The organism is Pseudomonas sp. TH32 (assembly GCF_016650855.1).
Taxonomy (GTDB): domain Bacteria; phylum Pseudomonadota; class Gammaproteobacteria; order Pseudomonadales; family Pseudomonadaceae; genus Aquipseudomonas.
The window spans coordinates 628,244-1,088,401 of record NZ_JAEKFA010000002.1 but is presented as its reverse complement, the minus strand read 5'-3'; the positions used below and the strand labels follow the sequence as shown (position 1 = coordinate 1,088,401).

General features: G+C 61.7%; 398 protein-coding genes, 9 tRNA genes and 28 pseudogenes (2 of these 435 only partly in view). 192 read left to right on the top strand and 243 right to left on the bottom strand.

Translation table 11 applies throughout. The features are described from left to right. Together JFV30_RS08725 and JFV30_RS08720 are read left to right on the top strand one after the other, a co-directional pair. On the top strand, positions 1-792 hold the 3' portion of the coding sequence (locus JFV30_RS08725; RefSeq protein ID WP_237150971.1) for a citrate-proton symporter. Its footprint begins 561 nt before the window's first position; only the last 792 of its 1,353 coding nucleotides appear in the window; its start codon lies off the left edge, out of view; the stop codon is at positions 790-792. 102 nt (positions 793-894) lie between these two features. After that, on the top strand, positions 895-2,241 hold the full coding sequence (locus JFV30_RS08720; protein ID WP_201123085.1) for an OprD family outer membrane porin: 1,347 nt from the start codon (positions 895-897) through the stop codon (positions 2,239-2,241). A gap of 3 nt (positions 2,242-2,244) precedes the next feature. Here JFV30_RS08720 and JFV30_RS08715 read toward each other — a convergent pair whose 3' ends face one another. Together JFV30_RS08715 and JFV30_RS08710 are read right to left on the bottom strand one after the other, a co-directional pair. Continuing rightward, positions 2,245-3,147, bottom strand: a complete 903-nt coding sequence (locus JFV30_RS08715; RefSeq protein WP_017475444.1) for a LysR family transcriptional regulator — start codon at positions 3,145-3,147, stop codon at positions 2,245-2,247. A 762-nt stretch (positions 3,148-3,909) separates the two neighbouring features. After that, positions 3,910-4,851, bottom strand: a complete 942-nt coding sequence (locus JFV30_RS08710; protein ID WP_201121537.1) for an IS110 family transposase — start codon at positions 4,849-4,851, stop codon at positions 3,910-3,912. A gap of 398 nt (positions 4,852-5,249) precedes the next feature. On the opposite strand from JFV30_RS08710, the gene JFV30_RS08705 reads away from it, so the two are divergent. From JFV30_RS08705 to JFV30_RS08660, 10 genes are all read left to right on the top strand, one after another. Then, on the top strand, positions 5,250-6,020 hold the full coding sequence (locus tag JFV30_RS08705; RefSeq protein WP_003215747.1) for a FadR/GntR family transcriptional regulator: 771 nt from the start codon (positions 5,250-5,252) through the stop codon (positions 6,018-6,020). A 96-nt stretch (positions 6,021-6,116) separates the two neighbouring features. Next, on the top strand, positions 6,117-7,319 hold the full coding sequence (locus JFV30_RS08700; protein ID WP_010175096.1) for an ABC transporter substrate-binding protein: 1,203 nt from the start codon (positions 6,117-6,119) through the stop codon (positions 7,317-7,319). A 67-nt stretch (positions 7,320-7,386) separates the two neighbouring features. After that, positions 7,387-8,247 carry a branched-chain amino acid ABC transporter permease gene (locus tag JFV30_RS08695; RefSeq protein ID WP_003215751.1) on the top strand — a complete coding sequence of 287 codons (861 nt, stop codon included), beginning with the start codon at positions 7,387-7,389 and terminating at the stop codon, positions 8,245-8,247. Between the two features lies 1 nt (position 8,248). Further along, positions 8,249-9,259, top strand: a complete 1,011-nt coding sequence (locus JFV30_RS08690) for a branched-chain amino acid ABC transporter permease (RefSeq protein ID WP_177045853.1) — start codon at positions 8,249-8,251, stop codon at positions 9,257-9,259. Next, complete coding sequence (locus JFV30_RS08685) at positions 9,256-10,005, top strand: ABC transporter ATP-binding protein (protein ID WP_010175101.1); 750 nt, start codon at positions 9,256-9,258, stop codon at positions 10,003-10,005. Before JFV30_RS08690 ends, JFV30_RS08685 begins: the two co-directional genes overlap by 4 nt. After that, entirely contained in the window at positions 10,005-10,700 is a 696-nt protein-coding gene (locus JFV30_RS08680; protein WP_201123083.1) for an ABC transporter ATP-binding protein, read from the top strand. The genes JFV30_RS08685 and JFV30_RS08680 overlap by 1 nt, the downstream gene beginning before the upstream one ends. A 13-nt stretch (positions 10,701-10,713) precedes the next feature. After that, complete coding sequence (locus tag JFV30_RS08675; protein WP_201123081.1) at positions 10,714-11,985, top strand: Zn-dependent hydrolase; 1,272 nt, start codon at positions 10,714-10,716, stop codon at positions 11,983-11,985. Further along, a complete protein-coding gene (locus JFV30_RS08670) occupies positions 11,982-13,385 on the top strand; it encodes an amidase (protein WP_201123079.1) in 1,404 nt (467 codons plus the stop codon). The genes JFV30_RS08675 and JFV30_RS08670 overlap by 4 nt, the downstream gene beginning before the upstream one ends. 155 nt (positions 13,386-13,540) lie before the next feature. Beyond that, positions 13,541-14,404: a LysR family transcriptional regulator gene (locus JFV30_RS08665; RefSeq protein WP_010175108.1), complete on the top strand. Its 864-nt coding sequence runs from the start codon at positions 13,541-13,543 to the stop codon at positions 14,402-14,404. A 51-nt stretch (positions 14,405-14,455) separates the two neighbouring features. Next, positions 14,456-15,460 carry a LacI family DNA-binding transcriptional regulator gene (locus tag JFV30_RS08660; RefSeq protein WP_010175110.1) on the top strand — a complete coding sequence of 335 codons (1,005 nt, stop codon included), beginning with the start codon at positions 14,456-14,458 and terminating at the stop codon, positions 15,458-15,460. On the opposite strand, the gene JFV30_RS08655 is transcribed toward JFV30_RS08660, so the two are convergent. From JFV30_RS08655 to JFV30_RS08630, 6 genes are all read right to left on the bottom strand, one after another. Further along, positions 15,457-16,182 (bottom strand): SDR family oxidoreductase, encoded by a 726-nt coding sequence (locus JFV30_RS08655; RefSeq protein ID WP_201123077.1) that lies wholly within the window; start codon positions 16,180-16,182, stop codon positions 15,457-15,459. The two genes, JFV30_RS08660 and JFV30_RS08655, sit on opposite strands and share 4 nt — an antisense overlap. Positions 16,183-16,408: 226 nt before the next feature. Continuing rightward, positions 16,409-17,941, bottom strand: a complete 1,533-nt coding sequence (locus tag JFV30_RS08650; protein ID WP_201123075.1) for an FGGY-family carbohydrate kinase — start codon at positions 17,939-17,941, stop codon at positions 16,409-16,411. A 1-nt stretch (position 17,942) separates the two neighbouring features. Continuing rightward, positions 17,943-19,022: an alcohol dehydrogenase catalytic domain-containing protein gene (locus tag JFV30_RS08645; RefSeq protein WP_177045839.1), complete on the bottom strand. Its 1,080-nt coding sequence runs from the start codon at positions 19,020-19,022 to the stop codon at positions 17,943-17,945. Positions 19,023-19,091: 69 nt separating this feature from the next. Next, positions 19,092-20,084, bottom strand: coding sequence for an ABC transporter permease (locus tag JFV30_RS08640; protein ID WP_201123074.1), 993 nt, complete (start codon positions 20,082-20,084; stop codon positions 19,092-19,094). Continuing rightward, positions 20,050-21,558: a sugar ABC transporter ATP-binding protein gene (locus tag JFV30_RS08635; protein WP_201123071.1), complete on the bottom strand. Its 1,509-nt coding sequence runs from the start codon at positions 21,556-21,558 to the stop codon at positions 20,050-20,052. Before JFV30_RS08635 ends, JFV30_RS08640 begins: the two co-directional genes overlap by 35 nt. Positions 21,559-21,621: 63 nt before the next feature. Continuing rightward, positions 21,622-22,548 carry a substrate-binding domain-containing protein gene (locus JFV30_RS08630; protein WP_201123069.1) on the bottom strand — a complete coding sequence of 309 codons (927 nt, stop codon included), beginning with the start codon at positions 22,546-22,548 and terminating at the stop codon, positions 21,622-21,624. 181 nt (positions 22,549-22,729) lie between these two features. Here JFV30_RS08630 and JFV30_RS08625 point away from each other — a divergent pair, with 181 nt between their 5' ends. Further along, the gene (locus tag JFV30_RS08625; RefSeq protein WP_201123068.1) at positions 22,730-23,050 is read left to right on the top strand and encodes a hypothetical protein; all 321 of its coding nucleotides are present in this window, start codon (positions 22,730-22,732) and stop codon (positions 23,048-23,050) included. A gap of 2 nt (positions 23,051-23,052) precedes the next feature. Here the strand turns inward: JFV30_RS08625 and tagF are convergent, their stop codons facing one another. From tagF to JFV30_RS08540, 17 genes and pseudogenes are all read right to left on the bottom strand, one after another. Next, a complete protein-coding gene (tagF, locus tag JFV30_RS08620) occupies positions 23,053-23,637 on the bottom strand; it encodes a type VI secretion system-associated protein TagF (RefSeq protein WP_201123066.1) in 585 nt (194 codons plus the stop codon). Positions 23,638-23,646: 9 nt separating this feature from the next. Beyond that, positions 23,647-27,201 carry a type VI secretion system membrane subunit TssM gene (gene tssM, locus JFV30_RS08615; protein ID WP_201123064.1) on the bottom strand — a complete coding sequence of 1,185 codons (3,555 nt, stop codon included), beginning with the start codon at positions 27,199-27,201 and terminating at the stop codon, positions 23,647-23,649. 3 nt (positions 27,202-27,204) lie between these two features. Then, on the bottom strand, positions 27,205-28,491 hold the full coding sequence (gene icmH, locus JFV30_RS08610; protein WP_201123062.1) for a type IVB secretion system protein IcmH/DotU: 1,287 nt from the start codon (positions 28,489-28,491) through the stop codon (positions 27,205-27,207). A gap of 15 nt (positions 28,492-28,506) precedes the next feature. Beyond that, positions 28,507-29,838, bottom strand: a complete 1,332-nt coding sequence (gene tssK / locus JFV30_RS08605; protein WP_201123059.1) for a type VI secretion system baseplate subunit TssK — start codon at positions 29,836-29,838, stop codon at positions 28,507-28,509. 9 nt (positions 29,839-29,847) lie between these two features. Further along, positions 29,848-31,290 carry a type VI secretion system-associated FHA domain protein TagH gene (gene tagH / locus JFV30_RS08600; protein ID WP_201123057.1) on the bottom strand — a complete coding sequence of 481 codons (1,443 nt, stop codon included), beginning with the start codon at positions 31,288-31,290 and terminating at the stop codon, positions 29,848-29,850. Continuing rightward, complete coding sequence (locus tag JFV30_RS08595; protein ID WP_201123055.1) at positions 31,280-33,241, bottom strand: type VI secretion system Vgr family protein; 1,962 nt, start codon at positions 33,239-33,241, stop codon at positions 31,280-31,282. The genes tagH and JFV30_RS08595 overlap by 11 nt, the downstream gene beginning before the upstream one ends. 13 nt (positions 33,242-33,254) lie before the next feature. Next, positions 33,255-33,752 carry a GNAT family N-acetyltransferase gene (locus JFV30_RS08590; RefSeq protein WP_010175146.1) on the bottom strand — a complete coding sequence of 166 codons (498 nt, stop codon included), beginning with the start codon at positions 33,750-33,752 and terminating at the stop codon, positions 33,255-33,257. Positions 33,753-33,991: 239 nt separating this feature from the next. Further along, positions 33,992-36,628, bottom strand: a pseudogene (gene tssH / locus JFV30_RS08585) (type VI secretion system ATPase TssH). Next, the gene (tssG, locus tag JFV30_RS08580) at positions 36,621-37,640 is read right to left on the bottom strand and encodes a type VI secretion system baseplate subunit TssG (protein ID WP_207201854.1); all 1,020 of its coding nucleotides are present in this window, start codon (positions 37,638-37,640) and stop codon (positions 36,621-36,623) included. The pseudogene tssH and the gene tssG overlap by 8 nt, the downstream one beginning before the upstream one ends. Further along, positions 37,625-39,502, bottom strand: coding sequence for a type VI secretion system baseplate subunit TssF (tssF, locus tag JFV30_RS08575; protein ID WP_201123050.1), 1,878 nt, complete (start codon positions 39,500-39,502; stop codon positions 37,625-37,627). Before tssF ends, tssG begins: the two co-directional genes overlap by 16 nt. Continuing rightward, complete coding sequence (gene tssE / locus JFV30_RS08570) at positions 39,499-40,008, bottom strand: type VI secretion system baseplate subunit TssE (RefSeq protein WP_201123048.1); 510 nt, start codon at positions 40,006-40,008, stop codon at positions 39,499-39,501. Before tssE ends, tssF begins: the two co-directional genes overlap by 4 nt. Positions 40,009-40,163: 155 nt before the next feature. After that, positions 40,164-40,646 (bottom strand): type VI secretion system tube protein Hcp, encoded by a 483-nt coding sequence (locus JFV30_RS08565; RefSeq protein ID WP_010175157.1) that lies wholly within the window; start codon positions 40,644-40,646, stop codon positions 40,164-40,166. 33 nt (positions 40,647-40,679) lie between these two features. Then, positions 40,680-42,179 (bottom strand): type VI secretion system contractile sheath large subunit, encoded by a 1,500-nt coding sequence (tssC, locus tag JFV30_RS08560; RefSeq protein ID WP_242487044.1) that lies wholly within the window; start codon positions 42,177-42,179, stop codon positions 40,680-40,682. A 79-nt stretch (positions 42,180-42,258) separates the two neighbouring features. Next, on the bottom strand, positions 42,259-42,759 hold the full coding sequence (tssB, locus tag JFV30_RS08555) for a type VI secretion system contractile sheath small subunit (RefSeq protein ID WP_201123046.1): 501 nt from the start codon (positions 42,757-42,759) through the stop codon (positions 42,259-42,261). A 35-nt stretch (positions 42,760-42,794) separates the two neighbouring features. Further along, on the bottom strand, positions 42,795-43,817 hold the full coding sequence (gene tssA / locus JFV30_RS08550) for a type VI secretion system protein TssA (protein ID WP_201123044.1): 1,023 nt from the start codon (positions 43,815-43,817) through the stop codon (positions 42,795-42,797). Between the two features lie 839 nt (positions 43,818-44,656). After that, a pseudogene (locus JFV30_RS08545) lies at positions 44,657-46,098 on the bottom strand (mechanosensitive ion channel domain-containing protein). Positions 46,099-46,161: 63 nt separating this feature from the next. Continuing rightward, complete coding sequence (locus tag JFV30_RS08540) at positions 46,162-47,028, bottom strand: pirin family protein (protein ID WP_010175174.1); 867 nt, start codon at positions 47,026-47,028, stop codon at positions 46,162-46,164. A 197-nt stretch (positions 47,029-47,225) separates the two neighbouring features. Between JFV30_RS08540 and JFV30_RS08535 the strand changes: the two genes are divergently transcribed. Further along, positions 47,226-48,332, top strand: a complete 1,107-nt coding sequence (locus tag JFV30_RS08535) for an efflux RND transporter periplasmic adaptor subunit (protein ID WP_201123042.1) — start codon at positions 47,226-47,228, stop codon at positions 48,330-48,332. 2 nt (positions 48,333-48,334) lie between these two features. After that, on the top strand, positions 48,335-51,406 hold the full coding sequence (locus tag JFV30_RS08530; RefSeq protein WP_201123040.1) for an efflux RND transporter permease subunit: 3,072 nt from the start codon (positions 48,335-48,337) through the stop codon (positions 51,404-51,406). 151 nt (positions 51,407-51,557) lie between these two features. Here the strand turns inward: JFV30_RS08530 and JFV30_RS08525 are convergent, their stop codons facing one another. From JFV30_RS08525 to JFV30_RS08515, 3 genes are all read right to left on the bottom strand, one after another. Beyond that, positions 51,558-52,787, bottom strand: a complete 1,230-nt coding sequence (locus JFV30_RS08525) for a M20/M25/M40 family metallo-hydrolase (protein WP_201123038.1) — start codon at positions 52,785-52,787, stop codon at positions 51,558-51,560. A gap of 68 nt (positions 52,788-52,855) precedes the next feature. Beyond that, on the bottom strand, positions 52,856-53,914 hold the full coding sequence (locus JFV30_RS08520) for a diguanylate cyclase (protein WP_169387788.1): 1,059 nt from the start codon (positions 53,912-53,914) through the stop codon (positions 52,856-52,858). Positions 53,915-53,993: 79 nt separating this feature from the next. Next, complete coding sequence (locus tag JFV30_RS08515; protein ID WP_201126153.1) at positions 53,994-54,629, bottom strand: LysE family translocator; 636 nt, start codon at positions 54,627-54,629, stop codon at positions 53,994-53,996. Between the two features lie 130 nt (positions 54,630-54,759). Between JFV30_RS08515 and JFV30_RS08510 the strand changes: the two are divergent. Beyond that, positions 54,760-56,161, top strand: a pseudogene (locus JFV30_RS08510) (aminotransferase-like domain-containing protein). Between the two features lie 949 nt (positions 56,162-57,110). Continuing rightward, positions 57,111-57,788: a fatty acid hydroxylase family protein gene (locus JFV30_RS08505; RefSeq protein WP_201123036.1), complete on the top strand. Its 678-nt coding sequence runs from the start codon at positions 57,111-57,113 to the stop codon at positions 57,786-57,788. A 54-nt stretch (positions 57,789-57,842) separates the two neighbouring features. Here JFV30_RS08505 and JFV30_RS08500 read toward each other — a convergent pair whose 3' ends face one another. From JFV30_RS08500 to JFV30_RS08485, 4 genes are all read right to left on the bottom strand, one after another. After that, on the bottom strand, positions 57,843-59,312 hold the full coding sequence (locus JFV30_RS08500; RefSeq protein WP_201123034.1) for a PPC domain-containing protein: 1,470 nt from the start codon (positions 59,310-59,312) through the stop codon (positions 57,843-57,845). 121 nt (positions 59,313-59,433) lie between these two features. Continuing rightward, on the bottom strand, positions 59,434-60,498 hold the full coding sequence (locus tag JFV30_RS08495; RefSeq protein ID WP_201123032.1) for a lipocalin-like domain-containing protein: 1,065 nt from the start codon (positions 60,496-60,498) through the stop codon (positions 59,434-59,436). Then, positions 60,488-62,962 carry an FtsX-like permease family protein gene (locus tag JFV30_RS08490; RefSeq protein WP_201126152.1) on the bottom strand — a complete coding sequence of 825 codons (2,475 nt, stop codon included), beginning with the start codon at positions 62,960-62,962 and terminating at the stop codon, positions 60,488-60,490. The genes JFV30_RS08495 and JFV30_RS08490 overlap by 11 nt, the downstream gene beginning before the upstream one ends. A 1-nt stretch (position 62,963) precedes the next feature. Further along, positions 62,964-63,632, bottom strand: coding sequence for an ABC transporter ATP-binding protein (locus JFV30_RS08485; protein WP_201123030.1), 669 nt, complete (start codon positions 63,630-63,632; stop codon positions 62,964-62,966). 347 nt (positions 63,633-63,979) lie between these two features. Here JFV30_RS08485 and pmrG point away from each other — a divergent pair, with 347 nt between their 5' ends. The 3 genes from pmrG to JFV30_RS08470 all read left to right on the top strand — a co-directional run bounded on the left by pmrG (position 63,980) and on the right by JFV30_RS08470 (position 68,244). Beyond that, entirely contained in the window at positions 63,980-64,663 is a 684-nt protein-coding gene (gene pmrG, locus JFV30_RS08480; RefSeq protein WP_010175200.1) for a lipopolysaccharide core heptose(II)-phosphate phosphatase PmrG, read from the top strand. A gap of 348 nt (positions 64,664-65,011) precedes the next feature. After that, positions 65,012-66,667: a lipid IV(A) 4-amino-4-deoxy-L-arabinosyltransferase gene (gene arnT / locus JFV30_RS08475; RefSeq protein ID WP_201123028.1), complete on the top strand. Its 1,656-nt coding sequence runs from the start codon at positions 65,012-65,014 to the stop codon at positions 66,665-66,667. A 59-nt stretch (positions 66,668-66,726) separates the two neighbouring features. Then, the gene (locus tag JFV30_RS08470) at positions 66,727-68,244 is read left to right on the top strand and encodes an ArnT family glycosyltransferase (protein WP_201123026.1); all 1,518 of its coding nucleotides are present in this window, start codon (positions 66,727-66,729) and stop codon (positions 68,242-68,244) included. Here the strand turns inward: JFV30_RS08470 and JFV30_RS08465 are convergent. The 6 genes and pseudogenes from JFV30_RS08465 to JFV30_RS08445 form a co-directional block, all read right to left on the bottom strand. After that, positions 68,225-69,079, bottom strand: coding sequence for an alpha/beta fold hydrolase (locus tag JFV30_RS08465; RefSeq protein ID WP_201123024.1), 855 nt, complete (start codon positions 69,077-69,079; stop codon positions 68,225-68,227). The genes JFV30_RS08470 and JFV30_RS08465 overlap by 20 nt on opposite strands. An 864-nt stretch (positions 69,080-69,943) precedes the next feature. Further along, a complete protein-coding gene (locus JFV30_RS33045) occupies positions 69,944-70,204 on the bottom strand; it encodes an ABC transporter ATP-binding protein (protein WP_242487043.1) in 261 nt (86 codons plus the stop codon). 36 nt (positions 70,205-70,240) lie between these two features. Then, a pseudogene (locus JFV30_RS08460) lies at positions 70,241-71,522 on the bottom strand (ATP-binding cassette domain-containing protein); the annotation flags it as partial. Next, the gene (locus JFV30_RS08455) at positions 71,519-72,346 is read right to left on the bottom strand and encodes an ABC transporter permease (protein WP_201123022.1); all 828 of its coding nucleotides are present in this window, start codon (positions 72,344-72,346) and stop codon (positions 71,519-71,521) included. The pseudogene JFV30_RS08460 and the gene JFV30_RS08455, both read right to left, overlap by 4 nt. Then, the gene (locus tag JFV30_RS08450) at positions 72,346-73,323 is read right to left on the bottom strand and encodes an ABC transporter permease (protein ID WP_169387776.1); all 978 of its coding nucleotides are present in this window, start codon (positions 73,321-73,323) and stop codon (positions 72,346-72,348) included. The genes JFV30_RS08455 and JFV30_RS08450 overlap by 1 nt, the downstream gene beginning before the upstream one ends. Next, positions 73,320-74,903, bottom strand: coding sequence for an ABC transporter substrate-binding protein (locus JFV30_RS08445; RefSeq protein ID WP_010175207.1), 1,584 nt, complete (start codon positions 74,901-74,903; stop codon positions 73,320-73,322). The genes JFV30_RS08450 and JFV30_RS08445 overlap by 4 nt, the downstream gene beginning before the upstream one ends. Before the next feature lie 234 nt (positions 74,904-75,137). Here JFV30_RS08445 and JFV30_RS08440 point away from each other — a divergent pair, with 234 nt between their 5' ends. Next, on the top strand, positions 75,138-76,490 hold the full coding sequence (locus JFV30_RS08440) for a tetratricopeptide repeat protein (RefSeq protein WP_201123020.1): 1,353 nt from the start codon (positions 75,138-75,140) through the stop codon (positions 76,488-76,490). A 781-nt stretch (positions 76,491-77,271) separates the two neighbouring features. On the opposite strand, the gene JFV30_RS08435 is transcribed toward JFV30_RS08440, so the two are convergent. After that, positions 77,272-78,303, bottom strand: a complete 1,032-nt coding sequence (locus tag JFV30_RS08435; protein ID WP_201123018.1) for a P1 family peptidase — start codon at positions 78,301-78,303, stop codon at positions 77,272-77,274. Between the two features lie 306 nt (positions 78,304-78,609). Between JFV30_RS08435 and JFV30_RS33575 the strand changes: the two are divergent. From JFV30_RS33575 to JFV30_RS08400, 7 genes and pseudogenes are all read left to right on the top strand, one after another. Beyond that, a pseudogene (locus JFV30_RS33575) lies at positions 78,610-81,047 on the top strand (TonB-dependent receptor plug domain-containing protein). 58 nt (positions 81,048-81,105) lie between these two features. Next, positions 81,106-82,444: pseudogene (locus tag JFV30_RS08425) on the top strand (LLM class flavin-dependent oxidoreductase). Next, positions 82,441-83,357, top strand: a pseudogene (locus JFV30_RS33570) (5'/3'-nucleotidase SurE). Before JFV30_RS08425 ends, JFV30_RS33570 begins: the two co-directional pseudogenes overlap by 4 nt. Then, on the top strand, positions 83,354-84,343 hold the full coding sequence (locus tag JFV30_RS08415; protein WP_201123016.1) for an LLM class flavin-dependent oxidoreductase: 990 nt from the start codon (positions 83,354-83,356) through the stop codon (positions 84,341-84,343). Before JFV30_RS33570 ends, JFV30_RS08415 begins: the two are co-directional and overlap by 4 nt. After that, positions 84,340-85,326, top strand: coding sequence for an LLM class flavin-dependent oxidoreductase (locus JFV30_RS08410; protein ID WP_010175214.1), 987 nt, complete (start codon positions 84,340-84,342; stop codon positions 85,324-85,326). The genes JFV30_RS08415 and JFV30_RS08410 overlap by 4 nt, the downstream gene beginning before the upstream one ends. Positions 85,327-85,358: 32 nt before the next feature. Then, positions 85,359-86,351 carry an LLM class flavin-dependent oxidoreductase gene (locus tag JFV30_RS08405; RefSeq protein WP_201123014.1) on the top strand — a complete coding sequence of 331 codons (993 nt, stop codon included), beginning with the start codon at positions 85,359-85,361 and terminating at the stop codon, positions 86,349-86,351. Beyond that, positions 86,341-87,315, top strand: coding sequence for an LLM class flavin-dependent oxidoreductase (locus JFV30_RS08400; RefSeq protein ID WP_242487040.1), 975 nt, complete (start codon positions 86,341-86,343; stop codon positions 87,313-87,315). The genes JFV30_RS08405 and JFV30_RS08400 overlap by 11 nt, the downstream gene beginning before the upstream one ends. Positions 87,316-88,321: 1,006 nt before the next feature. Here JFV30_RS08400 and JFV30_RS08395 read toward each other — a convergent pair. The 8 genes and pseudogenes from JFV30_RS08395 to JFV30_RS08360 form a co-directional block, all read right to left on the bottom strand. After that, positions 88,322-89,401 carry a sigma-54 interaction domain-containing protein gene (locus JFV30_RS08395; protein WP_201123012.1) on the bottom strand — a complete coding sequence of 360 codons (1,080 nt, stop codon included), beginning with the start codon at positions 89,399-89,401 and terminating at the stop codon, positions 88,322-88,324. 99 nt (positions 89,402-89,500) lie between these two features. After that, positions 89,501-90,166, bottom strand: coding sequence for a methionine ABC transporter permease (locus JFV30_RS08390; RefSeq protein ID WP_010175224.1), 666 nt, complete (start codon positions 90,164-90,166; stop codon positions 89,501-89,503). Further along, positions 90,163-90,909 carry a methionine ABC transporter ATP-binding protein gene (locus tag JFV30_RS08385; protein WP_169387767.1) on the bottom strand — a complete coding sequence of 249 codons (747 nt, stop codon included), beginning with the start codon at positions 90,907-90,909 and terminating at the stop codon, positions 90,163-90,165. The genes JFV30_RS08390 and JFV30_RS08385 overlap by 4 nt, the downstream gene beginning before the upstream one ends. Next, positions 90,906-91,700: a MetQ/NlpA family ABC transporter substrate-binding protein gene (locus JFV30_RS08380; RefSeq protein WP_169387766.1), complete on the bottom strand. Its 795-nt coding sequence runs from the start codon at positions 91,698-91,700 to the stop codon at positions 90,906-90,908. Before JFV30_RS08380 ends, JFV30_RS08385 begins: the two co-directional genes overlap by 4 nt. 14 nt (positions 91,701-91,714) lie before the next feature. Then, on the bottom strand, positions 91,715-92,752 hold the full coding sequence (locus JFV30_RS08375) for an isopenicillin N synthase family dioxygenase (RefSeq protein ID WP_201123010.1): 1,038 nt from the start codon (positions 92,750-92,752) through the stop codon (positions 91,715-91,717). Between the two features lie 86 nt (positions 92,753-92,838). Continuing rightward, a pseudogene (locus tag JFV30_RS08370) lies at positions 92,839-93,357 on the bottom strand (thioredoxin family protein); the annotation flags it as partial. Positions 93,358-93,434: 77 nt separating this feature from the next. Continuing rightward, positions 93,435-93,614 carry a hypothetical protein gene (locus JFV30_RS08365; RefSeq protein ID WP_029616083.1) on the bottom strand — a complete coding sequence of 60 codons (180 nt, stop codon included), beginning with the start codon at positions 93,612-93,614 and terminating at the stop codon, positions 93,435-93,437. Positions 93,615-93,625: 11 nt separating this feature from the next. Further along, a complete protein-coding gene (locus JFV30_RS08360; protein WP_201123006.1) occupies positions 93,626-93,868 on the bottom strand; it encodes a DUF2790 domain-containing protein in 243 nt (80 codons plus the stop codon). Between the two features lie 216 nt (positions 93,869-94,084). Here JFV30_RS08360 and JFV30_RS08355 point away from each other — a divergent pair. Further along, positions 94,085-94,826: pseudogene (locus JFV30_RS08355) on the top strand (response regulator). Further along, positions 94,823-96,127 (top strand): ATP-binding protein, encoded by a 1,305-nt coding sequence (locus JFV30_RS08350; protein ID WP_201123004.1) that lies wholly within the window; start codon positions 94,823-94,825, stop codon positions 96,125-96,127. The pseudogene JFV30_RS08355 and the gene JFV30_RS08350 overlap by 4 nt, the downstream one beginning before the upstream one ends. Positions 96,128-96,972: 845 nt before the next feature. Here the strand turns inward: JFV30_RS08350 and urtE are convergent. From urtE to urtA, 5 genes are all read right to left on the bottom strand, one after another. Further along, positions 96,973-97,662 carry an urea ABC transporter ATP-binding subunit UrtE gene (gene urtE, locus JFV30_RS08345; RefSeq protein WP_010175249.1) on the bottom strand — a complete coding sequence of 230 codons (690 nt, stop codon included), beginning with the start codon at positions 97,660-97,662 and terminating at the stop codon, positions 96,973-96,975. Positions 97,663-97,672: 10 nt separating this feature from the next. Continuing rightward, a complete protein-coding gene (gene urtD, locus JFV30_RS08340; protein WP_003218258.1) occupies positions 97,673-98,431 on the bottom strand; it encodes an urea ABC transporter ATP-binding protein UrtD in 759 nt (252 codons plus the stop codon). After that, positions 98,428-99,588 (bottom strand): urea ABC transporter permease subunit UrtC, encoded by a 1,161-nt coding sequence (gene urtC / locus JFV30_RS08335; RefSeq protein ID WP_201123002.1) that lies wholly within the window; start codon positions 99,586-99,588, stop codon positions 98,428-98,430. Before urtC ends, urtD begins: the two co-directional genes overlap by 4 nt. 10 nt (positions 99,589-99,598) lie before the next feature. Further along, positions 99,599-100,516 carry an urea ABC transporter permease subunit UrtB gene (gene urtB, locus JFV30_RS08330; protein ID WP_169387756.1) on the bottom strand — a complete coding sequence of 306 codons (918 nt, stop codon included), beginning with the start codon at positions 100,514-100,516 and terminating at the stop codon, positions 99,599-99,601. Positions 100,517-100,701: 185 nt separating this feature from the next. After that, positions 100,702-101,910: an urea ABC transporter substrate-binding protein gene (urtA, locus tag JFV30_RS08325; protein ID WP_010175253.1), complete on the bottom strand. Its 1,209-nt coding sequence runs from the start codon at positions 101,908-101,910 to the stop codon at positions 100,702-100,704. A gap of 301 nt (positions 101,911-102,211) precedes the next feature. On the opposite strand from urtA, the pseudogene JFV30_RS08320 reads away from it, so the two are divergent. Both JFV30_RS08320 and JFV30_RS08315 read left to right on the top strand, forming a co-directional pair. Then, positions 102,212-105,597 (top strand): annotated as a pseudogene (locus JFV30_RS08320) (ATP-binding protein). Beyond that, positions 105,572-106,270 carry a response regulator gene (locus JFV30_RS08315; RefSeq protein ID WP_010175255.1) on the top strand — a complete coding sequence of 233 codons (699 nt, stop codon included), beginning with the start codon at positions 105,572-105,574 and terminating at the stop codon, positions 106,268-106,270. The pseudogene JFV30_RS08320 and the gene JFV30_RS08315 overlap by 26 nt, the downstream one beginning before the upstream one ends. Positions 106,271-107,175: 905 nt before the next feature. Here JFV30_RS08315 and JFV30_RS08310 read toward each other — a convergent pair. After that, positions 107,176-108,006: an IclR family transcriptional regulator gene (locus tag JFV30_RS08310; RefSeq protein WP_010175261.1), complete on the bottom strand. Its 831-nt coding sequence runs from the start codon at positions 108,004-108,006 to the stop codon at positions 107,176-107,178. A gap of 240 nt (positions 108,007-108,246) precedes the next feature. Between JFV30_RS08310 and JFV30_RS08305 the strand changes: the two genes are divergently transcribed. From JFV30_RS08305 to JFV30_RS08275, 7 genes are read left to right on the top strand one after another with little or no spacing between them, the layout of a single operon-like run. Continuing rightward, positions 108,247-109,275: an ABC transporter ATP-binding protein gene (locus JFV30_RS08305; RefSeq protein ID WP_201123001.1), complete on the top strand. Its 1,029-nt coding sequence runs from the start codon at positions 108,247-108,249 to the stop codon at positions 109,273-109,275. Next, positions 109,272-110,117, top strand: a complete 846-nt coding sequence (locus JFV30_RS08300; protein WP_010175264.1) for an ABC transporter permease — start codon at positions 109,272-109,274, stop codon at positions 110,115-110,117. Before JFV30_RS08305 ends, JFV30_RS08300 begins: the two co-directional genes overlap by 4 nt. 4 nt (positions 110,118-110,121) lie before the next feature. Continuing rightward, on the top strand, positions 110,122-110,916 hold the full coding sequence (locus tag JFV30_RS08295) for an ABC transporter permease (RefSeq protein WP_010175265.1): 795 nt from the start codon (positions 110,122-110,124) through the stop codon (positions 110,914-110,916). Further along, on the top strand, positions 110,916-111,206 hold the full coding sequence (locus JFV30_RS08290; RefSeq protein ID WP_010175266.1) for a (2Fe-2S)-binding protein: 291 nt from the start codon (positions 110,916-110,918) through the stop codon (positions 111,204-111,206). The genes JFV30_RS08295 and JFV30_RS08290 overlap by 1 nt, the downstream gene beginning before the upstream one ends. Continuing rightward, positions 111,203-112,546, top strand: a complete 1,344-nt coding sequence (locus JFV30_RS08285; RefSeq protein ID WP_201122999.1) for an FAD/NAD(P)-dependent oxidoreductase — start codon at positions 111,203-111,205, stop codon at positions 112,544-112,546. The genes JFV30_RS08290 and JFV30_RS08285 overlap by 4 nt, the downstream gene beginning before the upstream one ends. Continuing rightward, positions 112,543-113,646: an NAD(P)/FAD-dependent oxidoreductase gene (locus JFV30_RS08280; protein ID WP_201122997.1), complete on the top strand. Its 1,104-nt coding sequence runs from the start codon at positions 112,543-112,545 to the stop codon at positions 113,644-113,646. The genes JFV30_RS08285 and JFV30_RS08280 overlap by 4 nt, the downstream gene beginning before the upstream one ends. A 17-nt stretch (positions 113,647-113,663) precedes the next feature. After that, on the top strand, positions 113,664-114,695 hold the full coding sequence (locus tag JFV30_RS08275) for an ABC transporter substrate-binding protein (RefSeq protein WP_010175270.1): 1,032 nt from the start codon (positions 113,664-113,666) through the stop codon (positions 114,693-114,695). 858 nt (positions 114,696-115,553) lie between these two features. Here the strand turns inward: JFV30_RS08275 and JFV30_RS08270 are convergent. The 3 genes and pseudogenes from JFV30_RS08270 to JFV30_RS08260 form a co-directional block, all read right to left on the bottom strand. Then, positions 115,554-116,917: pseudogene (locus tag JFV30_RS08270) on the bottom strand (NAD(P)/FAD-dependent oxidoreductase); the annotation flags it as partial. After that, positions 116,848-117,936, bottom strand: a complete 1,089-nt coding sequence (locus JFV30_RS08265) for a polyamine ABC transporter substrate-binding protein (RefSeq protein WP_003219153.1) — start codon at positions 117,934-117,936, stop codon at positions 116,848-116,850. The gene JFV30_RS08265 and the pseudogene JFV30_RS08270, both read right to left, overlap by 70 nt. 34 nt (positions 117,937-117,970) lie before the next feature. Further along, a complete protein-coding gene (locus JFV30_RS08260) occupies positions 117,971-119,329 on the bottom strand; it encodes a glutamine synthetase family protein (protein ID WP_003219154.1) in 1,359 nt (452 codons plus the stop codon). Between the two features lie 141 nt (positions 119,330-119,470). On the opposite strand from JFV30_RS08260, the gene JFV30_RS08255 reads away from it, so the two are divergent. Then, complete coding sequence (locus JFV30_RS08255) at positions 119,471-120,382, top strand: helix-turn-helix domain-containing protein (protein WP_201122995.1); 912 nt, start codon at positions 119,471-119,473, stop codon at positions 120,380-120,382. 134 nt (positions 120,383-120,516) lie between these two features. Here JFV30_RS08255 and JFV30_RS08250 read toward each other — a convergent pair whose 3' ends face one another. Genes JFV30_RS08250 through JFV30_RS08240 form a run of 3 tightly spaced genes read right to left on the bottom strand, consistent with a single transcriptional unit; the run spans position 120,517 to position 123,653 of the window. Continuing rightward, positions 120,517-121,620, bottom strand: coding sequence for an acetoin dehydrogenase dihydrolipoyllysine-residue acetyltransferase subunit (locus JFV30_RS08250; RefSeq protein WP_201122993.1), 1,104 nt, complete (start codon positions 121,618-121,620; stop codon positions 120,517-120,519). Then, positions 121,617-122,636, bottom strand: coding sequence for an alpha-ketoacid dehydrogenase subunit beta (locus tag JFV30_RS08245; RefSeq protein WP_201122991.1), 1,020 nt, complete (start codon positions 122,634-122,636; stop codon positions 121,617-121,619). The genes JFV30_RS08250 and JFV30_RS08245 overlap by 4 nt, the downstream gene beginning before the upstream one ends. A gap of 39 nt (positions 122,637-122,675) precedes the next feature. Then, on the bottom strand, positions 122,676-123,653 hold the full coding sequence (locus JFV30_RS08240; protein WP_201122989.1) for a thiamine pyrophosphate-dependent dehydrogenase E1 component subunit alpha: 978 nt from the start codon (positions 123,651-123,653) through the stop codon (positions 122,676-122,678). Between the two features lie 310 nt (positions 123,654-123,963). On the opposite strand from JFV30_RS08240, the gene JFV30_RS08235 reads away from it, so the two are divergent. After that, complete coding sequence (locus JFV30_RS08235) at positions 123,964-125,829, top strand: sigma-54-dependent Fis family transcriptional regulator (RefSeq protein ID WP_201122987.1); 1,866 nt, start codon at positions 123,964-123,966, stop codon at positions 125,827-125,829. Between the two features lie 69 nt (positions 125,830-125,898). Here JFV30_RS08235 and JFV30_RS08230 read toward each other — a convergent pair whose 3' ends face one another. Then, a complete protein-coding gene (locus tag JFV30_RS08230) occupies positions 125,899-126,678 on the bottom strand; it encodes an acetoin reductase (RefSeq protein ID WP_201122985.1) in 780 nt (259 codons plus the stop codon). A 190-nt stretch (positions 126,679-126,868) separates the two neighbouring features. On the opposite strand from JFV30_RS08230, the gene JFV30_RS08225 reads away from it, so the two are divergent. Continuing rightward, positions 126,869-129,031 carry a TonB-dependent siderophore receptor gene (locus JFV30_RS08225; RefSeq protein ID WP_201122983.1) on the top strand — a complete coding sequence of 721 codons (2,163 nt, stop codon included), beginning with the start codon at positions 126,869-126,871 and terminating at the stop codon, positions 129,029-129,031. On the opposite strand, the gene JFV30_RS08220 is transcribed toward JFV30_RS08225, so the two are convergent. After that, the gene (locus JFV30_RS08220; protein ID WP_201122981.1) at positions 129,021-130,151 is read right to left on the bottom strand and encodes an MFS transporter; all 1,131 of its coding nucleotides are present in this window, start codon (positions 130,149-130,151) and stop codon (positions 129,021-129,023) included. The two genes, JFV30_RS08225 and JFV30_RS08220, sit on opposite strands and share 11 nt — an antisense overlap. A 99-nt stretch (positions 130,152-130,250) precedes the next feature. Here JFV30_RS08220 and JFV30_RS08215 point away from each other — a divergent pair, with 99 nt between their 5' ends. Then, the gene (locus JFV30_RS08215) at positions 130,251-131,015 is read left to right on the top strand and encodes a helix-turn-helix domain-containing protein (protein WP_201122979.1); all 765 of its coding nucleotides are present in this window, start codon (positions 130,251-130,253) and stop codon (positions 131,013-131,015) included. Positions 131,016-131,059: 44 nt separating this feature from the next. Here the strand turns inward: JFV30_RS08215 and JFV30_RS08210 are convergent, their stop codons facing one another. From JFV30_RS08210 to JFV30_RS08200, 3 genes are all read right to left on the bottom strand, one after another. Further along, entirely contained in the window at positions 131,060-131,497 is a 438-nt protein-coding gene (locus tag JFV30_RS08210) for a carboxymuconolactone decarboxylase family protein (protein WP_201122977.1), read from the bottom strand. 95 nt (positions 131,498-131,592) lie between these two features. Next, positions 131,593-132,624, bottom strand: coding sequence for a catalase family peroxidase (locus JFV30_RS08205; protein ID WP_201122975.1), 1,032 nt, complete (start codon positions 132,622-132,624; stop codon positions 131,593-131,595). Between the two features lie 51 nt (positions 132,625-132,675). Beyond that, positions 132,676-133,593, bottom strand: coding sequence for an anti-sigma factor family protein (locus JFV30_RS08200; RefSeq protein ID WP_242487039.1), 918 nt, complete (start codon positions 133,591-133,593; stop codon positions 132,676-132,678). Between the two features lie 437 nt (positions 133,594-134,030). On the opposite strand from JFV30_RS08200, the gene JFV30_RS08195 reads away from it, so the two are divergent. Continuing rightward, complete coding sequence (locus JFV30_RS08195; protein ID WP_010175305.1) at positions 134,031-134,570, top strand: RNA polymerase sigma factor; 540 nt, start codon at positions 134,031-134,033, stop codon at positions 134,568-134,570. Here JFV30_RS08195 and JFV30_RS08190 read toward each other — a convergent pair whose 3' ends face one another. Next, entirely contained in the window at positions 134,571-135,647 is a 1,077-nt protein-coding gene (locus tag JFV30_RS08190) for an AraC family transcriptional regulator (RefSeq protein WP_201122972.1), read from the bottom strand. Between the two features lie 203 nt (positions 135,648-135,850). Here JFV30_RS08190 and JFV30_RS08185 point away from each other — a divergent pair, with 203 nt between their 5' ends. Beyond that, positions 135,851-136,792: a SphA family protein gene (locus JFV30_RS08185; RefSeq protein ID WP_201122971.1), complete on the top strand. Its 942-nt coding sequence runs from the start codon at positions 135,851-135,853 to the stop codon at positions 136,790-136,792. Positions 136,793-136,907: 115 nt separating this feature from the next. Here the strand turns inward: JFV30_RS08185 and JFV30_RS08180 are convergent, their stop codons facing one another. From JFV30_RS08180 to JFV30_RS08160, 5 genes are all read right to left on the bottom strand, one after another. Beyond that, positions 136,908-138,122, bottom strand: coding sequence for a DSD1 family PLP-dependent enzyme (locus JFV30_RS08180; RefSeq protein ID WP_201126150.1), 1,215 nt, complete (start codon positions 138,120-138,122; stop codon positions 136,908-136,910). Between the two features lie 53 nt (positions 138,123-138,175). Then, on the bottom strand, positions 138,176-139,504 hold the full coding sequence (locus tag JFV30_RS08175; RefSeq protein WP_201126149.1) for a D-arabinono-1,4-lactone oxidase: 1,329 nt from the start codon (positions 139,502-139,504) through the stop codon (positions 138,176-138,178). A 77-nt stretch (positions 139,505-139,581) separates the two neighbouring features. Beyond that, complete coding sequence (locus tag JFV30_RS08170; protein WP_201122968.1) at positions 139,582-139,950, bottom strand: c-type cytochrome; 369 nt, start codon at positions 139,948-139,950, stop codon at positions 139,582-139,584. 140 nt (positions 139,951-140,090) lie between these two features. Further along, positions 140,091-140,843, bottom strand: coding sequence for an outer membrane beta-barrel protein (locus JFV30_RS08165; protein ID WP_201122966.1), 753 nt, complete (start codon positions 140,841-140,843; stop codon positions 140,091-140,093). A gap of 124 nt (positions 140,844-140,967) precedes the next feature. Beyond that, the gene (locus JFV30_RS08160) at positions 140,968-141,798 is read right to left on the bottom strand and encodes an arylamine N-acetyltransferase family protein (RefSeq protein ID WP_201122964.1); all 831 of its coding nucleotides are present in this window, start codon (positions 141,796-141,798) and stop codon (positions 140,968-140,970) included. Positions 141,799-141,956: 158 nt separating this feature from the next. On the opposite strand from JFV30_RS08160, the gene JFV30_RS08155 reads away from it, so the two are divergent. Then, the gene (locus JFV30_RS08155; protein WP_010175320.1) at positions 141,957-142,202 is read left to right on the top strand and encodes a DUF6555 family protein; all 246 of its coding nucleotides are present in this window, start codon (positions 141,957-141,959) and stop codon (positions 142,200-142,202) included. Between the two features lie 31 nt (positions 142,203-142,233). Here the strand turns inward: JFV30_RS08155 and JFV30_RS08150 are convergent, their stop codons facing one another. Together JFV30_RS08150 and JFV30_RS08145 are read right to left on the bottom strand one after the other, a co-directional pair. After that, positions 142,234-142,428, bottom strand: a complete 195-nt coding sequence (locus JFV30_RS08150; RefSeq protein WP_010175321.1) for a DUF6021 family protein — start codon at positions 142,426-142,428, stop codon at positions 142,234-142,236. A 22-nt stretch (positions 142,429-142,450) separates the two neighbouring features. Beyond that, positions 142,451-142,624 carry a hypothetical protein gene (locus tag JFV30_RS08145; protein ID WP_010175322.1) on the bottom strand — a complete coding sequence of 58 codons (174 nt, stop codon included), beginning with the start codon at positions 142,622-142,624 and terminating at the stop codon, positions 142,451-142,453. Positions 142,625-142,776: 152 nt separating this feature from the next. Between JFV30_RS08145 and JFV30_RS08140 the strand changes: the two genes are divergently transcribed. Continuing rightward, entirely contained in the window at positions 142,777-143,298 is a 522-nt protein-coding gene (locus tag JFV30_RS08140) for a DUF3087 family protein (protein ID WP_010175324.1), read from the top strand. A gap of 827 nt (positions 143,299-144,125) precedes the next feature. On the opposite strand, the pseudogene JFV30_RS08135 reads toward JFV30_RS08140, so the two are convergent. The 10 genes and pseudogenes from JFV30_RS08135 to JFV30_RS08090 all read right to left on the bottom strand — a co-directional run bounded on the left by JFV30_RS08135 (position 144,126) and on the right by JFV30_RS08090 (position 151,312). Continuing rightward, a pseudogene (locus tag JFV30_RS08135) lies at positions 144,126-144,538 on the bottom strand (MEKHLA domain-containing protein). A gap of 43 nt (positions 144,539-144,581) precedes the next feature. Then, positions 144,582-145,713 (bottom strand): annotated as a pseudogene (locus JFV30_RS08130) (MFS transporter). A gap of 75 nt (positions 145,714-145,788) precedes the next feature. Beyond that, the gene (locus tag JFV30_RS08125) at positions 145,789-147,153 is read right to left on the bottom strand and encodes an MFS transporter (RefSeq protein ID WP_169387739.1); all 1,365 of its coding nucleotides are present in this window, start codon (positions 147,151-147,153) and stop codon (positions 145,789-145,791) included. Positions 147,154-147,243: 90 nt separating this feature from the next. Beyond that, a complete protein-coding gene (locus JFV30_RS08120; protein WP_010175340.1) occupies positions 147,244-147,780 on the bottom strand; it encodes an alpha/beta fold hydrolase in 537 nt (178 codons plus the stop codon). 4 nt (positions 147,781-147,784) lie between these two features. After that, positions 147,785-148,561, bottom strand: a complete 777-nt coding sequence (locus tag JFV30_RS08115; RefSeq protein WP_169387737.1) for an HvfC/BufC N-terminal domain-containing protein — start codon at positions 148,559-148,561, stop codon at positions 147,785-147,787. Continuing rightward, a pseudogene (gene bufB, locus JFV30_RS08110) lies at positions 148,558-149,408 on the bottom strand (MNIO family bufferin maturase). Before bufB ends, JFV30_RS08115 begins: the two are co-directional and overlap by 4 nt. Before the next feature lie 96 nt (positions 149,409-149,504). After that, positions 149,505-149,777 carry a BufA2 family periplasmic bufferin-type metallophore gene (gene bufA2, locus JFV30_RS08105; RefSeq protein WP_003211275.1) on the bottom strand — a complete coding sequence of 91 codons (273 nt, stop codon included), beginning with the start codon at positions 149,775-149,777 and terminating at the stop codon, positions 149,505-149,507. Between the two features lie 24 nt (positions 149,778-149,801). Continuing rightward, the gene (locus tag JFV30_RS08100; protein ID WP_201122962.1) at positions 149,802-150,569 is read right to left on the bottom strand and encodes an alpha/beta fold hydrolase; all 768 of its coding nucleotides are present in this window, start codon (positions 150,567-150,569) and stop codon (positions 149,802-149,804) included. A 45-nt stretch (positions 150,570-150,614) separates the two neighbouring features. Next, positions 150,615-151,043: a DoxX family protein gene (locus tag JFV30_RS08095; protein WP_177130986.1), complete on the bottom strand. Its 429-nt coding sequence runs from the start codon at positions 151,041-151,043 to the stop codon at positions 150,615-150,617. Continuing rightward, positions 151,040-151,312 (bottom strand): BufA1 family periplasmic bufferin-type metallophore, encoded by a 273-nt coding sequence (locus JFV30_RS08090; RefSeq protein WP_169387734.1) that lies wholly within the window; start codon positions 151,310-151,312, stop codon positions 151,040-151,042. Before JFV30_RS08090 ends, JFV30_RS08095 begins: the two co-directional genes overlap by 4 nt. An 811-nt stretch (positions 151,313-152,123) precedes the next feature. Here JFV30_RS08090 and JFV30_RS08085 point away from each other — a divergent pair. The 3 genes from JFV30_RS08085 to JFV30_RS08075 all read left to right on the top strand — a co-directional run bounded on the left by JFV30_RS08085 (position 152,124) and on the right by JFV30_RS08075 (position 159,085). Next, on the top strand, positions 152,124-154,952 hold the full coding sequence (locus JFV30_RS08085) for an ATP-binding protein (protein WP_201122960.1): 2,829 nt from the start codon (positions 152,124-152,126) through the stop codon (positions 154,950-154,952). Between the two features lie 275 nt (positions 154,953-155,227). Continuing rightward, positions 155,228-157,501 carry a TonB-dependent receptor gene (locus JFV30_RS08080; protein WP_201122958.1) on the top strand — a complete coding sequence of 758 codons (2,274 nt, stop codon included), beginning with the start codon at positions 155,228-155,230 and terminating at the stop codon, positions 157,499-157,501. Between the two features lie 9 nt (positions 157,502-157,510). Further along, positions 157,511-159,085, top strand: coding sequence for an alkaline phosphatase D family protein (locus tag JFV30_RS08075; RefSeq protein WP_201122956.1), 1,575 nt, complete (start codon positions 157,511-157,513; stop codon positions 159,083-159,085). A 20-nt stretch (positions 159,086-159,105) separates the two neighbouring features. On the opposite strand, the gene JFV30_RS08070 is transcribed toward JFV30_RS08075, so the two are convergent. The 3 genes and pseudogenes from JFV30_RS08070 to JFV30_RS08060 form a co-directional block, all read right to left on the bottom strand. After that, positions 159,106-159,540 (bottom strand): hypothetical protein, encoded by a 435-nt coding sequence (locus JFV30_RS08070; protein ID WP_029616091.1) that lies wholly within the window; start codon positions 159,538-159,540, stop codon positions 159,106-159,108. Positions 159,541-159,620: 80 nt separating this feature from the next. Next, entirely contained in the window at positions 159,621-160,901 is a 1,281-nt protein-coding gene (locus JFV30_RS08065) for a HAMP domain-containing sensor histidine kinase (RefSeq protein WP_201122954.1), read from the bottom strand. Further along, positions 160,898-161,580: pseudogene (locus JFV30_RS08060) on the bottom strand (response regulator). Before JFV30_RS08060 ends, JFV30_RS08065 begins: the two are co-directional and overlap by 4 nt. 213 nt (positions 161,581-161,793) lie before the next feature. Between JFV30_RS08060 and bamA the strand changes: the two are divergent. Together bamA and JFV30_RS08050 are read left to right on the top strand one after the other, a co-directional pair. Further along, positions 161,794-164,166 (top strand): outer membrane protein assembly factor BamA, encoded by a 2,373-nt coding sequence (bamA, locus tag JFV30_RS08055; protein WP_169387729.1) that lies wholly within the window; start codon positions 161,794-161,796, stop codon positions 164,164-164,166. 297 nt (positions 164,167-164,463) lie between these two features. Continuing rightward, positions 164,464-165,405 (top strand): IS110 family transposase, encoded by a 942-nt coding sequence (locus tag JFV30_RS08050; protein WP_201121602.1) that lies wholly within the window; start codon positions 164,464-164,466, stop codon positions 165,403-165,405. A 714-nt stretch (positions 165,406-166,119) separates the two neighbouring features. Here the strand turns inward: JFV30_RS08050 and dctA are convergent. From dctA to JFV30_RS08025, 5 genes and pseudogenes are all read right to left on the bottom strand, one after another. After that, positions 166,120-167,417 (bottom strand): annotated as a pseudogene (gene dctA / locus JFV30_RS08045) (C4-dicarboxylate transporter DctA). A gap of 49 nt (positions 167,418-167,466) precedes the next feature. Beyond that, positions 167,467-168,408 carry a D-2-hydroxyacid dehydrogenase gene (locus tag JFV30_RS08040; protein ID WP_201122952.1) on the bottom strand — a complete coding sequence of 314 codons (942 nt, stop codon included), beginning with the start codon at positions 168,406-168,408 and terminating at the stop codon, positions 167,467-167,469. After that, positions 168,405-168,788, bottom strand: coding sequence for a VOC family protein (locus JFV30_RS08035; protein WP_169387727.1), 384 nt, complete (start codon positions 168,786-168,788; stop codon positions 168,405-168,407). The genes JFV30_RS08040 and JFV30_RS08035 overlap by 4 nt, the downstream gene beginning before the upstream one ends. Further along, a complete protein-coding gene (locus JFV30_RS08030) occupies positions 168,785-169,750 on the bottom strand; it encodes a hydroxymethylglutaryl-CoA lyase (RefSeq protein WP_201122950.1) in 966 nt (321 codons plus the stop codon). The genes JFV30_RS08035 and JFV30_RS08030 overlap by 4 nt, the downstream gene beginning before the upstream one ends. Positions 169,751-169,765: 15 nt before the next feature. Beyond that, positions 169,766-170,956, bottom strand: a complete 1,191-nt coding sequence (locus JFV30_RS08025) for a CaiB/BaiF CoA transferase family protein (RefSeq protein ID WP_201122948.1) — start codon at positions 170,954-170,956, stop codon at positions 169,766-169,768. A 117-nt stretch (positions 170,957-171,073) separates the two neighbouring features. Between JFV30_RS08025 and JFV30_RS08020 the strand changes: the two genes are divergently transcribed. Next, positions 171,074-171,976, top strand: a complete 903-nt coding sequence (locus JFV30_RS08020) for a LysR family transcriptional regulator (RefSeq protein WP_201122947.1) — start codon at positions 171,074-171,076, stop codon at positions 171,974-171,976. Here JFV30_RS08020 and JFV30_RS08015 read toward each other — a convergent pair. Continuing rightward, entirely contained in the window at positions 171,973-172,857 is an 885-nt protein-coding gene (locus tag JFV30_RS08015; RefSeq protein ID WP_201122945.1) for a LysR family transcriptional regulator, read from the bottom strand. The genes JFV30_RS08020 and JFV30_RS08015 overlap by 4 nt on opposite strands. Positions 172,858-172,961: 104 nt before the next feature. On the opposite strand from JFV30_RS08015, the gene JFV30_RS08010 reads away from it, so the two are divergent. The 6 genes from JFV30_RS08010 to JFV30_RS07985 all read left to right on the top strand — a co-directional run bounded on the left by JFV30_RS08010 (position 172,962) and on the right by JFV30_RS07985 (position 178,289). Further along, positions 172,962-173,618 carry an RraA family protein gene (locus JFV30_RS08010; RefSeq protein WP_201122944.1) on the top strand — a complete coding sequence of 219 codons (657 nt, stop codon included), beginning with the start codon at positions 172,962-172,964 and terminating at the stop codon, positions 173,616-173,618. Then, complete coding sequence (locus JFV30_RS08005) at positions 173,615-174,844, top strand: pyridoxal phosphate-dependent aminotransferase (RefSeq protein WP_201122942.1); 1,230 nt, start codon at positions 173,615-173,617, stop codon at positions 174,842-174,844. Before JFV30_RS08010 ends, JFV30_RS08005 begins: the two co-directional genes overlap by 4 nt. 96 nt (positions 174,845-174,940) lie before the next feature. Further along, the gene (locus tag JFV30_RS08000) at positions 174,941-176,278 is read left to right on the top strand and encodes an MFS transporter (RefSeq protein ID WP_242487038.1); all 1,338 of its coding nucleotides are present in this window, start codon (positions 174,941-174,943) and stop codon (positions 176,276-176,278) included. Positions 176,279-176,304: 26 nt separating this feature from the next. Further along, positions 176,305-176,967 (top strand): RraA family protein, encoded by a 663-nt coding sequence (locus JFV30_RS07995; protein ID WP_010175397.1) that lies wholly within the window; start codon positions 176,305-176,307, stop codon positions 176,965-176,967. Between the two features lie 95 nt (positions 176,968-177,062). Next, positions 177,063-177,620: a helix-turn-helix domain-containing protein gene (locus tag JFV30_RS07990; RefSeq protein ID WP_201122940.1), complete on the top strand. Its 558-nt coding sequence runs from the start codon at positions 177,063-177,065 to the stop codon at positions 177,618-177,620. An 87-nt stretch (positions 177,621-177,707) separates the two neighbouring features. Beyond that, positions 177,708-178,289, top strand: coding sequence for an HD domain-containing protein (locus JFV30_RS07985; protein WP_201122938.1), 582 nt, complete (start codon positions 177,708-177,710; stop codon positions 178,287-178,289). On the opposite strand, the gene gspD is transcribed toward JFV30_RS07985, so the two are convergent. The 12 genes from gspD to JFV30_RS07925 form a co-directional block, all read right to left on the bottom strand. After that, positions 178,286-180,493 carry a type II secretion system secretin GspD gene (gspD, locus tag JFV30_RS07980; protein ID WP_201122936.1) on the bottom strand — a complete coding sequence of 736 codons (2,208 nt, stop codon included), beginning with the start codon at positions 180,491-180,493 and terminating at the stop codon, positions 178,286-178,288. The genes JFV30_RS07985 and gspD overlap by 4 nt on opposite strands. Further along, the gene (locus JFV30_RS07975; RefSeq protein ID WP_201122934.1) at positions 180,490-181,014 is read right to left on the bottom strand and encodes a general secretion pathway protein GspN; all 525 of its coding nucleotides are present in this window, start codon (positions 181,012-181,014) and stop codon (positions 180,490-180,492) included. Before JFV30_RS07975 ends, gspD begins: the two co-directional genes overlap by 4 nt. Next, positions 181,011-181,622: a type II secretion system protein GspM gene (gspM, locus tag JFV30_RS07970; protein ID WP_201122932.1), complete on the bottom strand. Its 612-nt coding sequence runs from the start codon at positions 181,620-181,622 to the stop codon at positions 181,011-181,013. The genes JFV30_RS07975 and gspM overlap by 4 nt, the downstream gene beginning before the upstream one ends. After that, positions 181,597-182,634 (bottom strand): PilN domain-containing protein, encoded by a 1,038-nt coding sequence (locus JFV30_RS07965; protein ID WP_201122930.1) that lies wholly within the window; start codon positions 182,632-182,634, stop codon positions 181,597-181,599. Before JFV30_RS07965 ends, gspM begins: the two co-directional genes overlap by 26 nt. Beyond that, positions 182,631-183,353 carry a general secretion pathway protein GspK gene (locus JFV30_RS07960; RefSeq protein WP_201122928.1) on the bottom strand — a complete coding sequence of 241 codons (723 nt, stop codon included), beginning with the start codon at positions 183,351-183,353 and terminating at the stop codon, positions 182,631-182,633. The genes JFV30_RS07965 and JFV30_RS07960 overlap by 4 nt, the downstream gene beginning before the upstream one ends. Next, on the bottom strand, positions 183,350-183,970 hold the full coding sequence (locus JFV30_RS07955; RefSeq protein ID WP_201122926.1) for a prepilin-type N-terminal cleavage/methylation domain-containing protein: 621 nt from the start codon (positions 183,968-183,970) through the stop codon (positions 183,350-183,352). The genes JFV30_RS07960 and JFV30_RS07955 overlap by 4 nt, the downstream gene beginning before the upstream one ends. Then, positions 183,967-184,338 (bottom strand): type II secretion system protein, encoded by a 372-nt coding sequence (locus JFV30_RS07950; RefSeq protein WP_201122924.1) that lies wholly within the window; start codon positions 184,336-184,338, stop codon positions 183,967-183,969. Before JFV30_RS07950 ends, JFV30_RS07955 begins: the two co-directional genes overlap by 4 nt. Continuing rightward, positions 184,335-184,766 carry a GspH/FimT family pseudopilin gene (locus tag JFV30_RS07945; RefSeq protein WP_169387714.1) on the bottom strand — a complete coding sequence of 144 codons (432 nt, stop codon included), beginning with the start codon at positions 184,764-184,766 and terminating at the stop codon, positions 184,335-184,337. Before JFV30_RS07945 ends, JFV30_RS07950 begins: the two co-directional genes overlap by 4 nt. Then, positions 184,766-185,191 carry a type II secretion system major pseudopilin GspG gene (gene gspG / locus JFV30_RS07940; protein ID WP_201122922.1) on the bottom strand — a complete coding sequence of 142 codons (426 nt, stop codon included), beginning with the start codon at positions 185,189-185,191 and terminating at the stop codon, positions 184,766-184,768. The genes JFV30_RS07945 and gspG overlap by 1 nt, the downstream gene beginning before the upstream one ends. 20 nt (positions 185,192-185,211) lie before the next feature. After that, positions 185,212-186,414 (bottom strand): type II secretion system inner membrane protein GspF, encoded by a 1,203-nt coding sequence (gene gspF / locus JFV30_RS07935; RefSeq protein ID WP_201122920.1) that lies wholly within the window; start codon positions 186,412-186,414, stop codon positions 185,212-185,214. After that, on the bottom strand, positions 186,411-188,147 hold the full coding sequence (gene gspE, locus JFV30_RS07930; RefSeq protein WP_201122917.1) for a type II secretion system ATPase GspE: 1,737 nt from the start codon (positions 188,145-188,147) through the stop codon (positions 186,411-186,413). Before gspE ends, gspF begins: the two co-directional genes overlap by 4 nt. A gap of 591 nt (positions 188,148-188,738) precedes the next feature. Continuing rightward, positions 188,739-189,779 carry a LacI family DNA-binding transcriptional regulator gene (locus tag JFV30_RS07925; protein WP_201122915.1) on the bottom strand — a complete coding sequence of 347 codons (1,041 nt, stop codon included), beginning with the start codon at positions 189,777-189,779 and terminating at the stop codon, positions 188,739-188,741. Between the two features lie 205 nt (positions 189,780-189,984). Between JFV30_RS07925 and JFV30_RS07920 the strand changes: the two genes are divergently transcribed. The 3 genes from JFV30_RS07920 to JFV30_RS07910 are packed head-to-tail and all read left to right on the top strand — an operon-like array spanning position 189,985 to position 194,521. Continuing rightward, entirely contained in the window at positions 189,985-192,225 is a 2,241-nt protein-coding gene (locus tag JFV30_RS07920) for a TonB-dependent receptor (RefSeq protein ID WP_201122913.1), read from the top strand. 2 nt (positions 192,226-192,227) lie between these two features. Continuing rightward, positions 192,228-193,559 (top strand): LLM class flavin-dependent oxidoreductase, encoded by a 1,332-nt coding sequence (locus JFV30_RS07915; protein WP_201122911.1) that lies wholly within the window; start codon positions 192,228-192,230, stop codon positions 193,557-193,559. Continuing rightward, positions 193,556-194,521 (top strand): sulfonate ABC transporter substrate-binding protein, encoded by a 966-nt coding sequence (locus tag JFV30_RS07910; RefSeq protein WP_201122909.1) that lies wholly within the window; start codon positions 193,556-193,558, stop codon positions 194,519-194,521. The genes JFV30_RS07915 and JFV30_RS07910 overlap by 4 nt, the downstream gene beginning before the upstream one ends. Here JFV30_RS07910 and JFV30_RS07905 read toward each other — a convergent pair. Then, positions 194,491-196,881, bottom strand: a complete 2,391-nt coding sequence (locus JFV30_RS07905; protein WP_201122907.1) for a TonB-dependent receptor — start codon at positions 196,879-196,881, stop codon at positions 194,491-194,493. The genes JFV30_RS07910 and JFV30_RS07905 overlap by 31 nt on opposite strands. A gap of 87 nt (positions 196,882-196,968) precedes the next feature. After that, the gene (gene hpaR, locus JFV30_RS07900; protein ID WP_010175430.1) at positions 196,969-197,391 is read right to left on the bottom strand and encodes a homoprotocatechuate degradation operon regulator HpaR; all 423 of its coding nucleotides are present in this window, start codon (positions 197,389-197,391) and stop codon (positions 196,969-196,971) included. Positions 197,392-197,603: 212 nt separating this feature from the next. On the opposite strand from hpaR (JFV30_RS07900), the gene JFV30_RS07895 reads away from it, so the two are divergent. After that, positions 197,604-198,860: an OprD family porin gene (locus JFV30_RS07895; protein WP_201122905.1), complete on the top strand. Its 1,257-nt coding sequence runs from the start codon at positions 197,604-197,606 to the stop codon at positions 198,858-198,860. Between the two features lie 11 nt (positions 198,861-198,871). Here the strand turns inward: JFV30_RS07895 and hpaA are convergent, their stop codons facing one another. Further along, complete coding sequence (gene hpaA, locus JFV30_RS07890; protein WP_201122903.1) at positions 198,872-199,774, bottom strand: 4-hydroxyphenylacetate catabolism regulatory protein HpaA; 903 nt, start codon at positions 199,772-199,774, stop codon at positions 198,872-198,874. Between the two features lie 143 nt (positions 199,775-199,917). Here hpaA and JFV30_RS07885 point away from each other — a divergent pair, with 143 nt between their 5' ends. From JFV30_RS07885 to hpaI, 8 genes are all read left to right on the top strand, one after another. Further along, positions 199,918-200,583: a fumarylacetoacetate hydrolase family protein gene (locus JFV30_RS07885; RefSeq protein ID WP_169387706.1), complete on the top strand. Its 666-nt coding sequence runs from the start codon at positions 199,918-199,920 to the stop codon at positions 200,581-200,583. Further along, on the top strand, positions 200,580-201,350 hold the full coding sequence (locus JFV30_RS07880) for a fumarylacetoacetate hydrolase family protein (protein ID WP_010175437.1): 771 nt from the start codon (positions 200,580-200,582) through the stop codon (positions 201,348-201,350). The genes JFV30_RS07885 and JFV30_RS07880 overlap by 4 nt, the downstream gene beginning before the upstream one ends. A 5-nt stretch (positions 201,351-201,355) precedes the next feature. Continuing rightward, positions 201,356-202,816: a 5-carboxymethyl-2-hydroxymuconate semialdehyde dehydrogenase gene (gene hpaE, locus JFV30_RS07875; protein WP_201126147.1), complete on the top strand. Its 1,461-nt coding sequence runs from the start codon at positions 201,356-201,358 to the stop codon at positions 202,814-202,816. A gap of 170 nt (positions 202,817-202,986) precedes the next feature. Continuing rightward, entirely contained in the window at positions 202,987-203,844 is an 858-nt protein-coding gene (gene hpaD / locus JFV30_RS07870; protein ID WP_169387705.1) for a 3,4-dihydroxyphenylacetate 2,3-dioxygenase, read from the top strand. Positions 203,845-203,985: 141 nt separating this feature from the next. Then, positions 203,986-204,378: a 5-carboxymethyl-2-hydroxymuconate Delta-isomerase gene (locus JFV30_RS07865; protein ID WP_201122901.1), complete on the top strand. Its 393-nt coding sequence runs from the start codon at positions 203,986-203,988 to the stop codon at positions 204,376-204,378. Between the two features lie 49 nt (positions 204,379-204,427). After that, positions 204,428-205,732, top strand: a complete 1,305-nt coding sequence (locus JFV30_RS07860; protein WP_169387704.1) for an MFS transporter — start codon at positions 204,428-204,430, stop codon at positions 205,730-205,732. Positions 205,733-205,742: 10 nt separating this feature from the next. Then, positions 205,743-206,546 (top strand): 2-oxo-hept-4-ene-1,7-dioate hydratase, encoded by an 804-nt coding sequence (gene hpaH, locus JFV30_RS07855; RefSeq protein ID WP_201122899.1) that lies wholly within the window; start codon positions 205,743-205,745, stop codon positions 206,544-206,546. A 16-nt stretch (positions 206,547-206,562) separates the two neighbouring features. Next, a complete protein-coding gene (gene hpaI, locus JFV30_RS07850; RefSeq protein WP_201122888.1) occupies positions 206,563-207,363 on the top strand; it encodes a 4-hydroxy-2-oxoheptanedioate aldolase in 801 nt (266 codons plus the stop codon). Positions 207,364-207,505: 142 nt separating this feature from the next. On the opposite strand, the gene hpaR (JFV30_RS07845) is transcribed toward hpaI, so the two are convergent. Next, positions 207,506-207,928: a homoprotocatechuate degradation operon regulator HpaR gene (gene hpaR, locus JFV30_RS07845; RefSeq protein ID WP_010175444.1), complete on the bottom strand. Its 423-nt coding sequence runs from the start codon at positions 207,926-207,928 to the stop codon at positions 207,506-207,508. 195 nt (positions 207,929-208,123) lie between these two features. Between hpaR (JFV30_RS07845) and JFV30_RS07840 the strand changes: the two genes are divergently transcribed. From JFV30_RS07840 to JFV30_RS07805, 8 genes are all read left to right on the top strand, one after another. Then, on the top strand, positions 208,124-209,422 hold the full coding sequence (locus JFV30_RS07840; protein WP_201122886.1) for an NAD(P)/FAD-dependent oxidoreductase: 1,299 nt from the start codon (positions 208,124-208,126) through the stop codon (positions 209,420-209,422). 25 nt (positions 209,423-209,447) lie between these two features. Beyond that, a complete protein-coding gene (locus JFV30_RS07835; protein WP_201122884.1) occupies positions 209,448-209,813 on the top strand; it encodes a cupin domain-containing protein in 366 nt (121 codons plus the stop codon). A 50-nt stretch (positions 209,814-209,863) separates the two neighbouring features. Then, positions 209,864-210,523: a helix-turn-helix transcriptional regulator gene (locus JFV30_RS07830; protein ID WP_201122882.1), complete on the top strand. Its 660-nt coding sequence runs from the start codon at positions 209,864-209,866 to the stop codon at positions 210,521-210,523. A gap of 85 nt (positions 210,524-210,608) precedes the next feature. Then, on the top strand, positions 210,609-211,430 hold the full coding sequence (locus JFV30_RS07825) for a molybdenum cofactor biosynthesis F family protein (protein WP_201122880.1): 822 nt from the start codon (positions 210,609-210,611) through the stop codon (positions 211,428-211,430). Then, positions 211,423-212,223 carry an SDR family NAD(P)-dependent oxidoreductase gene (locus tag JFV30_RS07820; RefSeq protein ID WP_201122877.1) on the top strand — a complete coding sequence of 267 codons (801 nt, stop codon included), beginning with the start codon at positions 211,423-211,425 and terminating at the stop codon, positions 212,221-212,223. The genes JFV30_RS07825 and JFV30_RS07820 overlap by 8 nt, the downstream gene beginning before the upstream one ends. After that, positions 212,216-212,977 (top strand): SDR family oxidoreductase, encoded by a 762-nt coding sequence (locus tag JFV30_RS07815; protein ID WP_201122875.1) that lies wholly within the window; start codon positions 212,216-212,218, stop codon positions 212,975-212,977. The genes JFV30_RS07820 and JFV30_RS07815 overlap by 8 nt, the downstream gene beginning before the upstream one ends. Before the next feature lie 174 nt (positions 212,978-213,151). After that, the gene (locus tag JFV30_RS07810; protein WP_242487143.1) at positions 213,152-217,882 is read left to right on the top strand and encodes an RHS repeat-associated core domain-containing protein; all 4,731 of its coding nucleotides are present in this window, start codon (positions 213,152-213,154) and stop codon (positions 217,880-217,882) included. After that, positions 217,879-218,292 carry a hypothetical protein gene (locus JFV30_RS07805; RefSeq protein ID WP_201122871.1) on the top strand — a complete coding sequence of 138 codons (414 nt, stop codon included), beginning with the start codon at positions 217,879-217,881 and terminating at the stop codon, positions 218,290-218,292. The genes JFV30_RS07810 and JFV30_RS07805 overlap by 4 nt, the downstream gene beginning before the upstream one ends. 164 nt (positions 218,293-218,456) lie before the next feature. Here the strand turns inward: JFV30_RS07805 and feaR are convergent, their stop codons facing one another. The 3 genes and pseudogenes from feaR to JFV30_RS07790 form a co-directional block, all read right to left on the bottom strand. After that, on the bottom strand, positions 218,457-219,410 hold the full coding sequence (gene feaR, locus JFV30_RS07800) for a transcriptional regulator FeaR (RefSeq protein WP_201122869.1): 954 nt from the start codon (positions 219,408-219,410) through the stop codon (positions 218,457-218,459). Between the two features lie 117 nt (positions 219,411-219,527). Further along, the gene (locus tag JFV30_RS07795; RefSeq protein ID WP_201126146.1) at positions 219,528-220,112 is read right to left on the bottom strand and encodes a DUF3156 family protein; all 585 of its coding nucleotides are present in this window, start codon (positions 220,110-220,112) and stop codon (positions 219,528-219,530) included. Beyond that, positions 220,093-221,591: pseudogene (locus tag JFV30_RS07790) on the bottom strand (APC family permease). The gene JFV30_RS07795 and the pseudogene JFV30_RS07790 overlap by 20 nt, the downstream one beginning before the upstream one ends. 217 nt (positions 221,592-221,808) lie before the next feature. Between JFV30_RS07790 and JFV30_RS07785 the strand changes: the two are divergent. Then, positions 221,809-223,137 carry a hypothetical protein gene (locus JFV30_RS07785; RefSeq protein ID WP_201122867.1) on the top strand — a complete coding sequence of 443 codons (1,329 nt, stop codon included), beginning with the start codon at positions 221,809-221,811 and terminating at the stop codon, positions 223,135-223,137. Positions 223,138-223,225: 88 nt separating this feature from the next. Here the strand turns inward: JFV30_RS07785 and JFV30_RS07780 are convergent. Further along, a pseudogene (locus tag JFV30_RS07780) lies at positions 223,226-223,702 on the bottom strand (flavin reductase family protein); the annotation flags it as partial. Positions 223,703-223,761: 59 nt separating this feature from the next. Further along, the gene (locus JFV30_RS07775; RefSeq protein WP_201122866.1) at positions 223,762-224,931 is read right to left on the bottom strand and encodes a p-hydroxyphenylacetate 3-hydroxylase oxygenase component; all 1,170 of its coding nucleotides are present in this window, start codon (positions 224,929-224,931) and stop codon (positions 223,762-223,764) included. Positions 224,932-225,159: 228 nt separating this feature from the next. On the opposite strand from JFV30_RS07775, the gene JFV30_RS07770 reads away from it, so the two are divergent. From JFV30_RS07770 to JFV30_RS07760, 3 genes are all read left to right on the top strand, one after another. After that, positions 225,160-226,647 (top strand): aldehyde dehydrogenase family protein, encoded by a 1,488-nt coding sequence (locus JFV30_RS07770; protein ID WP_201122864.1) that lies wholly within the window; start codon positions 225,160-225,162, stop codon positions 226,645-226,647. Positions 226,648-226,787: 140 nt separating this feature from the next. Next, positions 226,788-227,330, top strand: a complete 543-nt coding sequence (locus tag JFV30_RS07765; RefSeq protein WP_201122862.1) for a DUF3833 domain-containing protein — start codon at positions 226,788-226,790, stop codon at positions 227,328-227,330. A 4-nt stretch (positions 227,331-227,334) separates the two neighbouring features. Then, the gene (locus JFV30_RS07760) at positions 227,335-228,873 is read left to right on the top strand and encodes a cryptochrome/photolyase family protein (RefSeq protein ID WP_201122861.1); all 1,539 of its coding nucleotides are present in this window, start codon (positions 227,335-227,337) and stop codon (positions 228,871-228,873) included. Here JFV30_RS07760 and JFV30_RS07755 read toward each other — a convergent pair. Then, on the bottom strand, positions 228,865-230,151 hold the full coding sequence (locus JFV30_RS07755) for an MFS transporter (RefSeq protein WP_201122859.1): 1,287 nt from the start codon (positions 230,149-230,151) through the stop codon (positions 228,865-228,867). The genes JFV30_RS07760 and JFV30_RS07755 overlap by 9 nt on opposite strands. A 133-nt stretch (positions 230,152-230,284) precedes the next feature. On the opposite strand from JFV30_RS07755, the gene JFV30_RS07750 reads away from it, so the two are divergent. Beyond that, a complete protein-coding gene (locus tag JFV30_RS07750) occupies positions 230,285-230,749 on the top strand; it encodes a hypothetical protein (protein WP_029616095.1) in 465 nt (154 codons plus the stop codon). Positions 230,750-230,918: 169 nt separating this feature from the next. On the opposite strand, the gene JFV30_RS07745 is transcribed toward JFV30_RS07750, so the two are convergent. Continuing rightward, the gene (locus JFV30_RS07745; protein ID WP_201122857.1) at positions 230,919-233,024 is read right to left on the bottom strand and encodes a TonB-dependent receptor family protein; all 2,106 of its coding nucleotides are present in this window, start codon (positions 233,022-233,024) and stop codon (positions 230,919-230,921) included. Between the two features lie 427 nt (positions 233,025-233,451). Here JFV30_RS07745 and JFV30_RS07740 point away from each other — a divergent pair, with 427 nt between their 5' ends. After that, complete coding sequence (locus JFV30_RS07740; RefSeq protein ID WP_010175491.1) at positions 233,452-234,639, top strand: acyl-CoA dehydrogenase family protein; 1,188 nt, start codon at positions 233,452-233,454, stop codon at positions 234,637-234,639. Positions 234,640-234,661: 22 nt separating this feature from the next. Continuing rightward, on the top strand, positions 234,662-235,750 hold the full coding sequence (locus JFV30_RS07735; protein ID WP_201122855.1) for a sigma-54 interaction domain-containing protein: 1,089 nt from the start codon (positions 234,662-234,664) through the stop codon (positions 235,748-235,750). A gap of 35 nt (positions 235,751-235,785) precedes the next feature. Here the strand turns inward: JFV30_RS07735 and JFV30_RS07730 are convergent, their stop codons facing one another. The 17 genes and pseudogenes from JFV30_RS07730 to JFV30_RS07650 all read right to left on the bottom strand — a co-directional run bounded on the left by JFV30_RS07730 (position 235,786) and on the right by JFV30_RS07650 (position 257,863). Next, entirely contained in the window at positions 235,786-237,591 is a 1,806-nt protein-coding gene (locus tag JFV30_RS07730) for an ABC transporter ATP-binding protein (protein ID WP_201122853.1), read from the bottom strand. 260 nt (positions 237,592-237,851) lie between these two features. Beyond that, positions 237,852-238,364 (bottom strand): GNAT family N-acetyltransferase, encoded by a 513-nt coding sequence (locus JFV30_RS07725; RefSeq protein ID WP_201122851.1) that lies wholly within the window; start codon positions 238,362-238,364, stop codon positions 237,852-237,854. Continuing rightward, positions 238,364-239,802, bottom strand: a pseudogene (locus JFV30_RS07720) (MFS transporter). The gene JFV30_RS07725 and the pseudogene JFV30_RS07720 overlap by 1 nt, the downstream one beginning before the upstream one ends. Then, positions 239,799-241,007 (bottom strand): acyl-CoA dehydrogenase family protein, encoded by a 1,209-nt coding sequence (locus JFV30_RS07715; RefSeq protein ID WP_010175501.1) that lies wholly within the window; start codon positions 241,005-241,007, stop codon positions 239,799-239,801. The pseudogene JFV30_RS07720 and the gene JFV30_RS07715 overlap by 4 nt, the downstream one beginning before the upstream one ends. 20 nt (positions 241,008-241,027) lie before the next feature. Beyond that, the gene (locus tag JFV30_RS07710; RefSeq protein WP_201122849.1) at positions 241,028-242,743 is read right to left on the bottom strand and encodes a dipeptide ABC transporter ATP-binding protein; all 1,716 of its coding nucleotides are present in this window, start codon (positions 242,741-242,743) and stop codon (positions 241,028-241,030) included. Continuing rightward, positions 242,740-243,603, bottom strand: coding sequence for an ABC transporter permease (locus JFV30_RS07705; RefSeq protein ID WP_201122846.1), 864 nt, complete (start codon positions 243,601-243,603; stop codon positions 242,740-242,742). Before JFV30_RS07705 ends, JFV30_RS07710 begins: the two co-directional genes overlap by 4 nt. After that, positions 243,600-244,580, bottom strand: coding sequence for an ABC transporter permease (locus tag JFV30_RS07700; protein ID WP_201122844.1), 981 nt, complete (start codon positions 244,578-244,580; stop codon positions 243,600-243,602). The genes JFV30_RS07705 and JFV30_RS07700 overlap by 4 nt, the downstream gene beginning before the upstream one ends. Beyond that, positions 244,577-246,238, bottom strand: coding sequence for an ABC transporter substrate-binding protein (locus JFV30_RS07695; protein ID WP_201122842.1), 1,662 nt, complete (start codon positions 246,236-246,238; stop codon positions 244,577-244,579). Before JFV30_RS07695 ends, JFV30_RS07700 begins: the two co-directional genes overlap by 4 nt. Before the next feature lie 878 nt (positions 246,239-247,116). After that, positions 247,117-248,058: an IS110 family transposase gene (locus tag JFV30_RS07690; protein ID WP_201121537.1), complete on the bottom strand. Its 942-nt coding sequence runs from the start codon at positions 248,056-248,058 to the stop codon at positions 247,117-247,119. 285 nt (positions 248,059-248,343) lie between these two features. Then, positions 248,344-248,901, bottom strand: a complete 558-nt coding sequence (locus JFV30_RS33030) for a GNAT family N-acetyltransferase (protein WP_201122840.1) — start codon at positions 248,899-248,901, stop codon at positions 248,344-248,346. After that, positions 248,898-250,298, bottom strand: coding sequence for an NtaA/DmoA family FMN-dependent monooxygenase (locus JFV30_RS07680; protein ID WP_201122838.1), 1,401 nt, complete (start codon positions 250,296-250,298; stop codon positions 248,898-248,900). The genes JFV30_RS33030 and JFV30_RS07680 overlap by 4 nt, the downstream gene beginning before the upstream one ends. A gap of 36 nt (positions 250,299-250,334) precedes the next feature. Further along, positions 250,335-251,993, bottom strand: a complete 1,659-nt coding sequence (locus JFV30_RS07675) for a dipeptide ABC transporter ATP-binding protein (RefSeq protein WP_201122837.1) — start codon at positions 251,991-251,993, stop codon at positions 250,335-250,337. Beyond that, positions 251,990-252,853, bottom strand: coding sequence for an ABC transporter permease (locus tag JFV30_RS07670; RefSeq protein WP_201122835.1), 864 nt, complete (start codon positions 252,851-252,853; stop codon positions 251,990-251,992). The genes JFV30_RS07675 and JFV30_RS07670 overlap by 4 nt, the downstream gene beginning before the upstream one ends. Before the next feature lie 15 nt (positions 252,854-252,868). Continuing rightward, positions 252,869-253,921, bottom strand: coding sequence for an NADP(H)-dependent aldo-keto reductase (locus JFV30_RS07665; RefSeq protein WP_201122833.1), 1,053 nt, complete (start codon positions 253,919-253,921; stop codon positions 252,869-252,871). 32 nt (positions 253,922-253,953) lie between these two features. Then, positions 253,954-255,207, bottom strand: coding sequence for an acyl-CoA dehydrogenase family protein (locus JFV30_RS07660; protein WP_201122831.1), 1,254 nt, complete (start codon positions 255,205-255,207; stop codon positions 253,954-253,956). A 23-nt stretch (positions 255,208-255,230) separates the two neighbouring features. Next, positions 255,231-256,163, bottom strand: coding sequence for an ABC transporter permease (locus JFV30_RS07655; protein WP_169387676.1), 933 nt, complete (start codon positions 256,161-256,163; stop codon positions 255,231-255,233). Continuing rightward, positions 256,160-257,863, bottom strand: coding sequence for an ABC transporter substrate-binding protein (locus JFV30_RS07650; RefSeq protein ID WP_201122829.1), 1,704 nt, complete (start codon positions 257,861-257,863; stop codon positions 256,160-256,162). The genes JFV30_RS07655 and JFV30_RS07650 overlap by 4 nt, the downstream gene beginning before the upstream one ends. 433 nt (positions 257,864-258,296) lie before the next feature. On the opposite strand from JFV30_RS07650, the gene JFV30_RS07645 reads away from it, so the two are divergent. From JFV30_RS07645 to JFV30_RS07630, 4 genes and pseudogenes are all read left to right on the top strand, one after another. After that, entirely contained in the window at positions 258,297-260,447 is a 2,151-nt protein-coding gene (locus JFV30_RS07645; protein ID WP_201122827.1) for a TonB-dependent receptor family protein, read from the top strand. 92 nt (positions 260,448-260,539) lie between these two features. Beyond that, positions 260,540-261,280 (top strand): SDR family NAD(P)-dependent oxidoreductase, encoded by a 741-nt coding sequence (locus JFV30_RS07640; RefSeq protein ID WP_201122825.1) that lies wholly within the window; start codon positions 260,540-260,542, stop codon positions 261,278-261,280. Positions 261,281-261,308: 28 nt separating this feature from the next. Next, positions 261,309-262,151, top strand: a complete 843-nt coding sequence (locus tag JFV30_RS07635; protein WP_201122823.1) for a CmcJ/NvfI family oxidoreductase — start codon at positions 261,309-261,311, stop codon at positions 262,149-262,151. A gap of 113 nt (positions 262,152-262,264) precedes the next feature. Further along, positions 262,265-262,585 (top strand): annotated as a pseudogene (locus JFV30_RS07630) (VOC family protein); the annotation flags it as partial. A 283-nt stretch (positions 262,586-262,868) separates the two neighbouring features. Here the strand turns inward: JFV30_RS07630 and JFV30_RS07625 are convergent. Beyond that, positions 262,869-264,092 carry a LysR family transcriptional regulator gene (locus JFV30_RS07625; protein WP_201122821.1) on the bottom strand — a complete coding sequence of 408 codons (1,224 nt, stop codon included), beginning with the start codon at positions 264,090-264,092 and terminating at the stop codon, positions 262,869-262,871. A gap of 157 nt (positions 264,093-264,249) precedes the next feature. Between JFV30_RS07625 and galB the strand changes: the two genes are divergently transcribed. The 8 genes and pseudogenes from galB to JFV30_RS07585 all read left to right on the top strand — a co-directional run bounded on the left by galB (position 264,250) and on the right by JFV30_RS07585 (position 272,289). After that, positions 264,250-264,984 (top strand): 4-oxalmesaconate hydratase, encoded by a 735-nt coding sequence (gene galB / locus JFV30_RS07620; RefSeq protein ID WP_201122819.1) that lies wholly within the window; start codon positions 264,250-264,252, stop codon positions 264,982-264,984. Next, positions 264,981-265,697 (top strand): 4-carboxy-4-hydroxy-2-oxoadipate aldolase/oxaloacetate decarboxylase, encoded by a 717-nt coding sequence (locus JFV30_RS07615; RefSeq protein WP_201122817.1) that lies wholly within the window; start codon positions 264,981-264,983, stop codon positions 265,695-265,697. The genes galB and JFV30_RS07615 overlap by 4 nt, the downstream gene beginning before the upstream one ends. Before the next feature lie 5 nt (positions 265,698-265,702). Next, positions 265,703-266,790, top strand: a pseudogene (locus JFV30_RS07610) (4-oxalomesaconate tautomerase). Beyond that, positions 266,790-267,713 (top strand): NAD(P)-dependent oxidoreductase, encoded by a 924-nt coding sequence (locus JFV30_RS07605; protein ID WP_201122815.1) that lies wholly within the window; start codon positions 266,790-266,792, stop codon positions 267,711-267,713. Before JFV30_RS07610 ends, JFV30_RS07605 begins: the two are co-directional and overlap by 1 nt. A 27-nt stretch (positions 267,714-267,740) precedes the next feature. Beyond that, the gene (locus JFV30_RS07600; protein ID WP_201122813.1) at positions 267,741-268,625 is read left to right on the top strand and encodes a LysR family transcriptional regulator; all 885 of its coding nucleotides are present in this window, start codon (positions 267,741-267,743) and stop codon (positions 268,623-268,625) included. A 113-nt stretch (positions 268,626-268,738) separates the two neighbouring features. Continuing rightward, on the top strand, positions 268,739-269,602 hold the full coding sequence (locus JFV30_RS07595) for an amidohydrolase family protein (protein ID WP_201122811.1): 864 nt from the start codon (positions 268,739-268,741) through the stop codon (positions 269,600-269,602). A gap of 134 nt (positions 269,603-269,736) precedes the next feature. Then, positions 269,737-270,968: pseudogene (locus tag JFV30_RS07590) on the top strand (dicarboxylate/amino acid:cation symporter). Between the two features lie 91 nt (positions 270,969-271,059). Continuing rightward, on the top strand, positions 271,060-272,289 hold the full coding sequence (locus JFV30_RS07585) for an OprD family porin (RefSeq protein ID WP_201122809.1): 1,230 nt from the start codon (positions 271,060-271,062) through the stop codon (positions 272,287-272,289). Between the two features lie 293 nt (positions 272,290-272,582). Here the strand turns inward: JFV30_RS07585 and JFV30_RS07580 are convergent. From JFV30_RS07580 to thrS, 9 genes are all read right to left on the bottom strand, one after another. Then, positions 272,583-272,659 (bottom strand) — tRNA-Pro (locus JFV30_RS07580). 90 nt (positions 272,660-272,749) lie between these two features. Then, positions 272,750-273,106 carry a MerR family transcriptional regulator gene (locus JFV30_RS07575; RefSeq protein WP_003219935.1) on the bottom strand — a complete coding sequence of 119 codons (357 nt, stop codon included), beginning with the start codon at positions 273,104-273,106 and terminating at the stop codon, positions 272,750-272,752. Beyond that, positions 273,087-273,389, bottom strand: coding sequence for an integration host factor subunit alpha (gene ihfA / locus JFV30_RS07570; protein WP_002553164.1), 303 nt, complete (start codon positions 273,387-273,389; stop codon positions 273,087-273,089). Before ihfA ends, JFV30_RS07575 begins: the two co-directional genes overlap by 20 nt. Positions 273,390-273,392: 3 nt before the next feature. Next, positions 273,393-275,771 carry a phenylalanine--tRNA ligase subunit beta gene (pheT, locus tag JFV30_RS07565; protein WP_201122807.1) on the bottom strand — a complete coding sequence of 793 codons (2,379 nt, stop codon included), beginning with the start codon at positions 275,769-275,771 and terminating at the stop codon, positions 273,393-273,395. A 26-nt stretch (positions 275,772-275,797) separates the two neighbouring features. Further along, entirely contained in the window at positions 275,798-276,814 is a 1,017-nt protein-coding gene (gene pheS / locus JFV30_RS07560) for a phenylalanine--tRNA ligase subunit alpha (protein WP_003219939.1), read from the bottom strand. Positions 276,815-276,923: 109 nt separating this feature from the next. Beyond that, the gene (gene rplT / locus JFV30_RS07555) at positions 276,924-277,280 is read right to left on the bottom strand and encodes a 50S ribosomal protein L20 (RefSeq protein ID WP_003219940.1); all 357 of its coding nucleotides are present in this window, start codon (positions 277,278-277,280) and stop codon (positions 276,924-276,926) included. Between the two features lie 28 nt (positions 277,281-277,308). Next, on the bottom strand, positions 277,309-277,503 hold the full coding sequence (gene rpmI, locus JFV30_RS07550; protein ID WP_002553160.1) for a 50S ribosomal protein L35: 195 nt from the start codon (positions 277,501-277,503) through the stop codon (positions 277,309-277,311). Positions 277,504-277,562: 59 nt separating this feature from the next. Continuing rightward, positions 277,563-278,114 carry a translation initiation factor IF-3 gene (infC, locus tag JFV30_RS07545; protein ID WP_169875357.1) on the bottom strand — a complete coding sequence of 184 codons (552 nt, stop codon included), beginning with the start codon at positions 278,112-278,114 and terminating at the stop codon, positions 277,563-277,565. After that, complete coding sequence (gene thrS, locus JFV30_RS07540; protein WP_201122804.1) at positions 278,114-280,036, bottom strand: threonine--tRNA ligase; 1,923 nt, start codon at positions 280,034-280,036, stop codon at positions 278,114-278,116. The genes infC and thrS overlap by 1 nt, the downstream gene beginning before the upstream one ends. Positions 280,037-280,400: 364 nt before the next feature. Here thrS and JFV30_RS07535 point away from each other — a divergent pair, with 364 nt between their 5' ends. Both JFV30_RS07535 and JFV30_RS07530 read left to right on the top strand, forming a co-directional pair. Then, positions 280,401-280,715, top strand: coding sequence for a hypothetical protein (locus JFV30_RS07535; RefSeq protein ID WP_201126144.1), 315 nt, complete (start codon positions 280,401-280,403; stop codon positions 280,713-280,715). A 288-nt stretch (positions 280,716-281,003) separates the two neighbouring features. Further along, positions 281,004-281,216, top strand: a complete 213-nt coding sequence (locus JFV30_RS07530; RefSeq protein WP_003179963.1) for a cold-shock protein — start codon at positions 281,004-281,006, stop codon at positions 281,214-281,216. A 73-nt stretch (positions 281,217-281,289) separates the two neighbouring features. On the opposite strand, the gene JFV30_RS07525 is transcribed toward JFV30_RS07530, so the two are convergent. Then, the gene (locus JFV30_RS07525) at positions 281,290-281,610 is read right to left on the bottom strand and encodes an I78 family peptidase inhibitor (RefSeq protein ID WP_010175633.1); all 321 of its coding nucleotides are present in this window, start codon (positions 281,608-281,610) and stop codon (positions 281,290-281,292) included. A gap of 147 nt (positions 281,611-281,757) precedes the next feature. After that, entirely contained in the window at positions 281,758-282,063 is a 306-nt protein-coding gene (locus tag JFV30_RS07520) for a hypothetical protein (protein WP_201122802.1), read from the bottom strand. Between the two features lie 146 nt (positions 282,064-282,209). Here JFV30_RS07520 and JFV30_RS07515 point away from each other — a divergent pair, with 146 nt between their 5' ends. Beyond that, on the top strand, positions 282,210-282,422 hold the full coding sequence (locus JFV30_RS07515; protein ID WP_010175634.1) for a hypothetical protein: 213 nt from the start codon (positions 282,210-282,212) through the stop codon (positions 282,420-282,422). A gap of 33 nt (positions 282,423-282,455) precedes the next feature. Here JFV30_RS07515 and JFV30_RS07510 read toward each other — a convergent pair whose 3' ends face one another. The 7 genes from JFV30_RS07510 to JFV30_RS07480 are packed head-to-tail and all read right to left on the bottom strand — an operon-like array spanning position 282,456 to position 289,424. Next, positions 282,456-283,484 (bottom strand): nucleoside hydrolase, encoded by a 1,029-nt coding sequence (locus tag JFV30_RS07510; protein ID WP_201122800.1) that lies wholly within the window; start codon positions 283,482-283,484, stop codon positions 282,456-282,458. A gap of 26 nt (positions 283,485-283,510) precedes the next feature. Further along, positions 283,511-283,915 (bottom strand): D-ribose pyranase, encoded by a 405-nt coding sequence (gene rbsD / locus JFV30_RS07505; protein ID WP_010175637.1) that lies wholly within the window; start codon positions 283,913-283,915, stop codon positions 283,511-283,513. Continuing rightward, entirely contained in the window at positions 283,912-284,829 is a 918-nt protein-coding gene (gene rbsK, locus JFV30_RS07500) for a ribokinase (RefSeq protein ID WP_201122798.1), read from the bottom strand. Before rbsK ends, rbsD begins: the two co-directional genes overlap by 4 nt. Positions 284,830-284,852: 23 nt before the next feature. Further along, positions 284,853-285,875, bottom strand: coding sequence for a LacI family DNA-binding transcriptional regulator (locus tag JFV30_RS07495; protein WP_201122796.1), 1,023 nt, complete (start codon positions 285,873-285,875; stop codon positions 284,853-284,855). 3 nt (positions 285,876-285,878) lie between these two features. Further along, positions 285,879-286,856 carry an ABC transporter permease gene (locus tag JFV30_RS07490; protein ID WP_003219960.1) on the bottom strand — a complete coding sequence of 326 codons (978 nt, stop codon included), beginning with the start codon at positions 286,854-286,856 and terminating at the stop codon, positions 285,879-285,881. Then, positions 286,853-288,406 (bottom strand): sugar ABC transporter ATP-binding protein, encoded by a 1,554-nt coding sequence (locus JFV30_RS07485; RefSeq protein ID WP_010175644.1) that lies wholly within the window; start codon positions 288,404-288,406, stop codon positions 286,853-286,855. Before JFV30_RS07485 ends, JFV30_RS07490 begins: the two co-directional genes overlap by 4 nt. A gap of 58 nt (positions 288,407-288,464) precedes the next feature. Further along, positions 288,465-289,424, bottom strand: a complete 960-nt coding sequence (locus tag JFV30_RS07480; RefSeq protein ID WP_201122794.1) for a sugar ABC transporter substrate-binding protein — start codon at positions 289,422-289,424, stop codon at positions 288,465-288,467. 568 nt (positions 289,425-289,992) lie between these two features. Here JFV30_RS07480 and JFV30_RS07475 point away from each other — a divergent pair. The 3 genes from JFV30_RS07475 to JFV30_RS07465 all read left to right on the top strand — a co-directional run bounded on the left by JFV30_RS07475 (position 289,993) and on the right by JFV30_RS07465 (position 292,257). Then, positions 289,993-291,081: an asparaginase gene (locus JFV30_RS07475; protein WP_003219965.1), complete on the top strand. Its 1,089-nt coding sequence runs from the start codon at positions 289,993-289,995 to the stop codon at positions 291,079-291,081. 230 nt (positions 291,082-291,311) lie between these two features. After that, positions 291,312-291,563 (top strand): DUF1654 domain-containing protein, encoded by a 252-nt coding sequence (locus tag JFV30_RS07470; protein WP_010175649.1) that lies wholly within the window; start codon positions 291,312-291,314, stop codon positions 291,561-291,563. 4 nt (positions 291,564-291,567) lie between these two features. After that, positions 291,568-292,257: an endonuclease gene (locus tag JFV30_RS07465; protein ID WP_201122792.1), complete on the top strand. Its 690-nt coding sequence runs from the start codon at positions 291,568-291,570 to the stop codon at positions 292,255-292,257. A gap of 42 nt (positions 292,258-292,299) precedes the next feature. Here the strand turns inward: JFV30_RS07465 and JFV30_RS07460 are convergent, their stop codons facing one another. Further along, a complete protein-coding gene (locus JFV30_RS07460) occupies positions 292,300-292,692 on the bottom strand; it encodes a hypothetical protein (protein WP_010175653.1) in 393 nt (130 codons plus the stop codon). Between the two features lie 247 nt (positions 292,693-292,939). Between JFV30_RS07460 and csrA the strand changes: the two genes are divergently transcribed. Further along, positions 292,940-293,134: a carbon storage regulator CsrA gene (gene csrA / locus JFV30_RS07455; RefSeq protein ID WP_003192511.1), complete on the top strand. Its 195-nt coding sequence runs from the start codon at positions 292,940-292,942 to the stop codon at positions 293,132-293,134. A 119-nt stretch (positions 293,135-293,253) separates the two neighbouring features. On the opposite strand, the gene JFV30_RS07450 is transcribed toward csrA, so the two are convergent. Beyond that, positions 293,254-293,712, bottom strand: coding sequence for a DUF2214 family protein (locus JFV30_RS07450; protein WP_201122790.1), 459 nt, complete (start codon positions 293,710-293,712; stop codon positions 293,254-293,256). 170 nt (positions 293,713-293,882) lie between these two features. On the opposite strand from JFV30_RS07450, the gene JFV30_RS07445 reads away from it, so the two are divergent. Both JFV30_RS07445 and JFV30_RS07440 read left to right on the top strand, forming a co-directional pair. Next, positions 293,883-294,140: a hypothetical protein gene (locus tag JFV30_RS07445; RefSeq protein ID WP_201122788.1), complete on the top strand. Its 258-nt coding sequence runs from the start codon at positions 293,883-293,885 to the stop codon at positions 294,138-294,140. Positions 294,141-294,256: 116 nt separating this feature from the next. Then, on the top strand, positions 294,257-294,571 hold the full coding sequence (locus JFV30_RS07440) for a hypothetical protein (RefSeq protein WP_201122786.1): 315 nt from the start codon (positions 294,257-294,259) through the stop codon (positions 294,569-294,571). A gap of 15 nt (positions 294,572-294,586) precedes the next feature. Here JFV30_RS07440 and JFV30_RS07435 read toward each other — a convergent pair whose 3' ends face one another. Further along, a complete protein-coding gene (locus tag JFV30_RS07435) occupies positions 294,587-295,261 on the bottom strand; it encodes an HAD-IA family hydrolase (protein ID WP_201122784.1) in 675 nt (224 codons plus the stop codon). A gap of 244 nt (positions 295,262-295,505) precedes the next feature. Between JFV30_RS07435 and JFV30_RS07430 the strand changes: the two genes are divergently transcribed. From JFV30_RS07430 to JFV30_RS07400, 7 genes and pseudogenes are all read left to right on the top strand, one after another. Next, positions 295,506-295,757, top strand: coding sequence for a phage infection protein (locus tag JFV30_RS07430; RefSeq protein WP_201122782.1), 252 nt, complete (start codon positions 295,506-295,508; stop codon positions 295,755-295,757). A 169-nt stretch (positions 295,758-295,926) separates the two neighbouring features. Beyond that, positions 295,927-296,697 carry an alpha/beta fold hydrolase gene (locus tag JFV30_RS07425; protein ID WP_010175667.1) on the top strand — a complete coding sequence of 257 codons (771 nt, stop codon included), beginning with the start codon at positions 295,927-295,929 and terminating at the stop codon, positions 296,695-296,697. A 111-nt stretch (positions 296,698-296,808) separates the two neighbouring features. Further along, complete coding sequence (locus tag JFV30_RS07420) at positions 296,809-297,066, top strand: DUF2790 domain-containing protein (RefSeq protein ID WP_201122780.1); 258 nt, start codon at positions 296,809-296,811, stop codon at positions 297,064-297,066. A 51-nt stretch (positions 297,067-297,117) separates the two neighbouring features. Next, the gene (locus JFV30_RS07415) at positions 297,118-297,789 is read left to right on the top strand and encodes a heavy metal response regulator transcription factor (protein ID WP_010175671.1); all 672 of its coding nucleotides are present in this window, start codon (positions 297,118-297,120) and stop codon (positions 297,787-297,789) included. Beyond that, a pseudogene (locus JFV30_RS07410) lies at positions 297,786-299,184 on the top strand (heavy metal sensor histidine kinase). The gene JFV30_RS07415 and the pseudogene JFV30_RS07410 overlap by 4 nt, the downstream one beginning before the upstream one ends. 94 nt (positions 299,185-299,278) lie before the next feature. Then, a complete protein-coding gene (locus JFV30_RS07405; protein WP_201122778.1) occupies positions 299,279-299,824 on the top strand; it encodes a DUF4410 domain-containing protein in 546 nt (181 codons plus the stop codon). 103 nt (positions 299,825-299,927) lie between these two features. Further along, positions 299,928-300,431, top strand: coding sequence for an SPOR domain-containing protein (locus tag JFV30_RS07400; protein ID WP_201122776.1), 504 nt, complete (start codon positions 299,928-299,930; stop codon positions 300,429-300,431). A gap of 3 nt (positions 300,432-300,434) precedes the next feature. On the opposite strand, the gene JFV30_RS07395 is transcribed toward JFV30_RS07400, so the two are convergent. The 5 genes from JFV30_RS07395 to JFV30_RS07375 all read right to left on the bottom strand — a co-directional run bounded on the left by JFV30_RS07395 (position 300,435) and on the right by JFV30_RS07375 (position 305,298). Further along, positions 300,435-300,860, bottom strand: coding sequence for a GNAT family N-acetyltransferase (locus JFV30_RS07395; RefSeq protein WP_201122774.1), 426 nt, complete (start codon positions 300,858-300,860; stop codon positions 300,435-300,437). Between the two features lie 51 nt (positions 300,861-300,911). Beyond that, positions 300,912-301,676 (bottom strand): IclR family transcriptional regulator, encoded by a 765-nt coding sequence (locus JFV30_RS07390; RefSeq protein ID WP_201122772.1) that lies wholly within the window; start codon positions 301,674-301,676, stop codon positions 300,912-300,914. A 117-nt stretch (positions 301,677-301,793) separates the two neighbouring features. Beyond that, on the bottom strand, positions 301,794-303,113 hold the full coding sequence (locus tag JFV30_RS07385) for an MFS transporter (protein ID WP_242487035.1): 1,320 nt from the start codon (positions 303,111-303,113) through the stop codon (positions 301,794-301,796). A 47-nt stretch (positions 303,114-303,160) separates the two neighbouring features. Next, positions 303,161-304,360 (bottom strand): CaiB/BaiF CoA transferase family protein, encoded by a 1,200-nt coding sequence (locus tag JFV30_RS07380; protein WP_201122770.1) that lies wholly within the window; start codon positions 304,358-304,360, stop codon positions 303,161-303,163. Continuing rightward, positions 304,357-305,298, bottom strand: coding sequence for a hydroxymethylglutaryl-CoA lyase (locus tag JFV30_RS07375; RefSeq protein WP_201122768.1), 942 nt, complete (start codon positions 305,296-305,298; stop codon positions 304,357-304,359). The genes JFV30_RS07380 and JFV30_RS07375 overlap by 4 nt, the downstream gene beginning before the upstream one ends. Before the next feature lie 320 nt (positions 305,299-305,618). Between JFV30_RS07375 and JFV30_RS07370 the strand changes: the two genes are divergently transcribed. The 3 genes from JFV30_RS07370 to JFV30_RS07360 all read left to right on the top strand — a co-directional run bounded on the left by JFV30_RS07370 (position 305,619) and on the right by JFV30_RS07360 (position 308,980). Next, entirely contained in the window at positions 305,619-306,545 is a 927-nt protein-coding gene (locus tag JFV30_RS07370) for an SMP-30/gluconolactonase/LRE family protein (RefSeq protein WP_201122766.1), read from the top strand. A 110-nt stretch (positions 306,546-306,655) separates the two neighbouring features. Continuing rightward, complete coding sequence (locus JFV30_RS07365) at positions 306,656-307,942, top strand: CitMHS family transporter (protein WP_201122764.1); 1,287 nt, start codon at positions 306,656-306,658, stop codon at positions 307,940-307,942. A gap of 117 nt (positions 307,943-308,059) precedes the next feature. After that, entirely contained in the window at positions 308,060-308,980 is a 921-nt protein-coding gene (locus JFV30_RS07360; protein ID WP_201122762.1) for an SGNH/GDSL hydrolase family protein, read from the top strand. A gap of 24 nt (positions 308,981-309,004) precedes the next feature. Here JFV30_RS07360 and JFV30_RS07355 read toward each other — a convergent pair whose 3' ends face one another. Further along, positions 309,005-309,481, bottom strand: coding sequence for a hypothetical protein (locus JFV30_RS07355; protein WP_242487034.1), 477 nt, complete (start codon positions 309,479-309,481; stop codon positions 309,005-309,007). Positions 309,482-309,555: 74 nt separating this feature from the next. Next, a complete protein-coding gene (locus tag JFV30_RS07350) occupies positions 309,556-310,332 on the bottom strand; it encodes a helix-turn-helix transcriptional regulator (protein ID WP_201122758.1) in 777 nt (258 codons plus the stop codon). 210 nt (positions 310,333-310,542) lie between these two features. Between JFV30_RS07350 and JFV30_RS07345 the strand changes: the two are divergent. The 5 genes and pseudogenes from JFV30_RS07345 to JFV30_RS07325 all read left to right on the top strand — a co-directional run bounded on the left by JFV30_RS07345 (position 310,543) and on the right by JFV30_RS07325 (position 317,114). After that, positions 310,543-312,158 (top strand): annotated as a pseudogene (locus JFV30_RS07345) (APC family permease). A gap of 30 nt (positions 312,159-312,188) precedes the next feature. After that, on the top strand, positions 312,189-313,115 hold the full coding sequence (locus JFV30_RS07340) for a 4-hydroxyproline epimerase (protein WP_201122756.1): 927 nt from the start codon (positions 312,189-312,191) through the stop codon (positions 313,113-313,115). 38 nt (positions 313,116-313,153) lie between these two features. Next, on the top strand, positions 313,154-314,101 hold the full coding sequence (locus JFV30_RS07335; RefSeq protein ID WP_010175691.1) for a dihydrodipicolinate synthase family protein: 948 nt from the start codon (positions 313,154-313,156) through the stop codon (positions 314,099-314,101). A 178-nt stretch (positions 314,102-314,279) separates the two neighbouring features. After that, positions 314,280-315,851, top strand: coding sequence for an aldehyde dehydrogenase (NADP(+)) (locus JFV30_RS07330; RefSeq protein ID WP_201122754.1), 1,572 nt, complete (start codon positions 314,280-314,282; stop codon positions 315,849-315,851). Between the two features lie 3 nt (positions 315,852-315,854). Beyond that, complete coding sequence (locus tag JFV30_RS07325) at positions 315,855-317,114, top strand: NAD(P)/FAD-dependent oxidoreductase (protein ID WP_201122752.1); 1,260 nt, start codon at positions 315,855-315,857, stop codon at positions 317,112-317,114. A gap of 45 nt (positions 317,115-317,159) precedes the next feature. Here the strand turns inward: JFV30_RS07325 and JFV30_RS07320 are convergent, their stop codons facing one another. Next, a complete protein-coding gene (locus JFV30_RS07320; RefSeq protein WP_010175698.1) occupies positions 317,160-318,251 on the bottom strand; it encodes an NADH:flavin oxidoreductase/NADH oxidase in 1,092 nt (363 codons plus the stop codon). Positions 318,252-318,309: 58 nt separating this feature from the next. On the opposite strand from JFV30_RS07320, the gene JFV30_RS07315 reads away from it, so the two are divergent. Together JFV30_RS07315 and JFV30_RS07310 are read left to right on the top strand one after the other, a co-directional pair. Continuing rightward, positions 318,310-318,645, top strand: coding sequence for an ArsR/SmtB family transcription factor (locus tag JFV30_RS07315; RefSeq protein ID WP_201126142.1), 336 nt, complete (start codon positions 318,310-318,312; stop codon positions 318,643-318,645). 175 nt (positions 318,646-318,820) lie between these two features. Next, positions 318,821-319,993: an alpha/beta fold hydrolase gene (locus JFV30_RS07310; protein ID WP_201126141.1), complete on the top strand. Its 1,173-nt coding sequence runs from the start codon at positions 318,821-318,823 to the stop codon at positions 319,991-319,993. A 413-nt stretch (positions 319,994-320,406) separates the two neighbouring features. Here the strand turns inward: JFV30_RS07310 and JFV30_RS07305 are convergent, their stop codons facing one another. Continuing rightward, the gene (locus JFV30_RS07305; protein WP_201126140.1) at positions 320,407-320,868 is read right to left on the bottom strand and encodes an anti-virulence regulator CigR family protein; all 462 of its coding nucleotides are present in this window, start codon (positions 320,866-320,868) and stop codon (positions 320,407-320,409) included. 333 nt (positions 320,869-321,201) lie between these two features. On the opposite strand from JFV30_RS07305, the gene JFV30_RS07300 reads away from it, so the two are divergent. The 8 genes from JFV30_RS07300 to JFV30_RS07265 all read left to right on the top strand — a co-directional run bounded on the left by JFV30_RS07300 (position 321,202) and on the right by JFV30_RS07265 (position 328,078). Then, positions 321,202-322,158 (top strand): tyrosine-type recombinase/integrase, encoded by a 957-nt coding sequence (locus JFV30_RS07300; protein WP_201122750.1) that lies wholly within the window; start codon positions 321,202-321,204, stop codon positions 322,156-322,158. 457 nt (positions 322,159-322,615) lie between these two features. Further along, on the top strand, positions 322,616-322,900 hold the full coding sequence (locus JFV30_RS07295) for a hypothetical protein (protein WP_201122748.1): 285 nt from the start codon (positions 322,616-322,618) through the stop codon (positions 322,898-322,900). Beyond that, a complete protein-coding gene (locus tag JFV30_RS07290) occupies positions 322,897-323,436 on the top strand; it encodes a hypothetical protein (RefSeq protein WP_201122746.1) in 540 nt (179 codons plus the stop codon). Before JFV30_RS07295 ends, JFV30_RS07290 begins: the two co-directional genes overlap by 4 nt. Before the next feature lie 271 nt (positions 323,437-323,707). Continuing rightward, on the top strand, positions 323,708-324,091 hold the full coding sequence (locus JFV30_RS07285) for a hypothetical protein (protein WP_201122743.1): 384 nt from the start codon (positions 323,708-323,710) through the stop codon (positions 324,089-324,091). Next, on the top strand, positions 324,088-326,340 hold the full coding sequence (locus JFV30_RS07280; protein ID WP_201122742.1) for a hypothetical protein: 2,253 nt from the start codon (positions 324,088-324,090) through the stop codon (positions 326,338-326,340). Before JFV30_RS07285 ends, JFV30_RS07280 begins: the two co-directional genes overlap by 4 nt. A gap of 60 nt (positions 326,341-326,400) precedes the next feature. Then, the gene (locus JFV30_RS07275) at positions 326,401-326,616 is read left to right on the top strand and encodes a hypothetical protein (RefSeq protein ID WP_102606029.1); all 216 of its coding nucleotides are present in this window, start codon (positions 326,401-326,403) and stop codon (positions 326,614-326,616) included. 644 nt (positions 326,617-327,260) lie between these two features. After that, entirely contained in the window at positions 327,261-327,428 is a 168-nt protein-coding gene (locus JFV30_RS07270; RefSeq protein ID WP_201122740.1) for a hypothetical protein, read from the top strand. A gap of 20 nt (positions 327,429-327,448) precedes the next feature. Continuing rightward, a complete protein-coding gene (locus JFV30_RS07265; RefSeq protein ID WP_201122738.1) occupies positions 327,449-328,078 on the top strand; it encodes a DUF6945 domain-containing protein in 630 nt (209 codons plus the stop codon). A 2-nt stretch (positions 328,079-328,080) separates the two neighbouring features. Here the strand turns inward: JFV30_RS07265 and JFV30_RS07260 are convergent, their stop codons facing one another. Then, entirely contained in the window at positions 328,081-328,944 is an 864-nt protein-coding gene (locus JFV30_RS07260) for an AbiJ-NTD4 domain-containing protein (protein ID WP_177035794.1), read from the bottom strand. A 362-nt stretch (positions 328,945-329,306) separates the two neighbouring features. Here JFV30_RS07260 and JFV30_RS07255 point away from each other — a divergent pair, with 362 nt between their 5' ends. The 3 genes from JFV30_RS07255 (at position 329,307) to JFV30_RS07245 (ending at position 330,455) form a co-directional block, all read left to right on the top strand. Next, the gene (locus JFV30_RS07255; protein WP_201122736.1) at positions 329,307-329,513 is read left to right on the top strand and encodes a hypothetical protein; all 207 of its coding nucleotides are present in this window, start codon (positions 329,307-329,309) and stop codon (positions 329,511-329,513) included. A 98-nt stretch (positions 329,514-329,611) separates the two neighbouring features. Then, the gene (locus tag JFV30_RS07250) at positions 329,612-329,746 is read left to right on the top strand and encodes a multidrug transporter (RefSeq protein ID WP_201122735.1); all 135 of its coding nucleotides are present in this window, start codon (positions 329,612-329,614) and stop codon (positions 329,744-329,746) included. A gap of 154 nt (positions 329,747-329,900) precedes the next feature. Beyond that, positions 329,901-330,455: a tyrosine-type recombinase/integrase gene (locus tag JFV30_RS07245; RefSeq protein WP_201122733.1), complete on the top strand. Its 555-nt coding sequence runs from the start codon at positions 329,901-329,903 to the stop codon at positions 330,453-330,455. Between the two features lie 348 nt (positions 330,456-330,803). Here the strand turns inward: JFV30_RS07245 and JFV30_RS07240 are convergent, their stop codons facing one another. After that, a complete protein-coding gene (locus tag JFV30_RS07240; RefSeq protein WP_177035791.1) occupies positions 330,804-331,172 on the bottom strand; it encodes a Rap1a/Tai family immunity protein in 369 nt (122 codons plus the stop codon). Between the two features lie 112 nt (positions 331,173-331,284). Here JFV30_RS07240 and JFV30_RS07235 point away from each other — a divergent pair, with 112 nt between their 5' ends. After that, positions 331,285-332,040, top strand: a complete 756-nt coding sequence (locus JFV30_RS07235; protein WP_201122731.1) for a hypothetical protein — start codon at positions 331,285-331,287, stop codon at positions 332,038-332,040. Positions 332,041-332,287: 247 nt separating this feature from the next. On the opposite strand, the gene JFV30_RS07230 is transcribed toward JFV30_RS07235, so the two are convergent. Together JFV30_RS07230 and JFV30_RS07225 are read right to left on the bottom strand one after the other, a co-directional pair. Next, on the bottom strand, positions 332,288-332,716 hold the full coding sequence (locus JFV30_RS07230) for a hypothetical protein (RefSeq protein ID WP_102606516.1): 429 nt from the start codon (positions 332,714-332,716) through the stop codon (positions 332,288-332,290). Positions 332,717-332,959: 243 nt separating this feature from the next. Next, a tRNA-Val gene (locus JFV30_RS07225) sits at positions 332,960-333,036 on the bottom strand. A gap of 184 nt (positions 333,037-333,220) precedes the next feature. On the opposite strand from JFV30_RS07225, the gene JFV30_RS07220 reads away from it, so the two are divergent. After that, on the top strand, positions 333,221-334,504 hold the full coding sequence (locus JFV30_RS07220; RefSeq protein ID WP_010175729.1) for an NAD(P)/FAD-dependent oxidoreductase: 1,284 nt from the start codon (positions 333,221-333,223) through the stop codon (positions 334,502-334,504). A 165-nt stretch (positions 334,505-334,669) separates the two neighbouring features. Here JFV30_RS07220 and JFV30_RS07215 read toward each other — a convergent pair. The 19 genes from JFV30_RS07215 to leuC form a co-directional block, all read right to left on the bottom strand. After that, a tRNA-Asp gene (locus JFV30_RS07215) sits at positions 334,670-334,746 on the bottom strand. A 105-nt stretch (positions 334,747-334,851) separates the two neighbouring features. After that, positions 334,852-334,928, bottom strand: a tRNA-Asp gene (locus tag JFV30_RS07210). 55 nt (positions 334,929-334,983) lie between these two features. Beyond that, a tRNA-Val gene (locus tag JFV30_RS07205) sits at positions 334,984-335,059 on the bottom strand. A gap of 107 nt (positions 335,060-335,166) precedes the next feature. Then, the gene (locus JFV30_RS07200) at positions 335,167-335,931 is read right to left on the bottom strand and encodes an SDR family oxidoreductase (RefSeq protein ID WP_201122729.1); all 765 of its coding nucleotides are present in this window, start codon (positions 335,929-335,931) and stop codon (positions 335,167-335,169) included. An 11-nt stretch (positions 335,932-335,942) separates the two neighbouring features. Next, positions 335,943-337,154, bottom strand: coding sequence for an O-succinylhomoserine sulfhydrylase (locus JFV30_RS07195; RefSeq protein ID WP_169387647.1), 1,212 nt, complete (start codon positions 337,152-337,154; stop codon positions 335,943-335,945). A gap of 66 nt (positions 337,155-337,220) precedes the next feature. Further along, complete coding sequence (gene purF / locus JFV30_RS07190; RefSeq protein ID WP_201122727.1) at positions 337,221-338,726, bottom strand: amidophosphoribosyltransferase; 1,506 nt, start codon at positions 338,724-338,726, stop codon at positions 337,221-337,223. A gap of 41 nt (positions 338,727-338,767) precedes the next feature. Beyond that, positions 338,768-339,325, bottom strand: a complete 558-nt coding sequence (locus JFV30_RS07185; protein WP_003212681.1) for a CvpA family protein — start codon at positions 339,323-339,325, stop codon at positions 338,768-338,770. Between the two features lie 175 nt (positions 339,326-339,500). Then, positions 339,501-340,163 carry an SPOR domain-containing protein gene (locus tag JFV30_RS07180; protein ID WP_010175738.1) on the bottom strand — a complete coding sequence of 221 codons (663 nt, stop codon included), beginning with the start codon at positions 340,161-340,163 and terminating at the stop codon, positions 339,501-339,503. Further along, positions 340,147-341,454: a bifunctional tetrahydrofolate synthase/dihydrofolate synthase gene (gene folC, locus JFV30_RS07175; protein WP_201122725.1), complete on the bottom strand. Its 1,308-nt coding sequence runs from the start codon at positions 341,452-341,454 to the stop codon at positions 340,147-340,149. Before folC ends, JFV30_RS07180 begins: the two co-directional genes overlap by 17 nt. After that, positions 341,451-342,371: an acetyl-CoA carboxylase, carboxyltransferase subunit beta gene (gene accD, locus JFV30_RS07170; RefSeq protein ID WP_010175741.1), complete on the bottom strand. Its 921-nt coding sequence runs from the start codon at positions 342,369-342,371 to the stop codon at positions 341,451-341,453. The genes folC and accD overlap by 4 nt, the downstream gene beginning before the upstream one ends. 243 nt (positions 342,372-342,614) lie before the next feature. After that, positions 342,615-343,247, bottom strand: coding sequence for a phosphoribosylanthranilate isomerase (locus JFV30_RS07165; protein ID WP_201122723.1), 633 nt, complete (start codon positions 343,245-343,247; stop codon positions 342,615-342,617). Positions 343,248-343,310: 63 nt separating this feature from the next. Beyond that, positions 343,311-344,135, bottom strand: coding sequence for a tRNA pseudouridine(38-40) synthase TruA (gene truA / locus JFV30_RS07160; RefSeq protein WP_201126139.1), 825 nt, complete (start codon positions 344,133-344,135; stop codon positions 343,311-343,313). 156 nt (positions 344,136-344,291) lie between these two features. Next, complete coding sequence (locus JFV30_RS07155) at positions 344,292-346,853, bottom strand: FimV family protein (RefSeq protein WP_201122721.1); 2,562 nt, start codon at positions 346,851-346,853, stop codon at positions 344,292-344,294. Between the two features lie 160 nt (positions 346,854-347,013). Further along, positions 347,014-348,024: an aspartate-semialdehyde dehydrogenase gene (locus tag JFV30_RS07150; RefSeq protein ID WP_201122719.1), complete on the bottom strand. Its 1,011-nt coding sequence runs from the start codon at positions 348,022-348,024 to the stop codon at positions 347,014-347,016. A gap of 185 nt (positions 348,025-348,209) precedes the next feature. Further along, a complete protein-coding gene (gene asd / locus JFV30_RS07145; protein WP_010175747.1) occupies positions 348,210-349,322 on the bottom strand; it encodes an aspartate-semialdehyde dehydrogenase in 1,113 nt (370 codons plus the stop codon). Between the two features lie 64 nt (positions 349,323-349,386). Beyond that, on the bottom strand, positions 349,387-350,469 hold the full coding sequence (gene leuB, locus JFV30_RS07140) for a 3-isopropylmalate dehydrogenase (RefSeq protein WP_201122717.1): 1,083 nt from the start codon (positions 350,467-350,469) through the stop codon (positions 349,387-349,389). A gap of 53 nt (positions 350,470-350,522) precedes the next feature. After that, positions 350,523-351,287 carry a class I SAM-dependent methyltransferase gene (locus JFV30_RS07135; RefSeq protein ID WP_201122715.1) on the bottom strand — a complete coding sequence of 255 codons (765 nt, stop codon included), beginning with the start codon at positions 351,285-351,287 and terminating at the stop codon, positions 350,523-350,525. Positions 351,288-351,421: 134 nt separating this feature from the next. Then, entirely contained in the window at positions 351,422-352,066 is a 645-nt protein-coding gene (leuD, locus tag JFV30_RS07130; RefSeq protein WP_010175750.1) for a 3-isopropylmalate dehydratase small subunit, read from the bottom strand. A 10-nt stretch (positions 352,067-352,076) separates the two neighbouring features. After that, complete coding sequence (gene leuC, locus JFV30_RS07125) at positions 352,077-353,495, bottom strand: 3-isopropylmalate dehydratase large subunit (protein ID WP_201122712.1); 1,419 nt, start codon at positions 353,493-353,495, stop codon at positions 352,077-352,079. A gap of 145 nt (positions 353,496-353,640) precedes the next feature. Here leuC and JFV30_RS07120 point away from each other — a divergent pair, with 145 nt between their 5' ends. Continuing rightward, a complete protein-coding gene (locus JFV30_RS07120) occupies positions 353,641-354,531 on the top strand; it encodes a LysR family transcriptional regulator (protein WP_003212656.1) in 891 nt (296 codons plus the stop codon). Positions 354,532-354,594: 63 nt separating this feature from the next. Then, the gene (locus JFV30_RS07115) at positions 354,595-357,873 is read left to right on the top strand and encodes an EAL domain-containing protein (protein WP_201122710.1); all 3,279 of its coding nucleotides are present in this window, start codon (positions 354,595-354,597) and stop codon (positions 357,871-357,873) included. Between the two features lie 3 nt (positions 357,874-357,876). Here the strand turns inward: JFV30_RS07115 and JFV30_RS07110 are convergent, their stop codons facing one another. The 14 genes from JFV30_RS07110 to gltX all read right to left on the bottom strand — a co-directional run bounded on the left by JFV30_RS07110 (position 357,877) and on the right by gltX (position 367,516). Beyond that, entirely contained in the window at positions 357,877-359,010 is a 1,134-nt protein-coding gene (locus JFV30_RS07110; protein WP_201122708.1) for a hypothetical protein, read from the bottom strand. Further along, a complete protein-coding gene (locus JFV30_RS07105; protein WP_201122705.1) occupies positions 359,010-359,477 on the bottom strand; it encodes a hypothetical protein in 468 nt (155 codons plus the stop codon). The genes JFV30_RS07110 and JFV30_RS07105 overlap by 1 nt, the downstream gene beginning before the upstream one ends. Positions 359,478-359,657: 180 nt before the next feature. Continuing rightward, a complete protein-coding gene (locus tag JFV30_RS33485) occupies positions 359,658-360,068 on the bottom strand; it encodes a hypothetical protein (protein ID WP_342215063.1) in 411 nt (136 codons plus the stop codon). Then, positions 360,061-360,597 (bottom strand): hypothetical protein, encoded by a 537-nt coding sequence (locus JFV30_RS33480; RefSeq protein WP_342215062.1) that lies wholly within the window; start codon positions 360,595-360,597, stop codon positions 360,061-360,063. Before JFV30_RS33480 ends, JFV30_RS33485 begins: the two co-directional genes overlap by 8 nt. A gap of 786 nt (positions 360,598-361,383) precedes the next feature. Beyond that, positions 361,384-361,707 carry a hypothetical protein gene (locus JFV30_RS07095; RefSeq protein WP_201122703.1) on the bottom strand — a complete coding sequence of 108 codons (324 nt, stop codon included), beginning with the start codon at positions 361,705-361,707 and terminating at the stop codon, positions 361,384-361,386. Positions 361,708-362,270: 563 nt separating this feature from the next. Continuing rightward, positions 362,271-363,248, bottom strand: a complete 978-nt coding sequence (locus JFV30_RS07090; protein ID WP_169387637.1) for a tRNA dihydrouridine synthase — start codon at positions 363,246-363,248, stop codon at positions 362,271-362,273. Between the two features lie 40 nt (positions 363,249-363,288). Continuing rightward, a complete protein-coding gene (locus JFV30_RS07085) occupies positions 363,289-363,738 on the bottom strand; it encodes an acyl-CoA thioesterase (RefSeq protein ID WP_169387636.1) in 450 nt (149 codons plus the stop codon). 50 nt (positions 363,739-363,788) lie between these two features. Continuing rightward, positions 363,789-364,622 carry an alpha/beta hydrolase gene (locus JFV30_RS07080; RefSeq protein WP_201122701.1) on the bottom strand — a complete coding sequence of 278 codons (834 nt, stop codon included), beginning with the start codon at positions 364,620-364,622 and terminating at the stop codon, positions 363,789-363,791. A 28-nt stretch (positions 364,623-364,650) separates the two neighbouring features. Beyond that, entirely contained in the window at positions 364,651-365,190 is a 540-nt protein-coding gene (locus JFV30_RS07075) for a TetR/AcrR family transcriptional regulator (protein WP_010175770.1), read from the bottom strand. Positions 365,191-365,374: 184 nt separating this feature from the next. Then, positions 365,375-365,450 (bottom strand) — tRNA-Glu (locus JFV30_RS07070). Positions 365,451-365,529: 79 nt separating this feature from the next. After that, a tRNA-Ala gene (locus JFV30_RS07065) sits at positions 365,530-365,605 on the bottom strand. 50 nt (positions 365,606-365,655) lie between these two features. After that, a tRNA-Glu gene (locus tag JFV30_RS07060) sits at positions 365,656-365,731 on the bottom strand. An 80-nt stretch (positions 365,732-365,811) separates the two neighbouring features. Beyond that, a tRNA-Ala gene (locus JFV30_RS07055) sits at positions 365,812-365,887 on the bottom strand. Positions 365,888-366,034: 147 nt separating this feature from the next. Beyond that, the gene (gene gltX / locus JFV30_RS07050; RefSeq protein WP_025856465.1) at positions 366,035-367,516 is read right to left on the bottom strand and encodes a glutamate--tRNA ligase; all 1,482 of its coding nucleotides are present in this window, start codon (positions 367,514-367,516) and stop codon (positions 366,035-366,037) included. Positions 367,517-367,712: 196 nt separating this feature from the next. Here gltX and JFV30_RS07045 point away from each other — a divergent pair, with 196 nt between their 5' ends. Then, positions 367,713-368,759, top strand: coding sequence for an HlyD family secretion protein (locus tag JFV30_RS07045; RefSeq protein ID WP_169387634.1), 1,047 nt, complete (start codon positions 367,713-367,715; stop codon positions 368,757-368,759). A gap of 49 nt (positions 368,760-368,808) precedes the next feature. Beyond that, a complete protein-coding gene (locus JFV30_RS07040; RefSeq protein WP_201126138.1) occupies positions 368,809-370,299 on the top strand; it encodes an MDR family MFS transporter in 1,491 nt (496 codons plus the stop codon). A gap of 174 nt (positions 370,300-370,473) precedes the next feature. On the opposite strand, the gene uvrB is transcribed toward JFV30_RS07040, so the two are convergent. Continuing rightward, positions 370,474-372,489, bottom strand: a complete 2,016-nt coding sequence (gene uvrB, locus JFV30_RS07035; protein WP_201122699.1) for an excinuclease ABC subunit UvrB — start codon at positions 372,487-372,489, stop codon at positions 370,474-370,476. 343 nt (positions 372,490-372,832) lie between these two features. Here uvrB and JFV30_RS07030 point away from each other — a divergent pair, with 343 nt between their 5' ends. Both JFV30_RS07030 and JFV30_RS07025 read left to right on the top strand, forming a co-directional pair. Further along, positions 372,833-374,029, top strand: coding sequence for an amino acid aminotransferase (locus JFV30_RS07030; RefSeq protein WP_017478783.1), 1,197 nt, complete (start codon positions 372,833-372,835; stop codon positions 374,027-374,029). Positions 374,030-374,350: 321 nt separating this feature from the next. After that, positions 374,351-374,560, top strand: a complete 210-nt coding sequence (locus JFV30_RS07025; RefSeq protein WP_169387631.1) for a hypothetical protein — start codon at positions 374,351-374,353, stop codon at positions 374,558-374,560. Positions 374,561-374,845: 285 nt separating this feature from the next. Here the strand turns inward: JFV30_RS07025 and ptrR are convergent. Next, a pseudogene (gene ptrR / locus JFV30_RS07020) lies at positions 374,846-375,714 on the bottom strand (putrescine utilization regulator PtrR). 104 nt (positions 375,715-375,818) lie between these two features. Between ptrR and JFV30_RS07015 the strand changes: the two are divergent. Both JFV30_RS07015 and JFV30_RS07010 read left to right on the top strand, forming a co-directional pair. Then, the gene (locus tag JFV30_RS07015) at positions 375,819-377,210 is read left to right on the top strand and encodes an aldehyde dehydrogenase family protein (RefSeq protein ID WP_201122696.1); all 1,392 of its coding nucleotides are present in this window, start codon (positions 375,819-375,821) and stop codon (positions 377,208-377,210) included. Between the two features lie 124 nt (positions 377,211-377,334). Continuing rightward, complete coding sequence (locus tag JFV30_RS07010) at positions 377,335-377,967, top strand: hypothetical protein (RefSeq protein ID WP_201122694.1); 633 nt, start codon at positions 377,335-377,337, stop codon at positions 377,965-377,967. Here JFV30_RS07010 and JFV30_RS07005 read toward each other — a convergent pair. Continuing rightward, positions 377,964-378,602 carry a TetR family transcriptional regulator gene (locus JFV30_RS07005; protein WP_201122692.1) on the bottom strand — a complete coding sequence of 213 codons (639 nt, stop codon included), beginning with the start codon at positions 378,600-378,602 and terminating at the stop codon, positions 377,964-377,966. The genes JFV30_RS07010 and JFV30_RS07005 overlap by 4 nt on opposite strands. Before the next feature lie 129 nt (positions 378,603-378,731). Here JFV30_RS07005 and JFV30_RS07000 point away from each other — a divergent pair, with 129 nt between their 5' ends. The 4 genes from JFV30_RS07000 to JFV30_RS06985 all read left to right on the top strand — a co-directional run bounded on the left by JFV30_RS07000 (position 378,732) and on the right by JFV30_RS06985 (position 381,691). Continuing rightward, the gene (locus JFV30_RS07000; protein WP_201122690.1) at positions 378,732-379,388 is read left to right on the top strand and encodes an O-methyltransferase; all 657 of its coding nucleotides are present in this window, start codon (positions 378,732-378,734) and stop codon (positions 379,386-379,388) included. Positions 379,389-379,486: 98 nt separating this feature from the next. Then, entirely contained in the window at positions 379,487-380,698 is a 1,212-nt protein-coding gene (locus JFV30_RS06995; protein WP_201122688.1) for a YeeE/YedE family protein, read from the top strand. Between the two features lie 27 nt (positions 380,699-380,725). After that, a complete protein-coding gene (locus JFV30_RS06990; RefSeq protein ID WP_201122686.1) occupies positions 380,726-381,337 on the top strand; it encodes a hypothetical protein in 612 nt (203 codons plus the stop codon). A 15-nt stretch (positions 381,338-381,352) separates the two neighbouring features. Then, a complete protein-coding gene (locus JFV30_RS06985) occupies positions 381,353-381,691 on the top strand; it encodes a hypothetical protein (RefSeq protein WP_201122684.1) in 339 nt (112 codons plus the stop codon). Positions 381,692-381,700: 9 nt separating this feature from the next. Here JFV30_RS06985 and JFV30_RS06980 read toward each other — a convergent pair whose 3' ends face one another. Then, positions 381,701-382,048 carry a c-type cytochrome gene (locus JFV30_RS06980; RefSeq protein ID WP_207201941.1) on the bottom strand — a complete coding sequence of 116 codons (348 nt, stop codon included), beginning with the start codon at positions 382,046-382,048 and terminating at the stop codon, positions 381,701-381,703. A gap of 117 nt (positions 382,049-382,165) precedes the next feature. On the opposite strand from JFV30_RS06980, the gene JFV30_RS06975 reads away from it, so the two are divergent. Next, complete coding sequence (locus tag JFV30_RS06975; protein WP_201122682.1) at positions 382,166-382,729, top strand: hypothetical protein; 564 nt, start codon at positions 382,166-382,168, stop codon at positions 382,727-382,729. On the opposite strand, the gene JFV30_RS06970 is transcribed toward JFV30_RS06975, so the two are convergent. The 4 genes from JFV30_RS06970 to JFV30_RS06955 all read right to left on the bottom strand — a co-directional run bounded on the left by JFV30_RS06970 (position 382,726) and on the right by JFV30_RS06955 (position 385,299). Next, positions 382,726-383,631 carry an alpha/beta hydrolase fold domain-containing protein gene (locus JFV30_RS06970; RefSeq protein WP_201126136.1) on the bottom strand — a complete coding sequence of 302 codons (906 nt, stop codon included), beginning with the start codon at positions 383,629-383,631 and terminating at the stop codon, positions 382,726-382,728. The two genes, JFV30_RS06975 and JFV30_RS06970, sit on opposite strands and share 4 nt — an antisense overlap. Positions 383,632-383,693: 62 nt before the next feature. Further along, positions 383,694-384,134: a tryptophan-rich sensory protein TspO gene (gene tspO / locus JFV30_RS06965; protein ID WP_201126135.1), complete on the bottom strand. Its 441-nt coding sequence runs from the start codon at positions 384,132-384,134 to the stop codon at positions 383,694-383,696. Between the two features lie 124 nt (positions 384,135-384,258). Continuing rightward, the gene (locus JFV30_RS06960) at positions 384,259-384,651 is read right to left on the bottom strand and encodes a hypothetical protein (protein ID WP_201122680.1); all 393 of its coding nucleotides are present in this window, start codon (positions 384,649-384,651) and stop codon (positions 384,259-384,261) included. A gap of 48 nt (positions 384,652-384,699) precedes the next feature. After that, positions 384,700-385,299 (bottom strand): hypothetical protein, encoded by a 600-nt coding sequence (locus JFV30_RS06955; protein ID WP_201122678.1) that lies wholly within the window; start codon positions 385,297-385,299, stop codon positions 384,700-384,702. Between the two features lie 457 nt (positions 385,300-385,756). Between JFV30_RS06955 and JFV30_RS06950 the strand changes: the two genes are divergently transcribed. Then, complete coding sequence (locus JFV30_RS06950) at positions 385,757-386,083, top strand: DUF6124 family protein (protein WP_201122676.1); 327 nt, start codon at positions 385,757-385,759, stop codon at positions 386,081-386,083. 171 nt (positions 386,084-386,254) lie between these two features. Then, positions 386,255-386,491 (top strand): hypothetical protein, encoded by a 237-nt coding sequence (locus JFV30_RS06945; protein ID WP_201122674.1) that lies wholly within the window; start codon positions 386,255-386,257, stop codon positions 386,489-386,491. A 123-nt stretch (positions 386,492-386,614) separates the two neighbouring features. Here the strand turns inward: JFV30_RS06945 and JFV30_RS06940 are convergent, their stop codons facing one another. Beyond that, positions 386,615-386,848, bottom strand: a complete 234-nt coding sequence (locus JFV30_RS06940) for a hypothetical protein (protein ID WP_003214497.1) — start codon at positions 386,846-386,848, stop codon at positions 386,615-386,617. Between the two features lie 674 nt (positions 386,849-387,522). Between JFV30_RS06940 and JFV30_RS06935 the strand changes: the two genes are divergently transcribed. After that, entirely contained in the window at positions 387,523-388,128 is a 606-nt protein-coding gene (locus JFV30_RS06935) for a hypothetical protein (RefSeq protein WP_201122672.1), read from the top strand. 144 nt (positions 388,129-388,272) lie between these two features. On the opposite strand, the gene JFV30_RS06930 is transcribed toward JFV30_RS06935, so the two are convergent. The 3 genes from JFV30_RS06930 to JFV30_RS06920 all read right to left on the bottom strand — a co-directional run bounded on the left by JFV30_RS06930 (position 388,273) and on the right by JFV30_RS06920 (position 390,225). Further along, positions 388,273-388,785, bottom strand: a complete 513-nt coding sequence (locus JFV30_RS06930; RefSeq protein WP_201122669.1) for a hypothetical protein — start codon at positions 388,783-388,785, stop codon at positions 388,273-388,275. A 262-nt stretch (positions 388,786-389,047) separates the two neighbouring features. Further along, a complete protein-coding gene (locus JFV30_RS06925) occupies positions 389,048-389,947 on the bottom strand; it encodes a TIR domain-containing protein (RefSeq protein WP_201122667.1) in 900 nt (299 codons plus the stop codon). Beyond that, positions 389,944-390,225 (bottom strand): hypothetical protein, encoded by a 282-nt coding sequence (locus JFV30_RS06920; protein WP_242487033.1) that lies wholly within the window; start codon positions 390,223-390,225, stop codon positions 389,944-389,946. The genes JFV30_RS06925 and JFV30_RS06920 overlap by 4 nt, the downstream gene beginning before the upstream one ends. A gap of 524 nt (positions 390,226-390,749) precedes the next feature. Between JFV30_RS06920 and JFV30_RS06915 the strand changes: the two genes are divergently transcribed. Genes JFV30_RS06915 through JFV30_RS06905 form a run of 3 tightly spaced genes read left to right on the top strand, consistent with a single transcriptional unit; the run spans position 390,750 to position 394,815 of the window. Further along, entirely contained in the window at positions 390,750-391,202 is a 453-nt protein-coding gene (locus JFV30_RS06915; protein ID WP_169387611.1) for a (2Fe-2S)-binding protein, read from the top strand. Continuing rightward, a complete protein-coding gene (locus JFV30_RS06910; protein ID WP_201122665.1) occupies positions 391,202-393,454 on the top strand; it encodes a xanthine dehydrogenase family protein molybdopterin-binding subunit in 2,253 nt (750 codons plus the stop codon). The genes JFV30_RS06915 and JFV30_RS06910 overlap by 1 nt, the downstream gene beginning before the upstream one ends. 17 nt (positions 393,455-393,471) lie before the next feature. Continuing rightward, positions 393,472-394,815 (top strand): c-type cytochrome, encoded by a 1,344-nt coding sequence (locus tag JFV30_RS06905; protein WP_010175837.1) that lies wholly within the window; start codon positions 393,472-393,474, stop codon positions 394,813-394,815. Between the two features lie 283 nt (positions 394,816-395,098). Here JFV30_RS06905 and msrA read toward each other — a convergent pair whose 3' ends face one another. After that, positions 395,099-395,605 carry a peptide-methionine (S)-S-oxide reductase MsrA gene (gene msrA, locus JFV30_RS06900; protein ID WP_169387608.1) on the bottom strand — a complete coding sequence of 169 codons (507 nt, stop codon included), beginning with the start codon at positions 395,603-395,605 and terminating at the stop codon, positions 395,099-395,101. Between the two features lie 241 nt (positions 395,606-395,846). On the opposite strand from msrA, the gene JFV30_RS06895 reads away from it, so the two are divergent. Then, positions 395,847-397,184 (top strand): MFS transporter, encoded by a 1,338-nt coding sequence (locus JFV30_RS06895; RefSeq protein WP_201122663.1) that lies wholly within the window; start codon positions 395,847-395,849, stop codon positions 397,182-397,184. Positions 397,185-397,427: 243 nt separating this feature from the next. Next, the gene (locus JFV30_RS06890; RefSeq protein ID WP_201122661.1) at positions 397,428-397,883 is read left to right on the top strand and encodes a thiol-disulfide oxidoreductase DCC family protein; all 456 of its coding nucleotides are present in this window, start codon (positions 397,428-397,430) and stop codon (positions 397,881-397,883) included. Positions 397,884-397,889: 6 nt separating this feature from the next. Here the strand turns inward: JFV30_RS06890 and JFV30_RS06885 are convergent, their stop codons facing one another. Then, positions 397,890-398,453, bottom strand: coding sequence for a recombinase family protein (locus JFV30_RS06885; protein ID WP_201122659.1), 564 nt, complete (start codon positions 398,451-398,453; stop codon positions 397,890-397,892). Between the two features lie 271 nt (positions 398,454-398,724). Here JFV30_RS06885 and JFV30_RS06880 point away from each other — a divergent pair, with 271 nt between their 5' ends. Next, positions 398,725-399,792 carry a fatty acid desaturase gene (locus JFV30_RS06880; RefSeq protein ID WP_010175849.1) on the top strand — a complete coding sequence of 356 codons (1,068 nt, stop codon included), beginning with the start codon at positions 398,725-398,727 and terminating at the stop codon, positions 399,790-399,792. A gap of 4 nt (positions 399,793-399,796) precedes the next feature. Further along, the gene (locus JFV30_RS06875) at positions 399,797-400,942 is read left to right on the top strand and encodes a serine hydrolase domain-containing protein (protein ID WP_201122656.1); all 1,146 of its coding nucleotides are present in this window, start codon (positions 399,797-399,799) and stop codon (positions 400,940-400,942) included. A 96-nt stretch (positions 400,943-401,038) separates the two neighbouring features. On the opposite strand, the gene JFV30_RS06870 is transcribed toward JFV30_RS06875, so the two are convergent. The 3 genes from JFV30_RS06870 to JFV30_RS06860 all read right to left on the bottom strand — a co-directional run bounded on the left by JFV30_RS06870 (position 401,039) and on the right by JFV30_RS06860 (position 403,777). Then, on the bottom strand, positions 401,039-402,073 hold the full coding sequence (locus tag JFV30_RS06870) for a methionine synthase (RefSeq protein ID WP_201122654.1): 1,035 nt from the start codon (positions 402,071-402,073) through the stop codon (positions 401,039-401,041). A 27-nt stretch (positions 402,074-402,100) separates the two neighbouring features. Next, the gene (locus JFV30_RS06865) at positions 402,101-403,084 is read right to left on the bottom strand and encodes a DUF1852 domain-containing protein (protein WP_201122652.1); all 984 of its coding nucleotides are present in this window, start codon (positions 403,082-403,084) and stop codon (positions 402,101-402,103) included. 240 nt (positions 403,085-403,324) lie between these two features. Next, entirely contained in the window at positions 403,325-403,777 is a 453-nt protein-coding gene (locus JFV30_RS06860) for an Lrp/AsnC family transcriptional regulator (protein WP_169387601.1), read from the bottom strand. 189 nt (positions 403,778-403,966) lie between these two features. Between JFV30_RS06860 and JFV30_RS06855 the strand changes: the two genes are divergently transcribed. The 3 genes from JFV30_RS06855 to JFV30_RS06845 are packed head-to-tail and all read left to right on the top strand — an operon-like array spanning position 403,967 to position 405,964. Further along, positions 403,967-404,584: a LysE family translocator gene (locus tag JFV30_RS06855; protein ID WP_201122651.1), complete on the top strand. Its 618-nt coding sequence runs from the start codon at positions 403,967-403,969 to the stop codon at positions 404,582-404,584. Positions 404,585-404,608: 24 nt separating this feature from the next. Beyond that, positions 404,609-405,448 carry a 3-methyl-2-oxobutanoate hydroxymethyltransferase gene (panB, locus tag JFV30_RS06850; RefSeq protein WP_201122649.1) on the top strand — a complete coding sequence of 280 codons (840 nt, stop codon included), beginning with the start codon at positions 404,609-404,611 and terminating at the stop codon, positions 405,446-405,448. A gap of 30 nt (positions 405,449-405,478) precedes the next feature. Further along, the gene (locus JFV30_RS06845; RefSeq protein WP_201122648.1) at positions 405,479-405,964 is read left to right on the top strand and encodes a MaoC family dehydratase; all 486 of its coding nucleotides are present in this window, start codon (positions 405,479-405,481) and stop codon (positions 405,962-405,964) included. A gap of 72 nt (positions 405,965-406,036) precedes the next feature. On the opposite strand, the pseudogene JFV30_RS06840 reads toward JFV30_RS06845, so the two are convergent. After that, positions 406,037-407,268, bottom strand: a pseudogene (locus tag JFV30_RS06840) (MFS transporter). A gap of 65 nt (positions 407,269-407,333) precedes the next feature. On the opposite strand from JFV30_RS06840, the gene JFV30_RS06835 reads away from it, so the two are divergent. Next, positions 407,334-408,323 (top strand): AraC family transcriptional regulator, encoded by a 990-nt coding sequence (locus JFV30_RS06835; RefSeq protein WP_201126133.1) that lies wholly within the window; start codon positions 407,334-407,336, stop codon positions 408,321-408,323. Positions 408,324-408,327: 4 nt separating this feature from the next. Here the strand turns inward: JFV30_RS06835 and JFV30_RS06830 are convergent, their stop codons facing one another. Next, positions 408,328-409,191, bottom strand: coding sequence for a LysR family transcriptional regulator (locus JFV30_RS06830; RefSeq protein WP_169387598.1), 864 nt, complete (start codon positions 409,189-409,191; stop codon positions 408,328-408,330). 107 nt (positions 409,192-409,298) lie between these two features. On the opposite strand from JFV30_RS06830, the gene JFV30_RS06825 reads away from it, so the two are divergent. Further along, positions 409,299-409,691 carry a tautomerase family protein gene (locus tag JFV30_RS06825; protein ID WP_010175872.1) on the top strand — a complete coding sequence of 131 codons (393 nt, stop codon included), beginning with the start codon at positions 409,299-409,301 and terminating at the stop codon, positions 409,689-409,691. Between the two features lie 54 nt (positions 409,692-409,745). On the opposite strand, the gene JFV30_RS06820 is transcribed toward JFV30_RS06825, so the two are convergent. The 3 genes from JFV30_RS06820 to JFV30_RS06810 form a co-directional block, all read right to left on the bottom strand. Beyond that, the gene (locus JFV30_RS06820) at positions 409,746-410,855 is read right to left on the bottom strand and encodes a beta-eliminating lyase-related protein (protein ID WP_201122646.1); all 1,110 of its coding nucleotides are present in this window, start codon (positions 410,853-410,855) and stop codon (positions 409,746-409,748) included. 133 nt (positions 410,856-410,988) lie between these two features. Continuing rightward, the gene (locus JFV30_RS06815) at positions 410,989-411,669 is read right to left on the bottom strand and encodes a DUF695 domain-containing protein (protein ID WP_201122644.1); all 681 of its coding nucleotides are present in this window, start codon (positions 411,667-411,669) and stop codon (positions 410,989-410,991) included. Between the two features lie 43 nt (positions 411,670-411,712). Continuing rightward, a complete protein-coding gene (locus JFV30_RS06810) occupies positions 411,713-412,633 on the bottom strand; it encodes an EamA family transporter (protein ID WP_201122642.1) in 921 nt (306 codons plus the stop codon). A gap of 124 nt (positions 412,634-412,757) precedes the next feature. On the opposite strand from JFV30_RS06810, the gene JFV30_RS06805 reads away from it, so the two are divergent. The 7 genes from JFV30_RS06805 (at position 412,758) to JFV30_RS06775 (ending at position 416,990) form a co-directional block, all read left to right on the top strand. Beyond that, positions 412,758-413,564: an AraC family transcriptional regulator gene (locus tag JFV30_RS06805; RefSeq protein ID WP_169387594.1), complete on the top strand. Its 807-nt coding sequence runs from the start codon at positions 412,758-412,760 to the stop codon at positions 413,562-413,564. A gap of 73 nt (positions 413,565-413,637) precedes the next feature. Further along, on the top strand, positions 413,638-414,090 hold the full coding sequence (locus JFV30_RS06800) for a MarR family winged helix-turn-helix transcriptional regulator (protein ID WP_201122640.1): 453 nt from the start codon (positions 413,638-413,640) through the stop codon (positions 414,088-414,090). 28 nt (positions 414,091-414,118) lie between these two features. Further along, positions 414,119-414,682, top strand: a complete 564-nt coding sequence (locus JFV30_RS06795) for an isochorismatase family protein (protein WP_201122638.1) — start codon at positions 414,119-414,121, stop codon at positions 414,680-414,682. A 174-nt stretch (positions 414,683-414,856) separates the two neighbouring features. Then, on the top strand, positions 414,857-415,015 hold the full coding sequence (locus JFV30_RS33025) for a hypothetical protein (RefSeq protein WP_242487032.1): 159 nt from the start codon (positions 414,857-414,859) through the stop codon (positions 415,013-415,015). A gap of 5 nt (positions 415,016-415,020) precedes the next feature. Then, positions 415,021-416,235, top strand: coding sequence for an MFS transporter (locus tag JFV30_RS06785; protein ID WP_010175886.1), 1,215 nt, complete (start codon positions 415,021-415,023; stop codon positions 416,233-416,235). Positions 416,236-416,434: 199 nt separating this feature from the next. Continuing rightward, the gene (locus tag JFV30_RS06780) at positions 416,435-416,806 is read left to right on the top strand and encodes a hypothetical protein (RefSeq protein WP_201122636.1); all 372 of its coding nucleotides are present in this window, start codon (positions 416,435-416,437) and stop codon (positions 416,804-416,806) included. Positions 416,807-416,810: 4 nt separating this feature from the next. Continuing rightward, a complete protein-coding gene (locus tag JFV30_RS06775; protein ID WP_169387589.1) occupies positions 416,811-416,990 on the top strand; it encodes a DUF1289 domain-containing protein in 180 nt (59 codons plus the stop codon). Positions 416,991-417,009: 19 nt separating this feature from the next. Here JFV30_RS06775 and JFV30_RS06770 read toward each other — a convergent pair whose 3' ends face one another. From JFV30_RS06770 to JFV30_RS06755, 4 genes are all read right to left on the bottom strand, one after another. After that, the gene (locus tag JFV30_RS06770; protein WP_169387588.1) at positions 417,010-417,873 is read right to left on the bottom strand and encodes a DNA/RNA non-specific endonuclease; all 864 of its coding nucleotides are present in this window, start codon (positions 417,871-417,873) and stop codon (positions 417,010-417,012) included. 157 nt (positions 417,874-418,030) lie between these two features. Next, positions 418,031-418,423 (bottom strand): DUF2846 domain-containing protein, encoded by a 393-nt coding sequence (locus JFV30_RS06765; protein ID WP_207201850.1) that lies wholly within the window; start codon positions 418,421-418,423, stop codon positions 418,031-418,033. 35 nt (positions 418,424-418,458) lie between these two features. Then, a complete protein-coding gene (locus tag JFV30_RS06760) occupies positions 418,459-418,887 on the bottom strand; it encodes an Sbal_3080 family lipoprotein (RefSeq protein ID WP_201122635.1) in 429 nt (142 codons plus the stop codon). Positions 418,888-418,932: 45 nt separating this feature from the next. Beyond that, positions 418,933-419,589 (bottom strand): TetR/AcrR family transcriptional regulator, encoded by a 657-nt coding sequence (locus JFV30_RS06755; protein WP_242487030.1) that lies wholly within the window; start codon positions 419,587-419,589, stop codon positions 418,933-418,935. A gap of 71 nt (positions 419,590-419,660) precedes the next feature. Between JFV30_RS06755 and JFV30_RS06750 the strand changes: the two genes are divergently transcribed. Further along, entirely contained in the window at positions 419,661-420,527 is an 867-nt protein-coding gene (locus tag JFV30_RS06750) for an aldo/keto reductase family oxidoreductase (protein WP_201122633.1), read from the top strand. Between the two features lie 3 nt (positions 420,528-420,530). Here JFV30_RS06750 and JFV30_RS06745 read toward each other — a convergent pair whose 3' ends face one another. Beyond that, positions 420,531-421,226 carry a tRNA (adenine(22)-N(1))-methyltransferase gene (locus tag JFV30_RS06745; protein ID WP_201122631.1) on the bottom strand — a complete coding sequence of 232 codons (696 nt, stop codon included), beginning with the start codon at positions 421,224-421,226 and terminating at the stop codon, positions 420,531-420,533. Between the two features lie 95 nt (positions 421,227-421,321). Between JFV30_RS06745 and JFV30_RS06740 the strand changes: the two genes are divergently transcribed. From JFV30_RS06740 to JFV30_RS06715, 6 genes and pseudogenes are all read left to right on the top strand, one after another. Next, positions 421,322-421,828, top strand: coding sequence for a GNAT family N-acetyltransferase (locus JFV30_RS06740; protein WP_201122629.1), 507 nt, complete (start codon positions 421,322-421,324; stop codon positions 421,826-421,828). Between the two features lie 75 nt (positions 421,829-421,903). Further along, positions 421,904-422,793, top strand: a pseudogene (locus tag JFV30_RS06735) (bestrophin family protein). A gap of 128 nt (positions 422,794-422,921) precedes the next feature. After that, positions 422,922-424,424 carry a glycine betaine/L-proline transporter ProP gene (gene proP / locus JFV30_RS06730; protein WP_201122627.1) on the top strand — a complete coding sequence of 501 codons (1,503 nt, stop codon included), beginning with the start codon at positions 422,922-422,924 and terminating at the stop codon, positions 424,422-424,424. Positions 424,425-424,547: 123 nt separating this feature from the next. Then, complete coding sequence (locus tag JFV30_RS06725) at positions 424,548-424,976, top strand: DUF2231 domain-containing protein (RefSeq protein WP_201122625.1); 429 nt, start codon at positions 424,548-424,550, stop codon at positions 424,974-424,976. Then, positions 424,973-426,265 (top strand): PQQ-dependent sugar dehydrogenase, encoded by a 1,293-nt coding sequence (locus tag JFV30_RS06720; RefSeq protein ID WP_201122623.1) that lies wholly within the window; start codon positions 424,973-424,975, stop codon positions 426,263-426,265. The genes JFV30_RS06725 and JFV30_RS06720 overlap by 4 nt, the downstream gene beginning before the upstream one ends. 82 nt (positions 426,266-426,347) lie before the next feature. Beyond that, on the top strand, positions 426,348-426,647 hold the full coding sequence (locus JFV30_RS06715) for a DUF3144 domain-containing protein (protein ID WP_010175907.1): 300 nt from the start codon (positions 426,348-426,350) through the stop codon (positions 426,645-426,647). A 15-nt stretch (positions 426,648-426,662) separates the two neighbouring features. On the opposite strand, the gene JFV30_RS06710 is transcribed toward JFV30_RS06715, so the two are convergent. Then, entirely contained in the window at positions 426,663-427,043 is a 381-nt protein-coding gene (locus JFV30_RS06710; protein WP_201122621.1) for a type 1 fimbrial protein, read from the bottom strand. Positions 427,044-427,154: 111 nt separating this feature from the next. Continuing rightward, complete coding sequence (locus JFV30_RS06705) at positions 427,155-428,378, bottom strand: MFS transporter (protein WP_201122619.1); 1,224 nt, start codon at positions 428,376-428,378, stop codon at positions 427,155-427,157. Positions 428,379-428,502: 124 nt separating this feature from the next. Between JFV30_RS06705 and JFV30_RS06700 the strand changes: the two genes are divergently transcribed. Continuing rightward, positions 428,503-429,207, top strand: coding sequence for a TetR/AcrR family transcriptional regulator (locus tag JFV30_RS06700; RefSeq protein WP_201122617.1), 705 nt, complete (start codon positions 428,503-428,505; stop codon positions 429,205-429,207). Here JFV30_RS06700 and JFV30_RS06695 read toward each other — a convergent pair. Next, positions 429,110-430,033, bottom strand: a complete 924-nt coding sequence (locus JFV30_RS06695; RefSeq protein ID WP_201122615.1) for a LysR family transcriptional regulator — start codon at positions 430,031-430,033, stop codon at positions 429,110-429,112. The genes JFV30_RS06700 and JFV30_RS06695 overlap by 98 nt on opposite strands. Positions 430,034-430,186: 153 nt before the next feature. On the opposite strand from JFV30_RS06695, the gene JFV30_RS06690 reads away from it, so the two are divergent. From JFV30_RS06690 to JFV30_RS06680, 3 genes are all read left to right on the top strand, one after another. Further along, entirely contained in the window at positions 430,187-430,708 is a 522-nt protein-coding gene (locus tag JFV30_RS06690; protein ID WP_201122613.1) for a sigma-70 family RNA polymerase sigma factor, read from the top strand. Positions 430,709-430,712: 4 nt separating this feature from the next. Then, entirely contained in the window at positions 430,713-431,672 is a 960-nt protein-coding gene (locus JFV30_RS06685; RefSeq protein ID WP_201122611.1) for a FecR family protein, read from the top strand. Between the two features lie 74 nt (positions 431,673-431,746). Next, positions 431,747-434,182 (top strand): TonB-dependent siderophore receptor, encoded by a 2,436-nt coding sequence (locus JFV30_RS06680; protein WP_201122609.1) that lies wholly within the window; start codon positions 431,747-431,749, stop codon positions 434,180-434,182. On the opposite strand, the gene JFV30_RS06675 is transcribed toward JFV30_RS06680, so the two are convergent. Then, a complete protein-coding gene (locus JFV30_RS06675; protein ID WP_201122607.1) occupies positions 434,157-434,732 on the bottom strand; it encodes a flavodoxin family protein in 576 nt (191 codons plus the stop codon). The two genes, JFV30_RS06680 and JFV30_RS06675, sit on opposite strands and share 26 nt — an antisense overlap. Positions 434,733-434,846: 114 nt before the next feature. On the opposite strand from JFV30_RS06675, the gene JFV30_RS06670 reads away from it, so the two are divergent. Next, positions 434,847-435,431 carry a TetR/AcrR family transcriptional regulator gene (locus JFV30_RS06670; protein WP_201122604.1) on the top strand — a complete coding sequence of 195 codons (585 nt, stop codon included), beginning with the start codon at positions 434,847-434,849 and terminating at the stop codon, positions 435,429-435,431. A 14-nt stretch (positions 435,432-435,445) separates the two neighbouring features. On the opposite strand, the gene JFV30_RS06665 is transcribed toward JFV30_RS06670, so the two are convergent. The 3 genes from JFV30_RS06665 to JFV30_RS06655 all read right to left on the bottom strand — a co-directional run bounded on the left by JFV30_RS06665 (position 435,446) and on the right by JFV30_RS06655 (position 438,578). Continuing rightward, positions 435,446-436,048, bottom strand: coding sequence for a hypothetical protein (locus tag JFV30_RS06665; protein ID WP_242487029.1), 603 nt, complete (start codon positions 436,046-436,048; stop codon positions 435,446-435,448). Between the two features lie 96 nt (positions 436,049-436,144). Then, positions 436,145-437,185: a hydroxyacid dehydrogenase gene (locus JFV30_RS06660; RefSeq protein WP_201122602.1), complete on the bottom strand. Its 1,041-nt coding sequence runs from the start codon at positions 437,183-437,185 to the stop codon at positions 436,145-436,147. 28 nt (positions 437,186-437,213) lie between these two features. Continuing rightward, the gene (locus tag JFV30_RS06655) at positions 437,214-438,578 is read right to left on the bottom strand and encodes an MFS transporter (protein ID WP_201122600.1); all 1,365 of its coding nucleotides are present in this window, start codon (positions 438,576-438,578) and stop codon (positions 437,214-437,216) included. 154 nt (positions 438,579-438,732) lie between these two features. Between JFV30_RS06655 and JFV30_RS06650 the strand changes: the two genes are divergently transcribed. Beyond that, positions 438,733-439,650 (top strand): LysR family transcriptional regulator, encoded by a 918-nt coding sequence (locus JFV30_RS06650; protein WP_201122598.1) that lies wholly within the window; start codon positions 438,733-438,735, stop codon positions 439,648-439,650. Then, positions 439,643-440,536 carry a LysR family transcriptional regulator gene (locus tag JFV30_RS06645; RefSeq protein ID WP_201122596.1) on the top strand — a complete coding sequence of 298 codons (894 nt, stop codon included), beginning with the start codon at positions 439,643-439,645 and terminating at the stop codon, positions 440,534-440,536. The genes JFV30_RS06650 and JFV30_RS06645 overlap by 8 nt, the downstream gene beginning before the upstream one ends. On the opposite strand, the gene JFV30_RS06640 is transcribed toward JFV30_RS06645, so the two are convergent. Further along, positions 440,521-441,429 (bottom strand): LysR family transcriptional regulator, encoded by a 909-nt coding sequence (locus JFV30_RS06640; RefSeq protein ID WP_010175927.1) that lies wholly within the window; start codon positions 441,427-441,429, stop codon positions 440,521-440,523. The genes JFV30_RS06645 and JFV30_RS06640 overlap by 16 nt on opposite strands. Before the next feature lie 116 nt (positions 441,430-441,545). Between JFV30_RS06640 and JFV30_RS06635 the strand changes: the two genes are divergently transcribed. From JFV30_RS06635 to JFV30_RS06625, 3 genes are all read left to right on the top strand, one after another. After that, positions 441,546-442,211, top strand: coding sequence for an RraA family protein (locus JFV30_RS06635; protein WP_010175929.1), 666 nt, complete (start codon positions 441,546-441,548; stop codon positions 442,209-442,211). Positions 442,212-442,222: 11 nt separating this feature from the next. Further along, positions 442,223-443,431, top strand: a complete 1,209-nt coding sequence (locus JFV30_RS06630; RefSeq protein ID WP_201122594.1) for a pyridoxal phosphate-dependent aminotransferase — start codon at positions 442,223-442,225, stop codon at positions 443,429-443,431. 91 nt (positions 443,432-443,522) lie between these two features. After that, positions 443,523-444,881 carry a cation:dicarboxylate symporter family transporter gene (locus JFV30_RS06625; protein WP_201122591.1) on the top strand — a complete coding sequence of 453 codons (1,359 nt, stop codon included), beginning with the start codon at positions 443,523-443,525 and terminating at the stop codon, positions 444,879-444,881. Here JFV30_RS06625 and yghU read toward each other — a convergent pair. The 4 genes from yghU to JFV30_RS06605 are packed head-to-tail and all read right to left on the bottom strand — an operon-like array spanning position 444,814 to position 451,459. Beyond that, a complete protein-coding gene (gene yghU / locus JFV30_RS06620; protein WP_201122590.1) occupies positions 444,814-445,647 on the bottom strand; it encodes a glutathione-dependent disulfide-bond oxidoreductase in 834 nt (277 codons plus the stop codon). The two genes, JFV30_RS06625 and yghU, sit on opposite strands and share 68 nt — an antisense overlap. A gap of 5 nt (positions 445,648-445,652) precedes the next feature. After that, complete coding sequence (locus JFV30_RS06615; protein ID WP_201122588.1) at positions 445,653-447,095, bottom strand: efflux transporter outer membrane subunit; 1,443 nt, start codon at positions 447,093-447,095, stop codon at positions 445,653-445,655. Continuing rightward, the gene (locus tag JFV30_RS06610) at positions 447,088-448,269 is read right to left on the bottom strand and encodes an efflux RND transporter periplasmic adaptor subunit (RefSeq protein WP_169387568.1); all 1,182 of its coding nucleotides are present in this window, start codon (positions 448,267-448,269) and stop codon (positions 447,088-447,090) included. The genes JFV30_RS06615 and JFV30_RS06610 overlap by 8 nt, the downstream gene beginning before the upstream one ends. Before the next feature lies 1 nt (position 448,270). Next, positions 448,271-451,459: an efflux RND transporter permease subunit gene (locus tag JFV30_RS06605; protein ID WP_201122587.1), complete on the bottom strand. Its 3,189-nt coding sequence runs from the start codon at positions 451,457-451,459 to the stop codon at positions 448,271-448,273. A gap of 288 nt (positions 451,460-451,747) precedes the next feature. Between JFV30_RS06605 and JFV30_RS06600 the strand changes: the two genes are divergently transcribed. Beyond that, positions 451,748-452,164: a MarR family winged helix-turn-helix transcriptional regulator gene (locus JFV30_RS06600; RefSeq protein WP_275963772.1), complete on the top strand. Its 417-nt coding sequence runs from the start codon at positions 451,748-451,750 to the stop codon at positions 452,162-452,164. 869 nt (positions 452,165-453,033) lie between these two features. On the opposite strand, the gene JFV30_RS06595 is transcribed toward JFV30_RS06600, so the two are convergent. From JFV30_RS06595 to JFV30_RS06580, 4 genes and pseudogenes are all read right to left on the bottom strand, one after another. Then, positions 453,034-453,978, bottom strand: coding sequence for an aldo/keto reductase (locus JFV30_RS06595; RefSeq protein WP_201122585.1), 945 nt, complete (start codon positions 453,976-453,978; stop codon positions 453,034-453,036). 12 nt (positions 453,979-453,990) lie between these two features. Next, positions 453,991-455,337, bottom strand: a complete 1,347-nt coding sequence (locus JFV30_RS06590; protein WP_242487028.1) for an efflux transporter outer membrane subunit — start codon at positions 455,335-455,337, stop codon at positions 453,991-453,993. 51 nt (positions 455,338-455,388) lie between these two features. Next, positions 455,389-456,842, bottom strand: a pseudogene (locus JFV30_RS06585) (MFS transporter). Next, the gene (locus JFV30_RS06580) at positions 456,839-457,870 is read right to left on the bottom strand and encodes an HlyD family secretion protein (protein WP_201122581.1); all 1,032 of its coding nucleotides are present in this window, start codon (positions 457,868-457,870) and stop codon (positions 456,839-456,841) included. The pseudogene JFV30_RS06585 and the gene JFV30_RS06580 overlap by 4 nt, the downstream one beginning before the upstream one ends. 104 nt (positions 457,871-457,974) lie before the next feature. On the opposite strand from JFV30_RS06580, the gene JFV30_RS06575 reads away from it, so the two are divergent. Continuing rightward, complete coding sequence (locus JFV30_RS06575; protein WP_201122579.1) at positions 457,975-458,598, top strand: TetR/AcrR family transcriptional regulator; 624 nt, start codon at positions 457,975-457,977, stop codon at positions 458,596-458,598. Further along, a complete protein-coding gene (mug, locus tag JFV30_RS06570; protein ID WP_201122577.1) occupies positions 458,595-459,110 on the top strand; it encodes a G/U mismatch-specific DNA glycosylase in 516 nt (171 codons plus the stop codon). The genes JFV30_RS06575 and mug overlap by 4 nt, the downstream gene beginning before the upstream one ends. Here the strand turns inward: mug and JFV30_RS06565 are convergent. Beyond that, positions 459,107-460,158, bottom strand: partial view of an agmatine deiminase family protein gene (locus JFV30_RS06565; protein ID WP_201122575.1) — the 3' portion only. It continues 67 nt past the right edge of the window; only the last 1,052 of its 1,119 coding nucleotides appear in the window; its start codon lies beyond the right edge, outside the window; the stop codon is at positions 459,107-459,109. The genes mug and JFV30_RS06565 overlap by 4 nt on opposite strands.

Sequence of the window (460,158 nt, the reverse complement as noted above, 5' to 3'; positions counted from 1 at the left end):
AAAGTCATGTCCCCGGAAGACCTCAACAGCTGGGGCTGGCGCGTACCGTTCGTGTTCGGCCTGCTGGTGTTGCCGATCGGTATCTACATCCGTCGCAACCTTGCCGAAACCTTCCACGGCCATGGCGAGCAGACCAGCACCGGCGACCTGGTGCGGGAAGTCTGCGGCAAACACCGGCGCGCACTGGTGCTGGGGCTGCTGATCCTTTCCGGCAGCACCATCACCCAATACTTCCTCAACTACATGACCACCTTCGCCCTCACCGAGCTGAAGCTGCCCACCAGCATCTCCATGCTCTCGACCCTGGTGGCGGGCGCTGCCATGGCCGTGTGCGCAGTGGCCGGCGGCATGCTCTGCGACCGCTTCGGGCGCCGGACGATCCTGATGACACCCCGGGTGGTGTTGCTGTTGATCCTGTTCCCGGCCCTGCAACTGATGACCGAGCACCCCAGCCCGGCGACCTTCCTACTGACCCTGGCCGTACTCTCGGGCCTGCACGGCATGAGTGGCGCGGCGCTGATCGTGCTGCTGGTGGAAAGCTTCCCGAAATCCGTGCGCTCCACCGGCTTCTCCATCGTCTACGCCTTCGGTGTGGCGGCGTTTGGCGGCACTGCGCAGATCATCATCACCTGGCTGATCGGCACCACCGGTGACCCGATGTCGCCGGTCTGGTACCTGCTGGTCGCCAACCTGGTGTGCCTCACCGCCGCCTGGTTCGCCAAGGAAACCCGCCCGCCGCTGCCCGGCAGCCCGGCCCGCGAAACCCGGCTCACAGAAGCCCCGGTTCGCTGAACACCTTTTTCCCACTGTCCCGCGTCTTTTCGCCACCGACCGGCAACGCCCAAGGGCCTGCCGGGACGGTCGCCTTACGTCTGATTTGTATGGGGATTTACCATGTATCCACGTCTTTTGCTGGCCGTCACTCTGGCGTCCAGCACCCAGGTTTTCGCTCAGGACAACGCTCAAGCCAGCGCACCGGGCTTCCTCGAAGGCAGCACCCTGGACCTGAACCTGCGTCACTACTACTCCAACCAGCACACTAAGCGCACCACTCACCTGAGCATCAAGAAAGCCGGCGGTATCGAACCCACCCGCGTGCGCGAAACCTGGGTCCAGACCAGCATGCTCAAGTACAGCTCCGGCTACACCCAGGGCCTGATTGGCGTGGGCGTGGACGCGGGAATCTTCAGCGCGGTCAACCTGGAGCGTGGCCACGGCAAGGTCGCCAATGGCGGCGACCGGGTGCTGGTGGACGGCGACGGCGATGCGATTCCCACCTGGAGCCGCCTGGGGGTGGGCGACGTGCGTTTTCGCCTGTCGAGCACCGAAATCAAGGCCGGCCGGCTGATGACCGACAACCCGATCCTGCGCTACAAGGACAACCGCGCCCTGCCCTCCAGCTTCCAGGGTGTGGGCCTGTTCAGCAACGAATTCGACTGGCTGTCGGTGCAGGGCGGCAGCTTCGAACGGGCGATCCCACGCACCGGCACCGGCGCCGAAAAACTCACCACCACCTTCGGCAACCGCGCCTACACCGGCTCACGCATCAGCTACCTGGGGGCCACGGTCAAGCCGGGTTACGGACTGGAAGCCAGCGTCTACGCGTCGCGCTTCGAAGACATGTGGGACCAGACCTACGTCGGCCTGACCCACCGCATCGGCGACAAAAGCGACATCGCCTTGAAGACCGCCTTCAACTACTACCACACCAGCGACTCGGGGGACAAAAACCTCGGCTACATCGACAACAACGCCGCCAGCCTGGCCTTCACCGCCACGCACCTGGCCCATAGCCTGACCCTGGCCTGGCAGCAGGTGTTCGGCAACGAATACTTCGACTACGTGTGGGAGTCCACCGGCAACTACATGGCCAACTCGCTGTACTCGGACTACAACGGCCCCAACGAAAAGTCCTGGCAACTGCGCTACGACCTGGACTTCGCCGCCTACGGCGTGCCCGGCCTCACCGCCAGCGTGTGGCACGCCAAGGGCTGGGACATCGACGGCACCCACTACGACGGCGACCGCAACGGCCACAACACCGGCTACAACGTGCGCAGCCTGGACGGCGCCAAGCACAACGAAAACGGCTTGATGCTGGCCTACGTGATCCAGTCCGGAACCCTCAAGAACAGCGTACTGCGCACCATCGTCTACAACCACCGCGCCAGCGGCGGGCAGATCGACGGCAGCTACGACGAGTTCCGCCTCGTCGCCAATGTACCGATCAATATCTTCTGAGGCTCAGTTCAACGAACAGCGCTGCATCGCCCCCGCCAGCATCTCCTGGCACTTGAGCACCGCCACCGAGCGGGGGCGGTTGCGGTACACACACAGGTCGATGCGGATGCGCCCGAGGTCTTCATCGGCGATCGGCACGGCTACCAGGCCGTCACCCAAGTCACGCACGTCTGCCTCTACCTGGGGCAAAATCAACACGGCTGCCCGTTGCCGGGCCAGGCTCTTCTGCACTTCCAGGGAGCTGGTGGTGAACACCGGTTCGAGGGTCACACCGCGTTTTTTCGCGGCCACTTCCAGGGCTTGGCGCACGCCGTAGGCCGAGTCGGGGATCGCCAGGGGCTGGCCTTCCAGTTCGCTCAATTCGATGCTTTCACGCTGGGCGAAGGGGTGTTCGGCGCTGACCAGCACCCGGTGCCATAACTGGCAGTGGGCGGTGACTTCGACGTCGGCGCGCTCTTGCAGGTAGAACGCCAGGCCCAGGTCGGCTTCGCCGCTGCACAATGCGTCGAGGGTGGCGGAGGCGCTGGCGATCACGATGTTGAAGGTGACCTTGGGGTGGGCGCGATAGAACGTGGCGAGTACCGGGGCGAGCACGGTGGAAACGATACTTTCTGACACATGGATGCTGATGTTACCGGCCACCTGGCTTTGGCGGCTGGCGATGACTTCGCGTACCTGGTCGAGGCCGCGCAGGGTTGAGGTGACTTGTTCGGCGAGGCATTCGCCCTCGGCGGTGAGGCGGATGCCGCGGGGGCCGCGCTCAATCAGGGCGGCGCCGAAGAAGTGTTCGAGGTGTTCGATCTGGCGGCTGACGGCGGTGGGGGTGACGTATAGACGCTCCGCCGCTTTACGCAACGAAGCGCAGCGGGCGACCTCGTGGAAATAGCGCAAGGCGCGTAGTTGCATGGCGGGGTGCTCCTTTTTTGGGGCTCGGGGTGGGGGAGGCAATTACTGCGCCAGCTGTTCTGTTTTGGGTACATATCCATTTCTTCGGTAACGGCGGCTTAGGGTTTCGCTCTTACAGCGACTCACTTTGGAAGAGCCCCAAAGTAAGCAAAGGGCTCTGCCCCGCCTGTCGGCACCTCGCCTAGGCTCGGTGTTCCCTCACTCCGGCATTGCTCCGCGGGCCGCCGCGACGGGGCGTCCCTGCCCCGTCGCGGCTAAACCGGCGTCCTGCCGGTTTACCCGCTCCTCAATCCCTACGTTCGGCCTCGGGCTTATTGGGGCAGTCAGATCAAGATCAAAAGCAAGAGCACAGCGGCCTACAGGCCGGCTTGAGTGGTAGAAGCCAGATCAAAAGCCAAAGCAGAGCCGCTTTTCTGTAGGAGCCGGCTTGCCGGCGAAAAACCTGAGGTCGCCGCGTTGAATCAGGACGTCATCGTTAACGACCATCGCCGGCAAGCCAGCTCCTACAGGGGGACTGTGCCCGCTGTAGATTTTGATTTTGATTTTGCCTTTGCTTCACACCACTCAAGCCGGCCTGTAGGCCGCTGTGCTCTTGATCTGCTTTTGATCTTGATCTTAGGCGCCCCGTTAAACCACGCTGGCCGAACGCAGGCTTTGGAGCGTGGGTAACCCGGCAGGACGCCGGGTTAGCCGCGCTGGGCCAAGGATGGCCCATCGCGGCGGCCCACGGTCCAAAGCCGGAGTGAGCAACCGTGTCGAAATTCAAGCCATTTCAGCGAAATGCTTTTGATCGCGCACCATCGCATTCAGGATCGTCAGCAACTTTCTCATGCATGCCACCAGCGCTACTTTCTTCGTCTTCCCTGCAGCAAGCAGGTGGTTGTAAAACCTCTCGATCACCGGGTTATGGCTCTTCGAGGATAAGACAGCCATGTAAAGGACACTTCGCACCTCAGCTCGACCACCCCATATCCGTCTACGTCCTTTGTAGAGGCCGCTATCGCAGTTAAAAGGGGCCACGCCAACCAATGCAGCCACTTGTTTGCGATTAACCTTGCCCAGCTCCGGAACCATTGCCAGCAGCGAAAGTGCGAGCACATTGCCAACGCCCGATACCTCGCGCAGCAAATCATAATTGGCCTTCCAAGCCGGCGAAGCTTTGATCGCTTCGTGCAAGTCATCGTCTGTGCTTTTAAGGCGCTTTTGAAGCCAGACGATATGTGCCTTGATGTCCCGTCGAAGTGCCTTGAATACCGCCTGTTTCAGTCGAGACTCTTCCGCCACGATCATATCGATGAGCTGGCGGCGTCGAGTCAGTAGATCCGCCAGTTCACGAGCGTGTTCATCTGGCATCTCCCGAATCTCGGGTTTGACCGCCTGGGCAAACTCCGCAATCACCTGGGCATCCAGAGCGTCGGTTTTCGCCAGCCTACCGGTCGCCTTGGCGAAATCACGAACCTGACGGGGATTGACAACAACAACGGGTAATCCAGCAGCACAAAGCTCGGCAGCGGCAAGCCGCTCATATCCACCAGTTGCTTCCAGCACCACCAAAACCGGCTCCTGAGCCTTGAGATGTTTAGCTAAACGCTGGATATCTTCTTGAGTATTGAAAAACTGTTCGACTTGGCCAGTAGTGCTGACGAATGAGTCGAGCTTGTTTTTGGAAACATCAATTCCGACGAACGCAGAGTCATGGTCCATAGCGTTTTCCTCACGTCCAACCTTGCAGAATCGGGCTTTGCGCCCAGGCAACCGTTCGGACTAGTTTAGGAAGGAACCTGCTCCGACCCATGCTCACTCACGATCTCGAAATCAGAGGGCACTACGGTCTGAAGCAGGTGAAAACAATCTTACAAGGGCACACCGAGCCTAGGCGAGGTGCCGAGTGGTGGGGCAAGAGCGTTTTGCTTACTTTTGCGCTTTTCAAAAGTGAGCCGCTGTAAGAGCGGAACCCATAGCAGCCCTGACCGCAGCAACGGATATACACACCCACCCCATTTACGACCCATCCAAACCAAAAGCGACCCCCTCCGTTGACGCCCCACCCCAAACCCCTATTAAGTACTATTAATCCGCATTAATAGGATCAATCAACCACCATGCTAAGCCGCCCGTTGCGCCGCAAACGCCAGAAGCTCTCCGACGTGATCGTCGAGTCGGTCAAGCGCTCCATCGTCACCGATGCCCTCAAGCCCGGCGACCGCTTGCCCACCGAACGCGAGTTGATGGAAAGCTTCCAGTGCTCCAAAGGCTCCGCCCGCGAAGCCCTCAAGGCGCTGGAAGTCGAAGGCCTGGTCAACACCCGCACCGGCCCCAGCGGCGGGGCCTACCTCAACCAGGCCGGCACCGAACCCGCCAGCCGCGCCCTGCGCAACTACCTGCACTTCCAGCACCTGGACGGCGAACAGGTCTACCAACTGCGCAAAGTCATCGAAGTCGAACTCGCCGTCTCCGTGCTGGGCCGCCTGAGCGAAGACGACTACCGCGCCCTCCAGGACAATGTCGATTTTTGCAGCGCACCCGAAGACAGCGAAGCCGGCCAACGCGAACAACGCATCGCCGAACTGGAATTCCACAACCTGCTGGCCAAGGCCTGCCCCAACCCTCTACTGAGTTTCATGGCGCAGTTCCTCAACGACTTATTGCGCGACCTGGTGGTGCTGAAAAAAGCCTACAAGCCCAAGCGCAAGCAATTCGACGCCGCCAACCTCGACTACCACAAGCAACTGCTGATCGCGTTCCGGGCCGAAGATGAAGCCACCGTACGCAGCCTGATGCACGAACACATGTGCGACGCCGAACACCACATGACCGCACTGGAAGGTGAAGTCAGCCCGCACTTTCTGCTGGAGTTCGACCACAACCACTGACACCCCCAAAAACCAAATAGAAGGCCTGCCCACAGGCCGTGCTCCACCGTATCGCCATTGCCACTCCTGCCAATAACTAATCCAGGGAGTCACCCCATGCAGCGTCGTACGTTGTTGAAAGCCAGTCTCACCGCCGCAGCCGCTCTCAGCCTCCCGCTGGGTGTGCGCTCGGCATTCGCCGCCGAGCCCTTTACCTTTTACGGCCTCAAGTCCATGTCTGGCGCCTTTGCCAGTTATGGCAAATTTGCCGACATGGGTTCACGCCTCGCGGTAGAACAACACCCCGAGTTGCTCGGTCGCCCGCTGAACTACAAGGTGATCGACACCGAAGGCAACGCCGGCAAGGCCGTGCGCAAGGTCCAGGAAGCGATCCAGCAGGACGGTGCACGCTTCTTCCAGGGCTGCACCCTGTCGTCTTCGGCACTCGCCGTCGCCAAGGAAGTGAGCAAGGCCGGCGGCGTGTTCATGACCCCGGTGGGCGCCGACGAGGTCACCGGCAAGGACTGCAACAGCGCCACCTTCCGCTGGTCAGTCCCCACCTATGGCGCGATCCGCGAAACTCTCGTGCCGCTGATCAAGCTGCTGCCGGACGCCAAGCGCTGGTACACCATCACCCCACAATATGTGTTCGGCGAAGCCCTGCTCGAAGGTGCCAAATCGGTCCTGGCCGAACATGGCCTGGAACACGCCGGCAACAGCTACCACTCGCTGCAGGAACAGGAATTCTCCGGCTACCTGACCAATGCCATCGCCGCCAAACCCGACGTACTGGTGCTGCTGAACTTCGGCAGCCAGTCGTCCAACACCCTGCGCCAGGCGGTGAACTTCGGTATCAAGGAACGCATGAAAGTGCTGCTGGTGTGGTCCGCCGGCCTCGACCAGTTCCAGGAGCTGGGCAGCGACGTACTGGAAGGCGTGTACCTCGGCGCGCAGTACTGGCATCAGGTCGACACCCCGCTCAACCGCGACCTGGTGAAACTGACCAAGGCCAAATACGGCATCAACCCCACCTACCCGCTGGCCGCCGACTACATCAGCACCAAGGTCATGCTGGAAACCATCATCTCCACCGGCAGTTTCGACGGGCCGACCGTGGCCAAGGCCATGCAGGGCCTGAGCTACGAAGGCCCCACCGGCAAGGAATCGATCCGCGCCGGCGACCATCAGGTGATCAAGGATTACTACCTGCTGGTGGGCAAGGCGGCAGGCGACATGGCCGACAAGGACGACCTGGCCAAGGTGCTCAGCGCCGGCCAGTCGTTCCCGCCGGTGGAAGCCACGGGCTGCGTGCTCGGCTGATCTGCTGAAAATCTACTGGTGACACAGCGCAGGGCCGCTCACGCGGCCGCCTGCCGAGGGTTCCTGCATGCTTAATCTTTACCTGTTCCAGATTCTCAACGGCCTGGGCCTTGGGATGATTTACTTCCTGATCGCGGTCGGCTTGACGATCATTTTCGGCCTGCTGAACTTCGTCAACTTCGCCCACGGTGCATTCTTTTTACTGGGCGCCTACATCTGCTACACCGCCGTCAGTCTCACCGGCAGCTTCTGGCTGGCGCTGCTGATCGCGCCGCTGGTGGTGGCCGCGCTGGCCTGGGTGATCGAGCGATTATTGATCCAGCGGATTTATCACTTGCCGCACATGTTCCAGATTCTGGTGACCCTGGGGATAGCCCTGATCATCCAGGAAGCCAGCGTGATGATCTGGGGCCCGGTGGGCAAAAGCGTCGCGGTGCCGGAGTTGCTGCGCGGGGTGCTGGTGGTGGGCGATTTCGTCTATCCCTACTATCGCCTGTTCCTGATCGTGTTCTCCGGCCTCGTCGGCCTTGGCCTGTGGCTGCTGCTGGAACGCACGCGCTTCGGTGCCCTGGTGCGGGCCGGCAGTGAAAGCACGGAGACCGTGTCTCTGCTGGGCACCAACATCTTTCGCCTGTTCTCCATGACGTTTGCCCTCGGCGTGGCCCTGGCCGGCGTCGCCGGTGTGCTGTTTGCCCCGTTGCGCGGTGCCCAGCCCTTTGTCGGCCCGGAAATCCTCGGCGTGGCCTTCGTGGTGGTGGTGATCGGCGGCATGGGTTCCTTCAGCGGTGCACTGGTCGGCGGCCTGCTGGTCGGCGTGGTGCAAAGCCTGATGACCACACTCTGGCCCCAGGGCGCGAGCCTGATGATCTACGGCGCAATGGCCGTGGTGATCCTGGTGCGTCCTTACGGCCTGTTCGGGAGAGCCTGACATGAGCGAGAAAAATCCCCTGCCGTTTGCCAAGACCCAGTCGCGCTACATGCTGCTGTTGGTGCTGGCGGTATTGATCGGCCTACCGTTGATTTTGCCCTCGGCGACCCTGGCCACCGAGATTCTGATATTTGCCATGGCCGCCCTCGCCTGCAACCTGTTGCTGGGTTACACCGGGCTGTTGTCGTTCGGCCAAGGCATCTTCTTCGGGGCCGGCGCCTATTGCGCGGCGCTGTTGATGATTCACCTGCAGCTCGGCCTGTTCAGCGCACTGTTGGGCGCCGCCGTCGCCGGTGGTTTCCTGGCGTTTCTGGTGGGTGCCCTGGCGATCCGCCGCACCGGCATTTACTTCGTGATGCTGACCCTGGCCTTCAGCCAGATGGCCTACTTCGTCGCCTATACCCTGAGCGACTGGACCGGCGGCGACAACGGCTTGCTCAGCGTGCCACGTCCGGAAATCCGTATCGGTGACACGGTGCTGTTGTCTCTCACCGATGCCCGCGCGTTCTACGGATTTGTCGCAGTGCTGTTCCTGCTGATCTTCATCGGGGCACGCAGGGTGATCGCCTCGCCGTTCGGCAGCACGCTGATGGCGATTCGCGAAAACGAAACCCGCGCTTCGGCCATCGGCTACGACACCCGCCACTTCAAGATCCTGGTGTTCGTGTTGTCCGGCGCCGTCACCGGGATCGCCGGGGCGCTGTACGCGATGCTGCTGCACTTTGTGCCGCTGTCGAATATCGACCTGGCGATGTCCGAAAACATCCTGATCATGACCATCGTCGGTGGTACCGGCTCACTGTTCGGCTCCTTGCTGGGCGCCGGTTCCATCGTGCTGCTGGGGGACTTCCTCTCCGACCTGTGGCCGCGCTGGCTGATGCTGCTGGGGGTGATTCTGATCCTGGTGGTGATCTTCATGCGCGGCGGTTTGTGGGGCGGGTTGTCGACGCTGTTCGAACGTGTGCGTGGCAGCCGCAAGGCCGACGTTGTGACCAAGGAGAAGCTGTCATGAGCATCCTGTTGGAAACCAAGAATCTGGAACTGGCCTACGGTGCGTTCCACGCGGTGAACGGCGTCAACCTTAAGGTGCAAGCCGGTACCATCCACACCATCATCGGCCCCAACGGCGCCGGTAAGACGAGCCTGTTCCACTGCCTGACCGGCGAACGCCAGGCCACCGCCGGGGCGATTCATTTCGACGGCAAGAACCTGATGCGCAAACCGGCCCACGGTCGCGTCGGCCTGGGCATGGCCCGTTCGTTCCAGCTCACCAGCCTGTTCCAGAACCTCAGCGTGCGCGAGAACCTGCGCCTCGCCGCCCAGGGCCGCGACGGCGCCCGCGCCCTGAACTTCTGGCGCCGGGTCGACAGCAAGCGCGAGCACCTGGAGATGGCCGACCAGGTGCTGGAACGCCTGCAACTCACCGCCCGCGCCGACACCCTGGCTGGCGAGTTGTCCCACGGCCAGCAGCGGGTGCTGGAGGTCGGTATGTCGATTTGCTCCAAACCCAAGCTGCTGATGCTCGACGAGCCCACCTCGGGCATGGGCATCGACGACATTCCGATCATGACCCAACTGATCAGCGACCTCGGCCGCGACCACACCGTGCTGCTGATCGAGCACAACATGAGCATCGTCATGTCCATCAGCCAACGCATCACCGTGATGAGCCACGGCCAGATCCTGGTGGAAGGCACACCGGAATTCGTGCGCGCCGACGAGCGCGTGCGCACCGCCTACCTGGGAGAAGCCGCCTGATGCTGACCGTCGACAATATCCATTCCTACTACGACAAGAGCCACGTCCTTGAAGGCGTGTCCCTGACCGTCAACCCCGGCGAACTGGTGACCCTGCTGGGGCGCAACGGCGCCGGCAAGACCACCACCTTGCGCAGCATCCTCGGGATTATCTGCCCGCGCCAGGGCCAGATCCACTTCAACGGCCAGCCGCTGGTGGGACAGAAAATCTTCGAAATCGCCCGTCAGGGCCTGGCGCTGGTGCCAGAGAACCGCGGGATCTTCCGCCTGCTCACGGTCGAGGAAAACCTGCGCATCGCGGTGCGCAAGACCAGCCGCTGGCAGATGGAAGACGTGTACGGCATGTTCCCGCGCCTCAAGGAACGCCGCAAAAACGCCGGCCATGCGCTGTCTGGCGGTGAGCAACAGATGCTCGCCATCGCCCGTGCACTGCTCAACGATCCCAAGCTGCTGATCCTCGACGAACCCACCGAAGGCCTTGCGCCGGTGATCGTCGACGAGTTGGTGAAGATCCTGCGCAAGGTCAAGGACGACGGGCTGCCGGTGCTGCTGGTGGAACAGAACCTGATGGTCTGCGACAAGCTCGCCGACCGCCATTACGTCCTCGAACAGGGCCGTGTGGTGTACGAAGGCAGTGCCGAAGCCTTCCGCGCCGACCCGACGATCAAGAACCGTTACCTGGCCCTGAGTGCCTGACCGGAGACTGCTGATGAATAGTTTTGCGCAACCGCTCCAGAGCAATGCCCCGCTGATCAACCGCGAACGCCTGTGGCAATCGCTGATGGACCTCGCCCGCCTGGGCGCCACACCCAAGGGCGGGGTGTGCCGCCTGGCCCTCACCGACCTCGACCGCCAGGCCCGCGACCTGTTTGTGCAATGGTGCGAGGCCGCCGGGTGCAGCGTCAGTGTCGACGCCATCGGCAATATCTTTGCCCGCCGTGCCGGGCGCAATCCGGCACTGGCGCCCGTGATGACCGGCAGCCATATCGACACCCAGCCTACCGGCGGCAAGTTCGACGGCTGCTATGGCGTGATGGCCGGCCTGGAGGTGATCCGCACCCTCAACGATTTGAATATGGAGACTGAAGCGCCCATCGAAGTGGTGGTGTGGACCAACGAAGAAGGCTCGCGTTTTCCACCGTGCATGATGGGCTCCGGGGTGTTCGCCGGTAAGTTCGACTTGCAGGAAACCCTCGACAAGCAGGACGAGCATGGCCTGTCGGTGGGCGCCGAATTGCAGCGCATCGGCTACGCCGGTTCCCGCGCCGTGCTGGGCCACCCGGTCGGGGCCTATTTCGAGGCGCATATCGAACAAGGCCCGATACTGGAAGACCAGGCCACCACCATTGGCGTGGTCATGGGCTGCCTGGGGCAGAAGTGGTTCGACCTGACCCTCACCGGCGTCGAAGCCCACGCGGGCCCGACGCCGATGCGCCTGCGCAAGGACGCCCTGGTGGGCGCCGCGCAAGTGGTCAGTGCGGTGAACCGCATCGCCCACGCGCAACAACCCCACGCCTGCGGCACCGTCGGTTGCCTGAGCTTGCACCCCGGCTCGCGCAACGTGATTCCCGGCCAGGTGCACATGACCATCGACTTGCGCCACCTGCACGCCGACAAGCTGCAAGCCATGGTCGATGAAGTGCGCCAGGTGATCGAAGCCACCGCCGAGCAACACGGCCTGAGTTTTGAGCTGACGCCCACCGCCGACTTCCCGCCGCTGGACTTCCACCCCGCCTGCGTCAACGCCGTACGCGACGGCGCAAGCAGCCTGGGCCTGAGCCACATGGACATCGTCAGCGGCGCCGGGCACGACGCGATCTTCGTCGCCGAACTCGGCCCGGCCGGGATGATTTTTGTGCCATGCGAAGGCGGCATCAGCCACAACGAAATCGAAAACGCCGCGCCGGATGACCTGGCGGCGGGCTGCGCAGTGCTGCTGCGGGCCATGGTCAACGCGGCACAAGGAGGTAAAGCAGCATGACGGATATTGCCAACCTGACCGCCGTTGAACTGCTGGCGCACTACCGGGATAAACGCCTGTCGCCGGTAGAAGTCACCGAAGACGCCCTGCTGCGAATCGAACGCTACAACCCGGCGGTCAACGCCTACTGCCATGTCGACCCGGAAGGCGCCTTGAAGGCTGCCCGTGATTCGGAGCAGCGCTGGCTCAAGGGCCAGCCGTGCGGGGCACTGGACGGTGTACCGTCATCCATCAAGGACCTGACGCAGACCATTGGCATGCCGACGCGCAAGGGCTCGCGCACGACCTCAGCCGAGGGCCGGTGGGACGTGGATGCGCCCTTCTCGGCTTTCATGCGCAAGGCCGGCGCGGTGCTGCTGGGCAAGACCACCACACCGGAATTCGGCTGGAAAGGCGTCACCGATAACCCGCTGTATGGCATTACCCGCAACCCGTGGGACACGCGCATGACGGCGGGCGGCTCGTCCGGCGGTGCCGGTGCGGCCGCGGCCTTGAACCTGGGTGTGTTGCACCAGGGCAGCGATGCCGGTGGCTCCATCCGGATTCCCTGCGCCTTCACCGGCACCTTTGGCATCAAGCCGACCTTCGGTTATGTGCCGCAATGGCCGGCCAGTTCGATGACCATTCTGTCGCACCTGGGGCCGATGACCCGCACCGTGGAAGACTCGGTGCTGATGCTGCAAACCATCGCGCAGCCGGACGCGCGGGACGGCTTGGTCGGCGCGCCCCGGACCACGCCGTGGTTGCAGGCCGGGGCTGACTTGAAAGGCCTGCGGGTGGCCTATAGTCCGAACTTTGGCTACGTGAAGGTGGACCCGCAAGTGGCCAGGGTCGTCGCCCAGGCGGTCGAAGGCCTGGTGCAGCTGGGTGCCCAGGTTGAACAGATTGACCCGGGGTTCAGTGATCCGCTGGAGGTGTTCAATACCCTGTGGTTTGCCGGTGCTGCGCGCCTCGCCGGGCCGTTGAGCGAGGCTCAGCGACAACTGATGGACCCGGGCCTGCTGCGCATTGCGCAACTGGGCGAACAGATCAGCCTCAGCGACTACAGCGCCGCGCTGGAAGCGCGGGCGGCCTTGGTGGCGCGTATGGCGGCATTCCATGAGCATTACGATGTGCTGGTGTCGCCGATGATGCCGATCACCGCGTTCGAGGCCGGGCACAACGTGCCGCCGGGTTCGGGCCTTGGGGAATGGATGGAGTGGACGCCGTTTACCTATCCCTTCAACTTGACCCAGCAACCGGCGGCGTCGGTGCCGTGCGGGTTGGCGGCGAACGGGTTGCCGGTGGGGTTGCATGTGGTGGGCGCGCGGTTTGCGGATGAGCAGGTGCTGCGGGTTTGCCAGGCGTATGCCAAGGCGTTCCCGACCGAGCATCTGCAAGCCCCAAAAACCCCAACCTGAAGTGCAAGCAATGTTCAGAGACTGACCAATAACCCTGTGAGCGGTCTTGCCCCGCGCGGGGCAAGCCCGCTCACCACAAAAGCCAGGCACCTGCGCTGATCGCATTCCAATCGCGCATCGCTCTACAATGTCCCCCATTCACTCCCGGGGGTTTCATGGACATCGAACTGGCACGCACCTTCCTCGAAATCACCCGCTGCGGCAGCCTCGCCGCGGCGGCCGAGAAGCTGCACGTCACCCAGACGGCAATCACCGCCCGGGTCAAAAATCTCGAAAGCCAGCTCAACAGCACGCTGTTCGTGCGCAACCGCGCCGGCGCCCGCCTGACCCCGGACGGCGAGGCCTTCGTGGTCTTCGCCAACCAGCTGGTACAAACCTGGGAAGCCGCCCGCCGCGACCTGCCGTTGCCCGACGGCTACCGCAACGTGTTGCACATCGGGGGCGAAGTCAGCCTGTGCAACCCGTTGATGCTCGGTTGGGCCCAGGCCCTGCGCGAGCACATTCCGGGCTACGCCCTGCGCACGGAGATTCGCGAAGGCGAGTACCTGTTGCGCCAACTGGAGCTGGGCGTGCTGGATGCCGCGCTGGTGTTCCAGCCGCAGTACTGGCCGGGGCTGCAGGTGGAGCAGGTGCTGGAAGAGAAATTGATCCTGGTGCAACTGGCGGCCCGGCCCGAGCCCTACGTGTACATCGACTGGGGCCAGGGCTTTCGCCAGCAGCACGACGCGGCCCTGCCGGACAAGGCCCGCGCCGCCCTGAGCTTCAACCTGGGGCCGCTGGCGTTGCAGTACATCCTGGAAAACGGCGGCGCCGGGTATTTCCGCACGCGGGTAGTGCAGAGCTACCTGGACAGCGGCGTGATGGAACGGGTGCCCAAGGCACCGGAGTTCAGCTTCCCGACGTACCTGGTGTATTCCCGCGAGCGCGATTCGGCGGTTTTGCAGCAGGCGCTGGGCTTGCTGCGGGCGGTGGTGGAGGCGGAAAAGGATTGGTCGCAGCGCTGGGATCCGGTGATTTGAAGCCGTGCCCATGGTAGCCTCAGGTTGTTTTCTCCTGGTTTCCCCCTGCCGATGAACAAGAAAAAGTCCGTCACCATCAGCGACATCGCCAAACGGGTCAACATGACCACCATCACGGTGTCCCGGGCGCTGAGCAAGCCTGACCTGGTCAAGCCCGCCACCCTGGCGCGGATTCTCGAAGTGGCGCGGGAGCTGGACTATGTGCCCAACGCGTTTGCCCGCGGGCTCAAGCGCAGCGAAAGCCTGATCATCGGCGTGATCACCGCCTCGGTGGACAACCCCTTCTACAGCGAGATGATCAAGGCGATTTCCCGCGAGGCGAAAAAGCACGGCTACACCATCATGCTGGTGGACACCGACGAGCTGGAAGAGCTGGAAAGCAAGGCGGTCGACACCCTGCTGGGCTACCGCGTGGCGGGTATCATCCTGTCGCCGGTCTCCGATGAGCCGAGCTACCAGCCGGATTATCTGGAGCGCCTGGGCAACGGCAAGACGCCGGTGGTGCTGCTCGACCGCACGATCCACGACAGCCCGTTCAGCCGCGTGGTGCTGGACAACTACCACAGCGGCATCGAGGCCGCGCAGTACCTGCTGCGGCAAACCCCGAACCTCAAGCGCCTGCTGGTGCTGACCGGGCCCGAGCATTCGCGCATCACCATGGAACGCCTCAAAGGCCTGAAAGAAGTGTTGGCCGATCACCCGCAAGTGCACGTCGAGGTGTGCGCCGGCGACTACACGCTGATGCCCTCCTACCTGCACACCCTCGACTACCTGGCCGAACACACGGCGCCGGACGCGATCATGGGCTTCAACCAGCTGATCACCCTCGGCGCCTTGCGCGCGTTGCGCATGCACAACATTCCCCACGACAGCCTGACCATCTGCGGCATCGACCGCCTCCCCTTCGCCGATATCTTCGGCGTGCCGATTGCCTGTGTGGCCCACGACGCGTCGCTGGCCGGCAGCAGCGCGGTGCGACTGCTGCTGGACCGCCTCGAAGACCCGCACAAACCGCGGGACAAGGTGGTGATCGCCGGCAAGCTGGAGAACGGCTAGCGGCTGGTGTAGCCCCCATCGATCGGCAGGCTGACGCCGCTGATCATGCTGGCGGCGTCGCTCAACAGGAACAGCACCGGGAATGCCACTTCCGCCGTTTCGGCAAACCGCCCCAACGGAATCGCCGCCAATGCCGGATCGCGCTTGGCGGGCGCCGACCAGGCCATTTGCGCCATGGGCGTGAGGGTGACGGTGGGGTTGACGCTGTTGACGCGAATCCCGAAACGGCCCCATTCGGCGCATTGCACGCGGGTGATGGCGTCCAGCGCGGCCTTGGAGGCGCAGTAGCCGAGGTGATCGTCCAGCGCCACCAGTGAGGCCTGGCTGGAGACGTTGACGATGCTGCCGGCGATATTTGCTTCAATCATCCCTGCGGCGATTCGGCTGGCGACCTGGGCGGCAGCGCGGGCGTTGACGTTCATCACCTGGTCGAAGGCTTCGGCGCTGATGGCAGCGGCGGGTTCCAGGCGAGAGATGCCGGCGCAGTTGACCAGGCCGTGCATCGGCGGCAAGCCTTGCAGGGCCAGGTCCAGGGCGGCGCTGTCGGCGATGTCCAGGCACAGGGTTTCGCAGCCGAGTCGGGCCAGGGCCTGGGCGTCGCGGCCCAGGGCAAACACCTGGGCACCGCTGGCGATCAGTTGCAGGGCTATTTCCCGGCCGATGCCGCTGCTGGCGCCGGTGACGAGGATGCGCTGGTGGGTGAAGTCAAAGGTAGCGTTCATGGTTCACGTTCTCTAAAACGATGGAGATCCCATGTGGGAGCGGGCTTGCTGTGGTGAGGGGGCTTGTCCCCCGTCGGGTTCACCACAGATTGATGGGGCTGCTTCGCAGCCCAGCGCGGGGCAAGCCCGCTCACCACAGCAAGCCCGCTCACCACAACAAGCCCGCTCACCACAGTAAGCCCGCTCGCCACAGCAAGCCCGCTCCCACATTTGGATCAGTGTTCGCTTAATTCAATTGCAGGCTGTGCATCACCGGTTTCAACGCCGGGTACACTTTCAAATACTCGGCAAACGCCCGGTCATACACCCCGACATTCCCCGCCTCCGGCTCTGCCCGCAGCTCCAGCTGTACCCAGCCCTTCTGCATCTCCCGGTCATCCACCAACCCCACCGCATGGGCCGCCAACAACGCCGCGCCCAACGCCGCTTCCACCTCTTGCACGATGGTGTAGACCGGGTAATGGGTGATGTCCGCGATAATCTGCATCCACAAATCCGAATGGCTGGCCCCGCCCACCACAATCAATCGCGGGTCAAGGGAGTGCGCGCCACGGGTGCCCGCTTCGATGTTGTGCCGCAGGGCAAAACTCACCCCTTCGAGCACCGCGCGGTACAGGTGGATACGGCTGTGATACAGGTTCAGCCCGACAAAGCTGCCGCTGGCCCGGTCATCCCACACCGGGCTGCGTTCGCCCATGAGATAGGGCAGGAACAGCAGCCCTTCACTGCCCGCCGGGATCTTCGCGGCGCTCTGCTCCAGCAGCCACAAACTGTCCTGGCCCGTGTCCTTCGCCTGTTGCTCTTCGGCCTGGCAGAACTGTTCGCGGAACCAGCTCACCGACGCCCCGGCCGTGATCGCGCCGCCGAAGATGTACAGGTCCTGATGGCCGTTATAGACATGGGGCATGCTCACCAGGCCATGCCGCGCGTCCACCTGCTGGTTTAGATAACCCCAGCACATGCTGGTGCCGATCATCGCCACATGATTGCCCGGCCGGGTCACCCCGGCGGCCAGGGTCGCCATGGCCGCATCCACGCCCCCCGCGAGGATCGGCGTACCGGCCTGCAAGCCCAGGCGCGGTGCCCACGCCTCCAGCAAACCGCCGACCACTTCACCGGAATACAGCAAGCGCTCCGGCATCATCGCCAGCGGGATATCCAGCGCCGCCAGCATCTCGGCCGACCAGCCTCGCCGGGCCACATCGTAGACGCCGCCGATATTGCCGGCACTGCTGTGATCCACCGCCACCTCACCGGTCAGGCACGCGTTGATGTAGCTGTTGGGCGGCAGCAGGTAGCGGGTATTGGCCCACACCTGCGGCTGGTGCTGCTTGAGCCAGAGCATCTTGGTGAAGCCGTAGTAGCTGTCCACCGAGTTGCCGGTGACCGCGAACAGCCGCTCCAGGTCCACGTGCTCGCGCACCCACTCCACCTGTTCGCCCGCGCGCCGGTCCATCCAGATCAGGCACGGGTGCAGCGGGGTCATCTGCGCGTCCACGGCAATCCCCGAACCGCCGTACAGGCTACTGATGCACAGCGCCTTGACCTGCTCTTTCGCCACGCCGGCCTTGACCATGCACTGGGCAACACACGCCTCCACCGCGTCCAGCCACACCTGCGGCCACTGCTCGGCCCAGCGCACTTTAGGGGTGTCCACGCGATACCCCTGGCTGTGCTGGGCGATGATCGTACCGTCACCGTCCACCAGCAGCGCCTTGGTGCTTTGCGTGCCGATGTCCACACCCATCACGTAGTTCATCTCAGACCACCGGCTTCAGCAGCACCTTGATCGACTTGGTCGAGTTGGCCAACTCAAAGGCCTCGGCCCAGCTATCCAGCCCGAAGTCATGGGTCACGATGCCCTTGGACGTCAGCAGGCCGCGTTCGAACAGGTCGATGGCCACCGGGTAGCAATACGGCCCGAGGTGCGCGCCGCGTACGTCGAGTTCCTTGCGGTCACCGATGATCGACCAGTCGGCGCTGGTCTCGGCGCCAAACACGCTGAACTCGACAAACCGCCCGAGCTTGCGGATCAATTCCAGGCCCTGGGTGACGCCCGCCGGCACGCCGGTGGTTTCGATGTACACGTCGCAACCGTAGTTGTCGGTCAGGCCGTTGATGATCTCCCGGGCGTTGTCCCGGGACGGGTTGATCACCACATCGGCACCGAACTTCTTCGCCAGTTCCAGGCGCTCATCGACCATGTCGATCACCACCAGTTTCTTCGGGGTTTTCAGCGCCGCCACCTGCACCATGCACAGGCCCAGAGTGCCTGCACCGGCGATCACCAGCACGTCATCCAGCTGGATCTCACCCCGGTTGACGGTGTGAATCGCGCAGGACATCGGCTCGATCAGTGCCGAATCTTCGAGAGACACCGACTCCGGAATCTTGTGCACGATGGCCGTCTTGGGGATGCGCATGTACTGGGCCATGCCGCCTTCGGCCACTTCACGCTGGAAGCCGAAGATGTTGTGCACCTCGCACATCCAGTACTTGCCGGATTTGCAGAAGCGGCACTTGCCGCACGGCACGATCTGCTCGGCGATCACCTTGTCGCCGACCTTCACGTCAAAGTGCTCTTCGGCGCCCTCGCCGGCTTCCACCACGTAGCCGAAAAACTCGTGCCCCGGCACCACCGGTGCCTTGACCCACGGGTTGTCGCCGCCCCAGAACATCGCGGCGCCCGAGTGGCATTTGCAGTCGCTGGCGCAGATGCCGCAGGCGGCGATGCGGATCACCAGTTCATTGACCCGCGCCTGGGGTTTGCTGATGCGTTCCAGGCGGTAGTCTTTAGGGCCGTGGCAGACGACGGCTTGCATTTCGTTGTGCTTTTCCATGATGTGCGGACCTTTCTTGAGCATGAGAGAACCCATCGCGGCCGCCATGGCCGCGTGGAGATAACCGGTTTACTTGTGGCGCTGACGGCTGATAAAGATCGCCAGCAAAATGATCCCGCCCTTGATCACGCTCTGGACGTAGGGCGAGACCCCGAGCATGTTCAAGCCGTTGTTCAACACCCCCAGCAGCATGGCGCCGAGCAAGGTGCCGACAATCACCCCGCGCCCGCCGGCAATCGAGGCGCCACCCAGGACCACGGCGGCAATCGCGTCGAGTTCGAACGACACGCCGGCATTCGGCTGGCCACTCATCAAGCGCGAGGTCAGCACCAGCCCGGCAATCGCGGCGGTGAAACCGCTGATGCCGTACACCAGCAACTTGAAGCGTGCCGCCCGCACACCGGACAGGCGCACCGCTTCCTCGTTGCCGCCAATCGCGTAGATATAGCGGCCGATGCGGGTGTGTTGCAGCAGCACATACGCCGCCAGGTACGTCACCACCATGATCAGGATCGGCACCGAAATGCCGAACAGGCTTTCGCGGCCAAAGAAACCAAACCATTCCGGCAGGCCGGAAATCGGATAGCCGTCGGTGTACATCAGGCCGAACCCGCGGGCGATGCCCATGGTCGCGAGGGTGACGATGATCGGCGGCATGTGTAGGTAGGCGACGAACAGCCCGTTGCCGATGCCGAAGGCCACGCCAATCAGCATCCCGGCGCCAATCGCCAGGCCCGGCGGCAAGCCCGCGACCATCAGGCCGGCGGTCAGGGTGCCGGACAAGGCCATCACCGGCCCCACCGACAAATCGATGCCACCGGTGAGAATCACGCAGGTCATGCCCACCGCGATAATCGCGTTGATCGACACCTGGCGCGCAATGTTCGACAGGTTGTTGGCAGTGAGGAAATTGTCGCTGGCGAAGATCATCACCAACGTCACCACCAGCAGCCCCACAAACGGATAAAACGCCGGCGAGCGAATCAACCGCGCCAGGTTCAGGCGCAGCCGACCCGGCCCCACGGCATTAATGGACGTATTCACTTGAGCCCCCTGTTGCATGGCGCATGACCTCTTGAGGATTGACGGCAGACGCTTCCAGTACCTTGACGATCGCGCCCTTGTGGAACACGGCGACGCGGTCGCACATGCCGATGACTTCCGGCAGTTCCGAGGAAATCATGATGATTGCGTAGCCTTGTTCGGTGAGGCTGCGCATCAGTGCGTAGATCTGCGCCTTGGCGCCGACGTCGATGCCACGGGTGGGTTCGTCGAACACCAGCACGTCACAGTGATGGTTGATCCAGCGGGCAATCACGACTTTCTGCTGGTTGCCGCCGCTGAGGTTGAACACCCGGCTCTCGCCGCTGGGCGCCTTGATCGACAGCTGGCGCATCAGGGCTTCGACGCTGGCGCACTCCTTGTCCTTGTCGATCAGGCCGCTGGCGTTCTGGTATTTGGGCAGGTTGTTGAGGGAGATGTTTTCGCGAATGCTGAAATCGGTGATCAGCCCTTCGCTCTTGCGGCTTTCCGGCAGCAGGCCGATGCCGTGGGCCAAGGCCTGGGCCGGGTCGTCAAGGGTGATTTTTTTACCCCGCAGCCACACGTCTTTGCTCACCGACGGCAGCGCGCCCATCATGCCCAAGGCCAATTCGGTACGCCCGGAACCCACCAGGCCGGCAAAGCCGAGAATCTCGCCCTTGTGCAATTCAAAGTGGTTGTGGGGGCCGTTGCGCACCAGCTGGATGTCCTTGACCTCCAGCAACAGCGGCCCGCGCTCGGCGTTGGGCTTGGGCGGAAAGCTGCATTCCAGGCGGCGCCCCACCATCATTTCCACCAGGCGGTCGATATCGCTGTCGGCTACGTCAGTGACGCCCACGTTGCCGCCGTCGCGCAGCACGCTGATGCGGTCGCACACCTGGAAAATTTCCTCCAGGTGGTGGGAGATGAAAATCACCGCCACGCCCTGGCGCTTGAGTTCGCGCATGATCTCGAACAGCAGCTCGGCCTCACTCGGCGTAAGGGTGGCGGTGGGTTCGTCGAGCACCAGCAGCCGCGCATCCAGGGCCAGGGCCTTGGCGATCTCGACGAACTGCTGCTCGGCCACGCTCAGGTGCTTGACCGCGCATTGCAGGTCAATGCTGACGCCGAGGCGCTTGAACAACGCCTCGCTCGTCTCGACCATTACGCGCTTGCGCAACAGGCCAAAACGGTTGCTCAGCTCATGGCCGAGGAAGATATTTTCCACCGCCGTGAGGTAGGGAATCAGGCTGAACTCCTGGAACACAATGCCGATACCGGCGGCAATCGCATCACGATAGGTCGCGAACTGCCGGGCCTGGCCGTCAATCAGGATCTGCCCTTCGTCCTGATGCTCGACCCCGCCAAGGATCTTCATCAGGGTCGATTTGCCCGCGCCGTTTTCCCCGAGCAAGGCATGAATCTCGCCGCGCTGTACTTCCAGGTTGATCGCCTTGAGGGCTTGCACCCCCGGGTAACGCTTACAGATATTTTCCAGCTTCAGAAGACTGCTCATACCGCCGACCTCGCATTCAGATGGATGACCTGTGCCCCACGCCAGGCGTGGGGCCTGGGCGGTTTACCAGCTGAAATCCTTGGCCTTGGCCTGGTCGATCAGGGTGATGTCCACCGGGATCGTGGCGGGCACTTGGGAGCCCCACTTCTTGGCCAGGGCGATGCCCAGTGCCAGGCGGATCTGGTCACGCGGGTATTGCGCGGAGGTGGCGATGAACTTGCTGCCGGGTTTCTGGATCGCCTTGATGGCTTCCGGCGCGCCGTCGACGCTCACCAGCTTGACGTCCAGGCCGCTGGCTTCGATGGCCGAAAGCGCACCGAGGGAGCCGTTGTCGTTGACGCTGAAAATACCTTTGAGGGTGGGCTGGGCCTGCAGCATGTTTTCGGTGACGGTCAGCGCCTGGTCACGTTCCTGCTTGCCGTTCTGGATGCTCACGATCTTGATGTCCGGGTGCTTGGCCACGGCCTCTTTGCAACCGCGCACGCGTTCCAGGATCGGCACCACGGCGATGCCGTCGAGGATGGCGATGTTGCCTTTGTCGCCGATGTTCTTGGCCAGGTATTCACAGGCCTGGAAGCCGGCGTCGAAGTTTTTCGAACCGACGAAGGAGTCCAGCGGGCCTTCGGCCTGGGCATCGACCGCGACCACCACCACGCCGGCGGCGTGGGCAGACTTGACGGCGGACTGAACGCCAACGGAATCGGTGGGGTTGATCAGCAGGATGTCGATGCCCTTTTGCAGCATGTCCTCGACGTCGCTGACCTGCTTGGACACGTCGTGGCGGGCGTCGGTGATGATCAACTGCGCACCGATGGTCGCCCCGGCTTCCTGCAAGGCGTCTTTCATGGTGACGAAGTAAGGGTTGTTGATTTCCTGGAAGGACGCACCGATGCGGATGGGCGCGGGTTTGGTGTCGGCCCAGGCCAGGCCGGCGGTACCGAGATTGATGCTTAAAGCCAACAAACACAGGGTTTTCGGAAGCATTTTCATGGCGAGATTCTCTGTTTTGTTTTTATTTTTAGAGCAAATGTTATCGTTAACATTTTGCGAGAAGCTAGCAAGGAAATTGAATCGGCGCAAGAGGGCCTGGAACCGGTGGCGCTGTTTTTGACACAGAAGGACGAGCGGCTATCAAGGCCGCCAGACAAAACCAGATGAGAGGAAAAGACCCATGGGCGCCCTATTGAATATTTTGAAAGCTCTGGCCATGCCGATTCTGAAAGCGGTGGGCTTGGGCGCTATCAGCGGCGGTGCGGCCTTTGGGGCCGACAAGCTGCTCAAATCAGCAACCAAAGACAAACCTGCGGTGGCCACCCCGGAGGAATCCGTTCCAAAAAGCGCCGAGGTTTTCGTCCCTGCCGTTCAGCAAACATTCGCAGACCGTGCCGAGTTCCCGGCCAACGCGAAGCCTGCAATAGCTTCGAATGCCACACCTGCGCTCGAAACCCCGACACTCCCCAAGAGCGCTGTCGCCTCGCTGGCCCAGGTGTAGCCTCACACCTGGCTGCGCCCCGCCAGCATATCGACGAATGTCGAGGCGCCAGGCAAGCCCGCAACGTCCACCGTCGAGGGCGCCAACAACGGCGAGCCTTCAGTCCAGAACAACGAATGCCCCGCCGCCGCACCCTCTTCCCCCCGGATAAGGGGTGACGGCGGCGGCAATGCCCTGAGCGCCGAATCAAACGCAGTCATCGTGAACCCCTCAACCAGGGTCGACAGCGCCAACCGCTCGACCTGCGCGTACCATTCGCCATCCTGCTCAAGCCGCGCGAACAGCGGTACGTCTTCGCTCGCCACCGCCACCGTCAACGGAAAATAGCGCCCTACCCGATCCACACTGGGCAACATGACCCCGGCCCAACCCTGCTTGCCACACACTCCCGCCGCCAGGGCGAAGCGCCAGACCGGACTGCACAAATAAACCTCCAGCCAGCGCTCACCCAGCCGCTCGCGACTGTGCTGCAAACCGTTCTGCAGCCACGTATCCCAAGGTCGCAAAAAAGCCTCTGGCAAACGTCGGCTGACAAAGTCCCCATGGCTGGGAACCTTGCCGAAAAAACCCGTCAACTGCTGATCCATGCCCAATCCCTATAACGTCGTCGGGCAGTGAAACGCCTCGAGCGCATCACGCCGGAACGGGTTGATCACACTGCTGGCCCGCAGTTGATACACCACCCGATGCCCTTCCACAGTGAACGTCAATTGCAGCAACTCACCCTGGGCACTCACCGCCGCCTTGTCCATCATCCGCAGCCAACCCCACGGGCCATCGGCTCGCAGCGGGCTGACCAGCGCGGGGGTCGCTTCAAGCCGCACCAGACCGCCGGCCTTGCCGCTCGGCAGGCTGATGCTGGTGAAGTCCGCCACGTTGCCCGTGTCGTACACCACCGGCTGGCCGTCGATGTCCAGGGTGACCTTGGTCAACGCCGGGTCGGCGCTGAGGGCTTTCAGGTCAAAGCGCAATGACGGCTGGCGTGCCCCGGCCACGAAGAACATGTCCCGCAGGCGCGCCCCGCGCTGGAACTGGTTGAGCACGTCCTGGGAAATGTTCAACGGCGTCACACCGCTGGAGCGCCAGCGCCATTGGCTGCCGCTCATGTCGACATAGGCCGCGAGGTTCTTGCTGAAAAAATCATCCATCAGCCCGCCCGGGCCAAAGAATTTGCCGAAGTCATCGGCGGTGGCATCGCGGCTGGAGCTACGCACCAATGGATAACGATCGGCAATCGCCGCCCGGCAGAACGGTGCCCCGGAGGCTTCCCACAAGGCATTCAGCCGGGCCTTTTCGTTGCCCAGGGTCAGCGCGGCACCGCCGGATTGCACATCCCGCAGCAACGTCGACAACGGTGCCGGCTGGGTGTCGCTGGCACGTTTCAAACGCTCCAGCACTTCACCGGTGGGTGCCGGCGCGGCGCTGCGGCGGGCGGCATCGGCGCTGTCGAAGTACTGGCCGGCGTCTTTCAGCGCAGCCAGCGCCTCATCCACCGGTTGCGGGCGGGTGCCGTTGCCCACCAGGCGATGGAGCGCGGCGAAGTGCTGGTCCACCGGGTTTGCGCCGGCATCCGTCGCCGGGGCCGGGGCGTCGTTGCCGAGGGCCGCCTGGAGCTTTTGCGTGGCGGCGGCGATTTTGTCGCGCACGCGCTGGTCGGTGTCTTTGCTGGCGGCCGAGGTCAATGCGCCTTCCAGGGTGGTTTCCTTCGCCACCGCCAGCAGCAACGCGCGCAGTGGTGAATCGTTTGCCGCCAGCACGTTGGTCACCAGGGACGCCTGGCCGAGGCTGGTCAACGGCACCAGGTGCACGTCAGCGAGGAAGGTGTCCCATTGGCGGATGTAATCGGCGTAGTACAGCTCCAGCACCGCGGCTTGCATGGCAGCGCTGCCGCCGGCGATCTGCGCCGACTCCTGGCGGTCCAGCACCCAGCTGTCCTTGGCCATGTCAGCCACGGCTTGCGGGGTCTTGTCGGTCAGCTCGCGGTAGCCGGCGATGCGGTACACGCCGCTGACCCCACGGGACAACGGCTCGCCACTGCCCCGGGTGAACAGCGACGACACATCCCGGCCCACCGCGCCATTCACGCTGAGTTCGGGCAAATGCTCCTGATCCACCTGGCGCTTGACCCGGTTATAGATGCGCTGGGACAGCGGCATACTCGCCAGGGCCAGGCGCACCTTGGCAATCAGGGCGCTGTCGAGTGGCACCGGTTCAGCTTCATCGTCGGCTTCCAGCAGCGCCGAGACGTGACCGGACAATTGCTGCAATTGCGCCGGGGTGGCCTGGGGCAGCTCGCGACGCCAATCGACATCGACCCACGCCTGCACAGACGCGGCATCAAAGAACTGCCGCTCACCCAGCATCAGGTAGGCGCGCAGGGTTTCGTAGAGGAACTCCTGGTTGCTGGCATCGCCCCGACGCAGGGCGTTTCCCATGTTCGCCACGATGTGCGGCAGCAAGGTGCTGCGCAACAGGCGGCGGTACAAAGTCACCGCGCCCGCGCCCAGCTTGTTGCCCTGATACAGGCCCATGCGGCTGAGCAGCGGCACGCTGGTGTCGCCCTCGCTGTAGCCACCGGGCAGCGCGCGGGCGGCATTGAGCAAGGGCAAGGTCACCAGCACGTCGCCGTCGGCCGGCAGTTCCTTGGCCAGTTGCGCGACGTTGGTCGCGGCGGTGGCCGAGTCGGCGATCAATTGCAGGTTGCGGTTGTAGCTGATGGTCATGCCCAGCAACAGCAGGACAAACGCCGCCCCGGCGACGATCCGCCCGCCCCGCGCCCGCAAGCGGCGGCGACGCTCTTCCTGATGGTTGACGCCGGCCAGCCCGGCCTCCTTGAAGATCACTTCCCGCAGCAAACGGGTGATGAAGTAACTGCGGCCACTGGCGACGTTCGGCGCCAGCACCTTGCGGCCCAGGCCAAAGGACGCCGCCAGGGCGGTGAGTACCCGGTCAATCGGGCTGCCTTCCTGGGTGCCGCTGGTGAAGTACACGCCCCGCAGCAGCGCCGGTTCCTGATAACGGTTGGCCTCGAAGACGCTGTTGAGAAACCGCGTGAGCCCCTCGCCCAGGCTGGCGAACTGTTGCGGGAAGCTGTAGAGCAAGGCCCGGCGCGACAGGTCCCGCTCCTGTTGCACCCGCTCCAGCACCCGGCCCTGGAGTTGGCGTTCGAGGGCATCGAATTCGGCGGGGAACGACGCCAGGCTGCTGTCGGCTTTCGGGTCTTGTTGCAGCGGGAAGGTCACACCCCACACCTGCGCCCGCTCCTCCCGGCCAAAGGTCTCGAAAAACTCCGAAAAACCCGCCAGCAAATCGCACTTGGTGATGATCACGTACACCGGAAACCGCAGGCCCAGACGTTCATACAGCTCATTGATCCGCGCCCGAATCGCCAAGGCCTGGGCCTGGCGCTGGGCTTCGGTTTGCTGCAACAGGTCGCTGACGCTGAGGGCCACGATCACCCCATTGACCGGGCGCTGGCGACGGTGTTTTTTCAGCAGGTCGAGGAAACCGCCCCAGGCCGCCTTGTCCACTTCGGTGTAGCTGTCCTGGGTGGTGTAGCGCCCCGCCGTGTCGAGCAACACCGCTTCATCGGTAAACCACCAGTCACAATGCCGGGTGCCGCCCACCCCGCCGATGGCCCCGGAACCCATGGCTTCGCGCAGGGGAAATTGCAGGCCGGAATGGGTCAGCGCGGTGGTCTTGCCGCTGCCCGGCGCGCCGACAAACATGTACCACGGCAACTGATACAGGTACTGCCCGCTCATCTTCCAGCCGGGGTTGGCCTTGCGCAGCACCGCCATGGCCGAACGCATGCGCTCGCCCAGTTCATTCACTTCGGCCTGGGACTCGCGTACCCCCGCCGGCGCTTCGGCAACCCCCGCCATCAACCCGCGATTCGCCCGCCAGGCACGCCACAACCGCCAGGCAAAATAGCCCGCCCACACCAGCACAAACACGCTGATCAAGCCCCAGCGCCGGGCTTCCGGGGCCAACGGCTCACTGCCGTTGAACGCCAGCAGCGGGCCTTCGTACCACACCAGCAGCGACAACAGCGCCACGCCGATCAGCGACAGCAACCAAGGCTTGAGCAACCACAGGATGAAGCGCTCCACCGGGGACCATAACAACGAACAAAACGAGGACAGGTTCATGGTCTATTGCGCCTGGGAAGGGATCAGCACGGTGATGTCGACACGGCGGTTGCGTGCACGATTGGCCGCTGAATCATTGGGTACCAGGGGTTCGGTTTCACCCCGGCCTTCGCTGCGGTAACGCTCGGCCGGCCCCGCCCGTTGCGCGAGCAAGCGTGCAACGGTCTTGGCCCGGGCCTGGGACAGATCAAAGTTGGAACCCAGCCGCGAAGTCGCCGAAGGCCGCACATTGTCGGTATGCCCGACCACCACCACATCCCCCGGCACCGTTGCCAGCGCATCACCAATGCGGGCCAGCAAACCGTCGAAATTGCTCGCCACTTCGGCACTGCCGGAAGCGAATACACCGTCGCCGCGCAGGGTAATCACCGAGCGGTCGGCGCTGTCTTTCACCGTGACCAGGCCCTGGGCGACTTCCGGCGCGAGGAACCCCGACAGGCGCACCGGCGCAGGCGTGGCGGGCGCCGCCACTTTGAGCGGCGACACCACACGGATCGCCCCCAGTTGCGCGAACACCGGATCGGAAGCGCGGTTAAGCAGCCAGTTGTAGGTCAACTGCGCACTCAGCAGCAGCACCGACGCCACCGCCGCCAGCACCCACACCGGCACCTGGCGCAACATCGACGCCTGGGGCGCTTCGGCGCCGCGCCAGCGTGGCGACAAGTCCTGCTCACGGTTGCCGCGTTGCTGGTTGATCAGTTGCAGCAAGCGTTCCCGCAACAGGCCCAGCTGATCCAGGCCGCGGTCCAACACTCGGTAACGCCCTTCCAGCCCCAGGGCCATGCACAAATACATCAGCTCCAGCACGTCGATGTGAGTGCGCGAGTCCTGGCTGAGGCGCTGCAAAATCATGAAGAATTTTTCGCCGCCCCAGGCTTCATTGTGAAAGGTCACCAACAGGCTGCGGCTGCCCCACACTCCCGCGCCCCACGGCGTACTGGAAATGGTTTCGTCCACCAGGGTGCACAGCGCGTAACGCGCCGCCGCCACGGTTTCGACGTCCACCTGGCTGGCCCGGGCCTGGGCCTCGAACGCCTGCATCGCCTGGATCAGCCGCTGGCGCAGGCTTTCCATGTCGGGCATGGCGGTCAGCATGCGCAGTGGCACCACCAGGTCGAGCAACAGGTTGGCGGCCCTCACCAGCGGGTTGAGGCCCAGGCCCTTGAGCACCACGGCGGCGCTCTGCACGTCGGCCACGGGCGCCACCGCAGGCGCAACCCGCCGCCCGCCCGGCGTCGGGATCAGCAGGGTGCGGTCCGGGTCCTGGGTGCTATCGAAAGTGTCATTCACGTCAGTCACCTTGCCTTAGCGCCGAATGGCCCAGAACTGCATGTCCAGCCCCGGGAAGACCCCGGCGATGTGCATGGCAAACCCCGCCGAATTGCTCAGCTGTTGCCAGTAGTCGCTGCTGCGGTCGAGTTCGAAATAGGTGAAGCCGGCGTGGAACGGCAGTTGCCGTGGCGCCACCGGCAGCGGGCGCAGGCCGATGCCCGGCAGTTGCAGGTTGACCAGGTCGCGGATCTTCTCCACCGAGCCGATCTTGACCTGCGGCGGGAAGCCGTTGCGCACGCTCTCGGCGGACATTTGCGCCTGCACCGCGAGGATGAACGTGGCCGAGCGCAGCAACTCCTGGTCGGGCAATACCGCCACGCGAATCCCGTATTGGCGCTCTTCCAGGGGAATCGCGATGGCGCGGGCGTCCATCACCGTCGACAGCGAGCGGCGCAGGTCGAGCATCACCGGAGCGAAGGTCTCGGCCAGCGCGTCATGGCGATACACCGGGTAGGCCGAAGCGCGCTTGTCAGCCTGGGTAAAGGTCGCCAGTTCGCCGGCCAGGGCCGTCAGGTCGCGGTACAACTGTTCCGGGTGCAGGCCGCGCATGGCCGCCAGGTGGCGCACCAACGGCTGGCTGCGGTTGAGCACTTGCAGCAGCAGGAAGTCGGCAATCTCCGCCGCGCCGCTGCCGTCCGGCCGGTTCAGGCGGGCCGCCAGGGCTTCACCGCGCTGCTGCAACAGGCCGAGCAATTCGTCGACAAATGCGCCCAGGTGCTCGGCGGCACGGATGTCCAGGCAGGGCGGGTAATAATCGCGGTCGAGCACCACCGTTTTGTCGGCGCGTTTTTCCACCACATGGGCGATGCCGAGGGTGGTGTAGGCATCGGCCACGTCCCCTTCAAACGCCAGGCGCAGGCGCAGTTTGCCGATGCTCATCAGGGCGCTGCTGTCCAGGCCGTTGCTGTCCCAGGCTTCGTACTCACTGCTGCGGTGACGGGCGAAATTTTCGAAGCCGGGGTTGTCGTCGACCTCGGCCACACCGGGGCGCAGGCTCGGCAGCGCCAGCACCACCTTCAGGTCACGGGCGTCTGCGGGGATCTCCAGGGGCAGCGGCATTTCATCGTCGAACGGCTGGCCGACCGGCGTGCCATCGGGCAACACGCCGCTGTAGGACAGCAACGACAACTTCCCGAGGGCCAATTGCTGCGGGTCGATGTGCAGCGTTGAAAAACCATGGGCGTAGGCCCGCAAGGCGCCGACCCGGGCTTCAAGCTGGGCCTGCAAAAAACGGTCGTGTTGTTGCAGGTGCTGGGGTTGCAGCAACATGCCTTCGGACCAGACTACTTTGTTATTCCAGGACATAAATTCTTCTCATTGGCCGGTGCGCAACCGCGCGACCTGCTCTTCATAAGCCACCGAAAACAACTCACCGAACAGGCGCTGCAAGTCCTCATCGGCATCCCGCGCGAGGTCCTCGTAGCGCTCCACCAGGCGGTCCCACAAGCGCGCCTTGCGCCGGGCCGGCATCCATTTGTCGAGGGCGCCGTGGGTGGTGCGGCGTTGCTCGACCCGGGCCGGGTCAAAACGCTGCACCACCGCGCCCAGCGCCGCTTTCATGCCGGCGATCACCGCCAGTTCGTGGGCCTTGAGGTCGTCGAATGCCGCGCCCATGGCCTTGACCGGGCGCATATAGGCCGGGGAATCGGCGGTGAGCATCTGGGTCAGGGCGCTGTGGGGGTCGGGGAAAAACTTCAGCGGGTTGTTGGAGTGGGCGCCGATCATGGTCATGTCGATATGACTTTCGCGCTTGGTCAGGGCCCGGGCCATCAGCACCGCCATGGTGCCGCCGGTGGCAGTGCGGAGCATTTCGCCGACCAGGTGGGCGAGTTCGACGGGGGTGCGGGTGGTGTGCAGGTTTTCCAGGCCGAGGCCTTGGAGCAGGGCCTGGAAGACGGCGTCGTCACTGGCGGGCTCGGTCAATGTGGGAGCGGGCTTGTGTGGGAGCGGGCTTGCTCGCGAATGCGATGATTCAGTCAACAGATCCAGCGACTGATACACCGCTTTCGCGAGCAAGCCCGCTCCCACATTTGGATCGTGGGCAGCCACAGGTTCCGGGGTTAGCCCAAAGAGCGGGTCGTAGTCCTCCGGGATCACCTGCGCTTCCACCTGCATCACCGGCATCACAAACGCCTGCATCTGCGGCGCCACGTGGTCGCTTTCGGTGCCGCGAAACAGTGGTTCCACCCGTCCTGCCAGGTTCAACCCGAGCGGGTCAGACAGCGGCACGGCCCCATCAAACAACGACTCGCCCTCCAGAATCCTCGCCCCGGCCAGGGCGTCATGCAGCACCACCGGCGCCACCACCTCAGGCTCGCGATACACCTCCAGCGGTGGCAACGGTGCGGCCACGGGCGCAGGCGGCGGCACGAACAACGGCGGCAAAATGCGTGTGGCCAGGGCGTCGTCCTGCACCTCGGCCAACGGTTGCTCCAGACGCACTTCCAGCCCGTAATCTCCGATCACCAGGCGGTCGCCCTCCTCCAGCGCCCGCTCACGGCCATTGCCCAGCGGGCGTTCGTTGACCAGGCTGGGGTTGCTGCCGGTGTCGGTCAGGTAGAACTGCTCGCCGCGCCATTCGAGGCGTGCGTGGATGCGGGAGATGTATTTGCCCGGGTCGTCCAGGGTCAGGTCGTTGTCCGGGCCACGGCCAATCGAACCACCGGCGTCGGTAAACCGGCAGATCACGTCACCGGGCATGGGTTGGTCGCGGTAGCTGCGGACCAGCAGAATCAAATTCACGGGGTTACTTGCCATCGTCGGCCTCCTTCGGTGGTAGCGGCACCCCGGCAGGGCCGGTGGCAGCGGTGAGCGCCAGCGCAGTCGCCGCAGAGGCGGCCTCGGGCAGCGGGATCGGAATGGTCGAGGCGATGATCATGGCCGGCGTGAGGGTCAGGAAGGTGCTGCCGACTTTCAGGGTGATGGTCGCCCCCGCCTCGATTACCACGTTCATGCCGCCCTTCATGTACATGTCCATGCCGGCCGTGACGCCGGTTTTCAGGCCGCCGTTGATGATCATGTTGGTGCCGGCCGACATCGAGACATCGCCGGTGGCTTTCTCATTGCGATGCCCGCCCACCGAAGAGTGCCGGTCGCCGCCGACCTTCTCCCGCAGGTCCTGGTCGACCTTGGAATGGCGGTCGCCACCGACCCAGTCCAGGGAGTCCTTGAGCACGCGCTGGTCGAGGTTTTTCTGGGCGTGCAGGAACACCTGCTCCGAACCTTTCTTGTCTTCAAAACGCAGCTCGTTGTAGCCACCGCCGCCCTTGGACGAGTTGCTCTTGAGCGTCGAGCGGGTAGCATTTTCCGGCAGGGTGTACGGCGGCATCGTCTCGGCGTTGTAGACGCTGCCGGTGACCAGCGGCTGATCCGGGTCGCCCTCCAGAAAGCTCACGATGACTTCCTGGCCGATGCGCGGGGTGAACAGGCTGCCCCAGCGTTTGCCGGCCCAGCCCTGGGCTACGCGAATCCAGCACGAGCTGTTCTCGTCCTGTTTGCCCTCGCGGTCCCAGTGGAACTGCACCTTGATCCGCCCGTATTTGTCGGTCCAGATTTCCTCGCCCTGCTTGCCCACCACCCTGGCGGTCTGCGGGCCCTGCATCAGCGGTTTGCGACTGCTGCACGGCGCGCGAAACTGCTGCTGCCTGGACAAGGCGGTGAACTCGCAGGTCAGCACCGGCGCGGGATGGGCCGGCGGTGTCGGCTCGTAGGTGTCCGAGGACAACGCATAACGCGCCTCCAGCAACAGGAACTGGGCGTTCTGCTCACTGCGCGGGTGTTCGGTCAGGGTCATCAGTGCCCCGGGAAACAAGCCCCGGGCACGGGTGGCCCCGGTGACCCGCTGGGTGCCGGTGTGCAGGGACTCGATCAGCGTGCGCGCATAGGTTTCGCCCTGCTTGCGCTCGGTGTACTTGCCCGGGTAGTCGTAGCGTTCGTGGCGCGCCTGCGGGTAGCTGCCGGCCAGCGTGGACTTGGCCAAGAGGTTGGCCGACGGCTTTTCAAAGTCGAAATCCTGCAAGGTGTAGCCACCCGGTTCCACGTCACCGCTCATGCGCCAGTCGTAGATCACTTCACTCTCGCGCATGGTGTGGTCTTCGGCGGGCATGAAGCGCACCTGGGCATACCCCGGTGCCGGTGAATGGGCGCCATAAGAGTCGGCCAGTACCAGGGTGTGGCGCCCGGCCGCGCTCTTGAAGAAGTAGTAGATGCCCTCCTGCTCCATCAGGCGGCTGACGAAATTGAAGTCGCTTTCGCGGTACTGCACGCAGTAGGTCAGCGCCTTGTAGCTGCCGCTCAGGCCCGAGGTATCGACATCAGCGATGGTGTACGGGGCGAACACCTGCCTGAGGATGTCCGGCACGCTCAGTTCCTGGAATATCCGGCAGTCAGTGGCCAGGGTCAAAAACCAGAGCCACGGACGCAACACCGCCGTGTACGTGGCAAAACGGCCCTGGCGTCCGGTAAACGAAAAGTGGCTGACGTGACCGCTGAAATAGCGGCTGCCGCCCTTGGGCAGGTCCACCGCCACGCTCATCTGGGTTGCCAGCAGGTCGTCGATATTCAGGTCGGCGCGTTCGCTGTACAGCTCAAGCGTGTATTCGCTGAGCTGCGCCAGGCCTTCCCGGGCCTGCATGCGCCGGAACAGCAGCACATCGGCGCCGAGCACGCTGGTGACCTGGATTTCGCGCCGGGTTTGGGTGGTTGCCATGGTGGTTTTCTACCTAGAGCGGTGTGGTCGGGCGGGAGTTGGGCACGCGGTAAATCATGCCGCCGTGCCCGCTCGCGACCCCAGGCAGCATCACAAAGCCCATCTTTTTCCAGAACGCACACGAGGCCGCATCCAGGGAGGTCAGGCGAATCTCGCAATTGGGTTTGTTGCCGTAGTCACTGATCGCGTAGTCCATGCCAAACGCCGCCAGGGTCGAGCCCAGCCCGCTGCCCGCGACTCCGGCAAACACGTCTTCGATCTTCCAGGTGGGGCCTTCCTTGAACATCACCATCAACCCCACCGCATCCTCGCCCTCATAGGCGGCGAAATACGCAACCTTGGCTTGCTCTTGCGGGGTGTCGTTGGAGCGTGCAGTGCTGATGGTGTTCATGGTCGCAATGACTTCCTGCGCGGCGGGCGACTCCGCCAGCATGCCGGCCTCGCCAAGGGCTTCGCGGAATGCTTGAAAGTCCACTTTGCGGCAGCTGAATGCACTATTGATCCGGGGCATCGTGTGTCTCCCTGAGAGTTGAGGAACGTAGACACAACAGCCGGGCGCACGGGTTTATTCCGTGGCGCCGCTGAGTGCTGTCTGCTTTATCTCTGTGGCGAGGGGGTGTCCCCGCTGGGTTGCGTAGCGGCCCTAAAAAAGCGGGAGCGCTGCGCACTCCAACGGGGGACAAGCCCCTCACCACAGGACAAGCCCCCTCGCCACAGGACAAGCCCCCTCGCCACAGTTTTTTCTTTAGCTCACTGCTCCTCGAACACGTAGGCAAATTCACCGGCGTCTACGCTCACCTGCACCCGCGTCGCCGGCGTACCCGCCAGCAGGCGGTTGAGGAATTCAGTGCTGATGGCCGGCAACATCGAGTTGGTCAGGATCGCGTCGATCATTCGCCCGCCGCTTTCCAGTTCGGTGCAGCGGCTGGCGATCAGGTGCACCACTTCGTCGCTGAAGGTGAACGGGATCTTGTGGCCTTCACTGATGCGTTTTGCGATACGGCCCAATTGCAGGCGGATGATGCTGCCGAGCATGGCGTCGCTCAGCGGGTAATACGGGATCACCACCAGGCGCCCGAGCAAGGCAGGCGGGAACACTTCCAGCAGCGGCTCGCGCAACGCCCTGGCGATGTCATCGGGCGCGGGCATGGCCTGCGGGTCGCGGCACAGGCGGCTGATCAACGCGGTACCGGCGTTGGTGGTGAGCAGGATCAGGGTGTTCTTGAAGTCGATGATCCGGCCTTCGCCGTCTTCCATCCAGCCCTTGTCGAACACCTGGAAAAACAGCTCGTGCACATCCGGATGAGCCTTCTCCACTTCGTCCAGCAGCACCACACTGTAGGGCTTGCGCCGCACCGCTTCGGTCAGCACGCCGCCTTCGCCGTACCCCACGTAACCCGGTGGCGCGCCCTTGAGGGTGGCGACGGTGTGGGCTTCCTAGTACTCGCTCATATTGATGGTGATGACGTTCTGTTCACCGCCATACAACGACTCGGCCAATGCCAGCGCGGTTTCGGTCTTGCCCACGCCGGAGGTGCCGGCAAGCATGAACACGCCCACCGGTTTGCCGGGGTTGTCGAGGCCGGCGCGGGAGGTCTGGATGCGCCGGGCGATCATTTCCAGGGCATGGTTTTGTCCGATGATGCGCTGGGACAAGCGATCCGCCAGGCGCAGCACGTTTTCGATTTCGTTCTTGACCATGCGGCCTACCGGAATGCCGGTCCAGTCCTGCACCACCGAGGCCACCGCCTGTTCGTCGACGCTGATCAGCACCAGTGGGTTTTCGCCCTGCTGCGCCGCCAGTTCGTCCTGCAGTTGACGCAACTCCGCCAGGCCGCCTTCGCCCTCGGTGGCGTCTGCCAGTTGGCTGCGCAGGCGCAGAATCTGTTCCACCAGTGCCAGTTCGTTGTCCCAGCGGCTTTCCAGGCCATCCAGGCGTTCGCGCTCAGTCACCAACAACGCCTCGACGGACGCGCGACGACTGACGGTATCGACGCCAATCGCGGTTTCGCGCTCGATGATCGCCAGTTCGGTTTCCAGGGATTCAATCCGGCGGCGGCTGTCATCCACCTCGGCTGGCGTGGCGTGCAGGCTGATGGCGACGCGGGCACAGGCGGTGTCGATCAGGCTGACAGCCTTGTCTGGCAATTGGCGCGCCGGGATGTAGCGGTTGGACAAACGCACCGCCGCTTCCAGGGCCGAGTCGAGAATCTGCACCTGATGGTGCTGCTGCATGGTCTGGGCGATGCCCCGCAACATCAACAACGCGCGGGCTTCGTCCGGCTCATCGACCTGCACGGTCTGGAAACGCCGGGTCAGGGCCGGGTCCTTTTCGATGTGCTTTTTGTACTCGGCAAAGGTGGTGGCGCCGATGGTACGCAAGGCGCCACGGGCCAGCGCAGGCTTGAGCAGGTTGGCCGCATCGCCCGTCCCGGCGGCACCGCCGGCGCCCACCAGGGTGTGGGTTTCGTCGATAAACAACACCACCGGTTTGACGCTGGCCTGCACCTCGTCGATCACTGAGCGCAGGCGCTGTTCGAACTCACCTTTCATGCTCGCCCCGGCCTGCAGCAAGCCCACGTCGAGGGCCAGCAATTGCACGTCCCTGAGGCTCGGCGGCACGTCGCCCCGGGCGATGCGCTGGGCAAAGCCTTCGACCACAGCGGTTTTGCCCACGCCGGCCTCGCCCACCAGGATCGGGTTGTTCTGGCGCCGGCGCATCAGGATGTCGATCACCTGGCGAATCTCTTCGTCGCGGCCGACGATCGGGTCCATCTTCGAATCTCGCGCCTGCGCGGTGAGGTCGACGGTAAAGCGCTTCAACGCTTCCTGCTTGCCCATGGCCGCCGGGGCCAGGGCGCCGGCGTCTTCACCGGGCACCTGGAAGCCATCGCTGGCGGTCATCTGCGCCTCGGGCGAGTCCTTGAGCAGTGCAGTGAATTGTTCGCTCAGGTCTTCGATGCCGATCTTGTTGAACTCCCGGGACACGCCATACAGGCCATTGCGCAAGCCCGGGGTTTTCAGCAGCGCCAGCAGCAAATGCCCGGAGCGCACCTGGGACTCGCCGAACATCAGGGTCGCGTAGACCCATGCGCGCTCCACCGCTTCCTCCACCTGGGACGACAGGTCAGTGACCGAGGTCGAGCCACGGGGCAAGCGGTCCAGGGCCGCCGTCAGGTCTCGCGCCAGCACGGCCGGGTCGAGCGAGTAATGCTGGATCAGACGCTGCAGGTCGGAGTCGGTCAGTTGCAGGATCTGCTGCAACCAGTGCACCAGTTCCACGTAGGGGTTGCCGCGCATCTTGCAGAACACAGTACTGCTTTCAATCGCCCGGTAGCACAGGCTGTTGAGTTTGCCGAAAAGCGCGACGCGACTGATATCAGCCATGGGCAGGTCCTTGAGAAGTGTGAGAAATGCGCGGGTTGATCAGCAATTGCCGGTCATCCGCCAGGGGCGCCTTGCTGCTCAGCCAACTGGTCCAGCCCAACGGCGCAGACCCCAGGCGCAAGCCAGGCAGTTGTTCTTTCTTGACGATCAGGTTCACGTCCCAGTCCATGGCCAGGCCGACGTACTGGCGCACCCAGTCCTGCACGCGCTTGAGGCTGTCGCCCCCCGGCAGCAGGCGGCGGGTCTGTTCCAGGTCCAGCGGGCCGATCAACAGGCGGAATTTGTGTTGGGTGTTCCAGACTTTCTTGCCCATCACCGTGGTCTGGCCCAACACCGGCGCGTCGGGCCCGCTGCGCAGGGCGCACAGGCCATCGGCGGGCAAGGTCATCCAGTGGCCGACGAATTGCTCGACCTGCACCGGCACTTGCAGGTAGTCCGTCAGCAATGCCGCCAGGCCGCCGGCATTGCGGGTCTGCGGGCCCAGGCGCCCGGCGAAGTGCAGCTTGGCCACGTCCGGCACGGTGTCGCGGCCCAGCAGCGACGGCATGCCGATGCCGATCAGTGAACCCAGGTACTGCGCAAAACGGTCTGCCTGCGGACGGTCCAGGCTCACGGCCGGCTGGGCGCTGGCCCAGGCGCGGTAGAACAGGCTGATCAGCCGGTGATGGAACACATCGCAGAACGCCGCCAGGGTCGGGTCATTGAGGTTGCGCTGGCGGTCGCGAATGTATTCGCTCAGGTGAATCGGCAACGGCCCGTTCGCCCCCAGCAAACCGAAAAAATTCAGCAGCAATTTCGGCGTGGCGCCCGGCGTGAGGCTGGCGATCATTGCCGGTTCGAATGCCAGCGACGGTTGCTGGCCGAAACGCACCGCTTCATCCGCCGGGCGCGCCGCCTGGCCGATGCGTGGCAGGTGCGGGAAGGCACACTCCAGCTGACGCAGGGCCCCGTGAAAATCGAACCGCGCCGGGTGCGCTTCCAGGGCGCTGAGCAGGCTCAGAGGATCTCGCATCGCCCCACCCTCGCCGGCCACTGCATGATCACCCCACGGGCGGTGCCTTTGATCACCGTCTCAGTGAAGGAATTAAGCGACACGTATTTGGCAAAAAACTGCTCCAGCACCGAACCGAGGATAAACACGCCGCTGCCTTCAAACGCTGATTCGTCGAGGGTCACGCTGATCTGCAAGCCACGGCCATAGGTGATTGGCCCCGGCAACGGCAGACGGCGCACGATGCTTTCGGCACTGACCGAACGCAGGCCTTCGATCTGCTTGTGGGCGGCTTCGTCGTCAATCCGGCAATACAGGCGCAGCAGGTCACGCAAGGCGCTGGCGCCCTGCTCCTTGTCCTGGTCGAGCAACGACAAGTAGTTGAGGGATAAGTGGCTGACCAGCCGCCAGGCCGTTTCACCTTCGGCAAACGACGGCGCCGGCACCGTGGGCCCGGCCACGCACCGCACGGCCTGCACCGGCGCGCCAGACTCCACGCTGAAGTCGGTCTTGCCGCTGCCCACCGGCATGCTGAGCACCAGGTCACGGTTGCTGCACAGGGTGTCGATGCCCAATTGGCGCAGGCTGCTGCGGTGCGGCGCCTCCTGAGCGTCCACCAGGGACAGGAACAATTCGCTGCCGATGTAGCTGGAGCGCGGGCCCTGGCGGCGTTGTTGTTCCGAGAGCAGCCGCGTGTCCCGGCGCACCTGGTAAAACGCCTTGGGTGGCGTGCGCGCATGCAGGTCGTTGGCCCGGTAGAACGACTCGAACGTCTGGCTCGCCTCGGCGCCGCTGCCATAACCGGTGACGCCTTCGACCTGGTAAATCTCGTAGTCCATCGGCCGGGTGCGGTCGGGGATCACGTGGTATTCCGACTGCTGGTCCGACAGGTGCACACGCTCGGTGCGCATCGGGAACAGGTTGATCGCCGGGGTGCAATACAGCCCGAAGTTGGCGGCGTTGAGGCTCTGTTCCAGCAGCGGGTCGAGCTTCTTGAACAACACAATCACGTCCAGTTGTTCCGCGGTGCAGCGGCTCACGCTGTTGGCCAGCCCGCCCAGCTCGGCAAACAGGAAGCGCTGGGGCATGGCGAAGTACTCCTGCAACAACCGATAGCCCTGGAACGACCGGGCGCCGGTGGGCAGCAAGGCTTCTTCGTCGCTGTAGCCGAGGCCGCGAATCGCGGTCCTGGGCAGAAACTGGTGCCAGTCCACATGCTCCTGCACCGGCATCACCAGCACCCCGGCGGCCTGGGCCAGCAGTTGTTCGAGGATGCGCGAAGGCAAGGCTTCGCCGCCACGGATGTGCAGCGCCAGCGTGTCCAGGGCCAGGTCGCTGAAGGTCATCCCGGCGCCTGCGCGCAACCGCAGGCGCAGCGCGGCCTTCACCCCGCCGAGGCGCGCCAGGTCGATGCCCGCGACCTGGCTGCCACAGGCAAAGTACCGCGCCTCGGCCAGCTCCACCGGCCACAGGGTCACGTCATGGGCGGTGCGAAACTCGCACGCAGTCTGGTCGCCCTTGCCCAACTGGCTGTGCAGGGCCGTGCCACGCGGCACCTTGAAGCCGGCGGCCAGGCTGCCCTCGCTCATGTCCGGCTGCAATTGCACCACCGCCATCGACGGCGTGGGCGCGAGGTATTGCGGGTACACCAGCTCCAGCAGGTGATTGGTAAAGCGCGGGAACTCGGCGTCAATCTTCAGTTGCACCCGCGCGGCCAGGAAGCTGAAACCCTCCAGCAGGCGCTCGACGTAAGGGTCGGCGCAGGCGTAGGTCTCCAGCCCCAGGCGGCCGGCCACCTTGGGGTAGTCACGGGCGAATTCACCGCCGACTTCCCGCAGGTGGGCCAGTTCACGTTCGTAATAGCGCAGCAGTTTGGCGTTCACCGCACGTCCCTTGTCTCGATATCAAAGACCCTGGCTTCACCGGCTTCCAGGTCCAGTTCAGTCTTCAGGTACAGGCGCTCGGGCAGCGGTTGGCCCCAGAGTTCACCGTGGATTTCAAAGGCCATCTGGTTGGGGATGGCGCTGGTGCCCAGCGGCACCACACGCAGGCTGTCGCGCAGGATCCGGGGTTCGAAATCCCAGATGGCCTGGCGGATTCGCCGGGCCAGTTCTTCACGGTCGAGGCCGGCGGCGGTCTTGCCGGACAAATCCGGCAAGCCAAAATTGATGACCGATTGCGCGGCCAGGGGGTGACCACCGAGTTCACGAAAGCTGCCCAGGCTGGTGCTGTTGAGCAGCCAGCCCAGATCGCGCAGCACCGCCTTGCGCAGGCCGGTCATGGACAAGATGCGCTTGTCACGGGGCTCCACGGTGTGCTCGGTGTCGTCATCGCTCAGGCGATCGAGCAAGGACGGCTGCAGGCGTTCGCGGCTGGTGAGTTCAGCCATGGGGTTGGCCTTGAATCGGGGTCATGTGAATCTCCATCACTTGAACGCGCCACCTTGCGGGAGCCGGATTGCCGGCGATGGCCATCTCGAGAACACCGAACGGTTCAACGGCCTCATCGCCGGCAAGCCGGCTCCTACAGGGGGCGGCAGCGGGGTCAGATTTTGGCGTTGGCTTCCAGGTCCCACTTCTTCGGTGTGCCGGTGATCACGGTGTCGCCGGTGAAGGAGTCGTACTCGTAGCTGATGGTGGTGAAGTTGATGGAGATGGTTTCGCTCGGGCGTTCGCCGTTACTGCTGGCGGAGTAGGAGCTGATGATGGCTTTGCCCAGGATGATCTTGAGGAACACCTGTTGCTTCTTGTCCGGGCCGCCGGTCTGGATGAAGTGGATCTCGGCATCCCCCAGGCTCTTGCCGCACACCGCTTCCATGAACAGGTCGGCCGAGGCCAGGTCGGTGGCCTTGGTCAGGGAGATTTCCGAGAACGACGGGTTGCTGGTGTCACGGTCGGCACCGCCGCCGCTGGTGGAAATCGCCCGACCGACGCCCATCTGGATCGCGTCGATGGTGATCCAGTCCTTGTGCGCCTCGACAGTGGAAGTGCCTTTGATTTGTTTGCCTTTGAAATTGAGCAGGATCATGGTCAGTACCTTGGTTGGGGTAGGAAGGTGTTATCAGGAAGCCTTGGTCGACGGCAGTTTGGAGACCAGGCGCAGGGACACGGTCAAGCCTTCGAGCTGGTAGTGCGGGCGCAGGAAGAACTTGGCGCCGTAGTAACCCGGGTTGCCTTCGATCTCTTCCACCACCACTTCCGCGCCGGCCAGGGGTTTGCGGGCCTTGTCGGCGTCGGTGGCAGTGGCCGGGTTGTGCTCCACGTAGCGGCCGATCCAGTTGTTGAGCCACACCTGCATGTCGTTGCGCTCTTTGAACGAGCCGATCTTGTCGCGCACGATGCACTTCAAGTAGTGGGCGAAACGGCAGGTGGCAAACAGGTACGGCAGGCGCGCGGCCAGGTTGGCGTTGGCAGTGGCGTCCGGGTCGTCGTACTCGGCGGGTTTGTGCATCGACTGGGCGCCAATGAACGCCGCCAGGTCGCTGTTTTTCTTGTGCACCAGGGGCATGAAACCGTTCTTCGCCAGCTCCGCTTCACGGCGGTCGCTGATGGCGATTTCGGTGGGGCAGGTCATGTCGACGCCACCGTCATCCGTGGGGAAGGTGTGCACCGGCAAGCCTTCCACCGCGCCCCCGGACTCGATGCCGCGAATCTGCGAGCACCAGCCGTAATGCTTGAACGAGCGGTTGATGTTCACGGCCATGGCGTAGGCCGCGTTGGCCCAGGTGAAATCCCGGGAGCCGGTGCTGTCGGTGGTTTCTTCGAAGTCGAAATCTTCCACCGGGTTGGTCTTGGCGCCATAGGGTGCGCGGGACAGGAAGCGCGGCATCGCCAGGCCCACATAACGCGAGTCTTCACTGGCACGGAAGCTGCGCCAGGCGGCGTGTTCCGGGGTCTGGAAGATCTTGGTCAGGTCCCGCGGGTTGGCCAGCTCCTGCCAGGACTCCATCAACATCACACTGGGGTCGGCGGCGGTGATCAACGGGCAGTGGGCGGCGGCGCTGACCCGAGCCATCTGGGTCAGCAGCTCCACATCCGGCGCGCTGTTGTTGAAGTAGTAGTCGGCCACGAACGCACCGTAGGGTTCGCCGCCGAACTGGCCGTATTCCTCTTCGTAGAGCTTCTTGAAAATCGGGCTCTGGTCCCAGGCCACGCCCTTGAACTTGCGCAGGGTCTTGTGCACTTCGTTCTTGGAAATATTCATCACCCGAATCTTCAGCGACTCGTCGGTCTCGGTGTTGTTGACCAGGTAATGCAGGCCGCGCCAGGCACTTTCCACGCCCTGGAATTCCTCATGGTGGAGGATGTGATTGACTTGTTCGGTGAGCTTCTGGTCGAGGGCGGCGATCAACCCTTCGATGGTGCCCAGCACGTCATTGGACAGCAGGTGCGTGCCTTGCAGTGCCTGCTCGGCCAGGGTGCGCACGGCGGTTTCCACCGCTTCCTTGGCCTTGTCGGTCTTGGGCTTGAACTCTTTTTGCAGGAGGCTGGCGAAGTCGCCGGCATCAAAGGCGGCGGCGCCTTGTGGCAGTCCTGACTGTTCCGATTGCGTAGTGGACATGACGGTATCCTTGAAATTTGGGCAAAAGCGTCCCCGTACCGGGGCAAACGAGGCGCCGGCAGAGTCAGCGAAAAATCAGTTACTCGGGTTGTTGGGGCGCGCTGCTCAGCGCTTGCATCACCGCAGGATCGCTCAGCAGCTTGGCGATCAATTCTTCAGCGCCGACCTTGCCGTCCATGTACGTCAGCAGGTTCGACAACTGGCTGCGGGCGGTCAGCAACTGGTTGAGGCTCGGCACCTTGCGGGCGATGGCGGCCGGGGTGAAGTCGTCCAGGCTTTCGAAGGTGATCTCCACCGGCAGGTTGCCTTCGCCGGTCAGGGTGTTGGGCACCTGGAACGCCACCCGTGGCCTCATCGACTTGAGGCGGTCGTCGAAATTGTCGATATCGACTTCCAGGAACTTGCGCTCGGCCACCGGCGGCAACGGCTCGGCGGGTTTGCCCGAGAGGTCGGAAAACACGCCCATGACGAAGGGCAACTGCACGGTCTTTTCCGCGCCGTAGATTTCCACGTCGTATTCGATCTGGACGCGTGGTGCGCGGTTGCGAGCGATGAACTTTTGACTGCTTTCTTTGGCCACGGGATAGCTCCAGTGTGAGGGTTGATAGGGGAAGGTCAGTCGTTGCCGGGGCGGATACCGCTGACCAGCGCCAGTTGTGCAAGGCCGTCGGGGGCGAGGTCTTGCAGCAATTCCATGAAGTTCTTGTCGATCAGTTTCTTCGCCCGCTGCAGCAGGAACGGCACGGGGCTGGCGGGTTCGTGGGTGTTGAAATAGGTGCACAGGCGGTCGATGGCCTGGCGCGCGTCTTCGCGGCTGTTGATCTCGCCTCTGGCCGGCTGTGGGGCTGCGGCGGTTGCCGGGTGAGCGTCGACGCCGGTTGCCGGGTTTTCGCTTGCAGGCAAGCGGCGGCGCACGGCTTCGGCGGCGCGGCGCAGTACGTTGGCCAGGCCGCTGAGGTCAATGGCGCGCCCCACGCCGACGTTTTCCGTGAGGCGTTGTTCGATGTGCTGGCTGCGTTGCAGGGCTTCGGTAAGGGCGGCTTCGATGCCACGCAGGGTGTCGGGATCGGCTTCGGCGAATGCGCCATCGATAAGGGCCAGGGTGTCGCTGCTGCCCTGCTCGCCGCTGGCCTGGTCGAGGTCCCGCAGGCTGAATTGGCCGAGGCTGCGGGTGCTGACCAGTGGGGTGTCGAGGAGGTCGCGCAGCAAACCGGTGGGTTCGCACAGGGAGGCCAGGATATTGATGCGCAGCAGGGGGTCGTGGTCGTCGTCCGGGTCGAGCTGTGGGTGCAGGCCGTCCCAGCAGTGGATCAGCAGGGCTTCGATCAGGCCCAGGCCGGCGTTGAGGCCGTGGATGCCGTGCAGGTTGAGCTCGGCGCGGGTGAGCCACATGGCCAGGCGCAGGTCCCGGCTGCGTTGCATCAGGGGCAAGGCCAGGGACGCGACGAGTTTCCAGTTGGGTTCGATGGCCTGGGTGATGGTGTCGCCGTATTGGACCTCGGGTTTGCCCAGGGCTTCTTCTTCCAGCAGGAGGAAGTCGGGGTCGTATTCGACGTTCTCGCCACAGGGGGCGGTGTCGCCCATCGGGTGGGCCAGCGCTGTGAAATCAAGGGGTTGCGCTTGGGTGGAGAGGTCCATCGTACTGCCCTCGTTGAAGATGTTCTGGGGATAGAACGGGCGAGGGTTTGGGTTTATTCCCCTTGGGTTGAAAAAATCTTGGGCGGGGTGGTTTTGGGGGTTGGGTGTATATCCGTTATTTGGGTGATGGCGGCTATTGGTTCCGCTCTTACAGCGGGTCACTTTTGAAAAGAGCCCAAAAGTAACCAAAAGGCTCTTGCCCCACCACTCGGCACCTCGCTCAGGCTCGGTGTGCTCTCACTCCGGCCAGCGTGGTTTAACGGGGCGCCTAAGATCAAGATCAAAAGCAGATCAAGAGCACAGCGGCCTACAGGCCGGCTTGAGTGGTGTGAAGCAAAGGCAAAATCAAAATCAAAATCTAAAGCGGGCACGGTCCAACTGTAGGAGCTGGCTTGCCTGCGATGGCATCGCCTCGGTGTACCTGAAAAACCGAGGTGTCTGCATCGCAGGCAAGCCAGCTCCCACAGAAAAGCAGAGCCGCAGCAGTTTCAGATTTGGCTTTCGCTTTTGATTTGGCTTCTACCACTCAAGCCGGCCTGTAGGCCGCTGTGCTCTTGCTTTTGATCTTGATCTGACTGCCCCAATAAGCCCGAGGCCGAACGCAGGGATTGAGGAGCGGGTAAACCGGCAGGACGCCGGTTTAGCCGCGACGGGGCAGGGACGCCCCGTCGCGGCGGCCCGCGGAGCAATGCCGGAGTGAGGGAACACCGAGCCTAGGCGAGGTGCCGACAGGCGGGGCAGAGCGTTTTGGTTACTTTTGCGCTTTTCAAAAGTGACCCGCTGTAAGAGCGGAACCCTAAGCAGCCGTTACCGCAGCAACGGATATGTACACCAAAAAATCAGGCCCGACTCCTGAGCCACTGCATAAACCCTTTCTTCACAGGCACCACAGGCGCCTCCTGCGTCAAACTCTGAGCCGCATGCAACCGGAAATCCAACAAACTCTTCATCGCCTCACTGATGTCATGCCGAGCATCCAGACAAGGCTTCAGATACTCCTTCTCAATCCGGTACAACGTACAAAACGTCTTCGCCGAAAAGTCCGCAGGCACGCCCTGCTCCGAGAGAATCCCCGCCTCGCCAATGACCTCCCCGGCCCCATCCGCCCGGCTTCGAACTTGTGCCCGGCCTTGGTCAACATCACCGAAATCACCCCCGATTCGATGATAAACAGATGATCACTCACCTCCCCGGCCGGCAAAATCATCTCCCCGGCGCGGAAGGTTTGCAGCGTCATGTTCTGGCTGAACGTCTCCTTCTCCTCCTGACGCAACGTCGAGAAAATCGAAGAACTCTCCAACAACGCCCGCGCCCGCGAAACCGCCACCGGCGTATTACTCTCGGCCGCCGACAACAAACTCACCCCCGCCGCCTGCAAATGCCGGAACGCCAAATCATAAAGTTGATTACGCACCTCACGCTTGAGCGTCATCGCCGGCACAAACCCGCTGATCTCATATTCGACGCCACCACTGGCCGACGTCTTGAATGCGACGCTGGGCGCTGGCTTGGCCAACAACGGCCGGCACCCCTGCATCGCCCGCTCCAGCGCATCCAGCACGGTTTGCGGCCGCGCATGCGGGCTGACTTGCAGGCTGACCGACAGCCCAAACATATCCGCCGGGCGCGAAAAGTTGATGATCTTGGCCTTGGCCGCCAACGAATTGGGCACCACCGCCAGACTGCCCTGGGAGGTTTGCAACTGGGTGGCACGCCAGTCGATATCAATCACCCGGCCTTCAGTGCCGTCGATGGAGATCCAGTCATCCAGTTGGTAGGGCTTGGTGGTGTTGAGGACGATCCCGGAAAACACGTCGCTCAAGGTGCTTTGCAACGCCAGGCCGACGATGATTGCCACCGCGCCGGAGGTGGCCAGCACGCCCTTGACCGGCAGGTCGAGCACGTAGGCCATGGCCGCGATGATCGCGATCAGGAAGATCACCGCCCCCACCAGGTCCTGCAACAACCGCCCGGTGTGCCCGACCCGCTGCATCATCACCGCGCCGAGCAATACCGTGAGGGTGCGCGCCGCAAATAACCACCAGCCAATCTGGAACGCCGTGGCCGCCAGGTGCAGCGCCACGTTGTCGCCATACGGCGCGACCTGCATCGGGTTCATGCCTTCGTTGAACAGCACGGCGCTGAACACGGCGAAGATCACCACGCGCGCCACCAGCTTCCAGTTGCCGAAATTGGCAGAGATCAGGCGCCACACGGCGATGTCGATCAGCACCAGCGCCAGCGCGCAGAACATCGGGTGATCGGAGATAAATGAGGGCATCCAGGCGACTCCAGGGCGAATGCCATGAAGATCGCATGAAATGCCTCTGGAGGGTATAGCGCCCTAGCGCTGCATCTGCCCGAATTGCCCGGACTGATAGTCGGCAAACGCCTGGTGGATTTCCTGCTCGGTGTTCATCACGAACGGACCGTGGCCGACGATGGGTTCGTCGATCGGCTCGCCGCTGAGCAGCAACACCATGGCGTCGTCGCTGGCCTCCAGGCGCAGTTGCGTGCCATCGCGTTCAAACAACGCCAACTGGCCTTCCCGTGCCACTTCGGTTGCGTTGATCCGCACCGTGCCGCGCAAGACCACCAACGCGGTGTTGCGCCCGGCGTGCAGGTCCAGCGTCACCGAACGGCCGGCGTTGAGGCGCATGTCCCACACGTCGATAGCCGTGAAGGTACGGGCCGGGCCCTTGACCCCGTCGAACTCGCCGGCGATCAAGCGCAGGCTGCCGGCGTTGTCGGCCAGGGGCAGCGTCGGGATATCGCTGTCGAGGATCGTCTGGTAACCGGCGTCGGCCATTTTGTCCTTGGCCGGCAGGTTGACCCACAACTGGACCATTTCCAGGGCGCCGCCGCTGCGGGCGAAGGCCTCGGAGTGAAATTCCTCGTGAATGATGCCCTTCGCCGCCGTCATCCATTGCACATCGCCAGGGCCAATGGTGCCGCCGGCGCCGGTGGAATCGCGGTGCTCGACTTCGCCCTTGTAGACGATGGTCACGGTTTCAAAGCCGCGATGGGGATGTTGCCCCACGCCACGGCGTTGTTCGGTCGGGGTGAATGCCGCAGGACCGGCGTGGTCCAGCAGCAGGAACGGGCTGATCTGCTTGCCCATGGTGTCGTAGGAAAACAGCGTGCGAACCGGGAAGCCGTCGCCAACCCAGTGCCCGCGCGGGCTGGTGTAGAGGCCGATGATCTTTTTCATATGTGTCTCCAGTAATGAATACACCTTAAATCCGTTATCAATCCGGCGCTAGACGGCAAAATCGGCCTTGATCGTCCCACCCATGGAACGCTCACGCGGGGCTGGATTATTTTATATTTCGATCATAATATGGCGCTAAATATTACGTGCGTAATTTTTACCTTCTCCACACGTACACCCGCCCCACGGAGCCCGCCATGAACCCTCTTCCCCTGCGCCTTCTCACGCCCCTTGCCCTGTTGGCGATACTCGCCGGCTGCAACAACAAGGCCGACCCCGTCGCCGAGGCGCCCCTGCCCCGCCCCGTTTTGGCCGCCAAGGTTGAAGCCGCCGGCAGCCAGCAAAGCGCCTACACCGGCGTGGTGGCCGCCCGTACTGAAAGCGATCTGGGGTTTCGCGTCAGCGGCAAGGTGATCGAGCGCAAGGTGGATCCCGGCCAGCATGTCAGCCGTGGCGACACCTTGCTGGTGCTGGACATCGGCGACTTCGAACTGGCCCTGCGCTCGGCGAAGAACCGCGTCAATGCGGCCCAGGCCCAACTGCGCCAACGCCGGGACGATGAATCCCGCTACCAGCGCCTAGCCAATACCGGCGCGGTGTCGCGGCAGATTTTCGACCAGTCCGCCACCAACCTGCGGGTGGCCGAAGCCGAGCTGGCCTCGGCGCAGTCCGACGCCAGCCAGATCGAAAACCGCCGCACCTACTCGGTGCTCAGGGCCGACAGCGACGGCATCATCACCGACGTGCGGGTGGACCGCGGCCAAGTGGTCGCCGAGGGGCAAGTCGTCGCGCGCCTGGCCCACGACGGCGCCCGGGAAGCCATCGTCAACCTGCCGGAAAACCAGCGCGACCAGGCTTCGCAAAGAGCCCTGGCGTTTCCCTTCGGCGCCCCCGAACAGGCGGTGACCGCTACGTTGCGTGAACTGTCCGCCAGCGCTGACCCGACCACCCGCACCTACCGTGCCCGCTATGTATTGCATGGCCCCGTCGACCGCTTCGCCCTCGGCTCGACCATCACCGTGCGCCTGCAAGGTGACGGCCAGGCGCAGCAAACCCGCGTGCCCATCGGCGCACTGCAGGATGCCGGCAAGGGCACGGGGGTGTGGGTGATCGGCAGCGATGACAAAGTCAGCTTTGCCCCGGTGAACGTTGTTCGCCTCGGCCAGGAAGACGCCTTGCTCGACAGCGGCGTGAGCCCGGGCCAGGTGGTGGTCGCCCTCGGTGCGCACCTGCTGCACAGCGGCGACGCGGTACGCCTGTTGCCGGCCCAGGTAGTGGCCCTCAACCGTCAGCAGGAACACTGATAATGCGCGGTATCAACCTCTCCGAACTGGCGGTCAAGCATCGCGCGGTCACGCTGTTCCTGATCATCGCGATCCTCGCCGCCGGGGTCTTTGCCTTTGGCAAGCTGGGCCGCGCCGAAGACCCTTCGTTCACCGTCAAGGTCATGACCATCACCGCCGCCTGGCCCGGCGCCACAGCCCGGGAGATGCAGGAACAAGTCGCCGACCGCCTGGAAAAACGCCTGCAAGAGCTGGACTACTACGACCGCGTCGAGACCATCGCGCAGCCGGGTTTTGTGTCGATGCGCATGACGTACCTGGAGTCCACGCGCCCCAGCGAGATTCAGGACCTGTTCTACCAGACCCGCAAAAAACTCAGCGACGAAGCCGCGAAGTTGCCCAAGGGCGTGATCGGGCCGTTTTTCAACGATGAATACTCCGACGTGTACTTCTCCCTGTACGCGCTGGAGGCCGAACACCTGCCCCACCGGCAACTGGTGCAAATGGCCGAGGACATGCGCCAGGGCCTGCTCAACCTGCCGGGCGTAAAGAAGGTGAACATCCTCGGCGAACAGGCGCAGCGCATCTTCGTCGAGTTCTCCTATGAACGCCTCGCCACCCTGGGCATCAAGCCCGAGCAGATTTTCGCCGCCCTCGCCGCCCAGAACGCCGTGGCGCCTTCAGGCTTTGTCGAAACCGCTGGCGCCCGGGCGTATATCCGTATCGACGGGGCGTTCGACAGCCTGGCGCTGATCGAAAACGTCCCGCTGGAAGCCAATGGCAAACTGCTGCGCATCGCTGATGTGGCCACCGTCAGCCGCGGTTATGAAGACCCGACCAGCTACCGCATCCGCCATCAGGGCGACCCCTCCCTGATGCTCGGGGTGATCATGGAGAAGCACTGGAACGGCCTGGAACTGGACAAGGCCCTCAAGGCCCAGGAGGCGAAAATCCAGGCCGACCTGCCGTTGGGAGTCAACTTCGCGAAGGTCTCCGACCAGGCGAAAAACATCAGCCTGGCGGTCAACGAGTTCATGCTGAAGTTCTTCGTCGCCCTCGCCGTGGTGATGGTCATCAGCCTGCTGGCGCTGGGGTTCCGGGTCGGGCTGGTAGTCGCCGCTGCCGTGCCGCTGACCTTGTCGATCGTGTTTGTGATCATGCTGATGACCGGCCGCGAATTCGACCGGGTGACCCTGGGCGCGCTGATCATTTCCCTGGGCCTGCTGGTGGACGACGCGATCATTGCGATCGAGATGATGGTGGTCAAACTCGAGGAAGGTTTTGACCGGATTCACGCAGCCACTTTCGCCTGGAGCTCCACTGCCGCACCGATGCTCACCGGCACGCTGGTGACGATTATCGGCTTTCTGCCCGTGGGTTTTGCCCGCTCGGGTGCCGGGGAATACGCGGGGAATATCTTCTGGATTGTCGGCTTTGCGCTGATCGCGTCGTGGCTGGTGGCGGTGGTGTTCACCCCGTACCTGGGGGTCAAGCTGCTGCCGCAGATCAAGCCGGTTGCCGGCGGCCACGATGCGATTTATGCCGGCCGTTATTACCAGAAACTGCGCCGCCTGGTGGACACCTGCGTACGCAACCGCTGGTGGGTGACCGGGCTGGTGGTGGCCGCCTTTGTGTTGTGTGGCCTGGGCATGGGCGTGGTGAAGAAGCAGTTCTTCCCCAACTCCGACCGGTCCGAGCTGATCCTTGAGGTGTATATGCCGCCGGGCAGCGCCTTCAAAAGCACCGAGGCGGTGGCGGCGCAGGTGGAAAAAGCGCTGATGGAGGAACCGCAGACCGTGATGGTCGACACCTACGTCGGCGGCGGTGCGCCACGGTTTTTCCTGTCGCTGAACCCGGAGTTGCCCGACCCGGCTTTCGCCAAGCTGATCGTGCAGACCGCTGACGCCCATGCGCGGGACGCGCTGAAAAAGCGCATGGGTGAACGCATCGCCGCGGGTGAGTTTCCATCGGCACGGGTGCGGGTTACCCAATTGGTGTTCGGCCCGCCCGTGCCCTTCCCGGTGGTGTTTCGCGTGTCCGGTCCCGACCTGAACGTGCTGCGCGGCCTGTCTGAAGACGTGCGCCAGGTAGTCGCCGCCAACAAACTCACCCGCGACAGCTTCCTCGACTGGGGCGAGCGTGCCAGCAGTTATCGGCTGGTGCTGGACCAGGACCGTCTGCGACTGCTTGGCTTTACCCCCGACGGGGTGAAATCCCAGCTCAATGCGCTGCTCAGCGGCAACCCGATCACCGAAGTGCGCGAAGGCAATCGCACCGTGTCAGTGGTCGCCCGCTCCCAGGGCAGCCAGCGCGAAGACCTCGGCAACCTGGACAACATGACCCTGACCAACAGCGCCGGCGTGTCGGTGCCACTGGCCCAGGTCGGGCATTTCCAGGCGGTGATGGAAGAGCCGATCCTCAAGCGCCGCAATCGGGCGCTGACCGTGGAAGTGCGTGCCGATATTGTCGACGGCACCCAGCCGCCAGACGTGGAAATGGCGGTGTACAAAGACCTGCAGCCACTGATCGCCAAGCTGCCGGCCGGTTATCAAATCGTCATCGGCGGCCCGGTGGAAGAAAGCGCCAAGGCCAACGTCGCGCTGGCGGCGCTGTTCCCGATCATGATCCTGCTGACATTGACCGTGATCATGTTCCAGGTGCGCTCATTCGGGGTGATGTTCATGGTGTTCGCCACCGCACCGCTGGGGCTGATCGGAGCGGTGCCGACGTTGCTGCTGTTCAACCAGCCGTTCGGGTTCAACGCAATATTGGGGCTGATCGGGATTGGCGGGATCTTGATGCGCAACACGCTGATCTTTACCGACCAGATTCGTCAGAACCAGGACCATGGCATGGTGATTCGCGAGGCGATCATCGAGGCCACGGTGCGCCGGGCACGGCCGGTGATCCTGACCGCGCTGGCGGCGGCATTGGCGTTTATTCCGCTGACACTGTCAGTGTTCTGGTCGTCGCTGGCGTATGTGCTGATTGGCGGGGTGTTGGTGGGGACGGTGTTGACGTTGCTGTTCTTGCCGGCGTTGTGCAGCTTGGTGTTGGGGCGGGAGAAGACGCGGGAAGTGGTGACCGCAAGCTGATCCAACCAACACCACAGGACAGTGTGGGAGCTGGCTTGCCTGCGATGGCGGTGTATCAGTCAAAGAATTCATGACTGACAATCCGCTATCGCAGGCAAGCCAGCTCCCACATTTTGATCTGCTTCCACAGACGATCAGTGATGGTTTCGGATCAGCGCTTTGACAGTTCCATAATCATCCGGCTCAGCAGGTAAATCCGCGGCGCCACGCTCTCCACCTCGGCATATTCCTCCGGCGTATGGATATTGCCCCCGACAATCCCGAACCCGTCCAGGGTCGGCGTGCCCACGCCAGCCGACAAGCTGGCATCCGCCGCCCCGCCGCTGCCTTCAATGGTCAACGTGCGACCCAACTCGCCATAAATCCCCTGGGCAATCGCGACCAACTTGTCCGACTCCGGCGTCTGCGGCATCGGCGGCAGGCCGCGGTGCAGGCTGGTGGTCACTTCAGTCTCGGGGATCAGCTTGTTGGCCGACACCCGCGCCAGGTCTTTCTCGATCCGGTCAAACTCTTCCGGCAATGCGGCCCGTACGTCAGCCTTGGCAGTGGCCTGGTCCGGGATCACGTTGACCCGGTCGCCCGAGTTGATCACGGTGAAATTGATGGTGGTTTTCTTCTCCGCATCCCCCAGCTTGCCCAGTTGCAGGATCTGGTGCGCCGCTTCCATCGCCGCATTGCGCCCCAACTCCGGCGCCACACCCGCGTGGGCGGCCTTGCCCTTGACCTCGACCACGGCGGTGGCGCTGCCTTTGCGCCACACCACCAGGCCGTCCGCCGGGCGACCCGGTTCCAGGTTGAGGGTCACGTCGTGGCCCTTGGCAGTGTTGCGGATCAGCTCGGAGGCGCCGTCGGTGCCGGTTTCTTCGCTGGCATCCAGCAGGAAGGTGATTTGCGCATAGTCCTTGAAGCCCTGGTTTTTCAGGACTTTCAAGGCATAAATGCCGGCGACGATGCCGCCCTTGTCATCCATCACGCCCGGGCCATAGGCACGGCCGTCCTTGATATGGAACGGCCGGGCGGCGGCCGAGCCTTCCTTGAACACGGTGTCCATGTGGGCCATCAGCAGGATCCTGGCCTTGCCGGTGCCTTTAAGGGTGGCGATGACATGACTGTTATGGGCGGCTGCATCAGGCACCAGCTGGATACTGAACCCCAGTTGCTTGAGCTCGTCGACCGCGATGTCACGCACTTGGGTCAGGCCCGGCTCGTAGCCGGAGCCCGAATCGATATTCACCAGGCGCTCCAGAAGTTTCAAGGCATCGGCCTTGTACTGCTCGGAATCGGCCTGGATCTGTTTGTGGGGTTCGGCGCTGAAGGCCGGCATGGCGAACGACAGCGCCAGGGTGGCGGCCAGTAACGTGCGTGGGAAGTTGAAGAGCATGAACCGATCCTTGTTTTTGTTGGAAGGTAGCCCTCCACCCTACCTGACAATAAACAATTTGTTGATCCTCAGATCGACCTCAACCAACTTCCCTGCACCGAACTGACCCGGTTGCGCCCGCTGCTCTTGGCTTCGTACAGCGCCTGGTCGGCATCATTCAGCCAACTGGTGGCGTCACCGTGTGCCGGCCGGTACGGTGCCAGGCCGATACTCAGGCTGGCGCGCAAGGTCGGGTCCTGGGCGTAGGCCAGCGAGTTGAAGCGGTCACGCAGGGCGTCCATCACTTCGGTGGCGCGGTTCAGGGGCATGTCCGGCAGGATCACGCAGAATTCGTCGCCGCCATAACGCCCGGCCAGGTCAGTGGCCCGCAGGTTCTGGCGCAGGACTTTGCTCAACTGGCGCAGCACGATGTCGCCGGTGACGTGGCCGTAGGTGTCGTTGATGGTCTTGAAGTGGTCGATGTCGATCAGCGCGATGGCAGCGCCCTGCTGGTCGCGGCGGCAGCGCTGGAACTCGATTTCCAGGTGGTCTTTCCAGGCACCGTGGTTGAGCAGGCCGGACAGGCTGTCGGTGCGGCTCAGGGCCAGCAACTCGCGTTTGTGCCGCGCCAGGGTGATCGCTTGCCGGTAGCAGATCCAGCCCAGGGCCAGGGGATACAGCATCAGGATCGGCAGGCAGGCGTAGAGCTGCACTTCGCTGGTGAGGGCCGTCACCGCCGGGGTGAACACCAGCATCGACGCGCCGATCCCCAGCGCCTGGGCCACCCAGCCAGCGAACATGAAGCGCGGGCCGCCGATGGCGACGTTGTTCATGGTCATCATCGACAAGGTGGTCACGCTGGGCAGCGGGTTGAACTGCATGGCGCCCACCCAGAACCCGCCGCAGAACGAGTCGAACAGCAGGTTGCGGTGTTCCGAACGCAGGGAGTTCTTTGAGCGTCGCGACCATTGGTACGCCACATGCGGCCAGACAAAGGCGTTGGCGACCATCACCACCCAGACCCAGGCGGGCTTATCCAGCGGATAGATGGCGGCGGCCACACAGATAAACCCGAGGGTCAATCCCAGGGCGCGCGACTTGTATAAGCGTGTGGCGAGCGAAAGTCCCTTTCCTCCTGCGGCTGGCATGGTCTGGCTTGATCCTGGATGAATGCCCGAAGTCTATCAGGGCAACGGCAGATCGCCACTACCGCTCATAAGCTGGCCTTCAGCTGGAAAAGCCCCGGGCCAGCATCAACGCAACCCCCAGCAGCAACACCGCCGTGGCCCTTTGCAGCAACACCCGACGCTTGGGGTTTTCCAGCACGTGCTTGATGCGCTGGCCGAAATAGCAATACAGGCAGCCGCTGGCAAATTGCAGCAACAGGAAGGTCAGGCCGAGGATGGCGATATCGGCGGCGGCGCTGCCCTGGCCGATTGCGGCGAACTGCGGGAATACCGCGCTGAACAGAATGATTGCCTTGGGATTGGACAGCCCGGTGAGCAGGCCCTTGCCGAACAGGCTGCGGGCATTTTCCGGGGTCGGGTCGGTGGTCTTGATCGTCACCCCGCTGCTGGTCCATTGCTTGTAGGCCAGGTAAAGGATATAGGCGACGCCCACCACCTGGATGATTCGGGTGATCAGCGGGTAGTCCTTGATCAGCTCGGAAAAACCCACGGCAAAGATCAGGATCGAGACCAGGTAGGAAACACTCGCCCCGAACTGCGCCGGCAGGGAGCGGCGCAGGCCGTCTTTCAGGCCAAGGCTGAGCAATAGCAAGGTCATGGGGCCGGGGCTGAACGCCAGGGTGGTGCACAGCAGCAGGAAATACAAAAAAGAAGACAGCGTCAGCGCAGTGGCCATGGCGTGGGGTTTCACAGCAGGAAGTCAGGCGTGCAGTCTAGGGCGCGCACCGCGCCAGAGGCAGGTAAACTCTACGGATATATGCGCAGACTTTACCGGTAAAGTTGGCGGCAAACTTAAGGACAGTGTGATGCCCATTCCCGCGATTCACTTTCATGATCGAGCGCCAAAAGTGCAGCAGATCGTCGATGCCCTGGCCCATGCGATTGAGCAAGGCGAGTTGGCGGCGGGCAGTAAACTGCCTTCGGTGCGTGAGTTGGGCGTACAACTGAGCGTCGGAAAATTTACCGTGAATGAAGCGCTGGATCGGCTGCGCGGGCGTCACCTGCTGACCTCCAGCCAGGGCCGCGGGCACTTCGTTGCGAGCAGCCTGGCGCAGCCTTCGTCCAGCAACTGGGTCGACTTGCTGCCCCAGGACTTGCTCAGCGTACTGCGCCGCCCCCTGGCCATGGCCCAGGGCGACCTGCGCCCCGGCGGCGGCCACCTGCCGGAAGACTGGCTGGACTCCGACGTATTGCGCCAGGCCATGCGCAGCGCAGTGCGCGCCCCCACCTTGCGCATCGCCGGGCTGGGCACTCCGGCGGGCCTGCTGCCATTGCGCCAGGCATTGCAACAGAAACTGCACGGTGAAGGGTTGTCGGTGCCGGTGGAGCAGATCATCACCACGCCCAACACGGTGCAAGGCCTGGACATGCTCATGCGCCTGCTGGCACGGCCCGGGGACACGGTGTTGCTGGATGCGCCGTGTTATTTCAACTTCCACGCCAACCTGGCATTGCATGGGGTCAAGGTGGTGACCATCGCCCGGCGGCCTGACGGTTTTGATTTTGCGGCGCTTGAGCAGTTGCTCGCCGAGCATCGTCCCAGCCTGTACCTGACCACCAGCGTGTTGCATAACCCGACCGGGCATTCGTTCAGTCCGAGCCAGGCGTTTCGCCTGTTGCAACTGACCAGGGAGTATCACTGCCATATCGTCGAGGATGATCTTTACGGGGACTTGCACCCTAACCCCCGCCGCGTCTGGCGACGTTGGCGGGATTGGAGCAGGTGACGTACCTGTCGGGGTTTTCGAAGGTGCTGACGGCGAATGCGCGGGTGAGCTATGTGGTGGCGGCGCCGCAGTTGGCGGCGAACCTGACCAACATGAAGTTGATGAGCGGCGGGATTACGTCGGAGTTGTTCGAGCAGATTGTGTATCGGCTGCTGAGCGAGGGCGGGTATGCGAGGCATCGCAAGCGCATGGTTCAGCGGCTGCTCGAGGCCGGGGGCGGGTTGAGCAGTGGCTGCGGCGTTGTGGGTGTGAGTTGCCGATGGGGTTTGAGGGTGGGATGTTTATTTGGGCGCGGTTGCCGGCTGGGGTTAATGGTGAGCGGTTGGCTGAAGCCGGTTTGAAACGCGCGATGGTGTTGGCGCCGGGGGCGTTGTTTGGGTATGAGCCGGGGTTGCGGGATTTTATGCGGTTTAATGTGGCGCATTGTGATGAGGCGCGGGTTCAGGGGGTGTTTGAGGGGTTGTTGCTGTCGCAGTTGTAGGTTGGGGTTGGGGTTGGGGTGTATATCCGTTATTTAGGTAACGGCTGCCTATGGTTCCGCTCTTACAGCGGCTCACTTTTGAACAGCGCAAAAGTAAGCAAAACGCTCTTGCCCCACCACTCGGCACCTCGCTCAGGCTCGGTGTGCCCTCACTCCGGCAGCACGAAGCGGGCCGCCGCGACGGGGCGTCCCTGCCCCGTCGCGGCTAAACCGGCGTCCTGCCGGTTTACCCGCTCCGTACTACCTGCGTTCGGCCAGCGTGGTTTAACGGGGCGCCTAAGATCAAGATCAAAAGCAGATCAACAGCACAGCGGCCTACAGGCCGGCTTGAGTGGTGTGAAGCAAAGGCAACATCAAGATCAACATCTACAGCGGGCACGGTCAAATGTGGGAGCTGGCTTGCCTGCGATCGCATCAACTGGGTGCATCTGAAAAACCGAGTTGTCTGCATCGCAGGCAAGCCAGCTCCCACAGAAAAGCAGAGCTGCATCAGTTTCAGTTTCAGATTTGGTTTTCGCTTTGGCTTTTGATCTGGCTTCTACCACTCAAGCCGGCCTGTAGGCCGCTGTGCTCTTGCTTTTGATCTTGATCTGGCTCTGACTGCCCCAATAAGCCCGAGGCCGAACGCAGGGATTGAGGAGCGGGTAAACCGGCAGGACGCCGGTTTAGCCGCGACGGGGCAGGGACGCCCCGTCGCGGCGGCCCGCGGAGCAATGCCGGAGTGAGGGAACACCGAGCCTAGGCGAGGTGCCGACAGGCGGGGCAGAGCCCTTTGCTTACTTTGGGGCTTTTCCAAAGTGAGTCGCTGTAAGAGCGAAACCCTAAGTGGCCATAACAAAAATAACGGATATGTACACAGAAATACGCCCCACCCCCCACACGAAACCAGGCAAAACCCCCAATCCCAACTAAGCTCACCCCCCAACAAAAACAACACCGAGCGCCCCCAATGACCCACCCCACCGAGGCCTTCCGCGCCACCTACCGCGCCAACATCAGCCCCCGCTACAACCCGTGGCTCCACGCAGGTTTCGTCCTCGGCTACGGCCTGCTCTGCATCACCTTGTTCTGGTCCACCACCCAGCACATCCAACCCCTGGAATGGCTGACCATCCCCCTCACCCTGATCTTCTTCAACCTGTGCATCTACCTCGTCCACCGCCACCTGGGCCATCACAAACACCCAGCCGCCCGGCTGTTCTACGCCCGCCACACCGGCGACCACCACAGCTTCTTCACCCCCGGTCACATGACCTACGACAGCCCGCGAGACTGGCGCGTCATCCTGTTCCCCGCCTGGCTCATCCTGATCCACAGCCTGGCCATCACCCTCCCCGCCTGGTGGCTGCTCAAACACCTCAACCCCAACGTCGCCGGCCTGTTCGCCGCCTGCATGATCCTCGGCTACCTGCTCTATGAGTGCTTCCACGCCTGCGAACACCTGCACCCCGACCACCCCGTAGCCCGCTTGCCGTGGATCCGCCAGATGCACCACCTGCACGCCCTGCATCACCGCCGCGAATTGATGCAGGGGCGCAATTTCAATATCGTCCTGCCGCTGATGGACTACCTGTTCGGCACCCTGCATTGGGAACCACAAGCCCGCGAATCAAAAAAAAACCCATAAAAAAACGCCCCACCTAAGTGGGGCGTCTCCAGGTCAAAAAGGGTTTATGCGCCCTTAGCGGCCAATGATGTCCTGGCTGCAGATATGCCCCAGGCTCACGTAGGGAACGTTATCGCCACCGACGCCGACATTCGGCAGTTCCTTGAGGTCGATGCGCCAGCCGCCGACGTTGTACCAGGTGTCCCAGAGGTATTTCACACCGGTGCTGCTGTCGTAGTACTGGGCACGGTAGTCACCGACGCAACCGCCCAACTCTGCATTCCCCGAGGTGCTGCCCGCACTGTCGGTGATGGCCGGGAATACGGTCCAGTGGAAGTCCGGACCCGGAACAAAGCGCTTGTCCACCTTGAGCAGTGAAGTGACCCCCACCAACGGTACGCCAGTGCTGTCTTTCCATTCGGTAGACCAGCTCATGTTACGTCCGGCCTGGGTCGCCAGAGGCTCGATACCCACCGGGATTCGGGTCACCGTGCCGCCCTTCACATTGAAGGCGGCCAGGTGCGGGCTTGAACCGAACGTCAGCTTGTACTCGGACTTGGCGTCCCACGCCTCGGCCGGGTTGGCCCGCACACGCGCCTTGTAGACAAAGCCCGGCGCCCGGCTGGGGAAGGTCGCCGTCGAACCACCCGGAATGGTGACCCAGGTGCTGCCATTGAAGTACTCGAAAATCCACTGGTTGCGCACGCCCTTGTCGTCATCGCCGAGGAACAGGCTGACACCCTGCCCACGTGCGGCGGTAAAGTCGAAGTAGTCAAGGTCGTCCGGGCTGTCGAGGTTGCCCGTCAGGTAATTCAAACCGTCTGGCAAGGCGAAGGCTGTTTCCGGGGTGTCGTTGGGCTCGTAGGAGTCGATCGCGGTGTTGACGATCGCGCCGAAGTCGAAGGCCGAGCCGTCAGCCACCTTGGCATCCAGGAACCAGTAGTAATCTCCGGCGTCCAGGATGCCGCTGATGATTTCGTCACTGTTGCCCGGGTTATCAGAGGTGATCAGTGCCGTCAGGTTGTTCTGCCCGTCGTCCTGGAACAGCGTCAGGGCCATTTCGGTACCCGGCTGCTGACCGGCGAGGTAAATCTGCACCTTGGCCTTGGCTGGCACATTGAAGTGGAAGCACTTGGACTCGCCGCTCAGCAAGCCGTCGTAGCTGTAACCGACATTGATATCGAGGCTGTCACACAGCGGCACAAACGCAGCCTGGGCAGCAGGCGCCTTCGCCGGTTTTACCAGCCGGGCCACCGGCGAAACCTGCACACTTTCAGCAGGCTGCACCGCGCTGGCAACCTTCCTGGACACACCGAGGGGCTTGGCTTTCTGCGCGGCCTTGAGCTTATCCACTACCTGCGCCGAAGAGCCCGTGGCTTGCACCTTGCCCCCGGATTTCAGTGCACTCTTGACCGCTGCACTCAAGCTTTTTTCGCTCAGGTGCACGCTGCTCTGCGAAGGGTATTGCTCGGCGAGGGCAAAGGCCGAAACGAAGCTGGCAGCCATCATGGCCGCGCCCAGTACAAAGGCTTTTTTAGATTTCATTTTTTATCCATCCATAGTTAAAAAATTGAAGCTCAGGTAACCGGTGACATCCGGTCACCTGGGATGGAATCTAATTAATAACTGTATATATGTCCAGTACTTTGTAAGCCGATTCTTACAATCAGTACCCGGTCATCTCCAGATACCCCACCCCGCCCTGAAATTTCACCGGCCCTTCCCAGTAAGGAATGCTCAGGTTCATCCAGGCTTCGGGATTGAGCGCTTGGGCAGTGATGTCCAGATGCTTGCCCGGGATTTTCAGCGACCATTGGGTGGGAATGCTGCGCCCATCAATCGTGGTGGTGGCCAGTGGTGTCAGCTGGATGTCCTGGTTGTGCAACGTCTGTGTCTGGCCCTGCTGGTCGATCCAGGTGCCGGTCAGGTACGACGGCCCGTCTTTCTGCCGCACCCTGAACAACATCAACTGCTCGCCGCTGTCCAGGTGCAGGGAGAACCAGTCCCAGCCGGTCTGGCTGGCGGTCAGGGGCTGGCTGCTCCATTCGCGGTCGAGCCAGGCGGTGCCTGTGACCTGGTAGGGTTTGCCGTCGATGGTCACACGGCCATCGGCCTGGAAAAACGGCTGGCTGTAGTAGTACGACGCCTGGCCCTGGTCGGATTTTCGGCTGTAGCCGTTCTCGCCCTGGAGCACCAGCGGGCGGCTGGAGGTCAGGTGCAGGTCGTAGCTGAAATGCTCACCGGCAGCCGCCAGTTGCATGTCCGCCAGGGAGCTGGTGGCACCGGGGCGGGTGGCGAAATTCCAGTCGTCGATCCAGGCGTTGAACGGTTCGGCCTGGGCCCCCGCCTGCCCCACGCCGCCACGGGCATAGCGTTCGGCGGCGTAATGGCGGGTGGCCGAGGTGACGGCGGCGTGGCCCAGCCAGAGGGTCGAGTCGTGCCAGCCCGGTTGCGTCGGCCCGGCCTTGAGCGCGTTGCGAAACAGCGTCCATTGCACGCCATAGGCATTGCCCTCGGCGTCCTTGAGGTTGGCGGTGAGGTACCACCATTCGATGCGATAGCCGTCATGGGGGCCGTGGTCCTCGGGGAAGCTGAAGACTTTGCCGGGCTCCACTTGGGCGAAGTCCGCAGCCTGGCTGCCCAGCCCGGCGAAGCTTTCTTCAGGTGCCGGCGGTTTATCGCAGGCGCCCAGCAGCAGGAACGTCGCCCACAGCAGGTACTTAATCTTCATTGGCAAAGGTCCTCAGCAAATCCGCCGGGCGACTGCGGTACAGCTGCCACAACGGCCAGGCCGACGCCAGCAAGGTGGCCAACATCCCCAGCCCCAGCAGTTGCGCCAGTTGCGACGGAAAAATCTGCAACGGCAGGCGCCAGCCAAAGGCCTGGACATTGATCACCACGTCCAGGCACCAGGCCAGCAGCAAGCCCAAGGGCAGCGCCAGCACCAGGGTCAGCACCGCCAGCAGCCAGGTCTGGCCGAGGTTGAGCAGCATCAATTGCCGTCGTGTCACGCCCAGCGCCCACAACGGCGCCAACTGGCCAAGCCGGCTTTGACTCTGGGTCAGCAGGCTGATGAACAGCGCCACGCCGGCCACGCCCAGAGTCAGGCTGTTGAGGGCGGCGGTGGCGGCGAAGGTGCGTTCGAAGACCTGGCTCGACCAGCCCTTGAGTTGCTGCTGATCGACGATGCGGCTGTCTTCCAGGGCGAACCGGTCCTGCACTTCACGCACCAGGGTGGGCACGTTGCCCGGCAATACCCGCAGGTTGAAACGCGCCGGCGACAATCCCGGCCAGTGCTGCAACAGGTGCCGCGAGTTCACCAGCAAGTGGCCCTTGGGGTTGCCATAGTCGGCGTAAATCCCCACCACCTTCGGCGACCATTGACCCTGGGGCGCAGGGATGTGGATCACATCGCCCAGCCGCACCTTGAGCCGGCGCGCCATCTGCTCGCTGAGCATCAGGGTGTCGTCTTGCAGCAACTGTCCCCAGGGATCCGCCGCTGCTTCGAGCAACGGCCAATGCTGGCGATAGGTTGAGTCGTCGACCACGCCGAACAGGTCCGCCGGCCAACCTTGCAACTGCACCGCGACCTGCCAGGTGGGCAGAACGGTCTGTACCAGAGGCTGTTGTACCAGCCAGGTGTGCAACTGCTCGGCCTGCGCCGGGTTTTGCGGGTTGAGGTACAGCTCGGCGGTCAGGCGTTGCTCCAGCCAGTTGTTGAAGGTCTGGCGAAAGCCCGAGGTCATCGAGCCCGCGCCGATATTGGCGGCCAACGCCAGCAGCAAGGCCATCAGCGCCAGGCTCAGGGCCGGCAACTGCTGGCGGCAATCGGCGAGAAACCATTGGCCCAGTACCGAGCGGCTGCGCCCCAATACGGCCTTGAGCACCCCATTGAGCACCACCGGCAAACCCAGCGCAGCGCCCAGCAACAACGCAGCCATCAATACAAAACCGCTGGCCAGGCTATCGCCGAACACCAGCGCCAGCAGCGCGATCAATAAGGCAGCGCCCGCCACCCAGCCCTGGCGCCGCAGCCAGCGCCCATGGGCGTGGTGCCAGGCTTGGGCATTGGCCAGCGCCAATAACGGCAAGCGCGCCGCCCGCCACAGGCTGCTGGCCCCGGCGAGCAACGCGCCGAGCAAGCCCAGGCCCAGGCCACTGAGCCACCACAGTGGGCTGAGGCTTAATTGGCCGGGCACCTCGGCGCCATACAGGCCGCGCAAGCTGGCGGCGACGTCGGGCAGTAACAGGCTGGCCAGCACGTACCCACTGGCCACGCCCATCAGGCCGCCGAGCACGGCCATGCCACCGAGTTCGACCGCCAGGCTGAGGATCAACATCCGCGCACTCACCCCGCACGCACGCAAGGTTCGCAGCAGGCCGCGCCGCTGCTCCAGCGCCAGGCCGATGGCGGCGTGCACGATAAACAGCCCCACCACAAAGGACAAAAACCCCAGCGCGTCGAGGTTCAGGTGGAAGCTTTCGGTGAGGCGCGCGAGGTTGTTTTCCTCGGCCTGTTTGAGCTGGAGCAGCCCATTCAATTCAGCCGGCAAGGCGGGATGAGCGGCGGCAAAGGCCTTGTCCAGCAGCAATCGAGACAGGCGCTGGGGCATGTCGAGCAGCGGTTGGGCGAAGCCGATGTCGGTCAGTAGCAGTCCGGGCGCCATGTCCGGTTGAACGTGCAGTGGCGGCAGCGCCAGCCCGGCGGACGTCTGCGGCTGGTCGCCCTCTTTCAGGCCCAGCGCCTGCAAGGTCTGCGGCGCGATCCAGGTGCGTCCTGGCGGGTTGAAGAACGCGACCATCTGCGCCCGGTCCAGGCTCTGCCCGGCCACCGCACCGCCGCCGGGCAACGACACCGGGTCGATGCCCATCACTTGCAGGCGCTGGTCTTCATGCCCCTTGAGCAGCACCCGGCCCTGCACCACCGGCGACACCGGCCACCCGGCGCGGCGCAGTTCGGCAAACAGCGCCTGGGGGAAGCTGGCACCGTCCGGCGTGCTGAGGCTGGCCTGGGGTTCACCGCCGATCAGTTGGCTGGCCCGGGCGTAGCTGTCCCGCGCCTGGCTGTTGAGGGCTTGCACGCCGGTCAACAGCGCGGTGGCCAGCCACAGGCCGGTAAGCACGCTGAAGAACTGCACGGGGTGGCGGCGCCAATGGCTGAGCAGCGCGCGCAGTGTCCAGTAGAAGACGCGCACCTCAGCGGGCGTCCGCTGCGAGTACCCGGCCACGCTGCAGCACCACTTGCTGGTCCAGGCGCGCAGCGATTCGCGGGCTGTGGGTGACCATCAACAGGCTGGTGGGACTGTCCCGCAGCAGGTCCAGCAGCAGTTGCAGCACTTCGTCGCTGGTGGCTTCGTCGAGGTTGCCCGTAGGCTCGTCCGCCAGCAGCAAGCCGGGCCGCGATGCCAGGGCCCGCCCCACGGCCACCCGCTGCTGCTGGCCGCCGGACAGTTGTTCGGGATAACGCTTGAGCAAGTCCCCCAGGCCCAGGCGCTCCACCAATTGCGCTTGCCACGCCGGATCGAAGCGCCCGGCCAGGCGCGCCTGGAACGCCAGGTTGTCTTCGACCCGCAGGCTGCCGATCAGGTTGAACTGCTGGAACACCAGGCCGATCTCGGTGCGGCGCCAGTGGGCCAGTTGCGCTTCGTTCATCTGGTCCAGGCGCTGATCGCCCACCTGGAGGCTGCCACGGTCTGCCCGGTCGAGCCCGGCCACCAGGTGCAGCAGCGTGCTTTTGCCACTGCCGGACTCGCCCATCAGCGCCAGGCTGCTGCGCGCGCCCAGGTAAAGGTCGACACCCGCCAGCACGGCCAACGGCCCCTGCGGCGTGCCGTAGCTCTTGTATACCCCTTGTACCTGCAGCATCACCCTTCCCCACCGGTTCCTGGATTGAGGCCGAGAATAACGGTTGTCACATTTTTATGTCACAACCATGGGCAAAAGGAGCGCCCTATGACCCGCTGCAAATTTTTCACATTGATTTCACTCGGCGGCCACCCGCCGCACTCTAAATTGCCGCCCATGAGCAGATAACAGGTTGGTTATTTTCAAACACCCGTTAGTGCACATGAATAATTTTTTATATCGGTATGTTCAGCAAAAAGACAGCGCCCCTGTGACACGCTTTTGCACATTCCTGCATAAGCGCTCTTCACTTGGCGCCCTGCCTAACTTGCTGCCGCCAGTTACCGGATTACGCCTGGAAGTTACCTATGGTGAATAGTGTGGTTGACCTGACTCTGAGCAAGTCTCGCTCGCGCTGGGCATTTATAAAACAGCTGAACAAGCTCTGGCTTGGCGTGGCGGCTATCGTGATGGTCAGCCTGGCGGTGACTGCGTTTATCTGGTGGCCACGCTCGCCCCTGGACCTGGGCGTGGGCCATCGCCTGCTCACTTCCGGCGCCCTGGAAGCCTGGCGCAACGGCGACCTGGTGGTGCTGGTGCGCCATGAAGAACGTTGCGACCGCTCCACCAACCCCTGCCTGGGCCCGGCAGACGGCCTGACCACGCTCGGCTCGTTGTCTGCCACGGCCGTAGGCAAGGCCTTTCAGACCCTGGGCATGGAAAACACCGACGTCCTGAGCAGCCCCACCACCCGCACCGCCCAAACCTCGCTGTTCATGTTCGGCAAGGCTGAGTTGTCACCCGGCCCGCTGGCCATCTGCGGCCCTGCCATCGGTGAGGAACTGCGCCCCCACAAGCTGCCTGATCGCAACTTGCTGCTGGTCACCCACAGCGCCTGCATCAGCGACTTTGAGGAGGCGCTGGGCTTCGAACACGCTGCGCACGCTGAATACGGCAGTGCGTTGTTTGTAAAGCTTCTGCCCAACGGCAAGTTCAAGGCACTGGGCATTATGAACAGCAAGGACTGGGCCGCCGCACTCAAACAACTTTAGAACACTTCTTTACATTTAATCATTCAAGTTCGTTCAGCAAAAAGACAGCCGAACCATGGCATCTTTTACGGTTTTAACTGGGCTTTTATTCAAGAAATTCTTAGCTCGCTAACTTTTCACAAGTTAACAACATGATGATGACTTTCGATGACTCATTGGACGCCGCCCGTTTAACGAGCTTGACTAGGGCGCATGGATATTCAATTCCGCGCCCACTAACAGACTGTTTAAGGAATAACGTTCTGTGCCGCATTTTTACCCGACCCTGACCACCCTCCACCCCTCGCGCATGGCTGATCCAGCGCTCGCGCTGATCCACCGTCAATACCGCCTGAGAGTGCAATAGCCATGACCCGCCTTAAACCTTTGCCCGTATTGCTACTGGCATTCGTGATGTTCTATTTGTTGCCGTTGGGCCTGCACGGCCTGTGGATTCCCGACGAATCCCGCTACGCCCAGATCAGCCAGGAAATGATCATGAGCGGCAACTGGGTGGCGCCACATTTCATGGGCGTGCGCTATTTCGAAAAGCCCGCCGCCGGTTATTGGCTGATCGCGCTGGGCCAGGCGATCTTTGGTGAAAACCTGTTCGGCGTGCGCATCGCCTCTGCCCTGACCACCGGCCTGAGCGTCATGCTCGCCTACCTGATCGCCCGCCGGTTGTGGAACGACCCGCGCAAGAGTTTTGCCTGCGCCCTGCTCTATATGAGTTTCGGCCTGGTGGCCGGGCAAGCCGGTTACTCCAACCTGGACCCGCAATTTACCTTTTGGGTCAACCTGAGCCTGGCGGCGCTGTGGTTTGCCCTCGACAGTTCCACTTCCCGCGCCCGACTTGCCAGCTGGGCATTATTGGGCGTGGCCTGCGGCATGGGCTTCATGACCAAGGGCTTCCTGGCGTGGTTGCTGCCGGTGCTGATCGCGTTGCCTTACATGCTCTGGCAGCGTCGCCTCGGGGAGCTGCTGCGCTATGGCCCGCTGGCGATTCTGGTGGCGGCCGTGGTGTGCCTGCCCTGGGCCCTGACGATCCACCTGCAGGAGCCGGACTACTGGCGGTTCTTTTTCTGGCACGAGCACATCCGCCGATTTGCCTCCGACAACGCCCAGCATGCGCGGCCCTGGTGGTTTTACCTGCCGCTGATGGTGGTGTCCTGCCTGCCGTGGGCGGCACTGCTGCCGGCGACGCTGTGCAAGACCTGGAAGGAAAAGCGCCAACCCGCCATCGTCTTCCTCGCGCTGTGGATGCTGTTGCCCCTGGGCTTTTTCAGCCTGAGCAACGGCAAGTTGCCGACCTACATCATGCCGTGCCTGCTGCCGCTGGCGTTGCTGATGGGCCATGCGTTGATCGACCTGCTGGCCAATGCCCGCACCCGTACGCTGCGCTTCAATGGCCTGCTCAACCTGGGCATCGGCCTGGCGGCGATGATCACGCTGATCTACCTGCAAATCGCCAGGCCGCTGTACGGCAACAGCCACAGTGAGATGTTCAACCTGTCCCTGACGTTCATCGTGCTGATGGGCTGGATGCTCGCCAACCTGCTGCAATCGTTTCGCCCGCTGACGCTGTGGGCAATGCCGGCGCTGGGTATCGGCCTGCTGGTGGCGTTGTTGCCGGCCGGCATGCCGGCGCTGATCGAAGACAACGAGATGCCTGACCAGTTTGTGCTCCAGCACCTGGACGAACTGCAACAGACCCACGCACTGCTGAGCAACGAACTGGGCTCTGCGTCTGCCTTGTCATGGCGCCTGCGCCGGCCCGAGGTCGCGTTCTACGACACCGAAGGCGAGTTGCGCTACGGCCTGCAATACGCCGACTCGATGCACCGCAAGGTCGACCTGGACAGCGTTCAGGCCTGGCTCAAGCAGGCGCGCCAGCAAGGTTCGGTGGGCGTGCTGATGCGGGTCAGGAGCACCAGCGAAATGCGCGAAGCCGGGCAATTGCCGCTGGGGGGCAAGCGTTATTACAAGGGTGACCTGGAGATCATCATCTACCCCCAATTGCCGTAACACAGCCGCACTAATGTGGGGTGACCCATTCAACACTCATCCCACATCGGAACCGCTGCATGAACTTCTGGAAAACCGAACGCGGCGCCCTGCTGCTGCTCCTGAGCGTATCCGCCGTGATTCTGCTGCTGGGCCTGGGCGCCCGCGACCTGTGGGGCCCGGAAACCCGCTGGGCAAACATCACCCTGCAAATGCTGCAAAGTGGCGACTACTTCGACCCGTACCTCAAGGGCACGCCGTATTACGACAAACCCCTGCCGTCGTACTGGCTGATCACCGGCCTGGCCAACCTGATGGGCGGCCTGGGGCCGTGGTCGCTGCGCCTGTCATCGGTGATCGCCGCGTGGCTGAGCATCTGGCTGGTCTACCTGATCGGCGAGCGCCTGTTCCGCAAGGGCACCGGCCTGATTGCCGGCTGGATGCTCGCGACCACCTTCTACTTCATCTTCTGGGCCCGGGTGGCCACGGCAGACGTGCTGACCGTGTGCGGCGTGCTGGCGGCCGTCTGGTGGTACTGGCGCGGCCCGGACGACACGCGGCTGGGGCGCTACACGGTGTTCTTCCTGTTGCTGGCGGTGACGTCGCTGTTCAAGGGCTTGATCGGCTTCGTGCTGCCGGGCCTGGTACTGCTGCCGCACCTGCTCAGCGAACAGCGCTACAAGCGCCACCTCAACCTGCGCCTGGTGCTGGCGGTGATCATCGCCGGGGCGTTCTACGCGATCCCGTTTGTGCTGTCCCATCTCTACGGCGCGCCCACCTACGGTGAAAGCGGCCTGGAACTGGTATTCCGGGAAAACGTGGTGCGCTTCTTCGACCCGTTCGACCACATGGGGCCGATCTACACCTACCTGATCTACCTGCCGGCCTACACCCTGCCCTGGGCCCCGTGCTGGATCCTCGGCCTGTGGCTCGCCGTACGGCACTGGCGCGACACCCCGCCCCATACGCGCTGGCTGGTGTGGGGCCTGGGCCTGCTGTTTGTGTTCTTCACCGCCAGTGGCAGCCGGCGCAGTTACTACGTGCTGCCGCTGGTACCGTTCGCGCAATTACTGGCGGCCTGGTGGGTCAGTGAGCGTATCGCCCGCAAAGGCACGGTCGGGCGCGGCTGGTACCGTGGGTTCGGCATTGCCGCCGGGGTGATGCTGATGGTGCTCGGGTTGGTGTATCCGTGGACCAATGGCAACGGCGGCGTGACCCGTTTTGCCGACGACGTGCAGGCCGAGGCGGTGAAAAGCGCGCCGTGGAATGAGTGGCAGATGGTGATGGTGGAAGTCGACAACAAGGTGCCGATGTACCTGCAAAACCACGGTGCGCCGTTCTACTACGTGGCTGAAACCCAGGACTTCCCGCGCGAGGGTGACAGTGCAGCGTTCATGGCGTGGCTGGACAAAACCAGCGGCCGGCACTTCGACCCGCAGCGCACGATTATTGTCGCGCAGTACACCAAGGACGCGCCGGCGCCGCTGGCCTACCTGGGCAGCGATCATCAGGTGATCAGTACCCAGCCGGACAATGGCGAGCGGTTGTTTCACAAGCGCGACGGTGGCAGCGTGGCGTTTATTCCGACAGCGCCGTGATCGGGGTCTTGGCGTTTAATCGGTGAAACGCGGCCAGTACGTCGTCGGGTTTTTCCAGCATCAGTTGGTGGCCGCAGTCGGGCAGCAAATGGAACGTGGCATGGGGTAGATGCCGGGCCAATGCTTCACCGCCGCTGGCCGGGGTCAGGCCGTCACTGTCACCGGCCTGTACGCTCACCGGCAAAGTCAGGGTAAGCAGTGCGTTGGCGTCTGGCCATTGGGCGTTTTTCATCAGGGCCTTGAACATGTAGAGCGGGTTGCGCTGGGTGAGCTTTTCTTCGTAGGCGACCAGGGCGGGGTCGGCCTTGGCGCTCCATGCGGCCTGGCGGAAACCTTTGGCCAGCAGTGGGCGCAGCCATTCCAGGATCCAGGCGGGCAGGCGCATCAGGCCACCGCTTCTGCCGGGGCGGTTCAGTTGGGTGCCCAACAATAATGCGGATTCGATGGGGATCACGGGTTTGGCCAGCAAGGTGCTGAGGGTCAGGCCGGTGCCGAAGGAATGGGCGATGATCAGGTTGCGGGAGCCGGCGTAGCGTTTGAGGATTTCCAGATAGTCGGCGACCAGCTCAGGCCAGGCGTAGGCCTCGGGGTTGCGGGGTTTTGCGCTGGTGCCGTGGCCTAGCAGGTCCCAGGCGACCAGGCTGTAGCCCTCTGTTTTCAGGGCTTGCCATTGATGGCGCCATTGGTCCTTGTTGCCGCCGGCGCCGTGGCAGAAGAACACCACCGTGTCGGGTTGGGTGGTGCCTACGTGATGGGTGAGACTCAGGTGGCGGTTGGGGCGGATTTCCAGTTGTTGGCCACGGATCAGTGGCAGGTCATCGAACGTGGTGGTCATGGGGTTTATGATTCCTCGGTGGCTTGGATTGGGGGCATATCCGTTTCTTCGGTTATGGCCGCTATGGGTTCCGCTCTTACAGCGGCTCACTTTTGAACAGCGCAAAAGTAAGCAAAACGCTCTTGCCCCACCACTCGGCACCTCGCCTAGGCTCGGTGTGCCCTCACTCCGGCATTACTACGCGGGCCGCCGCGACGGGGCGTCCCTGCCCCGTCGCGGCTAAACCGGCGTCCTGCCGGTTTACCCGCTCCGTACTACCTGCGTTCGGCCAGCGTGGTTTAACGGGGCGCCTAAGATCAAGATCAAAAGCAGATCAACAGCACAGCGGCCTACCGGCCGGCTTGAGTGGTGTGAAGCAAAATCAAAATCTAAAGCGGACACAGTCCCCCTGTAGGAGCTGGCTTGCCTGCGATGGCATCAACTGGGTGCATCTGAAAAACCGAGTTGTCTGCATCGCAGGCAAGCCAGCTCCCACAGAAAAGCAGAGCCGCAGCAGTTTCAGATTTGGTTTTCGCTTTGGCTTTTGATCTGGCTTCTACCACTCAAGCCGGCCTGTAGGCCGCTGTGCTTTGGCTTTTGATCTTGATCTGACTGCCCCAATAAGCCCGAGGCCGAACGCAGGGGGTGCGGAGCGGGTAAACCGGCAGGACGCCGGTTTAGCCGCGCTGGGCCAAGGATGGCCCATCGCGGCGGCCCGCGGAGCAGCGCCGGAGTGAGGGAACACCGAGCCTTAGCGAGGTGCCGACAGGCGGGGCAGAGCCCTTTGCTTACTTTGGGGCTTTTCCAAAGTGAGTCGCTGTAAGAGCGAAACCCTAAGTAGCCGTTACCTAAATAACGGATATGCCCCCATCCCAGCAACCCAAGTCAGATCGCCTCAGCCATCAACAACTCCCGCGTATAAGGATGCCGCGCATCCGCAAACAGCGCCCCCGTCTCCCCCTGCTCCACCACCCTCCCCCGGTGCATCACCGCAATCCGGTCACACAACCGCGCAGCCACCCGCAGATCATGGGTAATAAACACAATGCTCAACTTCAACCGCCGCTGCAACGACTCCAGCAACTCCAGAATCTGCACCTGAACCAGCGCATCCAGCGCCGACACACACTCATCGGCAATCAACACCTTGGGCTCCACCGCCAACGCCCGGGCAATCCCGATCCGCTGGCGCTGCCCCCGAAAACTCATGGGGAAACCGCTCAAACGCCGCTGCCGGCAACCCCACTAATTCCAGTAACTCACGCGCTCGCCGTTCAGCATCAACCCGGGAAACCCCTTGCACCAAAGGCCCGGTCATAACGATCTGCCCCACCGTCTGCCGCGGATTGAGCGACGCAAACGGGTCCTGGAAAATCATCTGCACCTCACGGCGCAATGGCCGCAGCCGCCCTTCAGACAGCCCCGCCACCTCGCGCCCCAACCACTCGATCCGCCCGCTGTCGGCGCGCAACAAACGCACCAGGCACCGGCCCAGGGTCGACTTGCCCGAGCCCGACTCCCCCACAATCCCCAACGTCTCGCCTTCACGCAATTGCAGCTGAACCGCGTCCAGCGCCTGGGTGGTACGCCGCCCCCACCAACCGCTACGACTGCTGAAAACCTTGCCCAATGCCTCGGCCTTCAACACCACCGGACCGGCGACCGGCGCACGCGGCACCAGCGGTTGCGCCGACACCGCCGCCAACAATTGCCGGGTGTAGTTTTCCCGGGGCACACGCAATACCGCCGGCGCCGTGCCCTGCTCCACCACCCGGCCTTTTTCCAGCACCAGCACCCGGTCGGCAATCGCTTCGACCACGGCAAAGTCGTGGGTGATAAACAACAGCGCCATGCCCTTGTCCTGCTGGATCTTGCGCAGCAGGTCGAGGATTTGCGCCTGAGTGGTCACGTCCAGCGCCGAGGTGGGCTCATCGGCAATCAACAATGCCGGATCAAACGCCAGCGCCATGGCGATCACCACCCGCTGACGCTGCCCGCCGGACAGTTCAAACGGATACGCCAGGCGCAGCCGCTCAGGGTCGGGCAAGCCGACATAACCGAGCAAATCCACCACCCGCTGACGCCGCACGCGTGCCGCTGCCACGCCATGGGCGCGCAGGGTTTCATCGATCTGTTCGCCCACCCGCAACAGTGGGTTGAGGGCGCTCATGGGCTCCTGGAACACCATGCTGATATCCCGACCGCGCAGTTGACGCATGGCCTCTTCACTGCGTTCAGCCAGGTCTTGATCCCGGAACACCAGGCGTCCGCTTTCCACCGTCAGCGGGTCCGGCAACTGGCGCAACAACGCCTTGGCCAGCATCGACTTGCCCGAGCCGGATTCACCCACCACACACAGGCATTCACCACGGTCCAATTGCAGCGACAGGTCGTACAGCGCATGGCTGCGGTCTGCACCGGCCGGCAAGGCGATACGCAGATGCTCAACACTCAATAACGTCATAGCGACCTCCCTGGCTCAAAGGCCACACGCAAGCCTTCACCCACCCGATTGACCGCCAGCACACACAGCACAATCGCCAGCCCCGGCAGGAAACTCATCCACCAGGCATCCCGCAGCAAGCCACGGGAGGCATTGATCATGTAACCCCAGCTCATGGCTTCCGGGTCGCTCAAGCCGAGAAACGCCAGGGCCGCTTCGGTGAGGATCGCCGTGGCCATGACAAACGTCATGGTCACCAACAACGGTGCCAGGGCGTTGGGCAAAATCTGCTGGGCGATGATCCCCAGCGGTGACTGCCCCAGCACCCGCGCGGCCTGCACGAATTCGCGCTGGCGCAGGGTCAGGAACTCGCTGCGGACCAAACGCGCCACTGCGGGCCAGGCCACCAGGGCGATTGCCAGCACAATGGAGAACAAGGACGGCTCAAGAATCGCCACCAGGATCACCGCCAGTACCAGTTGCGGAATGATCTGGAAGAACTCGGCAACACGCATCAGCACGCCGTCGACCCAACCACCAAAATAACCGGCAACGGCGCCCACCAGCAGGCCGACCACCAGGGTAGCCAGGCTGGCCAGGGCACCCACCGCCAGGGACACTCGCGCGCCGTACAGCAGGCCACTGGCGAGGTCGCGACCGAGCAGGTCACTGCCCAGCCAATGGGCAGCGTCGTGGAATGGCGTGAGCATCGGCTGGCTGTTCATCTCCCACGGCGAGCTGCTGGTAAGCCAGGGTGCAGCGATCGCCAACACCGTCAACAACAGCAAAAACAGCGCGCCAATCAGCGCTGACGGCTGGCGTACAAAACGTCGAAGAACCAGCATCAGCCTTGCACTCCTGCACCGATACGCGGGTCGAGAAAACGACAGATCACATCGGTCAACACGTTAAAACCCACCACCAGGATCGAGATCACCAGAAAACCGCCCATCAATACGCCGTAGTCACGCTGGGCCAATGAGTCATACATCAAGCGGCCAATCCCCGGCCAGGAATACACCACCTCCACCAGCAACGCGCCGCTGGCCAGTTGGCCCAATTGCAAACCGGCAAAAGTCACCACCGGCAACAGCGCATTGCGCAATACGTGCACGTAGAGAATCCGCCGTGGATGCAGGCCCTTGGCATGGGCGGTGCGCACGTATTCCTGGCCGAGCGCGTCGAGCACGGCGGCGCGGGTCAGGTGGATGTACAAGGCGAGAAACAGCACGCTCAACGACACGCACGGCAGCAGCAGGTGCTTGAGCCGGTCCACCAGGGAGAAATCCTGCGCCACCGTTTCCATGCCGAACGCCGGCAGCCAATCCAGGCTGACGGAAAACAGCAGGATCAACAGCATCGCCAGCCAGAATGGCGGCATCGCATACAGCAGCAACGCGCCGTGGGAGATCACACCGTCCAGCCAGTGACGCTTCTGCCGGGCCCGCGCGGCCAAGGTGCCGAGGGTGACGCCGAGCACCGACGACAGCAAGAATGCCGACCCCATCAGGGCCAAGGTCGCCGGCAAACGCTCGGCAATCAGCGACCACACCGAGGTCTGGTTGCGATAGGAATAGCCCAGGTCCAGATGGGCGATGTTGCCCAGGTAGATCAGCAACTGCTGGAGCAACGGCTTGTCCAGGCCCATGGTCTGGCGCAGGTGTTCGATGAACTGCACATCATCCACCCCCGCCTCGCCGGCCAACAGCAGCGCCGGGTCACCCGGCGCCAGGCGGATCAGCAGAAAGCCCAGCACCAGCACCGCCACAATCATCAACAGTGCCTTGAGCAGGCGGCCGCTGACATACAGCAGCCCGTTCATGGCGCGGGCGCGTCGAGGTAGACGCTTTCGTAGTCTTCGTTAAGGCTGGTGGCGGTCTGCAGCAGGTTCTTCACCTCTTTGTGGAACAGGGTCGGGTAGCGCATTTCGAAGATCGGCGCGATCGGCAGGTCGGTGTTCAGCACGTTCTCCAGCTGGCTATAGAGCTGGGTGCGCTCCGGGCCTTCCGGGGTGTTGGCCACCTTGGTCCACAGCGCATCGGCCTCGGGGCTGTTGTAGCCGCTGACGTTGGCAAACGGCGAAGTCTTGAGGATGTAGTCGGAGCGGTACAGGTAGGCGTTGGTCAGGTACGGGTCGCCGATCTGGAAGATGAAGTTGTAGGTCAGGTCGAAATCCCAGTCGCTGACGCGCTGGAACCAGGTGGCCGCATCAGACGTCACCACTTGCACCTTGAAACCCAGGGGTTGCAGGGCTTGCTTGGTGTATTCGGCCAGGCGCTCCCAGGCGCCGCCCTTCTCGCCGTTCAGCAGGCGAATGCGCACCGCGCCCACGTCCACACCGGACTCGGCAATCAGCGCCTTGGCCTTTTTCACGTCATAGGTGTACTGCGGCAATTGCGGGTCGTGGTACGGCGAAGTGGACACGAACTGGCCGGGGGCAACCTTGCCCGAGCCGAAGAAGATGTTGTCGACGATGAACTGGCGGTTCAGTGCGTACAGAATCGCCTGGCGCACCTTGGGGTTGTTCAGCGGCGGCTTGCGCGTGTTGATCTGCAGGAAGGCCAGGCCGGAGTACAGCTCCCAGCCTTTTTCCGAGGACTGCACGTCCGGCAAGGCGGTCAGGCGCTTGAGGTCGGAATAATCGGCATCACCGCTGCGCAGCACTTGCACGTCGTTGCGCTCGAAGGCGGCCGCGCGGGACGAGCCGTCCGGGATCACGTGGAAGATGATGCCGTCCAGGTGGGGCAGGCCCTTTTTCCAGTAGTCGGGGTTCTTGGCCAGCTTGATATAGGCGCCGCGCTTCCATTCCACAAACACGAACGGGCCAGTGCCGACGGGCTTGAGGTTGTAGGGGTTGTTGCGAAAGTCGGTGTTCTCGTAGAGGTGCTTGGGCACCACAGGCCGCAGCCCGCTGCCCAGGGCCGAGAGCAGCGGCGCAAAGGGTTTCTTGAGCTGGAAGACCACTTGCAGCGGGCCCTTGGCGGTGATGCTGTCGACGTACTCGGTGAAGACGCCGCCCAGGCGCTTGTCCACTTCGGGGTAGAAGGTCTGGAAGCTGAACACCACGTCATCGGCGGTGAAGGCATGGCCGTCATGCCAGCGCACGTTGTCCTGCAAATCGAAGGTGTAGGTCAGGCCATCGGGGGAAACAGTCCAGGCCTTGGCCAATACCGGCTTGGGCTTAAGGTCAGTGTCAAAAGTCAGCAGGCCCTGGAGGATCTTGCCGCTGACGTACTGGGTGGACACGTGGCTGACCACACCGTGCATCAGCGACGGCGGTTCGGGTTGGGCCACCAGGTTCAGCACGCCGCCGTCATGGGGTTGCGCCTGAGCGGTGCCGGCCAGCAGCACGGCGCCAAGTCCCAGGTATGAGAGGACGCGGCGAAAAGATAAAGGGCGCATGGAGACTCCTTGACTAAGGTTTTGTCAGGGATTTAGCAAGGGCTGTGCCATGGCACGACGGGCCGCGTTTGCGGGCGTCATGGGCCATGGCAGTGATGAAAAAACCACAGTGGCAGGGGCGAGTGTGGAAAAAGCAACAGCGGCTTGTGGCCCATTTGCAGCAAACACGAGGCTATGCCGGCTGGCACAAGGTTTGCCCTTGTTACGGCATCTGAACCACTGAGTTTGAAGCGCATGTCACTGGATTACCTGGGCAACCCCATCGACACCCTCAACCCCGCCACCCGCCAGGGCCTGGATGATTTCATCGGCGGCTTCCTCGGCTATCAGCCCCGCGCCGAGGGCATTCTGGCAGCGGCCGATGCCGACCCTGATTCAGCCCTGGCCAACGGGTTTGCCGGATTGCTGCTGATGTTTATCGAGTCGCCCGAAGGCCCTGCGCTGGCCGAGAAATACCGCCAGCGGGCGGCGGCGGTGAATGCTCGGCATCCCCGGGCGCAGCTGTATCTGAAGCTGTTGCAGGCCTGGATCAACGATGAGCTGGACGAGGTGCTACGCCTCAGTGAACACCTGCTGGACCTTTATCCCCGGGACCTGTTTGCCGCCAAGCTCAACCAGTACCTGGAGTTCAACCGGGGCAATTGGCCGGCGCTGCTGCGGATCGGGGTGAAGGCCACGGCGGGTGCGCCGGACATCGCCCACAGTCACGGGTTGCTGGCGTTTGCTTATGAGCAGTGTCATTTGCTGGAAGAAGCCGAAGCCAGCACACGGGAGGCCTTGCGTTTGCAGGCGTCCGAGCCGTGGGCTCATCACGCGCTGGCCCATGTGATGCTGACCCAGGGGCGCATCGAGGAAGGCATCGGGTTTCTGGAGCAGGTGAAACACCACTGGGACGGGTTGAACTCGTTTATGTACACCCACAATTGGTGGCACCTGGCGTTGTTTTATCTGGCGCGTGGCAAGGATCAGCGGGTGCTGGAGATTTATGACCGGCATGTGTGGGGGATCTTGCCGGAGTACTCCCAGGACCAGGTGGGCGCGGTGTCGTTGCTGGCGCGGCTGGAGTTGGCCGGGATTGATGTAGGTGAGCGCTGGCAGGCGTTGGCGCCTTACCTGCAGCGCCGGGTCGGGGATGCGGTGCAGCCGTTTTTGAGTGTGCAATATCTGTATGGGCTGGCCCGGGCCGGCAAGCCAGAGGCGGATCAGTTGTTGGCAGCGTTGCGGCGGCACAGCCTTGATGGGCGGCCGGTGTGGGGGGAAGTGACGTTGCCGCTGGCTGAGGGGTTGTTGGCCCATGCGCGGGGGGATGCTCAGCGAGCGCTGGAGCAGTTGGGGATTGCGCTGCCGCGCTTGAACGAGATTGGCGGGAGTCATGCCCAGCGGGATTTGTTTGCGCAGGTGGAGCTGGATGCGCGGTTGCGGGTTGGGGATTGGCTCGGGGCGCAGCAGACGCTGGAATTGCGCCGGCGGTATGACGGGCTGGATGTGCCGACGAATCGGGCTTTGGTGGGGGTGTATGAGGCTTTGGGGTTGCCTGAGCAGGCGCTGCGGGCGCGGGCGCGGATTGGGGGGATATCCGTTATTTAGGTAACGGCCGCGTATGGTTCCGCTCTTACAGCGGGTCACTTTTGAAAAGAGCCCAAAAGTAACCAAAAGGCTCTTGCCCCACCACTCGGCACCTCGCTAATGCTCGGTGTGCCCTCTCTCCGGTACTACTCCGCGGGCCGCCGCGACGGGGCGTCCCTGCCCCGTCGCGGCTAAACCGGCGTCCTGCCGGTTTACCCGCTCCGTACTACCTGCGTTCGGCCAGCGTGGTTTAACGGGGCGCCTAAGATCAAGATCAAAAGCAGATCAACAGCACAGCGGCCTACAGGCCGGCTTGAGTGGTGTGAAGCAAAGGCAAAATCAAAATCTAAAGCCAGAGCGGGCACGGTCCAAATGTGGGAGCTGGCTTGCCTGCGATGGCATCGCCTCGGTGTACCTGAGAGACCGAGTTGTCTGCATCGCAGGCAAGCCAGCTCCCACAGAAAAGCAGAGCTGCATCCGTTTCAGATTTGGTTTTCGCTTTGGCTTTTGCTCTGGCTTCTACCACTCAAGCCGGCCTGTAGGCCGCTGTGCTGTAGATTTTGATTTTGATCCGGCTCTGACTGCCCCAATAAGCCCGAGGCCGAACGCAGGTGGTGCGGAGCGGGTAAACCGGCAGGACGCCGGTTTAGCCGCGCTGGGCCAAGGATGGCCCATCGCGGCGGCCCGCGGAGCAGCGCCGGAGTGAGGGAACACCGAGCCTAGGCGAGGTGCCGACAGGCGGGGCAGAGCCCTTTGCTTACTTTGGGGCTTTTCCAAAGTGAGTCGCTGTAAGAGCGAAACCCTAAGCGGCCATAACAAAAACAACGGATATACACCCCAACCTAAGCCCGCGCAGCAAACACCCCCGGGCAATCGACCGGGCCACGCAGTCAGCCGCCGCCGACCCAATCCGCCCAATCTCCACCTGCCGCCGCGGCCCATCCGTCAACTCCACCGCCCCGGAGGCCAACGCAAACACCGTATCCCCATCAAACGGCAAATGCGCCGGCCGCACCGCCCGGGCAATCCCGTCCTGAGCCATGATCGCCACCCGCTTGCACTCCGCCACCGTCAACCGCGCCGTACTCGCCACCACCACCAACGTCGTGTTGGCCCCCGCTTGCAAACGCCCCATGGAATCCAGCCGCGACAACTCCGGCATCGGGTCACTGCAGTCCATCGGTGTCACCGGCCGCGCCCCGCCAAACTCCCCCGCCACCTCCCACGGCCAGGCCCAGAACGTCTCGCCATCGGGCATGTACACCGACCCAATCGGGTTCGCCACCACCAAGGCGGCAACCACCAGGCCATCCCCCAACTCCAGGGACGCCGTACCCAGCCCACCTTTCAACACCCCGGCCATGGCCCCACGCCCGGCCCCGACCGAGCCCAGTTCAAAGTCCGGCCCGGCATTGGCCAACGCTTCAAACCCCAACCGCCGATACGGCGGCTCCAGGCCCCAATCCTTGTTGCCACCGTTGGCCAGGTCATGCAACACCGCCGCCGGCACGATAGGAATCGCCGGTGCACCCGGCTTCAAATGCAACCCCACCTGGTCCTGGGACAGTTTCGCCGCCACCGCGTCGGCGGCCCCCAGGCCAAACACCGAGCCACCGGCAAACACCAGGGCGTGAAGCTGGCCGACCATGTTCTCGGGCTCCAGCGCCGCCGTTTCGCGACCGCCAGGGCCGCCACCGCGAATGTCGATACTGGCAGTCCAGAAACCATCCGGGCGGATCACCGTGACGCCGGTGTCGGCGTGCAGGTCCGTGGCGTGGCCAACCTCCAGGCCGGGAATATCAGTGAGGGCGTTGCGCGGGCCGGGTCTAGGCATACAGAAAAGCTTCCTTGGGTTTAGGTATGGCGTGGGGAGAGCAAGGGGTGTGCCAAGGAGGCGTTTCCCCGCCCCAGCGTACGCGGGCAGCTTCGCAGAAAAATCCCCTGCACAAAAACCAACACCCTGCCCTCCCGCCTGTTAGAAAAACACCACCCGCCGCCCCATCCCGCCAACAACCCCTTGTAATCCAAGACTTTTCAGCGATGGCACAGCCTTTGCTCTCCTGCCTCCACCAGAGCTTGAACTCAACAAGCCGCCCTCGAACAAGGCTCGTCGCCTAACCACACTGGAGTGTTGCACATCATGAATCCATCACGCGTCGCAGGCCGCCGCCAACCCGGCAAGGCCTTCGCCCATACCCTGTTGTTCCTCGCCGTGTGCGAGGCCGCCAGCTACAGCAGCCTGACCCTCGCCGCCGATGCCCCGGCCAGCGATAACCCGCTGGACACCGTCGTGGTGATCGGCAACCGTGGCCAGGCGCGCACCCTGGCCGAGAGCCCGGCGCCGGTGGATGTGATTTCCTCCAAGCAGTTGCTCGCCACCGGCCAGGGCGACCTGACCCGCGCCCTGAGCAAGGTGCTGCCGTCGCTCAACCAGCCGGCCTCGTCGGGCTTCGGTTCGACCTCGATCGTGCGCCCCATCAGCCTGCGCGGCCTGAACGGTGACCAGGTGCTGGTGTTGGTCAACGGCAAGCGCCGCCACAACAGCGCGCTGTTGAACAACGCCACCTCCCTCAACTCCGGCTCACAACCGGTGGACCTGGACATGATCCCCACCGCCCTGGTGGATCACATCGAAGTCCTGCGTGACGGGGCCTCGGCGCAATATGGCTCGGACGCCATCGGCGGCGTGATCAACATCGTGCTCAAGCAGACCGACCATGGCGGCAGCTTGTCCACCACCTACGGCCAGAACTATGAAAACGGCGACGGCGAAACCGTGCGCCAGACCGGCAACGTCGGCCTGGCCCTGCCCAACGACGGTTTCATCAACCTCGCCCTGGACGTGAAAAAACAGAACGTCTCGGACCGTTCCGACGCTGCGCCCTACACCGACAGTGCCGGCAACACCAGCCAACGCCACACCTACTACGGCACCGGCCTGCCCGAGGCGAAGAACTTCAGCCTGGGCTACAACGCCGAACTGCCGGTCGCTGACGCGCTGACCCTGTACTCGTTCTCGACCTACACACACCGCAACTCGGAAAAACCCCTGGCCTTCCACCAGCCGGGCAGTTTCAACGGCATCCAGACGCCGTACCCGGAAGGTATCGAAGACAACCTGCGTTTCATCGAAGACGACTTCCAGGTGGCGTTCGGCGGCAAGGGCCAGGCGGCTGGCTGGGACTACGACCTGTCGAGCACCTATGGCCAGGACCATGCCCGGGCCACCCTCACCGACACCTATAACCTGAGCTACGGCCCGACCTCGCCGACCTCGGTAGACACCGGCGTGAAAACCTTCAGCCAGTGGACCAACAACCTCGACCTGACCCGCGCCTTCGACCTCGGCCTGTACAAGCCGACGCAGATTTCCTGGGGCCTGGAACAGCGCTACGAAGACTACAAGATCGGCAAGGGTGACCTCGCCTCCTACGCCAGCGGGCCGTTCGACACCGGCGCCAACGGCGCGATTATTCCACCCGGGACCATTTCCGGTGCGGGCACCACCCCGGCCGACGCGGCCGAAAAAGCCGCATCAGCCTCGCGGGCTACGGCGAAGTCGGCCAGGACTTCACGGACAAATGGCACGTGGACCTGGCCGGACGCTACGAGCACTACAACGATGGCTCGGGCACCACCACCAACGGCAAGATCTCCACCCGCTACCAGCTGACGCCGATCCTGGCCGTGCGCGGTACCTTCAGTACCGGGTTCCGTGCGCCGTCCCTGGCCCAGCAGATCTACAGCTCCACCTCGCAAACCAGCGTCAACGGCCAACTGTTCGACTACCGCAACGTGGCGGTGAATTCCGACGTGGCCAAGGCGTTGGGTGCGACCACCCTCAAGCCGGAAAAGTCGACCAACTACAGTGTCGGGCTGACCCTGCAACCCACCGATAACACCAACATCACCCTGGATGCCTACCAGATCGTGATCAAGGACCGCATCGCCCAGACCGGCTACCTCGGCGGCACCCCGCAGATCAGCGCGATCCTCGCGGCCGCCGGCCTCAACCCGAACCAGGCAGTCACCTACTTCACCAACGCCCTCGACACCACCACCCGTGGCGTCGACCTGGTGGGCGACTACCGCCAGGACATCGGTGCCTATGGCAGCCTGAAATACAGCGCCGGGTTCAACTGGAACACCACCCAGATCGACTCGATCCACGCCTCCGCCGTGGCCGCCCAGGCCCTCGGCCCGGACGGTGGCTATGACCGTCAGCGCCAAGGCAACCTCAAGTACGGCCTGCCGCAATCCAAACTGCTGCTGGGCACCACCTGGACCTACGACAAAGTTGAAACCAGCCTCAACCTGACCCGCTACGGCTCGTACACCGAGTACGGCACCGCCGAGATTTACGACCGCAACTTCGCACCGACCTGGATCACCGACCTGAACATCGACTACCACCTGACCAAGGCGGTGACCCTGAATGCCGGCGCCAACAACCTGTTCAACAAGTACCCGAAACGCACCGACCTGGTGAGCAGCTCCGGCGGCTTCCCGTACGGCACCTTTTCGCCTTACGGCACCACCGGTGGCTACTGGTACACCGGCGTGACGTACGCCTTCTGACCCAGCCCGCGGGGCCGGTTCGCCGGTCCCGCGCCTGACCTTTTCCGGGAGCCTGTCCATGACCCGACGTACCGATCAACTCAAGCTGGGGGCCTTCCTGGCCAACAGCGGCCACCACGTATCGGCCTGGCGCCACCCGCTGGCACAAGCGGATGCCAGCCTGGATTTCGAGCTGTTCAAGCACATCGCGCAAACCGCCGAACGTGGCAAATTCGACGCCTTGTTCGTCGCAGACGTGGTCGCACTGTGGGGCCATCATCACGATGCACTCAGCCGAACGGCACGGGCCGAACACTTCGAACCCCTCACACTGATGGCCGCTCTCGCCGCCGTCACCACCCACATCGGCCTGATCGCCACCGCCACCACCAGCTACAACGAGCCGTACCACATCGCCCGAAAATTCGCCTCCCTGGATCACTTGTCCAAGGGCCGCGCCGCCTGGAACCTGGTGGACCTCAGTGGTCTCGGATGAAGCCTGGAACTTCGGCCGCGAAATCCATATCGACCACGGCGACCGCTACCAGCGCGCCGAAGAATTCCACGATGTGGTCAAGGGCCTGTGGGACAGCTGGGACGACGACGCCTTCACCCGCGACAAGGCCAGCGGCGAGTACTTCGACCCGGCCAAGCTGCACACCCTGAACCATCGCGGCGAACACTTTTCCGTGCGCGGCCCGCTCAATGTCGCCCGTCCGCCACAGGGCCACCCGGTGCTGGTACAAGCGGGTGCGTCGGAGCCGGGCAAGGCCCTCGCCGCCCGCGTCGCCGAGCTGATTTTTGCGGTCAACCATGACCTGGCCGGCGCCCAGGCGTTCTATCAAGACATCAAGCAACGCGCCGCCGCCTTTGGCCGCGACCCCGACCACGTCAAGATCCTGCCCGGTATCACCCCGTTTATCGGCGAAACCCGCGAACAGGCCCAGGCGCTGTTCGAAGAATTCCAGGCCCTGGTCGACCCGGTGCTGGGCCTGCGTTTCCTGGCCGATACCCTGGGCGATGACATCGACCTGTCGGGCTACGACCTCGACGGCCCGCTGCCGGAAACCCCGGTAGGCCAGCGCGGTAGCCGTCGCGACAAATTGCTGGAACTGGCCCGCAGCCAGAACCTGAGCATCCGCCAGCTGTACCTGCACCTGACCGCCGGCAACCCGGTGATCGGCACCGCCGAAGACATCGCGGACTTCTTCGAGCAGTGGTTCGAAGCCCGTGCCTGTGACGGCTTTAACGTGTTCTTCCCGTACTTCCCGGGCGGAATCGACCTGTTCGTCGAGAAGGTGATTCCGCTGCTGCAACAACGCGGGCTGTTCCGCACCGAATACGAAGGCACCACCCTGCGGGAAAACCTCGGCCTGCCGCGCCCGGCCAACCGCTTTACCCAAGGAGTCAAACCATGAAGCACAGCGCATGGATGCTGGCGCTCGGCAGCCTGGTCGCCTCGAAGGCCTTCGCCCTGAACATCTTGCTGAGCAACGACGACGGCTATCAGCACCCCAACATTCGCGCCCTGTACACCGAGCTCAAGGCCCAGGGGCATACGGTGCGGATTGCCGCGCCGCAAGCCGACCAGAGCGCCCGGGGCGGCGCATTTTTCTTTGGCCGCGAAGTCAGCGTTGGCCATGACGACGACCCGGCCTACCCCGACAGTTACTACATCAGCACCACCGAAAACGGCGTGTGCCAAAGCCCCGAGTGCGCGGGTAAAGACGTGCAGATCGAGATCAGCGGCACGCCGGTGATGGCCTTGCTGATGGGCCTGAAAAAGTCATGCCCCATCCCGACCTGGTGATCGTCGGCCCCAACCCCGGGAATAACCTGAGGGCGATCAACAGCGCCTCCGGCACGTTCAACGTCGCGAGTGTCGCGGTGCAGGCGGGCATTCCGGCGCTGGCGGTCAGCACCGATTTGAAAGAGGCCGACCCACAGCGCGCGGCGCTGCTGGTGGCGAAGCTGGTCAACGCCCTGGACCAGCATCGCCAACCCGACGGCGCGCTCTTGCCCAAGGGCCTGGGCCTGAACATCAACCTGCCAAAAGACCCGCAGATCAAGGGCGTGAAACTCACCCGCATCGGCAGCTACGTGGGCTTTGAAGCGGTGTACACCGACGACCTCAAGCAATTCAAGCTGCCGGGCAAACCCGGCATTGGCTTCCAGTACAGCCCCGCCGCCACCGCCGAGCAACAGAAGCAGGATGAAGCGGTATGGCTGAACAAGGGTTACCTGACCATCAGCCCCTTCAGCGGCCTGCCGGAGTCAATCAATGCCGGGCCCGCGCTGCAAAAACAACTGGCCCGCGAGGTGCAGCCATGAGTTCCCGTTTTTCCCTGGGGTTTCTCAGCCGGGTCTACAGCCCGGGCTTCGATCCCAAGGTCTACCGCGACACGCTGGAATTGTTCAAGGTCGCTGAAGAACTGGGCTTCGACAGTGGCTGGGTGGCGCAACACCACTTCGCCAGCGAGAACGGCCGCCTGCCCTCGCCCCTGGTTCTGCTTGCCGCCATCGCCCAGCGCACCCGCCGGATCAGCCTGGGCACCGGGATTATCGTGCTGCCCCAGGAAGCGCCGCTGCGCCTGGCGGAAGACGCCTCGGTGCTGGACTTGTTGAGCAATGGCCGGCTGGAGCTGGGCCTGGGCGCGGGCTTCGATCCCGAGACCTTTACGGCGTTCGGCCGCGAGCCGCAAGCGCGCCATCGCGACTATGAGCAGCACCTGCAACAGTTGCTCCACGCCCTGGGCAACGCGCCACTGACCGACAGCGGCTCGCGCTTGCTGCCACGGGCCGCCGGCCTCGGGCACCGCCTCTGGGAAGCCACGTCACGGGTGGAACTGGTGGCCGAGCGTGGCCACGGCCTGATCATGGCGCCCAACCCGCACCTGCCGCCCGAAGCCTCGGTGGAGCTGGTCAACCGCTATCGCAACGCCTGGACCGGCGACAACGGCACTGCGCCCCGCGTCGCCCGGGTCCAGGCGCTGATCCCGAACCCGGACGCCGCCACACGCCAGGACATCCAGGCCTACGTGCAGCGCCAGCAAAGCATCGGCGTGTACAAGGCGCCGGTCGACGATGACTTCGACGCCACCCTCAAGCGCCTCGGGATCCTGCACGGCCCCGTCGAACAGATTATCGAGCAGTTGCAGCAAGGCCCGACCCTGACCGCCAACGACCATCTGGTGCTGCAAGTACAGACCGCCAGCACCCCGCTGCGTGATGCGATTCGTGCGCTGGAAATCATCCGCGAACAGATCGCCCCGGCCCTGGGCTGGCAACCCATCCTGCCTCAAGGAACCCTGTCATGAGCTTCAAACTGGGCTTTCTCAGCCACGCCTTTGGCGATGATCCACAGCAGGTCTATCGCGACCTGATCGAACAATTCGAAGTCGCCGAAGCCCTGGGTTTTGACGGTGGCTGGATTGCCCAGCACCACCTGAGCAACGGCTTTGGCCGGCTGCCGTCGCCGCTGGTATTGCTGGCAGCGGTGGCCGAGCGCACCCGGCATATCGAGCTGGGCACCGGGGTGATCGTGCTGCCCTTCGAAGACCCCATCCGCCTGGCGGAAGACGCCAGTGTGCTCGACGCACTGAGCGGCGGCCGAGTGCAATTGGGCCTGGGCAGCGGCGGCGCCAACCTCGACAACTTCAGCGCCTTTGGCCGTGACGCCCTGCAACGCCAGGTCGACTTCAGCGACCACCAGCAGCAGGTCCAGCAGCTACTCGACGGCGAGCCGCTGACGCCCCACACCCCGTTGACCCTGCAACCGCCAGCGACCGGCTTGAGCAGCCGCTTATGGCACTCCCATGGCAGTCTCGAAGGCGCAGCCTACACCGCGAGCCAAGGCAACGGCCTGCTGCTGGGCACCGCCACCCACGACCCGCTGACGGTGCAGAAACCCTTGGCCGATGCCTACCTGAACGCCTGGACCCGCACCGACCGGCCACCGCGTATCGGCGTGGTGCGCGCAATTTTCCCGGCACCCGACCGTGCCAGCGCCCAAGCGGAACTGGCGGTGGATATCGAGCGGCACATCCCGCGCCTGCAACGGGAAGGCTTGATTGACCAAGCCGTGGACCTGCAGGAACACCTGCGCCTGATGAACGTGCACCACGGCCATCCCGACGAAGTGATCGAAAGCCTGCAACGGGACCCGTCGCTGCTGCCCTATGCTGACTACGTGATCGCCGTGGTCCAGGCCGAAAGCTCGACCCAGGCGCAGATCCTCAAGCGCCTGGAAATCATCGCCCGGGACATCGCCCCGGCACTCGGATGGCGAGGACGAGAGTAGGATGATCAAGTCCTTCGAAATGGAGCCCGTACATGCCCCTTGAATTCAGTTGGTTGATGCCCCTCTGCACCCCCGACTGGGCGGCGCGGCCGGGGCAATGGATCCAGCTGGCCCAGGCGGTGGAGTACGCCGGTATCGACGGCCTGTGGATCCCCGGCGGCGCCCTGTGCGCCGACAGCCTCGGTGTGGCGGCGGCACTGTGCGCCCATACCCGGCGGGTACAGTTGTCGGTCAGCGTGCCGCCGGAAGTCATGCTGCCGGCCGCCCTGGCCACCACCCTGCAAAGCCTGCAATCCATCAGCAGCCACCGGGTGCGCCTGCACTTGCCCGACGGAGAACAAGGCAGCCTGCGCAGCGCTTTTGGCGAATGGCTGAACCGCGACCAGCGCAGCGAGCGCATCGGCGAATACCTGGAAATCCTCCAGCAACTGCTGGCCCCGAATGACGGCGGCCTGGATTATCAAGGCCGCTACTTCCAACTGGAAAACGCCGGCGTCGCCCGCCGTGAACTGCCCGCCCCGCCACTGGTGCTGGACGACAGCCAAAGCCACGCGCTGGTGGCCGGGCACGCCCAAGTCTGCCTGTTACGGCCCGGGCATCCGCAGTGGCTGGCCCAGGAAATACAGCGCTGGCGCCAGCTTCAACCGAGCCTGGCCTTTGCCTGTACCTTTGGCCTGATCATCGGCGACAGCGAAGACCTGGCATGGGAAACCGCCGCCGCGCTGCTGCCAACCCAGGACCTGCCCAAACACGGCATCGCCACCGTGCCCCGGGACCGTCACCCGTTGCGCCAGTGGGAGATCCACCCGAACCTGCTGCAACTGCACCCCGGCCAACCGTTGATCCTGGTGGGCACGCCCCGTCAAATCGCCACGCGCCTGCAGGAACTGCACGGCCTGGGCCTGGGCCACATCATCCTGCAAGGCGGCCCGGCGGTCAGCGAAGTGCTGCGTTTCGGGGAACAGATCCTGCCGTTGCTTTTTCAACACGGTTTGCGCAAGGAGCGCCTGCACCATGAACACTGAGGTTCGCCCACCGATCCAGCTCGACTGGTTCCTGCCCACCAACGGCGACGGTCGCCACCTCACCAGCAGTGGCCTGCCCAAGGTCGGGCTGTTCCAGCAAGGCGAACGCGCGCCGACCCTCGACTACCTGCGCCAGATCGTACGGGCCACCGAACAGGCCGGGTTCGACGGGATCATGGTGCCCACCGCCAGTGGCTTCGAAGACCCGTGGCTGATCACCGCCGTGCTGGCCCAGGAAGTGCGGCGGCTGAAATTCCTCCTGACCTTGCGGCCCGGCATGGAACTGCCCGCCTACACGGCTCACCGTGCGGCGACCTTGCAATTGCTCAGCGAGAACCGGCTGGCGCTGCATGTGGTGACCGGGTCCAGCCGCTTTGAGCAGCGTTCGCTGGGGGATTTTCTTGAGCATGATGAGCGTTATGCGCGGACTGCCGAATTCTTGCAGGTGTTCCAGGCGGTGTGGGCTGGCAAGCAGCCGACGCATCCGGGGCGGTATTACCGCAGCGGCATCAACACGCCGGTGGCATCGGGGGCCGAGGTGCCGGCGATCTATTTTGGCGGGGCCTCCGAGGCGGCCGAGCAGGTGGGAGCGGCCCATGGGCAGACGTACCTGATGTGGTGTGAGCCGCCGGCGATGATTGCCGAGCGGGTGGTGCGGATGCGCGAGTTGGCCGCGTTGCAGGGGCGGACCTTGCGCTTTGGGTTGCGCTTGCACATCTTTGCTGATCGCACCGACGAGGCGGCCTGGGCGCATGTGGAGCGGCTGTTGGAGGAGATACCCAAGGACGCCATTGACCAGGCGCAACGGCAAATGGCCAAGTACGAATCGGTGGGGCAGAGTCGCCAGACCGAGTTGATGAAAGGCCGTGGGCGTGGGGCGCGGGAGTTGGAGGTTTCGGCCAACCTCTGGGCCGGGGTGGGCCTGGTACGTGGGGGCTGGTACCGCGCTGGTGGGGAGTTATGAGCGGGTGGCGGAGCGGATCGAGGAGTATCACCAGCTGGGGGTGGACAGCTTTATTTTGTCCGGGTTTCCGCATTTGGAAGAGTCGATACACGTGGGGGCCGAGGTGTTGCCCCTGTTGCGCAGGATAGGTACTTCGGCGCGGGGTGTTGAGGTGGGCCGGGGTGAGTACATATCCGTTTCTTCGGTAACGGCTGCTATGGGTTCCGCTCTTACAGCGGCTCACTTTTGAAAAGCGCAAAAGTAAGCAAAACGCTCTTGCCCCACCACTCGGCACCTCGCTAATGCTCGGTGTGCCCTCACTCCGGTACTACTCCGCGGGCCGCCGCGACGGGGCGTCCCTGCCCCGTCGCGGCTAAACCGGCGTCCTGCCGGTTTACCCGCTCCGTACTACCTGCGTTCGGCCAGCGTGGTTTAACGGGGCGCCTAAGATCAAGATCAAAAGCAGATCAACAGCACAGCGGCCTACAGGCCGGCTTGAGTGGTGTGAAGCAAAGGCAAAATCAAAATCTAAAGCGGCCACGATCCCCTGTAGGAGCTGGCTTGCCGGCGATGGTCGCTAACGATGACGCGGGCATACTGATTCAACGCGGCGCTCTCAGGTTTTTCGCCGGCAAGCCGGCTCCTACAGAAAAGCAGAGCTGCATCCGTTTCAGATTTGGTTTTCGCTTTTGATCTGGCTTCTACCACTCAAGCCGGCCTGTAGGCCGCTGTGCTTTGGCTTTTGATCTTGATCTGGCTCTGACTGCCCCAATAAGCCCGAGGCCGAACGCAGGGATTGAGGAGCGGGTAAACCGGCAGGACGCCGGTTTAGCCGCGACGGGGCAGGGACGCCCCGTCGCGGCGGCCCGCGGAGCAATGCCGGAGTGAGGGAACACCGAGCCTAGGCGAGGTGCCGACAGGCGGGGCAGAGCCCTTTGGTTACTTTGGGGCTTTTCCAAAGTGACTCGCTGTAAGAGCGAAACCATAGGCAGCCGTTACCTAAACAACGGATATGTACACCAAAAAATCAGGGCTTCCCCCGCCCCTTGAGCATCCCGTGATTCACCAAAAGCGTCCGCATGGCATTACGCGTAACCCCCAACAACTCCGCCGTACGCAACTGATTAAACCCACAAAACCCAAACGCCTCCCGCACGATCAAATCCTCAATATCGTGCAACAACGAATCCCCAGGCACCTCGAACAACCGCAGCAACTGCTCACGCACCACCTCCTGGGGAATCCTCGGCGCCCCGCTGTTAACGCTGGCATGCATCGCACTCAACCCCGCAGAAAACTTCAGGTGCGAGGGCATGATCGGCTTATCCCCAGCCACCAAAAGCGCCAGGTGCACCACATTCTCCAGCTCACGAATATTCCCCGGCCACGGATAATCCAGCAGCGCCTGAGTCGCCGACTCCGACAACATCGGCTCGGCGATTTTCAACTTGGCACTGTAGAGCCGACGAAAGTGCTCAACCAGTGGCAGAATATCCAGCGGCCGCTCACGCAACGGCAACACCTGCACCGGCGCAACGTTGATGCGATAGAACAAATCGAGACGGAAGTTACCCGCCTCCACCGCCTGCTCCAGGTCGATGTTGGTGGCGGTTACCAGGCGGATATTGATCTTGATCGGCTTGCGCGACCCCACCCGCACCACTTCCTGCTCCTGCAACACCCGCAGCAGTTTCACCTGCAAGGGCAGCGGCAAGTCACCGATTTCGTCGAGAAATAACGTGCCCCCGTCGGCCTCTTCAAACCAGCCGATCCGCCGCCCCGAGGCCCCGGAAAACGAACCGGCCTCATGCCCGAAAAACTCGCTCTCGGCGAGGTTCTCACTGATGGCCCCGCAGTTCACCGGCACAAACGCACCCGTGCGACCGCTGGCACTGTGGATGTAGCGCGCCACCAGTTCCTTGCCGGTGCCGGTCTCGCCATTGATCAACACCGGCGCTTCGCTGGGGCCGACACGCTGCAAATACTCAAGCAGTTGCAGCGAACGCGGGTCGGCAAAGACCAACGCCTTGGCGCGAATCGACAGCGGGTCTTTTTCGCCTTGGGGCAAAGTCAGGATCGGCGTGGGATGCCCGTGGGGACGGTTCATGAAGAGTATTTCCCGGCGACGAGGTGAAGGTACGAAGGGGAACTTTACTCAGTCGCACATATAACTAGAAATATTAAAAATTCATTAGTACATAACCGTTTAGCGACGATGCGCCAGCGACCTCACGCAACGATCCCCCAGGCTTTGCACGCCCTGAACCAGCACCACCAACACGATCACCGTCACCACCATGATCTGGTTGTTGAAACGCTGGTACCCATAACGAATCGCCAGGTCGCCCAGGCCACCGCCACCAATCACGCCGGCCATGGAGGAAAAACCGATCAGCATCACCAGGGTCAGGGTCAACCCGGCGAGCAACGCGGGCAGTGCTTCCGGCAACAGCACCTTGAGGATCACGTGCCGAATATCCCCGCCCATGGCGACGATGGCTTCGATGCGCCCCTTGTCCACTTCATCCAACGCGTTTTCGACGATGCGCGCAAAGAACGGAAAAGCGCCAATCGTGATCGGCACCACGGCGGCAGTGCTGCCCAGGGTGGTGCCAACGATCAGTCGGGTCAGCGGAATCAAGGCAATCAGCATCACCACAAAAGGCAATGAGCGCCCCAGGTTAACCACCGCCCCCAGCACGCGATTCAGACGCGGCAGCGGGAACAACCCACCGCGACGGCTGATAAACAGCAGCACGCCGAGAGGTAAGCCGATCAGCAAGGTGAATACCGCCGCCAGCAGCACCATGTACAGGGTTTCAGCCGTGGCCGTGAGCAGCAATTGCAGGATGTCGTTCCAGTCGGTTTTCATACCGCCCTCACCGCTGGCAGGTTGGGGGCCAGTGAGCGGCCCAGGCTTGAGGCGGGATCGGCCTGCAATTGAATCAGGCTGCCGCTTTCCACCACGCGCCCATTGGCCAGGGACACCGCGCTGTCGCAGATGGCCTTGACCACTTCCAGCTCGTGGGTGATCAACACGATGGTCACCCCCAGTTGCCGATTGATGCTGCGCAGCAGTTCCAGGATCGACGCGGTGGTTTCCGGGTCGAGGGCGCTGGTGGCTTCGTCCGACAGCAAATAATCCGGGCGCGCCGCCAGTGCCCGGGCGATGCCCACGCGCTGCTTCTGCCCGCCGGACAGTTGCGAAGGAAACGCCTGGGCCTTGTCACTCAGGCCCACCAGTTCCAGCAGCTCCTTGACCCGGGCGATGCGTTCAGCCTTGGGCTGGCCGGCAATTTCCAGGGGCACCGCCACGTTGTCGGCGACGTTGCGTGAATGCAGCAGGTTGAACCCCTGGAAGATCATGCCGATGCGCTGGCGTTGCTGGCGCAGCTGCTTGTCGCTGAGCAGCGTCAGGTCCTGGCCGTCCATGAGGATGCGCCCGGAGGTCGGGCGCTCCAGCAGGTTCAGGCAGCGCAGCAAGGTACTTTTGCCCGCCCCGCTACGTCCCACGATCCCGAAGATCGAACCGTCGGCAATCTGCAACGACACCTTGTCCAGCGCCGCCGGCTGCCCGTCGGCGTAGGTCTTGCTGACCTGCTCGACGACGATCATTCGACCGCTACCGGAATCACCGAGCCTGAATATTTCTCGGTGATGAACGCGGCCACCTCCGGCGAATTCAGGTCCTTGGCCAGTTGTTTGATCCGTGGGTCGTCCTGCAATTTCGGTGTGGTCACGAGGATATTGGCGTAGGGATTGCCCTGGGCTTTTTCCAGGCCAAGGGCATCCTTGGCCGGCGACAAACCGGCTTCCAGCGCGTAGTTGCCGTTGATCACGGCGAGGTCGACGTCATCCAGGGCGCGAGGGATCTGTGGCGATTCGATTTCGAGGATCTTCAGGTGCTTGGGGTTCTCGGCGATGTCCTTGGGCGTTGCCTGGTCCTTGGCCGGGTCGTTGAAGCCGGGCTTGAGCGTGATCAGGCCGTTGGCTTGCAGCAGGTACAGCGCACGGCTAAGGTTGGTGACGTTGTTGGGCACGGCCACGGTGCCTTTGTCCGGCACCTGGGCAAAGCTGGTATGGCGATGGGAATAAATGCCGAGCGGCTCGATGTGCACGGTGGCCGCCACTGCAAATTTCTGGCCGAGGGCCTGTTCCTGGGAGTGCAGGTACGGCAGGTGCTGGAAGTAGTTGGCGTCGACATCCCCGTGAGCCAACAGCTCGTTGGAGTTCACGCCGTTGGGGATCTCGATGATTTTCAGCTGCAACTGCGGGTCAAGTTTCTGCACGTATTCGAGGATTTGCGCGTGGGGAATCGGGTCGGCCGCCACACGCAGGGCCTCGGCGGCCTGGGCGTCGAACGACGCAATCAGTACGGCCAGGGCCAGGGCTGTTTTCTTGAGCATGGTGATGTTCCTTATCAGGCGGACAGGGCTTGGGGAATCGTGGCGTCGGCGTAAAAACGCTGGGCGACATCCGGGTGGGAACGCAGGCGGCCCTTGAGGTAGTTCCAGCCGACGTCCCGCAGCAGCGGGTTACGCGGGTCGCTGGTGGGGCCGTGGGCATCGCGCAGCAACTCGGGCGGCAACTGATACACCGGCACCACCGCGTCCAGTTGCGCACCGAGGAAAAACGCCAGGGACAGGCGCTCGCTGCCCAACGGCGGCGATTCGACCCGGTGCACCGTGGCGCGCAGGTAGCCGTTGGTGGCCAGTTCCAGCAATTCGCCGATGTTCACCACCAGGGTGTCGGGGCGCGGCGAGGCGTCGATCCAGCGTCCCTCCTCCACTTCCACTTGCAGGCCGGCTTGCTGGTCCTGCAGCAGGAAGCTGAGAAACCCCGAATCCTTGTGGGCACCCACGCCCTGGCGACTTTGCCGGGCATGCCGGCCGGGGTAGCGGATCAGCTTGATGTGCTCGTTGGGCTTGTCGCCGTACAGCGGGTCGAAGGCGTTTTCCGGCAGCGACAAGGCCTGGGCAAAGGCCCGTAGCAGGCGCAACGACATCTGCGTCATCGCCTGCTGCCAGGCCAGCAACAAGGGCTTGAGCTCGGGCAACGCAGCGGGCCATTGGTTGGGGCCTTGCAGGCGCGACCAGGCCGGTGAGTTCGGGCCTTGTTGCAACGGCTCGCGCTCGGCGCCGAGGTCGAACTGTTCACGCAGGTCCGGCTGCCCACGGGTGATCTCCGAGGCGGCGCGGTTATAGCCGCGAAAGTGCGGGGAATTGATCATGCCGACGGCGAGTTTTTCGGCCTCCGGCAAGGCGAAGAACTGCCGCGCCTGCTGCTGCACCCGAGTGAGCAAATCGGCGTCAATGCCATGGCCGGTGAGGTAGAAAAAACCGATATGCCGCGCCGCGTGGCGCAGGTCATCGAGAAACTGCCCGCGCTGGGCCGGCGTGCCGTCGAGCAGCGCCAGGTCCAGCAAGGGCAAGGTATGGATTGCCAGCGGGTGCGACATCGGTAGCTCACTCCATGAACATAGTGGTGGAGTGGCGAAGCTAAACGATCTAAAAACCCGACAATAAATACCTTTTTGGCATTAGCTTAGGTGGGTGCGTTCGCCGCCCTGGCTTCTTCCAGCAACGCCTGGATGACTTTCTCCTGGTTGTCGTAGCGGCCCTCGCCGAAATGGCTGTAGCGCACTTTGCCGGTAGCGTCGAAGAAGTAATGGGCCGGCCAGTACTGGTTATCGAAGGCGCGCCAGATCCGGTAATCGTTGTCGATGGCCACCGGGTACTGGATGCCCAGTTTCCTGACCTGGGTACGCACGTTATCCAGGACTTTCTCGTAGGCGTTTTCGGGGGTGTGCACACCGATCACCACCAGCCCGTCCTTGGCGTACTTCTTCGCCCACTGATTGACATACGGCAGGCTGCGCTGGCAGTTGACGCAGTCGTAGGTCCAGAAATCCACCAGCACCACCTTGCCCTTCAAGCCCTCGGCCGTCAGCGGTGGCGAGTTGAGCCACGCCACGGCGCCGTCCAGGGACGGCATGCGCTCTTCGGATTGGCTGAAGCTTTCGGCGTCGACGTTGTTGATCAGGTAGTTGACCGCCTTGGGCACGCCGACCAGGGCAACCACCAGTGCCAACAGGAGCAGGCCTTTTGAGCGGCGCAGGTATCGGATGAAGTTCATGGGTGTCACCTCGTGGCCGGGGGTGTTTCGTCGCGTTTGCGACCCGCGCCGTTTTGCGCCAGCGGCGTATTCTGGAAGCAGGTTTCACTGCCGGTGAGTTTTTTGGCGGTGGCGGCATTCACATCCGCCGCCACACCCGCCATGGAAAACGCCAGGGCGCTGAGAAAGCTGTTGAGTGGGTTCATGGCCGGTCTCCTCAGCTGCCTTCAAGGCAGTTGCTGGCAAATTTTCGGTAGTCGAGTACGTGGCGCTGGCCCTCGGAATCGAGGTAGGTCAGGTGCGAGTTGACGATGCCGCACAGGGCGCCGCCGGCCTCTTCGGAGATCGACACCACCTGGTGGATGTCCGGCTGGCTGGCGGTGGTTTCGGCATGGGCGGCAACGCTCAGGCCAGTGAGTGCGGCAAACAGGCAGGCGGCATAGGTAGCTTTGAGATTCATGGGCGGTTCCCCGGGGGTTCAAGTGAGCCGAGGCGGATTACCTCGATGGGCTCATTTGAACCTTGCGAGGTATCCGGATTGTGTCGGCCAAGCCCGGATTTTTGCGTCGACGTGTATCTCGTCACCGCCAGATACACTGCAATACAAAGGGCACAAGGCAAGCCCGCCGGCAGTGGCTAGACTGCGCATCAATGACTATTCAACGAGGAAGGCAGCATGGATCACGTCGATCACATTCTGATTGTCGATGACGATCGGGAGATCCGCGAACTGGTGGGCAACTACCTGAAAAAGAACGGCCTGCGTACCACCGTGGTGGCTGACGGCCGGCAGATGCGCAGCTTCCTGGACACCACGCCCGTGGACCTGATCGTGCTGGACATCATGATGCCCGGCGACGACGGCTTGCAGCTGTGCCGCGAACTGCGGGTGGGCAAGCACAAGGCCACGCCGATCCTGATGCTCACCGCGCGCAACGACGAAACCGACCGCATCATCGGCCTCGAAATGGGCGCCGACGACTACTCTGGTCAAGCCCTTCGCTGCCCGTGAACTGCTGGCCCGCATCAACGCCGTGCTGCGGCGCACCCGGATGCTGCCGCCGAACCTGGTGGTGACGGAAAGCGGCCGGCTGATCCGCTTTGGCCGTTGGCGCCTGGACACCACCGCCCGCCATCTGCTGGACGAAGACGACACCCTGGTGGCCTTGAGCGGCGCCGAATACCGCCTGCTGCGAGTGTTTCTCGACCACCCGCAACGGGTGCTCAACCGCGACCAGTTGCTGAACCTGACCCAGGGCCGGGACGCGGACCTGTTCGACCGTTCCATCGACCTGCTGGTCAGCCGTTTGCGCCAGCGCCTGCTGGATGACGCCCGCGAGCCGGCCTACATCAAGACCGTGCGCAGCGAAGGCTATGTGTTCTCCCTGGCGGTGGAAATCCTCGGGGACTCGGCATGACCCTTTCGTTTCGCTGGCCGCGCACCCTGGCGGCGCAACTGTCGGTGATTTTCATCGTCAGCCTGCTGTGCGCCAACGCCCTGTCGTTCAGCGCGCAGTTCTATGAGCGCTACATGAGCGCCCGCAGCGTGATGCTGGGCAACCTGGAGAACGACGTATCCACGTCCATCGCGATCCTCGACCGCCTGCCCGCCGCCGAGCGCGCCAGTTGGCTGCCGCGCCTCGACCGCAACGCCTACCGCTACCTGCTGAATGCCGGCGAACCCGGCGAGCCGATGGCCAGCGACGACGTGCCCATGGCCGCGACCTCGATTTCCGATGCGTTGGGCGAGCATTACCCGCTGACCTTTCGCGACATCCCGGGCCTGCAAAAACACTTCCAGGCGCACCTGACCCTGGCCGATGGCAGCCCGGTCACCATTGACGTCTACCCCAAGCCGATCCCGTTTGCCTTCTGGTTGCCGGTGGTGCTGGTGCTGCAGTTGCTGGTGCTGTTGGTCTGCACCTGGATCGCCGTGCGCATCGCCATCCGCCCGCTGACACGCCTGGCACGGGCGGTGGAAACCCTTGACCCGAATGCGCACCCTACGCCACTGGACGAAACCGGCCCCACCGAAGTGGCGCATGCGGCGGCGGCGTTCAACGAAATGCAAAAACGGATTGCCGAGTACCTCAAGGAGCGCATGCAGATTCTGGCGGCGATCTCCCACGACTTGCAGACGCCGATCACCCGCATGAAATTGCGTGCCGAGTTCATGGAAGACTCGGTAGACCGGGAAAAGCTCTGGAGCGACCTGGGGGAAATGGAGCACCTGGTGCGCGAAGGCGTGGCCTATGCCCGCAGCGTGCATGGCGCGACCGAAGCCAGCCACCGGATCAACCTCGACGCGTTTCTCGACAGCCTGGTGTTTGATTACCAGGACATGAACAAGCAAGTCAGCCTGACCGGCAAAAGCGCAGTGGTGCTGGATACCCGGCCCCATGCGTTGCGCCGGGTGTTGGTGAACCTGGTGGACAACGCACTGAAATTTGCCGGGGCGGCGCAGATGGAGGTGGGTTCGACGTCGTCCGGGGAGCTGTCGATCAAAGTACTGGATCGGGGCCCGGGGATTGCCGAGGATGAACTGGTGCAGGTGATGCAGCCGTTTTACCGGGTGGAGAGCTCGCGCAATCGCGGCACGGGGGGCACCGGGCTGGGGCTGGCGATCGCCCAGCAACTGGCTGTGGCGATTGGCGGGGAGTTGACCCTGAGCAATCGGGATGGCGGAGGGTTGTGTGCCGAGGTTCGGCTGGTGCTGTGACGGGCTGTGTGTGTATCCGTTATTTGGGTGATGGCTGATATCGGTTCCGCTCTTACAGCGGGTCACTTTTGAAAGGAGCCCAAAAGTAACCAAAAGGCTCTTGCCCCACCACTCGGCACCTCGCTCAGGCTCGGTGTGCCCGCACTCCGGCATTACTCCGCGGGCCGCCGCGACGGGGCGTCCCTGCCCCGTCGCGGCTAAACCGGCGTCCTGCCGGTTTACCCGCTCCGTACCACCTGCGTTCGGCCAGCGTGGTTTAACGGGGCGCCTAAGATCAAGATCAAAAGCAGATCAACAGCACAGCGGCCTACAGGCCGGCTTGAGTGGTGTGAAGCAAAGGCAAAATCAAAATCAAAATCTAAAGCGGGCACGGTCCCCTGTAGGAGCTGGCTTGCCGGCGATGGTCGCTAACGATGACGCGGGCATACTGATTCAACGCGGCGCTCTCAGGTTTTTCGCCGGCAAGCCGGCTCCTACAGAAAAGCAGCTCTGCTTTCGCCTTGGCTTTTGCTCTGGCTTCTACCACTCAAGCCGGCCTGTAGGCCGCTGTGCTCTTGCTTTTGATTTTGATCTGGCTCTGACTGCCCCAATAAGCCCGAGGCCGAACGCAGGTGGTGCGGAGCGGGTAAACCGGCAGGACGCCGGTTTAGCCGCGCTGGGCCAAGGATGGCCCATCGCGGCGGCCCGCGGAGCAGCGCCGGAGTGAGGGAACGCCGAGCCACAGCGAGGCGCCGACAGGCGGGGCAGAGCCCTTTGCTTACTTTGGGGCTTTTCCAAAGTGAGTCGCTGTAAGAGCGAAACCATAAGCAGCCGTTACCCAAATAACGGATATGCACCCCGCCAAATCACACCGACAAATACCGACTGATAGTCGCCTCATCCACCCGATCCCGGGTTTCCTCAATCACAAACCTCCCCTTCTCAATCACCAAAAACCGATCAGCAATTTCCAACGTAAACGACAACACCTGCTCAGAAACAACAATCGTCAAATCCCGCAAATTGCGAATCTCCTTAAGCGTACGAGCAATGTCCTTGATGATCGAAGGCTGGATCCCCTCAGTCGGCTCATCCAGCAACAACACCTTCGGATTGGTCGCCAACGCCCGGGCAATCGCCAACTGCTGTTGCTGCCCCCCAGACAAATTCCCACCCTTGCGCGAACGCATGTCATACAGCACCGGAAACAACGCATACAAATCCTCAGGCACCCTGCCCCGAGCCGAAGCCGGCAACCCGGTCTGAATATTCTCCAACACACTCATGCTGGGAAAAATCATCCGCCCCTGGGGCACATAGGCAATCCCCCGCTCCACCCGCTCATGGGTTTCAAGCTTCGACACATCATGCCCATCCACACTCACCTGCCCCTGCCACTGCGGCAGAATACCCATCAGGCTCTTGAACAACGTGGTCTTGCCCATCCCGTTACGCCCCATCACCGCGACGATCTCACGCTTGGCCACGTTCAGCTCCAGGTCGTGAAGAATCTGGCTCTGCCCGTACCCGCACGACAGTTTGTCGATCTTGAACATGCCCGACTCCTCAGTGGCCCAAATACACTTCAATGACTTTCGGATTGCTCTGCACCGACTCCATGCTGCCCTCGGCCAGCACTTTGCCCTGGTGCAGCACCGTGACCTTGTGGGCGATGCTTTTGACGAACTCCATGTCGTGCTCGATCACCAGCACAGAGCGGCCCTGGCTGATGCGCTTGAGCAACTCGGCGGTTTGCGCCCGCTCGTTGACGCTCATGCCGGCCACCGGCTCGTCGAGCATCAACAATTCGGGGTCTTGCATCAGCAGCATGCCGATCTCCAGCCACTGTTTTTGCCCGTGGGACAGCAGGTCGGCCTGCTGTTGCAACAAGTCGCCGAGGAAGATTTCCCGGGCCACTTCCTCGACCCGCGCGATCACCTGGGCGTTGCGCTTGAAAAACAGCGCGCCCCACACCTTGCGCCCGGCCGGATACGACATTTCAAGGTTTTCAAACACCGTCAGGTTTTCGTAGATCGACGGGTTCTGGAACTTGCGCCCCACGCCCGCACGCACAATGTTGTATTCGCGCATTTTGGTCAGTTCCTGGCCGTCGAACTGGATGCTGCCGCTGGTGGCGCGGGTCTTGCCGCAGATCAGGTCCAGTACCGTGGTTTTGCCGGCGCCGTTGGGGCCGATCACCACCCGCACTTCATTGCGGTCGATATACAGGTTGAGGTTGTCGACGGCCTTGAAGCCGTCGAATGACACAGTGAGGCCTTCGATGGCCAACACCGGTTTTTTCATTTCAAAACCGACGGCGGTCATGGCTGTGTCTCCAGGATCTTGGCTTCAGCCTTGGGCTTGATCTTCGCCGGTTCGACGTTTACCACCGGTGGGCGGCGCAGCAGTCTGGCCAAGGCCTGGCGACCATGGCTGTCCCACAGCCCGGCCAGGCCGTTGGGGAAGTACATGACCACGGCGATAAACAGCCCGCCCATCAGGTACAGCCACAGTTCGGGGAAGGATTCGGAAAAGTAGGTCTTGCCGTAGTTCACCAGCAACGCGCCGTACACCGCCCCCAGCAGCGACATGCGCCCGCCGACCGCGGCAAAAATCACCATTTCGATCGACGGCACGATGCCCACGAACGACGGCGACATAAAGCCCACCTGCAAGGCAAACATCGCGCCGCCAATCGCCGAGAACGCCGCCGCCACGCAGAACACGAAAATCTTGAAGCTGGCCACGTCATACCCGGAAAACCGCACGCGCTCTTCCTTGTCGCGCATGGCCATCAACAGCCGGCCAAGCTTCGAGGCGAGGATGAAGCGGCCGATGAAAATGCAGCCAAACAGCAGGCCGGCGTTGATGAAGTACAGGATCATCTTCGCCCCGTCACCGCGCAGGTCCCAGCCCAGCAGGGTCTTGAGGTCGGTGATGCCGTTGACGCCACCGGTGAGGCCTTGCTGGCCGACGATCAGCACCGTGAGGATCAGTGCAATCGCCTGGGTGACGATGGAGAAATACACATCGCCCACCCGCCGCTTGAACAGCGCCATGCCGATGATGAATGCCAGCAGCACCGGCACGGCGATCACCGCAAACAGGGTGAACGAGAAACTGTGGAACGGTTGCCAGAGCCACGGCAGCTGGGTGATCTGGTTCCAGTCCATGAAGTCCGGTATGCCCGGGGTGGACTGGATCTTGGTGCTCTCGGGGTCCGAGGCCTCAAGCTTCAGGAACATCGCCATGCAATAGCCGCCGACGCCGAAAAACACGCCCTGCCCAAGGCTGAGAATCCCGCCATAACCCCAGCACAGCACCAGGCCCACCGCGACGAACGCGTAGGTCAGGTACTTGCCGACCATGTTCAGCCGGAACGCGTCCAGGGTCAGCGGGAACACCACGAGGATCAACACCGCCAGCAGCACGATGCCGATCAGGTTTTGCTGGCCGCCCAGCAGCTTGTCTAAAGCCTTCATCGGTTCGCCTCTACTTGCGCACTTTGATGGAGAACAACCCTTGCGGGCGCAGCATCAGGATCAGAATCACCGACGACAGCGTCAGCACCTTGGCCATCGAGCCACTGAGGAAAAACTCCGACAGCGATTGGGTCTGGGCAATCACGAACGCCGAGGCGATGGTGCCGAACAGGCTTTGCGCGCCGCCAAACACCACCACGAGGAAGGTGTCGACGATGTACTGCGAACCGGCGGTCGGCCCGGTGGAGCCGATGGTGGTGAACGCCGCACCGGCCACGCCCGCCACGCCGCAACCGAGGGCGAAGGTCATGCGGTCGACCTTGCGCGTATTGATGCCCACCGCGCGGCTCATCAAGCGGTTCTGCACGGTGGCGCGTACCTGCAGGCCCCAGCGCGAGCGGTAGAGCATGACGAATATCGCCCCGGTCAGCAGCAGGGTCAGGCCCATCATGAACAGGCCGTTGCGCGGGATTTCGATGGCGTCGGTGAGGTTCACCGACCCCATCAGCCAGGCCGGCGGTTCGGCACTCACTTCACGGGCGCCGAATACCGAGCGGAAGGTTTGCTGCATCACCAGGGACAGGCCCCAGGTGGCGAGTAAGGTGTCCAGCGGCCGTTTGTACAAACGGCTGATCATCGCCCATTCCACCAGCCAGCCCACGGCGCCGGCGACGAGGAATGACAGGGCAATGGCAAAGAAAAAGTAATACGGCTGGAAGCTCGGCGCGAAGTGCGCGGTGAGGCTGGAACAGACGTACGTGGTGTAGGCGCCAATGGTCAGGAACTCGCCGTGGGCCATGTTGATCACGCCCATCTGGCCGAAGATGATTGCCAGTCCCAATGCCATCAGCAACAGCACGCAGAACACGGACAAGCCGTTGAACCCCTGCATCGCCGCGATGGCTCCAAATTCCGATAGCCATTCCATGATGATGGTCTCCTGAGCGGGAGGTTGAAATGCGGACTGCTTTTGCCTGTGTTTTTATGTGGGAGCTGGCTTGCCTGCGATGCAGGCGACTCGGTCATTCAGTTGCACCGAGGGGATGCCATCGCAGGCAAGCCAGCTCCCACACAAACCCGGTTCCAACCGTTAGATCAATGCCTGATCCAGGGCTATTGGTAGCCTTTCGGGAACGGGTTCGGCTCGATCAGATCCGACTCGTAGATCACCTTGAACTGGCCATTGGGCTGCACTTCGCCGATGCGCGACTTGCTCCACAGGTGATGGTTTTCGTGGATCTTCACGTAGCCTTCCGGCGCGTTTTTCAGCTCGATGCCTGGGGACGCGGCGACGACTTTATCCACGTCGAAGCTGCCGGCCTTTTCCACCGCCGCTTTCCACAACCATGGGCCGAGGTAGGCCGCCTGGGTCACGTCGCCGATGACTGCGTCCTTGCCGTACTTGGCCTTGAACGCTTCCACGAAGGCTTTGTTGTTCGGGTTGTCGAGGCTCTGGAAGTACTTCATCGAGGCATAGAAGCCGGCCATGTTTTCGCCGCCGATGCCCAGCAGTTCGTCTTCGGTCACCGACAGGGTCAACAGGGTTTGCTTGGACGCGTTCACACCCGCCGCGTTGAGTTGTTTGTAGAAGGCCACGTTGGAGCCGCCCACCACGGCGGCGAACACCACGTCAGGCTTTTTCAGCTTGACCTTGTTGATCAGCGAACCGAACTGGGTGTTGCCCAGCGGGTAGTAGTCTTCGCCGACCACGGTACCGTGCAGGACGTTTTCAATGTGCTTGCGCGCGATCTTCATCGAGGTTCGCGGCCAGATGTAGTCCGAGCCCACCAGGTAGAAGGTTTTGGCGCCCTTGGTCTTGGCGATCCAGTCGAGGCTGGCGAGGATCTGCTGGGTGGCTTCCTGGCCGGTGTAGATCACGTTTTTCGACTGTTCCAGGCCTTCGTAGAAGGTCGGGTAGTAGAGCAGGCCGTTTTCTTTCTCGAAGATCGGCAACACGGCTTTGCGCGACGCTGAAGTCCAGCAGCCGAACACGGCGGCCACCTTGTCGTTGACCAGCAGTTTCTTGGCCTTTTCGGCGAAGGTCGGCCAGTCGGACGCGCCGTCTTCCTGGATCACCTTGATCTGCCGCCCGAGAATCCCGCCCGAAGCGTTGATCTGCTCGATGGCCAGGCGTTCGGCCTGGATCGAACCGGTTTCGGAAATCGCCATGGTGCCGGTGGCCGAGTGCAACTGGCCGACGGTGACTTCGGTAGGCGTCACCGCCAGGCCATCGTTATCGGCCATGACGCCATGGCTGAACAGACTCGCCGCCAGCAGTGATAAGGCTAACAACGGTTTGGAGCGGATTAATCGTGATTCCATGGGGCGACTCCTCTGCAATGAGGGGTTCAGCATGGCGGCAGGTGGCCACGGCGGGTATACGCAGCCTGACGTAACGGGGTACGTCATTTGACGTATGCCGTTGCGCACCATTTTCGAGCAGGATCCCGCCCGCCCAAACACCACCGATCAATGTGGGAGCTGGCTTGCCTGCGATAGCGGTGTATCAGTCGACGCCCCTATGCCTGACCCAGCGCTATCGCAGGCAAGCCAGCTCCCACATTTTGAATCGGGGCATGGAACTTGCTCATCCAACCTTGCCCACTTCCTGGAGCCACCCACCGTGCACCCCCTCCCCGGCACCCAGCGCATCGTCAAGATCCGCCGCGACTACAATTCCTGGGTCGCCGACGAGACCATGGAAGACTACGCCCTGCGCTACACCCCGAAATCCTTCCGCAAATGGTCGGAACTGCGCATTGCCAACACCGCCCTCGGCGCGGTGTCGTTCCTGGCACTGGAGGCCATCGGCGGCGTGTTGGCCTTGAGCTACGGGTTCACCAACACTTTCTGGGCGATCCTCGCCATCAGCCTGGTGATCTTCCTCACTGGCCTGCCCATCAGCTATTACGCCGCCCGCTATGGCGTGGACATGGACCTGCTGACTCGCGGCGCGGGCTTCGGCTATATCGGTTCCACCATCACCTCGCTGATCTACGCCAGCTTCACCTTCCTGTTCTTCGCCCTCGAAGCGGCGATCATGGCCCTGGCCCTGGAGTTGTATTTCCATATCCCGCTGGCCATCGCCTATGTGATCTGCTCGCTGCTGGTGATCCCGCTGGTGGCGTACGGCGTGACCCTGATCAGCCGCCTGCAACTGTGGACCCAACCGCTGTGGCTGGTGCTGTTGGTGCTGCCTTACGGCTTCGTACTGTGGAAAAACCCCGAGGCCTTCAGTGACTGGACCAGCTTCGTCGGCCGCAGCAGCGACGGCGGCGACTTCAATCTGCTGTCGTTTTGCGCCGCCTGCACCGTGGCGCTGTCGCTGGTCACGCAAATTGGAGAACAGGTGGACTACCTGCGCTTCCTCCCGGAAAAAACCGCTGCCAACCGCAAACGCTGGTGGGCCGCGCTCTTATGCGCCGGGCCCGGCTGGATCGTGCCGGGCGCCCTGAAGATGTTCGCGGGGGCGTTCCTGGCCTTCCTTGCCCTGCAACATGAAATCCCCATGGAGCGCGCCGCTGAGCCGACCCAGATGTACCTCGTCGCGTTCGGCTACGTGTTCTCCTCCCCGAATGGGCCTTGGGGGCGATGGTGCTGTTCGTGTTCATCTCGCAGATGAAGATCAACCTGACCAACGCCTACGCCGGCTCCCTGGCCTGGTCGAACTTCTTCGCCCGCGTGACCCACAGCCACCCCGGCCGCGTGGTGTGGCTGGTGTTCAACGTCGCCATCGCGCTGATGCTGATGGAGCTGGGGGTGTTCGATGTGATCGAGCAGGTGCTGGGGCTCTACGCCAACATCGCCATCGCGTGGATCGGCACCTTGGTGGCGGACCTGGTGATCAACAAACCCTTGGGCCTGTCGCCCAAACACATCGAGTTCAAGCGTGCGCACCTCTACGACATCAACCCGGTGGGCGTCGGGTCGATGCTGATTGCCTCGCTGCTGTCGATCCTCGCCCACTTCGGCCTGTTCGGCGCCCTGTCCCAGGCGGCGCCGCCGTTTGTCGCGCTGGGCACCGCGCTGGTCATGGCGCCGCTGCTGGCGTGGCTGACCAAGGGCCGCTACTACATTGCGCGCAGCAGCGAGGCACAATTGATTCACCCGCAACCCGGCACCGGCCTGGTGATCTGCGGGCTGTGCAGCAACCCGTTTGAAACCGCCGACATGGCGTTCTGCCCGGCCTACAGCACGCCAATCTGCTCGCTGTGTTGCTCCCTGGATGCGCGCTGCGGCGACCGCTGCAAACCCCACGCCCGCCTCGCCAGCCAGTTCGAAGGCGTATTGCGCTGGTTGCTGCCGACCACGTTGGTGCCGCGCCTGCATACCCGGCTGGCGCACTACCTCGGCTTGTTACTGGCGCTGGTGCTGATGCTGGCCGGGGCACTGGCCCTGATCTACATGCAGGCGGCCCAGGGCTTGCCCCATTCGCAAACCTTGTACCAGGCGTTTTTCAAGGCGTTCCTCACGCTCTCGGTGTTGGCTGCCGTGCTCGCCTGGTGGGTGGTGCTGACCCGCGAAAGCCGGCGCGTCGCCCAGGAAGAGTCCGACCGGCAAACCTCGCTGCTGATGCAGGAGATCGCCGCCCACAGCCTCACCGACCAGGCCCTGCAACAGGCCAAGGAAGCCTCGGAAGCGGCGAACGCAGCCAAGAGCCGCTACGTCACCGGGCTGTCCCACGAGCTGCGCACACCGCTCAACAGCATCCTTGGCTTCACCCAGATCCTGCAGCGCGACAGCGCCATGCCCGAGCAGCATCAGGACGCCCTGGCGACCATCCTGCGCAGCGGCTCGCACCTGTTGTCGCTGATCGACGGCCTGCTGGACGTGGCCAAGATCGAGGCCGGCAAGTTGCGCCTGGAACTCACCGAAATCCCCTTCCCGGAGCTGATCCACGACCTGGAGCAAATGTTCACCCCCCAGGCCGAAGACAAGGGCCTGCGCTTTCGCCTGGACTGCGTGGGCAAGATCCCGGCCGTGGTGCGCGGCGATGAAAAACGCGTGCGGCAGATCCTGATCAACCTGCTGGGCAACGCGATCAACTTCACCGACAGCGGCGAGGTGCGCCTGCGGGTCAGCTACATGCGCGAGACCGCCAACTTCGAAATTATCGACACCGGCATCGGCATTGACCCCGAGCAGATCGAGCGGATTTTCCAGCCGTTCGAACGCGGCGACCTGATGCGCCAGGACAAGGGCGTGGGCCTCGGCCTGACCATCACCCGCATGCTCACCTCGCTGATGGGCGGCGAATTGCGGGTGGTCAGCGAACTGGACAAGGGCACCTGCTTCCAGGTGCGGCTGTTCCTGTCCCAGGTCCGGGTGCCGCAGGCGGTGGTGCATGTGGAGCACGACATCATCGGCTACCACGGCGAACGGCGGCGCATCCTTGTGGTGGATGACCATGTGGACCATCGCAAGGTGCTCAGCGGCATGCTCACGCCTTTGGGCTTTGAGGTGTCACAGGCGAGTAACGGCCAGGAGGCGATCCGCCAGGTAGCGCTGCTGTCGCCGGACCTGATCCTGATGGACCTGTCGATGCCGACCATGGACGGCTGGGCCACCAGCCGGATGATCCGGCGTAACGCGCTGTCTACCGCGCCGATCATCGTGATCTCGGCCAACGCGTTTACCGACGACCGTGAACGCAGCATCGCGAGCGCCTGCAACGACTACCTGGCCAAGCCGGTGCGCACCCCGGAATTGCTCGGGCGCCTGCAACTGCATCTGGATTTGCAGTGGCTGCGGCGCAGAACACCGATCGTCGCGCCGGTCGCCACACCGGGCGTGCTGCCGAGTGCCGAAGACCTCGCCGTGCTCGCCGAACTGAGCGCCATCGGCTACGTGCGTGGCCTGCATGAAAAGCTCGACGCGATCGTGCTGGAAAGCCCAGGCACCACGCCGTTCATCAACAAGCTTCGGGCACTGCTGAAAAGCTTTCGCCTGGAAGAACTCAACCGAATCCTGAAGGAGGCCGAAGATGAATGCCTTGACCCGCAGCGCTGAGCCCGGCGTGGTGCTGATTGTCGACGACACCCCGGACAACCTGGCGATGCTCTCCGACGCGCTGGACGACGCCGGCTACATGGTGCTGGTGGCGCTGGACGGCCTCAGCGCGCTGAACCGCGTGCAACGCCGGCGCCCGGACCTGATCCTGCTGGACGCGGTGATGCCTGGCCTGGACGGCTTTGAAACCTGCCGCCGGCTCAAGGCGCAACCGGCCAGCGCGGACATTCCGGTGGTGTTCATGACCGGGCTGACCGACAGCAAGCACGTGGTGCAGGGGTTTGAGGTGGGTGGCAGTGATTACGTGACCAAGCCGATCCAGACTGATGAGGTGCTGGCGCGGGTGGCGGCGCATTTGCGTACCTCGCGGATTCTGTTGTCGGCGCGGGCGGCGACGCAGCCGAGCGTGATCACCCTGGACGATGAGCCGGCGCACAAGCTGCTCTCGGCGCGGTTTCAATTGACGGAACGCGAGGTGGAAGTGCTGCGCTGGGTGGCGTGTGGCAAGACCAATCGGGACATTGGCGACATTCTCGGGTTGAGCCCGAGGACGGTGAACAAGCATCTGGAGCATGTGTATGTGAAGTTGGGGGTAGAGACGCGCACGGCGGCGACTTCGGTGGCGATGGCGGCGATGAGTCCGGTGCGTTCTCAAACGATGGCGACTGTCTAATGTGGGAGCTGAGGGTTCTGTTGGTGTGTGCTGGGCTGAGTACATATCCATTATTTAGGTAACGGCTGCTATAGGTTCCGCTCTTACAGCGGCTCACTTTTGAAAAGCGCAAAAGTAAGCAAAACGCTCTTGCCCCACCACTCGGCACCTCGCCTAGGCTCGGTGTGCCCTCACTCCGGTACTACTCTGCGGGCCGCCGCGACGGGGCGTCCCTGCCCCGTCGCGGCTAAACCGGCGTCCTGCCGGTTTACCCGCTCCGTACTACCTGCGTTCGGCCAGCGTGGTTTAACGGGGCGCCTAAGATCAAGATCAAAAGCAGATCAACAGCACAGCGGCCTACAGGCCGGCTTGAGTGGTGTGAAGCAAAGGCAAAATCAAAATCTAAAGCCAGAGCGGGCACGGTCCAGATGTGGGAGCTGGCTTGCCTGCGATGGCATCGCCTCAGTGCATCTGAAAAACCGAGTTGTCTGCATCGCAGGCAAGCCAGCTCCCACAGAAAAGCAGACCTGCAGCAGTTTCAGATTTGGCTTTCGCTTTGGCTTTTGCTCTGGCTTCTACCACTCAAGCCGGCCTGTAGGCCGCTGTGCTTTTGCTTTTGATCTTGATCTGGCTCTGACTGCCCCAATAAGCCCGAGGCCGAACGCAGGGATTGAGGAGCGGGTAAACCGGCAGGACGCCGGTTTAGCCGCGACGGGGCAGGGACGCCCCGTCGCGGCGGCCCGCGGAGCAATGCCGGAGTGAGGGAACACCGAGCTTTAGCGAGGTGCCGACAGGCGGGGCAGAGCCCTTTGCTTACTTTGGGGCTTTTCCAAAGTGAGTCGCTGTAAGAGCGAAACCATAAGCCGCCGTTACCGAAGAAACGGATATGTACTCCCCCCGTTGATCTCGATTGCGGCCAACACCCGCTACCCACCAAAGATCTGCGAAGGCCGACGCAACGTCGGGTCAAACGGATTGATCTTCGGCCCGATCGCCGCCGCCTCGCGCTTCAGCAATTCCACCACCGTCGGCAACCGCCCCGGCCCCAGCCGGTCGCTGATGGTCGCCACACTCAGCGCCGCCACCGCATGCCCATTGCGGTCGAGGATCGGCACCGCCAACCCGGCCATGCCCTCCAGCACCCCCGTATTGCGCGCCGCATACCCCAACCGCCGCACACTCTCCACCTCCGAACGCAAAAACACCTCGTCGTACAGGTGAAAATCCTTGAGCCGCGGCAGGTTGTAGCGAATCACCGTCTCGCGCTCTTCCTCCGGCAGGAACGCCAGGATCGCCAAACTGCCCTGCCCCACGCCCAGCGCCACACGCCCGCCGATGTCACCGGTAAACGTACGGATCGGGTACGGCCCTTCACTGCGGTCCAGGCAGATCGCATCAAACCCGCTGCGCGCCAGCAGGAACAACGAATCCCCCAGCGAAGCACTGAGGCGCAACATGCTCGGCCGCACTAGGTCCCGCAGGTTGCCGGTGTTGCCCGCGTTCGCCGCCAGCGCAAAGAACTCCAGGCTCAAGCGGTATCGCTTGCTGCGCCCATCCTGCTCCACCATGCCCTCGTCCATCAGGCTGCGCAGCAGCCGGTGGGTGGTGGGTTGCGACAACCCCACCTGCTGCGCCAGTTGCGTCACCCGTTCACCCCCGTCCGGCGCCGCACCCAGAATGCGCAGCAACGCAAACAGCCGTGAGACGCCACCGGCGCCGACTTCTTTGACACTTTCATTCCGCTCAGTGGAATCCATAAGCCGATATCTCACACTAAATTCTGATCAGTGAATGAAACTGAAAAAAGTACTCTGTTCAGTGAAATTCCATCTTCCGCCATCCTAGTCTTCGCCCTAATCTGCGTCCACAGGGGCGAAATGAACAACTAACGGCAGCCGACTCAAGATCGAGCGCCACCGCACCCGCACTACCCTTTTCGCATCTGCCCAAAACAAAAAAGCGCGTTTCGACGCGACTCAAAAAGGTGGAACGCAGACATGGCTTTTCTCCAACTCAACGCCTTGAGCAAACGCTACGGCGCCGTCGACGCGGTGGTCGCCACTGATCTTGCGGTGGAAAAAGGCGAGTTCGTTTCCCTGCTCGGCCCCTCGGGCTGCGGCAAGACCACCACCTTGCAAATGATCGCCGGCTTCGTCGACGTCACGGGTGGGCAGATCCTCCTCGATGGCCGCGACATCACCCACGCCAAACCCGCCAGCCGCGGCCTGGGCGTGGTGTTCCAGAGCTACGCCCTCTTCCCCCACATGACCGTGGCCGACAACGTCGCCTTCGGCCTGAAGATGCGCAAGGTGCCCGCCGGCGAGATCGCCAGCCGCGTCAAGACCGTGCTGGAGCTGGTGCGCCTGGCGCCCCACGCCGAGCGCTACCCCCGGGAGCTTTCCGGCGGCCAGCGCCAGCGCGTGGCCCTGGCCCGCGCCCTGGTGATCGAGCCGCCGGTGTTGCTGCTGGACGAGCCGCTGTCGAACCTCGACGCCAACCTGCGCGAGGAGATGCAGTTCGAAATCCGCCGTATCCAGTGCGAAGTCGGGATCACCACCTTGATGGTCACCCACGACCAGGCCGAAGCGTTGTCCATCAGCGACCGCGTGGTGGTGATGCAGGCCGGACGCGTCACCCAGATCGACGCCCCCTACAAACTCTATGAGCACCCGCGCACGCGCTTTATCTCGGACTTTGTCGGCAAGGCCAACCTGCTGGCGGGCGACTTCGATCAACTCGGCGCCCCGCAAGTACGTTTCGAGCCCGGCCAGGGCGAACTGACCCTGAGCCTGCGCCCGGAAAAAATCGACCTGGTGGCCGCAGGCAGCGGTCGCCTGCAAGGCAAGATCCTCGACAGTTACTTCTTTGGCAGCCAATGGCTGTACCGCATCAAGACCGAGATCGGCGAGCTGACCGTGGTGCGCCGCAACGACGGCAGCGCACCTTTGGGTTGCGGTGCAGTGGTGGGCCTGGACTGGGAGTCGAGCCTGCTGCGGGTGCTGGCCGCCGATGAGGTGCACGCATGAGCCGTGGCTACCTGTTGTCGCTGCCCGCTCTGGTGCTGTTTTTCGGGCTGCTGATTCTGCCCCTGGGCCTGACACTGGTGCTGTCGTTCAACGTGTTCGACTATCAGGTGGGGGTGAAGGCTGATGAGTGGACCTTCGCCCATTACCTGTCGCTGTTCAGCGATTCGTACTTCTACGAAATCTTCTGGCGCACCTTCTGGATCAGCGCCCTGGTGACCCTGCTGTGCGTGGTGATCGGGGTGCCCGAGGCCTACATCCTCAGCCGCATGGGCACGCCGTGGCGCTCGATTTTCCTGATCCTGATCCTCACCCCGCTGCTGATTTCAGTGGTGGTGCGGGCGTTTGGCTGGAGCCTGCTGCTGGGGGCCGATGGCCTGGTGAACCAGATGATCCAGGCCCTCGGCGGCAAGCCGGTGAAGCTGCTGTACACATCGTTCGCGGTGATCATCGCACTGGTGCACGTGATGCTGCCGTTCATGATCATCCCGGTGTGGACCTCCCTGCAAAAGCTCGACCCGTCGGCGGAACAGGCGGCGTTGTCCCTCGGTGCCAGCCAGGCCACGGTGATGCGCAAGATCGTGCTGCCCCAGGTAATGCCCGGTGTGCTCTCCGGCACGCTGATCGTGTTCGGCCTGGCCGCCAGCTCCTTCGCGATCCCCGGCCTGTTGGGCGGACGCCGGCTGAAGATGGTCGCCACGGTGGTCTATGACCAATACCTCTCCGAACTCAACTGGCCCATGGGCGCGACCATCGCGGTGGTGCTGCTGTTGGTCAATCTGCTGATCATGCTGAGCTGGAACCGCATGGTCGAAGGCCGCTACAAAAAGTCCCTGGGAGTATAAGACGATGTCCAGAAACGGTCCTTTGGCCCTGGGCTTTCACGGCCTGGTGGTGCTGTTCATGATGGCGCCGCTGGTAGTGGTCTGCCTGGTGGCCTTCACCCCGGAAAACACCTTGAGCCTGCCCACGTCGGGCTTCTCCCTGCGCTGGTTTCATGCGGTGTTCGAACGCGCGGATTTTATCCAGGCGTTCTATAACAGCCTGGTCCTGGCGTTCGTTGCCGCCACCCTGGCGACATTGATTGCAGTGCCGGCGGCGCTGGCGATCAGTCGCTACCAGTTCCCCGGCCGCAACTTCTTCAGCGCACTGTTTTTGTCACCCATCATCATCCCGCACCTTGTGCTGGGGGTGGCGATGCTGCGCCTGTTCGCCATGATGGGCGTCAACGGCAGCTTCACCTGGTTGATGCTGGCCCACGTGGTGATCATCACCCCGTACGTGCTGCGCCTGGTATTGGCCGCCGCCATCGGCATTGACCGCAGCGCCGAGCAGGCCGCCGAATCCCTGGGAGCCAGCCGCTTCACGCTGTTTCGCCAGATCACCTTGCCGATGATTTTGCCCGGCGTGGCCGGTGGCTGGCTGCTGGCGTTCATCAACAGCTTCGATGAAGTCACCCTGTCGATTTTTGTCAGCTCGCCGGCCACCCAAACCTTGCCGGTGCGCATGTACGTGTACGCCACCGAATCCATCGACCCGATGATGGCGGCCGTGTCAGCCCTGGTGATTGCGTTGACGGCGGCGGCGATGATTTTGCTGGACCGGGTCTACGGCCTGGATCGCGTGTTGGTAGGGAAGCATTGATGGCTCTGTTCAAACGATTGGCCGAAACCGAGCGGCCCACCCTGGCGTTCACCCTCGACGGGCAGCCTGCCACGGGCTTGCTCGGGGACACTTTGCTGACCGCCGTTCTGACCTGTGCCGAGCACCTGCGGGGCAGTGATTTCAGCGCCGAGCGCCGCGCCGGCTTCTGCCTGATGGGCGCCTGCCAGGATTGCTGGGTGCGGCTGGAAGATGGGCGGCGGGTACGCGCCTGCTCAACGTTGCTCGAAGACGGCCAGGCGATTCGTCGTGATCCGGGGCGCCAGGCATGAATCCAGTGGTGATAGTGGGCGCCGGCCCGGCGGGCATTACCGCAGCACGGACCTTGCTCGATCATGGTGTAACCCCGGTTTTGGTGGACGAAAGCCTGCGCGGTGGCGGGCAGATTTACCGGCGCCAACCGGCGAATTTCCAGCGCTCGGCCAAGCAGTTGTATGGCTTTGAAGCGGACAAGGCGACAGCGCTGCATCGCACCATGGACGCGCTGGCCACGCAGATCGATTACCGGCCGGAAACCCTGGTGTGGAACGCCGAAAACGGTCGCCTGGACATGCTCAATCACGGCCACGCCGAAAGCCTCGAGTATTCGCAGATCATCGTCGCCACCGGCGCCACCGACCGTATCCTGCCGGTGCCGGGTTGGACCTTGCCCGGGGTGTACAGCCTGGGCGCTGCGCAAATTGCCCTGAAGTACCAAGGCTGCGCCATCGGTGAGCGCGTGGCGTTTTGCGGCAGCGGACCGTTGCTGTACCTGGTGGCGTATCAATACGCGAAGGCCGGGGCGAAGGTGGTGGCGGTGCTCGACAGTGCACCGTTCAGCGCCCAATGCCTGGCCTTGCCGGCGCTGCTCGGCCAACCGGTGACGCTGGCAAAGGGTCTGTATTACCGCGCCTGGCTCACGGCCCATGGCATCCCGGTGCATCAGGGCGCGACGCTGTCGCGGGTTGAGGGCGAGCAGCGAGTGACAGGCATCCACTGGGATCAACAGCACGTCGCCTGCGATGCCGTGGCCTTCGCCCATGCCCTGCGCAGCGAGACCCAACTGGCGGATTTGCTCGGCTGTGAGTTTGCCTGGAATGCATTGAACCGCGCCTGGTTGCCCGAGCGGGATGCGGCCGGGCGCAGCAGTGTCGCGGGCGTGTATTTGGCTGGCGACGGTGCCGGAATCATGGGCGCCGATGCAGCGCAGATGGCCGGCGAGCGAGCGGCATTGGCGCTGCTGGAAGACACCGGCATTGCCATCGACCACCGTCGCGGGCCTGTGTTGGAGCAGCAACTGGCAGGCATCCAGCGCTTTCGGCATGGCCTGGAAACCGCCTTTCCGTTCCCGCAAAACTGGGCCGCTGAAGCCCCGGATCACCTGATCCTGTGCCGCTGTGAAGAAGTCAGCGTCGGTGAAGTGCGCGCGGTGGTGGATGAAGGCCACTGGGAAGTGAACCGGGTCAAGGCCCATTGCCGGGTAGGCATGGGGCGTTGCCAGGGCCGGATGTGTGGTTTGGCGGCAGCAGAGATCATTGCCCAGCGCAGTGGGCGCGAGATTGAGAACGTTGGCCGCCTGCGGGGCCAGGCACCGATCAAACCCTTGCCGTTTGGTGTGGAGGTGCAGCCATGATCGACAGCGAAGTGATCGTGCTGGGCGGCGGGATTGTCGGCGCTTCGGCGGCCTTGATGCTGGCGCAAAAAGGCCGGCGCGTGGTGCTGCTGGAGCGGGATTTCTGCGGCTCCCATTCCAGCGGCGTGAACTATGGCGGCGTGCGGCGCCAGGGTCGGCCCTTGCATCAATTGCCATTGTCGCAACGCGCCCATGAACTGTGGTCCGACCTGCCGGGATTGATCGGCATCGACGGCGAGTACGTGCGCTCCGGGCATTTGAAACTGGCCCGCAGCCACGAAGACCTGGCTGCCCTGCACGCTTACGCCGACGCCACCCGGGGCTTTGGCCTGGGCCTGCAGATGCTCGATCACGCTCAACTGCGCGCGCGGTTCCCGTGGGTGGGTGATGTGGCGGTCGGCGCTTCGCTATGCCCTGAAGACGGGCATGCCAATCCGCGCCTGGTCTCCCCCGCCTTTGCCCGCGCCGCACAACGGCACGGCGCCCGGGTGATGGAGCAAACCGAAGTCACCCATCTTGAACATGACGGCCAGCGGTTTCAGTTGCGCTGTGCCAATGGGCTGCAGCTGCAAGCCCCCTGGCTGCTGAACTGCGCCGGCGCCTGGGCCGGCACCGTGGCCGCGCAGTTTGGCGAGCCGGTGCCGATGACCTCGGCGCACCCGGCCATGCTGGTGACCGAACCGTTGCCGGTGGTGATGGACGTGAGCACCGGCGTCGAAGGCGGCGGGATTTATGCGCGGCAAGTCGCCCGGGGCAATTGCATCCTCGGTGGCGGTCGCGGCTTTGCCCTCGGCCCGCAACAGGCCCGCCCGGGCCAGGCGGCGGTGCTGGAGATCCTGCGCAATGCCGGCGAGCTGTACCCGTTCCTCAAAGGTGCCCAGGCGATCCGCACCTGGAGCGGCACCGAAGGTTACCTGCCCGACCACGAACCGGTGATCGGCGACAGCAGCACCCAACCCGGCCTGCTCCACGGATTCGGCTTTGCCGGCGCCGGGTTCCAGCTCGGCCCTGCGGTCGGTGAAGCCCTGGCAGAGATCGTCTGCGCGGGAGCCAGCCGGCAACCAATCGAAGCGTTTTCCATCCGTCGTTTCCAAGTCTGAGAGGAAGATTTATGCACATGATCAAACGTACTGCGCTGTCTTGCCTGTGCCTCACCCTGTTGAGCACAGCGGCCCACGCCGCACCGACGCTGTACCTGGGCATGAACGGCGGCACCATGGAACGGGTCTACGCCGACAAGGTGCTGCCCGCGTTCGAGAAGGCCAACAACGTCAAGGTAGTGATCGTGCCCGGCACCTCGTCGGACATCCTCGCCAAGGTGCAAGCCAACAAAGACAACCCGCAAATGCACGTGATGTTCCTCGATGACGGCATCATGTACCGCGCGATCTCCATGGGGCTGTGCGAGAAGCTCACGCCCAACCCGACCCTGGACCAGATCCCGGCCAAGGCCAAAATCAAGGAAGAGGCGGTTGCGGTGACGCTCGGGGTGACCGGGTTGGGTTACAACGCCAAGATGTTCAAGGAAAAAGGCTGGGCGGCGCCGACGTCGTGGATGGATTTGGCAGACCCGCGCTTCAAGGACAAGGTGGTGTTCCAGTCCCTGGCCTCCTCCACCTTTGGGCTGCACGGGTTCCTGATGTTCAACCGGATTCAGGGCGGCAGCGAGACCAACGTGGAGCCGGGGTTCAAGGCCTGGCCGAAAACGGTTGGGCCTAACGTGCTGGAATACATCGCCAGTTCGGCGAAGATTTCCGAGATGGTGCAGACGGATGAGGCGGCGATTTTTCCGCTGACGCCGACGCAGGTGACCACCCAGCAGTTGTTGGGTGTGCCGATGGAGTATGCGCAGCCGAAGGAAGGCGCGGTGGTGTTGAACGTGGCGGAGTGCGTGATTGCGCGGAATGACCAGCCGGAGTTGGCGCAGAAACTGGCGCAGTTTTTGTTGACGGCTGAAGCTCAGGCACCGGCGCTGGAGTTGGGTGATCAGATTCCGTCCAACCCGACGACGCCGACCACCGACAAAACCCGGGCGCGGGTGGAGGCCATGAACCGTTATTTGCAGACGGCGATTTCGATTGACTGGGACCAGGTGAACCAGGCGCGGCCGGAGTGGAATGCGCGGTGGAGTCGGTCGATTGAGCGGTAGGCTTTGGGGGTGAATATCCGTTATTTGGGTGATGGCTTAAATTGGTTCCGCTCTTACAGCGGGTCACTTTTGAAAAGAGCCCAAAAGTAACCAAAAGGCTCTTGCCCCACCACTCGGCACCTCGCCTAGGCTCGGTGTGCCCTCTCTCCGGCATTACTCCGCGGGCCGCCGCGACGGGGCGTCCCTGCCCCGTCGCGGCTAAACCGGCGTCCTGCCGGTTTACCCGCTCCGTACTACCTGCGTTCGGCCAGCGTGGTTTAACGGGGTGCCTAAGATCAAGATCAAAAGCAAGATCAAGAACACAGCGGCCTACAGGCCGGCTTGAGTGGTGTGAAGCAAAGGCAAGATCAAAATCTAAAGCCAGAGCGGGCACGGTCAAAAATGTGGGAGCTGGCTTGCCTGCGATGGCATCGCCTCGGTGTACCTGAAAAACCGAGGTGTCTGCATCGCAGGCAAGCCAGCTCCCACAGAAAAGCAGAGCTGCATCAGTTTCAGATTTGGATTTGGCTTTGGCTTTGGCTTTTGATCCGGCTTCTACCACTCAAGCCGGCCTGTAGGCCGCTGTGCTTTTGCTTTTGATCTTGATCTGGCTCTGACTGCCCCAATAAGCCCGAGGCCGAACGCAGGGATTGAGGAGCGGGTAAACCGGCAGGACGCCGGTTTAGCCGCGACGGGGCAGGGACGCCCCGTCGCGGCGGCCCGCGGAGCAATGCCGGAGTGAGGGAACACCGAGCCTAGGCGAGGTGCCGACAGGCGGGGCAGAGCCCTTTGCTTACTTTGGGGCTTTTCCAAAGTGAGTCGCTGTAAGAGCGAAACCATCGGTGGCCGTTACCGAAGAAACGGATAAGTACACAACAATCACCCCACCATCTCCCGCACCCGATACCACAACATCCCCAACGCCAGCAGCGGCGAACGCAACACCTTCCCCCCGGGAAAGTCATATGCGGCACCTGGCTGAAAATATCCAGCCCACGGCTCTGCCCCACCTGAATCCCCTCCGCCAACAACCGCGCACACCAATGCGTCACGTTAAGCCCATGCCCCGAATACCCCTGGGCATAAAACACATTCGGATGCTGCTTCAACCGCCCCACCTGCGGAAACCGGTTAGCCGTAATCCCAATCTTCCCCCCCCACTGAAACTCAATCGCCGTATCCACCAGTTGCGGAAAAACCTTGAGCATCTTCGGTCGCATATACCCCGCGATATCCACCGGATCACGCCCCGAATAATGACAAGCCCCGCCAAACAACAACCGCCGATCCGCCGAAAGCCGGTAGTAATCCAGCCCCACTTTCTGATCACACAAAGCAAGATTTTGCGGGATCAACTGGTTGGCCACCTCCACCGGCAGCGGCTCAGTCGCAATGATGTAGCTCCCCGCCGGCAACACCTTGCCACTCAACTTCGGCTCCAGCTCCTCCAGATGCGCATTACACGCCAGCACCAGGCTCCCGGCCCGCACGGTGCCAGACGCGCAACGCACCTGCACCGTGTCACCATGGATCAACTCCAGCACCGGGCTGTCTTCAAAGATCCGCACACCGAGTGATTCGGCTACCGCCGCCTCCCCCAATACCAGGTTCAGCGGGTGCAAATGCCCGGAGCCCATGTCCACCAGGCCACCGGCATACACACTTGAGCCCACGACCTGCGCCATATCCTGCGGTGCCACCAACCGCGTTTCAGGCGCATACCCCAAGGCAGCCAGGCTCTCCAGCTCCCCCTGAAACGCCGCGAACTGCGCCGGCGTATTTGCCAACTCACAAAACCCCCAGCGCAGGTCGCAGTCAATCCCGTGCTCGCGGATCCGCTCGCCCACCAGCACCACCGAATCAATCCCGGCCTGTTGCAGGTAACGCACACCCTCCTCGCCCACGTATTTGGCAAAGCCCGACACGTCATGCCCGATCCCGCGAATCAACTGCCCGCCATTGCGCCCGCTGGCGCCCCAGCCGATGCGACGGGCCTCCAGCAGGACCACCGACAGCCCGCGCTGGGCCAATTCAATGGCGGTGTTGACCCCGGTGAATCCACCGCCGATCACACACACATCGGCCGTCAGGTCAGCCCCCAGCGCTGGGCGCCGGGGCATGGCGTTGGCCGAAGCCAGGTAATAGGAACGGGCGTGGTCGGACGGGGAACGGTTCATTTGTTGGTCTTCACTTTGCTCCAGGACCGCGTCATCAAGCGCATGACGGCAGGCGTCGGGGTGGTGGAAATGTAGAGTTTGTCGAGCACTTCCTGGGACGGGTAGATCTCGGGGTTGTTCACCAGTTCCGGCGCCATGAAGGCCTTGGCCGCCGGGTTCGGATTGGCGTAGCCGACGCTGGCGCTGACCTTGGCGATCACTTCAGGGTCCAGCAAGTAGTTGATAAAGGCGTGGGCCGCTTTCGGGTTGGCGGCATCCGCCGGGATGGCCAGCAGGTCGAACCACAGGTTGCTGCCTTCCTTGGGGATCGAGTAGGCGATGTTCACGCCGTTCTTGGCTTCCTTGGCGCGGTTGGCGGCCTGGAACACATCGCCGGAATAACCGAAGGCCACGCAGATGTCACCGTTGGCCAGGTCCGAGATGTACTTGGAGGAATGGAAGTAGGTGATGTACGGCCGCAAGGTCAGCAGCTTGGCTTCAGCCTGCTTGTAGTCTTCGGGATTCTCGCTGCGCGGGTCCTTGCCCATGTAGTTGAGGATCGCCGGGAACAGTTCGTCCGCCGAGTCGAGGAACGCTACACCGCACTCGTGCAGCTTCTTGATGTTCTCCGGTTCAAACAGCACTGCCCAGGAGTCGATATGGTCGATGCCCAGCACCTGCTTGACCTTGTCGACGTTGTAGCCGATGCCGTTGGTGCCCCACAGGTACGGCACCGAGTGCTCGTTGCCCGGGTCGTTTTTCTCCAGCAGCTTGAGCAGTTTGGGGTCGAGGTTCTTGAAGTTGGGCAACTGCGAGCGGTCCAGTTTCAGGAATGCCCCGGCCTTGACCTGGCGTGCCAGGAAGTGGTTGGACGGCACTACCACGTCGTAGCCGGTGCGGCCGGCCAGCAGCTTGCCCTCCAGGGTTTCGTTGGAGTCGAACACGTCATAGATCACCTTGATCCCGGTCTTGGCCTGGAAATCGGCCAAGGTGGTCTCACCGATGTAGTCGGTCCAGTTGTACACACTGACCGTCTGCGCGGCGTGGCCCGCGCTGCTGAACAACGCCGCCAAGGCCAGCGGGAGAAGCTTTTTCACCAGACGCATATCGACACCCCTTTGGTTTTTTTAGTGTGGTTTCTCAGACGCTCAGCAACAGGAACTCACGCTCCCAGGAACTGATCACCCGCTTGAAATTCTCGTGTTCGGCCCGCTTGACCGCGACGTAGCCGCGTACAAACTTGTCCCCCAGGTACTGCTTGACGGTGTCGCACTCTTCCATGCGCGCCAGGGCGTCTTCGATGGTGATCGGCAGGCGCAGGTTGCGGCGCTCATAGGCACGGCCTTCCACCGGCGCACTGGGCTCGACCTTTTCGATCATGCCGAGGTAGCCGCACAGCAGGCTCGCGGCAATGGCCAGGTACGGGTTGGCGTCGGCGCCCGGCAGGCGGTTTTCCACGCGCATGGCGTCGGGGCTGGAACTCGGCACCCGCAGGCCGACGGTGCGGTTTTCTTCGCCCCACTCGACGTTGACCGGTGCCGAGGTGTCCGGCAGGAAGCGGCGGAATGAGTTCACGTTGGGCGCAAACATCGGCAACAGCTTGGGGATGTACTTCTGCAAGCCGCCGATGTGGTTCAGGAACAGTTGGCTCTTGTTGCCGTGCTCATCGACAAACACCTGCTTGCCGGTGGCGATCTCCACCACGCTCTGGTGCAGGTGCATGGCGCTGCCGGGCTCGTCGGCCACGGGCTTGGCCATGAAGGTGGCCGCCACGTTGTGCTTGAGCGCCGCCTCGCGCAGGGTGCGTTTGAACACGGTGATCTGGTCGGCGAGGTCCAGGGCATCGCCGTGGCGGAAGTTGATTTCCATCTGCGCCGGGCCGTCTTCGTGGATCAGCGTGTCGAGGTCCAGGCCCTGGGCTTCGCACCAGTCGTAGACGTCTTCGAACAGCGGGTCGAATTCGTTGGCGGCGTCGATGGAGAACGACTGGCGTCCACTTTCGGCACGGCCGGAACGGCCCAGCGGGGTCTTCAGCGGCAGGTCCGGGTCTTCGCAGCGCTGGGTCAGGTAGAACTCCATTTCCGGCGCGACAATCGGCTGCCAACCCTGGTCGGTGTAGAGCTGCAGGACCTTTTTCAGCACGTTGCGCGGCGACAATTCGATGGGGTTGCCCTGCTTGTCGAAGGTGTCGTGGATCACGATGGCGGTGGGCTCGATGGCCCACGGCACCACGTAGGTGGCGTTGGATACCGGGCGGCAGATCATGTCGATGTCGGCCGGGTCCAGCAGGTCGTAGTAGATGTCATCGTCGACAAAGTCCCCGGTTACCGTTTGCAGCAACACACTTTCCGGCAGGCGCATGCCTCGCTCATGCAGGAACTTGTTGGTGGGCGAAATCTTGCCGCGTGCGATGCCAGTCAAATCACTGATCACGCATTCGACTTCGGTAATCTTGTGTTCTTTCAGCCAGGCGGACAGCTGATCGAAGGGGGCGTTCATAAGGACCTCGTCATGGGTTGGATGATGCGCCGACGGGCTTCCCTCGCGGCGCATTGAGGTCTATCTTGGGCCAGCCGTCCAACGGCATCTATCCACTTTGTACCAACCACAACGCACCAATAGAGTGCGCCCAGGTTACCCATGACACAGGCAACAGCTTTGCGCGTACAGGCCTTCACCACCGGTGATGTGGTCGCTCAATGCAGTGCGACACCCGGTTGGGTGCAGCAGTACCAGCAGATGTCCCCGGGGCATTTTGCCGGGCAGATTCGCTACCTCGACCTGCAGGGTGTCGAGGTGTATGAAGAGCGGATGAACACCCGGGTGGAGCAGAATTTCAACGCGCCGCCGGGCTCCCTGGCGTTCTGTTTCGATGGCAGCGACAACGCGCTGTATGTGCTCAATGGCGAGAGCCGCAACACCTGGATCACCCCGGAGAACTACCGCGAAGTGGCCGTGGTATTCGGGCCGCAGTTTGTCCAGCGCCATGGCCTGGACGTGGCAAAGCTGGAGGGGTTGTTCATGGCCCCGCTCAACTCCCTGCAAAACCCGTTGTTCAGCCGCTGGCTCAGCGGCACGCTGACGCGACTGTCGGCGACGCTTGACCCACCGAGCCGCGATGCCCTCACTCAACAGTTGCTGGACGATTGCCTGTTCATCCTCGACAACGCCTGCGTGTGCCTGGACCAGGGCTCATTGCAGCGGCGTACCGAGGAGCGAACCCTCATGGCGCGCATTGGCGAATGGGCGGCGGATGTGCCGGATGAAACGGTCAACCTGCTGGAACTGGCGCGCATCGCCGGGGTGCCGTTGCGCCAGTTGCAGCATGGGTTCAAGACGTATACCGGGATGAGTCCGGCGCAGTGGTTGAGGTTGCGCCGGCTGAACAGTGCACGGCGGGAGTTGCTGAACCCACCGTCAGTGGACACCACCGTGGCCGAGGTGGCGATGAACTGGTCGTTCTGGCATTTGGGGCGGTTTTCCAACAGTTACCGGGCGTTGTTTCAGGAGTTGCCGAGCGAGACCCTGAAGCGCCACCAAAAACACCGCTGACCTTCTGATGATGGGATTTCTGTGGCGAGGGGGCTTGTCCCCCGTTGAGCTGCGAAGCGGCCCCAAAAAAAAGCGGGAGCGCTTCGCACTCCAACGGGGGACAAGCCCCCTCGCCACAAAAGCGCCCTTATTTTTCAGGAATATTTTTTGAGAAACGCCAGCATCAACTGATTCACCCGCTCCGCCGCCTCCAACTGCACCATATGCCCCTGCCCCGGCAGTATCTCCACTTGAGCCTCCAACCCTTGGGCATGGCCCGCCGGGATGATTGCATCCTCACTGCCCCAGATCACCAGGCTCGGCTGCTGCCCCACCACACTGCGCAGATCCACCAACTGCCGACCACCGCCGAACAACGTCCCGGTGATCTGGCGCAGTGCCTGATCCACACCCTCCAGCCGCTTGAACTTGAGCATGTCCTCCAGCATCTGCCGGGTGACCAGCGCCGGGTCGCTGAACAGTTGGACCAGCTGAGGCTTGAGCGCATTGCGGTTGCTCGCCTCGATAAAGCCTTGCAGGTAATCAGCGTTGATTTCCGTACCCAACCCGGCGCTGGCGATCAAGGTCAAGGAAGCCACACGCTGCGGTGCCACGCGGGCGACGTTCAGGGAGATCAACCCACCCATGGAATGCCCGGCGAGGTGCACGCGGTCAATCTTCAGGTGATCCAGCAGCGCCAATACCGCCTGGCTCAGCTCATCAAGATCACCGGTTTGCAGGGACTTACCCGACTCGCCATGCCCCGGCAAATCCAGGGCAACCACCCGCCGTTCAGCCGCGAGCGCCGGGTGGTTGAACAGCCAGTTATTCAGGTCGCCACCAAAACCATGCACCAGCACCAGCGGTGTGCCGCCCTCCCCCAACTCCAGATAGCGCAGCAGGCGCCCGCCCACTTCGAGCTTTTGCGCCGACGGGCCGCTGGCTTGCGCCTCGGCGGCACTGGAAACGAACCCGGCCTGGAACGTCTCGATCACCGCATCAATCTCGGCCTCGCTGGCCTCGCCCTCCACCACGATTGCCAGCAATGCCCCTATCGGAAAGGTCTCATCGCTGTGGGCCAACACCCGCCGCAGCACCCCGCTGAACGGCGCCTCGACGCTGCTGGAGATCTTGTCAGTCTCGACATCCAGCACTTCTTCGCCCTTCTCCACCCGGTCGCCCGGCTGCTTGAGCCAGACATCAACCCGGCCCTCGGTCATCGACAGGCCCCACTTGGGCATGGTCAGTGTGTGGATCATGCGGCGTTCCTCTTGTCGGCGATCTTCAGCACGGCCGCTTCGATCTTCGCTGCGTTGGGGATGTACAGGTCTTCCAGGGCATCAGAGAACGGCACCGGCGTGTGGGGCGCGGTGACCATTTCGATCGGTGCGCGCAGGAAGCGGAACCCCCGTTGCGCCACCAACGCACTGATATCCGTGGCGATGGAGCAGCGCGGGTTGGACTCGTCGATCACCACCAGGCGCCCGGTTTTTTCCACGCTTTCGAGGATGCTGTCTTCGTCCAGCGGGCTGGTGGTGCGCAGGTCCAACACTTCGCAGTCGATGCCTTGGCGCGCCAGGCTGGCCGCCGCTTCCAGGGCGACATGCACCATGCGCCCGTAGGTCACCAGGGTCACGTCGTTGCCTTCGCGCACGAAATTGGCCTCGCCGAACGGCACGGTGTACAGCTCTTCCGGCACGTCGCCCTGGTGGCTGTAGAGCATTTTGTGTTCGAGGAAAATCACCGGGTCGTTGTCGCGGATCGCCTGGATCAGCATGCCCTTGGCGTCATAGGGCGTGGCCGGGCACACCACCTTGAGCCCGGGGATATGGGTCCACATCGAGGTGAGCATCTGCGAATGCTGGGCCGCCGCACGCAGGCCGGCGCCGTACATGGCGCGCACCACCAACGGCGTGGTGGTCTTGCCGCCGAACATGTAACGAAACTTCGCCGCCTGGTTGAGCAACTGGTCGAGGCAGCAGCCGATAAAGTCGACGAACATCAACTCGCACACCGGGCGCATGCCTCGGGTGGCCGCGCCGACGGCCATGCCCACGTAGCCGACTTCGGAAAGTGGCGCGTCCAGCACGCGGTCGGGGAATTCCGGGTACAGGCCTTTGGTGACACCCAGCACGCCGCCCCAGGCGTCCTGCTCACCCGGCGAGCCGGTGCCGCCGGACACGTCCTGGCCGATGATGAACACGCTCTGGTCGCGGCGCATTTCCTGGGCCAGGGCTTCGTTGATTGCCTGCTGATAGCTGATTTTTCGAGCCATGATGACTTCTCCACGGATTGTTTTTGTAGTGGGTGGCGATTAGCGGTAGGCGACGTAGACGTCGCTGAGCAGGTCGGCGGCCTGGGGTTTGGGATCGGACTTGGCCAGGCGCACGGCGTCTTCGATCAATTGCGCGACTTCGGCGTCGATGCGCTCGAACTGCGCCGCGTCCAGCCAGCCTTCTGCGGTGCAGCGCTGGCGAAACAGGCTCAGGCAGTCGCCGGTTTCCCGCAGGTTTTTCACTTCATCCGGGCCGCGATAGGTTTGCGCATCACCTTCGAAGTGGCCATAGAAGCGGCTCAGTTTGACTTCCACCAAGGTCGGCCCTCTGCCGCTGCGGGCCCGCTCTACGGCGACGCCAAGGGCTTGGTGCACGGCGAAGAAATCGTTGCCATCGACGATCACCCCCGGCATCCCAAAGCCCACGGCGCGCTCGGCAATGTCCTTGCAGGCCACCGACCAGCCTGACCCGGTGGCTTCGGCATAGCCGTTGTTTTCGGCCACGAACAGGCACGGCAGGTTCATGATCGACGCCAGGTTCATCGCTTCAAACACCGCGCCCTCGTTGGAGCCGCCGTCGCCAAAAAATGCGACCGCCACGCCCGCGCTGCCCTTGAGCTTGGCCGCCAGGGCCGCGCCGGCTGCCAACGGTGCACCGGCGCCGACAATGCCGTTGGCGCCGAGCATGCCCTTCTCCTGGTCGGCGATGTGCATGGAGCCGCCCTTGCCGCCGCACACCCCGGTTTTCTTGCCGTAGATCTCGGCCATCATGCCGAACACATCCACGCCCTTGGCGATGCAATGCCCGTGGCCACGGTGGTTGGAGGCGATGCAATCTTCATCGTTGAGGTGGGCCATGACCCCGGCGGCACTGGCTTCCTGGCCGGCATACAAATGCACGAAACCAGGGATCTCGCCGGTAGCGAATTCCACGTGCAGGCGTTCTTCGAAATCACGGATGGTGCGCATCACGGTGTAGGCATGAAGCAGTTGATCGGTGGACAGGTGAGTGGACATCTTGTTGTTCTCCAGGTTGTCTCGACACACAAAAGGCTGGATCAGGCCAGCTGCAAGGCTCTCAGCACGGCCTGTGCCAATCTGTCGAAAAACCCGGCAAAGCGTTGATCCAGAGCAGCTGCCCGCAGTCGCGGCCAGGCCACCATGGCCCGTTCAATGAGACGCGCCGTTGCAACCTGCCCGCAGCGTCTCAGGCACGATGAGACGCTGCGTCTCACCCCGGGCAGTTGGTCAGGCCGCCCTTGTCCGTCCCGGCCCATGGGCGCTTAATGGCGGGCATAACAACAAGGATCGAGAACCGGAGGCTTCAATGCTCGCCGTGAACTCCAAGGACCATGTCGACTGTGTCAGCCGCGTGGTACGCAATGCCGACCGCCTGCCCCAGGCCCCGGTGCCGTCGCTGATATTTGATTCCTGGCGCCGCTCCATGGAGCAGCACCACCTCGACCCCGGTTCCCTGCAAGGGCCGCGCATCCTCACCAGCACCCTGCTCAAGGAATGCCGCGAACGCGCCGAGCTGTTCATGCGCATCGCCAGCGAGGAAGTCGGGCAGATTCACAACCGGGTACGGCACGCCGATTACTGCGTGATGCTCACCGACGCCCAGGGCCAGACCATCGACCACCGTGTGGACGCCGGCATTCGCAATGATTGCCGCAAAGCCGGCCTGTACCTCGGCACCTGCTGGTCGGAAGCAGAGGAAGGCACCTGCGGCGTGGCCACGGTGCTGACCAGCAAGGCGGCGGTCACCGTGCACAAGCGCGACCACTTTCGCGCGGCGTTTATCGGCCTGACCTGCTCCGCCGCCCCGATTTTCGATCCCCAGGGCAACCTGCTCGGCGTGATGGACGCGTCGGCCCTCAAGTCCCCGGATGACCGGCGCAGCCAGCACCTGGTACGGCAGATGGTGGCGCAGAGCGCGCGGGCCATCGAGAACGCGTTTTTCATGCACAGCGCCCGGCAACATTGGGTGTTGCAGGCTCACAGCACACCGGGTTACGTCGATAGCCAGCCAGACATGCTGCTGGCGTGGGATCAGGACGGGCGGCTGCAAGCCTTGAACAGCAAGGCCCGGCAGGCGCTGCGATTGCGCTTCGGGCAATTGCCGGAGCATATCGGTGAAGTGTTTGACCTGGACGCGTTGCGCGCCGTGACCGACCAATCGACGCAACAGCTGCACTGGCTCGGCGAGCCCGGCGCGTTGCAGGTGCGGGTCAGTGCGCCACGGCGCAAAGCGGCGCCTGCAGCGGCTTCTTTGAGTCAACAGACAGACCCGCGTGTGGAAGAGCACCTGCGCCTGGCCGTGCGGGTCAAGGACCGCAACCTGCCGGTGCTGGTGCAGGGCGAAACCGGCGCTGGCAAAGAGGTTTTTGCCCGTCAGTTGCATGAACGCAGCGCCCGCCGTGACGGGCCCTTTGTGGCAGTGAACTGCGCGGCAATTCCGGAGAACCTGATTGAAAGCGAGCTGTTCGGCTACGTGGCCGGGGCGTTTACCGGCGCCTCCAGCAAGGGCATGACCGGGTTGCTGCTGCAGGCCGATGGCGGCACGTTGTTTCTCGACGAGATCGGCGACATGCCCCTGGCCTTGCAGACGCGGCTGCTGCGGGTGATGGCCGAAGGTGAAGTGGCACCGCTGGGCGGGGCAAAAACCCGCGCGGTGGACATCCAGGTGATCTGCGCCAGCCATCGGGATTTGGCGGCGCTGGTGAGTACCGGAAGCTTTCGTGAGGACCTGTATTTCCGACTGGGTTGTGCGCGGTTCTGCGTACCGCCATTGCGGGAACGGACGGACAAGCTGGCGTTGATCAACCGGCTGCTGGCGCAGGAAGCGCGGCATAGCGGTACTTCGGTAGGGATCGCATCGGCGGCGCTGGAGTTGCTGCTGGGTTACGCCTGGCCGGGGAATGTGCGGCAGCTGCGGCATGTGCTGGCGTATGCGTGTGCGGTGTGTGACGGAGGGACGGTGCAGTTGGCGGATTTGCCGGTGGAGGTTCGCGGTGAGGCGGTAGTGGCTGAAACATCGGAAAGCGCCAGCCCGGAGCGGCAGTGGGTGCTGGATGCACTGATTCGGCATCGCTGGAAGCCGCTGGCGGCGGCGCAGGCGCTGGGGATTTCCAGGGCGACGTTGTATCGGCGGGTTAACCAGCTGGGGATCGATATGCCCGGGAAGCACTGACACAGCGCGGTAAAAAATGTGGGAGCGGGCTTGCTCGCTCCCACATTTTGACCGAGTGATTCAGGCCGTTCAGCGGTACAGAATCCCGCCATCAATCAACGGCGCTTGCCCGGTCATGTAATCCGAATCCGGCCCGGCCAGGTACGACACCAACCCCGCCACGTCCTCCGGCGTTTCCGCCCGGCCCAAGGCAATCCCGTCCACATACTTCTTGTACGTCGCCCCCACCTCGGCGCCGGTAATCTCGGCCATGCGCTTGTCGATCTCGACCCACATGTCCGTGCCCACCACGCCCGGGCAATAGGCGTTGACGGTAATCCCGTCACTGGCCAATTCCCTGGCCGCCGCCTGGGTCAGTGCGCGCACGGCAAACTTGGTGGCCGAGTACACCCCCAGCAAGGCAAAGCCTTCATGGCCGGCAATCGAGCAGGCATTGATGATCTTGCCCTTCTGGTTAAGGGCCTTGAATTTCTTGCCGGCGGCCTGGATGCCCCAGAGGGTGCCCTGCACATTGATACGCAACGTGCGGTCGACCTGTTCCGGGGTCACGTCCAGCAGCGCGTCGATTTGCGCGACGCCGGCGTTGTTGATGATGATGTCGAAGCCGCCCAGGGTCTGGTGGGCGTGTTCGACCGCCGCGACCACCTGCTCCAGCTGCGAGACATCGGCGACAAACACCGAGGCCTTTCGCCCCAGTGCCACGACCTCGGCCGCCACCGCTTCGATCTTGGCGCTGTTGATGTCCACCAACGCGATGTCGGCGCCGTCCCGTGCCAGGCGCAGGGCGATGGCCCGGCCGATGCCCTGCCCGGCGCCGGTCACCAGCGCAACTTTTCCAGCGATACTCATGACAATCTCCTTCAACGGTGAGAGAAGCCTTGTCTATCGCAGGTGCCAGGCACGGCTGTCGAGCGGCAGCAGGATGGGTGTGCGGGCTGAGACGGGATGTCTCAAAGCGAATCATTCTCGAAAACTTGTAAAACGTCGCCGTTATGCCTAGCTTATGCGCCCTCCGCTCTGCGCTCTCAGGCCTTCCCCCATGGTTTTGCGTCTTCGCCCCGCTGTCCCTTCACGTTTCGCCCTAGGCCTGCTGCTCAGCGCAGGTATCGGTAGCAGCCAGGCGGCTGACATTGAACTGCCGGAGGTGAAGGTTCAGGGCCAGGATGAGTCCGGCTATAACACCGCCACCGCGTCGGTGGGCGGTTTCAACGAGGCGCCGTTGCTCGACACGCCCGCCTCGATCGCGGTGTTCAACGAGTCGCTGATCAAGGATCAACAGGCGCGCTTGCTCAGCGAAGTGCTGCGCAACGACGCCTCGGTGGGCGACAGCTACGCGCCCATCGGCTACTACGAAAACTTCGTGGTGCGCGGCTTCTCGCTGAATGCCGCCAGCAGCTACAAGATCAACGGCCGCACCATCACCGGCGAGCAGAACGTTGCCCTGGAAAACAAGCAGCGCGTGGAGCTGCTCAAGGGATTGTCGGGTCTGCAAAGCGGGATTTCCGAGCCCAGTGGCGTGATCAATTACGTGACCAAGCGCCCGGAGGATGTGCGCTCGGTGACGGTGTCCACCGATGACCGTGGCAGTGGTTACCTGGCCACCGACGTGGGCGGCTGGTTTGGCAGCGAGCAGCAGTTCGGCCTGCGCGCCAACGTGGCCCATGAAGACCTCAATTCCTATGTCGAACATGCCAATGGCCACCGGGATTTCCTGTCCCTGGCGTTCGACTGGAACATCAGTCCCGACGCGGTATTGCAGCTGGATGCGGAGTATCAGAACAAGCAGCAGCGCTCGGTGCCGGGATATCAGTTACTGGGCGGGACCGAGGTGCCGCACAACGCATCGCCGAAGAAACTGCTGGGGCATCAGAGCGGCGCGAACCAGGTGGGGATCGATTCACTGAACCTCAATGGCAAGTTTGAGTACCGCTTCAATGACCAATGGAAAGGCAGCGTGAGCGCGGCGCGCAGCAAGGTGGTGATTGATGATTACAGTTCGTTTGCGTGGGGCTGCTATGGGTCCACGAGCTGTGCCGGCGCCACGGTGCCGAACTACTTCAGCCCGGAAGGCAATTACGACATCTATGACTTCCGCAGCCCAGATGACACTCGGCGCGATGATGAAATTCAGGCGGCGATGACGGGGTTGTTCAACACCGGTGGATGGGGGCATGAGTTGACGTTTGGCAGCAGCGCGTTTCGGCGGGTGGTGGACAAGCGCGAATCGGTCAACGAGATGATTGGCTCCGGCAATATCAATCAGGACCCGGAGAACTTTGCGCCCACCGATAAACCCTTGAACGATAGCCACCGCAACCTCGACAGCCGCCAGTACGGCCTGTTCGTCACCGACCGTATCAGCTTCAACGAGCAATGGCAGACCATCGTGGGCGGCCGCGAAGTACGCCTCGACGAAAAGGCTTTCGACGATCAGGGCAACGAGTCCCGCCACACCCAACAGTATGTGTTCCTGCCCCAGGCGGCGCTGATCTACAAACCGATCGAAAACCTGTCGCTCTACACCAGCTACAGCAAAGGCCTGTCCCTGGGCGGCACCGCGCCGTGGTTTGCACTGAATAAAGACGAAACCCTCGCCCCAACGGTTTCCCGCCAGATCGAAGCCGGTGTGAAATACGACTGGCGCCGCATCAGCTTCGCCGCCGCCCTCTTCCAGACCCGCCAGGCCTATCAATACGCCAGGCCCGACGACGCGGGAACGTTCACCTACGTGCAACAAGGCGAACAGAAAAACACCGGCCTGGAATTATCGGCCAACGGCTGGGCCACCGAGCGCTTGCAGATCGCCGCCAGCGTCGCGGCCATCCGTGCACGAGTGTCGGGCAGCGGCACACCGGAATACGAAGGCCATCAGGCGATCAACGTGCCGAAACTGCGCGCCAGCCTGTATGCCGACTACGCCCTGCCCTGGGTCGACGGCCTGGCGTTGCTCGGCGGCGTGCAATACAGCGCCAACAAGTACGCCAATCGCACCGGTGATGTGGAAGTGGGCGACTACGCCATCGTCAACGTGGGCAGCCGCTACACCACAAAGCTCGATGGCTATGAAACGGTGTTTCGCCTGAGCGTCGACAACCTGTTCGACAAGCGTTACTGGCGTGATGCCGGTGAATACATGGGCGATGACTACCTGTTCCAGGGCGCGCCGTTGACCGCACGCTTGAGTGCAACGGTCAACTTCTGACGGTACGCGGGATCGCCAGGCATAGCGCCGCCACGGCGCACACCAATAGGGTCCAGCCCAACTGCTGGGCCCAGGCCGCCACGGTCAACCCCGCACCGATCACCAGGTAATACAGCAAACCGAACAAGGCACCGGCGGTGCCAAGGCGGTCGCGATAAGCCGTCAGCGCTGCCCCCAGCACATTGGGAATCGCCACGCCGAAGGCCATGACCACCAACAGCATCGGCAACACGAACAGCCAACGCTCCTGCAACAGCACCACCATCACGCTGCCCACTAACATCACGCCACCGGCTGCCAGCACCAGCTGTTCGCTGCCGGCCCCGCGCTTGAGCAACCCCTTGTTGAGCCAGGCCCCAAGCGCCGACCCCAGCGCCAGCAGCACGCCGCTGTAGCCGAACTGCTCGGCAGACAACCCCAGGCGTTGGAAAACAAACGGCCCCAGGCTGTAATAACTGAACAGCGCGATATTGAAGGCAGCGACCAGCCCAACCGAACGCCACAGGGACGCATCCTTGAGCATCAGGCCCAGGGTGCCACGCAACGAGGCCGTGGGCAGCGAAGCCGGGCGGGTTTCCGGCAAGGACCACAGGCACCAGGCACATAAGGTCAGCGCCAGCAGCAACAAACCGGCGAGCACCCCGCGATAGCCGAAGTGCTGCACCAGGCCCGCGCCGCTGAACAGGCCGATCGCGGGGCTGGCCGCCAGGGCAATGCCCACTACTGAAAACACTTGCGCCAGTTCGGCGCCGCTGAAGCGGTCGCGCAGCACAGTTTGCGTCACCACCGACCCCACCGCCGCACCAAACGCCGCCAGCGCCTGGGCCATCAACAGACCGTTGAACGAACCTACGCCCAACGCCAGCGCCGTGGCCACACCGTAAAGGGTCAACCCGGCCAGCATCACCGGGCGCCGACCAAAGCGGTCACACAACCGGCCCCATACCACTACCCCGAAAGCGAAGGCGAGAAAATACACCGACAAGGTCTGCCCCGCAGCCTCGGGCCCTACCCCAAACGCCTGGCCGATATCCGCCAGCGCGGGGCTGTACAGGGTTTGTGCGATCTGCGGGAACATCAGCAACGCCACCGCCAGCACCAGCAAATTTTTCAAGATCATCCAAAGGTTCTTCCCAGGTAGACAGGCCAGGAAGTCTAAACAGCGGTGTCTGGCGTATTATCCAGACTTCGACACGTTATCAATTAAATCGGACATTCCATGGCATGGCTTGCGGCGCAGACACCTTTCGATCCCGACCGCTTCGACGCGCCCGTGGTGGGCATCGCCGCCCTGTTGGGTGATCACGACTCCGGCGTGCATCAGCATCAGCGCGGGCAATTGCTGTTTACCCAACAGGGCTGCACGCGCATTACCCTGGCCAACCAGCTGTGCCTGTTGCCGCCCACACGGGCAGCGTGGATTCCCGGCGGCGTGCCGCACCGGGCAGTGATGCAACAGACCGTGGATTACCGTTCGGTGTATGTCAGCTTGGCATTGGCCGGGCAGTTGCCGGCACAGGTGCGGGTGATTGAGGTGAGTGCGCTGCTGCGGGCGGTGCTGGAGCCAATGGCAATGGCGGCGTTCGACACCGATTGGCAACACGGTAAATACGCGCATTTGCTGGCGCTATGCCTGAGTGAAATCCGCGAGGCCGTCGAGCAACCGCTGCTGCTGCCCCTGCCCACGGACAAACGCCTGGCGCCGTTATTGGAGAACCTCGACGCGCTGCCGCCGGAGCTGCAAGCCTTGCAACAGCAAGTGGCTGCCAGCGGCAAAACCATCGGCCGGATCTTTCTGCGGGAAACCGGCATGGGCTATCAACAATGGCGTCAACAGTGGCGCCTGATGCGCGCTATCGAGTTGCTCGCCACCGGGCGCAGTCTCGGGTACTGCGCCTTTGAGTTGGGCTTTGCCAGTGACAGTGCGCTGATCGCGTTCTTCAAGGCCATGACCGGCACCACGCCGAGGGGTTACTTCAAGTGAATGCCGACTGCCTGTAACCCTGTGGGAGCTGCCTCGTGTGTTGATTACTTGGGCATCTTGCGAAAGCCCACCGCCAGGCGGTTCCAGCTGTTGATGGTCGCAATCGCCACGCTCAGGTCGACTTGCTCCTGGGCGCTGAAATGGGCAGCCAGTTCGGTGAAGTCTTCATCCGGCGCGTGGGTGTGGCTGATCAGGGTCAGGCTTTCAGCCCAGCCCAGCGCGGCGCGTTCGCGGGGGGTGAAGAACGGCGTTTCACGCCAGGCCGAGACGGTGTACAGGCGACGCTCGGTTTCACCCCCCTTGCGGGCGTCGGCGGTGTGCATGTCGAGGCAGAAGGCGCAGCCGTTGATCTGTGAGACGCGCAGGCGCACCAGCTCCAGCAGCGGCAGTTCGATGGACAGTTTGCCGACGGCGCCTTCCAGGGCGAGCATGGCTTTCATGGCGTCCGGGGAGGCGGTGTAGAAGTCGGTGCGAGTTTGCATGGTGGTGCTCCAGAGCAGTGGGGATTGGTGTCTAGAGTAGTGAGCCGGGTGCGTTGGACAAATAGCCAATCCGGGGGAAGATCAGGTAGCCAATCTCAGTGCCCGGCCTGCTCCGCGACCCGCCGCTTGTGGGACTCGGCATACGCGGCCTCGCGGGCCAGCAGCAAAGGGTCGTCGGAGGGTTCGATCCCTGCCGGCAATTCCAGCGGGTTGAAGTCGATATCGCGGCAGGCGCCGTCGATCTGCGGTTGTTGGCGGTCGATCACCAGCACGCCGGCGTCGATCTGCCGACGCTGCTCTTCGGGCCAGCGCAGGGTGGCGTCAGTGGTGGGGTCGCCGGGTTCCGCCAGGGTGATCATCAGGTGCCAGCGCGCCGGCGACTGCGCGACCCGATGGGCAAAACCAAACGCCAGGAAGTCCGGGTCGCTGCCCTCGGCGGCGGTCATCGGTGTGTAGGCCGTCTCGGGCACCATGCTCCAGCGCACAAACCGCACCTGGCCGTGGGCGTTGGTCATGCGGAACGCATTCACGCTATAGAACGCGGTGTTGTCAAAACCGGACGACGCAGGATGGTCTGCCAGCCAGGCTTCGAACGGTTGAATCTCCGGATGCGCCTGTTTGAAGGCGTTCATCTTCTGCGGGTCGGGGCCGCTGCCGCCGTACTCCGGCATCGAGGCCCGCAACTGCTCGTAGAGGCCTTCGGGCGTGTTGACCGGGAACACCGGCACCGAATTCATCGCGGTGTACCAGGTTTGGCCGTCGGCGCCGGTGATGCTCAGGGCCATGCTGCGGATCATGCCGTGCGCGTCGGCCTGGGCCGGGTCGCCCCCGGCGGCAGACAGCCGACCGAGCACCGGTACGCTGCCGCGCTGTAACACCTGGGCGCTGGAGATCTCTACCGCCTTACCACTGCCGTCAAACCTGCCGGTGATGCACAAGCCCTTGGCGTGGTTGCGCCGAAACCCGGGGTGGGCCCGGCCGGCCGCCGCTTCCATCTCATCGACGATTTGTGCCGCAGTGGGCGACGGGGAAAACGTGGAGACCAGCCACCCCGCGTGATAGCCCCAGGTACCGAGGGCAAGGGTGACAGCTGCGAGGGGGAACATCAGACGATGGCGCTTTTTCATCAAACTACCTGGAACCGCAGCATTGGGATCCAATGCTCGATCCCGGTACTGTCATTTCTGGATATCAGCGACCCACAGCGGTGCGCGGGAAACCGCGAACAACTGGCCGGCCGTGCGGTCTGCGACAAGCCGCGCCACAGCCTTGAGGTCCACGCCTTCTGGCTCGCCGATCAGCGCGTAGCCCAGCTCAGACTGGCGCCAGGTAACAACGTTCATTTGTGCCACGCTTTGCTGCGTCAGGGACTGGTCCGGCTTGGGTTCCTTCATCACGCAGAGGGCAACCGGTGCACCGTTCTCGGGCAGGTAGACCAGCTGGATCAGCGCCTTGTTGTTGAAGCGCAGGCGTTGCACACGTTTGAAGGTCAGCCCGGCGGAACTCAGGTCCGGCACGCGCAGCGCAAGGCCGTCGACCTCGCGAATATCGGCCAGGGTCTTGGTCACCACATCGGTCGGCTGGGCGCCGTAGTCCACGGTCTCACGGGTATAAAGATGCTGATAGGCAGCCGCCTGCTGAACCCATGGCAAGGTCTGGGCAACGGCCGGCGCGGTGGCGTCAAAACCGGGCTTGAGCACGCCATTGAGCACACCCACTTGCAGCACCAGCGCATAGCAGGCGGCACCGGCGGCGAAGGTCAGGGCCATCCATGCAAATTTAGGTCGGGACTGGCCGAACAAGCGGGCAAAAACGCTGTCTTTTCTAGCAGCCACGGGGGCAGACGCCGGCGCGGTGGTCTGGGCAGCCGAATGCTGAGCCGCCAGGGCCGCAATATTGAGCTTCAGGCTCTCGGGTACCGGCGGCAGTTTCTGCCGGGCAAACGCTTCCTCATAAGGCAGGCAGGAAGCCATCAACCGGGAGACGCGCTGGGCCAAATCCGGCGAAGCGTCCATAAGCCGCTCAAGCTCCTGGTTCTGTTGCGGCGTCAGTTCGCCGTCAACATAGGCCATAAGCAGGGCATCGTCCGCTACCATTGGGTCATCACTCCATTTATTCATCATGACTACGTTACGTGATCTCGGCCTTGTGGGCCAATGCGGCTGGTCAGCGGGTAGCTAGAAGCCATCATATTGATATCAATCATCGCGTTGCAACAACTGGAAACACTAAAAGGCAAACCGAAAATACTTTAAAACAGGAGCAAATACTCTAAGACAACACTTGGAATTCGAAAATATTCCCTCGGTCGTTTAAATATTATATGTTTCATCTTGTGTCTGTATCTTTCCCGTGACAATGGCACAATAATTTGTTGGCCCGCTTTGTGCTAATGCTCCAAATATCGCTATCCCGCACGCGCTTTCCAGGATCCTCAGCAACGCAAAGGACGCCCAGACATTGGCATCCGCTACGGCATGACCTCGTAGCCTGACCGCTCCATTTTAGGCATCACGAAATAATAAGAGGAAATATGTCGATCACCGGTGCAGATTTACCCGCACTGCTGCCAGAACTGCTGCCGCGCCTGTGGGCGTTCGCATTGCGGATTTCGGGCGACAAACACGATGCCGAGGATCTGGTCCAGCTTGCCTGTGTGCGTGCCTTGGAACGCTCCCATCAATTGCAGCCCGACACCTCGGTGTTGAGCTGGATGTTTTCGATTGTCCACTCCACCTGGATCAATGAACTGCGTTCACGCAAGGTGCGCAGCCGCTCGCGCATGGACTGGAACGACGAGTTCCTCGAAACCGTCAGCGACCCCGAGGCGCCCAACCCGGAGTCCGACCTGATGCACCGGCAGATTCTCGAGGCCGTGCACAAGCTGCCCGAAGGCCAGCGCGAGGTGATGTTGCTGGTGGGCGTGGAACGCTTCAGCTACAAGGAAGCCGCCGAAATGCTCGAATTGCCGATCGGCACCGTAATGAGCCGGTTGTCGCGGGCGCGTCAGGCGATCGGCGCGCTTTTTGATTCGCCGAAAAGCAAACCTTTGCGCGCTCGCTCAGACGCGTAATCAACACCTCCACGGCGTCCTGAAGGGACCACCCCAGGGATCACGCCAGCCCGCCTCCCTCCCCCGAAACGCACTGGGGCTCAGCCCGGTCCAGCGCTTGAACGCCCGCCGAAAACTGCGCACATCGCTATAGCCCACTTCCTCGGTAATACGCTCGATGGACAACCCCGGATTGCTCAGCAACCCCATGGTTCGTGCCCGCCGTACCTGCTCCAGCAAACCTTCAAACGTCAACCCATGCTCGGTCAGCCGCCGCCGCAAGGTGCGCCCGCTCATGTTCAAGTCACCGGCGACCTTTTCCAGCTGGCTGCCTTGCAGATCGCGGGAAATCGCGCGCTCCACCGCCTGGATCAAATCCATTTTCTGGTGCAGTTGGGCGCTTTCCAGCTCGAGTAATTCCAGGGCCTGGCGCAAGGCCAGGGCATGGTGATTGGGCAAGCGCACGTCCAGCCAGTGGCTGGCCAGGACCATACGATTATGCAGGCAGCCAAAGCGCACATCCGCGCCAAACAGCTGGTGATAGTCGGCGACATAGGTGGGCGCAGCGTGGATAAATTCGACGCGCAGCGGCATGAAGCCCTCGCCCACCAAGGCCCGGCCATACACCATCAGGCTGGCGAAGAATTCCTCTGCGGCAAACACCTGTACTTCGGCGTAGGGCAGCAGGCATTCGATATCGACGAAAACTTCCTGGGCGCCCTCATGGGTGCGTGAGGTGGCGATGCCGCCGGAGGTGTGCTGATGGCGTTCGCCAATGGCAAAGGCATCGCGCAGGGTCTTGCACAGTGAAATCACATGCCCGAGCAGGCCCAGGGTGCCGAGTACGTTCTGATGGCCCACCCACAGGCCCAGCCCCTGATCGGGCAACACCTTGAGGGCACGCTGGATCATCGCGACCGCCTGGCGATAGGAAATCCGCTGGGCCGGGTCGTCCAGGTCAGCCAGGGTAAACCCCAGGCCACGGCACAGGTGCTCGGCACTCGCGCCCTTTTGCGCGACCACTTGTCCGAGGGTTTGCAGCAAAAATGGCGAGACCAGGGCCAGGTCATAGTGCGGATCAACGGCTTTCCTTTGCATGGATCTTCGATTCCCGACTGAGTGCTTCAGTTCTTGTTTTTGAAACATCCTGACAATCATAGGCGCTTGCAAGAGGCGCTGCACTCTGGATGAAAGCTGTCCGCCAAAGTCCCCCTATATGGCCGCCAATACCCTGCCCCGCCGGGCGCTCAGGGCTTATTTCTATAGGCAGCGTCGTCCTGATAATAATAATGAGCCCAGACATGAACACGACCCGTGCGTTTTACCCCGTGCAACTCGCCCTGTTGACCCTCATCAGCCTGCCGGCCCTGGCCACCGAAGGCGGTGTCGACAACATCGGCCCGGGTACCGACGGCTTCTATATCCTGCCGCTGGACGTGAACAACCTGCCGGACCATATGTTCGCCTTCAACATTTACTACAACCATTACGAAGCCAAAAAGCTCGATATCAGCTCCCTGGGCGGCAAGGTGCCGGATGTGAAGATCAAGTCCGACGCGATCATCCCGCGCCTGGACTACCTCAGCCCGCTGCGGGTATTCGGCGGGCGCCTGGGGGGTTACATCGCCCAGCCGTACCTGAAGCAACAGGTGTCGCTGTTCGGCATGTCCGACACCCGCGAGAGCATGGGCGACACCACGGTGGCGCCGATCATTCTCTGGGACCTGGGCACGAACCTGACCGTGGGTACCGCCCTGGAAATCACCCTGCCCACCGGCGAATACGACGCCTCGCGCCTGGCCAATACCAGCAACAATTTCTACACCTACAAGCCGCTGGTGTCGGCGACCTGGATGCCCAACGAACGCACCGAGCTGTCGATCAAGACCACCTACAGCTTCAACAAGGAAAACCCCGACACCCATTACCGTTCGGGGCAGATTTTCCACTTCGATTATTCCGCCAGCTACAAGGTCACCGACAACCTCAGCCTGGGGGTCAACGGCTACTACCTCAAGCAGACCACCGACGATAAGCAGTACGGGCACACGGTGGTGAATATCTACGGCGAAGACGTCGACGACGGGGTCAAGGGCCAGGTGTTTGCGATAGGTCCTGCGGTGTATTTCACCTTCCTCAAGTACGCCAGTGCGGAAGTGCGCTGGGCCAAGGAATTTGATGTGCAGAACCGCCCGGAAGGCGACATGTTGTGGGCGAAGTTGACGATTCCGTTTGCCCTGTAAACCCGATTAAAGATGTGGGAGCTGGCTTGCCTGCGATGCAGGCAACTCGGTTTTCAGTGATACCCAGGTGATGCTATCGCAGGCAAGCCAGCTCCCACATGTTGATCGGGTTTCTTCAGCTGTAGACCGGCCAGGTATCGACGATTTTTCCGCCGCGCACCGCCAGCAAATCCCCGAACTGCAACAGCACAAACTCGCTCTGGGTCGGGCGCAAAAACACCTGATCCTCCACGTTCAGCCCCACCTTGGGCGAGCCGTTGACCATCTCCTGATTGGAGCTGCGCCCGTACAGGTCATTACTCTGCAATCCCTTGGGCGATTCAAATTCAGCCATCCAGTTGCCCCCGTAGATAAAGAACGTGGCGCGCTGGTTTGCATCCCACCACGAGAACAACCGCGACTTGCCATCCAGCGCCGGAATATCCACCGGCCCGGTGCTTTTCAACACGGGCGTGGCGATATAAGCCGCCGGCAGGTGTTCACTCAGCGACGGCAAGTCATAGTGGGTCGGCTTGAGCAGCGCCGTGCCCACCGACACCTCGCTGCTGAGTTTTTCCTGCTCGTGAATGCGATAACTCGGGCTGCCCGCCGTGTTCAATGTGAGCCCGTCACGCCACAGCGGCGCAAAGTGCTGACGGGTGTAGTCCACATAGCCGTTGTAGCGCTGCATGACCTTCTCGAACAGATCCTGGGGCGAACCCAGAATGCCCGGTACTCCCATGCCCACAAACGGGTCGTACCCCATGAAGCCGCTGAATTCCAGCTGCTGCGGATGCGCGCTGATCAGCGTCAGCATCTGCCCCAGCACCGCGTTGTCGCTGATGCCGCCGCGATGCAGGCCCACATCCAGCTCGATATTGACCCGCAGTTTCGTGCCCCGCCCCTGGGCCAGCGCCAGGTATTGCTGCAAGCGTTCGGGGGTGTCCAGCAGCCATTGCAACTGCCGGGACGGGTCGAACGGGCCTTTGTGGGTTTGGTAAAACAGCTCGGCCGAACGCACCGGCAACGGCTTGCCCAGCAGGATATCGGCGTCGGGAAAGACCTGGGCATCGTGGTTCAGAAACGGCTGGTGAAACGACATCAGGCGTTGGGTGCCGGCACGCTTGGCGATGTAGGCCAGCAGCCCTGGCGAGGGCAGGGATTTCTCCACCAGCCGCAGGTGTTTGCCGCCACGTTGTACTGACTGCATCACCACATCGATGTTGTGGTCCAGCCGGTCGAGGTCAATCAGCATCACCGGGCGCATCGGGCCATGGGCCTTGAGTTCCTGATTCAGGCTGCGAAAGTACTCGGTGTACGGGCTGCCCCGGTCGCCCGGTCTTAGCAGCATGGCACCGCCTACCAGCAACACACCGGTGCCGAGCATGAAATGTCTGCGGTTCATCAGGCCACTCCCAGAATCGATGACAGGTGCGCATTAAGGAATTTGCCGCTGGGGTCCAGCTCGCGGCGCACCCGGGTGAACTCTTCCCAGCGCGGGTACAACGGCTGCAGGATGCGCGCATTGAGGGTGTGCAACTTGCCCCAGTGCGGGCGGCCGGCGTATTTCCAGAAGATCGGTTCCACGGCGGCGAAGAAGTTGTGGTGGTCCATGGTGTAGTGCTGGTGCACGGAGATCGAACAGCTGTCGCGGCCCTCGAACATGCTCAGCGGAATGTCGTCGGCCTTGACGTAGCGGTACTCGATGGGAAACCAGGTACGCAGGTCCTTGTCGTTGATCAACTTGAGGATTTCCCGCAGGCAGGCCGGACCGTGTTCGGCGGGCACCGAATACTCCATCTCGTTGAAGCGCACATTGCGCACGTTGGCGTACACCTGGTACGACTCGGCGACGCGGTCTTCGAAGCTGGCGAAAAACCGCAGGCTGTTGAGCAAGGTGCGCCGGGCGTCGGGGAAATCACTGCCGTACTTGTCGAGCTTTTCGATGATCGACACAAACTCGTTGCCGCCCGCCTCGGCCGGGTCGATGGGCGGGGTTTCGGGGTCGGTGGTTTCATTCAGGGCGATGGACAGCGCGTAGTCGGAATGGGTCACCACGAGCATTTCCCAGTGCTGGTTTTCCCGGGTGTTTTTCCCTACGTCCTCCAGCAATTCTTCGGTCTTGGCGATCCACTGGCGCTCCCGCAGGCGGTACGGCGTGCGGTTTTGCAAACGCACCCGGGTGGCCACGCCGAGGGCGCCGAGGGATACCCGGGCGGCGCTGAACACTTCAGGTTGATGGTGGGCGTCACAGTCCAGAACCTCGCCCTGGGCCGTCACCAGTTGCAGGCCGGTGACACAACCGGAATAAGAGGTGAAGCCCACGCCGGTGCCATGGGTAGAGGTGGAGATCGCCCCGGCCAAGGTCTGGTAATCGATATCCGCCATGTTCGGCAGCGCCTGGCCGACGTCTTTCAAGGCCTGGCCCATGCGCGACATCGGTGTGCCGGCGGAGAAGGTCGCCTGCAAGGTGTGCGGGTCATGCTCCAGCAGGCCGTTGAAATAGCTCAGGGACAGCAGCGTGCCGTCGGTGGGCACCAGGGCACTGAACGAATGGCCCGAGCCCACCGGCCGCACTTTTCCCGGAGCCTGGCCGATGACCTGCACCAGTTCGTCGAGGGTCTTGGGTGCCAGCCGCGCCAGGGGCAGGCAGGTTTGCGCCCCCGACCAGTTGCGCCAGGGAATCAGCCTAGGTGCCCGGGCCAGTTGGGCCAGCACCGGGTTACTGGTCAATGCCATGAACGCGCCGGCTACCGCGCCACGTTGCAATAATTCTCGCCGTGAAAGCCCCATCGCCTACCCCGTTATGCTTATTGGATGTGTTGACCCGACATGAAGCTGATCAGCCCCAGGAATTGCTCTTCGGAGCACTGCACGCACAGGCCCATGGGTGGCATGCCGTTGTAACCGTTGATGGTGTGGTCCAGCAGGGTGTCCGGGCCCTGGGCGATGCGCGGGTTCCAGGCCGGGCCGTCACCGGTCAGCGGCGCGCCGGAGGCCGGGTTGGCGTGGCACAGCTTGCAACTGGTGTCGTAGACCTGGGCCAGGGCTGCGTCGCCGGGCATGGCATTGGCCGCCGTGGCGCGTTCGGGGGGATGTTTCGGTTTGTCGCCGCAGGCTGTCAGCAGGCAGGTCACGGCCAGCAGCAGACTGATGCGACGGGGGTTGATTGCCCGCATAGCCACCCTCTCTCTTATTGTGTGAAAGCGTGATCCACACTAAGGCAGCCAGGGCGCGGCGTTGAGGGTATTGGGGGACAGAAAGGGGGCTTGGGCGGACAGTCAAAGGTGGGGGTTGGCCCCCACCCGCGCAACAGGTGTTAGAACGCTATACCGACCTTGAACCCATACTCGTCACGCTTGAGCTTGGTGTTGTCGGCCACGTAGGAGTCGCCGTCGAGCTTGTACTCGGTGCGGGTGTAGTACAGGCCCGCCATCACCGGCAGGTCGCCTTTCTGGTTCATCAGCAGGCTGACTTCGGCGTACGGGTTGGTGCGGTCCTTGAGGTCCACGGTGTCGCTGCCGATGCCGTCGACCTTGAGCTTGGCGCGGCCATCAATGGTCCGGCGGGCGCCCAGCTCAACGCGCATGGTCATGTCATCGAACTGGTGGTTGTAACCCAGTGCAGCCTTGGCGAACGGCGATTTGTTGGTGAGCTTCATGTCGTAGTCGCCCGAGTCCGGCTCGTAGCGGGTCCAGCTGTAGCCGCCGCCCACCAGCACGTCGACGAAGTTGCGCGCATCCAGCGCGGCACGCCAGCCGAGGTCGAGGTCGGCCTGGCCTTCCTTGAGCTTGTTGTCGCTCTTTTCGCCATACTTGGCTTCGATACCGGCCTGATAGATAAAGCCCGACTCGGCCGTCAGCTTGTTGCCGAAGTTGTAGAACAGACCGGCTTCAGGCATGTGGTCCTTGTCGCTTTTGCTACCGCCTTCCAGCTTGAAGTCGTTGTAGCTGCCAAGGATCCCGAAGGTGGAAATCGGGTCAGTCGGCGCCGCCGCGAACACCACACCCGGTGCAGCGATCAGGGCCAGGACCGAGGAATTCTTGAGGATTTTTCCGAATAGTTTGGACATCGTTTTACGTCTCCATTGTAGGTGGCAAATTATTCAGGAACCGGTTCGAACCCTCGCTTTGGCGAAAGGTTCGAATTAATTTGCACCTTTTTTCGAGGTAAAACGGTTCAGCGAAGGCTCTATATCAAGCCTCTTGGACGGGAGCCAGCAAACGCTCGAGAATCGGCCGCAACTGTGGATGCTCCGGCAGCCGAATGCCAAAGCTGGCTTGCAACAGGCCCAGCAACTCATCCACGTCTGCGATTGCACGCTTTTCACTGGCCCGGTCCAGGTAATGAATCGCGTACTGGCCATTGTTCAGCGTGCGGCGAAATCCCGGGCCAATCAGTGCGACTTTCAACTGGCCGAGGAATGGCGAATCGGGGTGGGTGGAGACGTACCAGTTACCGATTTCGTAGTCGAAACGTGACTGCACCTGCAGGTCGAACACGTACAAGCCGCGCCACTCACCGGCGACCTGCGCCCACAGGGTGTAACTGCCTTCGTTCAGGCTCAGGCGATAGGGCTCATGGGCGGTGGCCTGGGTGGCGTCGGTGTCCAGTTGCAGCGGGCTGGTGGGCACCATGCCACCAAAGCCGACATCGCTGATGTAACGCACACCGTCCAGCGTCACCAGGCTCAGGCGATGGGTGCGCGCCGTCAGTGCATCCGGCGGGCCGCCCATTACCACGCGGCCGGTAATGCCCCGCGCGTCGAAGCCCAACTCCTGCAGCAAGGCCAGGAACATCTGGTTTAGCTCGTAGCAATAACCACCCCGCCCGTCGAACAGGACTTTCTGCTCGACGCTCGGCAAGTCGATCGGCACCGGGGCATGCAGCAGGGTCGACAGGCTTTCGAACGCGAAGGTGCTGACGTGGCGCAACTGCAAATCCTGCAGGGTTTGCAGGGTCGGCGGTGGCGGCGTGTCGTAGCCCAAACGTTGCAGGTACAAAAGGCTGTGGGTCAGCTCTGGCATGACGCAATCCTGGCGTGGGTGGCAAAGACATCACTAATACCCCGAAGGCGGTTGTTTGCCAATTGTGATTTGAATCAAACACAAGCCCTGTGATGCAGAAACTTTCTGAACCTTTCTGAACGGTTTCATATCCATTCACTACAAGACAGGGAGGCATCATGAGTACCGCGACGATCTACACCATCCACTACTTGCTACACGGCGAACCGAAAACCTTTGTGGTGCGTGCCGAGATCATGAACAACGCCGAAGCCTGGCATTGGGCGGCCGTTGACGCCGACATTGCCCATGTGGGGCGCATTGGCCGACCGGGTCATGAGCGGGTGAAAAAGACCACTCGGCCCTGGGCGGAGAAATTTGGCATCACTGAGGTGACATGGACTGCCCCGAAACGGCTTGGCTGAAAAAAAGCCCCGCACAACGGCGGGGCTTGTTTCACTGCTTCAGATCCCCCAGGGGATCATAGGCCGGCTTCTTGCCGGTTTTTTCCGGCTTGTCCAACGGGGCAATCGCAGGGCCTACCGGGTCGACCTGCGGGTCTGAAACATCGGGGGAATCGGGGTCGAAACCCAATTCGTCCTTGCCGCTGGAATGCTCCGATGAATGCGGGCCACTCTTACTGTTACTCATCACTGCCTCCTTCGCGCGCCGGTTACAGCGGGCGGGCCTTGTCGTGCAGGTTTTCCAGGTCTTCCTCGACCCGCTCCTCGTTGTGCTCGCGCTCGGCAGGGTCGTTGGGGCGCAAGGCGTCGTTGTCGCGCTCCTCTTCGCCGGGCGTGCGGTCGGGGTTGGGTGTGCCGGGCGGCTGTTGCTGGTACCGGGTCATGGTTCACCTCACTTGGGGTCGATTGCCTACGAGGTTTAGAGAAAACGCGGTGGGCCATCGTTCAACCGGATTACCGTCACTCCGACGGGGGAACCATGAGAAGATGCCGGCCGGCGTTATACCCCTACTCAGCCCATGGAGACTGCACCCGGATGTTTGAGCTTAAACCGTGCGACCCGATTGTTTTTCGCCAGCAGACGCGACGCAGCACGCTGATAGTCGCGGTGCTGTTCGTGGCGCTGGCGATGGGGCTGTCCAGCCTGGCGGTGATGGTGTTTGGTACGCCTGGGGGCGATAACTTTCGCTTCAATGTGGGCGGGGTGTTTGCCGGGGTATTGATCACACTGGCGCTGGTGCGGGGGCCGTTCTGGAACCAGGCCTGGCTGGCGCCGGCGGTGTATGGCTGGCAGCTCAAGCGCAGTTTGATGAGTGTGACGAATGTGATGCACAAGGTGACTGACCGGGTGAAAGCGAATGATCCGGTGGCGATCAAATTGCTGCGGTTTTATCACCTTGGGTTGATGCAGATGCACGAACTGGACGCCAACTCGAGCGCTCAGGCGCAGTTGGTGCGCGAGGTTGATGAGCACCTGGAGAGGATGCGGGGGTTGGGGATTGAACCTGACCAGACGCGGTTGGATCCGGGGTGGGTTGAGGCGGTGAAGGCTCGCTGATTGGGGGGATATCCGTTATTTGGGTGATGGCTTCGATGGGTTCCGCTCTTACAGCGGGTCACTTTTGAAAAGAGCCCAAAAGTAACCAAAAGGCTCTTGCCCCACCACTCGGCACCTCGCTCAGGCTCGGTGTGCCCTCACTCCGGCTTTGGACCGTGGGCCGCCGCGATGGGCCATCCTTGGCCCAGCGCGGCTAACCCGGCGTCCTGCCGGGTTACCCACGCTCCAAAGCCTGCGTTCGGCCAGCGTGGTTTAACGGGGCGCCTAAGATCAAGATCAACAGCAGATCAAGAGCACAGCGGCCTACAGGCCGGCTTGAGTGGTGTGAAGCAAAGGCAACATCAAGATCAAAATCTACAGCGGGCACGGTCCAAATGTGGGAGCTGGCTTGCCTGCGATGGTCGTTAACGATGACGTTGGCGTCCTGATTCAACGCGGCGACCTCAGGTTTTTCGCCGGCAAGCCGGCTCCTACAGAAAAGCGGCTCTGCTTTGGCTTTTGATCTGGCTTCTACCACTCAAGCCGGCCTGTAGGCCGCTGTGCTCTTGCTTTTGATCTTGATCTTGCTCTGACTGCCCCAATAAGCCCGAGGCCGAACGCAGGTGGTGCGGAGCGGCTAAACCGGCAGGACGCCGGTTTAGCCGCGCTGGGCCAAGGATGGCCCATCGCGGCGGCCCGCGGAGCAGCGCCGGAGTGAGGGAACACCGAGCCTAGGCGAGGTGCCGACAGGCGGGGCAGAGCCTTTTGCTTACTTTGGGGCTTTTCCAAAGTGAGTCGCTGTAAGAGCGAAACCATAAGCCGCCGTTACCGAAGAAACGGATATGTACTCAGCCCCCCTCATCCAACCAAAACAAAGCCGCCTGCCCCACCCCGCCCAACAAATTCCAAACCACCCCGTCATGAATCATGAACGCCTGATTCTGCGCATCCACCCGCCACCCGCTGTAGCCATGAGCAATCCCCTTGGCCCCAACCTGCTCCATCAACACCTGCCGCGCCGGCCGATCCAGCTCCGAGGCACTGAACCGCGAAGGCATCCCGATAAAACCCTCACGCGGATACTTAAAGCAGCGCAAGGCACACTCATTCACATAGGTAAAACGCGGATCACCCGCCCCGTCATGGGCCAGCAAGCTGTAGGGCGCCTGCTCATGCAACCACGTCAGCCGCTGCTCACCCCCAACCCCTCGGGCGCCGGCAACCCCTGCCCGGTCCAATGCCGGTAAGCCTCATCCAGCAAACGCACAAAATGTTCGTCAAAAGACACAACCGGCCTCACATCATCAAGTCGAAATCTTCGCCCGCCAGCAGAACACCGCACTGACCGCAATCGCCGCCCCGGCCACACCAAACACCCAGGGCGCCGACGCCACCGGCAGCAGCAACCCCGCCAACAACGGCCCAAGCCCCGCCCCCACATCACGCCATACCGCATTCGAGGCCAACGCCGAGACCCGCATCGCCCCCGGGTTGCGCTCCGCCACCAGCGTCGTCACCAACGGCAATTGCAACGCCCGCAACACCAGCACCGCCGCGGCGCCCGCAATCACCCAGTGGCTGCCAAACGCCCCCAGCGCCAACGCACTGAGAAAGGAAAACAGCAACAACATCGACGTGGCACCAAACTGCTGCGCCGCGCGGCCACCCAGCGGGCTCAGGAGCAGTTCCGAGACATACCGCAGGGCCATCAAGCCGCCCGCAATCAGTACCGCGTTGCCACCGAGGATCTTCTGCGCCTGAATCGACAGGCCGAAGATAAACAGCCCGTCCAGCGCCACACCTTCGATAAACGACCAAGGTCGCCACACTGTCGGGCAACCGGAAGCGTCGCCCCGGCGTGCCGTGCAAATTATGACCGGCAGTGGGCAGCCCCCGCGCCATCCATAATCCCACCAGGCAACACCCCGCCAGAATCAGGAAAATCGGACGCGGACCGACATGCAATGTCAGCCATCCCCCCAGCGGTAACGCCAGCATCGGCCCCAGGGCGATCAACGCCCGTGAGCGCCCCGCCCGCCGCGCCGCACCCAGCGGTTCGGAGGTGGCCAACACTTGAGTGGAAAGGTTCAACGCGGCAAAACACAGGCCCCAAATCAGCCGCAGCCCGAGCAAGGCGGCAAAGCCGGACAACATCGAGTTGCCCAGGGCACACACCGCCGCCGCACCGGCGGCGATGGAGCAGGTCAGGCGATCGCCGTTACGGGCGTAGAAATTCAGAACATGCTTGTAGCCAAAGATCCGCACCAGGCGGTTGGCCGCCAGCAGCACCCCGGCCTGGGCCAGGGTGATACCGAATGCCTGGGACTCCATTGGCAGCACCAGGTACAGCAACACGTCACTGGGCAGGCACAGGCCGAGGGTCAGCGCAGCACGGCGGGAGTGGGCATCAGCACTGCGTTGGGCCAGATCAGACATAAAAGCTGAAACATTCAGAATTATTTAGACGGCCACGGTAGCCGTCTACCGCCCTGTTTTACAAGGCCCGAATGATTAAACCTTGGCGCCGTCCTGCATCAGGCGCAAACCGCTGGCCACCGCGCCCACCAGGGCAAACCCGCACCCCAGCCACAACGCGTACTGCGGGCCGCTGCTCAGGGACAGGTGGAAACACAGCGCCACCAGCGAAGCCCCCAGCGTCTGCCCCATCAACCGCGACGTGGCCACAATCCCGCTGGCCCCGCCACTGCGGGCGATGGGCGCGCTGGTCATGATTGCCTTGAGGTTGGGCGACTGGAAGAAACCGAACCCGGCGCCACACAAGGCCATGCGCCAACCGATATCAAAGGTCGACGCGTCATTGCCGAGAGTCGCCAGCGACGCCATGCCTGCGCTCAACATCACCAGGCCGATGCCACACAGCAACGCCAGCGAGATGCGATCCGCCAGGCGCCCGGCAATCAACGCCATCACCGCGACCACCGCCGGCCATGGCGTCATCAGGAAACCGGTGGCCACCTGGCTGTGGCCCAGCACGGTTTGCAACAGGAAGGGCAGCGACACAAACGCCAGGCCCTGGGCGCTGAACGCGCAAATCGCGGTGAGCGCCGACAGGGTGAAGAGCGGGCGCTTGAACAGATCCACCGCCAGCATCGGCGCCGGGTGCCCGGCCTGACGCCGGATCAGCAACACGCCACACAGCAGCGCCACGGCGATCAGCCCCAGGGTCAACACCGCCTGCGCACCGTGCACCGCCGACCCCAGCCCCAGTACCAGCAGGGCGAACAACCCGGCGCAAAGAATTGCTGCCAGCCGGTCGAAGGCATGCCCGGTAATCGGGATCACCGGAATCGCACGCACCCCCAGCCACAAGGCCAAAGCGCCCAGGGGCAGGTTGATCAGGTACAACCAGTGCCAGGTGGCCACCGACAGAATCGCCGACGCGGCGGTGGGCCCCAGCGTAAAGGCCAGCCCCACCACCAGCGAGTTATACCCCAACCCCCGGCCGAGTATTTTTGCCGGGTAGATATGCCGCAACAGCGCAATGTTGACGCTCATGATCGCCGCTGCGCCCAAACCCTGAACCACCCGGGCGGCGGTCAGGGTCGGCAGCGACCAGGCCAGGCCGCAAAACAGTGACGCCACCACGAACACCAGCAAGCCACCGAGGAACACCCGGCGGTGGCCGACCACATCACTCAGGGAGGCAAAGGGCAGCACGGCGGCAATGGTCGCCAACTGGTAGGCGTTGACCACCCAGATCACCGAAGCCGAATCGGTGCCGATGCCTTCAGCCAGGGTTGGCAACGCCGTGTTGACGATGGCCGTGTCGAGGGTCGCCATGCCGATCCCCAGGGAAATCGCGACCACCGCCGCTAAACGTTTATCACTGGGCAACCCATCAGCTACAGAAGACATGGACAATCCGCACACGTGGCAAAGGCCTTAAGAGTAAGGGCTGCGGCCTTTTTTCAGCGGACAAATGCGCGGCTGTCCAAATATTCATGTTCAGGTACGCCAGGTGCCCATCCGCGCCATTTGCACCAGCACCTCGGCCAGGGCGGGCTGCGGCGCACTGTTGACGGTGACCAGCGCCACACAACGGGTGGGCCGCAGGGTTGCGGCTGCCGTGACGGCGCGGCCACCGAGGTCGAACCCGGCGAGCACCGCCTCGGGGATGTGCAAGGCGTTCATCAGGTCCAGCACGTCCTGGCCGAGCACCACTTCCTGAGTGCTGGCGGGTGCAGCCTTGTCCAGTTGCGTGGTGGTGCCATGGCCCCGCAGGTACGGCGCGACCACCCGAAAGCCCTGGGACACCAGCTGCGACGTGACCCCGGCGAAGCGTTCCAGATCACCGTCCGCGCCATGCAGCAAAATGATCGGCCGGCCCTCCTCCGGGCCGGCTTCGTAGTAGCCGATGTCCAGCAGGTCGGTGCTGACCTGGCGGATCTGCCGGCTCGCGGGCGCCGCCATTACCGGAAGGGACAGCGCGACGGAAGCAATGGCAGTGGAAATCAAAAAACGACGGCGATTGAAATAAGACATGCGGTTATAGCTCCGAAAAATGTGACACAGGCAGGTCGTCAACGACCCCCACAATCAACTCACTGCCGATCCAGCCGGCCAGCCATTCACCGGCCTTTTCCACGCCCTCCTCTACCCCCAGGCGCTCAACCAGAAAGTCGCACAGCCCGACAAAACTGCCGTCGCCTTGCAGGTGCACCAGCGCCTGGTACTCCAAGGCATCGACTTGGCGCAAACGCGAAGTAAATTGCCGACGCCACACCAGCAGCCCGCCGGCCTCGGCCAGCATCACCGCCTCGGGTGCCGGGGTTTGCTGCCACAACGCCGACCAGATCGCCTCGGCATTGGTGGTCAGCCCATGGCATCGCAACGACGGCGTGAGCTGCAGGTGTGCGGTGTCCCAATCCACCGCCGCCAATACGTCCATGGGCAACGGGCTCGCATCGGCAGCCACAAATGCCTCATTGAGCGACGACTCAATCCACGCCAGCTCATGCACGTCGGGGTTGTTGGGGAACAGTTCACCCAAGGTCAGGTGAAAGCCTTCGGGATAGACGTCCAGCGTCCAGGCATGGGGCGGATGCCGGTCGATATGGCTGATGGCTGCGGCCAGAAACGCCTCATCCCCAACCCAACGCCGCAGGTTGGGAAAGGCCTGCTCCAGGCAACCCACCAGTTGTGCGCGGTAGTTGTTCTGGTAAACCGCCAGCCCGGCGGTGTTGTTGCCGAGCACTTGGGCGGATTCGTCCGATGCACTCACCAGCCAGGTGTGAAAGGCCTGCTGCCATTGCGCGAGGTTCATGGGCGCGCCTGCGCACGCTTGAACGCCTCGGAAGCGCCCAGCATCCGGGCGATCGACAGTTCCTCCAGCAGCTCAGCCAAGGGGGAATCTCGTCGTCGCGCTCGATCATCGTGGCGACCGGGCCGAGCAACGCAATGGCCTTGGCATACACATCCCAGACCCCGTCACACACCGGGCTGTCATGGCTGTCGATCAGCAATTCGCGGCCCTGGCTGTGGCCGGCCAGGTGAATCTGCCGGACCTGCTCGGCGGGAATTCCGTCAAGAAACGCCAGGGCGTCAAAGCCGTGGTTGCTGGCGCTGACAAACACATTATTGACGTCCAGCAACAGCTCGCAGCCGGTGCGCCGGGACATGGCGGCGATAAATTCCCACTCGCTCATGGACGCGCCTTCAAAGGCCAGGTAGCTGGACGGGTTCTCAAACAGCATCATGCGGCCCAACACCTCTTGAGCCATGTCGATATTGGCGCAGACCCGGTCCAGTGCCTCGTCGGTATATGGCACCGGCAGCAGGTCATGGGAGTTGAACCCACCACTGCGGGACCAGCTCAGGTGGTCGGACACAAACAGCGGTTCGATCTCGTCCACCAGCGACTTGAGGCGCTTCAGGTAATCGCGATCGAGGCCCTCGGCCGTGCCGATCGACATCGACACCCCGTGCAGCGCCACCGGATACCGCTCACGAATCTGGCGCAGGATATGCCGGGGCTGGCCGCCCGCGACCATGAAGTTCTCGGAGATCACTTCAACGAAATCCACCGCCACCGGGGCCTCCAGGAACTCGCTGTAGTGCTCCTTGCGCAGCCCCAGGCCATAGCCCGGGAAACGCGGGTTGGATGTCGGCATCTTGGGGTCTCCGTTATAAAACTGTGGGGGCGAGCTTGCTCGCGAAAAACCTGAGAACAACGCGGGGCGCAGGCACCCCGCGTGTTCATTACGACCTTACTTCGGCTCAGTGGTGGTGCCGCCCAGCTTCAGGCACTCGGACGGGGTCTTCACGACCACGCCCTGGCCCTTGCAGCTGTTGAGGCCCTTGCAATCGTTCTTGGCCGTGGCGCACAGGCTTTCGCCCTTGCAGTTGTTCACGCCGTAGCAGCGGCCTGGCTGCTCCGGCTGGTCGGCGGCACTCGCGGCAGCGGCGAAAGAGGCCGACGCCATGGCGATCAGGGCGGCAGCAGTGGCAAGGCTCAAGCGGGATTTGATGGACGTACTCATGGGTGTTACTCCTCGGGGTGGGGTTTATTTGATGACGGATGCAGCGTCTTCGATGACCTTCGCCACAGCCTCAGGCTGGGAGATGTACACCGAATGGCTGGCCTTGATTTCGGTGACCTTGGAGCCGGCGCGCTTGTACATCCAGCGCTGCAGATCCGGGCTCAGGGCACGGTCTTCGGTGGACACCACGGCGTAGGTCGGTTTCTTGTGCCAGGCCGCAGCCCACACCGTGCCGCCGAACAGCGCGGTGGTGGCCGGCACTTGGGAGGCGGCCATGAAGTCAGTGCGGTTGGTGGTCAGGTCGGCGGCGAAATCGGCGTTGAACTTGGTGCGGTCAAAAAACAGATGCCCGTCGCGGGTCTGCTTGACGTCATTGCTCGGCGCCGGCATCGACGACAGCAACTGGCTCATGTTCTCGCCGACTTCCGGTTGCAGGGCCGAGACATAGACCATCGACTTGACCTTGTCGCGGTCACCGGCAATCGAGATCACCCCACCGCCGGAGCTGTGACCCACCAGCACCACCGGGCCGACCTGCTGCTCCAGCACTTCGCGGGCCTCGGCCACGTCGGCGGCGAGGCTTTCATGGCCCTGATGCACCACGGTGACCTTGTAGCCCTTGTGAATCAGGATGTCGTGCACCACTCGCCAGCCGGAGCCGTCGACGAAGGAACCGGGCACGATCACCACGCTTTTACCGGTGCCCGGCTGAGGCTTGGCTGCATCGGCGGCCGAGGCCACTAACGGTGTAGCGAGTGCCATGGCGATCGCCAGGGAAGAAAGAATACGCATGCGACTCTCCACAGGCCTTGGGGCCTGATCATTGTTGTGAAAGGGTTAACGGCGTTGGCCGGACAACACGCGGTCCAGTGACCAGGCCCCGCCGCCATACGCCAGCAGCGGCAGCAGCAGCCCCGCCCAGGTCAGGTGGGTTGGCCAGGCGTCGGGGTACACAAACACCTCGATCACCAGGGTCATGCCCAACAGCGCAGCGGCCGCAGGACGGGTCAGCAAGCCCAGCACCAGCAACAGCGGGAACAGATGCTCGGCGTAGGTCGCCAGGTGCGCCGCCCATTCGGGCGGCACCAGCGGCAAGGCGTACTCCGAGCGAAACAAGGTGTAGGTCGACGGCTTGAGCTGCAGGAAACCGGTCACCTTGGTGCGGCCCGAGAGGAAAAACACCGAAGCGATACCCACGCGAGCCACCAGCAACAGCAGCGCCTCAGGCAGCACACGCTTGAGCACCGCAGGGGCCAGGGCAATCATGGTTGTTCCGTCAGGCTGCCGAAGCCTTTGGGGGTTTTGATCTGGGTGCAGGTGCCTTTGTCCACCAGCACCCAGGCGTTGCCCTGGTAATCCGCCTTGGCGGTACCGGCGCAGGAAGTCCCGGCACCGGCGGCGCAGTCGTTGGCACCGGCGAGGGACACGCCGAAGCATTTTTCCTGGGGCTTGGCCTCATCGGCATGGGCGGTGGCGGCGAAGGCACCGAGGGACAGTGCGAGGGTGGCGGCAAGGGCAGCGTAGTGGCGCTTCATGGTGTGGAACTCCTGGCTTGACTGAATGTGGCCAGGGCGCTTGTGCGGTGAGTGACCACCTGCGCCATCTGGTAGACAGATTTAAAGCCAGGCGTGTATCCCGTCTGTGTCGCGTTCCCGCCTTCTATTCATGCCGGTGTATCAGGTGGGTGCTGAGACACAGTCTGATACACAGCCCCAATCGTGGTGAGCCGGGCTGTTGTGGTGAACCGGACTGTTGTGGTGAGCCGGGCTGTTATGGTGAGCCGGGCTGTTGTGGTGAGCGGGCTTGCCCCGCGCTGGGCTGCGAAGCAGCCCCCAATAGAGAACCACCGCATATCAACAGGCAACACGCGACAGCCGATTTCAGGGCCGCTTCGCGCCCCAGCGCGGGGCAAGCCCGCTCACCACAACAGCCCGGCTCACCACAACAAGCCCGCTCGCCACAGACCACCGCCGTTTTATTCGGCTTCCCGAACGACACAATTAGAAATATTCGCCTTTCCGAACATCTTCCTTCCTTCGCCACCGACGACCGCAGAAATCCCCATAAATTTCATACGGTTGTTGTCATCTTTGTTACATGCCAACTGGCATACATTCTGCTACATCAGGTTTTCTAGTAATAAAATGTTTCGAATCTGAAACAGTCTCATCGCCTGAAACCCTACGGCCCCGCGCCCTATAACAATGTCCATGCCCCAAAGGAGGGCGGCAATTCTCACCTTTTGATCGACTTCAACTCTCCAAGCCTGCTGCCGCACGTAAGCACCCAAAAGGGCGAATGGCCTGATCGCCAATAACAAGCCCGACTACAAAAAAGGACAAATTGATGAGTTCGAGCAAATACCCCGCAGCGTCCTTTATGGACCTCGCCCCCCAGGCCCCGGACCACACCGAGAACGCTATCGGTTTTGGCCCCTTTCTCTTGTTGGCGCGCCAGCATGTATTGCTGCGCAACGGCGAGCCGGTGACCCTCGGCAGCCGCGCCTTGTACTTGCTGATCGCCCTCGCCAGCCGGGCTGGCGAGTTGCTGGAAAAGTCCGAGCTGATCTCTTTCGCCTGGCCCAAGGTGGTGGTGGAGGAATGCAACCTGCGCGCGCAGATCGTGGCGCTGCGCCGGGCGCTGGGGGATGACGGCAACTTCAGCTACATCGTCACCGTGCCGGGCCGGGGCTACCGGTTTGTCGCGCCGGTGACGATGCAGGCAGTGAGCGAAAGCGCAGTGCCCCAGGCCCTGGTGCCGGCCCTGACGGCAGACGTACCCAGCCTGCAACCGGCGACGCCGGGCACGGTGATTGGCCGTGAGCAACTGATCCTGAGCCTTGCCGACCAAGTCCTGAGCCAGCGCTTCGTGACCATCACCGGCCCCGGCGGCATCGGCAAGACCACCGTCGCCCTGGCCGTGGCGCAACTGCTGCAGGGTCGCTTTCCCCAGGGCATGTGCTTCGTCGACCTGGCCCCCGCCACCAGCGGCCAATGGGTGGCCGGCATGCTCGCCGGCGCCCTGGGCATCCAGAGCGTAAGTGACGAGCCGCTGCAAAGCGTGGCCTCGGTGCTCGCCAACAGCCCGCTGCTGCTGGTGCTCGACAACTGCGAACACGTACTGCAAGCCACTGCCGACGCGGTCGAAGTGCTGCTGCGCTGCGCGCCCCAGTGTTGCGTGCTGACCACCAGCCGCGAACCGCTGCGGGCCGACGGCGAACGGGTGCACGACCTGGCACCGCTGCTGGTGCCGGATGAAGACGCCAGCCTGAGTGCCGAGCAAGCCGTGACCTGGTCCGGCATCGCGTTGTTTATCGAACGGGTCAAGGCCCTCGACCCCGGCTTCGTGTTCAAGGACGCCGACGTCGCCGCTGCCAGCGCCATCTGCCGCAAGCTCGACAGCAATGCCCTGGCCATCGAAATCGCTGCGGCGCGGGTGCGTACCTTCGGCATTCAGGACCTGGTGGGTTTGCTCGACGGCAGCTTCCGCCTGCAAATGACCGGCCGACGTACCGCCCTGGCGCGCCACCGTTCACTGAGCGCGACCCTGGACTGGACCTACTCGATGCTCTCCGGCGACGAACAGGCGATGTTGCGCCAACTGGCGGTGTTTACCGGTTCCTTCACCCTGGACGCGGTCAAGGCCATGACCGCCAGCAGCACCCTCGATGGGCGCAACGCCCTGCCCTTGCTCGAAAGCCTGATGGACAAGTCGCTGCTGATCGCCGGTGAATCCCGGTTGCTCAAGCGCTACCGCCTGCTGGAAACCACCCGCGCCTACGCCCTGGAGAAACTCAACGAACACGGCGAAGCCGATGCCACCCGCCAGCGCCATGCACTGTTTGCCCTCGGGGTTTTGCAGGAAGCCGGGCAGACCCTCGACGGGCTTTCCCCCGAGACCTGGGTCGGCCTCTACGGCCCGGAAATCAACACGGTCCGCGCGGCACTGGAGTGGGCCTTTTCACCCTCGGGCGACCTGCCCACCGGCATCGAACTGACCCTGGGCGGCGTGCCGTTGTGGCTGCGCCTGTCGCTGGTCAGCGAGTGCCGCACCTGGGTCGACAAAGGCCTGGCCAGCGCCGCCACTACCCCGCTGCCGCTGCGCCAGCGCATGCTGCTGCAAACCGCCCTGGCCAGTGTGCTGATGCTGACCTACGGCACCGGCGGCCCGATGCGTGAAGCCTGGCGCCAGGTGCGCGAAGACGCCCGCGACCTGGGCGACGCCGAACACAAGCTGCGGGCGCTGTGGGGCCTGTGGAGCGACCGTTGCGGCTGCAACCAATACGCCGAGGCGCTGGAACTGGCCGAGCGCTACATCACCCTGAGCCACAGCGGCAACCAGCAACTGCTGGGCAAACGCATGCGCGCCCTGGCGTTGTTCCACATGGGCGACCTGGCCGGTGCCCGGCAGAATATCGACGAGGCGCTGGGGTCACCCTCGGCACCGCGTTCGCACATTATCGATGTGCACTTTGACCAGCGCATCGCCGCCCGCTGCCTCAAGGCGCAGGTGCAGTTGCTGGAGGGCGATGTTGACCCGGCGCTGCGCTTGATCGGCAGTTGCGTCGATGAATCCATCACCCTCGATCACCCCGCCACCCTCTGGTACACCCTGTGCCTGGGGGCGATTCCGCTGGCATTGCTGGCGTCCAACCTGCCCAAGGTGCGCTATTACCTGGGGTTGCTTCAAGACAGCACGACGCAGCAAGACCTGCACATTTGGCGTCAGTTTCGCCTGTGTTTCGAGAGCATCCTGCTGATCCGCCAGGGCTCGCCCGAGGAAGGCGTGCCGCTGTTGGGTGAAGCGTTGCACCACTTGCATGGGCAGGGCGATAGCCAGCTGTATAGCCTGTTGCGCTGCGAATACGCCCTGGGCCTGGCACGGCTCGGGCTGGAGAAACTGGCGCTGGAAGTGCTGGAAGACACCCTGCAATTGGCGCTGGGCCGGCATGAGCGCTGGTTCGTGCCGCAGATGCTGCGGATCAAGGCGCAGCTGATTCTGCGCCAGGCGCAGTACGGCGCGGTGGACAAGGCCAAGGTGCTGCTGCGCCAGGCGTGGGTCGATGCGCAGTTGGCCGGCGCGCATTTTTGGCGGGCACAGATTGCCAGTGACCTGGCCAGGTTGCAGGAGCCGAAGATGCGGATCGCCTCGCTGCCAAGGTTTCAGCATCGGTAAAGGCCGCCAGTGCCGGTGCGTATCCGTTATTCAGGTAGCGGATACGCACCCTGTTGATTCCCGAACAACCTGCCTTCTGATTGTTGCTTTTTCAGCGAACCTCTCGCACCACAAAAAAATATATCAATAAAATCAAATACTTAATTATGACAAAATGATGGCATATAGCTTGCTATCAACCCTTCAGCTTACTCTTCAAAGAGCGGCCCCTGCGTGACGGGACGGCACCCCGCCGGCCCCACGCTCAAGAATCGAATTTCTTAAGGGACCTTGCCATGCACCCTCTGCTCCGTTACCCGCGCCCCACCAAACCCACGCGCCCATTCCTCCTCGCCAGTGCGCCGTTCATGGTCCTGCTGGCGGGGGACGCCTTAGGCGCGGAACAACCTGTCACCACCGCCCTGCCCCAGGTTACGGTGACCGCCCAACGCCACGAAGAATCTGCACAGGACGTGGGTATCGCCCTCACTGCCCTCAGCGGCCAGGACCTGCAAGACAAGGGCGTGACCAAGGTCAACGACCTGCAAAACTACGTGCCCAACCTCGACATCGCACCCCAGTACGGCGGCGGCAACCCGCTGTTCCGCATACGCGGTGTGGGCCTCAAGGACTACGGCAGCAACAACACCTCCACCGTCGGCGTGTACCTCGACCAGGTGGCGTTGCCCTACCCGATCCAGACCCAGGGCCAACTCTTCGACCTGGAGCGCGTGGAAGTCTTGCGCGGCCCCCAGGGCACGCTGTACGGGCGCAACAGCACCGCCGGCGCGATCAACTTCATCACCAACAAACCCACCCGGGAATTCCACGGCGGGCTGACCACCAACTACGGCTCCTACAACGCCAGCAACGTCGAAGGCTTCCTCTCCGGCCCGCTGACCGACACCTTGCGCGCCCGCCTCGCCTTCATCACCGAACAAGGCGGCGCCTGGCAAGAGAACCGCGTGACCGGGCAAAGCCTCGGGGACAAGGACAACACCTCGGTGCGCGGCCAGTTCGACTGGGACGCCACCCCCGACATCAACTTCAACCTGACCCTGCATGCCGGCCAGGACAAGTCCGACAGCCTGGGCTCCTACCTGTATCAGGGCCTCAAGCCCAATGCGACCAATGGCCGGGGCTACTCGGCCATCGGTGCCGAGAGCGACCCAAGCAAAACCGGCTGGGGCCTGACCCCGGGTTTTGCCAGGCTCACGGGCCTGTCGGTCGGTGACAAACCCCATCGCGACAACGACAACACCGGCTTCGCCCTCACCGGCACCTTCGACCTCAACGACCATTTGAGTGTCACCAGCATCACCGCCTCCGACCGTTTCCGCCGGCGTGAATACATCGACTGGGACGCCTCGGTGATCCCGCAATCCGACGAATATTTCGACTCGAAAATCGAGGTGTTCTCCCAGGAATTGCGCCTGGCGTCCCACGACAACGAGCGCTTCAACTGGCAGACCGGCCTGTATTTCGCCCAGGACCGCCTCGACGAAAACTTCTATTCGGACTTCAGCGCCAACCTCGGCTACGGCACCTACACCTCGTACACCCAGAAGTCGAACACCTACAGTGCCTTCGCCCAGGGCGACTATCAGCTGACCGACGACTGGAAACTGATCGTCGGCCTGCGCCAGGAAAAAGAACACCGCGAACTGCAAGACTTCAGCACCCAGCGGATCCTGGTAAACAGCGGCGTCTACAGCTTGGGCCAACTGAGTTTCCCGGCCGCCGACAGCGACCTCGACAGCAACTCCACCTCGTGGAAGCTGGGCCTGGAATACCAGGTCACGCCTTCGACCCTGCTGTATTCCACGGTCAGCCGCGGGATCAAATCCGGCGGCTTCACCGCCTACAACTCCAGCTACGCCGAGCAGATCGCGCCGGTCAAACCGGAGAAACTGCTGGCGTATGAACTGGGTTTCAAAAGCGACTTGAGCGACACCCTGCGCATCAACGGCTCGGCGTTCTACTACGACTACCGCGACCAGCAGTACCAATCCCAAGTGTGGATCAGCCAGCAGATCGGCAACGTCGGGCGACTGGTGAATATTCCCAAATCGAAAATCTACGGCTATGAATTCGAGCTGCAATGGGAGCCGCTGCCAGGCCTGACGCTGGGCCAATACTTCGGCACCAAAAAGGGCAAATACCTCGACTACAAGGGCCTTGATAGCACCGCCACCCGGGCCGTGGGCTTTGCCTATCCGGTGTACACCGACTTCTCCGGCTCCAGCCTGACCAACTTCCCGAAAATCAGTTACGGCGGCCAGTTGCAATATGTGTGGGATGTCGGCGGCTTCACCTTCAGTGCCGAGAGCGATTACTCGTTCCACGACCGCATCGTCGGCAGCAACGGCACCACCACCCAGAAATACTGGCTGGCGAATGCGCGCCTGGGCATCACGCCCAAGGGCAGTCACTGGTCGGGTGCCTTGTGGGCCCGCAACGTGTTCGACAAGCAGTACGACCTGTACCACGGCTCGTTCCTGTCCAACGCACAGATCGCCACGCCGGGTGAGCCACGCACCGTGGGCGTCCAGGCCAGCTACACATTCTGAGGACCTGTCATGACGTTTGATCTCAATCGCCGGCAGGCCTTGCGACTGCTGGCCGGGGCGGCTGCCGCCCCGCTAATCCTGCGCTACGGCAGTGCTTTGGCCGGCGTGGCCACGCCGTTTACCCTGGGGGTCGCCAGCGGCGATCCCTGGCCGGACGGCTTTGTCATCTGGACCCGCCTGGGCACCCTGCCGCTGTTCCCCGGCAACGAGTACGCGTTACCGGCGAGCATCCCGGTGGACTGGGAAGTGGGCCTGGACGAAAACTTCAGCCGCATCGCCCAGCGCGGTCGCACCCAGGCCCTGGCGATCAATGGCCACGCGGTGCATGTGGAACTGCACGGCCTGCAGCCGGGGCGAGAATACTGGTACCGCTTTATCGCGCTGGGCGAACGCGGTCCGACGGGCCGCGCGCTGACGCTGCCGGCGCTCAACGCCAGGGTCGACCGCCTGAAACTTGGCGTGGCCTCCTGCGCGCATTACGAGCGTGGCCTGTTCAGCGCCTATCGGCACATGGCCAATGAACGGCCCGACCTGGTGCTGTTTCTCGGCGACTACATCTACGAATACACCAACAAGCCCGGCACCCCGGGCCTGGCCCGCAGCTATGGGGCGCCCGAAGCCACCGACCTCGCCGGCTACCGCTATCGCTACGCGCTGCACAAGACCGACCCGGACCTGCAACAACTGCACGCCGCCGCGCCGTGGATCGCCACCTGGGACGACCATGAAGTACAGGACGACTACTCGGGCCTTTCCTCCCAGGACCCAAGCGTCACTGTGGCCGCGTTCCAGCAACGGCGAGCGGCGGCGTATCAGGCGTTCCTGGAAAACATGCCGGTGCGTCGCCCGCCCATAGGCAGCAATGGCAGCCCGCAGATTTACCGGCGGTTTACCTACGGCGACCTGGCCGCCATCCCGGTACTCGATGGCCGACAATATCGCTCGCGCCAGCCGTGCTACCAGGCACCGAACTTCGGCAAGGGCCATATGGAATTGAGCCGTTGCGTCGACCTCGCCGACCCCAGGCGCACCCTGCTGGGTTTCGAGCAGGAGCGCTGGCTGTATGACGGCCTGCGCCGCAGCGACAGCCGCTGGAACCTGCTGGCCCAGGACCTGCTGGTGGCCCCGCTGCGGGCGCAAAAACCCGGCAGCGATGACGCCCGTTACTGGACCGACAGCTGGGATGGTTTCCAGGCCGCGCGGGGCCGTCTGATTGACAACCTGCGGGACAGCCGCGCGGCCAATCCGGTGGTGCTCAGCGGCGACTACCACTCCTTCTGGGCCAACCACCTCTACGAACGGCCTGAAGACCCCGACTCACGGCTGGTGGCCGCGGAATTTGTCGGCACCTCCATCACCTCCAACGGGCCCAGCTATGAAGCGGTGCAATCGATCCTGCCGGACAACCCGCAGATTCGCTTCTACGACAGCCGCCCGCGCGGGTATCTGTCACTGGAGCTGACGCCGGAACGGCTGGAGGTGCGGATGCAGGCGATCTCGGATCGGCTGGACCCGAATGCCACGGTCTCGACCCTCAAGCAGTTTGTGGTGGAGAGTGGCAGCCCGCAGGTGCTGCCGGCCTGAGCCCCCGGGCCAGCGTGCGGCTATTGATCCGCTGCATAAATGACGGTTTGTGCGCTGTCGGGTGCAGCGGGTCGGCGGGTGAAGTAGGTGTCGCCTTCATCCGTATGGATCTCGTATTCAAACTTGCTGGCGGTGACATGCCGGATGATTTTCAGCACCCGCTGGAATTTCACGCTTTGGGTACCGTTCTGGTTGGGCCCGGTGAGCACGCTGACACTTTGAAACCAGCCGTCGTTCTTCCGGTTCGCCACCAGGGCGCCGGTCATGGCTTCAAACCGTTCCAGCCGGGTAAAGCCCCACAGTGTCTGCTCCTCCACCGTTTCGCCGAGGGCGGCAGAACCGGTAAACACGAACAGGTTGATCGCCGGGCTGTCTTCGCAGAAGAAATCGTAAGGCACCAGGCCATCGACCATTTTCTTGCCGGCCACGAAGCCTTTTTTATGCACCTGAAACATCGCCACCTCCACGCCAATGGCGTCACTGAACATCAGCTCACGCAGAGGAAAAGTCTAAAGGCGCAGGGCGTACAGGGCGGTCAAGCCAATGTAATATCGTGTAAAGATCCCACCCGGGGCAGGTTGATCTCCACGGTCAACCCGCCGGGTGGCTGGTTGTACGCCACGATGGTGCCGCCATGCATTTCCACGGCCCGCAAGGCGATCGCCAGGCCCAGTCCGAAACCGCTATCGGCGTCATTCGGGCCGCGCTCGAAGGGCCAGAAAATACGCGGCAACCGCAGCGGTTCAACCCCCGGCCCCTGGTCACTGATCAAGACCCTCAGCCAGGGTGCGTAGGGGTTGATCTGCGCCGTGACCAGCACCGTCGTATCCGGTCGCGTGTAGCGCACCGCATTTCGAACGATATTTTCGAAACACCGGTACAACAGCTCGCCGCTGGCACGACTGACAAAGTCAGGGCACGCCTGCAAGCTGACACGACAGCCTTTGATGCCCGCCTCGAACTGCGCGTCTTCGACAATCACGGCCAGCAGCTCGATGATATCCACCGGCTCGCGCTCGATACTTTCGGGGCGGCCCTGCACGCGCGCCAGGGTCAACAGCGCCTCGATCAGCGTGTCCATGCGCGCCGACTCACGCTGGATGCGCCCGAGCATTTCCTGGCGTGCCGGGTCTTGCAGCAGCAGCCCGATGGCCACCTGCATGCGCGTCAACGGCGAGCGCAGTTCGTGGGAGATGTCGTGCAGCAGCTGTTGCTGGGCCTCCACCAGCAGTTTGAGCTGGTTGGCCATTCGATCGCAGTCTTCGGCCAGGTCAACGATTTCATCACGGCGCTTGCCCATCATCGGCCGCACCCGGGTTTCGAAGTGCCCCCGGGCCACGTCGCCCATCGCCCGCCGCAGGTACGCCAGCGGCCACGCCAGGTAATAGGCCATGTACCCGCTGAACAGCGCACTCATTACGGTGCCGATGATCAACGGAATCCAATGACCCAGCCGCCCGGGTTCGTGGGGAGGCTGGGAAGACCTGAGCGACAGCGCGGCCCCGTCCTTGCTGATCAACGACTTTTCATAGGCCGCCTGCGAGACCGGCGTGCCGGCCAGCAATTGACCGGTACTGTCATACACGCCAATGGCTTGGCCGTGGGGTGGCTGCCACACCGCCAGGAGCTGGCGGCCCGACTCGACACCGTACTGTTCCAGCAACTGTTCTTCGCTGGCCAGGATCGCGTCCAGATGGTGATCCCCGGGGCCAAGGCTGCCCGCCACGAGAATGCTCAACCCCACCAGGAACGTCAGGCTGGTGGCCAGCCAAAAGGCCAGGAACAGTTTCCAGAACAGCCGGCTGGGTTTCATCATTCGGCGATCAACAGGTAACCGAGGCCGCGCACGCTCTGGATCCAGGCCTTGGCATCCGGGCGCGGGCCCAATTTCTGGCGAATGCTGCTGATGTGCACGTCGATGCGTCGGTCATAACGGGTCAACGGGCAGCCCAGGGCATTGAGGGACAGGTCCTTTTTGCTCACCACCTGGCCGGCGCACCGGGCCAGCACTTCAAGCAGGCTGAATTCGGTACTGGTCAGCCCCAGCTCGCAACCGTTCCAACGGGCCTGGCGTTTGCCGGGCCACAGCATCAGGGCGCCGGTCGTTATGACCTCCCCGGTCGGCTGGCCCACGGGTTGCACCCGGCGCATGATCGCGCGCAGGCGCGCCACCAGTTCCCCGGGGAGCTGGGCTTGGGCACGTAATCGTCCGCGCCAAGTTCCAGCCCGGTGATGCGGTCGATGTTGTCGCCACGGGCGGTGAGCAACACCACCGGCACCTGGCTGCTGGCGCGGATGCGCCTGAGCACTTCTATGCCCGACAGCCTGGGCAGCATCACGTCCAGCACCACAATGCTGTAGCGCCCCGACAACGCCTCCACTTCACCCTCCTCGCCGGTGTGCACGCAGGTCGCCTCAAAGCCTTCATGCTCCAGGTATTGGCCGAGCATTTCAGTCAGTTCCTGGTCATCGTCGACTAGCAATACGCGGATCATGGCGAACTCGTGAAGGGGTCTGGCCACAGTATCGCCCAGCGTCACCGCCCCGGGGCCAACCTTTACCTAACTTGACACTTGGTTAACCGCACCAAACCCCCGGCGCTCTTATGCTTGCCGTCCACCCGTCTGGCCGCGTCGTGGTGACCCGCCTGCGGCGAGTCATCCGTGCGCGCTTGCGCTGCTTGTCGATGTGTTCTGGAAAAGATCTTGATGAATTTTTCGCGCCTGCTCTGCTCGGTTGCGCTGCTGCTCAATGTCACACTTGCACACGCTGAAGCCTTCAAAATCTCGGATATCCGTATCAACGGTCTGCAACGGGTCTCTGCGGGCAGCGTGTTTGGTGCCTTGCCGCTGAACGTGGGGGACGAGGCGGATGATCGACGGCTGGTGGATTCCACCCGCGCGTTGTTCAAGACCGGCTTCTTCCAGGACATCCAGCTGAGCCGCGACGGCGATGTATTGATCATCAATGTGGTCGAGCGCCCGTCGGTGTCCAGCATCGAGTTCGAAGGCAACAAGGCCATCTCCACCGAAGACCTGCTCAAAGGCATGAAGCAGTCGGGCCTGGCCGAGGGCGAGATCTTCCAGCGCGCCACCCTCGAAGGCATGCGCAACGAGCTGCAGCGCCAGTACGTGGCCCAGGGTCGCTACGCGGCGACCGTCGACACCGAAGTGCTGCCACAGCCGCGTAACCGCGTGGGCCTGAAGATCAAGATCGACGAAGGCGCGGTGGCGGCGATCCAGCACATCAACGTGGTGGGCAACACGGTGTTTACCGACAAGGAACTGGCCACGACCTTCACCCTCAAGACCAGCAACTGGTTGTCGTTCTTCACCAACGATGACAAGTACGCCCGTGAAAAACTCACCGGCGACCTGGAGCGCCTGCGCTCCTATTACCTGGACCGTGGCTATATCAACATGGACATCACCTCGACCCAGGTGTCCATCACCCCGGACAAGAAGCACGTCTACATCACCGTCAACGTCAACGAGGGCGAGAAGTACACCGTGCGTGAGGTGAAACTCAGCGGCGACTTGAAAGTGCCCCAGGACCAGGTCCAGTCCCTGCTGCTGGTGCAGAAAGGCCAGGTGTTCTCGCGCAAGCTGATGACCACCACCTCCGACCTGATCACCCGGCGCCTGGGTAACGACGGCTACACCTTCGCCAACGTCAACGGCGTGCCCACGCCCCACGATGACGACCACACCGTGGACATCACCTTTAACGTCGACCCGGGCAAGCGCGCCTACGTGAACCGCATCAACTTCCGGGGCAACACCAAGACCGACGACCAGGTACTGCGCCGGGAAATGCGCCAGATGGAAGGCGGCTGGGCCTCGACCTACCTGATCGACCAGTCCAAGGTTCGCCTGGAGCGCCTGGGCTTCTTTAAAGAGGTCAACGTCGAAACCCCGGCGGTGGCGGGTGTCGATGACCAGTTGGATGTGAACTACGCCGTCGAAGAACAGGCGTCCGGCTCGATCACCGCCAGCGTCGGGTTTGCCCAGGATGCCGGGCTGATCCTCGGCGGTTCGATCACCCAGAACAACTTCCTGGGCACCGGGAATTACGCCAGCCTGGGCTTGACCCGCTCGCAGTATCAAAGCAAGTACAACATCGGTTTTACCAACCCCTACTTCACTCCGGACGGGGTGAGCCTGGGCTATAACGCGTTCTACAGCGCCACCGATTACAACAACTACTACGACGATGGCAGCGGGGTTTCCTACTACTCCATCAACAGCTACGGCCTCGGTGCCACGATCGGCTACCCGATCAATGAAACGTCGCGGTTGAGTTTCGGCCTGACCGTGCAACACGACAGCATCGACCCGGGGATCTACAGCTCTGATGAGATCTACGACTTTCTGCAGCGTGAAGGCAGCGAGTTCACCAACTTCAAGGCGAACCTGGGGTGGTCGGAGTCGACGTTGAACAAAGGCGTGATGCCGACCCGTGGCTACTCGCAGAATTTGAACCTGACGGTGACGCTTCCGGGCAGTGACTTGAGCTTCTACAAACTCGACTACTCCGGGCAGACGTTCGTGCCGGTCACCACCTCTACTACGCTGCGTTTTCATACCAAGCTGGGTTATGCCAACGGATACGGTTCGACCGATGGATTGCCGTTTTATGAAAACTACACCGCTGGGGGCGAGGGTTCGGTGCGTGGGTTTGAGAGTGGCACGCTTGGGCCGCGCAGTACGCCGGCCACTGGCGCGTATGCCAGTGCGGGGCAGCAGTACTACACCGACCGGGATGCTGAGGCGCTGGGGGGCAATATCCTGATCACGGGCGGGGCGGAGTATCTGTTTCCGATGCCGTTTCTCAAGGACAACAAATCGGTGCGTACTTCGGTGTTCTGGGATGTGGGCAACGTTTACTCGAACAAGTGCGCCCTGAGTACTACCCAGGGGTGCAACGGGGTTGACCTTAGTCAGCTGGGCGCTTCTGTGGGTGTCGGGGCTACGTGGTACAGCCCGCTGGGGCCGTTGAGTATCAACCTGGCGCTGCCGGTTCGCACACCGGAGAATGCGACCAGGCAGGTGTTCCAGTTCTCCATGGGGCAGAATTTCTGACCTGCTGGAGTACATATCCGTTGTTGCGGTCAGGGCTGATATGGGTTCCGCTCTTACAGCGGGTCACTTTTGAAAGGAGCCCAAAAGTAACCAAAAGGCTCTTGCCCCACCACTCGGCACCTCGCCTAGGCTCGGTGTGCCCTTGTAAGATTGTTTTCACCTGCTTCAGACCGTAGTGCCCTCTGATTTCGAGATCGTGAGTGAGCATGGGTCGGAGCAGGTTCCTTCCTAAACTAGTCCGAACGGTTGCCTGGGCGCAAAGCCCGATTCTGCAAGGTTGGACGTGAGGAAAACGCTATGGACCATGACTCTGCGTTCGTCGGAATTGATGTTTCCAAAAACAAGCTCGACTCATTCGTCAGCACTACTGGCCAAGTCGAACAGTTTTCCAATACTCAAGAAGATATCCAGCGTTTAGCTAAACATCTCAAGGCTCAGGAGCCGGTTTTGGTGGTGCTGGAAGCGACTGGTGGATATGAGCGGCTTGCCGCTGCCGAGCTTTGTGCTGCTGGATTACCCGTTGTTGTTGTCAATCCCCGTCAGGTTCGTGATTTCGCCAAGGCGACCGGTAGGCTGGCGAAAACCGACGCTCTGGATGCCCAGGTGATTGCGGAGTTTGCCCAGGCGGTCAAACCCGAGATTCGGGAGATCCCAGATGAACACGCTCGTGAACTGGCGGATCTACTGACTCGACGCCGCCAGCTCATCGACATGATCGTGGCGGAAGAGTCTCGACTGAAACAGGCGGTATTCAAGGCACTTCGACGGGACATCAAGGCACATATCGTCTGGCTTCAAAAGCGCCTTAAAAGCACAGACGATGACTTGCACGAAGCGATCAAAGCTTCGCCGGCTTGGAAGGCCAATTATGATTTGCTGCGCGAGGTATCGGGCGTTGGCAATGTGCTCGCACTTTCGCTGCTGGCAATGGTTCCGGAGCTGGGTAAGGTTAATCGCAAACAAGTGGCTGCATTGGTTGGTGTGGCCCCTTTTAACTGCGATAGCGGCCTCTACAAAGGACGTAGACGGATATGGGGTGGTCGAGCTGAGGTGCGAAGTGTCCTTTACATGGCTGTCTTGTCCTCGAAGAGCCATAACCCGGTGATCGAGAGGTTTTACAACCACCTGCTTGCTGCAGGGAAGACGAAGAAAGTAGCGCTGGTGGCATGCATGAGAAAGTTGCTGACGATCCTGAATGCGATGGTGCGCGATCAAAAGCATTTCGCTGAAATGGCTTGAATTTCGACACGGTTGCTCACTCCGGCTTTGGACCGTGGGCCGCCGCGATGGGCCATCCTTGGCCCAGCGTGGGTAACCCGGCGTCCTGCCGGGTTACCCACGCTCCAAAGCCTGCGTTCGGCCAGCGTGGTTTAACGGGGCGCCTAAGATCAAGATCAAAAGCAGATCAACAGCACAGCGGCCTACAGGCCGGCTTGAGTGGTGTGAAGCAAAAGCAACATCAAGATCAAAAGCTACAGCGGGCACGGTCAAATGTGGGAGCTGGCTTGCCTGCGATGGCCTCGCCTCGGTGTACCTGAGAGACCGAGTTGTCTGCATCGCAGGCAAGCCAGCTCCCACAGAAAAGCAGAGCTGCATCAGTTTCAGATTTGGCTTTCGCTTTTGATCTAGCTTCTACCACTCAAGCCGGCCTGTAGGCCGCTGTGCTCTTGCTTTTGATCTTGATCTGGCTCTGACTGCCCCAATAAGCCCGAGGCCGAACGCAGGTGGTGCGGAGCGGGTAAACCGGCAGGACGCCGGTTTAGCCGCGCTGGGCCAAGGATGGCCCATCGCGGCGGCCCGCGGAGCATCGCCGGAGTGAGGGAACGCCGAGCCTAGGCGAGGCGCCGACAGGCGGGGCAGAGCCCTTTGCTTACTTTGGGGCTTTTCCAAAGTGAGTCGCTGTAAGAGCGAAACCATAAGTGGCCGTTACCTAACAAACGGATATACACCCAATCACACCCGCCCCTCCCTGCCACACCCATCCCGCAACTGCGCCGCCAGCTTCCCCTCATCCAACGCCCCCTCCCACTTGGCAATAAACAGCGTCGCCACCCCATTGCCAATCACATTAATCAACGCCCCACCCTCAGAAATAAACCGATAAACCCCAAGCACCAACACCAACCCCGCCGCCGGAATCACATCCAGGCTGCCCAACGTCGCCGCCAACGTAATAAACGCCCCACCCGTCACACTGGCCGCGCCCTTGGAAGTCAGCAGCAAAATCAGCAACAACGTGACCTGGTGCCAAAGGTCGAGGGAATATCCAACGCCTGGGCAATGAAAATCGCCAGCACCGTCATGTTGATGCAACTGCCATCCAGGTTGAAACAGTACCCCGACGGCACCACCAACCCCACCACCGATTTCTCACACCCCAGGCGCTCAAGCTTGCCCATCAATCGCGGCAACGCCGACTCCGAAGACGATGTCCCCAGCACCAGGAACAACTCATCACGAATGTACTTGAGAAACTGCCACAGACTGAACCCGGCCAACCGCGCCACCAGGTTCAACACCACAAACACAAAGAAAACCGCCGTCACGTAGTAGCAAATCAGCAAGTTCCCATACGCCCCCAACGACCCCACACCATACTTGCCGATGGTAAACGCCATCCCCCCAAACGCCCCCAGCGGCGACACATACATGACAATCTTGACCATGCGAAAAAACGCCTGCGCCACCAGGTCAATCAGGTTCAGCAACGGCTTGCCCGCCGCCCCCAGCATCTGCAAGGCGAACGCAAACAGGATGGAAATAAACAGCACCTGCAGGATATCGCCCTCGGCAAACGCCCCAAACACCGTGCTCGGCACGATATGCGTAAGGAACCCCACCACACTCTGCTCATGGGCCAGCTTGCTGTAGCCGGCAACCGCCTGGCCATCGAGGGTCGCCGGGTTGATGTGCATCCCCGCGCCGGGCTGCATCAGGTTGACGCCGATCAGGCCGATCACCAGCGCCAGGGTCGTCAGCACTTCGAAGTACAGCAGCGACTTGAAGCCGACCCGGCCGATGCGCTTGAGGCTCTGCATGCTGGCGATGCCGGTGACCACCGTGCAGAAGATGATCGGTGCAATCAGCATCTTGATCAGCTTGATGAACGTGTCGCCCAGGGGCTTCATCTGTTCGCCAACGCCAGGGTAAAAGTGCCCGACGATGATGCCCAGCAGGATCGCCAGCAGCACCTGCACATACAGGTGGCGCAGTACGCGGCGCAGGCGTGACGGGGATTTTTCCGAAATCATGCTTGTTATTGTTTTCATGAGTGGACCTTGTTGTGGGAGGGTGAAACCTCTACGACACGACGTTGATCAGGCTCCCGCTGTGGTAACCCTGAAGGTTGCCGAGGATGCCGTCGGCCAACCGTTGCAGGCTGCTCTGGCTGGCCCAGGCCACGTGGGGCGTGACGATCAGGTTGGGATGCGGGCTGTTGAGCAAGGGGTGATCGGCCGGCGGCGGTTCCTGGCACAGCACATCCAGCGCGGCGCCACCCAGGCGGCCGCGCTCCAGTGCCACGAGCACGGCGGACTCATCCACCAGCGGCCCGCGTGCGGTGTTGATCAGCAAGGCGCCGGGTTTCATCTGTGCACATTCAGCAGCGCCTATCAGGTGACGGGTGCGCTCGGTCAGCGGGCAATGCAGGGAAATCACGTCGCTTTGCGCCAGCACGGTTTCAAACGATTGGTAACCCTGGCGCACCGACGTCACGCCCCGGTGTTCAGCAAACAGCAGGCGCATGCCCAACGAACTTGCCAGGCGCGCCGTGGCCAGGCCAATCGCGCCCTTGCCGAAGATGCCCAGCACGCTGCCTTGCACATCCTGGATCGGCGCGCGGTGCACGCAAAAGTGTCGCGAGTCCGGCCAGTCCTGCCGGGCCGCGCGCTGGTAGGCAAGCAGCTGCCGGCGCAGGGCGAAGATCGAGGCGATTACCGATTCGGCAACGCTTTGCGCCGAATACGCCGGCACGTTGGACACCGTCACGCCGAAGTCGCGGCAGGCGGCCAGGTCGATGCAGTCGTAGCCGGTGGCCGCGACGCAGATGAAGCGCAGGTTCGGCAGTTGTTCCAGTTCGACGCGGCCAATGCGCACCTTGTTGGTGATCAGCACGTGGGCATGCCGGGACACGTCCACCACTTGATCAGCAGGCGTATGGGGGCGGTCTTGCCAGTCGGTGACCCAGGCCGGCGCGGGAATGTTCAGGGGCAGGCTCTCGCTGTCGAGAAACACCACGTTCATGGCTGTACCTGCTCGGAAATCTCGATCAGGTTGAGGTCCGGGTCGCGCACATACACCGAGCGGATCGGCCCGGTGGCGCCCGTGCGCATCACCGGGCCTTCGATGATTGGCCACTCGACCCTGGCCAGGTGCGCAATCACCTGATCCAGTGGAACCGAGGCGATAAAACACAGATCCAGCGCCCCCGGCACCGGCAAGTGCGCCTTGGGTTCGAACTCGTGGCCGCGCACGTGCAGGTTGATTTTCTGCTGGCCGAAGGCGAACGCCTTGCGCCCGCCGGCGAAGGTCTGCACCTGCATGCCCAGCACGCGCACGTAGAAATCCTCGGCGGCAACCGGGTCGATGGTGGTGAGTACCAGGTGGTCAAGATGGTCGATCATCGGCGCAGCTCCAGGGTGTTGGCCACCTGCTTTTCCAGGCTGGCGACATGGGCGGGAATCGGATGCAGGTCCAGGCGTTTGCCGGCCTTGAGGACCTGACTGGGAATCTCGTGGCCGATCAGGGCGGGCAGTTGCCGGGCAACCGCCAGCACGCGGTCGAGGTCGACGCCGGTGCTGAAGCCCATCAGTTGCAGCATGTGCAGCAGGTCTTCGGTGCACACATTGCCGCTGGCACCCGGCGCGTAGGGGCAACCGCCGAGGCCGCCGAGGGATGAATCGAAGCGGTCAACCCCGGCGTCGATGGCCGCCAGGGCGTTGGCCAGGGCCATGCCACGGGTATTGTGAAAATGCAGGGTCAGTTGCAGCGCCGGGAACCGCTCACGCACAGCCCGGGACAGCGCCTCGACCTGGCTCGGGTAGGCCATGCCAGTGGTGTCGCACAAGGTCACGCCACGGGCACCCAATTCCGCGAAGCGCTCGACCCAATGCAGCACCTCCCCCACCGGTACATCGCCCTGCATCGGGCAGCCAAACACCGTCGACAGCGACACATTGATCGCCACCGGGCCCTTGGCGCCGATCACGCTGAACACTTCGCGCAGTTGAGCGAACGACTGCTCGCGGCTCATGCGCAGGTTGGAGCGGTTGTGGGGTTCGCTGACCGACATCACCAGGTTGGCTTCATCAATGTTGCACGCCAGCGCCCGCTCGGCGCCACGCACGTTGGGCACCAGCACGGTGTACTCCACTGCGGGGTTGCGGCGGATGCCGTGCATCACCGCTTCGGCATCCCGCAACGCGGTGATGGCCTTGGGCGAGGTAAACGAGGTGACTTCGATCTTGGCGAAACCGCACTGGCTGAGGGCGTCGATCATGGCGATCTTGTCGGCGGTCTCGATAAACCGTGCTTCGTTCTGGAAGCCGTCACGGGTGGCGACTTCCTGCAAAAACAGGCGTTGCATGGCTGTTCCTCCGGTTCAAATAATGCCGCGCTGGCGCCAGTCGGCTTGCTGCGCGGGGGCGATGCCGAGGCCGTCGAGGATCTCGGTGGTGTGCTGGCCCAGGGTGGGCGCCGGGTGCATGACGCGGCCCGGGGTGGTGCCCAGCTTGGGCACGATGCCGGGCAAGGTCACCGGCGTGCCGTCGCCAAGCACGCTGTCGAGGAGCATGTCGCGGGCCCGGTAATGCGGGTCGTGGGCGATGTCGGCGGCGGTGTAGATCTTGCCGGCGGGGATGCGCGCTTCGGTGAGGATCGACAGCACTTCTTCCAGCGGCAGGTGTGCGGTCCATTGGGAGATGGCGGCGTCGATGCGTTCAACCTGCAACACCCGGCCGTCGTTCTGCGCCAGCGCCGGGTCGGCGGCCAGGTCGGGTCGACCGATGACCTCCATCAGGCGCTGATAGATGCTGTCGCCATTGCCCGCGATCAACGCAAAACCGCCGTCGCGGCAACGGTACGCATTGGTCGGCGCAATGCCCGGCAAGCTGCTGCCGGCGGGTTCGCGCACGGCGTTGAACACCGAGTATTCGGGCAACAGGCTTTCCATCATGTTGAACACCGACTCGTACAGCGCCACGTCGATCTGCTGGCCTTCGCCGCCGTTCTGGTCGCGGTGCCGCAGGGCCAGCAGGATGCCGATCACCCCGTGCAACGCCGATAGCGAGTCGCCAATGGAAACGCCCACTCGCACCGGCGTACGCCCCGGCTCGCCGGACAGGTGGCGCAGGCCGCCCATGGCTTCGCCGATCACGCCGAAGCCGGGTCGGTCCCGATAAGGGCCGGTCTGGCCGTAGCCGGAGACCCGCAGCATGATCAACTTAGGGTTCAGCGCATGCAGCGTGTCCCAGCCCAGGCCCCAGCTTTCCAGGGTGCCGGGGCGGAAATTTTCGATCAGCACATCGGCGTCGGCCACCAGTTGGCGCACCACCTGCTGGGCCTCGGCCTGGCGCAAATCAAGGGTCAGCGAGCGTTTATTGCGTGATTGCGCGGCCCACCATACAGACGTGCCGTCGTGCAGCAGTCGCCATTTGCGCAGCGGGTCGCCGGTCACCGGCGGTTCGATCTTGACCACCTCGGCGCCGAATTCGCCGAGCATCTTGGCGGCAAAGGGTCCGGCAATCAGTTGACCCAGCTCCACGACCTTGAGACCTTGCAGCGGTAAGCCCATGACGTTTTCCGTTCTTGTTGAGTGCGTGTGCCCTGGATAATCGACACAAACCGGGCGGATGAAAATTTCGGATTTCGCCACTATCCTTTCCAGATTGGAAACCCTCGGACTCCCTTGATGATCAATCCCCTGCATTTCGACCTGCTGTCCCTGCGCTTGCTGATCTTCGCCGCCGAAACCGCCAACCTCACCCGCGCCGCGGAAAAGGCCAACATGACCGTCTCGGCCGCCAGCAAGCGCCTGGCCGAACTGGAGCGCACCACCGAATGCCCGCTGTTCGTGCGCCTGCCACGGGGGCTGGAGCTGACGGCGGCGGGACAAGGCATGGTTGGACACGCAAAAATCATCCTGGAAGGCGTCAACCGCATGGCCTGCGACGCCAGTGACTACGCGGTGGGGGTGCGCGGGCATGTGCGGCTGTTCGCCAACACGTCGGCGGTGGTGCAGTTCCTGCCGGACGACCTGGCGGCGTTCCTGCGGGACAACCCCCACGTGCGCATCGGCCTGGAAGAAGCCCTCAGCGAGCCGATCATCCAGGCGGTGGAAAGTGGCCGCGCCGATATCGGGATCTTTGCCGATAACGTCCCGGCCGAGGGGCTGTACAAGCTGCCGTACCGTGAAGACCGGCTGGTGTTGCTGGTGCCTGTGGGCCATGCGCTGGCGGCGCAGCGCTGCGTTTCTTTCAGCGACACCCTGGGTTTTGACTACGTGGCCCTGAATCAGGGCAGCTCGCTGCTGCGCCGGATCACCGACGCCGCCGCGAGCGCCGGCAAGGTGCTCAAGGTGCGGATCCAGGTCAGCAGTTTCGACGGGATCTGCCGGATGATCGAAGCCGGGCTGGGCATCGGTATCCTGCCGTTGTCATCGGTGCGTGACGAATTGCTGGGCAGCCGGTTGATCGCGGTGGAACTGGACGACGACTGGGCGCAGCGCACCCTGTTTGTCGGGGTCAGCAGCCAGGCGCAGTTGGCACCGGAAGCAGCAAAGCTGTTCGAGTACCTGAGCCAGCGCAACCCTTAGCGAAACCGCGCGATCACCGCCTCCACCACCGGGTTGGGGCGCTGGGTGTTCCAGGCGATGGCCGTGGTGACGACATTGAGTTTCTGGCTCAACCCGCGAAACACCACATTGGCCGGGGCCAGTTTTTTCAGCGACGCCGGCACCAGCGCAATGCCCTGCCCATAGCTGACAAAGGCGATCTGCGAGGCCACCGAACGCACCTCATGCAGCACCCGTGGGGAAAAACCGCTGGCGCGGCAGGTGGCGATCAGGTTGTCGAAATACACCGGGCTGACATTGCGCGAGAACATCACCAACGGTTCATTGGCCAGGCTCGACAGGCTGATGCGCGTGCGGCTCGCCAATGGGTGATCGGTCGGCAAGGCCACCACCAACCGGTCTTCCGTCAGCGGCAGCGACTGCACCGAGGCGCCCAGGTCGCCGTCCAGACGGGCGAAGGCCAGGTCGATGTCCCCCGCTTCCAGCGCCGGCAGCGCCTCGACGCTGTCGATTTCCCGCACCGACACCGTGAGCTGGGGGTAATCGAGTTTCAGTTGTTCGATCAGGCCGGGCAACACATCGAACATCGCCGTGGAGATCGCGCCAATGGTCAACATCCCCGACTGCCCCGCCACCGCTTCCTCCACCGCAAGCTCCAGGCGCTCCAGTTGCTCGGCGAACTTGCGCACCGCCGGCAGGATCGCCGCGCCCACCGGGGTCAACTGGGCCCCGCGTCGCGAGCGGTCGAACAGTTTGACCTTGAGCGCCTGCTCCAGCACCTGGATCTGCTCGCTCAGAGGCGGCTGGGACATGCCAAGGCGCTTGGCGGCGCGGCCGAAGTTCTGCTCTTCGGCCACCGCGAGGAACAGCCAGAGGTGACGAATCAGGCGAAAGTTGATCATGGTTTTATCCATAGGTTAAGCGTATGCAAGGCTTCTGTACTTCGTAATATACCTATCAAAGCGACTCGCTGACACTGGCCGCCTCCGTCACCCGAGGCTTGCCCATGACCGCTGACCACTTGCTCGACCGCCTGGCCGCACTGGACACCAATACCGTGTCCGACGCCCTCGACTTTCTCGGCCTGCAAGGCGCCACAGTGGGCCTGCGCCCGCTGTGGAACTGCCCGAAGATCGTCGGTCGCGCCAGTACCGTATTGCTCGGCCCCAAGTCCGACGCGGCCCCCACGGTGCACCTGATCACGCCGGTGATCGAACAGGTGGAGAGCCGCGACCGGGTGCTGGTGATTGCCGGCGGCATCGAGGGCATTTCCTGCTGGGGCGACATCATCGCCAACGCGGCGTCGCGCAAACACATACGCGGCACGGTGATCGACGGGTTCAGCCGTGATATCGACGGTAGCGAGGCCATCGGCTACCCGGTGTACGGGCGCGGCGTGACCATGATCAGCGCACGCAACCGCGTGGTGCAGCTCGATGCCGGCGTGCCCCTCAGCGTTGCGGGCGTCAGCGTCAGCGAGGACGACTATGTGATCGCCGATGTGTGCGGCACGGTGTTCGTGCCCCAGGCGATGATCGAAAAGGTCCTGGACCTCGGCGAGCGCATCGCCCGCCGCCAGGACGGCATGGTGCAGGCGGTGCGCAGCGGGCGCTCGGTGGTCGAGGTGATGCACGACGCACAGTTCGAGGCGATCACCCAATGAGCCCCGATATCCAGCGGCTCAACCCGCGCCTGGCCAGCGCGCAACCGTCTGCCACCTATCGCATCATGGACCGCGTGGCAGAACGCCGGGCGCAAGGTGCACAGATCATCTCGCTGTGCGCCGGCGAGCCGGATTTCGATACGCCGGCGCACATCCGCGAAGCCGCGATCCAGGCCATTGAAAACGGCCATACCCGCTACACCCAGGTGGCGGGTGCCCGCGCCCTGCGCGAAGCGGTGGCGGCGAAGTTCCGGCGTGAAAACGGCCTGGACGTGTCCTGGCAGGACACCCTCGTGTGCAACGGCGGCAAACAGGTGATCTACAACGCCCTGGCGGCCACCCTCAACGACGGCGACGAGGTGATCGTGCCCGCGCCGTACTGGGTCAGCTACCCGGAGATGGTGCAGCTGTGCGGCGGCGAAGCGCGCATCGTCACCTGTGATGCCGACAGTGGGTTCAAGCTGACAGCCGAGGCGCTGGCCACGGCGATCACCCCGCAGACCCGCTGGCTGATCCTCAATTCGCCCTCCAACCCGACGGGTGCGGTGTACAGCGAGGACGAGTTGCGGGCACTCGCAGCGGTGTTGTTGGCCCACCCGCAGGTGCTGATCCTCGCCGATGACATCTACGAGCACCTGATTTTCGACGGCCAGCCATTTCGTACCCTGGCCCAGGTTGAACCGCAGCTGGCACCGCGCACATTGACCATGAACGGCGTGTCCAAGGCCTACGCCATGACCGGCTGGCGCATCGGTTTCGCCACCGGGCCGCGCTGGTTGCTGGAGGCCATGGAAAAGCTGCAAGGCCAGCAAACCTCCGGCGCCTGCTCGATCTCGCAACAGGCGGCCCTCGCTGCACTGGAAGGCCCCAAGGACTTCATCCGCGACAGCCGCGTGGCGTTCCAGGCGCGCCGGGATTTGATGGTCGACCTGCTGAACGACACCCCGGGCCTGGGGTGCATCCGCCCCGCCGGCGCGTTTTATGCGTTTGCCTCCTGCGCGGCGCTGATCGGGCGTACCTCGGCGGGCGGGCGCGTGCTGCACAGCGATGAAGACGTGGCCCTGGCGCTGCTCGATGAGGCCAATGTGGCCGTGGTCCACGGCAGCGCCTTTGGCCTGGGGCCGTACCTTCGCATCGCCTATGCCCTGGATGATGCCTCGTTGCGCCAGGCGTGCGAGGCAATCCGCGGCTTCTGCAGCAGCCTGCTGACTGAAGAGGAAAAGTGATGAATTTACATAAATAAATATCGCTAATGGTGGCGTTCGGCCCTTCATAAGATTAGGGCCGAACAGGACAACACTCACAACAACAAGGTCCGCCCCATGTCTATGCCTGAAGTCATAAAACCCGCTGTGCGCAGCCAATACCGCTGGGTGGTTGCGGCGCTGATTTTCCTGATCTACACCGTGGCCGCGGCCGACCGGGCCAACCTCGGCGTGGCGCTGCCGTTTATTCGCCAGGAATTTGAAATGAGCAATGCCCAGGCCGGCGGTCTCGTCAGCCTGTTCCTGCTGGCTTACGCCCTGGCGCAACTGCCTTCGGGATTTGCCTTCGGCCGCTTTGGCGTGAGCCGCATCCTCCCGGGGGCCATGGTGCTGACCTCGTTGCTGACCGGCCTGGTGGGCACCGCCAGCTCACTGCTGGCGCTGAAACTCTATCGCCTGGGGCTGGGCGTCGCCGAGGGCCCGTTGCCCATCAGCATGACCACCACCATCAACAACTGGTTTCCGGCGCGGGAAAAAGGCACTGCGTCGGGGATCTTTCTCTCGGCGGTGAAGTTCGGGCCGGTGATCGTGCCGCCGCTGTGCGCCGTGATCATTTCGGTGTGGGGCTGGCGCGAGATTTTCTACTTCTTTGCCATCCCCGGCATCGTGCTGGCGGTGGTCTGGTACTTCATGGTCGCCGACCACCCGTCCCGCAGCCGCTTCGTCAATCAAGCCGAACTCCAGTACATCGTCGAAGACACGGCAATCACCCAGACCGCCCGCGTGCACAAGACCCCGGCCTGGGTGGAAAAGCTCGACCGGATGATTCGCACCCGCGATGAAAAGCGCCTGGAAACCAACCGCGAGGTGTTCAAATCCTGGAACGTCTGGGGCTGCGCCACCAGCTATTGCTTCCAGCTCGGCGTCTCCAGCGTGCTGCTGGCATGGATCCCGACCTACCTGATGACGGTCAAGCAGTTCTCGATCATGAACATGGGCCTGGTCTCGGCAGCGCCCTGGGTGGGTGCGGTGCTGGGCAACCTGCTGGGTGGCTGGTGCTCCGACCGCCTGATGGGCGGGCGCCGCAAGCCGGGCATGCTGCTGTCGGCGGTCGGTACCTCGTTGATGATGTACCTGCTGATCAACTCACCGGCCGAGCCCCTGCCCTATGGCTTGCTGCTGATGCTGACCGGCGTGGTGTTGAGCCTCGGCTTCTCCTCCTACATGGTCTACCCGATGGGCCCGACCACCAAGAAGACCTTCCCGATTTCCAACGCCATCGTGAACATGATCGGCCAGCTCGGCGCCGCTGCAACACCCTTCACCACCGGCCTGCTGCTGGACAACTACGGCTGGAACTACGTGTTCGCCTGGCTGGCGATCGGCTCGTTCATCAGCTTCATCATTTTGCTGACCATCGCCGAGCCGCGCCCGGCCTCTCTCCACCCGAACTGATTTGTCACCACCACAAGGAGTTACCCATGTCGCCCCAAGACCAAGAATTGGTTGCCTTGTTTGCAGGCCTGGACACCCCGGGCGTGTCCGACGCCCTGGACAAACTCGGCCTGCCCGGCCAATGCCTGGGGATCATGCCCCTGGACAACTATCGCCAGGTGGTGGTCGGCCCGGCCTTCACCGTGCGCTACGTCAGCGCCAGCACCCCGCCGGGCACGGTCGGCGACTTTGTCGATGACGTGGCCGAAGGCGATGTGGTGGTGATCGACAATGACGGGCGCACCGACTGCACCGTGTGGGGCGACATCATGACCCAGTACGCCGGCAGCCAGCGGATCGCCGCGACCGTGATCGATGGCGTGTGCCGCGACGTGAGCAAGGCGCTGGGCGACGGCTACCCGTTGTTCACCAAGGGCCGGTTCATGCGCACCGGCAAGGACCGGGTTGAAGTGGCGTCGGTGAACCAGCCGGTTTCCATCGGCCAGGCCCGCGTATGCGCCCGGGACATTGTGGTCGCCGATGCCAACGGCGTGGTGATCGTGCCCCGCGAGCGCGCCCATGAAGTAGCGGCCTGCGCGCGCTCGATTGAAGCGGTGGAAGCGCGTATCCGGGCGCTGCTGGATGAAGGCAAATCGCTGCGCGAAGCGCGGGCAGCGCTGGGCTATCACACCCTGCAACGCAAGGGCTGACACGCGCCGGGCCACCGCGCTTATCCAGTGGATTTGCGCTGTGGCCCCTGCATTCATCACACTGGCCGCCCTCACCGCCTTTCCCGGAATCCGAAATGTCCGACCTGCTGCTCAAGCCTGCCCTGCCCGGCATAGCGCTGAGGCGATGGCGTCTGCTGCACCGCGTCAAACAGACTCACGCCGCCGAGATGTTCAACGTCACCCAATCGACCATTTCCCGCTGGGAAAGTGGCGTGCAGGCCATGGAGCCCGCAGCACACCAACAACTTGAACAGTTGCTGGCTGCACGTCTGGAGGCCTCTGCCGATCAGGCACTCGCGCGACTGGTCAAGGAAAACCCACGGCCCATGCACCTGGTATGTGACCTGACCCACCGCTTGCTGGCCTGCTCGGGCTCCCGTGCCGCCGAGTTCAGCAGCCCGCTGGCCGACCTTCTGGGGCATTCGCTGTGGCGCTTCGTAACCCCGGAAATCCTGCGCATGGAATCCGCACTGGATGACTCGGGATGGCGCGACAGCCTCGCGCCACCGGCCCTGGAGTTCATCACCGGCACCAACGACTCCACGGTCGTGCCAATCCGCCAGAGCCTGTGCCGCTGGACTCGCATCACGCTGAGCGATGGCACCGCAGCGCGCCTGGTCGAGACCCTCTGACCGCCCGGCGCATATTTTATGCGTGGACGGCCCGCCCCACCGCGCCTAGTCTTGAATCCTTGACCGCGATCCCGCCGGGGCATATTCATGGACATCAAAAAACTCAAGGGCCGCCTCGACTTCCTGCGCGAAGCGGAAAAACTCAAGGACGTGCTCCGAAGCGCGCACACCTCTTCAGGGCGCACTGAAAGTACCGCGGAACACAGCTGGCGCCTGTGCCTGATGGTGATGACGTTCGAGGATGAACTGGCCGGCCTCGACCTGCTGAAAATCCTCAAGATGTGCGTCATCCACGACTTGGGAGAAGCCATCCACGGCGACATCCCGGCAGTCAATCAGGCGCTGTTCCCAAACAAGAGCCAGCAAGAGCACTACGACCTGCTGCTGTTAACCCGGGCACTGGATGAGCCGTTGCGCGCCGAGATCCTGGCCCTGTGGGACGACTACGAAAACGCCCGGTCTGCCGAGGCCAGGGCCGTCAAGGCGCTGGACAAACTGGAGACCCTGCTGCAACACAACCAGGGCCTGAACCCGCCGGACTTCGACTACGCGTTCAATCTGGCCTATGGCAAGAAACACACCAGCGCCGAGCCGATTTTCGAGACGCTGCGCGAGATCATCGACCAGGATACACAAGCGAAAATCCACTCGCCCGGCAGCGGGAACTAGTTGGCCGGTCGCAACAGCTGCATCTGCTGGCGGTAGTCATCCGTCACCTGCCGCGACTGGCCGCTGCTGGTAATCACCCGGGGCGTGATCAGCACGATCAATTCGGTGCGGTCTTTTGATTTGCTGGTGTTGCCAAACAACCAGCGCAGCCCGGGGATTTTCCCCAGGTAGGGCACGGCGCTGACACTCTCGGCGTTGTCCTGCTTGATCAGCCCGCCGAGCAACACGGTCTGGCCGCTTTGCACCGCCACCTGGGTCGACACCGAGCGCGTGGAGATCCGCGGGTTGTTGGGCGTATCGCTGCTGTTGGTGGTCGGGTTCTCGGCGTCGCTGACCTGCTGCTGAATGTCCATATACACCAGGCCGCCCGGGTTGATGCGCGGCACCACGTCCAGAATCACCCCGGTCTGCACGTATTCGACGCTGCTCAACGTGGTGTCGGAGTTGCCGGTGTTGACCGTGGTCTGGCTGATGGGGATGTTGTCGCCCACCTGGATCTGCGCCGGCTGGTTGTTCATCACCACCAGCGACGGCGCCGACAGCACTTGGGTGCGGCCATTGGTTTCCAGGGCGTGCAAGGCCACTTGCAGGTTGGAGCTGACGAAGGAATAGAACAGCGAATCGGCGCCCAACCCCGCCCCGCCACCGCCCAGCGCGCCCTGGCTGCCGGGGGTGTTGGCTACCGTGGTGCTGGTGGAATTGCCCGCCAGCCGCCCCAGGTACCATTGCACCCCGAGGTCCAGCTCGCCGGTGAGTTTGACTTCGAGGATGCGCGTCTCGATCTGCACTTGCAGCGGCGGGTTGTCGAGGCGCTTGATCGCCGACTCGATTTCCTTCCACTGCACGGGGCGGGTGCGCACCAGCAACTGGTTACTGCTTTTTTGCGCGGTGATCCGGGTGCCGGCGTCGAGGCTTTTGGTGGCCGCGCCCTGCTCCGCACCGTCACTGTCTTCGCTGGCGGCCGGGGCCGGGTCTTCAGCCTCACTGGCGGGCGGGTTATTGCCGCTGTTGTCCAGGCCACCCGGGGTGCTGCCACCGGTGTTGAGTGACGACAAGGTTGCGGTGCGCAACCCCGGCGCCACCTTGGCCGGGGTGTCGTCCTTGATCGCGCCGGTGCCGTAGATTTGCCGCAGGTACTTGGCGAGGTCGGTGGCCTTCATGTTGCGCACGTCGTAGACGTACATCTGCGGTTCGTTGCCGCCGCCTTCGTCGATGGTGTGAATCCAGTCGCCGACTTCGCTGAGGTACTGCGGCTGGGACGAGATCGCCACCACCGAGTTGGTCCGCTCAATCGGCAAAAACCGCACCATGCCCGCCAGGGGCATGCCGCTGTCGGGGCCGAACATTTTCTGCAGTTCGGGCATCAACTCGGCCACCGAGGCCCGTTGCAAACCGAACACCCCCACCGACATGCCTTTGAGCCAGTCGACGTCAAAGGTGTCGATGGTGTCCTGGTAGTTGGCCAACTCATCCGGCGTGCCGGCCAGGCTCAGCACATTGCGCGCCGGGTCCACCAGCAGGAACGCGTTTTCCCGGGCGAACGGCTTGAGCAGTTTCTGCATTTCCGTGGCCGAGATATAGCGCAGCGGAAACAGCCGCGCCGAGAGCCCGCTGGAGGGCTGGGACACGCTCATTTCCGGCACCAGCTTGCCCGCCACGGCCTGGTTGGCCGGCAGGATCACGTAGCGCTGGCCCTGGCGGATCATTGCGTTATCGGTCCACGACAGCAGGGTTTCGAGGATCGACAACGCCTGCTGCTTGTTCACCGGTTTTGAGGTGGAAAAGCTCACGTTGCCCTTCACGCCCTGGGCAATGCTGTAGTTCTCGTGCAACAGGTCGCCCATCACGCTGTTGATCACCGCTTCAATCGGCTGGTCGGCGAAGTTGAACACGATGTCGCCACTGGCCTCATCCTTGACCGCAGGCGCCGGCGCGGGCGCGGGCTGGCGCACAAACTGCTGGTTGCCGCGAATCAACTGGCGCTGGGGCGGCGTGGGCGTCCGGGATTGGCGACTGTCAGCAGCAGGCGGCTCGCTGGCCGGGTCCACGGGCGGTCGTTGTGAGCCAGTGCCCTGCATCGCCTCGTGAAGCAAGGCGTCGTCCGGGTCGAGGTGATCGGGGAGTGACCCACAGCCGCCCAGGGAGACGGCAGTGGCCAGGCAAAACACAGTGGTGCGCAAGGCGCCGGGGCAAGTATCGATCAAGGGGCGGGCTCGTGAGGAAGGGAAATCGGTGGCGTGGTGGACGGCGGCGGCAAACGCGGGACACTGAGGCTCAGGACCTGCGTGCGTCCATCCAGCACAAAACGGGCGTGCAACGGTGTCAGGTGTTCCAGGCGCCAGCCATTGGGCAAGGTCTGGCCCTGATGGACTTTGAGTGGCGGGCCTTCCGCTCGCGTGAACAGCGCGACCCGCAGGTCGCCGTCCAGCAGCACACCGCTGAGCTTCAGGCTCGACAGGCTGGAAATCTCGGCCTGGCCAACGGCGGCATCGGGGCTGCGGTCGGGGCTGAACAACGGCGCCTGCCAGGTGCCGGCGAGGCTTTCCAGGGTCGCGTTCGGGGCGACAAGCACCTTGGCCGAGGCATTGGCGCGCGCCGTGCCGGCGGGCTCATCCAGCCACTGCGGCGCATCGCCGATGCTGCTCAGGATGCCCACCATCAGCAGGCCCAGCAGCCCGGCCACACCAAGCAAGCCCCACTCCAGGGGGCGCAACGCATTGATCATCGGCGGGCCTGCGTGGCGATTGCCGGTTGCAGATAGCCGCGCACCAGCAGGTGCACCACCAGCTTTCCGGCGCCACCGCTGGCCGGGGCATTCGGCCCGCGACGGATGCTCATTTCATCCACGAACAGGAACGGCCGCTGGTACTCCAGTTCATGCAGGATTGCGGTCAGGGGCTCGATGGCGCAGTTGAGGGTCAGGCTGACTTTTACCTGGCGATAGGGCTCGGTGTCGTCCTGCTCCGGGGTGATGGGCATGCGCTGGGTCAGGCTGCACCCGCCGCCGAGGCTGGCGCGGCGGCTGATCAGGTCGGCGATGCGCTGCATCAGGTCGGCCGCCACGGCGCTGGGGTCATCCCCGGGCAACAGGCTGGTGCTGCTGGCCGGGTCCTGGCGGGCTTGCTCCAGTTGCTCGCGCAAGGCGACGCCCTGGTGCAGCAGGCCGGCGTAGCGTTGCTGTTGTTCGCGCAGCTGTTCGGCTTGCTCGCCCATGGCACGCAATGGTCCGGCGAACCAGCTGTCGATCAGCAGCCAGTAAGCGCTGCCGAGCACCAGCGCCAGCACCAGCAAGGCCGCGCCGCGACGTTCACGGGGTGTCAGTGGTCGGCGCATCGGCGGCCTCCTGGTGCAAGTGGGCGCTCAAGGAAAACTGATCCTTGCCGGTTTGCGCATCGGGTTGGATCACCCCTTCGAACTGGGCGTTTTCCAGGCTGTGACAGGCCTTGATCCGGGTGATCAAGGCACTCGCCTTGGCGCTCTGCCCGGAGAAGGAAACGTCGGCGCCGTGGTTGACGTCCAACTGGTCGATCCAGGTGTCGGCGGGCAGGCACGCGGTCAGTTCATTGAGCAGTGCAGCCAGCGGCGGTTGTGCCGACTTGCGGCGAATCAGGTACTGCGCGGCGCCACGGGTGTTGAGCAATTGCTGGCGCAGGCGCTGGATCTCCGCGACCTGGGCTTTTTGCTGCTGCACCTGCTCATGCATGACGTCGAGCACCCGCTGGCGGTCGTTGAGCCACAGCAGCATCGCCGCAATCAGCAACGCGCCGCACAGCCACGGCAAGCTGCGTTGCAAGCCCTTCCCGGCCGGGCGCTGGCGGGGGCGGAGCGGAGCCGGCAGCAAATCGATGCCCATTGCGTTCACATCCACCGCGTGGGGCTGCAGGCCGAGGCCGGCGCAGTCCACCAGGATCTGGTCCAGACGCGCTCGCAGGATCGCCACCAGGGTCACCTGCACGTGCGTGGCGGTGCGCCGCTCCTGACGGGCCACGAAGTACAACTGCCCGGCCTCGAACGGGGTAAAGCGGTCCAGCTCGTAACCCACCACCGTCGACAGGTTGCGCGCCGCCGCCAGGGGCAACTGCAGGGTTTGCAGCAGTACCGCCGAGGGCGCAAGCACCAGCACCTGGCGCACTTCGCCGGGGGGCTTGGCCACCGGCTCGGTCAAGGGCCAGTGGTAGCGGTGCTCGGGGATGTCGTGGAGCGACAGCCACGCCGGCAGGCAGCCACGCAGCTCCTTGAGCCACAGCCGCCAACCCAATTGCAGCAAACTGCCGTGCCAGCGCCGGGTGAGCGGTGCTGCCAGCTGTTGAAGGCGCGCCACGGGCGCTGAAAGGTCTGGATTCATTCTTGCCAACGCAGCACCCGATAAGGTTGTGCGCTTCCCTCCGATGGGCTCAATAACACGGTGGTGCGTAACCGGGCGTGGTAACCGCCGGGGCGTTGCGCGCGGCTGTCGATCACCAGCACGTCACCGGGGTCGGCGCCCACCGCGCTCTGCCGTGGCAGGTCCAGGGCGTGGCGCATCAACGGGCTGGCGAAGGCGGGATCGGGCCGGTCCAGGCCACTCCACAGGCTGATTTCCGGGGCGAGCCGGCTGTACAGCGCCTGGGTCATGCCAGGCAATTGCCGCACTTCCTCCACCACCCGGAACGGTGCCAGGCCTTCGTTGCGCCGCGCCTCCAGGTCCTTGGCCAGCCGGTTTGCCTGGGCCTGGGTGGCGCCGCAGGCCAGGGCCAGGCGGGCAAAATCGGTGGGCTCGGCGCTGTTCAAATACAACTTGCCGCGCTCGCTGTGCAGGCTCACCTGCAACTGCGCGTCATCAAATACCAGGGGCATTTCCCGGCCATCGGCAATCCACTGTTTACGCTGCAAGGGATCGGCCAGCGCCTGCAGGGCCAACGCCACGCCCGCCTCCGCCGCCAGCAGCGCCTGGGTGTGCTGGCGATGCCACAGGGCCTGGCGAGTCTCCAATTGCACCCAACCGGCCAGGCCGCCCACCAGCAGGCTGAGCAACGCCAGCACCCACAGCACCAGCAGCAGTGCAACGCCGCGCTGGTGCTTCATTCGCCTGCCCCCGCACTGGAGAGATTCAGCCGCAGGGCGACCACCTGGGTCACCCACGGCACCGGCCCGTTGACCCGCGCCGCAATGCGCACCGCGTACGGCAGGCGCTTGGTCCACGGCCAGTCATTGATCCAGCCCGTGGCCTGGCCCTTGGGCGACACGCCGCGATAGCTGAATTGCAGGGCCTCGACGTTCCTCAGCAACACCTGCGGCTCGCTGCGGGTGGCCGGCACACTCACCTGGGCGCTGGACTCAAACCGCGCGAACGCCACCTGCAACTGGCGCTCCGCCAACTGCAAGGTGAAGCGCTGGATGCCGCCACCGAGCACGCCCGGCAAGGTCGCGACGAATTGCAGGCGCTGGGCAGAGCCGACGAAAAAGCCGTTGGTCTGACTGTCGTCCTCGGTCACGTCCAGGGGCAGCGCCTCGCTGACGGTTGTGCGCAGGAACTGTTGGGCGGCGCGCATTTCATCCAGGCTGACGGTGTAGCGCTGGGCCTTGAGCACGGCGCGGTTGGCGCCCAGCAACGCACCGCCCACCAGCACCAGCAACATGCCCAGCAAGCCGAGCACGACCATGATCTCCAGCAAGGTAAAGCCCTGTTGACGCTGATTCACAGGCCGGCCCCGTCAGTGGCGGCGCGCAGCTTCAAGGTGCTGAACCGCGCCTGGCGCCGGGCCTCGCTGACGGTCAGGTCGAGGCGAAACAAACGCGGCTGACCGATGGCGGTCGGCTGCTGGGCGATGGTCAGTTGCCAATCGATACCCTCGTCCAGACGTCCCTGGCGCGTGCCGCTGACCAGCGGGCCCGACGCTTCCTGATCCATCACGCTCAACGCGGCATGGGTCAGACGGTCGCTGTGGGCCACCTGCAACAACGCGCGCGCGCTCTGGCCAAATGCGACCAGCAACACCGTGCTGCAGATCGCCATAAGGGTCAGTGCGGCGAGCATCTCCAACAAGGTGAAACCCGACTGGCGATTCATCGCACTGCCTCGGACTGCACGCTGCCCGTCAGCCAGCCAATATCGATGCGCCAACGCCGCGTGCCATTGGCCAACAAGAGGTTGCCGCCGGTGGAACTGCCGTCGGGGTAAAACTCCACTGCCGAGCCTGCATGCTCGGCGGTGTGCAGGGTCACGTGCAGGTCGGCCGGCCAGTGCCTGGCAGGTCGGCCCGGCGCCTGGAAGCTCAGGTGGGCCAAGTCAAATACGGTTTTGGCCGGCGTGCCGCTGATAACCGCCCGCGCCCGCGTGCTGCGCAAGGCATCGACGATCTGCCCGACCGCCTGGCGCTCTTTGGCAACCTGCAGGCCCTGTTGCAGGCCAAATCCCACCAACCCGGCGGCGATGCTGATCAAGATGATCACCACCAGCATTTCCAGCAGGGTAAAACCACGTTGGAGGGCAGGCATTATTCCCAGTTGCCCAGGTCGGCGCTGTAGCCTTCGCCGCCGGGCTGGCCGTCCTGACCGTAGAAGATCAGGTCGAAGGCGCCATGTTCACCCGGAAAGCGATAGCCAAAGGCATGGCCGAACGGGTCCTTGAGGTCTGAAGGTTTGGCGTATGGCCCGGCCCAGCCGGCGGTGTTGCCGGGCTTGTCGACCAGTTGCTGCAAGCTGTTGGGCGGCGAACCGACGTCCAGGCCGTAGCTCTCGATCTTCATGCTCAGGCTGGCCAGTTGCGCCTTGCCTGCGCCGTATTTGCCCTTGTCGACGTTACCGCCCACCTGGCGCACCACGATGGTGGCGACGATGCCCAGCAGCACGATCACTGCGAGCATTTCCAGCAAGGTGAACCCGCCTTGGCGGCGGGCGGGTTTGAAACGGGTATGGCGCATCGGCTTGCTTCCTTGGGTCTTCATATATTGCTGGTCAGGCTCATCAGCGGCAGCATGATCGCCAGCATGATCACCGCCACCAGCACCGCCATGACCACGGTCAGGGACGGCACCAGCGCGGCCAGCAGGCGGTCGATGCCGCGTTTGGCTTCGACGTCGAACACGTCGGCGACCTTGAGCAGCATGCTGTCCAGTTCACCGGCCTGTTCGCCGACTTCAATCATTTGCAGGGCCAGGTCCGGCAACAGCGGCTGGCTGCCAAACGCGCTGGCCAGGGTGCCGCCACCCTTCACCGACTCGGCGGCGTGGGCGACTTGTGCCTGCAACGCACGGTTGGTGCAGACCTGACGGGCGATCACCAAGGCTTGCAGCAGCGCCACGCCGTTGCTCAGCAAGGTGCCGAGGGTACGGGCCAGGCGTGCGGCTTCGACCCGTTGCAACAGCGGGCCGATGAGACGAATACCGAGCACGCGCCGGTCATACGTTTCGCGGTGCAGAGGATTACGCAGGTACGCCGCCAGGCCCCAGCTCACCGCGATCAACCCGGCGAACACCGCCAGGCCATAGGCGCCGAGGAACTGCCCGAGGTCCAGAATCACTTCAGTGATCAGCGGGATTGGTACGCCCAGGTCCTTGAAGATCGGCACGAACTGCGGCACCACATAAGCCAGCAACAGCGCCAGCGAACCGAGCACGCCGACCACCAGGAACGCGGGATAGATCAGGGCGTTGATCACTTCGCCCCTCAATAACTGTCTGCGTTCCAGGTAGTCGCTGAGCTGGCGCAGGGTGTGCTCCAGCGCACCGCCTGCCTCGCCGGCGCGGACCATGCTCAGGTACAGCGGCGAGAACTGGCTGCCCTCCTCCTCCAGCGCCGCCGACAACGGCTTACCGGCTTTGACGTGCTCGCGGATGCGCTCGATCAGTGCACGGGTCTGCGGTTGGCCGGGCTGCTTGAGCAGGATGCCCAGGGAGCGTTCCAGCGGCTGGCCCGCCCCCAGCAGCGTGGCCAGTTGTTGGGTAAAGCTGACCAGCGCCGCGCCGTTCAACTGGCCGCGCCCGAACGCATTACGCAGTCCTTGGGCACCGGCGGCATCGATCTGCAACAGCAACAGGCCGCGCTTGTGCAGCGCGGCGATGGCGGCGGCCTGGTCCCTGGCTTCGACGGTGCCGTTTTGCGCGAGGCCCTGGCTGTCCAGGGCGCGGTATTTGAACAGGTTCACGCGCCCTCTCCACGGGTGACGCGCAGCACTTCTTCCAAGGACGTGACACCCGCCAGCGCCTGGCGCAGGCCCTCTTCATGCAGGGTACGCAGGCCACCACGGCGAGCGGCCTGCTCGAGGGTGGCGGCGTCGGCCTGGCGCATCAACAGGCTGCGCAGTTCGTCATTCATCACCAGCAATTCGGTGATTGCACTGCGACCGTGGTAACCGCCGCCGAGGGTGTTGGCGCGGGGCCGGTACAGCAGGATCGGACGCTGGTCGGTGAAGCGGTCGAGGCGGTGTTCCCGGATCAATTCCGGTGGCGCTTCGAACGCCTCGCGGGTCGCCGGGTCGAGGCGGCGCACCAGGCGCTGGGCGAGGATGCCATTGACGGTCGAGGCGATCAGGTAGCTCTCCACACCCATGTCCAACAGGCGCGTGATACTCGCCGCCGCGCTGTTGGTGTGCAGGGTCGAGAGCACCAGGTGGCCGGTCAGGGAGGACTGGATGGCGATGCGGCAGGTTTCGAGGTCGCGGATCTCACCGATCATGATCACGTCCGGGTCCTGGCGCACGATGGAGCGCAGCGCCCCGGCGAAGTCCAGCCCGATGGCCGGTTTGACCTGAATCTGGTTGATGCCTTCCAGCTGGTATTCCACCGGGTCTTCGACGGTGATGATCTTGCGCTCGGCGGTATTGAGCCGCGACAGCGCGGTGTACAGCGTGGTGGTCTTGCCCGAGCCGGTGGGCCCGGTGACCAGCAGGATGCCGTGGGGCCGTTCGAGCACCTCCAGAAAGGTTTCCAGCCGCCGGCCGTCGAAGCCCAGGCTCGGGAAATCGAACTGCACGGTCTGGCGGTCCAGCAGGCGCATCACCACCGACTCGCCAAAACTGGTGGGCACCGTGGACACCCGCAAATCCAGTTCCTTGCCCTGGATGCGCAACATGATCCGGCCGTCCTGCGGCAGCCGGCGCTCGGCGATGTCGAGGCGCGCCATGATCTTGACCCGGGAAATCACCGCCGCCGAAGAACTCGCCGGCGGCGCTTCGGCTTCGTGCAGCACACCGTCGATGCGGTAGCGCACCTTGAGCTGGTTTTCGAAGGGTTCGATATGGATGTCCGAGGCGCGCTGTTCCACGGCCCGTTGCAGGATCAGGTTGACCAGGCGAATCACCGGGGCTTCGGAGGCCATGTCCTTGAGGTGTTCGATGTCTTCGAGGGCGCCGCCCTGCTCGTCGAGGTTTTCGATCAGGGTGCCCATGGCGGAACGGCCCTGGCCGTAGTAGCGCTCGATCAGGGTTTCGACTTCATTGCGCGGCCCCACTGCCAGCCACACCGGCACGCCGCACGCATACGCCAGGGCCTGGAACGGATACAACAACGCCGGATTGGCCGCCAGCACCCGCACACCACCGTGGCTCCAGCCCACCGGCACCACCTGATAATGGCGCATGAAACGCTCGGTCAGCGCCGGCAGCGGGTCAAGTACGGGCGGTGCGGCGTCGGCCAGCAACAACGGGGCGCCGAGCAAATCGGCCCAGGCCCGCGCCAGTTGCACTTCGGAGACCAGGCCCAGGCGCGTCAGCAGGCCGAGCAAACCGCTGTCGTCGGCGTCCTGGGATAATCGTCGCGCGCGCTCCAGGTCGACGGTTTTCAGGCCGGCTTTTCGCATCAGCCACGCGCACACCTGTTCGGCGTCCGGAATTTGCATTCGGCACGCATCGATGGGTATTGCCGATATGGACTGGGGCATTTGTACAAATCTGAGGGGCTATTTAAAAACCTGTTCCGTGGCACGTGCGGCGCGCGCTGGAACAAGTGCATCCAAACTTAGTTAGAGGTAATTGGCGCAGGCGATGTCCTGACAAGGTAAAGACCCTACACCAAAACATTTTGTATTACAGCCAACTTAATTTATGGCCATTTAGAACTACCGAAAGACGCCACTAGTTGGCCATGACCCCGGAACCGTCGTTTAAAAAATCGACTAACATGTTTAAACTAAGTTCATTAGTGCAGGGAAATATTGCCCACCTCACGCAGAATCCAGCTGCAGCTTGATGCTTAACGGCAATATTTGACCCGTTGACCGCAATTTATCGATTAAAAATGCCATTTCGCAATATCACATAGACACTACTCACCAGAACAGTCCACTCAATCATTACACCTTATACATTGTGAAATTCGCTGTGCTAATTGCAATTAGCCATCGCCCAAAAACCTCACAAAAGACGAACTAGCACCGGTAAAAAACTGACGAACGCGCACCACCCAACGCATGTTTCGGCGTCCGACTTTGAATAACTCGATGTCACAGAGTCCCGAGAAGCCGCAATCAGACTCAGGCGCTCTCACGCTCCATCAAGCCGCACGCCAACAGGTTCAAGCGCTGCACTTCATCCTCTACCGGCAGCACGCCCAGGCTTTCAAGCACCCGCGTCGCCGCCAGCACACCAATCTCCAGGGCAGGCGGCTTGATGGTGCTGAGACTCGGCAAGAGCATTTCGGCAAACGGGTAATCACCAAAGCCGAGCACCGCACACTCCTCGGGGATTTTCAGCCCGGCCCGTTGCCCGGCCAGCAAGCCACCGGCGGCCAGGTTGTCATTGGCGAAGATGATTGCGTCGGGCGGCACGGCAGCGCTCATCAACGCTTGCATGGCTTGCTTGCCCGCCTCAAACGGTGCGCGATCGGCGTCCGGGGCAAACACCCAGGGCTGCAAACCCAGCTCCAGCAGGGTCGCGCTGTAGCCGTCCCGGCGCTCCAGTGCACTGAAGTCCCCCGGCGCGCTGTTCTGCACGAAGGCGATGCGCCGATAACCCTTGCCATGCAGGTAGCGCGCGGCGGTCACGCCCACCTCGTAATGGGAAAAGCCAATCTGCAACGGCTCGCGCCCGGGTTGGTAGTCCCAGGTTTCGACCACCGGGATGTCGGCCTCGGCGATCATCTTCTCGGTGCCCGCACTGTGGAAGCGGCTGGTGAGCACCAACGCCGCCGGCGACCAACCGAGGAACGCGCGCACTGCGTTTTCTTCCTGCTCGGCGCTGAAGTAACTGGACGCCAGCAGCAGTTGATAGCCATGCCGGCTGAGGGTGTCGCTGAAGCCCTGGATGGTATTGGCGAAGATCGGCCCGGAGATGTTCGGGATCACCATCGCGACGATTCTGCCCCGCGCGGACGCCAACCCACCCGCCACCAGGTTGGGCACGTAGCCCAACTCGGCGACCACCGCCGCGATGCGTTCGCGGCGCTCAGGCGAGACCTGCTCCGGCTGGTTGAAATAGCGCGACACGGTAATCGCTGACACACCGGCCTGGCGCGCCACGGTGTTCAAGGTGACACGGCCGGCGCCACGGCGTTTCCGGGGTTTGTCTTCGCTCAAGGGACGATCCTGTTAAAAACCTAAAAGAATATAAAACTAATTTTTTAGTATTTGACGCTCTATGTCACACCTACCAATAATGCCGATGTTAGCGCTACCAAAGCGTTTTGTCTGCTACTCGCTCGAGCGAATGCCCAAGACAGTTTCAACGGCGCTGTCGTCGCAGAACGGCAGCGGTTCAGGGCACATTTCGAGCGGTCAGAGCATGCACACACATTCGGGGCAACCTCAAAAACTTTCGCAATCCATCCGCGCCGCCACCGCGCGCCGCCCCCATCTGGGCTGGCTCCTCGCGGGGCTCGCCGCCCTGCCAATACCCGGTGCATTTGCCGCCGACGAGCAGGAACCCACCCTCAAGCCGGTCACGGTAACGGCCACCCGCCGCGAAGAATCGCTGCAAAAGGTTCCGGTGGCCGTCTCGGTGCTCGATGGCGAACAGCTGGAGCGTGACAATCGCAACGGCGTGGGCAGCATCGTCCAGCAAGTGCCGTCACTGAATTTCCGTACCGGCGCGTCGAACAAAGACACCTCGCTGTTCGTGCGGGGCGTGGGCACGATTTCCACCTCGCCCGGGGTTGAACCCACCGTGGCCACGGTGATTGACGGCGTGGTGTACGCCCGCCCGGGCCAGGCCACTCTCGACCTGCTGGACCTGGAGCGCGTCGAAGTGCTGCGCGGGCCCCAGGGCACGCTGTTCGGCAAGAATGCCTCGGCCGGTGTGCTCAACATCACCAGCAAGGCGCCGACGGCCGAGACCCACGGCTACATCGACCAGTCCTACTACAGCGGCAATGAAAGCCGCACCCGCTTCGGCCTTGGCGGCAGCCTGATTCCCGGTACGCTGAAGGGCTCGATCAGCGGCCTGTTCGGCACCTACGACGGTAACGTCGACAACAAGCACAACGGCCAGGAAGTGAACGGTTACAACCACCAGGGCGTGCGCGGCAAGCTGGAGTTCACCCCCAACGACGACGTGAAACTGACCCTGATTGCCGACTACATGCAGTCCCACGACGACGCACCCAATGGCGTGGTGAGCAAATCCCTGACCCCGGCGTTCGCCAACGCGTTGAACCCGGTGCGCGGGACCAGCGACAACCGCGCCATCAACACCGACACCCGTACCCGCGTCGACGACACCAACAAAGGCTTGTCTGCCCAACTGGACTGGAACCTGGGTGATTACACCCTGACCTCGATCACCGCCTGGCGCGGCTGGGACAACACCCAGTACCAGGACGGCGACCGCCTGGGCGCCGTGACCGCGGCCTTCCCCGGCACCGCCGACAAAGGCCAACTGGCGTTCGACCAATATTCCCAGGAGCTGCGGCTGGCCTCGCCCAAAGGCGAATTCCTCGAATACGTCGGCGGCCTGTTCTACATGCACGGCAAAGACCAGGAAACCTACCAGCGCACCCTCACCACCACCACGCGCACCGACCGTGGCATCGCCGACTACGGCACCACCAGCGACAGCTACGCAGTGTTCGGCGAGACCACGCTGAATTTCACCTCGAGCTTTCGCGGCATCGCCGGCCTGCGCTATACCCACGACGACCTGGAGTACGATCACCGCCGCGTGTCCACCTCGGCCACCACCGTCAGCGGCATTCAACCGGCCACCAGCAGTTCCGGCTCGGTGGATGAAGACGGCTGGTCCGGCCGGCTGGGGGTGCAGTACGACCTGAGCGACACCGTCACCAGCTACCTGACCTACTCGCGCGGGTACAAGGGCCCGGCCTACAACGTGTTCTTCAACATGCAGCCACGGGACACCGACGCGCTGAAGCCGGAAACCTCCAACACCTGGGAAGTCGGGATCAAGGCCACCAGCTGGAACAACCGCCTGACCACCAACCTGGCGATTTTCCACAGCGACTACGACAACTACCAGGCGAACTTCTTCGACACTGTCGCCGGGCAAGTGGTGACGCGCCTGATCAACGCCGGCAGTGTCAGCACCGAAGGCGTCGAACTCGACTACGCCTTGCAGGCCACCCAACAACTCAAACTGTCCGGCGCGCTGGCCTACACCCGTGCCCGCATCGATGAGTTCGCCTGCCCGCCTGGCGCGGCGGCATCGTGCAACGTCAACGGCAAGCCACTGCCCTTCAGCCCGGATTGGAAAAGCTACGTGCGCGCCGACTACAGCATCCCGCTGGACAATGGCCTGGATATCGAACTGGGCACCGACTACAGCTGGCAAAGCGAAGTGCAGTACGACATCAGCCAGAATGTCGACACCAAGCAAGGCGCCTACGGCATCTGGAACGCCAGCGTCGCCCTCGCCGACTACAACAACGGCTGGCGCGTGGCGCTGCTGGCGAAGAACCTCACCGACAAATCCTATTCACCGCTGCTGGCCAGTGGCGGCAGCTACATCTACCGCGCCGTACCCCGTGACGATGAACGTTACTTCGGCGTGCAACTGCGCAAGGATTTCTAAGCATGCCCCGTCAACTGAAACTCGGCGCTTTCCTCATGGCCACCGGGCACCACGTGGCCGCCTGGCGCCATCCTGATGTGCCGGCCAACGCCGGGCTGGATTTCGCCCACTACAAACGCCTGGCGCAGATTGCCGAGGCGGCAAAGTTCGACGCCCTGTTCGTGGCCGACAGCATTGCCGCCGCCACCGGCGAGATCGCCAGCCGCATGGCGCGCTCGGACCATTTCGAGCCGCTGACGTTGCTCTCGGCGTTGAGCGCGGTGACCGAACACATCGGCCTGATCGCCACGGCCACCACCAGCTACAACGAGCCTTACCATGTGGCACGCAAATTCGCCTCCCTGGATCACTTGTCCGGCGGGCGCGCCGGCTGGAACCTGGTGACCTCGGACAATGCCGCCGAAGCCCGGAATTTCGGGCGAGACAAACACCTCGGCCACGGCGAACGCTACAGCCGTGCGCGGGAGTTTCATCAGGTGGTGACGGGCTTGTGGGACAGCTGGGAAGACGATGCCTTTGTGCGCGACAAGGCCAGTGGCAGCTACTACGACCCGGCAAAACTGCACGTGCTTGAACATGTCGGTGAACACTTTCGGGTCAAGGGCCCGCTGAACGTGGCGCGCTCGCCCCAGGGCCAGCCGGTGATTGTCCAGGCCGGTTCTTCCGAGGCGGGCCGTGAGTTGGCGGCGCAAACCGCCGAGGTGGTGTTCACCGCCCAGACTTCATTGGCCAGTGCCCAGGCGTTCTATGCCGACCTCAAGGGTCGCCTGGCTCAATACGGGCGCGAGCCGGATGCATTGAAGATCATGCCGGGGGTGTTTGTGGTGGTCGGGCAAACGCAGGCGCAGGCGCAGGAAAAGCTCGAGGCCTTCCAGCAGTTGGTCGAACCCGAAGTGGGCGTCGCCTTGCTGGGGCGCATGCTGGGCAATTTCGACTTGTCTGGCTACCCGCTGGACGGCCCGCTGCCGGAGCTGCCATTGACCGACAGCGGCCAGCGCAGCCGCCAGCAACTGCTGACCGAACTGGCGGGCCGCGAACACCTGAGCCTGGCGCAGCTGGGCCGCCGAATTGCCGGTGGACGCGGGCATTACAGCCTGATCGGCACGCCCGCTCAGATCGCTGATGAGCTGCAACACTGGTTCGAAAACGGCGCCGCCGATGGCTTCAATGTGCTGGTGCCGCACCTGCCGGGCGGGCTCGAGGACTTCGCCCAGTGGGTGGTGCCGGAACTGCAACGGCGCGGCCTGTTCCGGACCGAATACGCAGGCTCCACGCTGCGTGAAAACCTTGGCTTGGCGCGGCCGGGCAATCGCTTTGCGGAGAAACAAGCATGAAGATTCCTGCGCTGTTGTTTGCGCTGTTTGCCCTGACGCAAACCGCGCTGGCGGCCGATCCGGCCACCCTGAGGATCGGCTACCAGAAAGGCTCGATTGCCCTGGTGCTGGCCAAGGAACATGGCCTGCTGGAAAAACGCTTCGACCAGACACAGGTGCAATGGATCGAATTTCCCGCTGGCCCGCAAATGCTCGAAGCCTTGAACGTGGGCGCGCTGGACGTGGCGTCCACCGGTGATATCCCGCCATTGTTCGCCCAGGCGGCGGGCGCCGACCTCGTCTACATCGGCGCCGAACCGCCCAAGCCGACGGCGGAAACCCTCCTGGTGCGGGCGGACAGCCCGCTGCACACCATCGCCGACCTCAAGGGCAAGAAAGTCGCGTTCCAGAAAGGCTCCAGCTCCCACAACCTGGTCCTGCGGGCATTGAATAAAGCCGGCTTGAGCTACAAGGACATCCAGCCGGTTTACCTGCCACCGGCTGACGCCCGGGCGGCCTTCGAGCAAGGCAGTGTCGACGCCTGGGCGATCTGGGAGCCCTACTCGTCACTGGCCCTGAGCCAAAGCCCCAGCCACGTGCTCGCCAATGGCGAAGGCTTGAACCTTTCGGGGCCGATCTATACCGCGCGGCGCGACTACGCCCAGGCCCATGGCGGCTTCATCCACGCCCTGCTCGATGAACTCAGCGCTGCCGAAGCCCTCACCCGCAGCCAGCGCGAAGACAGCCTGCAGGTGCTGACCCGTTCCATGGGTCTGCCGGCCGGGGTGATTGCGCGTTATGTCGACAATCGACCGCCATCGCCGGTACTGCCGATTGATCAGCACATCATCCAGGCGCAACAGGAGACGGCGGACCTGTTTTACCAGAACCGCCTGTTGCCCAAGCCCATCGATGTACAGAAGGCTGTGTGGCAGGCCGCCGACGCCTCCCCTCAAAAGTCGACGGTGGCCGACAGCAAGTAAGTACGTGGCGTCGACAAGGTCAGGCCCGGTTCGCTGTCATCCGAGGCGCCCGCCGAACTCCAGTAGCGCCGGTTGGCCACGTTCTCGACATTGGCCCGCAGGGTGATGTGCTTGTCGTCGACTTTGAAGGCATAGCGCGCGCCGACGTCGAGGCGGGTCCAGGCGTCGATTTCCTTGACGTTGGACTGGTCCAGGTACTGCGAGCTGGAATAGATCCCGCGACTGGTCAGGGTCAGGCCCTCAACGGTCGGCACGTCCCACTCGGCCCTCAGGTTGACGTTGTATTTGGGCGTGGCGGGGGCGCGGTTGCCGTCGTAGGTGCCGTTGGTGGTGTTCGTCAACTCGCTGTCGATGTACATCACCCCGCCCAGCAGGCGGAAGCCCTTGAGCGGCTCGCCGAACACGCTGAGTTCGACGCCGTCGTTCTGGCGCTTGCCATTGGGGCCGAACACCAGCGTGGTGGCATTGGTCTCGTAGGCCGGCTGCTTGATCCGGAACACCGCCGCCGTCACTGCGAACGCACCGGCGTCGTACTTGGCGCCGACTTCGACCTGGCGACTGATAAATGGCGGGAAGATTTCGTCATCGTTGACCGAGGTCGACGGCGCGACCTTGCCCTGGCTCAGGCCTTCCATGTAGTTGGCGTACAGCGACAGCTTGTCGGTGGCCTTGAACAGGATGCCGCCCGAGGGTGAAATCTTCTCTTCGTCGTAGGCGGTGTCGCCTTTGACGTCATCGGTCCAGTCGTCCACCTTGACCCGCTGCCAGCGCGCGCCGAGGGTCAGCAGCAGCCGGTCATCGAAGAAGCCCAGGGTGTCGGACAACGCCACGCCGCTGAAGCGGTTTTCGGTGTAGACCTTCGAGTCGAGTCGTGTCGGCCTGCCGGGGGCAGGGATTTCCACCGGGTTGTAGAGATTGCTCGAACCTGACGCATACCGCGCGCCGCCGTTTTCAAAGTCCATGTAGAAGTAACTGGCAGCCAGGTTGACCTCATGGCTCACCGGGCCGGTATGGAACCAGTTACGCACGCCCGCCGTGGCGGTGCGCACGTTTTCGTCGCGGGTGAAGTCCCGGGGCTGCACGCTGAAATCGCCGGCGTTGTTGGTCACCGATACCGCATGGCGCAGGAAGTCATGGTTACTTTTGCGCGCGCCGACGCCGCCGTAGAGCATCACGTTGTCGCTGAGGTCGAACTCACCGTTGACCGTGCCGAAGGTGTCGTTGGTGCTGGCCTTGCTCCAGGGCTGCGCGTAGTTGTGGCGCACGTCGTTGGCGCTCGGCACATTGGCCTTGGGGCCGACCTGCACGCGCTCTTGCGGGGCGTCGGTGTCGCGCTCGGTGCGGCCGATGTCGGTGGAGAGTCGCAGGCGTTCACCGCGAAAATCCAGGCCGAGTACGGCCATTTCGCGGTCGACGCTCTGGTGATCCCAGGTGGTGTCGCCGGACTGCTTCACACCGTTGAAACGCAGGCCGAACTTATTGTCTTCACCAAAGCGCCGGCCGATGTCCACGGCGCCACCCGCCTGGCTGTCGGAGGCCCAACTGCCGGTGAACGAGGTGATGGGTGTGTCGGTGGCGCGCTTGGGCACCACGTTGATCCCGCCGCCCACGCTGCCCCGGGGCGAGATGCCGTTGATCAACTGGCTGGGGCCTTTGATGATGTCGACGCGCTCGGCCATTTCCATGTCGATGGTGTAGGTCGGCAGCACGCCGTAGAGGCCGTTGTAGGCGACATCACTGTTGAACAGGCTGAAGCCGCGAATGGTGAATTGCTCATAGCGCCCGCCCGCCGGGTTGGTGGCACGCACCGAGGGGTCGCTGGCGATCAGGTCGCCGAGGGTGCGCGCCTGCTGGTTCTTGACCGCCTCGCTGGTGTAGGTGGTCATGCTGAACGGGGTTTCCATGAAGTCCCGCGAGCCCAGCAAACCCTGGGAACCACGGCGCGCCACCTGGCCACCGGCGAAGGACTCGCTGCCGGCATCGCCGGTGGTGCCGAGAATCGAGGTGGGCGCCAGTTGCAGGCTGCCGCCTTCGGGAACCGGGGTCAGTATGTAGGCCTGTTCACCCATAGGCTGCAGTTGCAGGCCCGAGCCCTGGAGCAAGCGCGCAAACCCTTCTTCGACGCCGTATTCGCCGGACAGGCCGGCACTGTTGCGGCCGCTGACCAGCGCCGGGTCTACCGACAGGTTAACCCCGGCCAGGCCGGCGAAACGGGTCAACGCGGCACTCAGGCTGCCGGCCGGCACCTGGTAGCTGCGCCGGGACGCGCCGTCTTCGGCGTAACTGATGGGGACGAACAACGGGCTGGCACTCAGGCTCAGCATGAGGCTGAAATTCAGCAACGGACGTAGGGCGGGCATTGGCAAAAGCTCTCGATTTTGTTCACTTACCTGGAATGACCAGCCAGGTGAAAAAAGGGGACAGGCTTCAGCCAATATTTTTTGAAATTACGGTTTGATGCCCTTCAGCTTTTGCAGCAGCTCCATCAATTGCTCCAGGGATTCCTCGCCGAACTGTTCCTGAATCTTCTGGTAGTTGCTTTCCATCCCGGCGCTCATGTCGACAAAACACTGCTGACCCTGCTCGGTCAGGGCGACGAACACCCGGCGCTGGTCTTCGGCGGATTTGCGCCGGCGTACGATGCCGTCACGCTCCAGCCGCCCCAGCACGCCGGTCATGCTGGGCTTGAGGATGCACGCGAGGTGCGCCAGTTGGTGGCTTTCCAGTTCGCCCTGCTGGCGCAGGATGCGGATCACCCGCCACTGCTGTTCAGTCAGGTCATGTTCATTGAGCAAAGGCCGGAAGAACGCCATGGTCGCTTCGCGGGCCTGGAGCAAGGTGAGCGTAAGGGACGGTCTGGGGGTGGGCATGGTTCACGCGCAGTAGAGGTCGAAGCGTCGAAGCTTAGAGTCGGTGTCACGTGCGTGCAACCCGGGGCACGCAGCAAGTCGTTAATTTCGAAACGAATTCATAAAAACCTGTTAATCCAGCTATTCAGCTTAAAGATAACATGTTAACAATATGCCCGCCCCTGCCCCGGTGGCGGGCTCTACCAACAAAAACAACAAAAGGAACGCCCCTCATGCATTCGTGCCTCTTTCGCACGGCGGCAAGCGCTGGTCTGTGCGCCGCGTTTACCCCTCTGGTCGCCCACGCCGACTTTATCCAGGACAGCAAAGCCAGCCTGGACCTGCGCAATTTCTACATGAACCGCGACTTTCGCCAGACCAACGCGCCGCAGAACAAGGCCGATGAGTGGGCCCAGGGGTTTGTGCTGCGCCTGGAGTCGGGCTACACCGAAGGCGTGGTCGGTTTTGGCGTGGACGCCCTGGGTGAAATGGGCCTGAAGCTCGACTCCAGCCGCGACCGCCGGGGCACCGGGCTGCTGCCATCCGGCGCCAGCGGCGAGCCGGCCGACAGCTACAGCGAACTCGGCCTGACCGCCAAGTTGCGCCTGTCGAAAACCGTGCTCAAGCTCGGCACCCTGCAACCGATATTGCCAGTGGCTGCCTACAACGACACCCGGCTGCTGCCGTCGACCTACAACGGCGAGCTGGTGACCTCCCAGGACATCGACGGCCTGACGTTGAACGTCGGCCGCCTGGAAAAACAAAACCTGCGGGACTCCTCCAACAACGAGTCCATGAGCTACGGCGGCGTCAACAGCAGCCACCTGGACCTGGCCGGCGGCACCTACGCGATCAACCCGCACCTGGCGGCGACCTATTACTACGCGCAGATGCAGGACATCTACCGCCAGAACTTTATCGGCCTGGTGCATGACCTGCCGCTGGCCGAGGGCGTGAACCTGCGCACCGACCTGCGCTACTTCGATACTCGCGAGCAAGGCAGCACCCTGCTGCGCAGCCCTACCCGCGTGGACGGCGGGCGGATCGACAACCGGTTTTTCAACGGCATGTTCAGCCTGTCGGTGGGCGCGCACAAATTCGGCCTGGGCTTCCAGAACCTTTCCGGCGACGGCGACTTCGCCTTCCCGGGCCAAGACCCGTATTCGGTCAACCTGGTGACCATCAATATCTTCACCAAGGCCAACACCGATGCGTGGCAGGCGCGCTACGACTACAACTTCGCCGCCCTCGGCCTGCCGGGCCTGACCTTCATGACCCGCTACGTCGACGGCAGCCACGCGCAAACCGCCACGGTGCGCAACGGCCGGGAATGGGAGCGTGACACCGACCTGGTCTACACCGTGCAAAGCGGCCCGCTGAAGAACGTCAACGTACGGCTGCGCAACGCCACCCTGCGCTCAAGCAACGGCCTGACCAGCGACATCGACGAAAGCCGGGTGATCATCGGCTACACCGTGGCCCTGTGGTAACGCTGGGCGCCTCAACGCAACCCCGACTGACGTTGGCGGTATTCCCCCGGCGTCATCTGCGCGTAGCGCTGGAAGAACCGGCTGAAATACGCCGGGTCCTTGAAGCCCAACTGGTAGCAGATTTCATTCGCCGAACTGCCGGTAAACAGCAGCAGGCGCCGGGCTTCCTGCATCAGCCGTTCAAGGATCAGGCGTTTCGACGGCAGGTCGGCAATCCGCCGGCACACCTCGTTGAGGCGCGCCTCGGTGACGCCCACACCGGCGGCGTAGCGCGACAGCGGCCAGTGCTGCAGGTAGTGGTCTTCGATCAGTTCGTTGAAGCGATGGAAGATCCGCAGGTCTTCATGGCGGGCCGGACGGGCTTCCAGGGAATTGGCGCAGAGGCGCAGCAGGCTGATCATGATCAGGCGCGTCAGGCTATCCAGCGCCGAACCACGCCCGCAGGCCTGGGCGTTGATCTCGCTGCACAGCTCGTCGAAGAGGAACTCCAGGCGGCGCACCTCGGGATGAAACTCCGGTGCCAGTCGCGCCAGCGCCACACAGGCGGCCGGCAACTGCGCACCGGGGGCCAGACTGGGGTCGGCGTCGATCAAGGCCCACACCAGTTGCTGGCGCACCGTCAGCACATGGCCGTCGGCATCGGCTTCGGTGACGAAGGAATGTGCCACCGTCGGCGGTGTGAGGAAAAACATCGGCCCGGATTCAAGGTACTGCTGGTCATCCAGATAGACCCGCACTGCGCCCGTCTTGACGTAATGCACCTGGAAAAACCGGTCGTGGCGGTGCACCGGCATGTTGCGACCAAAAAATCCCGCCAGGTTGCCGAGCCTGTCGTAGTGCACCTCGGCATCGCTGTAACGCTGGTCGTAGACCTGCCCGATGTTGATGTTGGGGATCGGCTGACGATCGCTCATCACTGGATTCTCTTTGTTGTTTTGACTGCCCTGAAATATTGCCACGCTTGACGATAGTTAACATCTTAATTATAACGTTAACAGGTTAACGAATATCCCGCGAAGCAGACCCCAATCTGCCCCGCCACTGCCAGGAGAAAAGCATGAGCCGTGCCCTGCACGATGTTGCGAACGGCACCCTGTTCGGCGTTGCGCTGAACTACCAGGGGTTGCTGAACCAACGTCTCGCCGAATTCGAACAAGCGCCTTACCAGAAACCACCGGTCAAGCCGGTGCTGTTCATCAAGACGCCCAACACCCGCAACCACCACGACGGCGTGGTGCTGCACCCTCAGGGTGAACGACTGCAACCAGGCCCGGCCCTCGGGGTGGTGATTGGCAAGAGCGCCAGCCGGGTCAGCGTCGAAAACGCCCTGGAACATGTGGCGGGCTACACCATCGTCAACGAGTTCAGCCTGCCGGAAGACAGCTACTACCGCCCGGCGGTGAAGGCCAAATGCCGGGACGGTTTCTGCGCAGTGGGCCCGGAGTTGATGGCCCGTGACCAGGTCGCCAACCCGCACCAATTGAGCGTGAAGCTGTTCGTCAACGGTGAACTGCGCCAGCAAAACTCCACCGCCAATTTCGTGCGCAGCATCCCGCAGTTGATCGCCGAGATCAGCGAATTCATGACCCTGCACGAGGGCGATGTGCTGATCACCGGCACGCCCGAAGGCCGGGTGGATGTGCAACCCGGCGACACGGTTGAAGTCGAGATCAGCGGCCTGGGCCGCCTGGTCAACCACATCAAGGCAGAGGAGCTGTCATGAAACACGCCCGTATTCGCTTTGAAGGTGAAGCCCACCAGGTTCTGGTCGAAGCTGAAAACGCCGTGCGCCTGGCCGACGGTCGCCTGCTGGCCGAAGACCAGGTCGAGTGGCTGCCACCGGCCACCGGCAGCATGTTCGCCCTCGGCCTGAACTACGCCGACCACGCCGCCGAACTGGCCTTCAAGCCGCCCACCGAACCGCTGGCCTTCATCAAGTCCCCCGGCACCTACACCGGCCACAACCAGGTGACCTGGCGCCCGGACAACGTCGCCTACATGCACTACGAGTGCGAGCTGGTAGCGGTCATCGGCAAGCCGGCGCGCAACGTCAAACGCGAGAACGCCCTGGAGTATCTGGCCGGCTACACGGTGTGCAACGACTACGCGATCCGCGACTACCTGGAAAACTACTACCGCCCCAACCTGCGGGTAAAAAACCGTGACGCCACCACACCGGTAGGCCCGTGGATCGTGGATGTCGCCGACGTGCCGGACCCGAGCAACCTGAAGCTGCGCACCTGGATCAACGGTGAACTGCGCCAGGAAGGCAGCACGAAAGACATGATTTTCGACATCCCGTATTTGATCGAATACCTGTCCAGCTTCATGACCCTGCAACCCGGCGACATGATCGCCACCGGCACGCCCGAAGGCCTGGCCGATGTGGTGCCGGGGGATGAAGTGGTCGTGGAAGTGGAAGGCGTTGGTCGCCTGGTCAATCGAATTGTCAGCGAGGCGGACTTTTTTGCCGCCGGTCAAGAGGCATGAGCAGCATGATCAAACACTGGATCAACGGCCGTGAGGTCGAAAGCAAAGACACCTTCATCAACTACAACCCGGCCACCGGCGAAGCCATCGGTGAAGTCGCCAGCGGCGGTGCCGAAGAAGTGGCGCAGGCGGTAGCGGCGGCCAAGGAAGCCTTTCCGAAATGGGCGGGAACACCGGCCAAGGAACGTGCCCGCCTGATGCGCAAGCTCGGTGAACTGATCGAACAGAACGTGCCGCACCTGGCCGAACTGGAAACCCTCGACACCGGCCTGCCGATCCACCAGACCAAAAACGTGTTGATTCCCCGGGCGTCCCACAACTTCGATTTCTTCGCCGAAGTCTGCACCCGCATGGACGGCCACAGCTACCCGGTGGACGACCAGATGCTCAACTACACCCTGTACCAGCCGGTGGGTGTGTGCGCGTTGGTGTCGCCGTGGAACGTGCCGTTCATGACGGCCACCTGGAAGACCGCGCCGTGCCTGGCGCTGGGTAATACCGCCGTTTTGAAAATGTCCGAGCTGTCGCCGCTGACGGCCAATGAACTGGGGCGCCTGGCGGTCGAGGCCGGCATTCCCAAGGGCGTGCTGAACGTGATCCAGGGCTACGGCGCCACGGCCGGTGATGCACTGGTGCGCCACCCGGACGTGCGGGCGATTTCCTTCACCGGCGGCACCGCCACCGGCAAGAAAATCATGCAGACCGCCGGCCTGAAAAAGTACTCCATGGAACTGGGCGGCAAGTCACCGGTGCTGATCTTTGAAGATGCCGATCTGGAGCGCGCCCTCGACGCGGCATTGTTCACCATCTTCTCGCTGAACGGCGAACGCTGCACCGCCGGCAGCCGGATCTTCATCCAGGAGAGCGTCTACCCGCAGTTCGTCGCCGAGTTTGCGGCCCGCGCCAAGCGCCTGATCGTTGGCGACCCGCAAGACCCGAAAACCCAGGTCGGCTCGATGATCACCCAGGCCCACTATGACAAGGTCACCGGCTACATCAGGATTGGCCTCGAAGAAGGCGCCACCCTGCTGGCCGGCGGCCTGGAGCGCCCGGCCAACCTGCCGGCGCACTTGAGCCGCGGGCAGTTTATCCAGCCGACGGTATTTGCCGATGTGAACAACAAGATGCGCATCGCCCAGGAAGAGATCTTTGGCCCGGTGGTGTGCCTGATCCCGTTCAAGGACGAAGCCGAGGCGCTGCAACTGGCCAACGACACCGAGTACGGCCTGGCGTCGTACATCTGGACCCAGGACATCGGCAAGGCGCATCGTCTGGCTTATGGCATCGAAGCCGGCATGGTGTTCATCAACAGCCAGAACGTGCGGGACTTGCGCCAGCCGTTCGGTGGGGTAAAAGGTTCCGGCACCGGCCGTGAAGGCGGCCAGTACAGCTTCGAAGTGTTCGCCGAGATCAAGAACGTGTGCATTTCCATGGGCAGTCACCACATCCCGCGCTGGGGTGTTTGAGTGATCCCTGTGGGAGCTGTCGAGCTTTGGCGAGGCTGCGATGCAAGCACTGCGGTCTGCCGGAGACAGCGCGGTGATCCCATCGCAGCCTCGCCGGGGCTCGACAGCTCCCACATTTGATCTTTGACAACACGCTTCCAAGACAAAAACAATTATTCAGGAGAATCATCATGGGCGAAGTCGTCCTGGCAGCAAAGATCTGCCACGTTCCCTCGATGTACCTGTCGGAACTGCCCGGCAAGCACCACGGTTGCCGTGAAGCAGCCATCGCCGGGCACAAGGAAATCGGGCGGCGCGCCCGTGAACTGGGGGCCGACACCGCCGTGGTGTTCGACGTGCACTGGCTGGTCAACAGCGGGTATCACGTCAACTGCGGCGAGCACTTCAAGGGCACCTACACCAGCAACGAACTGCCGCACTTCATCAAGAACATGGAGTACGAATACCCGGGCTGCCCGGAACTGGGCGAGTTGATCGCCGCCGAGGCCAACCTGGCCGGCGTGCGCACCATGGCCCACAACATCCCGAGCCTGGAACTGGAATACGGCACCCTGGTACCGATGCGCTACATGCACATGGGCGTACCGGACGCGCAGAAGTTCGACGTGATTTCGATTGCCGCGTGGTGCGCCTGGCACCGCCTGGAAGACAGCTTCGCGTTTGGTGCCGCCGTGCGCCGGGCCATCGAGAAGAGCGACCGCAAAGTCCTGGTACTGGCTTCGGGCTCCCTCTCCCACCGCTTCTCGGACGACCGCGAAGCCGAAGCCAACATCCACAACTGGACCCGTGAATTCGACAAGCAGATGGACCTGCACGTGGTGGAAATGTGGAAGCAAGGCCGCTTCAAGGAGTTCTGCGCGATGCTGCCGGACTACGCCGAGCACTGCTTCGGCGAAGGCAAGATGCACGACACCGCGATGCTCCTGGGACTGCTGGGCGGGCCGGACTACAACCAGCCGGCCGAGATCATCACCCCGCCATTCGGCAGCTCGGGCACCGGGCAGATCAATGCCGTTTTCCCATTATGAGCCTTGGTGAGGATCAATGTGGGAGCTGGCTTGCCTGCGATGCAGGCACCTCGGTGTAACTGTCTCACCGAGTTGATGCCATCGCAGGCAAGCCAGCGCCCACAAGAAACTCGCTGCACCTCACCCTGAGAGGAGACGCACATGCCGCACTTCATCGTCGAATACACCGACAACCTCGAACAGCAAGCCAACCTGCCGGCCCTGTTCGAACAGGTTCACGCCGTGCTGGGGGCCAGCGGCGTGTTTCCCCTGGGAGGCATTCGCAGTCGCGGGGTGCGCCTGGACACCTGGCGCATGGCCGACGGCAAGCATGACTACGCCTTTGTCCACATGACCCTCAAGGTCGGCCACGGACGGGACCTGGAAACCCGCAAGAGTGTCGCCGAAAACCTGTTCAAGGTCATCACCGAGCACTTCGCCGAGCTGCAGTCCCAACGGCTGCTGGCGCTGTCGTTCGAGATGATCGAGCTGCACCCCGAGCTGAATTTCAAGCAGAACAACGTGCACGCATTCCTGAAGAACCAGGCGGGCTGAGCACAGCCCGCTTTCCGCCCATGGCACTCAAACCAAAAAGAACAACATCATGAGCACAGCCAATACCGCCGACAGCACCACCCTGATCGAACATCAGCGCACCCACAGCATCGTCACCTGGCGACTGATGCCGTTGCTGCTGATCTGTTACCTGTTTGCCCACCTGGACCGGATCAACATCGGCTTCGCCAAGATGCAGATGAGTACCGACCTGCACTTCAGCGACACGGTGTACGGCCTCGGGGCCGGCCTGTTTTTCATCGCCTACGCGCTGTTCGGCGTGCCGAGCAACATGGCCCTGGACCGGGTCGGCCCACGGCGCTGGATCGCCTGCCTGATGGTGGTCTGGGGCGTGCTGTCCACCAGCATGCTGTGGATCGAAAGCTCCACCGGTTTCTACGTGCTGCGCTTTTTGCTGGGGGTGGCCGAGGCCGGGTTCTTCCCGGGGATCCTGGTGTTTCTCAACCGCTGGTACCCGGCCCGACGCCGGGCCCAAGTCACCGCGCTGTTTGCGATTGCGGTGCCCATGGCCGGTGTGGTCGGCGGCCCGTTGTCCGGTGCAATCCTGGAGAACTTCCATGATTTCGGCGGGCTGCGCGGCTGGCAGTGGATGTTCCTGATCGAAGGCGCGCCGGTGGTACTGCTCGGCTTGGTCGTCCTGAAATACCTGCCCGACAGCTTCGAAACCGTGAAGTGGCTGGCGCCCGCGCAAAAGCAACAACTGCGCGAGCAACTGAGCACTGAAGAACAACGCAAATCCATCACCTCCTTTGGCGGCATCCTGCGTGACCCGCAGGTGTGGCTGCTGGTGGCGGTGTACTTCGCGGTGATGCTGGCGGTGAACACCCTGGCGTTCTGGATGCCCACCCTGATCCACGGCGCCGGCATCGGCCGCGACAGCCAGGTGGGCCTGCTGAGTGCCGTACCGTATCTGGCCGGGTGCTTCTTCATGATCGGCTGCGGGCGCTCATCGGACCGCAACCGCGAGCGCCGCTGGCACCTGTGCGTACCGCTGTTGATGTCGGCCATCGGTATCGCCGTCGCCGGGCTTTCGCCCACCAACCCGACCCTGGTGCTCGGCGGCCTGATCCTGGCCGGTATGGGCGCCAGTGCCGCGCTGCCGATGTTCTGGCAACTGCCACCGGCGTTCCTGTCCAACAGCACCCAGGCGGCCGGTATCGCGCTGATCAGCTCGTTCGGCAGCATCGCGTCGTTCCTCGCGCCGTACCTGATCGGCTGGATGCGCGACACCACCCAAAGCGCGAGCCTGGCCCTGTATGTGCTGGCGCTGCTTATCGCCCTCGGCGGCCTGCTGGTGCTGCGCACCCATGCGGCCATCGTCAATCCCCAGTAGAGAGTTTGTCATGCTTGATCAAGCCCAAATCCAGCAAGCCGCCGCCCGCCTCGACCAGGCCGAGCGCTCCCGTGAGCAGGTGCGCCAGTTTTCCCTGGACCACCCCAACATCACTATCGACGACGCCTATGCCATCCAGCGCGCCTGGGTGGCACAGAAAATCAAGGACGGGCGCAAGCTGGTCGGGCACAAGATCGGCCTGACCTCCCGGGCCATGCAGGTGTCGTCGAACATCACCGAGCCGGATTACGGCGCGCTGCTCGATGACATGTTCTTCGATGAAGGCACCGACATTCCGTTCGAGCGCTTCATCGTCCCACGGGTGGAAGTGGAACTGGCGTTCATCCTCGGCAAGCCGCTGAAGGGCCCGAACTGCACGATTTTCGACGTGCTCGATGCCACTGAATGGGTGATCCCGGCGCTGGAAATCATCGACGCCCGCATCCAGCAGATCGACCCGCACACCAACGCCACCCGCAAGGTGTTCGACACCATTTCCGACAACGCCGCCAACGCCGGCGTGGTGATGGGCGGCCGCGCCGTGCGCCCGACCGAGATCGACCTGCGCAAGGTGCCCGCCGTGTTGTACCGCAACGGGGTGATCGAGGAGTCCGGGGTGTCGGCCGCCGTGCTCAACCACCCGGCGAAGGGCGTGGCCTGGCTGGCGAACAAACTGGCGCCCTACGACGTCACCTTGCAACCTGGCCAGATCATCCTCGGCGGCTCTTTTACCCGCCCGGTGGCGGCGAATCCGGGTGACACCTTCCATGTCGACTACGACATGCTGGGCTCCATCTCCTGCCGCTTTGTCTGACCCTGGAGGACTGTTCATGGACATGCCCATCAACCGCTTCAAGCAGCGCCTGCAACGTGGCGAAACCCAGATCGGCCTGTGGCTCGGCCTGGCCGACGCCTACTGCGCCGAGCTGGCGGCGAATGCCGGGTTCGACTGGCTGCTGATCGACGGCGAGCACGCACCGAATGACCTGCGCGGCATGCTCGGCCAGTTGCAGGCCGTAGCGCCATACGACAGCCAGCCGGTGATTCGCCCGGTGATCGGCGATACCGCGTTGATCAAGCAGGTGCTGGATATTGGTGTGCAGACGCTGTTGGTGCCGATGGTGGAGACGGCTGAACAGGCCCGGCAGCTGGTGCGGGCGATGCGTTATCCGCCCCAGGGCATACGCGGCGTGGGCAGTGCGCTGGCGCGGGCGTCGCGCTGGAACAGCATTCCCGGTTACCTGGACGAGGCCGATGCGCAGATGTGCCTGCTGGTGCAGATCGAGAACCGTGAAGGCCTGGCGAATCTGGACGCCATTGCGGCGGTTGAAGGCGTCGACGGGGTATTTATCGGGCCGGCGGATTTGAGTGCGGCCATGGGGCATCGGGGCAATCCCGGGCATCCCGAGGTGCAGGCGGCGATTGAAGACGCCATCGTCCGGATTCAAAAAGCCGGCAAGGCGGCAGGGATCTTGAGTGCAGATGAAAAACTGGCGCGGCGGTATATCGAACTGGGGGCGGCGTTTGTGGCGGTGGGTGTGGATACGACGGTGTTGATGCGCGGGTTGCAGGGGCTGGCTGCGAAGTTCAAAGACACCGCAGTACCGGCCATTACCGGGGGCGTGTACTAACCCCGTCAAACAACAGAGATCACCTGTGGGAGCTGGCTTGCCTGCGATAGCATCACCTCGGTGTACCTGAAGGATCGAGGCGCCTGCATCGCAGGCAAGCCAGCTCCCACATTTTGATCACCTGTTACTCATCTACCGTGATTCAACGCTTGATGGTCTTCAACTCATCCAGCAACCCCAGCAACACCTGCAACTTCTCCTCCCCAAACTGCCCCTGCAAGCGCTGGTAATTCTCTTCCATGCACTGGCTCATCGACTCGAAACTGGCCTTGCCCTTCTCCGCCAGCGTCACCAGCACCCGCCGCTGATCCTGCTCGGCCTTGCGCCGGTGCACCATCCCCGCCGCCTCCATGCGCACCAGCACGCCGGTCATGCTCGGTTTGAGAATGCACGCCAGTTCGGCCAATTGGTAAATCTCCAGCTCGTCATGCTGGCTGAGAATTCGGATAACCCGCCATTGCTGCTCGGTCAGCCCATGCTCATTCAGCGAAGGCCGAAAAAAACTCATGGCCGCTTCGCGGGCCTGCAACAGGGTCAAGGTCAGGGATTGTCTGGGTTTCAACATAGGCTCAGGGTCACGATAGATTTAGTTAATGTTTTAACGAAACTCTAACACTCTCCTCCCCGCCTCACGCTATAACTTGTGAAGCCGGCGAGGGCTCTGGCGCGCAGGATCAAAACCCGCGGCACACAGAATCAAGACATCCAGCGTGCCAGCGCCCTTAATACACTCATTAGCTCTTCACTGTCAGGCAGCGCAATGATCAATATCGAAACGCCGACCTATTACACGGCGACCAAAAAATACAACCTCAGCTTCCCGACCCTGGAACAGGACGTGGAAGCCGACGTGGTGATCATCGGGGGCGGCTTTTCCGGGATCAACACCGCCCTGGAACTCGCCGAAAAAGGCATCACCAACATCGTCGTGCTGGAAGCGCGTTACCTGGGTTTTGGCGGCACCGGGCGCAACGGTGGGCAGATCATGGCCGGCATCGGTCACGACCTGGAAAAGATCAAGAAAGACGTGGGTGAAGACGGCCTGCGCCAGATCTTCGAGATCAGCGACCTGGGCGCCGACATCATCAAGAACCGCATCGCCAAGTACGACATCGATGCCGACTTCTGCCACGGCTACGGCTACATGGGCTTCAACGCCCGCCAGGAAAAGACCCTGCGCGCCTGGGAAAAAGACTTCAAGTCCATCAACACCCAACATGAAATCCGCTTCCTCGGCGGCTCCGACGTGAAGCAGATCATCGGCTCCGACGCCTACAGCAGCGCCCTGCTGCACATGGGCGGCGGGCATGTGCACTCGTTGAACCTGCTATTGGGCGAAGCCAAGGCCCTGGCCGGCTACGGCGTGCGGATTTTCGAGAACAGCCCGGCGCTGGAAGTCAGCTACGGCGAACGCATCACCGTGCGCACCGGGCGCGGTTCGGTCAAGGCCAGCAAACTGCTGTGGGCCTGCGACAGTTTCCTCAACAAGCTGGAACCGGAACTGCACCGGTCGACCATCAACACCTATGCGTTCCAGATGATGACCGAGCCATTGCCTGAAGAGCTGATCAACCGCATCAGCCCGATTCGCGGGGCCTACAGCGACATTCGCCCGGTGATCGACTACTACCGTGTCACCAACGAAAACCGCCTGCTGTTCGGTGCCGCCACGCCTTTGGTGGAGCACATTCCCGGCGATTTGAAAGCCTGGAACCGCAACTTGATGCTCAAGATTTTCCCGTACCTCAAGGACGTGAAAATCGACCTGGCCTGGGGCGGCCCGATGGCCTGCAGCCCGAACCTGTTCCCGCAGATCGGCACCCTGCCCGGGCGCAGCGACGCGTTTTATGTGCAGGGCTATTCAGGCTTCGGCGTGACCCCGAGCCACATCATCTGCAAGGTGCTGGCCGAGGGCATGAGCGAAGGCTCGGCGCGGTATGACCTGGTCAGCTCGATCCATCGCCCGACCATCATCGGCAAAGACACGATCCGCCCGCTGCTGCTCACCGCCGGCAAGTCCTGGCACCAGCTTTCCGGTTACTGGAACGGCCGCCGCTAATTTTTTCTCATCAGGAGCAACTGCCATGACCCTCGTCACCCTCAAGAAAGACATCCAGCTGTCGGAACTCGACGCCTGGGGCACCGTCGCCGACCTCGGCTCAACCATCCTCGAAGGTGAAGTCCGGGCCTTCGGAAAAATGACCTTCGGCGCCCCGACCGACGCGGTCAGCAGCGCCTATTTCGGCACCACCCAGGGCAAGTTCCGCATGGTCTACCCGTTTGCCGAACAGGCCACCGTGGTCACCGGCGAGGTGGTACTCACCGACGAGTCCACCGGCCAGAGCACCCGCTACAAGGCCGGTGACAGCTGGTTCGTGACCAAGGGCACGCCCGTACTGTGGGAAGTGGTCAGCGAAAGTTTCGTCAAACACTACTTCGCCGTGGTGTGACAGCCCCGGCTGCCGGCACCCGTCGGCAGCCCTTTGGCGCAGGTGCCCCCATGCACACCCTCCCCGCCCACGAAGTCGCCGGCCAGTGCCTACAGGCTTTTACCCGATTGATTCCGGTCAGCCAGGCCGCGTTCTATTGTGTCGACCGCCACCTGCAAGCGCGGGATTTCCAGCTGCACGGCATGAGCGGCGAGATGCACCGCGACTACCTCGACAACTACCGCCAGTTCGATCCACTTCAACCGCGCAACTGCTTGTCCAGTGGACTCGCAGTGGTGCCGCTGGGCCTTGCCATGGCCCGCCAGCCCGCGCGGGATACCCGACGGTATGGGGATTTTCTGCGGCGATACGGCGTGGTCGATGTGGTGGAGATTTTCGCCCAGCGCGACGGCCAGCCCCAGGCGGCGATCTCGCTGCTGCGCACCGCCGACCAGGGCACGTTCACCGGCGAGCAACTGACCCAACTGAATGCCCTGCAAACCTTGCTGCAACTGGCCGTCGCCAACATGCAGCCCGCTGAGGATGCACTGGCGGGGCTGACACCCAAGGAGCGCCAGATCGCCCTTTTACTCCGCCACGGCGCCAGCAACAAACAGCTGGCCCGGGAGCTTGAAGTCGGCCTGCCGACCATCAAGACCCACCTGATCAACCTGTTTCGCAAGACCGGCGTCAGCAGCCGTACGGAGCTGGTGGGCAGCCTGTTTCTGTAGCCGGCCTCAACCATCCGGTTGATGGTCGGGCCTGCTGCCGGGCGCGATGATCCGTGGTGTTCACCCACCCAACCGGAGCATCGCAATGACCACCCCTTCTGACTGGATCACCGTGGGCGCCCTGGCCGACGGCTTCGCCCCCGAGGCCTTTATCCTGCCGAACCTGGCCGACCTGAGCGGCAAGACCTTCACGCTGTACTTCGCCAATGGCTGGCAGATCGAGCACCGTTTCGAGCGCGACAGCCTCGCCTGGGTCGCGGCCGACGGCCACTCCAGCGGCAGCGCAACCTACCGCGCGACCTCGGTGCGTCCCGGCCTGTACCTGGTGGACTTCATCAAGCGCGAAGGCGCGCAAGCCTGGTCGGTCAGCCTGGTGCTCGACACCGCCAGCGCCTCGTTCACCGCCGTGCTCGGGCGCATGCCCACCCAGGAACAAACCCGCGAAGGCCTCTACAGCCGCGCCCTCGCCGGCAAGCCGCTGACCTCGGTGGAAGTGGAGTTCCTCCACGGCAGCCTCGACCGCCCCTGGCAAGCCGGCCAATGCCCACACGCCCCTACCACCGAACTCACCGGCCTGCGCAACCAGTACCGCTACAGCCCGAGCGAGGTCTACGAGCACATCTACCTCAACCACCAGTTCTACGCCTGGCAATGCCTCAAGGGTGTGGAGCAAGGCCTGTGCGACACCGACCGCTGCGATTACTACAAGATCTCCGACCAGCTGTACCTGTTCGTGTGGCGCGAAAAAATCATCCCCACCCTCGGCCTGGTGCTGATCGACCTGCAGCAGCACCGCAGCGACGGCAAGATCTTTGGTTATGCCGACGCCTCTTTCGATGAATTGTCGAACTTTCCCATCAGCTCCTACTGCCAGGTGCTCAACCGCACGGAGCATCCTGATGACTGAGCCGCGCACCGTTGTGATTACCGGTGCCGGCACGGGCATCGGTGCCGCCTGCGCCCGGCTGTACGCCGCCGACGGTGCGCAATTGGTACTGATCGGCCGTCGTCGCGAACCGCTGGAGCAGGTTGCCCGGGACACCGGCGGCCTCGTGCTGGTGGGGGATGCGGCCTGCCCGCAGACGTGGGAGGGTTTCGTCACGCAGATTCGCCAACGCTATGGGCGGATCGATGTGCTGCTGGCCTGCGCGGGCGGGCATGGCGTTGGCAGCGCCACCGACACCAGCCCGCAGACCTGGGAAGCGGCGCTGCGCAGCAACCTCGACAGTGCCTTCTACAGTGCCCGGGCGTGTTTGCCGCTGCTGCTGGAAAGTGCCGGGAATATTGTGCTGATGGGTTCGATTGCCTCCCTGGCCGCCGGGCCTGAAGTGTGCGGCTACACCACGGCCAAGCATGCCTTGCTCGGGCTCAATCGCTCACTGGCCCGGGATTACGGCCCGCGTGGCGTGCGGGTGAACGCCGTGTGCCCGGGCTGGGTGCGCACGCCGATGGCGGATGAGGAGATGCAGCCGTTGATGGACTTTCATGGCGAGACGCTGCAACACGCCTATGACCGGGTATGCGCCGACGTACCCTTGCGCCGCCCGGCCAGCGCCGAGGAAATCGCCAGGGTGTGCCGCTTCCTGGCCTCCAGCGAGGCGTCGATCATTACCGGGGCAACGCTCGTGGCGGATGGCGGTTCAAGCATCGTCGATGTGCCGACGCTGGCGTATGCGCATATGGAGGCGAGTCATGGATGAAGACCTGGATTTCAGCGGTCGCAGCGTCCTGGTAACCGGCGGCGCCCAAGGCATTGGGCGGGCCATCGTCGAGGCGTTTGCCCTGCGAGGTGCGCGAGTGATGATCGCCGACCTGCAACTGGCCGAAGCGCTGGCAGTTGAGCTGTGCGGGCGCGGCTGTCAGGTGGAAGCGGTGGCCGTGGATCTGGCGGAGGCCGAAGCGGTATTCAGACTGATTGAGGGGTTGGAGCAAGGGTGGGGCCGGCTGGACATTCTGGTGCACAACGCCGGGTATTTTCCGCTGACGCCCTTTGCCGACATCACCCCCGCGATACTCGAGCGCACCCTGGCGGTGAATTTATCGGCGCTGTTCTGGCTGACCCAGGCGGCGCTGCCGATGTTTCGTCGCCAGGGCCGGGGCTGCGTGCTGGTCACGTCTTCAGTCACCGGGCCGAGGGTCGCATTTGCGGGGTTGAGTCACTATGCGGCGTCGAAGGCCGGGGTCAACGGGTTCATCCGCAATGCCGCGCTGGAACTGGCCGGGCTGAATGTGCGGGTCAATGGCGTGGAGCCCGGCATGATCGCCACGCCGGCCATGGGCAATCTGGGGGATGACCAGGTGAACGCACAGATCGCCAGCCGGGTGCCGCTGGGACGGCTGGGTGCGCCGGCAGATATCGCCGGGGCGATGCTGTTTCTGGCGTCGGACCTGGCGGGCTATATCACCGGGCAGACCTTGGTGGTGGATGGCGGTTCGACCTTGCCGGAGGTTTAACGAAACGTCCTACTGAACGGCCAGATAACCTCTACTCCCCCGCCTTGAGAACCGCTGCAAAGTCCCTCGCCTGATCACACAGCGCGAGGGAACGCCGATGTTTTTTTCGATTACTGCTCTGCCCGATGGGGCTGCCTCTTGATTCCCGCCATTGGCTTTTTCGTCGTGGCGGCGATGGACCCGAAGACGCGCGACGTCAATGCGGTTCTCAACGACTTCACACACTGCCTGAACACCTACGACGCGTGGGCCGAGAGCTTCTGGAGCTTTTCGGCACTGGATGTCGAGCAGGTGTTCAAGGTCGGCGATGAGGTGTCGCTGGTCGCGCCCATCACCCGTTCTCTTTACCCGAGCAGCACCGTCGCGACCTGCAAGGCCAACTCACCGTTGACCCTGGTGCACATGTTCCAGAGCACACGGTTCGTGCCCATCGGCAATACGCCGGTCATGCTCCAGGAAATCGCGCAAGACGGTGGCCCGCTCGGCGCCCCCCTCCATAAAACCATCGGCCCCAGCGGCATCCTTGAAGTCACCGAGTGCACCGTCGACCGGCAGTACCGGATCAGCTTTTATCCCGACGTGTCCAGGGACCACATCAAGGCGCTGTATACCTCCTATCAGTCCGAGATCAGCTCGCTGGAAGGTCGCCTGCGCGGCGAGTGGACGAGCACGTTCAAGCCGATATGGGAGAGCTATGCCAAGGCCGGTTATGTCGATCGGTACACCTCGCTGCAAATGTCCTATGCGCAAGGGTTTGGCAACGTGCTTTACGGTCTCTGGGACGGTATTGCGCAACTGTACCAATGGTTGGCAGACATAAAGCCCAACAGCGAAAAGCTCCTGCAGTACCTCTCCCAGGCCGAGCTTGCGGCGCTGCTGAAGCTCAGTCATGAGGCAATTGCCAAAGGGTTGCTGATTCTGAGCGATGAACCGCTGCTGTTTATCTACCTGTCCGCGATGGTCAGTTGGATGCGCATGCTGCCGCCGCATTACCTGTTTGAGTTGCTGGGGGAAATCACCACCGAGGTGCTGCTCAACCTGTTGTTGCTGTGGGCCACCGGCGGGATGGGTGTGGCGGTGCGCTTGGGGGCGCAGGTGCTGGGAAAGGTCAAGTCAGAGCGGGCACGGGAATGGCTGGAACAGATGGCCACGCTGGGCGGCACGGCCCGGATGGATGGGCATGCCGAGGTGCTTAAGCCGGTAGCGCTTCAGCGTCATGCGGTGCCGGTCAAGGCGGCGGCGGTGCCGTTGAAGGTGGGTCCAGATCAGGTTTCGAATCCGGCGGCTCTGGTGCGGGAGCCGAAGACGGCGCGCACGGCGCTGGTGAAGCAGGAGCTTGTGGATGATGTGCCCGCCTCTGCCAAGAACCCTGGCGGCGATGCGGCCGCTCCCGCAGACAAGACCGCAACCAATGGCTGCCCGGTGTCGATGGTCACCGGTGAGGAACTGCTGACCCTCACCGACGGCTCGTTGGATGGGGTGTTGCCCTTTGCCTGGACGCGGTTGTATCGCAGCAGTGCGGTGGAAGTGGATTGCGGGTTGGGGTTTGGCTGGAGTCATTCGCTGGCTCAGCGGTTGGTTGTTAGCGGCGAGTCGGTGATCTGGACCGATCACGAAAACCGCAGCACTACGTTTCCCCTGCCCTCTGCTACGCGGCCAGCCATCACCAATAGCCTGGCGGAAGCCGCGATTTATCTGGGCGCTTTGCCTGATGAATTGGTACTGGCTCAAACCTCCCTTTTCTATCACTTCCGCGACGGTGTGCTGACGTCGATCAGCGATGCGTATGACAGCCGGCTGCGCATTTCCCGCGATTATTCCGGACGGATTCAGCGGATTGATAACGGCGTCGGCCAGGGATTGCTGCTGCGGTATGACCGTGGACATATCGTTGCCGTCGACTATCAGGTGCAGCGGGAGCTGGACTGGGTTACCGAGCAGAACGTTGTTTCCTACCGGTACGACGAAGCGTGGCGGTTGATTGAAGCGACCAACGCTGTCGGCGAAAGCGAGCGTTATCGGTACGACGATCAGCAGGTGATTCTGGAGCGGCAACTGGCCGGTGGGGCAAGTTTCTTCTGGGAGTGGGAACGGTCCGGCAAGGCGGCGCGATGCGTCCGGCATTGGGCCAGTTTTTCCCAGATGAACACACGGTATGTGTGGGATGACAACGGCACTGTCACCGTCCACAACGCCGATGGCAGCCAGGAAGTCTACGTCCACGACCAGCGCGCGCGGCTGGTCCAACGGATTGATCCGGACGGTGCCGAGCACTTCAAATCCTACGATGAAAAAGGCCGGCTGACGGTCGAGCAGGATCCGTTGGGGGCGATAACGGCCTATCAATACGACGAAGCCGGTCGGTTGATTGCGCTGTTTCCCGGGGACGATGCACCCACATCCTACGAGCATGACAACGGTTTCGTCCGAGTCGTACGCCGTGGTGAGGCGGTCTGGAAATACCAGCGTAACGATCAAGGCGATATCACCCGCAAGACTGATCCGGACGGCAATTACACCGAATACACCTACACCCAACACGGAAAACTCTCCGGCGTCTGGCACCCGGACAACAGCAGTCAGCGCTTTATCTGGAATGAGCGTGGCCAGCTCACCGAAGAGAAATTGGCCAATGGCGGCGTGCGGCGTTTTCGCTATGGCGACCTGGGACGCCAGGTGGCTTGCGAGGATGAGCACGGTGCGCTGACCCAGTATCAGTGGGACGCCGTAGGGCGTTTGCTGAAGGTGATTCAGCCGGGCGGTGCCTCTCGCGAATTCAGCTACAACCCGTACGGAAAAATCACCGCCGAGCGCGACGAACTGGGGCGGGTTACTCGCTACGAATATGCCGACGGCCTGCACCTGATCAGCCGTCGCATCAACCCCGATGGCACACAGCTCAAATACCGCTACGACAATGCCCGGTTGTTACTGACCGAGATTGAAAACGAGGTCGGGGAAACCTATCGGCTCGACTATCACGCCAACGGCCTGATCCAGCAGGAGACCGGCTTTGATGGCCGCCGCACGGCTTATGTCTACGACCTCGCCGGCCATCTGCTGGAAAAGACCGAATACGGCGACGATGGCAGCCAGCTGGTTACCGGCTATCAGCGAGACAGCGCCGGTCGCCTTGTACGAAAAACCCTGCCCGACCGCAGCATTGTCGATTACACCTACGACCGCCTCGGCAATCTCCTCAGTGTCGACGACGGCCATTGGCCGCTGCACTACGAATACGACCTGCAAAACCGCCTCACCGCCGAACACCAAGGCTGGGGCACCCTGCGCTACCGCTACGACGAATGCGGCCAACTCAACCACCTGCGCCTGCCCGACAACAACCGCCTGGCCTTCCATCACGACAAAGGTGGCGACCTGGCCACCATCGAGCTGAATGGCAACCCACTCACCTCACACCTGTTCAAATCCGGCCGCGAACACCAGCGCCAGCAGGGCCAGCTTCTCAGCCACTACCACTACGACGACCAGGGCCGCCTGCATGCCCATGCCATTACCCAACAGGAACAGCGCCATCAGCGCCGCCAATACGACTACGACCAGCGCGGCAACCTGACCCGCATCCTCGATACCCGCAAAGGCCAGCACGACTACCACTACGACCCACTCGACCGCCTGACCCGCGCCAACCACTCGCAAGACCTGCAGGAACGCTTCTTCCACGACCCGGCGGGCAACCTGCTGATGCAAGACCGCGTCGGGCCGAGTGTGATCAAAGGCAACCGCCTGCTGATGCAAGGCGACCGTCATTACGACTACGACGCCTTCGGCAACCTCCTGCGCGAGCGTCGGGGCCGTGCCCAGCAGTTGGTCACCGAATACCGCTACGACTGCCAACACCGCCTGACCAGCGTCACCCAACCCGACGGCAGCCAGGCCAGCTATCGCTATGACCCGTTTGGACGGCGCATCGCCAAAACGATAAACGGCCAAACCACTGAGTTTTTCTGGCAAGGCGACATCCTGATTGCCGAGCACAGCGCTGATCATCACCAAAGCTATATCTACGAACCCAACAGCTTTCGCCCGTTAGCGCTGCTGAAAGGCTACGGCCCGGAAGCAGCAGAACCCTTCCACTACCAACTCGACCACCTCGGCACCCCACAAGAACTCACCGCCCCCGACGGCGAAATCGTCTGGTCCGCGCACTACCGCGCCTACGGCCAAATCGCGAAGCTGGACGTCAACACCGTCACCAACCCGTTGCGTTTCCAGGGTCAATACTTCGACCCGGAAAGCGGACTGCACTACAACCGCCATCGCTACTACAATCCGGACGCTGGACGCTATCTGACGCCTGATCCCGTGAAACTGGCGGGTGGGCTGAACGGATACCAGTACGTGCCCAACCCTACGGGGTGGATTGACCCGCTGGGATTAAATACCTGTCCGGGAGGGGACAGCTGCAAGCCAACTATTGGCGCCGCAGAGCCTTCCGCAGAAGCGTCAGTTAATAAAGCAGAACCCAATCAACCAGCACCAGATGGAGGCGAGGAGTATCTTTTTCGCGGAGATAAAACCAAGCCGGATGTAGTGTTCAAAGACGGTTTCAAAAGCAAGGGCGCTAGTGAAGACCTATACTTACATGCCATTGATAGCGACGACCCCCCAAGCAATTTCATTAGTACGTCACCCATAAAAGCCGTAGGAATAAACTTTGCCACTAGCTACAAAACAAAAACAGGCTACCTATACACTCTAAGAAGCATCGCCGGTCACGACTTAAATACAGAATTAGGAATGCAAGCCCCCTTCCCTAAAGAAAAAGAATTTGCCATTCACCACAGAATACACACAGAGGACATACTAGGCGTTACCCCTATGAAAAAAGATGGAAGCTACGTAGGCTACTCAATTCCAAATCCGAACAGGAAAATAGAATGAAAACTAAAAAAATATACATCCTGACTAACAATCAAAAAAAAGAGGCATTTATAAAGTATGACGATGAAAATATTATTCTGACTTTTTCCGAGGCGGAAAATTTCAAAAAAATCTACTCCGGAAAAGACATATATGTTTGCCTCGCAAAAGTCAGATCAGACTTTCCGCACATAACCTTTCTATGCAAAGGTGCAAAATTAAATGTCATGCCTTCCAGAATGGCATCTCAGATGGGTGCAGGGCTCGTAGCCTATCAAATGACTATGGGCAAGCCCGCTCTTCCAGATGACATAGTTCACATTTTTGATTACGAAGAGGAAAACCTAACAAATGACCCACAAGAACAGATTGCGTTCTTTAAAGCTTGGCTTGCATCGTTAGGCGCCAAAAGATATGAAGACTTTAACTAAGCTGCTAGTACTGACTGAAGTTTCGAACTACGAAAGAAAGGCCAATTTAAAGTTCAGCTTACTCGGTACCCTCCGGATTTTTAGCGCCTACCAAATCGCCATCGCAGGCAAGCCAGCTCCCACAGTTAACCGGTGTACATCAACAAAAGGTCCGCCATCCGTACTCACCCCACCTGCTGCAACCGCCCCGCCCGAAAATCCTTCGGCGACACTTCAAACTGCTTCTTGAACGACCGACTAAAGTGCGCCGAATCCGTAAACCCCCACTTATACGCAATCGACGTAATCGACTCACTGCGCAAAAACGGGTTGGTCAAATCATCCGCACTACGCTTCAACCGCGCCCGCTGGATATAGCGGCACACGCTGTCATCCTGTTCCTCAAACAACCGGTACAAATGCCGCACCGAGATGTTCAGCCGACTCGCCAATCCCACCGGGCTCAGCCCTGGCTGGGTCAGCGATTCATCAATGACCTTCTGCACATAGCTGCGCAGGTTGCTGCCCTGCAACCCGCCGCAGTCATCGCGCTCGTCATCTTCCTGCTCAAACGCCGAGCCCAGCAGCGAGACAAACGCTGACTGCAACGCCTGCCCCTCGCCGACCGCGCCTTCGCCGTTGAGCGCGTCTTTGCACAGTTGGTCCATCAGCACGTGCAACATGCGCCCGCAGGCTTTGCTTGAGGAGATTTTGCCGAAGGTCTTGGGCTGGTTGCCAAGCTGTTTACACACCTCCGCGCGGGACAAGGACAGGGACGCGTGTTCGATCAGCCCGAACGGGGTGATGTCGATGGAGCCCACCGAGTCCATCAGGAGTAATTCGCCGGGGGCCAGTTGTACGCTCTGGCCGTTTTGGGTGATCTGGCAGTAGCCGCTGCGCTGGCTGACGAGGAAGCAGTTCTGGTCGTCATCGTGGTCGGCGCGGGCCTTGGGGCGTTTGATCAGGCCGGCGTTGGTGCGCAGGTTGGCCAAAGGCAAACCGCCGCGGGAAAAGGTGGTGATGCTGCCGATGAACAGCGAGCGGTTGAAGGCCAGTTCTGTGTCGAAGTGACCGCAAACCGCGCGCAGATCCCGGGTCCAGCGGTCCAGCCCGTCTTGCCCAATCTGTTGCATGCTCATGGTTGTTTCCACCTTGGCTTTTTGTTTTTGTCGGGCAATAGTTAACATGTTATCTATATGCGCGCAACAAGTACGTGTCTGCCAAGGTGTTTGCACTATTGATGCCAAATCCTGCGATCAGTGAGCCTGCAACGCGCGCTGGAAACCGCCCAGCGCGTCCAGCAGCCAGGCGCGTTGAGTGCTGCTCAAGGCGATGTAGCGCCGGAACGCCGGCAGGCGGTTGACCACCTCGCTGCCGCCCATATGCTCAAGCCGTACGCACCACTGGTGATCCTGCAGGTCGATGCGCAGGCGCTTGAAATCCAGCGGCATCAGGGCGCGATGCAACGCGCTGCCCTCCTGCAGTTCGGTTTGCAGAAGCGTCAAAACGTCCTTGTCTCCCGACCGCTGCCGACAGCGGATTCCGGTGCGTCGAACGGCCCCGGTGTGGTGCAGTTCGAAGCTCGCCGTGCCCTGCTGCGAGGCAGGGATGCGCAACACGAATTCGATCATCACCAGGTGCATCAACAGCTGCGACTCGGTGCGCTCGACGATCTCCAGTTGCAGCCCGAGATTGTCCAGGGAAAGCCGGGCCGTGGTCGGGCCGGATGCCTCATAACCGGCCAGGCCGAGGTTGCGTCGCAGGTGTTCCAGCGTAACCCCGGGCCGATACCCGGCAGGCGCACGCCGGGCGCTGAACAGTTCAGACAGTTTTTGCAGCATGGCTGACATACCCGTTGTGCGACGGACCCGGCTCATGGGCGAACTCCTTGGCCAACACCTCTTCCACCGAGGCAGGCTTGAATGGATTGACCTTCTGCACGACAAGCGTCCAGAACAGCGCGTACGCCGCCGTGCACCCGAGCATCACGCCAAAGGGGATGTAGATGTCGGCGGGGTTCATGCCGGGCGGGGTGATAAACCACATGCCCAGCAGGATGCCGATGCTCGACAGAATCTGCGGCAGCGGAAAGAACGGCGAGCGGTAGGCGCGAGGCAAATCCGGCCGGCGAATTCGCAAAATCACCACCGACAACGTCACCAGCAGGTAAGCAAAACTCCAGGCACACACCGCCGCCAGCACCAGGTGCATGATGTTGTCGGTGTTGCCCCCAGGTACAGCGCGTGCAGGCACGGGATCAGCATCGCCACCAGGATGCACAGCAACGGCGTCTTGAAGCGCGGGTGCAGGTAGGTGAAAACCTTGGGCAACGCGCCGTCGACCGCCATGCCGTACAGGATTCGCGGCACACCGGCCATCAGGGTGTTGATGGTTGCAGCGCCGGCAAACAGGAAGCCGATGCCCAGCCACATCGGGCCAATGCTGCCCATCACCTGCTCGGCGAATTTCGGGATGGCCATCGGCGTGTCCAGCAGGTGCACGCCGCCCGCCGCGTCGATCAATACGTTTTCCACCTGGCGCTTCATCGCCGCGCCGTAGATGAACATGCACGTGGCCACGCCCAGCAGCCCCAGCACCATCGCCCAGGGCATCACCTTGGCCGAGTTGCGCAGGTCCGGCGCCAGCGGCGTGACGAATTCGCAGCCGACAAACATGAACATCGCCATGCCCACCAGCGACAGGATGGTGACCAGGTCGGTGCCCACCAGGGACTCACCGAACCAGCCGTCCAGCTGCACCGCCGGGGCCGCGATCAGGCCCAGCACGCCAAATACCATCAAGGTGGTCCACATGCCGAAAGTGAGGATGATCTCGGCCCGGCCGAACGCGCTGACGCCAAACGCATTGAGCACCCCGAACACAATCACGAAACCCACCCCCAGCAACCACGAACCGCCGGCGGATTCTGCCAGGGTGTTGAGGTGTTCGAAGTTCACCAGCGCCATCACCCCGGAAAGGATGGTTTCCGCGGTGCCGGCAAACACATGCACGATCAGGTACGCCGACAAGGTGCCGGTAATCGCGAAGAACCGGCCCATGCCGCAGTTGATGTAGTCGTAGACCGAGCCGGTGGTGGGCAGGATCGAGGCGGCCTCGGCGAAGGTGGTCGCCTGGGCCAGCATCATCACCACCGCGATCAACATCGCCACCGCGAAGGCACTGCCGCCGATGCCAAACCCCATGGTCGCGGTGAGGATCACCGGGCTGGCCATGATCAAGCCAATAGTGCTCGCCAGCGCGGTTGGAAAGCCCACCGTGCCGCGTTTCAAATGTTCGGTGAGCCGGTCGTTGATCGACATGGTGCGGATCCTCAAGAAGCGGATTTTTAGAAGTATTGGCACTCTGCGCCCCGCCCTGGCTGATCGTCTTGCTCCTGGCTGCCGCCGGTTTTGTTGCTGCCTGCCACCGCCCTGCCACTGGCGGCCTGGGTCAATTGCCTGGCACGCAGGGGAAAGACTTGGCCCGGCGGCGCTCGCCCTAATGCTCCCTCAATTCACCTTGTTGGGGACTATAACAATGCAGCACACACAACAAACCCGTCACCTGTACAGGGCCATCAGCCTGGGCATCGCGCTGATGATCATCGAGTCATCGGCCCAGGCCTTCGAGCTGTATGCCGATGACGACACCCACGTCACCGGCAACTTCCTGGCGGTGTACGGCCTGTTCAACAGCCGCAAGAACTACGACGGCACCACCGGCGGCTCAACGTGGCGCGAAGGTTTCATCAAGTATGGCTTGAGCATCGACCAGCGCTTCGGCGCCCTGGGCAGCGTGTATGGCACCGCCAACCTGGTCAGCTCCGGCACCTGGGGCGACGGCGACGCGTCTGGCGTGACCACCGGCCGCGAGCGCACCACCAAGTTCGACGAAGCCTTCGCCGGCTGGCGCTCGGGCGAGCTGTTTCCGGGATTGGGCAAGGATGGCGTGGACCTGTCGTTCGGCCGCCAGGTCATCATGCTCGGCGACGGTTTCATCATCAACGACGACGGCCCGAACCTCGGCAAGGGCGTGGACGACGGCAAGTTCAACCGCGGCGGCGCCTACTACATCGCCGCGCGCCATGCCTTTGATCAAACCGCCGTGTTGCGCCTGGGCGGCAAGGACGGCGTGCATGGCAGCGTGATGTGGATCAAGTCCGACAACCGCGCCCAGGCCAACACTGAAATGGCTGCCGGCACCCTGGACTACACCGCCGCGCCGGGTACCGTGGGCCTGACCTATATCCACGGCATCAGCGTCGACGACCGTTATGCCAATGACCTGCAAAAACAGCGCGCCGGCATGAACATCTACAGCCTGCGGGGCGCCGGCAATGCCGGGATCGAGAACGCGCACTTTTCCTTTGAATACGCCTGGCAGGACAAGGATGCTGGCCCGGAAAAGGCCTGGTACACCGAAGGCGGCTATACCTTCGCCGCACTGCCCTGGTCGCCGGACCTGACGTACCGCTACAGCCGCTATTCAAAAAACTGGGACGCGATGTTCTCGGGTTTCAACCGAGGCTACGGCACCTGGGTGCAGGGCGAAGTGGCCGGCAATTACTCGGGGCCGTTCAATACCAATACCGAGGTGCAACACGTGGCGTTGAAGGTCAAGCCGCTGGACAGCGTGACCGTCGGCGCGCTGTTCTTCGACTACAAGACCTTGAGCAAGGGCGGCATGCTCAACCTCGATGGGCGCGAACTGGACCTGTACGCGGAATGGGCGGTGAATGAACACCTGATCATCACGCCGCTGCTGGGGCTGTACAAGCCGAACAAGGATGAGAGCAACGGCGGGAATCAGGTGGGGGGCAACGGTACCAATGTCTACAGCCAGGTCACCGTGGCCGTGCCGTTCTAGCCTCCCTGTAGGAGCCGGCTTGCCGGCGATGGCTGCCTCAAGATCGCCATCGCCGGCAAGCCGGCTCCTACAGGATTTATGCCTCCTGGATCCGCGCATACGCCCCCTGGTGATAGAGCAACGGCGCACGACCAAAGTCATCAAACGCCACCACCTTGCCGATCATGATCCAGTGATCGCCGCCATCCACCTGCTGGTATTTCTCGCAGTGAAACCGCGCCGAGCAATCGGCGAAGACCGGCGAGCCGCCCTCCCCCGGTTCGAATTCGATTTCGGCAAAACGATCATCCCTGGGCCGGGCAAAGTTGTTCGACAGGTGGATCTGGTCGGCCGCCAGCACGTTGACCGCAAAATGGCTGGCCTGCTCGAACACCTCGTGGCTGTTGGAGCGCTTGTCGATGCTCCACAGTACCAGCGGCGGGTCCAGGGACACCGAGTTGAAGCTGTTGGCGGTGACGCCCACCTTGCGCCCGCTGGCATCAGCGGCGGTGACCACGGTGACGCCGGTGGCAAAATTACCGAGGGCCCGGCGAAAAGCCCGTGGGTCGAAACTGTTATCAGACATGCAAGACTCCCGGACTGCATCAACGCGCAGTCCTGATTGTGGTGATGGCCGGGTCGGCGTCAAATCATGCTCGGATCAGGCTCAAGCCCCATCAGCTCACGCCCCAGGATCTGCGCGCACACGTCGTAGTCGGTGTAGGCATGGGCGCCGGTCATGTGGGAATCGCGGAACAGGCGCTGCATTTCGTTGTGCTCGAACCACGCATTGCCGCCGGCGGCCTCGAACAAGCGGTCCACCGCCTGGATGCACATTTTGGTGGCGTACGCCTGGTTGGTGCGCCAGAACGCCAGGGTTTCGCGACTGGGATAACGGTGCTGCTCGCTGTGTTCGGCGTGTTCCTGCCAGGTCTTTTCCAGGAAGGCCCGGGCAGCCGCCACCTGGTGCGTCGACTCGGCCAGACGCATCAGCGCCGGAGTCGCAGCGCCCACCGCCGCGCCGGTGTAGGCACGCACGCGGGTCCTGGTTTTCTCGCGGAACACCTCAAGCATGCGCTCGGCCACGCCCAGGCTCACCGTGGAGAAACCACTGGCGAAATACGGCCGGTACGGCGAGTAGAAAATCTTGCTGTCGGGGTACAAGCCAAAGCCGGCGGACTTGCCTTCCATCATGTCCTTGGCTTTCTGGATACGGTGTTCGGGCACCAGCACATTGTCGATGATCAGGGTCTTGGTGCCGCTGCCTTTCATGCCGGCGGCGAACCAGTCATCGCGAATCTGATAGTCACTGCGGGGCAATACCGCGAAGCAATAGTCCTGGGTGCCCTCGGCGTTCTTGCGACGGAAACCGACAATCGCCCACTCGGCATGATCGCAGCCACTGCTCCAGCCCATTTCACCGCTGAACAGCACACCGCCCTCCACTTCCTCGGTGCGGCCAAACGGCGCGATGCTGCTGCTGGCAGTGGCATTCGGGTTATCGCCCCAGACTTCCTGCTGCAGCTTGGCGGGAAACAGCGCCAGCTGGTGACTGTGGGTGCACAACAGGCTCATGGCCCAGGCGGTGCTGGCACAGGCGCCGGCCAGCAAGGCGATGCAGTCGGCAAATTGCGGCAGGGAGATTTCCATGCCGCCAAAGGGTTTGGGTTGAAAGGCCCGGTGCATGCCGATGCTCTTGAGCAGCGCAATGTTCTCGTCGGGAACCTTGCGGTCCTGCTCGGCCTGGAAGGCGTTGGCAGCGATGGTCGGCAGAATCGCCTTGAGGTCTTCGAGGAGCGGGTTTGGCTTTTTCATGGACTGCCCTGCTTATTATTGGATGTCCGGCTGGCGTTCAAACTCAACGAACGGCGCTGGATGTGGGGCCAGTATGGAGCGGGCAACACCTCCGGAAAATGCACCTTCCACAGCCAAGATTGCACTTTCCACAGGCCTGGCAGCCACAGGCATATCGTCCGGCAGACAGAGACAAGCCCGGGCCGCCCAGGCTGGTTAACCTCGGGCTTTTGCGAGCAGGAAAATCCCATGAGCGATATTGCGCTGCTGCCTGAAGTCCACGCCTTCCTTGGTCGAAACCATGCCTTGTTCATCGACGGCGGTTACGTCCCGAGCCATTCCAGCCAGACCCTGGAGGTGACCAACCCGGCCAACGGCGACGTGATCGCCCACGTGGCCGACGCCGACCTTGCCGATATCGACGCGGCGGTGGAATCCGCCCGTCGCGGCTTCCGGCAATGGTCCCAAACCGCACCGGCGACACGCGGCAATGTGCTGCTGAAACTTGCCGAGCTGCTGGAGCAACACCGCGAAGAACTGGCGCAGATCGAAACCTGCCAGTCGGGCAAGATCATCCAGGTTTCACGGGCCTTTGAAGTGGACCAGGCCGCGCACTTCCTGCGGTACTACGCCGGCTGGGCCACCAAGATCAGCGGCCAGACCATCACCCCGTCACTGCCCTCCTTTGCCGGCGAACGCTACACCGCGTTCACCCTGCGCGAACCGGTGGGCGTGGTGGTGGGCATCGTGCCGTGGAATTTCTCGACCATGATCGCCATCTGGAAGCTCGCCTCGGCGCTGGTGACCGGTTGCAGCATCATCATCAAGCCCAGCGAGTTCACCCCGCTGACCATCCTGCGCATCGCCGAACTGGCCATCGACGCCGGCCTGCCGGCGGGCGTGCTGAACGTGTTGACCGGTGGCGGGCACGTGGGCCAGGGCCTGGTGGAGCATCCGGGCACCGACAAGGTCTCGTTTACCGGCTCGGTGCCCACCGGCATCGCCGTGGGCCGCAGCGCCATGGGCGCCGGGCTGACCCGGGCAACCCTGGAGCTGGGCGGCAAAAATTCCGCCGGGTTCCTGCGGGATGTAGACCTCGACAAGGCGGTCAACGGCATCATCGAAGCCGGCTTCCTGCACTCCGGGCAAATCTGCGCGGCGGCCGAACGCTTCTTCGCCCACCGCTCGCAGATCGAGCCGATCATGGAGAAATTGGCGCAACGCCTGAGCCGGTTGAACATCGGCTCGCCACTGGACGAGCGCACCGAATTCGGCCCGGTGACCAACCGCCAGCACCAAAAGAAACTCGAATGGTTTTTCGCCAAGGCCCGCGCCGAGAACAATACAATTGTCCACGGCGGCAAGCTGATCGAGGGCCCGGGCTGCTATGTGGAGCCCACCGTGATTCTCGCCAACACGATCAACGACACCCTGCTCAACGAAGAAACCTTCGGCCCGATCGCCACGTTCTTCCCCTACGACACCGAGGAAGAACTGCTGGAACTGATGAACAACACGCCCTACGGCCTGAGCGCCAGCCTCTGGACCAACGATTTGAGCAAGGCCCTGCGCATGGTGCCGGCGATCAACGCGGGCACCGTGTGGGTGAACATGCACACGATGCTCGACCCGGCGGTGCCGTTTGGCGGCAACAAGTCTTCGGGGGTGGGGCGTGAGTTTGGCGGGGCCTTTATCGAGGACTACACCGAGCTCAAGTCGGTGATGATTCGCTACTGATAAACCGGGCGACCGATCGTTCCCACGCTCTGCGTGGGAATGATCAACAGACAGATACCGCACAAAATACCTGTACAAGTTTATTATTTTGTACAAGTATCAGGCTTCCGCTGTATCACGCCCGCTCAGGGAGAAACGCTATGACCCGCTTATTGGTTTCACTGGCCCTGGTGCTCGGCCTGTGCAGTTGCGGCAGCGTTGACGTCAAACACTATGCCGACCAGCAACCGCAGCTGGACCTGGTGCGTTTCTTCAGCAAGCCGGTTAAAGCCTGGGGGATATTCGAGAAGCGCTCGGGCGAAGTGGCCAAGCGTTTCGAGGTGAATATCGCCAGCCGCCGCGAAGGTGAAAACCTGATTCTCGACGAGCGCTTTCTCTACAGCGACGGCACGCGCCAGCGGCGTGTCTGGACCCTGACGCCCGACGGCCCGGGCCACTGGCGCGGTCGTGCCGACGATGTGGTGGGTGAAGCCAAGGGCGAAGTGGCCGGCAACGCCTTGCGCTGGCGTTACATCCTGAACCTGCCGGTTGACGGCTCCGTCTACGAAGTGAGCCTCGACGACTGGATGTACCTGATGGACGAAGACACGCTGATCAATCGCTCCAGCATGTCCAAGTTGGGCGTCGAGGTCGGTCAGGTGACGTTGTTCTTCCGCCGCCAGTCCGTCCAAGAGGCCCATTGAATCAATGCATGAGACTCATCGGCTGTGCCTGGTCCTGGGCGACCAGTTATCGTTTGACCTGGCCTCGTTAAATGGGCTGGACAGCCAGCACGACGCGGTCCTGATGGTCGAGGTGATGGAGGAAGCCAGCCATGTGCCCCACCACCCGCAAAAAATCGCCCTGATCTTCAGCGCCATGCGCCACTTTGCCCAGGCGTTGCAGCAGCGCGGTATTCGGGTGCAGTACGTCAGCCTGGATGACCCGCAAAACACCGGCTCGGTGCCCGGCGAGTTAAAGCGCTGGTACTCGCAGCTGCACGCGCGCGAACTGCACCTGACTGAATGCGGTGACTGGCGCCTGGAGCAATCCCTGAAGGACTGCGGTTTGCCGATCCAGTGGCACGCCGACAGTCGCTTCCTGTGCAGCCGTGACGAATTCGTAGCCTGGGCAAGCGGCAAAAAACAGCTGCGCATGGAGTACTTCTACCGTGAGATGCGCCGCAAGAGCGGGCTGCTGCTGAACGGTGACGGCACGCCGGTGGGCGGCGCCTGGAACTTTGATGCAGACAACCGCAAGGCACTGCCCAAGGGTACCAAGGCGCCCTACCCGGCGCGCTTCAGCTCGGACTCAATCACCCGGGACGTGTTGGCGCTGGTCGGTAAACACTTCAGCAGCCACTACGGCGCACTGGACACCTTCGATTACCCGGTGACCCACGCCGACGCCCAGGCACTCTGGGATTACTTTCTGGATTACGGCCTGGCGGGGTTCGGTGACTACCAGGACGCCATGGCCAGCGACGAGCCGTTTCTGTTTCATGCCCGCATCAGCGCCGCGCTTAACATCGGCCTGCTGGAGCTGCGCCAACTGTGCAGCGATGTGGAGGCGGCTTATTGGTCGGGCAGCATCGGGCTGAATGCTGCCGAAGGGTTTATCCGCCAACTGATTGGCTGGCGTGAATACGTACGCGGCGTCTACTGGCTGAAAATGCCGGACTACGCCGCCGGCAACTCATTCGGCAACAGCCGCCCGCTGCCGGAGTTCTACTGGACGGGCGAGACGCAAATGAACTGCATGCGCCAGGCGATCGGCCAAAGCCTGAAACACGCCTACGCCCATCACATCCAGCGGCTGATGGTCACCGGCAATTTCGCCTTGCTGGCCGGGATCGTGCCCAGCCAGATATGCGAGTGGTACCTGGCGATCTACATGGACGCTTTCGACTGGGTCGAGCTGCCCAACACCCTGGGCATGGTCATGCATGCCGATGGCGGCTACCTCGGTTCCAAGCCTTACTGCGCGAGCGGCCAATACATAAAGCGCATGTCCGACTACTGCCGAGGCTGTGCCTACAGCGTCACTGAAAGCACCGCTGAGAATGCCTGCCCGTTCAATTCGCTTTACTGGCACTTCCTGATGCGCCATGGCGACCTGCTGCGGGGCAATCAGCGCATGGCCATGCTGTATAAAAATCTCGACCGCATGCCTGAATCCAAACAGGACGCGCTGTGGAAACGGGGTGAGATGCTGCTGGCCAGACTGGATGCGGGGGAATCACTTTGACAAGGCGGCCCGGTGTTTACCGGCCCGTTCGCCGAGCAGCATCAATCCGCCACCTGTCAGCAGCAAGCCCGCCGCGATAACGATGTAACCGCCGTAGACATCCCCGATAACACCCTGCGCAAGGTTAAGCGTCTGGGAACACACCAGCGTGCCGGTCAACGAGGCGATGGCCAGCACCGGCGTCACCGTCGCCGAGACCCGGCCCATGTAGCCCGACGGCACGGCCTCTTGCAGCATGGGCCCCTGCACCATGGCGAACACCGAAAAGCACACCCCACAGCAAAACATCAGCGCCCAGGCCAGGTAAAACGGCGGATGCGACGCGTAGCCCAGGTAGCTCAGCCCCAGGCACAACAGCGCAACGGTAAACGCCCGGCGAATGCTCAAGGCCTTCAACAGCGGCCGCACCAGTAATGCCGCCACCAGACCACCGACGGGAAACGCGGCGAGGACCAGGCCATATTCACGCGGGCTCAGGCCCAGGGTCTTGAAGGCGTACAAAGACAAAACGACGTTATTGATACCTAGGGAAAAGCCGTACAACGCCACACCGGTCAGCAGGGTCCGAATCGACGGGTGCCCCCAGGAAAACCGCAGGCCCTCCAACAGCCCACGCCAGAACGATGTGTGCGCTACCGACAACGCTGTACGCAGGCCTCGGGTAGCCACGATGCATAACGCCGAACAGCTGAACGCCAGCACATTGATCATCAACGCCCAGATCGGCCCCACCCACACAAACAAGGCCGGGCCCACGGAAGCTGAGAGCACCGAAATGCCCGTCAGGGAAAACATCGTCTTGGCCGACGCTTCTACCCGCCGCTCTGCGGGAATGATCACTTGCATGATCGCCTGGCGGGACGGGTTGAAGAACTGCGCGGCGCTGCTGTTGAGCACCAGCAACAGCAGCACGCCGGTGAACACCTGTATCTGGCCGAGGCCGGACAGTGAATAGATCAGGATAAAGACCAGGAAGTTGATCACCCGGATAGCGTCTGCGCTGATCATCACGTAGAGCGGCGTCATGCGGTCGACCCAGGCGCCCGCCAATGGCGCCACCAGCACCCGCGGAATCGCCGATGCCGCCACCGCCAGGCCAACGGCACTCGGTAGAAAAGCGCTGTCACGGAACAGGTCCGTCACCAGCCAGACGATGATCGTGCTCTCCAACACAAATTCGCCAAAGGACGAGAGCGCCTGGCCCAGCCATAACAGTGAAAAATTGCGGCTGATGAAAAACCCGGCAAACCGGCTTTTCCCTTGAGTCGTCCTGAACACCATCCCTTCCCTGTGCGAAACGCTGTGAAATTTTCCGGCCGCTGCGAATTGTTGTGAAGCCGGCGATAAATGGCCAATTGCCCATGCTAACGTCGGCGTCGATGTCATCCAATCCATTGAGGGAGCAGCGCCGATGTCTACTACCGTAACACCCGCCGGTGGCGGACCGACTACTCAAAAAGCCTCAACGTCGGTGTTCGACGACAAGTTGAACATTGCCAAGTCGAGCAAGGTAGTCGCTGATTACATGCGCCAGACGGGCAAGTCGGCCATTACCAAGCAAGAGCTTTCACAACTGGCCAGCAACGCCTCGGGCAAGGTGCCGGCGGATGTCAGCGCTGCAGCCCAGTACATGGAGCGCCATCCCGACGTGTTCACCGCGATCGAAACCCATGACGTGGCCGGTGCCGACAACCTGTCCGGCGTGTGGAACTTCGACTGGGCCGCCAACGGTGGCCTGAACGGCACCGCCACCGATGCGATCGCCAAGATGCAGGACACCTTCGATTTTGCGATCGCCAAGTCGGCGCAGATCACCGAGATCAGCACCGGCAAAAAGGCCGAGCTGGACTCGACCAAGCAACGGCCGCAGAACTAGGTTTCTGGACGCAACAAAATCAAATGTGGGAGCTGTCGAGCTTTAGCGAGGCTGCGATAGCGGTGGGCCAGGCAACATCCATGTTGACTGTGCTGACGCCATCGCAGCCTCGCTAAAGCTCGACAGCTCCCACAGGATTTCCTTTGTTTGTTAGAGCGCCGGCCTGCGGTCAGAAGTGAAACGCAACCCCCGTGGTCACGTTGAACGCATCCCCCACATAGAAGTTGGCCGAGTCCTGGCCCTTGGCGTCGTACGCGGTGTTGGTGGCCGTGGCGTAGCGTTTGTTGGTCAGGTTGCGCGCATCGACGAACACTTCCCACTTCTTGCTCGGGGCCTCGTAGCCCACCTTCGCGCCCCACAACGTGTAAGACGGCGCACTCAGTGAGTTGGCAAAGTCGACGTAATAACTGGACGCCGCCCGGGCGTTGAGCTGGGCGTAGAAGCCACTGCCCTGGCGATACTCCAGCTCGGCCTGGTAGACCTGGCGCGGCAGGCCCGGCAGTTGGTTGTCGCCGAACACCGAGTCATTGCGGTAGTGGAAGTCGTTGAAGGTGTACGCCTGGCGCAAGGTCACGGTGTCGCCATTGCCGCCGTCCCACAGTTGCGCATTCAAGCCGGCTTCGATGCCCTGGTGAATCGTCGCGCTGCCGTTGGAGGTGGCCACCAGTTGATCCTGGGTCGCCGTTGCCTGGCGCACCACCACCGACAGCAGTTCTTTCTGCACCCACGAGCGGTACACCGTCAGGCTGCCGTCGAAAATACCGTGGCCACCGCGAATCCCGAACTCCACAGTGTTGGCTTTTTGTGGCCGCACATCGCGGATATACGGCGTGCCGGTGCTGCCCAGTTGCCAGGTGACCGGTGGGTCCACCGAGCGGCTGACGTTGCCGAACACTTCGAATTCCGGGGTCAGTTGATAGCGCAGGCCGATGCGCGGGGCGACGTCGGTCTCATCGTATTCGACGCCACTGGGGAACGCGCTGGTATTGGTGCCGGTGGTGTATTCGATCTGCGCCTTGCGCTTGATATCAATCAACGACAGCCCGGTGGACAGCCACGTACGGTCATTCAGTTGCAGTTCGTTGCCGAGGGAAAACACCGTGTCCCGGGAGCCGGTGTAGTTGGTTTTCTGCTGGGTGATGCCGGTGGCCTTGCTGTGGGATTTCACATCGGCCAGGTACGCCAGGGTGTTGCTGAAGGTCACGCTGCTGTCGCTGCGCAGGCCGAAGAAGGTGTCGGCGGTGCGCAGGTAGCGCAGGGTCAGGTTGACGTCCTGGGAGCGCCATTCCTGGGGCGTTGGCGAATAGCGCCAGCCGTTGTCCAGCGGGTAATCGTTGTAGCCCAGGCCGACTTCGAGCTTGGCATTGTCGTCAAAGGTGTAGGTGGTGGTGCTGCCCAGCAGGGTCGAGCCGTCCTTCTTGCGCCCGATGGGCACGAGGTTGCTGGTGGGGTCGTGCTTGAGTTGGTACTTGGTCAGGGTGTTGCCCTGGCTGAGGGTCTCTTCCTTGTAGCGAATGTAGAAGCGCGTCTCCAGTTGCGGGCTGAACACGTGGCCGAAGTTGGCGACGATCCCCTGCCCTTTGTTCGGCGTGTTGTCCTGGTAACCGTCACGCTCGTTGTGCTGGATGCTGACGTAGTAGTCGTTGTCGCCCTCCACGCCACCCGTACTCAGTTGCTGCTTGCGGTAGCCAAAGCTGCCGGCCTCGAAGCGCGCGTAGTTGCCCGGGTCGGTGCGCCCGGTCTTGCTGACGAAGTTGATCGCGCCGCCCAGGGACAAGGCCGAATAACGGAAGGCGTTGGCGCCGTAGAGCACCTCGGTGTGGTCCACCGAGGCCATGTCCAGCATGTCTTCCTGGGTGCCGCCCGGCCCGGTCAACGGCAGGCCGTCGTAGAGGAATTTAATCCCCAGCACATAGCCTTGATAGAAGGTGTTAAGGCCCGAACCACGGATCGATATCTTGTTGGCGCCCGAGCCGCTGGTGGCCTGGGCGAAGACTCCCGGCTGCAGCGCCAGCACGTCCTCGGCATTCGCCGCACGGCCCTGTTCGATCTTGCGGTTGTCGATCACCGCGGTTTTGCCGGGCACCCTGGCCAACTGCTTTTCGGCCTTTTGCGCCTCGGTGGCTTCGGCGCCGGTGACCACCACCGTGGCCAGGGTAGGGTCGGCCGGGGCGGCAAACGCCGCACCGTGTATCAACATCAACAGCACGCCAAGGCTGGACGCGGTGGCCAGTGACTCAAAACGACGAGCGCGTGGTTCAAACAGTTGCCGCATGGACTCAATACTCCTGGGGTCTCTAATTAGTTGGAGCATCTATTCGTATAGTCGCGCTCTATTTTGAACTTTGCAGGGTTCGTGCCACGTCAAAACATCAACAAATAGGGGCCCATCGCCCTATTTAATCGCCACAGGCGCAACACTTTGCTGGTGAAATGTTCGATTCACAACAATGCGGAAAAAACACATTCAATTATATGTTCAATCGATAAAGGCATAACCAAAGCCCCGGGCTACAGGGCTCCGTCACAACTGTGCAAATCCCAACAGCTGACCAACAAAAGTTGTGTATTCGACACTCTCTTTTTCTGCACACCTCTAAGAAGGTGCAAGTTATCGGCTTGTCCTTACTTGGTATGGCTCTTGCTCTAGCCAGTCAATCAATTCAAGCATCTGCGACTATTAAGCAACGAGGTATTCACGCGTGACGGTCAACTTACTCTGCACCCGCAGGACCCCGCTGGAGATTGCCCGTGACCTGGCGAGCGAGTTCGCCCGCACCGCCGTCGACCGGGACGCCACCGGCGGCACGCCCAAGGCCGAGCGCGACAAGCTGCGCAGCAGCGGCCTGTTGTCCCTGAGCATTCCCGGGCAATTCGGCGGGCTGGACGCCAACTGGTCGGAAACCTTCGAGGTGGTGCGCGAATTTGCCCGCGTCGACAGCTCCATCGCCCATGTATTCGGTTTTCATCACCTGATGCTTGCCACCGTCCGGTTGTTCGCCACGCCCGCGCAGTGGCAAACCTGGTTCAGCCTGACCGCCAGCAACAACTGGTTCTGGGGCAACACCCTGAACCCGCTGGACACCCGCACGGTGGTCAAGCGCCACACGGGCTGGCGGGAATTCTCGGGGCAGAAGAACTTCTGCTCCGGCGCCAACGATTCAGAAATGCTGATCGCCTCGGCCATCGATGAAAGCGCCGGCGGCAAGTTGCTGATCGCGGCCATTCCCAGTGCCCGCAGCGGGATCATCCTGCACAACGACTGGAACAACATGGGCCAGCGCCAGACCGACAGCGGCAGCGTGACCTTCAAGCGCGTACGCGTGGAAGAATCCGACCTGCTGCTGGACCCGGGCCCGTTGAGCACGCCGTTCGCCTGCCTGCGCCCGCTGATTGCGCAACTGCACTTCGCCAACATCTTCCTGGGTATCGCCGAAGGCGCGTTCGAAGAGGCGCGCCAATACACCCTGGAAGAAGCCCGCCCGTGGTTCCGCTCCAGCGCCAGCCACAGCACCCAGGACCCTTACATCCTCAGCCATTACGGCGACTTCTGGGTGGCGCTGCAAAGCACCCGCCTGTTGGTGGAGCGCGCCGGCCAGGTGCTGGACACGGCGTGGGCCAAGGGGCCGGCACTGACCAGCGAGGAGCGCGGGGAAGCGGCCATTGCCATCGCCACCGCCAAAGTCGCCGCCAGCCGCAACGGCCTGGAGTTGTGTAGCAAGGTCTTCGAGGTTACCGGCGCGCGGGCTACCAACGCCTCGGTGGCGCTCGACAGGCATTGGCGCAATTTGCGCACCCAAAGCCTGCATGACCCACTGGATTACAAACTCCATGAACTGGGGGAGTGGGCACTGAACGGTACCCCGCCCATCCCGACTTTTTATTCCTGATCTTTTATTCAAAGGGATCACCATGCAACTGCTGACCTTACCGCCCTCGCCCGCCCTTGCCACCTCTATCCGCGCCACCGCGCAGGTGTTTGAAGACCCCAGGTCCAAGGCCTTGCTCAAGCACGTGCAACAAGTCGCGCCGAGCGAAGCCAGCGTGCTGATCATCGGTGAAACCGGCACCGGCAAGGAGCTGGTGGCGCGCCACGTTCACAACCTCAGCGGCCGCAAGGCGCAGCCGTTCGTGGCGGTAAATTGTGGCGCGTTCTCAGAGTCCCTGGTGGAAGCCGAACTGTTCGGCCACGAGAAAGGCGCATTCACCGGCGCCCTCAGCGCCAAGGCCGGCTGGTTTGAAGAAGCCAACGGCGGCACGCTGTTCCTGGATGAAATCGGCGACCTGCCGATGTCGATCCAGGTCAAGCTGCTGCGGGTGTTGCAAGAGCGTGAAGTGGTGCGCCTGGGTTCGCGCAAAAGCATTCCGATCAATGTGCGGGTGCTGGCGGCGACCAACGTACAGTTGGAAAAAGCGATCAACGCCGGGCATTTTCGCGAGGACCTGTTCTACCGCCTGAACGTGGTCAACCTGGAACTCAGCCCATTGCGGGATCGCCCCGGCGATATCCTGCCGCTGGTGCAGTATTTCATCGACACCTACACCCGCCGCCTGGGGTACGGCGAGATCATCTTGAGCAAGGAAGCCGAGCAACGGCTGGCCACGTACAGTTGGCCGGGGAATATCCGCGAGCTGGAAAACGTCATTCACCACACCTTGCTGATCTGCCGCGACGGCGTGATCCAGGCCGATGACCTGCGCATGTCCAACTTGCGCATCGAACGCCAGGAAGACAGCACCACGGCCCATGACCTGCTCGACCTGGCCTTCCAGCGACTGTTCGAAGAGCAGATCGACAACCTCCACGAACAGGTCGAGCGCAGCCTGTTGACCGCCGCCTACCGGCTCTGCCAGCACAACCAGGTGCACACCGCCGAGTTGCTGGGGCTCAGCCGCAACGTGACCCGCACCTTACTGATCAACCTGGGCGAACTGAAGGTCAACAAGCGCCGCCCATTGGCCAACACCAAGGATGAGCGGGTGCTGCACCTGTCGATCTGAGCGGCACAGCGCGGCGTACCCGGTACGCCGCCTGATCACAGCACCGCTTCGTCCAGCGCATCACTGAACTGGCGACTCCACAACCGCGCATAGTGGCCGCCCTGGCGCAGCAGTTGTTCGTGGCTGCCGTCTTCGACAACCCGGCCATTGTCGAACACCAGGATCCGGTCCAGATGAGCCACGGTGGACAGCCGATGCGCGACCACCAAGACAGTCTTGTCTTCCATGATTTCGTCGAGTTTGTCCTGGATGAAACGCTCGGTGATCGAGTCCAGGCTGGAGGTGGCTTCATCCATCACCAGGATCGGCGCGTTCTTCAGCAACACCCGGGCGATCGCAATGCGCTGGCGCTGGCCGCCGGACAACTTGACCCCGCGCTCGCCCACCAACGACTCGTAGCCGTGTTCCATGCTGTCGATAAACTCACTGGCACCGGCGCGATGGATCGCCTCGGCGACTTCGTCCATCGAGGCATCCAGGCGGCCGTAGTGGATGTTTTCGCGAATGCTGCGGTGAAACAGGCCGGGCTCCTGGGGAATCAGGCCGATCTGCTGGTGCAGCGAATGCTGGGTGACGTGGCGCACGTCCTTGCCGTCCACCAGCACCTGGCCTTGCTGCACGTCGTAGAGGCGCAGCAGCAAGCTCAGCAGCGTCGACTTGCCGGAGCCCGAGGCGCCCACCAGGCCGACTTTCTGGCCGGCGGGGATGACGATATTCATCTGCTCGAAAATCGGCCGGCCGGCGCCGTAACTGAAACCCACGTCGCGAAACTCGATATCCCCGCGCTTGACCTGCAGCGCCTTGGCACCGGGTCGGTCGATGACTTCGTGGGGGCGAATCAGGGTGCGCACGCCGTTGGCGATATTGCCGGTGGCTTCGAAAAATTCGAGAAAGCGCCGCGACAGGTTTTCGACATCGCTGATGATCAATAGCGAAAGGCTGGTGGACATCACAAACGCGGCGATATCGATGCGGTGACTGCGCCACAGATAGAGCGCGAGCAACAACAGCCCCAGCTTGAGCACCACGCCACAGCTGGTCTGGAACCAGCGGATGCGCTCCATGTAGCCGAGGGAGCGATAGGCCGCGGTCACCTCCTTGTCGAGGAAGGTGCCCAGGTAGCTGTGCTCGAATGCATGACGGGCAAACAGGCGGATATTGGCAAGGTTGGACACCGCGTCCACCACCTTGCCGGTGCTGGTGCTGCGGGCGGCCGAATACTGCTGCGCCAGCGGATGACTGCGCCGCGCCAGCAGGTAACAGATGGCGATGAACACCACCGACCAGCCGGCCATGAACAGCGCCAACAGCGGCGATGCGGTCCACAGCAACGCCGTGGCCAGGCTCAGCGTAACCAGCAGCGGGATCAGGTCGAACAGCAGGATGCTCAGGGTCTGGTTCACCCCGAGGGTCACTTCCGACACCCGGTGCGCCAAGGCGCCGGCGAACTCGTTGCTGATAAAACGGTGGGAATGCTGTTGCAGGTAGGCGAACACCACATGGGTCACCGTACGCCGCTGCAACGGCAACACATGGATATGACAACCCGCCGCCGCGCGGGTAAACAGCACCTCGCACACCAGCAGTACCGCGAACAGGGTCAAGGGCCAGCGCAGCACCTCAAACGCGCGCTCCGCCTCCAGGCCGTTGCTCACGGTGCGGGTGATTTGCCCCAGGCCCCAGGGAATCAGGATCGAACACACCACGGCGGCAATCTGCAGCAGCAGAATCGCCAGGTACCACCCTTTGAAATGACCGATGAAATGCCGCACAAACGCCGCCGGGGTCGACGGCAAGTGTTGGACATTCCAGGTGCGAAACAATGAAAAAGACGAGCTCATGGCCGATGACATTCCTGAATGACGCCTGTGGCCGCGCAGCTTTCAGGCAAAAAATGGCACCGTCGGTGCCTGATGGTCAGCAAATGGAACAGACAACCGAATCACCTGTGGCAGGGCGCTTGCTGTGGCAGGGAGCTGCTGTGGCGAGGGAGCTTGCTCCCGCTGGGCTGCGCAGCGGCCCCAAAATCCTGGGAGCGCTTCGCACTCCAGCGGGAGCAAGCTCCCTCGCCACAGCAAGCTCCCTAGGCACAAGTTCAGCGTCACTTTTGGGATTGGTAGCGAATTTCCTCCAGCTCACAACCGCCCCGGGTAAGGGTACGGCTTGATTCGGCCTGCGCTGTCCATCCGGCGTTTTGGTAAAAGCGTATTGCCCGCTGGTTTTCAGCCAGCACCCACAACGTCGCCGTCTCCAGGCCCTGGCTGGCGAGATGTTCCAAACCCTTGAGCCACAGCGCCCACCCCACCCCGGTTCCCCAATGCTCGGCCAGCACATACACCGCCTGCACTTCGCCGGTCTTGCCGGGGTCAGCGTCCTCATCGCGGCTCGGGCTCACGGCAATCCAGCCGACCACCTGCCCATCGACCTCTGCCACAAACACCGCTTCGCGTCCCTGCTCGATCAACTGCCGCCAGGCAGCTTCGCGCCGGGTCTGTGTCGCCTCCAGCGAAGCCAGGTAATCCACGGGCATCAGCTCACGGTAAGCCTCCTGCCAACTGCGGATATGCACCCGGGCGATGTCACCCGCGTCCTCGATACGTGCTGCACGAATCATCAAATTCCCTCTGCGCGTTTTGCATAAATCGCCGAGCCTGCCTGCGGCGACAGCCTGCGATAAACCAGCCCCGATAATGCACACAGCAATCCGGCACCCCCATGATCCAGGCGATATCACTCTGCTCGACCGTGGCATGCCCGCGCATGGCCATGATCAAGCCGAGCAGGCCCGCCGCGATGCCCACCGACAAACTCAACGTCAACTGAATGGTCATCGCCGACAGGCTACTGGCACGGCTGGATTGCTCCGGTGGCACGTCGGCATAGGTCAACGCACCCAGGGTGCTGAATTGCAGCGAGCGAATGATCCCGCTGCCAAATAACACCAGTATTACAATCCAGTAAGGCGTCGATACCTCGAACAGGCTGCACGCCAGGATGGTTGCACCGGTGAGCACGGCATTGCTGATCAAGGTGCGCCGGAAACCGAAGCGGCTGACAATCCGTACCGCCAGCATCTTCATCAGGAACGCCCCCACGCCGCCGGCAACGCTCAGCAGCCCGGCCTGCAACGGGTTAAGCCCGAAACACAGCTGGAACAGCAGCACCAGCAAAAACGGCTGTGAAGCACTGCCGATACGCATCAGGTTGCCGCCCCAGAAGCTCACCGCGAAGGTCGGTATTTTCAACAATGAGAAATCGATCAACGGGTGGGCCGTGCGCCGCGCATGCCGGACATACAGCCAGGCACTCAACAGACCGCCGCCAATCAGCAGCAACGCCCACTGACGAGGCAACAGGCCGTGGCCCAGCACCTCGAAACCGAACACCAGCCCGCCCAGTGCCACACCGCTGAGCAATAGGCCGGGAACGTCCAATGGTTGGCCAGGCATTCCGGAATAGTCCGGGATGTAGCGCAGCACCAGCATGACCCCGAGCACGCCGATGGGCACGTTGATCAGGAAGATCCAGTGCCACGACAACACCGTCACCAGCAAACCGCCCAACGGAGGGCCCAGCAGCGGCCCCACCAGCGCCGCCACCGTCAGGTAAGACATGGCGCGCAGGAGGTTTTCCCGCGCCGACCAGCGCAGCAGGATCACCTGCCCCACCGGCACCATCATCGCCCCCGAAGCGCCCTGGGCCAACCGCGCCAGGGACAGTTGCAGCAGCGAGCCCGAGCAGGCACACGCCACCGACGCCAGGGTAAACAGCACGATCGCGCTGATAAATACCCGGCGCGGCCCGAACCGGTCGGCCGCCCAGCCACTGACCGGCACAAACAGCGCCACCGCCAGCAGGTACAGCGACACCACCAGGTTCATGCGCACGCTCGGCTCGCCGAAATCCTGGGCCATCTGCGGCAGCGCCGTGAGCACCGCCGTGGCGTCGATCAGTTCCATGAACAGCGCACAGCCGATGATCATCGGCACCCGGCGCGCGTGCCCGGTGCCCACTTCGCCCACGGGGAGTGAAAGGTCGAGGGCTTTGTTCAAAACAGCCCCGAGGTCGGTGGTGGCGTGCCCTTGAGTTGCCAGGCGCCCACGGCCGCGGCCTTCCAGTGCCGGGGATTGTGGTTGGCCACGGTGCGCGCGTTGCGCCAGTGGCGGTCCAGGTTATGGGCGCGGCCGGTGGTGGACGCGCCACCCACGTCGAACACCAGCTCGGCGGCCTTGAGTGCCGATTCGGCGGCGATATATTGCGCCTGCGCCACATCCACCGCTGCCTGGTCGACGGCCACCGCCTCCAGATCGGCCGCCCAGGCGCGGTCGATGGAGTCGGCCGCATGCAGCACCACCGCTTCGGCGGTAAACGCCCGGGCCGAAACGTCGCCCACGCTCAGCTCCACATACGGGTCATCCACCGAGCGGGTGGCGCTGCTGTGCTTGATCGGCCGCGCATGGTCCTTGGCGAAGGTCACCGCATCATTCAGCGCATTGCGCGCAATACCGGCCTGCACCGCCGCGAGGAACACCTGCAGGAACGGCGTGACAATCGTGCGCTTGCCCTCCTCGACCGTGCGGGTGCGGATCTCGCTGGCCAACACCTGCACGTCATGCAGATGGGTGGTGCCGCTGGCGGTCAGGCGCTGGCCCATGGCGTCGAAATCATCCAGCAGCTCCAGGCCCTGGCGGTCCCGGGGCAGGATGAAGGAGACGGGCTGGTCATTTTCGTCCAGGGCCACCGCACTGACCCAATCGGCGTACAACGAACCGGTGCTGTAGTACTTGCTGCCGGACGCGCGGAAATGCTCGCCGTCACGCACGATACGCGCGCTGATGGAACCGTTGGCACCACCGACTTCCCAGCCGGCATTGCCGATCACGGCGCCTTGCCGATAGCGCTCGAACCAGCGCTCACGCTCCTCTTCCGCCCCCTCGGCGCGGGAGGCCAGCAAGCCTTCGACAAACCCGAAACCGGGGCGCAGGGCCTGGGCCACGTTGGAGTCGGCCGAGGCGATGCGAATCAGCAAGGCAATCACGTCCTTGACCGAACCACCGGCGCCGCCAAAACGCTTGGGAATCCGCACGGTAAACAGCCCCGCCTGGGCGATCTGCGCCACCGCCTCGTACGGCAGCTGGCGGTCGCGCTCGCGTTGCGCAGCGCCAGCAGCGATCTGCGGCAGGATGCGGTCGGCGCGGGCGTTCAGTTCGGCCACCGTCACAACCGGTGGCGTGGGTACAGCAGACAACTTGCTCATGGCACTTCCTTGATTCAGGTCTAGATGGCGATTTTCCACAGGCGCGATTCATCAAACAGCCAGCCGGGGTGTTCCGGCTCCAGGGCCGGCACGACCAACTGCGTGCCGCTGCCGGGCAGGCGCGGGACTGCGCCCAGCAGGCGTTGGGTGTATTCATGTTGGGGGGACTCAAACAACGTCTCGACGCTCGCACTTTCCACCACCTGGCCGTGGCGCATCACCAACACTTCATCGCTGACGTGGCGAATCACGCCGAGGTCGTGGGAAATAAAAAGGTAGGCCAGGCCCAGCGAGGCTTGCAGGTCGGCCAGCAGGTCCAGCACCTGGGCCTGCACCGACACATCCAGCGCCGACACCGGCTCGTCACAGATAATCACCTTGGGGTTGCTGGCAATCGCCCGGGCAATCGCCACGCGCTGACGCTGCCCGCCCGACAATTGCAGCGGCCGACGCTCGGCCAGTTGCGGCGCCAGGCGGACCTGGTCGAGCAACTGCGCCACTCGGGCGGCCTGTTGCTCGGCGTCGATGCCTGCGACGTCCAGCGCATCACTGAGGATCTGCCCGACCGTCCAGCGCGGGTCGAATGAACTCAGCGGGTCCTGATAGATCACGCTGATGTCGCGGCGATGCAAACGTCGGGTTTTCTCCTCGACCCGTTCGGCGCCTGCGGCTGCCCATGGCTGGTCAAGAAAACGCACCTCGCCGGCATCCGGTTGCAGCAGCCCGAGGGCGATGCGCGCCACCGTGGTTTTGCCCGAACCGGACTCACCGACGATGCCCAGGGTGCGGCCGGCGCGCAGCTCAAAGCTGACGCCGTCCACCACTTGGCGTGACTGTTGATCGGGGCCGACATACCGTTTGCCCAGGCCCGTGGCCTTGAGCAACACCGGCGAGTCCGCGCCCGGCCGCGGCTGAGCGACAGCATTGCTGCGCTCCGGCGACAGGCGTGTGCCCCGGGCATGCTCGGCGGGCACCGCATCCAGCAGCGAGCGCGTGTAGGCGTGGCGCGGGTTGAGCAGCAGCTGATCCATCGGGCCCTGCTCCACCACTTCACCGTGGCGCAAAACAAGTACCTCATCCGCCAGTTGCGCGACCACCGCCAGGTCATGGCTGATGATCAGCAGCGAATCGCCACGGGCCTTGATCTGCTGCAACACCTGCAGAATCTGCGCCTGCACCGTGGCATCCAGCGCGGTGGTGGGTTCATCGGCAATCACCAGGCCGGGGTTCAACGCCAGCGCGCTGGCAATCAGCGCACGCTGGCGCAGGCCGCCAGAGAGTTGATCGGGACGCTGGCGGGCACGCAGTTGCGGCTCGGGTACACCGACCAGGTCCAGCAGCTCGATGACCCGCTCGCCACGGCTGCGACGGTCGCCCCAGCGGTGGGTCTCCAGCACTTCGAGAATTTCCTTGCCCACCGGCCGCAACGGGTCGAGGGACACCAGAGCATCCTGCAATACGAAGCCGATGCCGTTGCCGCGCAAACGGCGCCAGCCGCGCTCCGACAGGCTGAGCAAATCCACTCCGTCGTAACTCAAGGTGCGCGCCGTGACCTTGGCGCCCGCCCCCGCCAGGCCGATCAGGCTGCGGGCGGTGACGCTTTTGCCCGAGCCGGACTCACCCACCAGCGCCAGGGTTTTGCCCGGCTCCAGGGTGAAAGACAGATTGCGTACCACCGACTGCCCGGCAAACTCGATGGACAGCCCTTCAACGATCAAGCGTTTCTGGTCGCTCATGAAAGACGGCCCTCCAGGCGTTGTTGCAGGTAACGGCCAGTGACCGTGGTCGACAGCGTGGTCAATACGATGAACAGGCCGGGGAAGAACGTCAGCCACCAGGCGTTGGCGATAAAGTCGCGGCCCATGGACAGCATGGTCCCCCACTCCGGCGCCGGTGGACGTGCGCCCAGGCCGAGAAAGCTCAGGGCCGAGGCCCAGACAATCGCCTGGCCCACGCCCATGGTCAGGGTCACGATCAACGGGCGCATGGCGTTCGGCAGCAGCTGGCGCAGGATGATGCGCAGCGGCGGATGCCCGAGGGCCCGGGCCGCTTCGATGTAGCCCGCGTTGCGCACCGCCAGCACCTGGCCGCGAACCATGCGTGCGTAACCCGGTGCGCTGCCCAGCCCGGTGGCGACAATCAGCGGGCCAATGCCGCTGCCGAAGATCGCCACGAACAGCAGCGCCAGAATCAGGCTCGGGAACGCAAACAGCACTTCCAGCAACCAACCCACGCCACGGTCCACCCGCGCGCCGCCGAGCCCGCCCAGCAGGCCGAGCACGATGGCGATGCTCATGGCGATAGCGGTTGCAGCAAGCCCGATAAACAGCGACTGGCGCGTGCCGTAGATCACCCGGGAAAAGATATCCCGCCCCGACTGATCAGTGCCGAACCAGTGGGCCAGGCTCGGCGAATGAAACGCGTCGCGGGGCACGATGGCCAGCGGGTCGCTGTAGGCGAACAACTGCGGCACCAGCGCCGCGACAATCACCAGCAGCAGAAAGGTAATCGCCAACAGCGGGCCGGGCCGCAGCGTGCGGGTGGTGCGCTGAATCCGCAGCGCCGGCAGCGGAGCTTCGAGGGTCAGGCCGCTCATGCTGGAATCTCCTGTTGGCGAGGGTCGACCCACAGGTACAGCAGGTCGACCAGAATGTTGGCGAGCACGTAACCGGCAGCGACCACCAGGCTGATGCCGATGGTCAGCGGCAGGTCCTGTGCCTGCACCGCCTGGTACAGCTGACGGCCAAGGCCCTTGCGGGAAAAGATCACTTCAATCACCACCGCGCCACTGATCAGCGCGCCGATGGCCCAGCCCGACAGCGAGATGCCCGGCAATACCGCGTGGCGCAGTGCGTGTTTGAAGCGCACGTTGAAGTCACTCAGGCCACGGGTTCGGGCAGTCAGGATGAAGGGTTGGTCGAGGGTCAAATCCAGGGATTCACGGGTGACCTGGGCGATAAACCCCGCCAGCGGAATCGCCAGGGCGAACGACGGCAATACCAGCGTGCGCCAGCCGTCACTGCCCGCCGGCGGGAACAGCCGCAGGCCGAACGCAAACACCGCCAGCAGCAGAATCCCCAACCAGAAATGCGGCAACGCGGCGGCCAGGGTTTCGGCCAACGAGGCCAGGCTGGCCACCCAGCGTCGGCGCCCGGCGGTCAGCACCGTCAGCGCCAGCACCAGCACCCAGGCCAACGCGAGCGACGTCAGGGTCAGCTCCAGGGTCGGCCAGGATTGCTCGGCGAGCACTCGGGTCACCGGCAGATGCTGGGAATAGGAAACCCCCAGGTCACCCTGCACCAGGCGCCCGAGGTACAGCGCGTATTGCACCGCCAGTGGTTTGTCGAGGCCGTACTCGCGGGTGGCTTCGGCGATGGTCTCCGGGGTGGGGTTGCCACTCGGGCCGCCGAGGATCGCCTGCACCGGATCGCCGGGCATCAGGCGCAAGGCAAAGAAGGTCAGCGTGGCCACCGCCCAGAGCACAAGCACCCCGCCGGCAAGGCGCCACAGCGCACGTTTGCCGAGCCGGGCCAGGCGCTCGCGCCGTGGGTTGGCAAGTGATGTCGTGCTCATTTGTTCACCCATGCGTCATAGAGATAGGTCACCGCCAGCGACGGCTCCAGCCGCACGCCCTGGGTGGTCTTGTAGATACCCAGCCGCGTGCTTTGCGGGTAGGTGGTCAATTGCAGGTACTGGCTGGAAGCGATCTTCTGCGCCTGGTAATACAGGGCCCGGCGCTGCTCGCTGTCCTGGGTGGTGAGGGCCTGCTGGATCAGCGTGTCGAAAGCCGGGTCACTGAAGCCTGCGGTGTTCTGGTGGTAGCCCCCCACGCCTGCGGGGCGAATGAACTCGCTGCCAAAGATGATCCGCAGCACGTCGGCGGTGTTGGTGTTCCAATAGCCGAGGCGAATGTCGTAGTCCCAGTCGGCCTGGCGCTTGGTGGCCTGCACGTCGCTCATCTGGTCGACGATCAGCTCGAAGCCGGCCTGCCGGGTAGTGGCCTGTACCTGCTCCCACAGGGTGTATTCCGACGGTGGCGTGCGGTTGCCCATCACCACATGGACTTGCAGGCGCTTGCCGTCCTTGGTGCGGTAGCCCTCGCTGTCGCGCTGGGTCCAGCCGGCCTGGTCGAGCAACTGCGCGGCCCGGGCCGGGTCGTAATCCTGGGCGTGCTGGAACTCCGGGTTGTAGAAGCGCGTGGCCGGGCTCAACGGGCCGCCGGCGCGGGGGAATTCGTTGAAGTACACACTCTTCAACGCACCCTCGATGTCGGAGCTGCGCACAAAGGCTTCGCGCACCCGCAAGTCATCGAACGGCGCGCGGGTGATGTTCAGCGTGCCGTTGGTGGGGTTGCCGGGGCGCTGGGCGATCACCAGGGTCAGGTCCGGATTGCGCCGGGCGGCCTCGTGGGATTCGGGCGGTAACGCTTCGATCACATCGACCTCACCGGCCTGCAACGAGGCGAAGCGCACCGAAGGTTCCTGGATGAACTTCCAGACGATCCGGTCGAGCCAGGCCGGGCCCTGGTGTTTGGCGGTGGGCGGCGCCCAGTTGTAGTCGGGGTTGCGCACCAGCTCGACCTGGCTCTGGCGGTCCCAGCGCACGACCTTGAACGGGCCGCTACCGACCGGGCTTTCGCAGTTCACGTCGCGGGAGCGCAGCAGTGCGGTGGGCGACTCGATGCCCAGGAAGCCTTGGGCCAACACTTCCAGAAACGCCGCGTAAGGCGTGGCCAGGTGCACCACGGCGGTGTATTCGTCGAGCACGTCGGTGCTGCGGTATTGGCGGATGTAGCCGCCTGCGGTGCTGGACTGGGTCTTGGGGTTGGCCATGTGGTCGAGGTTGGCCTTGACCGCGGCGGCGTTGAACGGGGTGCCGTCGGTGAAGTGCACGTCGTTGCGCAGGTGGAAGGTGTAGGTCAGGCCGTCCGGGGACACTTCCCAGGTCTTGGCGAGCCAGGGGCCGATGCGGCCGTCGGCGTCCATCGAGACCAGGGAGTCCAGGTACTGCTGGGCGACGAACACCTGGGGCATGTCGCCGGCTACGTGGGGGTCGAGGCAGGTGGGTTCGCGGTCGGTGGCGTAGACCAGGGTGCCGCCTTTTACCGGTTGGTCACTGCGGGTGACGATCGAGCCGCTTTGGCCGCAGCCCAGGAGCAGGCCGCAGAGTGTGGCGGTGCCCAGAAGGAGTAGCGGGCTGGATCGTCGCGGGTAAGGGGCGGGTTCTTGCATGATGAGTGAGGCCTGAAGTCCGGGGATTGGGTCATTGCACAAGGCATGCCGGGTTTCAGGGGCCGTAAATACGGGACATTGGGCGGGCGGGAGATTGGGGAAAACGACAATGTGTGTGGGAAGTGTTGGTCAGGCAACAGCTTGGGAATGAGGTGGACCGAGTACATATCCGTTGCTGCGGTAACGGCCGCTATGGGTTCCGCTCTTACAGCGGCTCACTTTTGAAAAGCGCAAAAGTAAGCAAAACGCTCTTGCCCCACCACTCGGCACCTCGCCTAGGCTCGGTGTGCCCTCTCTCCGGTACTACTGCGCGGGCCGCCGCGACGGGGCGTCCCTGCCCCGTCGCGGCTAAACCGGCGTCCTGCCGGTTTACCCGCTCCGTACTACCTGCTTTCGGCCAGCGTGGTTTAACGGGGCGCCTAAGATCAAGATCAAAAGCAGATCAAGAGCACAGCGGCCTACAGGCCGGCTTGAGTGGTGTGAAGCAAAGGCAACATCAAGATCAAAATCTACAGCGGGCACAGTCAAATGTGGGAGCTGGCTTGCCTGCGATAGCATCGCCTCGGTGTACCTGAAAGACCGAGTTGTCTGCATCGCAGGCAAGCCAGCTCCCACAGAAAAGCAGAGCTGCATCAGTTGCAGATTTGGTTTTGGATTTGGCTTTTGATCTGGCTTCTACCACTCAAGCCGGCCTGTAGGCCGCTGTGCTCTTGCTTTTGATCTTGATCTGGCTCTGACTGCCCCAATAAGCCCGAGGCCGAACGCAGGGATTGAGGAGCGGGTAAACCGGCAGGACGCCGGTTTAGCCGCGACGGGCCAGGGACGGGCCGTCGCGGCGGCCCGCGGAGCAATGCCGGAGTGAGCAACCGTGTCGAAATTCAAGCCATTTCAGCGAAATGCTTTTGATCGCGCACCATCGCATTCAGGATCGTCAGCAACTTTCTCATGCATGCCACCAGCGCTACTTTCTTCGTCTTCCCTGCAGCAAGCAGATGGTTGTAAAACCTCTCGATCACCGGGTTATGGCTCTTCGAGGACAAGACAGCCATGTAAAGGACACTTCGCACCTCAGCTCGACCACCCCATATCCGTCTACGTCCTTTGTAGAGGCCGCTATCGCAGTTAAAAGGGGCCACACCAACCAATGCAGCCACTTGTTTGCGATTAACCTTACCCAGCTCCGGAACCATTGCCAGCAGCGAAAGTGCGAGCACATTGCCAACGCCCGATACCTCGCGCAGCAAATCATAATTGGCCTTCCAAGCCGGCGAAGCTTTGATCGCTTCGTGCAAGTCATCGTCTGTGCTTTTAAGGCGCTTTTGAAGCCAGACGATATGTGCCTTGATGTCCCGTCGAAGTGCCTTGAATACCGCCTGTTTCAGTCGAGACTCTTCCGCCACGATCATATCGATGAGCTGGCGGCGTCGAGTCAGTAGATCCGCCAGTTCACGAGCGTGTTCATCTGGCATCTCCCGAATCTCGGGTTTGACCGCCTGGGCAAACTCCGCAATCACCTGGGCATCCAGAGCGTCGGTTTTCGCCAGCCTACCGGTCGCCTTGGCGAAATCACGAACCTGACGGGGATTGACAACAACAACGGGTAATCCAGCAGCACAAAGCTCGGCAGCGGCAAGCCGCTCATATCCGCCAGTTGCTTCCAGCACCACCAAAACCGGCTCCTGAGCCTTGAGATGTTTAGCTAAACGCTGGATATCTTCTTGAGTATTGAAAAACTGTTCGACTTGGCCAGTAGTGCTGACGAATGAGTCGAGCTTGTTTTTGGAAACATCAATTCCGACGAACGCAGAGTCATGATCCATAGCGTTTTCCTCACGTCCAACCTTGCAGAATCGGGCTTTGCGCCCAGGCAACCGTTCGGACTAGTTTAGGAAGGAACCTGCTCCGACCCATGCTCACTCACGATCTCGAAATCAGAGGGCACTACGGTCTGAAGCAGGTGAAAACAATCTTACAAGGGAACGCCGAGCCCTAGCGAGGCGCCGACAGGCGGGGCAGAGCCCTTTGCTTACTTTGGGGCTTTTCCAAAGTGAGTCGCTGTAAGAGCGAAACCCTAAGCAGCCGTTACCGAAGAAACGGATATGTACTCAACCCTCACCCCCAGAAATCACCAAAGGCACCCGATAACGCACCAACGGCAACGGCTCATCATGTTCCACCACCGTCTTTTCAGTATGCGGCTCAGCCACAAACCCAAGCGCTCGGTAGAAACCCAGAGCACGCCGATTCCCCTGCACCACCCAAACGGTCGCACTGGCATACCCAGCCTCAACCAACTGCTCCCGTACCCGCCCCCAAAGCCGCGTGCCAATCCCCTGCCCCCAAATCCCGGGCAACAGATTGAGCGCACGCAATTCTCCAGTGGCCGACGACGCATCCACATCCCGACTGCTGCCAAAGGACGCCCACGCCACCAACTTCCCATCCCGCTCCACCACCCACACCGACAATGTGCCGCCGGCTATGGCCTGGGCCAGGAAGGCCGTGCGCTGGGACACGCCGCCGTTCAGGTCAGCAAGAAAACGCTCGGACAGAATCTCCCGATACGCCGCCTGCCACGTCTGCAAATGAATGAGCGCCAACTGCGGCGCATCTTCCACCCGTGCCGGTCTGAAATGCAGGGGTTCCTGCAGCCCTCCACTCACAACGAAAACCGCAACGGCAACGCCGGCTGAAGCAACGCCGCCGGATCCCGATAACGCGCGCCAAAATGGTCCCCAGGCAACCGCGCCTGCCCAGCCCCGAACAACCGCTCCCGCAACGTCTCGCCCTCGTTATACCGCTCACGAAACCGCCCACGACGACGCAACTCCGGCACCACCAATTCAATGAAATCCCGCGCCGTCTCAAACGACAAATACTGCCTCAGGTTGATCCCGTCGATCCCATCCTCATCCAGCCATTTCTCAATCGCATCCGCCACCACCGTCGGTGTACCCGCCACAAAAAACCGCTCGCGATTAAACCCCCCAAGCTGCGCCAATACCGCCCCAACAGTGGAGTCCGCTTTGTACCGACTCAAACTCTCCCACCCCTTGACCTGCCGACTCACCAGATCACTGATCAGGGTATCCCGTGGATACGCCGTCAAGTCGATCGCCGACTGCCCATGAGCCAGGGACGCCTCGACACTCACCAGCTTGCGGTAGCTGTCGAGCTTGACACTGACCTCCTCATCGGTCCGCCCCACGATCACCCCGGCCATCACGATAAACTTCAACCCCGCCGGATCGCGATCATGCTCCACCGCCTTCTGCCGCATGGCCTGGATATTCGCGCGCACCGCCGGTGCATCATTACCACCGGTAAACACCACCTCAGCATGCCGCCCGGCAAACTCGATGCCCGCCGGTGACCCCGTAGCCTGGAACAGCACCGGCGTACGCTGCCGCGAAGGCTGGCACAGGTGCGGCCCGGCCACCTTGAAGTGCTCACCGACGTGGTTGATGTAGCGCACCTTGTCCGGGTCGGTGTAGATCCGCCGCTCGCGGTCGACGATCACGGCGTCGTCGTCCCACGAGCCTTCCCAGAGTTTGTAGAGCACGTCGAGGTATTCGTCGGCGATCTCGTAGCGGTGATCGTGGACCACCTCGGTGTCGTGGCCGAAGTTGCGCGCGGCGTTCGGCAAGTACGAGGTAACGATGTTCCAGCCCACCCGGCCTTTGGTCAGGTGATCGAGGGTGCTCATGCGCCGCGCAAAGGCGAACGGCGGTTCGTAGGTGGTGGAAAAGGTCGCGCCAAAACCAAGATTCTGGGTCACCCCGGCCATCGCCGGAATCACCAGCAGCGGGTCGTTGCTGGGGATCTGCATGCCTTCACGCAGCGAGGTTTCGGGGCCGTCGCGAAAGCGGTCGTAGGTGCCGATCACGTCGGCCAGGAACACACCGTCAAAGGTGCCGTATTCCAGCAATTGCGCAAGCTCGGTCCAGTAGTCCAGGTCGTTGAAGCGGTGCCGGTTGTTGTCCGGGTGCACCCACAAACCATGGACGATGTGACTGACGCAGTTCATCTCAAACAAATTCACGTGCAGCTGCTTGGGCACCAGGAACACTCCTCTGTAGATACTGTTTCCAATACGTCAGATCGCTACGTTCAGGTAGAACGGGATCGGCGTGTGGTCGGTTTCAAGGGTCGGAATCGCGTCGATCAGCGCGCGGGTATAGGCATGGGCCGGGCGGTCGAACACCGCGCGCACCGAGCCGGACTCCACCACTTCGCCGGCCTTCATCACCAGCACGCGCTCGCTGACGTGGTTGATCACGCCAAGGTCATGAGAGATGAACAGGCAAGCCAGGCCGAGGCGGCGCTTGAGGTCGTCAAGCAACTCCAGGATCTGTGCCTGTACCGACACGTCCAGCGCCGACACCGGCTCATCGCAGATCAGGATCTGTGGCTCGGAAGCCAACGCACGGGCAATCGCGATGCGCTGGCGTTGGCCGCCGGAGAGTTCGATGGGGCGGCGCGACAAGGCGCTGGCATCGAGGCGCACCAGGTCCAGCAGTTCCAGGGCGCGTTCGCGCCGTGCGTGACGCGGTACGCCGGCCACTACCAGCGCTTCGAACAGCACACGCTGCACGGTGTAGCGCGGGTCGAAGGAGCTGAGCGGGTCCTGGAACACCACTTGCACCGCACGCCGGGCTTCGCGTTTTTGCTTGGCGTCGAGGTCGGACCAGCGCTGGCCCTTGATCCATACCTCGCCGGCATCGGCGGTTTCCAGGCCGAGTATCAGGCGGGTCAAGGTGGTCTTGCCGCAGCCCGATTCGCCCACCACGCCGAGTGTCTCGCCGCGACGCAGTTGCAGCGACACCTGGTTCAGCACCGTGCGGGTTTTACCGTCGGGGCCGACAAAAGTCTTGGACAGCTCGCGGGCTTCCAGCAGCACTTCGCCCTGGGGCGCAGGCTCGGGTTCAACCGCCGTGAGCAGCCGGCGGGTGGGTTGGAAGTGCACCGCCTTGGCCGCCCGCAACAGCAATTGGGTATACGGATGACGCGGGTCTTGCAGGACCTGTTCGGTGCTGCCCTCCTCCACGATCACCCCGTGGCGCATCACGGCCACGCGGTCGGCCAGGCGCGAGACCACCGACAGGTCATGGCTGACCATCAGCAGTGCGTTGTCTTCACCACGCAGGCTTTCCAGCAGCGCGATGACCTGGGCCTGCACCGTGGCGTCCAGGGCCGTGGTGGGCTCATCGGCAATGATCAGCCGTGGGTTGCAGGCAATGGCCGAGGCGATCAGCGCGCGCTGGCGCAAGCCACCGGAGAGTTGCCACGGGTATTGGCTGGCGCGCAGTTCCGGTTCCGGCACGCCGACATCCCGCAGCAGCTCCAGCACCCGCAGGCGTCGCGCTTCCAGGCCCAATGACGTGTGCAGGTGCAACGGTTCTTCAATCTCGGCGCCCACACGGCGCAGTGGGTCCAGCGCGCCCAGTGCGTCCTGCATCACAAAGCCGATGCTCGCGCCGCGCAGTTGCTGCCAGGCCCGTTCATTGAGCTGGCGCAGGTCGACGCCCTGGAAGGCCAGCTTGGCGGCCTGGACGCGAGCCTCCTTGCCGGTGAGGCCGGCCAGGGTGCGGGCGGTGACGCTTTTGCCGGAGCCCGATTCGCCCACCAGCGCCAGGCATTCGCCACGGTTCAACTGCAGGCTGACACCGTGCAATACCGGCTCGGCCTGACCGAAACGTACGGTCAGGTCCCGGATGTCGACCAGCGGGCCGAGGGTATGGATATTCATCGTCATAGAGGCTTTCCTTCGCTGCGGCGCAACAGTTCGCGGCCGATGGCACTGATGGAGACAACGGTCAGGGTGATGATCAGAGCCGGCCAGGCCACCAGCCACGGCGCGTTGGCCAGGAAGCTGCGCCCGATGGCCACCATGCCGCCCCACTCCGGCGCGGGCGGCGGTGCGCCAAAGCCGAGAAAACTCAAGGCGGCACCGGCGGTGATCGCACCGCCGATGCCGATGGTGGCGAGGATCAGCACCGGCTTGAACGCATTCGGCAGGATGTGCCGCAGCACCACGGCCAGCTGCGATTGACCGAGGGTGACGGCGGATTCGACGTAGCCGGCGTTGCGCACGGTGAGGGTTTGCGCCCGCACCAGCCGCGCATACCGCGGCACGCCGGCGATGCCCACGGCAAGGATCAGATTGGCCGTGCCCTGGCCGAAAAACGTGATGATCACCAGCGCCAGCAACAGGTCGGGAAACGACAGCAGCACATCAATCCCGCGCATCAAGGCGCCGTCCAGCCAGCGCGGGCCAAGGCCGGCGATCAACCCGAGCAAGGTGCCCCAGGCCAGCCCCAGCGCAGTGGCGGCCAGGCCCATGAACAGCGACGAGCGCACGCCATAAATCAGCCGGCTGAGCACGTCACGTCCATTTTCATCAGTGCCCAGCCAATGCACGTTGCCCGGCGCCTGGAACGCCAGGCGCGCCGAGGCATCCAGCGGGTCATACGGGGCCAGCCACTGTGGAAAAACAGCGGCCAGCAGCAACAGCCCGACAAATACCCCGGCGAGCAACAGCCCGGGCCGCAGTTGGGTAAACCCGGCAAGACGCAACGGGTGATTGCCGCTCAACGTTTCAATGCTTTGCGTCATGCCAGGCTCCTCGTTCTAGGGCGCGGGGTTGGGAATGCGCTGGTGGATGGCCTGGACCTGCGCCTTGATCTCGTCGCTGAGGCTCACGTCCAGCGCGCCGAGGTTGTCGCGCAATTGCGCCAGGCTGGTTTGCCCGGTGAGCGCGCTGGTGACGAAGGGTTTGTCGATGATGAACGCCAGCGCCAACTGCGCCGGTGTCAGGCCGTGTTGCCGGGCAATCTCCACGTAGCCGGTGATGGCTTCCTGGGCCGAGGCGCTGTCATAGCGATTGAAGGTGCGGTACACCGCCGCCAAGCGCGAGCCCTCGGGCCGTGCGCCGCCCAGGTACTTGCCGGTGAGCGCACCGAAGGCCAGTGGCGAGTACGCCAGCAGGCCGACGCCTTCGCGGTGGCTGAACTCCGAGAGCCCGCCTTCGTACAGGCGATTAAGCAGGCTGTAGGGGTTTTGCACGCTGGCAATGCGCGGCAGGCCAAGGCGTTCGCTTTGCTTGAGAAACTCGGCGACGCCCCACGGGGTTTCGTTGGACACACCGATGTGACGCACCTTGCCGGCCTTGACCTGATCGGCCAGCACCGCCAGGGTTTCTTCGATGGCGACGCTTTGGGTGTCTGCCTGATACGGGTATTCACGCTGGCCGAAGATGTTGGTGGTGCGATCGGGCCAGTGCAGTTGGTAGAGGTCGAGGTAGTCGGTGTTCAGGCGTTTGAGGCTGCCCTCCAGGGCTTCGACGATGTTGCGCCGGTCGTGATGGCTGAGGCCGTCGCGAATGTGCTGCTGGCTGCTGGGGTCACGGGCCGGGCCGGCGATTTTGCTCGCCAGGATCACCTCGTCGCGTCGACCGCTGGCCGCCAGCCAACTGCCGATATAGCGCTCGGTGGTGCGCCAGGTTTCGGCCTTGGTCGGCGTGGGGTACATCTCGGCGGTGTCGATGAAGTTGATGCCTTCGGCCAGCGCCAAATCAATCTGCTGATGGGCATCGGTTTCGGTGTTCTGGTGGCCCCAGGTCATGGTGCCCAGGCCCAACACGCTGACTTGAAGGTCGCTGTTGCCCAGTTGGCGGTAACGCATGGGTGATCCTTTTGTAGTGAAGGGTTGAAGGCTCATACCGCACTCGCTTCGTCGCGGGCGGCCTGCTGCTCGGCGTCGGCGGCTTGCAGGCTGCGCCACGCGGCGTTGGGGGTGACGTCGTTGAGGTAGTAATTGCCCAAGGCCCGTTCGCGAAAAATCGCCGGGTTGTGGGAGGCCAGCGTGCGGGCGTTGCGCCAATGCCGGTCGAAGCGACGCGACTCGCTGGTGGCGGATGCGCCGCCGACTTCAAACAGCAGCGTGGTCGCTTCCAGCACCTGTTCCAGCACGATCTGTTGCGCCTGATACGCACGGATCTCGGCCTCGGTGTAATGCTGTTCGTTGGCGTAGCCGCCCTGCTCTGCTTCGTGCGCCTCCTGCAGCACCTCGGCGACGGCCAGCACCTGAGTGCGGGCGGCATAGGCCAGGCTCGACAGGCGACCGATCACCCGCTGCACCAGCGGGTCATCCTTGGGGCTCGATTGCCCCGGCACGCCAAACGCGCGGGTGCGGCCTTTGACGAATTCGGTGGCATCGCGCAGCACCGCATTCGCGATGCCGGCCAGGGTCGCCAGGTGGAACAGCTGGTAGAACGCGCTCAGGTAGGACTCGGCACGCAGCTCGTCTTTCTTGAAGCGCCGCACGATGTGTTGCGCCGGTACGTCGACCGCCTTGAAGCGGGTGGTGCCGCTGCCGGTGAGGCGCTGGCCAAAGCCGTCCCAGTCGTCCTCGACGGTGACACCCGGCGCATCGGTACGCACCGCGAGGCTGACAAAATCCTCGCCATCCAGGGCGACGGCGGCGATCCAGTTGGCGTACAGCGTGCCGGTGCAGTAGTACTTCTCGCCGTCCAGTTGCCAGCCGGAATCGACCGCGCTGAGGGTTACCGAGTTGCGGGTGGTGTCGGTGCGCTCAGCCATGGCGGCGCCCCACAGTTCGCCGTCGACGACTTTGGCGAACCAGTACGCCTGGGACTCGCTGTCGCGGCTGGACAGCCGGCCTTCTACAAAACCGAAATGCGCGCGCACGATCTGCGGCAGGTTTGAATCGGCCTCGCCCAGCTCAATCAACAGGCGAAACAACTGCGGCAGGCTGGCACCCAGGCCGCCCTGGGCCTGCGGTACGCGCAGGGCACCAAAGCCGGCCTCTCGCAGCCACGCCACCGCATCGTGGGCCAGCTCGCGCTGCTGCTCGCGGGCGACGGCGGTATCGGCTATCCGTGCAAATACGTCGGCGAAACGCTGGTGCAAGTCGGCATAACTCACTTCAGCGGGGATCGAAGCACTCATGGTTTTTCCTTCTTCAAAGGCACTCACGCTTGATTGGCCCGGGGGTCAATCCAGCGGTTGATCAAATCGACGGCCAGGTTCACCAGCACGTACACCGTGGCCGCGAGCAGGGTCACGCCCAACACCATCGGCACGTCTTTATTGCTGGTAGCGTCGAGCATCAGGCGCCCGATGCCCTGGCGCGCAAACAGCAACTCCACCACCACCGCACCGCCCAGCAGGCTGGCGAACACGAACCCCGCCAGCGTCACCAACGGCACCAGCGCATGGCGCAAGGCATGGCGCAGACGCACGGCGGTTTCGGACAGGCCACGCGCACGGGCCATGGCGATAAAGGGTTGTTCGAGGGTGTCTTCCAGGGACTGGCGCAGCAGCTGGGTCAGCACCGCCGCCACCGGCAAGGCCAGCGCGACGGAGGGCAGGATCAACGAACGCCAGCCCACCGAGCCGGACGGCGGCAACCAGTGCCAATGAAACGAAAACACCAGCAACAGCAGCATGCCGATCACAAACGAAGGCGCCGACGACAGCACCAGCTCGCCGCCTGAAACAACCGAGCGAACCCAGCGCGAACGATTGGCAGTGAGGATCGCGCACACCAGTGCCAACACCACCGCCAGCAGCGCGGCGCTCAGGGACAATTGAATGGTTGCGCCAATCTGCTCGGCTATCGCCTGCTGCACCGGGATGCGCAGTCGGTAGGATTCACCCAGGTCGCCGTGGGCCAGGCGCAGCAGATAATTGCCGTATTGCACGATCAAAGGTTGGTCCAGGCCATACTCGGCCCGCACCCGCGCCAACAGCTCCGGCGTGGGCATCGCATCCGGGCCGCCGAGGATCGCCAGCGCGGTATCACCGCCACTGAAGTTGACGGCGAGGAAGGTCAGCGTCGCCGCGCCCCACAGCACGCCGATGCCCGCCAGCAGGCGCCAGGCGATGGATTTGAACAGGCTCATGGTTGCTCCCGGTCCAGCCAGATGCTGGTGAAAAACGGCACGTTATGGGAGGTGTCGAAAATCACGCCCTGGACTTGTCGGCCATAAGCGGTGAGTACCTGGGCTTCCACCGAAGGCACCGACGGCACGGTTTCGGTCAGGCGCTTTTGTGCTTCGCCATAGAGCGCCTGCAACTCAACCGGATCGCGGGATTGGCGGGCAGCGCTGAGCACGCGATCCAGTTCGGCATCACGGAAGCGTCCAACGTTCTGGCCGATCCTTTTAACGGTGCTGATGGACTCGCTGTGATAAAGCACGAACATGCCGTCGGGTGTGTTGGTGTGCCAGTAACCGTCCGCCATCGCCTGGAACTTCCCGGCATAGCGCCTCTCGATCACCCGGGTCAGCGGCAGCATCTCGACGGTCATCTCAAAGCCGACTTTTTTCAGGTCGGCCTGGATGGCCACCGAAACGCTGCCGGGAAAGGCCGGGCTGCTGTAGGCCAACAAGGTCGCCTTCAGGCGCTGCCCGGCCTTGGTCCGATAGCCCTGGGCGTCGCGCCCTGTCCAGCCGGCATCGTCGAGCAAGGCATTGGCCGCTTTGACGTCGTAGGCCAGGGCCTCTTTGTTGGGTTGATAAAACCGGGTATTCGCCGCCAGGAAATCGGCTTTGGCGATGTATTCGCCGAAGCCGGAAATCCACGCCAATCCTTCGCGGTCGACGGCTTTGGCCACGGCGCGACGTACTCGCACGTCGTCGAATGGCGCCTGCTCAACGTTGAACACGATGCCGCGGCTCGGGTTGCCCTTGCGAATCCGGCTGCGCATCACCAGGTCGGGGTTGGCGCGGATGGCGGCAGCGTTCTGGGCCGGTGCATCGAGGGCGAAATCCGACTGACCGGACTCAAGCGCCGTGAAGCGGATCATGGCTTCGGGGACGTAGCTCAACTCGATACGGTCCAGGTATGCCTCACCCGTGTGACGGGTCACCGGCGGCGCCCAGTTGTAGCCGGGGCGCTTGATGAACACTGCACCCTGGTCACGGGTATAACTCTGCAACAGGAACGGGCCGCTGCCGATGGGATGCTCGGCGATGGTCTTCGGCGCTTCGCGTATCTGCCTGGGGGAGATCATGCTCAGCCAGGACTGCGCCAGTACGTCGAGGAAAGGCGTATAGGGTTCGCGCAAATGGGCTTCGAAGGTGTAGTCGTCGATGACTTTGCCATCCAGGTACGGCGCGATATAGGCCGCTGCCAGTGGGGACTTGGTCGCTGGATCGCGCATGTGTTCCAGGTTGGTTTGCAGCGCCTGGGCGTTGAATTTCTCGCCGTCGCTGAAGGTCACGTCGTCGCGCAGGTGAAAGGTGTAGGTCTTGCCGTCGTCGGAGATGTCCCAGGAGCGGGCCAGCCATGGGCTGATGTTGCCCTGCTCGTCCTGGTACACCAGGCAATCGAAGAGAATCCGGCCCATCCACTGGATGTTGCCGTTAGACAGTGCATGAACATCGAAACTGCCGGCGTCGGAGGCGGCTGAGACGCGCAAAGTTCCGCCACTGCGCCCCGGTGACGACTCATGAAAGTCCGTCGCCGAATAAGTCACTACACCGTTGGTGACCGTGCCATCAGCCGCCGACGTTTCATGTTTCGGTGCCGCAGCCGGTGAGCAGGCATTGACTGCCAGGCACAGTGAAATAACCGCCGAAAGTTTCAGGATGGTTGTCAATGACGCTTCCTTAGAGGAACTCGATGAACACTGAAAGTTTGCAATTACGGGGTGTAATGCAGTGAGCATGCCAGTCTTCAAGAAACGCCATATTGACCACAAAACCAGCGCAAAACCCTTGTAAAACGGGGCAAAAACTGCCAAACACTTATATGGTTATACCCGTTATACACCCCGGAATTGTTGGCAGCCTTACACACTGCTTATCAACTGTTGCGTTCACGACAGTTGCAGTAATCCCAGCCATTAAAGTTGACTGTTGAGAATCAAACACCGATTCAAAACAAAGTATCCCGCAGAACACTTAACCCGAACTAAGCGCCCGTAATCCTTGGCCAATAGTCTTGGCATAGAAACTGCTCAGAGCGAAACAGGCATGACTATTCGAATAGAAAGCTGGGGCTCATTTATCTATTCACAAGGAACACGCTTAATGGATCCAATCTTTCGGGGAGAGTTGCAAAAGTTGACACTTGCCGTGCGGCAAGCAACTTGGCTGGCGATGGTGGGGCTGGGCTCAGCGCTGGTTTTTTCCGCCAGTGTGCAGGCAGATGATGAGGTCACACCGACGACCGGAACACGGCTAAAGACGGTGACAGTAGAGGCACAAAAAATCACGCCCGTTGAGGCAGCCAAAAGTCAGTTGTCCGAAGTGCCAGGCGGCACCAGCGTGGTCGACAGCGAACAGGTGGCCAAGGGACGGACCGCTACCTTGCAGGACACCCTCGCCTATCAGCCGGGTGTATTCGTGCAGTCCACCGGCGGCAACGACGCGGCCAAGATCTCCATTCGTGGCTCGGGCGCCAACACCTCGCCGGGGTATTTCCGTGAGGGCATCAAGTTCCTGTTCGACGGCTTGCCGATCACCGGCCCGGGCGGCACACCCTACGAATTCCTCAACGGTTCGGGGGTGAACTACACCGAAATCCTGCGGGGTGCCAACGCCTTCCAGTACGGTGCACTGAGCCTTGGCGGCGCCATCAATTTCGTCAACCAGACCGGCTACACCGCACCCGGGCTGCGGGTGCGGGCGGAAACCGGGAGCTACGGCTACAACAAGCAAAGCCTGAGCGTCGGCGGCGTCGAGGGCGCGTTCGATTACTACCTGAATGCCGACAACTACCGCAGCGACGGCTACCGCGACTATAGCCTGTCGAAGAGCCAGGGCGTGGTGGCCAACTTTGGCTACCGCTTCAGCCCGCAACTCGAAACCCGGGTGATGCTGCGTTACCGCGACGAGTTCCACAACGACCCGAGCGCCACCACCCTGGACGCGGTCAAGCACCACTCCGACCGCGCCAGTGCCACCGCCGAAAGCAGCGGCGCCGGCAGCCGTCGCCCCGGCAGCGTATGGCTGGGCAGCAAGACCACCTACACCTTTGAGGACGACGCCACCCTGTCGGTGGGCTTCGTCTACTACCAGTACGCCCACAACAACAGCCCGAACAGCCCGAGCAACCCCAGCTACTGGGACTGGCATGACCTGAGCGCGGTGATCAACTACGACCGGCGCGACACCCTGTTCGGCCACGAAAGCCGCTCCAGCCTGGCCTTCACCTCCACCGAACACCTCAAGGGCCAGGTCGACTCCACCTTCGCCAACAAACAGACGCGCAAGTTCGTCGACTACAGCTCCTCGTTCGATCATGTGTTCTCCCTGGGCAACGACCTGGAACTGGTGGACGGCCTGTGGCTGACCAGCGGCGTATCGGCGATCAACGTGCGCCGCCACGCCGACGTCAAGGAAGCCCTGGTGGCCAACACCACCACTTACCCGAGCGACGTGACCTACGACAACTGGAGCCTGGCACCGCGAGTGGGCGTGCGTTACGAGTTCACCCCGCAACTGCAGGTGTTCGCCAACGTCAGCCGCTCGGTCGATCCACCGGCGTCGTGGGAATACTCCGGCTCCGGGCCGACCACGCCGTACGTAAGGCCGCTGGTGGAGCAGAAAGCCAATACCGTTGAAATCGGGATCAAGGGTTCATCAGGCATCTTCGACGGCAGCCTGGCGCTCTACCGTTCGTGGGTGAAAAATGAATTGCTCAACGTGCAGATCATCCCGGCCACCTCCACAGCCGCGGCGATCACCGGTGCCTTCAACGCGACACCGACGATCCACCAAGGCATAGAGGCCGGCTTGAATACGCGCCTGTGGGAAAACACCTCGGGTGAAAAGGTCACCTTGCGCCAGGTGTACACCTACAACGACTTCTACTACCGGCACGACCCGACCTTCGGCGACAACCAGTTGCCGGGGATTCCGAAGCATATCTACCAGGGCGAGCTGCAGTATCAGCACCCGGCGGGCTTCTATACCGGAGTGAATGTGCAATCGGCCTCGCGTACGGCGGTGGACTATGCCAACAGCTTCTACGCGCCCTCCTACACAATCTTCGGGGCGAACGTGGGGTATGAAACGCCGAGCAAGGACTGGAAGGTGTCGCTGGATTTGAAGAACCTGACCAATCAGAAATACGTGACGGCGGTGCAGCCGTTGTATGACGCGAAGGGGCAGGATACGGCGTCGTTGTATCCAGGGGATGGGATTGGGGCTTATGTGGCGGTGGAAATGCGCTATTGAGTCAGCGCATAACCTTAGCTGTCGATGTTCTTATTCCTCACGCCCGGCGATGGGTAAATTGTTAGCCACGTATCTCATTGAGGAAGTGGCTAATGTCTGAGTCTCGATCCGAGCCTGTGGTGTGGATTGCCGGTGTGGGTGCCGTGGCCGGCCTGGGAGCGGCGCTGGCGCGACGCTTCGCGCGGGAGGGTTTGCAGGTGGCCGTCAGCGGCAGGAGCCCGGACAAGTTGCAGGCTGTGGTCGAGGGCATCCGTGCGCTCGGCGGGGAGGCGGTGGCTATCGTGGCGGACTCGGGAATCGAGTCCGAGGTGATCGCCGCCAGCCAGCAGATCAGCCAGTTGGGCCCCCTCAAGGCCGCGATCTTCAATGTCGGCAACTCCGTCGCAGCGTCGACCCTGGAGTTGAGCGCGCAGTTGTTCGAGCAGACCTGGCGGGCATCGACCCTGGGTGGCTTCCTGTTTGCCCGCGAGGCCACCCGCTTGCTGCTCGCCAGTGGTGGCGGCAGCCTGTTGTTCACCGGGGCTACCGCTTCATTGCGAGGCAAGCCACCGTTCGCCGCCTTTGCTGCCGCGAAGGCGGGCTTGCGCTCACTGAGCCAGTCATTTGCCCGCGAGTTCGGGCCACAAAACGTGCACGTCGCCCATGTGGTCATCGATGGCGCCATCGACGGTGAGCGCGTGCAAAGCCGGGCCCCGGATTACTTGGCGCGACTGGGGGAAGACGGTGCGCTGAAACTCGAAGACATCGCCGACGCCTATTGGTACCTGCACACCCAACCGCGCAGCGCCTGGACCCAGGAACTGGACCTGCGGCCCTTCAAGGAACCCTTCTGAAAACCGCCTCACGCCTGGAGGATTGTTCATGGGAACTCATCAGACTCATCTCGCCCCGCCATCTGTCATCGGCGAACTCAACTACCTGCTGGACACCGGCGAGCGACCGGTGAACTACACCTTCCCGCAGCCAGACGGCACACCCAAGCGCAACGGCGTGCTGGACCCCACCCAAGTGAGTATTCACAACGCCCGGTTGCTCGACGAACTGGCTTGTCTGGATCGCAACGGTTTCGAAAGAATCGACCACACCAGCTCGGTGCCTGACCTGGAAAACGATGATCAGGTCCGTGAACACTACTATCCGGAAACCGAAGCCTTGCTCAAGCAACAGACCGGTGCGGTGAAAGTGGTGATCTTCGACCACACCATCCGGGTGGACGAGCCTGGACGCGAGGACCGCGGGCTGCGTGAGCCGGTGCGGTACGTGCATAACGACCAGACCGAGCGCTCGGCGATTCGCAGGGTACGTGATCATTTGCCTGCGGATGAGGCTGAACAGCGGCTGCTGGAACGGTTTGCGATTATTAACGTCTGGCGGCCGATTGGTGCGCCGGTCCTGAGTACCCCACTCGCCCTGTGCGATGCGCAAAGCATGGCCGAGAGCGACTTGCTGCCCAGCGACCTGGTGTATCGGGACAAGGTTGGCGAGACTTTTTCGGTCAAGGCCAATCCCGCACATCGCTGGTATTACTACCCGCAGTTGCGGCCGGATGAGGTGCTGCTGTTGAAGATCCATGACTCGCGTAGCGATGTTGCAAGGCGCAGCGCGCATACGGCGTTTGATGACCCGACTACGCCGGTGGATGCACCGCTAAGGAGGAGTATCGAGGTGCGGGCGTTGGTGTTTTTTGGGAATGCAGGCAAATAAAAAGGCCGCGAGATAAATCTCGCGGCCTTTTTAAATTATATGGTCGGGACGGAGTGATTCGAACACTCGACCCCTAGCACCCCATTCAGTTAAGCATAAGACATCCTTGGATCGACCATGTATTGGGTGCGCTGGGACAAAAACGCATCATCGATTTAGAAGAAGATGGCTCGGCCTGGGGGGAGAGCACCCCATCGTTCTACGTTCTGAAACCGGCCAACGGTGCTCCTGCAACCGTGGGTAACGGCGTCACCATTAGCTTCGCAGCACCCGACCGCGCAGCCATCGACTCCTTCCACGCCTCAGCGCTGGCCAGTGGGGGCACTGACGAAGGTGCACCGGGGCCACGAGATTGGGCACCCAACGCGTATGCTGCTTACGCGCGTGACCTCGACGGCAACAAGCTGGCCGCCTACTGTTTCACGCCAGCCTAATTGGCATAGGGGGGCAGCCCTTGAGCTGTTCTCCGGACTGCTGGTCCGCACTAGGCGATCGGAGCGGTTGAGGCCGACATGCCCAGAACCGAACATTACAGACTCAAAGACTCATTCACCATTTAGGTGAGAGCACTGTCAGTGCGTCGCAGATCAAGGAGGCGCGGGGTTGAACAAAATCGTTTGTGTTCAGGACAACTACAACCTGCTCCGTTAGGCAGACGAGTTGGCCGCCAAGGAGGATCAAGACACCTTGCTGACGAATGACGAGGTTGAACCTGAGTCAGGACATCTCTGGCATTCTCATCGCCGCCTCCCCTACCACCTCCCGAATCTTGTCCATCAACGCCTTCGCCGCTGGTGATTGAAGCGCCCCCATTCTGGAGATCAGGCCAATCGGCCGCGTAGTGTGGCTAAGGGAAAGCGGCAGTCGCACCAGCTCACCACTGAGCATTTCGTGTTCCAGTTGATGCGCCGAAACGGCGGCGAGCATGTCTGAACGCAGCAGCACACCGCGCAGAATCGCCAGATCGCCCGTTTCAATAACAGGGCTGGGTGCGGCGATACCGATGTGGGCGAAAAATGCGTCCAGCAGTTGCCGCGCAGGGGAACCGGCGCGAGGCAGGACCCATCGGGCGCCACTCAAGTTTTCATAGACTGGCGTTCGCTTCAACCAAGGGTGGTCGCGGCGTACCAGGATCACCATTTCCTCCTGCAGCAAGGCCTCGCTATGCAGATCGCTGGCGTAGGCCGACGGGCGCAGAGCGCCGAGTACAAAATCCACATCGCCAGCGCGCAGTTCACTGGCCAACAAGTCGAACGGGCTTTCGTTGGTGACGATTCGTACCTCGGGGTGTTCCAGGGTCAGTCGCACGATGGCTTCGGGCAGTATTCCCGTGCGTCCCAGAGGTAAGGCCCCCACGTGCACAGCACCTTGAAGGGTGCCACCCAGAGCGGCGATGTCTGCATCGATGTGACGCAACTCATTCAGCGCTCGACGCACCCGTACCAACATCTTAAGGCACAGGCGAGTCGGCAGCACGCCGTGGGGAGTGCGTTCAAACAGCCTAGTGCCGCTGCCCTGTTCAAGGACTTTGATGGCGGCACTGATCGCTGGCTGCGAAATCCCAAGGATATTCGCCGTGGTTTGCATATGGTGGGTTTCACAGAGTTTCGCGAACACTTCCAGGCGGCGGGTCTGGAACAGGTAAAGCGGCTCGGCGGCGCTCCCCATTATCTGACCCAGTAATGGTGGTACAGCTAGCAATTCATCCGTGGCGCGACGAGCGCGAGGAAGTACGCCTTCACCGTAATCGGTCAGACGCATACCGTTGGCGTTGCGCTCAAACAGCAAGGCGCCAAGACGCTTCTCCAGATCGAGAATGGCGCGTGTCACGACGGACTGAGCACGGAAAAGCACGGTTGCAGCTTTAGACACACTGCCGTATTCGACGACACGAATGAACGCCCGAATCTGCATGAGATTGGGGAGTTCAGGACTGTGCATATGCACCTACCAAATTATCAAGGAAGCAGCCCTACAGCATGCAGAAATAATTCCGATAAGTAAAACGCATACATCTTACCGCCGAACGCATTATTCACCACCCACCTCAAATGCGAATGTGGGCTCTATCAAACAGCCGCAAGAAAAGAGCCCTCCAATGATCAATAAAACAAAAACTGCATTAGTCGTCAGCGCCCACTCTGCCGACTTCGTCTGGCGCGCAGGTGGAGCCATCGCCCTGCACGCCGAACAAGGTCACGCCGTTCACATCGTGTGCCTTTCCTATGGAGAAAGAGGTGAGTCGGCCAAGCTCTGGCGTAAAGGCGAGATGTCTGAAGACAAGGTCAAAACCGCGCGTCGCAGTGAGGCTGAAGCTGCAGCGCAGATCCTTGGCGCGAGCGTGGAATTCTTCGACATCGGCGACTACCCGATGCGCGCCGACAAAGAAACGCTGTTTCGTTTGGCCGATGTGTTTCGTCGCGTGCAACCGGAGTTCGTCCTCAGTCACTCGATCAAGGACCCCTATAACTACGATCACCCGCTGGCGATGAACCTGACGCAGGAAGCGCGCATCATCGCTCAAGCTGAAGGCTACAAGCCTGGCGAAAAAATTGTAGGTGCCCCACCCGTTTACAGCTTCGAACCCCATCAGCCTGAGCAATGCGAATGGCGCCCGGATGTGCTGTTGGACATCACCGAGGTCTGGGACAAGAAATACGCCGCCATCCAGTGCATGGCTGGCCAGGAACATCTCTGGGAGTACTACACCCGTGTCGCCCTGCAACGCGGTGTGCAGGCCAAACGCAACGTGGGTATCGCCTCTACCCGTAACATCATTTACGCCGAGGGCTATCAAAGCATCTTCCCACGGGTGACGGAGAACCTGGCATGAGCACACTGATCGGAAAAACCGGCATTGTCGTGCGCAACATTCCCCGTGCTGATTCGGCGCTGATCGACGAACTGGATCGCTTTGGCGTTGCTACCGTGCATGAAGCCCAAGGGCGTAAAGGTCTGTTGGATTCGGCCATTCGTCCCATTCAGCAGAACCAGAGCATCAGCGGAACGGCGGTGACCGTGTTGGTCGCGCCGGGTGACAACTGGATGTTTCACGTGGCGGTCGAACAATGCCAACCCGACGATATCCTGGTGGTCGCGACATCGTCGCCCTGCACCGATGGCTACTTCGGCGACTTGCTCGCCACCTCGTTGATGGCCCGAGGGGTACGCGCCCTGATCATTGACGCCGGGGTACGCGATACCCGAACGCTTCGGGACATGGGCTTCAAGGTCTGGTCCCGGGCGGTTCATGCCCAAGGCACGGTCAAGGAAACTCTGGGTTCGGTCAACGTGCCCATCATCTGCGCCGGCCAATTGGTCGAGCCCGGGGACGTCGTAGTGGCTGACGATGACGGCGTGGTCATTGTGCGCCGCGAAGAGTTGCCCGACGTGTTTGAAACCAGCCGAAAACGCGCTCAAATCGAAGAGCAGAAACGCGTGCGCCTGGCGGCTGGCGAGTTGGGCCTGGATATCTACGCGATGCGTCAGAAGCTCGTCGAGCGTGGCCTGACTTATTACGACAACCTCACTGACGTGCAAGGATGACCTTCATGCGCCAGACCCGAATTCCATGCCTCATGATGCGTGGAGGCACCTCCAAGGGCGTTTACTTCCTGGCTGACGACCTGCCGCCTGAAGGTAAGCTGCGTGATCGAGTATTGCTGGCCGTCATGGGCTCACCCGATACACGCCAGATAGATGGCATCGGGGGCGCAAATTCGTTGACCAGCAAGGTCGCCATCATCAGCCGTTCAGATCGCCCGGATGCTGATGTCGATTATCTGTTTGCTCAGGTTTCAGTCGAACACGCTCAAGTTGATTACGGCCAGAATTGCGGAAACATCCTTGCCGGCGTCGGCCCTTTTTCAATCGAGCGGGAGCTGATCAGCGCAGGCGAATCGATGACGACTGTGCGGATTTTCATGGTGAATACCGGCCAGATCGCCGTGGCTGACGTCCCCACACCAGGTCGCATCGTCGAGTACGCAGGGGATACCCGCATCGATGGCGTTCCTGGCACCAGTGCTCCTCTGATTGTCGAGTTCGAAAACATTGCCGGCTCCAGTTGCGGAGCGCTCTTGCCTACCGGAAATACCATTGACCGCTTCGATGGCATTGAAGTGACGTGTATCGACAATGGAATGCCTGTTGTGCTGATCAGGGCGACTGATGTGGGGTGCACGGGCGATGAAAACCCCGAGCAACTGGACGCCAACATGGCACTCAAAGCGTTGCTGGAATCGATCCGGCTGCAGGCGGGCCCGTTGATGAATCTGGGGGATGTGCGCGAGCGCACCGTACCGAAAATGTCCCTGATAGCAGCCCCCGCAACGGAGGCGCCATTGGCAGCCGTACCTTCATTCCTCACCGCTGTCACACCTCAATCGGGGTGTTCGGCGCTGTCAGTGTCGCCTCTGCCTGCCTGATTCCAGGGACAGTCGCGAGCAGTTTGGCCCAAGTAGAAACCGGTGATCGAGTCCAATTGTCTGTCGAGCATCCAACCGGCGAGTTCACGGTGGAGCTGCGTGTGATTGACGGTCAGTTAGCCGGTTGCGGGTTGGTGCGCACGGCCCGGCTGTTGTTCGAAGGCAACGTGCTCATTCCTGGGAACGTCTGGCAAAAACCGGTGAAATCGTAATGACCACGACCGTATCCATGATCGGCTTCGGCGAAGCCGGTGCCATTCTGGGCGAGGATCTTGCGGCACAGGGCGTAAAGATCTACGCCTATGATCGCCTCCTTGAAGACCCGGCCAAACGAGCAGCGCTGCATGAAAAAGCCCAGCGGTGTGGCGTTCAACTGTGCGAGAGTGCGGCTCAAGCGATAGCGCTTGGCGAGTGGATCATTTCAGCCGTCACAGCGGATAACGCACTCGAAGTCGCACTGAGCGCGGCGTCACTGATGAAGCCCGGACAGCTGTTCATCGACATCAACTCAGTGGCGCCCTCTACCAAGCGCGCAGCGGCCATAGCGATGCAGCAGCATGGCGTCGATTACATCGATGCCGCCGTCATGGCACCGGTACCACCGCAACGCTTGAAAACACCGATCCTGTTAGGCGGCCAACACGCCACCCTGGTCGCTGAACGATTAAGCGGCCTAGGCATGAACGTGCGGGTAGTGGCGGAGGTGGTTGGCGTAGCGTCGGCGATAAAGATGTGTCGAAGCATCATGATCAAAGGCCTGGAAGCACTCACCACCGAATGCTTGAGCACCGCTCGCCAATACCATGCCGAGGACGAAGTGCTGGCGTCATTGCACAAGAGTTTCCCGCAGATGGGTTGGGACGGCGCACTCCCCCACTACCTGATCAGTCGCGTGGCAGAGCACGGTCGGCGCCGCGCGGAGGAAATGAAAGAGGTCGCAAAAACCGCTCGCGACGTCGACGTGGTTCCGAACATGAGCCAAGCCATCGTCAGCGCCCAACTCGGGCTCGTCGATGCCATGCTTGATGCCGATATTAATTACTCACACCTTGAGCCATTCGACTGGATAAACCTGATCGACACGCTGTATGGCAAGCCAATCACTCATGAAAGTGCTGTCCGGGAAAAGCGGTAACATAGCGTTTTTCTCGGAGTGGCACCCATGGACCTAAAACAGCTCGAATGTTTCGTACGGGTGGCTGAGTTTGGAAGTTTCACCAAGGCCGCCGCGGTACTGAACATTTCTCAGTCGGTCGTCAGCCGTCAGGTCAGGCAGCTTGAGGTCGAACTGCAAGAGCATCTGCTCTTGCGAAATGGTCGAGGTGTTTTACTGACCGCTTCCGGGCAACGCTTGTTCGATCATGGCAAAGGCATCTTGCGGCAGGTGCAAGTGGCTCGTGAAGACCTGCGCGAACAACGCGACACATTGTCTGGCAAGGTAGTGGTCGGGCTTCCTCCAAGTATTTCCCGGCGCCACACCGTGGCAGTGGTCTCTGCCTTCCGAGAGCGCTTTCCTGACTGCATATTGGGGATCAAGGAAGGCCTGACTCATTCGATGCGCGAGTGGCTGCTTCTGGGTCGCCTGGATTTCGCACTGCTCTTCAATCCTGGCCACAGCGCACAACTGCAATATGAGCACATCCACTCAGAACCGTTGATGCTCATAGGTAGCCAGCACTCCAACCTCCCTTCCCAGGTATCGATGAAAGACTTGGGCCAATATCCTTTAATCACTCCCAGCGAGCCTCACTCCATACGCCGCCTCATCGAGAATGAAGCGTCGAGGCATGAGGTGCATCTGAATGTTTGCCTGGAGGTCGATAGCATCCCGTCGCTATTGGAGCTGATCAATCTCAACATGGGTTACGGCGTACTGTTTCGCTCGGCTTTGGCAAACGGCGACGGGAAGCTCGAAGGACTCAACGCTGCACAGATCGTTGATCCGTCCATCCAGACACACTTATTTATCGCCACGTTTGAGCAGCGTCCGCTGTCTCGCCTGGCAGAACAGACAATGTCATTGGTTCGTGAGATCTGCATAGACTGAATAGATGCATGCAAAATCCGCATAACTGCTAGAGCCTGTGTCTTGTTGTTGTAAGGCGTCGAGACGGCCACCATCGGCTATCGCTTCCGCTAACGATAACTAAAGGACACGAGATGAAAACCTGCCTCGCCCCTGACGCCAATCCTACAAAACCAAAGCAGCCACTTCCTGTGGGCGCTTGGGATGCTCACTGCCACGTTTTCGGCCCTGCGGCTGACTTCCCTTATGCAGAAGATCGTAGCTATACCCCGCCAGACGCCCCGTTTGAAACGTTACGGGCATTGCACGACCACTTGGGATTCACTCGCGGTGTAATTGTCCAGGCCAGTTGTCACGGAAGTGACAATCGCGCGATGTTGGACGCTATCGCTCGCAGTGAAGGACGGTATCGAGGCGTAGCAATCGTTGACGGTAGTGAGACCGATGAATACCTTGCCGAGATGGACGCTGGAGGTGTTCGTGGCGTGCGGTTCAACTTCGTTGCACACCTGGGTGGCGCACCCGATCTGGAGGTCTTTGATAGCACAGTGGACCGCCTTGCGGATTTGGGATGGCATGTCGTCCTGCACCTTGATGCACAGGACATCCTGACCTATGCGGACAGATTGGCGCGGATACCCGTTCCTTTCATCATCGATCACATGGGCAGGGTCAAAGCTCAGGACGGCATCGAACAGCAGTCCTTCCTTGCATTGCAGCAACTGATGGAAAATCCGTTGGCATGGGTCAAGGTATGCGGCGCAGAACGCGTATCCGTGGGTCGGCGACCGTTCAATGATGCCGCTCCGTTCGCTGAGAGACTCCTTGAAATTGCTCCAGATCGCGTTCTGTGGGGCACTGATTGGCCGCATCCGAACATCAGTAAAGACATGCCCAACGACGGCGAGCTGGTTGATCTGATGTTCGACTTCTGTACCGATCCTCTGCTGCGTCAAAAACTGCTGATCGATAACCCGATGAAGCTATACGGACGCTAAGCGCAACACCTTTGCTGCACCTCCAAAAATAAGACTTTCAGTGAGTGAACGCCATGAACCCCAGTCCTGCATCTGCTCAGGTAAACGTAAGCATTCCTATCAAGGTGAAGACTAAGCCGCCCTTCTATCGCGCGATGTACTTTCAAGTCCTTTTGGGGATTATCGCGGGAGTCGCCGTCGGCCACTTCTGGCCCACCTTTGCTGCCGACCTCAAGCCGCTGGGCGATGCGTTCATCAAGCTGATCAAGATGATTATCGGCCCTGTGGTTTTCTGCACAGTCGTTACCGGCATCGCCGGTATGCGCGATTTGAAAAAGTGGGTCGAGTCGGAGGGAAAGCACTGCTCTACTTCGAAGTCATCTCCACTGTTTCACTGCTGATCGGCCTTATCGGTGGTCACCTGTTTAGTCCAGGTGCAGGTTTCAATGTGGATGTGAATTCGCTGGACGCGTCGGCGGTCACCGGGTTCGCCGAGAAAGCTCAGCACATGCACATGGTCGAATTTCTGATGGGGATCATCCCCTCGACGTTTGTTCAGGCCTTTGCTGAAGGGAATGTGCTTTGCATATTGCTGGTCTCCGTACTCTTCGGGTGCGCCTTGTCAGCCATGGGAGAGAAAGGCAAACCGGTCTACGACATGATCGAAGGTCTGTCGGGTGTGTTCTTTCGCATCGTGCATATCATCGCCAAGCTTTCCGCCATCGGTGCATTCGGCGCCATCGCGTTCACCGTCGGTACTTACGGCGTCGGCGCACTTCTCCCTCTCATGAAACTGGTGGGCAGCTTCTACATTTTGTGCGCGTTGTTCGTGATTGTGGTGCTGGGTGGAGTCGCGAAAATTTGCGGGTTCAGCATCCTGCGCTTTATCTCTTATATCAAAGAGGAGTTGTTGGTCGTTCTCGGCACCAGTTCGTCGGAAGTCGTTCTGCCTCAGATCATGGAAAAAATGGAACGACTGGGCTGCTCCAAACCTGTCGTCGGGCTGGTTATTCCCACGGGTTATTCCTTCAACCTCGACGGTACCAACATCTATCTGACGATGTCGGTGCTGTTCATCGCTCAAGCGCTGAATATCGACCTGTCACTTTCTCAGCAACTGACGTTAGTCATCGTGGCCATGCTCACCTCCAAAGGTGCCAGCGGTGTGTCAGGGGCAGCCTTCGTCATGTTGACCAGCACCTTGATGGTGGTGCCGCTTGTACCGGTGGCGGGCATGGTATTGATTCTGGGTATCCACCGCTTCATGGGCACCGGACTTGCCATGACTAACCTGGTGGGTAACGGCGTTGCCGCATTGGTTGTCTCAGCGTGGGAAAAAGAACTGGATCGCGACAAGCTCGCTCTGGAACTTGGCACCAAACCGTAAAACTTCTGCTCTATCGATCACACCATTTCTAAACAGTCCCTGTTCGGTCCAGCACCGAGCAGCGACTCCCTGCGTCAGGAAAATAATAAAAATGAACCGCGCCTTATATGTTGCTTTGCTCACACCTGTACTTATCTCCATCGACACCTCAATGGCCGATGACTTTATCGCGGACAGCAAGATTCGCCTGGAAGCACGAAACTTCTACTACAACGGGGATTTTCGTCAGGGAACGGGCGTCTCCAAAAGAGAAGAATGGGCTCAAGGTTTTTTGCTCAACTATGAGTCGGGATACACACCGGGAATCATCGGCTTTGGCGTCGACGCACTGGTGTTTGCGGGCTACAAACTGGACTCGAGCCCAGACCGTTCCGGTAGCGGCCTCCTCCCCAAACGGGCTTCCGGTGAGGCCGTTGATGAATATTCAAAAGCAGGCTATGGCGTCAAACTCAAAATATCTCAGACATCCTTGCGCTATGGAATGTCATTGCCAAAGGTTCCGGTTCTTCAGTACAACAACAGTCGACTGCTTCCTCAGACATTCCAGGGCTGGCAGATCAACTCTACCGACGTAGATCGCCTGACCTTGAACCTGGCTCAATTCGATAAGACGATTACGCCCGACTCTACCGACCTTCAGGACATCACCCTCGCGGTGAAAGACGGTCGCTATCGTGCAACCGGTATCGGCGATAACTATCGATATGGCGGCGGGACCTACAAGCTGACGCCAGCGCTAAGTGCAACGTACTTTTATGGCGAGCTTGATGATGTGTACCGCCAGCAGTTCGCTGGGTTGATACACAACACGCGCCTCGGCAAAGGTACGTTGACCACTGACCTGCGTGCTTTCTCAAGTCGTGATGTTGGCGCAGCTAAAGCAGGAGAGGTTGATAACCGCGCATACGCTGGCGCGCTCGGCTACGCCCTGGACAATGGGCATAGCGTCATGGCGACCTACCAAGTCATGGGCGGTGCTACGGGCTTTCCTTACATCAATAACCCCTACCTGCCCAACTACGTTCAGTACCACGACTTCGGAAGCGCTGGCGAACGTAGCTGGCAGCTGCGGTATGGTTACGACTTCGCAGCCATGGGTATCCCAGGATTGAGCTTTTTCACTGCCTATATCCGGGGAGACGGTCTGAAGACGGTCGGTGCCGAGAAAGAGTGGGAGCGAGATGTGGACGTAAACTACGCCTTCCAGGGATCGTTGAAGGGGTTCTCTGTGCGATTACGGAATGCAACTTATCGAAGTGACGCTGCCAGAGATATTGACGAGACACGCTTGATCGCAAGCTACTTGTTCACATCCTTTTAAACTGAAGGCTAATACCGTTGGAGAGAGGTCAGTTACGCTGCGCAATAGCGTTTCACGGACGGCCGCCCGCAACGCCAAGACTGGGGATTACAGAATGCTGTGATCGACGACCGGCATCTTTGGCCCAGGCTGCGTGAAAACGCATGGGCCGTTTTGAAGTCTGCGTTGCTACGTTAAATCTGCCAGCATTATGCGCTGTAGATTCCACTTAGAGCCAGCCGGTTTGTAGGGGTAAAAACGCCAAAAAACAAAAAGGGGTCGCGAGATAAAATCTCGCAACCCCTTGAATTATATGGTCGGGACGGAGTGATTCGAACACTCGACCCCTAGCACCCCATGCTAGTGCGCTACCGGACTGCGCTACGCCCCGACTAGGCGTGTTACTGGGTTCGCTTCGCAACGAAGCGATCAGGAATATACCGCAAGCTTTTGAAATGTGGAAGTATTTTAAAAGCCGGAATTACTTCTTCAAAACCACCAGCACATCTTCGAGTTCGGAGATCATCTGGCGGATCATTTGCTTGTATTGGGTGGTGTCGTCTTTGGCTTCATCACCGGACATACGCTGGCGCGCGCCGCTGATGGTGAACCCCTGGTCGTACAGCAACGCGCGGATCTGTCGGATCATCAGCACATCCTGGCGCTGATAATACCGACGGTTCCCGGTGCGTTTGACGGGGTTGAGTTGAGGAAACTCCTGCTCCCAATAGCGCAGCACGTGCGGTTTTACCGCACAGAGCTCGCTGACTTCACCGATGGTGAAGTAGCGTTTGCCTGGGATGACGGGCAGTTCGTCGTTATGACTTGGTTCCAGCATAAGCCTCAACTCGGGCCTTCAACTTCTGCCCTGGACGAAAGGTGACCACACGGCGAGCCGTGATCGGGATTTCTTCTCCCGTTTTTGGATTGCGGCCAGGCCGCTGGCGTTTGTCCCGCAGGTCAAAATTGCCGAAACCGGACAATTTGACCTGTTCGTTGTCTTCAAGTGCGTGCCTGATTTCTTCAAAGAACAGCTCGACCAATTCCTTGGCCTCGCGCTTGTTCAGGCCCAGCTCTTCATACAGACGTTCCGCCATCTCAGCTTTCGTCAAAGCCCCCATACGTCACTTCCTTAACGTGGCGTTCAACCTTTGTTCGAGCGAGGTGAGGATATTTTGCGTCGTCGTATTCACCTCATCGTCATTAAGAGTGCGCGATGGATGCTGCCAGGTCAAGCCAACTGCAAGGCTTTTTCTATGCGGATCAATGCCTTTACCCTGATAGACGTCAAATAGCCTGAGGTCTGTCAGCCATTCCCCTGCATTTTCACGGATTACGTCCAGAACAGCACTGGCCGCAACACCTTGATCGGCAATCAGCGCCAGATCACGTCGTACTTCAGGGAAACGCGACAACTCGCTGAATTTAGGCATTTTGCCCGAGGCCACTTCAGCCAAGACTAGCTCAAAAACGAAGACTGGACGGTCCAGCCCCAAGGTTTTCGACAGTTCCGGGTGAATCGCGCCAACGAAGCCCACCAGGCGACCTTCACGTTCGATACGGGCGGTCTGGCCCGGGTGCAACGCCGGGTGTTTGCCAGGGGTGAAAGTGAAGGCATCCAGCGCACCGGCAAAGCCCAGCACCGCTTCCACATCAGCCTTGACGTCGAAGAAGTCGACGGTGTCGCGACCTTGTGCCCAGCCTTCCGGCAGACGGCTGCCGCAAACCACGCCAGCCAGCATCGGCTCTTGTTTCAGGCCATCCAACTGACCGACAAAACGCAGCCCGCTTTCGAACATGCGCACGCGGTCTTGCTGACGGTTCAGGTTGTGGGACAGCGCCTTCACCAGACCCGGCCACAGCGACGAGCGCATGGCGGCCATGTCGTTGGAGATCGGGTTAGCCAGCAACAGCGGCTCGACACCCGGGTTGAACAGTTCGAATTGCTTTGGATCGATGAAGCTGTAGGTCACCGCTTCCTGATAACCACGGGCAACCAGCAGGCGACGCAGTTCCGGCAGGTGTGCACGGGCTTCGGCTTTCGGCTGCGGCGCCAGGCGCGCTTGCGGGTAACGAACCGGCAGGCGGTTGTAGCCGTACAGGCGGGCCAGTTCTTCGATCAGGTCGACTTCCAGGCTGATATCGAAGCGATGGCTTGGCACTTCTACGTGCCACTGCCCTGCTTCACCGGCCGAGATGCCGAGGCCGAGTGCCGACAGCAGGCGCTCGATTTCAACCGGCTCGATCACCAGGCCGAGCATTTGCTCAACGGCCTTGGCGCGCAGGATGATCGGTGCAACCGACGGCAGGTGCTGTTCGCTGACGGTTTCGATGATCGGGCCGGCTTCGCCACCAGTGATTTCCAGCAGCAGGCCAGTGGCGCGCTCCATGGCTTCACGGGCCAGCTGCCAGTCCACGCCACGCTCGTAGCGGTGCGAGGCGTCGGTGTGCAGGCCGTAGGAACGGGCCTTGCCAGCGATGGCGATCTGATCGAAGAAAGCGCTTTCGAGAAAGATGTCGCGAGTGGTTGCGGACACGCCGCTGTGCTCGCCACCCATCACGCCGGCAATCGCCAGGGCGCGGGAATGGTCAGCAATCACCAGGGTGTCGGCGCGCAGGCTGACTTCCTGGCCGTCGAGCAGCACCAGCTTCTCGCCTTCCTCGGCCATGCGCACGCGGATGCCGCCGTTGATTTCGGCGAGATCGAATGCGTGCAGCGGTTGGCCCAGCTCCAGCATCACGTAGTTGGTGATGTCGACGGCAGCATCAATGCTGCGCACTTCGGAGCGACGCAGACGCTCAACCATCCACAGCGGGGTTGGCTTCGACAGGTCGACATTACGGATCACACGACCCAGGTAACGCGGGCAGGCGTTGGGTGCCAGCACTTCGATCGAACGTACTTCGTCGTGCACGGCAGGTACCGCTGCAACCACTGGGCGGGTCACGGCCGCGGCGTACAGTGCGCCCACTTCACGTGCCAGGCCAGCCAGGGACAGGCAGTCGCCGCGGTTCGGGGTCAGGTCGACCTCGATGCTGGCGTCTTCCAGCTCCAGGTAGACACGGATGTCCTGGCCCACTGGCGCGTCGGCCGGCAGCTCCATCAGGCCATCATTGCCTTCACCGACCTGCAGCTCTGCCTGGGAACACAGCATGCCGTTGGATTCAACGCCACGCAGCTTGGCCTTCTTGATCTTGAAGTCGCCCGGCAGCTCGGCACCGATCATGGCGAACGGGATTTTCAGGCCCGGGCGCACGTTGGGCGCTCCGCACACGACCTGGAAAGTTTCCGCGCCATTGCTGACCTGGCATACACGCAATTTGTCGGCGTCAGGGTGCTGCTCGGTGCTCAGCACCTCGCCCACTACCACGCCACTGAAAACACCGGCGGCCGGCGTAACGCTATCGACCTCAAGGCCGGCCATCGACAGACGGGCAACCAGCTCGTCGCGACTTACCTGCGGGCTTACCCAGCCACGCAGCCATTGTTCACTGAATTTCATCCTGCTCTCCTAAAGATCCGTTACGACTAGCGAAATTGCGCGAGGAACCGCAAGTCGTTGTCGAAGAACAGACGCAAGTCGTTCACGCCGTAACGCAGCATGGCCAGACGCTCAACGCCCATGCCGAAGGCAAAGCCCGAGAATTCTTCCGGGTCGATCCCGGACATGCGCAGCACGTTGGGGTGAACCATGCCGCAACCCATCACTTCCAGCCAGCCGGTCTGTTTGCAGACGCGGCAGCCTTTACCGCTGCACATCACGCATTCCATGTCGACTTCAGCGGATGGCTCGGTGAACGGGAAGAACGATGGACGGAAACGCACCGCCAGCTCTTTCTCGAAGAACACCCGCAGGAACTCTTCGATGGTGCCTTTGAGGTCGGCGAAGTTGATGTCGCGATCAACCAGCAGGCCTTCGACCTGGTGGAACATCGGCGAGTGGGTGATATCGGAGTCGCTGCGGTACACACGGCCTGGGCAGACGATGCGGATCGGCGGCTTCTGCGATTCCATGGTGCGGACCTGTACCGGCGAGGTATGGGTGCGCAGCAGCATGTTCGCATTGAAATAGAAGGTGTCATGCATCGACCGGGCCGGGTGATGGCCTGGGATGTTGAGCGCCTCGAAGTTGTGATAGTCGTCTTCGACCTCAGGGCCTTCGGCAATGCCGTAGCCGATGTGGGTGAAGAACTGCTCGATACGTTCCAGAGTCCGGGTAATCGGATGCAGACCGCCCGAGGTCTGGCCACGGCCAGGCAGGGTCACGTCAATGGACTCGGCGGCGAGTTTGGCCGCAAGATCGGCCTCCTCGAGCGACGCCTTGCGCGCATTGAGAACCTCTGTAACACGCTCCTTGGCCACGTTGATCAGCGCGCCGACTTGCGGACGCTCTTCAGCCGGCAAATTCCCCAGGGTCTTCATCACCTGAGTCAATTCACCCTTTTTGCCAAGGTAGTGAACCCGGATTTGCTCCAGGGCATTGATATCTTCTGCGCTTTGCACAGCCTCTAGTGCTTGAGAGACCAGCGCATCCAGGTTTTCCATGTACAGACTCCAGATACAAAATAGGGGAAGAGCTTGAAGGCTCTTCCCCTATTTAAGACGTTTAACACCTTGGGCCACGAAAGCGGCCCAGGGTGACTGTCGGGGGTACTTAAGCCAAGGTGGCTTTAGCTTTCTCGACAATCGCAGCAAACGCCGCTTTTTCGTTCACTGCCAGATCAGCCAGAACCTTACGGTCGATCTCGATGGACGCTTTCTTCAGGCCAGCAATGAAACGGCTGTAGGACAGACCGTTAACACGTGCACCGGCGTTGATACGAGCGATCCACAGAGCGCGGAACTGACGTTTTTTCTGACGACGGTCACGGTAGGCGTATTGGCCAGCCTTAATAACCGCTTGCTTGGCAACACGGAATACGCGTGAACGCGCGCCGTAGTAGCCTTTAGCAAGTTTCAGAATTTTCTTGTGGCGCTTACGCGCCATGACGCCACGCTTTACACGAGCCATGAGTTACTTCCTCTATTCTTGACTAAAATTAACGAAGGCGCAGCATGCGCTCGACTTTTGCCACGTCAGACGGATGCAGCAAGCTGCTACCGCGCAGTTGACGCTTACGCTTGGTCGACATTTTAGTCAGGATGTGGCTCTTGAAAGCGTGCTTGTGCTTGATACCGTTAGCAGTTTTCAGAAACCGCTTAGCAGCACCACTTTTAGTTTTCATCTTTGGCATGTTCGGTACTCCGCATTCAGTTGATAAACATAATCAGAAGGCCTGCCGTGCCCTATTGATTACTTCTTCTTTTTCGGGGCGATGACCATAATAAGCTGGCGTCCTTCCATCTTAGGATGCTGTTCGACCGAACCGTACTCGAGCAGGTCAGCTTCAACCCGCTTGAGGAGTTCCATCCCCAGCTCCTGATGGGCCATCTCACGGCCGCGGAATCGCAAGGATACCTTGGCCCTGTCCCCATCACTCAGGAAACGTACCAGGTTGCGCAGTTTTACCTGGTAATCCCCTTCCTCCGTCCCTGGACGAAACTTGATTTCTTTTACTTGAATCTGCTTCTGGTTCTTCTTCGCCGCGGCAATCTGCTTCTTCTTTTCGAAGATCGACTTGCCGTAGTCCATCACCCGGCAAACGGGCGGGATTGCGTCGGCGGAGATTTCCACCAGGTCCAATTTGGACTCTTCAGCAATACGAAGCGCTTCATCAATCGAGACGATGCCAATCTGCTCGCCGTCAGCGCCAATTAACCGAACCTCGCGTGCCGAGATATTCTCGTTGATCGGGGCTTTCGGTGCAGCTCGTTTATCTTGTCTCATTTCACGCTTAATAATAATTACTCCGAATCTGGGCGACCACGCCGGGAAACCGCTTGCGCGAGGAACTCAGCGAACTGGGCGACGGGCATCGAGCCCAGGTCAGCACCTTCACGAGTACGCACAGCGACAGTCTGCATCTCGACTTCCCGATCTCCGATAACCAAAAGATAGGGAACCTTGAGCAAAGTATGCTCGCGGATTTTAAAGCCGATCTTTTCATTTCTCAAGTCGGACTTGGCACGAAACCCGCTTTCATTGAGAGTTTTTTCAACTTCAGCGGCAAAATCTGCCTGTTTATCAGTGATATTCATGATCACTGCCTGGGTCGGAGCCAGCCACGCAGGGAATGCACCCTCGTAGTGCTCGATCAGGATCCCGACGAACCGTTCGAACGAGCCGAGGATCGCCCGGTGCAGCATAACCGGGTGTTTACGGCTGTTGTCTTCGGAGACGTATTCGGCTCCCAAACGGATCGGCAGGTTAAAATCGAGCTGCAGGGTACCACACTGCCAGACACGTCCAAGGCAATCTTTCAGCGAGAACTCGATCTTCGGACCGTAGAACGCGCCCTCGCCCGGCTGCAGGTCGTACGCAAGCCCCGCACTGTCGAGCGCTGCAGCCAGTGCCGACTCGGCGCGATCCCATAGCTCGTCGGAACCGACGCGTTTTTCCGGACGAGTGGACAGCTTCATTTCGACTTCGGTGAAGCCGAAATCGCGGTACACGTCCATGGTCAGCTTGATGAACGCAGCGGATTCAGCCTGCATCTGCTCTTCGGTGCAGAAGATGTGGGCGTCATCCTGAGTGAAGCCACGCACACGCATGATGCCGTGCAGTGCACCCGACGGCTCGTTACGGTGGCAGGCACCGAACTCGGCCAGACGCATCGGCAACTCGCGGTAGCTCTTCAGGCCCTGGTTGAACACCTGTACGTGGCACGGGCAGTTCATCGGCTTGATGGCGTAGTCGCGGTTTTCCGACTGGGTGGTGAACATGTTGTCGGCGTAGTTGGCCCAGTGCCCGGATTTCTCCCACAGACTGCGGTCAACGACTTGCGGCGTCTTGATTTCCAGGTAGCCGTTGTCGCGTTGAACCTTGCGCATGTACTGCTCAAGCACCTGGTACAGGGTCCAGCCGTTCGGGTGCCAGAACACCATGCCCGGCGCTTCTTCCTGGAGATGGAACAGGTTCAGGCGCTTGCCGATCTTGCGGTGGTCGCGTTTTTCGGCTTCTTCGATGCGCTGGATGTAGGCCGCCAGCTGCTTTTTGTCAGCCCAGGCAGTGCCGTAGATCCGCTGCAGTTGTTCATTCTTAGCGTCACCGCGCCAGTAGGCACCCGACAGCTTGGTCAGTTTGAACGACTTGAGGAAGCGCGTGTTCGGCACGTGCGGGCCACGGCACATGTCGACGTATTCTTCGTGGTAATACAGGCCCATGGCCTGCTCGTCCGGCATGTCTTCCACCAGGCGCAGCTTGTAGTCTTCGCCGCGGGCAGTGAACACGTCGATCACTTCGGCACGCGGAGTGACTTTCTTGATGACGTCGTAATCTTTCTCGATCAGCGCGTGCATGCGCTGCTCGATGGCCGCCATGTCGTCCGGAGTGAAAGGACGCTCGTAGGCGATGTCGTAATAGAAGCCTTCGTCGATGACCGGGCCGATGACCATCTTCGCGGTGGGGTACAGCTGCTTGACCGCGTGGCCAATCAGGTGCGCGCAAGAGTGGCGAATGATCTCCAGCCCCTCTTGATCCTTGGGCGTAATGATTTGCAGGCTGGCATCGCCGGTGATCATGTCGCTGGCGTCCACCAGCTTGCCGTCGACTTTACCGGCCACGGTGGCCTTGGCCAGGCCGGCACCAATGGATGCGGCGACCTCGGCTACGGAAACCGAATGATCGAATGAACGTTGACTGCCGTCGGGAAGAGTAATAGTTGGCATGGCGCCTCCTCTCCTAGTGGTGACCCCTACCAAAGGTCACGTGGGTTGGGATGAGCCAGTACAAGATCCAATACCAGGCCGTTCAGTGATGAACGCCTGCCTTACAGCGGCAGGAGCCTTTCGGCCAACCGATAATCGAACCAGAGTGACTGGAGTTAAACAAAAAAGACCTTGGCAAGGCGGCAAAGGGCGCGCCGGAAAATAGCCAAGCGAAAGATGCTAGCACAGATGAACGGTCATGGCGCCGGCTCAGCTTCACGAAACGCAAATTCCCGGATTTTAGGGGCAAAAGTGAACTTGAACTGTACGGCGAGCCTCAAACACACCGAGAATCGCCGTTCGTCCACGACTCCAGGAGCATTTAATTATGCGTTTTACCTCGACTTTCGCCCTCGCTGCATCCCTGACCCTCATGTCCCTTGGCGCGCACGCCGCTGCCCCTTCGAACTGGCCTGCCGGTGCCCGGGACGGATTCATCAAGGATTGCAGCGCAGCCGCCCAGCAAAGTGTTGATGCCAAAACCGCCAAAGACCATTGCGAATGTGGCGCAGACAAAATCAATGCCGAGTTGAGCAGTGCAGAGATCAAAGAGCTGATGACCAACCAGAACGCGGATCCTGCGCTCAAGAACAAGGCCGTCGCCGCTATTTCGTCTTGCAAGGTCGTGAAGAAAAAGTAATTTTTACGCCCCGCCAGACCGGCTAAAGGGCCAAAAAACGCCCCGAAAACTGCCATTTCTCACAAATTACGCAGCTTTTACGGCTTTTTTTAACAGCTGATATTTCACCTGAAAGCCCCGTAGATCGGGGCTTTCAGCCAGCCAAGGCATGAAACACAACGCGTTTGGTTAGCAAACAATGCCTTGGGGGGCTCCCAAGCCGAACATTTCGACTATGATAGCTCGGTGTGCCCAGTTGGCCTGAGCAGCACAGCACTACTGAAAATATATGTTTCTTGGAGATACACCATGTCTAATCGCCAAACCGGCACCGTTAAATGGTTCAACGATGAAAAAGGCTTCGGCTTCATCACTCCTCAAGGTGGCGGTGACGACCTGTTCGTACACTTCAAAGCTATCGAAAGCGACGGTTTCAAAAGCCTGAAAGAAGGCCAAACCGTTTCCTTCGTGGCTGAGAAAGGCCAAAAGGGTATGCAAGCTGCACAGGTTCGCCCAGAGTAATTTCTGCGCTGATCTAAAAAACCCCGTCCATGTGACGGGGTTTTTTATGGCTTGGATAAAAGCGCTGAAGCAATCAGCCGCAGTTAACCCGGTTGATCACCAGATTGTCATCGGTGTTGAGGTTCAGGCGATCCGAGCGGTATTCCAGGGTGACCATGTCGTCTGGCTTGAGAATGCGTGCGTTCTGCGCACCGGCGCGGCTACGGGCCTGTTCCAGCAGTTGCGGCGAAGCCTTCTGGCCGATTGCGAACTCGGCAGCCTTCGCCTCACAGCGGCTGTGACCAGCATCGGCCACGGCAGTGTCTTTGGCTGGCTCAGAGGTACCCGGGGTACTGCAACCCGTCAAGGCGAGCGCAGCCAACAAAGTACCGAATGATGCGAGCTTCCAAGGCATGAAGCCTCCTTTGAGAAAAAATGGACAGAGATCGTGCGACCGTGGTTTGGCCGATTGGTTTCAGAATTGTCACAATTGGCCGTGGGCCAGTCTGCCTGAGTCGACCCTTCACACTGGCGAATCAATCGTCACCAGATATGAGCGCACTCAGTAAATGTCGATGTAATCGAACGGCGGATTTGGCCAGTTCTGCTTGAGTGCGTTGAAAATCTGCATCACCCACACCTCATCGCTGGCCGCGACGTTGCCGACGTAACCGGAACCCGCCGCCCAGGTCTCCAGACGGAACAACAGGCCGTCGATATCAACGCCGCCCACCACGCCGGAAGAGATGTAGGCAATGCCGGCCTTGGTGACGCGCAATTGGGTGTGAACGTTGTCACTGGCGGAGGCAAGCAGCTGTCGCACAGCGTCCAGTGTCAGGTTCTCGGAGTTGTTCAAATCGATCTGCACGCGGTTTGCCCTGGCAATTAAACAGGCGGACAGTGTCGCACAGCCCTCCCCTCATGCCTAAGTAGCAGTGCCAAACGCCGCGCAAAATGGTTAACTCCCCACGCCAGATAAACGCACCAGCCGCCTTTCAGCCTCGCGAGACACCCATGACCATCGTGACGATCCACGCCGACATCAAAGCCAAGTGGCCCCACGGGCAGAGCTCCTACAGCCCGGGCAGCCCGGAGGAGTTGGCAATCATCGGTATCGACCTGTTGGTCAAGGAGATGGGGACACAGGCTGCGCAGGCATTTATCGGCCAGGTATTCGAGAAATACCCGGCCGATCACATGGGGGCACCAGACCCCGAGCGCGAATAAGACCCGGCCGACGAACGCCGACCGGTAAACCGCTTACTTCAGGCGGCCAAGACGTTCGGTCAGCAGATCGAAGAAGCCCTGGGCATCGCCGTTTTCAACCCAGAACGCGTTCTTCGGTTGTTTCAGGCCGTCGTACCAATCGACGATAGTCTGGCCGAAGGTCGGGCCTTCACGGCTGTCCACCACCACATTGACCTCGCGGCCGCTGAACAGCGAAGGCTTGAGCAGGTAGGCAATCACGGTAGCGTCATGCACCGGGCCGCCTGGAATACCGTAGTGCTCCATGTCGCCCTTGACGTATTCATTGAGAATGTCGCCAACCACCTTGCTCGCGTTGTTGTTCAGCGCAGCGATTTGCTTCAGGCGTGCGTCGCTGGTCAGGACCTTGTGGGTCACGTCCAACGGCAGGTAAGTCAGCTTGACGCCGCTTTTGAGCACGATCTCGGCCGCGATAGGGTCCGCGAACAGGTTGAACTCGGCCACCGGCGTAATGTTGCCGCCATTGAAGTGCGCGCCGCCCATCACCACCACTTCCTTGATGCCTTGAGTGATCTCCGGTGCCTGGGTCAATGCCAGCGCCAGGTTGGTCTGCGGGCCGAGCATGGCGATGGTGATGCTGTGGGGCTTGGCGTTGCTGAGGGTCTTGATCAGGTAATCAACGGCATTGCCTTCGGCCAGGCCTTTTTTCGGCTCATGCACGGTAACGCCGGAGATGCCTTCCTTGCCGTGGATGTTTTCGGCATAGATCGGCGTGCGCAGCATGGGTTTTGGTGCACCGGCGTACACCGGGATTTCTTCGCGCCCTGCCCACTCGCGGGCCAGCCGCGCATTGCGGGAGGTCTTGTCCAGCCGCACGTTGCCGGCGACGGTGGTCAGCGCACGGATCTTCAGCTCATCGGGCGAAGCCATGGCGAACAGCAAGGCCACTACGTCGTCGGCACCGGGGTCGGTATCGATGATCAGGTCGATTTTTTCCGCCCCGTGGGCGCTTGCAGCGGTTAGCACGGACAAAAGCAGCACACTCCGGAACAGGTGTCGCAGGGTTTGGGTACCACGTTGCATGACGCACTCCTTGTCGTTGGGAAATTCTAGAACGTTACGCCGGAAACCAGCGCGATATTGCAGTAAGGCTGGCACTCGCCCGTGCGCACCACCGCCCTCGCTTTGCGGCTGAGCTGCTTGAACTCTTCATGACTGACCAGGCGGCGCTCACCGAGGGCAGCCTGTTCGGTCAGGGCATTGAGGTCAGTCAGGGCCGGCGGTTGCTTGAGCAGGATTTCCTCAGCGAGCACGTGACTTTCCACCTGCATTTCGCTGAGCACGATGCGCAGGGTGCTGACGAAATCCGGGATGCCTTTGGTCAGCGCCAGGTCGATCAACTCGACGCCCGGCGGCACCGGCAGGCCGGCATCGCCGATCACCAGAATGTCGCCATGACCAAGGGATGCAATCACCCGCGACAGCGCGATATTGAGCAAGGGAGTCTTTTTCATGAGGGCACAAAACCTTGGACGTCATGCAATGTAGGAATGGAGGGTTGCGCACCGGCACGGGTCACGGACAACGCCGCCGCCACCTGGCCAAAACGAATGGCCTCGGCCTCGCTTTTGCCGTTGGCCAGCGCCGCCGCAAAACCACCGACGAAGGTGTCACCGGCAGCTGTGGTATCGACCGCCTTGACCTTGGGCGCCACCAGATGCTCAAAGCCTTGACCATCGGCGAACAACGCACCCTCGGAGCCGAGGGTAATGATCACTTTACCGGCACCGGCCTTGATCAGGCGCGTGGCGGCGACCTTGGCGCTGTCCAGTGAGTCGACCACCACACCACTCAAGGCCGAGGCTTCGCTTTCGTTGGGAATCAGGTAATCGATGGCGGCATACCAGTCCTCAGGCAACGGACCGCTGGCGGGTGCCGGGTTGAGGATCACCGTCTTGCCCAGTTCGCGGCCGCGCTTGAGGGCATGGCCGACGGTGTCCATCGGTGTCTCAAGCTGACAGACGATGACGTCGGCAGCCTGCAGCACACTGTCAAATGTCTGTAATTTGGCCGGGGTCAATTCGCCATTGCTGCCGGCGACGATCACGATCGCATTCTGGCTGCTGTCATCCACCACGATCAGCGCCACGCCGCTGGAACCGTCGACGGTGCTGACGGACTGGCAATCGATACCTTCCACCACCAACGCGTCGCGCAATTGCACGCCATAGGCATCGGTGCCTACACAGCCGACCATCGCGACCTCGGCCCCAAGACGCGCCGAAGCGACCGCCTGGTTCGCGCCCTTGCCGCCCGGGACGGTGGAAAATGATTGGCCGATCAGGGTTTCACCGGCGCGGGGCAGCCGGCTGGCCCGGGTGACCAGGTCCATGTTCAGGCTGCCTATTACCACTACTTTTGCTGGCATACATCAGTACTCATCAATTCGGTTCAGCGGTATTGGGCAAATACACCGGCCAACGGCGCCGTCGACTCGCGCAGAACAATACTCGGCGTCACGATGCGTTGATCGATCGGCAATTGGGGTGTCGCAATTCGTCGCAGTAAAAGCTCGGCCGCCATCTCTCCCAGCTGCAGGATCGACTGGCCCACCGTGGTCAGCGCCGGGTACACGTACTGGCTCATCTGGATATCGTCAAAGCCGATCACCGACAGCTCTCCGGGCACGCGGATATTGCGCTCGGCAGCCGCGCGTAATACGCCGAAGCCGATCATGTCGTTGCCGGCAAAAATCGCGCTGGGGGGATTATCCGCCAGCAATTGCGCTGCAGCTGCATAGCCACCGGTGCTGGTGAAATCACTTTCCAGTACCCGCCCGGCCGACACCTCAACCCTGGCTTCGGCCAGGGCTCGGTAGTAACCCGCCATACGCATCTGCGCCACGCGGGTGTGGCTCGGGCCGCCAATGCAGGCAATGTCGCGGTGGCCCAGATCAAGCAAGTGCCGGGTCGCCAGGTAAGCGCCCTGTTCGTGGTCGATGCGCACCAGGTCGACATCGATTCCGTCCAGTGCACGGTCGACGATGACCATGGGCGTACGCACCGCTTTCAGGCCCGTTGCCAGGCCGCTGTCATCGCCGCCCACCGAGGTCACGATCAAACCGTCGATGCGCTTTTCCAGCAGCACCCGCAGGTAGCTGCGCTGCTTTTCGGCATTGTCATCGGAGTTGCAGAGGATCACGCAATAGCCGTTACGCTCGCAATAATCCTCGATGCCCCGGGCCAGCTCCGCAAAGTACGGGTTGAGGCTGTTGGGCACCAACAGGCCGATGGTCGCGGTGGTCTTGGCCTTCAGTGACCGTGCGACCGCACTGGGCACATAGTCGAGCTGCTTGATGGCCGCCTCGACCTTGATTCGTACCGGCTCGCTGACCGGACGCGTCTTGTTCACCACATGGGACACCGTGGTGTAGGAGATCCCCGCCAGCGCGGCCACATCCTTGATCGTTGCCATGGCTCAGGCTCGCCGACTGGCGCGCTGGCTGCGGTACGTATCCAGCACGACCGCGATCACGATCACGGCACCGGTGATGATACGTTTGGTCGGTTCGGTGGCGCCAATCTGCGCCAGCCCTGCCGCCAATACCGAGATAATCAGTACGCCGAAGAACGTGCTGATGACCGAGCCACGCCCGCCCATCAGGCTGGTGCCGCCGATGACCACGGCAGCGATCACTTGCAGCTCCAGGCCGGAACCGGCGTTGGGATCTGCCGCTTCCAGGCGCGAAATCTGGAACAGTGCCGCCACGCCGGCCAACAGGCCCATCAGGCTGAACACCAAAATCTTGTAGGGCTTTGGATTGATCCCGGCCAGGCGCACGGCCTCTTCGTTGGTACCGATGCCGATCAGGTAGCGACCGAACACGGTACGCGTCAGCACAAGCTGCGCGGCGATGATCACCAGCAACGCGATGATGAACGAGGGCGAAATACCGAAGGCCACCGGGTTGGACAGCCAGGCAAACGAATCACCGATATAGGCGGTGCGCGAGCCAGTCATCTGGTAGGCCACACCACGGGCCATTTCCAGCACGCCGAGGGATACGATGAACGACGGGATGCGCCAGGCCACGGTGATCGAACCGGTAATGGTACCGGCCAGCGCGGCGCAGCCCATGCCCAGCACGGCGGCCGGCAACACACTCCAGCCCCAGCCGAGAATCGCCACGCTGACCGCTGATGCAGCGAGGGCCAGCACCGAGCCCACCGACAGGTCGATGCCGCCGATGATCAGCACAAAGGTCATGCCGACCGCCAACACCATCAGGTCAGGAATCTGGTTGGCCAGGGTGCTGAAGGTGTCGTACGAGAGGAAGTGGTCGCTCAGGAACGAGAACAGCGCAATCATCGCCAGCAACGCGCCGGCCAGGCCCAGGTAGGTACCCAGGCCGTAGAAGTTGCCGCCACGTTTTGCGGGGGAGGAAGTGGTTTTCATGGGGTATTCCTAGGCGCTGCATCGTTGAGCAACGCATCACGTTTCTGATAGCCGGCAAAAGCAGCGGCAAGCAATTCGTCCTGGGTCCAGCTGTCGCGCTCGAAGGTCTCGATCAGGCGCCCGGCGGAAAGCACGCCGATACGGTCGCAGATCAGCATCAACTCACGCAGGTCGCTGGACACCACCACCAGCGCCTTGCCCTGGCGGGTCAGGTCGCCGAGCAAGGCATAAATATCGAATTTGGCGCCGACGTCGATGCCCCGGGTCGGCTCATCGAACAGCATCACCGCGCAGTCACGCTCCAGCCAGCGGCCAATCACCACCTTCTGCTGGTTACCGCCCGACAGCTCGGACACCAACTGCGCCGGGCTGGAGCTACGGATGCGCATGGCGTCGACCTGGCGCTTGGCCAGGGCCGTTTCGTCACGACTGTTCACCAGGCCCGCGCTGGACACCTTCGGCATGTTGCCCAAGGCAATATTGGCGCCGATGGATTGGGTCAGCAGCAGGCCTTCACCTTTACGGTCCTCGGTGATCAGGGCGATGCCATGACCGACCGCGTCGGCGGGCGAGCGAATGCTTACGACTTGCGCAGGCGTGCCCAGGGCCACGGTGCCGCTGTCGGCCAGGTCGGCACCGAAGATCAGGCGCAGCAATTCTGTACGACCGGCACCGATCAGGCCGGAAATGCCGTAGATTTCGCCGGCACGCACTTCAAACGAGACATCGCGGACCTTGTCCGAGCGGGTCAGGCCTTTTACGGTCAACAGCGGCGCGCCGATGGTGCGCGGGCCCAGGTCGATTTTCTCGCCCAGCTCACGACCCACCATCAGCGTGACCAGTTGCTCACTGTTGTAGTTGGCCATCGGCTCGACACACACCAGCTTGCCGTCCCGCAATACCGCAATGCGCTGGGCGACACGGGCGAGTTCTTCGAGCCGGTGGGAAATATAGATGATCGCCACGCCCCGGGCCTGCAGGCGGGTGATTTGTTCAAACAGCATCTCGACCTCACGGGCAGTCAACATCGCCGTGGGTTCGTCGAGGATCAATACATGGCAATCGCCAATCAGGTTGCGGGCAATCTCGACCATCTGTTGGTGGCCGATGCCGAGGCTGCCGACTAGCGTGTCCGGGTCGATGGCGTCCAGGCCCACCTGAGCCATGGCTTCAATGGCAGCCTTGCGCAGTTGCTTGCGGCTGATCCAGCCACCGTGGCTGGGCAGGTTATCGAGGAACAGGTTTTCGGCGACAGTCAGGGTCGGCAGCAGGTTGAGCTCCTGCATGACCATGCGGATGCCCTGCTCTTCTGCCTGGGTCCGGCTGCCCGGCGTGTAGGCCTGGCCATTGAACTGCATGTGGCCGTCGGTCGGTGTGACCAGCCCGCCGATGATCTTCGACAGGGTGCTTTTCCCCGCGCCATTCTCACCGGTAAGCGCCAACACTTCCCCACGATTGAGCGTCAGGGTGATGTCGGATAGAACCGGCTGGGCATAGGTCTTGCCGATACCGCTGACCGAGAGGACAGCGTTCGGTGCGGAAGATGACATAGGAACGTCTCCAGGCGTCCGCTCAGGGTGAGCGGACGCTGTTTTGTGCTGCCGGAAATTACTTCTTGAGGATGAGTTCGACCGGGGTTTCGATCATGCCATCCACGGCATCGACTTTTTCACCCTTGACCAGCTTCAGAGCATTCTGGATACCGAAAACGGCTTGCTGGGCAGCGGCCTGGTCGGCGGTGGCCAGGACACGGCCATCCTGAAGCATCGGCTTGATCGCTTCGATGTTGTCGTAGCCGACCACGAGCACCTTGCCCGCCTTGCCAGCGCCACGCACAGCGGAGACTGCGCCCAGTGCCATGTTGTCGTTACCGGCCAGCAGCGCCTTGATGTTCGGGTTTGCCTGGAGCATCGCAGCGGCAATCGCGTTGCCCTTGTCGATTTCCCACTCGCCGGACTGGGTGGAGACGATCTTCATGCCGGCGGCGTCCATCGCGTCTTTGAAGCCCGCGGTACGCTGCTGGGCGTTGGTGGTGGTAGACACACCTTCGATGATGCCAACCTGATCACCCTTGGTGAGGTGCTTGGCCAGTTCTTCGCCCACCAGGCGTGCGCCCTTGCGGTTGTCCGGGCCTACGAACGGGATATTCAGGGATTTGCTTTTCAGCACATCGACGTCGAGGCGGTTGTCGATGTTGACGATCTTGATGCCTTTGTCCGAGGCCTTCTTCAGCACGGTGACCAAGGCTTTCGAATCAGCCGGAGCAATGACGATGGCGTCAACTTTGGACAGGATCATCTGGTTGACGATATCGATCTGCGCAGCGGTATCGGTTTCGTTCTTGATCCCGTTGGTGATCATGTCGAAATCGGCGGCGTGGGCCTTCTGGTATTCCTTGGCACCGTCTTGCATGGTGACGAAGAATTCGTTGGCGAGGGATTTCATGACCAGGCCGACCTTGGGTTTGGCGGCGGTCTCGGCGGCAAATGCAGAGGAAAGAGGCAGGGCAGCGGATGCGGCAGCAAGCACAGCGACAGCAAGAAGACGTCCAGCGAATGGCAGCTTCATGGGTTCACTCCGATCTTATGATTATTGTGAGCAACGCTTGCACCGAAGAACGCTTCGGCAGTCATCCCACCCGGGCGACTGATACGAGCTTTCACGACACTCAAGGAGCACCCCGTGAAACATCTCGCAAACGTTTGCGTTAGGTCAAACTATGAGAAGCTTGTCGAGATTTGTCAACGGGAGAAAACAGCCTTTTCATGAATCCGCTCTACGCCCTGCCCTCGCGGCCATTGGCTGCCCTCATTAAACATCGACGCCATTTGATCGTTCTCTGAAACGACAGGTCGCGGTGTGCCTGCCACGTATTACTCCATCACTTTTCCGTCATCCCTTTCGGACAACCGAACACCAACCCGCCGCTTTGTTCGGAAAGCCGGACACGAAGCGGAAACCCACATCTGAAAATCAAATATAAATAGATATAAATCAATAAGTTAAATTCTATTGAATAACAAAATACCGCTGGTACAAATCCTGCTCTTACTCAGCACCTCGTGGCGTTCAGAACCGCCCGGGTGTTTCTAGATGAACCTGCATCAGCACTCATCAAAAACTAGAGAGAAGAATAATGAAATCTGCGTTGAAAACTTTCGTCCCGGGCGCGTTAGCCCTCCTGCTGTTGTTCCCTGTTGCCGCTCAGGCAAAAGAAGCTGAAACCCAGCAAAAACTGTCCAACGTGGTGATCCTCGCCACCGGTGGCACCATCGCCGGCGCTGGCGCCAGCGCGGCCAACAGTGCGACCTACCAGGCCGCCAAAGTCGGCATCGAACAACTGATTGCCGGCGTTCCTGAGCTTAGCCAGATCGCTAATGTTCGCGGCGAGCAAGTGTTGCAAATTGCCTCCGAAAGCATCACCAATGAAAACCTGCTGCAACTGGGTCGCCGCGTTGCGGAGCTGGCCGACAGCAAGGACGTCGATGGCATCGTGATCACCCACGGCACCGACACCCTGGAAGAGACCGCCTACTTCCTCAACCTGGTGGAAAAGACCGACAAGCCAATCGTCGTGGTCGGCTCGATGCGCCCAGGCACCGCCATGTCGGCTGACGGCATGCTCAACCTGTACAACGCCGTTGCCGTAGCCGGCAGCAAAGACGCTCGCGGCAAAGGCGTACTGGTGACCATGAATGACGAGATCCAGTCGGGTCGCGATGTCAGCAAGATGATCAACATCAAGACTGAAGCGTTCAAGAGCCCGTGGGGCCCGCTGGGCATGGTGGTTGAAGGCAAATCCTACTGGTTCCGCCTGCCAGCCAAGCGCCACACCATGAACTCGGAATTCGACATCAAGACCATCAAAAGTCTGCCGGACGTCGAAATCGCCTACTCCTACGGCAACGTAAGCGACACCGCTTACAAAGCCCTGGCACAGGCCGGCGCGAAAGCCATCATCCACGCCGGTACCGGCAATGGTTCGGTGTCGTCCAAGGTGGTGCCAGCCCTGCAGGAACTGCGCAAGCAAGGCGTGCAGATCATTCGTTCTTCCCACGTGAATGCTGGCGGTTTCGTTCTGCGTAACGCCGAACAACCAGACGACAAATACGACTGGGTGGTTGCTCACGACCTGAACCCGCAGAAAGCCCGCATCCTGGCAATGGTCGCACTGACCAAGACCCAGGACAGCAAAGAGCTGCAACGGATGTTCTGGGAATATTGATCGCTCCCAGGCCTGACCGGTAACGGTTAGGCCATCCCGCTCGTGGCTCACCGCGAGCGGGTCCAGCCTCCCCCGCTTTACCCCCCCGCGCAAAAAGTCCTTGAAAAACAAAGCCCTCCTACACCAAACCAGCAAAATCACTGTCAGAAGAACTTCTTGAATTTTAAGCAGTTGCGAAATTGCCCACAGTTAAATACTGTATGCACGTACAGCCCAATAAGGAATGCTCCGTGGCAAAGCCCTCTTCCGCAGCACCCACAGCTCCCGACGCCTACCAACGCCTGGCCGTTCGCGTGCAGAAAATCATCAATTCCACCAACGCTCAAAAAAACAAGGCGGCGTTGATTTTTCGTCTGCCGGAGGAACCGGAAGACGAGTGGGCACGACTACTGGAGGAAATTGCAGAAAACGATAACGTCACCCTCGCCTATCGCGATGACGGTGGCGTGCAGATTTTCTGGGTTGTGCCGAAGGAAGATTGAGTCAATGAGTGTCCGTTTTATCAGTGTTTTGTTTGTGTTTTTTGCTGTTACCGCTCACGCGCAAGCCCCCAGAACCTTCAGTGAAGCCAAGAAAATCGCCTGGAAGCTATACGAGCCGCAATCCACGGAGTTTTACTGCGGCTGCAAATACACCGGTAACCGGGTGGACCTGAAAGCCTGCGGCTATATCCCGCGCAAGAACGCCAACCGGGCAGCGCGTATCGAGTGGGAGCACATTGTTCCTGCCTGGCAGATCGGCCATCAGCGCCAGTGCTGGCAGGACGGCGGGCGCAAGAATTGCACCCGCAAGGACGCGGTATACAAGCGCGCCGAGGCGGACCTGCATAACCTGGTGCCGAGCATCGGTGAGGTCAATGGCGACCGTAATAACTTCAGTTTTGGCTGGCTGCCGGTGCAGAGCGGGCAATATGGCTCGTGCCTGACCCAGGTGGACTTCAAGGCCAAGAAGGTCATGCCCCGCCCGTCCATTCGCGGGATGATCGCCCGCACGTACTTCTATATGAGCAAGCAGTATGGCCTGCGGCTGTCAAAACAGGATCGCCAACTCTACGAAGCCTGGAACAAGACTTACCCGGTACAACCCTGGGAGCGCCAGCGCAATCAAACCGTGGCGTGCGTGATGGGCCGCGGCAATGAGTTTGTCGGCCCGGTGAACTTGAAAGCCTGCGGCTGAATAAAAAAGCGGGAGTGCTACTGCCTCCCGCTGGCCGGTATCTTACTGTGCAACCTTGTGTTCGATGACCTCGGATACCGTGTCATTTTTCTTCGCGGTGACCAGCTTCTGGGTCAACTGCGCCTGCTTCGCTTCAGCCTCGGCCTTGGTGCTGAAAGGCCCCAGCAGTACCTGGTCCTTACCGTCTTCCTTCACCAGATAGAAACTGAAACCGTGCTCGAGCAACCACGCGGTCAGGTCAGTCATCGCCTGGAGCTTGTGATCCGGCGGTCCCACCCATACATCCCACTCCTGGGAGGCGATCGCACCGACCGCAGGTTGGCCCTGAGCGGGGGCCTCGGCAACGGCGGGCCTGGCCTTGGGAGCATCGACGTTTTTGCCTTCACCGCAACCGGCCAATGCCAACACCGCAATTGCCATCGCTACTTTACGCACTACCCTGCTCCTTAGAGGATCAAAGAGGCGACTTTATCATTCACTGTCTATTCTGGCCGTCATAAACGTTGGCTTAAACAATGCGAATGATGTATCGCAGACCTGTATGATGGCGTCATGGGAATTAATGCTGCCTCTATGCGTCCTAAAAGAGGCAGCCACAGGGAAGCGCTTCGCAGTAAGCTACACACATCCGACATCTGCCCTGTCTGAACATGTGCCTTTCAAAGCAATCAAGGAGAAGTCCATGCTGATACTCACCCGCAAAGTCGGTGAAAGCATAAACATCGGTGATGACATTACGATCACCATTCTGGGCGTTAGCGGCCAGCAAGTAAGAATCGGCATCAATGCTCCAAAGGACGTTGCCGTGCATCGCGAGGAGATCTACCAACGTATCCAGGCGGGCCTGACGGCTCCGGATAAAAACCAGACACCTTGAAGCGCCTCCAGTAGCCAGCCCTTTCGTTCACTGTAACGGCTGGCGAAAACCTCTTTGGCCTGCTCGCGGCTTTCCGCGGCCAGCGCGTCCTATTCCCTTATCCCAGCGCCAGGCTAGCGTCACCCCAGGCCGACGCCGCGCGCCATACCCGTCGCCGCAATCATCATCAGCACAACCAGCAGCGCCTGCAGGTGGCTGATGCGTGCAAAAAGACCGGCCTGGTGCAGATCCAGACGCGTGCCCCGAACCAAGCCAATACGCCATTTGATAAAGCGGATCATCGGCGCGAGTTCCAATAACAAAATTAATACCAGCAGCGTCATCTTCACGTGAAACAACGGCTGGTGCAGGTAATAATCACTGCCCTTTTCGTAGCCGCCAAAGGCCCGCAGGCCACCGGTTACCAGCAACACCAGAGCGCTGATTCCCCAGATGTTGTCCGCGATCAACACCCCGCGCAGGGTTGAGGGGTCAATATCCGAAACACTGCGCAAGGCCTTGCCCCGGGCAAGCACTGCCGACAATGCCAGGGCGAATGCCAGTAAATGGGTTGCAGCGAGGAACCACTGAACGAACATAAGGCGTACTCCTTTTTGTTTAACACATGGCAGGAACACTTCTCAGTAATAGCCGCAGGCTGCCTTCTGTGCATGAAACAACTCGCGCACAACAGGAACTTGTCGAATATTCGAGGGCCGAATCCTGTTACAGCCCCGCTACAGTCTGCGACGCGCTCAGGAGCACGTTGATGAGGCGACCTGGCAAACAGCCGTACTTATCCCGGTCCTGGATGATCGCCGCGTTGATCGGCCTGGTCTTTGCGGGGCTGGAGTATTGCTTGCGCTTTGAGTTCGAAGGCACCGGCAAAGCCCACTCCAAGCTGGACCTTGCGCTGCTCCTGGGTGCGTACTTGTTTTTCTTTTGTCTCAAGCCGATCCAGGCCACCATTCATCGAAAACTGTGCCGGCGTGCTCCTCGCCGCGAACGCCGGAAAGCGTCCTCCTGACCCCAGGCAGGACACTGTTGAAGCCCCGTTGAACCGCTATCAGATCGCCGGTATTTACAGCCGCGCACCACAACCTATGCTAGGGCATGCACGGTCAGTGAAAGGTTGTAGCGCGGATGGACACTCTGAGTAAAACCGAAATCGAAGCGGCACTGGCAGCGCGCCTGCCGAGCTACAAAATCGTCTGCACCCTGCATGCCGACGGCACGCTCTCCGCGATCCTCAGCGGCCCTGAAGCTGATCACTTTGCGATAACCGGCATCGTCCGGGCGCACCATCGAGGGCCGGAAGCGATCGCCAAACTCGCCAGCGAAATTCTCAAGGAAATGGTGTTGTCTCGGCAGGGGATCAAGGGTGCCCGCCTCCAGACACTGGCTGATGACAATCCCCCTGCTGAATCCTCCGTTTACGAAGAAGGCCGATCCGCTTAACCGGATCGGCTTTTTTCACGGCAGGCGCTGCAGGTGCAGCAGCCCGGCTTCATCCCGCCGAACCTGCAGATGCTCGTACCCAGCAATCGACGGGTGCTCTGTGACCATGGGCGTCAGGTGTGTAGACGTCACCACCATCACATCGGCACCCGCCGCCTCACCGGCGCGAATCCCGACGCTGGCATCTTCAAACACCAGGCAGTCCTGTACCGGCACGCCCAGCCGTTGCGCACCGAGCACATAACACGCCGGATCCGGCTTGCCGCTGGCGACATCCTCCGCCGTTACCAACACCGCCGGCGGGTTGATGCCGGCGGCCTGCATGCGACGCAGGGCCAGCGCCTTGGGCGCAGAGGTGACCAGCGCCCACTGGTCGCCGGGCAGCGTGTTGAGAAACGCCACCGCGCCGGCAATGGCCACCACCCCTTCCACATCGTCGAGTTCAGCCTCGGTAATCCACTGCGCCTCAGCCTGTGCATCCACACCGGGCAACGCCTGGCGGGTGATGGTATCGATGGCCCGGGCGCCATGGATGGTCTTCAGGAACGCCGCGACATCCAGCCCATGGCGTTCAGCCCAGGTGGCCCAGACGCGCTCGGCGGCGGCAATGGAGTTCAGGAGTGTGCCGTCCATATCGAACAGGAAGGCGCGGTAACGGTTGGCGAATACAGCTGAATCGCGGGTGGACACTGCTCGGCTTCCTCTTGCTTTCGTCACCCGGTCTTGGGTGCTGACGAATCACGTGCCTGGTGCAATCTACGGATCAGCCCAAACGCTGTAAACCTTCCCGTGGTTTTGTATCGGACTGTATGGAAACCCTCCCCGGATACGCGAACCCGCATTTCACCCCGCACGGGCACACATGGCGGATACACCCCGGCGATTAACTACAGCCACCAGCCAATCCGGCTGACTCACTCGCAGGAGCACCACCATGTTCAATTTCTCGAAAGCGTCGTCCCTGGTATTCGGCCTGGCTGTAGTCGCAGGGCTCGGGCTGGCATCCGTGGCGTCAGCCAACTCTCATGCCGCCGTGGTCAAGAGCCAACCATCACACCTGCTCGTCGAGGGCGGAGCAGATCGCCTGCAACAAAACCGGGTCGCTGAAGGCGGTGCTGATCGCCTGCATGAACTCGGCCTGGCGGAAGGTGGCGCCGAACGCGTACGAGAAGCCCGCACGGTGTAATGCATCACTGCCCCACATTGAATCCGGGCAGCCTCCAGGCTGCCCATTGCATTACAAACTTGTCATTAAGCTGTCAGTGTTGCCAGCACCCTCACTTCATACAGTGAAGTCGTCAGTCACCCACAGCGGGTGACTCAACTTCCCACTGACAATGAAGCGAGCCCGCCCCATGAAACCTGCAAGCAAACTCTGCCTGATCGCCGCCAGCCTGTTGATGCTGGGCACCGGCGCCGCCGTGGCCGGCCCGATTGCACCGGTGAAAGCCAATAACGTGGTCCTGGTACACGGTTCCTGGGCTGACGGTTCCAGCTGGTCCGAAGTGATCACCCGCCTGCAGGCCGCCGGTTTGCATGTCACCGCCGTGCAAAACCCGCTGACCTCGGTGGCAGATGACGTCGCCGCCACCAACCGCGTACTCGATCAGCAAGACGGCCCTACCGTGCTGGTGGGCCACTCCTACGCCGGTACCGTGGTCAGCGACGCCGGGGTCAATCCGAAGGTCAGCTCCCTGGTGTACGTCGCCGCCCGCGCCCCGGACGCCAACGAAGACTTCGTCGCGCTGTCCGCCAAGTACCCGACCACACCCGTGCGCGCCGGTGTAGTGGAACACGACGGCTACCTGACCCTGAACCAGGATGCCTTCCTCAAGTACTTCGCCGCCGACGTGCCCCGCGCCAAGGCCATGGAGCTGTACGCCGTACAACAACCGATCGCCAAGACCCTGTTCAGCGGCCGCACCGTCAACGCCGCGTGGCACACCAAGCCGTCCTGGTATGCGGTGTCCAGCAACGACCAGACCATCAACCCGGACCTGGAGCGCTTCCTGGCCAAGCGCATGAACGCCACCACCATCGAGGTGCCGTCGAGCCACTTGTCGCTGGTTTCCCACGCCAAGGAAATCACCGACCTGATCCTCGAAGCCTCCGGCCGCCAGCCTTAAGCCCTTCATTACAACCTTGTCATCATCCTGTTGGTTGGCTGTTTGTGTCGCCTGGTTACTGTGAACTCACTGCCGAAGACCGGCAGCCAACCCTTAAAGAGAGATACCGCCATGAAACTGTTTATCCTCGGCTTTGCTGCCCTCCTCGCCACCGGTTCGGCCTTTGCCGGCACCACCACGGCTACCTCGGTGATCCACGACACCCCCGGCTTCTTCATGCACATGGACGTGGCCAAGGTGCTGTCCAGCACTGACACCTACGGCCAGTGCGGCATCGTCCCCGCCCGCCTCGACTACCTGGACAGCCAGGGCCGCGAACACGTGCTGGACTACCAGGTACAAGGCATCGGCTGCCCCAATGACAATTGATCGGGCTACACTTGCGCCACCAAAGACCTGCACATCACCAGGGCAAACCCCATGAATATCCTCGTAGTCGAAGACGAGCCCAAGGCGGGCAACTACCTGCTTAACGGCCTGCAGGAACTGGGCTACTCCGTGAGCCTCGCCCGCGACGGCGTGGACGGTTTGCACCTGGCCCTCGAAACCCCGTTCGACGTGATCGTGCTGGACGTGATGATGCCGAAGATGGACGGCTGGGAAGTGCTGCGTCGCCTGCGCAAGGAAGCCGATACACCCGTGCTGTTCCTCACCGCCCGGGACGACATTGCCGACCGCATCAAGGGTCTGGAACTGGGCGCCGATGATTACCTGATCAAGCCGTTTTCCTTCGCCGAACTGGTGGCGCGCCTGCGCACCCTGACCCGGCGCGGGCCAAGCCGGGAAGAAGAACAACTGCAGATCGCCGACCTGCAGATCGACGTGCTCAAACGCCGCGTCACCCGCGGCGGAGTGCGCATCACCCTGACCAACAAGGAGTTCGCCTTGTTGCACTTGTTTGCCACCCACCAGGACCAGGTACTGTCGCGCTCGCTGATCGCCTCGCGGGTGTGGGACATGAACTTCGACAGCGACACCAACGTGGTCGACGTGGCCGTGCGCCGCCTGCGCCTGAAAATCGACGACCCGTTCCAGCTCAAGCTGATCCACAGCGTGCGCGGCATCGGCTACCGCTTCGATACCCAACCATGAGCAAGCCCCGGCATTACTCCCTGACCCTGCGCCTGGCGCTGATCTTCGCCTTGCTGGCGTTTGCCCTGCTGGCCACCCTCGGCGTGGCGCTGTACCGCGAGCTTGAGCGCGAACTGATCCACCGGGACGACGCCGCTCTGATCTACCGCGTCGACCAACTGCGCAACCTGCTGAACGACAGCAACACCCTGGACCTGATCAAGACCAAGCCGGAGCTGTTCCAGAACATGCTGGGCAACCGCGAATCCGTGCTGAGCATCGCCGCGCCCGGGCAGAAGCCATTGCTGGAAGTGAACCCCGGCAATATCGACATGCCCGACGTTGCACCGGTGCCCCGGGACCACACCCTGGAATTCGCCGACGTGCAGCACTTGCCGGGCGTGAATGGCGTGCCCTTCTCCACCCTGGCCGCCACCATCGACTCGGGCGACCTGGGCAGCCTGCAAGTCACCACCGGGCGACTGATGACCGAGCGCACCGCCGTGCTCGCCAGCTATCGGCTGAGTGTGTATATCCTCGCCAGCATCGCGGCGTTGGTACTGGCGGTGGTCGGCTACCTGATGGTGCATCGCGGCTTGCTGCCATTGCGGCGCCTGGCGGTGCATGCCCAGGGCATTGGCGTCGGCAACCTCGCCGCACGCCTCGACAGCCACGGCGCGCCGAAAGAGCTGCTGCCGATGATTGATTCGTTCAACACCATGCTCGAACGCCTGGCGAAGGGCTTTGTGCAATTGGGCCAGGTCTCCACCGACATGGCCCACGAACTGCGCACGCCGATCAACAATTTGCTGGGGAAACCCAGGTGGCGTTGCAGCAACACCGCAGCGTCGAGGCCTACCAGCAACTGCTGGCCTCCAACGTCGAAGAACTCGAACGCCTGGCGCGCATGCTCGACAACATGCTGTTCCTGGCCCGCACCGACCCTGCCAGCGCCCTGCGCCAACGCCAGGAACTGGACGCGGCCGACGAAGTGGAACGCATGGCCGACTACTTCGAAGGGCTGGCGGGCGATGTCGACATCAGCATCCTCCCCAGGGTGCCGGTGTGATCTGGGCCGAACCGATGCTGCTGCGCCGCGCCCTGGCCAACCTGTGTGCCAACGCCATCAAATACGGCGCGCCAGGTTCTGAACTATTGATCCAGGCCACGCCCAGCGCCGAGGGCATCAGCCTGACCGTGACCAATCACGGTACGACCATCCCGGCCGAGCACTTGCCCCGATTGTTCGAGCGGTTTTATCGCGTGGATGAGTCCCGGGAGCGCTCGGCCCATTCCAATGGATTGGGGTTGTCGATTGTCGCGACCATCATGCAGCTGCATAACGGCCGATACAGCGTGAGCAGTGAAGACGGCATAACGTGCTTTGAGCTGTTTTTTCCGGGGCGGGAGGCATAGCTGCTTGCTATGGAGCGGGGTGTTCAAGCATCGTAGCGCCCCCATCCGATGCGGTGGCTTCCCCTCTCTCTTAATCTGTGGATACGGAAATTCAATGAAAACCTCCAAGGCCTTGTATGCCCTGTCTTTTGCTGTCGCCCTTTCGATGCTGGGTGGTTGCGCAGCCAAGGTAAAGAGCGGCGGTACAGACGCGCTGGCCATTCCGGAATCGGCCAAACAAAACCTGGTGGTGAGCTTTAAAGGCAACACCACGGTCGAGCAAAACCAGGACTGGCCACTGCTCAAGCAACAATGGGGCGCGGCCCTGCAAACCGAAGCGCAGCAGGCCGGTTATAGCCTCAAGGAAACGCCAACCATCAACACCGGCAGTGCCGACGGCGTGGGCATCACCATCAACGTCAGCAAGTTCCGCTACCTGACCGCGGGCACCCGCTACGCCGCCGGTGCGCTGGTGGGCAACGCCTGGGTCTTCTCGAAAGCCGATTTTTCCGACTTGAAATCCGGCGCACCGCTGGGCGCGCGCACCTATGAAACCGAGTCGTCGGCCTGGGAAGGCGTGGCGTCGGCCATGACCCAGAAGCAGGTCCAGGCGATTGCCAAACAAGTAATCGCGGATATCAAGAACGCCAAGGCGCAGTAACCCCCTGGCGGGTATCCCTGTCGTCAGCGCTGCGGGTGCCGACGCGGGCCATACCGGCCCAGCGTCGGCATTGCGCTCGCAAAATAAATACAAGGACGAATAAATGAGCATCTACCCTGCCCTGTTGCTGGCACTCGCCATTGTGACCGCCTACGTGGCCAGTCAGCGCGGCCGATCAGGCCCAAGATGGTTTGCGATAGCCGTATTCGTGCCCGTGGTCCCGCTGATTGTCCTCCTGCTGCTGCCACGCATTCCCAAGACCGGTGTTGACGCTTTGGTGCACGAAGACCTGCGGCCCTGCCCTGCCTGCACAAACCCCATCAACGCCGCCGCTGCCCAATGCAAACACTGTGGCGCCGAGGTGCAACCCATCGCCCTGAAAGACCGCAGCGGCTGGGTCGTGCGTATCACCGCCGATACCGATGAAGGGTTTGGCCTGCTGGTGGCGCAACTGAAAGAGCTCGATGTGCCCACCGTTCTCGATGAACCGCCTCACGCGTTTGTAGGCCCGTTTGAAGAAAAGGCCCAGGCGCAGAATGTGCTCAGGTATTTGAAGTCCGATCAGGGCTTGGACGGCCTGGTGACCTGGCGGTCGGTGACCCGCTAGCCCTCAGGCCAGGTGCTTCTGGAAAAAGTGACGCGCGTGCCCAGGCGGGTAGTCGGCGATATGCCCGAACTCGCTGAAGCCCAGTTTTCGATAGAACCCGGGAGCCTGGAAGCTGAAGGTATCCAGCCAGATCCCGGTGCACTTTTTCTCCCGCGCCAGGTCCTCGGCCGCCTGCATCAGCTTTGAACCGGTGCCTTGAGTGCGCATCGATTCAGGCACGCTCAACAGTTCAACGAACATCCAGCCATAAGAGATTTTCCCGTAGAGACCGCCCACCACGTCCTGGCGGACGGGATCACGCAGCAACAACCCGAAGGTTTCAAACGGGTTCTCGCCGCATTGGCTGATGTTGTAGGCCCTCAGCGGCTGGAGGATGGCCTGGCGCTCTTGCTCGGTTACCTCAAACGACAGTTCCATTGCCACGTCCATCTTGATCGTCCTGTGTTGAATTCCAGATCACCCGACAGAAGCGCCAACCCCTCAAGGGTTGAGTTTTTCCAGGGCTGCTCGCAGTTCGGTATTGTTGCCGCCCAACGCGCTGGTGGCGATTGCTGCGTTGCGCAGCAGGATCGACGCCGCGTGAGGGACGTGTTCTTTGAGCAACCGGTCGGAAGGCCCCGACAGCGTCAGCGCACCTTTAAGCTCACCGCCCATTGCAAACACGGGAACGGAGACGGCGGTGGTTTCCGGGTCGCGCTCGCCAAACGAGCAGGCCCAGCAGCGCTCACGCTCCTGCGGCAGTGTGGCGTCCCCCTGGCGCGAGAACGCACGCAGGACCTTGCCGGAAGCCCCGGCATGCAGCGGGAACCGCGCGCCTTCCAGCACCGAAACCCGCACCGCGCGCTTGGGTTCGACACGGAACAACACCACCCGGCTGCCGTTTTCATAGACGTAGAAAGACGACGTCTCGCCGCTCTCTTCGGTGATGGACTCCAGCAGCGGCAGGATCACATCTCGCAAGCGGAACGACGCTTGATACAGCTGGGACAGGCGCAGCGGTTCAGGCCCGACCGCGTATTGGCCGTCACTCAAGCGCCGCACGAAGCCGGCTTTTTCCAGCGAGGTGATCAGGCGCAGGATGGTGCTTTTATACAAGCCGGTGCGCCGTGCGATCTCCGCCAGGCTCAAGCTCTCCTGATCGATATTGAAGGCCGCGAGAATGGAAAACGCGCGGTCTACTGCAGCAACGCCGCCTTCCGGACTGCCGGCTTGATCAGCAAGACTGTTGTTGGGTTCGGTACTCATGGCCACTCGTTGGGTATTCATCGCCGGCGCGAGCGGCAGCATCATTGCCGTCCCGGTCGCGCCAGACACGTTCAGTCGCCGTAACATACCCTTTTGCGCCGGGGTGCAGCCACCGCATTATGCTTCCCGCAGGAAAAGCCGCAGCGACACCACCATCGCCGCCGCGACAAACATGATGCACCCCATCACCATCAAGCCCGCCGTGAACGAGCCGGTGTAGTCCTTGAGAAACCCCATCAGGTACGGCCCGACAAAGCCGCCAAAGGCCCCAATCGAGTTGATCAGGGCGATGCCGCCGGCAGCGGCCTGGCCACGCAGGAACTTGCCGGGCAAGGTGTAGAAAATGGTCTTGCCGGCGATCGTCCCCACCAGCGCCAGGGTGATCCCGGCCAAGGCGGCGACCAGTGTGTCCATCTGCAAGGCGACCAACAACGCCAGGCCGGCCAGCAGCATGGCCAGGGTCAGGTTGAGAATCCCCTTGCCGGTGCGGTCCACGTGTTTTGCCCACACCAACAGGCCAATGGTTGCAAAAAAGTAGGGAATTGCCGCCACCCAACCGATCATGCTGATTTCGACACCATGGCCCTTGAGCATCTGCGGCAACCAGATGCCGATGCCGTAGGAGCCCAGGGTAAAACTGAAGGTGATTGAGCTGAGGATCCACACCCGCGGGTCTTTCAAGGCCGCCTTGAAGCCGTGGCGGTGTTGGCCCTGGCTCTGCTCTTCAGCCAGCAAGCCGGTGAGCACGGCACGTTCCTGCGCCGACAACCATTTGGCCTCGGAAGGCTGGTTGGTCAACACCTTCAGGGTGATCAGGCCGAGGATACACGCCGGGATGCCCTCGATCAGAAACATCCATTGCCACCCCGCCAGCCCCCAGATGCCATGCATTTGCAGGAGCCACACCGACAACGGCCCACCCACCAGGAACGAAATCGGCGTGGCGGCGGTAAACCACGCCAGCACCCGGGTGCGGTACTGCGCCGGAAACCACAGGGTCAGGAAAAAGATCACCCCGGGAAAGAATCCGGCCTCGGCCACACCCAGCACCAGGCGCATGGCGTAGAAACTGTAAGGGCCAACCACCCAGGCCGTGGCCGCCGCCGCAATCCCCCAGGTAATCATGATGCGTGCCATCCAGCGCCGGGCGCCAAAGCGGTACATCGCCAGGTTGCTCGGCACCTCACACAGGCAATAGCCGACGAACATGATCCCCGCCCCCAGGCCGAATTGCGTGGCGGTCAAACCCAGTTGCTCGGTCATTTGCAACGCGGCGTAGCCGACGCTGGTGCGGTCCAGGTAGTTGAAAAAGTAAGCCAGGGCGAGCAGCGGGATCAGGCGCCAGGCGGCCTTGTGCAGGACGCGGGTCTGCTCTGCATCCAGCACGACGGCGGTGATGGCTGGGGTGCCTGATGCAGGTGTCGTGACAATTGCCATGACGGGTTTCCTCGACATTATTGTTATTGGAATGGCGACAAAAGGGCCTAGCGGACCACGCCACGTGCACGCAAGGCGTCGACATCCCTGGCGGCATAACCCAGTTCTTCGAGTAACGCCTGCGAATGGCTACCCAGTTGCGGCACGTTCAGACGCGTATCGAAACGCCGGCCATTCATTTCAAACGGCAGCATGGGCACCTTCACTTCCTCGCCGTTATCCAGCGTCAGATGCGCCAGGCCACCGGAGGCATTCAGGTGCACATCGTCAAACAGATCCTGGGGCCGCTGGATCGGCGAGAACGGCAAGCCGGCCTGCTCGCACATGTCCATGATTTGCTGCTTGGGCAGCGTGGCCAGCCGTTCCCGCACCAACGGCAGGATTTTCGAGCGGGCGTGCACACGCTGGGTGTTGCGCGCCAGCTCGGGGTCACTGCCCAACTGTTCAAACCCAAACGCCTGGCAGAAGCTCAGCCACTGGCTGTCACTCACCACCCCCATGAACACTTGCTCGTCATCGCGGGTGTTGAACACGTCGTAGATCGCCCACGCAGAAAGACGGCTGGGCATCGGCGCCGCCGGCTGGCCGGTGGTCGCCATCTGCATCATGTGTTGGCCAATCAGGAACGCAGAATTCTCGAACAGCCCGGTCTGTACAAACTGGCCCTCCCCGGTCGCCTTGCGTTGCCACAGCGCGGCCAGGATCGAGATGGCGCTGAACATGCCGCCCATCACATCGTTCACCGACGCACCGGCGCGCAGCGGGCGGCCTTCGGGACCGGTCATGTACGCCAGCCCGGACATCATCTGCACCACTTCATCCAGCGCGGTGCGGTGTTCGTAGGGGCCCGGCAGAAAACCTTTCATGGAGCTGTAGATAATGTCGGGCTTGATCGCCTTGACCTGCTCGAAGCCCAGGCCGAGCTTTTCCATGGCACCGGGACGAAAGTTCTCGGTGACCACGTCAGCGCTTTCGATCAACTTGCGCACCGCCGCCATACCTTCCTCGGTCTTGATGTCGACGGCGAAGCTTTTCTTGTTGCGGTTGTAGGTCATCCAGTAACCGGCGCCCGAGCCGGTCAAGCGCCGGGTGTTGTCGCCGGCCGGCGTCGGTTCGACCTTGATCACTTCCGCGCCGAGATCAGCCAGCACCAGCCCGCAGGTCGGGCCCATGACCATGTGCACAAACTCGACCACCCGAATGCCGGCCAACGGCAGCGCCTGGATCTTTTGATTCTGCGTGCTCATCGTGCGGCCCCTGCGTAGTGAAAGTTCTTGCCCACGCCGGCGTCCGGAATGAACCCGTAAAGCGGCTCGCCAGGCAGGCCTTTTTGCAGCCACTCACGTGCTGCCACCAGCTTGTCGATATCGACACCGGTACGCAGGCCCATGGATTCGAGCAGGTAAACCAGGTCTTCGGTCACGATATTGCCCGACGCGCCCGGCGCATAAGGACAGCCGCCAATCCCGCCCTGGGAGGCGTCGAACGTGGTCACGCCGACGTCCAGCGCCGCCAGCACATTCGCCAGCCCCTGGCCGCGGGTGTTGTGGAAATGCGCACTGCCGGCCCTCGCGCCGATTTCGCTGCGCAAGCGGATAAACGCCCGGCGCACCTGGGCCGGGTTGGCGTAGCCGACGGTGTCCGCCAGACCGACCTCATCCACGCCGAGCTCGGCCATGTGCAGCGCCATGCGAATCACGTCGTCTTCAGGCACTTCGCCCTGGATCGTACAACCGAATACCGTCGACAAACCGGCCTCCACTTGCACCTGCGGGAAGTGTTCGTTACGCAAGGCAATGACCTGGCGGACCTCCTCAAACACCTGTTGATGGGTTTTGCGGATATTGGCCAGGGAATGCGGCTCGCTGACGGAGATGGGCAGCGTGATTTTCTGCACGCCGGCGTCGAAGGCCGCCTGCGCGCCCTTGAGGTTCGGCACCAGTGCAGTGACGAATACGTCCGGGCGTTGACGCATATGCGTCACTAACTGCGCGGCATCGGCCATCTGCGGCAACAGCTTGGGAGACACAAAGGAACCAATCTCGATTTCCTGGAGGCCAGCGTCGGCCAGGGCCGTCAGCCACTGCAGTTTGAGGGCGGTGGGCATCGTCGCGGCGACGCTTTGCAGGCCGTCACGCGGGCCTACCTCACTGATCAGAATGTCGATGTTTTTATTAGGGGTCATCACCGGGCCTTTGAAGGTCAATCCATAATTGTTCTATCTGATAGAACGGTGTTCTGAAATAAATAATGAGCGCGTTGATTTTCGCTGTCAACGTCCGAAAAGCAGTCCGCGATTTTTATTGGAATCTGGTGAGTCATCGGCAGAGCGAATCCATCGCCTGGGTCCGACCCGGCAAAAGACAGGGTTGACAGTCTCAAAAATAACCTCGACATTTGTTCTATTAGAAAGTACAGCGTTCTATCTAACAGAACAAAAACAACAACGCAGCAAGGCTCAACCCTTTTGGGAGGTGCCTTGCCCGCCCCGTAGGAGTTAATCCTGTGAGCCTGTATGCCCCGCCTCGTGATTTGCCCACTCGCGTTTTCAGCACATTGCCGCAGGTTTTCTGGAAGGACGGAGACTCCGACTGGGTGCGCGCCAACAAGCCCGGCCAGCGGGTGAAAAGCTTCCTCGAAGGGCCGTCCTTCGATCTGCAGGGCAATCTCTATGTCACGGACATCCCTTACGGCCGAATTTTCCGCATCGACCCGCACGGCCACTGGACGCTGGTGGTGCAATACGACGGCTGGCCCAACGGCCTGAAGATCCATCGCGACGGGCGTATTTTCATTGCCGACTACAAGCACGGCATCCTGACCCTGGATCCTGCCAGCGGCGTCATCACGCCGTTTCTGACTCACCACCGCAGCGAAGGCTTCAAGGGTGTGAACGACCTGTTTTTCGATGCCGGCGGCAAGCTCTACTTCACCGACCAGGGGCAGACCGGCCAACAGGATCCCACCGGTCGTGTGTTCGCCTACGACCTGGAGAACCAGAGGCTCACCCGCCTGATCGACAACGGCCCGAGCCCCAACGGGCTGGTCATGGACCTGGCGCAAAACGCGCTGTTCGTCGCCATGACCCGGGGCAACGCGGTGTGGCGCCTGCCGATCCAGCGCGACGGCGGCACCAGCAAAGTCGGGATCTTTACCGCACTGGCGGGGGGCGTGAGCGGCGCCGACGGCATGGCCCTCGACGTGCTCGGCAACCTCTACGTGTGCGATGCCGGCAATGCCTGCGTCTGGGTATTCGACCCTCACGCCGTACCGCTCTATCGCATCCGCAGCTGCACCGACGGCCGCACGCTGACCAACCTGGCGTTCGGCGGCGAGGGCAACCGGCACCTGTTCATCACCGATTCATCGACCAGTTCGATCCTGGTCGCCGACCTGGAGCACGCTGGCCAACCGATGTTTTCCCACCGCTGAATTAAACCGCCACTGAACGCTGCGAGCAGCACGCAGGGGCTTCGTTCGCCCTGAAAAAAGCCGGCAGTCACTTGCCTGGCGCCCTATAAGACCAACAAAAAGGCACACCCATGTTGATATTCCTGAGCTACGCCATGATCGTCTGCTTCATGTACCTGATCATGAGCAAGCGCCTGTCACCGCTGGTGGCGCTGCTGCTGGTCCCGATCGTTTTCGGCTGCCTGGCCGGCTTCGCCCCGCAACTGGGCGGCATGATGTACGACGGTCTGAAGATGCTCGCCCCCACGGGCATCATGCTGACGTTCGCGATCCTGTATTTCTGCCTGATGACCGACGCGGGCCTGTTCAACCCGCTGATCAAAGTGATCCTGCGCCTGGTCAAGGGTGACCCGCGCAAGATCGTGGTCGGCACCGCCGTACTCGGCCTGTGTGTGGGCCTGGATGGCGACGGCGCCACCACGTACATCATCGCCACCGCTGCGTTTTTGCCGCTGTACCGGCTGACCGGTATTCGCCTGCAAGTCATGGCCACCGTGCTGCTGATGTCGATTGGCGTGATGAATATCCTGCCGTGGGGCGGGCCGTTTTCCCGGGCGGCCAGCGCCATGCACGTGGACATCACCGAACTGTTTGTGAGCATGGTGCCAATCATGGTGGCCGGCGCCGTGTGGGTGTTGTTCGCCGCCTGGTGGCTGGGACGCATGGAGTTTCGCCGCCTGGGCAAAGTCAGCATCAGCGAGGATAAAGTGCTCAAGGGCTATGCGCACATCCGCTTGGGCGACCCGCGCTTTCTGTTCAACGTGGTGCTGACCATCGCCCTGATCACCTGCATGATGATCAGCCTGATGCCGTTGCCGATCCTGTTCATGATCGCCTTCGGCCTGGCCTGCCTGGTCAACTTCCCGTCCATCAAACAGCAGAAGGAAGTCATCGCGCGGCATGCCGACAACGTGATGGCGGTGACCTTGCTGATCTTCGCCGCGGGGATTTTTGTCGGGATCATGGGCGGCACCGGTATGGTCAAGGCGATCTCCGACAACCTGATCGCGCTGCTGCCGCAACAGTCCGGGCCTTACCTGTCGGTGATCACCGCGCTGCTGAGCATGCCGTTCACCTATGTGCTGTCCAACGATGCGTTCTATTTCGGCGTGCTGCCGATCTGGGCACAGACCGCCGCCCACTATGGAATTGATGCAAAGGAGATGGCGATTGCCTCGCTGATCGGCCAGCCGGTGCACCTGCTCAGCCCGCTGGTAGCCTCGACTTACCTGCTGTGCGGCCTGTTGGACATCGACTACGGCGACAACCAGCGCGTCGCGCTGAAATGGACCGTGGGCACGGTGATGGTGATGTTGCTGGCCGCGATTGCGATTGGCGCAATCACTGTCATCAACTGAGGGGCGACTGTCGCGGGCGGGACAGACGTTGCGCCCTCAGCTATACGCAGGTCGCATCCGCCCCAGGACAACTACATCGCCGGCGGTACTCTGGGATGACCACCCGGGAGATTTCCAATGACTCTACGCGCTTGCTTGGCCGCACTATTGGTACTGACCGCCTCCACCGCCTCTGCCGCCCCGCGCTACGATCACCTGTATGCATTCGGTGACAGCTACTCCGACAACGGTGCAGGTGAACGCTTCACCAAAACCCTGGCCACGCAGAAGGTCAAGGATGCGCAGGAACTGCCCGGCTCGCTGTATTGGAAAGGCCGCTGGAGCAACGGCCCGACGGCCGTCGAGAACCTGGCTCACGCCTTGAAAACGCCCTTGACCGACTACGCAGTGGGCGGTGCCAAGAGTGGCAACGGCAACTACTACGCCTGGATGGAACCGGCACGCGACACCGGCGTTTCGGGCCAGATCGCCGACTACCTGAAATCCGCCAAGGCACACAAGGCAGACCCGAACGCGCTGTATTTCATTTTCATCTCGGCCAACGACTTTTTTGAATGGGCCGACTTCTCGCACCCGGAGTCGGTTGCCGTGCTCAGCCAGAACAGCGTGGCGAACATTCAAAAAGCCACCGAGACGCTGCTTGCCGCAGGCGCCAAACACGTGATGGTAGTCGGCACCACGGATTTGAGTCATGTGCCGGCCGTGGTGCAAGGCAATCAAGTCGAGAATGCAAAAAGCTACCAACAGGCGCTCGAACAGAAATTGCCGGTAGTGCTGAGTACATTGGCTAAAACCCACCAGGTCAGCATCCGCTACTTCGACCATGTGGCCTTCAGCGACAAGCTGCGTGCGGCTCCGGACGTTGCCGGGTTGAAAGACCTGGATACGCCCTGCCAACACACCTATCCGGACGTGAAGCCTGCGTGTGAAAACCCGGACGCGCATTACTACTGGGATGAATGGCACCCGACGCGCAAGGTGCATGCACTGGCGGCGGAGGCAATGTTTGAAACGCTGAAGGCTGGCCAGGGTATTTGAACAAGGTCACACGGCCCTATTGAATCAAGGCGAGCACCCACCGATGACCGCTTCTCTTCTGAACGATTCAGGCGCCCGCCCGGTACTTTTGTCGGTGATCTCCACCACGCAGCCACTCACGGGAACCGCCTGGATGATTTGATAAGTCGCGCCAACGGCAGGGATAAAACTGGCGACGTTGGCGCAACTGCGAAAATAGTTTTCGCCTTCCTTGTTGGCGCCACCGCTGCTCATGACGTTGACGTAGATGCGCCGGTCGGGGATCAGTAAAAACCGCTCGCTGACCTCATTTTTGCGAGTGCCCAGCACGCCGGTCTCGGCCGTGTCATTACAGCCCGGGTCGTAGTAGGCCCAATACATTTGCACGCCACCGTTCACCAAGGTGTTAGTGCCCGGGATGGCTTCGAGCGTTGCATGAGGCGCGGTGGGGGCTGGTTGTTGGTAGAAACCGACACAACCTGTCGCCAGGCTGCAGAACAGTGCCAATAAGACCTTTTTCAAAGACAAACTCCCTGTTAACCAGACAGGCCAACGGCGGCCATGGGCGATTGTACCCAGACAATATCAATTAGACATCACTGCACGCTCGTCGCCTGCCGATACTGCCGCGGCGTAAACCCGGTCAGGGCCTTGAACTGCCGGGTAAACGCACTGTGGTCGGTATACCCGCACTGCAACGCTACCTCAGTGATCGGCATCTCGGTATGCAGCAGCCGGTGCGCATGTTCCAGGCGCACTTTCTGGATCATCTGGCGCGGCGTCAGGTGGAACACGCGCTTGCAGTAGCGCTCCAGTTGCGCCACTGAAATCCCGGCAATTCGTGTCAGTTCACCCAACGTGACACGCCGGTTGAAATGCACCCGAATGTGCTCATCCACTGCCGCCAACCGTTGATAGCCCGGGTGGGTTTCACTGGCGGTCTGCAGGTCGACCGAGATCCCCGCCAGGCCGATGATTGCACCGTCGCGGTTGTACAGCGGCCATTTGTGCGTCAGGCACCAACCCGGCTCGCGGGTGCCGTAGAGGTGCAATTCCAGCTGGTCTTCCAGCACAAACCCCTGCTCCAGGACCCGCCGATCCTGTTCGGTATAACCGGGGCCCAATTGCGCGGGGAACACCTCGGCGCTGGTTTTTCCCAGCAACGGTTGCAAGTGCTTCAAGCCGCACCGTTGCACCAGGGTGCGGTTGGCCAATACGTAGCGCGCCTGCACGTCCTTGATAAAAATCGCGGCGTTGGGAATCACGTCCAGCATCGGCAACAACAGCCCCACCCCTGCCAATAATTCTTCAATGGTGTGCGGGCGGTGGGACTCGCTCCCTTGGCATAGGGTGGCGAACGCGCTCTGCATCATGACGCTCTCTCCTGCATTTTGCGGACAGGCCAGGCGCCCGGCGGGCGGTGCCTGGCGAGCAGATTGCCGCATGGCGGTGGCCATGTCGAGCACTCGAAACTGTGCTGATTTCGTCATCACAGCCTGCGCAAAACATCAATCGCGGCGCCGTTGATGGGTTCACTGTATGGCACTGCATGCCTATCCAATAACCCACAAGAAGGCGCCGCTATGTCAGCCCAAGGCAAGTTCAAGAAACAGCTTTCATTGATCGACCTCACCTTTATCGGACTGGGAGCGATCTTCGGTTCGGGCTGGCTGTTCGCGGCCAGTCACGTCTCTGCCATCGCCGGTCCGGCGGGGATTTTTTCCTGGTTGCTGGGCGGCTTCGCCGTACTGCTGCTGGGCATTGTGTATTGCGAATTGGGGGCGGCATTGCCCCGCGCCGGTGGCGTGGTGCGCTACCCGGTTTACTCACATGGCCCACTGCTGGGCTACCTGATGGGCTTCATCACGCTGATCGCGTTTTCGAGCCTGGTGGCGATTGAAGTGGTCGCCTCGCGCCAATACGCCGCAGCGTGGTTTCCCGAGTTGACGCAAGCGGGCTCCAGCAACCCCACCGTCCTCGGCTGGTTCGTGCAGTTTGCGCTGCTCTCGCTGTTTTTCGCCCTCAACTACCGCAGCGTGAAGACCTTCGCCATGGCCAATAACCTGGTCAGCGTGTTCAAGTTCATCGTGCCGCTGCTGGTGATCGGCGTGCTGTTCACCTTCTTCAAGCCGGAGAATTTCCACAGCCAGGGCTTTGCGCCGTTCGGCCTCTCGGGGATTGAAATGGCGGTGTCCGCCGGCGGGGTGATTTTCGCTTACCTGGGCCTGACGCCGATCATCTCGGTGGCCAGCGAAGTGAAAAACCCGCAACGCACGATTCCGATTGCACTGATCCTGTCGGTGCTGCTCTCCACTGCGATCTACGTGCTGTTGCAGACCGCTTTCCTCGGCGGCATCCCCACCGAAATGCTCGCCAACGGCTGGGCCGGCGTCGCCAAGGAACTGGCCCTGCCGTACCGCGATATCGCCCTCGCCCTGGGTGTGGGTTGGCTGGCCTATCTGGTGGTCGCCGACGCGGTGATCTCCCCAGCGGTTGCGGCAACATCTACATGAACGCCACGCCACGGGTGATCTATGGCTGGGCGCAAACCGGGACCTTCTTCAAGGTCTTCACCCGCATCGATGAAAAGTCCGGCATCCCGCGCCCGGCGCTGTGGCTGACCTTTGGCCTGTCGGTGTTCTGGACCCTGCCGTTCCCGTCGTGGGAAGCGCTGATCAACGTGGTGTCCGCCGCGCTGGTGCTGAGCTACGCCGTGGCGCCGGTGTCCGTTGCCGCCCTGCGCCGCAATGCGCCTGACCTGCCGCGCCCGTTCCGGGTCAAGTGGATGGGTCTGCTCGGCCCGCTGTCATTCATCATCGCCGCGCTGATCGTCTACTGGTCGGGCTGGAGCACCGTGTCGTGGCTGCTCGGCCTGCAAATCCTGATGTTTGTGGTGTACCTGCTGTGCGGCCGTTTTGTGCCGACCCTGCACCTCAGCCTGGGCCGCCAGGTGCGCTCTTCCGCCTGGCTGATCGGCTTCTACGCCGTGACCATCATCCTGTCGAAACTCGGCAGCTTCGGCGGCCTGGGCATCCTCAGCCATCCGTTCGACACCGTGGTCGTCGCCGCCTGCGCGCTGGGTATTTATTACTGGGGCGCGGCCACCGGCGTGCCGGCCCATCTGGTTCGCCTGGAAACCGAAGACGATGAAAGCGAAGCCCCTGAGCCCGACATGGGCCGGGTGCAGCTTGCTTCCTGAACGTCAGCCCACCCCTGAATGGATAGCGATATGAAACGAGTCCACATCATTGACTCCCACACCGGCGGCGAACCCACGCGCCTGGTGATGAGCGGTTTCCCCGAGCTTGCCGGCGAGACCATGCTCGACAAGCTCGACGACCTGCGCACCCGGCATGACCCATGGCGCAGGGCGTGCCTGCTGGAACCCCGTGGCAACGATGTGCTGGTGGGCGCGCTGTATTGCGCGCCGGTCTCGGCCGATGCCACCTGCGGCGTGATTTTCTTCAACAACGCCGGCTACCTCGGCATGTGCGGCCACGGCACCATCGGCCTGGTTGCCTCGCTGCATCACCTGGGCCGAATCGCCCCGGGAGTGCACAAGATCGACACGCCCGTCGGCCCGGTCAGCGCCACGCTGCATGCAGACGGCGCGGTAACCCTGCGCAACGTGCCTGCCTATCGCTATCGCCAACAGGTGCCGGTGGATGTGCCCGGGTATGGCCGGGTCTACGGCGACATCGCCTGGGGCGGCAACTGGTTCTTCCTCGTCTCCGAGCACGGGCACGTGCTGCAAATGGACAACGTCGAAGCCCTGACCGATTACACCTGGGCCATGCTCAAGGCCCTTGAGGCACAGGGCATCCACGGCGAAGACGGCGCACTGATCGATCATATCGAACTGTTCGCCGACGACGCCCGGGCCGACAGCCGCAACTTCGTCATGTGCCCGGGCAAAGCCTACGACCGCTCGCCCTGCGGCACCGGCACCAGCGCCAAGCTGGCGTGCCTGGCGGCCGACGGAAAACTCGCCGCCGGTGAACCCTGGGTGCAGGCGAGCATCACCGGCAGCCAATTCGAAGGCAGCTATGAATGGGAAGGCGACCGTGTGCGCCCTTCCATCACCGGCCGCGCCTACATGACCGCCGACAGCACCTTGCTGATCGACGAACAGGATCCCTTTGCGTGGGGCATCTGAACCGCCCCCGCCCCTTCAATCAAACTGGAGCTGAAACCATGAACACCCACATTTTCACCGGCTGCATCCCCGCCCTGATGACCCCGTGCACCGCCGAGCGCAAACCGGACTTCGACGCACTGGTCGCCAAGGGTCGCGAACTGATCGATATCGGCATGAGCGCGGTGGTGTACTGCGGCTCCATGGGCGACTGGCCGTTGCTGACCGAGGCCGAGCGCCAGGAAGGCGTGGCGCGCCTGGTGGCCGCCGGCGTACCGACCATCGTCGGCACCGGCGCGGTCAACAGCCGTGAAGCCGTGGCCCACGCGGCGCACGCAGCGAAAGTCGGGGCGCACGGCTTGATGGTCATCCCGCGCGTGCTGTCCCGTGGCGCTTCGGCGACTGCGCAAAAGGATCACTTTGCGGCCATCCTCAAGGCGGCGCCGAACCTGCCGGCGGTGATCTACAACAGCCCTTATTACGGCTTCGCCACCCGCGCCGACCTGTTCTTCGAACTGCGCCGCGAGTACCCGAACCTGATCGGTTTCAAGGAATTCGGCGGCGCTGCCGACCTGCGTTATGCGGCAGAACACATCACGTCAAGGGACGATGACGTGACCCTGATGGTCGGCGTGGATACCCAGGTGGTCCACGGCTTCGTCAACTGCAACGCCACTGGCGCAATCACGGGTATCGGTAATGCATTGCCACGGGAAGTGCTGCAACTGGTGGCCCTGAGCAAGAAAGCCGCCAAGGGTGACGCCACTGCACGCCGCCAGGCGCGGGAGTTGGAGTCGGCGCTGGCAGTACTGTCGTCCTTCGACGAAGGCTGCGACCTGGTGCTGTTCTACAAGCACCTGATGGTGCTCAACGGCGACAAGGAATACACCCTGCACTTCAACGAAACCGATGCCCTGAGCGATGCCCAGCGTCGTTATGCCGAGAACCAGTACGCGCTGTTCCGCCAGTGGTACGCCAACTGGTCGGCCGAGCAGAACGTCGCTTAACACTACTGTCGGCAACAAAAATCAAATGTGGGAGCTGCCGAGCCCGGGCGAGGCTGCGATGGGATCACCGCGCAGTGCCTGCCAGACCGCAGCGCCTGCATCGCAGCCTCGCTCGGGCTCGACAGCTCCCACAGTCGATTTTCTTTTCCAGGCCTATCTTTACTTTCAGGACTACGCCATGACTCTGAAGGGCACCATGCTGATTGGTCAGCACTCCATTCCAGGCAGCCGCGAGGCCATCCGGGCGATCAATCCTGCCACCAACCTTGCGTTGGAACCCGCCTACGCCGGCGGCACCGCCGAACATGTCGAACACGCCTGTGCGTTGGCGTGGAGCGCCTTCGATAACTATCGCGAAACGTCGTTGGCGGCTCGCGCCGAATTCCTTGAAACCATCGCCAGCGAAATCGAAGCCTTGGGCGATGAACTGATTGAGCGGGCGATGGCCGAGACCGGCCTGCCGCGCCCACGCATCCAGGGCGAGCGCGGACGCACCTGCCAGCAGTTGCGTACCTTTGCCCGCACGGTGCGCGCCGGTGAATGGCTGGATGTGCGGGTCGATTCTGCGCAGCCGGATCGCCAACCGCTGCCCCGTTCGGACCTGCGTCAGCGCCAGGTGCCGCTGGGGCCCGTGGCAGTCTTTGGCGCGAGTAATTTTCCGCTGGCATTCTCGGTGGCCGGCGGTGATACCGCGTCGGCACTGGCGGCCGGTTGCCCGGTGATCGTGAAGGCTCACGGCGCGCATCCTGGCACCAGCGAACTGGTGGGCCGCGCGGTGGCCAAGGCCGTTCAGCACTGTGGCCTGCCTGAAGGGGTGTTTTCGCTGCTGTACGGCTCGGGCCGCGAAGTAGGCATTGCACTGGTCTGCGACCCGCGTATCAAGGCCGTGGGTTTTACCGGTTCGCGCAGCGGCGGCATCGCCTTGTGCCAGGCAGCCCAGGCGCGTCCCGAGCCGATTCCGGTGTATGCGGAAATGAGTTCGATCAATCCGGTTTATCTGTTTCCGGCGGCACTGAGCACGCGGGGCGAAGCATTGGCGCAGGGATTTATCGCGTCCCTCACCCAGGGTGCCGGCCAGTTCTGCACCAACCCCGGCCTGGTGATTGCCGTCGCCGGGCAAGCGCTGGACCACTTCATCGACAGCGCCACCCATTGGCTTCAACGCAGCGCTGCCCAGACCATGCTCACACCGGGGATCTTCAAGGCTTACGAAGACGGCGTCAGCGAGTTTGCCAAGCACGCTCAGGTCGCGGGTACAGGTTTGCCGGCAGCGGGCCCCAACCAGGGCCGAGCCCATCTGTTCGTGACCCAGGCCCGGGACTTCCTCGCCAATCACAACCTGCAGGCCGAGATCTTCGGCGCCGCCTCGTTGATTGTGCAATGCGCCAATGCCGATGAAATCCGCCAGGTCAGCGAACATCTGGAAGGCCAACTCACCGCCACCCTGCACCTGGATGACGACGATCTGGAAACCGCCCGCGCATTGCTGCCAACCCTGGAGCGCAAGGCCGGGCGCCTGCTCGTCAACGGCTGGCCGACCGGCGTGGAAGTGTGTGATGCGATGGTGCATGGCGGGCCTTTCCCGGCCACCTCGGACTCGCGCACCACCTCGGTGGGCACGGCCGCGATCCTGCGATTCCTGCGGCCGGTGTGCTATCAGGACTTCCCGGATGGCTTGCTGCCGACGGCGCTGCAACACGGCAATCCATTGCTGTTGCGGCGCTTGCTCGACGGTCAGAGAGAAGCCTAGGCCATGTCCGATAACGTCATGCCTGATATCGCCGTAGTGGGCGCCGGAATCATTGGCGTTGCCTGCGCGCTGCAACTGGCCCGCCAGGGGCGGCACGTGGTGATCATTGACCAGCAGGAACCCGGCCATGGCGCCTCGTTCGGCAATGCCGGGCACCTGGCGACCGAACAGGTGTTCCCTATCGCGGACGCGTCGATCCTGACGCGCTTGCCCGCCATGCTCATGGACCCGATGGGCCCGTTGCGCCTGGACTGGAAATACATGCCGCGCGCGCTGCCATGGTTTACCCGCCTGCTGTTGAACCTGCGCCCGGCGGCATTCCAGCGCACGGTCGCCGGCATTCGCGCCCTTAATGAAAGCAGCCTGGGCGCATGGCACCGGCTGCTGGGCAGTATTGATCGCACCGAACTGATGCGCGAAGACGGCTCGCTGCTGGTCTTCGAACGCCCCGCGTCGCGGCAAGCCATCGACGCCGTGCAGGCCCGCATGCGTCAGCAACAAGTGCCGGTGGATTATTGGCAAGCCAGTGCGGTGCAGAATGTGGCGCCGCAACTCAGCGAAAGCATTCAGGGCGGGTTGTTCTTTCCGCGTACCGGCCATTTTCTCGATCCCTACCGGGTGGTTTGCGAGCTGATGGACGCAGCCAAGGCCAGCGGGGTGCAGTTTCTCAAGCGACAAGTCTTAGGCGGCAAGCTGGACGCACACGGCGTCTCGTTGATGACCGACCAAGGCACAGTGGCGGCGCGCCAGGTGTTGATTGCCTGCGGCGCGCATTCGGCCAAATTGACTGCGGCACTCACGGGCCACAAGGTCCCGCTGGACACCGAGCGCGGCTATCACCTGATGCTGCCCCATGAGCATGAGCGACTGCCGTTTGCCGTCACCTCACTGGAGCGCAAGTTCATCATGACGCCCATGGCCGAAGGACTGCGGTTGGCCGGCACGGTGGAGTTCGCGGGCCTTGATCGACCACCGAACATGCAGCGCGCCTGGCAGTTGCACCGGCTGAGTCATGGGTTGTTTCGGCGTAATTTGAGTGCAGAGGACGCAACGCCATGGATGGGGTTTCGCCCTTCCCTGCCGGACTCGTTGCCGATTATCGACAAGGTGTGCGATGGCAAGGTGTTGCTTGCGTTTGGGCATCAGCACCTGGGGCTGACGCAGGCCGCGGTGACAGCGCAATTGATTGGCCAACTGGTGTCACCCGCGTTTTTCAGCCAGGACTTGCCGGCGCTGGAGCCCTATCGGCTGAGCCGTTTCTGAAAGGAGCGGCACCCGAACTCGGTGCCGCCCGTCTGTTGGCGCTACTTAGCGATAACGTTCCAGCCAGTGAGCGTAAGGCGCGGGCAAGGTCCAGGATGACTTATCGACCCCCAGTTCCTTGGCCGCAAAGTACGCCCAATGGGGATCGGCCAAATGGGCGCGCCCTACCGATACCAAGTCGAGTTGCCCGGCCTGCAACGCACCTTCTGCCAGTTGCGGAGTACCAAAGCCCCAGGCAGAAGTCACCGGCAAACCGGCCTCGCGACGCACACGCTCGGCGATCGGCCCCATAAATGCAGGGCCCCACGGAATGTTGGCATCGGGCGTGGAAAAACCGACGCTGACGCTCAGCAAGTCCAGGCCACCGGCCTTGAAACGACGGGCAAGCTCGATGGATTCCGTCAGGGTCTGCTCGTCACGACCGTCATATTCGATCACGCCAAACCGTGCGGTCAGTGGCAGGTTTTCTGGCCATACCTCGCGCACTGCGGCAAGGGTTTCCAACAGGAAGCGGCTACGGTTATCGAAGCTGCCACCGTAGGCATCGGTGCGTTGGTTGGAATGCTCGGAGAAAAAGCTCTGGCCCAGGTAACCGTGGGCGAAATGCAATTCGATCCATTCAAAACCGGCGTCACGGGCACGACGAGCAGCATCGACGAAGTCCTGGCGAACCCGCGCGATATCTTCCAGGGTCATGGCGCGTGGGACATTCGGCAGGTGTGCGCCAAAAGGGATGGCCGAGGGTGCAATGGTCTGCCAGGACCGGGCATCGGAAGCCGGGATATGGTCATCGCCTTCCCACGGACGATTGGAACTGGCCTTACGACCGGCGTGACCAATCTGGATGCCAGGGACCGAACCTGCGGCCTTGATGGCTTTGACCATGGGCACGAAGGCTTGCGCATGCGCGTCGCTCCAGATCCCCGCGCAGCCAGGTGTGATGCGCCCTTCAGGCGCTACAGCGGTCGCCTCGACCACCAGCAGACCCGCTCCGCCACGGGCCATACTGGCGAGATGCACGTGGTGCCAGTCGTTGACCATGCCGTCGTCAGCCTGGTACTGGCACATCGGCGGGATAGCGATCCGGTTGCGCAACGTCACGTCTTTCAGCTTGTAGGGTTCGAACAATGCAGCCATGAAAAGTCTCCTGAAGCGAAGGTGGGGTAATTTTCGATTGTTCGATGTTAATCGAACTATGGTGTTAAGCGATAGCCCTGTTATCATTCGCCTCATGCGAGCCTTCAAACACCCCAATGCCGAAGACCTGATTCTCGAACGCGTGCTCTACGCGTTAAGTGACCCTGTTCGACTGGAAATCGTTCGCTGCCTGGCTGGCGTCACCGAGGCCACCTGCGGCGAGCTGGACGGCGGACGGCCGAAATCCAGTGTCTCCCATCACTTCCGGGTGTTAAGGGATGCGGGGCTTGTTCACACCCGCAGTGTTGGCACGACCCACATGAACTCGTTGCGCACTGATGTAATGGACAGCCGGTTTCCAGGGCTGGTCCAGGCGATTCTTTCCCAGCAGTGAGCATGCCGGCTGCGGTGGCGCCTTTTCCTGCGCCGGCCAGCGCTACAGGCGAAATGTCTTGCGACTGTTTTGCACTACCAGCAGCGGCAGCCCGGTGATTATCGTGCCTGACTTTACGGTTACGCGACGCCGGGAACCCGCCTTGAACAACACCCACTTCTTCTCCATGCGCACGATGCTGCGAAGCGCCGCCTTCGCGATCATTGCCCTTCTATTTGCCAATACCGCCATCGCCGAATCGGCCATGCCTTTGGGCCAGAAATCGTTCGAGTCGTATCGCCTCGATACCTTGCAGTGGCTGCGGGAGTATCGCGACTTCCAGGGCACCGACAAGGAAGCCGAACTCAACTGGAACGCGCCGCAGGAATGGCGCCCGGCTGGAACACCCAAACGCGGGATCATTCTCGTGCACGGCCTGGGCGACTCTCCGTGGTCGTTTCACGATATCGGCAGCGCACTGGCTGCGCGCGGCTTCCTGGCAAGGACCGTGCTGCTTCCCGGCCACGGCACACAACCGGCCGACATGCTGCAAGTACGCATGGAAGACTGGCGCCGGGTGGTGGACGAACAGGCCGCGATACTTCGCGCAGAAGTGGGCGAGATTTACCTCGGCGGCTTCTCCACCGGTGCCAACCTGGTCCTCGACTACGCCTACACACACCACGACGTCGCCGGGCTGCTGCTGTTCTCCCCCGCTTTCCAGTCCAGTATGACCTACGACTGGCTGACCCCCCTTATCAGTTGGGCCCGCCCGTGGCTGCTGGCGCCAGACGCCAGCCGGCCACAGCAGAGCCTGGTGCGCTACATGACCGTCCCCACCAATGGCTTCGCCCAGTTCTACCGCAGCAGCCGAGTGGCCCGCCAGGACCTGGAGCGTCGTCCCTACGACAAACCGGTGTTCATTGCCGTAGCAGCCCACGACTCAGTGCTCGATACGAACTATGTGCTGGAGGCCTTCCAACAGCGCTTCAGTCATCCACACAGCCGCCTGGCCTGGTACGGAACACTGCCGGAGAGCGCCTGGGATACGCAGCGGGTCAAAGCGCGCACCGACTACGTGCCGGAACTGCGGATCAGCCAGTTCTCGCACATGGGGTTGTTGTTCTCACCCGACAACGCGCTCTACGGCGAACAGGGCAGCCTACGGTTTTGCTGGAACGGCCAGACGGAAGACGCCACCCGCGCCTGCGAACAAGGGTCAGAGGTCTGGTATTCGGACTGGGGTTATCGTGAGCCGGGCAAGATGCACGCGCGGTTGACGTTCAATCCGTACTTCAACTGGCAGCTTGGGCTGATTGATGAGGTGCTGGGTAACCTGGCTCTGGCTGGTGACAACGCTGGGCGCTGAAACCCTTTCACATTCCTTTCACAGATAAACATCTATGGTTTCCCTGCTCCTAGTGAAACCCTCAAGCCCGCGCTCCCCATCGCGGGCTTTTCTTTGCCTGTGATATATGGCTTTGTCCGGGTACAAGGCACCGTTCTCGTTACGAACCCTCGCTCGGCCAACGTCCTGAAAAAAGCGGATATCAATACGAAGGAACGCTGAGGTCGTTCCGTATGGTGCGTGGCAGGCCCGGGGACTTTGAAATGTACGCCCTCTTGAATACCGACCGAACCTGAAAGGGTTGCCTGGCTTTTTGTAGAGACATGCCAGAACGTGAAGTCCGGTGGCCGCTTCCCCAAACGATAGTGTTTGGAATATCAGCTTAAGTGAGTGGAGACGCGACCCGGCGACGAGGTCATGGATCCGTAAGCACATCAATCAAAAGCCCCGTTGAGGACTTCGTAAATTATGCCGGAAGCGATTGCGACAAGTATGAGATCAGTACCCGCTTGTTGCCATTCGTAGCCGTCGTAATGGGGCAGTCTGCCGAGCAAGCGACCATCCAGCTTCTTGGCAATGCCAGGAGGAAGAGGTTTTCCTCTGGCCAGGTTCTTTTGTATTCCGGGTGGCAGTGAAGGGCCTGGGCGCCAATAGTCACGGTAGCCACCGACCACGCCCAGTACACCGCCCCGGTCAATGCTGGGGCCGCGCGCCCAATCATCTGCGCTGGAACCTTTCCCCTTATTCCCTTGGTTGCCATGGCCTTGGCCGCCCTGAGAGTTGCCTTTTCCATTGCCTTGACCCTTCCCATTCCCTGGGTCGGCCAGCGCCGCCACTGAGCCAATGGCCAAAGCAAGGCAGGTAACAGCGGCTACAAACGAGCGAGATTTAAACATCATCGTCTTATCCAAAAGGGAATACCCACTTGAAAGGTAGACGGTATTGCCGATTTTAGTTCCGCATAACTCCGAAGCGGTGGTTTACATGAAGGTGAAAGCCGACCTGAAAAGGTGGGAGTTTTGCAAAAGTTTTGCAAATCGCAGGCAACAAAAAAGGGCCCACCTTTCGGTGAGCCCTTCTAGACCGCCCAGCAGAGCGGATTTTGTTTGGTAGGCGCGATTGGACTCGAACCAACGACCCCCACCATGTCAAGGTCTGCTTGAGCAAGCTGCAAGCCTTGCTGCTCTTGGTTTCCACAGAACGCCCATTCACATTATGAGGCGTCAAAAATGGCCAACATCCGCTCACTTCCCTCCGGAAACTGGAACGCCCAGGTACGGATCAAAGGTAAAGCCACACAATCGAAAACCTTCAGCACCAAAGCTGACGCAGAGTCATGGGCGAACCAACTCGAAGCCGTAACGATGGACCGCAAGCATCACACCATCTTTACGTTGGGCATGACGTACTGCGAAACGATGCTCAAAGGTAAAGGCAGCTACGACCACGCACTGAAAATCGTTGAGCATCTGGGTAGGCACTTCACTCAGCCCATTCATGAAATCACGCCGCAGATGATCAATGACTTCAAGATCATGCGATTGAAGAAGGTGAAGCCGTCGACGTGCAGGACGCAACTCGCATTCATGTCCCGCTTCTACAGGTTCGCCAAACGCGGGCTACTGATCGACATCCACAACCCTGTCAGTGATATCGCACTCCCCAAGCCTGATCGGTCTTCAGACAAGGTGATTAGTGCAAGCGAGCTTGAGCGGTTACTGACGAAGCTGTCACCTATCATGAAACCCATTGTCGAACTGGCATATGAGACTGCCATGCGGCGCTCTGAAATCCTGAAGCTGACCAAAGACTGCCTGCACCTCAAGGATCGAATTGCCGACGTGATCGATGGAAAGAACGGTACACGGTCAGTTCCCCTCACTCACCGAGCCGTTGAGATTCTGGAACTCGCACAACTGTGGGCCACCGTGGAGCGCCACCCACATGGCTTGATCTTCACTGTCACTCCCCACGCCGTATCGCAGGCTGTGCGTCTGGCACGCGTAAAGGCTGGACTTGATAGCAGCGTCAGGCTTCATCAACTCAGGCACACCAGAATCACCAATGTGGCGAAGAAAGGATTCAACAACGCACAGATCATGATCGTCTCGGGCCACAGGGATACTCGATCCGTCGCACGATACTCTCACTTGAATGTCAGAGATGTGTTGCACTTGATTGACTGATTGACCAACGAGGGAAGCCATTCGCCACACTTCTACCCGGTGGAGGCTTGGCGAATGGCCGACATAAAGCATAATTCGTGCCAACAGTTGACAAAATGACAGTTGAGTGTTATAATGGGTTACAGAGATAGAAAAACTTCTCCCCCTTCTTCGACCCCCATTTCTCCTAGCGGTCTCGTCAGAGCTCGCTTCCCCGGCCCGGCGATCCACCGTCCAGACGCTCATCAGTGCGTTGGTCCGACTACTGTAGATCAGGATGGGGATTCTGATCGGTCACGCCCTTGACTATCGAAATGGGCACAACTTCGAAATACTGAAACCAAGCATCGGCTACGAACTCTAGGCGAGAACCTAAAACTCTCGCCTTCTTTTTGTCCGCGCTATTCCTCAGTGCGTTTCAGTTCAAACTAAAACATACCACCAACCCAAATCACCTAGTTTAGAAGGAGCCATGCCTATGGCCGTAGTAAAACGTGATTGCATTCGCTGTGGTGCAACATTTGATTCAAGGAACAGTCGTGGCGTCTATTGTAGCGCCGCTTGTAAGTCCCAACATCACCGAATTCGAAAAGTCACCGAACGAAGAGTAGTCGTTGGGCGACTTGAAGTCGTCTTCCGCGATGTTAACCCCAACACCACACAAGAAATGCTTGAGCAAATGATGCATGACGCACTCACTCCGGCAATGCTTGAAATTATCCACAACAACGAACAATTAACCACAACAGGAGAGACGCAATGATCCAACAAGTAGACCAGAAGGAGCTTAAAGCTCGTATCGAAATCGCACAGGCAGGTTATAAGGACAAGAAAGCAGGCATCGACTTCTTTGCCGAAACAGACCCTGTAAGCGGTCGCCCAATTGCGAAACACACAGAGGGCGGCACAGTAGTCTTCCAGTGTTCTACGCCACTCGACATCCTGCCAACGTACTTGGAACAAATCCAGAAGGGGTTTCAGCCTCACCCGTTGTCAGTTGTTCAAATTGACCACGAGCGCTTCGATATTTATTTTTATAAGCCTGCCCAAGTTATCCAAGCCGCACTTGAACAGATTGCCAAAGACGAAACCGCTAGGTATCACGCCGAAGTCGAAGCCCATAATGAACAGTTCATCCAGCAGCAGATTGACGCCCAGCTACGTGTTGACCTTGCCCGCGAAGAGCGGGAACGAGCACTAGCCGAGACAGAACGCCGGGCTAAAGTTGAACGCGACATTCGTGCCACTTTCCAGCCAGTAGACGAAGTGACCCAGCCTGCCACGAAAGGGCGTAAATAATGGATGGCCTTACGAAGTTGCTATTGCAGCGTCACGCCCCCAACGACCCAAGGCTAGAAGAATCCCCAGATGCCCTCACAGCAGTTGCTAAGTCCACGGGTATGACTGTAGTTATGTCGGCAAATGACTACAGTGACAGTGTGATTTTCGCAGCCGTCACGAAGTTTAATCGAGAGCACCCTGAGTACATGTCATATTCATTTACATTGCCCATAGCTACTAACGGTATTGCTGCTGGTAGCTGGGTGCTAACGGATATCACGGAGGTTTAATGGAAAAACCAGCATCACCGGAACAAGTTCTGAAAAATGAACCACAGCAGTATCGTAGTATCACCAAAATGAGCCCCTCTGTTAACATTCGTGGGTTTGTTTGTGCTCTCGGTCAGCACCTTCGTAGTTACATTTCCATCGATATCGAGTTCAATTACCAGTGGGCGAGGCTCCCAGATGGAACGGTCTACTTTGCATTGTCTGGTAGCCGGGCCGTCCAAGATGCTTTCAAGGCATACTTGATTAACAATAAGGGCAGCACCCTTGAAAGTTCAGAATATGTAAGCTACGGGCGTAACAACTCGGCGTTTCATCGTGCGTTCAATGAATACTTCGAGCAGCGTAAGAGCCTTCACGGATTCGGTTGTGGGGGTTCACAATGAGTGCCCATAATGAAGAGATTGCACGCCTAACGGGTAGTTTGATCTTCGATGTGAAGACAGGTCCGCTACTTGCGTTCGAGCAGATGCTTAAACGTGTTCAAGCCAGCATGGCGGGAATGATGAAAACAGCGGATGACTTGAACAAGCGGCTTGATCGTAAACTTGGAATCTCAACCAAGCGTGAAGCATCAGCACTAGCAAACGTAGCTGCTCAAAAGAGTCTCGACAAACAAATTGCCACTGAAGGAAAACTGTCCCGTTTACGGCAGTCGCAGTTCAGAGCGGCACTTGCTGAGCAGAAGTTAACTTCTGCGGGCAACCGCGAAGCTGCATTCCTGCAAAGCGCGTCCTTGAAACAACAAGTCACCGCCGCCGTGCTGTCAGCCAAACAACGCAAGGCCGAACAAGAGGCATTGAAAGTTGATCTTGGAAGGGCGAAGTTGCAAGCATCGGCGGAACAGTCAAAGATTCGAGAAGCGCGACTAGCTGACATCCTGCAACGTCGCCAAGAACGTACAGTTCAATTGCAGCAACAGGCTGCGCTGCATCAGTCCAAGTTGCAGCGTGCCGAGGCGAGCCTAGTAGCAGCTCGTGAACGTGGTATTCGGCTCGCTGAGCGTCACCAAGCATCCAAACTCGTCAGCGCTGCCCGTGAAGCCAGAGCCGCTGTTAGAGGCGAACAAACAGCAGGGCGTTACAGTATGGCCCAAGAGCGTTTTGCGGCTTGGAAGGCCCGTCAGGATAGCCCGGAGAGTTCCGGGATAGGCGGGCTCACCGTTGGCCTTGGCGCTGCTGGGGCGGCGTTGTACGCCCTCACAGAGGCAGCCGGTTATCTCGGTAAGCGTATCGAACAGCGCCAAGAAACAGCCGCCGACAATCAGCAGTTCGACAACACGTTGCTGGCCGCTGGCAACAACGACAAGGAGCGAGCACGAATCAAAGCAGCGTACATCGGCAACAGCCAAGAGTACGGAATGAAGATCGACCGCGAATCCGCCGTCGCTTACTCAAACATGATTCAAGGCTTCCGGGCTCAGGGGAAAACACTGGAAGAGGCCATCCAGTTGCAGAAGGATCAAGCCGCAGTGTTCCGTATCGGTAACTTGGACAAGACGCAGCAATACTCTGCCGCCCTCCAGCTCAATCAGGGTTACTCGAAAGACCGATTCATGGGGCAGGATCTACGCCCTCTGACCGACGCCCTTGGCACACGTCTAACAACGATCCTATACCAAGCAATTGGTAAGGCGCTTGGTTACAAAGGTGACGTGAACAAGCTCGCCGGGTTCGTGCTGGAAGCCCAACACGATGGCAAGGTGAACGGTGCGATGGTTCAACAGGGTCTACGTGACATCGTAGCCCAATCACCGGAACTACTTGAACGTCACAAGCGCTCCTTGGATGCACAGGCTGTACGTGTTGAGAACGATCAGTACTTGCGGAGCGTAGGCGTAAATGAAAGCCCCGAACTGATCGCAGCGCTAGGTGATCGTCTTACGGCAGAGCGCCAGCTGATTGAAAGCACCACCGGCCTGCAAGCGGCTTTTCGAGACGTTGACATCGTGCTGGTAAAACTTCAGACCAGCATGTTGAACCTGCTCGCAGGAAAGAATGCCGACAACAGCGAGAAGACTCCGCAACAGCGGACAGAGGAAGTTGGGGCGGGATTCTTGATCGAGGGTAGCGGTATTGATCCATTCGCCATTAACGGAAAGAGCGGTGGCTCTCGCACAGCCCAAGGCCAACTTGATGAAGAGGCACGCGACCCAGTTTCAAAGCTGTGGCGCCTCCTTGGTGTTGGCAATGACTTGCAAAAAGTGGCCGATGACAACCGCCAGCGTTGGGGTCAAGTTGGGTTCAGCGACCATGCACCTCTGGACCCGAGACTGCCAGCACTCGATACGTCTGGGCTGAATACTCGTGCATTGCCTGACTTCGGCAAACATCTTGAAGACCTGTTGAGCCAGTCGGACCCAAACAACGCAGTTGCCAAAGTTGCCGCTCAAGCGGTTGCGACAGCAGCACGTACCGCACCCGGTAGTCGTGGGGAAATGATTGCAAACGATCAGTCCAATAAAGGCGGTGCCGTTACCAACACCACCAATATTGACGCTCCCGTGCATGTTGAAGTAACCATTAATGCAAAAACAGATGCCTCCCCAGAGGCTATTGGTGCCGCTGTAAGTGGGCAAGTTCGCGAAGAGATTCAAAAGACTTTCCAGGCCTACCTTCCTAAGGAGACACAATGAGCCTGCTGACAACAGGCTTCACTCTTTCACCTATCCAATGAAATTAGCCGGAGAACAAAAATGAAATACGACGACATCGCCCAATCCGAAGACATACATGCGGCGAGCAGGCTCTACGCTGTTGAAGTTTACGGCCAAGAAGTAATCAACGCCTTCCCACCCATCCCTTCGATGATCCTTGAATGCGTGCTGGCGGGACTACAAGAAGAACAGGTACTGCTGGAAGTCTTCAAGGATTACCGGCTACCACCACCAAACAAGGAAACAGAACAATGAACCAAGTGTTCACAGATGCAAACGTAGCCATGAAAGCAGCATATGAACTTTCACAAAGACTCCACAGGCCCGCGTGGCGTCACACAGGCGTTGATAGCCGTGGGGCTACTGTTTGGGTGGTTAGTCTTGAAAGCAACGCTGCAACCGCACTACAAGGGCTTGTGGCCTAACTCCTTACAGCAACTTGTAAGCGTAAAGTTGATTGACAAGCTGGGGTATTTGGCGTATGTTCGCCACCTTCTTTCAGCAAACCAGCACCGAACGATCTCGACTTGCCCCAGTGCAGCGTCAGGCGTCGGTTTCGTGCTGTCTGGAATTTGACCTAGCTACTTCTCAGCAGTTCACAGAGGGCACCGTGCCCCCTGTACATAGGTCAATTTGCCCCCTGTGACAGAGGGCATGCTGCCCCATTAGTAAGATAGAAAGTATTAAGAAAGAAAATAGTAAGACTGATGCAGCGCCAGAAGCACCCTTTGGGTTTTGTTGCACGGTAAAGCAGAAGAGCTTTCAGGGCGTATCGATCATATGAATTGATCGTGCAAGGATCTTCAATCACCGGTGCTCGCACCACAGCTAAGTTAGATAGAGTCCACATGGGGCATCCTGCCCTCTGTGAGTTTTCATCGTGCAAGGAGACAAATGAAATGAACATTCAGTTCCGGCAACACAGTCGTGATTGGCTTAAGGCTGGTAACGGCAATGGTGGTCCAAGTGCAGCAGCTCGCGTTGCTTACATGATCGAAATGATAGTGCTGTATCGAACAGGAGCCTTGGAAGAATCCAAGTTCCTTGAACATATCAAGAACCTTTGAAAATACATACGAGGGATACGATGACCGAGACATATTGCAAGCTTACACACGAAATCATGAAGGCAACACACTGGACCAGCAGAACCACTGGCGAACAATTCAAGCTTACAGGTGATCAGAAAATCATTTGGATATGGATGGAGAGTCGCTATCACTTCTTTCAGTCCATGGGTAAGCACTGGTTTGATAACCAAGATGACATTGCAGTGTCTACAGGATGTGACCCAAGTACAGTGAAGCGTTTTATCGCCAAGCTGGCACAGCATGGTTACATCGAAGTTGAGCGCCAGAAGGGAAGAGGGTTTATCCGCTCCAATAAGTACGAAATCTTAGCCCCACTTCAAGTGCATACCGGTAAGGCCCCTACAAGCTCCACTGGGGTGAATGGCGACGTTGCTGCTCCTATCGTGAGGAGTGTGGTAGATACCCCTGTAATCGCGCCTCAGGAGCTTACAGGCGAGTTGATTCCCGTATTCGAAGACATACCACTCGATGCATACACAGATACACTGCCACAAGCTCCTGTGGTCGTGCATAAGCGCCTACAGTTGTTCGCGGATACGTTGGACGAAGTGTCGGATGATAATGCCCCTGTCTTGATGCAGGGGCCTGCAAATGAGAGTGCCGGTGACAACCCATTACCTTGGTAGCGTTAACTCTTCGTGCTGTCGATGGCGAAGTTGATGAACGCTGAACAGCAGATAAGCATGAACCTGGCATCCGCTTGGGTAAGTGCTGATTCGTTATCCATCAAGGAGTGACGAATGCCGCTAGCATCATTGGTGTATCCGTAAAGTGCAGAGAAAGCAGTCTTTAGGCTTGGGTGAAGGTTGTGGTGCTTTTCCAGAATTTTCAGAGCTTGGCCAAGCGTAGCCTTTTCATCACCTACAAGTTTCTTTGCCAGAGACTCAACAGCACTGATGCTTTCTTTAATCGAATTTCGGTAGTCTGGGTTTTGTTTGTCTGTCAGAAAGCCAAGGGATGTCTGGAGGTGAGTTCTGGCACCTGCATATTGATCCGAGCTAGCTATCGCTCTTTCTATCTCGTCTATCTCTTCGGATGATGTAATAGGTACCAACTGCCCACTGACAAATCGATATGCTGAGTTCTCACGCGCCAATACGATGTTGAATTCATCGATGAGTGTTTGTTTCGTGCCGTGGTGATCCAATTTCACGATAAACTCTATAAAGCTGTAGGTTCGATGCCAGCTCATCTTAAAGTAACTTTCTTTTATAGTTGTTTTAAGGGTGGACCATGAACTGGGGATTGTGTCTACGGGAGCTTTGTAGAAGTCGCTGTAAAGTTTTTCGGCGAAGTCTTTGAAGTTTGATGTGCGAAGTCGGTCAGGGAAACTTCTTTCCCTAGAGTAATATCCTGACAAGCACTTAAGTGTTAGCACATTCCAAAGGGAGTTCTTTAATTGTGTGTCAATATTGTCAACTTGTGCGACCTTGACTACTGGTATCAATCCCATGCGCTGTGAAAAACTTAGGTGGTTCATATCCTCAGACATACAGCTTCCTTCCAGTAGTCGATGGTACGGATGGTAGCTGATGGCTATGTGCCTGACTACGATCATCGAAACCTCGGCCATAACTCCAAAACAACCCGTTGAAATCTACCCAATTCCCATGGTCGCTGTGGCTGATGCCTCGCAGGGTATAATTTGTAGCACGTCTGTAGCCCAGTGTTTCCGTGGGGTGTGGTGGCCGAGTGGCTAAGTTCGACCTTGTGCGGTCTACCGAAACCGGTTTCTTGCACAGAATTCGCCACTCCGGCACCGATTCACCGTTTTCGTGCAACACGGCAACACCCAGTCCCGGCCAGCTCACCAATGGTCTAGGATTTCGGGCACCACAACCGAGGATGCCTCTCATGGATGACCTGAACGAAGTGACAGCCGATGCCTTGGAGTTGCTCATGCTGAACCAGAACGCTCTGGCGGCTGCCATCGAGGAGTTGAGCAACTGGGTTCGGGACCGGGGCGGGATAGAGACCCACAGCAACATTATGGGCGCCCTCGAAACACTCGACACCAGCAATGAAGGCATTGCCAGCATGATCCGGGTGCTACGTAGGTAGGCCAACCTGAAACTCGTTTCTTCAACCTTGCTAACCCGATTACCTGAACTAGCATCGGTATGGTCGCTGGTGTGGCGACGTGCTACCAAGGAGCTGATATGCCGACGAGATATCGTGATGCGGTCACTGGTGAGTACGTGACTAAGGAAGAGGCTGAGAAGAGGCCAAGGGAGACGGTAAAGGAGAAGGACAAGCCGCCACCCAAGAAGCCTACGGGCGGCAAGAAGAAGTAGCTTCAACACGGGAGGGCCTTTGCCTTCCCGCTCACCTTCTAATTAACAGAATGGTATTGTGTAAATTAGCCAGCCCCTAAAAGCCTTGCTGTCACCCTGCATGCCATGCTCTAATTAACACATCAAATCAATATCGGGTGGAGTGTTAATTACGATGAACATCGTCGAAGCGGTGAAAACGGAGGGTGAAGCCAAAACCATTTCTCGGAAACTCACCCTGAACGCCAAGGGCAACACCTTGTACGCGGACATCTGGGAATTCGGTATCAACACCGCGCTCCGTATCTCCGACTTGCTCACGCTCACCTTCGTGGAGGTGCAAGGCGATAAGCTGGTGATCAAGGAAGCCAAGACAGGCAAATCCCGGCAAATTGATTTGAACAGTGGTGCGAAGGCAATCGTTGCCCGCCGTCGCCAAGCGCACCCAAGCCATACGTTCCTGTTTCAAGTGGATAGCAACCGGGCCAAAGGCAAAGCCGTTAGCCGTGTCTCGGTAGCAAATGCGTTCAAGGATGTAGGCGAGGAAATGAGTATTCGGCTTGGCACCCACTCGATGAGGAAGACCCGAGGCTGGCTGATGTACAGCAACGGCAAAAGCATTGAGCTAATTTGCAAAGTGCTGAACCACAGCAGTCCCGCCGTCACCATGGCGTACATCGGCATCACCCAAGCCGAGGTTGATGCCACTTACCACGAGTTCGTGTTCTAACGGTCCGCAGACTGCACCCAGTGCCCGCCTTGAGCGGGCTTCGTTGCATTTGATACCAAGTAACAGCACTCGGCTCAACGCCTGCCAGAATCGAACCCAGCGGCACCCAGTCCATACTGTTATTTATAATTTACTTGGCTCTTGAGTGTGAGTTAGGGCCATTCGTTAAGCACCTCTAGCGGCGGTCTGGTTTTCCCCCGGTCAAACCTAGATCGCCCTCGGTGTACCTCGAAAATTTTGGCGCGGGCAATGGGGCTCTGGATTATTTCTGTCCGTGTGAAAACCAATCCCCCATCGAGGCGGTCCTGTTATTCGGTAGGCAGCAACAGATACACTCAAGTGGCTTGATCACTTGCAGGGGTACGCCGCTTTATAGGCTTGAATTGCCAGCATCGACGCATTCTCATGAAGGGACTCCGGGTGATCGTCAAAGTACTTGAGGAGAACCTTCGCTGCCTGCCCCATGGTGAACCCTTCACGGGGAATACAGATCGCGATGGTTTCAGGACTAGCGATACGGGCTAGCACTAGGGTATCTGTAACCCCGTTTACAAATCCTGCGCATACCCCTGCGTTAAAATATCGGTCGCTGGGTATCTTTTCTTTGAGAAATGCACGGCAGTTTTCTGCCATTTGGTTCCCAGTGTCTGCCCGTACCTCTGTAGCCAAGCCGCCCATTCCGACCATTGCAGCCACAGCTATTATCCCTGCTTTCATGGTTGCTTCCCGTATGTGTGGTCTGACGATACTACCGATTGACATAGCCCGATGCCATCATGCATGTGGACCTGCTAGCATCCTCCCATTCAATGGGACGTGGTGCTTTACGATGGATGATGAAGGCGATTTCAAGAAGGCACGTGGCTTCCTGCTCACGTATTCGGCGCTGGTGTTGGCGCTTTGGTATTTCGGTGCCGACCTGACCCAGTTCAAGCTAATGGGCAACGAGATCAAGCTTCACCAGCGCACCGAAAGTGTCTGGCTGGTGCTCGCAGCCCTCAATGTCTATTTCTGGTTCCGGTTCTATCAGCACTTACCGGGCGACGGTCTGAACTTTGATTCAGAGATGCGGAGGCTCTACGCACATTCTTTGCAGAATCTTGCGAAGATGGTGGGGCGTAAGGGTTTGCAACGAGCACTCTTGCAGCATGTTGGGTCTAGAGGACTATCTCCCGTGGAGGTCGAGGTGATGAGCATCAAGACTCAAGTTGGCCAATTCCCTTCGCGCTGGAATAATATTGCGTCGGGTGCAAAGGAGGCGTTGAAGTCGCGCTTCAACCCAGCTAGGTATCAGGTAGCAGTTCATTTGCTAGCTGATTACAAGTTTCGGAGTACCGATTCATGGACGAAGGATGTCACGTCTTTCACGCACATCCACACCCTAGGCCCGTGTTTCACATGGCCAGTGAAAGCTTTTACCGTCGTCAGGGGGGCCTTCGTTACTCCTTGGTTCACCGACCACGTTATGCCGCTCGTGCTTGGTGGCGTCAGTACCGGCTTTGCCCTGTGGAAGTGGTGCGACATGAATTTCTTTACCACTACTCTGCCCCACCTTGCCCAATCGTGTGCTGGCGTAACCCATTGATTTAACTGGGGTCATACAAGTGCCGATATAGCGTTGTAATATACATAGGCACGTAGTGGTCCATTGCTGGAGCCCTACCGGAAAGCATGAGCTTTCAAGTTGATATCTCTTCGACGTTCCGTCGAGAATGATACCAATGATAGCGCTTCGCTATCATTCATGCCAATCCAATAGACCAGAATCAAAAGCCAACGGCTCGTTTTGTGGATCATGGGTATGGGTCGAGGTACATTCCGCGATAGCTCACTCACGACTTGCCTAGCAATGCGGTAGCCAATGGCACTACGATTGAAATCAGGACGGCTATGAAGGATAGGACGGTCGCCCATTTGAATTTACTGCTTTCCTCTTGCAGCCCTGCCAACACAGACGCAAGAAGCGGGAAGTTCACGCAGTGCCTGTCAGGACCAACACCCAACGAGAAGAATGCGACCTTATCATCATCATCATCATCTCTTTTGTAGCCGTACTTCTGCTCCAAGTGGTAGTAGAGCCTTCCAAAAACGATGTCACTATCCACGCCCAGCTCCCTAGCAATCATCTTGCAGTCGATGGGAACATGGATTTTACTCACCCGCCCATTTTGAACGTCGGACTCCTGCGCGAAGTTCTTAAACTCTTCGTAGTACAGCTTGTAGATAACGTTGAGAATCTTGAGATCAGAGGGTGGCTTCATGCGATACATCCTTGTGAGCGATGATCAAGCTTACCGCATCTACGTCGGACCGTTTTGCTAACACCCCCCCCACCTGAATTCAAGCGCTTCGCCGTACTCCAAGACGACCGATCAACGGCGTTCACATTGCCCAGTGTGAACGAACCCGATATTTTGTGAACGTTTTGTAGGAATTCCAGACAACAAAAAAGGGCCCACCTTTCGGTGAGCCCTTCTAGACCGCCCAGCAGAGCGGATTTTGTTTGGTAGGCGCGATTGGACTCGAACCAACGACCCCCACCATGTCAAGGTGGTGCTCTAACCAACTGAGCTACGTGCCTGCTGTGAGGCGGCATTCTACGGAATTCCCGAGGGGTGTCAACACCTTTTTTGCAGCTAAGCCTATGAATATGCGAATTTTTTATTTGTGGGCAGCACAGCCGTATTTTTCCGGTGGCTGGCAGCGGATTTTCAACTCAGGTAGGATCGACGCACTCGTAAAAAATATAAAACAGAGGTTCCAGGATGGCGAACACCCCCTACCCCCAGTCGTATTACGCCGCGTCTGCGAATGCGGTACCTGCTCGCCCGGAGCTGCAAGGTGAAGTCGAAACCGATGTGTGTGTGATCGGCGCCGGTTATACCGGGCTTTCCAGCGCGCTGTTCCTGTTGGAGAACGGTTTTCGCGTGACGGTACTGGAAGCCGCCAAGGTGGGTTTTGGCGCGTCGGGCCGTAACGGCGGGCAGATCGTCAACAGCTATAGCCGTGACATCGATGTGATCGAGCGCAGTGTCGGCCCCAAGCAGGCGCAATTGTTGGGCGACATGGCGTTTGAAGGCGGCAGAATCATTCGGGAACGAGTGGCCAAGTATCAGATCCAGTGTGACCTGAAGGACGGCGGTGTGTTCGCCGCGCTGAACGGCAAGCACATGGGCCATCTGGAGTCGCAGAAGCGCCTGTGGGAGCGCTACGGCCACACCCAGCTGGAGTTGCTGGACGAGCGGCGCATTCGTGAAGTGGTCGCCTGTGACAACTATGTGGGCGGCCTGCTGGACATGAGCGGCGGGCACATTCACCCGCTGAACCTGGCGCTGGGCGAAGCGGCGGCGGTGGAATCCCTCGGCGGCACGATTTATGAGCAGTCGGCGGCGACTCGCATTGAGCGCGGCGCCAATCCGGTGGTGCATACGGCACACGGCAAGGTCAGGGCCAAGTTCATTATTGTCGCGGGCAATGCCTACCTCGGGAACCTGGTACCCGAGCTGGCAGCCAAGTCGATGCCGTGCGGTACGCAGGTGATTACCACCGCGCCACTGGGCGATGAGCTGGCGAAGACACTGCTGCCGCAGGACTACTGCGTCGAGGACTGCAACTATTTGCTGGATTACTACCGCCTGACCAGCGACAAGCGCCTGATCTTCGGCGGTGGCGTGGTGTATGGCGCGCGCGACCCGGCGAACATTGAAGCGATCATCCGGCCGAAGATGCTAAAGGCGTTCCCGCAGCTCAAGGACGTGAAAATCGATTACGCCTGGACCGGCAATTTCCTGCTGACCCTGTCGCGCCTGCCACAGGTTGGCCGTCTGGGAGATAACATCTATTACTCTCAGGGCTGTAGCGGCCATGGCGTGACGTACACCCACTTGGCGGGCAAGGTCCTGGCGGAAGCCCTGAGAGGCCAGGCAGAGCGTTTTGATGCGTTTGCCGGCCTGCCGCACTACCCGTTTCCGGGTGGGCAACTGTTGCGCACGCCGTTTGCGGCGCTGGGCGCCTGGTACTACGGGCTGCGGGACAAGCTGGGGTTCTGATCCCGGATCACGGGGCTGGCTTGCCGGCCCCTGTCCATCAGGTACCGAGCCAAATCGCAGACACAAAAAACCCCGGTCTTTCGACCAGGGTCTTTGCTATCGATCCAACCAAGCCAACGGCTTGTTTTGGCGTCTCAGGGCGTTCAGTGGGCCCTGGAACAGATATGGCGCAGCGGACGGGACTCGAACCCGCGACCCCCGGCGTGACAGGCCGGTATTCTAACCGACTGAACTACCGCTGCGTATCGCTCAGACTGTTGAAGTGTCACCTTCAACCGCCTTCAAACATCTGACTGAGCAGCCTTGGCTGTTCAATCTCAAATCTGAAACATCAGACCTGGAAAATATGGCGCAGCGGACGGGACTCGAACCCGCGACCCCCGGCGTGACAGGCCGGTATTCTAACCGACTGAACTACCGCTGCGCGTCGGTGCAACCTTTAACGTTGCGTCTTGCCCGAAGGCAAAACTCTCAAGAAGTGGTGGGTGATGACGGGATCGAACCGCCGACCCTCTGCTTGTAAGGCAGATGCTCTCCCAGCTGAGCTAATCACCCTTTGCTTCGTTGAGGCCGCGAAATTTACGCAGATAGCAGACCTAAGTCAATAGCCCGCTTGAAGTTTTTCTGAAAAAGACAAAATTGCTTCAGGACCGTCACGCGCCCTACTCGCTGTAAATCATCTTCTTGCTCATGCCACCGTCAACGACGAACTCCTGCCCGGTCACAAACCCCGCATTGCGCGACAGCAACCACGCCACCATCGCCGCCACGTCTTCCACAGTGCCTACCCTGCCTGCCGGGTGCTGGGCGTGATCCGCATCCGTGAGTGGCTCGGCACGCCGTGCAGCCGGGTCACGGGCATCGATCCAGCCCGGGCTCACGGCATTGACCCGTACTTCCGGCCCAAGGCTCATGGCCAGCGCATGGGTCAGGGCCAACAAACCGCCCTTGCTCGCCGCGTAGGCCTCGGTGTCCGGCTCCGACTGACGGGCCCGGGTCGAGGCCAGGTTAACGATGGCGCCACCGTGGGCCCGCAGATACGGCGCACAGTGCTTGGCCAGCAACATCGGCCCACTGAGGTTTACCGCCAGCACGCGATTCCAGTAAGCCAGGTCGAGGCTTTCCAGCGTGATATTGCGTGGATCGGCCACTGCCGCATTGCAAACCAGTGCGTCCAGGCGTCCGAACTGGCCGAGCACCTCGGCCACGCCCTGGGCAACCTGCCGCTCATCGGCCACGTCCATGGTAATAAACCAGGCGTTGTCGCCCAGCACCTTGGACACCTTGGAACCGCGCTCACGGTCGAGGTCCGTGAGCACCACCTGCCAGCCTTCGCTGATCAACCAGGCGGCAATCCCCAGGCCGATGCCCCGCGCCGCGCCAGTCACCAGCGCGACCCGTCCGTTAATGGCGGTTGCCGCCTCCATGGACCACTCGATCACAGGGCAGCCAACCCACGGGCCAGATCGGCCTGCAAGTCAGCAACGTCTTCCAGGCCCACCGCAATGCGGATCAGGCTGTCACGAATACCGGCCGCTTCACGCTCCTGCGGCGCCAGGCGGCCGTGGGAAGTGGTGCTTGGGTGAGTGATGGTGGTCTTGCTGTCACCCAGGTTGGCGGTAATGGAGATCAGGCGGGTTGCATCGATAAAGCGCCAGGCGCCCTCTTTACCACCCTTGACCTCGAAACTCACCACGGCGCCGAAACCACGCTGTTGGCGCTGGGCCAACTCGTGTTGCGGGTGGCTCTTGAGGCCGGCGTAGTGAACCTTTTCGATACCGTCCTGCTGCTCCAGCCACTCGGCCAGCGCCTGGGCGTTGGCACAATGCGCCTTCATCCGCAGGCTCAGGGTCTCCAGGCCTTTAAGGAAGATCCAGGCGTTGAACGGGCTCAGGGTCGGGCCAGCGGTGCGCAAGAAGCCCACCACTTCCTTCATCTGCTCGCTGCGCCCGGCAACCACACCGCCCATGCAACGGCCCTGGCCGTCGATGAACTTGGTGGCCGAGTGCACAACGATGTCCGCGCCCAGCTTCAGCGGCTGCTGCAGTGCCGGCGTGCAGAAGCAGTTGTCGACGATCAGCATCGCGCCCTTGGCATGAGCCACTTCGGACAATGCGGCAATGTCTACCAGCTCGGCCAACGGGTTGGACGGCGACTCGACGAACAGCAATCTGGTGTTGGCCTTGATGGCCGCGTCCCAGCCGGACAGGTCTGCCAGCGGCACGTAGTCGACTTCAATGCCAAAACGCTTGAAGTACTTTTCGAACAGGCTGATGGTCGAGCCAAACACGCTGCGCGACACCAGCACATGATCGCCGGCGCTGCACAGGCTCATGACCACCGCGAGAATCGCGGCCATGCCCGTGGCAGTGGCGACCGCCTGCTCGGCGCCTTCCAGCGCGGCGATACGCTCTTCGAATGCGCGCACGGTCGGGTTGGTGTAGCGCGAATAAACGTTGCCCGGCACTTCACCGGCAAAACGCGCAGCGGCGTCGGCCGCAGTGCGGAACACATAGCTGGAGGTAAAGAACATCGGATCACCGTGCTCACCTTCCGGGGTGCGGTGCTGGCCGGCGCGCACAGCCAGGGTATCGAAAGCTACGCCATCGAGGTCGCTATCCAGGCGACCGGCATCCCATTCCTGACTCATGCTCTACTCCTCAACTCGAATGCTTTATCAAAGATGCAAAACCGGCCCCTCAGGGCCGGTGTCTACTCAGTTGTTGTACAGGTCGATGATCGCGCTGACCGCCTGGGTCTTGATCTTCGAGGAATCGTTACGCGCCTGCTCGATCTTGTTCAGGTAGGCCTCGTCGACATCGCCAGTGACGTACTTGCCGTCGAACACCGCGCAATCGAACTCCTCGATCTTGATCTTGCCACCGCCAACCGCTTCGATCAGGTCCGGCAGGTTCTGGTAGATCAGCCAGTCGGCGCCGATCAGGTCTGCAACGTCCTGGGTCGAACGGTTGTGGGCGATCAGCTCGTGAGCGCTCGGCATGTCGATGCCGTACACGTTCGGGTAACGCACGGCAGGCGCGGCGGAGCAGAAGTAAACGTTCTTCGCCCCGGCTTCGCGGGCCATCTGGATGATCTGCTTGCAAGTGGTGCCACGCACGATGGAGTCATCCACCAGCATCACGTTCTTGCCGCGGAACTCCAGCTCGATCGCATTGAGCTTCTGGCGTACCGACTTCTTGCGCGCCGCCTGGCCCGGCATGATGAAGGTACGGCCGATGTAACGGTTCTTGACGAAGCCTTCGCGGAATTTCACGCCCAGGTGGTTCGCCAGCTCCAGCGCTGCGGTGCGGCTGGTGTCCGGGATCGGGATCACTACGTCGATGTCGTGGTCAGGACGCTCGCGCAGGATCTTGTCGGCCAGCTTCTCGCCCATGCGCAGGCGCGCCTTGTACACCGAAACACCGTCGATGATCGAATCCGGACGCGCCAGGTACACGTGTTCGAAAATGCACGGGGTCAGTTTCGGGTTCAGTGCGCACTGACGGGTGTGCAGCTTGCCGTCTTCAGTGATGTAGACCGCTTCGCCCGGTGCCAGGTCGCGGATCAGGGTGAAGCCCAGCACGTCCAGGGACACGCTTTCGGAGGCGATCATGTACTCGACGCCTTCGTCGGTGTGACGCTGGCCGAACACGATCGGGCGGATGCCGTGGGGGTCGCGGAAACCAACGATACCGTAGCCGGTCACCATTGCGACGACGGCGTAACCACCGACGCAACGGTTGTGCACGTCGGTCACGGCGGCGAACACGTCTTCTTCGGTCGGCTGCAGCTTGCCGCGCTGGGCCAGCTCGTGGGCGAACACGTTCAGCAGTACTTCGGAGTCCGAGTTGGTGTTGACGTGGCGCAGGTCAGATTCGTAAATCTCCTTGGCCAGCTGTTCAACGTTGGTCAGGTTGCCGTTGTGCGCCAGGGTGATGCCATACGGCGAGTTGACGTAAAACGGCTGGGCTTCGGCCGACGTCGAGCTGCCCGCTGTCGGGTAGCGTACGTGGCCAATGCCCATGTGCCCGACCAGGCGCTGCATGTGGCGCTGATGGAACACGTCACGCACCAGACCATTGTCCTTGCGCAGGAATAACCGGCCGTCGTGGCTGGTCACAATACCGGCAGCATCCTGGCCGCGGTGCTGGAGGACGGTTAGCGCGTCATACAGCGCCTGATTCACGTTCGACTTACCGACGATACCGACGATGCCACACATGCGACGCAACCCCTACTTAATGAATCTTGACTGAACACAACTTACTGAGGCGTTTTGGCCGGCAAGAGGTGTTCCTTGAACGGAAGATCAGCGGGTACGCTGATCCCGCTGGCCAGCCACTGACTGCTCCACCCCAAAATGAGGTTTTTGGACCAATCTGCAACCAATAGAAATTTTGGCACGAGTACAGACTCCTGCCACCACGAATCCTGCTGTACCGGCCCCAGGCTCAACAGCCCGACCGCCACAACCACCAGCAAGCCGCCACGTGCGGCGCCGAAGGCCATGCCGAGAAATCGATCGGTCCCGGAGAGGCCGGTGACGCGTATCAATTCGCCGATAAGATAATTGACCATTGCCCCCACCAACAACGTGGCGATGAACATGATGGCGCAGCCCGCGATGACGCGAGCCGAAGGTGTCTCGATGTATCCGGCCAGGTAGACCGACAATGAACCGCCGAACATCCAGGCTACAACCCCTGCGATGATCCATGTCAGCAACGACAGAGCTTCTTTAACGAAGCCGCGGCTTAGACTGATCAAAGCGGAGATGGCGACGATTGCAACGATCGCCCAGTCAACCCAGGTAAATGGCACAGTTCAGCCTACAGACGGATAAGGCGGCGCATTTTAGCAGAGCGCCGGGCTATCGGTAAGCTGTGATTGGCAGTGCATTTGAAATCAATGAGTTGCGCCAGATAAATGCAGAAGCCGGCTTGCTGGCGATGGCGGCCTCAAGGACGCCATCGCCGGCAAGCCGGCTCCTACAGTTTTAACCGCGCTCGGGCTGGAAGCGAACCACAAAACCCTTCAGGTTCTGCTGGCGATCCAGCAAGTCCCGCAGGCGATCGGCTTCGGCGCGCTCGATCAACGGTCCGATAAAGACCCGGTTCTTGCCGTCGGCGCTGCGGATATAGGCGTTGTAACCCTGGGTGCGCAGCTTCTTCTGCAACGCATCAGCACTTTCACGGTTAGCCAGGCTGGCCAGTTGGATAGACCAACTGATCGGCAAGCCATTCGGGTCAATACGGCTCTGCCCCACGTCCGGCTTGCCCGGTGCCGCCGGTTGCGGCGCCACAGGTTTTGGTGCTGGTGCCGGCGCTGCTGGCTTGGCCACAACCGCCGGAGCAGCAGGCGCAGGCTTGACCACCGGTACGCTCGGCTGAACCGGCATCGACGGCGCTTGCTGTGCGGCGACTTCATCGTCGGTCGGTACCGGCTCTTCTTCCGGCAGCGCTTGCGGCTCGGGAACTACCACCGGCTCAACCTGAACCTGAGGCACCGCCGGCGCCTGGGGCGCAGCCGGGGCTTCGACGGTCACCTGGCGCTGCTCGTCCTGACGGGAAAACAGCATCGGCAGAAAAATCACCGCCAACGCCACCAGAACCAGGGCTCCGACCATTCGCTGCTTGTATGCGCTATCCAGTAATGCCATGTGCAGCTTCCTCCGTGGAGCGCCGGGCCAACCACTCGAGTGCCTCGGCAACACAATAAAATGATCCGAACAACAGAATCTCATCCTCAGGCGTCGCAATCGCGCACTGGGCTTCCAGGGCGGCTGTCACGCTTGCATGGGACGTCACCGACGCACCAAGGTTCTGTAACGCCACCTGCAACTCGACGGCAGGACGACTGCGCGGTGTATCCAGCGGCGCAACTGCCCAGGCTTGAACGTTGCCCAGCAACGGCGCAACCACGCCATCCAGGTCCTTGTCGGACAACAAGCCGAACACCGCCAGTCGGCGACCGGCGGGTGGCGTGCGCGCCAGGCGCTTGGCCAGGTATTCAGCGGCATGAGGGTTATGCCCCACATCCAGCAGTAGATTCAGGCGCTTGCCATTCCAGTCGAAGGCTCGTCGATCAAGACGCCCCACCACCCGAGTAGCCTGCAACGTAGCGGCAATCTGCTCGGCATGCCAGGGCAAATCCAGCAACAGATAGGCTTGCAGTGCGAGCGCGGCGTTTTCCATCGGCAGGTTCAGCAGCGGCAGGTCACGCAATTCAACGGTCTGGCCACGCGCATCAAGCCCGCGCCACTGCCAATGCTGGTCGCCGATCTCGAGATTGAACTCACGCCCACGCAGGAAGAACGGACAATCCAGCTCACGCACCTTGTCCAGCAAGGTATGCGGCGGATCGAGGTCGCCGCACAGTGCAGGCTTGCCCTGACGGAAGATCCCGGCCTTTTCATAGGCCACGGATTCACGGGTGTTACCCAGGTAGTCGGCGTGGTCGACACCAATGCTGGTGATCAGCGCCACGTCGGCATCCACCACATTGACCGTGTCCAGACGCCCGCCCAAGCCGACTTCCAGCACCACCACATCGAGTTGCGCACGCTCGAACAGCCAGAACGCCGCGAGGGTGCCCATTTCGAAATACGTCAGGGAAATTTCGCCACGCCCGGCATCGAGTGCGGCGAAGGCTTCGCAGAGTTGCTCGTCAGTGGCTTCGACGCCATTGAGTTGCACCCGCTCGTTGTAGCGCAGCAGGTGCGGCGAGTTGTACACGCCGACCTTCAAGCCCTGGGCTTGCAGCAAGGCGGCGACAAAGGCGCAGGTAGAGCCCTTGCCGTTGGTGCCGGTCACCGTGATCACACGCGGTGCCGGCCTGCCCAACCCGAGGCGGGTCGCTACCTGTTGCGAGCGCTCCAGGCCCATGTCGATGGCTGACGGATGCAACTGCTCAAGGTAGGCGAGCCATTCGCCCAGGGTACGTTGGGTCATATGTTTGCAGGCACCGGTGGCACGACAATCGGTTCTACTTTAGGCGCGACGTACACAGGTGTCGGCAGGCCCATCATTTGTGCCAGCAGGTTACCCAGGCGCGGACGCAGTTCGGAACGGGCGATGATCATGTCGATCGCGCCGTGCTCCAGCAGGAACTCACTGCGCTGGAAGCCTTCCGGCAGTTTTTCGCGCACGGTTTGCTCGATAACACGCGGGCCGGCGAAACCGATCAGGGCTTTTGGCTCACCGACGATCACGTCACCCAGCATTGCCAGGCTGGCGGACACGCCGCCGTAGACCGGGTCGGTCAACACGGAGATGAACGGAATGCCTTCTTCACGCAGACGCGCCAGTACCGCAGAGGTCTTGGCCATTTGCATCAGGGAAATCAGTGCTTCCTGCATCCGCGCGCCGCCGGAGGCTGCGAAGCAGATCATCGGGCAACGATTTTCCAGGGCGTAGTTGGCGGCACGTACAAAACGCTCACCGACGATGGCGCCCATGGAGCCGCCCATGAAGGAGAATTCGAAGGCAGAAACCACTACCGGCATGCCCAGCAGCTTGCCGCTGACGGAGATCAGCGCGTCCTTCTCACCGGTCTGCTTCTGGGCAGCGGTCAGGCGGTCCTTGTACTTCTTGCCGTCGCGGAATTTCAGACGGTCGACCGGCTCCAGGTCAGCGCCCAGTTCGGAGCGACCATCGGCGTCGAGGAAGATATCAATGCGGGCGCGGGCGCCGATACGCATGTGGTGGTTGCACTTGGGGCAAACGTCCAGGGTCTTTTCCAGCTCCGGGCGGTACAACACCGCGTCGCAGGAAGGGCACTTGTGCCAAAGACCTTCAGGAACCGAGCTTTTCTTCACCTCGGAACGCATGATCGAGGGGATCAGTTTGTCTACTAACCAGTTGCTCATGCTTTCTTTCTCCAGTACCGGTGGCTTGAACACAGCCCCGCGTATGCCCTTGAGCTAAATTCATATGTGGCGATGACACAAGCTGGACGGGGTCAGACGTTCGACCTGCCATTTCCTGCCTGCGCCCTCAGCCTTCCAGACAACCTGCCGTGCAGGGTTGCCACTTCATTTCCGGGCCTCCCACAGGCGGCGCCGGGCTGTTTTACACAGTGGTAGTTATGGACGGCGGCAGACTGCCAGCCGTCACATCGTCCCGCTGCTGTCGCGCACGGCTTGCATGAATGCGCGAATCTTTGCGTGATCCTTGATGCCCTTGCCCTGCTCCACCCCGCCGCTGACGTCCACCGCGTACGGCCGAACCTGCCGGATGGCGCCTGCCACGTTGCCCGGGTTCAGGCCTCCCGCCAGGATGATCGGCTTGCTCAAGCCTTCGGGAATCAACGACCAGTCGAACGCTTCGCCGGTGCCGCCGGGAACGCCTTCGACGTAGGTGTCGAGAAGAATCCCGCGTGCGCCAGTGTAAGCAGCGCACGCCCCAGCAATATCGTCGCCGGCCTTGACCCGCAGCGCCTTGATATACGGGCGCTGATAGCTTTCGCACTCGTCAGGGCTTTCATCGCCATGGAACTGCAGCATGTCGAGTTGCACGGCATCGAGGGTTTCATTGAGTTCGCAGCGGCTGGCGTTGACGAACAACCCCACGGTGGTCACGAACGGCGGCAGCGCGGCAATGATTGCCCGCGCCTGCAACACATTCACCGCCCGCGGGCTTTTGGCATAAAACACGAAACCGATGGCATCGGCCCCCGCCTCGACCGCCGCCAACGCGTCTTCTATGCGGGTAATCCCGCAAATCTTGCTGCGAACGGCAGACATGTCGATGAAACCTCAGGGCGTGTCCGGGAAAGTCCCGGATGGTAACAAATGCTTTTGAGGGCGTCAGCCGCCAAGTTCGCTGAAACCTGTGAGGAAGTGTGGCCCGATGAACCGCTGCGGCAATTCGAACTCGTCGCGGTACTCCACATCCACCAGGTACAGGCCGAACGGATGCGCCGTGACGCCGCCGGTGCGACGAACACGGCTTTCCAGCACTTCCCTGGCCCACTCCACCGGACGCTCGCCGGTACCGATGGTCATCAGTACCCCGGCGATATTGCGCACCATATGGTGCAGGAAGGCGCCGGCACGGATATCCAGGACAATCATCTTGCCGTGGCGGGTCACCCGCAGGTGATGAACCTCTTTGATCGGCGACTTGGCCTGGCACTGGCCAGCACGAAACGCGCTGAAATCGTGGATGCCCACCAGATGCTGGGCCGCCTCAGCCATTCGATCGGCGTCCAGCGGGCGGTGGTTCCAGGTGATTTCTTCGTTGAGGTGCGCCGGGCGGATCTGATCGTTGTAGATCACATAGCGATAACGCCGGGCGATGGCCTTGAAGCGCGCATGAAAGTGCGCCGGCATCACCTTGGCCCAACTGACGCTGACGTCGTGGGGCAAGTTGATATTGGCGCCCATGACCCACGCCTTCATCGTGCGCTCGGCCTGGGTGTCAAAGTGCACCACTTGCCCGCAAGCGTGTACACCGGCGTCGGTACGCCCGGCACACATCAGCGAGACCGGCGAGTCGGCGACTTTCGACAGGGCCTTCTCCAGGGTTTCCTGCACCGTCGGCACGCCGGAGGCCTGGCGTTGCCAGCCACGATAGCGCGAGCCTTTGTATTCCACGCCCAGGGCGATTCTGAAAAAGCCTGCGGCCGCCATTTCGGCGGCCGCGTTATCTATATTTGCCAAGAACTGAGAGCCTGATGAGTTGCGCAAAGGCGGCCATTATAAGGCCGCACGCCGGGGACGCCATGAGTTTGGTGCCCGGAAAACAAAACGGCAGCCCGAAGGCTGCCGTGGTGTTCGCCGGATGTATCAAGCCAGCCGGCTGAGCATTTCCTTGGCTTCGCCTTTCTGGCCGTCATCGCCTTCATTCAACACTTCGGCCAGGATATCCCGCGCGCCGTCGGCGTCGCCCATGTCGATGTAGGCCTGGGCCAGGTCGAGCTTGGTCGCCACTTCGTCGGTGCCGGAGAGGAAGTCGAATTCCGGCTCGTCGCCACCCAGCGCCGCGTCTTCGGCGGTAAAGGACGGTTCGATCGGCGGATGTTCCAGGCTTTGCGACAGGCGATCCAGCTCGGCGTTGACGTCGTCAAGCTCCGAGGCGAACGCGTCCGGCTTGGCCGCTGCAGGCGCTTCGGGCTCGTCGGCCAGGGACAGGTCGAAGTCTTCCGGCAGGTCGAGGTCGTCCAGGTCGGTCGGTGTCAGGGTCGGCGGTTCTACCGGCGGCAGGTCCTTCATCTGGCCTTCAAGGCCGGAGAGGAAGTCGTCGTCGGACTGGGTCGACGATGGCGGATCGAGTTGCAGGTCCAGGTCGAAGTCCGAGAGGTCTTCTTCGCTGGCCTTGGCCTCGGTCTGCTGCTGCAGCACGGACTCAAAGCTCAGGTCGTCCGATTGCGGGTTGACCACGGCCGGCGAAGCGGCTTCCAGGTCGTCCAGGCTCAGGTCGAAATCGGTGTCAAACGCGTCCAGTTCCGGCGCAGGTTCCGGCGCGGGTGCAGGCGGCGCGGGCTCGTCCTTGAGCAGGTCCTTGACGTACTGGGCGTCGAGGGCCGCAGCGGCAACAGCAGCGCTGACACCCGCCGCGAGCACAGCCATGGCCGGGAAGCGGCTTTTCAGCTGTTCAACCTGGGCGTGATTGTCGCCGTTGGCGACCAGTTGGCGCTCCTGGGTGACAAACCCGTCCTTGTTACCCTGCAAACCGTGCACTTCCATCAGTTTAAGGCGCAGGTCGCTGCGGGCAGGCTCTTGCTTGATCGCCTCTTCCAGCACTTCAGCGGCCTGGTTCAGGTGACCACGATCGATGTGCGACTGGGCTTGTGCCAGGGCGTCGGCTGGACGCTCGGCAGCAACCGGGGCGACAACCGGCGCAACGACTGGAGCCACCACCGGTGCAACGACTGCCGCTGGAGCTGGCGCCAGCTTGACGTTCGGCGGCGGTACATCAAGGCCTTCGAAACTGTCGGATGGCAAATCATGATCGATGTTCGGTGCAAACTCCGGATCTTCAGCCAGTGCCCGCGCCATGCGCAGGTGTTTTTCTTCTTCAAGGCGCGCGTTGCGATGACGGGCCCACAGCAGCAGAAGCAACAGCACCAGCAAACCTGCCGCGCCGCCGATCACGCCGAGCACGATCGGGTTGGTCAGCAGGTCGTTGAATTTGCCTTCGGTGGTGGCCGGTGCCGCGTCAGCCTTGACCGGCGTCTCGACCGGCGCAGCCACCGGCGTTGCGGCAGCCGCCGGCGCGGCCGGTTGTGCAGCCAGCTCGGCCGGCATTGGAGCCGGAGCAGCAGGCTGCGCCGCAGCGCCACCCGGGGCCTGCAACTTGGCCAGCTGATTGTTCTTGAGCTCGATCAGCCGCTGCAGCTTGTCCAACTGACTCTGCAGGTCAGCCATACGGCTTTTCAGTTCTTCATTTTCGCGACGGGTCGAATCCAGGCTTTCCTGGGTCACCGCCAGCTTGTTGTTCAAGGCACGGCTGTCACCTGCGCCGCCTTTTACGCCCTTCTTGGCCGCTTCGGCCGAGACCAGGCTCAAGTTGTCCTTGGTATTGGCCTGGGACGGTGCATTACCCGCCTGTGTACGCTTGGTGGCGTCCAGTTGCGCCTTGCCGGCGAGCTGATTGCCACCGCGACGACCTTCGCGCCACGCAGCGTTTTGCGCCGTCACTTCTGCAATCGCCTGGGGCTGCGGCAGGCTGGTGCTCTGGCCCGAATCCGGCAGGCGCAGGACCTGGCCGGTTTTCATCCGGTTGATGTTGCCATCGATAAAGGCGTCAGGGTTCAGCGCCTGAATGGCCAGCATGGTTTGCTGCACCGAGGCGCCATTGCGGTTCTTCGCGGCGATTTCCCACAATGTATCGCGGGAAGTCGTGGTGTGTTCCTTGGCTTTGCTGATTGTCGGCGCGGTGGCCGGCGAGTTCAGGCGTGGCGCGGGCGCCGCTGCGGGCGCACCGGCTGCCGGGGTCGACTGGTCGAACTTGGCCGGGTCGAGCAACACGCTGTAGTCGCGCATCAGCCGGCCGTTGGGCCATTGCACTTGCAGCAGGAAACGCACATAGGAATCAGGCAGCGGCTTGCTGGAGGTGACACGCACCACGCTGCGGCCGTTGGGGTTGACCACCGGGGTGAAGGTCAGGTCGTTCAGGAACGCCTGGCGATCGACGCCCGCATCCACGAAGGCCTGGGACGACGCCAGGCTGGGGGTGATCTCGGAGGCGGTCAGGCCACCGACGTCGAGCAACTCGATTTCCACCGACAGCGGCTGGTTCAGCTTCGACTTGAGGGTCATCTCCCCAAGTTGCAGTGCTTGCGCCATACCGGAGGACAGCGCCGAGGCGGCCGCTATTGCTAACACCAGTTTGCGAACTTGAACCATAGCCTCATCCTTTTTGAACACTCCCCGGCCTGCGAGAAGGTGGGTAACCGCTGCCATTAGGCATGGCGAGCCGATAGGTCACCGACGCGCAATTTTTCCAGCTTGGGGCCAAGCATAGCGCTTGGCTAGAATCAATCTACAAATTGCCGCCAAGTATCTTTTACACAAGGCCTTTTATCAACAACTGCGCCAGCTGTACGGCGTTCAGTGCGGCCCCTTTGCGTACGTTATCTGACGTCAGCCACAAATTTAGTTCCGCCGGATCATCGACACCGGCGCGCACCCGGCCCACATAGACCACGTCCTGACCGACCGCATCGCCAACAGCAGTAGGGTAATCGCCCTCTTCAACCAACTCGACACCCGTTGCCGAGTCCAGGGCCAGGTTGACGGCAGCGAGGTCCACCGCTGCACCCAATTGCAGGGACACAGTCAGGCTATCGCCAAAAAACACCGGGGCTTGAACGCAAGTGACGGAAATCTTTAGCAAAGGCATTTCCAGCACGGCGCGCAATTCGTGCACCAGGCGCTTTTCCAGCGCGGTGTGGCCTTGGGCGTCAGGCTTGCCGACCTGGGCCAGCAGGTTGAAAGCCATCTGCCGGTCGAAGAACTTCGGCTCCAGCGGACGTACGTTCAACAGTTCGGCGGTCTGGCGGGCGAGTTCACTGACGGCTTCACGGCCCTGGGCGGAAACGGCCAGGTTGGCGGTGACATTGACGCGCTGGATATCCAGCAAGCCGCGCAGCGGCGCGAGCACCACGGCCAGGGCGGTGGCGGACGGGCTTGGGCTGCTGACTTGATACGGTTTTTTCAGGCCATCCAGCACTTGGGCGTTGGCTTCCGGGACCACGTGCGGCGCCTGATCGGCCGGCAAGGCGCCAGACAAGTCGATCAGGGTACAGCCGGCGGCGGTGGCGCGCGGCGCGAAACTCAGGGTGACCGCAGGGCCGGCAGCGAAGAACACCAGTTGGACTTTGCTGAAATCAAATTCGTCGACTTCCCGCACCCGCACGTTTTTGCCGCGAAACGGCACCGAATGCCCAGCCGATTCGCTGCTGGCCAGCAGGTGCAGGTTGCCCACCGGGAAGTCCTGCTCTTCGAGGATTTGCACCAGGGTTTCGCCAACGGTGCCGGTGGCGCCAATCACGGCAATATCAAAGGTCTGGGTCATGGGGGCTGCCTCGGGCATTGCGGGGGAGCGGCACTTTACCGGGTGGCTGGGGGTGAGGCAATTGAGATGGGGCTTGTGGTGTGGCGGATGGCCCCATCGCGGGCTTGCCCGCGATGAGGCCCGGAAGCGCAATAAAAAACCCGCGCCTGTCACCAGAACGCGGGGTTTTTTAATGCAGGCAGCGATTACCGCTCCAGCAAGATCCGCAGCATGCGGCGCAACGGCTCAGCCGCGCCCCACAGCAGTTGGTCGCCGACGGTGAACGCGCCGAGGTACTGAGTCCCCATGTTCAGCTTGCGCAGACGGCCAACCGGCACATTCAGGGTACCGGTCACCTTGTTCGGGCTCAGTTCCTGGATGCTGATATCGCGGTTGTTCGGCACCAGCTTGACCCAAGGGTTGTGCTGGCTGATCAGCCCTTCGATATCGGCGATCGGCACGTCTTTGTTCAGCTTGATGGTCAGCGCCTGGCTGTGGCAGCGCATGGCGCCGATGCGCACGCAGATGCCGTCCACCGGGATCGGGCTCTTGAAGCGACCAAGAATCTTGTTGGTCTCGGCCTGGGCCTTCCACTCTTCACGGCTCTGGCCGTTAGGCAGCTCCTTGTCGATCCAAGGGATCAGGCTACCGGCCAATGGCACACCGAAGTTCTCGGTCGGGTAGGCTTCACTGCGCATGGCTTCGGCCACACGGCGGTCGATGTCGAGGATCGCGCTGGCAGGGTCAGCCAGTTGATCGGCAACAGCGGCGTGGGTCGCGCCCATTTGCTTGATCAGTTCACGCATGTTCTGCGCGCCGGCACCGGAGGCCGCCTGATAGGTCATGGCACTCATCCATTCCACCAGGCCGGCCTCGAACAAGCCGCCCAGGCCCATCAGCATCAGGCTGACGGTGCAGTTGCCACCGATGTAGTTCTTGGTGCCCGCGTCCAGCTGCTGGTCGATCACCTTGCGGTTCACCGGGTCCAGCACGATCACCGCGTCATCCTGCATGCGCAGGCTGGAAGCGGCGTCGATCCAGTAACCCTGCCAGCCGGCTTCACGCAGCTTGGGGAAGACTTCGCTGGTGTAGTCGCCGCCCTGGCAGGTCAGAATGACGTCGAGGGTCTTCAGTTCTTCAATGTTGTAGGCATCCTTGAGCGGCGCAATGTCCTTGCCCACAGACGGCCCTTGACCACCCACATTGGAAGTGGTGAAAAACACCGGCTCAATAAGATCGAAATCCTGCTCTTCCAGCATCCGCTGCATGAGCACGGAACCGACCATACCGCGCCAACCGATCAGACCTACACGTTTCATCGCAACTACACCTTGTTCAAAAGTGGGCCGCCTTGCAGCAACATCTGCAAGCGGGCCCGAGAGATTACAGATTCCGCAGCGCGGCGACTACTGCGTCGCCCATTTCTTGCGTACCGACCTTGGTGCAACCCTGGGACCAGATGTCGCCGGTGCGCAGGCCTTGGTCCAGCACCAGGCTCACGGCCTTCTCGATGGCATCCGCGGCGTCAGTCAGGTTGAAGCTGTAACGCAGCATCATCGACACCGACAAAATGGTCGCCAACGGGTTGGCAATGCCCTGCCCCGCGATATCCGGCGCCGAACCGTGGCACGGCTCGTACATGCCCTTGTTGTTGGCATCCAGGGACGCCGACGGCAGCATGCCGATGGAACCGGTGAGCATCGACGCCTGGTCGGACAGGATGTCGCCGAACAGGTTGTCGGTGACGATCACGTCGAACTGCTTCGGTGCACGCACCAGCTGCATGGCGGCGTTGTCGACGTACATGTGGCTCAGCTCAACGTCCGGGTAGTCCTTGGCGACTTCCTCGACAATTTCACGCCACAGCTGGCTGGACGCCAATACGTTGGCCTTGTCCACCGAGCAGACTTTCTTGCCACGCACGCGGGCCATGTCGAAACCGACACGGGCGATACGGCGGATTTCACTCTCGCTGTACGGCAGGGTGTCGTAGGCCTGGCGCTCACCATTCTCCAACTCGCGCACGCCCCGTGGCGAGCCGAAGTAGATACCGCCGGTCAGTTCGCGAACGATCAGGATGTCCAGGCCGGACACGATTTCCGGCTTCAGGCTGGAAGCATCGGCCAGTTGCGGGTAGAGAATCGCCGGGCGCAGGTTGCCGAACAGGCCCAGTTGCGCACGGATTTTCAGCAAGCCGCGCTCAGGGCGGATGTCACGTTCGATCTTGTCCCATTTCGGGCCACCCACGGCGCCCAGCAGCACGGCGTCGGCCGCGCGGGCACGGTCCAGGGTTTCGTCGGCCAGGGGCACGCCGTGCTTGTCGATGGCCGCGCCGCCGATCACGTCGTGGCTCAACTCGAAGCCCAGGCTGTACTTGGTATTGGCCACTTCCAGGACCTTGACCGCTTCGGCCATGATTTCCGGACCAATGCCGTCGCCAGGGAGAATCAGAATCTGCTTGCTCATGCGTTCCTCATTTCATCAAGCGACCCGCCCGTAGGCAGGTCGGGAAAAATTAATCAGCGTTCGGCCCACACCACCAGCACGTCGGTGCTGAAGGTGCCGTCGGCTTGAATCTCGAAATAGTCCCGCACTTCCTGGCCCATCGCCTTTTGCAGCGCCAGGATCGCAGCACGCAAGACCTCTGGCGTGCGCATGCGCTCAACCCACGAGGTGTATTCCAGGCGCAGGCGCTGGCGGCTGCTGTTGCGCACATGCAAACCGGCTTCGCTGAGCTGGTGCATCCACTCGCCGGCGGAATAATCGCGCACGTGGCTGGTGTCGCGCAGCACTTCGACGGTTTGCAGGTAAGTGTCCAACAGCGGGCTGCCCGGTGACAAGACGTCAATAAACGCTGCCACGCCGCCCGGCTTGAGCACGCGGCGCACTTCACGCAGGGCCAGGCCAAGGTCGCTCCAGTGGTGGGCCGAGTAGCGGCTGAACACGAAGTCGAATTCACCGTCGGCAAACGGCAGGCGCTCGGCGGCGCCGTGCACGGTGCGAATGTTGTCCAGCCCACGGTCCACGGCAGCCGCGGCGACCACATCGAGCATTTGCTGGGACAGGTCGTAGGCCACCACTTCTTTAACCAGTGGTGCCACGTTGAAGCTCACATGACCGGCGCCGCACCCCAGGTCCAGCAGTCGCGCAGCGCCCTGCCCGGCCAGTTCGGCCTGGAGCAGCGCGAACTCGGTGCCTTGAGCGTGAACGGCGCTGCTCAGGTAGGCCGAGGCCTGTTCGCCGAATTGCTTTTGCACGACTTGGGTGTGGACGGTGCTGGTCATGGTGATTTTCCTTGGGTTTTGGGGTGTTTGTACGGGCGCTATCGCAGGCAAGCCAGCTCCTACAGTTGACCGAGTTCACGATCAAAAAGTGGGAGCGGGCTTGCCCGCGATGGGCCCGCACGGCCTACCTCAAATCAAGCGTCGCGAAACAACCACGGCTGGCTCGCTCGGTGCTTTGTTTCAAATGCTGCAATCGCATCGCCGTCCTGCAAGGTCAGGCCGATGTCGTCCAGGCCATTGATCAGGCAGTGCTTGCGGAAGGCGTCCACTTCAAAGTGGTACACCTTGCCGTCCGGACGGGTCACGGTCTGCGCCGCCAGGTCGATGGTCAACTGGTAGCCCACATCGGCTTCCACTTGCTGGAACAACTCATCCACTTCGGCATCGCTCAAGATGATCGGCAGCAAGCCGTTCTTGAAGCTGTTGTTGAAGAAGATGTCGGCGTAGCTCGGCGCGATGATACTGCGAAAGCCATATTCTTCCAGGGCCCACGGCGCGTGCTCACGGCTGGAGCCGCAACCGAAGTTTTCCCGGGCCAGCAACACACTGGCGCCCTGGTAACGCTCGGCGTTGAGTACAAAGTCCTTGTTCAACGGGCGCTTGGAGTTGTCCTGGTAGGCGTAGCCCACGTCCAGGTAGCGCCACTCGTCGAACAGGTTCGGGCCGAAACCGGTGCGCTTGATCGACTTCAAGAACTGCTTCGGAATGATCTGGTCGGTGTCCACGTTGGCACGGTCCAATGGCGCGACTAAACCGGTGTGTTGGGTAAAAGCTCTCATCGGGTACTCCTCAGATCAATTCGCGAACGTCGATGAAACGACCGTTGACGGCAGCGGCGGCGGCCATGGCCGGGCTAACGAGGTGGGTACGGCCACCGGCGCCCTGACGCCCTTCGAAGTTACGGTTGGAGGTAGACGCGCAATGCTCGCCCGATTCCAAACGGTCCGGGTTCATCGCCAGGCACATCGAGCAGCCCGGCTCGCGCCATTCAAAACCGGCTTCGAGGAAGATCTTGTCCAGGCCTTCAGCCTCGGCCTGGGCTTTGACCAGACCCGAACCTGGCACCACGATCGCCTGCTTGATGGTCGAAGCAACCTTGCGGCCCTTGGCGATCACCGCCGCAGCGCGCAAGTCTTCGATCCGCGAGTTGGTGCAGGAGCCGATGAATACACGGTCCAACTGAATGTCGGTGATCGCCTGGTTGGCTTTCAGGCCCATGTACTTCAAGGCACGCTCGATGGAGCCACGCTTGACCAGGCCGGTTTCCTCGGCCGGGTCCGGCACGTGTTGATCAACGGCCAACACCATTTCCGGCGAGGTGCCCCAGCTGACTTGCGGCTTGATCTGGGTCGCGTCGAGTTCAACCACGGTGTCAAACACCGCATCGGCGTCGGAGACCAGGTCTTTCCAGGCTTCAACCGCCGCGTCCCAATCGGCACCGGTGGGTGCGAAAGGACGGCCCTTGACGTAGGCAATGGTCTTTTCGTCCGCCGCCACCATGCCCACACGGGCACCGGCTTCGATGGACATGTTGCAGATGGTCATGCGGCCTTCGATGGACAGGTCGCGAATCGCGCTGCCGGCGAATTCGATGGCATGGCCGTTACCGCCGGCGGTGCCGATCTTGCCGATCACGGCGAGCACGATGTCTTTGGCAGTGACGCCGAAAGGCAATTCACCCTCGACCGACACCAGCATGTTCTTCATTTTCTTGGCGACGAGGCACTGGGTGGCGAAGACGTGCTCCACCTCGGACGTACCAATACCGTGAGCCAGGGCACCAAACGCGCCGTGGGTGGAGGTGTGGGAGTCGCCGCAGACCACGGTCATGCCGGGCAACGTGGCGCCCTGCTCCGGGCCGATCACGTGGACGATCCCTTGACGCACGTCATTCATCTTGAATTCGGTGATGCCATATTCGTCGCAGTAATCATCGAGGGTCTGCACCTGGAGGCGCGACACGGTGTCGACGATGGCGTCGATCCCGCCTTTACGCTCAGGCGTGGTCGGCACGTTGTGGTCCGGGGTGGCGATGATCGAGTCGACGCGCCAAGGCTTGCGCCCGGCCAGTCGCAGGCCTTCGAACGCTTGGGGCGAGGTCACTTCATGGATGATGTGACGGTCGATGTAGATCAGCGACGACCCATCATCGCGCCGTTTCACTTCATGGGAATCCCAAAGCTTGTCGTAAAGCGTTTTGCCGGCCATCACTCGGTCCTCATCAGGTGTTTCTATGCCCCGGGCCTTGAACGATTCAATAACCCTTTGGCTTGTGAGGCTGATGGTATGGCGCTACATTAAATAACTCAAATTCATATTTTTTATGCTTTGGATTACCAACTGGAATACGACAATGGACCTGGCCAACCTCAATGCCTTTATCGCCATCGCCGAGACCGGCAGCTTCTCCGGCGCCGGTGAACGCCTGCACCTGACCCAACCGGCCATCAGCAAGCGCATCGCCGGTTTAGAGCAGCAATTAAAGGTGCGACTGTTCGACCGGCTGGGGCGTGAAGTCGGCCTCACCGAGGCCGGCCGCGCGTTATTGCCCCGGGCCTATCAGATTCTCAACGTGCTGGACGACACCCGCCGCGCCCTGACCAACCTCACCGGCGAGGTCAGTGGGCGCCTCACTCTGGCCACCAGCCATCACATTGGCCTGCATCGCCTGCCGCCGGTGCTGCGCACGTTTACCCGGGAATACCCGAACGTGGCCCTGGATATTCAGTTTCTCGATTCGGAAGTGGCCTACGAAGAAATCCTCCATGGCCGCGCCGAAGTGGCGGTGATCACCCTGGCCCCGGAGCCGCACACCCTGGTGCGTGCGACACCGGTGTGGGACGACCCGCTGGATTTCGTGGTGGCACCGGAACACAGCCTGATCAGCAATGGCAGCGTCAGCCTGGCGGACATCGCCCGGCACCCGGCGGTGTTTCCCGGTGGCAACACCTTTACCCACCATATCGTGCAGCGGTTGTTCGAGGCCCAGGGCCTGACGCCGAACATCGCCATGAGCACCAACTACCTGGAAACCATCAAGATGATGGTCTCCATTGGCCTGGCGTGGAGCGTGTTGCCGCGCACCATGCTCGATGATCAAGTGGCACGCATCGCTTTGCCGGGCATACAGCTCAGTCGCCAGCTAGGCTATATCGTGCACACCGAAAGGACGCTGTCGAACGCTGCGCGGGCTTTCATGAGCCTATTGGATGCACAGGTCGATCTGCCAGGGAATCAGGCTTGAATCGCCGTGGCCCGTAGACCGTGAACCCGCGCCGAACGCCCAATGAGCCAAGGCCCTTTGATAATGCGCAACCCCGTCGATACCGTGCCACCCCTGCCCCGCATCTACGCCCTGGACCCACAGGAGGCGGAGCAAAGCTGGGACAGCGCGCCGCAACTGCTGGCGGCGCTCAACGCTGCCCGGCTGGGCGCCTGGAGCTGGGACATCGATACCGGCCGGATAAGCTGGTCCCGGGGTACCCAGGCGTTGTTTGGCTTCGATCCCCGCCAGCCGCTGCCCAAGGACCTGGAATACCTCGACCTGCTGCCCGCCGAAGACCGGGCCAAAGTGGTGCGGGCGTTTCACGCGGTGCTGGCGGGCGAACCGTTCGCCCAGGCCATGCATCACCGCATCCAATGGCCGGATGGCAGCCTGCACTGGCTGGAAATCAACGGTAGCCTGCAGCCGGAAAAGACCGGTCGCCGCCGGATGATCGGAGTGATCCGCGAGATCACCCAGCAGCGCGAGCGTGAGCACGCCCTCAGCCATTCGGAAAAGCGCTTCGCCACGCTGTTTCACCTGTGCCCGCTGATGGTGCTGCTGACCCGCCAGGCCGACGGCCTGATCAGCGAAGCCAACCAGTACTTCGAAAGCCTGTTCGGCTGGCCGCTGGCCGATGCCATCGGCCGCAGCACCCTCGACCTGGGCCTCTGGGTGCACCCCGAGCAACGCGCGCTGCTGATCAAGGCCACCCAGCGCAAAGGCACCCCCATCACCATGGAGGTGCAGTTTCGCGCCAGCAACGGGCAAATCCACGACGGCACCCTCAGCGCCCAGAAAGTCGAGCTGGACGGCGAGGACTATCTGATCAGTACCTTCCTCGACACCACCGAACGCAAGAATGCCGAGCAAGCCCTCAAGGACAGCCAGGAACGCCTCGACCTGGCCCTGGACTCGGCACAGCTGGGCACCTGGGACTGGCACATTCCCAGCGGCATGCTCTACGGCTCGGCCCGCGCCGCCCAATTACACGGCCTGGAACCCCAACCGTTCCACGAATCCTTCGACGCCTTTTTTGAAGGCATGCCCGACGAAGAGCGCGAGAACATGCGCAACGCCTACCGCACCCTGCGGGAAGGCCCGGCGGGCAACTACCAACTGACCTATCGCGTGCAACTGGAAGATGGCAGCTCCCGCTACCTGGAGAGCCGCGCCCGCCTCTATCGCGATGACCTGGGCGTGCCACTGCGCATGGCCGGGACCCTGCTGGACATCACCGACCAGGTTGAACGCGAGCAACGCCTGATCGCCTCGGAAGAAAAATTTGCCAGCCTGTTCCTCGCCAGCCCCGACCCGATTTGCGTCACGCGCCTGGAAACCGGGCAGTTTATCGAGATCAACCCGGCCTTCACCCAGACCTTCGGCTGGACTGCCGCCGAGGTGATCAACAACAACGCCGAACAGATCGGCCTGTGGGACGAGTCCAGCCAGCGCCTGCAACGCATCGAGCAGGTGATTCGCGAACAGGCCCTGAGCAACGTGGCAATCATTGTCCATCACAAAAACGGCCAGACGCTGACGTGCGTGATTTCCAGCCGTCTGATTCAGGTCGGCGACCAGCCCTGCATTGTCACCACCCTGCGGGACATCACCCAGCAGCAACGCTCGGAAGCGGCGCTCAAGGCCAGCGAAGAGAAATTCGCCAAGGCCTTTCACTCCAGCCCCGACGCGGTGTCGATCACCGAGCGCGATACCGGGCGCTACGTGGAAGTGAATGACGGCTTCTGCCGCCTGACCGGCTACCGCGCCGAAGAGGCGATTGGCCTGACGCTGTACCAGATAGGTATCTGGGCCGATGAAAACCAGCGTGCCGCGCTGCTGGCCGAGCTGCAGATCAAGGGCCGCATTCATCACCTGGAAATGCTCTGGCACAACAAGCGCGGCGACGTGCTGGCGGTTGAAGTGTCGGTGGAACCCATCACCCTCAATGAAACCCCGTGCCTGCTGCTGACCGCCCGGGACGTGAGCCTGCTGAAAAATGCCCAGGCGCAGATTCGCCACCTGGCCTATCACGACCCGCTGACCAACCTGCCCAACCGAGCCTTGCTGATGGACCGCCTGAGCCAGCAGATCGCCCTGCTCAAGCGCCACAACCTGCGGGGCGCCCTGCTGTTTCTCGACCTGGACCACTTCAAGCACATCAATGATTCCCTCGGCCACCCGGTGGGCGACACGGTGCTGAAGATCGTCACCGCGCGCCTCGAAGCCAGCGTGCGCATGGAAGACACCGTGGCCCGCCTGGGTGGCGATGAGTTTGTGGTGCTGCTCAGCGGCCTGGAAGGTACGCGCCAGCAAGTCAGCGCTCAGGTCCAGGAGCTGGCCGATACCCTGCGCGAACTGTTATCCGAACCGATGTTTCTCGACGGCCACCGGCTGCAGGTCACCCCGAGCATTGGCGTGGCACTGATTCCCGATCACGGTTCCACCCCGGCGGATTTGCTCAAGCGCGCCGACATCGCCCTGTACCGGGCCAAGGATTCCGGGCGCAACACCACCCAGATGTTCCACAACAGCATGCAGAAAACCGCCAGCGAGCGGCTGCGCATGGAAACCGACCTGCGCCTGGCCTTGTCTCGCGGTGAATTCAGCGTGCACTACCAGCCACAGGTGGATGCCCGGGGCAACCGGATCGTCGGCGCTGAAGCCCTGGTGCGCTGGCAGCACCCGCAACTGGGCGCGCAATCGCCGACGGAATTCATCAAGGTGCTGGAAGACAGCGGGCTGATTCTGGAAGTAGGCACCTGGATCCTCGACGAGGCCTGCGGGACGTTCGCCCGGCTGATCGCCGAGGGCCTGGTGGACCCGTTGAACTTCAGCCTGTGCGTCAACATCAGCCCACGGCAGTTTCGCCAGAACGACTTTGTCGAACGGGTGGAACGCAGCCTGCGTACTCACCACCTGCCCTTTACACTGCTGAAACTGGAAATCACCGAAGGCATCGTGATCCAGAACCTGGACGACACCATCAGCAAAATGCGCCGCCTGAAGAAACTCGGTGTGAGTTTTGCGATGGATGACTTTGGCACCGGCTATTCATCACTGACGTACCTCAAGCGCCTGCCAGTGGACGCGCTGAAGATCGACCAGTCGTTCGTGCGCGATGCGACCCATGACCCCAACGACGCAGAAATCATCCGTGCCATTGTGGCCATGGCTCGCAGCCTGAACCTGGAGGTGATTGCCGAGGGCGTGGAAACCCCTGAGCAACTGGCGTTTCTGCAGGGGTTGGGTTGCCATCTATACCAAGGGTATCTGCACAGTCGGCCAGTGCCCGCCGAGGGGTTTCGACAGCTCTTGCTGTAGTGCCTAGACCAGCTTTATGGCGAAGCTGCCAGGGTTATTCCAGGTCGACGATGCCAGCGATTCCTTGGAACCATAGAGGTCTATGACGCCGTTTACGGCCACGACTGAATGCTGATAGTTGGCCAGGGTGCCCAACGCTCCATCCGCCAACTCCTGGGCGGTACTTGGCCGTATGAACGCGTAAAGCCCCAGACGGCGGAATGCTTCTCCCGGCACCTCGCCATCGTTGAGGGTGTCCATCGCCACCTCAAAGCTTTGTGCGGCACGGAACTCGTGGTTTTCCAGCTGCGCCCGCTTGGCGCTCACCGCGTATAAAAAATTGGCGTCCTTGAGCAGCACCTTGTCGGTGCCGTTGAGATTGGAATGCTGCTCGGCTTTTTTCAGCTCTTCATGGGTAATGCGCAAGGTGAAACCATCGCGCATGACGACCCCGTAGCCATCTTCTGTTGCACTGATGTGCTTGTAGATACCGGCGGGATTTTGCCCCAGCTTAATCATGGCGGCTTTCATCGCCGAGACGGTCACGCAATTGCCTTCTACGCCCTGGTAGAAGCCTCCCCATATATTGGCCGGCTTGACTCCCACCGGCACACTGGAAAGCTGCAGCGTGTCTTTACCCGGATTAACCAGCACCTCATCCGACAGGGTTTCCTCACCGGTAAGCCTGTAGCCGTAGGTTTTATCGAGCCCCTCCTGCTTCTGGTAGTGATGCTTGACCCCCTCCAGCACCAGGGACGCGCCAAAATTATGGGTATCCATGACACCAAACGCCGCCTTGCCTTGCAGCAGCGTCGAAGGGACGTGTTGCATGAAGCCAACCATGCCCATTCCCTTCAACGCCCGGAGTGATGTTTCACCCGACAAGGTCTTTGTCAGCGCCTCGTTAAAGCTTGCGTTCGCCCCGGGGCCGGAAGCTTCCATCTGCTTACGCTTCACAAACGCGGCAAATATGAAACTGGCATCGCGCATCGCACCAGGATCATTGCCACCAAACCTTGCGGCCTGCGCGCCAAGGCTTAACTCATCGTGAGCGAGTCGAAGGGTAAAGCCATCCTTCATGGTGATCTCATAGCCATTGGCAGACGGTTTTACTTCATCAAACACGTCGGCAGGGCTTTGACCAAACTTGAGCATCATCAGCTTGATGACCGCCGCGTGAGTACTGACATCAAAGTGCTCGCCAAAGCGGCGCTCAGTGGCCGTGAACCCGTTAACGATGTTCTCGGGTTTACGGCTGTTTTTCTCAATAAAGGATCCGTCGAGGGATCAGGTATCACCGGCTTGGGAATATCGATCGGCGCCGGCTTGTCGGGCACTACTGTGACGGCCGGTGGCGTATCCGGAGTGACGGTTTTGGGGTCGGGACCGATCACTTCCCGTAACCAGTCCATAATCGCATTCAGGGACGTTAATACCTGCGCCCAGGCATCATTTCCAACCGCCCGTGGGCCATATACCGTGTTATCAGCAGCGCCTCGAATGCCTGAGGTGCTATTGGCGAGTGTCATTGTCTGACGGCTCTTTTGCGAAAAAGGTACCTGTGTTTGTTCAGTGTGTATAACGTCAATGGCAGAGACAGAGCCGCCCGAAACCGAATAAACCATCTTTCACTTCTCCCTACTTATAACTAACAGGCGACCACGACCCAACCGTATCGAGCCAACTCCCAGGCACAGTTATCCTGCCGGGGAGGTTGACTCGATACCTCACTGCGGGGGGCGCATAAAAAACGGAACCTTACTTAGACGTCAGTCATTCAACGCAGACAACACCTGCGACCGGTATCACACCAACGCAATGGCATCACCGCGCCTTGGCGCGCCACCCTTTTTCCCATACAACTCTTCAATGCCGTTGATCACCGCCACGGAGTGCCCGGTACGGTTGACCATGCCGAGCGTGCCTTTTGCAAGTTCGCTGACCGGTACCTTTTTCATATGGGCCTTGACCCCCAATCGCAGGAACCCTTCCCCCGCCCCTCTTTCGTCTTCACCGTCATTGAGGCTGCGCACCGCCGCGCTATAACTGCGTGCAGCACGGCCATCGTTGTTTTCCATCTGCGCGCGCTTGGCACTTACCGCAAACAGAAAGTGCGCATCCTTGAGCATCTCTTTATCACGGCCGACAAACTTCGCCCCACGGATACCCTCGGCCAACTCCTGATGGCTTAGTTTGAGGACAAACCCGTCACGCATGGTGACCTGAGTAACCCTCGGGTATTTTTTTAACCGTTCTATAGATATCCGTCGGGCTCTGGCCAAACTTCACCATGCACGCCTTGATAGCCGACACCGTCACACAGTTACCATCAGGCCCCTGGCGGAACCCACCCCAGATATCATCGGCCTTGGCCCCACCCCGCTTGCTGGAAAGATCCGGAAGATGAGTTGCCTGGGGATCAGGCATTGGCGTGTCCGGTTTCGGCACGACTTGCGGCTGGGGCACGGGCGTAGTGTCACGCGCAACGTTGGCGCTCTTGTCCGACAGCAGGCTTTGTAACTGGGTAAAAAACCGGGTGAACATTTCAAGCAAGTTGTTAAGTAGCTGTGAACTCTGCTCCGTATCACGGACACCGCCCTGGGCGTTATCGTCACGGGATAAAGCGTTGCTGGTCGCAAAACTTATCCCCCTCGAAGCGTTATTCGCTGTCACTGCCACACCCGGCTCATGCTGCAAGTACTCAGGCTTTATAACCACCCCACTGTTAATCGCCATACCAGTCATACACTCACCTCTATTTACACAGTGCTCCCCGGCGTAACCAAGCACAGGGAGCAACCGCTTTCAGTTAGTTATGTAAATCTGTCAGGGGTTTACGCCTTCGTCCGGCGACCGGTATCAACCCGCCAATCGTTATCGAACCGGTTCCGGCTACGCCGATTGAAGACCTCGTTCGAACGGTCTTCGGCGGGCCCCGGAGCCGTCAAATCCGTCTCCGGCGCAGGGAGCACGTCTGGCGTCACTTCGGGCTGCGGCACTATTGGCGTTTTTGGATCGACTTCGGACTTAACGGGAGGCTGTGGAATGACTGGCGTTTTGTTGTCGATGGCGGGTTTTAACGGCGGCCGTGGCACCACCGGGATTTTGCCGTCGACCGTGGGTGTAACCGGCAGGTGCGGCACTACCACGGTTTTGCCATCGACGTCTTGCGTGACTGTCGTGTGGGGGCCACTTTCGTCTCAGGGTGAGGGCAGTGGCAGTTAAGCACCTGAACGGTCAGGTTAATATCATTCGTCAGCTTATTCTGCTGCTCTGCATCCGGCCTGACATTTGGCACAGGGGCTGGAACCACTTTCGGTTGAGGGTTGCCCTCTGGCATCACCTTCGGCAGGACTTTGGCGTCCGGTTCTACTTTGGGCGCTGGGCCTGGGACTACCTTCGGTTGTGGATTCGACTCTGGCATCACCCTCGGCAGGACACTGGCGTCCGGTACGTCCTTCGGCCCCGGCCCCGGGCCGGGGCCGGGGCCGGGGCCGGGGATTACCCTGGGTTGAGGGCTGGCTTCCGGCATCACCTTCGACTGCGGGCCTGTCTCTGGCGGCACTTTAGGTAAAGGGGCAGCATCAAGCTCCCGCTTGGGTTGCCCCCCTGGGCCGCCAACATGCTGCGTATGGCCTTGAAGGCAAAGTCAAACATCTCAAACAACTTCTCCAGGGCATCCTTGCTTACCGTAACGTTACTGTCTTTTGGCCCTAAATCATTATTACGGATCACGGTAGTGGATAAAACATTGAGCGTCTGGTTATCGCGAGACTTATTAACCACCTGCTCTCGATCCAATGGACGATAGTCAGTATTCATGGGCACAGTAGTATTAATCGACAGATTAGACATGGACTCATCCTTATTCGGAGTTCCTCTGAACCGGTGGGCGGTGCAGGGAACCCGTGTCTTCAATGGGAAGTAAAAACATGCACGAGTGTTGGCACTCCCTACTTTCGTGGGGCGTGAGGTAATTGAGTTCCGATAATCGGGCTTCACATAAGGAAACCATAAGGCGAGCAGAGACTTTCTCCTATGGACATCCATAGAAAAGTCGTGTCCAGCCTCACCCTGTACGAAAACGCGCCCGATACATAGAGCAACAGTCAGTACTGCACGCAATTTAATGAAATCACGGATCCCAAATAAAACGGCGAACCTGTGTTAATTGCCACGCGCGCAAATACTTCAGCCCGGCCGGATCAACCTACTACGTGTAAAAATCCGGCATTACTAAAACCCGAAAAACAAAACAACTTACACATATAAAGAAACCACTCCACACAAAGAATACTTTCGCCACACCGACAACCACCCAGTTACTTCAAGCATTCATGCGCGAGGGTAATTTCAAGCAAAAAAGGGGCGCCCGAGGCGCCCCTGAAATAAACAATGAAACTTCTATATATATAAACTTAATCTTGCAACACCAACGCCTCAGGCCGCTGACCGGGCATCCCCAGCAATCGCCCCACTTGCTCCAGGTCAGTTTCCCGGCGCATCGCCGTAAACAACTCTACCGCCTCGGGGTAGTTGCGGGTCAGCATGGCCAGCCATTGCTTCAAACGACCCGGCGCCTGGCGCTCGGTCAGTTGCTCCACCGATTGCCGCCAGAACTCATGCAGCATTGGCTGCATCTGCGCCCAAGTCATCTCCACCACTTCTTCGCCCGCACGAGCAGCCGCAATCTGCCGGGCCAGGTCAGGGCGAGCCACCAGGCCGCGGCCGAGCATGATGTCTTCGACGCCGCTGATCTCGCGGCAACGCCGCCAGTCTTCAACGCTCCAGATATCGCCGTTGGCGAACACCGGCACCTTGACCACCTCCTGCACACGCGGGATCCACTCCCAGTGCGCCGGCGGCTTGTAGCCGTCGGTCTTGGTGCGCGCATGCACCACGATATGCGCCGCACCGCCTTCAGCCAGGGCGGTGGCGCACACCAGGGCACCGTCCGGGCTGTCGAAGCCCAGGCGCATCTTCGCGGTAACGGGAATATGCGCAGGCACGGCGCGCCGTACGTGCTCGACGATCTGGTTGAGCAGCTCCGGCTCCTTGAGCAGCACCGCGCCGCCACGGGACTTGTTGACGGTCTTGGCCGGGCAGCCGAAGTTGAGGTCGACCACCTGGGAGCCCAGCTCGCAGGCCAGGGCGGCGTTTTCGGCGAGGCACACCGGGTCTGAACCCAGTAACTGGACGCGCAACGGTACGCCGGCAGCGGTTTTGGCACCGTGCAGCAATTCAGGGGCGAGCTTGTGGAAGTACGCAGGCGTGAGCAGGCGGTCGTTGACCCGGATGAACTCGGTCACGCACCAATCAATGCCGCCAACCCGGGTCAGCACGTCCCGCAGGATGTTGTCGACCAACCCCTCCATGGGCGCCAAAGCAATTTGCATGGAAAACACTCAACGAAAAACGTGGCGCAGTTTACGGGTTTCAGGCGCCGGAGGGTAATTCGCCTTGCAGCGCAGGGCCGTAACCCTCAAGAAATTCCGACGGCATGCGCTTGGGCTTGCCGCTGGACAGCTCGATGCAGACAAAGGTGGTTTGCGCTCGCAGCAAGGTGGCACCGTCACGCGGGCGCACCAGTTGGAAGCGTCGGGTCATTTTCAGCCGCTGGTCCCAGTCGACGATCCAGGTGGCCAGCTGCAGCTCGTCGCCTTCGTAGCCCGCCGCGAGGTAATCGATCTCATGGCGCACCACAGCCATGGCGCGATCCAGCCGGCGATACTCGGTGAGGTCCAGCCCCAGGCGCTGGGAGTGGCGCCAGGCGCAGCGTTCCAGCCAGGACACGTACACGGCGTTGTTGGCGTGCCCCAGCCCGTCGATGTCTTCGGTACCGACCTGAAGATCGATGATAAACGGCGTTGCCAAATCCCAGCCCATGCGGTGCTCCCGGTCGATTAATGTCGGCGGGGAGCAGTGTAACCCATGGTTCAGGCGGTTTGGCGCTCCGGCACGTGGCGGCCGGCCAGCAGCGCCAGTACGCCTTCGATCACGCGCGGGTCTGCCAGCACCTTCTGGTGCCCTCCCTGCTCCAGGCGCAGCAGGCGGCTGTCGAACCAGGCGTCATGAATCACCTGGCAGGCTTTGACCGAGACAAAGGTGTCGTCTTCGGCGTGCACGATCAGGCCCGGGATGTTCATTTGATAGTGAGCGACGTCGAGGTGCTTGAGCGGCATGCCCATCGTCAGTTCGACCTGCTGGATAAACGCCGAACGCGCCCGTGCCGGCAAACCGACCATGCCGGCAAAGCCGCGCAATACGTCGAGAAACCGCGAAGGTGCGGCGATGCTGACCAGCGCCTCGGTGCGCAACCCCAACTGCAACGCCAACATCGCACTGGCGCCGCCCATGGAGTGGCCGACGACAGCGTGCAACGGTGGCAGCTCGGCGGCCGCTTCCAGCATGGCGCGAGCAAACAGCAGCACATGGGCCTCACGCCCAGGCGAGCGACCATGGGCCGGACCGTCCAGGGCAATCACCGAATAACCCGCCTCCACCAATGCAGTGATCAGGCTGGCGAATTGCGTTGGGCGCCCTTCCCAACCGTGCATCAACAACACGGCCGGGCCCTGGCCCCATTTCAGCGCCGACAAGCCGAAACGCAAGGTGATGCGCTCCGATTGCGCCAGCAGCGGCAGCTCCCAGTCACGGGGCGGCAGATCCCGGGGCGTCATGAATGCCCGACGCATCTTGCTGGCGACGGTTTGCGGCGCCAGCCGGCCCAAGGTGCCATTGACCCCACGAATCCAGTTCAACGTGCCCATCGCTCATTCCTCAGGCCAGAAGCCGTTCTTAACGCACTGCGGACTTGGCCGCGCGCAACACACGATCCGACAACTCACCCGGGCCCAGGGCGCGGGCCAGCGACAAGCCGCCGATCATCAGCGCCATGTCGGCCAAGGCCTTGTCGGTGTCTTCGGGGCTGGCGGCCAGTTGGGCAGCCATCAGTTCGCAATGCTCGTTCAGGGCCTGACGGAACTCGTCCGGCAAACGGCTCATCTCACCCACGGTGGACGGAATCGGGCACGCCTGGGAAGTGGAGTCGCGGTGTTTGCGCGACAGGTAGAACGCTGCCACCAGGGCACGGCGCTCCTCGCCGGTCAGCGTCGAGTCCATGTCTTCAACAGCGGCACGACGCCGGGCCAGCAACGCGGTGAAGGCCTCCAGCATCAACGCATCCTTGCTTTCAAAGTGCGCGTAGAAACCACCGACGGTGAGCCCCGCGGCGCCCATCACTTCGCCAACACTTGGCTCGGCCGGGCCACGCTGGATCAAGGCGGCGCCGGCAGCTTGCAGAATACGTTCGCGGGTTTGTGCTTTTTTATCGTTCATCGTTGCCTCCGAATCTCATGCTTCGAATATTATTACCATAATAATATTTCGCAAGCCACCGGCATGACCATTGGTCAGAAGAACAGAGCGGGAAGAGAAAGGAGGGATTAGCCAAACGCCAGACAAACAAAAGGGCCATTCAATAATTGAATGACCCTTAAAAATCCCGCAGAGCGGGTAATCGTGGCGTCCCCTAGGGGACTCGAACCCCTGTTACCGCCGTGAAAGGGCGGTGTCCTAGGCCACTAGACGAAGGGGACACAAACCTTCTGTACAACTGATCAGCGCTGAGAACTGATCGATTCAAGGACGGTGTGGCCAGACCTTGAACCTGTAAATTGGTGGAGCTAAACGGGATCGAACCGTTGACCTCTTGCATGCCATGCAAGCGCTCTCCCAGCTGAGCTATAGCCCCGGATTTTTCGCCTCGCGGCGCAGCAGACCTTTCGAACTGCTTGTTGAAACTGGCGTCCCCTAGGGGACTCGAACCCCTGTTACCGCCGTGAAAGGGCGGTGTCCTAGGCCACTAGACGAAGGGGACACAAACCTTCTGTACAACGTGATCAGCGCTGAGAACTGATCGATTCAAGGACGGTGTGGCCAGACCTTGAACCTGTAAATTGGTGGAGCTAAACGGGATCGAACCGTTGACCTCTTGCATGCCATGCAAGCGCTCTCCCAGCTGAGCTATAGCCCCTCGTCGGTGAGGACGGGGCGAATCTTAATGGCGTATTCGAAACGTGTCAAATTTATTTTCAACAATTTTCAAAATTTTTTGCCGAGATAACAATCACTTACCGAGCAAACCCCGGAAAACCGGGGTTTGGCCGTTACAACAGTGTGCTTAAGCGATAGCGCCCAGCAGCTTTTCCCATTCCTTGTTTTCTTTCTTCGACACACCACCAAGCAAATCAAGGGCTTGGCGCAGACGGAAACGCGTCAGGTCCGGGCCCAGGATTTCCATCGCGTCGAGTACGGAGACCGAACTGGCCTGCCCGGTGATCGCGGCAAACATCAGGGGCATGGCATCGCGCAGTTTCAATTCCAGGGATTCAACCACCGCCTGGATCGTCGCGGTGATTGCATCCTTCTCCCACTGGCGCAGGCTTTCGAGCTTCCACAGGATCAACTGCATCAACTGGCGAACCTGGTCACCCGAGAGCTTCTTCGACTCAAACAGCTTGGGATCCGGGTTCACGCCACCGGCAAAGAAGAAACTCGCCAACGGTGCCACCTGGCTGAACGTCTCTACCCTGCCCTGCACCAGCGGCGCGATCTTCATCATGTACTCGGGGTTCAACGCCCACTGCTGCACGCGGCTGGCGAACTCTTCCACCGGCAGGTCACGCAGCCACTGGCCGTTGAGCCACGAGAGTTTCTCGATGTCGAAGATCGGCCCGCCGAGGGACACGCGGGACAAGTCGAAGTTATCGACCATTTCCTGCAGCGAGAACTTCTCGCGCTCGTCCGGCATCGACCAGCCCATGCGGCCCAGGTAATTGAGCATCGCTTCCGGCATGAAGCCCATGCGCTCGTAGAACGTCACCGAAGTCGGGTTCTTGCGCTTGGACAGCTTGCTCTTGTCCGGGTTACGCAGCAGCGGCATGTAGCACAGCTGCGGTTGTTCCCAGCCGAAGTACTCGTACAGCAGGATCAGTTTCGGCGCAGACGGCAGCCACTCTTCGCCACGCAGCACGTGGGTGATGCCCATCAGGTGATCGTCGACCACGTTGGCCAGAAAGTACGTCGGCAGGCCGTCGGTCTTCATCAGCACTTGCATGTCCATGCGGTCCCACGGGATCTCGACGTCGCCGCGCAGCATGTCCGGCACCACGCACACGCCTTCGCTCGGCACCTTCATGCGGATAACGTGCGGCTCGCCGGCGGCCAGGCGCCGGGCCACTTCTTCTTTCGACAGCAGCAGCGCGCGGCCGTCATAGCGCGGGGTTTCGCCACGAGCCTGTTGCTCGGCGCGCATCTGGTCCAGCTCTTCGGCGGTGCAGAAGCACGGGAAGGCGTGGCCCATGTCGACCAACTGCTGGGTGTACTGCTTGTAGATATCGCTGCGCTCGCTCTGGCGATACGGGCCGTGGGGGCCGCCGACGTCCGGGCCTTCGGCCCAGGTAATGCCCAACCAGCGCAGGGCATCGAAAATCTGCTGTTCCGACTCACGGGTGGAACGCAGTTGATCGGTGTCTTCGATCCGCAGGATGAATTCACCGCCATGCTGCTTGGCAAAGCAGTAGTTGAACAAGGCGATGTAAGCAGTACCTACGTGGGGATCCCCAGTAGGCGATGGCGCGATGCGCGTGCGGACGGTGGTCATGGCGGGTCTCGAATTGGCGATAAAACTGAAAATGAAACAAGGGGCGAATGGTAACAGCCCCAAGCCCTTGGGCTCCAGCGTGGGGAGGCGAACAAAGGGCATATGAGACAAGCTCCGGTCTCAAGACTCGACATGGCTATTTGCCAGACCGTTCGCTGGCTATATTCCATTACCTTTTGTTACCGACATGATCGCCATGCCTGCCCCGCTCAAACGCCGCCTGTTTATCTTCCTGTTTATCGTGGTCCTGATCGCCGCGGGCTTTTTCGCCCAGTGGTTCTTCAAGGGCCGCTTTTATGAAAGCACCGACAACGCCTACGTCCAGGGCGAAATCACCCGGGTCTCCAGCCAACTGGGCGCGCGCATCGTCGAAGTCATGGTCGGCGACAACGAACACGTGGAAAAAGGCCAACTGCTGGTCAGACTCGAAGGCGACGACTTCCACCTCGCCGTCGACCGCGCCAACGCCGCCCTGGCCATGCGCGAAGCCGAGCGCGTGCAGGCCCAGAGCAAACTCACCCAGCAAGCCAGCCTGATTGCCGCCAGTGAAGCCAAGGTGTCCTCCAGCCAGGCCACCCTCGGCCGCTCGCAGATCGACCTGAACCGCGCGCAAACCCTGCGCAAGCCCGGCTACGTCTCGGAAGAACGGGTGACCACCCTCGACGCCGACAACCATATCGCCCGTTCCCAGGTGACCATGGCCCAGGCCGACCTGCAGGGCCAGCGCCAGCAGGTCAACGCACTGAACGCCGAGATCAAGCGCCTCGACGCGATGATCGCCAACGCCAGGACCGACCTGGCCCAGGCCGAACTGAACCTGACCCGCAGCGAAATCCACGCGCCCATCAGCGGCCTGATCGGCCAGCGTGCCGCGCGCAATGGCCAATACGTACAGGCCGGCGCCTACCTGCTGTCGATCGTCCCCGACCAGGACATCTGGGTGCAGGCCAACTTCAAGGAAACCCAGATCGGCCACATGCAGCCCGGGCAAACCGCCGAGCTGACGTTTGATGCCTACGGCGACACCCCGATCGAAGGCCGCGTCGCCAACCTGTTCGGGGCCTCCGGCGCACAATTCAGCCTGCTGCCGCCGGACAATGCCACGGGCAACTTCACCAAGGTCGTACAACGGATTCCGGTCAAACTGACCTTCGCCGCTGACAACCCGCTGCAAGGCAAGATCCGCCCGGGCATGTCGGTAACGGTCAAAGTGAACATCCAAGACCCGCACGATGGCCGGTGATCAACTGCTGCCGCCGGTCGGCGAACCGACCCGGCGCGACTGGATCGCGGTGATGAGCGTGATGCTCGGCGCCTTTATGGCGGTGCTCGACATCCAGATCACCAACTCTTCCCTCAAGGATATCCAGGGCGCGCTGTCGGCCACTCTGGAAGAAGGCTCGTGGATTTCCACCTCCTACCTTGTGGCCGAAATCATCATGATCCCCCTCACCGCCTGGCTGGTGCAGCTGTTGTCGGCACGCCGGCTGGCGGTGTGGGTGTCGGGCGGGTTCCTGATCGCCTCGCTGATGTGCTCCATGGCCTGGAGCCTGGAAAGCATGATCGTGTTCCGCGCCTTGCAGGGCTTTACCGGCGGTGCTCTGATCCCGCTGGCATTCACCCTCACCCTGATCAAGTTGCCAGAACACCACCGCCCCAAAGGCATGGCCATGTTCGCCATGACCGCCACCTTCGCCCCCTCCATCGGGCCGACCATTGGCGGCTGGCTCACCGAGAACTGGGGCTGGGAATACATCTTCTACATCAACATCCCGCCGGGCCTGATCATGATCGCCGGGCTGTTGTATGGGCTGGAGAAAAAGGCGTCCAACTGGGACCTGCTCAAAAGCACCGACTACCTCGGCATTGTCACCATGGCCGTGGGCCTTGGGTGCTTGCAGGTGTTTCTGGAGGAAGGCCATCGCAAAGACTGGCTGGAATCGAGCCTGATCCTCAGCCTGGGCACCGTCGCCCTGCTGAGCCTGATCACTTTTGTGATCGTGCAGATGTCCAAGCCCAACCCGCTGATCAACCTGCGCATCCTCGGCAATCGCAACTTCGGGCTGTCGAGTATTTCGAGCCTGGGGATGGGCGTGGGGTTATACGGCTCGATTTATCTGCTGCCGCTGTACCTGGCACAGATCCAGAACTACAACGCCCTGCAAATCGGCGAAGTGATCATGTGGATGGGGGTTCCGCAGCTGTTTTTGATTCCGCTGGTGCCCAAGCTGATGAAATACGTGTCGCCCAAGTGGCTGTGCACCCTGGGGTTCGGGCTGTTCGGATTGGCGAGTTTTTCGTCGGGGGTGCTCAACCCGGACTTTGCCGGCGACCAGTTCAACCGGATCCAGATCATCCGCGCGCTGGGGCAGCCGTTGATCATGGTGACGATCTCGCTGATTGCCACGGCGTACATCCTGCCGAAGGACGCGGGGTCGGCGTCGAGCCTGTTCAATATCCTGCGAAACCTCGGCGGGGCGATCGGGATTGCGCTGCTGGCGACGCTGCTGGATGCGCGTACCAAGACCTACTTTGATTATTTGCGGGAGGCGATTGTGCCGACCAACCCGCAGGTGGCGGAGCGGATGGCGACGTTGACCGAGAAGTTTGGGAGTGAGACGGCGGCGTTGGGCAAGTTAAGTGAGATAGCGCATCAGCAGGCGCAGATCATGGCGTACAACGATGCGTTTCACTTTGTGGGGTTGGCGCTGGGGATCAGCATGGTGGCGATCTTGTTGACCAAGGCGTTGCCGGCGGGGCTCAAGGCTGGGGAAGCCCACTGAATAACTGTGTACACCAAACCTGTGGTGAGGGGGCTTGTCCCCGTTGGGCTGCGCAGCAGCCCCTATAAGAATCACCGCAGTCTTTCAGGCAGAACCGGGTAAGCAGGTTTTGGGGCCGCTTCGCAGCCCAACGGGGGACAAGCCCCCTCACCACAGAAGCTGCATCGCTGTACATCAGACAGCCAACAGACGCTCGCGCAACTTGCCAATCTCATCGCGCATCTGCGCCGCCGCTTCAAACTCCAGGTCCCGCGCCAACTGGTGCATCTTCTCTTCCAACTGGCGAATACGCTTGGTGATCTCGCTCGGCGAACGCAATTCGGCTTCGTACTTGGCGTTCTCCTCGGCCGCCTTGGCCATGCCCTTGCGCTTCTTGCTGCGCGAGCCCGGCACGGTGGCGCCTTCCATGATGTCGGCCACGTCCTTGAACACGCCCTTCGGTGTGATGCCGTTCGCAAGGTTGTAGGCAATCTGCTTGTCGCGACGACGCTCGGTCTCGCCAATCGCGCGCTCCATGGAACCGGTGATCCGGTCCGCATACAGAATCGCCCGGCCATTGAGGTTACGCGCCGCGCGGCCAATGGTCTGGATCAACGAGCGCTCGGAACGCAGGAAGCCCTCCTTGTCCGCATCCAGAATCGCCACCAGGGACACTTCCGGCATATCCAGACCTTCGCGCAGCAGGTTGATGCCCACCAGCACATCAAAGGTGCCCAGGCGCAGGTCGCGGATGATTTCCACGCGCTCCACGGTGTCGATGTCCGAGTGCAAATAACGCACACGCACGCCGTGGTCGGCCAGGTAATCGGTCAAGTCTTCAGACATGCGCTTGGTCAGCGTGGTGACCAGCACCCGCTCTTCCAGGGCCACACGCTTGGTGATTTCCGACAGCAAGTCGTCCACCTGAGTCAGCGCCGGGCGGATTTCGATTTGCGGGTCCACCAGGCCGGTCGGGCGCACCAGTTGTTCAATCACACGCCCGGCATGTTCGGCCTCGTAGTTGCCCGGCGTCGCCGAGACAAAAATCGTCTGCGGGCTGATGCCTTCGAACTCGTCGAAACGCATCGGCCGGTTATCCAGCGCCGACGGCAGGCGGAAGCCGTATTCCACCAGCGTTTCTTTACGCGAACGGTCACCTTTGTACATCGCGCCCACCTGCGGCACGCTGACGTGGGACTCGTCGATCACCAGCAAGGCGTCATCCGGCAGGTAATCAAACAGGGTGGGCGGCGCCTGGCCGGACTCGCGGCCCGAGAGGTAGCGCGAGTAGTTTTCGATGCCGTTGCAGTAGCCCAGCTCGAGGATCATCTCCAGGTCAAAGCGGGTGCGCTGCTCCAGGCGCTGGGCTTCCACCAGCTTGTTGTTGGAGCGCAGGTATTCCAGGCGCTCCACCAGTTCGCTCTTGATGCCCTCGATGGCGCCCATCAGGGTTTCACGCGGGGTCACGTAGTGGCTTTTCGGGTAGAAGGTGAAGCGCGGCAGTTTGCGGATCACTTCGCCGGTCAAAGGGTCGAACGCCGACAGGCTCTCGACTTCATCATCGAACAGCTCGATGCGGATCGCTTCCAGGTCGGATTCCGCCGGGTAGATGTCGATCACATCCCCACGCACGCGGAAGCTCGCCCGGGCGAAATCCATGTCGTTGCGGGTGTATTGCAGGCTCGTCAGGCGGCGCAGCAGTTCGCGCTGGTCGAGTTTGTCGCCACGGTCGACGTGCAGCACCATCTTCAAATAGGTTTCCGGGCTGCCCAGGCCGTAGATGCACGACACCGTGGTGACGATGATCGCGTCCTTGCGCTCCAGCAGCGCCTTGGTCGCCGACAGCCGCATCTGCTCGATGTGGTCGTTGATCGAGGCGTCTTTCTCGATAAAGGTGTCGGACGACGGCACGTAGGCTTCCGGCTGGTAGTAGTCGTAGTAGGAAACGAAGTACTCCACCGCGTTGTTCGGGAAGAACGCCTTGAACTCGCCATACAACTGCGCGGCCAGGGTCTTGTTCGGCGCCAGCACCAGGGTCGGGCGGTTCACCTGGGCGATCACGTTGGCAATGCTGAAGGTCTTGCCGGAGCCGGTCACCCCGAGCAAGGTCTGGTGCGCCAGGCCGGCCTCGATGCCCTCGACCATCAGGCGGATGGCTTCCGGTTGATCGCCGGCGGGCTCGAAGCGGGTGACTAGCTGGAAATCCGACATAACGTACCTCTTGAGTCACCCCGGGGCCGGAAAAAGCAGCGGGGACGAAAAAGACCGCGACCCGCGGCTGTTCGGCGCAGGTTGCAGGAAAAAACCATGATAGCTGTAGAAGTGGAGGCGAATGTGACGGGTTTCAAGGCAATCGTCCTACATGCCGTCGGCCACCAATGTTGCAATAAGACTAACGGTCGGTAAATAAACCGAAAAACTTGGCCGAAAAGCCGTTTCGGCTGTCGCCGTGAGCCCTGATGGCCTCTATACTAGCTCCCCGTTTGTGCACCGCTCTAGTGCATTCGGCTGGAGCGCGACACGTCCCTCCACTCTCTATAGAGCTGCCGCAAAAATGAGCCTGTTCTCCGCTGTCGAAATGGCACCACGCGATCCAATCCTGGGCCTCAACGAAGCATTCAACGCCGATACCCGAACCACCAAGGTCAACCTTGGCGTGGGCGTTTACTGCAACGAGGAGGGGAAGATTCCACTCTTGCGTGCCGTTGCCGAAGCGGAAGCCATTCGAGTGGCGCAACACGCCGCCCGTGGCTACTTGCCGATCGACGGTATCGTCGCCTACGACCAGGCCGTGCAAAAGCTGCTGTTCGGCGCTGAGTCGCCACTGATCAGCTCCGGCCGTGTGATCACCGCCCAGGCAGTCGGCGGCACCGGCGCTCTGAAAATCGGCGCAGACTTCCTCAAGCAACTGCTGCCCAACGCCGTCGTCGCCATCAGCGACCCGAGCTGGGAAAACCACCAGGCGCTGTTCGAAAAAGCCGGCTTCCCGGTACAGACCTATCGCTACTACGACGCCGCCACCCACGACGTCAACCGCGCCGGCCTGCTGGAAGACCTCAACGCCCTGCCGCCACAGTCCATCGTCGTGCTGCACGCCTGCTGCCACAACCCGACCGGCGTCGACCTGAGCCCGGCCGACTGGCAACAAGTGCTGGACGTGGTCAAGGCGAAAAACCTCGTGCCGTTCCTCGACATGGCCTACCAGGGCTTTGGCGACGGCATCGACGAAGACGCCGCGGCCGTGCGCCTGTTTGCTGAATCGGGCCTGACTTTCTTTGTGTCCAGCTCGTTCTCCAAGTCGTTCTCGCTGTACGGCGAGCGCGTGGGCGCCCTGTCCATCGTCACCGACTCCAAAGAAGAAAGCGCGCGCATCCTGTCCCAGGTCAAGCGTGTGATCCGCACCAACTACTCCAACCCGCCGACCCACGGCGCGGCGATCGTGGCAGCGGTGCTGAACAACCCTGAGCTGCGCGCCCAGTGGGAAGCGGAACTGGCCGAAATGCGCCTGCGCATCCGCGGCATGCGCGAGCAGATGGTGGCTGACCTGGCCAAGGCTGCACCGGGCCACGACTTCAGCTTCGTCGGTCGCCAGCGCGGGATGTTCTCCTACTCCGGCCTGAGCGTTGAGCAAGTGACCCGCCTGCGCAGCGAGTTTGGTATCTACGCGCTGGACACTGGCCGCATCTGTGTGGCGGCGTTGAACCAGAAGAACATCGATGCTGTGACCAAGGCCATCGTTCAGGTGCTGTAAGCCTGTTGTGATGCACAAAAAGGGGAAGCCGGTGGCTTCCCCTTTTTGTTGCTGAAACACTCTTTTCTGAACACCGAACCTGTGGTGAGGGGGCTTGTCCCCGTTGGGCTGCGCAGCGGCCCTAAAACCTGCCCCCGTGAACTTTCTGAATGAATGCGGTGCCTGAATCAGGGCCGCTTCGCGCCCCAGCGGGGGACAAGCCCCCTCACCACAGGATGGGTGGCTGCCTTGAGAAGTGGGTGGTGAGCCTTAAAAATTCGCTGCTTTCAGTCCGCTACCCCTAGACTGACAGCAAGACTGTCCCTTCCCCATGAGTACCCTATGAGAAACGACGACCTGGACCTGCGTGCAGACCGCGACGAACTGGACCACTTCACCCCGCGCCCAACCCCCGTCAAGCGCCAGAAAAGCCTGGTGCTGCAAGTCGCCCTCGGCGTTTTCCTCGGAGGCCTGGCGCTGTGGCTGGTGCAACTGGGCGCTGGCGCCCTGATGGCCAAACTGGCTTTGGGCACCTTCCAGTTCGGCGGCTGACAAAGACCCAATGTGGGAGCCGTCGAGCTTTAGCGAGGCCGCGATAGCGGTGGGTCAGGCACCCTCAATGTCGACTGTACCGACGCCATCGCAGCCTCGCTAAAGCTCGACAGCTCCCACAGGGGATCTACTCCCGCCTTCAGTCCGCTCTATTGTGGCCGGTGCAACTCGGTGCAAGCAGACACCCTGCAATTTGGCGGCCGACAAAGATCAAATGTGGGAGCCGTCGAGCTTTAGCGAGGCCGCGATAGCGGTGGGTCAGGCACCCTCAATACAGGAAACCTGTTACGCCTTCAGTCCACGCTCCTCCAGCAACCGCACAAAACTGTTCAAACTCTGCGACACGGTGCCCCGGCGCCAGATCAACCAGGTATTCAGTATCCGAAACGTATCGGTCAGCGGCCACACGCTTACCGTCGTAAACCCCGGCATGCTTTCCAGCATGCTGCGCGGCATCAGCGCCAGCCCCGCACCGGCGCTCACACACGCCAGCATCCCGTGATAAGACTCCATCTCGAAGATCTTCCCCGGCACCGCGCCATCCTGTGAGAACCAACGCTCGAAGTGGTGCCGGTACGAACAGTTCGAGCGAAACGTGTAGATGCTCTCCCCGCTCACATCCTGCCCCCGGGTGATCGGCGCATGGTGCAGCGGTGCAATCACCACCATCTCTTCCTCGAATACCGCCACGCCTTCGAGCGTCGCGTGCAGCACCGGCCCATCGACAAACGCCGCCGCCAGCCGCCCCGACAACACGCCCTCGATCATCGTCCCGGACGGCCCGGTGGTCAGGTCCAGCTCGACCTTGGCGTGTTTCTGGTTATACGCCGCCAGCAACGCCGGGATGCGCACCGCCGCCGTACTCTCCAGCGAGCCCAGGGCAAACGCGCCCTGAGGCTCCTCCCCGCCACCGTCGCACGTGCTTCCTGCACCAGGTCGAGAATGCGCCGGGCATAGCCAAGAAAATTCCACCCGGCCGGCGATAACCGCAGCCGGCTTTTCTCGCGAATAAACAAATCCACGCCCAGGTCCTGCTCCAACTGCTTGATCCGCGTGGTCAGGTTCGACGGCACCCGATGGATCAACTGCGCGGCGGCGCTGATGCTGCCTTGCTCGGCAACGGCTTTGAAAATTTCCAGCTGGACCAGATCCAAGTCATTCTCCAAACGTGAATGTATTGCTTAATATTATTCAGTTTCCGAAAAAGATACAGCCCCGTACGCTGACCTCCATTCCATTCACTGCGCAGGACGGTGCCATGAGCCAGATTTCTTCCCAGACCCACGCCTTGTCGATCAACCCCGCCAACGGTGAAACGGTCGCCAGCTACCCGTATGAAACCGAGGCGCAGCTGGATGCCGCCCTCACCCGCTCCATCAATGCCTTCCGCAACGGCCGCAATACGCCTGTCGCCCAGCGCGCCGAATTGCTGCTGGCCCTGGCCAGCACCCTGCGTGACCAGGCCGAAGAAATGGCCCAAATGATCACCCTGGAAATGGGCAAACCCATCGCCCAGGCCCGTGGCGAAATCGAAAAATGCGCGCAACTGGCCGAGTGGTACGCCGCCCACGGCCCGGCCATGCTCGCCCCGGAAGCCACCCTGGTGGACAACGGCACCGCCCAGATCGAATACCGCCCGCTGGGCCCGATCCTCGCCGTGATGCCGTGGAACTTCCCGGTGTGGCAAGTGCTGCGCGGCGCCGTACCGACCATGCTCAGCGGCAACACCTACGTGCTCAAACACGCGCCTAACGTGATGGGCAGCGCGTACCTGATGAAACAAGCCTTCCAGCGCGCCGGGTTCGCCGATGGCCTGTTCGAAGTGATCAACGTCACCCCGGACGGCGTGTCCAAAGCCATCGCCGACCCGCGCATCGCCGCCGTCACCCTCACCGGCAGCGTGCGTGCCGGCATGGCCATCGGCTCCCAGGCCGGTGCCGCCCTGAAGAAATGTGTACTGGAACTGGGCGGCTCCGACCCGTTCATCGTGCTCAACGACGCCAACCTCGACGAAGCCGTGCAAGCCGCCCTGATCGGCCGCTTCCAGAACTCCGGCCAGGTGTGCGCCGCCGCCAAGCGCCTGATCATCGAAGAAGGCGTGGTGGAAGCCTTCACCGCCAAATTTCTCGAAGCCAGCCGCAACCTGGTGATGGGCGACCCGACCGCCACCGACACCTACATCGGCCCGATGGCCCGCTTCGACCTGCGGGACGAACTCGACGGCCAGGTCCAGGCCACCCTGGCCGAAGGCGCCACCCTGCTGTTGGGCGGCCATAAAGTCGAAGGCGCAGGCAACTACTACGCCCCCACCGTGCTGGCCAACGTCACCGACCAGATGACCTCGTTCAAACAGGAACTGTTCGGGCCGGTCGCCTCCATCATCACCGCCCGCGATGCGGACCACGCCGTGGCCCTGGCCAACGACAGCGAGTTCGGCCTCACCGCCAGCGTGTTCACCACCGATCCGGAAAAGGCGCGCAGCATTGCCAACCAACTGGAAACCGGCGGCATCTTCATCAACGCCTACAGCGTGTCCGATCCTCGGGTCTCGTTTGGTGGCGTGAAAAAGAGCGGCTTCGGGCGGGAGTTGTCGCACTTCGGCGTGCGGGAATTCTGCAACGCGCAGACCGTGTGGCTGAACCGCAAGTAATCCAGGACCTGTTCTATCCACCCACAGGAAGAGAACCCAGGTAGCATTCGCTACCCGGGTCTTGCGACGAGAGTCAATCGCAGGGCGCCACCACGTTCATTCCAAACCAGGGACGGTAGGTAACATGGCTGAAGCGTTTCAACGGTTGGCAGACAGCATCGGCATCGAACTCCCCGAGCGCTTGTTGGCGCTCTTGAAAGCGGCCGAACTGAACCCACGTCTCCTCAGCTACTTTGTTGATTTCTTCTGGATAGATGTCGAGCAGGCCCAGCGGGAGATTGATGAGTGGCTCAACCCGATTGAGCAATCAGGTCGCACATTCCTGCCGTTTGCCACCAGCGGAGGCGGCGAGCATTACTGCTGGGTTCGACTTGAGAATGGCTGTTCGGGAGTGGTGCAGATTCTCCATTACGGGCAAACCACCTCACTCGCGCATGCGGACATTTCCTCATTCCTGACCAGTGAATACGTGTGCGTCGCCACCGACCTTTCATGGCTCGCGCCTCAAGCGGATGCCGGCGCCACACTGGCAAGTGAAGTCGAATTGATCCGCGCGGCACTGTCACCCAAGGACTACGCGTTTCTTCAGGAGCTGTTTGCCAGCCCGCGCGCCTCCCGAAGTTACAGACCGGGCCCGAGAAGCGCGCAGAAGATGGTTGACTCATTCATTTCCCAGGACGAAGCACAACGGATACTCGACACCCTGCGCAACCCGGTCCACAGCGAATTCGAAGTACTGCGTGACTGGATGCGCTAGCGGCCAGATTGGTTAAGCACCGTCACATATGCACTGAACATATCCGCCATCGCGTCCGCGTAGGCGATGATTTGCGTCTCGGTGCGCGGGCTTCCCGAGAACTCCTTTGCCACCGAGCTGAAGGTAGTAGCGATCAAATCGCACGCCAGTACGCGAGTGGCTTCCGGCACCTGCGGCAGCAATTCAAACATGAACGCCTGGAAGATGTTTTGTCCCTCCGCCCGAACCTCATGGGCCTCCGGCGCATCACGATAAAGCGGTGCCGCGTCGCTCAGGGCGACCCGCATCTGCGCCTCTTCACATTCCGAACGAATAAACGCATGCACCAGAGTGCGCAACCGCTCCAGCGGCGGTTGACTCACGTCCTCAAGAATCCGGCTGAGCATTTGCGAGGTTTGCTGCCACTCATCCGTCTGCAACCGGAACAGGATGGCCGCCTTGTTGGGGAAATACTGGTACACCGAGCCCACGCTGACGCCGGCCTTTTCCGCAACGCGGGCGGTGGTGAAACGGCTCGCGCCTTCCTTGGCCAAAACCTGAATAGCCGCTTCCAGAATGGCCGACACCAACTCGGTGGATCGCGCCTGTTTGGGCTCTTTGCGTGAGGAAATCTGCGAGGTCTGGCGGTCGGTCATGGCGCGTTCCTGCGGCTGGGCGAATGCGAATAGCGAATGTGACGAATTGTTCGCATACTTTAAATGCGACGAATCATTCGCATACTAGCCCGGCGCCTCCCGGCGCTCAACCTGCAACAGGACATCCCCATGAATACGCTTACCTCAGCCCCGATGGCGGCCCTGATTGAACGGCTGTACACACAGGCCGATGCCGTCTCGAGCCCTGTTTTCAGCACGATGCCCCACGAAGAACGCAACCGCCTGATGCACAGCAAGACTGAATACCTCGAACTCTACGGCCTGCTGAAAGACCTGTGGCTGCCGGTCTCCCGCGACACCGGCACCCTGCTGTACATGCTGGCACGCAGCGCAAAAGCCCGGGCCATCGTCGAGTTCGGCACCTCGTTCGGCCTGTCCACCCTGCACCTGGCGGCCGCCCTGCGGGACAACGGCGGCGGCACGCTGATCACCAGCGAGTTCGAGCCATCGAAGATCGTCCTGGCGCGGGAGCACCTGGTGCAAGGCGGCGTGAGCGACCTGGTGGATATTCGCGAAGGTGATGCCCTGGTCACACTCGCGAGCGGCCTGCCCGACAGCGTCGACCTGCTGCTGCTCGACGGCGCCAAGGCGCTGTATGGCGATGTACTCAGCCTGGTGGAAAGCCGCCTCAAGCCCGGCGCCTTGATCGTCGCCGACAACACCAACTACTGCCCCGACTACCTGGCCCGCGTGCGCTCCCCGGCACACGGCTACCTGTCGGTGCCGATCGGCGACGACGTCGAGCTTTCCGTACGCCTGGGCTAATGCCCCTCATCGGAGGATTCGAGGCACCCGTGCAAGAGTGCGAGGTTTATACTCGGCCCCCTCGCACTTAACTCACAGCCTTCGAAACGAGATACCCGATGAGCCTTTCTCTCTCTGCAACCCCTGCGCGCAAACCGGTCGCGCCACTGCTCGCGTTTGCCATCCTGGTGCTGGGCGCCGCCTTCCTGCAAAACAGCGTGGGCGCGCGCCAAGTGCTGTTGCTGGTGGTCGGCGCCGCGCTGGGCCTGACGCTGTACCACGCTGCGTTCGGCTTTACCTCGGCCTGGCGGGTGTTCATCACCGACCGGCGCGGCGCCGGTTTGCGTGCGCAGATGGTGATGCTGGCGATTGCCGTGGTGCTGTTCTTCCCTGCGCTGGGAGCCGGCACGCTGTTCGGCCAACCGGTGGTCGGGCTGGTGGCGCCGGCCGGGGTGTCGGTGGTGTTCGGGGCATTCATCTTCGGCATCGGCATGCAACTGGGCGGCGGCTGTGCGTCCGGCACCCTGTTCACCGTGGGCGGCGGTAATGCGCGCATGCTGGTGACCCTGTTGTTCTTTATCTGCGGCTCGTTGATCGCCACCCACCACGTCGACTGGTGGTTCTCGTTGCCGTCGTTCCCGGCCGTTTCCATCGTCAAAAGCTTCGGCGTCGTGCCGGCCTTGCTGCTGAGCCTGGCGGTGTTCGGGATCATCGCGGCCGTCACCGTGCGCCTGGAAAAAGGCCGTCACGGGCAACTCGAAACCGGCGTCACCCGCGAACACCAGGGCCTGCGCCGCTTCCTGCGCGGGCCATGGCCCTTGGTGTGGGGCGCGATTGGTTTGGCCCTGCTCAACTACGCCACCCTGGCACTGGCCGGGCGGCCGTGGGGCATCACCTCGGCGTTCGCCCTGTGGGGCGCCAAGGTCGCCAGCGGGTTGGGCGTGGACGTCGCCAGTTGGGCGTTCTGGCAAATGCCGGGCAATGCCAAAGCCCTGGCGGCGCCGGTGTGGGAAGACGTCACCAGCGTGATGGACATCGGCATCATCCTGGGTGCGCTGTTGGCCGCGGGCCTGGCCGGACGTTTCGCCCCCAGCCTGAAGATTCCGGCACGCTCGCTGTTCGCGGCGGTGATCGGTGGCCTGCTGCTGGGTTACGGCTCGCGCCTGGCGTATGGCTGCAACATCGGCGCGTACTTCAGCGGTATCGCGTCGGGCAGCCTGCATGGCTGGGTGTGGTTGGTGGCCGCGTTTGTCGGCAACAGCGTGGGCGTGCGGTTGCGGCCATTCTTCTTTGCGGGTGAGCGTCCGCAGGTAGCGTTGAGTGGTTGCTGATTACTGGGAGAACAAGGAGCCAGGACAATGATTTTGGTGGTCGAGGGCATCAGCGCCTGCGGGAAAACCACGTGGAGCGCCAAGCACGGTGGGCAACAGGTCATCGCCGAAAACGGACGTTTCGAGGGCGAACCGGACCGCCTGCAAGACCCGGCCGGCGCGGCGGCTTTCTGGGCAGAGCGAAACGTAGATCGTTGGCAGGCGGCACTCGCCATGGAAAAAACGTCTGCGTGGGCGCTGTGCGACAGCGATCCACTCAAGCTCCACTACATGTGGAGCCTCTGGCAGATCGGCGAGGCAAGTGAACAGGACTGGCTATTGGATTTGGCGGCCACCAGAGAAACGATCGCACAAGGGCGGATCGGCTTTGCCGACGGCTACATCGTTGGCCGGATCGACCCAGCACTGGCGCGGCAACGCGCTCAGGCAGACGCGACCCGCCGCCGGGGGAATTTCGAGCTTCACGTTCGCCTGCAAACCGCTCTTTTGAACTGGTACTCAGCCCTCGACAAGGCACTGCCAGGCAGAGTGCGATTCGATTTTCCGGCAGGCATTCCAGCGGTTGAAAACCTCGATGGGCGCTATGCGGTGAGCGCCTTTGACCAGATGATCGCGTCGCTCCCGCGTCCATCAAACTAAAAGGAAACCCGCCCAATGGACTTGGAACGTGCACGGAAACTGATACACGAAGTGATAGATCATGACTTCCCGGTTGACGGCCTCATCCTTGTGCTGGAAGCCGCCATTGAGTTGATTTCGCTTCCGGACAATGACTTCTGTTGGTCGAGGTGGGACGACGCAGCCCAGGCGAACGGAGAGTTGCTCGGCATGATCAACATGCTCAACGCAGGTGCGTTACCCGAAAAGACAAGTGTGAGTGTGCTGTTTGCGCCAACCGGCCCGCTGCAAGAAGTCAGCCTTAGCAGCGGCTGGGGAGAAGCTTTCCTCAGAGTGGCTTCGAGATACGATGAAGTTGAAGCGTTGCTGTGGTGATTTGAACGATCACCGGCTTTTTGAAATCACTCCACTCATGTACTCGTTCAAATCGCGAAAATCCTGAACCTTCCAGGAGAACGGCGACAGCTTCACACCGTTCTCCCGCAACGTTCTGGGAATCAGGTCGCCATTTGGGCGAAGAATGACGGATGACACGATAACGCCCGGATAATCATTCAGGCGTTTCTTGAACGCGGGCGTTGTCAGGTCAGGCGTAGGCGGGTTGCTTTTATTGGCCAACGGTCCTGAGCCCTTGATATCGGCCCCATGACACAGGCCACATCGCTGCACGTAGATGTTTTTTCCATTCACACTGTCCGCAAAGGACAGTGATGTTTGAACGAGCGCTAACATCCCCAACGAAGCGATGAATACTATTTTTGCTTTCACTGTTCCCTGTGACCTTGTTATATAAACCGGATGATTTTCCTTCGGGCCGCACTTGCTTGCAAGGATCGCCCAGAGAAACCAATGAACACTCAGCATGGAGCGAGTCGATTGAAAGCCGTTAGATGCCTGGCCCTTTTAGCACTGCCACTGTTTTCCGGGTGCTCTACCCTGGACAGCCTCAAGTCGTTTACCACTGCGTATAAAGAACCGCAAAACCCGACCACCAGCCGACTGAGAGTGATCACTGACCAAGTGGTGCGGTTAATACCAGATACCCGTTGCGTCAACTGGGATTTGCCGGGTGCCGACATGGTCAACGCCAGGAGCGCGGCCCCGTTGAATGATAAAACCTTCAACGACAAGCGCCTGGAAATCCCGGGGGCCGAGGCTGGGAAAAACAGCGCCGAAGTGTATGTCCAACCCGACAGGCCGCTGACGGTGGTCTACACAGGTTCCGCCCGCCGGTATGAATGCTTCTACAGCGTTTACTTTGTGCCTGAAGCCGGTGCGGACTATGAGGCAACCTCAGCGCTCTGCACGATCGCCATTCATAAGATCGTCAAGAATGCGGCCACAGGGGAAGTCAGTCGCGAGCCGGTTAAAAACGACCAGGCCAAGGTGTGCCCCTCGGTGTCCCCCATCTAATCTGCGACACGAGCCGTTATCCACTCGCGGCTGTAAGCAAGCACGCGGCTGGACATCGCCGTCGGAAAATGAATAAACCCGTGGGCAGACGCCGGTAAAAGGAACACCTCGGACTCTGCCCAGCGATTACCCATCTGCAGCGTATCGTCGAGCAACGGGTCCAGCTCTCCCACAAACATCAGCGCCGGCGGCAGCCCGGCAAAGTCGCCATACAACGGTGACAACGGCGGCAGGCGCCGCTGCTCATCGCTCAAGCCCGGCGTCAGCAGGCGCAGCGCCTCAACCATGCCCGGGCCATCCAGCAACAACGTGTCCGGCCCCGCTGCGCGCACGCTGGGGGTGCCGGTCAAATCGTAGACGCCGTAATACAGCACCGCCCCGCTCACCCGTGCCAGCAACGCCGGCCATTGCTTCAGCGCCAGCAACGTCGCCGCCGCCAAATGCCCACCGGCAGATTCGCCGACGACGATCACCGGCAGGCCGGCAAACTCCTCGCAGTCCCCGAGCAACCAGCGCGCCGCCGCCAAGCAGTCCTCCATCAGCCCTTCAACCGGCGTATTGACGGCGAGCCGATAATCCACCGACACCACCGCCACGTCGCACGCCTTCACCATCGCCACGTTCAGGTCATCATCCATCTGCGCATTACCGATTACCCAGCCGCCGCCGTGGATGTCCAGCACCACGCCCTTGGCTTTTCCATTCGGCCGAATAATGCGCACCGGCACTGAAGCGCCGCCCACACCGACCACACGTGTTTGCGCCTGAAGCCCATGCTTGAGCAATTTATTCGCGCCGCCCATTTGGCTGGCCCGCAACAGCGCCTGGATCACCCGGGGCGTGACGCGATTGCGGATGCGAAAGCGCGGCAACCAGGCGAGCTTTTTGTTGAAGCGCTGCATTTGCGCCACTTCACCCTCGCCCGCCGGCCATAGCTTGTGGTTCGCCAATTCGAAGTTCCTCTTCAGCGGTTATTGCGCAAGATGGAAAAATTCAACGCAGCCGCAACGCTGAGCCACACGAGGTAAGGGAACAGAATCAGCCCGGTGATCAGGTCCAGCCGCACGGTCAGCAGCACCATGGCGGCGACCACCAGCCACAGCAGCGTGAGAATCACCATGCCCGCGAGAATGCGGTGGGCGCCGAAGAACACGGGCGTCCACAGGGTATTCAGCGCAATCTGCGCGGCCCATAGCGCCAGCACGATTTCGCTGCCGGGGATCAGGGTCAGGCGGTAGCCGGCCCAGGCCAGCAGCAGGTAGATGATCGACCAGGCGACCGGGAACAGCCAGTTGGGTGGGGTAAAGCCGGGTTTGACGAGGGTGGCGTACCACTCGCCCGGCTTGAAGATAATGCCGGTGCTCGCGGCGGCGGCGCAGGCCAGAAGAAAAATGCACAACGTCAGCATAATCGGTCCTTAGCTGGGAGCAGCTACCTGGAGAAGAAAGCAATGACGGCGGTTTCAGGGTTGGACGCTCAGCGAAGCAAAAAGTGTATTTTTCTTTGCTCCGCACGCCGGCACACATGCGCTAGCTGAACGCGATATAGACAGGCTGTTGCTCCACCGCCGCCTGCTCACACGCACGGACCAGATCCCGCACGCAGTAAAGTCGCCAGCCCTTCCCCGCGCCCCACTTGGCGGCCACATCATCAAGGGATGCCGCCTCATCCCGCGCGGCCCGCTCCCAATCATCGTGGCCGATCTCGGCGATCAAGCGTGTCTGGTAGTCCTGCAAAAAGGGAAGCAAGCCCTGGGCATGATCAACCTCCAGCAGCACAACGTCTGCCGTATCGAGTTGCTGCCTGGCCGCCTCGACCCAGTCACGCGCCTGCAACGGAAGCGCGTCCAACACCGCCTCAAAGGCCGACCCGGACTTGTCGCTGCCCTGAAACGAACCACACCCGATATCGCCACCTGCCATGTCGTTCTCCTTGAGAGTTATTCATGTGCGCCGGGTTACTGGCGGCGATTACTTTTCCGGGCAGGGATTGAACACTTCCGTCGCCGCCACCGCAGACACATACGGAATTTTCGTACCCGGGACCATCCCGACGGAGTAGGCGTTTTTGCCCGTTTCGCGCACATAGGTCTTATCCGTGGTCAGATCGCCCGGCTGGTTTTCACCCAGCAGGTAATCCAGAAACTGGATCTTCACCGGCGTGTTGAACTGCCCTTCGGCCGTCAGCGGAATGATCTGAGCAGCGCCCGCCCGCGTGAAGGCGAAAAACGCCGCGGCGGCTTCACGACTGCGGAAGGTTTTGACGCACAGTACATCGCGGGTACGCAGCGTGATGAAACGCTTATAGCTGCCACCGGAATAGGTACTCAGAATCAAGCCATCGTCCACCAGAACGCCCAGGCCCTGAGTGGCACGGCACTGGCCATCGCCGCCATTCTCCGAGCCGTAGGGCAGGTAGCACCAGTTGGTCTGGCTCAAGGCCCGCACCGAGCCGGGGGCAATCTGCAGGTCGCGCTCGATTTGCTGGCGGGCTTCGGGGGTTTGATACGGAATGCTGCAGCCACTGAGGATCAGGGCCAGTACCACGAACAACAGGCGATAAGAGCGCATAGGTTTTCCATAACGGGCACGGCAGGTCGTTGCGCGGGTTGCCAGGGGGTCATTCCTTTGAAAGCTGCGCAGGTTCTGTCACATTCTACGACAAGTGCCTGAGGGCGTACCGGCTGGTGGTTCCGTTTGCGGGGTAAGGGAGGCTGTGCGTTGACCGCAGCACCTTGCTCCATTGCCTACGCTTGCGTCAGAATCCGCCGGCTTGTGCACCTGGGTGGTCATCTCTAAGGTTGCTCGGTCGCTGAAAACTCAGTGACCGGGTTTAGTAGCCCTGCTTTGAATACTTACGTGCATGAACCTCATCCTCCAGACGTCTCGTCTGTGCTTGATGGTGGCTGTGCGTAGGGCGCCCTCGGGCGCGCCGGCTTTAAGTATTCACCGGTCTACTAACCTGCGCACAGCTGCCACCCTTTCGTTTAGTAGCGACGAGGTGGCGGCCCGACTCAGGAATACTTATATGTTCAAAATAACGCCGAATCCTCCGAAAGCCCCAGATTTAAAGCTCTATCAAGCGGCCGAACGCGCCCTTGATCACTATCTGAATCCCGCCACTGAAAGCGCCCCGGATTCAAACGCCCTCTTCAGCGTCAGCTCCGGCGCCAGCAACGAAACCCTGATCGCCAACAGCTACGAAACCGTCTCCTCCGTCAGCGCCCTGCTGCTCGACCTGTCCGACGAACTGACCGGCAAAGACCGCGACGTGGCATTGGCCATACACCAACTGAGCGAATTGAGCGTATTGCTGATCGGCAAACTGATGGACCGCGAAACACCTCGGGCGTAAAGCCCAACGCGGTCCTGCGGGACTAGCCCTTCAACTCACCCAACCGATTACTCGCCGCGTCGTGGTATGCCTCATACAACGACGCGGCGAGAGGAGCACGGTGCATTCAGCCATTGCTGAACCCCGCCTGGTTCGTTGTAATGAGCCGAGTCGAAACCCAAAAGGTGATTCATGGAAGCTGATCCGCTGTGCCTCGTATTTGTACCCGCCCTCGTAGCCGTTCTCACCGCCGCTGAAGACAGAAAGGGCTCACCTCTTACTGAGGCTGAGGTCTGTGATATTCGAGACAGGGCGGTTTGTATCACCCTTCCCTTCAGCGTTGCGCTTGATATGGAAAAGCAGCGCGGCTATCCCGATCTGATTGCGGAGAATTGCTGGAGTGAATGGCAAAACCACAAAGGTCGTTGATCTATAAAGACCGCGACGTGGAATAGGCCATTCACCCGCTGAGCGAGTCGAGCGTATTGCTGATCGGCAAACTGATGGACCGCGAAACACCTCAGGCGTAGAGCCCAACGCAGTCCTTCGGGATTAGCCCTTCAACTCACCCAACCGATTGCTCGCCGCGTCGTCGTATGCAACGTACAACGACTCGGCGATTTGGCTTTTGATGGCTTTGGCGCTTTCCAGACCCAATACAAAACCTTCAGCCTTGCCGCCTGCGCGGTTCAGGTCTTCCTTTGTGTCAGCACCGGTGATCGCGTCGAGGAGCTTGATGGCCTGAGGGCCTACGCCTTTTGGGAGGCTGATTTGGTCGATGCTCATTGGGATGCCTCGGATGGGGTGCGGGATGGGGTGGTGCGGGGTGAAGAGGTCATGGGCGATGCCTTGAGATTGAGGTCGGTAGCGCGTGCAACCACTGCCGGGGGGCATGGTAGACCGGTATGGGAGAAAGGGGTGGTTTTGGTTGCGATCTGACTCATAATCTCTACAGTCCACCTGCCGATCTAGGGCTGTCTTGGATGATGGCAAAATGCTATTTTCACCGTCAATCACACATTCTACCTTCGGTGAAAATATGGAAATTGGTAATACAACAGCCGCAAGCTCCGCCATCGCAACTGGTGCAGTAGCAGGGATAGCAAATGCCACAATGGTTTATGGGGGAGCGGTTGCAGCAGCGAACGCGGCAGGATTAACGGGTGCGGCAGCAACTACTTCTGCGTTAGCAACTCTCGGAGGAGGTGCAGTTGCTGCCGGCGGTGGCGGAATGGCTGCTGGGGTAGTAACCGTGGCCAGTGCAGCAGCATGGCCAGCTGCTGCGATAGCAGTTGCAGGGTACGGGGGTTATCGATTGTACAAGTGGCTCAAATAAGAAAACCACAACATCAAGGACTAACAAAAGGGCATATATTTTTTTGATCAATTAATGCTCTACGCCCCCCTAACAAAAGCAACAAAAAATCCCGTATGTATTTTCTACTGACAAGTAACTACCCATGACCATGACCATGACAGAGTTCGAACTAGCAAGTCTACTGCACGATCTTTATTCCAAAAGAGAGTATGACCATAAAATTTACAGAGACAACTACACAGTTCATCATAGCTTTTCCTTCAAACTGCCGAACCATAATAGCTTTATCAAAGTATTTGAAGCAGCTCAAACTATTTTCCCTGACGATGATAATGCGCTCAGCGCAAGAAGCTATACAAATCAAGACGGAAATTTAGAGTTAGTAAGGATTTTCAAAATTCCCTTTCGCTATGATTTCCTATACAAAGGCAAAGCAAAAGGAAAATACCTTACCAACTCAGCTAACGCCGAACTACTTTTAGCACTAAGAAAATATAACGCAAAAGCTCAATTAAGTTCGGATCACCGAAACAGTGTTCATCGCGCAATAGAGAACCTGATTGCAGACTTGAGTGAGTTTTTAAAAAACTCGGTGGGAAGCTTAAAAAAAACACGAAAGATGATCCATATCTTTGAAAAAACAAAAAGGGATGGATTTGTTTTCAATCAAATAAATCCGTCCCCTTTCGCCCCCTCAGAATCGTGGTCAGCAACACCTCCTCCGCCGCAGCTGGCATTAATATATTGAAAGCGATTTTCCATGAGGCATTTTTGAGCAAATAAGAAGCTGTGTTGAGCAGTCACTATCTGCCAGCGGAAATCGGGGTCAGACCACCATTATTTTAAATGTGGTCTGACCCCGATTTTCGTGCCCCAATTTTCGGAACAATCGTTAGGGCCAAAGATGAGTTTCTGCGTATGTCTTCATTAAGAAAAGTACATCTGGCCCACCTATGTCTTGATACTCGAATCTTTTCGTACCGACATCCGTAAGGTCTATGCGTATTCCGCCAAATTCGTAGAGCCTAGCATAACGGGCTCTGTGAATATTCCAGCGCGGCTCGGCAATGTCATGAGCGAACGCGTTACGGATTTGATACGTGACGCCGATAAATTGATCGATTTCAGTGATAATCTCATCGGAAAGCGCATGTCCCGCTTCTTCTCGACAACGGTTAAGCGTGATTGCTGCGGCGCCAAATGTAATAACCAAATTGTTCTGTAGCGCCAAGATTAAATCATCAGGAGTATCTAAGACTTTATCCGGCAATACTAGAACCATACCACCACCTTGAAATATCAGTGGGCGATCTAGTTCATCGAGATCGATCTTCCCATCAAGTGCGTAGTCGTAAAGTTTCCACGCGAGAGCGAGTTGCCTGAACGCAGTATCAACGTAATTCATGATGCTTCCATGGTTGTTGAGAGTTTCAGCTCCACTCGAAAATTGAGAGCATAAACTGAGGCCAGACCGCCACTAGTTCAAATGTGGTCTGACGCCAGTTTTGTGACCCCAGTTTTGCAGCTGTAAAAATGTCCGCTTCGACCAAATGCAACTGTGGCGCCATGGGCAGAAGTGTTAGGAAGAAACCAGTATACGAGGCGTATCGTTGGTAAGCCCACCAACTAATAGCGCCTAGGCTATTTTTAGCCCAGGCGCTATACCCTCAGGAAAATAGTCTGGAAGCGTCGAAATCTAAACCCGCCTCTTTCATCTCCATAACAAGCCGCTTTTGCCATCCCTCGTGCGGATCAAGCTCCGTGTACACAACCCCGAAAAGGTCAGATGGAATCTCCACGTCGCCTTTCCTAAGGAGGCATACACGGCCTCGGCCAAGCTTACCGGCAAAATATCCTAGCTCGAAAATTACATTCTGCCGCGCCCGTGCCGAGGGCGCATCCGCCGTTACAGACCCGCCAACATCGTCTGGCGTTAGCAGTACAACGGCGTAACCGACTTCAGCGGAATGCTCAAATTTTTCAATGATAGTTCTGCCGCGATCAGGTTGCTCTTGAAGAACGATTGACTCTAATCCCAATCGGTCAAGAAATCTAGCTAGCATATGTTTAGCCCCTTCATCATGACCATGGACGATGAAGACCCTATTAGACGGAACAATAGATTTGGCTAGTGACGCATTGCTGATCTTGACGTGAGACTTATAATCCCTCGCAAACGGAATAACTACTTGAGCAACAAAAGCATGAAAACCGGAAATCATCTTCTTACTACCATTACTAAAGAAGTGATATCCAAAGTTTAATGCATAGTCCGGATCAGCCGCAAGCTTTTGGATCAGCAATATAGTCAAGCCAAGTTTTAGCTTATCATCTTCCGGCCACGCTAGTCGATGACTGCCAGCAAAACCTCCGCCAGTACCTTCGCTCTTCGTCAAAAAACCTTCAAGATCTGCATTCTTTGTTAAAGTGGCATTTACTGGTTCGAGTTCGGAACTAGATAAAAGCCGCGCGAGTTTTTTCAACGGTACTTCATATGTTTGGGACTGGGAGGATTGCAGATCTAACACGCAATTATTAATTTGGGTAAAGATATCGGAGGAACTCATTTGTTTTCCCCTGTTAGACGCTTCGCGGCTGCCTGCTCAATTATCCGCGCTCGATAATTTTCTTTCATACCTTCAATTAGAGGTCCTACAAAGGGATTGGCCGCATAAGCTCCTACACGCTGATCAATAGTATCGCTGACTTCCTGTATTGCATGCTCGATGCTAGCAGGATCGAAAGGATCGAAATTGATCGTACAAAGAGTGCCGTCTAGTTCTTTAAGCGCAATTTGCGCCTGTTTCAAATCGCGTTGCAACTGATCCAACCCTTTGATCATCATGCTCACCCAATCCGTGATAATGGCATTTTGGCACAGCTGATCGTGCCACAACGGACAGGGAGCACGGGAGTCCTAGAGATCTAAACCGATGAGTGGTGATAGCGCACGATGGTTATAAGAGTCGTCTCTTAGTAGGAGGTCTATGCCGCCTGTGTTGCTGGCCAGAAACAATCGTCTCGGGCGTCCGCAAGCGGTCGCTAGTGAAGGATAGCCATCCGCCAAAATCTGCTATCCCGTTCGCCTCATAAAAAACTATCTCTGTGAGGTAACCAACGAAAACCACCAACCGCGCGCACTCCCCTATCGCAATCCTGTCGAAAACTTGCCTAATCCTCCGACCTTTCACCCCCTCGCATAGCGCCCCCCGGACCTACGGTCTAGAGTCAATCCAGTATCCCTCTACACTACTCAAGCTACGTGCGTTCGAACCAAACGGGCCATCGATGCCCAGCGGCGGAGCCCAGCCTCGCCGCCTGAAAAATACTAAAAAAATGCAACACCAACCGATGATCAGCGGGTGAGCCATGGAATTACGAATTAACCAGCAGACCCACCAAGTCGATGCAGAACCCGACACGCCTCTGCTCTGGGTCATCCGCGACAACCTGGGCATGACCGGTACCAAATACGGCTGCGGCCTGGCGCAGTGCGGTGCGTGCTCCGTGCTGGTGGACGGCAACGTGGTGCGCTCTTGCGTCACGCCGGTCTCCGGGGTGGTTGGTCGGGAGATCACGACCATCGAAGCCATCGAGTCGGATGATGTGGGCAAGCGGGTCGTTGCCACGTGGGTCGAGTATCAGGTCGCTCAGTGCGGTTACTGCCAGTCCGGCCAGGTGATGGCGGCCACGGCGCTGCTCAAGCACACGCCCAAGCCGAGCGATGCGCAGATTGAGGCGGCGATGGTCAATCTCTGCCGCTGTGGCACCTATAACGCCATTCATGCGGCGGTGCATGACCTTGCGAAGGGAGAGGCCTGATGAACGTTCGCATTGATCCCGCTGCCCTGCCCTTGGTCGCAGCGTTGACTGATCCGGTGAACCTGTCGCGCCGGCGTTTCCTGGCCAGCACGGCCGTGGGTGCGCTGGTGATTGGTTTTGGTCTGCCGCTGGGTTCTGGCCGGGTGCAGGCGGCCACTGCGGCCGCCGCCGGTGAGCGCGGTACGCAGGTGCCGGCGTTCCTGGAGATTCGGCCAGACAACACGATTCGTTTGCTCAGCCCGTTTATCGAAGGCGGCCAGGGTACGTTCACGGCGATGGCACAGATTGTCGGCGAGGAGTTGGACGCCGACCCGGCCACGTTCCTGGTGGAGTGTGCCCCGCCCGGCGAGGCCTTTGTGGTGATGGAGAATGGCATGCGTATCACCGGCGGCAGTATGTCGGTGCGCATGAGTTACCCGACGATGCGCCGGCTCGGGGCGTTGGCCCGGGCGATGTTGCTGGAGGCCGGGGCGCAGGCGTTGAAGGTGCCGGTGGGCGAGTTGTCGACCGAGCCGGGCAAGGTGGTGCACGCGGCCTCCGGGCGCTCCCTCACGTATGGCGAGTTGGCCGGGCGGGCGATGGACCTGCCGGTGCCGGACGTGGCCAGTGTGAAGCTGCGCGACCCGAGCCAGTTCCGCTGGATCGGCAAGCCGGTGAAGCGTCTGGATGCGTATGACAAGTCCACCGGCAAGGCGCTGTACAGCATTGATATGAAGGTGGACGGCATGCTCCACGCGGCGGTGCAGCATGCGCCCCGCCTGGGCATGACGGTGCGCAGCCTGCGCAACGAGGACCAGGTCAAGGCCATGCCGGGGGTGCATTCGGTGCACCGCCTGCCGGGTGCGGTGGCGGTGGTGGCTGAGCGTTGGTGGCATGCCAAGCGTGCGGTGGAGTCGATTCAGGTCGACTGGCTGGAGCCTGCGGCCGACTCGAAAGTACGCGGGATGCCGAAGGACTTTTCCAGCGACGAGCATTTCAAGCGCCTCGCTGCAGAAACCGGCCCGGTCCGGGATGATGAGAACGAGGGTGATGTGGCCGGCACGCTGGCCAATGCCAAGACCAAGGTCGAGGCCACGTACCACAACCAGTATCTGCACCATGCCCAGCTGGAGCCGCCTTCGGCGCTGGCGAGTTTCAATGCTGACGGTTCGCTGGAGATCTGGTTGCCGAATCAGGCGCAGGATATGTTCCTGGCCGATATCGCCAAGCGCACTGGCCTGGCGCCGGAGCGGATTACCCTGCATTCGCCGTTGTTGGGCGGGTTTTTCGGGCGGCATTTCCTGTATGACTCGGCCAGCCCTTACCCGCAGGCCATTGAGTTGGCCAAGGCGGTCGGGCGTCCGGTGAAGATGATCTGGAGCCGTGAAGAAGAATTCCTGCGGGACGTGCTGCGCCCGGTGGCGGCGGTGAATTTCCGTGGGGCGCTGGACGGTGACGGCTGGCCGGTGGCGATTGAGGCGGTGAGTGCCACCGAGGGGCCGACCGAGGCCCTGGCCGGTAAACAGGGCGAGAAGCTCGACCCGACGGCGCTGGAGGGCTTGTCAGGGAAGTCGTATGCGATTCCCAACAAGCGCATCGCGCAAATTTATGTGAAGGGCCCGGTGATGCTGGGCTATTGGCGGTCGGTGGGTAACTCGCTGAACGACTTTTTCTACGAGTCGTTTCTGGATGAGCTGGCCGACAAGGGCGGCAAAGACCCGTTCGAGTTGCGCCTGCATCTGCTGCGGGATAACCAGCGGCTGACCACGCTGCTGAAGGCGGTGGGCGAGTTGTCGGGTGGCTGGAAACGCGGCCCGTTTGTCGCCGAAGACGGCAGCAAGCGTGCGCGCGGGGTGGCGATGGCGTCGCCGTTCGGCACGCAGACGGCGGTGATTGCCGAGGTGTCGATCGAGAACGGGCAGGTGAAGGTGCATGACATCTGGCAGGCGATCGACCCGGGCAGCATCGTCAACCCGGCGATTGTCGAGGCGCAGGTGAATGGAGCGGTGTCGTTGGGCTTGTCCCAGGTGCTGTTGGAAGAGGCGGTGTATGTGGACGGCTTGCCTCGGGCGCGTAACTACGATTTGTACCCGGTGCTGCCGCCTTCGCGGATGGCGCGGGTGCACGTGCGCGTGATCGAGAGCGGGGAAAAAATGGGCGGCATTGGCGAACCGCCGTTGCCGGCCGTGGCACCCGCCGTGGCCAACGCCGTTGCGGCGTTGACGGGGCAGCGCGTGCGCAGCATGCCGTTAAGCCGCCACTCCTTTACCTGACCGGGGCCTGAGCACTTATGAACAACCGCCGATTCGCAAGAACCGTTGGCTGGCTGGCGCTGCCGTGCCTGGTCGCGGCAGGCCTGCTGGCCTGGTATGTCACCCGAGAGCCTGCTTCATCGCTGTCCGCCGGGCCCGTCGCCACGGAGCCGGCGCTGGTCGCCCGCGGCGAGTACGTCGCCCGGGTCAGCGACTGTGTGGCCTGCCATAGCGTGCCCAACGGCGCGCCCTTTGCCGGAGGCCTGGAGATGGCCACGCCGCTGGGGGCGATCCATGCCACCAACGTGACGCCAGACCCGGAAACCGGTATCGGCCGCTACAGCCTCGCGGACTTCGACCGCGCGGTGCGCCACGGTGTCGCGCCGGGTGGGCGTCGGCTGTACCCGGCGATGCCGTATCCGTCTTATGCCAAGCTCAGCGACGATGATGTGAAGGCGTTGTACGCGTTCTTCATGAAGGGCGTGGCGCCGGTGCGGCAGGCCAATGAGCCGAGTTCGATCCCGTGGCCGCTGAATATGCGTTGGCCCATCGCGCTGTGGAATGGCGTGTTTACCGACAGCCAGCCGTACGTCGCCAAGGCTGGCAAGGACGAGCTGTGGAACCGTGGCGCCTACATCGTGCAGGGCCCGGGGCATTGCGGCAGTTGCCACACGCCGCGGGGCCTGGCCTTTAACGAGAAGGCGCTGGATGAAAGCGGCAAGCCGTTCCTGGCCGGTGCCTTGCTGGATGGTTGGTACGCACCGAGCCTGCGGGACGATCACAACACCGGCCTGGGGCGCTGGAGCGAGCCGGAAGTGGTGCAGTTCCTGAAGACCGGTCGCAATAAACATGCGGTGGTTTATGGCTCGATGACCGAGGCGTTCAACAACTCCACCCAGTTCATGAGCGACGATGACCTGGCCGCGATTGCGCGCTATCTCAGGTCGTTGCCGGGGGACGAGCAGCGTGATGGGGCGGCCTGGCAGTATCAGGCGGTGTCGGCTGCGGCACGTCTGGATGTGCCGGGCGCCCATACCTACGTGACCCGCTGCGCCTCGTGCCACGGCTTGGAAGGCAAAGGGCAACCGGACTGGATGCCGCCGCTGGCGGGTGCCACCTCGGCGCTGGCCAAGGAGAATGCTTCGGCGATCAACATTACCCTCAACGGCTCGCAGCGCGTGGTGGCGGCCAATGTGGCGGACGCTTATCGCATGCCGGCGTTCCGGGAGCAGTTGTCGGACCAGGAGATTGCCGAAGTGCTGACGTTTGTGCGCGGCACCTGGGGCAATCAGGGCGGTGCGGTGGATGCGAAGGCGGTGGGCAAGTTGCGTGAGCACACGGGCCCGGCGAGCAGCAGCCCGATTATCTTGCAGATGCGTTGAGGGGTATGGCGAGCGGGCTGTGGTGAGCGGGCCTGTGGTGAGCAGGCCTGTGGTGAGCGGGCTTGCCCCGCGCTGGGCTGCGAAGCGGCCCCAATAAGGCCACCACAGAGTGTCAGGCACCATGCGGTGGCTGGTTTTAGGGCCGCTTCGCAGCCCAGCGCGGGGCAAGCCCGCTCACCACAGGCCCGCTCACCACAGGCCCGCTCACCACAAAGGGATTCTGTGCCAGCTGCAAGCGTTGTGTAGATACCTGTGTTCATCAGGTACGCCCGCCCCCACAGTTTTAACCGCGTTTCGGCAGCTTCCAGTTCGGCCGAATAAAGTGGCAGGTGTAGCCATTGGGAATCCGCTCCAGGTAATCCTGATGCTCCGGCTCCGCCTCCCAGAACGGCCCCGCCGGTTCGATCTCGGTCACCACCCGGCCTGGCCACAGCGTTGAGGCGTCCACATCCGCCGCGGTGTCTTGCGCCACGTCGCGCTGCTGTTCGCTCAGGTAATAAATCGCCGAACGGTAGCTCGGCCCCAGGTCGTTGCCCTGGCGGTTGGGCGTGCTCGGGTCGTGAATCTGGAAAAAGAACTCAAGAATCTGCCGGTAGGTGATCACCGCCGGGTCGAAGACGATCTCGATGGCTTCGGCGTGGTTGCCGTGGTTGCGGTAGGTGGCATTCGGCACGTCGCCGCCGGTGTAGCCGACGCGCGTTTGCAGCACGCCGGGGTAGCGTCGCAACAGGTCTTGCATGCCCCAGAAGCAGCCGCCGGCGAGGATGGCGGTTTCGGTGTGGTTGGTCATGGTGTTCTTCCCCTGGATGGATACAGCCCTAGTTATGGGGCCGGGTTGCGTAATACCAAGGCTGAACCGCGGGTTACCCGCGCCGCCCGTCGACAGTCCCCGCGCCTTACCTGGCCCAATTCCTGCGTACTCCACACCCGCCAAGTCGCTACTGACTACGCGGACGACTCTTTTGAGCCCCGCCGCCCACCCCTGCCCCCGATAATCAATCATCCCCCTACCACCGCCGAGGCCTTCCCCCATGACGAGCCCCTCCACCGAACAGGTCAGCCCCCAAACCCTGCGACGCGTGATCATCGCCGCCGGCATCGGTAACTTCGTCGAGTGGTTCGACTTCGCTGTCTATGGCTTCCTCGCGACCACCATCGCCCAACAGTTCTTCCCCAGCGGCGACGCCAGCGCGGCGCTGCTCAAGACCTTCGCGGTATTTGCAGTGGCCTTTGCCTTCCGGCCTCTGGGCGGGATTTTCTTCGGCATGCTCGGCGACCGGATCGGGCGCAAACGCACGCTGGCCATGACGATCTTGCTGATGGCCGGCGCCACCACGCTGATCGGCCTGCTGCCCACCTACGCCGCCATCGGCGTGGCGGCGCCGATTCTGTTGTCGCTGATCCGCTGCGCCCAGGGCTTCTCCGCCGGCGGTGAATACGCGGGCGCCTGTGCGTATCTGATGGAGCACGCGCCGAGTGACAAACGCGCCTGGTATGGCAGCTTTGTGCCGGTGTCGACCTTCTCTGCCTTCGCCGCAGCAGCCGTGGTGGCTTATGCGCTGGAAGCGTCGTTGTCGGCCGAGGCGATGGGCAGTTGGGGCTGGCGCTTGCCGTTCCTGATCGCCGCACCGCTGGGCCTGGTGGGGCTTTACCTGCGCTGGAAGCTGGATGAGACGCCGGCCTTCCAGGCGGTGAAGCAGGAACACGCGGTCGCCCACTCCCCGCTCAAGGAAACCCTGCGCAACCATGGTGCGGCGATCTGCTGCCTGGGCGCTTTTGTGTCGCTCACGGCGCTGTCGTTTTATATGTTCACCACCTACTTCGCGACATACCTGCAGGTGGCGGGCGGACTGAGCCGGGCGATGGCGTTGCTGGTGTCGCTGATTGCGCTGATTTTCGCAGCGGCGATTTGCCCGCTGGCGGGGTGGTATTCGGACCGGGTGGGGCGTCGGGTCACGGTGATGACGGCGTGTGTGTTGTTGATCGTGGTGGTCTATCCGTCGTTCCTGATGGCCAGTTCCGGTTCGTTCGCCGCGTCGGTGGTCGGGGTGATGTTGCTGGCGGTGGGCGCGGTGCTGTGTGGGGTGGTCACGGCGGCGTTGCTGTCGGAGACCTTTCCGACCCGCACGCGGTATACGGCTTCGGCGATTACTTACAACATGGCTTACACGATCTTCGGCGGTACGGCGCCGTTGATGGCGACGTGGTTGATCAGCACCACGGGCAGCAACCTGTCACCGGCGTTTTACCTGATTGCCGTGGCGTTGCTGGCATTGGCGGGCGGGTTGGCGTTGCCGGAGACGTCGCGGATTTCGCTGCATGAGGTGGGCACCGAGGAAAAAGGCGCGGCGGCAGTCTTGTCGCGTTAAGTGAACACAATACCCAAGACAACAAACATCCCCTGTGGGAGCTGTCGAGCTTTAGCGAGGCTGCGATAGCGGTGGCTCAGGCAACAGCAATGTGGGCAGTGCCGACGCCATCGCAGCCTCGCTAAAGCTCGACAGCTCCCACACTGGAATATCCTGGTTTATTGGATCTCCACTCCCTGAGTAAACAGTGCGAACGAACGCGGGTATGATCCAGGCTGACCCGGCCCGACTGGACCCACCCTCATGCTCGCCTCCCAAACCCGCCCCACCCCCGCGCCATTGCTCAAGCCCGGCGAAACCGTGGTGTTGTTCGACGGCGTGTGCAAGCTGTGCAACGGCTGGGCAAGGTTCCTGATTCGCCATGACCGCGACCACCGCGTGCGCTTGGCGGCGGTGCAATCGCCCGAAGGTCAGGCGCTATTGGCCTGGGCCGGGCTGCCGCTGGATCAGTTCGACACCCTGTTGGTGATCCGCGACCGACACTATTGGGAGCGTTCGGAGGCGGTGTTCGACATCATTGCGCAACTGCCTGCGCGCTGGCGCCCATTACTGGTACTACGGGCCATCCCGCGCTTCGTTCGGGATTGGGCTTACGATCGCATCGCGCGCAATCGCTATCGGCTGTTCGGAAAGTACGACACCTGCCTGTTGCCGGACCCGGACCATGAACGGCGGTTTTTGAATGACACACGATATTAGCCGCCCCTATGTAGCTCTCAAGTACCGATAAAGCGTCTGGCGACTGATCTCAAAATCGCGCGCCAATTTGGATCTGCTTTCTCCAGCGCAGGCGCGGTCAATCAAACTGACAACCTGAGTGTCAGACAGTTTTTTCTTGCGACCACCGTAGGACCCGCGATTCCTGGCGGTAGCAATTCCAGCGGCCTGTTTTTCCCTCGCCGCAGTGCGCTCGAACTGCGCGACCAGTTCCATGACCGCAATGATGGGCTCCACCACTTCAAGGCAGTCATGCCGGAAGATCAGGTTTTCGTTGGAAAACTCCAGCGTTACCTGCTTTTCAATCAGCCGGCGAATGATGCTGCACAGCTGCTCGGTACTGGAGGTGAGCGAGGCCATGCTGTCCACGACGACAGTGTCCCCGGGCTGCAGGTAGCGAATCAGCCGCTCAAGGCCTGCGCGATTCTCGGCATTGTCTGCACGCTCATCGCAAAACATTGCGTCAAATACATCAGGCCTTGTTATTTCCTCTACCGCGCCCTCAGGTTCTTGTAAGGAAAGCCGGAAATATTTGATGCGATGCAATCTCATGGTGCCTCCTTGGCAATACTTGTACAAAGTCGTTTTGTACTTGTACAAACTGTAACTAAACCATTAATTCCTTACACCTGTAACACTGAACCCACCCAAAATACACAGTTGCAAAGACTTGAACTTACCTTATCATTTTAAAGCCTGCAATATTCCTAACAAGTGCAAGAAAAACAGTCGATTTCACTTTTACCGATTGACCCGCGTGAATTCACGCAGTGAATTCGTATGCCCGCTGTTTTATAGCCCGTAGCAAGCAGAGGATGAATTGATGAACGTCATGGAAAACGCGATAGACATTGATCGCCTGACTACCGATCAGGAAAAGATTGATCATGTAACCCGCAGCATTACCGAGCATGGGAATTACCTGCGCAAACGTTATCCGATCCTGCAACACCAGAATGCTCTGGGGGCGAGTGTCATGGTGTTTTCCCTGGTCGGGATGGTCGTGACGGGAGGGCTCTACATAAAGGGTTTCATCCCCGCCTGGACGTGTATCCTGATCAATGCGCTGCTCACGTCGTTCATTCATGAGATCGAACATGACTTGATTCATCGGCTTTATTTCCGAAAGCAGCCGCTGGCGCATAATGCCATGATGTTTTTCTGCTGGCTGGCCCGGCCGGGAATGCCGAGTCCCTGGTTAAGACGCAATCTGCACTTTCATCATCATAAGGAATCCGGAACGGATACGGATGTCGAGGCGTGGATCACAACCAGTGGCAGCCCTTGGGGAATACTCCGCTTATTGAAACTGATCGACGGTTTTGTATTTGGTTTTCTAAACGCGGTTTTTGCGCCGGGATGGCGGCAAAAGGTCAGATTGTTAGGCAAGATTATCCGACTCAATACACCTTTCGGGCTTTTGTACTGGGGGTGTTGGTATGTGTTCCTCGGCTACCACCTGTATGTGTGGGCGGGGTCATTCATGGGTCAGGACATTCAGAGTTCGGCTGCGACGCTGGAGTTCATGAGTGTCATCAATAGCGTGGTAGTTATCCTGATCGCGCCCAATATGATCCGGCAGTTCTGCCTGTTTTTTATAAGTTCAAACATGCACTATTACGGTGATGTTGCCCCGCGTAATGCGCTACAACAAACACAGGTAATGAACCCTTGGTGGTTGTGGCCGTTCCAGATGTTCTGTTTCAACTTCGGCAGCACTCACAGCATTCATCATTTCGTGGTGAGAGACCCGTTCTATCTTCGTCAGATGACGGCACCTTATGCGCATAAAGTCATGGCGCAGGCCGGTGTCAGGTTCAATGACTTCGGCACCTATAAACGTGCGAACCGTTTTTCCCTGGGGCACTCTCAAACTCGGTCGCGGGGGTGAACTCATGAACGTGCAAGGGATGTGTGCGACGCCGTTCGACGCCGTCAGGCAGGCTTTCGAGGAGATGTTTGATGATCCGCAGGAGCGTGGGGCCGGGCTTTGTGTGCAGGTAGACGGCGAGAGGGTTGTCGACCTGTGGGCCGGCATGGCGGATCAGGCAGGCACGAAGCCTTGGGCACGCGATACGCTGGCCAATACCTTCTGCGTTATAAAACCCTATGTGGCGGTGGCCGTTCTGATGCTGGTTGAAGCGGGCAAGCTGGAGCTGGATGCGCCAGTGGCCCGCTATTGGCCGGAGTTCGCCCAGCACGGGAAAGCCAAGGTCACTTTGCGTCAGGTGATGAACCACACCGCAGGCCTGCCGGCGCTGCGGGCACCCGACCATAACGCCATGATGTATGACTGGGAGCATATGGTGCGGGTGCTGGCGGCCGAGCCGCTTTGGTGGGAACCGGGAACAGACCTGGGGTACGGCACCACCACGTTTGGCTGGATTCTCGGTGAGTTGATTCGTCGGGTGGACGGACGAGATCCCTGTGTGTTTATCCACGAACAGATTCTGGAGCCCCATGACCTGGACGTTCACCTTGGCGTGGACGAAAAACACTTTCATCGCATTGCCCGTTTCGACAGCGCCACGGGGCGAGTCGGTGATCCTTACTCGCAAGCGTTGCGCACCGTGCTGAAAAACCAGCCATCACACATCGCGACATTGGCCTTCACCAACCCCGGGATGGTGCCCAGGCGAACCAGTGACCCGCGCTGGTGGGCCTATCGGCAACCGGGTGTGTGCGGGCATGGCACGGCTCACGGCCTGGCCGGTTTCTACAGTGCGTTACTGGCGGGGCACTATATCGGTCGCGAGCTGCTCAGTGAGTTCACGCGAGAGCACAGCCATGGCATGGATCGGGTATGGATGCGCCCCATGCGTTATGGCTTGGGCTGCATGCTGGAGCAGCAACGCGACCCGATGGCTTCCCACGCAATGGGCCCGAACACCTTTGGGCATATCGGGCTTGGCGGCCCGATAAGCTTCGCCGATCCCGAAAAGCGCGTGAGCTTTGGTTTTGTTACCACGACCTCGGGCAGCCATACGATGATTGATCCCCGCGCTGGCCGGCTATCGTCCCTGGTCTACGCGGCGCTTTGAATTCACGCTCAGGGCGACTGTTTTCCCCCGGGTTCCAAAAAGGGTCTGAAGCAGCGCGGTATTTTTTCAAACTACCGCGCCCCTTCCGCCTGTATTTCAGCGCAGGTTCAAGAGTTCTTTTCGAACGATTTCGGCTCCTGCGCTTAACGCATTCAGCTTGCCTCTCGCGACACCACGAGACAAAGGAGCCATGCCACAGTTAGTGCAAGGATAGAGCTTGTCGGCGTCCACAAACTGAAGGGCTTTGCGTAGCGTGTTGGCGACTTCTTCCGGGGTCTCAATGGTATCGGATGCCACATCAATGGCCCCTACCATCACTTTTTTACCGCGGATGAGCTCAATGAGGTCCATTGGCACATGGGAGTTGTGACATTCCAGCGAAATGATATCGATGCTGGATTTCTGCAGCTTTGGAAAAGCCTCTTCATACTGACGCCACTCCGAGCCCAGCGTCTTCTTCCAGTCCGTGTTGGCTTTGATGCCATAGCCGTAGCAAATATGCACGGCCGTTTCGCATTTAAGGCCTTCAATGGCCCTCTCCAGGGTGGCGACGCCCCACTCATTCACTTCATCAAAGAAAACGTTAAAGGCCGGCTCATCAAACTGGATAATGTCAACGCCGGCAGCCTCCAGCTCCCGGGCTTCTTCATTGAGAATTTTGGCGAATTCCCAGGCCAGTTTTTCGCGACTCTTATAATGGTTGTCATACAGCGTATCGATCATGGTCATGGGGCCAGGCAGCGCCCATTTAATGGGTTGATCGGTTTGCTGACGCAGAAACCTGGCATCTTCAACAAACACCGGCTTTTGCCGGGCAACAGCCCCTACCACCGTCGGCACGCTCGCGTCGTAGCGATCACGAATCCTTACGGTCTCACGCTTCTCGAAATCAACGCCGCTGAGGTGCTCAATAAACGTGGTGACGAAGTGTTGGCGGGTTTGTTCACCATCACTGACGATATCAATACCGGCGTGCTGTTGCTCTTGCAGCGCCAAACGCAGGGCATCTTGTTTGCCCTCGACTAATTCCTCGTCTTGCAACTTCCAGGGCGACCAAAGTGTCTCGGGCTGTGCAAGCCAGGAGGGTTTTGGCAAACTGCCAGCCGTTGAAGTGGGCAATAGCTTTTTCATGATAGATGACCTTGTATTATTAATGATTTAAAAGGCGCAGTGGGCGGACCACCGCTCAAGCGTGGCCTGGTAGGGTTTGATGAAGTGCTCCTCAACAAATTTCCCCTGCTCAATCGCCAGCCGGCTACGTTCCTCTCGATCATAAACAATGAGCGTTAATGAATAATCCTGGTGCTTCAAACTCGGCTGATAGGACTTTCCTGCGGCGGAATTCGCGTTATAAATCTCGGGCCGGTAAATCTTCTGGAAAGTGTCCATCGTGCTGATGGTGCTGATAAGCTCAAGAGTGGTGTAATCACTGAGCAAGTCACCGGAAAAATAAAAAGCCAAGGGCGCAACACTGTTTGAAGGCATGAAATAGCGGACCTTCAGCCCCATTTTCTTGAAGTACTCATCCGTCAACGAGTATTCATCCTGCTCGTACTCAATACCCAACACCGGGTGCTGGTTTTCAGTCCGGTGATAAGTCTTTGTATTGGAAACGCTCAGGCAGATGACCGGCGACTTTTTAAAGTTATCCCTGTAAGCACTTGAGTTCACGAAGCACTTGAACAGCTTGCCATGCAAGTCTCCAAAATCATCTGGCGTACTGAACGTTGGCTGATCCTTGTTATGCCCCAACAACACCACGCTGAAATCATAGTCCCTCACGTAGGAGGAGAAGTTATTCCCTACAATGCCTTCAAATCGCTCATTGGTTTTTCGATCAACGATATTCGTTTTCAATATTTCAATCAACGGAATGGCATGACTGCCGCCTTCAGCGTCAATGTCCATCTCAACAGAGATGATTTCAAGCTCGACGGTATAACGATCCCCCTTGGGGTTATCCCAGTGGGCCAACGCATTGAAACGGTTGTCGATCATTCTCAACGTGTTGCGCAAGTTCTCCTGACGGTTCTTCCCTCTCGCCAAGTTAGCAAAGTTGGTGGTGATGCGCGTATTTTCCGAGGGATGATAATTCTCGTCAAAACAAATGCTCTTGATCGTAAATACAAACTCTTTATTCATTATAATCTGACACCCTGTTTTCCGGGGCAAACCTGAAGTTATCTAGCACTCTTCTGGCTTGCACCCGGCAGTCTTCATATTATCTATAATTAAGAGGTATTTTAGGCTGAGCCATTGACTGAGTGATAATGAATTGATTTCACCAACTCTTTAGCCCTCTTCATGATGGAATAGTGCTGTCACCGACTGTGTGCGTAACCGCTGCGCGGCCGCTGAAGTAAAGAGCACGTAGTGCGCCAGTTACAACGGTAGCGCCCGGTCTTGAATGACCCGCTTCATCACCAGGGTGGAGGTCAGCCGTTGCACATTGGGCAGTGTGGAAAGTCTCTCGTCGTAAAGTCTTTGGAAGGCGGGCAAGTCCTGGGCAATCACGTGCAGCAGGTAGTCCGGCTCCCCGAACAGCCTCTGGGCATCGACCACCTGCGGGATATCCATGAGTGCCGTCTCGAACGCCTCGACTGCTTGCCGGTTGCCGTCTCGGAGAGTGGCAAACACCATGGCGGAAAAGTTCAGGCCCAACGCAACGGGATCAAGCTGCGCCCGATAGCCGAGCAACACACCAGATTCTTCCAGTGCCCGCACCCGCCGATGGCAAGGAGAGAGACTCAACCCTACGCGCTCGGCCAATTCCGTGACGGAAAGTCGCCCATCCCGTTGCAGCTCAGCAAGAATCTTCCGGTCTATTCTGTCCAATCAGAACTTTCTCCCCTTAAAAGACACAATAACAGCATGCTTTGAGAGCTAATTCTAACCATATTTCACTAATCTTCCTCCCGTCATTAACCACCGTGCCCCGCATTAAAAAACCCGAGGGACGGCTTTTGAAAGGACAGGCAGGATGATGAATAAAGCGGTGAGTCACGAATGGGCGCGGGGGACGGCATGAGTTTCAGTACCTTTGCAGCCTTCTGGGCGATGTCGATTCTGTTCGTCATTACGCCCGGTGCGGATTGGGCCTATGCGATTTCTGCGGGGCTGAAACATCGAGTCGTCGTACCCGCCGTGGCGGGCCTGCTGTCCGGTCATTTGATCGCCACGCTGGTGGTTGCCGCAGGTGTTGGCACGCTGGTCGCCAGCCACCCGGTGGCCCTGTCAGTGCTGACGGTGGCCGGTGCGGGTTACTTGTTTTGGTTGGGCCTCAATATGCTCCTTCGCCCCGCCGCGCCCCGGGCGGATGACGTTCAAGCGTCCGGCTCATGGACGCGCTGGATGCTCAAGGGGCTTTGCATCAGTGGCCTGAACCCGAAAGTCTTCCTGCTGTTCCTGGCGCTCCTGCCTCAATTTGCCGATGCCACGGTGCCCTGGCCCGTGCCGATGCAGATGATCGTGCTGGGGCTCGTACACACCCTCAGTTGTGGCGTTGTTTATCTGTTGGTTGGGTTTGGCTCACACGTCGTACTGCGCACACGCCCCGCCGCAGCGCACTGGGTCAGCCGGTTCTCCGGGACAGCCATGCTCCTTATCGCAGTGACGTTGCTTACCGAACAAGTGCTGGACTAACTTTCCATCAGCGAGACAGACACCATGAACAACCAACCTTCGCCGTACGGCAGCGCACCGCTCGCCCGACAGACCCGAGTCCGGATTCCCCATCTGAAACAGATGAAGAGAGAGGGCCAGAAATGGGCGATGCTCACTGCGTATGACATGTACAGCGCCATTATTTTTGAAGAGGCCGGAATACCGGTGCTGCTGGTGGGTGACTCCGCCTCCAACAATGTGTACGGCAACGAATCCACGTTGGCCGTCACCGTTGACGAACTTATCCCTCTGGTTCGCGCGGTCAGCCGTTCGACCCGGCAGGCACTGGTCATTGCCGATCTGCCCTTCGGCTCTTACCAGGCGTCGGCGGAGCAGTGTTTTCATACGGCTGCTCGTTTCATGAAAGAAGCCGGTGCACACGCGGTGAAACTGGAAGGCGGGACCGAGGTGCTGCCTCAGGTCGAGATGCTCACCCGTTCAGGCATACCTGTCATGGCGCACATCGGTTTTACGCCACAGCAGGAGCATCAACTGGGCGGCTATCGTGTGCAGGGTCGTGACGAAGATGCACAGCGCCTGATAGACGTTGCCAAGGCCTTTGAAGCCGCCGGTGCATTCGCCATTTTGATTGAGATGGTGCCCGGTGATGTGGGTCGAGCGATCACCGAGGCGGTTTCGATTCCAACCGTCGGGATTGGCGCTGGCAACCAGTGCGATGCACAAGTGCTGGTCTGGCAGGACATGGCCGGACTCCGCACTGGTCGCCTGCCGCGGTTCGTCAAGCAATACGCTGACCTGCGTTCGGTACTGCACAATGCGGCAAAGGACTTTGCACTCGAGGTGAGTACAGGAGCGTTTCCAGGCCCCGAGCATACGTTTTAGCTTCCCGCCCTCACCTTTCAAGGAGCCTGTATGACAAGCCCAAGAGAACGTGCCGCCGAAGGTCTGCATGTTGGAGACCAGTTCACGGTCATGCGTTGTTTTTCAGAAGATGACATTCGTCAGTTTGCGCAGATTTCCCGCGACTACAACCCGGTGCATTGCGACACCCCGTACGCTGCGTTGCGCGGGTTCAAGAGGCCCATAGCCCATGGCCTGCTGACAGCCAGTCTCGTCACCGAAGTGGGTGGGCAAATGGGTTGGCTGGCGACAGGCATGAGTTTCGAGTTCAAGCGCCCCGTGTACGCGGGCGACCTGATCACCTGCCACTGGCTCATCGCAGGCATCGATGAGCAAGGGCATGCAAAGGCCGAAGTGCGGATAGTCAACGCAGAAGGCATCACGGTACTGGAGGCGACAACGACGGGTGTGCTGCCCAGTGCTGAACAACGTGAACGCCTTGGTCAGATGCTCGCTGAAGGAGACCCCACCAATGGTGCTGCCCGCCCCGAGGGTTGATTGATGGAAAGGGGGCGAACGGATCGGTCTACCTCGACCCTGTCCATACGCCCCTTTCCCCCAGGTATTTTTTCAAAGATGAAACGCTGCTCCCGCCTCTGCGCCTTGCCCAGGCGCATCAACCTTCACCTTCAACGCAATCAACAGCGCCGCCAGCAGCATCAACACACCCGCCGCAACAAACACCCCGTCAATCCCACTGAAGCTGAACATCGCGCCGCCCGCCGCCGCCCCGGCGGCAATCGCCGACTGCACCGAGGCCACCACCATGCCGCCGGCGCTTTCGGCCTGATCGGGCACCGCCCGCGCCACCCAGTTCGACCAGGCCACCGGTACACCGCCAAACGCCAGGCCCCAGAGCATCAACAACCCCACCTGGCCCGTCACGGTCGCCGGCAACAGCGCCAGGGCGAGTGCTGCCACGCCGACCAGCGCCGGCATCAGCACCAGCGTGCCGCGGGGCAGACGCACCAGTAGCCATCCGGCCAGCAGCGTGCCGGCAAAGTTCGCCACACCGAAGCCCAGCAACATCAGCGCCAGCCCTTCGGCGTCGACACCGGTGGTGCTTTCCAGGAAGGGCCGGATGTAGGTGAACAACGCGAAATGCCCGGTGTGCACCAACACGCACCCCAACATGCCCACGGCGATGCCCGGGCGCAGCAGTACGTCGAGCACTGTCCTCAAGCGTGCGGTCCTGCGGGGTGCGAGAGACGGCAATGTGAACAGCTGAAAAACCAGGGTCACGCCCCCACGGCGGCAGCGGCCAGGAACGCGCTGCGCCATCCATAAAGACCGCCCAAAAAGCTGCCCAGCGGTACGGCCACGACCGTGCCCACCGCGATGCCGCTGAAGATGATCGACAACGCACGCGGCAGCAGCGCCGCCGGGACCAGCCGCATCGCCACCGCCGCCGCCATGCTCCAGAAGCCACCGAGTGCGACGCCCAACAACACCCGCATCAGCAGCAACACTGTCAGGCTCGACGAGACCGCCACCAGCAGGTTGGAACAGATCATCAGCGCGCTGAAAGCCAGCAGCACCACACGCCGATCGATGCCACGGGTCAGGCCCGGCACCAGCAGCCCGGCGAACAACGCCACCACCGCCGTGACCGTCACCGCTTGCCCGGCCAACGCTTCCGAGACGCCGAGTTCGGCCGCCATCGGCGTCAGCAAACTGGCCGGCAGGTACTCCGCCGTGAGCAATCCGAACACACCCATCGCCAACGAAAACACCGCCATCCAGGCGGGTGCCGCAGGGGCGGCCTCCACACCGGATACTGCATCACACACACTATTGCTCATCACCAGACATCCTCTAAAAGTTATCGCGACCGGAAGTCTAGGTACGAAGAGCAGGATGATCTATGATGCAAAATCTTGAATCCTTTACCGAAACCCCGGAAATGATGCCGCCAGAACCGTTCGACGTGTCCTCTGACCTCATCAACGAGCTGCTGCGCGGCATGCGCCTGCGGGGTGTCGAGTACCGGCGTATCCAGGCCGGGCCGGCGTTTGGCCTGGGTTTCCCGGCCAAACCCGGGCACGCCTACTTCCACCTTATCGCGGCCGGCTGCGTCACCCTGCGTACCGAGGACGGCACCCCGTACGAGCTGACGCCAGGCACTGCGGTGTTCATCTCCCACGGGGGCGCCCACCAGTTGCTGTCCGGCCCGGAGGTGCCGGTGCACGCCATCGACAGCTTTGATGCGGCGTCCCTCGGTGATGCAGTGTGTGCGGTGGATGCCCGGCTCGATGGGGGCGAGGATCAAAGCACCCTGCTCTTCAGCGGCTGCATGGAGTTTGAGCTGGGGAGTTTGCAGGGCCTAGGCCGCCTGATGCCGGACCTCATGTTGATCGACGCCAAGGGCCAGCGTTATCCGGGGCTGATGCCGATCCTGGCGGCCATGGAGCGTGAAGTCAGCAGCGCCCGCATCGGCTTCGCCGGCATCCTTGCGCGCCTGGCAGACGTGGTGGCGGCCATGGTGGTTCGAGGCTGGGTTGAATGTGCGTGCGGGAATGCGTCCGGGCTGGTGGCCGCGTTACGCGACCCGCGCCTGGCCAAGGCCCTGTTGGCTTTGCATCAACAGCCGGGGCGCGATTGGACGGTGGAGGAACTGGCGGCGCAATGTCACACCTCCCGCTCGGTGTTCGCCCAGCACTTTCAAAGCACCCTCGGCCTGCCACCGCTGCGCTACGCCACCGAACTTCGAATGCGCCTGGCCAGCCAGTGGCTGACGCTGGAGCGGTTGCCAATCGAAACCGTGGCGCAGCGCCTCGGCTATAACTCCCAAGCGGCGTTCAGCCGGGCGTTCAAGCGCGTCACCGGGCAGCCGCCGGGGCCAGCCGGCGGGTCTTGAGCCGCTAGGAAAAGTGCGTGACCAACATCTCTCGAACCGCGCTGACCAGCGGCGCTTCACCAGGGCGCGGCGGTAACAGGCTGAACTCGACATCGGGCAGCGCCGGAAGCGTTTGAATCGACCGGCAGGCTTCGGCCCCGGCAGGCACGGCCGAGCTGTTCAGGCACGCCACCCCCAGCCCCGCCAGCAGCGCCGATTGCAAGCCGCCGACACCCGACGCTGAATGCGCAATCACATACGGCACGCCACGCGCCTCCAGCAGGTCGATGGTGAACCGCTGCAAACTGCAATCCTGAGGAAGCACCACCAACGGCAGCGGCGCCAAGTGCTCGTGCTGCGCTTCGAACCCACTGAGTGCCACCCACCGCAGGGCCTCCCGTCGCACAGGAATGCCTTCGGGAAGGCTGCGCCCGTCGAGGATCCGCATCGACAGGCCAATATCAAATTCGCCGCTGTTGGCGCCCTTTTCGATTTGCAGGCTTTTGCGCACCGAGACATGCAAACGAAGCTGCGGATAGCGGGTGCGCAACCCCTTCAACATGCCGGCGATGGCGCTCGGCAAAAAATAGTCGGTGATGGCCAGGCGCAGTTCCCCGCTCAAGGTCACCCCGCGCATGTCCTCAAGCACACAATCACTCTGTGCGAGCAACCCACGCGCATGTGCCAGCAACCGCTCGCCGGCAGGTGTCGGGCTCACGCCTTTTTTGCCGCGCTCCAGCAGCGTCACACCGGTAAAGGTTTCCAGCTTTCGAAGCTGCTCACTGAGGGCCGACTGTGAACGATTCAGCCTGGGCGCGGCCGCCGAAAGACTGCCGGACTCCAGGATGGTAACGAAGGAGCGCAGTTGCTCAAGGTCAAAGGGGCGCATATCTATCCTGCGTTTTTTCCGATAGATATCATTATATCTTCCCGTTTTTCAGATCAGCATAATTTTCTTACGCTGGCACCTCACCCTACCCTTACGAGGAATTCCCCATGCCAGGCATCACCCTGAAAATCTCCGGAGAACGCAATCCCGAGCTGGTTCGCCAACTCGTCCCGCAGCTCACCGCGCTGACCTGTGAAGTGCTGGAGAAGCGTCCGGAGCAGACATTGCTGATTCTCGATTTTGTGCCCCATGAACAGTGGTTCATTCATGACCGTTCGCTGGTCGAACATGGGCGCAACGCCTTCCGCCTGGAAGTGACCGTCACCGACGAGACCAACACCAAAGCGCAAAAAGCGCGCTTCCATCGCGAGGCCTACACACTGCTGGCCGAATTGATCGGCAACCTGCACCCGCACTCCAATGTGCACATCATCGACTGCCGGGCCAGTGCCTATGGGTATGCAGGGGTGACTCAGGAGTACCGGTATCAACATGCTTAAGCGCCCTTAGCGCAACCGCCCGCCGGCGACGGACAGCCCCGCGCCGGCGTGGTGTCAGCGGTCTTGAGTCGCCTGCCGCATCAAGTCTGTGAACAGTTGCAGAACCCGCTCATCCTCCACGCCCAATAAGCGGTCACCCACATAGCACTCGGTCTTGCACCACCCCGGCACCTCGGTGGGTTCCAGGTGGGTGAACAGCCAATGCCCGTGCTCTCGGGCAATACCGTCGCGGGCGTTGAGCAGTGCCGCCCGGTCTGCGTCGAAATACACGTGGAGCATGTTCACCTGCGGCTTACGCGGCAGAAGACGAATACCGGGAATTGCCTGCAGGCAGCTCGCCAGCCTCAGGGTTCGCTGATAGCAGGCCTCGAGCATCCCCAGGCGGTGGTCGAAGCGCATGGCCGCCGAGACCACCATGGGGCTCTGCTTGATCAACGTGCCCCCCAGCCGTTGGCGCCACAGGCGTGCCTGTTGGATAAAGTCGGTATCGCCAACCAGCAGCGAGCCGGCGATTCCGCCGAGGCCTTTGTAGGCCGAGACATAGACGGAGGAGAAACCCTCGGCAATTTCCGCGTAGGAGCGCTGGTAGTAGGCCCGGGTTTCCCACAGGCGGGCACCGTCCATGTGCAGCGGTGTACCCGAGGCGGCAGCGGTGGCTTTCAGGGCTTCCAACTCATCCCATTCAGGCAACTGCCCGCCGATCTCGCGGGCGGGCAACTCCACCACCAGGCAGCTCAGTGGCTCGGCAATCGCTGCCAGGTCGTCGGCCAGGATCGGTCGCAAGCGGTGCCCCACCATCACCCCGTGCAAGTGCAGCAAGGCCTGGAATGCCTGCTCTTCGTGGAGCTGCAAATGAGAGGACGCATGGATCCCGAAGCGCGGCAGCCTGCCTCGCTCACTCCAGATGTTGACCGCAATCAATTGCGCCATCACCCCGCTGGGCATGAACACCGCAGCAGGCTTGCCCAGCAATTCGGCCACCTTGGCTTCAAAGCTTTCAATCAACGCACCGCCCCCATAATGATCATGGGACACGTTGTTGGCCTGGGCCCACTCCGCCATTTCCTGGAACCACTGGGCCGGTTTGGGTTCTGCGAAGCCGCTGAGTTCGACCGTGCAGGCCGCCTTGAGTTGGCGGCGTTCTTCTTCAGTGTTTGGTATCACGGTAGAGCGCCTGTGCAGGAGAAAGTAGGGGCAGGAATGTCCGAACCCGTGAACGTATCAGTCCTTGACGAGCCTGGCCATGCGCAGCCTTGAAAGATCATCATGCCCACTGACCACCACAACCCTCCCGCCATCATTCCATGCACTTTTTCGGCGTCAGACGACTGTCTTGCGCAGTGTCCACGTCGGTGCCCAGGCCTGACTCCCTGCGTGCGCTGAACTCGATCGGGTACGGCCCGGTGGGTGCCAGCACCGACTTGATTCGTGCGATAAACACCGCGTCATCCCGGGTGTAGAAGATCCACTGCCGCTGCTTTCCACCCGTCACCGTACAGGCCCACTTCGCCAGGCCATTTTCCTTCGCCGCCGCCAGCAGCAGGCTCTCCATGTCTTCCATGGGAACACGGTCCCTGGGCTCCGGGCCGAACCGCTTGGAAAGGTATTTCCAGGTGACTTTGATCTTGAATGGCTGCTCGCGCCTTTCAGTCGCGGTGAGTGAATCAGCTCCCCTGTAAGTCATGGGAGTGGGCGTATCCGGATAGTCGGAGAGTTGGAACGTAGGGGTGCCGGCTGGCTGAATTTCTAAGTAACGAAGGCTGCCCGGATCGTTAAGCGACTTGAGCAACGCCCTGAGCAGCGCCGCGCGGTCGGCCAGACAGTTATCGTAGCCCTGGCTGTTAACCGGCCCCTGTGCCAGACACGGCTCGAGCTCGAGCGGTGTGGGCGTGTGCGTGTGCGAACTGGAGCAGCCCGCCATGAGTGCGCTGGCCAGTGCGAAGAGTCGCAGGCGGTGATGTGTGGATGCAGCTTGCAAGAGACGCCTTTCCTTGTGCTAGTGATGATCATCAGTAGCATTATTATGCCATCACCTCGCTGCGCCGCCGCAAAAGATCATGCCCACTCACCACCACAATCCCCACCAGCACCAACACCGAGCCCACAATGAACGATGACTGCAAGGTCTCGTCCAGCAACCACACACCGAACACCACGCCAAACAAAGGCGTCATGAACGACAGCACACCCAATCGCGATCCCAGGTAACGGCCGAGCATCCAGAACCACACCAGCAGGCTCAGGAACGAGAACACCACGGTCTGGAACGCCAGGCTGGCCACCGTAATGGCCGAGAAATGCACCCGGGTTTGCCCGGTGGCCCACGCCAATGCAGCCAGGATTACAAACGCCCCGGCCAGTTGATAAAACAACGTCAGTGGCGCCGGCGCTTCGGCCAGTCGCGAGCAACGAATGGTGACCGTGGTGGCGCCCCACGCCGCCGCGCCCAACAAGCCCAGCGCATCACCCAGGCGCTGATCGGCCATCGAGGCATGGCTTTCACCCGGCGCAAAAAACGCGACGATCACGCCGACAAACGCCAGCAATATGCCGCCCCACTGCACCGCCGTCAGCCGTTCACTGGGGAACCGAACGTGCAACCCGATGGCCGCAAAGATCGGCGCCGTGTACAGGAAAATCACCATGTGCGCGGCGGACGTATAACGCAGCCCCTCGCCGACGGCCACGTATTCCAGGGCAAACAGCGCGCCCACCAACAGCCCGCCACGCCAGGTGTCGAGGTTCAAGGTCATCTTGTTCCGGCGCAGGATCAGGATCAGGCCCACCAGCACAGCGGCAATGCCGGAGCGCAGGGCGATCTGGAAGATCGGCGCAATATCCGGCGCGGCGACCTTGATCGCCACCTGCTGAAGGCCCCAGATGGCGCACATCACCGTCATGGTGACCGCAGCGGGCCCATCAATCGGCTGACGCTTCTCCACGACACTCTCCCACTCACGTTTGTATGGGCGGAGTCTGCGATCTGCGGAACGGCTGGATATAGCGCCAAAACGACAAGCGATAGCGCACAATAGCCATTCGACTGGCCGCAGCGGTGTGATCCTCATGAACAAGCCATTTGCCCACCGGGTCGTTGCGCCGTTCACCGATGAACTGCCGGCGCCCCTGTACTTTCGTGCCGCGCAGATGCAGGCCTTGACGACTTACCCGTGGCATCGCCATCCCTGGGGTGAGTTTGTGTATTCGTTCAGTGGTGTGATGGAGATCAAGCTCGCCGACGAGCACTTCATCGTGCCGCCGCAGTTTGGCCTGTGGCTGCCGCCCGAGGCCGAGCACCTGGCGCTCAATCGCCAGGAGGCTTATCACTCTTCGCTGTATATCGCGCAGCCGTTGTGTGAACACTTACCGGACACGGCCTGCGCGTTGACGATCACCCCGTTGATCCGCGCCTTGCTCGACGACCTGCGGGCCTCACCGCCCGCGCCGGTGCAAACCGAGGAAGACAGCCGCCTGCTCTACGTGCTGCTGGACAAGCTGAAGCAAACCTCCCGCGTCGGCTCCTACCTGCCCGGCTCCAATGACCCGGTGCTGTCGCCCATCCTTGAAGCCCTGGAACAGAACCCCGCAGACGCCCGCTCCCTGGCCGACTGGGCGCGCCTGGTCAACGCCACCGAGCGCACGCTGTTGCGGCGCTGCCAGCGTGACTTGGGGATGTCGCTGAACCACTGGAAACAACGGCTCAAGGTGATGCACTCGCTGAGCCTGTTGCGAAGTGGCGTTACCGTCGAGACCCTCGCACTTGACCTGGGCTACAGCAGTTCCTCGGCCTTTATCAGCATGTTCCGCAAGCTCACGGGCGAGACACCCGATGAGTACCGCAAGGCAAAATTAGGGTCAGTCAAGGATGGTTGATGCAGGGTTTTCTGACAAAAATTTCATACAGCTAAACTGTACAGTTTTTCTGCACGCATGCTAGTGTCCCGGCATGAACAGATCCTCCAACACCCCAGAAACCCAATCCGCCGCCGCCCTGGCCGCCGAACTGCGTATCTCCCTGGGCAAGCTGATCCGCCGGCTGCGGGAACAAACCCATCCGAATGATTTCACCTCCGCCCAGAAGTCGGTGCTGTTGCGCCTGGACCGTGACGGGCCCAGCACCGTCTCGGCCCTGGCCCGGGCCGAGAGCGTGCGCCCGCAGTCCATGCGCATCACCGTGGCCGGGCTTGAAACGATGAAAGCGATCAGGGGCAAACCCGACCCCAGCGATGGGCGACAAACCCTGATCGAGCTGACACCCGGCTTTCGCAAACACCTCATCGCCAGCCGGGCCGCCAAGGACGATTGGCTGTTGCGGGCGCTGCAGGAACAACTGTCTGCCGACGAACAAGCCGAACTCGCGGCGGCCGTAAAGCTGCTGGAGCGCCTCGCCGATTTTTGAGCCACCCCTTCCTGTTTGAGGACATTCCATGGCCGTCACCTCGCTGGATCCCAACACCGCGCTGATCATCGTGGACTTGCAAAAAGGCATCGCCGAGTACCCGTTCATCCACCCCATCGGCGGTGTGGTCGAACGCTCCCGTGCACTGCTCGATGCGTTCCGTGAACGCGGCTTGCCGGTGGTGCTGGTCAACGTCACAGGCTTTGCACCCGGGCGCACCGAGCGGCCACGGCGCAGCGATGTATTTCCACCGGGATGGGCCGACCTGCTGCCTGAACTCGGTCAGCAACCCGGCGACCTTGTGGTGACCAAACGCACCTGGGGCGCCTTCGCCAGCACCGATCTTGAGGTGCAGTTGAAGGCGCTCGGCGTGACCCAGGTGGTGATCACCGGGGTGGCCACCGGCACCGGCGTCGAGTCCACCGCCCGCCAGGCCTATGAGGCTGGCTTCAACGTGACCCTGGCCATCGACGCCATGACCGATGCGAACGCCGAAGCCCACCACTACAGCCTGACCCAGATCTTTCCGAAGCTGGGCGAAACCGGTACGGCGCAACACATCATCGGCTTGCTTGAAACAAGGGGTGCGTGACGATGCAGTGGCATGAGCTGGTGTCTTACTTCTTCGGCGGTGTGTTGCTCGCCAACGCGGTGCCGCATTGCGTCAGTGGCTTGATGGGCCAGTCATTCCAGACGCCATTTGCCAAGCCGCGCGGCCAAGGGCGGTCTTCCTCGACGCTGAATGTGCTCTGGGGGTTTCTCAACCTTGGTGATCGGCTATGTGCTGGTCTGCCGGGTCGGGGATTTCGCGCTCGACAACACCGCTGATGTGCTCGCCCTCGGGCTCGGGGCCTTGGTGCTGAGTGTGTTCCTGGCGCAGCATTTCGGGCGCTTCAACGGTGGTAATCCCTCAAGGCCGGTGTGAGTTCGATGGGCATTTTCCGCTCGCTGCGCAGCGTCAATTACCGTATCTGGGCCGCCGGTGCCCTGGTGTCGAATATCGGCACCTGGATGCAACGCACGGCCCAGGACTGGCTGGTGCTGACCCAGCTCACGCCGCATAACGCCTCGGCCGTCGGCATCGTCATGGCGTTGCAGTTCGGGCCGCAATTGCTGTTGCTGCCCTGGACCGGCTTCGCCGCCGACCACTACGACAAGCGCAAGCTGCTGATCGTCACCCAGGGCGTGATGGGCGTGCTGGCGCTGATGCTGGGGGTGTTTACCCTGACCGGCATCGTGCAGCTGTGGCACGTGTATGCGTTCGCGTTTTTGTCGGGCTGTGCCTCGGCATTCGACGCCCCCGTGCGGCAGATTTTCGTGGCAGACCTGGTGGGCGAAGCGGACCTGTCCAACGCCATCGCGCTCAATTCCACCTCGTTCAACATGGCCCGCATGATTGGCCCGGCCGTGGCCGGGGTGACCATCGCGTCGGTGGGCACCGGCTGGGCGTTCCTGCTCAATGGCGCGAGCTTTTTCGCGGTGCTGGCCTCGCTGTTTCTGCTGCGGGTTTCCGGCCTGCACACCCGCCTGCGGGCACTGCGCACCAAGGGCAGCCTGACCGAAGGCTTGCGCTATGTGTGGGCCCGACCGGACCTGATGGCGATCCTGATCATGCTGTTTTTGATCGGCACCTTCGGCATGAACTTCCCCATTTTCATCTCGACCATGGCCGTCACCGTGTTCCACGCCGATGCCCGTGGCTATGGGCTGCTGACGTCGACCCTGGCCATCGGCACCATCGCCGGGGCGCTGCTCGCCGCCGGGCGCGAGCGGCCACACTTCAAGTCGCTGCTGTACGGCGCGCTGGTGTTCGGGGTGGGTTGCACGTTGGCGGCGATTGCCCCGAACTATTGGCTGTTCGCCGGGGCCCTGGTGATCATCGGCGTGGGCGCCCTGACCTTCAGCAACACCACCAACAGCCTGATGCAACTCACCACCGAACCCGCCATGCGCGGCCGAGTGATCGCCCTGCGGGTAGGCGTGGCCCTTGGCGGCACACCGATTGGTGCACCGATTGTGGGGTGGGTGGCCGACCATCTTGGCCCGCGTTGGGCGCTGGCCGTCGGCGCGGCCTCGGGCATCCTGGCCGCCGGGGTGGCGGTCTATACCATGACGCGCAAGCTGGATCGGCCAAAGAAAATCTGACAGGCAAACCCAATCCAGTGTGGCAGACAAACCCAATCCAATGTGGGAGCTGTCGAGCCCCAGCGAGGCTGCGAAGAGGCCCTGTCAGTCGATAAAGATGTCGCCTGCCAGTCCGCCTTCGCAGCCTCGCTGAAGCTCGACAGCTCCCACCGTTGATCTCTCGGGTATCATCCCAGCCATCACCCATCCAGGAATCACCATGCCTTCAAACACACGCGACGGCGCCCGGATTGAACGTCGCCTGGTCGCGGCCCTGACCGAGGCCTGTGAAATCGCCAAGGCCGAAATCACTGGCTTCGACTGGCTGACCCACGAAGTCGACTACCTGGCCTTTGCCCAAAGCCTGGTCGTCATCTGGGTGTTCGATACACGGGCGAACCGGGAGCTGGCTCTTTCAAGCGGGCTGGACCGGCGCATGCGCGAGCTGACGGCCACGGCGCTGGAGGATGCCGGGGTGGATCGCCCTTCTTCGGACCGCTACGTGCGCTTCGACTCCGAGGAAGAATGCCACCTGCAGCATGGCGGCGATTGGCGCCTGCGCCTGCTCAAGCTGTATGCCGTAAAGGGGTAAAGCCTTGGCTAAAGATATCGAGAATCCGTGCGTCTCAACCTGCCAGCTCAGTGGTGAGCTGTGCGTGAGTTGTGGACGCACCAAGGACGATATTCGCAAATGGAAAAGGATGAAGCGGCCAGAGAAGATGGCCGCTGTGCAGCGAGCAACGCTGCGGTTGAAGACGTTGAAAAAGGGCAAGTGACGCATCCGGTTTCAGGCCGTCAAGTACGCCCGACAGACCCCGTCACCGGCAGATTCCCCAGCAACTTGAGCCCGGTGGTCTTCACAAACGTCGCGTAGTCCATCGGCTTTTCGATACGGGTTTCAGCGTTGGGCAGCACGTAGGCCCAGGCACGCTGGGACGATACGTCGTATACCAGCTTGAACAGGCGGGTCGGCACCCACACCTTGTTGTCGCCGATGGTGCTGTAGCCCGGGTCAAACAGCGGGCCGGTGAACACAAACACATTGCCGTCGGCGCGCTTGGCGAACTTGCGCACGTCCGCCTCGACCTTGCTCCAGATCTTGCGGTTGTTGGTGGGGTCTTGCGGCACCATGTTCGACAGCGCGAAGGATTGGGCCATGGCGTTGGTGCTCGGCGCATCGGCGGCCGGCGATTGATGGCCACGGTCCACGGCCGGGTGTTGGCCACGGTAGTCACTCAACTCGGCGCGCGCGCCCTTGGGAATGCGCGGGTCAGGGTAAAACTGGTTGGTGCGCTCCTCGCCTTTGGCGTCCTGCAACTGGCCGGCATTCAGGCGCTCGACCACCACCAGCGGGGTCTTGCTGGTTTGCGAGTAGAGCACCGCAAAATTATCGGAACACAGCGCCAGGGGTTTCATGGTGGCCGGCACGGTGGCGGTGTTGATCGGTTGCGCGGCCGGGAACAGGTCGGCGCAACTGTCGAACGACGGCTTTTTCTGTTGGTTTGAATAGAGGTCCAGGGCCGCGCCCTGACTGATGGAGCCCGAGCGGGAGGTGTGTTGCTGATGCGGCGTGATGAGGTCCAGCAGGCCACGGGCTTGCGCCCCGGTGGAGAGCAAAACAAGGGCCGACAGCCCAACTGCAATTTTGCGAAGGTGCATGGTTAAATCTTCAAATGGGGGGGAGGAAAAAACGTACCGCGAGGCTCTATTCCGAGCCACACGACCGCTCACAGTCGTGCGGGGGTTATTGACCATCACTCCTTACATTAGTGCCGGGGCACCGGGGTTAACCTTCGCAGTCGTTGCAACCGCGCCGTCACTTCACCGGTATATACGAATACCCGCGCACCATGGTTTTCCCTTCGTTCGTCTCCCGCTTGCGAATCTTCTCGAACATGTTCTCCTGGGTGTACTCAACGAAGTATTCCTTGCCCGGCTCAACCGAGAGCGTCAGGAATACGTTCCGGGGATGCGGCTGCTGTCCAGCCGAAATCTTGTGCACGCCAGGGCTGACCAGCACCCAGGAATAGGTCTCGCTGCTCAGCCCCACGATTGCGCTGTCATCGATACTGAACACGCTGTCATAGAAGCTGCCCTGGATAACCTGGGTTCGCATCAGGTAAACCAGCGCCTTGCCTGGAGGTGGCGGCGGCGGTTCGAAATAAGGTTCGCTGGTGCTGGTATGACCACACCCTGGCAGTAGCAACATGAGCAACAGGACCGGGATACTTTTTATGAATGTGCTCACTTGGCCTGCCCCAATAGCTGGTTGATCACCGGTGCCATTTTTTCCTCGACCGTGTTGTATTTCGACAAATCGAAGCCCCCGCCGCCCGCCAGGGTGTACTGCGCAAAACCAATGGACTGGTCGCCTTTGTAGAGCCGGACGCTGGCATCGGACAGGTAGGCAGAAAAGTCCCAGGAACGAATGGCGGTGTAGGTCAGACGGTATTCACAATTGCCCGGAACCGGCGCGGCATACAGCCGGCTTTCAATGTGGTGCTTGCGCAGCAGCGTTTGCAGGCCATCGACAAAGTCCCCCACCACGACTTTGGGGTTCTCTTCGATGCACAACCGGGAGATGTTGTATTGAGGCGAGACAGGCTCAACCTTGACGTTGGTACACCCGGCCAAGGCCAGTAGCAGGCCTGCCGTGAGGGCTCTGGACAGCATATTCAATCCTTGAATCGAGAGTGATGTCAAAATAATGGCCGCATGCTACTTTGGCGCCCTTTCGCGGTCAATTGGCGGCGACTGAAACGTTTGAAGATAAGCCCGCAGCAGCCGAGTCACCTGCTGTTCCAGGCCGGCTTCATAGGCCGGCGTTGCATTGCCTTCAAGCAGCGTCCGCACCGGGCCCACCACGGCACTGATCGAGATGGCCGCGGTTAAAAACGGGTCGTCAAAACGGGCATCCGATGCCGTCCCCAACATCGCCGCCACGGCGCCCACCATCCGCTTGTTGATTCGCGCCACAAGCTCCGCACCGCCCCGCTCAGCCGCAATGGCATAGAGGGCTTTGGACGCCGTCGGGTCCATGAGTTTCACCGCCAGAAAAGCCGTGACAAACCCCGACGCCATTTCCGCCACCGTGGCGCCCTGATGTTGATCGCAGGCCTGCTCAACGGTCTCGGCCACGTGCACCAGATGCTTTTCCAGGACTGCCGCCAGGAGTGCATCGCGGTTCGGATAGTACTGATAGAGACTGCCCACCGACATGCCCGCGCGCTCGGCCACGCGGGTCGTGGTGCAGCGGACCAGTCCCTGAGCCGTCAGAACCTGAAGGGTCGCCGTGTGCAGCGCCTCGACCGTCGCCGCCGAGCGCGCCTGGACCGCTGATTTTCTTGGCTTTAGGGAGGCTTTGGGAGTGCTCATGGAATGCGAATTCTAAACCTGAAGGATCCTTCATATTATAGGCTTCCTCCCGTCAAGCAAGAGCTACAGCCATGACCCGCTCAGGAAACCGCAGCACCTTCACTCTCGGTGATCGCACCGTCAACCGCGTCGGTTACGGCGCCATGCAATTGGCTGGCCCCGGGGTATTTGGCCCGCCAAAAGACCGTGATGCAGCGCACGCCGTATTGCGCGAGGCCGTCGCCTGCGGCGTGAACCATATCGACACCAGCGACTTCTACGGACCGCACATCACCAATCAGATTATCCGCGAGGCGTTGCACCCGTATAAAGACGACCTCACGATCGTCACCAAGGTGGGCGCCCGTCGTGGCGCCGATGGCGGCTGGTTCAACGCGTCGTCGAAGGCCGAGCTGACGCAGGCTGTGCATGACAACCTGCGCAACCTGGGCCTGGACGTGCTGGACGTGGTCAATGTGCGGGCCATGCACGGCGTGATGGGCACTGCCGAAGGCTCGATCGAAGAACCCCTGAGCGCCATCGCCGAGCTGCAACAACAGGGGCTGATACGCCATATCGGCATCAGCAACGTCACGCCCACCCAGGTGGCCGAAGCGCGAAAACTCGTGCGTTTCGTGTGTGTCCAGAACCTCTACAACATCGCCCATCAACACGATAACGCGCTGATCGACGAGTTGGCCCTGGAAGGCATTGCCTATGTGCCGTACTTCCCGCTGGGCGGATTCTCGCCGGTGCAGTCAGCGGTGTTGTCGAACGTTGCGCAGCGGCTTGGCGTCACACCGATGCAATTGGCGCTGGCGTGGTTGCTGCGTCGCTCGCCCAACGTCCTGCTGATTCCCGGAACATCCTCGGTCACCCATTTGCGTGAAAACCTCGCGGTGGGCGAACTGGAGCTTTCGGATGATGTGCTGGCCGAGCTGAACACCCTCGCGGGTTGACCCTCACGCCAGCAGTTCGGTAATCCACCGGGCTTGTTGCGCGACCTCTTGCACCTTGTCCTCGGGTACCGCCTGCCGCGCCTGGGCAAAGTCGTTCAGGGTCTGGTGTTTGTGGCGCAGGATGCGCTGCCACTTGAGCAGGAACTCCGGGCTGCGGGCCTGCATTTGCAGCGGGCCGAAGTACAGTTGTTCGGCGGTGTAGCTCACAGGCTCGGCGCGCTCGGCCACGATGATCTCGTAGAAGAAGCGGTTCTCCCGCAGCAGTTCCTCGCACAGGATGCGGTAGCCGTTGTCCATCAACCATTGCCGCAAGGGTTGCTCGCCGCCGTTGGGTTGCAGGACCAGGCGCTCCTGGCCGTTGAGGCGCGCCTTGTCGCTGTCGAGGATGTCGCGGATGGTCTCGCCGCCCATGCCGCAGATACTGATCGCGGTGATCCCGTCGCCCGGCTCGATCGCCGCCAGGCCACTGGCCAGGCGCACGGTGATGTAGGACTCCAGTTCGTTCTCGCGCACCGTACGCTCGGCCGCACGAAACGGCGTCAACGCCACCTCGCCCGCCACCGCTGCTGCGATGGCGCCGCGACGCATCAACGCCACCGGCAGGTAGCCGTGGTCGGAGCCGATATCCGCCAGGCGCGCACCGGCGGGTACATGGGCTGCCACGCGCTCCAGGCGCATGGACAATGTGTGTTCGTTCAACTGCCGTTCCTTTTTGCCACGAATGGGCTCGTCTGCTCAGGATAACTGATGGGGTATGCTTGCTCACCGCACAAATTGCCAGGAAGAGGTGATCGATGACGTCATTTAAGGTTCGCGAGCTGAGCAGTACGGACACTGAAGCCTTGCTGGCCTTCGAATCCCGCAACCGTGAGTGGTTCGAGTCGCATATTGATGCACGCGAGCCTTCGTTCTATTCCGTGCAGGGTGTGGCCGAGCACATCCAGGCCTACCTGGCCGACTTCGCCCTGGGCGCCTGGCACCCGTTTGTGATCGAGGACGCCAGCGGCGAAATCGTCGGCCGCGCCAATCTGAAAAGCATCGACTCACCGAAGGGTTCTGCCGAAGTCGGTTATCGCGTGGGTGAGCAAGCGTGCGGGCAAGGGCTGGCCACTCAGGCACTCAAGCATCTTATCCAGCAGGCACAGGCACGTTGGGCGCTGACGCAATTGGTGGCGTATGTATTCCCGGAAAACGTGGGTTCACAAAAAGTGCTGCAGCGCTGCGGATTCGTGGCTGAACAGCCTGCACCCGGCGACCAGGCTCCTGCCGAAAAGCGCTTCGTCCTGCCACTCCAGACCTGAAGACGCGAACCTTTACCCGGAAAATACCGTCCGAGCTAGGGCACTGATGCTTACCGCTCGCCACGAGGTTTCCGTTTGAAAGCTGCCATCATCAAAAAATACCGCCTGATCATCAAGACCATGGGCTATGTGGGCTGGGCGCTGTTCTGGCTGCTGCTCTGGGATATCGCCGTCACCGTGGATTTCATGCTGTTCCTCAACAGCAAGATCAACCTGCCGCTGATGCCCCTCACGCTGCTCGGCTCGGCGCTGGTGGTGCTGATCAGTTTCCGCAACAGCAGCGCCTACAACCGCTGGTGGGAAGCGCGCACGCTGTGGGGGCGATGGTCAACAATTCCCGCAGCTTCGCCCGGCAGGTCCTGACGTTGCTGGATGACCCGGGCCACGAGATCAACCCGATAAAAGCGACCTTGCTGCGCCGTCACGTGGCCTATGTGAACTGCCTCGCGGCGCACCTGCGAGGCCAGCCGTGCCCGGATGAGATTCGGGCGTTTCTGCCGGCCGCAGAGTTCACCCGCAGCACCACCACCAATAACTTTGCCAACGACATCCTCAACGGTTCCGCGGCCCTGCTGGCCCAGGAATACAAGGCCGGGCGCCTCGACAGCATTCGCCTGGCGCGGCTGGAGTCGACCCTGGTGGACTTGTCCAACAGCCAGGGCGGCATGGAGCGTATCGCGAATACACCGCTGCCCTACCCTTACGTGTATTTCCCGCGGCTGTTTATTTCGCTGTTCTGCCTGATCGTGCCGGTGGGCCTGGTGGAATCCCTGGGCTGGTTCACCCCGCTGGCCTCCACGGTGGTGGGTTTTATGCTGTTGGCCATCGAACGCATCGGCACCGATCTGCAAAGCCCGTTTCGGGACAGCGAGCACCAGATTCAGATGGAAGCCCTGTGCGAAACCATCGAGAAAAACCTGCAGTCGATGCAGCGTGATTCCCTGGGCGGCGAGCGAATCAGTTGATCCTTACTGGGCCGTTAACAAAAAAAACCAGCCAATGGTGAATTATTCAGTGTCCGCATGTATCTGACCCATTAAGCGCATGCCACCAAAACAGTGGCATCGAAATGGACCTGCGGCTGAGTATTCCCATGAAATCACGCAAGAAAACCGTCAATCCGATTGGATTGGATGACATCACCATCGTCGACGACGCCAAGATGCGCAAGGCGATCACCGCCGCTGCGCTGGGCAATGCCATGGAATGGTTCGACTTCGGGGTGTATGGCTTTGTCGCCTATGTGCTGGGCAAGGTGTTCTTCCCCGAGGCGTCCCCCAGCGTACAGATGATCGCCGCCCTGGCGACCTTCTCGGTGCCCTTCCTGATCCGTCCGTTGGGCGGCCTGTTCTTCGGCCGACTGGGGGACAAATACGGCCGGCAAAAGGTCCTCGCGGCGACCATCGTGATCATGTCCCTGAGCACTTTCGCCATCGGGCTGATCCCCTCGTATGACTCGATCGGCATCTGGGCGCCGATCCTGTTGCTGCTGGCCAAGATGGCCCAGGGCTTCTCGGTGGGCGGCGAATACACCGGTGCCTCGATCTTCGTCGCCGAATACGCCCCGGACCGCAAGCGCGGTTTCCTCGGCAGTTGGCTGGACTTCGGCTCCATCGCCGGCTTCGTCCTCGGCGCGGGCGTGGTGGTGCTGATTTCTGCAGTGATCGGTGAAGAGGCGTTCCAGTCCTGGGGCTGGCGCCTGCCGTTCTTCCTCGCATTGCCGCTGGGCATGATCGGGCTCTACTTGCGGCATGCACTGGAAGAAACACCGGCCTTCCAACAGCATGTGGAACAACTCGAACAAGGCGATCGCGAAGGCTTGGCGGGTGGCCCGAAAGTGTCGTTCAAGGAGGTCGCCACCAAGCATTGGCGCAGCCTGATGACCTGTGTCGGCGTGGTAGTGGTGACCAACGTCACGTACTACATGCTGCTCACCTACATGCCGAGCTACCTGTCGCACAACCTGCACTACAGCGAAAACCATGGCGTGCTGATCATCATCGCGATCATGGTCGGCATGTTGTTCGTGCAGCCGATGATTGGCTTTGTCAGCGACAAGATCGGGCGCAAACCCTTCATTCTGTTCGGCAGCATTGCGCTGTTCTTCCTCGCCATTCCGGCGTTCATGCTGATCAACAGCGGCAAGCTCGGGCTGATTTTCTCGGGGCTGCTGATCATTGCGGTGGTGCTCAACTTCTTTATCGGCGTGATGGCGTCCACCCTGCCGGCGATGTTCCCCACGCACATCCGCTACAGCGCATTGGCCAGCGCCTTTAACATCTCGATCCTGGTGGCCGGCCTGACGCCGACCGCCATGGCCTGGCTGGTGGAGACCACCAACAACCTGTACATGCCGGCCTACTACCTGATGGTGTTCGCCGTGCTGGGGCTTTTCACCGCCCTGACCATGAAGGAAACCGCCAACAAACCCCTGCGCGGCGCGGCACCGGCGGCTTCGGATATCGAGGAAGCCAAGGAGCTGCTGCAGGAGCATGAAGACAATATCGAGCAGAAGATCGAAGACATCGACGCGCAAATCGCCGAGCTGGAAGCCAAGCGCGAAAACCTGGTGCAGCAGCATCCACGTATCAACTGACGCAACATATTTGGAAACGAATAGCGGGTGAACTAACGCGCAAGTAGCACGCTCCTTCCTTAAGCGCAGTCAGCGCGGCCCTGATGAACCGCATCAGGGCCGCTCAACGATAAGGAGCCGCCCGTGACCGTCACCCCCGCCCTCACCCGCCGCAGCGCGCCAGGCCCGCTTCACGCGACCTTGCTTGCCGGTACTGTCCCGCTGTTTCTCGGCGCCCTGCTGAGTGACATTGCCTACTACCAGACCTACCAGATCCAATGGAGCAACTTCGCCGCCTGGCTGATCGCCGGCGCCCTGCTGTTCTGCGGGCTGGCGGGGTTGTTTGCACTGGTCAACCTGCTGCGTGCCGACCGCAAGGCCGGGCGCCCCACGGTGTACTTCCTGCTGTTGCTGGTGACCTGGGCGCTGGGCCTGGTGAATGCCTTTGAGCATGCGAAGGATGCCTGGGCCGTGATGCCGTCGGGCCTGGTGCTGTCTGCCGTCGTGACCCTGCTGGCCTGCGTGACCACGTGGGTCGGGCTGACCAACCTGCGTTCGGGAGGTGACCAATGAAGCATTCCAGCATGCTGACCCTGTTAAGCATGGCGCTGTTGTTGAGTGCCTGCGGTGGCGAAGCCGACAGCACTCAAGCCCGCGGCCCCGACCCCAAGCTGCCGGAACCCCAGCGCGGCCTGTTGCCCAGCATGAAGATTGCTGAACCGGTCGCCTGGGGCGAGCAGAAACCCACGGTGCCCGAGGGTTTCAGCATCACGGCCATCGCCACCGACCTGCGAATCCCGCGCCAGACCCTGGTGCTGCCCAACGGCGACATCCTCGTCGCCGAAGGCCGCGGCGGCAGCGCGGCAAAGCTCAAGCCCAAGGACGTGATCGCCAGTGTGATCAAGGCCGAGGGCAACACCAAGGTCAAGGGCGGCAACCGCCTGACCCTGCTGCGCGATGCCGACGGTGACGGCACCTACGAGTTGAAAACCGTGTTCGCCGAAAACCTCAACGCGCCCTACGGCCTGGCCTTTGCCGACGGCAAGCTGTACGTGGCCAACCAGGACGCACTGGTGCGCTTCGACTATCAAGACGGCCAGACCAAAGCCAGCGGCCCGCCCACCACCGTCACCGAGCTGCCCGCCGCGATCAATCACCACTGGACCAAATCCCTGGCGATCAGCCCCGATGGCCGCTCGCTGTATGTGGGCATCGGCTCCAACAGCAACATCACCGAGCGCGGCATGGAAGTCGAGATTGACCGGGCGATGGTCTGGCAGATCGACGCCGCCACCGGTGCCCACAAGCCTTATGCAACCGGTTTGCGCAACCCGACGGCATTGACCATTCAACCGGGCTCCGGGCAGGTGTGGGCAGTGGTCAACGAGCGGGATGAACTGGGGCCGGACCTGGTGCCGGATTACCTGACCTCGGTGCGCGAAGGCGAATTCTACGGCTGGCCCTACAGCTATTGGGGCCAGAACGTCGACACCCGCGCCCAACCGCAGAACCCGGCCAAGGTCGCCGCCGCGATCAAGCCGGATTACAGCCTGGGTTCCCACGTCGCCGCGCTGGGCGTCGATTTTTCCATCCCGGCCATGGGCGAGAAATATGCCGACGGCGTCTTCGTCGGCGAGCACGGCAGCTGGAACCGGGACAATCCGGTGGGCTACAAGGTGATCTTCGTGCCGTTCAGCAATGGCCGGCCTGCCGGTGAGCCGCTGGACTTCGCCACGGGTTTCCGCGGGGACGATGGCAAGACTCGCGGGCGGCCGGTGGGGGTCACGGTTGATCCAAAGGGTGCGCTGATCATTGCCGATGACCTGGCCAACACGGTGTGGAGGGTGACGCGCAATAAATAAGGCCTGAAGCGGCCAACGTGGTTGCCTTCCCGTGGAGCGTGGCGGTACCTTCGCCGCACTCACGAACAGGAAGGTAACCGCAATGCCAGACACCACCGACAACGGCTTCTACGATCGCGCGGACGCGCACATCGAGCTGTCCAACGAACAGTTCAGGGCGTTCGCCGACCTGGGCAAAGTCAGCGCCTCGATGATGTTTGGCACCACACGCTTCAACGCCTGGGTCAGCGCACGCAGCTTTAAATCCGGCGAAGAAATGGCCCAGGCGCGTGAGGCGATGCTGAAGTATTTCTGTGATCAGTACCGGATGATGCTTGAGGATAATCTGGATGATCACATCAATAATTTCAGCCAGTACATGCTCGTCAAGGCACCTGAATAAGCTGGCTTTCTTTCCTCAAGGCGAGGTCAGCGTAATCAGATACTGCCCCGAGGTCACAGGCTTCCCTTGGCCATCCACCAACGCGTATTGCTGCTGGTAATAGCGGTCTCCCCGGCCGCTGTCGGCGACCAGCTTCACGTTCACGGCGCTGTGATCGAGGGCCGTGACCGAGCCCACCGGTGCCACGCTGCGCACGCTGATGGCACTGCCGCGTGCGGACGTCGGGCAGTTGTTGAGCGTCATCCCGTGGGCCACGGCGAGCGGTGTGCAAGACGCCTCGACGATGCTGCCGTGAAACGTGATGACACCCTGCCCTACGGAGCCTGCAGCCATGCAGGCACCGGACAGGCTGAACAACAGGCCAACATGGATTGCAGACATTCTCGTGATGCGCATGCCGATACTCCCTGGGTGATAAAGCCTATGCCCAGGGATATCGGCCGAGTGGCGGGTTATTTTAAGATTTGTCTGATGTTAGCAGCGGTTTTTCCACAGACTTTGGAAATATCAGTGCCCGCCAACTGCAGGCTTGCCGTGTGCCCTGTGCCCCGGCTTGAAGCCATGGAATCGCGCACGCCACACAATCGCGAAGCCCACCGCCAGCAGCGCCAACATCGCCCATGGGAAAGAAGCCACACCCCAGGTATCGAGCAACACTCCGCCGACCACACCACTTCCCGCAATCGCACTGTTCCAGGCCACCACGTTCAGCGACAGTGCCACATCAGCCCCGTCCCCGGCCGCGTCCGCCAATGCCGTTTGCAGCAACGTTGCAGCGCCGCCAAAACTCAGGCCCCACACCGCCACACCGAGGTAAATCACGCCCTGCACCTGCGCCAGAAAACCGAACGCCAGGCACGTCGCCGCAAAGGCCGCCAGGCTCACCAGCACCGTGTTGCGCAGCGCTGCATCCACCAATCTGGCGGTCATCCAAATCCCGACCAGCGCCGCCACACCAAACACCAACAGCACCAGGTCCACCCGGTCCACCAACCCCGCCGGGGCCACAAACGGGGCGATGTACGTGTAGAGAATGTTGTGGGCGAGCATCCAGGCAATCACCACCGCCAGCACCGGCCGCACGCCCGGCGTGGTCAGTACCTTGCGCAGGGCCATGCGCTGATGGGCCGACTGGCCGGGGTAGTCCGGCACCTTCACCAATACCCACACAATCAATACCAACGTCAGCGCCGACATGACGCCGAACGTCGTGCGCCAGCCCACCAGCCCGCCCAGCCAGGTGCCCAGCGGCACCCCGAGTGACAACGCAATCGGGGTTCCCACCATGGCCAGCGCCATGGCCTTGCCCTGTTGATGCGGCGCCACCATGCGCCGCGCATACCCGGCCAACAAACTCCACGCCAGCCCCGCCGCCATCCCGGCGAGGAACCGCGCCAGCAGTGTCAGCCCATAGTGGGACGACAGCGCGGTGATGGAATTGAACAGCAGAAAACCGACGATAGTCAGCAGCAGCACATTGCGTCTGCGCCAGCCGCGAGTAGCAATGGTCAACGGGATCACCGCCAGCACCGAGCCCAGCGCATAGGCGGTGACCATCTGCCCGGCCATGGACGCTGAAATCGACAGGCCGTCGCTGATCAGCGGCAACAGGCCCGCCGGCAGGGTTTCGGTGACGATGCAGATAAAGCCGGTCATGGCCAGGGCGAGCAAGGCGCCGATGGGCAAGCGGTCGGGGACGGCGTCTGCCGATAAGGTGGTTGAGGGGGTCACAGGGAAACTCCTTGAAGAAGAGGACTTAAATACCGATCGATATAAATGTTGGGCGCCCTACGCAGCGTTGTCAACGACTTATGTATCGACTAGTATTTATCTCATCACCCGAGAGGATTTCCACATGGCACAGATGGGCCGCCCCCGCACCTTCGACCGCGACCAGGCCGTGGAACAGGCCATGCACCTATTCTGGCAGCACGGTTACGACGCGACGTCCCTGAGCCAGTTGAAAGCCGGATTGGGCGGCGGCATCTCCGCGCCGAGTTTCTACGCGGCGTTCGGCTCCAAGGACGCGCTGTTCCAGGAGTGCGTGCAGCGTTATCTGGCGACCTTTGCCCAGGTCACCGAATGCCTGTGGGATAACAGCCTGCCGCCGCGCCAGGCCATCGAGACCGCGCTGCGCCAATCGGCGCGCATGCAGTGTGAAGACAGCCACCCCAAGGGCTGCATGGTGGCTTTGGGCGTGATGAGCGCGCCCTCCCCCGAGAGCGCGCAAGTGACCCATGCGCTGACCCATTCGCGGGAGCGCACCCGGGCGGGCATCGTGCATTGCGTGGAGCGCGGCATCAGTGCCGGCCAGTTGCCCGCCGAGACCAACGCCCGTGCCATGGCCACGGTCTACGACAGTTTTCTGCAGGGCGTCTCGATCCTCGCCCGGGATGGCGTGGAGGCCAGCGCCATCGACGCCGCAATCGGCCAGTTGATGCTGACCTGGGATGTGTCCGCCGCTACAGCGCCGCCCACTCGGTACGGTGCTCCAGCAGAAAGTCGACAAACGCCCGCACCCGATGGGGCACGTAGCGGCCGTGGGGATACAGCAAGGTAAACGGCCGCGAACGTCCGCCGTAAGGCTGCAACACCTCCACCAGGCTGCCGTTGGCCAACTCTTGCTCGACGATGAATTTGTAGGTCTGGAACAGCCCGGCGCCATGCTTGGCCAGGGTCACGCCACCCAGCACATCGTCGGAGCAGCTGTACCCGGCCTCACCGGCAAATTCCCGCTCCTTGCCATCGGCCTGGAACAACCAGGAAATGCGCCGCCCATTGCTCGGCAATTCGTACTGGATGCACTCATGGGCCGGCAAATCCTCCAGGGTCTGGGGCGTGCCGGCGCGCTGCAGATACGCCGGCGATGCAACCACCACCAGCTTGGCGTCTTCGAGCAAGCGCGCGATCAGCGTCGAGTCCGGCTGGGCGCGCACGCGGATGGCCAGGTCATAGCCTTCGGCGACAAAATCAATGTTGCGGTTGCTGATGTGAATATCCACGGTGACCTGCGGGTACAGCGCGCGAAATTTCGGCAGCAGCGGCAGGATGCGGTGATGGCCGTAAGTGGTCGGGATGCTGATGCGCAACAACCCGGAGGGCACCGACTGCGCGCCCATCATTTCCTGCTGGGCTTCCACCAGTTGCGTGAGGGCCTGGCGGCATTGCTCGAAAAACGTCCGGCCGCCATCGGTCAGGCGGATGCTGCGGGTGGTGCGCACAAACAGCCGGGAGCCCAGTCGCTCTTCCAGCCGAGAGATGCTGCGACTCACCGCCGCCGGGGTCACGCCCGCTATCTGGGCGGCCGCGGTAAAGCTGCTGGCCTCGGCGGCCAGGCAGAACAGCTCGATGCTGCCCAACTGCAAGTCTTCGAAATGGCGCTTCATGATTGATTACACCGGGTATCGACTTAAGGATTCACCCGCTCTATTTATCAGCACGAGCCGCATAAATATAGAGCGCGGCCCGCCCCGCACTTGCTTTCATTCCATGCACACCGCTAACCTTGCGAATAATTCTTATCCGCAGACACTCCCGCCATGTCCGCCAGCGACCTTCCCTTGAACCAGGCCGTCCATATGCTCTACGCCGAGCACCATGGCTGGCTGTTCGGCTGGCTGCGGAAAAAGCTCGGTTGCTCGCAAAACGCGGCGGACCTGTCCCATGACACCTTCGTGCGCATCCTCGCCTCCCGCGATGCCCTGGGCGGCATGCGCGAGCCTCGGGCGTTCCTCACGACCACGGCGCGCCACCTGATCATCGACCGCGCCCGCCGCCGCCAGATCGAGGACGCTTACCTGCGGGAACTGGCACTGACAATCGACCTGCTGGAAAGCTGCCAGCAATCGCCGGAACAGATCCTGCTGACCCTCGAAGCCCTGGAGCAGATTGCGTTCGTGCTCGACGGCCTGGCGCCGAATGCCCGGCAGGCGTTCCTCATGCATTTCCTGGAAGGGCTGCGCCAGGCTGACATCGCCAGCCGCCTGGGGATTTCCGAGCGCATGGTGCGCAAACACCTGATGAACGCCCTGGTGCACTGCCACCACGCGCTGGATGTTTGAGCCGATGCTTGACTCCCCGCAGAGCCTCGACGAGCAGGCCGCCAACTGGATAATGCGCCTGCACGACGGCAACCTCAGCGAGCGCGAGCGCCAGCAGTTCGAGCAGTGGAAAGCCCAGGACCCGCACCATGCTGCCGCAATCGAGCGCCTGCAAGGCTTCGTCGGCCGCTTGCAGGCATTGCGCCCGCAACACGCGCCGGTGCAGGCCGCGCTGGATGCGGCGTTGGTGAAACGTCGGCGCAACCCGGCCGGCAGAGTGGTGCTTGGGTTGATGCTCGCCCTGCCCCTGGCGTTGCTGCTGCGCAGTTATCCGCCGAGTTATTTACTGGCCGACCAGCGCACCGCGCCGGCCGAGTGGCAGCGAATCGACCTGGACGACGGCTCGCAGTTGATCCTCAGCGGCAACAGCGCCGTGGACCTGACCTTCAACCCGCAGCAACGCCAGGTGAAGCTGCTGCGCGGGGAGATCCTCGTACAGGTGGCCCACGACGCCACGCGGCCATTTATCGTGGTGACTGAGGACGGACAAATGCGCGCACTCGGTACCCGCTTCACGGTCAAGCGCGAGGCGCCCGGCACGCTGCTGACCCTGCTTGAATCGAAGGTCGCCGCCCAGGATGCCAACCATCACCCGGCCGTCGAGGTCAGCGCCGGTGAACAGGCGCGCATCACCCCGCAAGCGGTCACTCCGTTGGGCCATGTCGACACCCGGGCGACCAACGACGCCTGGCAGTACCACCAACTGGTGGTCCAGGACCGGCCGCTGCCGGAAGTGCTCGATGAACTCGCCCGCCAGTATGGCGGACACCTGCAGTTCGACCGCGAGCAACTGGCCGACCTGCGGGTGTCGGCGGTACTGCCGCTGGACGAGCCACGACGTGCACTGCAACTGATCAGCGATGCGTTCCCGGTGCGGGTGCGCTCGTTCAGCCCGCTGTGGTTGAAGATCGAGCGCGAAAAATAAACCGGCGCGCCGGGTTCCGCTTTTTTTAATCGCCCCGTCAAGGAAGAAAGCACCTCATCACAGGAACCTCTTCCATGCCGTCGGATTTCAGCGTTTCGCGCCACCCCACGCGTTCTTTCGTGCCCCTTGCCCTGGCGATCAACCTGGCGACGTTTTCCCTGTTGGGCCTTGGCATCAGCTCGCCGGCGGCGGCCCAGAGCGAGGTGCAGCGCTACGCCATTGCACCCGGTGCCCTGGGTCCGGCGCTGAATCTGTTCGCCCAGCAGGCGCGCGTGGCGTTGCTGTTCGATGCCCGCAGCGTGGCCGGTTTAAGCACCGCCGGGTTGCAAGGCGAGTTCGCCGTCAACCAGGGTTTTGTCCGGCTGCTGCAAGGCAGTGGTTTCCAGGCCGTGCAAGGTGCCAACGGGTTTGTGCTGACGCCGGTGAGCAACACATCGGGCTCACTGGAACTGGCGCCCACTTCCGTGACCGGGCTGACCGAAGAAGCCTCCACCGAACACGTCAAAGGCTACGTGGCCACCCGCAACCTGAGCGCCACCAAGACCGACACGCCGATCATCGAAACCCCGCAATCGCTGTCAGTGGTCACCAGCGACGAAATCCGTGATCGCCAATCGGAAACCCTGTCCCAGACCCTCGACCTGACGCCCGGTTTCACCAGCCAGCCCACCAGTTTCAACCGCACGTCGGACCGCTTTCGCATCCGGGGTTTCGACGTCGAGTCGGCCACCGGCGGATCGTTGCGAGACGGCCTGCGCCTGCAAAACAACTCCTACGACGGCGTGCAGGAACCCTATGGACTGGAACGCGCCGAAGTGATTCGCGGCGCGGCATCGGTGCTCTACGGCCAACTGTCGCCGGGCGGGCTGATCAACACCGTCAGCAAGCGCCCGAGCCAGACGCCGTACCACGAAGTGAACGTGCAGGCCGGGCAAAACAATCGCAAGCAATTGTCCGCCGACTTCACCGGCCCGCTGGGCGACAGCGAGACCTTGAGCTACCGCCTGACCCTGCTGGACCGCAAGAGCGACACCAGCGCCGACCACATCAACAACGACAAGGTCTACGTCGCCCCGGCCCTGATCTGGCGCCCGGATGACGACACCTCGCTGACCCTGTTGTCGTTCTACCAGAAGACCGAGACCCGCTTCTCGGCGCCACTGCCCTATCAGTTGGTAAAAGGCGTCGGCGACGGCAAGTTCCAGATTGGCCGTCACGACTTTATCGGCGACCCGAACTACGACGAAATGAACGGTGAGATGTCGGCGCTGGGCTACGAGTTCGAGCACCGGTTCGACGAGCACACCCGCCTCAGCAACAAGCTGCGTTATTACCAGTCGGAGGTGACCTGGCGCTACCTGCAAGTGAACGCCACGCCCGCCTTCATCGCCACGGCGCAAAACACCGGCATCCTGCGCCGCCAGTACAGCGACCGCGTCGAACGTTCCCGTGGCCTGGCCAGCGACACCAACCTCGAAAGCAAATGGCAATTCGGTGATTGGCAGCACACCTTCCTGCTGGGCTTCGACGGCTATGACACCAGTTACGACTCCCACAATTTCCGTGGCAATGCACCGTCGTTGAACCTGGCGAACTACGTCAACAACCAGCCGGTGGTGGTCAACCGCGCACCGAATACCGACCGGGGCTCGCAGATCGATGCCCTGCAAAAAGGCGTGTATTTCCAGGACCAGATCAGCTTCGACGAACACTGGATTGCCGTACTCGGTGGCCGCCACGACTGGGCCGACCAGGACACTGAACTGTTTCGCAACTCCGCTAAAACCAGCCAGAGCGACGAGGCCACCACCTGGCGTGCGGGGCTGGTGTACAAGGCTGACAACGGCCTGGCGCCCTACCTGAGCTACAGCGAGTCATTCTTTCCGGTGGCAGGCGTGGACAAGACAGGGCAAGCGTTTGTACCCACCGAAGGCAAGCAATACGAAATCGGCATTCGCTACCAACCCGAAGGCAGCGCCACCTTGCTGAGCGCCGCCGTGTATCAGTTGGTGCAAAAAAACGTACTGACCCAGGACCCCACCGATATCACCTATTCGGTACAAACCGGCGAGGTGCGTTCCCGTGGGCTGGAGCTGGAGGCCAAGACCGAAGTCACGCCGAACCTCAGCCTGATCGGCTCTTACGCCTACATCGACGCCCGCATTACCAAAAGCAATATCGCCAGCGAAATCGGCCAGCGCAGCGAAGACACGCCCTACCACCAGGCTGCCCTCTGGGCCGATTACCGCCTGGCAGAACTCGGCTTGCCGCAACTGCGCCTCGGCGGCGGAGCGCGCTATAAAGGCACCACCCAAGCCTCCAGCGTGCCGTCAGAGATGCCCGCGTATACGCTGTATGACGCCCGCGCCAGCTACGAGATCGACCCGCATTGGGAAGTTGCGCTCAACGCCAATAACGTCACCAACAAACGCTACACCTACTGCGAGTTCGCGATTTGCCGGTATGGCGATGAGCGCCAGTTGGTCAGTTCGGTGACGTATCGTTGGTGAGTGTGAGGCGTCCGGCGATCTTCGCCACCCGCTCGCCGTAGAGCAGCGCGGTCTTCATGTCGCCGTCGGGAATCCCGGAGGCGTCCGCATCCGCCGGGGCCTGTACGATCAGGCCCACCGAGCCGCCCAGGTTGTTGACGTCGTTACGGGTGGCGGCCACGGTGTTGGCCGGCAGCAGGCCCAGGCTGACCCAGATGCCGCCGTGTTGGGAAGCCAGGGTTTGCAGGCCGATCAGCGTGACCTGTTTGTCACCGCTGAAGCTGGCGCTCACGGTAAAGCCGCCAAACACCTTGTCTTGCCAGCCCCGGGTAAACCAGTACTTGGCGGTGGCGTCCGAGAACTTCTTGAACTGCCAGGCGCTGGAGCCCATGTAGGTGGGCGTGCCGAAGATGATCCCGTCGGCGGCGCTCAACAGTTCCCAGCCGTCTTCGGGAATATTTCCCTGTTCGTCCACTTCCAGCAGCCGCGCGCCTGCGCCTTCAGCCACGGTCTCGGCGACGCGGCGGGTATGGCCGTAGCCAGAGAAAAACACCACTACTGTGTTGGTCATGCGCAGCTGTCCTGTCAGGATTTTTGAGTAACCATACTGACCAGTCGGTTTGACTCTCGTCAAGAGGTGACCCTAGACTCTTTTTCAACTGTTTTCGAAAAGGCGGGCATAACGATGGGGCGACCTTCACGCAAGGACGAGCTGCTGGCAGCAGGCATTGCGGTGTTACATCGCCAGGGCTATGCCGGTTCCTCGGTGGACGCCATCGTGGAAGAGGCCGGCATGCAGAAAGGCTCGTTCTTCGGGCATTTCGGTTCCAAGGAAGCCTTTGCCAGCGAAGCCCTCAAGGGCTATTTCAACGGCTGGACCGCCAATGCCGAAGCCATCCTGGCCAACACCGAACTGAATAACCTGGGCAAGCTTGAGGCCCTGGTGCGGATTTCTACGCCCGGGGACTGCGAGAATTACGGCTATGGCTGCCTGATCGGCAACCTGGCCGCCGAGATGAGCATGCGCCACGACGACGTGCGCAACACCCTGGTGGATATCCTTGCCGAGTGGGCCAGGCCATTTGCACAACTGGTGCGCGAGGGCGTGGCCAGCGGGGAGTTTCGCGCCGGGCTGGAGCCCGAGGCCACGGCGCGCTTCTTGATCAATGCGCTGCAGGGCAGCGTCCTGCGCGGCAAGGTGGACCGCACCACCGAACCCTACGAGGATTTCCTCTCACTGGCCTCCACGTTACTGCTGGCGGATGTGTGAAAGCAGCGCCGCACTCAGCGATTCAGGGTGGCCATGTAGCGGACGCTCAGGCCGTGGGCGTTGAGTCCGGGGTCCAGGTCATTGACCACGGCGTAGCGTTGCATCAACTGCGCGCCTGCCGAATGGCTGACCATGATGATTTCCTTGAGGGCCGGGAATCGCTGGCGGTCGGAAAGGTAGTGCACCACATCGTCGAGCACCTGATAGGCGGGGATGCCCTTGTGGCCGTATTGCGATTCGATGCCTTGCACCCACTGATCCCGGGGCCACAGGGGCATGTCGTCGCTGGCGCCTGCATCCTCCGGGGTGAGGAAGTCGGGGGCCAGCAACAGCGTGCGTTCGCCGGAGAACTCGGCGGCGCCCGCCAGTCTGGTGTGTTCGTCGCGGATGATCACCACGGCGCGCTCGACGGATTTGGGCGGGTTGTAGAGATCGGCGTTGGCGTAGAGCAGGAACGGGTAGGCCTGGGCGTCATGGCCCAGGCGCAGGACCTGGCGAGCATCAGTGTCGTGCCTGGCGTTGGCCCCGGCCTGGAGGTCGACGCTGGTGCAACTGGCTCCCACCGTCATCCAGGCGAAGGAGATCAGCACAGTGGCGAAGGTGCTGCTGCACTTCATGTCGGCAGTTCTCGTGTTTTTCAGAAGCCTATCAGCGCGGTTGCCCCCTGAAAAATATCCAGATAATGCGACTTGAATACTTTAAACATATGACGCTCAACTCCTGGCCTGGCTGAGGCGTTCACAGAACCGTTCCCACACCTCAGGGTTCAGCAGGTGCGCCGGACGCTCGCCCCGAAGCATCGCGGCGATCTGTTGCGCCGATGACCTCGCCACATTGCGCCGCCCGCCGTGGGTGACGCCCGCCGTGTGGAAGGTGGCGACCACATTGGGCAGCGTCATCAGGGGCGCGTCCTGCGCCGGCGGCTCGCAGGCCCACACGTCGAGGCCGGCGCCGCCGAGGTGGCCGTTATTCAAGGCCTGGAACAACGCCGCTTCGTCATGAATGCCGCCCCGGGCGGTGGAGACAAACACTGCGCCCGGCTTCATCGCCGCGAACTGCTCGGCCCCCATCAGGTGGTGAGTCGTGGCGTTCAACGGGCAGTGCAACGACACGTAGTCACTGCGCCCCAGCAACGCCTCCAGGGTCACCGGCTGTGCGCCCCGCTCGCGGATTTGTTCAGCGCTCAGGTACGGATCGTACGCCAGCACCTCCAGGCCAAAACCCTGGGCGATGCGCGCCGTGCGCCGGCCGATTTCACCGAGGCCGATCAGCCCGAGGGTGTTGCCGTGGATCTCTTCGCCCATCAGGTCTTCACGGCTGAAACCGCGTTCATGGCGCAGTTTGTTGTCGGACTCGACGATGCGCTTGACCACCGCCAGCAGCAAACCGAAGGTGTGCTCCGCCACCGAAAACGCATTGGCGCCCGCCTGGTTCACCACCGCGATGCCTGCACGGGTGCAGGCATCGACGTCCACCGTATCAAAGCCCGCGCCACCGGAAGACACGCAGAGCAGATCAGGGCACTGCGCGATCAACGCCTCGTTGACGAACCACGCCCGGGGCAGCTCGTCCTTGGCCGCCGACACATGGTAGGCATGGGCCCGGCTCAGGGCTGCCAGGGTGCGCGGATCCTCGCCCTGATGAGCCAGCACCTGCAGCGCCAGGTTGGCCTCGCTGGAAACTAGTTCGTCAAACACGGGGCTGATCCATAAATCGAGCCGACAAACCTGCATGACGCGCGACGAATCGTTCATCCGGGATCCTTCAAAAAAAGTGAGTGGTTCAGGGTTTGGCGTGAGCCAGGGGCGATGCCAAGGGCTCGCGGTGATCCTGCGCACGCGCAGCGGGCCGTGGTTCGATCATGGTCAGCACGCTGGCGAAGGTGATCAGCGAACACACACCCAGGAAGCCGAACACGTAGTCCCAACTGAAGCTGTCCAGCAGCAGGCCGACCACGAACGGCGCGAAGGCCCCGCCCAGCGAGCCGCCGGTATTGACGATGGAGGCGGCAAACGGCACCCGGTCCTTGGTCGCCAGGCCCATGGGGTACACGAGGAAGGTCGAGAAACCGATATTCAGCAACACGCCCGCCAGCAGGAATACTGCCGCCAGCAACGCCGGATCGCTCGGTGAATGCAGCAGCACAAACATCATCACCACCGTGGCCAGCGAACTGATCAGCATGGCCGGCTTGCGGCGCTTGTCGAAGACCCGGTCCGACAGCCAGCCACCCAGCAGGTTGCCGATCACCGCGCCCACCCAAGGGGCCGACGCCACCGCGCCCATGGTGATCACCGAAAACTGTTTGACGGTGATCAGGTAGGTCGGGATCCAGGTCATGATCGAATAGGTAATGCCCACCATCATGAAATAGCCGAACGCACAGGCCCACACATTCCACGACGCCAGGATGCTTTTGTTGTCGGCCAGGGGTTTGACGTCGCGGCTGCGAATCAGCCTGTCGACCCATGCCGGCATGCGCACCATGGGCCTGGCCACCACCTGCCCGTGCACCTCGGTGCCCTGGATATGCCGCACTTCGCTGGGCGATACATACGGGCTGTCCGCCGGGTCATCCTTGACCAGCCACCACCACAGCAGCGCGACAAAGAACCCCGGCACGGCAAAGAAGTAGAACACCTCGCGCCAGCCATACAGGTGCACGATCCAGGCACACAACGGCGGTACAAAGGCCGGCGCGAACTTGATCGAGGACATGAAAATACCGGTGGCCAGGCCCTTCTCGCTCGGCGGAAACCACCGGTTGATGATCGACACGATCCCGATATTGATCGGCCCTTCCGCCGCCCCCAACAACGCCCGCGCCAGCTTCAGTTGCAGCACGCTGCCGGTGAAGCCGATCAAGAGCGTGGCCAGTGAGGTCAGCACCAGGGAGCCGGTGAGCAGCTTGCGGATGCCGTACTTGCCGAACAGGTAGCCCGCGGGAATCTGCACGATGGCGTAGGTCAGGTAAAACAGGCTGGCCAGGGCACCGATGTCGGTGTTGCTGAGGTGGTATTCCTGCTTGATGAAAGGCACCACCACGCCGATGTTCGCGCGGTCGGCGCCGGCAACCATATAGGCCAGGAAAAACAGGGCCGCCACAACCCAGCGAAAGCCGCTGGCAGGCTTCGAATCCGCGTTCATTTCTTCACCGATTTTATTGGATTTATGGTCGGTAACTTCGTGAAGGGTCATTCACGCCAGTAGGCCGTGAGCCAAATAGTGCCGAGGAAATTTAAGTAGACATAGGGATATTCCGTGAACTAAAAATATTCCAAAACCAGATGAGACAACACCTATGGCCACCTTCAAACAGCTGGAAGCATTGATTGCCGTGGTCGATCACGGCACCTTCGAGGGTGCTGCCACGCGCCTGGGGCTGGTGCAGTCGGCGATCACCCGGCAGGTCCAGGAACTGGAGCACTGGCTGGGTTTCGCGCTGTTCGACCGCAGCGGGCGCAGCGCCAAACCGACCCTGATGGCCGCCGAAGTCGTGACCCATGCCCGGCAGGTGCTGCTGCAACGCGACATCGTCAGCAGTTGCCTGATCAGCCCCGAGGTGTTGAGCCGCAAACTGCGCATCGGCATTACCGAACTGAGCGCCCTGACCTGGCTGCCGCGCCTGATCAAGGCAATTTCGACCCACTATCCCAAGGTCCGCATCGAGCCGGAAGTGGAGCTCAGCGTGCGCCTGCACGGGTTGCTGATGGCGGGCCAGGTGGACGTGATCGTGGTGCCGGATGCCTTCAGCTCGAACGGCCTGGTCAAGGTTGCGCTGGATGCGGTGCACAACAGCTGGTTCTGCGCCCCGGGCCTGCTCGACCACCAGCGGCCGCTGGCCCTGGAAGACCTGACCCGCTACACCCTGCTCACCCAGGGCAAGCTCTCAGGCTCAGGGTTGCTGGTAGACCGCTGGCTCGCCACCCGGCACGCCAGCCCCCAGGCGCATATTCCCTGCAGCAGCCTGGCCGCGCTGGTCGGCCTGACCGTCTCGGGGCTCGGCGTCACCTACCTGCCCGACTCCACCGCCGCACCCTACCTGGCGAGTGGGCAACTGGTGCGGCTGTGTGTCGAGCCGCCGCTGCCGTCGACACCCTATGTGGCGCTCGCCCGGGCCGACAGCTACAGCCCGTTCCAGCGGCATGTCATCGAGTTGATCCGGACCCATTGCGACCTGCACCACCCCTATCAGCGGGAGGGCCTTGAGCATGATTAACCTCAAGCAGATTGAAGCGTTCTACTGGACCTTGAAACTCGGCACCTTGCAGCGTGCGGCCACGCAGTTGTTCCTCACCCAATCGGCGGTCACCAAGCGTTTGCAGGAGTTGGAAAAGCAGGCGTGCCTGCCGCTGTTCGAAGGCGCGGGGCCCAAGGCGCACTTGAGTGCCAAAGGCGCCGAACTGCTGGAGGCCTGTGAAGGTTTGATCGACAGCCTCGCCAGGCTTGACGGGCTGCGCGGAGCATCGCGGCACGCCCTGCGCACAGTGCGCATGGGGCTCACGGAACTGGTGACGGTGACCTGGTTTTCGGACTTTGCGGCGCGGGTGAAAGCAGTTCATCCGGAGGTGGCCTTGCACCCGGATGTTGACCTTTCGGCGTCGCTGCAACGGAAGTTGCTGGATGGCGAGCTGGACCTGGTGGTGATCCCGCAGGACTACGTGACGCCGGCAATGGCGGCGATCGATTTGCAATCCGTCGAATTCACCTGGTTGGCACCGGCGGGCCTGGCGTTGCATGCGCGCTCGCTGTCCCTCAAGGAACTCGCGCAGTGGCCCGTTATTGTCCAGGGCGCGCACTCGGGGATCACCCAGCGTTGCGAGCAGTTGTTTGCCCGGGCGGGGATCGAGTTCAACCGCGTGTATGGCAGCAACAGCCTGTTCGCGCTGGTGGCGTTGATCCGCGCCGGGGTCGGGGTCAGTTGCTTACCCCGAGGGCTGTTTGGTGATGAGGTCCGGCGTGGCGAACTCCAGGAAATGCTCCTGGATACCCCGCCCGAGCCGGTCAACTATCAACTGGCCTTCCTCAAGCATGGCCACCTCGGCCTGACTGCCTCCCTGGCAGAGCTGGCCAGCCAGTGCGCGGCGGCTCATACAAACCGCTGAAGCAACAGCCGGGAAAAATCGCAGCATCGGCGGGCCAGTTGCGCAACGTTGCGGTTCAAACCGAGCTGGCGGTCCGAGCGGTGCAGGGCCACATAACGGATGCTCGGCAAGGCCGGTTCGGTGACCAATACCCGCAATGCCCCCGCCTCTACCAGGTGTGAAAGGCAGGCCGTGGGCAGGTAGCTCACGCCCACGCCTGACAGGGTCAGGCCCACCTGAACCAGCAGGTTATGGCTGGTCAGGGTGCGGGGCAGCTGCACCTCGTGGGCCGCCAGCCAACGCTCGTAGGTCAAGCCGGTGCCCGACTGCGAGCCCTGGGTCAGCACGGTGTAGTCCGCCAGCACCCCGAGGCTGACCGGGTCGTTGTCAGGGATCAGCCCGGGCACGCACATCCAGGCATTCTCCACACTGCCCAGCGGCGTACTCAGGAACCGCGAATCACTGTAGGCATCGGGCACGATGACCAGGTCCAGTTGATCACTTTCCAGTTTGCGAAACAGCTCGCTGCTCAACTCCACCGACGGCTCGATCTGCACCTTGGGATAAGCCTCGCGCAGCGCTTCGACCAGGGCGGGCAACCAGGTCAATGCGGTCAGCTCGGTGACCCCCAGGCGAAACCTGCGCACCAGCACTTCCCGGGCGCTGACCCGCTCCAGCAGGTAGTCACGGCGCTCCAGCAGGTCCTTGCCGTAGTCGAGCAGCTCGGCGCCTTTTTCGGTCAACCGCGCATTGCGCTTGCTGCGGTCGAAGACCTGCACATCGAAGGTTTCTTCCAGCTCCTGGATGCGCTTGGAAATCGCCGACTGCGACATATTCAGCTTGTTCGCCGCGGCCTCGAAACTGCCCAACTCGGCAATCCAGTACAACGCGTCGATTTGCTTGAACGTGATCATCGGCCACCTCCCATGAGAAAAAGCGATCCTATCAGATAATAAAATATCGCTAAAACTGTATGTTCATCGCTCCTAAGATCTAGCCACAGTCCAACAAGATCAATCGGAGATACGCCATGTCCTTGCCCGGTTCCCGCATCCTGCCCAACCCGCCCCTGGCTTCTGCCGAGGTGCTTGAAGCGTTTGCCCAGGTGGTCACCCCGCACATCAGCGACAACCTCGGCCGGCACATCGGCGCCCGGGGGCTGAACCGCTACAACCGCACCGGCAAGCTGGTGGGCACCGCGCTCACGGTGAAAACCCGCCCCGGCGACAACCTGCTGATCTACAAGGCCATGAGCATGCTGCAGCCGGGCCACGTGCTGGTGGTGGACGCCCAGGGCGACACCAACAACGCGGTGATCGGCGAGCTGGTCAAGCTCTACGCCCAGCAACGCGGCTGCGTGGGGTTTGTGATTGACGGGGCGATTCGGGATGTCGCGAGCTTCGAGGACACCCCCTGCTACGCCCGCAGCGTGGTGCATTGCGGCCCTTACAAGACCGGCCCGGGCGAGGTGAATGTGCCGGTGTCCATCGGCGGCATGTTGATCAACCCGGGGGATTTGCTGGTGGGCGACGAAGACGGCCTGGTCGCCTTCTCCCAGGCCGACGCCGCCGAGGTGCTGCGCAAGGCCGCCCAACACGCCGCCCATGAAGAAGAAGTGAAAGCCGAAATCGCCACCGGTGCGGTGCGCCAGAGCTGGATGGACAAGGTCTTGAAACAGGCCGGCCTGGCGGATTGAAGGGGATCATCATGAGCACTGCATTTCTGTCGGACCGGGTGCTGGGCATTGCGCCCTCCCCGAGCATCGCGGCCAACGCGCTGGTCACCGAACTGCGCGCCCAGGGCCGGGACATCGTCAACTTCACCGTGGGCGAGCCGGACTTCGATACCCCGGCGCATATCCTCGAAGCCGCCAGCGCCGCAATGCACAGCGGCGACACTCACTACACCGCCACCACCGGCACCCTCGCCCTGCGCCAGGCCATCTGCCTCAAGCTGAAACGCGATAACCAGCTGGACTACGGCCTCGACGAAGTGGTCGCCGGCTGCGGTGGCAAACACATCATTTATCACGCCCTGGCGGCGACCCTGAATCGCGGCGATGAGGTCATCGTGCACACGCCGTATTGGGTGTCGTACCCGGACATCGCGCGGCTGAATGACGCGACGCCGGTGATCATCCCCGGCGACGAATCACTGGGTTTCAAACTCTCGCCACACGCCCTCGAACAGGCGATCACCCCGCGCAGCAAATGGGTGATCCTCAACAGCCCGAACAACCCCAGCGGCGCGGTGTACAACGAGGCCGAACTGCTCGCGCTGGCCGACGTGCTGCGCCGTCATCCCCACGTGTTGATCATGGCCGACGAGATCTACGAGCACTTCGTCTACGACGAGGCACGGCATGTATCGCTGACCCGACTCGCACCGGACTTGAAGCCGCGCACGCTGATCGTCAACGGCGCCTCCAAGGGCTACGCCATGACCGGCTGGCGCCTGGGTTTCGGGGCCGGCCCGGCCTGGCTGATCGCAGCCATTGCCAAGTTGCTCTCGCAAACCACCACGTGCCCCAGCTCCCTCAGCCAGGCCGCTGCGGTGGCCGCATTCGCCGGCGACCAGGCGCCTATCGCCGGGATGCGCGAGGTGTACCAGCAACGTCGCGAACGCATGCTGAGCTTGTTGAACGACATTCCCGGCGTGACCTTCACCCCGCCCGACGGCGCGTTCTACGTGTTCGCCAACGTCGCCGGGTTGATGGGTAAAACCACCGGGCACGACGAACGGATCACCAGCGACACCCAACTGGCCGAGCACCTGCTGCGTGAACACGGCCTGGCGACGGTGAGTGGTGCGGCGTACGGCATGTCGCCGTATATCCGCCTGTCGTTTGCCAGTTCCCTTGACGTGATTGAAGAAGGTTGCCGTCGCCTGAATGAAGCGTGCCATCGATTGCGCTGACGGATTCCCGCCCCACCCGGCGGCCACGGATGGCCGCTCATTGACTGCCTAGAACAACACTCATAATCATTGATATAAATGAGGCATTCCCATGCATACGCCCCGCATCGCGCTGGTCTGGCAGATCCTGATCGGTTTGCTCGCCGGCATCGCCATCGGCGCCCTGCTGCACCGTTTCCCCGAATCCCGGCCCTGGCTGATTGAAAACCTGCTGCAACCGGCGGGCGATATCTTTATCAAGCTGATGAAGATGATCGTCGTACCCATCGTGTTTTCCTGCATGGTGGTGGGCATTGCCGGGCACGGTGACGGCAAGTCCCTGGGGCGCATCGGGGTCAAGTCCCTGAGCTATTTCTTCTGCATCACCACCCTGGCGATCATCGTCGGGCTGGTGATGGGCAACCTGCTCAAGCCCGGCGCCGGCACCGAGTTGTCCAGCCTGCAAGCCAGTGCAATGACCTTGCCCACCAGCAGCGCCGGCGGTGGCCACAGCCTGGGGCAGATCATCGTCGGGATCATCCCGGACAACGTGGTCAACGCGATGGCCCAGGGCAGCTTGCTCTCGGTGCTGTTCTTTGCGGTGATGTTTGGCCTGGGGGTTTCGCGTTTGCCGGCCGAGCGCAAGGACCCGGTGATTGCCGTGCTGCGCGGGGTGTCGGAGGCGATGTTCAAGGTGACGTCGATGATCATGGCCTACTCGCCCATTGGCGTGTTCGGGATGATCGCGGTCACCGTGGCCAACTTCGGTTTCAGCTCGCTGTTGCCGTTGGCCAAGTTGATCATGGTCAGCTACGTGTCCATCGCGTTCTTCGTGCTGGTGGTGCTCAACCTGGTGGCGCGCCTATGCGGGATCAACCTGTTTGCGCTGATGCGGCATATCAAGGATGAGCTGATCCTGGCGTTCTCCACGGCCAGCTCCGCGGCGGTGATGCCGCAACTGATGAAGAAGCTCGAAACCTACGGCGTGCCGCCTTCACTGGTGAGCTTTGTGGTGCCGGTGGGGTATTCGTTCAACCTGGACGGTGCGTCGCTGTTCCTGGGGATCGGCACCTTGTTTGTGGCGCAGTTGTATGGCATCGACCTGAGCCTTGGCGACCAGGCACTGCTGGTGGTGACCATGGTGCTGACGTCCAAGGGCGCGGCCGGGGTGCCGGGGTTCATGTTCGTGATCTTGTCGGCGACCCTGGCGAGTGCGGGCTTGCCATTGGAGGGCATCGCCTTTATCGCCGGGGTGTATCGCCTGATGGAAATGCCGACCACCGCGTTGAATGTGCTGGGCAATGCCCTGGCACCGCTGGTGATCGCCAAGTGGGAACGCCGTGACGGCGCCGCTGACACCTGTGGTGAGGGAACAAGCTCCCTCGCCACAGGGAGCGCTGGGGTCAGTCGAGGTCCGACGCGTCATGACGCTCGCGCAGTTGCTCTGACGGCTCGCCCGAAACGCGGTTGACCCGGCGCCCACGCTGCACCGCAGGCCGCGCTTCGATGGCATCGGCCCAACGCAGCACGTGCGTGTAATCCTGTACCGAGAGAAACTCTCCACCCTCATACAAGCGGCCTTTCACCAGGCCGCCGTACCACGGCCAGATCGCCATGTCGGCAATGGTGTACTCGTCGCCGGCGATGTATTCGCGCTCGGCCAACTGCTTGTCCAGTACGTCCAGTTGACGCTTGGTTTCCATGGCGAAACGGTCGATGGCGTATTCGATCTTGGTCGGTGCGTAGGCGTAGAAATGCCCGAAACCACCGCCCAGGTAAGGCGCGCTGCCCATTTGCCAGAACAACCACGACAGGCACTCGGCACGGGCCGCAGGCTCGATGGGCAGGAACGCGCCGAACTTCTCGGCCAGGTACTGCAGGATCGCCCCGGATTCGAACACCCGAATCGGCTTGGGCCCGCTGCGGTCCAGCAATGCGGGAATCTTCGAGTTCGGATTGACCCCGACAAAGCCGCTGCCGAACTGGTCACCGTCGCCGATCTTGATCAACCACGCATCGTATTCCGCCCCCGTGTGCCCCAGGGCCAACAGTTCTTCCAGCAGGATCGTGACCTTTTGGCCATTGGGCGTTGCCAGGGAATACAGCTGCAACGGATGACGACCTACCGGCAATTCCTTGTCGTGGGTCGCACCCGCGATGGGCCGGTTGATACTGGCGAAGGTGCCGCCGTTTTGGGTCTTCCAGGTCCAGACTTTTGGCGGTACGTAATCAGTCATGCTTATTACTCCTTGGGGTTCAATTGCGAGGTGTCGGCCAACTGGGCCAGGTTCCAGCCGCCACCCAATGCTTTGATCAGCCCTACGTTGGCACTTAACTGTTGAGTCTGTAGATCCAGCACCGTTCGCTGTGCCTGCAACGACGCCACTTGCGCCGTCACCACATCCAGGTACGCCGCGCCGCCCTGGCGATACCGCGCCAGTGACAAGTCCTCGGCGTACTGCGCCGCAGCCGCCGCGTCCCGCTGGTCTACCAGGGCGGTGTCGAGCCCCGAAATGATCGACAGGTTGTTCTCTACCTGCTCGAACGCGGTCAACACTACACCACGGTACTTGGCCGCGGCTTCATCGGTGGCCGCCTTGGCACTGTCGACCCCGGCCTGGCGCGCGCCGCCGTCAAAGATTGTCCCCACCAGCGACGGGCCAATGGCCCAGAACAGGTTGGGCGCGCTCAGCAAATGCGCGAACTCGTCGCTCTGGAAACCGCCCTGGGCACTCAGGGTAACCGCCGGGAACCAGGCGGCTTTGGCCACGCCTATGCGTGCGTTGGCCGAGGCGATCCGGCGTTCAGCGGCGGCAATGTCCGGCCGACGCTGCAACAGCGTAGACGGTACACCGGTGGGCACGCTGGGCAAGGCGATATCCGCAACGCTGGGGGCAATCGTGTAGGTCGATGCGGATTCACCCAGCATCGCCGCTATCGAATGTTCGAGCACCGCACGCTGCACCAGGTTCTGGCTCAGTTGGGATTTGACTGTCGACAGTTGGGTACGCGCCCGCGCCACGTCGAGGCCGGAAACGATGCCACCGCCGTGCAGGCCTTCGGTCAGGCTCAAGGCCTTGGCATAGGCGTCGCTGGTTTGCTGCAGCAACTGGTCTTGCCGGTCGATGCCACGCAGGCGGATGTAGCTGTCGGCCAACTGCGCCTGCAAGCTCAAGCGCACCGAAGCCAGGTCGGCCTTGGCAGCCTGGGCATCGCTGGTGCCGGCGGCCACGGTGTCGCGCACACGGCCCCACAGGTCGACTTCATAGTCCACCTCCACGCCCAGGGTCCCGGAATCGTAGACATTCGGCGGCGTGGTTGCGCGCAGTGGCCGGGTGTCGGACTGACGAATGCGCTGGGCATTGCCGAACCCCGATATCTTCGGAAACAGCCCGGATTGCGCCTGGGCCACGAACGCCTGGGCCTGGGAATAGTGAGCCAGCGCCGCACTCAAGTCCGGGTTGTTTTGCAGCAACTGCTGCTCCATGCCATCCAGTTGCGGGTCCTTGTAGATGTGCCACCAACCGTCGCGGCTCGCTTGGTCGTTCGGCGTGCCGACGGTCCACGGCCCCTGGGTGTGAAACTGCGCGGCCACGGGCACCTCTGGCACATCCAACGGCGGCGCAAGGTGGCAGGCGCCCAGGCCCAGGGTGGCGGCCAATACTAGGCAAGTGCGCTTAGCCATGGGGTTTGGCCTCTGGGGTGTTGGCGGCCAGTTGCACCGAATCGTCGTCGGCCAGGCCGTCGGGCGGGGTGTCGATCACCCGGTCGGTGGCAGCCAGGCCACTGCCGATTTCCACGCTGTCGCCGAAGTCCCGGGCAATGGTCACGGTCTTGAAGTGCACGTGATTGTTCCCATCAAGGGTCGCCACGCGCATGCCCTTGTCATCGAACACAAGAGCACTGGCGGGCAGGCGCAGCACGTCGGTCTGCACCGGCAAGGTGAATTGCACGCTGGTGTAGGCGCCCGGCAACAGGCGGCTGCCGGGGTTGTCCACCAGCAGTTGCACCAGGGTGCTGCCGGACGCGGCATTCACGGCATCGGCGGTGGCGATCACCTTGGCGGTGAAGGTTTCACCGCGATATTCCGGCACGCTCAGACGCGCCACGGTGCCCACCTGGATCTGCGGCGCTGACGATTGGGGCACCTGCACATACACCCGCAGGCGGCTGACGTCAGAGACCGCGAACAGCTCTTTGCCGGTGGCGCCACCGGCACTGATCAACGCCCCCACATCGGTGGAGCGCGCAGTGACCACGCCGGCGAACGGCGCGGTCAGGCGCTGGAAGCCCTTGGTGGCAATCAACTGGTCGACGTTGGCCTTGGCCGCGACCACTTTGGCCTGCTTGGCGGTCAGGTCGCCGGTGCGCTCATCCACGTCCTGGCGCGACACCGAGTCCGACGCAAGCATCGCCTGCCAGCGCTTGGCGGTGGTTTGTGCCAGCGACTCGTCGGCCTGTGCCGAAGCCAGTACGGCCTTGGCTTGCAGCAGTTGCTGATCGAGCTCCGGCGTGTCGATTTCGGCCAGCAGTTGCCCGGCCTTCACGTGGTCGCCGATGTCGACGTTCCAGGTCTTGAGGTAGCCATTGACCCGGGCAAAGATCGACGCCCGGGAGTACGCCTCGAGGCGTCCCGGCAGGTTCAGCACCGGGCCCTGGGGCTGCACGCTCGGGGTGATCAGGATCACGCTGGGCAAGGCCTGGGTGTCGGTCCAGGTTTTCAGGTCGCGGGATTCGCTGGCGCGTACGCCGATGCCGAATACCACCACGGCAACCAGCACCACCAGCCCCAGCACCAGCCAGAGCAGACCACGGGATTTACGGCGGGGTGAACCCGGATTGGAAACGGAAATGGACATGTCAAACCCCTTGAGTGGCGGTGGTCGCAAGCGTGGCGTGCTGACGCCGCCCGTGCACAAGACTGAAAATCAGCGGAACCAGGAACAACGTGGCAATGGTGGCGAAGGCCAGCCCGCCGATGACCGCACGGCCCAGCGGGGCGTTCTGTTCGCCGCCCTCCCCCAGGCTCAGGGCCATCGGCGCCATGCCGATGATCATCGAAATCGCGGTCATCAATACCGGGCGCAGGCGGGTAAAGCCGGCTTCCAGCGCCGCCTGCACCGCATCACCGTGCACCGCGAGGCGTTCGCGGCAGAAGCTCACCACCAGGATGGCGTTGGCGGTGGCCACGCCCATGCACATGATCGCCCCGGTCAAGGCCGGCACCGACAGCGGCGTGTGGGTGACAAACAGCATCCACACAATGCCTGCGAGCGCCGCCGGCAAGGCGGTGATGATCACGAACGGGTCGGACCAGGACTGGAAGTTGACCACGATCAGCAGGTAGATCAGCACCACCGCGCCGAGCAGGCCAAACAGCAGGCCGCTGAAGGCCGCGTTCATGGTTTGCACCTGGCCCTGCAACAGCACCTTGGAACCGGTGGGCACCTCGCTGGCGTGGGCGGCGATGATCTTCTGGATGTCCGCCGCCACCGCGCCGAGGTCGCGGCCCTGGATCGCGGTCAATACTTCCACCACCGGCTGGATATCCGACTGGGTCACCACCGAGTTGCTGTGAGTACGCTCGATGGAGGCCAGGCCGCCCAGGGTCTGGTCTGACGCTGCACCGGCGCTGCCGCTCAACGGCAGGTTATGCAGGGCCGCCAGGGTGTCGAGGCCGTACTGCGGGGTTTGCATCACAATCGGGTACGACACGCCGTTGGCCGGGTTGAGCCAGAAGGTCGGCGCCACCTGGCTGGAACCTGCCAGATTGACCACCAGGCTGTTGGTCACATCGCGTTCGTTCAGGCCCACCAACTGCGCTTGCGTGCGGTCCACATCAATCTTGAACGTGGGCAGTTGCCGTGACTGCTGGATACGCGCATCCACCACGCCCGGCACCCGGCGAATATCCCGCAGCAAGGTGCTGGCATAGGTGAAGTTGGCCGGCAGGTTATTCCCGGCGATTTGCACATCCACCGGCGCGGAAGAACCGAAGTTGAGGATCTGCCCGACGATGTCGGAGGCCGGGAACGAGAACACCGCATTCGGGAATTCCCGAGGCAGTCGTTCACGCAGTTCGCGCATGTAGTCGGCGGTGGGGCGATGGCCCTCTTTCAGGCTGATCTGGATGTCGCTGTCCTGGGAGCCAACGGTGCCGGTGTTGTTGTAGGCGACGTTGATCCCGCTGATGGCCAGGCCGATGTTGTCGACGATGGCTGCCAGTTCCTGCGGCTCGATCACCTTGTGGAGGGTGTCCTCGATCTGCGAGACCAGCCGCGCATTGCTCTCTACCCGCGTGCCGATCGGCGCCCGCACATGCAGCAGGATCTGCCCGGAATCCACCTCGGGGAAAAAGTTGCGGCCCAGGAACGGCACCAGCGCAAACGACACGGCGACAAACGCCAGCATCGCAATCACCACGATACGGCGGTGATGCAAGGCACTTTCCAGCGCACCGTGGTAAACCCCGCGAAACGCCTCGAACTGGCGCTCGAACCCGCGCTGGAACTTCACCAGCGGGTTGCTCGATGGCGCCACCACCGGCGTACCGTCCGCATGGTGTTCATGCGGTTTGAGCAGGTAATTGGCGAGGGTCGGCACCAGGGTTCGCGAGAGGATGAACGAGGCGATCATCGCGAAGATCACTGCTTCCGCCATCGGCACAAACAGGAAACGCGCCACGCCTTCCAGGAAAAACATCGGCACAAACACGATGCAGATACACAGCAAGGAGACGAACGCCGGCGTGACGATCTGCGACGCACCGTCGAGGATCGCCGTCTCCACCGGCTTGCCCTGCTCCAGGTGCCAGTTGATGTTTTCGATGGTCACCGTGGCGTCGTCCACCAGAATCCCCACGGCCAGTGCCAGGCCGCCGAGGGTCATGATGTTGAGGGTTTCACCGAGCGCCGACAGCGTGGCAATCGACGACAGAATCGCCAGCGGAATCGACGTGGCGATGATCACCGTCGAGCGCCAACTGCCGAGGAACAACAGGATCATCAGGCTGGTCAGTGCCGCTGCAATCACCCCTTCCCGGGCCACACCGCTGATGGCCGAACGCACGAACAGCGACTGGTCGCCGATCAGGTCGATATTCAGGTTGGGCGGCAAGGCGCCCTTGTTGTCGGCCAGTTTGTCCTTGATGCCGGCGATCACCCCGAGGGTCGAGGCCGAACCGGTCTTGAGCACCGGCAGCAGCACGGAACGGTTGCCGTTGACGTGCACGATGTTGGTCTGCGGCGGGTTGCCGTCCCGCACCGTGGCCACGTCACGAATCAATACGGTGGTGCCGTCGGCGGTCTTGATCGGCAGGTTTTCCAGGTCGTGGAAATCCGTCGGCGAGTTGTTCAGTTGCAGGTTGAACTCATAGCTGCCGATCTTTTGCGTGCCCACCGGGGTGATCAGGTTCTGGGTGGCCAGGGCGTTGGCCACGTCCTGCGCCGAGAGGCCCCGCGCCTGCATCCGCGCCGAATCGAGGTCGATCTGCACCTGGCGCGTCTTGCCGCCGAACGGGTACGGCAGCGCGGCACCGGGCACCGTGGTCAGCATCAGACGCACGGTGTTGAGGCCCAGATCGCCCAGCCGCTGCTCGGTGAGCCCTTTGCCGGACAACGCCAGTTGCACGATCGGCACCGTCGAGGCGCTGTAATTGAGCACCAGCGGCGGTGTGGTGCCGGGCGGCAGTTGGCGCAGGATGGCCTGGGACACCGAGGTCACCTGTGCGTTGGCCGTACTGATATTGACCCCCGGCTGGAAGTACACCTTGACGATGCCGAAGCCGTTCAGCGACTGCGCCTCGATATGGCGGATGTCATTGACCGTGGTGGTCAGCACCCGTTCGAACGGCGACGTGATACGGCCGGCCATCTGGTCCGGAGGCAAGCCGGTGTACTGCCAGATCACGGCAATCACGGGGATGCGAATTTCGGGGAAGATGTCGGTCGGGGTACGCCAGGCCGCGAGCGGGCCCACAATCAGAATGAAAATAGCCAATACCAGGAAGGTATAGGGGCGCCGCAATGCGATGCGCACAAGGTTGAGCATAGGTCTGATCCAGACAGGAAGTTGATGACTGAAGGAGGTACCAAACAGCGCTTCCCTCCTGCCCCGCCCGTCTGTGATCCGGGCCAACTGCACTGACATCCGGTCAAAATAGAGGCATATGCCACGATATAGCGTTTAGAGGCATACGCAACTAATTTGTTGCTACATGTGTCAATATTCATCTTGCCGGATTAACGTTCGGTTAACCCTTGGCCTGTAGCGAGTGACCCGCCTGTGAAATGCGCACCGCCCACCCTGAATAGCCCCAGCACCTGCTCCAACGGAGCCGTGCGTCGCGCGTCCCGTCGCATGGCGCAGATCTATGACGAAGCGTTTGTGCCGTTTGGCCTGAAGGCTACCCAGTATTCGCTGATGAACCACATCGCCCAGGGTGACGCGCCCAAAATGCGCGACCTGGCGCACTCATTGGTGATGGACCTTTCGGCCCTGGGGCATACGCTCAAGCCGCTGGTGCGGGATGGGCTGGTGGTGTTGCAGGTGGACGAGCTGGATCGTCGCAGCCGGCGGGTGCTGTTGACCGACGCGGGGCAGCGCAAGTACGAGGAGGCGCGGGTGGTGTCTCGGCAAATGGCGGTGCGGTTTGATGAGGTGTTTGGTGCTGAGGCGGCTTGCGAGTTGCGCAAGGCCATGGATTTTATTGCGTCTGATGAGTTTGCTCGGGCGTTGTTGGGTAAGGGTGGGTGATTGGGGGCATATCCGTTTCTTCGGTTATGGCTGGTATGGGTTCCGCTCTTACAGCGGGTCACTTTTGAAAAGAGCCGGAATGCCGGCCCAGCCAAAAGTAACCAAAAGGCTCTTGCCCCACCACTCGGCACCTCGCTAAGGCTCGGTGTGCCCTCTCTCCGGTACTACTGCGCGGGCCGCCGCGACGGGGCGTCCCTGCCCCGTCGCGGCTAAACCGGCGTCCTGCCGGTTTACCCGCTCCGTACTACCTGCGTTCGGCCAGCGTGGTTTAACGGGGCGCCTAAGATCAAGATCAAAAGCAGATCAACAGCACAGCGGCCTACAGGCCGGCTTGAGTGGTGTGAAGCAAAGGCAAAATCAAAATCAAAAGCCAGAGCGGGCACAGTCAAATGTGGGAGCTGGCTTGCCTGCGATAGCATCGCCTCGGTGTACCTGAAAGACCGAGGTGTCTGCATCGCAGGCAAGCCAGCTCCCACAGAAAAGCAGAGCTGCATCAGTTTCAGATTTGGCTTTCGCTTTTGATCTGGCTTCTACCACTCAAGCCGGCCTGTAGGCCGCTGTGCTCTTGCTTTTGATCTTGATCTGGCTCTGACTGCCCCAATAAGCCCGAGGCCGAACGCAGGGATTGAGGAGCGGGTAAACCGGCAGGACGCCGGTTTAGCCGCGACGGGGCAGGGACGCCCCGTCGCGGCGGCCCGCGGAGCAATGCCGGAGTGAGGGAACACCGAGCCTTAGCGAGGTGCCGACAGGCGGGGCAGAGCGCTTTGGTTACTTTGCCGCTTTTGCAAAGTGACTCGCTGTAAGAGCGAAACCATAGGTAGCCGTTACCTAAATAACGGATATGCCCCCTCCCCTCCCCCCGATTGAACTCAAAACTTCTCCCGCGAAATAAACCCCAACACCCCGGTATCCATCACCGGATTAAAACGCACCCGGGTCGTGATGTCCTTCTCAATCTCACGCATCGCCGCCTGAGGCAATGTGGAAATATCCGCATCCTCCTGAATCCGCGCCGGCGTCACCGAGGACGTCAAAAACGCCACCCCACGCTGCACCGACCACGCCAGCGCAACCTGAGCCGGCGTCTTCTGCACCCGCCGCGCAATCGTGGTAATCACCGGTTCATCCAGCACCCGCGGCCTCATCCCATGCCCCAGCGGCGCAAACGCCAGCACCACAATCCCGTGCTGTTTGCAGAACTCCAGCAACTCCCACTCCGGCAGATAAGGGTGTGACTCCACCTGCACCACCGCCGGTTTTATCCGCGCCACCGCCACCAGCTCCCGCAACGTTTCCAGGGTGATGTCCGATAACCCGATGGACTTGCAGCGCCCCTCATCCACCAACCGCTCAAGCACCCGCCACGTCTCGATCAGCGTCACACCCGAGTCATACAGCACATGCCCAAACGCGTCCCGTGGATGCAGCTCGTCACCCGGCAGAAACGCAAACGGCGTATGGATCATGTAGCAGTCGATCACATCCACCCGAAGCCTGCGGCAACTGGCTTCGAACGCCGGCACCACCCGCTCGGGCCGATGGTTGTTGTTCCACAGCTTGGTGGTGATGAACAGTTCCTCGCGCCGGACTTTACCGGCCGCCATCGCGTCGTGAAGCGCCGCCCCCACCTGCGCCTCGTTGCCATACCGCTCGGCGCAATCGAAATGCCGAAAGCCCGCCTCCAACGCTTCCGTGACGGCCTGGGTGGTGGCCGTCAGGTCCCTGAACAGCGTGCCAAACCCCACCGCCGGCATCGCGCCCGCGCCATGCTGCAAAGGAAAACGGGTATCGCGAAGGGCATCGTAATAGCTCATTTTTTTACTCCACTAGCGTTTGAAATCGTTGACCGAGCGACCGCCGAGCGCCACGAACAGGCGCACGGTGTCGAGGTGTCGGGTGGTGCTCGCCCGGATCTGCCCGAGCAGGGCCTGCTCATAGGCGCGTTGTGCCTCCAGCACTTGCAGCAAGCCGTTCTCCCCTGCTCCATAGGCGTGCTGGTTCAGGCGCAAACTGTTGTCGGCGGCCTGTAGCGCAGCGGTCTGCGCCTGGTACTCCTCGGCGTCGTGGTTGATCGCCTGCAAGGTGTCTGCGACCTGGCCGAAGGACTGGATGACGGTCTGCTGATAGTGGGCGAGCGCGGCGTTGTAGCCCTCCACCGCCGCTTGACGCTCGGCCTTGCGGGTGCCGCCGTCGAAGATCGGGCCCGCCAGCCCGGCGGCGAACCCCCAGAGTGCTGCACCTCCGTTGCCCGACGCGGCCTGGGCCAGGGAGGCAGACAGTTCCACATGGGGGTAGAGATTGGCGGTGGCTACGCCGACAGCCGCACTGGCGGCGTGCAGTTCGGCTTCGGCTTGCTGCACGTCCGGGCGGTCGTGGGCCAGTTCGGACGGCAGGCTGACGGGCAGCGTGGTGGCCGAGGCAAATTCAGCCAGGTTGAAGTCCGGCGCACGCCAATCCGCCGGCCCCTTGCCGGCCAGGATCGACAGCGCATGCCGCGCCGCATCGCGCTGCTGGGCCAGTGGCGGCAACAGCGTGCGGTCCTGCGCCAGCCGCGTTTCGGCCAGGGAAATATCGAGCTGCGTCGCCGCGCCGCTGTGTTGCGCGGCGCGCACCAGTTCGAGGTTTTTTGCGTCGGTGGCGAGCAAGGTCTGCACCGCTTCCATCTGCGCAGTGGCCGAGGCCATCAACAACGCCTGGCTGGCGACGTCACCCGTCAGCGTGAGGTAAGCCGCTTCGAAGCGGTGTTGCTGGAGATCGGCAAACGCCTGCTGTTGCTCGACCCGGCGCTGGTTACCGCCGAATACGTCGAGGTCGAAGCTGACCTGCGGACCGACGCCGTAGAAGTTCGTCACCGCGGGCCGGGCGGCGTTATGCACGCGCTGGCGACCCGCCTGCGCAGCGAAATCCACCTGCGGGAACAGCGCACCTTCCGCCGCCGCCACCGACGCGGCCGCCTGGCGCAACGTGGCGTCCGCCGCCGTCAGCTCAAGGTTGCCGGCAATCGCCCGGCGCATGACGCTGTCCAGCGTGTGGGAATGAAAGGTCGACCACCAGTCGACGCTCACCTTCTGGTTGAACGAAACGCGCTGTTCCGCCAGCACGTCATAGTGCTGCGAAGCGGTAACGGACGGCGCCTTATAGTCCGGGCCGACAGAACAGGCGGACAGGGTCATAACGGCCGTGATAACAAGCCCATGGGGTTTCATTTGGCACACTCCGGAAAACTAGTGGGTCGTGACAGGTTTACGCAGCAGCAGAACCAGCGGGCTCACCACCAGCATCGCCCACAGCAGAATCTTGAATTGGCCGAGCACCGCGATGAAGGCGGCCTGGCCGGTGATGGCTTCGTTGAGCGCACCGAACCCGGCCAGGGACGTCGATGCCGGAACCGCCTGCACAGTCAGATGGCTGGCCAGCGCCACGTGCATCGCCTGGGTATTGTTGAAGAAGAACCACTGCACCACCGCCACGCCGAGGGTGCTGCCGTAGACCCGGGACAGGTTGAACAGCCCGCTGCCTTCGGGGCGCAATGTGGGTGCGAGGGTGCTGAACGCCACCCGGGAAAGTGCCGGCATCAGCAGGCCCAGGCCCGCCCCCTGGATCGCGCCGGCCAGCGCCACCGGCCAGCCATCCATCAACGGCGAATAACCGAGCATCGAGTGGTTGGCGTAGATCACCACGGCGATACCGGCGACCACGAACGGGCGGCCATCCAGGTGCGCGGGCACGCGGTTCATCAGCCAGAACGCACCCAGCAGACCCACGCCACGGGGGATGGTGAGGAAGCCTGTGGTGTCCGGCGGGAAGCCGAGCAGTTCGTCCAGCATCGGCGAGGTCATCGCCATGGTCGGCAGCAGCACGAAACCGACCGCGAAGAAGATGATGGTCGACAGCACGAAGTTGCGGTCGCGCAATAACCCCTTGCTGATGAAGTGCGTACTGGACGTGAATCGGTGCGCGGCGAACAGGTAAAACCCCAGGGCGCTGGCGGCCGCTTCCAGCCAGATTTCGGGCGAGTCGAACCACTCCAGGCGCTGGCCCCGGTCGAGGAGCATTTGCAGGCCGATCACGCCGAGGGTAAAGCTGGCGAAACCTGCAAAATCAAAGGCCGGCGCGCTGTTGGCTTTCTTCTCGGGTTGCAACAACGCCACGATCAATACGGCGTAGGCCAACAGCGGCAGGCTGGCGTAAAACATCCAGCGCCAGCCGAAATGCTCGCTGATCCAGCCGCCAATCGCCGGGCCGCTGACGATGCCCAGCAGCCCGATGGCCGTCCACAGCGGGCCGAATGTTGGCCGCTTTTGCGCGGCCAATGTCTCCAGGGCGATGGCCATCGACAGCGGTGCCAATACGCCGCTGGCGGCCCCTGGATTATCCGGGCGCCGACGAATTGCAGCGAGGTGGTTGCCCCGGTCGCGAGCAGCAATCCGACGGCGAAGATCGCTATCGCCGCCTGGTAAACCGCCTTCACACCGAAGCGCGCGGCGAGCCACTGGGCCACCGGCAAGGTGATCGCGCTGGCGGCCAGGTACGAGGTGAAGATCCACCCCGCCTCATCGTCCGTCATCGACAAACTGCCCTGGATAAACCTGAGGGCCGAGTTCGGCAGCGACACGTTGACCGCCTGCAGCCAAGTCACCAGCAACGCCGTGAACCTGAGGGTGCGTGCGCTGTTCATGGGCCGGTCCTGGTATCAACGGTTACGGTGGCGCTGGTGCCGGAGAACAGCGGCAAGTCGGCGCTGGCGTCATCCAGTTCCAGGCGCACAGGCACCCGCTGGACCACCTTGACCCAGTTGCCGGTGGCGTTCTCCGGCGGCAGCAAGGCGAAGTCGGCGCCGGCGCCCGGGCTCAGGCTGGTGATGTGGGCCTTGAAGGGATGGTCCGGGTACGTGTCGAGCCTGATGGTTGCCTGCTGGCCGGCCCGCATATGGGTCATCTGGGTTTCGCGGAAGTTGGCTTCAACCCAGGTGCGACGGGGCGACAGCAAGGCGAAGGCCGGCGCGCCGCTGTTCAGGTAGTCACCGACCTGCACGTCCTCCACCTTGGCGACGACGCCATCGTCGGGCGCATACACCGTCGCGTACGAAAGGTAGAGTTGCGCTTCATCGAGCTGCGCCTGGGCCTCGCGAATCGCGGGATGGCGGTCGATTTCAATGTCTGGATCGCCGTTCAAGGCCACTACCGTATTGGCGAGCTGCTGCTCGATGGACGCGACGCGTTGCCGGGCGACTTTCAAGTCGGTGTCCGCTCGTTCAAACACGGCCTGAGACACGAACTCGGTAGCCACCAGGGCCTTTTTACGGGCGAATTCCTTCTGGTCGAAGCCCGCCGACTCCCTGGCCGCTTGCAGTTCCGCCTGCTGTTGCCGGTAGCTGGCCTTGAGGCCTTCAATGCGCAAGCGCGCCACGCTCAATTGGGCCTGAGCACGGTCAACCGCCACCTGGAACGGCTCGGGGTTGATCCGCAACAGCACCTGCCCTTTGTGCACCGCCTGGTTGTCTTCCACGGCGATCTCGACCACCTGCCCGGACACCCGCGCATTGACCGACGCCTTCGCCACCCGTGCATAGGCGTTATCGGTGGATACGTACGGCGCATCCTTCAGGTAGTACACATACCCCGCCGCGGCCACGAGTACCGGAAAGCCCACCATCAACAGTGAACGCCAGGGTGTGCGGGTCGTGTTTTCCAACGCTTTGCTCATGATCGAATCACCTTTACTGAGCCCGGGATTTCTGAGGCTTTAATTTTGTGCGATGATGTAAGAATATCGACCCACCCACCTCTACTCAAGGATTTTTGTACGTCATGGAACAAAAAAAGATCACAGAGGCAAAAGGCCGCGGCCGCCCGCGCGCCTACGACCCTGAAACGGCGCTGCAAAAAGCCCTCGGGGTGTTCTGGAGTACGGGGTATTCCGGCACCTCACTGGACGGCATCGCCACCGCCGCCGGGATGAACCGGCCGAGCCTGTACGCGGCGTTCGGCGACAAACACGCGATCTACCTCAAGGCGCTCGAGCAGTATTGGGGCCTCGCGTCAGCCGCCATCGACGAGGCGCTGGACGATCCGAGCCTGAGCTTGGCCGACGCACTGATGCGCCTGTATGAAGGCCAGTTGTCGATCTACTTTTCGGGGGACGGCGAGCCACGGGGCTGCTTTATCATCGGCACCGCCACCACCGAAGCGGTCGAGGACGCCGAGATTCGCGCCGTGCTGTTGCAGCGCCTCGGCGCCCTCGACGCCCATCTCGAAACCCGTTTGCGCACGGCCATCGAGGCCGGTGAATTGAAAGGCGGTGCAGACCCGGCAGCCGTCGCCGTGCTCGCCGCCTCTTTGGTGCACAGCCTGTCGATTCGCGCTCGGGCGGGCAAACCTCACGCCGAGCTGATCGCACTCGCGCGCAGTGCCGTGCAGGTCATCTGCGGATGAAGGAAGGGCTGGACGATATTCTGGCCGAAAATCTCGCCGTGATTTTTTGCGGGATAAACCCGGGACTGAAGGCCGCCGCCACCGGGCATCACTTCATGGGCAGGAGCAACCGGTTCTGGCGCACCCTGCACCTGGCCGGGTTTACGCCCCATGAAGTGCAGCCGGAAAACGACCGCACGATCCTGCATTATCAGTGCGGGCTGACCACGGTGGTGGAGCGGCCTACGGCCCGGGCGGATCAGTTGTCGGCGGATGAATTCAAGGCGGCGGCAGCGCGTTTTGAAAGCAAGATCACCCGTTATGCGCCACGGTTTGTCGCGTTTCTGGGGAAGGCGGCGTACAGCGCGTTGAGCGGGCAGCGGGACATTGCGTGGGGGTTGCAGCCGCATGCTCTCGGACATTCCCGCGTGTGGGTTTTGCCTAACCCCAGCGGCAGGAACCTGGGCTTTACCCAGGCACAGTTGGTCGAGGCATACGGTCAACTGAAGCGGGCATTGCGCGCCCCCGCCTAAACCGCCGGCTGGTGACTGGTCACACAATGAATCCCGCCGCCACCCGCCGCAATCGCATCGATATCGAGCTGCACCACCTCGCGCTCAGGGTAGAGCCTGGACAGTAATTCAAAGGCTTTTGCGTCGGCCACCTTGTCGCCGAACTCGGGCGCAATCACTGCCCCATTGATGACAAAGTAGTTGATATAGCCCGGCGCAAAATCCGGATTGTTCCGGTTGAAACGGCTCTTGCGCGGATTAAGCGGCGGCGACACGGTGTGCACCTGCAGCGGCCGACCGTCTGCGTCGGTGGCCTGCTTGAGAATGTCCAGGTGCGCCAGCGTGACCTTGTGATCATAGGACTCGGGGTCGGTGTCGAGGTTGGCAATCACCACGCCCGGCTTGACGAAACGCGCATAAAAATCCACGTGGGCATCGGTGATGTCCTGGCCTTTGATGCCCGGCAGCCAGATGATCTTGCGCAGGCCCAGGCGTGCCTTCAGCTCGGCTTCCACCTCGGCCTTGCTCCAGCCGGGGTTGCGGTTGCCATTGATCCAGCTGCTCTCGGTCATGATCCCGGTGCCGTGGCCATCCACCTCGATAGCCCCGCCCTCGCCCACCAGTTCGCTGCGAATCGGCCGGGCCTCGGCGACTTCGGTGACCAGGGCAGCCACCTGCGCATCCTCGGCGTGCTGCTGTTTGTTGCCCCACCCGTTGAAATTGAAATCCACGGCGCCCAGCCCGCCCTGGCCATCGATGACAAAATTGGCACCGGTGTCGCGCATCCAGATGTCATCCAGCTCGGTGACCACAAACGTGGTGTTGCGGGTGCCGCATTTTTCTTCAGCCAGCGCTCGCTCCGCTTCCCGACAGAACACGGTCACCGGCTCGTAACGGGCGATGGCGCGGGCGATCCGGCCCAGGGCTGCTTGCACGTCGGGCGTAAAGTCCTCGTGAATGGCCTCCTGCGCGCCAAAGGCAATGAACGCCTGCTGATGTTTTTCGCCTTCGTCGGGCATGAACCAGTGGCCCTGGGTGGCGGCCTGGGCCCAGCGCGAGCCCAGCCCGA

Bases quoted from the DNA above. Each gene is read 5' to 3' on its own strand.
- JFV30_RS06665 (WP_242487029.1), bottom strand. From the start codon at position 436,048: ATGAAGTGCAGCAGCACCTTCGCCACTGTGCTGATCTCCTTCGCCTGG.
- JFV30_RS07910 (WP_201122909.1), top strand. From the start codon at position 193,556: ATGAAGATTCCTGCGCTGTTGTTTGCGCTGTTTGCCCTGACGCAAACC.
- JFV30_RS07405 (WP_201122778.1), top strand. From the start codon at position 299,279: ATGAAAACCTCCAAGGCCTTGTATGCCCTGTCTTTTGCTGTCGCCCTT.
- JFV30_RS08305 (WP_201123001.1), top strand. From the start codon at position 108,247: ATGGCTTTTCTCCAACTCAACGCCTTGAGCAAACGCTACGGCGCCGTC.
- JFV30_RS07270 (WP_201122740.1), top strand. From the start codon at position 327,261: ATGAACATTCAGTTCCGGCAACACAGTCGTGATTGGCTTAAGGCTGGT.
- JFV30_RS07430 (WP_201122782.1), top strand. From the start codon at position 295,506: ATGTTCAATTTCTCGAAAGCGTCGTCCCTGGTATTCGGCCTGGCTGTA.
- JFV30_RS06825 (WP_010175872.1), top strand. From the start codon at position 409,299: ATGCCAGGCATCACCCTGAAAATCTCCGGAGAACGCAATCCCGAGCTG.
- pheT (WP_201122807.1), bottom strand. From the start codon at position 275,771: ATGAAATTCAGTGAACAATGGCTGCGTGGCTGGGTAAGCCCGCAGGTA.
- JFV30_RS33485 (WP_342215063.1), bottom strand. From the start codon at position 360,068: ATGCGTGACGGGTTTGTCCTCAAACTAAGCCATCAGGAGTTGGCCGAG.
- hpaR (WP_010175444.1), bottom strand. From the start codon at position 207,928: ATGTTGAAACCCAGACAATCCCTGACCTTGACCCTGTTGCAGGCCCGC.
- JFV30_RS08315 (WP_010175255.1), top strand. From the start codon at position 105,572: ATGAATGCCTTGACCCGCAGCGCTGAGCCCGGCGTGGTGCTGATTGTC.
- JFV30_RS08720 (WP_201123085.1), top strand. From the start codon at position 895: ATGTATCCACGTCTTTTGCTGGCCGTCACTCTGGCGTCCAGCACCCAG.
- hpaA (WP_201122903.1), bottom strand. From the start codon at position 199,774: ATGAGCGATCGTCAGCCGATCCCCAACATCAACATCGGGCAGGTCTAC.
- JFV30_RS08360 (WP_201123006.1), bottom strand. From the start codon at position 93,868: ATGAATCTCAAAGCTACCTATGCCGCCTGCCTGTTTGCCGCACTCACT.
- JFV30_RS08200 (WP_242487039.1), bottom strand. From the start codon at position 133,593: ATGGTAGCGGACGATGCCCTGCTTATGGCCTATGTTGACGGCGAACTG.
- JFV30_RS08350 (WP_201123004.1), top strand. From the start codon at position 94,823: ATGACCCTTTCGTTTCGCTGGCCGCGCACCCTGGCGGCGCAACTGTCG.
- rplT (WP_003219940.1), bottom strand. From the start codon at position 277,280: ATGGCTCGTGTAAAGCGTGGCGTCATGGCGCGTAAGCGCCACAAGAAA.
- JFV30_RS07945 (WP_169387714.1), bottom strand. From the start codon at position 184,766: ATGCCTGCCCTCCAACGTGGTTTTACCCTGCTGGAAATGCTGGTGGTG.
- JFV30_RS07690 (WP_201121537.1), bottom strand. From the start codon at position 248,058: ATGGATCATGACTCTGCGTTCGTCGGAATTGATGTTTCCAAAAACAAG.
- JFV30_RS08415 (WP_201123016.1), top strand. From the start codon at position 83,354: ATGAGTTCCCGTTTTTCCCTGGGGTTTCTCAGCCGGGTCTACAGCCCG.
- JFV30_RS06680 (WP_201122609.1), top strand. From the start codon at position 431,747: ATGCCGTCGGATTTCAGCGTTTCGCGCCACCCCACGCGTTCTTTCGTG.
- JFV30_RS07785 (WP_201122867.1), top strand. From the start codon at position 221,809: ATGCAGCACACACAACAAACCCGTCACCTGTACAGGGCCATCAGCCTG.
- JFV30_RS06795 (WP_201122638.1), top strand. From the start codon at position 414,119: ATGGCCGTCACCTCGCTGGATCCCAACACCGCGCTGATCATCGTGGAC.
- JFV30_RS08405 (WP_201123014.1), top strand. From the start codon at position 85,359: ATGCCCCTTGAATTCAGTTGGTTGATGCCCCTCTGCACCCCCGACTGG.
- JFV30_RS07530 (WP_003179963.1), top strand. From the start codon at position 281,004: ATGTCTAATCGCCAAACCGGCACCGTTAAATGGTTCAACGATGAAAAA.
- JFV30_RS08020 (WP_201122947.1), top strand. From the start codon at position 171,074: ATGATCAATCCCCTGCATTTCGACCTGCTGTCCCTGCGCTTGCTGATC.
- JFV30_RS08310 (WP_010175261.1), bottom strand. From the start codon at position 108,006: ATGGATTCCACTGAGCGGAATGAAAGTGTCAAAGAAGTCGGCGCCGGT.
- accD (WP_010175741.1), bottom strand. From the start codon at position 342,371: ATGAGCAACTGGTTAGTAGACAAACTGATCCCCTCGATCATGCGTTCC.
- JFV30_RS07760 (WP_201122861.1), top strand. From the start codon at position 227,335: ATGCATGAGACTCATCGGCTGTGCCTGGTCCTGGGCGACCAGTTATCG.
- JFV30_RS06930 (WP_201122669.1), bottom strand. From the start codon at position 388,785: ATGAATTACGTTGATACTGCGTTCAGGCAACTCGCTCTCGCGTGGAAA.
- pmrG (WP_010175200.1), top strand. From the start codon at position 63,980: ATGGTGAATAGTGTGGTTGACCTGACTCTGAGCAAGTCTCGCTCGCGC.
- JFV30_RS06625 (WP_201122591.1), top strand. From the start codon at position 443,523: ATGCATACGCCCCGCATCGCGCTGGTCTGGCAGATCCTGATCGGTTTG.
- tssC (WP_242487044.1), bottom strand. From the start codon at position 42,179: ATGTCCACTACGCAATCGGAACAGTCAGGACTGCCACAAGGCGCCGCC.
- panB (WP_201122649.1), top strand. From the start codon at position 404,609: ATGAACAACCAACCTTCGCCGTACGGCAGCGCACCGCTCGCCCGACAG.
- JFV30_RS08390 (WP_010175224.1), bottom strand. From the start codon at position 90,166: ATGAAAACCGACTGGAACGACATCCTGCAATTGCTGCTCACGGCCACG.
- JFV30_RS07950 (WP_201122924.1), bottom strand. From the start codon at position 184,338: ATGAATCGCCAGTCGGGTTTCACCTTGTTGGAGATGCTCGCCGCACTG.
- leuB (WP_201122717.1), bottom strand. From the start codon at position 350,469: ATGAGCAAGCAGATTCTGATTCTCCCTGGCGACGGCATTGGTCCGGAA.
- JFV30_RS07750 (WP_029616095.1), top strand. From the start codon at position 230,285: ATGTCTACTACCGTAACACCCGCCGGTGGCGGACCGACTACTCAAAAA.
- JFV30_RS08140 (WP_010175324.1), top strand. From the start codon at position 142,777: ATGTTTGAGCTTAAACCGTGCGACCCGATTGTTTTTCGCCAGCAGACG.
- JFV30_RS07295 (WP_201122748.1), top strand. From the start codon at position 322,616: ATGGCCGTAGTAAAACGTGATTGCATTCGCTGTGGTGCAACATTTGAT.
- tagH (WP_201123057.1), bottom strand. From the start codon at position 31,290: ATGGCAAGTAACCCCGTGAATTTGATTCTGCTGGTCCGCAGCTACCGC.
- JFV30_RS08410 (WP_010175214.1), top strand. From the start codon at position 84,340: ATGAGCTTCAAACTGGGCTTTCTCAGCCACGCCTTTGGCGATGATCCA.
- JFV30_RS08265 (WP_003219153.1), bottom strand. From the start codon at position 117,936: ATGCGTCTGGTGAAAAAGCTTCTCCCGCTGGCCTTGGCGGCGTTGTTC.
- JFV30_RS07465 (WP_201122792.1), top strand. From the start codon at position 291,568: ATGAGTGTCCGTTTTATCAGTGTTTTGTTTGTGTTTTTTGCTGTTACC.
- JFV30_RS07095 (WP_201122703.1), bottom strand. From the start codon at position 361,707: ATGTCTAATCTGTCGATTAATACTACTGTGCCCATGAATACTGACTAT.
- JFV30_RS07330 (WP_201122754.1), top strand. From the start codon at position 314,280: ATGACTCTGAAGGGCACCATGCTGATTGGTCAGCACTCCATTCCAGGC.
- JFV30_RS07260 (WP_177035794.1), bottom strand. From the start codon at position 328,944: ATGTCTGAGGATATGAACCACCTAAGTTTTTCACAGCGCATGGGATTG.
- JFV30_RS06640 (WP_010175927.1), bottom strand. From the start codon at position 441,429: ATGATCACGTTCAAGCAAATCGACGCGTTGTACTGGATTGCCGAGTTG.
- JFV30_RS07440 (WP_201122786.1), top strand. From the start codon at position 294,257: ATGGACACTCTGAGTAAAACCGAAATCGAAGCGGCACTGGCAGCGCGC.
- JFV30_RS07400 (WP_201122776.1), top strand. From the start codon at position 299,928: ATGAGCATCTACCCTGCCCTGTTGCTGGCACTCGCCATTGTGACCGCC.
- JFV30_RS08005 (WP_201122942.1), top strand. From the start codon at position 173,615: ATGAGCCCCGATATCCAGCGGCTCAACCCGCGCCTGGCCAGCGCGCAA.
- JFV30_RS07200 (WP_201122729.1), bottom strand. From the start codon at position 335,931: ATGGAGGCGGCAACCGCCATTAACGGACGGGTCGCGCTGGTGACTGGC.
- JFV30_RS06925 (WP_201122667.1), bottom strand. From the start codon at position 389,947: ATGAGTTCCTCCGATATCTTTACCCAAATTAATAATTGCGTGTTAGAT.
- galB (WP_201122819.1), top strand. From the start codon at position 264,250: ATGATCAATAAAACAAAAACTGCATTAGTCGTCAGCGCCCACTCTGCC.
- JFV30_RS07255 (WP_201122736.1), top strand. From the start codon at position 329,307: ATGGATGACCTGAACGAAGTGACAGCCGATGCCTTGGAGTTGCTCATG.
- JFV30_RS08520 (WP_169387788.1), bottom strand. From the start codon at position 53,914: ATGCCAGCCGCAGGAGGAAAGGGACTTTCGCTCGCCACACGCTTATAC.
- JFV30_RS07415 (WP_010175671.1), top strand. From the start codon at position 297,118: ATGAATATCCTCGTAGTCGAAGACGAGCCCAAGGCGGGCAACTACCTG.
- JFV30_RS07585 (WP_201122809.1), top strand. From the start codon at position 271,060: ATGAACCGCGCCTTATATGTTGCTTTGCTCACACCTGTACTTATCTCC.
- urtE (WP_010175249.1), bottom strand. From the start codon at position 97,662: ATGTTCAAGATCGACAAACTGTCGTGCGGGTACGGGCAGAGCCAGATT.
- JFV30_RS08465 (WP_201123024.1), bottom strand. From the start codon at position 69,079: ATGACCACCACGTTCGATGACCTGCCACTGATCCGTGGCCAACAACTG.
- JFV30_RS08395 (WP_201123012.1), bottom strand. From the start codon at position 89,401: ATGAACCGTCCCCACGGGCATCCCACGCCGATCCTGACTTTGCCCCAA.
- JFV30_RS06765 (WP_207201850.1), bottom strand. From the start codon at position 418,423: ATGTTGCTACTGCCAGGGTGTGGTCATACCAGCACCAGCGAACCTTAT.
- JFV30_RS06670 (WP_201122604.1), top strand. From the start codon at position 434,847: ATGGGGCGACCTTCACGCAAGGACGAGCTGCTGGCAGCAGGCATTGCG.
- JFV30_RS07105 (WP_201122705.1), bottom strand. From the start codon at position 359,477: ATGGTTTATTCGGTTTCGGGCGGCTCTGTCTCTGCCATTGACGTTATA.
- pheS (WP_003219939.1), bottom strand. From the start codon at position 276,814: ATGGAAAACCTGGATGCGCTGGTCTCTCAAGCACTAGAGGCTGTGCAA.
- JFV30_RS07025 (WP_169387631.1), top strand. From the start codon at position 374,351: ATGAGAAACGACGACCTGGACCTGCGTGCAGACCGCGACGAACTGGAC.
- JFV30_RS08535 (WP_201123042.1), top strand. From the start codon at position 47,226: ATGAACCCTCTTCCCCTGCGCCTTCTCACGCCCCTTGCCCTGTTGGCG.
- asd (WP_010175747.1), bottom strand. From the start codon at position 349,322: ATGAAACGTGTAGGTCTGATCGGTTGGCGCGGTATGGTCGGTTCCGTG.
- JFV30_RS06845 (WP_201122648.1), top strand. From the start codon at position 405,479: ATGACAAGCCCAAGAGAACGTGCCGCCGAAGGTCTGCATGTTGGAGAC.
- JFV30_RS08640 (WP_201123074.1), bottom strand. From the start codon at position 20,084: ATGCAACAGGGGGCTCAAGTGAATACGTCCATTAATGCCGTGGGGCCG.
- hpaR (WP_010175430.1), bottom strand. From the start codon at position 197,391: ATGCCCACCCCCAGACCGTCCCTTACGCTCACCTTGCTCCAGGCCCGC.
- JFV30_RS08650 (WP_201123075.1), bottom strand. From the start codon at position 17,941: ATGAACTACGTGATGGGTGTGGACATCGGCACGCAAAGCACCAAGGCG.
- JFV30_RS08185 (WP_201122971.1), top strand. From the start codon at position 135,851: ATGAACACGACCCGTGCGTTTTACCCCGTGCAACTCGCCCTGTTGACC.
- JFV30_RS08025 (WP_201122948.1), bottom strand. From the start codon at position 170,956: ATGGGCTTACCGCTGCAAGGTCTCAAGGTCGTGGAGCTGGGTCAACTG.
- gspM (WP_201122932.1), bottom strand. From the start codon at position 181,622: ATGCGCCGACCACTGACACCCCGTGAACGTCGCGGCGCGGCCTTGCTG.
- JFV30_RS08205 (WP_201122975.1), bottom strand. From the start codon at position 132,624: ATGAAAAAGCGCCATCGTCTGATGTTCCCCCTCGCAGCTGTCACCCTT.
- hpaE (WP_201126147.1), top strand. From the start codon at position 201,356: ATGATCAAACACTGGATCAACGGCCGTGAGGTCGAAAGCAAAGACACC.
- JFV30_RS07615 (WP_201122817.1), top strand. From the start codon at position 264,981: ATGAGCACACTGATCGGAAAAACCGGCATTGTCGTGCGCAACATTCCC.
- JFV30_RS08485 (WP_201123030.1), bottom strand. From the start codon at position 63,632: ATGCTGCAGGTACAAGGGGTATACAAGAGCTACGGCACGCCGCAGGGG.
- JFV30_RS08665 (WP_010175108.1), top strand. From the start codon at position 13,541: ATGGACATCGAACTGGCACGCACCTTCCTCGAAATCACCCGCTGCGGC.
- JFV30_RS08290 (WP_010175266.1), top strand. From the start codon at position 110,916: ATGGCTCTGTTCAAACGATTGGCCGAAACCGAGCGGCCCACCCTGGCG.
- JFV30_RS06830 (WP_169387598.1), bottom strand. From the start codon at position 409,191: ATGCGCCCCTTTGACCTTGAGCAACTGCGCTCCTTCGTTACCATCCTG.
- JFV30_RS08210 (WP_201122977.1), bottom strand. From the start codon at position 131,497: ATGCAAACTCGCACCGACTTCTACACCGCCTCCCCGGACGCCATGAAA.
- JFV30_RS07335 (WP_010175691.1), top strand. From the start codon at position 313,154: ATGAACACCCACATTTTCACCGGCTGCATCCCCGCCCTGATGACCCCG.
- JFV30_RS08040 (WP_201122952.1), bottom strand. From the start codon at position 168,408: ATGAACGTGGTGTTTCTCGACAGCGAGAGCCTGCCCCTGAACATTCCC.
- JFV30_RS07835 (WP_201122884.1), top strand. From the start codon at position 209,448: ATGACCCTCGTCACCCTCAAGAAAGACATCCAGCTGTCGGAACTCGAC.
- JFV30_RS07710 (WP_201122849.1), bottom strand. From the start codon at position 242,743: ATGAGCGACCAGAAACGCTTGATCGTTGAAGGGCTGTCCATCGAGTTT.
- tagF (WP_201123066.1), bottom strand. From the start codon at position 23,637: ATGGATCAGCAGTTGACGGGTTTTTTCGGCAAGGTTCCCAGCCATGGG.
- JFV30_RS08260 (WP_003219154.1), bottom strand. From the start codon at position 119,329: ATGAACGCCCCCTTCGATCAGCTGTCCGCCTGGCTGAAAGAACACAAG.
- JFV30_RS07005 (WP_201122692.1), bottom strand. From the start codon at position 378,602: ATGACCGACCGCCAGACCTCGCAGATTTCCTCACGCAAAGAGCCCAAA.
- hpaD (WP_169387705.1), top strand. From the start codon at position 202,987: ATGGGCGAAGTCGTCCTGGCAGCAAAGATCTGCCACGTTCCCTCGATG.
- JFV30_RS07765 (WP_201122862.1), top strand. From the start codon at position 226,788: ATGACCCGCTTATTGGTTTCACTGGCCCTGGTGCTCGGCCTGTGCAGT.
- JFV30_RS07165 (WP_201122723.1), bottom strand. From the start codon at position 343,247: ATGTCTGCCGTTCGCAGCAAGATTTGCGGGATTACCCGCATAGAAGAC.
- JFV30_RS06740 (WP_201122629.1), top strand. From the start codon at position 421,322: ATGACGTCATTTAAGGTTCGCGAGCTGAGCAGTACGGACACTGAAGCC.
- JFV30_RS06805 (WP_169387594.1), top strand. From the start codon at position 412,758: ATGAACAAGCCATTTGCCCACCGGGTCGTTGCGCCGTTCACCGATGAA.
- JFV30_RS07600 (WP_201122813.1), top strand. From the start codon at position 267,741: ATGGACCTAAAACAGCTCGAATGTTTCGTACGGGTGGCTGAGTTTGGA.
- JFV30_RS06920 (WP_242487033.1), bottom strand. From the start codon at position 390,225: ATGATGATCAAAGGGTTGGATCAGTTGCAACGCGATTTGAAACAGGCG.
- JFV30_RS06590 (WP_242487028.1), bottom strand. From the start codon at position 455,337: ATGACCCTGTCCGCCTGTTCTGTCGGCCCGGACTATAAGGCGCCGTCC.
- JFV30_RS06785 (WP_010175886.1), top strand. From the start codon at position 415,021: ATGGGCATTTTCCGCTCGCTGCGCAGCGTCAATTACCGTATCTGGGCC.
- JFV30_RS07150 (WP_201122719.1), bottom strand. From the start codon at position 348,024: ATGACCCAGACCTTTGATATTGCCGTGATTGGCGCCACCGGCACCGTT.
- JFV30_RS08380 (WP_169387766.1), bottom strand. From the start codon at position 91,700: ATGCTCAAGAAAACAGCCCTGGCCCTGGCCGTACTGATTGCGTCGTTC.
- JFV30_RS08215 (WP_201122979.1), top strand. From the start codon at position 130,251: ATGGCATGGCTTGCGGCGCAGACACCTTTCGATCCCGACCGCTTCGAC.
- hpaI (WP_201122888.1), top strand. From the start codon at position 206,563: ATGGACATGCCCATCAACCGCTTCAAGCAGCGCCTGCAACGTGGCGAA.
- JFV30_RS08515 (WP_201126153.1), bottom strand. From the start codon at position 54,629: ATGGCCACTGCGCTGACGCTGTCTTCTTTTTTGTATTTCCTGCTGCTG.
- JFV30_RS08160 (WP_201122964.1), bottom strand. From the start codon at position 141,798: ATGCCAGAGCTGACCCACAGCCTTTTGTACCTGCAACGTTTGGGCTAC.
- JFV30_RS08660 (WP_010175110.1), top strand. From the start codon at position 14,456: ATGAACAAGAAAAAGTCCGTCACCATCAGCGACATCGCCAAACGGGTC.
- feaR (WP_201122869.1), bottom strand. From the start codon at position 219,410: ATGAGCATGCAACAGATTGGGCAAGACGGGCTGGACCGCTGGACCCGG.
- JFV30_RS07240 (WP_177035791.1), bottom strand. From the start codon at position 331,172: ATGAAAGCAGGGATAATAGCTGTGGCTGCAATGGTCGGAATGGGCGGC.
- JFV30_RS08225 (WP_201122983.1), top strand. From the start codon at position 126,869: ATGGTTTTGCGTCTTCGCCCCGCTGTCCCTTCACGTTTCGCCCTAGGC.
- bufA2 (WP_003211275.1), bottom strand. From the start codon at position 149,777: ATGAGTACGTCCATCAAATCCCGCTTGAGCCTTGCCACTGCTGCCGCC.
- JFV30_RS07220 (WP_010175729.1), top strand. From the start codon at position 333,221: ATGGCGAACACCCCCTACCCCCAGTCGTATTACGCCGCGTCTGCGAAT.
- JFV30_RS07735 (WP_201122855.1), top strand. From the start codon at position 234,662: ATGCAACTGCTGACCTTACCGCCCTCGCCCGCCCTTGCCACCTCTATC.
- JFV30_RS07230 (WP_102606516.1), bottom strand. From the start codon at position 332,716: ATGAAGCCACCCTCTGATCTCAAGATTCTCAACGTTATCTACAAGCTG.
- JFV30_RS08455 (WP_201123022.1), bottom strand. From the start codon at position 72,346: ATGCTGGTTCTTCGACGTTTTGTACGCCAGCCGTCAGCGCTGATTGGC.
- JFV30_RS08095 (WP_177130986.1), bottom strand. From the start codon at position 151,043: ATGATTGCCCTGGCCCCTGCGGTGCTCAAGCGTGTGCTGCCTGAGGCG.
- JFV30_RS07880 (WP_010175437.1), top strand. From the start codon at position 200,580: ATGAAACACGCCCGTATTCGCTTTGAAGGTGAAGCCCACCAGGTTCTG.
- JFV30_RS08670 (WP_201123079.1), top strand. From the start codon at position 11,982: ATGACGGATATTGCCAACCTGACCGCCGTTGAACTGCTGGCGCACTAC.
- JFV30_RS08685 (WP_010175101.1), top strand. From the start codon at position 9,256: ATGAGCATCCTGTTGGAAACCAAGAATCTGGAACTGGCCTACGGTGCG.
- purF (WP_201122727.1), bottom strand. From the start codon at position 338,726: ATGTGTGGCATCGTCGGTATCGTCGGTAAGTCGAACGTGAATCAGGCG.
- JFV30_RS07275 (WP_102606029.1), top strand. From the start codon at position 326,401: ATGAAATACGACGACATCGCCCAATCCGAAGACATACATGCGGCGAGC.
- JFV30_RS08530 (WP_201123040.1), top strand. From the start codon at position 48,335: ATGCGCGGTATCAACCTCTCCGAACTGGCGGTCAAGCATCGCGCGGTC.
- JFV30_RS07660 (WP_201122831.1), bottom strand. From the start codon at position 255,207: ATGAGTGCTTCGATCCCCGCTGAAGTGAGTTATGCCGACTTGCACCAG.
- JFV30_RS07380 (WP_201122770.1), bottom strand. From the start codon at position 304,360: ATGAGCACGCAGAATCAAAAGATCCAGGCGCTGCCGTTGGCCGGCATT.
- JFV30_RS08050 (WP_201121602.1), top strand. From the start codon at position 164,464: ATGGACCATGACTCTGCGTTCGTCGGAATTGATGTTTCCAAAAACAAG.
- JFV30_RS06955 (WP_201122678.1), bottom strand. From the start codon at position 385,299: ATGCGCTCTTATCGCCTGTTGTTCGTGGTACTGGCCCTGATCCTCAGT.
- JFV30_RS08495 (WP_201123032.1), bottom strand. From the start codon at position 60,498: ATGAAGATTAAGTACCTGCTGTGGGCGACGTTCCTGCTGCTGGGCGCC.
- JFV30_RS08365 (WP_029616083.1), bottom strand. From the start codon at position 93,614: ATGAACCCACTCAACAGCTTTCTCAGCGCCCTGGCGTTTTCCATGGCG.
- JFV30_RS08240 (WP_201122989.1), bottom strand. From the start codon at position 123,653: ATGTCCACTCACCTGTCCACCGATCAACTGCTTCATGCCTACACCGTG.
- gspG (WP_201122922.1), bottom strand. From the start codon at position 185,191: ATGCGCCATACCCGTTTCAAACCCGCCCGCCGCCAAGGCGGGTTCACC.
- JFV30_RS08170 (WP_201122968.1), bottom strand. From the start codon at position 139,950: ATGCGGGCAATCAACCCCCGTCGCATCAGTCTGCTGCTGGCCGTGACC.
- JFV30_RS06645 (WP_201122596.1), top strand. From the start codon at position 439,643: ATGATTAACCTCAAGCAGATTGAAGCGTTCTACTGGACCTTGAAACTC.
- leuC (WP_201122712.1), bottom strand. From the start codon at position 353,495: ATGGCCGGCAAAACGCTTTACGACAAGCTTTGGGATTCCCATGAAGTG.
- JFV30_RS07995 (WP_010175397.1), top strand. From the start codon at position 176,305: ATGTCGCCCCAAGACCAAGAATTGGTTGCCTTGTTTGCAGGCCTGGAC.
- JFV30_RS06885 (WP_201122659.1), bottom strand. From the start codon at position 398,453: ATGAGATTGCATCGCATCAAATATTTCCGGCTTTCCTTACAAGAACCT.
- JFV30_RS06905 (WP_010175837.1), top strand. From the start codon at position 393,472: ATGAACAACCGCCGATTCGCAAGAACCGTTGGCTGGCTGGCGCTGCCG.
- JFV30_RS07155 (WP_201122721.1), bottom strand. From the start codon at position 346,853: ATGGTTCAAGTTCGCAAACTGGTGTTAGCAATAGCGGCCGCCTCGGCG.
- tssE (WP_201123048.1), bottom strand. From the start codon at position 40,008: ATGGCTGAACTCACCAGCCGCGAACGCCTGCAGCCGTCCTTGCTCGAT.
- JFV30_RS08630 (WP_201123069.1), bottom strand. From the start codon at position 22,548: ATGAAAATGCTTCCGAAAACCCTGTGTTTGTTGGCTTTAAGCATCAAT.
- JFV30_RS08275 (WP_010175270.1), top strand. From the start codon at position 113,664: ATGATCAAACGTACTGCGCTGTCTTGCCTGTGCCTCACCCTGTTGAGC.
- JFV30_RS07015 (WP_201122696.1), top strand. From the start codon at position 375,819: ATGAGCCAGATTTCTTCCCAGACCCACGCCTTGTCGATCAACCCCGCC.
- JFV30_RS06615 (WP_201122588.1), bottom strand. From the start codon at position 447,095: ATGGCTAAGCGCACTTGCCTAGTATTGGCCGCCACCCTGGGCCTGGGC.
- truA (WP_201126139.1), bottom strand. From the start codon at position 344,135: ATGGCGGCCGCAGGCTTTTTCAGAATCGCCCTGGGCGTGGAATACAAA.
- JFV30_RS07960 (WP_201122928.1), bottom strand. From the start codon at position 183,353: ATGAAGCACCAGCGCGGCGTTGCACTGCTGCTGGTGCTGTGGGTGCTG.
- JFV30_RS07510 (WP_201122800.1), bottom strand. From the start codon at position 283,484: ATGCAACGTGGTACCCAAACCCTGCGACACCTGTTCCGGAGTGTGCTG.
- JFV30_RS07695 (WP_201122842.1), bottom strand. From the start codon at position 246,238: ATGCAAGAACCCGCCCCTTACCCGCGACGATCCAGCCCGCTACTCCTT.
- JFV30_RS07700 (WP_201122844.1), bottom strand. From the start codon at position 244,580: ATGAGCACGACATCACTTGCCAACCCACGGCGCGAGCGCCTGGCCCGG.
- JFV30_RS08715 (WP_017475444.1), bottom strand. From the start codon at position 3,147: ATGCAACTACGCGCCTTGCGCTATTTCCACGAGGTCGCCCGCTGCGCT.
- JFV30_RS08100 (WP_201122962.1), bottom strand. From the start codon at position 150,569: ATGCGTATTCTTTCTTCCCTGGCGATCGCCATGGCACTCGCTACACCG.
- JFV30_RS07265 (WP_201122738.1), top strand. From the start codon at position 327,449: ATGACCGAGACATATTGCAAGCTTACACACGAAATCATGAAGGCAACA.
- JFV30_RS08625 (WP_201123068.1), top strand. From the start codon at position 22,730: ATGGGCGCCCTATTGAATATTTTGAAAGCTCTGGCCATGCCGATTCTG.
- JFV30_RS07730 (WP_201122853.1), bottom strand. From the start codon at position 237,591: ATGAGCTCGTCTTTTTCATTGTTTCGCACCTGGAATGTCCAACACTTG.
- JFV30_RS07090 (WP_169387637.1), bottom strand. From the start codon at position 363,248: ATGCAAATTGCTTTGGCGCCCATGGAGGGGTTGGTCGACAACATCCTG.
- JFV30_RS08285 (WP_201122999.1), top strand. From the start codon at position 111,203: ATGAATCCAGTGGTGATAGTGGGCGCCGGCCCGGCGGGCATTACCGCA.
- JFV30_RS08705 (WP_003215747.1), top strand. From the start codon at position 5,250: ATGCTAAGCCGCCCGTTGCGCCGCAAACGCCAGAAGCTCTCCGACGTG.
- JFV30_RS08280 (WP_201122997.1), top strand. From the start codon at position 112,543: ATGATCGACAGCGAAGTGATCGTGCTGGGCGGCGGGATTGTCGGCGCT.
- JFV30_RS06935 (WP_201122672.1), top strand. From the start codon at position 387,523: ATGACCATGACCATGACAGAGTTCGAACTAGCAAGTCTACTGCACGAT.
- csrA (WP_003192511.1), top strand. From the start codon at position 292,940: ATGCTGATACTCACCCGCAAAGTCGGTGAAAGCATAAACATCGGTGAT.
- JFV30_RS08300 (WP_010175264.1), top strand. From the start codon at position 109,272: ATGAGCCGTGGCTACCTGTTGTCGCTGCCCGCTCTGGTGCTGTTTTTC.
- JFV30_RS07485 (WP_010175644.1), bottom strand. From the start codon at position 288,406: ATGTCATCTTCCGCACCGAACGCTGTCCTCTCGGTCAGCGGTATCGGC.
- JFV30_RS08180 (WP_201126150.1), bottom strand. From the start codon at position 138,122: ATGCTGCTAAGACCGGGCGACCGGGGCAGCCCGTACACCGAGTACTTT.
- JFV30_RS06835 (WP_201126133.1), top strand. From the start codon at position 407,334: ATGCAAAATCTTGAATCCTTTACCGAAACCCCGGAAATGATGCCGCCA.
- JFV30_RS06605 (WP_201122587.1), bottom strand. From the start codon at position 451,459: ATGCTCAACCTTGTGCGCATCGCATTGCGGCGCCCCTATACCTTCCTG.
- JFV30_RS08595 (WP_201123055.1), bottom strand. From the start codon at position 33,241: ATGGCAACCACCCAAACCCGGCGCGAAATCCAGGTCACCAGCGTGCTC.
- JFV30_RS07840 (WP_201122886.1), top strand. From the start codon at position 208,124: ATGATCAATATCGAAACGCCGACCTATTACACGGCGACCAAAAAATAC.
- JFV30_RS07030 (WP_017478783.1), top strand. From the start codon at position 372,833: ATGAGCCTGTTCTCCGCTGTCGAAATGGCACCACGCGATCCAATCCTG.
- JFV30_RS08085 (WP_201122960.1), top strand. From the start codon at position 152,124: ATGAGTTCGAGCAAATACCCCGCAGCGTCCTTTATGGACCTCGCCCCC.
- JFV30_RS08190 (WP_201122972.1), bottom strand. From the start codon at position 135,647: ATGCAAAGGAAAGCCGTTGATCCGCACTATGACCTGGCCCTGGTCTCG.
- JFV30_RS07975 (WP_201122934.1), bottom strand. From the start codon at position 181,014: ATGATCAATGCGTTGCGCCCCCTGGAGTGGGGCTTGCTTGGTGTGGCC.
- JFV30_RS07285 (WP_201122743.1), top strand. From the start codon at position 323,708: ATGGAAAAACCAGCATCACCGGAACAAGTTCTGAAAAATGAACCACAG.
- tssG (WP_207201854.1), bottom strand. From the start codon at position 37,640: ATGCGAGATCCTCTGAGCCTGCTCAGCGCCCTGGAAGCGCACCCGGCG.
- rbsD (WP_010175637.1), bottom strand. From the start codon at position 283,915: ATGAAAAAGACTCCCTTGCTCAATATCGCGCTGTCGCGGGTGATTGCA.
- gspE (WP_201122917.1), bottom strand. From the start codon at position 188,147: ATGCCCCAGTCCATATCGGCAATACCCATCGATGCGTGCCGAATGCAA.
- JFV30_RS06910 (WP_201122665.1), top strand. From the start codon at position 391,202: ATGAACGTTCGCATTGATCCCGCTGCCCTGCCCTTGGTCGCAGCGTTG.
- JFV30_RS07080 (WP_201122701.1), bottom strand. From the start codon at position 364,622: ATGGGCACGTTGAACTGGATTCGTGGGGTCAATGGCACCTTGGGCCGG.
- JFV30_RS07110 (WP_201122708.1), bottom strand. From the start codon at position 359,010: ATGATGCTCAAGTTTGGTCAAAGCCCTGCCGACGTGTTTGATGAAGTA.
- JFV30_RS07525 (WP_010175633.1), bottom strand. From the start codon at position 281,610: ATGCCTTGGAAGCTCGCATCATTCGGTACTTTGTTGGCTGCGCTCGCC.
- JFV30_RS07235 (WP_201122731.1), top strand. From the start codon at position 331,285: ATGGATGATGAAGGCGATTTCAAGAAGGCACGTGGCTTCCTGCTCACG.
- JFV30_RS07595 (WP_201122811.1), top strand. From the start codon at position 268,739: ATGAAAACCTGCCTCGCCCCTGACGCCAATCCTACAAAACCAAAGCAG.
- folC (WP_201122725.1), bottom strand. From the start codon at position 341,454: ATGACCCAACGTACCCTGGGCGAATGGCTCGCCTACCTTGAGCAGTTG.
- JFV30_RS08440 (WP_201123020.1), top strand. From the start codon at position 75,138: ATGTCACTGGATTACCTGGGCAACCCCATCGACACCCTCAACCCCGCC.
- JFV30_RS06750 (WP_201122633.1), top strand. From the start codon at position 419,661: ATGACCCGCTCAGGAAACCGCAGCACCTTCACTCTCGGTGATCGCACC.
- proP (WP_201122627.1), top strand. From the start codon at position 422,922: ATGAAATCACGCAAGAAAACCGTCAATCCGATTGGATTGGATGACATC.
- JFV30_RS07575 (WP_003219935.1), bottom strand. From the start codon at position 273,106: ATGCTGGAACCAAGTCATAACGACGAACTGCCCGTCATCCCAGGCAAA.
- JFV30_RS06760 (WP_201122635.1), bottom strand. From the start codon at position 418,887: ATGCTGTCCAGAGCCCTCACGGCAGGCCTGCTACTGGCCTTGGCCGGG.
- JFV30_RS06780 (WP_201122636.1), top strand. From the start codon at position 416,435: ATGCCTTCAAACACACGCGACGGCGCCCGGATTGAACGTCGCCTGGTC.
- JFV30_RS07745 (WP_201122857.1), bottom strand. From the start codon at position 233,024: ATGCGGCAACTGTTTGAACCACGCGCTCGTCGTTTTGAGTCACTGGCC.
- JFV30_RS08295 (WP_010175265.1), top strand. From the start codon at position 110,122: ATGTCCAGAAACGGTCCTTTGGCCCTGGGCTTTCACGGCCTGGTGGTG.
- JFV30_RS07885 (WP_169387706.1), top strand. From the start codon at position 199,918: ATGAGCCGTGCCCTGCACGATGTTGCGAACGGCACCCTGTTCGGCGTT.
- JFV30_RS07905 (WP_201122907.1), bottom strand. From the start codon at position 196,881: ATGCCCGCCCTACGTCCGTTGCTGAATTTCAGCCTCATGCTGAGCCTG.
- JFV30_RS08220 (WP_201122981.1), bottom strand. From the start codon at position 130,151: ATGATCTTGAAAAATTTGCTGGTGCTGGCGGTGGCGTTGCTGATGTTC.
- JFV30_RS07195 (WP_169387647.1), bottom strand. From the start codon at position 337,154: ATGAGTCAGGAATGGGATGCCGGTCGCCTGGATAGCGACCTCGATGGC.
- JFV30_RS08385 (WP_169387767.1), bottom strand. From the start codon at position 90,909: ATGATCGTCGTCGAGCAGGTCAGCAAGACCTACGCCGACGGGCAGCCG.
- JFV30_RS08695 (WP_003215751.1), top strand. From the start codon at position 7,387: ATGCTTAATCTTTACCTGTTCCAGATTCTCAACGGCCTGGGCCTTGGG.
- JFV30_RS08230 (WP_201122985.1), bottom strand. From the start codon at position 126,678: ATGAGTATCGCTGGAAAAGTTGCGCTGGTGACCGGCGCCGGGCAGGGC.
- JFV30_RS06875 (WP_201122656.1), top strand. From the start codon at position 399,797: ATGAACGTGCAAGGGATGTGTGCGACGCCGTTCGACGCCGTCAGGCAG.
- JFV30_RS07715 (WP_010175501.1), bottom strand. From the start codon at position 241,007: ATGAGCAAGTTGTCTGCTGTACCCACGCCACCGGTTGTGACGGTGGCC.
- JFV30_RS08115 (WP_169387737.1), bottom strand. From the start codon at position 148,561: ATGAACCTCGCGCAATGGCAGCAGGCCTTTCACACCTGGCTGGTGAGT.
- JFV30_RS06895 (WP_201122663.1), top strand. From the start codon at position 395,847: ATGACGAGCCCCTCCACCGAACAGGTCAGCCCCCAAACCCTGCGACGC.
- JFV30_RS08165 (WP_201122966.1), bottom strand. From the start codon at position 140,843: ATGTCCAAACTATTCGGAAAAATCCTCAAGAATTCCTCGGTCCTGGCC.
- JFV30_RS07375 (WP_201122768.1), bottom strand. From the start codon at position 305,298: ATGACCCCTAATAAAAACATCGACATTCTGATCAGTGAGGTAGGCCCG.
- JFV30_RS06940 (WP_003214497.1), bottom strand. From the start codon at position 386,848: ATGAGCATCGACCAAATCAGCCTCCCAAAAGGCGTAGGCCCTCAGGCC.
- JFV30_RS08065 (WP_201122954.1), bottom strand. From the start codon at position 160,901: ATGATGAAACCCAGCCGGCTGTTCTGGAAACTGTTCCTGGCCTTTTGG.
- JFV30_RS08655 (WP_201123077.1), bottom strand. From the start codon at position 16,182: ATGAACGCTACCTTTGACTTCACCCACCAGCGCATCCTCGTCACCGGC.
- JFV30_RS07825 (WP_201122880.1), top strand. From the start codon at position 210,609: ATGACCACCCCTTCTGACTGGATCACCGTGGGCGCCCTGGCCGACGGC.
- JFV30_RS07075 (WP_010175770.1), bottom strand. From the start codon at position 365,190: ATGAACGATAAAAAAGCACAAACCCGCGAACGTATTCTGCAAGCTGCC.
- JFV30_RS08120 (WP_010175340.1), bottom strand. From the start codon at position 147,780: ATGTCTTATTTCAATCGCCGTCGTTTTTTGATTTCCACTGCCATTGCT.
- JFV30_RS08255 (WP_201122995.1), top strand. From the start codon at position 119,471: ATGACACAGGCAACAGCTTTGCGCGTACAGGCCTTCACCACCGGTGAT.
- JFV30_RS07965 (WP_201122930.1), bottom strand. From the start codon at position 182,634: ATGAATCCAGACCTTTCAGCGCCCGTGGCGCGCCTTCAACAGCTGGCA.
- JFV30_RS08500 (WP_201123034.1), bottom strand. From the start codon at position 59,312: ATGAAATCTAAAAAAGCCTTTGTACTGGGCGCGGCCATGATGGCTGCC.
- JFV30_RS07250 (WP_201122735.1), top strand. From the start codon at position 329,612: ATGCCGACGAGATATCGTGATGCGGTCACTGGTGAGTACGTGACTAAG.
- JFV30_RS07475 (WP_003219965.1), top strand. From the start codon at position 289,993: ATGAAATCTGCGTTGAAAACTTTCGTCCCGGGCGCGTTAGCCCTCCTG.
- JFV30_RS06980 (WP_207201941.1), bottom strand. From the start codon at position 382,048: ATGTTAGCGCTCGTTCAAACATCACTGTCCTTTGCGGACAGTGTGAAT.
- gltX (WP_025856465.1), bottom strand. From the start codon at position 367,516: ATGACCACCGTCCGCACGCGCATCGCGCCATCGCCTACTGGGGATCCC.
- JFV30_RS06950 (WP_201122676.1), top strand. From the start codon at position 385,757: ATGTTCAAAATAACGCCGAATCCTCCGAAAGCCCCAGATTTAAAGCTC.
- JFV30_RS08700 (WP_010175096.1), top strand. From the start codon at position 6,117: ATGCAGCGTCGTACGTTGTTGAAAGCCAGTCTCACCGCCGCAGCCGCT.
- bamA (WP_169387729.1), top strand. From the start codon at position 161,794: ATGAATTTTTCGCGCCTGCTCTGCTCGGTTGCGCTGCTGCTCAATGTC.
- urtC (WP_201123002.1), bottom strand. From the start codon at position 99,588: ATGAAGGCTTTAGACAAGCTGCTGGGCGGCCAGCAAAACCTGATCGGC.
- JFV30_RS06575 (WP_201122579.1), top strand. From the start codon at position 457,975: ATGGAACAAAAAAAGATCACAGAGGCAAAAGGCCGCGGCCGCCCGCGC.
- JFV30_RS07775 (WP_201122866.1), bottom strand. From the start codon at position 224,931: ATGAAAAAGCCAAACCCGCTCCTCGAAGACCTCAAGGCGATTCTGCCG.
- JFV30_RS08590 (WP_010175146.1), bottom strand. From the start codon at position 33,752: ATGCCCCGGATCAATAGTGCATTCAGCTGCCGCAAAGTGGACTTTCAA.
- JFV30_RS06720 (WP_201122623.1), top strand. From the start codon at position 424,973: ATGAAGCATTCCAGCATGCTGACCCTGTTAAGCATGGCGCTGTTGTTG.
- JFV30_RS07665 (WP_201122833.1), bottom strand. From the start codon at position 253,921: ATGCGTTACCGCCAACTGGGCAACAGCGACCTTCAAGTCAGCGTGTTG.
- JFV30_RS07360 (WP_201122762.1), top strand. From the start codon at position 308,060: ATGACTCTACGCGCTTGCTTGGCCGCACTATTGGTACTGACCGCCTCC.
- JFV30_RS07985 (WP_201122938.1), top strand. From the start codon at position 177,708: ATGGACATCAAAAAACTCAAGGGCCGCCTCGACTTCCTGCGCGAAGCG.
- JFV30_RS07635 (WP_201122823.1), top strand. From the start codon at position 261,309: ATGGGAACTCATCAGACTCATCTCGCCCCGCCATCTGTCATCGGCGAA.
- JFV30_RS06695 (WP_201122615.1), bottom strand. From the start codon at position 430,033: ATGAAGCGCCATTTCGAAGACTTGCAGTTGGGCAGCATCGAGCTGTTC.
- JFV30_RS08125 (WP_169387739.1), bottom strand. From the start codon at position 147,153: ATGTCTTCTGTAGCTGATGGGTTGCCCAGTGATAAACGTTTAGCGGCG.
- JFV30_RS08000 (WP_242487038.1), top strand. From the start codon at position 174,941: ATGTCTATGCCTGAAGTCATAAAACCCGCTGTGCGCAGCCAATACCGC.
- JFV30_RS07675 (WP_201122837.1), bottom strand. From the start codon at position 251,993: ATGACGATGAATATCCATACCCTCGGCCCGCTGGTCGACATCCGGGAC.
- JFV30_RS07640 (WP_201122825.1), top strand. From the start codon at position 260,540: ATGTCTGAGTCTCGATCCGAGCCTGTGGTGTGGATTGCCGGTGTGGGT.
- JFV30_RS06610 (WP_169387568.1), bottom strand. From the start codon at position 448,269: ATGTCCATTTCCGTTTCCAATCCGGGTTCACCCCGCCGTAAATCCCGT.
- tssM (WP_201123064.1), bottom strand. From the start codon at position 27,201: ATGAACCTGTCCTCGTTTTGTTCGTTGTTATGGTCCCCGGTGGAGCGC.
- JFV30_RS06685 (WP_201122611.1), top strand. From the start codon at position 430,713: ATGCTTGACTCCCCGCAGAGCCTCGACGAGCAGGCCGCCAACTGGATA.
- JFV30_RS07820 (WP_201122877.1), top strand. From the start codon at position 211,423: ATGACTGAGCCGCGCACCGTTGTGATTACCGGTGCCGGCACGGGCATC.
- JFV30_RS07135 (WP_201122715.1), bottom strand. From the start codon at position 351,287: ATGACCAGCACCGTCCACACCCAAGTCGTGCAAAAGCAATTCGGCGAA.
- JFV30_RS07010 (WP_201122694.1), top strand. From the start codon at position 377,335: ATGGCTGAAGCGTTTCAACGGTTGGCAGACAGCATCGGCATCGAACTC.
- JFV30_RS07245 (WP_201122733.1), top strand. From the start codon at position 329,901: ATGAACATCGTCGAAGCGGTGAAAACGGAGGGTGAAGCCAAAACCATT.
- JFV30_RS06655 (WP_201122600.1), bottom strand. From the start codon at position 438,578: ATGAACGCGGATTCGAAGCCTGCCAGCGGCTTTCGCTGGGTTGTGGCG.
- JFV30_RS08080 (WP_201122958.1), top strand. From the start codon at position 155,228: ATGCACCCTCTGCTCCGTTACCCGCGCCCCACCAAACCCACGCGCCCA.
- JFV30_RS07115 (WP_201122710.1), top strand. From the start codon at position 354,595: ATGCGCAACCCCGTCGATACCGTGCCACCCCTGCCCCGCATCTACGCC.
- thrS (WP_201122804.1), bottom strand. From the start codon at position 280,036: ATGCCAACTATTACTCTTCCCGACGGCAGTCAACGTTCATTCGATCAT.
- JFV30_RS06595 (WP_201122585.1), bottom strand. From the start codon at position 453,978: ATGAGCTATTACGATGCCCTTCGCGATACCCGTTTTCCTTTGCAGCAT.
- JFV30_RS08070 (WP_029616091.1), bottom strand. From the start codon at position 159,540: ATGTTTCAGGTGCATAAAAAAGGCTTCGTGGCCGGCAAGAAAATGGTC.
- JFV30_RS07420 (WP_201122780.1), top strand. From the start codon at position 296,809: ATGAAACTGTTTATCCTCGGCTTTGCTGCCCTCCTCGCCACCGGTTCG.
- JFV30_RS08675 (WP_201123081.1), top strand. From the start codon at position 10,714: ATGAATAGTTTTGCGCAACCGCTCCAGAGCAATGCCCCGCTGATCAAC.
- JFV30_RS07920 (WP_201122913.1), top strand. From the start codon at position 189,985: ATGCACACACATTCGGGGCAACCTCAAAAACTTTCGCAATCCATCCGC.
- JFV30_RS08145 (WP_010175322.1), bottom strand. From the start codon at position 142,624: ATGACCCGGTACCAGCAACAGCCGCCCGGCACACCCAACCCCGACCGC.
- JFV30_RS07490 (WP_003219960.1), bottom strand. From the start codon at position 286,856: ATGAAAACCACTTCCTCCCCCGCAAAACGTGGCGGCAACTTCTACGGC.
- JFV30_RS06710 (WP_201122621.1), bottom strand. From the start codon at position 427,043: ATGCGCATCACGAGAATGTCTGCAATCCATGTTGGCCTGTTGTTCAGC.
- tssK (WP_201123059.1), bottom strand. From the start codon at position 29,838: ATGTCCTGGAATAACAAAGTAGTCTGGTCCGAAGGCATGTTGCTGCAA.
- JFV30_RS08565 (WP_010175157.1), bottom strand. From the start codon at position 40,646: ATGATCCTGCTCAATTTCAAAGGCAAACAAATCAAAGGCACTTCCACT.
- JFV30_RS07305 (WP_201126140.1), bottom strand. From the start codon at position 320,868: ATGTTTAAATCTCGCTCGTTTGTAGCCGCTGTTACCTGCCTTGCTTTG.
- JFV30_RS06970 (WP_201126136.1), bottom strand. From the start codon at position 383,631: ATGCAGCGCTTCAACAAAAAGCTCGCCTGGTTGCCGCGCTTTCGCATC.
- JFV30_RS07365 (WP_201122764.1), top strand. From the start codon at position 306,656: ATGTTGATATTCCTGAGCTACGCCATGATCGTCTGCTTCATGTACCTG.
- JFV30_RS07860 (WP_169387704.1), top strand. From the start codon at position 204,428: ATGAGCACAGCCAATACCGCCGACAGCACCACCCTGATCGAACATCAG.
- JFV30_RS07805 (WP_201122871.1), top strand. From the start codon at position 217,879: ATGAAAACTAAAAAAATATACATCCTGACTAACAATCAAAAAAAAGAG.
- JFV30_RS08470 (WP_201123026.1), top strand. From the start codon at position 66,727: ATGAACTTCTGGAAAACCGAACGCGGCGCCCTGCTGCTGCTCCTGAGC.
- JFV30_RS07670 (WP_201122835.1), bottom strand. From the start codon at position 252,853: ATGACGCAAAGCATTGAAACGTTGAGCGGCAATCACCCGTTGCGTCTT.
- JFV30_RS07915 (WP_201122911.1), top strand. From the start codon at position 192,228: ATGCCCCGTCAACTGAAACTCGGCGCTTTCCTCATGGCCACCGGGCAC.
- JFV30_RS07395 (WP_201122774.1), bottom strand. From the start codon at position 300,860: ATGGACGTGGCAATGGAACTGTCGTTTGAGGTAACCGAGCAAGAGCGC.
- JFV30_RS07795 (WP_201126146.1), bottom strand. From the start codon at position 220,112: ATGCTGCAAAAACTGTCTGAACTGTTCAGCGCCCGGCGTGCGCCTGCC.
- JFV30_RS08540 (WP_010175174.1), bottom strand. From the start codon at position 47,028: ATGAAAAAGATCATCGGCCTCTACACCAGCCCGCGCGGGCACTGGGTT.
- JFV30_RS06650 (WP_201122598.1), top strand. From the start codon at position 438,733: ATGGCCACCTTCAAACAGCTGGAAGCATTGATTGCCGTGGTCGATCAC.
- JFV30_RS08015 (WP_201122945.1), bottom strand. From the start codon at position 172,857: ATGATCAACTTTCGCCTGATTCGTCACCTCTGGCTGTTCCTCGCGGTG.
- JFV30_RS07280 (WP_201122742.1), top strand. From the start codon at position 324,088: ATGAGTGCCCATAATGAAGAGATTGCACGCCTAACGGGTAGTTTGATC.
- JFV30_RS06865 (WP_201122652.1), bottom strand. From the start codon at position 403,084: ATGAATAAAGAGTTTGTATTTACGATCAAGAGCATTTGTTTTGACGAG.
- JFV30_RS07290 (WP_201122746.1), top strand. From the start codon at position 322,897: ATGATCCAACAAGTAGACCAGAAGGAGCTTAAAGCTCGTATCGAAATC.
- JFV30_RS06985 (WP_201122684.1), top strand. From the start codon at position 381,353: ATGGACTTGGAACGTGCACGGAAACTGATACACGAAGTGATAGATCAT.
- JFV30_RS08400 (WP_242487040.1), top strand. From the start codon at position 86,341: ATGAACACTGAGGTTCGCCCACCGATCCAGCTCGACTGGTTCCTGCCC.
- JFV30_RS06630 (WP_201122594.1), top strand. From the start codon at position 442,223: ATGAGCACTGCATTTCTGTCGGACCGGGTGCTGGGCATTGCGCCCTCC.
- JFV30_RS08680 (WP_201123083.1), top strand. From the start codon at position 10,005: ATGCTGACCGTCGACAATATCCATTCCTACTACGACAAGAGCCACGTC.
- JFV30_RS06580 (WP_201122581.1), bottom strand. From the start codon at position 457,870: ATGAGCAAAGCGTTGGAAAACACGACCCGCACACCCTGGCGTTCACTG.
- JFV30_RS06870 (WP_201122654.1), bottom strand. From the start codon at position 402,073: ATGAAAAAGCTATTGCCCACTTCAACGGCTGGCAGTTTGCCAAAACCC.
- leuD (WP_010175750.1), bottom strand. From the start codon at position 352,066: ATGAGAGCTTTTACCCAACACACCGGTTTAGTCGCGCCATTGGACCGT.
- JFV30_RS08375 (WP_201123010.1), bottom strand. From the start codon at position 92,752: ATGTCGCACCCGCTGGCAATCCATACCTTGCCCTTGCTGGACCTGGCG.
- JFV30_RS07830 (WP_201122882.1), top strand. From the start codon at position 209,864: ATGCACACCCTCCCCGCCCACGAAGTCGCCGGCCAGTGCCTACAGGCT.
- JFV30_RS08635 (WP_201123071.1), bottom strand. From the start codon at position 21,558: ATGAGCAGTCTTCTGAAGCTGGAAAATATCTGTAAGCGTTACCCGGGG.
- JFV30_RS06635 (WP_010175929.1), top strand. From the start codon at position 441,546: ATGTCCTTGCCCGGTTCCCGCATCCTGCCCAACCCGCCCCTGGCTTCT.
- JFV30_RS06855 (WP_201122651.1), top strand. From the start codon at position 403,967: ATGAGTTTCAGTACCTTTGCAGCCTTCTGGGCGATGTCGATTCTGTTC.
- JFV30_RS07480 (WP_201122794.1), bottom strand. From the start codon at position 289,424: ATGAAGCTGCCATTCGCTGGACGTCTTCTTGCTGTCGCTGTGCTTGCT.
- JFV30_RS07625 (WP_201122821.1), bottom strand. From the start codon at position 264,092: ATGCACAGTCCTGAACTCCCCAATCTCATGCAGATTCGGGCGTTCATT.
- tssA (WP_201123044.1), bottom strand. From the start codon at position 43,817: ATGGACCTCTCCACCCAAGCGCAACCCCTTGATTTCACAGCGCTGGCC.
- JFV30_RS07120 (WP_003212656.1), top strand. From the start codon at position 353,641: ATGGACCTGGCCAACCTCAATGCCTTTATCGCCATCGCCGAGACCGGC.
- JFV30_RS08235 (WP_201122987.1), top strand. From the start codon at position 123,964: ATGCTCGCCGTGAACTCCAAGGACCATGTCGACTGTGTCAGCCGCGTG.
- JFV30_RS06755 (WP_242487030.1), bottom strand. From the start codon at position 419,589: ATGAGCACTCCCAAAGCCTCCCTAAAGCCAAGAAAATCAGCGGTCCAG.
- hpaH (WP_201122899.1), top strand. From the start codon at position 205,743: ATGCTTGATCAAGCCCAAATCCAGCAAGCCGCCGCCCGCCTCGACCAG.
- JFV30_RS06800 (WP_201122640.1), top strand. From the start codon at position 413,638: ATGAACAGATCCTCCAACACCCCAGAAACCCAATCCGCCGCCGCCCTG.
- JFV30_RS07645 (WP_201122827.1), top strand. From the start codon at position 258,297: ATGGATCCAATCTTTCGGGGAGAGTTGCAAAAGTTGACACTTGCCGTG.
- JFV30_RS08245 (WP_201122991.1), bottom strand. From the start codon at position 122,636: ATGGCTCGAAAAATCAGCTATCAGCAGGCAATCAACGAAGCCCTGGCC.
- JFV30_RS07340 (WP_201122756.1), top strand. From the start codon at position 312,189: ATGAAACGAGTCCACATCATTGACTCCCACACCGGCGGCGAACCCACG.
- yghU (WP_201122590.1), bottom strand. From the start codon at position 445,647: ATGACTGATTACGTACCGCCAAAAGTCTGGACCTGGAAGACCCAAAAC.
- JFV30_RS07425 (WP_010175667.1), top strand. From the start codon at position 295,927: ATGAAACCTGCAAGCAAACTCTGCCTGATCGCCGCCAGCCTGTTGATG.
- JFV30_RS08075 (WP_201122956.1), top strand. From the start codon at position 157,511: ATGACGTTTGATCTCAATCGCCGGCAGGCCTTGCGACTGCTGGCCGGG.
- JFV30_RS07515 (WP_010175634.1), top strand. From the start codon at position 282,210: ATGACCATCGTGACGATCCACGCCGACATCAAAGCCAAGTGGCCCCAC.
- JFV30_RS07350 (WP_201122758.1), bottom strand. From the start codon at position 310,332: ATGATGCAGAGCGCGTTCGCCACCCTATGCCAAGGGAGCGAGTCCCAC.
- JFV30_RS07045 (WP_169387634.1), top strand. From the start codon at position 367,713: ATGCCTGCCCCGCTCAAACGCCGCCTGTTTATCTTCCTGTTTATCGTG.
- JFV30_RS07450 (WP_201122790.1), bottom strand. From the start codon at position 293,712: ATGTTCGTTCAGTGGTTCCTCGCTGCAACCCATTTACTGGCATTCGCC.
- JFV30_RS08525 (WP_201123038.1), bottom strand. From the start codon at position 52,787: ATGCTCTTCAACTTCCCACGCACGTTACTGGCCGCCACCCTGGCGCTG.
- JFV30_RS07385 (WP_242487035.1), bottom strand. From the start codon at position 303,113: ATGGCAATTGTCACGACACCTGCATCAGGCACCCCAGCCATCACCGCC.
- uvrB (WP_201122699.1), bottom strand. From the start codon at position 372,489: ATGTCGGATTTCCAGCTAGTCACCCGCTTCGAGCCCGCCGGCGATCAA.
- JFV30_RS07655 (WP_169387676.1), bottom strand. From the start codon at position 256,163: ATGAGCCTGTTCAAATCCATCGCCTGGCGCCTGCTGGCGGGCATCGGC.
- JFV30_RS08155 (WP_010175320.1), top strand. From the start codon at position 141,957: ATGAGTACCGCGACGATCTACACCATCCACTACTTGCTACACGGCGAA.
- JFV30_RS07315 (WP_201126142.1), top strand. From the start codon at position 318,310: ATGGTGTTAAGCGATAGCCCTGTTATCATTCGCCTCATGCGAGCCTTC.
- JFV30_RS08505 (WP_201123036.1), top strand. From the start codon at position 57,111: ATGACCCACCCCACCGAGGCCTTCCGCGCCACCTACCGCGCCAACATC.
- JFV30_RS33480 (WP_342215062.1), bottom strand. From the start codon at position 360,597: ATGACTGGTATGGCGATTAACAGTGGGGTGGTTATAAAGCCTGAGTAC.
- JFV30_RS08030 (WP_201122950.1), bottom strand. From the start codon at position 169,750: ATGCAACGCCTGTTTTTGCAGGAAGTCGCCACCCGTGACGGCTTCCAG.
- JFV30_RS07495 (WP_201122796.1), bottom strand. From the start codon at position 285,875: ATGGCAACGATCAAGGATGTGGCCGCGCTGGCGGGGATCTCCTACACC.
- msrA (WP_169387608.1), bottom strand. From the start codon at position 395,605: ATGACCAACCACACCGAAACCGCCATCCTCGCCGGCGGCTGCTTCTGG.
- JFV30_RS07895 (WP_201122905.1), top strand. From the start codon at position 197,604: ATGCATTCGTGCCTCTTTCGCACGGCGGCAAGCGCTGGTCTGTGCGCC.
- JFV30_RS07725 (WP_201122851.1), bottom strand. From the start codon at position 238,364: ATGATTCGTGCAGCACGTATCGAGGACGCGGGTGACATCGCCCGGGTG.
- JFV30_RS08645 (WP_177045839.1), bottom strand. From the start codon at position 19,022: ATGGAAAAGCACAACGAAATGCAAGCCGTCGTCTGCCACGGCCCTAAA.
- JFV30_RS08710 (WP_201121537.1), bottom strand. From the start codon at position 4,851: ATGGACCATGACTCTGCGTTCGTCGGAATTGATGTTTCCAAAAACAAG.
- JFV30_RS07815 (WP_201122875.1), top strand. From the start codon at position 212,216: ATGGATGAAGACCTGGATTTCAGCGGTCGCAGCGTCCTGGTAACCGGC.
- JFV30_RS06915 (WP_169387611.1), top strand. From the start codon at position 390,750: ATGGAATTACGAATTAACCAGCAGACCCACCAAGTCGATGCAGAACCC.
- JFV30_RS06960 (WP_201122680.1), bottom strand. From the start codon at position 384,651: ATGGCAGGTGGCGATATCGGGTGTGGTTCGTTTCAGGGCAGCGACAAG.
- arnT (WP_201123028.1), top strand. From the start codon at position 65,012: ATGACCCGCCTTAAACCTTTGCCCGTATTGCTACTGGCATTCGTGATG.
- JFV30_RS07990 (WP_201122940.1), top strand. From the start codon at position 177,063: ATGTCCGACCTGCTGCTCAAGCCTGCCCTGCCCGGCATAGCGCTGAGG.
- urtB (WP_169387756.1), bottom strand. From the start codon at position 100,516: ATGGAATGGCTATCGGAATTTGGAGCCATCGCGGCGATGCAGGGGTTC.
- JFV30_RS06975 (WP_201122682.1), top strand. From the start codon at position 382,166: ATGAACACTCAGCATGGAGCGAGTCGATTGAAAGCCGTTAGATGCCTG.
- JFV30_RS07085 (WP_169387636.1), bottom strand. From the start codon at position 363,738: ATGGGCTGGGATTTGGCAACGCCGTTTATCATCGATCTTCAGGTCGGT.
- JFV30_RS08690 (WP_177045853.1), top strand. From the start codon at position 8,249: ATGAGCGAGAAAAATCCCCTGCCGTTTGCCAAGACCCAGTCGCGCTAC.
- JFV30_RS07325 (WP_201122752.1), top strand. From the start codon at position 315,855: ATGTCCGATAACGTCATGCCTGATATCGCCGTAGTGGGCGCCGGAATC.
- JFV30_RS08195 (WP_010175305.1), top strand. From the start codon at position 134,031: ATGTCGATCACCGGTGCAGATTTACCCGCACTGCTGCCAGAACTGCTG.
- JFV30_RS06660 (WP_201122602.1), bottom strand. From the start codon at position 437,185: ATGAACGATTCGTCGCGCGTCATGCAGGTTTGTCGGCTCGATTTATGG.
- JFV30_RS06995 (WP_201122688.1), top strand. From the start codon at position 379,487: ATGAGCCTTTCTCTCTCTGCAACCCCTGCGCGCAAACCGGTCGCGCCA.
- JFV30_RS08435 (WP_201123018.1), bottom strand. From the start codon at position 78,303: ATGCCTAGACCCGGCCCGCGCAACGCCCTCACTGATATTCCCGGCCTG.
- JFV30_RS08035 (WP_169387727.1), bottom strand. From the start codon at position 168,788: ATGATCGACCATCTTGACCACCTGGTACTCACCACCATCGACCCGGTT.
- JFV30_RS07320 (WP_010175698.1), bottom strand. From the start codon at position 318,251: ATGGCTGCATTGTTCGAACCCTACAAGCTGAAAGACGTGACGTTGCGC.
- JFV30_RS07605 (WP_201122815.1), top strand. From the start codon at position 266,790: ATGACCACGACCGTATCCATGATCGGCTTCGGCGAAGCCGGTGCCATT.
- ihfA (WP_002553164.1), bottom strand. From the start codon at position 273,389: ATGGGGGCTTTGACGAAAGCTGAGATGGCGGAACGTCTGTATGAAGAG.
- JFV30_RS06880 (WP_010175849.1), top strand. From the start codon at position 398,725: ATGAACGTCATGGAAAACGCGATAGACATTGATCGCCTGACTACCGAT.
- JFV30_RS08445 (WP_010175207.1), bottom strand. From the start codon at position 74,903: ATGCGCCCTTTATCTTTTCGCCGCGTCCTCTCATACCTGGGACTTGGC.
- JFV30_RS07000 (WP_201122690.1), top strand. From the start codon at position 378,732: ATGAATACGCTTACCTCAGCCCCGATGGCGGCCCTGATTGAACGGCTG.
- JFV30_RS08450 (WP_169387776.1), bottom strand. From the start codon at position 73,323: ATGAACGGGCTGCTGTATGTCAGCGGCCGCCTGCTCAAGGCACTGTTG.
- JFV30_RS06945 (WP_201122674.1), top strand. From the start codon at position 386,255: ATGGAAGCTGATCCGCTGTGCCTCGTATTTGTACCCGCCCTCGTAGCC.
- JFV30_RS07180 (WP_010175738.1), bottom strand. From the start codon at position 340,163: ATGGCATTACTGGATAGCGCATACAAGCAGCGAATGGTCGGAGCCCTG.
- rbsK (WP_201122798.1), bottom strand. From the start codon at position 284,829: ATGCCAGCAAAAGTAGTGGTAATAGGCAGCCTGAACATGGACCTGGTC.
- JFV30_RS06770 (WP_169387588.1), bottom strand. From the start codon at position 417,873: ATGCACCTTCGCAAAATTGCAGTTGGGCTGTCGGCCCTTGTTTTGCTC.
- JFV30_RS06690 (WP_201122613.1), top strand. From the start codon at position 430,187: ATGTCCGCCAGCGACCTTCCCTTGAACCAGGCCGTCCATATGCTCTAC.
- JFV30_RS06675 (WP_201122607.1), bottom strand. From the start codon at position 434,732: ATGACCAACACAGTAGTGGTGTTTTTCTCTGGCTACGGCCATACCCGC.
- JFV30_RS08090 (WP_169387734.1), bottom strand. From the start codon at position 151,312: ATGAAGCGCCACTACGCTGCCCTTGCCGCCACCCTCGCACTGTCCCTC.
- rpmI (WP_002553160.1), bottom strand. From the start codon at position 277,503: ATGCCAAAGATGAAAACTAAAAGTGGTGCTGCTAAGCGGTTTCTGAAA.
- JFV30_RS06890 (WP_201122661.1), top strand. From the start codon at position 397,428: ATGCTCGCCTCCCAAACCCGCCCCACCCCCGCGCCATTGCTCAAGCCC.
- JFV30_RS07770 (WP_201122864.1), top strand. From the start codon at position 225,160: ATGAGCGATATTGCGCTGCTGCCTGAAGTCCACGCCTTCCTTGGTCGA.
- JFV30_RS08150 (WP_010175321.1), bottom strand. From the start codon at position 142,428: ATGAGTAACAGTAAGAGTGGCCCGCATTCATCGGAGCATTCCAGCGGC.
- JFV30_RS06700 (WP_201122617.1), top strand. From the start codon at position 428,503: ATGGCACAGATGGGCCGCCCCCGCACCTTCGACCGCGACCAGGCCGTG.
- mug (WP_201122577.1), top strand. From the start codon at position 458,595: ATGAAGGAAGGGCTGGACGATATTCTGGCCGAAAATCTCGCCGTGATT.
- JFV30_RS07310 (WP_201126141.1), top strand. From the start codon at position 318,821: ATGCTGCGAAGCGCCGCCTTCGCGATCATTGCCCTTCTATTTGCCAAT.
- JFV30_RS06715 (WP_010175907.1), top strand. From the start codon at position 426,348: ATGCCAGACACCACCGACAACGGCTTCTACGATCGCGCGGACGCGCAC.
- JFV30_RS07445 (WP_201122788.1), top strand. From the start codon at position 293,883: ATGAGGCGACCTGGCAAACAGCCGTACTTATCCCGGTCCTGGATGATC.
- urtA (WP_010175253.1), bottom strand. From the start codon at position 101,910: ATGGAATCACGATTAATCCGCTCCAAACCGTTGTTAGCCTTATCACTG.
- JFV30_RS07705 (WP_201122846.1), bottom strand. From the start codon at position 243,603: ATGAGCGGCCTGACCCTCGAAGCTCCGCTGCCGGCGCTGCGGATTCAG.
- urtD (WP_003218258.1), bottom strand. From the start codon at position 98,431: ATGACCGCCGTCGGTTTTGAAATGAAAAAACCGGTGTTGGCCATCGAA.
- JFV30_RS07300 (WP_201122750.1), top strand. From the start codon at position 321,202: ATGGCCAACATCCGCTCACTTCCCTCCGGAAACTGGAACGCCCAGGTA.
- JFV30_RS08250 (WP_201122993.1), bottom strand. From the start codon at position 121,620: ATGATCCACACACTGACCATGCCCAAGTGGGGCCTGTCGATGACCGAG.
- JFV30_RS07865 (WP_201122901.1), top strand. From the start codon at position 203,986: ATGCCGCACTTCATCGTCGAATACACCGACAACCTCGAACAGCAAGCC.
- JFV30_RS07810 (WP_242487143.1), top strand. From the start codon at position 213,152: ATGGACCCGAAGACGCGCGACGTCAATGCGGTTCTCAACGACTTCACA.
- JFV30_RS06990 (WP_201122686.1), top strand. From the start codon at position 380,726: ATGATTTTGGTGGTCGAGGGCATCAGCGCCTGCGGGAAAACCACGTGG.
- JFV30_RS08010 (WP_201122944.1), top strand. From the start codon at position 172,962: ATGACCGCTGACCACTTGCTCGACCGCCTGGCCGCACTGGACACCAAT.
- JFV30_RS07390 (WP_201122772.1), bottom strand. From the start codon at position 301,676: ATGAGTACCGAACCCAACAACAGTCTTGCTGATCAAGCCGGCAGTCCG.